General features: G+C 40.8%; 384 protein-coding genes, 4 tRNA genes and 10 pseudogenes (2 of these 398 running past the window's edge). 258 read left to right on the top strand and 140 right to left on the bottom strand.

Translation table 11 applies throughout. The annotated features are described in order from the left end of the window. Positions 1 to 929, bottom strand: the 5' portion of a protein-coding gene (locus K8P02_RS10870; protein ID WP_007486674.1) for a DUF4421 domain-containing protein. Its footprint begins 163 nt before the window's first position; only the first 929 of its 1,092 coding nucleotides appear in the window; the start codon lies at positions 927 to 929; its stop codon lies off the left edge, out of view. Between the two features lie 242 nt (positions 930 to 1,171). Here K8P02_RS10870 and K8P02_RS10865 point away from each other — a divergent pair, with 242 nt between their 5' ends. Next, the gene (locus K8P02_RS10865) at positions 1,172 to 4,300 is read left to right on the top strand and encodes a SusC/RagA family TonB-linked outer membrane protein (RefSeq protein WP_223382336.1); all 3,129 of its coding nucleotides are present in this window, start codon (positions 1,172 to 1,174) and stop codon (positions 4,298 to 4,300) included. A gap of 85 nt (positions 4,301 to 4,385) precedes the next feature. Then, entirely contained in the window at positions 4,386 to 5,852 is a 1,467-nt protein-coding gene (locus K8P02_RS10860; protein WP_002561476.1) for a RagB/SusD family nutrient uptake outer membrane protein, read from the top strand. A gap of 218 nt (positions 5,853 to 6,070) precedes the next feature. On the opposite strand, the gene K8P02_RS10855 is transcribed toward K8P02_RS10860, so the two are convergent. The 4 genes from K8P02_RS10855 to K8P02_RS10840 all read right to left on the bottom strand — a co-directional run bounded on the left by K8P02_RS10855 (position 6,071) and on the right by K8P02_RS10840 (position 13,191). After that, positions 6,071 to 7,249, bottom strand: coding sequence for a DUF418 domain-containing protein (locus K8P02_RS10855; RefSeq protein WP_025867627.1), 1,179 nt, complete (start codon positions 7,247 to 7,249; stop codon positions 6,071 to 6,073). Positions 7,250 to 7,928: 679 nt separating this feature from the next. Further along, positions 7,929 to 9,185: a PepSY-associated TM helix domain-containing protein gene (locus tag K8P02_RS10850; protein WP_025867626.1), complete on the bottom strand. Its 1,257-nt coding sequence runs from the start codon at positions 9,183 to 9,185 to the stop codon at positions 7,929 to 7,931. 83 nt (positions 9,186 to 9,268) lie between these two features. Next, positions 9,269 to 10,666 (bottom strand): DUF4374 domain-containing protein, encoded by a 1,398-nt coding sequence (locus K8P02_RS10845; protein WP_025867625.1) that lies wholly within the window; start codon positions 10,664 to 10,666, stop codon positions 9,269 to 9,271. A gap of 224 nt (positions 10,667 to 10,890) precedes the next feature. Beyond that, the gene (locus K8P02_RS10840; RefSeq protein WP_223382417.1) at positions 10,891 to 13,191 is read right to left on the bottom strand and encodes a TonB-dependent receptor; all 2,301 of its coding nucleotides are present in this window, start codon (positions 13,189 to 13,191) and stop codon (positions 10,891 to 10,893) included. A gap of 484 nt (positions 13,192 to 13,675) precedes the next feature. Here K8P02_RS10840 and K8P02_RS10835 point away from each other — a divergent pair, with 484 nt between their 5' ends. The 14 genes from K8P02_RS10835 to K8P02_RS10770 all read left to right on the top strand — a co-directional run bounded on the left by K8P02_RS10835 (position 13,676) and on the right by K8P02_RS10770 (position 35,958). After that, positions 13,676 to 14,749, top strand: a complete 1,074-nt coding sequence (locus tag K8P02_RS10835) for a LacI family DNA-binding transcriptional regulator (protein ID WP_002561481.1) — start codon at positions 13,676 to 13,678, stop codon at positions 14,747 to 14,749. A 19-nt stretch (positions 14,750 to 14,768) separates the two neighbouring features. Beyond that, complete coding sequence (locus K8P02_RS10830; RefSeq protein ID WP_002561482.1) at positions 14,769 to 15,581, top strand: SDR family oxidoreductase; 813 nt, start codon at positions 14,769 to 14,771, stop codon at positions 15,579 to 15,581. Positions 15,582 to 15,738: 157 nt separating this feature from the next. Beyond that, positions 15,739 to 16,908 carry a mannonate dehydratase gene (gene uxuA / locus K8P02_RS10825; protein WP_002561483.1) on the top strand — a complete coding sequence of 390 codons (1,170 nt, stop codon included), beginning with the start codon at positions 15,739 to 15,741 and terminating at the stop codon, positions 16,906 to 16,908. A gap of 352 nt (positions 16,909 to 17,260) precedes the next feature. Continuing rightward, complete coding sequence (locus tag K8P02_RS10820; RefSeq protein WP_002561484.1) at positions 17,261 to 18,145, top strand: AraC family transcriptional regulator; 885 nt, start codon at positions 17,261 to 17,263, stop codon at positions 18,143 to 18,145. Between the two features lie 162 nt (positions 18,146 to 18,307). Further along, the gene (locus K8P02_RS10815; RefSeq protein ID WP_007486685.1) at positions 18,308 to 18,865 is read left to right on the top strand and encodes a glucose-6-phosphate isomerase family protein; all 558 of its coding nucleotides are present in this window, start codon (positions 18,308 to 18,310) and stop codon (positions 18,863 to 18,865) included. A 6-nt stretch (positions 18,866 to 18,871) separates the two neighbouring features. After that, a complete protein-coding gene (locus K8P02_RS10810; RefSeq protein ID WP_025867624.1) occupies positions 18,872 to 19,834 on the top strand; it encodes an ROK family protein in 963 nt (320 codons plus the stop codon). Next, complete coding sequence (locus K8P02_RS10805; RefSeq protein WP_025867623.1) at positions 19,818 to 21,593, top strand: class I mannose-6-phosphate isomerase; 1,776 nt, start codon at positions 19,818 to 19,820, stop codon at positions 21,591 to 21,593. The genes K8P02_RS10810 and K8P02_RS10805 overlap by 17 nt, the downstream gene beginning before the upstream one ends. A gap of 13 nt (positions 21,594 to 21,606) precedes the next feature. Next, positions 21,607 to 22,386 carry a glucose-6-phosphate isomerase family protein gene (locus K8P02_RS10800; protein WP_025867622.1) on the top strand — a complete coding sequence of 260 codons (780 nt, stop codon included), beginning with the start codon at positions 21,607 to 21,609 and terminating at the stop codon, positions 22,384 to 22,386. 41 nt (positions 22,387 to 22,427) lie between these two features. Then, entirely contained in the window at positions 22,428 to 23,858 is a 1,431-nt protein-coding gene (locus tag K8P02_RS10795; protein ID WP_025867621.1) for a sugar porter family MFS transporter, read from the top strand. A gap of 203 nt (positions 23,859 to 24,061) precedes the next feature. After that, a complete protein-coding gene (locus tag K8P02_RS10790) occupies positions 24,062 to 27,181 on the top strand; it encodes a SusC/RagA family TonB-linked outer membrane protein (protein WP_223382334.1) in 3,120 nt (1,039 codons plus the stop codon). Between the two features lie 12 nt (positions 27,182 to 27,193). Then, complete coding sequence (locus K8P02_RS10785) at positions 27,194 to 28,726, top strand: RagB/SusD family nutrient uptake outer membrane protein (RefSeq protein ID WP_025867619.1); 1,533 nt, start codon at positions 27,194 to 27,196, stop codon at positions 28,724 to 28,726. 17 nt (positions 28,727 to 28,743) lie between these two features. Continuing rightward, complete coding sequence (locus K8P02_RS10780) at positions 28,744 to 31,932, top strand: FG-GAP-like repeat-containing protein (protein ID WP_223382332.1); 3,189 nt, start codon at positions 28,744 to 28,746, stop codon at positions 31,930 to 31,932. A gap of 53 nt (positions 31,933 to 31,985) precedes the next feature. Beyond that, positions 31,986 to 33,110 carry a T9SS type A sorting domain-containing protein gene (locus K8P02_RS10775; RefSeq protein ID WP_025867618.1) on the top strand — a complete coding sequence of 375 codons (1,125 nt, stop codon included), beginning with the start codon at positions 31,986 to 31,988 and terminating at the stop codon, positions 33,108 to 33,110. Between the two features lie 181 nt (positions 33,111 to 33,291). Next, positions 33,292 to 35,958, top strand: coding sequence for a carbohydrate-binding protein (locus tag K8P02_RS10770; protein WP_025867617.1), 2,667 nt, complete (start codon positions 33,292 to 33,294; stop codon positions 35,956 to 35,958). A gap of 138 nt (positions 35,959 to 36,096) precedes the next feature. On the opposite strand, the gene K8P02_RS10765 is transcribed toward K8P02_RS10770, so the two are convergent. The 5 genes from K8P02_RS10765 to tnpA (K8P02_RS10745) form a co-directional block, all read right to left on the bottom strand. Continuing rightward, positions 36,097 to 36,192: a smalltalk protein gene (locus tag K8P02_RS10765; protein ID WP_007486699.1), complete on the bottom strand. Its 96-nt coding sequence runs from the start codon at positions 36,190 to 36,192 to the stop codon at positions 36,097 to 36,099. A gap of 181 nt (positions 36,193 to 36,373) precedes the next feature. Beyond that, on the bottom strand, positions 36,374 to 36,838 hold the full coding sequence (locus K8P02_RS10760) for an HU family DNA-binding protein (RefSeq protein ID WP_025867616.1): 465 nt from the start codon (positions 36,836 to 36,838) through the stop codon (positions 36,374 to 36,376). 426 nt (positions 36,839 to 37,264) lie between these two features. Further along, positions 37,265 to 38,938 carry an IS66 family transposase gene (tnpC, locus tag K8P02_RS10755; protein ID WP_032542125.1) on the bottom strand — a complete coding sequence of 558 codons (1,674 nt, stop codon included), beginning with the start codon at positions 38,936 to 38,938 and terminating at the stop codon, positions 37,265 to 37,267. 75 nt (positions 38,939 to 39,013) lie between these two features. Further along, positions 39,014 to 39,379, bottom strand: a complete 366-nt coding sequence (gene tnpB, locus K8P02_RS10750) for an IS66 family insertion sequence element accessory protein TnpB (RefSeq protein WP_025868342.1) — start codon at positions 39,377 to 39,379, stop codon at positions 39,014 to 39,016. Between the two features lie 3 nt (positions 39,380 to 39,382). Further along, a complete protein-coding gene (gene tnpA, locus K8P02_RS10745; RefSeq protein ID WP_025868341.1) occupies positions 39,383 to 39,739 on the bottom strand; it encodes an IS66 family insertion sequence element accessory protein TnpA in 357 nt (118 codons plus the stop codon). Between the two features lie 277 nt (positions 39,740 to 40,016). Here tnpA (K8P02_RS10745) and K8P02_RS10740 point away from each other — a divergent pair, with 277 nt between their 5' ends. Next, positions 40,017 to 40,253 (top strand): DUF4248 domain-containing protein, encoded by a 237-nt coding sequence (locus K8P02_RS10740; protein WP_007486702.1) that lies wholly within the window; start codon positions 40,017 to 40,019, stop codon positions 40,251 to 40,253. A gap of 263 nt (positions 40,254 to 40,516) precedes the next feature. Here K8P02_RS10740 and K8P02_RS10735 read toward each other — a convergent pair whose 3' ends face one another. Together K8P02_RS10735 and K8P02_RS10730 are read right to left on the bottom strand one after the other, a co-directional pair. Continuing rightward, positions 40,517 to 42,742, bottom strand: coding sequence for a VapE domain-containing protein (locus K8P02_RS10735; protein ID WP_223382330.1), 2,226 nt, complete (start codon positions 42,740 to 42,742; stop codon positions 40,517 to 40,519). Between the two features lie 141 nt (positions 42,743 to 42,883). After that, complete coding sequence (locus K8P02_RS10730; RefSeq protein WP_025868328.1) at positions 42,884 to 43,231, bottom strand: hypothetical protein; 348 nt, start codon at positions 43,229 to 43,231, stop codon at positions 42,884 to 42,886. A gap of 754 nt (positions 43,232 to 43,985) precedes the next feature. Here K8P02_RS10730 and K8P02_RS10725 point away from each other — a divergent pair. From K8P02_RS10725 to K8P02_RS10655, 15 genes are all read left to right on the top strand, one after another. Further along, positions 43,986 to 44,522 (top strand): UpxY family transcription antiterminator, encoded by a 537-nt coding sequence (locus tag K8P02_RS10725; protein WP_122200643.1) that lies wholly within the window; start codon positions 43,986 to 43,988, stop codon positions 44,520 to 44,522. 19 nt (positions 44,523 to 44,541) lie between these two features. Next, the gene (locus K8P02_RS10720) at positions 44,542 to 45,030 is read left to right on the top strand and encodes a UpxZ family transcription anti-terminator antagonist (protein ID WP_223382328.1); all 489 of its coding nucleotides are present in this window, start codon (positions 44,542 to 44,544) and stop codon (positions 45,028 to 45,030) included. Between the two features lie 84 nt (positions 45,031 to 45,114). Then, positions 45,115 to 46,086 carry an SDR family oxidoreductase gene (locus tag K8P02_RS10715; protein ID WP_025867567.1) on the top strand — a complete coding sequence of 324 codons (972 nt, stop codon included), beginning with the start codon at positions 45,115 to 45,117 and terminating at the stop codon, positions 46,084 to 46,086. Between the two features lie 22 nt (positions 46,087 to 46,108). Continuing rightward, positions 46,109 to 47,371, top strand: a complete 1,263-nt coding sequence (locus K8P02_RS10710; protein ID WP_025867568.1) for a nucleotide sugar dehydrogenase — start codon at positions 46,109 to 46,111, stop codon at positions 47,369 to 47,371. 9 nt (positions 47,372 to 47,380) lie between these two features. After that, positions 47,381 to 48,478, top strand: coding sequence for a glycosyltransferase (locus tag K8P02_RS10705; RefSeq protein WP_025867569.1), 1,098 nt, complete (start codon positions 47,381 to 47,383; stop codon positions 48,476 to 48,478). After that, positions 48,471 to 49,913: a lipopolysaccharide biosynthesis protein gene (locus K8P02_RS10700; protein ID WP_223382326.1), complete on the top strand. Its 1,443-nt coding sequence runs from the start codon at positions 48,471 to 48,473 to the stop codon at positions 49,911 to 49,913. Before K8P02_RS10705 ends, K8P02_RS10700 begins: the two co-directional genes overlap by 8 nt. Further along, positions 49,910 to 51,103 carry a hypothetical protein gene (locus K8P02_RS10695; protein WP_223382324.1) on the top strand — a complete coding sequence of 398 codons (1,194 nt, stop codon included), beginning with the start codon at positions 49,910 to 49,912 and terminating at the stop codon, positions 51,101 to 51,103. Before K8P02_RS10700 ends, K8P02_RS10695 begins: the two co-directional genes overlap by 4 nt. Before the next feature lie 9 nt (positions 51,104 to 51,112). Continuing rightward, positions 51,113 to 52,321: a glycosyltransferase family 4 protein gene (locus tag K8P02_RS10690; RefSeq protein ID WP_025867572.1), complete on the top strand. Its 1,209-nt coding sequence runs from the start codon at positions 51,113 to 51,115 to the stop codon at positions 52,319 to 52,321. A 100-nt stretch (positions 52,322 to 52,421) separates the two neighbouring features. Beyond that, on the top strand, positions 52,422 to 53,642 hold the full coding sequence (locus K8P02_RS10685; RefSeq protein ID WP_155921465.1) for a hypothetical protein: 1,221 nt from the start codon (positions 52,422 to 52,424) through the stop codon (positions 53,640 to 53,642). Positions 53,643 to 53,747: 105 nt separating this feature from the next. Next, the gene (locus K8P02_RS10680) at positions 53,748 to 54,851 is read left to right on the top strand and encodes a glycosyltransferase family 4 protein (protein ID WP_081768143.1); all 1,104 of its coding nucleotides are present in this window, start codon (positions 53,748 to 53,750) and stop codon (positions 54,849 to 54,851) included. A 26-nt stretch (positions 54,852 to 54,877) separates the two neighbouring features. Continuing rightward, complete coding sequence (locus K8P02_RS10675) at positions 54,878 to 55,642, top strand: glycosyltransferase family 2 protein (protein ID WP_025867575.1); 765 nt, start codon at positions 54,878 to 54,880, stop codon at positions 55,640 to 55,642. Then, positions 55,639 to 56,682, top strand: coding sequence for an NAD-dependent epimerase/dehydratase family protein (locus K8P02_RS10670; RefSeq protein WP_223382322.1), 1,044 nt, complete (start codon positions 55,639 to 55,641; stop codon positions 56,680 to 56,682). The genes K8P02_RS10675 and K8P02_RS10670 overlap by 4 nt, the downstream gene beginning before the upstream one ends. A 58-nt stretch (positions 56,683 to 56,740) precedes the next feature. Further along, positions 56,741 to 57,691 carry an MraY family glycosyltransferase gene (locus K8P02_RS10665; protein ID WP_025867576.1) on the top strand — a complete coding sequence of 317 codons (951 nt, stop codon included), beginning with the start codon at positions 56,741 to 56,743 and terminating at the stop codon, positions 57,689 to 57,691. Positions 57,692 to 57,765: 74 nt separating this feature from the next. Beyond that, positions 57,766 to 58,071: a DUF6922 domain-containing protein gene (locus K8P02_RS10660; RefSeq protein WP_025867577.1), complete on the top strand. Its 306-nt coding sequence runs from the start codon at positions 57,766 to 57,768 to the stop codon at positions 58,069 to 58,071. Next, positions 58,026 to 58,628 carry a nucleotidyl transferase AbiEii/AbiGii toxin family protein gene (locus K8P02_RS10655; RefSeq protein WP_044158310.1) on the top strand — a complete coding sequence of 201 codons (603 nt, stop codon included), beginning with the start codon at positions 58,026 to 58,028 and terminating at the stop codon, positions 58,626 to 58,628. The genes K8P02_RS10660 and K8P02_RS10655 overlap by 46 nt, the downstream gene beginning before the upstream one ends. Positions 58,629 to 58,726: 98 nt before the next feature. On the opposite strand, the gene K8P02_RS10650 is transcribed toward K8P02_RS10655, so the two are convergent. From K8P02_RS10650 to K8P02_RS10630, 5 genes are all read right to left on the bottom strand, one after another. Further along, positions 58,727 to 59,035: a GNAT family N-acetyltransferase gene (locus K8P02_RS10650; RefSeq protein WP_025867579.1), complete on the bottom strand. Its 309-nt coding sequence runs from the start codon at positions 59,033 to 59,035 to the stop codon at positions 58,727 to 58,729. A gap of 60 nt (positions 59,036 to 59,095) precedes the next feature. Then, positions 59,096 to 60,595, bottom strand: coding sequence for an L-lactate permease (locus K8P02_RS10645; RefSeq protein ID WP_122200627.1), 1,500 nt, complete (start codon positions 60,593 to 60,595; stop codon positions 59,096 to 59,098). Between the two features lie 207 nt (positions 60,596 to 60,802). Next, complete coding sequence (locus K8P02_RS10640) at positions 60,803 to 62,260, bottom strand: DUF3868 domain-containing protein (protein ID WP_223382320.1); 1,458 nt, start codon at positions 62,258 to 62,260, stop codon at positions 60,803 to 60,805. A 23-nt stretch (positions 62,261 to 62,283) separates the two neighbouring features. Beyond that, entirely contained in the window at positions 62,284 to 62,871 is a 588-nt protein-coding gene (locus tag K8P02_RS10635) for a DUF3575 domain-containing protein (protein ID WP_007486745.1), read from the bottom strand. Between the two features lie 86 nt (positions 62,872 to 62,957). After that, the gene (locus K8P02_RS10630) at positions 62,958 to 63,878 is read right to left on the bottom strand and encodes a DMT family transporter (RefSeq protein ID WP_025867580.1); all 921 of its coding nucleotides are present in this window, start codon (positions 63,876 to 63,878) and stop codon (positions 62,958 to 62,960) included. A gap of 291 nt (positions 63,879 to 64,169) precedes the next feature. On the opposite strand from K8P02_RS10630, the pseudogene K8P02_RS10625 reads away from it, so the two are divergent. The 4 genes and pseudogenes from K8P02_RS10625 to K8P02_RS10610 all read left to right on the top strand — a co-directional run. Next, positions 64,170 to 64,268: pseudogene (locus tag K8P02_RS10625) on the top strand (cupin domain-containing protein); the annotation flags it as partial. A gap of 134 nt (positions 64,269 to 64,402) precedes the next feature. Continuing rightward, positions 64,403 to 64,708 (top strand): annotated as a pseudogene (locus K8P02_RS10620) (AraC family ligand binding domain-containing protein); the annotation flags it as partial. Positions 64,709 to 65,021: 313 nt separating this feature from the next. Beyond that, a complete protein-coding gene (locus tag K8P02_RS10615; protein ID WP_223382413.1) occupies positions 65,022 to 67,265 on the top strand; it encodes an outer membrane beta-barrel family protein in 2,244 nt (747 codons plus the stop codon). Between the two features lie 107 nt (positions 67,266 to 67,372). Beyond that, complete coding sequence (locus K8P02_RS10610) at positions 67,373 to 68,221, top strand: alpha/beta hydrolase (protein ID WP_025867582.1); 849 nt, start codon at positions 67,373 to 67,375, stop codon at positions 68,219 to 68,221. Here the strand turns inward: K8P02_RS10610 and K8P02_RS10605 are convergent. Further along, entirely contained in the window at positions 68,218 to 68,727 is a 510-nt protein-coding gene (locus tag K8P02_RS10605) for a 4-fold beta flower protein (RefSeq protein ID WP_155921466.1), read from the bottom strand. The two genes, K8P02_RS10610 and K8P02_RS10605, sit on opposite strands and share 4 nt — an antisense overlap. 152 nt (positions 68,728 to 68,879) lie before the next feature. Beyond that, positions 68,880 to 71,249 carry a sensor histidine kinase gene (locus tag K8P02_RS10600; RefSeq protein ID WP_025867584.1) on the bottom strand — a complete coding sequence of 790 codons (2,370 nt, stop codon included), beginning with the start codon at positions 71,247 to 71,249 and terminating at the stop codon, positions 68,880 to 68,882. 340 nt (positions 71,250 to 71,589) lie between these two features. On the opposite strand from K8P02_RS10600, the gene K8P02_RS10595 reads away from it, so the two are divergent. The 7 genes and pseudogenes from K8P02_RS10595 (at position 71,590) to K8P02_RS10565 (ending at position 75,705) form a co-directional block, all read left to right on the top strand. Then, on the top strand, positions 71,590 to 72,339 hold the full coding sequence (locus tag K8P02_RS10595; protein ID WP_025867585.1) for an N-acetyltransferase: 750 nt from the start codon (positions 71,590 to 71,592) through the stop codon (positions 72,337 to 72,339). Positions 72,340 to 72,442: 103 nt separating this feature from the next. Beyond that, positions 72,443 to 72,952, top strand: coding sequence for a GNAT family N-acetyltransferase (locus K8P02_RS10590; protein WP_025867586.1), 510 nt, complete (start codon positions 72,443 to 72,445; stop codon positions 72,950 to 72,952). Positions 72,953 to 73,085: 133 nt separating this feature from the next. Continuing rightward, positions 73,086 to 73,253: pseudogene (locus K8P02_RS10585) on the top strand (GNAT family N-acetyltransferase); the annotation flags it as partial. Between the two features lie 2 nt (positions 73,254 to 73,255). Continuing rightward, entirely contained in the window at positions 73,256 to 73,864 is a 609-nt protein-coding gene (locus tag K8P02_RS10580) for a type 1 glutamine amidotransferase family protein (RefSeq protein WP_025867588.1), read from the top strand. Positions 73,865 to 73,933: 69 nt separating this feature from the next. Further along, positions 73,934 to 74,521 (top strand): DNA-3-methyladenine glycosylase I, encoded by a 588-nt coding sequence (locus tag K8P02_RS10575; protein WP_025867589.1) that lies wholly within the window; start codon positions 73,934 to 73,936, stop codon positions 74,519 to 74,521. Positions 74,522 to 74,539: 18 nt separating this feature from the next. Then, a complete protein-coding gene (locus K8P02_RS10570) occupies positions 74,540 to 75,070 on the top strand; it encodes a GNAT family N-acetyltransferase (RefSeq protein ID WP_025867590.1) in 531 nt (176 codons plus the stop codon). 122 nt (positions 75,071 to 75,192) lie between these two features. After that, a complete protein-coding gene (locus K8P02_RS10565; protein ID WP_025867591.1) occupies positions 75,193 to 75,705 on the top strand; it encodes a GNAT family N-acetyltransferase in 513 nt (170 codons plus the stop codon). A gap of 118 nt (positions 75,706 to 75,823) precedes the next feature. Here the strand turns inward: K8P02_RS10565 and K8P02_RS10560 are convergent. Together K8P02_RS10560 and K8P02_RS10555 are read right to left on the bottom strand one after the other, a co-directional pair. After that, positions 75,824 to 75,897 (bottom strand) — tRNA-Asp (locus tag K8P02_RS10560). A gap of 58 nt (positions 75,898 to 75,955) precedes the next feature. After that, positions 75,956 to 76,029: transfer RNA gene (locus K8P02_RS10555), tRNA-Asp, on the bottom strand. A gap of 645 nt (positions 76,030 to 76,674) precedes the next feature. Between K8P02_RS10555 and purU the strand changes: the two genes are divergently transcribed. The 11 genes from purU (at position 76,675) to K8P02_RS10500 (ending at position 90,165) form a co-directional block, all read left to right on the top strand. Then, positions 76,675 to 77,532, top strand: coding sequence for a formyltetrahydrofolate deformylase (gene purU / locus K8P02_RS10550; RefSeq protein ID WP_025867592.1), 858 nt, complete (start codon positions 76,675 to 76,677; stop codon positions 77,530 to 77,532). Positions 77,533 to 77,633: 101 nt separating this feature from the next. Further along, the gene (hisH, locus tag K8P02_RS10545; protein ID WP_025867593.1) at positions 77,634 to 78,224 is read left to right on the top strand and encodes an imidazole glycerol phosphate synthase subunit HisH; all 591 of its coding nucleotides are present in this window, start codon (positions 77,634 to 77,636) and stop codon (positions 78,222 to 78,224) included. Positions 78,225 to 78,306: 82 nt separating this feature from the next. Next, the gene (hisA, locus tag K8P02_RS10540) at positions 78,307 to 79,026 is read left to right on the top strand and encodes a 1-(5-phosphoribosyl)-5-[(5-phosphoribosylamino)methylideneamino]imidazole-4-carboxamide isomerase (RefSeq protein ID WP_025867594.1); all 720 of its coding nucleotides are present in this window, start codon (positions 78,307 to 78,309) and stop codon (positions 79,024 to 79,026) included. A 48-nt stretch (positions 79,027 to 79,074) separates the two neighbouring features. After that, entirely contained in the window at positions 79,075 to 79,836 is a 762-nt protein-coding gene (gene hisF, locus K8P02_RS10535; protein WP_223382308.1) for an imidazole glycerol phosphate synthase subunit HisF, read from the top strand. A gap of 53 nt (positions 79,837 to 79,889) precedes the next feature. Next, the gene (gene hisIE, locus K8P02_RS10530; RefSeq protein WP_025867596.1) at positions 79,890 to 80,501 is read left to right on the top strand and encodes a bifunctional phosphoribosyl-AMP cyclohydrolase/phosphoribosyl-ATP diphosphatase HisIE; all 612 of its coding nucleotides are present in this window, start codon (positions 79,890 to 79,892) and stop codon (positions 80,499 to 80,501) included. Continuing rightward, the gene (locus K8P02_RS10525; protein ID WP_002561501.1) at positions 80,486 to 81,181 is read left to right on the top strand and encodes a cell division ATP-binding protein FtsE; all 696 of its coding nucleotides are present in this window, start codon (positions 80,486 to 80,488) and stop codon (positions 81,179 to 81,181) included. Before hisIE ends, K8P02_RS10525 begins: the two co-directional genes overlap by 16 nt. Positions 81,182 to 81,212: 31 nt before the next feature. Continuing rightward, complete coding sequence (locus K8P02_RS10520) at positions 81,213 to 82,532, top strand: aspartate kinase (RefSeq protein ID WP_002561502.1); 1,320 nt, start codon at positions 81,213 to 81,215, stop codon at positions 82,530 to 82,532. 109 nt (positions 82,533 to 82,641) lie between these two features. Further along, entirely contained in the window at positions 82,642 to 83,802 is a 1,161-nt protein-coding gene (lysA, locus tag K8P02_RS10515) for a diaminopimelate decarboxylase (protein ID WP_025867597.1), read from the top strand. Positions 83,803 to 83,946: 144 nt separating this feature from the next. Then, on the top strand, positions 83,947 to 84,426 hold the full coding sequence (locus K8P02_RS10510; protein ID WP_002561504.1) for a ferritin: 480 nt from the start codon (positions 83,947 to 83,949) through the stop codon (positions 84,424 to 84,426). A gap of 218 nt (positions 84,427 to 84,644) precedes the next feature. After that, positions 84,645 to 87,911: a TonB-dependent receptor gene (locus K8P02_RS10505; RefSeq protein WP_025867598.1), complete on the top strand. Its 3,267-nt coding sequence runs from the start codon at positions 84,645 to 84,647 to the stop codon at positions 87,909 to 87,911. 10 nt (positions 87,912 to 87,921) lie between these two features. Further along, positions 87,922 to 90,165: a sensor histidine kinase gene (locus K8P02_RS10500; protein WP_223382300.1), complete on the top strand. Its 2,244-nt coding sequence runs from the start codon at positions 87,922 to 87,924 to the stop codon at positions 90,163 to 90,165. Between the two features lie 38 nt (positions 90,166 to 90,203). On the opposite strand, the gene K8P02_RS10495 is transcribed toward K8P02_RS10500, so the two are convergent. Then, on the bottom strand, positions 90,204 to 90,605 hold the full coding sequence (locus K8P02_RS10495; protein ID WP_002561509.1) for a DUF2721 domain-containing protein: 402 nt from the start codon (positions 90,603 to 90,605) through the stop codon (positions 90,204 to 90,206). Between the two features lie 178 nt (positions 90,606 to 90,783). After that, on the bottom strand, positions 90,784 to 91,971 hold the full coding sequence (kbl, locus tag K8P02_RS10490; protein WP_025867599.1) for a glycine C-acetyltransferase: 1,188 nt from the start codon (positions 91,969 to 91,971) through the stop codon (positions 90,784 to 90,786). Between the two features lie 134 nt (positions 91,972 to 92,105). Between kbl and K8P02_RS10485 the strand changes: the two genes are divergently transcribed. The 5 genes from K8P02_RS10485 to K8P02_RS10465 all read left to right on the top strand — a co-directional run bounded on the left by K8P02_RS10485 (position 92,106) and on the right by K8P02_RS10465 (position 98,146). Then, entirely contained in the window at positions 92,106 to 93,059 is a 954-nt protein-coding gene (locus K8P02_RS10485) for an NAD-dependent epimerase/dehydratase family protein (RefSeq protein WP_025867600.1), read from the top strand. Then, positions 93,059 to 93,913 carry a DUF4348 domain-containing protein gene (locus K8P02_RS10480; protein ID WP_002561512.1) on the top strand — a complete coding sequence of 285 codons (855 nt, stop codon included), beginning with the start codon at positions 93,059 to 93,061 and terminating at the stop codon, positions 93,911 to 93,913. The genes K8P02_RS10485 and K8P02_RS10480 overlap by 1 nt, the downstream gene beginning before the upstream one ends. A gap of 739 nt (positions 93,914 to 94,652) precedes the next feature. Next, complete coding sequence (gene murB, locus K8P02_RS10475) at positions 94,653 to 95,654, top strand: UDP-N-acetylmuramate dehydrogenase (RefSeq protein ID WP_025867602.1); 1,002 nt, start codon at positions 94,653 to 94,655, stop codon at positions 95,652 to 95,654. A 48-nt stretch (positions 95,655 to 95,702) separates the two neighbouring features. Next, entirely contained in the window at positions 95,703 to 96,470 is a 768-nt protein-coding gene (locus tag K8P02_RS10470; RefSeq protein ID WP_195661086.1) for an MBL fold metallo-hydrolase, read from the top strand. Positions 96,471 to 96,523: 53 nt separating this feature from the next. Continuing rightward, positions 96,524 to 98,146 carry a DUF3352 domain-containing protein gene (locus K8P02_RS10465; RefSeq protein WP_025867603.1) on the top strand — a complete coding sequence of 541 codons (1,623 nt, stop codon included), beginning with the start codon at positions 96,524 to 96,526 and terminating at the stop codon, positions 98,144 to 98,146. A gap of 404 nt (positions 98,147 to 98,550) precedes the next feature. On the opposite strand, the gene K8P02_RS10460 is transcribed toward K8P02_RS10465, so the two are convergent. Continuing rightward, a complete protein-coding gene (locus tag K8P02_RS10460; RefSeq protein ID WP_002561516.1) occupies positions 98,551 to 98,922 on the bottom strand; it encodes a DUF3127 domain-containing protein in 372 nt (123 codons plus the stop codon). A 153-nt stretch (positions 98,923 to 99,075) separates the two neighbouring features. Between K8P02_RS10460 and dnaN the strand changes: the two genes are divergently transcribed. The 8 genes from dnaN (at position 99,076) to K8P02_RS10420 (ending at position 108,726) form a co-directional block, all read left to right on the top strand. Continuing rightward, positions 99,076 to 100,200: a DNA polymerase III subunit beta gene (dnaN, locus tag K8P02_RS10455; RefSeq protein ID WP_002561517.1), complete on the top strand. Its 1,125-nt coding sequence runs from the start codon at positions 99,076 to 99,078 to the stop codon at positions 100,198 to 100,200. 129 nt (positions 100,201 to 100,329) lie between these two features. Next, positions 100,330 to 101,115 (top strand): 3'-5' exonuclease, encoded by a 786-nt coding sequence (locus K8P02_RS10450; protein WP_002561518.1) that lies wholly within the window; start codon positions 100,330 to 100,332, stop codon positions 101,113 to 101,115. Positions 101,116 to 101,178: 63 nt separating this feature from the next. Continuing rightward, entirely contained in the window at positions 101,179 to 102,372 is a 1,194-nt protein-coding gene (gene coaBC / locus K8P02_RS10445; protein ID WP_002561519.1) for a bifunctional phosphopantothenoylcysteine decarboxylase/phosphopantothenate--cysteine ligase CoaBC, read from the top strand. 38 nt (positions 102,373 to 102,410) lie between these two features. Beyond that, positions 102,411 to 103,319 (top strand): type IX secretion system protein PorD, encoded by a 909-nt coding sequence (porD, locus tag K8P02_RS10440; RefSeq protein ID WP_007486805.1) that lies wholly within the window; start codon positions 102,411 to 102,413, stop codon positions 103,317 to 103,319. A 136-nt stretch (positions 103,320 to 103,455) separates the two neighbouring features. Next, positions 103,456 to 105,120 (top strand): DNA repair protein RecN, encoded by a 1,665-nt coding sequence (gene recN / locus K8P02_RS10435; RefSeq protein WP_025867604.1) that lies wholly within the window; start codon positions 103,456 to 103,458, stop codon positions 105,118 to 105,120. 122 nt (positions 105,121 to 105,242) lie between these two features. Further along, entirely contained in the window at positions 105,243 to 105,989 is a 747-nt protein-coding gene (gene rlmB / locus K8P02_RS10430; RefSeq protein WP_025867605.1) for a 23S rRNA (guanosine(2251)-2'-O)-methyltransferase RlmB, read from the top strand. 145 nt (positions 105,990 to 106,134) lie between these two features. After that, a complete protein-coding gene (locus tag K8P02_RS10425) occupies positions 106,135 to 107,838 on the top strand; it encodes a S1 family peptidase (protein WP_025867606.1) in 1,704 nt (567 codons plus the stop codon). Positions 107,839 to 108,351: 513 nt separating this feature from the next. Further along, entirely contained in the window at positions 108,352 to 108,726 is a 375-nt protein-coding gene (locus tag K8P02_RS10420) for a RidA family protein (protein WP_002561524.1), read from the top strand. On the opposite strand, the gene K8P02_RS10415 is transcribed toward K8P02_RS10420, so the two are convergent. After that, positions 108,694 to 109,992, bottom strand: coding sequence for a bifunctional folylpolyglutamate synthase/dihydrofolate synthase (locus K8P02_RS10415; RefSeq protein ID WP_002561525.1), 1,299 nt, complete (start codon positions 109,990 to 109,992; stop codon positions 108,694 to 108,696). The two genes, K8P02_RS10420 and K8P02_RS10415, sit on opposite strands and share 33 nt — an antisense overlap. Positions 109,993 to 110,125: 133 nt before the next feature. Between K8P02_RS10415 and K8P02_RS10410 the strand changes: the two genes are divergently transcribed. After that, positions 110,126 to 111,451 (top strand): PhoH family protein, encoded by a 1,326-nt coding sequence (locus tag K8P02_RS10410; protein ID WP_002561526.1) that lies wholly within the window; start codon positions 110,126 to 110,128, stop codon positions 111,449 to 111,451. Positions 111,452 to 111,793: 342 nt separating this feature from the next. Here the strand turns inward: K8P02_RS10410 and K8P02_RS10405 are convergent, their stop codons facing one another. The 21 genes from K8P02_RS10405 to K8P02_RS10305 all read right to left on the bottom strand — a co-directional run bounded on the left by K8P02_RS10405 (position 111,794) and on the right by K8P02_RS10305 (position 137,418). Then, a complete protein-coding gene (locus K8P02_RS10405; protein ID WP_002561527.1) occupies positions 111,794 to 113,782 on the bottom strand; it encodes a glycoside hydrolase family 97 protein in 1,989 nt (662 codons plus the stop codon). Between the two features lie 557 nt (positions 113,783 to 114,339). Continuing rightward, positions 114,340 to 114,816 carry a UpxZ family transcription anti-terminator antagonist gene (locus K8P02_RS10400; protein ID WP_002561528.1) on the bottom strand — a complete coding sequence of 159 codons (477 nt, stop codon included), beginning with the start codon at positions 114,814 to 114,816 and terminating at the stop codon, positions 114,340 to 114,342. Between the two features lie 56 nt (positions 114,817 to 114,872). Next, positions 114,873 to 115,568, bottom strand: coding sequence for a CpsB/CapC family capsule biosynthesis tyrosine phosphatase (locus tag K8P02_RS10395; RefSeq protein ID WP_002561529.1), 696 nt, complete (start codon positions 115,566 to 115,568; stop codon positions 114,873 to 114,875). A 39-nt stretch (positions 115,569 to 115,607) separates the two neighbouring features. Then, on the bottom strand, positions 115,608 to 116,273 hold the full coding sequence (locus tag K8P02_RS10390) for a tyrosine-protein phosphatase (protein WP_223382297.1): 666 nt from the start codon (positions 116,271 to 116,273) through the stop codon (positions 115,608 to 115,610). Between the two features lie 71 nt (positions 116,274 to 116,344). After that, entirely contained in the window at positions 116,345 to 118,810 is a 2,466-nt protein-coding gene (locus K8P02_RS10385; RefSeq protein ID WP_002561531.1) for a GumC family protein, read from the bottom strand. Between the two features lie 15 nt (positions 118,811 to 118,825). Next, positions 118,826 to 119,605, bottom strand: a complete 780-nt coding sequence (locus tag K8P02_RS10380; RefSeq protein WP_002561532.1) for a polysaccharide biosynthesis/export family protein — start codon at positions 119,603 to 119,605, stop codon at positions 118,826 to 118,828. Positions 119,606 to 119,735: 130 nt separating this feature from the next. Continuing rightward, positions 119,736 to 120,818 carry a DUF1972 domain-containing protein gene (locus K8P02_RS10375; protein ID WP_002561533.1) on the bottom strand — a complete coding sequence of 361 codons (1,083 nt, stop codon included), beginning with the start codon at positions 120,816 to 120,818 and terminating at the stop codon, positions 119,736 to 119,738. Positions 120,819 to 120,847: 29 nt separating this feature from the next. Beyond that, positions 120,848 to 121,954: a glycosyltransferase gene (locus K8P02_RS10370; RefSeq protein WP_002561534.1), complete on the bottom strand. Its 1,107-nt coding sequence runs from the start codon at positions 121,952 to 121,954 to the stop codon at positions 120,848 to 120,850. 70 nt (positions 121,955 to 122,024) lie between these two features. Next, positions 122,025 to 122,543, bottom strand: coding sequence for an acyltransferase (locus K8P02_RS10365; RefSeq protein ID WP_025867608.1), 519 nt, complete (start codon positions 122,541 to 122,543; stop codon positions 122,025 to 122,027). A gap of 2 nt (positions 122,544 to 122,545) precedes the next feature. Further along, positions 122,546 to 123,448 (bottom strand): glycosyltransferase family 2 protein, encoded by a 903-nt coding sequence (locus K8P02_RS10360; protein ID WP_025867609.1) that lies wholly within the window; start codon positions 123,446 to 123,448, stop codon positions 122,546 to 122,548. A 31-nt stretch (positions 123,449 to 123,479) separates the two neighbouring features. Beyond that, a complete protein-coding gene (locus K8P02_RS10355; protein WP_025867610.1) occupies positions 123,480 to 124,700 on the bottom strand; it encodes an O-antigen ligase family protein in 1,221 nt (406 codons plus the stop codon). A 133-nt stretch (positions 124,701 to 124,833) separates the two neighbouring features. Further along, positions 124,834 to 126,027, bottom strand: a complete 1,194-nt coding sequence (locus tag K8P02_RS10350) for a Coenzyme F420 hydrogenase/dehydrogenase, beta subunit C-terminal domain (protein ID WP_025867611.1) — start codon at positions 126,025 to 126,027, stop codon at positions 124,834 to 124,836. A gap of 5 nt (positions 126,028 to 126,032) precedes the next feature. After that, positions 126,033 to 127,544, bottom strand: a complete 1,512-nt coding sequence (locus tag K8P02_RS10345; protein ID WP_025867612.1) for a lipopolysaccharide biosynthesis protein — start codon at positions 127,542 to 127,544, stop codon at positions 126,033 to 126,035. Between the two features lies 1 nt (position 127,545). Beyond that, on the bottom strand, positions 127,546 to 128,655 hold the full coding sequence (locus K8P02_RS10340; RefSeq protein ID WP_196040231.1) for a polysaccharide pyruvyl transferase family protein: 1,110 nt from the start codon (positions 128,653 to 128,655) through the stop codon (positions 127,546 to 127,548). A 661-nt stretch (positions 128,656 to 129,316) separates the two neighbouring features. Beyond that, positions 129,317 to 130,390, bottom strand: a complete 1,074-nt coding sequence (gene rfbB, locus K8P02_RS10335) for a dTDP-glucose 4,6-dehydratase (protein ID WP_223382295.1) — start codon at positions 130,388 to 130,390, stop codon at positions 129,317 to 129,319. A 4-nt stretch (positions 130,391 to 130,394) separates the two neighbouring features. After that, positions 130,395 to 131,249 (bottom strand): dTDP-4-dehydrorhamnose reductase, encoded by an 855-nt coding sequence (gene rfbD, locus K8P02_RS10330; RefSeq protein ID WP_025867615.1) that lies wholly within the window; start codon positions 131,247 to 131,249, stop codon positions 130,395 to 130,397. A 2-nt stretch (positions 131,250 to 131,251) separates the two neighbouring features. Then, positions 131,252 to 131,821: a dTDP-4-dehydrorhamnose 3,5-epimerase gene (gene rfbC / locus K8P02_RS10325; protein ID WP_122200595.1), complete on the bottom strand. Its 570-nt coding sequence runs from the start codon at positions 131,819 to 131,821 to the stop codon at positions 131,252 to 131,254. 138 nt (positions 131,822 to 131,959) lie between these two features. After that, positions 131,960 to 132,844, bottom strand: coding sequence for a glucose-1-phosphate thymidylyltransferase RfbA (rfbA, locus tag K8P02_RS10320; protein ID WP_002561545.1), 885 nt, complete (start codon positions 132,842 to 132,844; stop codon positions 131,960 to 131,962). Between the two features lie 4 nt (positions 132,845 to 132,848). Beyond that, positions 132,849 to 133,400 carry a UpxY family transcription antiterminator gene (locus tag K8P02_RS10315; RefSeq protein WP_025868217.1) on the bottom strand — a complete coding sequence of 184 codons (552 nt, stop codon included), beginning with the start codon at positions 133,398 to 133,400 and terminating at the stop codon, positions 132,849 to 132,851. 897 nt (positions 133,401 to 134,297) lie between these two features. Next, positions 134,298 to 136,136 (bottom strand): WecB/TagA/CpsF family glycosyltransferase, encoded by a 1,839-nt coding sequence (locus K8P02_RS10310; RefSeq protein ID WP_223382293.1) that lies wholly within the window; start codon positions 136,134 to 136,136, stop codon positions 134,298 to 134,300. Positions 136,137 to 136,476: 340 nt separating this feature from the next. Next, positions 136,477 to 137,418, bottom strand: coding sequence for a tyrosine-type recombinase/integrase (locus tag K8P02_RS10305; RefSeq protein WP_007486821.1), 942 nt, complete (start codon positions 137,416 to 137,418; stop codon positions 136,477 to 136,479). 250 nt (positions 137,419 to 137,668) lie between these two features. On the opposite strand from K8P02_RS10305, the gene K8P02_RS10300 reads away from it, so the two are divergent. After that, on the top strand, positions 137,669 to 138,277 hold the full coding sequence (locus K8P02_RS10300; RefSeq protein ID WP_007486823.1) for a master DNA invertase Mpi family serine-type recombinase: 609 nt from the start codon (positions 137,669 to 137,671) through the stop codon (positions 138,275 to 138,277). Positions 138,278 to 138,377: 100 nt separating this feature from the next. Here the strand turns inward: K8P02_RS10300 and K8P02_RS10295 are convergent, their stop codons facing one another. Further along, positions 138,378 to 138,944 (bottom strand): HdeD family acid-resistance protein, encoded by a 567-nt coding sequence (locus tag K8P02_RS10295; RefSeq protein WP_002561551.1) that lies wholly within the window; start codon positions 138,942 to 138,944, stop codon positions 138,378 to 138,380. 372 nt (positions 138,945 to 139,316) lie between these two features. Here K8P02_RS10295 and tpx point away from each other — a divergent pair, with 372 nt between their 5' ends. Both tpx and K8P02_RS10285 read left to right on the top strand, forming a co-directional pair. Then, positions 139,317 to 139,820, top strand: coding sequence for a thiol peroxidase (gene tpx, locus K8P02_RS10290; RefSeq protein ID WP_002561552.1), 504 nt, complete (start codon positions 139,317 to 139,319; stop codon positions 139,818 to 139,820). A gap of 152 nt (positions 139,821 to 139,972) precedes the next feature. Further along, on the top strand, positions 139,973 to 140,857 hold the full coding sequence (locus K8P02_RS10285; protein ID WP_025868215.1) for a DUF3078 domain-containing protein: 885 nt from the start codon (positions 139,973 to 139,975) through the stop codon (positions 140,855 to 140,857). A 132-nt stretch (positions 140,858 to 140,989) separates the two neighbouring features. On the opposite strand, the gene K8P02_RS10280 is transcribed toward K8P02_RS10285, so the two are convergent. The 4 genes from K8P02_RS10280 to K8P02_RS10265 form a co-directional block, all read right to left on the bottom strand. Then, complete coding sequence (locus K8P02_RS10280) at positions 140,990 to 141,628, bottom strand: DedA family protein (RefSeq protein WP_002561554.1); 639 nt, start codon at positions 141,626 to 141,628, stop codon at positions 140,990 to 140,992. Between the two features lie 127 nt (positions 141,629 to 141,755). Next, positions 141,756 to 143,201, bottom strand: coding sequence for a tetratricopeptide repeat protein (locus tag K8P02_RS10275; RefSeq protein ID WP_025868214.1), 1,446 nt, complete (start codon positions 143,199 to 143,201; stop codon positions 141,756 to 141,758). A gap of 104 nt (positions 143,202 to 143,305) precedes the next feature. After that, positions 143,306 to 145,045: a glutamine--tRNA ligase/YqeY domain fusion protein gene (locus tag K8P02_RS10270; RefSeq protein WP_002561556.1), complete on the bottom strand. Its 1,740-nt coding sequence runs from the start codon at positions 145,043 to 145,045 to the stop codon at positions 143,306 to 143,308. A 59-nt stretch (positions 145,046 to 145,104) separates the two neighbouring features. Next, a complete protein-coding gene (locus K8P02_RS10265) occupies positions 145,105 to 145,917 on the bottom strand; it encodes a PstS family phosphate ABC transporter substrate-binding protein (RefSeq protein WP_007486827.1) in 813 nt (270 codons plus the stop codon). Between the two features lie 186 nt (positions 145,918 to 146,103). Between K8P02_RS10265 and pstC the strand changes: the two genes are divergently transcribed. The 6 genes from pstC (at position 146,104) to K8P02_RS10235 (ending at position 151,518) form a co-directional block, all read left to right on the top strand. Then, the gene (gene pstC, locus K8P02_RS10260) at positions 146,104 to 147,300 is read left to right on the top strand and encodes a phosphate ABC transporter permease subunit PstC (protein WP_002561558.1); all 1,197 of its coding nucleotides are present in this window, start codon (positions 146,104 to 146,106) and stop codon (positions 147,298 to 147,300) included. A 1-nt stretch (position 147,301) separates the two neighbouring features. Then, positions 147,302 to 148,177: a phosphate ABC transporter permease PstA gene (gene pstA / locus K8P02_RS10255; protein ID WP_007486828.1), complete on the top strand. Its 876-nt coding sequence runs from the start codon at positions 147,302 to 147,304 to the stop codon at positions 148,175 to 148,177. A gap of 159 nt (positions 148,178 to 148,336) precedes the next feature. Continuing rightward, positions 148,337 to 149,092, top strand: coding sequence for a phosphate ABC transporter ATP-binding protein PstB (gene pstB, locus K8P02_RS10250; RefSeq protein WP_002561560.1), 756 nt, complete (start codon positions 148,337 to 148,339; stop codon positions 149,090 to 149,092). 116 nt (positions 149,093 to 149,208) lie between these two features. Beyond that, positions 149,209 to 149,901 carry a phosphate signaling complex protein PhoU gene (phoU, locus tag K8P02_RS10245; protein ID WP_002561561.1) on the top strand — a complete coding sequence of 231 codons (693 nt, stop codon included), beginning with the start codon at positions 149,209 to 149,211 and terminating at the stop codon, positions 149,899 to 149,901. Positions 149,902 to 150,323: 422 nt separating this feature from the next. After that, on the top strand, positions 150,324 to 150,923 hold the full coding sequence (locus K8P02_RS10240; RefSeq protein WP_002561562.1) for a riboflavin synthase: 600 nt from the start codon (positions 150,324 to 150,326) through the stop codon (positions 150,921 to 150,923). 55 nt (positions 150,924 to 150,978) lie between these two features. Continuing rightward, positions 150,979 to 151,518: a nitroreductase family protein gene (locus tag K8P02_RS10235; protein ID WP_002561563.1), complete on the top strand. Its 540-nt coding sequence runs from the start codon at positions 150,979 to 150,981 to the stop codon at positions 151,516 to 151,518. Between the two features lie 149 nt (positions 151,519 to 151,667). Here K8P02_RS10235 and K8P02_RS10230 read toward each other — a convergent pair whose 3' ends face one another. Next, the gene (locus K8P02_RS10230) at positions 151,668 to 152,492 is read right to left on the bottom strand and encodes a DUF4373 domain-containing protein (protein ID WP_195351273.1); all 825 of its coding nucleotides are present in this window, start codon (positions 152,490 to 152,492) and stop codon (positions 151,668 to 151,670) included. A gap of 130 nt (positions 152,493 to 152,622) precedes the next feature. Beyond that, positions 152,623 to 152,970: an SH3 beta-barrel fold-containing protein gene (locus tag K8P02_RS10225; RefSeq protein ID WP_196039141.1), complete on the bottom strand. Its 348-nt coding sequence runs from the start codon at positions 152,968 to 152,970 to the stop codon at positions 152,623 to 152,625. 1,153 nt (positions 152,971 to 154,123) lie between these two features. Here K8P02_RS10225 and K8P02_RS10220 point away from each other — a divergent pair. The 12 genes from K8P02_RS10220 to K8P02_RS10165 all read left to right on the top strand — a co-directional run bounded on the left by K8P02_RS10220 (position 154,124) and on the right by K8P02_RS10165 (position 165,950). After that, positions 154,124 to 154,669 (top strand): UpxY family transcription antiterminator, encoded by a 546-nt coding sequence (locus K8P02_RS10220; protein ID WP_025868218.1) that lies wholly within the window; start codon positions 154,124 to 154,126, stop codon positions 154,667 to 154,669. A 73-nt stretch (positions 154,670 to 154,742) separates the two neighbouring features. Continuing rightward, complete coding sequence (locus tag K8P02_RS10215) at positions 154,743 to 155,225, top strand: UpxZ family transcription anti-terminator antagonist (RefSeq protein ID WP_025868219.1); 483 nt, start codon at positions 154,743 to 154,745, stop codon at positions 155,223 to 155,225. 340 nt (positions 155,226 to 155,565) lie between these two features. Beyond that, the gene (locus tag K8P02_RS10210; protein WP_044095311.1) at positions 155,566 to 157,044 is read left to right on the top strand and encodes an MATE family efflux transporter; all 1,479 of its coding nucleotides are present in this window, start codon (positions 155,566 to 155,568) and stop codon (positions 157,042 to 157,044) included. After that, positions 157,041 to 158,102: a polysaccharide pyruvyl transferase family protein gene (locus tag K8P02_RS10205; RefSeq protein WP_002560807.1), complete on the top strand. Its 1,062-nt coding sequence runs from the start codon at positions 157,041 to 157,043 to the stop codon at positions 158,100 to 158,102. The genes K8P02_RS10210 and K8P02_RS10205 overlap by 4 nt, the downstream gene beginning before the upstream one ends. Position 158,103: 1 nt before the next feature. Then, positions 158,104 to 159,333 (top strand): Coenzyme F420 hydrogenase/dehydrogenase, beta subunit C-terminal domain, encoded by a 1,230-nt coding sequence (locus tag K8P02_RS10200; protein ID WP_007486839.1) that lies wholly within the window; start codon positions 158,104 to 158,106, stop codon positions 159,331 to 159,333. A 212-nt stretch (positions 159,334 to 159,545) separates the two neighbouring features. Further along, the gene (locus K8P02_RS10195; RefSeq protein ID WP_223382291.1) at positions 159,546 to 160,550 is read left to right on the top strand and encodes a glycosyltransferase family 2 protein; all 1,005 of its coding nucleotides are present in this window, start codon (positions 159,546 to 159,548) and stop codon (positions 160,548 to 160,550) included. 5 nt (positions 160,551 to 160,555) lie between these two features. Beyond that, positions 160,556 to 161,728 carry a hypothetical protein gene (locus K8P02_RS10190; RefSeq protein ID WP_025868221.1) on the top strand — a complete coding sequence of 391 codons (1,173 nt, stop codon included), beginning with the start codon at positions 160,556 to 160,558 and terminating at the stop codon, positions 161,726 to 161,728. Continuing rightward, positions 161,725 to 162,744 carry a glycosyltransferase gene (locus K8P02_RS10185; RefSeq protein ID WP_025868222.1) on the top strand — a complete coding sequence of 340 codons (1,020 nt, stop codon included), beginning with the start codon at positions 161,725 to 161,727 and terminating at the stop codon, positions 162,742 to 162,744. Before K8P02_RS10190 ends, K8P02_RS10185 begins: the two co-directional genes overlap by 4 nt. 2 nt (positions 162,745 to 162,746) lie before the next feature. Then, entirely contained in the window at positions 162,747 to 163,586 is an 840-nt protein-coding gene (locus K8P02_RS10180) for a glycosyltransferase family 2 protein (RefSeq protein ID WP_002560802.1), read from the top strand. Continuing rightward, on the top strand, positions 163,564 to 164,175 hold the full coding sequence (locus K8P02_RS10175) for an O-fucosyltransferase family protein (RefSeq protein WP_223382289.1): 612 nt from the start codon (positions 163,564 to 163,566) through the stop codon (positions 164,173 to 164,175). The genes K8P02_RS10180 and K8P02_RS10175 overlap by 23 nt, the downstream gene beginning before the upstream one ends. A gap of 164 nt (positions 164,176 to 164,339) precedes the next feature. Next, entirely contained in the window at positions 164,340 to 165,575 is a 1,236-nt protein-coding gene (locus K8P02_RS10170; RefSeq protein ID WP_004308432.1) for a site-specific integrase, read from the top strand. A gap of 12 nt (positions 165,576 to 165,587) precedes the next feature. Continuing rightward, positions 165,588 to 165,950 carry a hypothetical protein gene (locus tag K8P02_RS10165; protein WP_007754501.1) on the top strand — a complete coding sequence of 121 codons (363 nt, stop codon included), beginning with the start codon at positions 165,588 to 165,590 and terminating at the stop codon, positions 165,948 to 165,950. 79 nt (positions 165,951 to 166,029) lie between these two features. Here K8P02_RS10165 and K8P02_RS10160 read toward each other — a convergent pair whose 3' ends face one another. Together K8P02_RS10160 and K8P02_RS10155 are read right to left on the bottom strand one after the other, a co-directional pair. Then, positions 166,030 to 166,335, bottom strand: a complete 306-nt coding sequence (locus K8P02_RS10160) for a helix-turn-helix domain-containing protein (RefSeq protein WP_004308430.1) — start codon at positions 166,333 to 166,335, stop codon at positions 166,030 to 166,032. Between the two features lie 32 nt (positions 166,336 to 166,367). Beyond that, positions 166,368 to 166,661 carry a helix-turn-helix domain-containing protein gene (locus K8P02_RS10155; RefSeq protein ID WP_008645715.1) on the bottom strand — a complete coding sequence of 98 codons (294 nt, stop codon included), beginning with the start codon at positions 166,659 to 166,661 and terminating at the stop codon, positions 166,368 to 166,370. 210 nt (positions 166,662 to 166,871) lie between these two features. Between K8P02_RS10155 and K8P02_RS10150 the strand changes: the two genes are divergently transcribed. From K8P02_RS10150 to K8P02_RS10125, 6 genes and pseudogenes are all read left to right on the top strand, one after another. Next, positions 166,872 to 167,231: a helix-turn-helix domain-containing protein gene (locus K8P02_RS10150; protein ID WP_005830221.1), complete on the top strand. Its 360-nt coding sequence runs from the start codon at positions 166,872 to 166,874 to the stop codon at positions 167,229 to 167,231. Between the two features lie 3 nt (positions 167,232 to 167,234). Next, positions 167,235 to 167,585, top strand: coding sequence for a helix-turn-helix domain-containing protein (locus tag K8P02_RS10145; protein ID WP_004308425.1), 351 nt, complete (start codon positions 167,235 to 167,237; stop codon positions 167,583 to 167,585). 20 nt (positions 167,586 to 167,605) lie between these two features. After that, on the top strand, positions 167,606 to 169,195 hold the full coding sequence (locus K8P02_RS10140; RefSeq protein WP_025868223.1) for a DUF3945 domain-containing protein: 1,590 nt from the start codon (positions 167,606 to 167,608) through the stop codon (positions 169,193 to 169,195). 59 nt (positions 169,196 to 169,254) lie between these two features. Continuing rightward, positions 169,255 to 171,366: a type IA DNA topoisomerase gene (gene topB, locus K8P02_RS10135; RefSeq protein WP_005643883.1), complete on the top strand. Its 2,112-nt coding sequence runs from the start codon at positions 169,255 to 169,257 to the stop codon at positions 171,364 to 171,366. Between the two features lie 168 nt (positions 171,367 to 171,534). Next, positions 171,535 to 171,987 carry a DUF1896 domain-containing protein gene (locus K8P02_RS10130; protein WP_005830224.1) on the top strand — a complete coding sequence of 151 codons (453 nt, stop codon included), beginning with the start codon at positions 171,535 to 171,537 and terminating at the stop codon, positions 171,985 to 171,987. After that, a pseudogene (locus K8P02_RS10125) lies at positions 171,977 to 173,104 on the top strand (N-6 DNA methylase); the annotation flags it as partial. The gene K8P02_RS10130 and the pseudogene K8P02_RS10125, both read left to right, overlap by 11 nt. A 382-nt stretch (positions 173,105 to 173,486) precedes the next feature. Here the strand turns inward: K8P02_RS10125 and tnpC (K8P02_RS10120) are convergent. The 3 genes from tnpC (K8P02_RS10120) to tnpA (K8P02_RS10110) all read right to left on the bottom strand — a co-directional run bounded on the left by tnpC (K8P02_RS10120) (position 173,487) and on the right by tnpA (K8P02_RS10110) (position 175,961). Further along, on the bottom strand, positions 173,487 to 175,160 hold the full coding sequence (gene tnpC / locus K8P02_RS10120; RefSeq protein WP_032542125.1) for an IS66 family transposase: 1,674 nt from the start codon (positions 175,158 to 175,160) through the stop codon (positions 173,487 to 173,489). Between the two features lie 75 nt (positions 175,161 to 175,235). Beyond that, on the bottom strand, positions 175,236 to 175,601 hold the full coding sequence (gene tnpB, locus K8P02_RS10115) for an IS66 family insertion sequence element accessory protein TnpB (protein ID WP_025868342.1): 366 nt from the start codon (positions 175,599 to 175,601) through the stop codon (positions 175,236 to 175,238). 3 nt (positions 175,602 to 175,604) lie between these two features. Continuing rightward, positions 175,605 to 175,961 (bottom strand): IS66 family insertion sequence element accessory protein TnpA, encoded by a 357-nt coding sequence (gene tnpA / locus K8P02_RS10110; protein WP_025868341.1) that lies wholly within the window; start codon positions 175,959 to 175,961, stop codon positions 175,605 to 175,607. 162 nt (positions 175,962 to 176,123) lie between these two features. Between tnpA (K8P02_RS10110) and K8P02_RS21925 the strand changes: the two are divergent. The 17 genes and pseudogenes from K8P02_RS21925 to K8P02_RS10030 form a co-directional block, all read left to right on the top strand. After that, positions 176,124 to 176,589: pseudogene (locus K8P02_RS21925) on the top strand (hypothetical protein); the annotation flags it as partial. 116 nt (positions 176,590 to 176,705) lie between these two features. Beyond that, positions 176,706 to 180,704: pseudogene (locus tag K8P02_RS10105) on the top strand (helicase-related protein); the annotation flags it as partial. Positions 180,705 to 180,921: 217 nt separating this feature from the next. Then, on the top strand, positions 180,922 to 182,004 hold the full coding sequence (locus K8P02_RS10100) for a helix-turn-helix domain-containing protein (protein WP_223382412.1): 1,083 nt from the start codon (positions 180,922 to 180,924) through the stop codon (positions 182,002 to 182,004). 281 nt (positions 182,005 to 182,285) lie between these two features. Next, a complete protein-coding gene (locus K8P02_RS10095; RefSeq protein WP_025868318.1) occupies positions 182,286 to 183,386 on the top strand; it encodes a DUF3575 domain-containing protein in 1,101 nt (366 codons plus the stop codon). 16 nt (positions 183,387 to 183,402) lie between these two features. Next, positions 183,403 to 184,290 (top strand): FimB/Mfa2 family fimbrial subunit, encoded by an 888-nt coding sequence (locus tag K8P02_RS10090; protein WP_025868319.1) that lies wholly within the window; start codon positions 183,403 to 183,405, stop codon positions 184,288 to 184,290. A gap of 99 nt (positions 184,291 to 184,389) precedes the next feature. Continuing rightward, positions 184,390 to 185,292, top strand: a complete 903-nt coding sequence (locus K8P02_RS10085) for a fimbrillin family protein (RefSeq protein ID WP_025868320.1) — start codon at positions 184,390 to 184,392, stop codon at positions 185,290 to 185,292. 19 nt (positions 185,293 to 185,311) lie between these two features. After that, a complete protein-coding gene (locus K8P02_RS10080; protein WP_223382288.1) occupies positions 185,312 to 187,105 on the top strand; it encodes a fimbrillin family protein in 1,794 nt (597 codons plus the stop codon). A gap of 64 nt (positions 187,106 to 187,169) precedes the next feature. Continuing rightward, entirely contained in the window at positions 187,170 to 188,849 is a 1,680-nt protein-coding gene (locus tag K8P02_RS10075; RefSeq protein ID WP_223382279.1) for a fimbrillin family protein, read from the top strand. Positions 188,850 to 189,075: 226 nt separating this feature from the next. Next, positions 189,076 to 189,573 carry a DUF2589 domain-containing protein gene (locus tag K8P02_RS10070; protein WP_005776225.1) on the top strand — a complete coding sequence of 166 codons (498 nt, stop codon included), beginning with the start codon at positions 189,076 to 189,078 and terminating at the stop codon, positions 189,571 to 189,573. A gap of 21 nt (positions 189,574 to 189,594) precedes the next feature. Beyond that, on the top strand, positions 189,595 to 190,299 hold the full coding sequence (locus K8P02_RS10065) for a DUF2589 domain-containing protein (protein ID WP_007749099.1): 705 nt from the start codon (positions 189,595 to 189,597) through the stop codon (positions 190,297 to 190,299). A 4-nt stretch (positions 190,300 to 190,303) separates the two neighbouring features. Further along, the gene (locus K8P02_RS10060) at positions 190,304 to 190,897 is read left to right on the top strand and encodes a hypothetical protein (RefSeq protein WP_007749095.1); all 594 of its coding nucleotides are present in this window, start codon (positions 190,304 to 190,306) and stop codon (positions 190,895 to 190,897) included. 179 nt (positions 190,898 to 191,076) lie between these two features. Beyond that, a complete protein-coding gene (locus K8P02_RS10055) occupies positions 191,077 to 193,422 on the top strand; it encodes a hybrid sensor histidine kinase/response regulator (protein ID WP_077154590.1) in 2,346 nt (781 codons plus the stop codon). Then, a complete protein-coding gene (locus tag K8P02_RS10050) occupies positions 193,403 to 194,710 on the top strand; it encodes a sigma-54-dependent transcriptional regulator (RefSeq protein WP_004309733.1) in 1,308 nt (435 codons plus the stop codon). The genes K8P02_RS10055 and K8P02_RS10050 overlap by 20 nt, the downstream gene beginning before the upstream one ends. A 292-nt stretch (positions 194,711 to 195,002) precedes the next feature. Then, positions 195,003 to 195,416 carry a hypothetical protein gene (locus tag K8P02_RS10045; RefSeq protein ID WP_004315319.1) on the top strand — a complete coding sequence of 138 codons (414 nt, stop codon included), beginning with the start codon at positions 195,003 to 195,005 and terminating at the stop codon, positions 195,414 to 195,416. A gap of 245 nt (positions 195,417 to 195,661) precedes the next feature. Further along, positions 195,662 to 196,273, top strand: coding sequence for an RteC domain-containing protein (locus K8P02_RS10040; protein ID WP_004309735.1), 612 nt, complete (start codon positions 195,662 to 195,664; stop codon positions 196,271 to 196,273). Between the two features lie 128 nt (positions 196,274 to 196,401). Continuing rightward, positions 196,402 to 197,856: an ATP-binding protein gene (locus tag K8P02_RS10035; RefSeq protein WP_004309736.1), complete on the top strand. Its 1,455-nt coding sequence runs from the start codon at positions 196,402 to 196,404 to the stop codon at positions 197,854 to 197,856. A 5-nt stretch (positions 197,857 to 197,861) separates the two neighbouring features. Further along, entirely contained in the window at positions 197,862 to 198,275 is a 414-nt protein-coding gene (locus K8P02_RS10030) for a hypothetical protein (RefSeq protein WP_005643906.1), read from the top strand. Between the two features lie 94 nt (positions 198,276 to 198,369). Here K8P02_RS10030 and mobC read toward each other — a convergent pair whose 3' ends face one another. The 4 genes from mobC to K8P02_RS21835 all read right to left on the bottom strand — a co-directional run bounded on the left by mobC (position 198,370) and on the right by K8P02_RS21835 (position 202,580). Further along, positions 198,370 to 200,379 carry a conjugal transfer protein MobC gene (gene mobC / locus K8P02_RS10025; protein WP_005643908.1) on the bottom strand — a complete coding sequence of 670 codons (2,010 nt, stop codon included), beginning with the start codon at positions 200,377 to 200,379 and terminating at the stop codon, positions 198,370 to 198,372. Positions 200,380 to 200,411: 32 nt separating this feature from the next. Beyond that, positions 200,412 to 201,662: a conjugal transfer protein MobB gene (gene mobB, locus K8P02_RS10020; RefSeq protein ID WP_004310285.1), complete on the bottom strand. Its 1,251-nt coding sequence runs from the start codon at positions 201,660 to 201,662 to the stop codon at positions 200,412 to 200,414. Further along, entirely contained in the window at positions 201,641 to 202,069 is a 429-nt protein-coding gene (mobA, locus tag K8P02_RS10015; protein WP_007749067.1) for a conjugal transfer protein MobA, read from the bottom strand. The genes mobB and mobA overlap by 22 nt, the downstream gene beginning before the upstream one ends. Before the next feature lie 313 nt (positions 202,070 to 202,382). Further along, the gene (locus K8P02_RS21835; protein WP_445544278.1) at positions 202,383 to 202,580 is read right to left on the bottom strand and encodes a hypothetical protein; all 198 of its coding nucleotides are present in this window, start codon (positions 202,578 to 202,580) and stop codon (positions 202,383 to 202,385) included. A gap of 170 nt (positions 202,581 to 202,750) precedes the next feature. Between K8P02_RS21835 and K8P02_RS10010 the strand changes: the two genes are divergently transcribed. The 21 genes and pseudogenes from K8P02_RS10010 (at position 202,751) to K8P02_RS09910 (ending at position 218,320) form a co-directional block, all read left to right on the top strand. After that, entirely contained in the window at positions 202,751 to 203,506 is a 756-nt protein-coding gene (locus K8P02_RS10010; protein ID WP_005643916.1) for a ParA family protein, read from the top strand. A 5-nt stretch (positions 203,507 to 203,511) separates the two neighbouring features. Further along, positions 203,512 to 203,961, top strand: coding sequence for a DUF3408 domain-containing protein (locus tag K8P02_RS10005; RefSeq protein WP_004311202.1), 450 nt, complete (start codon positions 203,512 to 203,514; stop codon positions 203,959 to 203,961). 23 nt (positions 203,962 to 203,984) lie between these two features. Continuing rightward, a complete protein-coding gene (locus tag K8P02_RS10000) occupies positions 203,985 to 204,347 on the top strand; it encodes a DUF3408 domain-containing protein (protein WP_004311203.1) in 363 nt (120 codons plus the stop codon). Then, positions 204,344 to 205,084: a hypothetical protein gene (locus tag K8P02_RS09995; protein ID WP_005643920.1), complete on the top strand. Its 741-nt coding sequence runs from the start codon at positions 204,344 to 204,346 to the stop codon at positions 205,082 to 205,084. Before K8P02_RS10000 ends, K8P02_RS09995 begins: the two co-directional genes overlap by 4 nt. Positions 205,085 to 205,285: 201 nt before the next feature. Next, positions 205,286 to 205,483, top strand: a pseudogene (locus tag K8P02_RS09990) (DUF4134 family protein); the annotation flags it as partial. Positions 205,484 to 205,694: 211 nt separating this feature from the next. Beyond that, complete coding sequence (locus K8P02_RS09985) at positions 205,695 to 205,862, top strand: hypothetical protein (RefSeq protein ID WP_162173732.1); 168 nt, start codon at positions 205,695 to 205,697, stop codon at positions 205,860 to 205,862. A gap of 164 nt (positions 205,863 to 206,026) precedes the next feature. Continuing rightward, positions 206,027 to 207,295: a group II intron reverse transcriptase/maturase gene (ltrA, locus tag K8P02_RS09980; protein WP_223381425.1), complete on the top strand. Its 1,269-nt coding sequence runs from the start codon at positions 206,027 to 206,029 to the stop codon at positions 207,293 to 207,295. Between the two features lie 103 nt (positions 207,296 to 207,398). Continuing rightward, a pseudogene (locus K8P02_RS09975) lies at positions 207,399 to 207,509 on the top strand (DUF4134 family protein); the annotation flags it as partial. Between the two features lie 10 nt (positions 207,510 to 207,519). Continuing rightward, positions 207,520 to 207,852, top strand: coding sequence for a DUF4133 domain-containing protein (locus K8P02_RS09970; protein ID WP_004311206.1), 333 nt, complete (start codon positions 207,520 to 207,522; stop codon positions 207,850 to 207,852). Then, positions 207,849 to 210,353: a TraG family conjugative transposon ATPase gene (locus K8P02_RS09965; RefSeq protein ID WP_005827325.1), complete on the top strand. Its 2,505-nt coding sequence runs from the start codon at positions 207,849 to 207,851 to the stop codon at positions 210,351 to 210,353. Before K8P02_RS09970 ends, K8P02_RS09965 begins: the two co-directional genes overlap by 4 nt. 37 nt (positions 210,354 to 210,390) lie before the next feature. Next, positions 210,391 to 210,774 carry a DUF3876 domain-containing protein gene (locus K8P02_RS09960; protein ID WP_004308928.1) on the top strand — a complete coding sequence of 128 codons (384 nt, stop codon included), beginning with the start codon at positions 210,391 to 210,393 and terminating at the stop codon, positions 210,772 to 210,774. Between the two features lie 30 nt (positions 210,775 to 210,804). Beyond that, positions 210,805 to 211,434: a DUF4141 domain-containing protein gene (locus K8P02_RS09955; RefSeq protein WP_004308927.1), complete on the top strand. Its 630-nt coding sequence runs from the start codon at positions 210,805 to 210,807 to the stop codon at positions 211,432 to 211,434. A gap of 3 nt (positions 211,435 to 211,437) precedes the next feature. Then, positions 211,438 to 212,442 (top strand): conjugative transposon protein TraJ, encoded by a 1,005-nt coding sequence (traJ, locus tag K8P02_RS09950; RefSeq protein ID WP_025868175.1) that lies wholly within the window; start codon positions 211,438 to 211,440, stop codon positions 212,440 to 212,442. A 31-nt stretch (positions 212,443 to 212,473) separates the two neighbouring features. Beyond that, positions 212,474 to 213,097, top strand: coding sequence for a conjugative transposon protein TraK (traK, locus tag K8P02_RS09945; RefSeq protein WP_004308925.1), 624 nt, complete (start codon positions 212,474 to 212,476; stop codon positions 213,095 to 213,097). Between the two features lie 6 nt (positions 213,098 to 213,103). Then, the gene (locus K8P02_RS09940; protein ID WP_004308924.1) at positions 213,104 to 213,412 is read left to right on the top strand and encodes a TraL conjugative transposon family protein; all 309 of its coding nucleotides are present in this window, start codon (positions 213,104 to 213,106) and stop codon (positions 213,410 to 213,412) included. Beyond that, positions 213,393 to 214,748, top strand: coding sequence for a conjugative transposon protein TraM (gene traM, locus K8P02_RS09935; RefSeq protein ID WP_053397342.1), 1,356 nt, complete (start codon positions 213,393 to 213,395; stop codon positions 214,746 to 214,748). The genes K8P02_RS09940 and traM overlap by 20 nt, the downstream gene beginning before the upstream one ends. 69 nt (positions 214,749 to 214,817) lie before the next feature. Further along, positions 214,818 to 215,804, top strand: coding sequence for a conjugative transposon protein TraN (traN, locus tag K8P02_RS09930; RefSeq protein ID WP_005827318.1), 987 nt, complete (start codon positions 214,818 to 214,820; stop codon positions 215,802 to 215,804). A 2-nt stretch (positions 215,805 to 215,806) separates the two neighbouring features. After that, positions 215,807 to 216,382 (top strand): conjugal transfer protein TraO, encoded by a 576-nt coding sequence (locus K8P02_RS09925; RefSeq protein WP_005827316.1) that lies wholly within the window; start codon positions 215,807 to 215,809, stop codon positions 216,380 to 216,382. 8 nt (positions 216,383 to 216,390) lie between these two features. Next, the gene (locus tag K8P02_RS09920; RefSeq protein ID WP_004310298.1) at positions 216,391 to 217,290 is read left to right on the top strand and encodes a toprim domain-containing protein; all 900 of its coding nucleotides are present in this window, start codon (positions 216,391 to 216,393) and stop codon (positions 217,288 to 217,290) included. Beyond that, entirely contained in the window at positions 217,290 to 217,796 is a 507-nt protein-coding gene (locus tag K8P02_RS09915; protein ID WP_005827314.1) for a DUF3872 domain-containing protein, read from the top strand. Before K8P02_RS09920 ends, K8P02_RS09915 begins: the two co-directional genes overlap by 1 nt. Then, positions 217,793 to 218,320: a glycoside hydrolase family protein gene (locus tag K8P02_RS09910; protein ID WP_005827312.1), complete on the top strand. Its 528-nt coding sequence runs from the start codon at positions 217,793 to 217,795 to the stop codon at positions 218,318 to 218,320. The genes K8P02_RS09915 and K8P02_RS09910 overlap by 4 nt, the downstream gene beginning before the upstream one ends. 62 nt (positions 218,321 to 218,382) lie before the next feature. On the opposite strand, the gene K8P02_RS09905 is transcribed toward K8P02_RS09910, so the two are convergent. From K8P02_RS09905 to K8P02_RS09855, 11 genes are all read right to left on the bottom strand, one after another. Continuing rightward, the gene (locus K8P02_RS09905) at positions 218,383 to 218,604 is read right to left on the bottom strand and encodes a DUF7688 family protein (protein ID WP_004310300.1); all 222 of its coding nucleotides are present in this window, start codon (positions 218,602 to 218,604) and stop codon (positions 218,383 to 218,385) included. A 116-nt stretch (positions 218,605 to 218,720) separates the two neighbouring features. Further along, entirely contained in the window at positions 218,721 to 219,029 is a 309-nt protein-coding gene (locus K8P02_RS09900; RefSeq protein WP_004310301.1) for a hypothetical protein, read from the bottom strand. Between the two features lie 53 nt (positions 219,030 to 219,082). Then, positions 219,083 to 219,388, bottom strand: coding sequence for a DUF6956 domain-containing protein (locus K8P02_RS09895; protein ID WP_004310302.1), 306 nt, complete (start codon positions 219,386 to 219,388; stop codon positions 219,083 to 219,085). Next, positions 219,328 to 219,546 carry a DUF3873 domain-containing protein gene (locus K8P02_RS09890; RefSeq protein ID WP_008770680.1) on the bottom strand — a complete coding sequence of 73 codons (219 nt, stop codon included), beginning with the start codon at positions 219,544 to 219,546 and terminating at the stop codon, positions 219,328 to 219,330. The genes K8P02_RS09895 and K8P02_RS09890 overlap by 61 nt, the downstream gene beginning before the upstream one ends. Positions 219,547 to 219,577: 31 nt before the next feature. Continuing rightward, positions 219,578 to 219,835 carry a hypothetical protein gene (locus tag K8P02_RS09885; RefSeq protein ID WP_005827305.1) on the bottom strand — a complete coding sequence of 86 codons (258 nt, stop codon included), beginning with the start codon at positions 219,833 to 219,835 and terminating at the stop codon, positions 219,578 to 219,580. Between the two features lie 24 nt (positions 219,836 to 219,859). Further along, a complete protein-coding gene (locus K8P02_RS09880; protein ID WP_004310303.1) occupies positions 219,860 to 221,125 on the bottom strand; it encodes a PcfJ domain-containing protein in 1,266 nt (421 codons plus the stop codon). Further along, positions 221,122 to 221,541, bottom strand: coding sequence for a PcfK-like family protein (locus K8P02_RS09875; protein ID WP_004310304.1), 420 nt, complete (start codon positions 221,539 to 221,541; stop codon positions 221,122 to 221,124). Before K8P02_RS09875 ends, K8P02_RS09880 begins: the two co-directional genes overlap by 4 nt. A gap of 23 nt (positions 221,542 to 221,564) precedes the next feature. Next, a complete protein-coding gene (locus K8P02_RS09870) occupies positions 221,565 to 221,786 on the bottom strand; it encodes a hypothetical protein (RefSeq protein ID WP_005643956.1) in 222 nt (73 codons plus the stop codon). Positions 221,787 to 221,797: 11 nt separating this feature from the next. Further along, entirely contained in the window at positions 221,798 to 222,013 is a 216-nt protein-coding gene (locus K8P02_RS09865) for a hypothetical protein (protein ID WP_005643957.1), read from the bottom strand. A gap of 7 nt (positions 222,014 to 222,020) precedes the next feature. Further along, positions 222,021 to 222,356, bottom strand: a complete 336-nt coding sequence (locus K8P02_RS09860) for a hypothetical protein (RefSeq protein ID WP_004310306.1) — start codon at positions 222,354 to 222,356, stop codon at positions 222,021 to 222,023. Between the two features lie 62 nt (positions 222,357 to 222,418). Beyond that, positions 222,419 to 222,829, bottom strand: a complete 411-nt coding sequence (locus K8P02_RS09855; RefSeq protein ID WP_005827299.1) for a hypothetical protein — start codon at positions 222,827 to 222,829, stop codon at positions 222,419 to 222,421. 14 nt (positions 222,830 to 222,843) lie between these two features. Here K8P02_RS09855 and K8P02_RS09850 point away from each other — a divergent pair, with 14 nt between their 5' ends. The 6 genes from K8P02_RS09850 (at position 222,844) to K8P02_RS09825 (ending at position 227,983) form a co-directional block, all read left to right on the top strand. Then, positions 222,844 to 222,999 carry a hypothetical protein gene (locus K8P02_RS09850; RefSeq protein WP_004314171.1) on the top strand — a complete coding sequence of 52 codons (156 nt, stop codon included), beginning with the start codon at positions 222,844 to 222,846 and terminating at the stop codon, positions 222,997 to 222,999. Between the two features lie 367 nt (positions 223,000 to 223,366). Then, positions 223,367 to 223,780 (top strand): alpha-1,2-fucosyltransferase, encoded by a 414-nt coding sequence (locus K8P02_RS09845; RefSeq protein ID WP_223382410.1) that lies wholly within the window; start codon positions 223,367 to 223,369, stop codon positions 223,778 to 223,780. Between the two features lie 57 nt (positions 223,781 to 223,837). Continuing rightward, positions 223,838 to 224,629 (top strand): glycosyltransferase family 2 protein, encoded by a 792-nt coding sequence (locus tag K8P02_RS09840; protein ID WP_002560800.1) that lies wholly within the window; start codon positions 223,838 to 223,840, stop codon positions 224,627 to 224,629. Next, positions 224,626 to 225,762, top strand: a complete 1,137-nt coding sequence (locus K8P02_RS09835) for a glycosyltransferase family 4 protein (RefSeq protein ID WP_002560799.1) — start codon at positions 224,626 to 224,628, stop codon at positions 225,760 to 225,762. The genes K8P02_RS09840 and K8P02_RS09835 overlap by 4 nt, the downstream gene beginning before the upstream one ends. 168 nt (positions 225,763 to 225,930) lie before the next feature. Further along, positions 225,931 to 226,974: an NAD-dependent epimerase/dehydratase family protein gene (locus K8P02_RS09830; protein ID WP_025868176.1), complete on the top strand. Its 1,044-nt coding sequence runs from the start codon at positions 225,931 to 225,933 to the stop codon at positions 226,972 to 226,974. Between the two features lie 58 nt (positions 226,975 to 227,032). Next, positions 227,033 to 227,983: an MraY family glycosyltransferase gene (locus K8P02_RS09825; protein ID WP_195349330.1), complete on the top strand. Its 951-nt coding sequence runs from the start codon at positions 227,033 to 227,035 to the stop codon at positions 227,981 to 227,983. On the opposite strand, the gene K8P02_RS09820 is transcribed toward K8P02_RS09825, so the two are convergent. Next, a complete protein-coding gene (locus K8P02_RS09820; RefSeq protein ID WP_195349333.1) occupies positions 227,966 to 229,282 on the bottom strand; it encodes an ATP-binding protein in 1,317 nt (438 codons plus the stop codon). The two genes, K8P02_RS09825 and K8P02_RS09820, sit on opposite strands and share 18 nt — an antisense overlap. Positions 229,283 to 229,542: 260 nt before the next feature. Between K8P02_RS09820 and K8P02_RS09815 the strand changes: the two genes are divergently transcribed. Next, complete coding sequence (locus K8P02_RS09815) at positions 229,543 to 230,013, top strand: HU family DNA-binding protein (protein WP_002560794.1); 471 nt, start codon at positions 229,543 to 229,545, stop codon at positions 230,011 to 230,013. Between the two features lie 77 nt (positions 230,014 to 230,090). Continuing rightward, positions 230,091 to 230,186, top strand: coding sequence for a smalltalk protein (locus tag K8P02_RS09810; RefSeq protein ID WP_002560793.1), 96 nt, complete (start codon positions 230,091 to 230,093; stop codon positions 230,184 to 230,186). A 90-nt stretch (positions 230,187 to 230,276) separates the two neighbouring features. On the opposite strand, the gene K8P02_RS09805 is transcribed toward K8P02_RS09810, so the two are convergent. Next, entirely contained in the window at positions 230,277 to 232,409 is a 2,133-nt protein-coding gene (locus K8P02_RS09805) for a Tex family protein (protein WP_025867645.1), read from the bottom strand. 103 nt (positions 232,410 to 232,512) lie between these two features. Between K8P02_RS09805 and K8P02_RS09800 the strand changes: the two genes are divergently transcribed. The 6 genes from K8P02_RS09800 (at position 232,513) to K8P02_RS09775 (ending at position 240,873) form a co-directional block, all read left to right on the top strand. After that, the gene (locus K8P02_RS09800; RefSeq protein WP_025867646.1) at positions 232,513 to 234,426 is read left to right on the top strand and encodes a sensor histidine kinase; all 1,914 of its coding nucleotides are present in this window, start codon (positions 232,513 to 232,515) and stop codon (positions 234,424 to 234,426) included. 200 nt (positions 234,427 to 234,626) lie between these two features. Further along, entirely contained in the window at positions 234,627 to 236,360 is a 1,734-nt protein-coding gene (locus K8P02_RS09795; protein ID WP_025867647.1) for a bifunctional metallophosphatase/5'-nucleotidase, read from the top strand. A 124-nt stretch (positions 236,361 to 236,484) separates the two neighbouring features. Beyond that, positions 236,485 to 236,952: a GAF domain-containing protein gene (locus K8P02_RS09790; protein WP_025867648.1), complete on the top strand. Its 468-nt coding sequence runs from the start codon at positions 236,485 to 236,487 to the stop codon at positions 236,950 to 236,952. A gap of 93 nt (positions 236,953 to 237,045) precedes the next feature. Next, positions 237,046 to 237,387, top strand: coding sequence for a hypothetical protein (locus K8P02_RS09785; protein ID WP_223382277.1), 342 nt, complete (start codon positions 237,046 to 237,048; stop codon positions 237,385 to 237,387). Positions 237,388 to 237,502: 115 nt separating this feature from the next. Further along, positions 237,503 to 239,839, top strand: a complete 2,337-nt coding sequence (locus tag K8P02_RS09780; protein WP_002560787.1) for a TonB-dependent receptor — start codon at positions 237,503 to 237,505, stop codon at positions 239,837 to 239,839. Positions 239,840 to 239,991: 152 nt separating this feature from the next. Next, positions 239,992 to 240,873, top strand: coding sequence for a helix-turn-helix domain-containing protein (locus K8P02_RS09775; RefSeq protein WP_002560786.1), 882 nt, complete (start codon positions 239,992 to 239,994; stop codon positions 240,871 to 240,873). A gap of 10 nt (positions 240,874 to 240,883) precedes the next feature. On the opposite strand, the gene K8P02_RS09770 is transcribed toward K8P02_RS09775, so the two are convergent. Both K8P02_RS09770 and K8P02_RS09765 read right to left on the bottom strand, forming a co-directional pair. After that, positions 240,884 to 241,465 (bottom strand): Crp/Fnr family transcriptional regulator, encoded by a 582-nt coding sequence (locus tag K8P02_RS09770; protein ID WP_025867650.1) that lies wholly within the window; start codon positions 241,463 to 241,465, stop codon positions 240,884 to 240,886. A gap of 187 nt (positions 241,466 to 241,652) precedes the next feature. Continuing rightward, positions 241,653 to 243,239 (bottom strand): glycoside hydrolase family 31 protein, encoded by a 1,587-nt coding sequence (locus K8P02_RS09765; RefSeq protein WP_025867651.1) that lies wholly within the window; start codon positions 243,237 to 243,239, stop codon positions 241,653 to 241,655. Positions 243,240 to 243,581: 342 nt separating this feature from the next. Between K8P02_RS09765 and K8P02_RS09760 the strand changes: the two genes are divergently transcribed. Genes K8P02_RS09760 through K8P02_RS09740 form a run of 5 tightly spaced genes read left to right on the top strand, consistent with a single transcriptional unit; the run spans position 243,582 to position 252,993 of the window. Continuing rightward, a complete protein-coding gene (locus tag K8P02_RS09760; protein ID WP_025867652.1) occupies positions 243,582 to 247,058 on the top strand; it encodes a TonB-dependent receptor in 3,477 nt (1,158 codons plus the stop codon). Between the two features lie 26 nt (positions 247,059 to 247,084). Further along, positions 247,085 to 248,626: a RagB/SusD family nutrient uptake outer membrane protein gene (locus K8P02_RS09755; protein WP_002560782.1), complete on the top strand. Its 1,542-nt coding sequence runs from the start codon at positions 247,085 to 247,087 to the stop codon at positions 248,624 to 248,626. Position 248,627: 1 nt separating this feature from the next. Further along, positions 248,628 to 250,082 (top strand): DUF4832 domain-containing protein, encoded by a 1,455-nt coding sequence (locus K8P02_RS09750; RefSeq protein ID WP_223382275.1) that lies wholly within the window; start codon positions 248,628 to 248,630, stop codon positions 250,080 to 250,082. Positions 250,083 to 250,085: 3 nt separating this feature from the next. After that, the gene (locus tag K8P02_RS09745) at positions 250,086 to 251,207 is read left to right on the top strand and encodes an acyltransferase family protein (protein ID WP_025867654.1); all 1,122 of its coding nucleotides are present in this window, start codon (positions 250,086 to 250,088) and stop codon (positions 251,205 to 251,207) included. A gap of 19 nt (positions 251,208 to 251,226) precedes the next feature. Next, a complete protein-coding gene (locus K8P02_RS09740; RefSeq protein WP_025867655.1) occupies positions 251,227 to 252,993 on the top strand; it encodes a cadherin repeat domain-containing protein in 1,767 nt (588 codons plus the stop codon). Between the two features lie 95 nt (positions 252,994 to 253,088). Here the strand turns inward: K8P02_RS09740 and K8P02_RS09735 are convergent, their stop codons facing one another. The 3 genes from K8P02_RS09735 to K8P02_RS09725 are packed head-to-tail and all read right to left on the bottom strand — an operon-like array spanning position 253,089 to position 255,835. After that, positions 253,089 to 254,228, bottom strand: a complete 1,140-nt coding sequence (locus tag K8P02_RS09735) for a Gfo/Idh/MocA family protein (RefSeq protein ID WP_223382273.1) — start codon at positions 254,226 to 254,228, stop codon at positions 253,089 to 253,091. 4 nt (positions 254,229 to 254,232) lie between these two features. Further along, positions 254,233 to 255,204, bottom strand: a complete 972-nt coding sequence (locus K8P02_RS09730; protein WP_223382268.1) for a FecR family protein — start codon at positions 255,202 to 255,204, stop codon at positions 254,233 to 254,235. Positions 255,205 to 255,238: 34 nt separating this feature from the next. Next, positions 255,239 to 255,835, bottom strand: a complete 597-nt coding sequence (locus K8P02_RS09725) for an RNA polymerase sigma-70 factor (protein WP_007485155.1) — start codon at positions 255,833 to 255,835, stop codon at positions 255,239 to 255,241. A gap of 328 nt (positions 255,836 to 256,163) precedes the next feature. On the opposite strand from K8P02_RS09725, the gene K8P02_RS09720 reads away from it, so the two are divergent. Continuing rightward, the gene (locus K8P02_RS09720; protein WP_025867657.1) at positions 256,164 to 257,585 is read left to right on the top strand and encodes a Gfo/Idh/MocA family protein; all 1,422 of its coding nucleotides are present in this window, start codon (positions 256,164 to 256,166) and stop codon (positions 257,583 to 257,585) included. Between the two features lie 450 nt (positions 257,586 to 258,035). Here the strand turns inward: K8P02_RS09720 and K8P02_RS09715 are convergent. The 3 genes from K8P02_RS09715 to K8P02_RS09705 all read right to left on the bottom strand — a co-directional run bounded on the left by K8P02_RS09715 (position 258,036) and on the right by K8P02_RS09705 (position 259,371). Further along, positions 258,036 to 258,107: transfer RNA gene (locus K8P02_RS09715), tRNA-Glu, on the bottom strand. 61 nt (positions 258,108 to 258,168) lie between these two features. Further along, a tRNA-Ser gene (locus tag K8P02_RS09710) sits at positions 258,169 to 258,255 on the bottom strand. 144 nt (positions 258,256 to 258,399) lie between these two features. Next, the gene (locus K8P02_RS09705) at positions 258,400 to 259,371 is read right to left on the bottom strand and encodes a fimbrillin family protein (RefSeq protein ID WP_025867658.1); all 972 of its coding nucleotides are present in this window, start codon (positions 259,369 to 259,371) and stop codon (positions 258,400 to 258,402) included. 404 nt (positions 259,372 to 259,775) lie between these two features. Here K8P02_RS09705 and K8P02_RS09700 point away from each other — a divergent pair, with 404 nt between their 5' ends. From K8P02_RS09700 to K8P02_RS09685, 4 genes are all read left to right on the top strand, one after another. After that, complete coding sequence (locus K8P02_RS09700; protein ID WP_025867659.1) at positions 259,776 to 260,222, top strand: hypothetical protein; 447 nt, start codon at positions 259,776 to 259,778, stop codon at positions 260,220 to 260,222. A 77-nt stretch (positions 260,223 to 260,299) separates the two neighbouring features. After that, a complete protein-coding gene (locus K8P02_RS09695) occupies positions 260,300 to 261,652 on the top strand; it encodes an MATE family efflux transporter (protein WP_002560719.1) in 1,353 nt (450 codons plus the stop codon). Positions 261,653 to 261,772: 120 nt separating this feature from the next. Then, positions 261,773 to 263,437 carry a putative transporter gene (locus K8P02_RS09690; protein ID WP_025867660.1) on the top strand — a complete coding sequence of 555 codons (1,665 nt, stop codon included), beginning with the start codon at positions 261,773 to 261,775 and terminating at the stop codon, positions 263,435 to 263,437. Between the two features lie 160 nt (positions 263,438 to 263,597). Continuing rightward, positions 263,598 to 265,592 (top strand): fructose-bisphosphatase class III, encoded by a 1,995-nt coding sequence (locus K8P02_RS09685; protein WP_002560716.1) that lies wholly within the window; start codon positions 263,598 to 263,600, stop codon positions 265,590 to 265,592. A gap of 83 nt (positions 265,593 to 265,675) precedes the next feature. Here K8P02_RS09685 and K8P02_RS09680 read toward each other — a convergent pair whose 3' ends face one another. From K8P02_RS09680 to gmd, 5 genes are all read right to left on the bottom strand, one after another. Beyond that, a complete protein-coding gene (locus K8P02_RS09680) occupies positions 265,676 to 266,827 on the bottom strand; it encodes an LA_2272 family surface repeat-containing protein (protein ID WP_007485169.1) in 1,152 nt (383 codons plus the stop codon). A 34-nt stretch (positions 266,828 to 266,861) separates the two neighbouring features. Further along, positions 266,862 to 268,394 (bottom strand): sulfatase, encoded by a 1,533-nt coding sequence (locus K8P02_RS09675; protein ID WP_025867661.1) that lies wholly within the window; start codon positions 268,392 to 268,394, stop codon positions 266,862 to 266,864. 145 nt (positions 268,395 to 268,539) lie between these two features. Then, on the bottom strand, positions 268,540 to 270,198 hold the full coding sequence (locus tag K8P02_RS09670; RefSeq protein WP_002560713.1) for an AMP-binding protein: 1,659 nt from the start codon (positions 270,196 to 270,198) through the stop codon (positions 268,540 to 268,542). A 158-nt stretch (positions 270,199 to 270,356) separates the two neighbouring features. Continuing rightward, on the bottom strand, positions 270,357 to 271,430 hold the full coding sequence (locus K8P02_RS09665) for a GDP-L-fucose synthase family protein (RefSeq protein WP_025867662.1): 1,074 nt from the start codon (positions 271,428 to 271,430) through the stop codon (positions 270,357 to 270,359). 5 nt (positions 271,431 to 271,435) lie between these two features. Beyond that, positions 271,436 to 272,509: a GDP-mannose 4,6-dehydratase gene (gene gmd, locus K8P02_RS09660; RefSeq protein WP_007485172.1), complete on the bottom strand. Its 1,074-nt coding sequence runs from the start codon at positions 272,507 to 272,509 to the stop codon at positions 271,436 to 271,438. Positions 272,510 to 272,826: 317 nt separating this feature from the next. Here gmd and K8P02_RS09655 point away from each other — a divergent pair, with 317 nt between their 5' ends. After that, positions 272,827 to 274,095, top strand: coding sequence for an ATP-binding protein (locus tag K8P02_RS09655; protein WP_025867663.1), 1,269 nt, complete (start codon positions 272,827 to 272,829; stop codon positions 274,093 to 274,095). A 407-nt stretch (positions 274,096 to 274,502) separates the two neighbouring features. Here K8P02_RS09655 and K8P02_RS09650 read toward each other — a convergent pair whose 3' ends face one another. After that, complete coding sequence (locus tag K8P02_RS09650) at positions 274,503 to 275,669, bottom strand: dicarboxylate/amino acid:cation symporter (RefSeq protein ID WP_002560709.1); 1,167 nt, start codon at positions 275,667 to 275,669, stop codon at positions 274,503 to 274,505. 135 nt (positions 275,670 to 275,804) lie between these two features. Here K8P02_RS09650 and gnd point away from each other — a divergent pair, with 135 nt between their 5' ends. The 3 genes from gnd (at position 275,805) to pgl (ending at position 279,620) form a co-directional block, all read left to right on the top strand. Then, positions 275,805 to 277,280 carry a decarboxylating NADP(+)-dependent phosphogluconate dehydrogenase gene (gnd, locus tag K8P02_RS09645; protein ID WP_007485174.1) on the top strand — a complete coding sequence of 492 codons (1,476 nt, stop codon included), beginning with the start codon at positions 275,805 to 275,807 and terminating at the stop codon, positions 277,278 to 277,280. Positions 277,281 to 277,398: 118 nt separating this feature from the next. Next, positions 277,399 to 278,895, top strand: coding sequence for a glucose-6-phosphate dehydrogenase (zwf, locus tag K8P02_RS09640; RefSeq protein WP_002560707.1), 1,497 nt, complete (start codon positions 277,399 to 277,401; stop codon positions 278,893 to 278,895). Further along, positions 278,892 to 279,620 (top strand): 6-phosphogluconolactonase, encoded by a 729-nt coding sequence (gene pgl, locus K8P02_RS09635; protein WP_007485176.1) that lies wholly within the window; start codon positions 278,892 to 278,894, stop codon positions 279,618 to 279,620. Before zwf ends, pgl begins: the two co-directional genes overlap by 4 nt. Positions 279,621 to 279,757: 137 nt before the next feature. Here the strand turns inward: pgl and K8P02_RS09630 are convergent, their stop codons facing one another. Further along, positions 279,758 to 279,979, bottom strand: a complete 222-nt coding sequence (locus tag K8P02_RS09630; RefSeq protein ID WP_025867664.1) for a hypothetical protein — start codon at positions 279,977 to 279,979, stop codon at positions 279,758 to 279,760. Between the two features lie 1,224 nt (positions 279,980 to 281,203). Between K8P02_RS09630 and K8P02_RS09625 the strand changes: the two genes are divergently transcribed. The 4 genes from K8P02_RS09625 to K8P02_RS09610 are packed head-to-tail and all read left to right on the top strand — an operon-like array spanning position 281,204 to position 284,625. Next, positions 281,204 to 281,968: a hypothetical protein gene (locus K8P02_RS09625; RefSeq protein WP_002560704.1), complete on the top strand. Its 765-nt coding sequence runs from the start codon at positions 281,204 to 281,206 to the stop codon at positions 281,966 to 281,968. A 23-nt stretch (positions 281,969 to 281,991) separates the two neighbouring features. Beyond that, positions 281,992 to 282,783: a hypothetical protein gene (locus K8P02_RS09620; RefSeq protein WP_025867666.1), complete on the top strand. Its 792-nt coding sequence runs from the start codon at positions 281,992 to 281,994 to the stop codon at positions 282,781 to 282,783. A 36-nt stretch (positions 282,784 to 282,819) separates the two neighbouring features. Continuing rightward, positions 282,820 to 283,749, top strand: coding sequence for a hypothetical protein (locus K8P02_RS09615; RefSeq protein ID WP_223382266.1), 930 nt, complete (start codon positions 282,820 to 282,822; stop codon positions 283,747 to 283,749). 6 nt (positions 283,750 to 283,755) lie between these two features. Continuing rightward, entirely contained in the window at positions 283,756 to 284,625 is an 870-nt protein-coding gene (locus K8P02_RS09610; RefSeq protein WP_002560701.1) for a T9SS type A sorting domain-containing protein, read from the top strand. A gap of 371 nt (positions 284,626 to 284,996) precedes the next feature. Here K8P02_RS09610 and K8P02_RS09605 read toward each other — a convergent pair whose 3' ends face one another. The 8 genes from K8P02_RS09605 to K8P02_RS09570 form a co-directional block, all read right to left on the bottom strand. Next, entirely contained in the window at positions 284,997 to 285,695 is a 699-nt protein-coding gene (locus K8P02_RS09605) for a LytR/AlgR family response regulator transcription factor (RefSeq protein WP_007485184.1), read from the bottom strand. A gap of 108 nt (positions 285,696 to 285,803) precedes the next feature. Further along, the gene (locus K8P02_RS09600; protein WP_025867668.1) at positions 285,804 to 286,859 is read right to left on the bottom strand and encodes a sensor histidine kinase; all 1,056 of its coding nucleotides are present in this window, start codon (positions 286,857 to 286,859) and stop codon (positions 285,804 to 285,806) included. A gap of 108 nt (positions 286,860 to 286,967) precedes the next feature. Next, on the bottom strand, positions 286,968 to 288,188 hold the full coding sequence (locus K8P02_RS09595; protein WP_002560698.1) for an ABC transporter permease: 1,221 nt from the start codon (positions 288,186 to 288,188) through the stop codon (positions 286,968 to 286,970). Positions 288,189 to 288,373: 185 nt separating this feature from the next. Further along, the gene (locus tag K8P02_RS09590) at positions 288,374 to 289,120 is read right to left on the bottom strand and encodes an ABC transporter ATP-binding protein (RefSeq protein WP_002560697.1); all 747 of its coding nucleotides are present in this window, start codon (positions 289,118 to 289,120) and stop codon (positions 288,374 to 288,376) included. Between the two features lie 18 nt (positions 289,121 to 289,138). Further along, complete coding sequence (locus K8P02_RS09585; protein WP_002560696.1) at positions 289,139 to 290,359, bottom strand: efflux RND transporter periplasmic adaptor subunit; 1,221 nt, start codon at positions 290,357 to 290,359, stop codon at positions 289,139 to 289,141. Positions 290,360 to 290,439: 80 nt separating this feature from the next. Beyond that, positions 290,440 to 291,870: a TolC family protein gene (locus K8P02_RS09580; RefSeq protein WP_025867669.1), complete on the bottom strand. Its 1,431-nt coding sequence runs from the start codon at positions 291,868 to 291,870 to the stop codon at positions 290,440 to 290,442. Positions 291,871 to 292,335: 465 nt separating this feature from the next. Further along, positions 292,336 to 292,776: a hypothetical protein gene (locus K8P02_RS09575; RefSeq protein WP_002560694.1), complete on the bottom strand. Its 441-nt coding sequence runs from the start codon at positions 292,774 to 292,776 to the stop codon at positions 292,336 to 292,338. A gap of 176 nt (positions 292,777 to 292,952) precedes the next feature. Continuing rightward, positions 292,953 to 294,302, bottom strand: coding sequence for an MATE family efflux transporter (locus K8P02_RS09570; protein WP_002560693.1), 1,350 nt, complete (start codon positions 294,300 to 294,302; stop codon positions 292,953 to 292,955). Positions 294,303 to 294,426: 124 nt separating this feature from the next. Between K8P02_RS09570 and K8P02_RS09565 the strand changes: the two genes are divergently transcribed. The 3 genes from K8P02_RS09565 (at position 294,427) to K8P02_RS09555 (ending at position 297,304) form a co-directional block, all read left to right on the top strand. Then, positions 294,427 to 295,077 carry an HAD family hydrolase gene (locus K8P02_RS09565; RefSeq protein WP_007485189.1) on the top strand — a complete coding sequence of 217 codons (651 nt, stop codon included), beginning with the start codon at positions 294,427 to 294,429 and terminating at the stop codon, positions 295,075 to 295,077. Positions 295,078 to 295,322: 245 nt separating this feature from the next. Then, positions 295,323 to 296,144 (top strand): 3-methyl-2-oxobutanoate hydroxymethyltransferase, encoded by an 822-nt coding sequence (gene panB / locus K8P02_RS09560; protein WP_002560691.1) that lies wholly within the window; start codon positions 295,323 to 295,325, stop codon positions 296,142 to 296,144. A gap of 5 nt (positions 296,145 to 296,149) precedes the next feature. Beyond that, positions 296,150 to 297,304: an MFS transporter gene (locus K8P02_RS09555; RefSeq protein ID WP_025867670.1), complete on the top strand. Its 1,155-nt coding sequence runs from the start codon at positions 296,150 to 296,152 to the stop codon at positions 297,302 to 297,304. Between the two features lie 88 nt (positions 297,305 to 297,392). Here K8P02_RS09555 and K8P02_RS09550 read toward each other — a convergent pair whose 3' ends face one another. Next, positions 297,393 to 297,755 (bottom strand): diacylglycerol kinase family protein, encoded by a 363-nt coding sequence (locus K8P02_RS09550; protein WP_002560689.1) that lies wholly within the window; start codon positions 297,753 to 297,755, stop codon positions 297,393 to 297,395. A gap of 160 nt (positions 297,756 to 297,915) precedes the next feature. Next, complete coding sequence (locus K8P02_RS09545) at positions 297,916 to 300,132, bottom strand: RelA/SpoT family protein (protein ID WP_025867671.1); 2,217 nt, start codon at positions 300,130 to 300,132, stop codon at positions 297,916 to 297,918. A gap of 198 nt (positions 300,133 to 300,330) precedes the next feature. Between K8P02_RS09545 and K8P02_RS09540 the strand changes: the two genes are divergently transcribed. Then, entirely contained in the window at positions 300,331 to 301,848 is a 1,518-nt protein-coding gene (locus tag K8P02_RS09540; RefSeq protein WP_044166226.1) for a DUF4301 family protein, read from the top strand. A 79-nt stretch (positions 301,849 to 301,927) separates the two neighbouring features. On the opposite strand, the gene K8P02_RS09535 is transcribed toward K8P02_RS09540, so the two are convergent. Then, positions 301,928 to 302,569, bottom strand: coding sequence for a DUF3226 domain-containing protein (locus tag K8P02_RS09535; protein ID WP_007485194.1), 642 nt, complete (start codon positions 302,567 to 302,569; stop codon positions 301,928 to 301,930). Position 302,570: 1 nt separating this feature from the next. Further along, positions 302,571 to 303,701: an AAA family ATPase gene (locus K8P02_RS09530; RefSeq protein WP_007485195.1), complete on the bottom strand. Its 1,131-nt coding sequence runs from the start codon at positions 303,699 to 303,701 to the stop codon at positions 302,571 to 302,573. A gap of 128 nt (positions 303,702 to 303,829) precedes the next feature. On the opposite strand from K8P02_RS09530, the gene purT reads away from it, so the two are divergent. The 25 genes from purT to K8P02_RS09405 all read left to right on the top strand — a co-directional run bounded on the left by purT (position 303,830) and on the right by K8P02_RS09405 (position 332,496). Then, on the top strand, positions 303,830 to 304,996 hold the full coding sequence (gene purT / locus K8P02_RS09525; RefSeq protein WP_025867672.1) for a formate-dependent phosphoribosylglycinamide formyltransferase: 1,167 nt from the start codon (positions 303,830 to 303,832) through the stop codon (positions 304,994 to 304,996). 713 nt (positions 304,997 to 305,709) lie between these two features. Beyond that, the gene (locus K8P02_RS09520) at positions 305,710 to 306,237 is read left to right on the top strand and encodes a UpxY family transcription antiterminator (RefSeq protein ID WP_007485197.1); all 528 of its coding nucleotides are present in this window, start codon (positions 305,710 to 305,712) and stop codon (positions 306,235 to 306,237) included. Between the two features lie 4 nt (positions 306,238 to 306,241). Further along, entirely contained in the window at positions 306,242 to 306,712 is a 471-nt protein-coding gene (locus K8P02_RS09515) for a UpxZ family transcription anti-terminator antagonist (RefSeq protein ID WP_025868315.1), read from the top strand. Between the two features lie 400 nt (positions 306,713 to 307,112). Beyond that, positions 307,113 to 308,318 carry a UDP-N-acetyl-D-mannosamine dehydrogenase gene (gene wecC, locus K8P02_RS09510; RefSeq protein WP_007485200.1) on the top strand — a complete coding sequence of 402 codons (1,206 nt, stop codon included), beginning with the start codon at positions 307,113 to 307,115 and terminating at the stop codon, positions 308,316 to 308,318. Between the two features lie 12 nt (positions 308,319 to 308,330). After that, positions 308,331 to 309,485, top strand: a complete 1,155-nt coding sequence (gene wecB, locus K8P02_RS09505) for a non-hydrolyzing UDP-N-acetylglucosamine 2-epimerase (RefSeq protein ID WP_025868314.1) — start codon at positions 308,331 to 308,333, stop codon at positions 309,483 to 309,485. A gap of 29 nt (positions 309,486 to 309,514) precedes the next feature. Then, on the top strand, positions 309,515 to 310,627 hold the full coding sequence (locus K8P02_RS09500) for a glycosyltransferase (protein WP_155921498.1): 1,113 nt from the start codon (positions 309,515 to 309,517) through the stop codon (positions 310,625 to 310,627). A gap of 66 nt (positions 310,628 to 310,693) precedes the next feature. Continuing rightward, positions 310,694 to 311,752: a hypothetical protein gene (locus K8P02_RS09495; protein WP_223382264.1), complete on the top strand. Its 1,059-nt coding sequence runs from the start codon at positions 310,694 to 310,696 to the stop codon at positions 311,750 to 311,752. Beyond that, positions 311,749 to 313,230, top strand: coding sequence for a hypothetical protein (locus K8P02_RS09490; RefSeq protein ID WP_223382255.1), 1,482 nt, complete (start codon positions 311,749 to 311,751; stop codon positions 313,228 to 313,230). The genes K8P02_RS09495 and K8P02_RS09490 overlap by 4 nt, the downstream gene beginning before the upstream one ends. Beyond that, the gene (gene wzx / locus K8P02_RS09485) at positions 313,220 to 314,659 is read left to right on the top strand and encodes an O-unit flippase-like protein (protein WP_025867225.1); all 1,440 of its coding nucleotides are present in this window, start codon (positions 313,220 to 313,222) and stop codon (positions 314,657 to 314,659) included. The genes K8P02_RS09490 and wzx overlap by 11 nt, the downstream gene beginning before the upstream one ends. 713 nt (positions 314,660 to 315,372) lie before the next feature. After that, entirely contained in the window at positions 315,373 to 316,413 is a 1,041-nt protein-coding gene (locus K8P02_RS09480) for a glycosyltransferase (RefSeq protein WP_044158130.1), read from the top strand. Positions 316,414 to 316,415: 2 nt separating this feature from the next. Further along, positions 316,416 to 318,539 carry a bi-domain-containing oxidoreductase gene (locus K8P02_RS09475; RefSeq protein WP_025867227.1) on the top strand — a complete coding sequence of 708 codons (2,124 nt, stop codon included), beginning with the start codon at positions 316,416 to 316,418 and terminating at the stop codon, positions 318,537 to 318,539. Next, positions 318,539 to 320,413, top strand: a complete 1,875-nt coding sequence (locus K8P02_RS09470) for a heparinase II/III domain-containing protein (protein ID WP_195449464.1) — start codon at positions 318,539 to 318,541, stop codon at positions 320,411 to 320,413. The genes K8P02_RS09475 and K8P02_RS09470 overlap by 1 nt, the downstream gene beginning before the upstream one ends. 1 nt (position 320,414) lies before the next feature. Continuing rightward, the gene (locus tag K8P02_RS09465; protein ID WP_007485208.1) at positions 320,415 to 321,632 is read left to right on the top strand and encodes a glycosyltransferase family 4 protein; all 1,218 of its coding nucleotides are present in this window, start codon (positions 320,415 to 320,417) and stop codon (positions 321,630 to 321,632) included. 207 nt (positions 321,633 to 321,839) lie between these two features. Then, positions 321,840 to 322,448, top strand: coding sequence for a sugar transferase (locus K8P02_RS09460; RefSeq protein WP_002560663.1), 609 nt, complete (start codon positions 321,840 to 321,842; stop codon positions 322,446 to 322,448). Between the two features lie 4 nt (positions 322,449 to 322,452). Further along, on the top strand, positions 322,453 to 323,037 hold the full coding sequence (locus K8P02_RS09455; RefSeq protein WP_002560662.1) for an acetyltransferase: 585 nt from the start codon (positions 322,453 to 322,455) through the stop codon (positions 323,035 to 323,037). A 13-nt stretch (positions 323,038 to 323,050) separates the two neighbouring features. Beyond that, positions 323,051 to 324,205, top strand: coding sequence for a DegT/DnrJ/EryC1/StrS family aminotransferase (locus K8P02_RS09450; RefSeq protein ID WP_025867228.1), 1,155 nt, complete (start codon positions 323,051 to 323,053; stop codon positions 324,203 to 324,205). 563 nt (positions 324,206 to 324,768) lie between these two features. Further along, entirely contained in the window at positions 324,769 to 326,289 is a 1,521-nt protein-coding gene (atpD, locus tag K8P02_RS09445; protein ID WP_002560660.1) for a F0F1 ATP synthase subunit beta, read from the top strand. Positions 326,290 to 326,306: 17 nt separating this feature from the next. After that, positions 326,307 to 326,552 (top strand): ATP synthase F1 subunit epsilon, encoded by a 246-nt coding sequence (atpC, locus tag K8P02_RS09440; protein WP_002560659.1) that lies wholly within the window; start codon positions 326,307 to 326,309, stop codon positions 326,550 to 326,552. A gap of 42 nt (positions 326,553 to 326,594) precedes the next feature. Beyond that, a complete protein-coding gene (locus K8P02_RS09435) occupies positions 326,595 to 327,026 on the top strand; it encodes a hypothetical protein (protein ID WP_002560658.1) in 432 nt (143 codons plus the stop codon). Beyond that, positions 327,010 to 328,116: a F0F1 ATP synthase subunit A gene (gene atpB, locus K8P02_RS09430; RefSeq protein ID WP_002560657.1), complete on the top strand. Its 1,107-nt coding sequence runs from the start codon at positions 327,010 to 327,012 to the stop codon at positions 328,114 to 328,116. Before K8P02_RS09435 ends, atpB begins: the two co-directional genes overlap by 17 nt. Before the next feature lie 62 nt (positions 328,117 to 328,178). Further along, entirely contained in the window at positions 328,179 to 328,433 is a 255-nt protein-coding gene (gene atpE / locus K8P02_RS09425; RefSeq protein WP_002560656.1) for an ATP synthase F0 subunit C, read from the top strand. A 192-nt stretch (positions 328,434 to 328,625) separates the two neighbouring features. After that, positions 328,626 to 329,126: a F0F1 ATP synthase subunit B gene (gene atpF / locus K8P02_RS09420; protein ID WP_002560655.1), complete on the top strand. Its 501-nt coding sequence runs from the start codon at positions 328,626 to 328,628 to the stop codon at positions 329,124 to 329,126. Between the two features lie 10 nt (positions 329,127 to 329,136). Further along, positions 329,137 to 329,697: a F0F1 ATP synthase subunit delta gene (locus K8P02_RS09415; protein WP_002560654.1), complete on the top strand. Its 561-nt coding sequence runs from the start codon at positions 329,137 to 329,139 to the stop codon at positions 329,695 to 329,697. Between the two features lie 163 nt (positions 329,698 to 329,860). Further along, positions 329,861 to 331,447, top strand: a complete 1,587-nt coding sequence (gene atpA / locus K8P02_RS09410; RefSeq protein ID WP_223382253.1) for a F0F1 ATP synthase subunit alpha — start codon at positions 329,861 to 329,863, stop codon at positions 331,445 to 331,447. Positions 331,448 to 331,611: 164 nt separating this feature from the next. Then, positions 331,612 to 332,496, top strand: a complete 885-nt coding sequence (locus tag K8P02_RS09405; protein ID WP_002560652.1) for a F0F1 ATP synthase subunit gamma — start codon at positions 331,612 to 331,614, stop codon at positions 332,494 to 332,496. An 89-nt stretch (positions 332,497 to 332,585) separates the two neighbouring features. Here the strand turns inward: K8P02_RS09405 and K8P02_RS09400 are convergent, their stop codons facing one another. Continuing rightward, positions 332,586 to 333,221 carry a DedA family protein gene (locus K8P02_RS09400; protein ID WP_196811942.1) on the bottom strand — a complete coding sequence of 212 codons (636 nt, stop codon included), beginning with the start codon at positions 333,219 to 333,221 and terminating at the stop codon, positions 332,586 to 332,588. 170 nt (positions 333,222 to 333,391) lie between these two features. On the opposite strand from K8P02_RS09400, the gene K8P02_RS09395 reads away from it, so the two are divergent. Further along, complete coding sequence (locus K8P02_RS09395) at positions 333,392 to 335,917, top strand: helix-turn-helix domain-containing protein (RefSeq protein ID WP_025867229.1); 2,526 nt, start codon at positions 333,392 to 333,394, stop codon at positions 335,915 to 335,917. 5 nt (positions 335,918 to 335,922) lie between these two features. Here K8P02_RS09395 and K8P02_RS09390 read toward each other — a convergent pair whose 3' ends face one another. From K8P02_RS09390 to K8P02_RS09375, 4 genes are all read right to left on the bottom strand, one after another. Further along, complete coding sequence (locus tag K8P02_RS09390) at positions 335,923 to 338,811, bottom strand: PD-(D/E)XK nuclease family protein (protein WP_223382244.1); 2,889 nt, start codon at positions 338,809 to 338,811, stop codon at positions 335,923 to 335,925. Between the two features lie 98 nt (positions 338,812 to 338,909). Then, on the bottom strand, positions 338,910 to 339,737 hold the full coding sequence (locus K8P02_RS09385; protein ID WP_025867230.1) for an energy transducer TonB: 828 nt from the start codon (positions 339,735 to 339,737) through the stop codon (positions 338,910 to 338,912). A gap of 15 nt (positions 339,738 to 339,752) precedes the next feature. Then, complete coding sequence (locus K8P02_RS09380) at positions 339,753 to 340,361, bottom strand: radical SAM protein (protein WP_025867231.1); 609 nt, start codon at positions 340,359 to 340,361, stop codon at positions 339,753 to 339,755. A gap of 11 nt (positions 340,362 to 340,372) precedes the next feature. Then, positions 340,373 to 343,552 carry a UvrD-helicase domain-containing protein gene (locus K8P02_RS09375; protein WP_025867232.1) on the bottom strand — a complete coding sequence of 1,060 codons (3,180 nt, stop codon included), beginning with the start codon at positions 343,550 to 343,552 and terminating at the stop codon, positions 340,373 to 340,375. 629 nt (positions 343,553 to 344,181) lie between these two features. Between K8P02_RS09375 and K8P02_RS09370 the strand changes: the two genes are divergently transcribed. The 7 genes from K8P02_RS09370 to K8P02_RS09340 all read left to right on the top strand — a co-directional run bounded on the left by K8P02_RS09370 (position 344,182) and on the right by K8P02_RS09340 (position 355,691). Then, entirely contained in the window at positions 344,182 to 346,815 is a 2,634-nt protein-coding gene (locus tag K8P02_RS09370) for a zinc-dependent metalloprotease (RefSeq protein ID WP_002560643.1), read from the top strand. 43 nt (positions 346,816 to 346,858) lie between these two features. Continuing rightward, positions 346,859 to 350,134, top strand: a complete 3,276-nt coding sequence (locus K8P02_RS09365; protein WP_025867233.1) for a SusC/RagA family TonB-linked outer membrane protein — start codon at positions 346,859 to 346,861, stop codon at positions 350,132 to 350,134. A 7-nt stretch (positions 350,135 to 350,141) separates the two neighbouring features. Continuing rightward, positions 350,142 to 351,485, top strand: coding sequence for a RagB/SusD family nutrient uptake outer membrane protein (locus K8P02_RS09360; protein ID WP_044158126.1), 1,344 nt, complete (start codon positions 350,142 to 350,144; stop codon positions 351,483 to 351,485). Positions 351,486 to 351,582: 97 nt separating this feature from the next. Then, positions 351,583 to 353,307, top strand: coding sequence for a T9SS type A sorting domain-containing protein (locus K8P02_RS09355; protein WP_002560638.1), 1,725 nt, complete (start codon positions 351,583 to 351,585; stop codon positions 353,305 to 353,307). Between the two features lie 545 nt (positions 353,308 to 353,852). Then, entirely contained in the window at positions 353,853 to 354,827 is a 975-nt protein-coding gene (locus tag K8P02_RS09350) for an alpha/beta hydrolase family protein (RefSeq protein WP_025867236.1), read from the top strand. After that, positions 354,824 to 355,105, top strand: coding sequence for a DUF2089 family protein (locus K8P02_RS09345; protein WP_002560633.1), 282 nt, complete (start codon positions 354,824 to 354,826; stop codon positions 355,103 to 355,105). The genes K8P02_RS09350 and K8P02_RS09345 overlap by 4 nt, the downstream gene beginning before the upstream one ends. 1 nt (position 355,106) lies before the next feature. After that, a complete protein-coding gene (locus tag K8P02_RS09340; RefSeq protein WP_025867237.1) occupies positions 355,107 to 355,691 on the top strand; it encodes a YIP1 family protein in 585 nt (194 codons plus the stop codon). Between the two features lie 281 nt (positions 355,692 to 355,972). Here the strand turns inward: K8P02_RS09340 and K8P02_RS09335 are convergent. Together K8P02_RS09335 and K8P02_RS09330 are read right to left on the bottom strand one after the other, a co-directional pair. Then, positions 355,973 to 357,378 (bottom strand): annotated as a pseudogene (locus tag K8P02_RS09335) (VWA domain-containing protein). Beyond that, entirely contained in the window at positions 357,353 to 358,930 is a 1,578-nt protein-coding gene (locus tag K8P02_RS09330; RefSeq protein ID WP_025867238.1) for an AAA family ATPase, read from the bottom strand. The pseudogene K8P02_RS09335 and the gene K8P02_RS09330 overlap by 26 nt, the downstream one beginning before the upstream one ends. Before the next feature lie 98 nt (positions 358,931 to 359,028). Between K8P02_RS09330 and K8P02_RS09325 the strand changes: the two genes are divergently transcribed. The 25 genes from K8P02_RS09325 to K8P02_RS09205 all read left to right on the top strand — a co-directional run bounded on the left by K8P02_RS09325 (position 359,029) and on the right by K8P02_RS09205 (position 386,222). Continuing rightward, positions 359,029 to 360,756 carry an ATP-binding protein gene (locus tag K8P02_RS09325; protein ID WP_025867239.1) on the top strand — a complete coding sequence of 576 codons (1,728 nt, stop codon included), beginning with the start codon at positions 359,029 to 359,031 and terminating at the stop codon, positions 360,754 to 360,756. A gap of 1,233 nt (positions 360,757 to 361,989) precedes the next feature. Further along, complete coding sequence (locus K8P02_RS09320; RefSeq protein WP_025867241.1) at positions 361,990 to 363,084, top strand: C39 family peptidase; 1,095 nt, start codon at positions 361,990 to 361,992, stop codon at positions 363,082 to 363,084. A gap of 4 nt (positions 363,085 to 363,088) precedes the next feature. Continuing rightward, the gene (locus K8P02_RS09315; RefSeq protein ID WP_155921445.1) at positions 363,089 to 364,897 is read left to right on the top strand and encodes a dynamin family protein; all 1,809 of its coding nucleotides are present in this window, start codon (positions 363,089 to 363,091) and stop codon (positions 364,895 to 364,897) included. A 5-nt stretch (positions 364,898 to 364,902) separates the two neighbouring features. Further along, positions 364,903 to 366,528 carry a dynamin family protein gene (locus K8P02_RS09310; protein ID WP_025867243.1) on the top strand — a complete coding sequence of 542 codons (1,626 nt, stop codon included), beginning with the start codon at positions 364,903 to 364,905 and terminating at the stop codon, positions 366,526 to 366,528. Continuing rightward, a complete protein-coding gene (locus tag K8P02_RS09305) occupies positions 366,525 to 368,021 on the top strand; it encodes an Hsp70 family protein (protein ID WP_025867244.1) in 1,497 nt (498 codons plus the stop codon). The genes K8P02_RS09310 and K8P02_RS09305 overlap by 4 nt, the downstream gene beginning before the upstream one ends. 31 nt (positions 368,022 to 368,052) lie before the next feature. Next, positions 368,053 to 368,862, top strand: a complete 810-nt coding sequence (locus tag K8P02_RS09300) for a hypothetical protein (RefSeq protein WP_195660079.1) — start codon at positions 368,053 to 368,055, stop codon at positions 368,860 to 368,862. A 21-nt stretch (positions 368,863 to 368,883) separates the two neighbouring features. Beyond that, positions 368,884 to 370,518: an Ig-like domain-containing protein gene (locus K8P02_RS09295; RefSeq protein WP_162173714.1), complete on the top strand. Its 1,635-nt coding sequence runs from the start codon at positions 368,884 to 368,886 to the stop codon at positions 370,516 to 370,518. 1 nt (position 370,519) lies between these two features. Beyond that, positions 370,520 to 371,650 carry a HesA/MoeB/ThiF family protein gene (locus tag K8P02_RS09290; RefSeq protein WP_025867247.1) on the top strand — a complete coding sequence of 377 codons (1,131 nt, stop codon included), beginning with the start codon at positions 370,520 to 370,522 and terminating at the stop codon, positions 371,648 to 371,650. A 3-nt stretch (positions 371,651 to 371,653) separates the two neighbouring features. Then, complete coding sequence (locus K8P02_RS09285; protein WP_025867248.1) at positions 371,654 to 372,202, top strand: hypothetical protein; 549 nt, start codon at positions 371,654 to 371,656, stop codon at positions 372,200 to 372,202. Positions 372,203 to 372,236: 34 nt separating this feature from the next. After that, positions 372,237 to 372,824: a GYF domain-containing protein gene (locus tag K8P02_RS09280; protein ID WP_155921446.1), complete on the top strand. Its 588-nt coding sequence runs from the start codon at positions 372,237 to 372,239 to the stop codon at positions 372,822 to 372,824. Between the two features lie 4 nt (positions 372,825 to 372,828). Continuing rightward, on the top strand, positions 372,829 to 373,512 hold the full coding sequence (locus K8P02_RS09275) for a hypothetical protein (protein ID WP_025867250.1): 684 nt from the start codon (positions 372,829 to 372,831) through the stop codon (positions 373,510 to 373,512). Positions 373,513 to 373,527: 15 nt separating this feature from the next. Beyond that, a complete protein-coding gene (locus K8P02_RS09270; protein WP_025867251.1) occupies positions 373,528 to 374,292 on the top strand; it encodes a hypothetical protein in 765 nt (254 codons plus the stop codon). Positions 374,293 to 374,511: 219 nt separating this feature from the next. Then, positions 374,512 to 375,591, top strand: a complete 1,080-nt coding sequence (locus K8P02_RS09265; RefSeq protein WP_025867252.1) for a PrsW family glutamic-type intramembrane protease — start codon at positions 374,512 to 374,514, stop codon at positions 375,589 to 375,591. Between the two features lie 126 nt (positions 375,592 to 375,717). After that, positions 375,718 to 376,587 (top strand): caspase family protein, encoded by an 870-nt coding sequence (locus K8P02_RS09260; protein WP_195660081.1) that lies wholly within the window; start codon positions 375,718 to 375,720, stop codon positions 376,585 to 376,587. 2 nt (positions 376,588 to 376,589) lie between these two features. Next, the gene (locus K8P02_RS09255; RefSeq protein WP_025867254.1) at positions 376,590 to 377,252 is read left to right on the top strand and encodes an RNA polymerase sigma factor; all 663 of its coding nucleotides are present in this window, start codon (positions 376,590 to 376,592) and stop codon (positions 377,250 to 377,252) included. Positions 377,253 to 377,265: 13 nt separating this feature from the next. Continuing rightward, positions 377,266 to 377,988 (top strand): hypothetical protein, encoded by a 723-nt coding sequence (locus K8P02_RS09250; RefSeq protein ID WP_025867255.1) that lies wholly within the window; start codon positions 377,266 to 377,268, stop codon positions 377,986 to 377,988. 6 nt (positions 377,989 to 377,994) lie between these two features. Beyond that, positions 377,995 to 381,156: a CHAT domain-containing protein gene (locus K8P02_RS09245; RefSeq protein WP_025867256.1), complete on the top strand. Its 3,162-nt coding sequence runs from the start codon at positions 377,995 to 377,997 to the stop codon at positions 381,154 to 381,156. A 167-nt stretch (positions 381,157 to 381,323) separates the two neighbouring features. Beyond that, on the top strand, positions 381,324 to 381,710 hold the full coding sequence (locus tag K8P02_RS09240) for a hypothetical protein (protein WP_155921447.1): 387 nt from the start codon (positions 381,324 to 381,326) through the stop codon (positions 381,708 to 381,710). Continuing rightward, positions 381,707 to 382,063 carry a hypothetical protein gene (locus K8P02_RS09235; protein ID WP_025867258.1) on the top strand — a complete coding sequence of 119 codons (357 nt, stop codon included), beginning with the start codon at positions 381,707 to 381,709 and terminating at the stop codon, positions 382,061 to 382,063. Before K8P02_RS09240 ends, K8P02_RS09235 begins: the two co-directional genes overlap by 4 nt. Positions 382,064 to 382,271: 208 nt before the next feature. Beyond that, positions 382,272 to 383,294, top strand: a complete 1,023-nt coding sequence (locus K8P02_RS09230; RefSeq protein ID WP_223382242.1) for a WG repeat-containing protein — start codon at positions 382,272 to 382,274, stop codon at positions 383,292 to 383,294. 61 nt (positions 383,295 to 383,355) lie between these two features. Further along, positions 383,356 to 383,754 carry a LytTR family DNA-binding domain-containing protein gene (locus tag K8P02_RS09225; protein WP_025867259.1) on the top strand — a complete coding sequence of 133 codons (399 nt, stop codon included), beginning with the start codon at positions 383,356 to 383,358 and terminating at the stop codon, positions 383,752 to 383,754. Positions 383,755 to 383,809: 55 nt separating this feature from the next. Continuing rightward, a complete protein-coding gene (locus K8P02_RS09220; RefSeq protein ID WP_195660085.1) occupies positions 383,810 to 384,280 on the top strand; it encodes a hypothetical protein in 471 nt (156 codons plus the stop codon). Positions 384,281 to 384,307: 27 nt separating this feature from the next. Next, a complete protein-coding gene (locus tag K8P02_RS09215; protein WP_025867261.1) occupies positions 384,308 to 384,958 on the top strand; it encodes a hypothetical protein in 651 nt (216 codons plus the stop codon). Between the two features lie 120 nt (positions 384,959 to 385,078). Beyond that, entirely contained in the window at positions 385,079 to 385,861 is a 783-nt protein-coding gene (locus tag K8P02_RS09210) for a HipA family kinase (protein WP_085929648.1), read from the top strand. Continuing rightward, a complete protein-coding gene (locus K8P02_RS09205; RefSeq protein ID WP_025867262.1) occupies positions 385,839 to 386,222 on the top strand; it encodes a DUF3037 domain-containing protein in 384 nt (127 codons plus the stop codon). Before K8P02_RS09210 ends, K8P02_RS09205 begins: the two co-directional genes overlap by 23 nt. 154 nt (positions 386,223 to 386,376) lie before the next feature. On the opposite strand, the gene K8P02_RS09200 is transcribed toward K8P02_RS09205, so the two are convergent. Next, positions 386,377 to 388,041, bottom strand: coding sequence for a long-chain fatty acid--CoA ligase (locus tag K8P02_RS09200; protein ID WP_002560627.1), 1,665 nt, complete (start codon positions 388,039 to 388,041; stop codon positions 386,377 to 386,379). 392 nt (positions 388,042 to 388,433) lie between these two features. Here K8P02_RS09200 and K8P02_RS09195 point away from each other — a divergent pair, with 392 nt between their 5' ends. Next, positions 388,434 to 390,221 carry an alpha-1,3-galactosidase-related protein gene (locus K8P02_RS09195; protein WP_007485244.1) on the top strand — a complete coding sequence of 596 codons (1,788 nt, stop codon included), beginning with the start codon at positions 388,434 to 388,436 and terminating at the stop codon, positions 390,219 to 390,221. Positions 390,222 to 390,391: 170 nt separating this feature from the next. On the opposite strand, the gene K8P02_RS09190 is transcribed toward K8P02_RS09195, so the two are convergent. The 7 genes from K8P02_RS09190 to K8P02_RS09160 all read right to left on the bottom strand — a co-directional run bounded on the left by K8P02_RS09190 (position 390,392) and on the right by K8P02_RS09160 (position 398,951). Further along, positions 390,392 to 391,840, bottom strand: coding sequence for a potassium/proton antiporter (locus K8P02_RS09190; RefSeq protein WP_002560625.1), 1,449 nt, complete (start codon positions 391,838 to 391,840; stop codon positions 390,392 to 390,394). 344 nt (positions 391,841 to 392,184) lie between these two features. Next, entirely contained in the window at positions 392,185 to 393,816 is a 1,632-nt protein-coding gene (gene hcp, locus K8P02_RS09185) for a hydroxylamine reductase (protein WP_025867263.1), read from the bottom strand. Between the two features lie 145 nt (positions 393,817 to 393,961). Beyond that, positions 393,962 to 394,672 (bottom strand): Crp/Fnr family transcriptional regulator, encoded by a 711-nt coding sequence (locus tag K8P02_RS09180; protein ID WP_002560623.1) that lies wholly within the window; start codon positions 394,670 to 394,672, stop codon positions 393,962 to 393,964. A 78-nt stretch (positions 394,673 to 394,750) separates the two neighbouring features. Next, the gene (locus K8P02_RS09175) at positions 394,751 to 396,064 is read right to left on the bottom strand and encodes a sensor histidine kinase (RefSeq protein WP_025867264.1); all 1,314 of its coding nucleotides are present in this window, start codon (positions 396,062 to 396,064) and stop codon (positions 394,751 to 394,753) included. After that, complete coding sequence (locus tag K8P02_RS09170) at positions 396,061 to 397,401, bottom strand: sigma-54-dependent transcriptional regulator (RefSeq protein ID WP_002560621.1); 1,341 nt, start codon at positions 397,399 to 397,401, stop codon at positions 396,061 to 396,063. The genes K8P02_RS09175 and K8P02_RS09170 overlap by 4 nt, the downstream gene beginning before the upstream one ends. 100 nt (positions 397,402 to 397,501) lie before the next feature. Further along, the gene (locus K8P02_RS09165) at positions 397,502 to 398,122 is read right to left on the bottom strand and encodes a hypothetical protein (RefSeq protein WP_223382408.1); all 621 of its coding nucleotides are present in this window, start codon (positions 398,120 to 398,122) and stop codon (positions 397,502 to 397,504) included. Positions 398,123 to 398,144: 22 nt separating this feature from the next. Continuing rightward, positions 398,145 to 398,951, bottom strand: coding sequence for a metallophosphoesterase family protein (locus K8P02_RS09160; protein WP_002560619.1), 807 nt, complete (start codon positions 398,949 to 398,951; stop codon positions 398,145 to 398,147). A 387-nt stretch (positions 398,952 to 399,338) separates the two neighbouring features. Here K8P02_RS09160 and K8P02_RS09155 point away from each other — a divergent pair, with 387 nt between their 5' ends. The 7 genes from K8P02_RS09155 to cydB all read left to right on the top strand — a co-directional run bounded on the left by K8P02_RS09155 (position 399,339) and on the right by cydB (position 410,290). Further along, positions 399,339 to 401,651 carry an ABC transporter permease gene (locus K8P02_RS09155; RefSeq protein WP_025867265.1) on the top strand — a complete coding sequence of 771 codons (2,313 nt, stop codon included), beginning with the start codon at positions 399,339 to 399,341 and terminating at the stop codon, positions 401,649 to 401,651. A gap of 32 nt (positions 401,652 to 401,683) precedes the next feature. Then, the gene (locus K8P02_RS09150) at positions 401,684 to 402,358 is read left to right on the top strand and encodes an ABC transporter ATP-binding protein (protein ID WP_002560616.1); all 675 of its coding nucleotides are present in this window, start codon (positions 401,684 to 401,686) and stop codon (positions 402,356 to 402,358) included. A gap of 13 nt (positions 402,359 to 402,371) precedes the next feature. Then, positions 402,372 to 404,690, top strand: a complete 2,319-nt coding sequence (locus K8P02_RS09145) for an ABC transporter permease (RefSeq protein WP_122201626.1) — start codon at positions 402,372 to 402,374, stop codon at positions 404,688 to 404,690. 101 nt (positions 404,691 to 404,791) lie between these two features. Next, a complete protein-coding gene (locus K8P02_RS09140; protein WP_025867266.1) occupies positions 404,792 to 407,095 on the top strand; it encodes an ABC transporter permease in 2,304 nt (767 codons plus the stop codon). Between the two features lie 161 nt (positions 407,096 to 407,256). After that, positions 407,257 to 407,484, top strand: coding sequence for a DUF4492 domain-containing protein (locus tag K8P02_RS09135; RefSeq protein ID WP_007485254.1), 228 nt, complete (start codon positions 407,257 to 407,259; stop codon positions 407,482 to 407,484). Between the two features lie 62 nt (positions 407,485 to 407,546). Beyond that, positions 407,547 to 409,115: a cytochrome ubiquinol oxidase subunit I gene (locus tag K8P02_RS09130; protein WP_025867267.1), complete on the top strand. Its 1,569-nt coding sequence runs from the start codon at positions 407,547 to 407,549 to the stop codon at positions 409,113 to 409,115. A gap of 26 nt (positions 409,116 to 409,141) precedes the next feature. Then, on the top strand, positions 409,142 to 410,290 hold the full coding sequence (gene cydB / locus K8P02_RS09125; protein WP_025867268.1) for a cytochrome d ubiquinol oxidase subunit II: 1,149 nt from the start codon (positions 409,142 to 409,144) through the stop codon (positions 410,288 to 410,290). A gap of 716 nt (positions 410,291 to 411,006) precedes the next feature. Here cydB and K8P02_RS09120 read toward each other — a convergent pair. From K8P02_RS09120 to K8P02_RS09110, 3 genes are all read right to left on the bottom strand, one after another. Next, positions 411,007 to 411,963: a D-2-hydroxyacid dehydrogenase gene (locus K8P02_RS09120; protein ID WP_025867270.1), complete on the bottom strand. Its 957-nt coding sequence runs from the start codon at positions 411,961 to 411,963 to the stop codon at positions 411,007 to 411,009. An 18-nt stretch (positions 411,964 to 411,981) separates the two neighbouring features. Next, positions 411,982 to 413,259, bottom strand: a complete 1,278-nt coding sequence (locus K8P02_RS09115) for a replication-associated recombination protein A (RefSeq protein ID WP_195349887.1) — start codon at positions 413,257 to 413,259, stop codon at positions 411,982 to 411,984. 109 nt (positions 413,260 to 413,368) lie between these two features. Continuing rightward, positions 413,369 to 415,957, bottom strand: coding sequence for a DUF5686 and carboxypeptidase-like regulatory domain-containing protein (locus tag K8P02_RS09110; RefSeq protein ID WP_025867271.1), 2,589 nt, complete (start codon positions 415,955 to 415,957; stop codon positions 413,369 to 413,371). Positions 415,958 to 416,059: 102 nt separating this feature from the next. On the opposite strand from K8P02_RS09110, the gene K8P02_RS09105 reads away from it, so the two are divergent. Next, positions 416,060 to 416,950 carry a glycosyltransferase family 2 protein gene (locus K8P02_RS09105; protein WP_025867272.1) on the top strand — a complete coding sequence of 297 codons (891 nt, stop codon included), beginning with the start codon at positions 416,060 to 416,062 and terminating at the stop codon, positions 416,948 to 416,950. Here the strand turns inward: K8P02_RS09105 and K8P02_RS09100 are convergent. Next, positions 416,939 to 418,021: a UDP-N-acetyl glucosamine 2-epimerase gene (locus K8P02_RS09100; RefSeq protein ID WP_025867273.1), complete on the bottom strand. Its 1,083-nt coding sequence runs from the start codon at positions 418,019 to 418,021 to the stop codon at positions 416,939 to 416,941. The two genes, K8P02_RS09105 and K8P02_RS09100, sit on opposite strands and share 12 nt — an antisense overlap. A gap of 85 nt (positions 418,022 to 418,106) precedes the next feature. Between K8P02_RS09100 and K8P02_RS09095 the strand changes: the two genes are divergently transcribed. Beyond that, the gene (locus tag K8P02_RS09095; protein WP_007485263.1) at positions 418,107 to 418,739 is read left to right on the top strand and encodes a trimeric intracellular cation channel family protein; all 633 of its coding nucleotides are present in this window, start codon (positions 418,107 to 418,109) and stop codon (positions 418,737 to 418,739) included. A gap of 46 nt (positions 418,740 to 418,785) precedes the next feature. On the opposite strand, the gene K8P02_RS09090 is transcribed toward K8P02_RS09095, so the two are convergent. The 4 genes from K8P02_RS09090 to K8P02_RS09075 all read right to left on the bottom strand — a co-directional run bounded on the left by K8P02_RS09090 (position 418,786) and on the right by K8P02_RS09075 (position 424,231). Continuing rightward, the gene (locus K8P02_RS09090) at positions 418,786 to 419,280 is read right to left on the bottom strand and encodes a DUF4251 domain-containing protein (protein WP_025866459.1); all 495 of its coding nucleotides are present in this window, start codon (positions 419,278 to 419,280) and stop codon (positions 418,786 to 418,788) included. A gap of 188 nt (positions 419,281 to 419,468) precedes the next feature. Continuing rightward, positions 419,469 to 422,366: a M16 family metallopeptidase gene (locus tag K8P02_RS09085; RefSeq protein WP_025866458.1), complete on the bottom strand. Its 2,898-nt coding sequence runs from the start codon at positions 422,364 to 422,366 to the stop codon at positions 419,469 to 419,471. A gap of 313 nt (positions 422,367 to 422,679) precedes the next feature. Then, a complete protein-coding gene (locus K8P02_RS09080) occupies positions 422,680 to 423,645 on the bottom strand; it encodes a M48 family metallopeptidase (protein WP_007485267.1) in 966 nt (321 codons plus the stop codon). 25 nt (positions 423,646 to 423,670) lie between these two features. Next, the gene (locus K8P02_RS09075) at positions 423,671 to 424,231 is read right to left on the bottom strand and encodes a LemA family protein (RefSeq protein WP_025866457.1); all 561 of its coding nucleotides are present in this window, start codon (positions 424,229 to 424,231) and stop codon (positions 423,671 to 423,673) included. Positions 424,232 to 424,476: 245 nt separating this feature from the next. On the opposite strand from K8P02_RS09075, the gene K8P02_RS09070 reads away from it, so the two are divergent. Together K8P02_RS09070 and K8P02_RS09065 are read left to right on the top strand one after the other, a co-directional pair. Next, positions 424,477 to 424,980: an RNA polymerase sigma factor gene (locus K8P02_RS09070; RefSeq protein ID WP_007485269.1), complete on the top strand. Its 504-nt coding sequence runs from the start codon at positions 424,477 to 424,479 to the stop codon at positions 424,978 to 424,980. A 276-nt stretch (positions 424,981 to 425,256) separates the two neighbouring features. Continuing rightward, positions 425,257 to 427,032 carry an oxaloacetate decarboxylase gene (locus tag K8P02_RS09065; protein ID WP_223382240.1) on the top strand — a complete coding sequence of 592 codons (1,776 nt, stop codon included), beginning with the start codon at positions 425,257 to 425,259 and terminating at the stop codon, positions 427,030 to 427,032. 71 nt (positions 427,033 to 427,103) lie between these two features. On the opposite strand, the gene K8P02_RS09060 is transcribed toward K8P02_RS09065, so the two are convergent. From K8P02_RS09060 to K8P02_RS09045, 4 genes are all read right to left on the bottom strand, one after another. After that, positions 427,104 to 428,354, bottom strand: coding sequence for a type IX secretion system plug protein (locus K8P02_RS09060; protein ID WP_025866456.1), 1,251 nt, complete (start codon positions 428,352 to 428,354; stop codon positions 427,104 to 427,106). A 38-nt stretch (positions 428,355 to 428,392) separates the two neighbouring features. Beyond that, positions 428,393 to 429,130 carry a monofunctional biosynthetic peptidoglycan transglycosylase gene (gene mtgA, locus K8P02_RS09055; protein ID WP_223382238.1) on the bottom strand — a complete coding sequence of 246 codons (738 nt, stop codon included), beginning with the start codon at positions 429,128 to 429,130 and terminating at the stop codon, positions 428,393 to 428,395. Further along, positions 429,111 to 429,785, bottom strand: a complete 675-nt coding sequence (locus K8P02_RS09050; protein ID WP_025866455.1) for an OmpA family protein — start codon at positions 429,783 to 429,785, stop codon at positions 429,111 to 429,113. Before K8P02_RS09050 ends, mtgA begins: the two co-directional genes overlap by 20 nt. 102 nt (positions 429,786 to 429,887) lie before the next feature. Next, a complete protein-coding gene (locus K8P02_RS09045) occupies positions 429,888 to 431,231 on the bottom strand; it encodes an MATE family efflux transporter (protein WP_002560593.1) in 1,344 nt (447 codons plus the stop codon). A 105-nt stretch (positions 431,232 to 431,336) separates the two neighbouring features. On the opposite strand from K8P02_RS09045, the gene K8P02_RS09040 reads away from it, so the two are divergent. Together K8P02_RS09040 and K8P02_RS09035 are read left to right on the top strand one after the other, a co-directional pair. Continuing rightward, complete coding sequence (locus K8P02_RS09040) at positions 431,337 to 432,218, top strand: DMT family transporter (RefSeq protein WP_223382236.1); 882 nt, start codon at positions 431,337 to 431,339, stop codon at positions 432,216 to 432,218. Between the two features lie 126 nt (positions 432,219 to 432,344). Next, positions 432,345 to 432,521: a hypothetical protein gene (locus K8P02_RS09035; protein ID WP_007485276.1), complete on the top strand. Its 177-nt coding sequence runs from the start codon at positions 432,345 to 432,347 to the stop codon at positions 432,519 to 432,521. 590 nt (positions 432,522 to 433,111) lie between these two features. Here the strand turns inward: K8P02_RS09035 and K8P02_RS09030 are convergent. Both K8P02_RS09030 and K8P02_RS09025 read right to left on the bottom strand, forming a co-directional pair. After that, complete coding sequence (locus K8P02_RS09030; protein WP_007485280.1) at positions 433,112 to 433,636, bottom strand: DUF2867 domain-containing protein; 525 nt, start codon at positions 433,634 to 433,636, stop codon at positions 433,112 to 433,114. Positions 433,637 to 433,689: 53 nt separating this feature from the next. Then, a complete protein-coding gene (locus tag K8P02_RS09025) occupies positions 433,690 to 433,908 on the bottom strand; it encodes a hypothetical protein (protein ID WP_007485282.1) in 219 nt (72 codons plus the stop codon). Between the two features lie 399 nt (positions 433,909 to 434,307). Between K8P02_RS09025 and K8P02_RS09020 the strand changes: the two genes are divergently transcribed. The 11 genes from K8P02_RS09020 (at position 434,308) to K8P02_RS08970 (ending at position 448,429) form a co-directional block, all read left to right on the top strand. Further along, positions 434,308 to 435,315 carry a helix-turn-helix transcriptional regulator gene (locus tag K8P02_RS09020; RefSeq protein WP_025866453.1) on the top strand — a complete coding sequence of 336 codons (1,008 nt, stop codon included), beginning with the start codon at positions 434,308 to 434,310 and terminating at the stop codon, positions 435,313 to 435,315. Positions 435,316 to 435,774: 459 nt separating this feature from the next. Further along, positions 435,775 to 437,145, top strand: a complete 1,371-nt coding sequence (locus tag K8P02_RS09015) for a site-specific integrase (protein ID WP_004310565.1) — start codon at positions 435,775 to 435,777, stop codon at positions 437,143 to 437,145. 10 nt (positions 437,146 to 437,155) lie between these two features. Then, positions 437,156 to 438,346 carry a hypothetical protein gene (locus K8P02_RS09010; RefSeq protein ID WP_004310564.1) on the top strand — a complete coding sequence of 397 codons (1,191 nt, stop codon included), beginning with the start codon at positions 437,156 to 437,158 and terminating at the stop codon, positions 438,344 to 438,346. A gap of 239 nt (positions 438,347 to 438,585) precedes the next feature. Further along, positions 438,586 to 438,831 carry a helix-turn-helix domain-containing protein gene (locus K8P02_RS09005; RefSeq protein ID WP_223382234.1) on the top strand — a complete coding sequence of 82 codons (246 nt, stop codon included), beginning with the start codon at positions 438,586 to 438,588 and terminating at the stop codon, positions 438,829 to 438,831. A 34-nt stretch (positions 438,832 to 438,865) separates the two neighbouring features. After that, a complete protein-coding gene (locus K8P02_RS09000; RefSeq protein ID WP_004310562.1) occupies positions 438,866 to 439,570 on the top strand; it encodes a hypothetical protein in 705 nt (234 codons plus the stop codon). Between the two features lie 193 nt (positions 439,571 to 439,763). Then, the gene (locus K8P02_RS08995; protein WP_004310560.1) at positions 439,764 to 440,114 is read left to right on the top strand and encodes a plasmid mobilization protein; all 351 of its coding nucleotides are present in this window, start codon (positions 439,764 to 439,766) and stop codon (positions 440,112 to 440,114) included. Then, positions 440,111 to 441,163: a relaxase/mobilization nuclease domain-containing protein gene (locus K8P02_RS08990; protein ID WP_025866452.1), complete on the top strand. Its 1,053-nt coding sequence runs from the start codon at positions 440,111 to 440,113 to the stop codon at positions 441,161 to 441,163. Before K8P02_RS08995 ends, K8P02_RS08990 begins: the two co-directional genes overlap by 4 nt. Then, complete coding sequence (locus K8P02_RS08985; RefSeq protein WP_025866451.1) at positions 441,160 to 441,948, top strand: hypothetical protein; 789 nt, start codon at positions 441,160 to 441,162, stop codon at positions 441,946 to 441,948. Before K8P02_RS08990 ends, K8P02_RS08985 begins: the two co-directional genes overlap by 4 nt. A 5-nt stretch (positions 441,949 to 441,953) precedes the next feature. After that, positions 441,954 to 443,165 carry a tyrosine-type recombinase/integrase gene (locus tag K8P02_RS08980; RefSeq protein ID WP_004310548.1) on the top strand — a complete coding sequence of 404 codons (1,212 nt, stop codon included), beginning with the start codon at positions 441,954 to 441,956 and terminating at the stop codon, positions 443,163 to 443,165. 251 nt (positions 443,166 to 443,416) lie between these two features. After that, entirely contained in the window at positions 443,417 to 444,433 is a 1,017-nt protein-coding gene (locus K8P02_RS08975) for a hypothetical protein (protein ID WP_025866450.1), read from the top strand. Between the two features lie 6 nt (positions 444,434 to 444,439). Then, positions 444,440 to 448,429, top strand: a complete 3,990-nt coding sequence (locus K8P02_RS08970; protein WP_025866449.1) for an Eco57I restriction-modification methylase domain-containing protein — start codon at positions 444,440 to 444,442, stop codon at positions 448,427 to 448,429. A 42-nt stretch (positions 448,430 to 448,471) separates the two neighbouring features. On the opposite strand, the gene K8P02_RS08965 is transcribed toward K8P02_RS08970, so the two are convergent. The 6 genes from K8P02_RS08965 to K8P02_RS08940 all read right to left on the bottom strand — a co-directional run bounded on the left by K8P02_RS08965 (position 448,472) and on the right by K8P02_RS08940 (position 453,249). Continuing rightward, positions 448,472 to 448,645, bottom strand: coding sequence for a hypothetical protein (locus tag K8P02_RS08965; protein WP_004310545.1), 174 nt, complete (start codon positions 448,643 to 448,645; stop codon positions 448,472 to 448,474). 108 nt (positions 448,646 to 448,753) lie between these two features. Continuing rightward, a complete protein-coding gene (locus K8P02_RS08960; protein WP_004310544.1) occupies positions 448,754 to 449,365 on the bottom strand; it encodes a TIR domain-containing protein in 612 nt (203 codons plus the stop codon). 2 nt (positions 449,366 to 449,367) lie between these two features. After that, on the bottom strand, positions 449,368 to 450,783 hold the full coding sequence (locus K8P02_RS08955) for an SIR2 family protein (RefSeq protein ID WP_025866448.1): 1,416 nt from the start codon (positions 450,781 to 450,783) through the stop codon (positions 449,368 to 449,370). A 9-nt stretch (positions 450,784 to 450,792) separates the two neighbouring features. Beyond that, positions 450,793 to 451,341: a TIR domain-containing protein gene (locus K8P02_RS08950; RefSeq protein WP_004310541.1), complete on the bottom strand. Its 549-nt coding sequence runs from the start codon at positions 451,339 to 451,341 to the stop codon at positions 450,793 to 450,795. Further along, a complete protein-coding gene (locus tag K8P02_RS08945) occupies positions 451,338 to 451,946 on the bottom strand; it encodes an RloB family protein (protein ID WP_025866447.1) in 609 nt (202 codons plus the stop codon). Before K8P02_RS08945 ends, K8P02_RS08950 begins: the two co-directional genes overlap by 4 nt. Before the next feature lie 4 nt (positions 451,947 to 451,950). After that, the gene (locus K8P02_RS08940; protein WP_004310538.1) at positions 451,951 to 453,249 is read right to left on the bottom strand and encodes an AAA family ATPase; all 1,299 of its coding nucleotides are present in this window, start codon (positions 453,247 to 453,249) and stop codon (positions 451,951 to 451,953) included. Between the two features lie 354 nt (positions 453,250 to 453,603). Between K8P02_RS08940 and K8P02_RS08935 the strand changes: the two genes are divergently transcribed. Next, a complete protein-coding gene (locus K8P02_RS08935; RefSeq protein ID WP_044157812.1) occupies positions 453,604 to 454,203 on the top strand; it encodes a flavodoxin family protein in 600 nt (199 codons plus the stop codon). Positions 454,204 to 454,361: 158 nt separating this feature from the next. Here K8P02_RS08935 and K8P02_RS21900 read toward each other — a convergent pair. Continuing rightward, positions 454,362 to 454,418: pseudogene (locus K8P02_RS21900) on the bottom strand (hypothetical protein); the annotation flags it as partial. A gap of 656 nt (positions 454,419 to 455,074) precedes the next feature. On the opposite strand from K8P02_RS21900, the gene K8P02_RS08925 reads away from it, so the two are divergent. Further along, positions 455,075 to 455,842 carry a hypothetical protein gene (locus K8P02_RS08925; RefSeq protein WP_025866446.1) on the top strand — a complete coding sequence of 256 codons (768 nt, stop codon included), beginning with the start codon at positions 455,075 to 455,077 and terminating at the stop codon, positions 455,840 to 455,842. 703 nt (positions 455,843 to 456,545) lie between these two features. Here K8P02_RS08925 and K8P02_RS08920 read toward each other — a convergent pair. Together K8P02_RS08920 and K8P02_RS08915 are read right to left on the bottom strand one after the other, a co-directional pair. Then, positions 456,546 to 457,334 (bottom strand): nucleotidyl transferase AbiEii/AbiGii toxin family protein, encoded by a 789-nt coding sequence (locus K8P02_RS08920; RefSeq protein WP_005862063.1) that lies wholly within the window; start codon positions 457,332 to 457,334, stop codon positions 456,546 to 456,548. Continuing rightward, positions 457,331 to 457,948 (bottom strand): type IV toxin-antitoxin system AbiEi family antitoxin domain-containing protein, encoded by a 618-nt coding sequence (locus K8P02_RS08915; protein WP_005862062.1) that lies wholly within the window; start codon positions 457,946 to 457,948, stop codon positions 457,331 to 457,333. The genes K8P02_RS08920 and K8P02_RS08915 overlap by 4 nt, the downstream gene beginning before the upstream one ends. Before the next feature lie 372 nt (positions 457,949 to 458,320). On the opposite strand from K8P02_RS08915, the gene K8P02_RS08910 reads away from it, so the two are divergent. The 4 genes in view from K8P02_RS08910 to K8P02_RS08895 are tightly spaced (at most 27 nt apart) and all read left to right on the top strand, a layout consistent with a single transcriptional unit that may run on beyond the window. Next, complete coding sequence (locus tag K8P02_RS08910; RefSeq protein ID WP_005862061.1) at positions 458,321 to 458,671, top strand: hypothetical protein; 351 nt, start codon at positions 458,321 to 458,323, stop codon at positions 458,669 to 458,671. After that, positions 458,668 to 459,717 (top strand): DUF4917 family protein, encoded by a 1,050-nt coding sequence (locus K8P02_RS08905; protein WP_005862060.1) that lies wholly within the window; start codon positions 458,668 to 458,670, stop codon positions 459,715 to 459,717. The genes K8P02_RS08910 and K8P02_RS08905 overlap by 4 nt, the downstream gene beginning before the upstream one ends. A 27-nt stretch (positions 459,718 to 459,744) precedes the next feature. Beyond that, positions 459,745 to 461,055: a hypothetical protein gene (locus K8P02_RS08900; protein ID WP_005862059.1), complete on the top strand. Its 1,311-nt coding sequence runs from the start codon at positions 459,745 to 459,747 to the stop codon at positions 461,053 to 461,055. Beyond that, positions 461,025 to 461,373 carry the 5' portion of a condensin complex protein MksE gene (locus K8P02_RS08895; protein ID WP_005862058.1) on the top strand. 317 nt of this gene lie beyond the right edge of the window, so only the first 349 of its 666 coding nucleotides appear in the window; it begins with the start codon at positions 461,025 to 461,027; its stop codon lies beyond the right edge, outside the window. The genes K8P02_RS08900 and K8P02_RS08895 overlap by 31 nt, the downstream gene beginning before the upstream one ends.

The following is a 461,373-nucleotide window of genomic DNA, read 5'->3' as shown; positions in this document are numbered from 1 at the left end:
CCTGCGCGCAGTATGAAATCTATGTTGAAGTTTTGGTACCAGTCGTTTGTTTCTGTTTGTACTTTCTCAATCCGTGAGGTTTTGTAGGCTATGGCAGGTGTCAGTGAGAGGCAGGCGAGCCAGTTGCGTGCAAACACCCAGTTGTAGGCATAACCGAGAGTGAGACTGATATTTGTATATTTGATATGTTCCACTCTCATATCTTCATTCAGGCTTTCCTGAATAGTTTGCGGCAGTTTGGCAGAATCGAAGTTCAGATGATGCGTGGAGATAGAAAAGCCTGCAATCATCGACCCGGCACTACGCCTTTGGTTAGTGCTTTGGCTGAAAGCTGCCGGATAGGAAAAACGGCGATAGTTGAATACGTAAAATGCATTCAGCCCTTTTATATCTACTTTCAATCCGTCAAAACTTTCGGAGTAATTGTCGGGTACGTCATCAAAGCCGTCCGCTTTATGGATCCGGTAGTCGTTGCCGGTGCGGCGATAGAAAATATCCACCCCTAATTTGGCACTGTAAAGACTTAAGTCAAACTCGGTCCCTTTTCTTTTTCCTTTTTGTTTGCCATAAAGCCCGTCGGTATCTATGGACCATCCCAGGAATATCCAGCGCCAACCGAAGTAGGGACCTATTTTATTACGAGGGTTGGGAGAGAACCGTAACCGTTGTGACTGAGGAGTACTACTGCTTAGACTATAATATTCGTAGTTGGTGAAATGATCCAGCATCAGTGCATAGTTGTAACGGTTTGGGCTGATATAAGTAGTATCGATGTCACTGGGATTGAACAGATAGTTGAAAGCTCTTATAAATCCGTTGGGACGTTTGGCTGTCTCCACACTGTCCTGCATGACGATGTTGCTCTCTTCATTCTGAGCGAACAAAGAAAGAGGCAATATCACCAACAGACAAATTACAAGTTTTTTCATACTATTTTAATAAGTAGTTAGAATTTAGTAGTAAGTAGTTAGAATCCTTTCGGAATGACAACGCTGATATGCTGCATAGATTCTGACTACTAACTACTGACTTCTAACCTCATTATTCGCGAAATTAATACTTCCTTCCCGTTTGTGCAATCTTCCTTTAAATTTTGTTTCGTATCTTAAACAAAACAAGGCTATGTGATGTTAGATACCTCACGTAAATAAATCCTAAACCACAAGAAAATATGAGAATCAATCTACGTCTATTAGTAGCGTTTCTGGCCTTTGTTGTATCTGTATCGTTGCAGGCGGCCGTACAACAGGAGAAACGTATTTCGGGTACCGTAATATCCGACGGAGAACCATTACCCGGTGTTTCCGTACAGGTAAAAGGTGCCACTACCGGTACCATTACCGATATCGATGGAAAATATTCTATATCTGCCCCTGCCGATGGGATACTTGTTTTCCGTTTTGTAGGGTTAAAGACGGCAGAGAAGCCTGTGAACGGACGGAGTACCATTGATGTTACTCTTGAATCCGACAGTAAGGAACTGGACGAAGTCATGGTAGTAGCTTATGCCACAGCCAAAAAGTATAGCTTTACCGGAGCCGCTTCTACTGTAAAAGGAGATGAGATAGCCAAACTACAGGTAGCCAGTGTTTCGCGTGCTCTTGAAGGTACTGTTTCCGGTGTGCAGGCAAGTGCTTCCAGCGGGCAACCCGGTACGGATGCCGAGATACGTATCCGTGGTATCGGGTCTATCAATGCTTCCAGTGCACCGCTTTATGTAGTGGATGGTGTGCCTTTTGATGGTTCCGTCAACGCTATCAATCCGGATGATATTGCCTCCATGACAGTGCTGAAAGATGCTGCTTCGGCTGCTCTTTACGGTTCGCGTGGTGCCAATGGAGTCATTATTATCACCACTAAACAGGGGCAAACAGACTCTAAAACAACCGTCAATGTAAAAGCCTCCTTCGGTGGTTCCAATCGTGCCGTACGTGATTATGATCGTATAGGTACCAATGATTATTTCCAGCTCTATTGGGAAGCCTTGCGCAATCAATATGCCAAGGATACGCAGAACTATACTCCTGCTACAGCCGCCGCACAGGCTTCAAAAGATCTGGTAACCAAACTTATGGGGGATGGTCCCAACCCCTATGGACCCAATTATTCACAACCTGTAGGCACGGATGGTAAACTTGTAGACGGTGCTACCCCTCTGTGGGATTTTGATTGGAGTAATGCTATGGAACAGCAAGCCTTGCGTACGGAGCTTAATCTCAATGTATCCGGAGGCGGACAGAAGAATCAGTATTTCTTCTCTGCCGGTTATCTGAATGATAAGGGTATTGCCCTCGAATCCGGGTATCAGCGTTTCAACCTGCGTTCCAATATCACCAGTGAAATGACCTCCTGGCTGAAAGGTGGTGTTAACATGAGTTTTGCGCATTCCATGCAGAACTATCCGGTGTCTTCGGATACCAAAACCAGTAATGTTATCAATGCAGGGCGTACGATGCCCGGTTTCTATCCCATTTACGAGGTAACCCCCAATGATGGAAGTATCATTTATAAAGACGGAAGTCCTGTTCCTGATTTCGGGCCCTATCGTCCTTCCGGTTCTATGGCAAACTGGAACCTGCCCGCTACTCTTCCGCTTGATAAGTCCGAACGGATGAAAGATGAGTTTTCGGGACGTACTTTTCTGGAAGTTACCTTTATTCCAGGTTTGAAGTTCAAGACGAGTTTTAACTTCGACCTTATCAATTACAATTCACTCGATTTCACAAATTCCCTTATCGGTCCTTCGGTCACTACCGGAGGTGGCTCAAGTCGTGTCAACACCCGTACTTTCTCCTGGACGTGGAACAATATTGCGACTTATGATAAGACGATTGGTGAGCATCACTTCAATATACTTGTTGGACAGGAAGCCTATTCCTACCGTTATGATGAACTTTCTGCTTCCCGTACGAAAATGGCGTTACCTAATATGCCCGAACTGGTAGTTGGTTCGCAACTCACCGGAGGTTCCGGTTATCGGATTGATTATGCCCTGGTGGGTTATTTCTCTCAGTTCCTGTATGATTACCAGGATAAATACTTCTTCTCCGCCTCTTACCGGCGTGATGGTTCTTCCCGTTTTGCACCGGAGACCCGTTGGGGTAATTTCTGGTCGATAGGAGCTTCCTGGCGTATCGATCGTGAAGACTTCATGGTTTCTACTTCCGATTGGCTTTCAGCTTTGACTTTAAAAGCCAGTTACGGAGCACAGGGAAATGATAACTTAGGTACTTACTATGCCAGCAAAGGGCTTTATACCATTGTATCCAATTTAGGGGAGAATGCACTTGTATCCGATCGCATTGCCACTCCGAAGCTGAAGTGGGAGACCAATCTCAACTTCAATGTGGGGGTGGACTTCTCTTTATGGAACAACCGTGTATCCGGTTCGTTCGATTTCTTCCAGCGCCGTTCCAAAGATTTGCTCTATTCACGCCCTGTAGCTCCTTCTATGGGATATAGTTCGGTTGATGAGAATGTGGGGGCACTGAAAAATACCGGTATTGAACTGACGCTGAATGGTACGGTGATCCATACAGAGGATTTCATGTGGAAACTTGGTTTCAACCTGACACATTACAAGAACGTAGTCACCGAACTACCTTTGAAAGACATGCCTCCGGTAGGGGTAAACAAGTTAAAAGAGGGGCGTTCCGTCTATGATTTCTATACGAAGGAATGGGCTGGGGTAGACCCGGAAAACGGAGATCCGTTGTGGTATATGGATATACTCGATAAGGATGAAAATGTGATAGGTCGCGGGACAACGAATGTGTATAAAGATGCTACTGATTATTATGTCAATAAGTCATCTTTGCCCAAGATATATGGTGGTTTCAATACAGCATTCTCTTATAAAGGCATCGAGCTTTCGGCGATCTTTGCCTATAGCGTAGGTGGGTATATCATGAATCGTGATATCACTATGATTCTGCACAATGGTAGTGCCGAAGGTCGTTCATGGTCAAAAGAGATATTAGATCGCTGGACACCGGATAATCGGTATACGGATGTTTCGGCATTGGGTACTACTTCCAATAACTGGACTTCCTACTCTACACGTTTCTTGCAGAACAATTCCTATATGAGGCTGAAGAACCTTACCCTCTCTTACACATTGCCGAAACAACTCGTCAACCGGGCGTCGTTGAGTAATGTACAGGTTTTTGTACAAAGCGATAACTTGTTTACTATTCATCGTAATCAGGGGCTCGATCCGGAACAAGGCATTACCGGACTGACCTATTATCGTTATCCTGCAATGAGAACTTTCTCGGGAGGAGTGAATGTAACGTTTTAGGATTCTAACTCCCAACTCCCAACTCCCAACTCCTAACTACTTACTACTTACTACTAACTACTAACTACTTACTAATTTATAGTTTATGAAAAAATATATCTATCCTTATATGGCCTTCCTGCTTTTATTGGCGGGATGTAGTGGTGACTTTCTTGATAAAGAACCTACGGACTCTGTTAGTTCCGATGAGGTTGGAGTACCCGGTAATGCCGAACGATTGTTTAATGGTGCCTGGTATAATCTGTTTGAATATGGCACAACATATGCCAATATTGGTTATCGTGCTCTTCAGTGTCAGGACGATATGATGGCGGATGATGTCGTTTCCCGCCCTGCTTATGGGTTTAATTCATCTTATCAGTTCAATGATATAGCAATACCGAACAATAGCCGAACCTCTTTTGCCTGGTATCTCATTTATAAAACGATTGATAACTGTAACACCGCCATTGCTATTGATGGTGATTCGGAAGAATTTTTTCAGGCAAAAGGACAGGCACTTGCTTTGCGGGCGTTTTGTTACCTTCATCTGGCGCAACACTATCAGTTCACTTACCTGAAAGATCCCACTGCTCCCTGTGTACCTATTTATACAGAACCCACTACAAGTGAAACGGCGCCTAAAGCAAAATCTACTGTAGCCCAGGTGTATCAGCGCGTTTTTGATGATCTTAACCTGGCACAGAGTTATTTGAAGAACTATACCCGCAAAGGGGATGGGCAGAAATTCAAGCCGAATACCAATGTTGTCAATGGGCTGCTTGCCCGTGCCTATCTGTTGACCGGACAATGGGAGGAGGCAGCAAAGGCAGCCGCCGCTGCCCGTCAGGGATATTCGCTGATGACAACGACTGCCGAATACGAAGGATTCAACAATGTATCTAATAAAGAATGGATCTGGGGGCATCCGCAGACACTTGCACAATCCGATGCTTCCTATAACTTTTATTACCTGGACGCAACCTATGTAGGTGCTTACAGTAGTTTCATGGCCGATCCTCATTTCAGGGATACATTCTCCGAAGGAGATATTCGTTTGGGATTATTCCAGTGGATGCGTGAGGGGTATTTAGGTTATAAAAAGTTCCATATGCGTGCAGATGATACTGCCGATATCGTGTTGATGCGTGCCTCCGAGATGCTTCTGATAGAGGCTGAGGCCCTTGCTCGTGAAGGTTTCCCGGAGAAAGCGGTAATACCATTAAATGAATTGCGCCATGCCCGTGGATTGGGTGACTATGATTTAACAGGTAAATCACAGGACGATGTTGTCAATGAGATCCTGATGGAGCGTCGTCGTGAACTTTGGGGAGAGGGTTTCAGTATTACTGATATCTTACGTACACAGCAATCTGTGAAGCGTGTTGCACTTTCCGTTGAAGAGCAGGCGCAGCAAGTAGATGCCTGGCAGGAAGGAGGAGGATTTGCCAAACGTACTCCGTTAGGACATTGGTTCCTTACATTCTCCGGAGGAGATGCATTTGTGCCCAACAGTATCAACTATCTGTATGCTATCCCGAAAGCTGAGATCGATGCCAATCCGAATTTGTAGGCTTTCGGATGCTTCCTGCACGGGGAGGTACGACAAGCGATGATTAATTATTGAAACGCAGATGATCGCAGATTTTCGCAAAGAATATAAAGAGAAAGAACAACAGTCTCTTAATTTGCGTTAATCTGCGATCATTTGTGTTTTAATAAAATGCTGTTATAGTATGAATTAACTACTTAAACAAATAACTTGTGAAACTCTGTGGTGAAATATATTCATTACTTTTCAGCCAACAACCATGTCCACTTATGCCAGACACTTTCCAAAGGTCCTTGTTTATGTTTGGATAGCCACCATTTACAGAACCGGACTTGCAGTAAGAAAAGGACAATACCGATAATCAGACTGACTGTATAGCCACAGTAAGGAGCCAGGTAAAATCCGAACGGAAAATAAATGATAGCTCCCATGATAGATTGGCTGATATAATTGGTAAGACTCATTTTTCCATAAAAACGAAGGTTTGTTACCGCCTTTCTGAATTTTTCTTTTTGATACAGGATCACAAAGGACGCAACCAGGACAAACGTAAATGCAAACTTTTGCCACATATCAAAAGCAGTACCGACTGTCTGTTTGACTATGTCACTTTCGCTTTGCATAATCAACTCTTTTAGTGGATAGAGGGGGGCAAAACATATGGCAGCAACAATGAGCGTCTTAATCCAAAAACGAAGATGCGAGTCGGTGGTTACGAACAACTCTTTTCTGCCGATGTACAGGCCCATTAAGAAAAGTCCGGCTGTTTGCAGAAAACGTCCTGCTCCGATAGCCCAAAACAGACTGGCTTTTTGTCCCAAAGTGACATTACCTGCAATGAAATTCCAGAAGTTACCTGCTTTAGTATATTCGGCCACTTCCTGATACATTGCATTCACACCCAAATCGGGCAACGTGTATGACGGATCGAATAAACTCATCAGATAATGGTACCACTCAATGGGCTGTAACAGGAAAAAGATTGCTGTGATCAGAATAGCTTTATCACTCCATTTCCGCACTAAGAACAATACAATCCCCACAATAGAGAAAAGCAGTAATACATCTCCCGCAGGAAAGAATGCGGCGTTTATGGTAGCAAAACCAACTAATAATACTAACCTCCAAAGAAAGCGATAGCCAAAATCTTTTCCCTTCTTCTCTTGATTGTGGCATTGGATATAAAATGTAAATCCGAAAAGTAAAGCAAATATTGCGTAAGACTTTCCGGCAAAGAGTGAGAATACTACATTAAGTGTTCCGTTATCAAGAATGTTCAGCCATTCGGGTGAATCGGTCGGATAGACCGGGAATATAAAATGTTCTAAACTGTGTACCAATAAAATTGCCATTACGGCAAATCCTCTCAAGGCATCTATCACTTCAATACGTGGTGTTTTATTTACTGTTGGTTGCATAAAATAGTTTTTTATCTTCGTTAAATATCTTGTTGCAAACATAGTAATTAATTGTCATTCATCAGGTTCATTTTGATAAATATTTATTTTCGAACAGTTTTTTCTATTCGTTCTCAGTTATCAAAACAGTACTTATTGACTGATAATCGTCGTTGAAGGTTATGGATGGTAAAGAGTAAATATGAATGTAAATTATTGAATGACAGTGTGGTTAAATAATGTGTTCTTTATGCTGTAAAAGTACGTATTTAAGTGTGTATTAAATACGTACTTTTATATAAGAAGAGTACGTACTCTTGTCAGACTAAAATTTATGATTAAGAAACGCTGTTAATGTTGTTAATTTATTATTTCCAATGATTTCTTCGATACATAATAGCTATGCTTCATTCGATAAATGTATAGTTACCAAAAAAGTAATTATAAAGATCCTTTCAGAGGAAATATTAAGATGGAGTATGGATTCTTGATCTTATGTAATTGCTTGATTTATAACGAATATAAACCTCTTTTTTAGAGGTAGGCAAAAGTGTACATTTCTGTGAGTGTTAATTGTACACTTTTGCCATACTTAACTGTACATTCCTGATGTACTAAATAGTACACTTTTGTAAAGCAAAAAATAGAGTGTTAAAAAACGTGTTAACAATATTAACAAGCCCTGTGTTTGATGAATGCATCATTTTCTTCTTTTCCTTGCCGAGCGGGCTATTTCTTTTTTTATCCATAGATAATATCCTGTCAGGGGTAAGGTAGCACCTAACAGTGAAGCTATAAAACTCAGAATCCGGGTAAACATACCTCCCCAGCTACCTACATGTACAGAGAAAATCCAGCCACGTATCTTGCCGGAATTATCCAGGTCTTTATAAAGTGTAGCCTCAGTTATTTCTCCATTTCTCGGATTAAAACTGTAACGGTCTGATGCACGTTGATTACCGAAACGGTTGAAAGAGACGTTTGCTGTACCGTTTGATACAGTGATTTGTTTATAATCGGGATTTTGAACTTTCAGTTGTTCGTATACTTTTTGCCACAAGGCGTAAGGAGAATATTCTCTGTTTCCTCTTCTTTCTTCACGATCTTCACCACGATTGTGACTTTCGCTTCGATTACGGCCTTCGCTCCGGCTATATCTTTTTTCGTCTCCTCTGTGACGTCCATCTTTGTTGCTTTCTTTGTTTCTTTCTCCCTGTCGTTCTTTATTTGATGTCTGAGAGGTCGTTTCCTGAGAAGAGGTTCCTTGTGTGGCTTCTACGCCAAATGCTTTATAGAATCCAGTGCGATACCAACCGAAAGACCAGGTCAGTCCGGTGAGAGCCAGTACGAGTAAGAAGATAAATGTGTACAGTCCACCTGCTATATGCAAATCATACCAGAATCTTCTCCAGCCTTTATTCACTGAAATCTTGAGACTGTTTTTCAGAGCTTTGGCATTACGTGGAATCCAGATAATAATTCCGGATATCAGCACAAAGACAAACATCAACGTGCTGACGCCAACAATCATCTTACCCCAAAAGATACCTCCATCTGGTTTCATGCTATCCAGCAACCATCTGTGTAGCTTGAACATGGTCGTAAAAAACGGAGCACGTTCATATTTTCCTTTTATTTCACCTGTATACTGATCAATATATACAGACGCCCGTCTGGGTTTGGAGAGGTTGACCTGATATGCTTTTGCCGGATCGGATGAAATGCTGATCCCCGTCACTGATATACTATCAGGCAGAGTTGCTGCTACTTTCTGTGCCAGTTCTCCGGCGGGTAGGGGAGTCTCTTCTACCTTACTGACATAATAAAAGTCGTGCCGGCACAATTCCATAATTTCATTTTCGAAAACTAAAGCTGCTCCGGAGAAGCAGATGACAGTAATGATTAAGCCGAAAGGAATAGAAAGCCAGAGATGTATTTGGCGAAATATCTTCTTCATATATCTTCTTTAGTGAGGTCATGAAAGGAGCCTGCAACACATAAGGCTTGCAGGCTCTTCAATCTGTTATTTTATGCTACTATTTATTTTACTTTCAATCTACCAACACCGCTGACTTGTGTTGCTTCTACTGCTATACCCATTGTTGCGGTAGCATTTGTCGGGTCAATCTTGTAGATGGCAGGGTGGCCGGTAGTAGTTGTAACTGTGATATAAGTGAAACCGTTTTCTGTATACGGGGTATTACCGAAACCAGAGATCTGATCAGCTGATGGCAGGCCATCTACATAAGTAAGTTTTCCGGTTGTTCCTTTGTAAATAGCCAGTTGGTTGGCAACAAAATCTTCTTCACTTAAAGGACGGTCGTACATCAACATCAGGAAATAATCTCCTGTGAGGTGCCAGCAACGGAGGAAAGACTTCCCGCCGCTTTGTGCTTCAATGCTATAATAGTAGTTCGGATCAAATTCTTCTGTTCCGGCTTTGATACGTACCACTCCGGCATCCAGTGTAGTACGTTGACGGGCATCGCTCATTGTCTTGGCATAGCTGGGGGAGAATACATAGATATCGCCGTTATCTGCGCTCCAGATAGTCTGGTAGTACTGAGACTTCATACGGCCACAGGCATAGCTGATCTGTTCTGTTTTGATAAGCTTCTTGGTTGTAAGCGTCTCGTCATCAAAAATTGCTACCCAGCATTCGTTAGGGTATTGTGTCCACTGTAGTTCTCCTTTTTTATAGCTGCTACTGTTCGAACCACCATCTTCCGTTTTTACCAGATCTTCGTTACCCGGCAATATCCATTGACCCCCGTTGGCTTTTCCACCATATTGGCTCAAACCCATTGGAACTGCAGCACTATAGATTTTATTGTTATGTTCTAGGATACCTGCAAGTGTTACAAATTCGCCATTACCCAAAAAATTTTCTGACATGTATGCTTTATTCTGGGTATTATTGGTAGTATATGTTTCGGCTGCTACATCCAGATAAGACAACAAAAACATCTTTGGCAAATATCCATTCTCGTCAGCATATTCCGTAGGTCCGTCGCCGGTGGAAGAAGTTATGATATACTTGTCATAGATACCGTAGGTGGTAAATCTCTTGACGGCATATTCTCCTGAGCGTGCCTGTACCTCATAGTTGGCATTCATGAAATACGACCGGGTTGTGCCGGCATTTCCCTGATTGTATGTCAGCCCATACAGATATTGGTCTTTATAAAATACCCATTGGGTTGCTCCATCGTTCACAAGGCCATTATTTATAGTAGAAACAGTTCCTCCGTTTAAAGTTTCGGAAGTCAGCAGAACGTTAGTTGTATTTCCGGAGGCTGTGACAGAGGCTGCGATTACATATTCACCTTTGCCTACAGTACCTGCTCCATTACCCTGTTCATCATCTGAGCAGGCTGTCAATGTCAATCCGACCATTGCTGTTGCAAATAGTCCATTTAAAAAGAAGTTTTTCTTCATGTTATTTTTAATTTAAAACGATTTGTTATTTATTTTTTATCTAAGTAGTACTTCAAATTTAGTTCATACTATGACAACATTTTATTGAAACGCAAATGATCGCAGATTTTCGCAGATTAAATGGCTGCGCTATACTTGAGCGATGATATGCTTTGCGTGAATCTGCGAGTTTCTGCGTTTCAATAATAGTATCATATTAATTTTGAATGATTACTTATTGTTTTTTAGTTTCCAAAATGTATGCGAACCTTTCCATAGAATGCACGTCCGGCTTTTTGAAGGCTGAAGTTATCATATAATTTCTCGTTCGTGAAGTTACGGCACTCAAACGATATATTATACCGGCCATTCTGAAGGCTATATGAGAGTGCCAGATTGTGTGAGAATTGATTGGGTACCACATAATCACCTTTATTTGAACCAAGATTGGATGAATAATAAGTGAAACTATGCAAATACTGATTGTCATAAGACATGGTCAGTGTATTGCCTTTCTTCCAAAGATTCCGCCAGTAGAAGGATACATCCGAATCGGCAAACATATAGGGTAAGTTGGGCATACGTTCACCATAGGCAAGATTGGCTGCGCTACTGGAAATGGAGGTTTTCATGTTGTCACGTACATTCATTTGTGTGAAATTCCCTCCTATACTCAACCATTTTCCGAACCCATAACGGGCGGAGATATTATATCCTTTTGTCAATACTTTGCCATAGTTGATATAAGTAGCGGCATATTTTCCTCCACTCAGATCTGCAATATTGCGTTGGATATAATCTTTTGTATTACGATATATCAACCCTCCGTCTACGTATACGGAATGCTTACCGAAAGTTTTATTATAACTCAGATTAAGGTTTAGGTTATCACTGCTCTCCGGTTTGATACCGATGTCTCCCATCTCCAGGTCTTCATCACCGAACATCTCTTCGATGGTGGGCAGACGGTAGGCTTTCTCATAAGATACCTTCACCTGTAAACCGGATAGAATGAAATAGGTACCTGCTGCTCCGTAACCCATGGAATTGATGCTACGGGTGGTACGTACATATTTATCCTGATTGGTAGTCGTAGCTATCGGACCTGCTACAAATTGGTCGTAGTACTTACCAAACACGGAGAGGTTCCATTTTTCAGATGGCATCAGGCGATAAGACAAGCCGGAAATATTTTTGCGGGTCTCTTTGGCAATGGCATCTTTTTGTTCTTCTTTGGCAAGCAGAGAGGTATTAGAGCGATGGAAGGTACTTAACACATGATTGAAAGTCAGCATATGAGCCTTGCCGATACGATAATTAAGGGTTAAAGTACCGTTCCAGTTATTGTTATCCGCTTTTGAATACTGATTGGATTGTTCTCCCGGTGAATTCAGTAACTTCTTATCTCCATACCAGTTGTACTTATACGAAGCGGTATCCACATTCGTTGTCATATTTTTGTTGTAATTGGCCGTTAACACAACATCCAGACCTCTTGTAAACAGGTTACGCTTGTTGTACTCCAACGAGGGCATCAGCGAATGTCCTTTACGATGCTTCTGCCCATATACAATCTCCTGACGTACGCCTGTCTGTATATCTTTGTACATATTGGAGTAGGTAAAACCAAACATCAGCCGATCTGCCCATTTCTTGTCTACTACTCCGAGTTTACCAATAACGGCTTCATTATGATAGGTATCGTTGAAACGCTTCACACGCACCTTCTTATCTCTGTCAATTCTGCCGGTTTCGAAATCTTCTACAGGAGAATCCACATAGTAGTCGTTATCCGAATAGTTCTGGAAAGCATTGATTTCATAAGTAAATCCGTTATTGAAAGTCTGTCCGAAGTTGGCGTATGACTTGTGAGTATTGAACGATCCGTAAGAATAAGATGCATCCAGAAACCAACGCTGGCGTTTTTTGTTGGTGACAATATTAATGACACCACCAATGGCGTCCGTACCAAAACCTACCGGCACTACACCTTTATATACTTCGATGCGATCGGCAAAGTTCACGGGGATATTATTCAATCCAAAAGAGCTTCCCACACCCTCCTGAGGTACACCATCAATAAATACCTTGACGTGCTTACCGCTGAAACCGTCAAGCATGAGTTGCATATCCGAACCTACACCACCCGATTCACGGAGTTTCATTCCCGGTGCTTTGGTTAGTGCGTCACTTAGATTCTTTGTGGTATTCTGAAGTTCCTTCGTATCTACTGCTACAGCATTAAATGCGGATCTTTTTATGCGGCTTACACCCGTGGAGGTCACTACTACTTCATCCAGTTCAGTAGTAGCCGGATTGATCATAATATTTAGTTTGTTTCTCTCGTCTTGTGTCAGTTCTACTTTTTTCTCTACTGTTTCAAAACCCACAGCAGACACAACCAATGTATAATGACCGGCCGGAGCCTTTAAGTGATAAATGCCTTTTTCGTTGGTGGTACAGCCAAAGGTGGTACCTTTTAAATAGACGGTGGCAAAGTCAATGGTTTCTTTGGTTTCAGTAGATATTATTTTCCCTGACAACATTGCTCTCTGTTTTTGTGCAGAAACAGAGAACAGGCAGGCAGTTATTAAAAATAGGAGAACCAGTTTAAATCTTTTTGCTTCCAATGTGCTTTTATTATTATTCATTTTTAAAACTTTGCAAAGGTCTTTATAATTTAAAGTCTGTACAATCGCTATGATTAGGTAATTTATATGTGGCAAATATCGTGGATGTAATACGCTGCAATCACTATTTAGAGGTATATTACTTAAAATAGAATAAAATTGACTGAAGGATAACGAACTAATATATCAACCGATTATGCTATTACAGTTTAATGAAAGCTAAACTTTAGTTCTTTATATGTTTGACAACATATTCTTATTCATGGACGTTGGCTTAATTTGCTGAATTATAGATATATAACTTTTTGTGTATACAACGTGTGTGCGCACACATTGTTGCTTATTAAGATTATTCATCTTACTTTTGTAGAAGAAAAATAGAGTTTAAGCTATTTATCCTATGAATAAAGAATCTTCAAATATTCGTATTATAGACATTGCCGAAATGGCAGGGGTATCTGTTGGTACGGTAGATCGGGTGATCCACAATCGTGGGCGTGTATCCGAAGAGAATGAGAAAAAAGTAAAGGCTATCCTTGAAAAGGCAAACTACCAGCCCAATCTGATGGCACGTTCTCTTGCTTCCAAGAAACAATATCATTTTATTGCTATCACTCCCTCTTTTGAGCCGGGAGAGTATTGGGAAGCCATTTCCGAAGGGATAGATAAAGCCGCTTCCGAGACGGAACTTTATAATATCAATGTAACCAAGCTCTTTTTTGATCAGTACGATAATAGTACCTTTGATGTGATTGTACGCAATCTCTTTGATAAAGAAGAGATAGACGGAGTGCTGATTGCTACCTTGTTTACCGATTCTGTGAGTCGCCTTTCCCGTATGCTCGATATCAGAAATATCCCTTATGTCTATGTGGATTCCAATATCGCGGGTGAGCACCAATTGGCCTATTTTGGTACAGAATCTTTTGATGCAGGATTTATTGCCGCCAAGTTACTGACGAGTCAGATTGGTAATCAACCGGACATTCTGATATCCCGGATCATCCATAATGGTAAGAACGATTCCAATCAGGGGAGGAACCGTAAAGAAGGCTTTTTGCAATATCTGAACGAGAATGGATTTGGAGGAAAACTGCATGAGGTTGAGCTAAAGATTGCTGATTCTGAATATAATTTTGCAAAACTGGATAAGATATTTTATGATAACCCCCGGATAGAAGGAGCTGTTATATTCAATTCAACCTGTTACATCTTAGGGAATTATCTCAAAGAAAGAGAGTTGAAAAATATAAAACTGGTAGGATACGACTTGATTGATAAAAACACAGAATTACTCTCCGAGGGAGTGATTACTGCTTTGATAGCCCAACGTCCCGAACAACAAGGATATAACGGCATTAAGTCTTTGTGTAATCATCTTGTGTTGAAACAAAACCCTGAGAAAGTAAATCTGATGCCGATAGATATTCTCATTAAAGAGAATCTGAAATATTATTTGAACAATAAATTATAACTTAATAAAACAGAGAATCATGAACGAATTATTTAGTGTAAAAGACAAAGTTGTTGTAATCACCGGTGGTGCCGGTATTTTAGGTAAAGGTATTGCCGCTTATCTGGCAAAAGAAGGTGCTAAGATTATAATTCTTGATCGTAGTGAAGAAGCTGGAAATGCACTTGTACAGAGCATTAAAGCCGATGGAGGGGATGCAATGTTCCTTTATACTGATGTGATGAATAAGGAAGTACTTGAAGGGAATAAAGCTGAAATCATGAAAGCTTACGGACGCATTGACGTATTGCTGAATGCTGCTGGAGGAAATATGCCGGGAGCTACCATTGCACCGGATAAGACTTTCTTTGACCTTGAGATCGATGCTTTTAAAAAGGTGGTAGATTTGAATCTTTTCGGAACAGTTTTGCCTACGATGGTATTTGCCAGTATCATGGTTGATCAGAAGAAAGGTAGTATTGTAAACTTCTGTTCAGAATCGGCTCTTCGTCCGTTGACTCGCGTAGTAGGTTACGGAACAGCCAAAGCTGCTATTGCTAATTTTACTAAATATATGGCTGGCGAGCTGGCTTTGAAATTTGGTGATGGCTTGCGCGTCAATGCTATTGCTCCGGGATTCTTCCTGACTGAACAGAATCGTACTCTGTTGACCAATCCCGATGGTTCTCTGACCGATCGTGCAAAGACTATCATTGCTCATACTCCGTTTGGCCGTTTTGGTGAACCGGAAGATTTGTACGGAACCATCCAGTATCTTATTAGTGATGCCTCTAAATTCGTAACCGGTACAGTAGCCGTTATTGATGGTGGCTTCGATGCTTTCTCCATTTAAGTTAGAAGTTGGGAGTTAGTAGTTAGAAGTTGGAATGAGAGTAATCTCAATCGTAAATTGTAAATTGTCAAATCGTAAATAAATTAGTAGTTAGAAGTTGGAATGAGAGCAATCTCAATCGTAAATCGTAAATTGTCAAATCGTAAATAAAAATAGTATGTATTTATGTGAACAAACTTGGCGCTGGTATGGTCCTAATGACCCTGTGAGTCTGTGGGATATAAAGCAGGCTGGTGCCACCGGAATAGTGAATGCCCTTCACCACATCCCTAACGGAGAAGTGTGGACAGTAGAAGAAATCATGAAGCGTAAGCAGATGATTGAGGAAGTGGGTCTTACCTGGTCGGTAGTTGAAAGTGTGCCTGTGCACGAACATATTAAGACCCAGACCGGTGATTACCTGAAATATATTGAGAATTATAAAGAAAGTATCCGTAATCTGGCTCAATGCGGTATTATGGTCGTTACTTACAACTTCATGCCTGTGCTTGACTGGACACGTACTGATCTTGCCTATACAATGCCCGATGGTTCTAAAGCACTTCGTTTTGAAAAGGCGGCTTTTGTAGCTTTTGACCTGTTCATCCTTAAACGCCCCAATGCTGAAAAGGATTATACAGATGAAGAGATAGCCAAGGCAAAAGCACGTTTCGAACAGATGAATGAAGACGATAAGAAACTTCTCGTTCGTAATATGATTGCCGGTCTTCCGGGTTCAGAAGAAAGTTTCACCGTTGAGCAGTTCCAGGAAGCTCTTGACAGATACAATGATATTGATGCCGAGAAACTTCGTTCCAACCTTATCTTCTTCCTGAAAGAGATAGCTCCGGTTGCCGATGAAGTGGGAGTGAAGCTGGTGATTCATCCCGATGATCCTCCTTATCCTATTTTAGGTTTACCCCGTATCATGAGTACGGAGGAGGATTTTGTTAAACTGATAGAAGCGGTTCCTAACGAATCAAATGGCCTTTGTCTATGTACTGGCTCTTTCGGTGTGCGTGCCGATAATGATCTTGCCGGAATAATGGAGCGTCAGGGTGATCGAGTAAACTTTGTTCATCTGCGTAGTACACAACGTGATGCTGAAGGTAATTTCTATGAAGCCAATCACCTGGAAGGAGACGTGGATATGTACAATGTGATGAAGAACCTGTTGAAGTTGCAGCAACGTCGCCAGTGCTCTATTGCCATGCGTCCTGACCATGGCCATCAGATGATTGATGATCTGAAGAAAAAGACAAATCCTGGATATTCATGCCTGGGACGTCTCCGCGGTCTGGCAGAGTTACGTGGTCTTGAATTGGGTATTGCAAAGTCTATCTTTTAGTACGGTTTGCATCGGTATATATGTCAAATGATGTATTTGAAATATATACTTTAAATAATGAATGAGATGTGTCTTCTTTAACACATCTCATTCTTTTTTTTGTTTGCTAAAGACTGTATTTATGCATTTATCGTCTATATTTGCTCCATCTATAGTTTTGAATTAAATAATAAGTAGCATTTCAAATTTAGTTCATACTATGACAGCGTTTTATTGAAACGCAAATGATCGCAGATTAAATGGTTGCGCTATACTTGAGCGATGATATTTTTTGCGTGAATCTGTGAGTTTCTGCGTTTCAATAATAATATCATATAATTTAGAATGATTACTTAGCCAATTGTGTATTACTATGAAACCACTTTATCAAGAACTTCCGTTTTCTGTGGAGAATTACATTAATTTCTATCGGGAGGATTTACCTTACTTTATTGTTCCGTGGCATTATCATCCCGAAATAGAGATTATGTGTATAGAGCAAGGTAGTGGCACTCGTTTTGTGGGTGATCATATAGAGAGTTATGAGGTAGGGGATGTTTGTATTATTGGTCCTCAGTTGCCTCATGAGTGGAGAAACAACAAAGAGTTTTTTGGAGAAGAAACCGGATTGCGATCTGTATGTTTGTGTGTTTACTTCCGTAAAGAGCTATTTGAAGGAGTGATGATCAACTTGCCGGAATTTATGCATATCCGGAGTTTGATAGAACGTTCCCGCCGGGGTATAAAGTTCACAGGAACGGCACGCGAGCGTATTGCTGATTTTATCCGTAATACTTTTGATTCAAATGGGGTAGTGAGGGTTACCAATCTGATCACTCTATTGGAAATGATGGCTAATACGGATGAGTATGAGTTGCTTGCCAGTGTCGGTTTTACCCAGTCAGTCAATTCTTCCGATTTTGAACGTTTTAATAAGATATACCAATATCTGGTGAAAAACTTTAATCAGCCGATAAAACTTGAAGATGTAGCCGGTTTAGTAGGACTTACCCCTACTGCCTTCTGCCGTTATTTTAAAGAACGGACAAAGAAAACTTTTGTACAATATCTGAATGATATGCGTATCGGGCATGCCAAGCGGCTCTTGATAGAAGGTAAGATGAAAATCTCTACCGTGAGTATGGAAGTGGGATTTAATAACCTGTCTAACTTTATCGAGCAATTCAAAAAGACAGTTAATATGTTGCCCACTGAGTACCAGAAACAGTATGGTGTGAAAAACAAAAAGGCTATTTAATACGTACTCTGTATTCTGGAATATTATCAATTAAAATCTATATACCTATATTAATGATAAGATAACATAATTATCGGGGAAAATAGGAGACAGGACGCCTGTGTCTATCACCTACCTTTGTTCCCATCGAATTACATGTGGAATCTTAAAATATAGGTGATTATGGAAAATAAAAAAATTATCTTTCCTGAACTGTTCTTTACCGATAAGAATTTAGTTGGACGTGATGTTTGTAAAATTTCCCGGAATTTATCTGATTTAAAAGGCATCTTTGCCGATGTGGAAGCTTTTGAAAAAATGCCTCAGGACAAGCTTGCCTACGAAGTCAGTAGTTTTTTACCCGAAAAGGAAGGGACTCCGGGAGGATTGTATTTCGGTATTACTTATTTGTATCCGGGAAAAGTCGGCAATGAGTATATGATGACGAAAGGACATTATCATGCGAGTATCGACCGGGCAGAATTTTATTGGGGCTTAGAGGGAGAAGGAATGCTTATCCTCATGGACGAACAACGCAATGTATGGGCAGAGCGGGTGTTTCCTGGCAGTTTGCATTATATTCCGGGAGGAGTGGCCCACCGGATGGCAAATGTAGGAAGTTCTCTTTTTTCATTTGCAGCTTGTTGGCCTTCGGATGCAGGACACAATTATGCCGAAATTGCCGAGAAAGGATTTTCCGCAAGGTTGATTGAAGTAAATGGTATTCCTCATTTAATCTGATTTGCAATGTATTGTATAGCAATAGATTTAGGAGGAACCATCATTAAAATCGGTTTGGTAAAAGGAGATGAGATACTTGAATTCAGTTCATTTCCTGCCATAGCTGGTAGTCTGGATAGTAATCTTCCTGCTATGGGAGGAGTAATAAACAGGCTGTTGAGCAAATGGAAAGTGCCGAGAGAAGAGCTTGCAGGTATGGGTCTTGCATTTCCGGGTATGGTAAATCCGAAGGAAAAGAGAGTAACTTCTACCAATGATAAATACGATGATGCCTGTGACATAGATCTGCCTTCCTGGGTTGACAGGAACTGGGGAACCTCATTTATTATCGATAATGATGCTCGTCTGGCACTTGCCGGAGAATGGTATATGGGGGCCGGGAAAAATAGCCGGAATATGGTAATGATGACTATCGGGACAGGTATTGGTACCGGAGTTGTTTTAGATGGACGGATTATTAAGGGGACTCACTATCAGGCTGGTTCATTGGGAGGACACATCGTTGTGGATTATCGGGGACGACGTTGTACCTGTGGTAATATTGGTTGTGTAGAAGCAATGGCTTCTTCTTTCTTTCTGCCGGAAATAATTCGTACCCATCCCAAAATCAGCAGTGAATATAAAGCAAAAGCTTCCTCTTATGATTTTAAGACCTTGTTTGACCTGATGAGACGGGGAGAGCCGGAAGCTACTCTGTTGTGTAAAGATTGTATGGATGTATGGGCGGCAGCCATCATCAATTATATTCATGCTTATGATCCGGAAATCGTTGTGATTGGTGGTGGCATTATGCGTAGTGCGGATATCATATTACCTTATCTCAAAGAACGGATTGATCGTCTGGTGTGGGCCCCGGAAAATAAAGTGGAGATAACAACTTCTTTATTAGGAGATAATGCGGCCCTTTTGGGAATTTCATGTACGTTGTCAACAATAAAAAAAGAAAGATGCTATGAACAGATATTTTAATGATAAATCTAATTATGATAAATATCCGGTGGTAAATGTGCCGGGTATGGAAGGAGAATGCCGGGTAGGTTGGGAAGCTATTTCCGATTGTTTGAATAAAGACTTGTCGCAAATTGATAAAAAAGTAAAGATCGTAGTTCTGGAATGTTATCAGGGGGTGTTGGATGATGAAGTGGTAGAGGCTTTACAGTCTTTTTTCCCTTCTTCTCATTGGTTCTTTTCGCAGGATGCTATGTTATCATCGGAAAGGATAAATGCTCTTTTGAAACAGGATATTACAGACGATGAAATATTCGGCTATATGACTCGTCAGACAATGGATTGTTATTTTGACGAAAAGAAGTTGAAAGATGTCCGTTCGGAGATTGCTGCCGTTGCCGAAGGTATTGTTTTTGTCTATGGAGTTGGAGCTGCTTATATACAGCCGACATCCGACTTATTGGTTTATGCCGATATGGCCCGTTGGGAAATACAGATGCGTTTCCGTCGTAATGAAGTATCCAACGTTGGTGTTGAAAACAAAGAAGAACGTGCTTCTTTACAGTATAAACGTGCTTTTTTTGTTGATTGGCGTATCTGCGACCGGTTTAAGAAAAAATTGATGAAGAGATGGGATTACGTGCTCGATACGAATATAGCTGGTACTCCTAAGATGGCGACAGCAAAGGCAGTATGGAACGGATTGGAAAAAGCATCCCGTACGCCGTTTCGGGTAGTTCCTTTTTTTGATCCGGGACCTTGGGGTGGACAATGGATGAAAGAGGTGTGTGACCTGGACCGCGAGGTTCCTAATTTTGCCTGGTGCTTTGATTGTGTTCCTGAAGAAAACAGCCTTTATTTCAGTTTTGGAGACGTTCGTTTTGAAATACCGTCTATTGATCTTGTTTTTGCTTATCCGGCACGTTTGCTGGGCAATCCGGTATATGGACGTTTTGGCGATGAATTCCCTATCCGCTTTGACTTTCTTGATACGATGGGAGGGGGAAATCTGAGTTTACAGGTACATCCTCTGACGCAATATATACAAGAGAAATTTGGTATGCACTATACACAAGATGAGAGTTACTATATGCTGGATACCGCAGAAGATGCTACTGTCTATCTGGGTGTGAAAGAAGGTATTGATCCGCAAGAGATGATTAATGCCCTTAATGAGGCACAGGAGAGCGGACATTTTGATGCGGAGAAATATGTGGGTAATTATCCTGTTAAGAAGCACGATCATTTGTTGATACCGGCAGGTACGATACATTGTTCCGGAACAAACGGGATGGTACTTGAAATTAGTGCAACCCCTTATATTTTTACTTTCAAACTCTGGGATTGGGGACGTTTAGGATTGGATGGTCGTCCACGTCCTATCAATATAAAACATGGTCAGGAAGTTATTCAGTGGAATCGTACAGAATCTTGGGTTAAAAAAGAAATATTCAATCGGATAGAACGAATCGCTGAAGGGGAAGGCTGGAAAGAAGAGCGAACCGGTTTGCATGAAAATGAGTTTATTGAAACCCGCCGGCATTGGTTTACGGTTCCTGTTTTGCATCGGACAGATGGTAGTGTGAATGTGCTTAATCTGGTGGAAGGAAGAGAAGCTATTGTAGAAAGTCCGACAGGAAAATTTGAGCCTTTTGTGGTTCATTATGCTGAGACTTTTATAGTTCCCGAATCTGTGAAAGAGTATACGATCCGTCCTTACGGAGAATCTGAAGGAAAGCAATGTGCTACTATTAAAGCTTTTGTCAAACATAATCCTTAATCTGCTTTTTGATATGATTTTTAATCCGGGTTTTAATATAGAACCTACAACGAACCCCATGGGGTTCGTTTATGGGGCCGATGTTTTTGGTCCTCAGGTAGAGAATCGCTTGTTGAAAGACATTCGTAAGAGTTTATCCGATCCTGATTGTGAGGGTCCGGAAGTAGTGTATGCCATTGCTATGGATGTTGGTAAAAAGATCCATGCAGAGTTATTGAAAGAGAGGCATCTTCTTTATGGAGTAGTGACCTATGCAGCCGGAAAATTAGGCAAAGAACCGATACGTAGCCAGGGGCACATTCATTGGGTTTCAAAGTTCAGTCATTGGTCTACTCCGGAAGTTTATGAGATATGGTCGGGTGAAGCTATTATTTATATGCAGGAGTTTGCAGAAGACAATCCCGGACGTTGCTTTGCCGTTTATGCCCATCCCGGTGATGTTGTGATTGTACCTCCATACTGGGCACATGCCACTATTAGTGCCAATCCGGATAAACCATTGACATTCGGTGCCTGGTGTGATCGTGATTATGGTTTTGAATATGATGGAGTCCGTAAGCATAAAGGCATCGCCTGGTTTCCCGTTTTCAACGATAAAAATGAGATAGAGTGGCAGGCAAATCCATTGTATGATAAGTCGGAGCTGATATGTAAATCTCCTGCCGGTTATTCAGAGCTGGGTATTGTAAAAGGCGAAGCAATCTATACAACTTTTGAAAAGAACCCGGATACATTTTTATATGTTCCCCGTCCGGAACTGAAAAAAGAAGTATGGGAGAATTATGAACCTTAATAAAACAGAGAAACATTAATAAATAACCCAATTTAACTACCATGAAAACAGAGTATAATAGTAAGCTTATTTATGTCATAGCAGTAGTTGCTGCTACAGGTGGACTGTTGTTTGGATTTGATACCGGAGTGATATCAGGAGCCATTCCTTTTTTCCAGAAAGATTTTGGAATCGATAATAGTATGATTGAAATAATTACGGCTTCCGGATTGTGTGGTGCTATTTTAGGAGCACTCTTTTGTGGAAAGATTACAGATACGCTCGGACGTAAAAAAGTAATATTGGTATCCGCTGTCATTTTTGCCATTGGCGCTTTATGGTCCGGATTTGCTCCCGATGTTTATCATCTGATTGCTTCACGTTTATTTTTGGGTGTAGCTATCGGAGTTTCTTCTTTTGCCGTACCTCTTTATATTGCAGAAATCTCTCCTGCAAAAAAACGGGGAGCTTTGGTTTCGATGTTTCAATTGATGGTTACGATAGGAGTATTGGTTTCTTATCTTTCCGATTTATTTTTTGCCGATGAAAGTCAGATAGATTGTTGGCGGCCGATGTTTTACGTCGGAGTTATCCCGGCTATTGTTTTGTTTGTAGGTATGCTATATATGCCCGAAACTCCGCGATGGCTGATGAGTCGTGGAAGAGAATCGGAAGGATTGGCCGTTCTGTCACGTATCGAGAGTCCGGAATCGAGAGACGAGGCATTTGAGGCAATTAAGAGAGAAGTAGTCAAAAGTCGTGAGGAGAAAGCCGGGTATCGTGAATTGTTTAAACCCTGGTTACGCAATGCTGTGATCATCTGTATTGGCATTATGTTTTTTCAACAGTTTGTGGGAATTAATACAGTCATCTATTATAGCCCTAAAATATTTCTTATGGCTGGGTTTGACGGTACGGTTTCTGCTATCTGGGCTTCTGTGGGAGTGGGAGCTGTCAATCTGCTTTTTACCATCGTTTCTGTGTATTTTGTAGATCGGTTGGGAAGGCGCAAACTTTTTTTCACTGGTCTGACAGGAATCACGGTTTCTCTGGTTTTATTAGGTATTTGTTTCGCTTTCTCCGCTTCGTTAGGCAATGCAGGTAAATGGTTGTCCGTCACATTGGTCTTTATCTATGTGGCTTTTTTCGCTATCAGCATTGGTCCGTTGGGGTGGCTTATCATTTCCGAAGTATTTCCTCAGAAACTCAGAGGGCTGGGTTCCTCCATCGGTTCTTTGTCCGTATGGTTTTTTAATAGTATTGTATCTTTTACTTTTTTCAAAATTGTGCATGCTTTCACTATCAGTGGCACCGAGATATATGTGGAAGGTGAGAATCTGGGAAATCCGGCCGGTGCATTCTGGTTTTATGCAGTAGTGGCTTTAGCAGCTTTGATATGGGGATACTTCTATGTTCCGGAAACCAAAGGAATCTCTTTGGAAAAGATCGAGGAGTATTGGCGCAAAGGTGGCAAACCACGCTTTCTGAAATAGAAAAACAGAATAAAATATTGGAATAATACCAATAAACAGACCTTGAAATGATTATTATGGTAAGATATCATAATTATCAGCTAAAATGGCGGAAAGAAGGTATGTTGCTTATCCGTACTTTTACATTCGTCATTCGATGCTAACCAAAACTCTTTTATTGATCGGGATATAAATAGACTATAATAAATGAAAACACAATGAATATGAAAACAGAGTATCTATGTAAGAGTCGTATGAAGCATATTTTGCTTATAGGGACTGCAATGTTTCTTATTTCTCCCATTACCCTTTATGCCGGTGTTACAGTAGACCTGAATACAAATACTGAAACCGGAATTATGAATGGGGCACAGCAACAACAGACAGTAAAAGGTATTGTAAAAGGGCCGGACGGATTGCCCGTTATTGCTGCCAATATCTCCCAGAAGGGAACTAATAATGCTACCATTACCGATTTGTATGGTAACTTTACACTGAATATTACAGGACAACACCCTGTTCTGGTTATTTCGTATATAGGATATGTCACTACGGAAGTAAATGTGTCAGGAAGGGCTTTTATTGAAGTAGTGTTACAGGAAGATGTCGAAGCATTGGATGAGGTAGTGGTAGTAGGATACGGAACCATGCGTAAGAAAGACGTTACGGGAGCCGTATCTTCAGTCCGGACAGAGGATATTACTAAGAATGCTACTTCTAATGTGATGCAAGCTATTGCAGGAAAGATGTCGGGGGTACAGGTTGTACAAAATTCCGGAACTCCGGGAGGTGATGTCTCTATTCTTATACGTGGAGTTGGTACCATAAATGATGCATCTCCTTTGTATGTTATCGATGGGGTACCTGTCAGTGGCGGTATGTGGTATCTGAATCCTAATGATGTAGAATCTATCGATGTTTTGAAAGATGCTTCGGCTACGGCTATTTACGGTTCCCGGGGAGCCAACGGCGTAGTGATGGTTACTACTAAACAAGCACAGGAAGGGCATACGGAAATTAATTTTGATTATAGTTACGGCATACAACATACGGCAAAAACATATGACATGCTGAATGCATCACAATATGCCGCTTTACATAACGAAATGCGTACTAATGCCGGATCTGAATATTCTTTAAATCCGGCTTTCTCCGATCCGGAGTCGTTAGGAACGGGTACCGACTGGATGGATGCCATTTTCCGTACTGCACCCATGCAAAAGGTGAATCTTTCCATGTTAGGTGGAAATCAGAAAATAAGCCATGCTACCTCATTGGGCTATTATACGCAGGATGGTATTATGAAGAATTCGTCTTATAATCGTTTGAGTCTGCAATCGAATATATCCTCTAAAATTGTATCGAATGTAACGGTAAGAGCAAACGTAAACCTGAGTGCGGAGAATCGTCGTACTCAACCGGTCGGCACAGTTATTCAAAATGCAATGCGTATTTTGCCTTCTATTCCAATTCAGGATGAAAATGGTGAATATGCCGGCCCTACCGGTAATGCAGAATGGAATGGAAATGCACTAAATCCGGTGGCTATTATCAATGAGCAAAATTATCGGATGAAAGGATTCCGTATGTTATCCAATATTTCTCTTGAGTGGGAAATAATAAAAGGACTGAAGTTCAAAACCACAGGAGGAGCTGAGTTAGGGTATGATTATAATAATTCGTATATTCCTAAGTACAAATGGGGAATGAATGAATCGAAGAATACCATGCAAACTGTTTCTTCTGCTTATGAACAGTTGTATTTGTGGGACAATACTTTGAATTATGATAAGTCTTTCGGGAAACACCGGATAAATGCCATGGTAGGTACTTCTTATCAGGAATACAAAAAAGAGAGTGTATCTGCTTCTGGTTCCGGGCGTGCCAGCGAACTGACTACGGAACTGGATAATGCAACTAAAGCGACTGATGTAGGAGGTAATTCATTGCGCTGGGCGTTGATGTCGTACATGGCACGTTTACATTATTCGTATGATGACCGTTATTTAGTGACAGCAACTTTCCGGGCAGACGGTTCGTCGAAATTCGGTAAAGACAATCGCTTTGGTTACTTTCCCTCCTTTGCTGCCGCATGGAATATTGGTAACGAATCTTTTATGCAATCTGTGAAGCCCATCTCTCAACTGAAACTCAGAGTCGGTTACGGACAGACAGGTAATCAGAATATCGGTGCTTATGCTTTTGCCGATAAGCTGAGCGTGAACGGAGTTTACAATTTTGGTTCTCAACGTGGTTTCGAATCAAATCTGGTAAATTTGATATATCCTTATCTTTTATCCAACCCGTCAGTAAAATGGGAAGCTGTAGAACAGTATAATGTGGGTGTTGACATTGGTTTTTTAAAGAACCGTATTGTTGCAAATCTTGATTTTTATGTGAAAAACACACGTGATATGTTAACTAAAAAAACGGTTCCCCAAACAAGTGGTACTTCCTTGGAACAGGCAGATTGGCCACCGGTAAATATAGGTAAGGTACTGAATCGGGGTTTTGAATTTACCATCAATACAAAGAACTTTGTAGGAGAGTTTAAGTGGGAGACCAATCTTAATATGAGCTTCAACCATAATGAAGTTGTCTCTATTGGCGGTCCTGAAATTTTGAACGGTGTAAGCCTTATTCGGGAAGGACAACCTATAAACTCTTTCTATGGCTACAAACTGGGAGGAGTATACCAGACACTTGATGAAGTGTTCACCGGGCCTGTAATGGAAAATCGTGCAGCGGACAAAGCGTCTCACAACCCTTATAAAAACACCTCTCCCGGTGATATGTGGTTTGTTGATGTGGATGGAAACGGTGAAATTAATGATCTGGACCGTACGGTTATCGGTAATCCGTCTCCGGATTGTATTTTTGGTTTCAATAACACGTTCAGTTATAAAAATTTTGATTTGAGTATTTTCTTTCAGGGTGCTTTGGGCAATCAGGTCTGGAATGGTGTGAGAGCCAGCCATGAGAGTATGAACAGTACCTATAACCAACTGGCATCTACTTTAGAGAGATGGACGGGTGAGGGAACCAGCAGTTCTATGCCACGTGCCATATATGCCGACCCGAATAATAACTCACGAGCTTCTACCCGTTGGCTGGAAAATGGTTCTTATGCAAAGCTCAAAAATCTGACATTCGGTTATACGCTTCCGGAAAACTGGACAAACAGGGCAAAAGTAAAAGCGTTACGCCTTTATGTTAGCTTCGATAATCTCTGTACTATAACCAACTATTCAGGATTGGATCCGGAAGTCGGATTAAGTGGACTGGACTATGGAGTTTATCCTTCCGCCCGTACCTATATGTTTGGTGTATCCGTTAAATTCTAATATGATAAAGCCATGAAAAAGTATATTTATATATTCGCCTTTTTAGGACTGTCACTCTGTAGTCAGAGTTGTATGGATAAGCTGGAAATATTACCCAGTGACCAGATTATTACCGATAATTTCTTCGAGAAAGGTACGGCAGAAGAAATAGAAAGTGGAGTCAACTCCATGTACCAGCGTCTGCAAAGTTCGTATATGTACAATCTCCGTATGTGGACACTGGATATTGTGGCCGGAGAGGGTAGTGTAGGCAATGAAGCGGGAGGCAATGGGTTGGAAACTACCCAACTTGCCAATTTTATAACTACCAGTGATAACTCTGGTGCAAAAGAATTATGGCGGGGCCCTTGGGCAGGCATCAGTCGTACGAACTGGATTTTGAATAACATAGATGATGCTGTCCATGTAAGTCCGGATAAGATTACTCAATATAAGGGAGAAGCACATTTCCTTCGTGCTCTGTATTATTTCAATCTGGTACGTTTGTTTGGAGATGTTCCGCTGATTAAGACTCAGCAGACAGCAGGAGACGACTTACAGGTTCATCGTACACCCAAAGAAAAGGTTTATGAACTGATTATACAGGATTTGAAAGATGCTTCTACCATGCTGCCTGTGCAATATGAACAATCTTCCGACATTGGTCGTGCTACCAAAGGTGCTTCTTTAGGATTATTGGCAAAGGTTTATCTTACGCTGAAAAGATATGATGATACCATTCAGGCCATCGAAGAATTGAATGCTTTGAATGTGTATTCATTAAACAGAAGGTACGATTGGAACTTTGATTATTTGCGTGAGAATGGCCCCGAAAGCTTGTTTGAGGTACAGTACGAAAAAGATATAACTACCTATTCCGAATTTGACATACTTGGACAGGGAGCTTGGCACAATGACTATATGGCTCCTTTGGCTCCGGTAGCCATTGGTGGCAGATGGGGAAACTTTGGCTGGTTTGCCGTTTACCCGGAATTTGTGAATTCATATGAAGCCGGAGATTTGCGTAAGGTAGTATCTGTCTGGTGTCAGGGCGACCAGTATAAAGGATGGGCCTATAACCCTTCGGTTTCTCAAACCGGACATAATGTGAAGAAATTCTTGTGTGAAGATATTGGGCAGGACCGTGCAATGGATAGTCCTTTGAACTTTCCCGTATTGCGTTATGCCGATGTGTTGCTGATGTATGCCGAAGCTTTGAATGAAACCGGGCATACCGAAGAGGCATGTGCTCCTGCTGCTTCTTATGAAGAAGGAGGGCCGTTGAATCGTGTTCGTGTCAGGGCGGGATTACCTAATGTTACTACCGAAGACCAGGCAGAGTTGCGTGAAATCATTCGTCACGAGCGTCGTATGGAATTGGCTTTTGAAGGCGGTCACCGTTGGTTCGATTTGATTCGTTATGATGAAAACGGAGAGTATGCAAAAAATTTCTTTCATAGTATAGGCAAAACCAATTTCACTACTCCCAAACATCTGTTATTGCCTGTTCCAATGGATGATATTGATGCCAACCCCAATTTGAGACCGAATAATCCCGGATATTAATTTGAATCAGAAAAAGTATGAAAAAGAAATTTCTATTGTTAGTTGTCTTTGGATTTCTCGCTTCCTGGATGAATGCGCACGACGATTTGATTTACAGGACACAATCGGGATGGAGTTATGATATCGGCAATCAGTCTCATATTACTCAAACGGTGGATGCTGCTTTTATAGGGGGAGCTTGTGTGGGCGATTATAATGGCGATGGGTTGGTAGATATTTGTGAGGTAGAGATTAGCGGTGAAAATATAAAATGGGTATGGAAAATAAATGATGGTAAAAAAGATTGGATAACAAGCCCTTCGGTAAGTTTTGGCATCAGTGCTACCGATAAGTACGTGACTGGTGACTTTAATGGTGATGGAAAGACTGATATTGCCGTTATGCGTTCCGGAGCCGGAGGACTGGCCACCTGGTATATCGACTTTTCCCCTTGTGAGGGGAATGTCGATGCCAGAGGTCAATTCGGATTACCCGGAGATATCCCTTTATCCGGTGATTTTAACGGTGATGGGGTAGATGACCTTGCTGTTTATCGTCCTTCTACGGGAACCTGGTATGTTGCGTTCTCTTCTTTGACCGGTTATCCTGAATTCGATATGCCTTTGGCTATTAACGGAGTAGTGTTCGGTACAACAGAAGATATTCCTTTTACCGGTGATTTTAATGGCGACGGCTATACCGATATGGCTCTTTATCGTCCTTCTACCGGACAGGTCCTTATTAATTATTGGTCGGCAGACAAGCCTCGTTATGAACATTATGCCGATTCAAAAGGGTATGGTACTGTCGATAGTACTGTAATGGTACCGCTAACGGGTGTTCTTGCTGTCATGTCTGCTGATATGGATAATTCACGTCCTGTGGCTTTGCCTTTGGCTACCTTTGAAGAAACAGGGCGGGAGGTGAATCTCCGTCACGGGTGGACCTGTATTTTTGATAATTCTTTGAATGTGGATAAATGGGCTCATAATCTGGAAGCTGTAGGAATTAATACATTGGAGTATCATCCCTGGATGAGAGCTCACGAAGAAATTGCTCCTCAAACGGAAACGTGGAACACCTATGTAGGAGACGATCGCCTTTGGACAAGCAAAGAGACAATGAAAAAGAAAATAGAGAAATTCCGTAGTATCGGAGGACGTTCTGTTTGCTATACCGGTATATATGCCGCCACTCCGGCTTTCGCTCATAATTATCCCGATTGGGCTATGCGGAATGTAGCTGACCGCAGTTTCATTACTTATGGCAACTCTTATCTTTACTTGATGTCTACCAACGAATCAGTCGATGCCTCCTATACAATAGGAGGGGAGACTTTTAAAAATTTCAATGATTATTTTGTATCTCAGGCTGTGAAGGCGCAGAAGGAGTATAATTGGGACGGATATCGTTGGGATTGGTATGGCTTACCTGAGAACTATGTTTGTGACGGAACTTCTGCTGCTTGTAACTTTTCATCCGAAATGGCTCCATTGGTTAATCGTTTGGATTTGGCAGTGAAAGAGGTACGTACAGATGTCACTACGACGGCTTTACAACTACCTTCTACAAGTGGAAACATTCCCCATTATACTACGGGAGCCGTAGCCAACCATCAGTTTATGGAGCTTTGGCCTTTTGGTACGGGAACCAAATATACAGACCTCTACCGTGATATTTATGAAGCAAAATCACGTTATCCGGATAAGCCTGTATTTGCCAATTTTTATCCGCCTGCTGAGATGAATTTAACGACTGGCTGGCCCAAACAGAATATCGATTATCAATTTGCTACCTGCCTTTCTGCCGGTGGTTATCCGGCTGCACAGGTCGTAGACGGAGTGGCAAGCTTTACAGATCCCGTACCTTTCCATGCTGTAAATTATCCGGTGGAAGTACTCGAACGGATAGCCAGCTGGAATAAGTTTACAGAGGCTTACGGAGCCTATCTGTATTATTCCAATCATGCCTATGTGATTGCCGATTATAATTATTCGGATTTATCATTGAGTAATGCCACCGGTATCTATGCCAAATTAAAGAGACGCTGGGACAAACGAACTCGCCGGGTGGATGCTTTGATTGTCGATTTGGTAAATTATGGTTCTACAATAGATTTGCGCTGGGATGCAGTTAATGCAGCCCCTCAGACAAAAGCAGTAGAGGTATCTTTTACACTGCCGGACAATGTGACTCCGACAGATCTTTATTGCATTACTTTGGAAGAAAGCCGGAAAGTGGATTATACCCGGGAAGGTACTAAAATACGGGTGTCACTCCCTTCATTGGATACATTTGCCACCTTGGTACTGAATTTGAACAATACGGTTGGAATGCCTCAGGAACCCGGAAAAGAAGCTGTTACATTTGATCTGTTTCCTTTCCAATACGATGCCAGAGGAGAAACCCTACGCTCCGGAAAAGTCAGTGCTATTACAGTTTTTGATGATCAGGAACCTCTCATCGTATCCAATGATTATAACGGTAATGTATCTCATGCCGATAGGATAACGGATGCATTTGCGGGTGAGAGGGCATTGCAGGTAACTCCGGGAATGATTCGTTTCACCACCACTTCGGATGGTGCCATACGTGTACCTATTGATCAATTCAACCGCTTTAAAATAGCGATTCGTTCTCACAACACCACGGCTTGTTGGTTTGGTTTCCGTCTGATAAAACCGTCTGCCAGTTCTCCTGTATGGGAAACGAAAGACATATTCTATCGGGTAGGATATTCTCAACCGGGATTGGCTTACCTTACATTGACACCCGTAAAGCCCAAAGACGGCGAATGGGTGGAATATGAAAGGAATATTCAGCAAGACCTCATCGGATTGTGGGGAGAAGATTGGGCGGATGCTATTGTAATATCTGTTTTCATGGGACCGGTAGACAGGAATAGTGCCGACTATGATAATTTGATTTTCATGTCTGACGGGTATACAGGAATTGATTCTTTTAAGGAAAAAGATGAAATAAAAATCTGTTTTACTGACGAAGGTTCTCTGATGATTGTATCTGGTGGAATGCAACAGGAACATCTTTACGAAATCCGGTTAATGGATATGGGAGGCCGTATCTGTTATGAAGACAGACTCCGGTTTAATAACGGGATACTCTCTTGCAGCATTCCTCCATTACCGAAGGGGGCTTATCTGCTGACTATTAATGATACTGAAGAGAAGGGTCTTTACTCTTTATATTCTTCAGTTGTACTTCGGTAAAGTTTTAAATAAATGTTGATGAATTACTATTGTATAATTTAAATTTAATGGTTATGAAAAAGTTAATACTTGCAACTCTGGCCTGTTTGATGGCTGTTTTTATGTATGCTCAAAAATCCGATGGTATCGTGTATTGGTCTTACGGGGCAGGTTATCAGTTCGATTTCGATTTGGATGGAAAGATTGACCTTACGGTTCCTACGCAGACTAAAGATTTGCAGATATCCGAAGTCTTTGTATATGATGCCAATGGTGACGGTTATTTTGATTTATGCGAGGTAGACCGTTCCTGTTCGGTAGACCAGCTTATTCATTGGCGATTCTATTATAACGATGGAAATAATAATTTTATTGATCCGCAGGATGTTGTGTATGGAATGGCAGTAGGAGATAAAGCACTCTCGGCAGATTTCAACGGTGACGGTGTGGGTGATGTTGCTATTCGCCGTGACAATGAGTACGGACTTTGGTGGCTTATGCATTTCATGGCAATGGCTCCGGATGTAAATCTTGCTTTTGGTATTACGGAAAGCGATTATTTGTTGGCTGGAGATATGAATAATGATGGACAGGCAGATGTTGTTTTATATGATAAAGGAAATTGGCTATGCTCTTTTACTCCTTCTGTTACAGAATATAAAACTCCGGATTTTGCAAATCAGGATATTGCGAATATGCAGTTTGGAACTAAAAATGACATTCCTTTACTGTTGGATTTTAATGGTGACGGATATGATGATATGGCAATCTGTTCGGTGAACGACGAAGAAGTAAATGTTAACCTTCGTAATCCGGCTACTAAACCTGAGAATAACGGATATAGTAAAAGTGGTCGTGGTTCTTTTGATGAAACCTTTTTTATGCCTGCCGGGATTAAGCCGACCTGTGTACGTGGTGTAAAACTTGGTAAGGGAAGTGGGACAGGCGTAAGCACGGAAAAGCAGGAAGAGGCTGTATCTGTTTATCCTGTAATCGTTGAAAAAGATGCTTCGTTTGCCGTAAAGACGAATTCTGATAATAATCGGATCTCTGTTTATAACGTGACCGGACAACTGGTTAGAACGATTGTTGCAGGTCCTACCACAGACATACCAGTGGATGGTTGGAGCAGCGGACATTATTTCGTTCGTGTAGAATGCGGAAATAATGTGGTTACTAAAAAATTGATTATAAAATAATTCCTTTAAGTACTGTATCCTCATTAAATGAACGTTTTATTAAAACGCAAATGATCGCAGATTTTCGCAAATTAGAAGGTTTGCTGTACTTGAGGGACGATATTTTTTGCGTGAATTTGCGATAATCTGCGTTTCAATGATAGGTTGTCATAGTATGAATTAAATTTGAAGTACTACTTATATGAAATTACATTTATGTTTTAGTCTGATTGTATTATTGTCTTTGGTTTCCTGCCGTAATGATAGAGTCTATTCCGAGTGGAGCTTACAGAATCGTGATACCGGAGAGTACTTAGGCGAGAAAGAGGGAACTTTTTGTTTCGCTGCCGAGCCCTCAGGAGATGATTTCCTTTGGATTATTGAAAGTACCCCCGGAGAAGAGTTTCTGATCAAGAATAAGAAAAGCGGGAAATACCTGCAGTTTGACGGAGAAGAGGTTGTGTGCGTAACTTCTGATGGTAAGGGACAAGAAAACCTGAAATGGAAATATGGTGGATTTGATTTCTTGACTCAGAAGAACTGCGGTTGGTATACACTTGAGAACAAGGCTACTTCACGGGATTTACATCTGATGCGTCGGGGAGATGGAATCGCAATGGGAGCTTCCGATCGTGTAAAAGACTTTAAATCACATTGGAATATTGTACGTGAAAAAGGTACAGACCTTTCTTTTATGATAACTCCGGAGGAAGTGATTGATGCTTCTTTCCTTGGGACAAGAGAAGCTGTTGCTATTTCTGATACGGAAATAGAGTCGAATTATCATGGAGAAAATCGTTGGAAGTTACAAAAAGATATTTCTACATTTCCTCGGTTTACAGCTGAAAACAACCGTATGTTGGTAGCCCTTTATAATATGGCCCTGGAAGAGATGCAGCTTGATATCCGCACGGACAGTACGTTTATGGCAGGCGCTTTATGGCCCGATACATGGACACGTGATGCTGTGTACAGTATCTATTTCTCTTATGCCTGGATACTGCCGGAGGTCTCGCGTAAGACATTAGAAAAACAGACTTTACAAAATCCGAAAGAAGCACTTCAGGATACAGGTAGCGGCGGATCCTGGCCTATTTCTACCGATCGTGTCGTGTGGGCAATGGCCGCCTGGGAATATTATTTGTACACAGGTGATAAGAGCTGGTTGGAATCTGTATACGACGGTCTGAAATACACGGCGTTGAAAGACATCCATGTGACATTTGATGCCAATGTTGGTTTGTTTAAAGGAGAAACCTGTTCGATGGACTGGCGTACACATACCTATCCCAACTGGTTTATAAATTCTGTGATTGCTGATTCTTTTTCCAGTGGAACTAATGCATTACATAAATTCTTTTATCAATTTCTTGGAACTGCAGGGCGTATTATTCAGAAACCGGCAGAAGAGATTGCTATGTGGGAGAAATATTCCGGTCTTTTGAAGGAGAATATAAATAAGTACTTTTGGGATGAAAAACAAGGATGCTATACTTGCTATCTTTATCCGGAATACCTGGGTTACAGGCCGACTCAAAGAGTAGGGGTGATGTCCAATGGTCTGGCAGCTGTATTGGATATAGCGACTACCGGACAGAGTATACAAATGGTAGAGAACTTTCCGCTTTATCCTTATGGAGCTGCCGTACTATATCCGAGTATTCCGGATGACTTTTCTTATCATAACAAGAGTGTATGGCCGGTCTGGGAAACCCCTTATATGTATGCCGCCCGTGATGTGAAAAATACGAAAGTAGTGGAACATATGATAAAATCATTGGTTCGTGCCGGTGCATTATTTTTGACTCACAAAGAGAATATGACCTATGATACGGGTTATGATTGCGGTACGGCATTGAATTCTTCCCGTCAGTTGTGGTCGGTGGCATCTTATATCAGTATGGTTTACCGTGTATTGTTTGGCATGACCATGGAAGAAGAAGGGATTACTTTTACTCCGGTAGTACCCGATCTTGTGGCCGGTAAAATTTCATTGGAGAACTTCCGTTATCGGGATGCAGTACTGAATATCAATATTACCGGAAAAGGGAATACAGTCAAAAAAATTACAGTGAACGGACAAGACCAAAAATTACCTTATCTGTTGCCTGCTACGGCACAAGGAGACTATACAATTGATATTGTGATGACAGCAACACACGCAAGTGATAAAATGAATCTGGTTCAGCCAGGACCTCGTGAGGATTGGTCACCGATAGAACCTGTACTGGAACAAAAAGGACAGATTATTAACTGTCCGGTAGAATCCGGCTTGCGTTATTTCTTGTGTGGCACAAAGATAGAAGATAAAGAAATAACGTTCCCATATGATCTTAGCCGGGAACCTGCCGGCTTTTATTCAGTGTATTCGGTGGACAAACGGGGTTTTAAGTCCGACTGTTCCAATCCGGTGATTAAAACTGACTGGCGGGAAGTTTTTGAAGCGGAAGATGCTGTATCGAAGGGAACGTTCAGTAATGTTCATCCCGGCTATTCCGGGAAGGGATTTGTAGTGGACTTATATACTAAACCGGCAGATGTGGCCTTTACAATTGATGTTCCTGCTGATGGTGATTATGCTCTTGTCCTTTCCGGCGCTAACGGGCACGGTCCGGATGGAACCTACTGTACCATCCGTTCTGTCTTTGTCGATAATGTTGATTCCGGGACATTTATTCTGGAAGCTACAGGTGATTGGAACAAATGGACGAGGTCAAATTATATATTGAAGAATTTGAAAGCCGGACGTCATGTGGTCAGTTTGCGACTCAATCCGGAAGGAAAAGGATTTGATTCTAATATGTCTCATGGCAGGGAAGATGCCAATGATTGCAATCTGGATTACCTGGAGATAAGTCGGATACAGTGACATTGTAATGTCTTCCTGTATGACGTACATGCGTGTAAGCAAGATATGTTAAAAATGAAGGCTGTACAGTATCTTCTACTGTGCAGCCTTCAATTTAAAACGATCTGCGAACCTGTCGCATTTTCATGCCTTCCGAACTTATACGTTCATCGCATTTGCCCCTAACGCTCCTAACACAGCCGAAGCTACTGCTATCACAATTTTTAGGATTTTATCCCAGATTGATTTCTTCATACTTATTTAGTTGACAGTTGACAATTGACAGTTGACAATTGGCTGCGCTATGTAATTGCTCTGTGCTTTCTTAATTTTCTAAGCACTTTTTTCTTGTTGATCATCGTCCCTACACTGCATAGCAACTGTCAATTGTCAATTGTCCATTGTCAATTGTCAACTGTCCATTGTCCATTGTTCTTTAAACTGAAGGGTCTTCTCCCTCTCCTTCGCCCCCTTCTTCCTCTTTCTTCTTCAGCAAGGCTTCCAAGTCATAGAAGTCTATTTTCTCTCCGGCGCGTGTGGTTGTAATGTCCGGTCGGATGCTGGTTGAAGGTCGGAAATTTATTTTCACCGCTTTGATGTTCTTGGCGGTGCACTCTTTTACATCTTCTGTCCCTAAGGTCCGTGCCGAGAGGCTGAACACACCGAAGTTCTTGATATTGACTGACTGTCCGCTGTACAACACTTCCCTCATCGCCTCTACGAAGTTGGTCAACACACTCTGTATGTCTCCTAATGTAAGCGAACTCTTCTCTTTCATTTTGAACGCTACTGCGTCCAGATCCGCATTGGGTCCCGTGGTCACCAATTGCGGGTAGAACTTCTCCACCGCATCCGCCTTTCTCGGGTCTTTTCTTGCAATCTTTTTAAAAGGTACTCCCATGATTTTTTAGTTTTAAAATTTGATTTACCGGTAGGAAACAGCGTAAGTATTCGATAAACTCCCTCGTATAATGGGTAACGTATGTTCATAATATCGTTTATTCATTTTATCGTTCTATGATTTATTGTTACATCAATTCAACCAAAAGATGTGCAGGGTTCTATAGAAGTTGATATTTTTCCTACTAATGGAGCGGATAAAAGGGAGTTTCCCCCCTTTTCCCTTATTTTCCTGTGATAAATGGGATAAAGCGGTATTTTTATCCCTGCTTTCCCGCCATAATTGGTATAAAAGGGTATTCTTTCCCTTATTTTCCCTATTTATCGGGGATAATGAAGATAAAAACGGCACTTTATTCCCTATTTTCCCGTCTTGATTGGTATAAAACGGTAGTTTTCCCGTGTTTAGGCGGGATTTATGAAGGTATCAGGAGTCTTTCTTGGGAGATTCCGGTGGCGTAACGGATAATATCTTGCCACCGGATAACAGATTGTCAGGTAATAATTCGGCCAGATCCATCGAGTAGTCATCGTCATAATCATGTACATGTTCAAGGAAGTAGATCAGCCACGTGCGGAAGTCAGCCCCGGCAGCCTTGCAGCAGCCGAAGAACGAGTAGAGCACCGCCGCATCTTCAGCGGCATCATTATTGCCACAGAACAGGTAATTACGTCTGCCGCACGCGACAGGCCGCACTTTATTTTCTATCTCGTTATTATCCGGTCTGTAGCGACCGTCAAGATGGTATCTGGAGAGTTTGTCGAACCTTCCGTATGTATATTTTATGGCTTTTCCGATAGGACTGCCTTTCATCACTTTGGGATATTCATTGACCAGCCATTTCTCGAAGCGCACAAGTATGGGATATGCAAGACGTGTCCTAAGTTCAGCCCTCTGTTCATAGGTCAGGCGTTCATCGTCAGCCTTGCGCTCCACGTCATAAAGCAGCTGTATCTGTTCGAGCGCATAGTCGGCACGCTGCGTGTCATTCTTTCTTGCCTCCCAAAAATATCTGCGCGCATGGGCCCAGCAGCCAAGAAGGATAATGCCTTTCTTGGCGTCCAGCATCTCGTACCTTTCGTACCCGTCCGTCTGTATGGCTCCCCGGAACTTGCCGAAGAGTTTCAGCACCACCTTTCCACTTCGGGAACCCTTGTCATAGTAAAAGAACTGACGTCCGGTCATGACGCTGCGCACAAGCCAGATATAACCTTTGACCGTCTTGTGTCTCTCGTCATTCATCACGGGGATTGTCGTCTCATCCGACTGTATGTAGTCAGTCTGCATCACCAGATCCCATAATCGGAAGTACAGGGGTCTTAGCAGATCCGCCACATCCTTGAACCAGTCGTTGACCGTTGACGCGGGGAGGTGTACCCCCACACGCTTGAACTGTTCCAGTTGTCTGTGGAACGGTATGTGATCCACATATTTCCCTATCATCATGTCTGCCAGCAATGAGGCGGAGGCATAGCTCTTTGCTATCGGCATGACGGGAAGCGGGCCGGTCCTGAACTCGTCCGTCCCCTTCCGTTTGGCTGTATGGCGCACTATCCTGCGGATATAGAACTTCTCGGGCTCGTGCATAAGGATCTCGGTCACTTCCTCTCCGGGAAGGAGCGTCCACTCCTCCGGATTATACCCTTCGGGATATATATGAACCTCCTCACGCGCAAGATTTTCCGGAAGGGATTTTCTCGTAGGATGTTGCCTCCTCGCTTTTTTACGGGCGATGATCGCTTCTCTGGTAGCCTTCAGCTCCTTTTCCGCTTCCTCTGCGGCTTCAGCCTCCCGGGGAAGCATGTCGAAGCCTTCAAAATCCAGCCAGCGGTCCTGGGCGTCAGGCTTTATGAACTTTTCCGCCTTCTTCCCGTACAACTGCCGTTCAAGATAGGATACACGTTGTTCCAGACTGTTGATTTTTGCTTCCTTTTGGGCGATTATGGCATCCTTGTCAGACAATAAAGCCTCATACGCCTCTTTGTCCGCAGCTTCAAGGGGCTGCGTGGACACCATCTCCTTCAACCGGCTGTTTTCTCTATACAGACAGTCGCATTTGTGCATGAGATCCTTTATCAGTAATTCCTTATCGGTTGGCATAATCGTTTAATTATGATGCCAAGATACTAAAAAACAGCCGGAATACGACATTGTATATGTTATAATTTGTTACAACTACAACCCATGGAAACCACTTCTTTTATAACGCCTGACCTTGCTGCCGTCCATTCCCTGGACCATCATCACAAGGTCATTCCAGAAGGTTTCAATCGCTTTAATCCGACCTTCCTCCGTATTTATGACCGGCAGATGGAAGTGCCCCTGTTCCAGTTTCATGTGGTATATCACCAGACCACCATATTCCATATGGAGGATTTTCATACAGGTACAGTTCGCATTGATAAAAATGAAAGCGTCACCGTCCCGTACATTCTTTCCCATCTGGTTGGTCACGATGCCGCTAAGCGTATAAAAGCTCTTACGCATGTCTGTCGGATACGGGTAAAGATAATATCTGTTGGATTCATTCAAAGAAAACATAGGCTAACGGTTTGAATTCAAAAATATCAGGGTTTGCAATACCTCCGGTGACAAAGGGCTGTTCAAGCGGACTGTGACGCCATTGGGATAGGAGATCTCACATAGCGGCTGGGGAATTGGCGACGGGCTGACCGGAGGTGCAGACAGCAGGGATTTCTCCTTATGGGGAAGACTGACCTGCCCCTTACTGTTTACCTTGACCGGGATAAAGCCGCCTTTGCGCAACAGCTTGGAACGCCACTCGTAGAAACGTTTGGGACGAATACATTCATTCGAACAAAAATCTATAACTGAAAGTCCGCTCGACTTGAAACGGGCATAAATAGATTCAAAATCTTCCATGGTCCATTGATGTGACATAACGATTGAGCTTTTTTACTTTGGCTACAAAAGTAACATCACATTTTTAGAATGAAAGGGGGAGTTTATCGAATACTTACGAAACAGCGCTTCTTTTCCTTTCCGATGTGACAAAGATAACCTCTTCCATAAGAGTGGGTGAACGTACTTTTTTGTAGATTATTCTGTATTGCAAATACTTTGATTCATAGTTGTTTATATTGTGTTATAAGCTTGCTGATGTCCGTAATATTTGTTATATTTGAAGAACGAAAAAACAACTAAAAAGCATATTGTAATGAATGAAAATGAAGAAGAGACGAAGTTTGTCGTCAAGTCCTACCTCAAAGCCGACCTTGCCCATCTGTATCACCCTAACCTTCCCATTCCCTATGCCATGTGTAAGCTCCGGGGTTGGATCCGTAAGAACAAAGAGCTCCATAGCCTCCTTTATCAGGGTGGGGAAGGGAAGAACGACCACTCCTATACCCGCCGTCAGGTCAGCCTGATCGTCCGCTACCTCGATACCCCCTGATAAAATATTTGTAAATAAAACGCCCTAATATATTATGCCCCGTGACAATATATTCCATGCTACATTAGAATATACGTTACGGGGCATGATATGTATACTTATCTAATTGAAACGCAGATTAACACAGATTTTCGCAAAGAAAAACAGGTATAAGATAAAGAATAACAGGATTTTAATCTGTGATCATTTGCGTTAATCTGCGTTTTATCCGGATAATAAAAACTCAGTGAAACTCCGTGTTACTCTGTGGTGAATCCCCTTCCTCAAAACGGTAGCTCCTCCTGTCTCTCTCCCTTTCCTTCTCCCTTCTCCATTCTCCCTTCTCCCTTTTCTTCAACTCTCCTGCTGTTCGCACTCACCTGATCGGGTGTGAACTCTATCACCGCGTATTCCGTTATTCCGCTTTCGTTCATCCTTTTAGGGAATCCGTCCCTTTCCAACACCTGTACCAGTACCTGCTGTGTCTGCCTGTTCGCCTGTATACGTCCGTACAAACTGATGGTTCCCATCAGTGCTGCCGCAGGCCTCCATTTCACCTCAATGTCCGTGGGGGTAGCCGCCCGGTAATAGACGTACAGATTCTCCTCCACCGGCTCCTTCATGCGGTGCTGTTCGTTCCGTTTGTTCAGTCCTGTAATTTCATCTCCCTCGTACCAGTACCGGTATCCGTTCTGTAAGAGATATATTGCCTGTGCATATACCCCTTCATAGTCTACCGGTGTGTGGAAATCAATCTCCGTGAGTACGGATAGCAGAAACCTGCGGTTTCCTCCCATGTCCTGCATGCACTGTCGGTTGTTGGTGCTGGCAATGAACGATGCCCTGCGGGTGTACCGTTCCGCCTGTACGTCGTACACCTTCCGCTCCGTCACGCTCTCCTGTGTGATGATCCGTTTCAATGCCGCTATGTCTCCCTGTTTCGCCCCTTCAAACTCCTCCATGTTGATGAGCAGCCGGTTGGACAGCAGTAGCAGGTCATCCTTGTTTCCCGGGTCTATCATCCCGTTGCGGTAATATTCTGCGAGTTCGGGTGGCAGCAACTTCCTGATCCAGGTGCTCTTTCCTTTTCCCTGTTCGCTGTATAGAATGAGCACATACTGGTTCACCGCCTCCTCCTTCAGTGCGCATGCCACCATACCCACGATCCATCTTCTCAGGCTCTCCTTCCAGAAGTCCGTGTCCTTTGTTTTCACCGTATCCGCTAACTGTCCGATGTAGTCCGTAGTCCTGTTCCAGGGTTTCAGTCCGTAGAAATAACTCTCAAACGGGTTGAAGTTCTTCGCATAATTCGAGTCTATCACCGCTTTGAGATAGTTCTGGAAACAGGATATGCCCGCCATTTGGAGGTTTACGAATATCGAGTTGTAGTCCTTGTTTCTCAGTGGCCGGTATTTTCCTTTCATCCCGGACGCATTCTCCTCAAAGTCGATAAACTCCAACCGTTCCAATATCGTATTTCTGCGTATGTCATAATGTGCTTCCAGATATTCCAGTACCTGGGTGATGACCGGTTTCTTATCCTCCTTTTTCTTTTCCGCTTCTTCGGTCTTGTTCGTATAGAGGTATGCGTTGTGTATGGGGGTGGCTATATCTATCTCTGCCTCTGCGAAATCCTGCCGTACCAACTGCTGAACGCTTTTCTCGTTCAATCCCTTCTTGTAGCATCGGTTGCCTAAGGTGTAGAGAAAAGTGTTTCTGTTTCCCGGTTCGAACTTCTCCGAGCGGCGGGTGGTTTGTAATGCCTTTCTGTACTCTAACTTCTCCCAGGGTTCTACTGTGCCCGTTTCTCCGTCTTCAGAAGCCTGCCCTTTACTCTTTTCCTTTTTCCTTCCGGGCTTTTTCTCCTTCTTTTCCGGAGGAATAATGCTCGTTTCTACCATCTCTATCTTTTCCATCAGCTCTGTGTTCAGATAAGCCTGCGTATCGAACGATGTGAAGAAGCCCCGTCCGATGTCCTTTCCGCTTTTGTCCACGGGTATTCCCAACCGCATTTCAATGTGTTCCTGACATGCCTTGTACATCTGTGCGTGGTAATATTCCAACTGCTCGTATGTGATCTCCCGGGTTGAGAATGTTGCCTTTCTCATTTTGCAGGCCCATGCCGATTGCAGGTATACAAATACCTTGAATCCATGTCGTTTGGGAGTGAGAAAATCCGCCAGTACGTCCGGATCGCTTTCAATGCGTTCGCGTAGGGGGCCTATCTGCTCGTCTTTCAGTTTGTCTATATCGATGGTGATCACCGGGTTGTAGTTTTTGATACTGTACGCTAACCTCTCCTGGTGGTAATTGGCCGTCAGTGTGAGGTAGGGTAGCTGCTTCTTTGTCCGGTCCGCTTTCTCCGTCTCACCTTGGTGTACAAGCTTTTCTATCCGTTGTACGATTGCCAGGTTTTTCCCTTCCCGTATCTCTTTTATCACTTGCGTGAGGGTGGTTTCTCCTGCCACGGTGCTGTAACCGTTGTAGGTGGTGATTGTGATGTCTTTCATGGTATTCGTTTTTTTTAAGCTGTTTGTTTGTGCCCAATGTTTGTTTGTCTTGAGCGGTACAAAGGTAAACAGTAGATTTCAAAAAAAAGATTAGACTTTTCCGGTGAAAAAGCCTAATCTTCCAAGGTTGTTTTTAACTTTTTATTGTTTCGGATCGTTGAGTGCCTCTTCCTCCGCTTCGGCTATGTCCCGGATGGATTTATAGATTTCCGCCTCGGCACTTTCTTCTTTCAGATTGCCTTTCCCTTTTGTTTTCGGGAACTTGAAAAACAACGATAATATCCTTGCTATTTTTCTTACATTCTGATTCTTATCCTTTTTTTTCTGTTCATGCGCTTGCCTGGCAAATGCCTCTAAGATGTTCTCTTTCTGATCTTCTATCGGTATTTTTTCCGATAATGCCAGTTTCACGCTTGCAACTAAACGTTCCGTATCGATCTCCGTTCCTTCTGTGATAATAATGGACACTTTTCCATCTATTACCGTCACTTTTTAAAATTTGTAGTTTTAATCATAAATGTCTAATAATGGTTTTAAAATAAAACATAAATTAATATTTACGATGCGAAATTAATGGTTATTAGCATGGAATACAAGTTTTATGAGAAAAACTTCAATATTTATAAAATATATCCCCGTGTATTAAATAGAGGGTAGGGTACCCTACCCTCTATTTAATACACGGGGATTTTTCTTTTAAAAAAAGAAGAAAATACGCGTCTGTGCGTGTGTAGCACGTGCGTACATTATTATAGGGAAAAGAGTATAAAGGGGGGGAGAATCCGGTAAATGCTAATGGGGTGTCGATGAAATTATAAAAGTGTTTCAATAGACGTTCGTTTAATGGCACAAAGTTAAAACGTATATCTGGAATAACAAAATATTCTTATAAATATTTTTTTGTTTTTGAAAGTTAAAGGTGCAGATTCTTTATATTCAGCGGTTTATGTAATTGATAAAATTAGTTATTTGATGCATTATTCTGTAAGAATGCCCAGCCGTAAATCTCCCCAAATTGGTGTTTCATTAAACGAACGTCTATTGAAACGCTTTTTGCTTTCAACTGACTCGTTTATAGTATTTTATCTGTCAGTTAATGAACAACTACAGAAAACTATTAGAAAAGAGAGATGCAAATATTGCTGTATATTACACGAATGCGTCGCAAGTGATTGAATATCAATAGTGTATAAGATATTCAAAGCCCCGAAAGAACACCCTTTTTTGAACTACTCATAGAAAAATGGAAGCGGATAAAGAGACCGAAGTCTGGTATGCCATGCGTGCCACCTACCGTAGAGAGCCTGATGCCATGCGACTGTTTGCGAAGGAACATATCGACTATTTCGTTCCCATGCAATATAAAATAAGCATCAAAAACGGGAAAAAAGTCCGTGTCCTGGTTCCCGTCATCTACAATTTGATTTTTGTTCATGCCTGTCCTTCCGAAGTGAAACGTGTCAAGTCCATGGTTGCTTATTTGCAGTACATCACCGATACCCGAAGCGGTCAGAAGATAATCATCCCCGATCAAGAGATGCAACGTTTCATTGCCGTGGCCGGTACTTACCATGAGCAGCTCCTTTACTTCCGTCCTGATGAATTGAATTTGTCCAAAGGTACTAAAGTCCGTGTCACGGGTGGTGACTTCGAGGGTCAGGAAGGCATTTTTCTGAAAGTGAAGGGTGCCCGTGATCGTCGTCTGGTCATAAAAATCCAGGGTGTCATCGCTGTTGCCATGGCGTCCATCCATCCGGATCTGATAGAAGTAATTAAATAATTCAAATTCCTAAAATAGTATGACTCTTTCCGAAGAAGCCGCCTCTCTTCAGCGCGCTGCGCATGAACTGATGTATTTGGGTATGGACGATAGTCCCATCTATAGTGATGATTTGTCCCGTCGTAACAGTGAGGTTTACCGTTTGACCACCGCTTTGTATGACTCCGGTGCCAAAGGCTCCACCCTTGAAGAACAGGCCCATGTCTGCTTAGCTCTCCTGATGGGTTACAATGCCTCTTTCATCGATTACGGTGAAAAGCAGCAACACATTCAGGAAGTTCTGGACCGTTGTTGGGATCTTCTTGATGCCCTTCCCGCTTCCTTATTGAAGCTCCGTCTGCTAACCGTCTGCTATGGTGAAGTGTTTGATGAGCCTTTGGCGGATGAAGCCCGTGCCATTATCGCTTCGTTGGATTCCACATCGCTTACTGCTGAAGAGCAGGAAGCCATCACAGAATTTCAGAATGTGGTGGACAATCCTTATCCGTGGGAATATATAGACGAGTAGAAATAGTATGCATAGTTATATCGAATTCCCATTGAAGAGCTGAAAAATCGGAAAAATATACAAAGAAAGTTTTATTGAATAGCAATGAATGTTTTAATAACAGGTGGAGCCGGATTTATTGGCTCTAATTTATGTGAGGCGTTACTTGAGGATGGTAATCAGGTGACTTGTTTGGATAATTTTATGACAGGTCATATTGAGAATTTGTTACCCTTGATTGATAAATACCCTATTACATTTAAATTAATTGTAGGTGATATACGCAAATTGGAAGATTGCCGGAAAGCAGTGGAAGGTAATGAGTACGTTCTACACGAAGCGGCTCTTGGCTCGGTTCCCCGTTCTATAAAAGACCCTGTCGCTACCAACGAAGTGAACATCTCCGGTTTCCTGAATATGCTGGTTGCTGCCAGAGATGCAGGCGTGAAACGCTTTGTCTATGCAGCCAGTTCTTCTACTTATGGTGATAGCAAAAGCCTTCCGAAAGTAGAAGATGTGATAGGTAAGCCTCTCTCTCCTTATGCGATTACTAAATATGTAAACGAACTTTATGCCGATGTCTTTGCCAAAACTTATGGTATGGAGTGCATTGGTTTGAGATACTTCAACGTATTTGGTCGAAGACAAGATCCCAACGGAGCATATGCTGCTGTGATTCCTCTTTTTGTAAAGAAATTGATGAATCATGAATCGCCGGTTATTAATGGTGACGGAGAGTATAGCCGCGATTTTACTTACATCAAGAACGTGGTGCAGATGAACCTGTTGGCATTGGAAACTATCTCTTCTGAAGCGGTTAATCAGGTATACAATACAGCTTTTGGAGAACGTACCACTTTAAATCAATTGGTTGATTATTTAAAAGAGTTTCTAAGTGATTTTGATCCGGAAATAGCCAATATCGAAATACTGCATGGTCCTAATCGAATAGGCGATATCCCTCATTCTTTGGCATGTATAGACAAAGCCAAGGCTCTTCTTAACTATACCCCACAATATAGTATGCGTAACGGATTGAAAGAAGCGGTTGCCTGGTATTGGGAGAACTTGAAATAGATAAAACATAGATGATACATATATGGATACTAAAATTTGTGTGATCGGCTTAGGTTATGTTGGCTTGCCGTTGGCAAGATTATTTTCAACAAAATACAAAACGGTTGGTTTTGATATGAATTCAAAGCGGGTAGAGGCTCTAATGGCAGGACATGATTCTACGCTTGAGGTAAGTGACGAACTGTTGCAATCTGCCATTGCCGGTGGTTTCACCTGTACCTCTGATATAGAAGATATCAGAGATTGTAATTTTTATGTAGTGGCAGTTCCCACTCCTGTCGATGTAAATAACAATCCCGATCTGACACCTCTTTATGGTGCGAGTACCACTGTAGGTAAAGTGATTTCCAAAGGAGATATCGTTGTTTATGAATCAACTGTCTACCCGGGTGTTACCGAAGACGAATGTATTCCGGTGGTAGAAAAGGTGTCTGGCTTGAAATTCAATGAAGATTTCTTTGCCGGCTATTCTCCCGAACGTATTAATCCGGGTGATAAACTCCATACGGTAGAGAAAATCAAGAAAGTAACTTCGGGCTCTACTCCTGAGGTAGGGAAAAGAGTAGACGCAGTATATGCTTCTGTTGTAACTGCCGGCACACATTTGGCACCTACCATGCGAGTGGCTGAAGCTGCAAAGGTGATTGAAAACTCACAGCGTGATATTAATATTGCTTTCGTAAACGAATTGTCTAAGATATTCACTCGTATGGGTATTAACACATTGGATGTACTTGAAGCTGCAAGTACTAAGTGGAACTTCTTACCTTTTAAACCCGGTTTGGTGGGTGGTCATTGCATTGGTGTAGATCCTTATTATTTGGCCCAATGTGCACAGCGCTACGGTTATAATCCTGAGATTATTCTTGCAGGACGTAGGATGAATGATGGTATGGGAGAATATGTAGCCAACCAAGTGGTGAAATTTATGTTAAAGAAAGGTATTCAGGTATTGAATTCCAGCATATTAATACTTGGTTTTACCTTTAAAGAGAATTGTCCGGATGTACGTAATACGAAGGTTATTGATATTTATAAAACATTACAAACGTATCATATTGATATTACAGTTTATGATCCTTGGGCCAATCCGGTTATTGCACAGCATGAATATGGTATAGAAGTTATCAATGAATTGCCTTCTGCGAAATACAATGCTGTTATTTTAGCTGTGGCACATAAAGAATTCTCTGATTTGGATATCATGTCGTTAGTGAATGATGTTCATGTTATTTACGATGTGAAAGGTTTCATAAATAAAAACATTATTGATGGAAGTTTATAGTAGGTCCAAATGACGAAATTAAGAGTTCTACATATTATACCATCATTCGACGTTGGAGGAGCTGAAAAAGTGGTATTGACCTATTTGCAATCTGCAGAGAGTACAAATATTCAGTTTCGAGCAATTTCTTTATATGCAGATAGAAATACAATTTATAACAAGCAAATAAGTAAAGAAGGATTGGATGTTATTTATTTGGATAAACATTTAGGATATGATTTTGGAATTATTTTAAAAATCCGTAAACAAATAAAAGCATTTGATCCTAATGTAGTTCACTGTCATTTAAGGACAATGAAATATATAATACCTGCGATGATAGGTTTGAATAAACGAATTAAATATTTTTATACGTTTCATAGCATAATCGAGTCTGAGAATAAGGGGTTGGTGGATCGTTTTTTTAATAAGATTGCTTTCCGTTTTAGTCATATTGTCCCTATAGCATTGAATAATACACAATTGGCAAAAATAAATAGATATTATTCTATTTCATCGACCCGAATAATACCTAACTCTATAGATGTAAAAAGGTATGTTGTTGATGAATCTATACGGAAACAGAAACGTTCAGATTTGAATATTGATGATGAATTTGTATTAGGACATGTTGGGAGATTTGATTTGGTTAAAAATCATTCATTTATTCTTGCTGTTTTTTGTGAGCTCATTAAGGTAAATAAAAATTCTAAATTACTATTAGTCGGAGGGGGAAGTTTATTGGAGGAAATTAGAAGTAAGGTGGTAGAATTAGGACTGTTGTCTAATGTAATATTTGCAGGTTCATGTTATGACATTCCTTCTTATATGCAAGCTATGGATGCTTTTATTTTTCCATCCTTATATGAAGGTTTGGGAATTGTGGCTATAGAAGCACAAGCATCATCTTTACCGTGTTTAGCGTCAGATAAGGTTCCTAGGGAAGTGAAGATTACAAACCTTTTAGAATTTGAATCATTAGATGCACACCCGCAAGTGTGGGCTGAAAAAATTCTGTGTATGGCAGAAGTTAATGTGAGAAAAGATATGAGTATATTCATATCCAATGCTGGCTATTCTATAGAAAAAATGATGCAACAACTCGAGAATTTATATAATAATGCATAAAGATATAAGTAGACTGAAATTAGGGGTACTGTTTTTTTCCTTTTTTTCTATTTTATCCCTTCCATTAGGTTATCTGAGAAATTGGTTATTGTCTAAGATAAGTGTAGAAGCAGTATCTGCTTTTGCTTTGATAAACATACTGATAGGCTTGATAAGTACATTCTTTATTTTTGGGGCGACTAATGTATATTCTACTTTTTTACCTAAAATAGATGAAAAAGCAAAGCAATTTCGATTTGTAGTTAGTAGCTATGTAAATTCCATAGTACTAATGTTAGTAATGTTCTTAATATTTTATTATTTATATCCGTATTTACCGAAAGAGATTATTGGAGAATTAAGAATTTCTAATTGGTGGATAATGTTCTTTTTTACTTTCTTTTTTGGATTGGCTCAAGTTGCTGTTAGTGCCCTTATCGGTTTGCGCGAATATAAATTATCTGCATGCTTAAGTAATAGTCAGATTTTTGCTGTTACCACTTTTTTACTCTTGGTTTTAGGAGGATATTTTTCTTACTTCAAGGGAAACGAGTTAAACAGTTTTTTTCTTTTAATAGGTTCAGTTTGGTGTATAGTCTTTTGTATGGCTATTTTTGCTCTAAGTAAAAAATTACCTGTTTCGTTTAAGTGGTTTTTACCACAAGGATATTGGAGTCAAGCTATATTTATTCACTTAGGTACAATTTTGACTTTTTTATATTTATATGTAGATCAGATTATCGTTTTGAGTTATCTAGGCGCTAATGAGTTGGCACAATATTTTTTAATCGTTCAAATAGCCAGTCTTGTTACTTTCATTCCTATAAAACTTGGAAATGTTTTTCAATCAACTTTTGCGTCACTTTTGCGATGTAACGGAAAAGATGAAAATGCACAGTTGACAAAACAATATCATAAAGTGGCTAAATATACGCTTCTTTTGACTTTTTCTATTGCTTTGACTTTTATATTGTTTAATAAAGAGGTTTTAGGACTGTTTGCAAATAAAATAGCACTCAATAATTGGTGGTTTTTATTATTGATATTAAGATATTTCATAGGTAGCTTAGGAAATGTACATGCTATGATTATTATTGCAAAAGAAAAAAACAGGTCATATTTTACAATGAATGCAATAATGGTGCTTCTGCAAATTATATTATCTGTATTATTTGTAACGCGATATGGTATTTTAGGTATAATTATTGCCTTTATAATTACTACTGTCGTTGCTCAAATAAATTTAATTTATCTGCTAATATACCAATGTAAGATAAGACTTTTTAGTATGAGAACATTGGGTGTTTTATTTATTGTTCTGTGTTTTTTTGTTGCGTTAAATCATTATGATATTGCTTTTGTAATTCGTTTGTGTCTTTATTTATTGTCTGTACTGCTTTCGTTGAAGATATTAAATGTGAATATAAAACCGTTACTTTTTTTCTACAAAAAATGAAAAAAATATTACTGAAGATATATAGGGTGTTGTTTCCATTCCCTTATGTAAAATATTGTAGCCAAACTATTTATGAGGTTTTGTTGGGCTGTTTGAGAATGTATGAGACCACAAAAGAAAGTAAATGGGAGAAACGTTGTGATAAAGTCGTAGCGCTATTGAAACATATACAACGGCCGGACGGTGGATTTGATATTGGTTATGATTTTAATTTTGGCATGTTGCATAAGAAAGGAGATTCGACTTCACCTGAATTGGTAGGGTTATTGGCATTAACGGAATATGCACGTGTTTTTAATAAGTATGATGAAATAGAACCCTATGCTGCCAGAGCTGCAGAGTGGATAAGGAAATTTGCCCGGAAAAAAGGAGAAAATATTTTTGCAATTCCTTATTCGCCATATAATACAAAAGAAATAATGGTTTATAACGGTACGTCGTTTGCTTGTGGTGCTCTGGGATATTATTTAGGTGTATATAAAATTAAAGATCAGGAATTGAATGACATTTATAAAGGTATGATCAATTATCTTGAGAAATCCATGTTTGCAACTCACAGCCATTCAGGAAAATTCTGGTATTATCCGGTGCAGGATCGGACAGATCTTTCTACTGAATTTCTGGGTAAGATTGATTATTATCATCAAATGCAACAAGTTGAAATGCATTCGCTGGCACAAATGGTGAGTTTTGATACACTTCAAGAAGACATAATAAGAAATGCTTCTGAGCATATTATTTCTCTATCTGATGACTTTGAGATACCACCTTACACCAATAGCGATCTTTTTTTTAAAGGTTATATTCATACCTGGGGTTTATGCTCGGTCGCTTCAGGATTAATGATGGCTCAGATAAGTTTGAAACAAAAAATAAATGGGGCAGATGATCTGATAAAGAAGATTATTAATTGGATAGTGAAAAATGCATGGAATGGAACTTATTTTTATCCGATTTTGAATACTGAAGGTATTCCACAGGAAAAAAAAGATATGATTCGCTCGGATGCTTGGGTTTTTAATACTTTCTGCTGCTACTATCAACAAAACATTCAATGTGGTTTTGATGATATTATTGAAAGTTGTTATCTTAATATGGAAAAACATAATTTTTCCGGACCGGAGAGTCATGCACAGCATAAGCAAAAGGGATTATTATTTATGCGAAATTTGCTCCGTCATATAAAATGAAAATACATTATGAAGGTAATTATATTTGCAAATTTAACATATAAACCGATAATTGGTGGAGTTGAAAACTCACTTCACTATATGTCTCAATCTGCATTGGAGATGGGATATGAATCGGTTATTTATGTTAGTGATCTATCTAAAAATAAAAATGAACGGTTACCATTATTTGAAAGAAATAATCGAATAAACATATACCGTTTCAGGAAAATTCATACTGTTAATCTTTTTTTCTTTCTTGACTCCGTGTTTGCTGTTTATTCAGCTTGGATTGGATACCGGCAGTTGAAAAAAAAATATGGAAAAAATGTTCGAATTGTAGCACGCCACCATATTATGGTATGTGCTGCAATATTGGCAGGTATGGAGAATGTTGCTTATATAGTTCCAAGTATGGTTAAGGGGCTTAATGATAGGAGGAGAGAAGGGCTTTCTTTTAAGGAGAGGTTTAAAGAGTGGCTTTTGATAAATATGAATATCCGTTTGGACGTTTGGTTACAAAATATAGCTTTTAATAGATGCGCGGACTGTTTTGCCTTTAGCTTAAATATGAAGTCTCAAATAGATAAATTAGTAAGCCGAAGAACAGTATCTGTGGTAAAACCCGGTGTTGACACAAATGTTTTTAAATTTGATCCGGAAAACAGATGGAAAAGTAAGATAGAACGAGGTTTGGAAAATACATTTATTTTTCTATGTTTGGGACGAATTATTGAAGCAAAAGGTTTTTCTGATGTAATTTGGGCCTATGATAATTTGCCGGATGAAGTAAAAAGAAAATCTAAAGTTTTAATAGTTGGAGACGGACCTGATAAACCAAGATTGGTAAAAATAGTTAAAGAAAAGAAACTGATTGATAGAATACTATTTTTTGATGCAACTTCTTATCCTTATGAATTTTACAATTTATCCGATTGCTTCATGATGACTTCGCGTTATGAAGCTTTCGGGCAAACACTTTTAGAAGCCATGTCGTGTGGGTTACCTGTTGTAGGTTATAAATCTGATGGAAATAATATCTTGACAGCCACCAATGAGTTGGTTATAGAGGGAGAAAATGGATTATTATGTGCTTTTGATGTTTTAGAACTCTCAAATAGTATGGCGACAATATGTAATAAATCTAATGATGAGTTGGAAAAGTTTGCATTGAGCAATATCGACAGAATGAAATATGAGTTTAATTGGGAGAGACTGATTGATGATACATATGCTTAGCAGACTTATTTAGAAAATGATTTTTTTTGCAATTGCGGTGCTATACCTTTTTTTTATTTTATCTTGTTTCTGTATATCTTATATTATTTTTGATACGATAGTGGAGAGGAAAAAGGCACTGAAAATATTTTTATTGTCTTCTTTATTATATTTTATTTTTGCCTTATTTGCGTATTGGGCGTATGCAATAAATAATAATTCATTCTTTCAATATCCTGATCAGGAGAATTTCTATGAAATGAGTCAATATTTAGGAAGACTCCCCAATTTGAAATCTATTTTTGATGGTTGCTTTACTGATCAGGTATATCTTATCTTAACAGAAAATCAAGGAGCTTATTTTTATTTAGGTATCACCTCCTATTTTGCGAATCATTGTTTAGGAGGTAATAATGTTCTTTTTCAAATATTGAATGTTTCATTTTTGGCAGCATTAATACCTGTCTTTGTTTTCCGTATATTAACTACTTTTGTTTCTGTGAAAAGGGCTTTTAAAAGTACAATTGTTTTTGTTTTTTGTTCATATATATTTTATTATTCACCTTGGATATTGAGGGATATACATATCGCACTATTATATACAATTGGTTTATCTTTGTTATATTCTTCTTTTAAATTTTATCGGCTATTGGTGTTGTGTGTATTGGCCTTTATTACATTTTATTTTCGAGTAGAACATGGGCTATTCATGCTTTTTATGCCATTACTTTATGTATACGAGCAAACTAAAGGAAGTAAAATTGTTCGTTATAGTTTAATTACCATAGGTGTTGTTATAATGCTATGCTTGAGTGTTTTAATTATTCCTGATATAATGGCTTTTCAGGGAACTTTAGAACGTTATCAACATACCACTCAGGCGGTAGCAGAGGAAGGTGGGTTGGGGAAACATATTTATCGATTACCTACGGGGATAAAAGAACTTGTAATCATATTATATTCTCAAATGTTTCCTTTTCCTTCATGGAACTTAGTGGCTGATGCTAAAGATTTCCCTCAGTTAATTATCGGTTTAACACAGATGATAGCTCCTGCGTTTTGGTTTGTTGTATGGTTTTGTGTTATTCAAATTATTCGTTTTAAGGATTATCGGAAATCACTTCCTAATATTCTTATTCTTTCAGTGTTAATCTTTTTGTTTTTTTTATTAGCGAATTCAAGTAATATTAACCCCCGTCGACTTATTTGTATGTATCCCGTTCTCTATATTTTTTATGTTATGGCAAAAGAAAGATACCCTTTTTATATAGTAAAGAACCAAAAAAGAGGTTTAGGTATCTACTTCATGTTATGTATTGCCTATTTATTTATGAAATTGTGAAATGATGAGGCAGATTTGTGTATTTATTGTTGGGGGTGGTAGTGTTGTATCCGGAACTTTCTCGGATCATGTAGTAATAGGAAGAAATCTTGCAAGAGTGATAAGATGAGAAATAGAAGGAATGTCATATTCTTATCTCCATTGTTTCCTACAGGAGGAATTACAAGTTGGACTAAAAATATGTTGGAGTATATTCAGCAGGCGAATATTCAAAATGTGATTCATGTAGACGGTTCTATTAAGTATAAAAGTCCGAATAAAGCCCGTCATCCGGTTTATAGGTTGATAAGTGGAATAGTGGATACTTTACGTATCTTTTATTTGCTGACTACAGGATGTTTAAAGCATCATCCTGCTGTGATTCATATAGCTACCCCAGGGTCACTTTCTCTATGTAAAGATGTGTTTTATCTTATTATAGCCAAGTGTTTTAGGGCGAAATGTATTTTTCATTATCGTTTTGGTCGGATACCAGAATTAAGTGAGCGCAAAAACTGGGAATGGAACTTGTTATGCTTTAATATGAAACATGCATACCGGATTATTGTTATAGATGCTCCTTCCTATAAGGCTTTATGTGATACCGGGTTTGAAAGTAAAACAAGACTCATAGGTAATCCTTGTTCGCCTAAAGTAGCTTTGTTGGCAAATCAAGATGTGGAAGAGAAACAAAAAAATCATTATGTTTTTGTAGGGCAGATAATAAGGACTAAAGGAGTATATGAATTATTAGATGCTTTTTCTCAATTGAGAAATGAGTTTCATTTGACTATGATAGGTCCTTATGATGAAAAAATAAAAAATGATTTGTTGACTATTTCCCAACGGAGAGAGGGTGACTGGTTTTGTCTCTTGGGTAATCAACCATCGGAGGTAGTACTTGAATATATGAGCAAGGCCGATGCTATCATACTACCATCTTATACAGAGGGATTCCCTAATGTAGTACTTGAGGCGATGGCGATGGGGTGTCCGGTGTTGGCTACTCCGGTAGGAGCCATTCGGGATATGATAGATGCGGATAGTGAACAGGCTGCTGGGATATGTTTTGAAGCAAAATCGGCGGATGCAATAATAGAAGTGCTTGATAAGTTTTCCGGTGTTGATAATCATCTTGATTATGCTATTAACGGAAAGAGAAAAGTACTGGCATGCTATACCATGAAATCGATATTCTCACAATATCAAAAGGTGTGGTATGAGAGATAAAATTTAATAGAATCAGACTGTTTTTGATGAAAATTTCTTTAGTTACCGTAACTTTTAATAGTTACCGAACTCTTCGTGATACCATTCAATCTGTTTTATCTCAGACTTATCCGGATATTGAATATATTATTGTAGATGGCTGTTCTCAAGATAAAACCATTGATATAATAAAAGAGTATGAACCTTTGTTTCATGGCCAACTAAAATGGATCAGTGAGAAAGATAAAGGTCTTTATGATGCCATGAATAAAGGTATCCGGATGGCTACCGGAGATATTATCGGCATTATTAACTCGGATGATTTTTATCATAGAAAGGATACTGTAATGAAGGTTTCTGAAGCCTTCAAGAATGATGATATACAAGCTGTTTATGGAGACGTGCGTTTTGTAAATCCTCAGAATTTAGATAAAACAGTACGTTATTACTCTTCTAAGAGGTTTACTCCTGAGATATTTCGATTTGGTTTTATGCCTGCTCATCCCACTTTTTTCACTTATCGAAAATATTTTGAAGAGTTTGGTTACTATAAGACCGATTATAAAATAGCTGCTGATTATGAGCTCCTTATTCGTTTCTTGTATGTACATCAATTGAAAAGTCAATATTTGCCATTCGATTTTATGAAAATGCGTACAGGGGGTACCAGTACCGCATCTATAAGAAGCAATATTTTATTGAATAAAGAGATAGTCAGAGCTTGTAAAGAAAATGGTATTTGGACTTGCATGCCGCTTTTATTCTTGAAGTATTTAGTGAAAGTATTTGAATTGTTATTGGTAAAAGAATGAATATACTTATTACCGGTGCTCATGGTTTTGTGGGTTCCAATCTTATTATGGCTTTAAAAGTTCATCATACTCTTTACGGCCTTGATATCATTGCTCCCGAGAAAGAGGGAGTGATGAAAACTTTTCTTTGGAAAGAGATAGAAGCATCTTGTTCCTTATTTCAAAAACTACCTCAATTTGATGCTATCATTCATCTTGCAGGTAAAGCTCATGACACGAAAAATCAATCAATTGCCCAATCTTATTTTGATATCAACACCGGCTTAACTCAGAAAATTTTTGATTTCTTTCTTCAATCTTCTGCCAAGAAATTTATCTTTTTCAGTTCTGTAAAAGCTGCTGCCGATAGCGTTGTGGGGGATATACTCACCGAGGATGTTATTCCAACTCCTGTTGGTCCTTATGGAGAAAGTAAAATCAGGGCAGAAGAGTACATTATTAATAAATTGACAGTTGATGGTGAACAATTGACAGTTGACAATGGACAATTGACAGTTGCTATGCAGCATGATAGCGCAGCTAATTGTCAATTGTCCACTGTCCACTGTCAATTGAACAAGCAGGTTTATATATTAAGACCTTGTATGATACATGGGCCGGGAAATAAAGGGAACCTGAATTTGCTTTATAATGTGGTGAAGAAAGGCATTCCGTGGCCTTTGGGAGCTTTTGAGAATCGTCGTTCGTTTACTTCGATAGATAATCTTTGCTACGTGGTAGAAGGACTATTGACGAAAGACGTTCCGGGTGGTATCTATCATATGGGGGATGATGAAGCGATGTCTACTAATGAACTGATAACTATTATATGTGAAGTAATGGGAAAGAAATCTCGCATTTGGAAAATAAATAGGGGGATAATGGAAGGATGTGCCGGGATTGGTACTTTATTTCATCTGCCTTTGAATACAGAACGGCTTCGGAAGCTAACGGAGAATTATGTAGTAAGTAACGCAAAGATAAAAGCAGCTTTGGGGATAGATAAAATGCCTGTTACTGCAAAAGAAGGACTGATAAAGACAATAAAGTCCTTTGAATGATTTACAATTGGACGATTTACGACTTACGATTAAAGATACTTTTTAAATATATAAAGCTGTGTATTATTTAATAATCTTAGTTCTGCTCTTCTTAGCAGAACTTTTTTATTTTTATATCGCTGATAAATACAACATCATCGATAAACCCAATGAGCGTAGTTCACATGCCCGGATCACTTTACGGGGTGGGGGAGTTATCTTCTATTTTGGCGTATTGGCTTATTTCCTTACGAATCATTTTGAATATCCCTGGTTCATGCTTGCCCTGACATTGATCACCTTAATCAGTTTTATTGATGATATCCGATCTACTTCTCAGGTATTACGATTGGTGTTTCATTTTTCGGCTATGGGATTGATGTTTTATCAATGGGGATTATTCTCTCTTCCCTGGTGGACAATCCTTGTAGCGTTAATCATTTGCACAGGTATTATCAATGCTTATAACTTTATGGATGGCATCAATGGGATCACGGGAGGATATTCTTTGATCATACTTGGAACTTTAGCATTTATTAATCATTCGGTTGTTTCGTTTGTTGAGCCGGATCTTATTTATACAATGCTGTGTGCTGTGCTGGTTTTCAATTTCTTTAATTTCCGAAAGAGGGCGAAGTGTTTTGCCGGAGATGTGGGGGCGGTTAGTATTGCATTTACCATTCTTTTTTTGATTGGGAGGTTGATTATTCAAACCGGGGATTTTAGCTGGATTATACTGTTAGTAGTGTATGGGATAGATAGTGTGTTAACTATTGTTCATCGATTGATGCTGCATGAAAACATTGGTTTACCTCACCGGAAACATATGTATCAGATTATGGCTAATGAACTGAGAATACCTCATGTGGTGGTGGCATTGATTTATATGATGATGCAGGCAATTGTTGTAATAGGGTATTTGATATTACGGGAATATGGATACTGGTATTTATTGGGTAGTGTCTTTTTATTAAGCATGCTATATCTATTATTTATGAAGAGGTTCTTCTGCTTACATAAATTCAATTAATCCTTATTATCTGAGAAAGAAAGATTTGTAAATTGAATAAAATGCATTACCTTTGTTTTCAAAGAAAAATTTCTATGTCAGCAAATGAATGTATAAATGCGTTTTCCAGTCATCTTTTTTGGGATATACGAAAAGAAGATATTGACCTAGAACAGTATCCTAAATACATAATAAAAAGGGTGCTGGAATATGGGATGTGGAATGATTGGATAATAATTCGTTCATATTATGGTTTGCCGAAAATTGTAGAGGAGGCAAAAAAAATGAGGGAATTGGAACCTCGTGCTTTGGCTTATGTTGCTGCAATATCAAATACTCCTAAAGAAAAGTTCAGATGTTACACTTATCAACAGTCGATTCCACAACACTGGAACTTCTGAAAAAGTTGCAGAGTATACCTATACTTCATAATACTCGTTTGGTAGGAGGTACTGCGTTGGCTTTACAAATAGGGCATCGAAAGTCTGTCGACTTAGATTTCTTTGGTACAGTGGATGCAAGTAAGGATGAGTTGACGATGGCTCTGGAACAAATCGGCTCGCTGGTTGTTCTGAAAGAATCACCGCATATTCATATATATCAGTTGAATAATGTTAAGATTGATGTCGTCGATTATCAATATTCCTGGATTGACGATGCAGTGGTGATGCAAGGTATCCGAATGGCAAGTTTAAGGGATATAGCAGCAATGAAGATTACGGCTATCATTGGTAGGGGAACTAAGAAAGATTTTATTGATATTGCTTTCTTGCTGCAGCGCTTTTCTATAAATAAGATATTAGATTTCTATTCTCAGAAATATCCTGATGGTTCCACTTTTATGGCAATGAAAAGTTTGGCATATTTTGATGATGCCGAAGAAGATATAATGCCGTATATGTTGACTGATATTTCATGGGAGAAGATCAAATCCCAGATACTATCTGAAATTTTCTAAGGTATTTTACTAATACGATACAAGAAATAATATGCCGATACATCTCTTTTCACAAGAGACATATCGGCTTTCTTTTTCATCCTATCCGGAAATTATAATTATACGAGCTTTGCTATCCCTGTAACATGATCCAATGCACCAGCTTCCAGTTCATATCCCATCACGTATGGTTCGGGAATATCGGGATTGGTGAGTCCGAATTCACTAATTGATTTAAAACCGAACCGGTGATAATAATTAGGATCTCCACAGAGGAATACAGCTTTATATCCCATTTCACGCCCGCGCTTCAGGCCCTTTTTGATTAGTGCGGAACCTACTCCCTGGTCGCGGTATTCAAGCAGGACGGAAAGGGGAGCGATTAATAAAGATTCAAATTTACTTCCGTCTTCCTGTATGACGTACATACGTGTCAGTAAGATATGCCCGATGAGTTTAATAAGTCTTTTCTTCCGTAACTTAACTTTTTAGCTGAAAATAAATACAATGATTCCTGTTATCACTATATAGGCAAGTGCATAAGGGATGGCTGCTTTCAGAATTTCGCCCTCTTTTCCCTGTTGATTACTTGCTGAAGTAGCTATGGCGATACTTTGGGGAGAAATGATTTTTCCTCCGGTAGCACCTACCGTATTAGCGGCTGATAGCCAGTCGGGGTTTACATTGATATGGCCGGCAACGCTGGCTTGTAGTTTTCCGAAAAGAATGTTGGATGAAGTATCACTACCGGTGATAAATGTACCTAAACATCCGATAACCGGTGCGAAAAGCGGATAAAGACTACCTGTGGCAGTAGCTAAGGCAGTAGCAATAACCGAGATCATCCCGGCAGTATCCATGATGGTTGACAGGCCGACAAGGCAGATTACTGTGATGAATGTTTTTTTCAACTGCTTCACAGTATTCCAAAGTACGATGAATAGGTCTTTGACTTTTGCACCTTGTATTAGTCCGCCAATAAAAGTACCGACAAAGAGAAGTACACCTGCATGGGTAAGCCATGAGATGGTATAGTTCACTGTAGAGTCATTGATAGGAAGGCTGATACGTGTTATCCAGTTGTTCTCAAGTGTATTGCGCAGTCCCGGGAATAGGGGACTGGTCAGGATTATCAGTAAGAGAATGAGCAGATAAATACTCCATGCATTCAGGATATCTTTTCCGCGAAGAGAACTTTTGCGTGTTTTCTCTTCTTTAGAAGCTGTGAGTTTACCATAAATCACGATTACGATAATAGAAAGAATACTACCGATAATGGCCGGGGATTCTGCTCCCATATAACGTGCGGCTACATATTGGCTGACAAGGGATACACCACCCACTAATAGTGCGAGGAACACATTCTTGGGTAGTGATTTCAATTTGGGGTCTGTGAGAAAAAGTAGTACCAATGGGATGAGGAACATAAGTACGGAAAGCTGTAGCACGACATTGGTGCTTAAGGTTAATACATCCAGATTGGTTTCTTTAGCCAATACAAGTACCGGTGTGCCGATAGCTCCAAAAGCCGTGGCCACGCTGTTGGCTATTAAGCTTACTACTGCCGAGAAAACGGGTTTGAAACCAAGGCTGATAAGTATAGCGGCAGGGATAGCAACTGCGGTACCGAAGCCCGCCATTGCTTCAAGTAACCCTCCGAATCCCCATGTCAATAGTAATACCTGAATGCTTTTATCAGTAGAGATAGAGGAAAATTGTTGCTTGATGATTTCCATTTTTTGGGTCTTTAGCAATACGTTATAGCTGAAAATAGCCATTACGATAATAATCAGGATGGGAGAAACTGCTTTCAATGCACCATAGAGGAATGAATAAGCAAGATCGTCCACTGCAAAATGGAAACCAAAGATGGCTATCAGCATCGTTACAATGAGAGATATGACACTACTTTTATCGCCTGGCATTTTTAAAAAAGCCATTAATACAATAAGGAGTAAAACCGGAATAATAGCAAGAATCAGTGTCATAATCGTCAGATTTAATAATGTATAATATTCTTATAACAAAACTGGAGATCGTTTTGACTGTCCGAAAAGCAAATTTTTTTATGATTTTATCCGTGATATGCCGGATTTAAACAAAAAACGATAAGTTACATTATGGAGTTGAATAAAAAGTCCGGATATGATTTATTTAGTTAACCATATCCGGACTTTTTTTATCAGATGGGATGTCTATTTGTTAGGCATCTTCTTCATATCCAGTATTTTTTGCAATTGCTTCAAGTTGGCTTTTGCTGCTTCATTACCCATGTGGGCAGCTTGCGTGAAAGCTGCAATGGACTGATTTATATCCCCGTTAAGGAAATCGTATACACCACTATTATTGATATATTCGGCAGTCTGTTTGTTTGCCTTTTCCATAAACTTTATGGCAGTTCTCACATCTTTCTTGCTTAATGCTACGGCAGCGGCATTTAAGTTGGCTACTTCATCGTTCGGGTACATGCGTACGGCAATATCGAACACGTTTACAAAGTCGTCACTTCCTTTCGGATAGCTGTTGGCTACCTGGTACATCTCGTTCAGACTCAGGTATTTCGGATTTGTTTTGATAACGATACGTCCTTGTTCAACATCGAAGTTTACTACAGTATAATCTATCTTGCAATCTACTTTACGTAATCCCGGATAGATATCTTTCAACATGACACGGTAAGGAACGCCACCTGCTACACGCATAATTTCTTTTTTGCGCAAAGCATCATCGCTGGTATTTTTAATGATATTGATAAACGTCTCTTTGTCTTTCATGGAAGAAGCTTCCAAGGCTTTCACCAATCCATCCCAGTTTTCACCGCCAAAGGATACCTTATAGAGGTTGGCCGGAACTTTTTCATTCTCACTCAGGTATTTCTTCAGTGCTTCGGCACGTTTCTGAGAAAGCTGTTCGTTGAATTTCAAAGGACCTTCGGGAGAAGCAAAACCTTCAATACTGATACCGGTTATGGTGAGATTCTTATCATTCTGCACTTTATCGAACATAGAGTGAATATTCATCAACTCTTTATGATTGTTCATGAAATCGGTCAGGATAACAGATTTGCTTACCGGGAAATCCAGATGAGCCTCGTATTGTTCGCTACGGGTTTTTACTACTTCTACAGCTGGTTGAATATAAGCGACTATCGGAGACATGGCTGCCAGACGTTTCGCCTCGGTAGATACATCGTTGGTAATGAGTTCCTGTGCAATCATCTCTTCATTATTGCCACAACCGCAGAGGTTTTCAACCAGATTCAGTGCTGCATTTTGCATCCATGGCTGATAAGGGATTACCTGCGTATAGTTTAGTACTTCTCTTTTATCATAAGGGATAACGATACCTGCAGGTTTTTCTTTTTCTATTGCCAAACCCCGTATATATGCTTTCTGGCGACGACGACCGTTGATTATAATATCCTGTAAGGGTACATTGTGCTGGCCGTCTGTCAGCAGCGGAGTCAGCGTAAGTGAACGTTGGGGACTAACTACAAGATTCTTCATATCGATCGTCATGCTGATATAAAGAGAGTTGCCCTGTTGCCACAGTGATACGTCAGATAAACTGATGGCATCATTGTAAAGTTTCTGGGCACTGGCGGGAAGTGCTATGACAAGTGCCAGCAGGAGATATATAATATTTCTTTTCATTGTTACAGTTGGTTTATAGGTTATTATTTAATAATGTAGATGAAGCTAAGGCCTACTTTAGTAGGACCGAAATAGTCTTTAGTATTATGACCTAATTTCTGACCGTTGTCTCCCGGTTCATATTTGTCATATTTGATGTGAGCGTAGCCAAGCCCGATGGTGGCTTCCATACTCCAGCGTTTGTTTAATATCCACTGATAGCCGTAAGATATACCAGCACCGTAAAGTTTACCATCATACCGGTCATGCCCCAGTCCGAACATGTCAAGGTTACTGATGTCCACATCGGCATAGTGTCCGTGCAGGCCGAAGAAACTGCCATTAAAACGTTCGCAGAGCCAGTAACGTAGTTCAGGCTGTACTAACCAATGCTTGAACTGTTTGTTGTCCGAAAACTTCCAGGGGTTGTAATTGCCCGATACATCAAGAGTTAATTTCTTTGCCAGTCCTATTTCAAATCCTAAGTTGGGAGTACTTGTGGCCCAGTAGAGGGCATTTGTTTTAATGGCAAATTTGGGTAGATAGGTTTGAGTTCTTTGCTTTTGGGCATATGTACCCGTAGCAAAGGCGAGCAGAAATCCTACTGCTAAAATTAATTTAATTGTTTTCATTTCCGTTTTGGTCTAGGTTTTATTATTTACTGCCTATACCAACACCTGCCGGAATGGATTTGTTTTCGATTGATAAAGATATTTTTTTACGGTAAATGATTTGCGGTGGATGATGAATGATTGTTTATCGCTGATCGCTTTTCTCTAAAAACTACGATAGTAACTGCTGTTACTATCAGAACAATTCCTATAACACTCTTTAGAGTGAACAATTCCTGAAAAATGAGCGTCCCTATGATGACAGCTGTTAGAGGTTCCATGGCTCCGAAGATAGACGTAAGGGTAGGACCGATGTGTTTGATTGCTTTGATCAGAGCCATGTTAGAGATGGCGGTGGCAGGTAAGGCAAGTCCTAATATATACAGCCATGTATTCCAGTCTGTCACGATCCGGATACCGCTGGTGAAACTGCCGCATATAATAAAAAGGAGAGCGCCTATTCCCATTACATAGCAAGTGAGCACAGTAGAGTTGATCTGCACTGCACGGCTTTTTCGTACTCCTATGATATAGCCTCCATAAGAAAATACAGAGATGCAGGCGGCTATGATTCCTACGGTAGTGTTACCTCCACTGTGACTGATGTCTCCCGATGAAAGAAATACAGCTCCGGCGATAGATACCAGGATAGCTGTAATAGTCCATAGTGACTTCTTTTCATGGAAAAAGAGCATCATAGCTAAAGCTACGCCCAACGGGTACATGAAATGAATGATAGAGGCCACTCCACTGGCTATATTCTGATAAGCAATCACCAGACTCAGTGATGTGGCTGCCCGGAATAAACTCAATAAAAACACAGTACCGAAATCCTTTTTATTTAACCGGAAACTGCATCCGGATATTAAACCGAAAAGTATTAATGTAGCAGAAGCGACTCCCCAACGGTAGCTCAGTACTTCAAATGAGGAGAATCCTGTTGTGAGAAGCATGATAGAGAAGAAGGGTGCCAGTCCAAAAGTAGAGGAGGACACTGCTGCATATAAAATACCTTTTGTTTTGCTCATTGCATCGAATAAAATAATAGGTCTAAAAAAAGTTTTGCAAAAGTACATATTTTTTGTTGTAGGTATTGTTTGTATGGTTTAAAACTGAATCTATTTACGATTAGACGATTTACTATTTACGATTGAAGTTACTCTTTTAGCCTGTGCCAGCGATGTTAGAGACAGAGTAATGTTCTTCTGTCTAAAAACTCTGTGGAACTCTGTGCCCTCTGTGGTGAAATATCAGATATGAAAGAAGAAGCGAAAAAGATCAGCGTATTTCTTACAGGTGATAAATAGTCTGAAATGTTTAGTTGGTTTTCTCATCTTGCTATTGAAACCAATCCACAGACAAATAAAAATACCTGGCTGGAACCGGTCGATAACAATCAATATGCAGAAGCTACGAAGGAGATAGAAGCATAAATGAATCATCAATAGAGAGAGCCTTAATAGATGAGTATAAAGAAAGTATATGGAGTGATAAAAGTTTCGTGAGATTCAATATCTTTGCTGGATATTTATTCAGAAGTTAAATATAGAATATGAAGAACCCGATTCCTCAATATACTTTTTACAAGACTAAGTATGGAAGTGAATTATTAATTGATGTTGTAGAATTAAAATACATAAAAAGGTTTTTATCCGAAAACCCTATTCATACATTGACATATTATGATATCACTTTCATCACTGAGGGGGAGGGGAGTTTCTCTATTGATAATCAGAATTATGAAGCGACTCCTTGCGACGTGTTTTTTTCTCAGCCGGGGGAAATACGGAGTTGGGATACGAATCATATAACAAACGGTTATGCGCTGATTTTTGAAGATCGGTTTTTATCTGCTTTGTCAGCTAATGATATGGAAGAAATTGCAAAACTGGATAAAAAAGAAAGTTTATTCTTTTCATATTATGACCCCAAAATAGTAGGGTATTTGGTAGGATTGGGCAAATGATAGATAAAAATAAGGGCATAGTCTGATTTTAGGGTTATGCCCATCTATCCGATTCATTAGTTTTTTTATATGTTCATAATCTTTCATAATTAGTTTCTAAGAACAGGACTATATTCAATACCTTTGCAGACAAATATAGTGTAGCACTTTTTGCTTCCTAAAAGAACAAACGATGACACGAAAACTATTTGTCTTATTTTCATTTATGTTTATTGCTGCTGTAGCACTAAAAGCCCAGACAATAACAGGAAAGATTGTAGATAGTAATCAACAACCAATAGATGGAGCGACTATTGTGTTACAAACGATGGATTCCCTTTATATAGGCGCTTCGATATCGAATACGGATGGAGTGTTTCTGCTGAATCATCATCCGGAGCAATATCGTTTGATCATCCAACATCTGTTATATAAAACCAGATTGCTGTCAGACGTGAAGAATGACATCGGGATTGTCACATTAGAACCCGAAGATTATGCTTTGGATGAAGTAGTCATAAAGGCGGAGCGCCCTTTTGTGAAAGTGGAGGAGGGGCGTTTGGGGTATAACCTTGCACAATTGGCTGATGGTAAGGTGGTGAATAATGCTTATGAGGCTTTAACAAAGTTACCGGGCGTACAAGAAGATAAAGAGGGATTGACTTTGGCAGGAGCCGGAAGTGTTACTGTTATTTTGAATGGCAAACCTACGACGATGAACGCTGCTCAGCTGGAAACTTTATTGAGAAATACTCCTGTTGATCGTGTGGAAAAGGCAGAAGTAATGTATAGCGCGCCACCCCAATATCATGTAAGAGGGGCTGTCATTAATGTAGTGTTGAAACGTTCGAATGATTATTCTTTTCAGGGAGAAGTAAATGCTGATTATACGAACCATTATTTCAATAGTGGAAGTATGAACGGTAATTTTCGGTTGTCTACTCCCAAAATGGCTTTTGATGTAATGTATGGTGCAAGTGATGTAAAACAGATGGAATATATGAATATTTATTCCAGACATACATTGAAAAACAAAATATACGAGATTAATCAGAATAACCGGATAAGTACCAAATATTGGAATCATAATTTGAGGACAGCGTTTGAATATAATTTTAATGATAAAAACAATCTAAATGTGTCTTATACAGGGAATTTTAGCCCCGATCAACACAATAACAGCCGGACTGTCGGAAACTACCAGACCAGTAATACTGATAAGTACATAGATACCCGTATGCATAACATATCACTACAATATCATTCAGGATTCGGATTGGAAATAGGAGGAGATTATACCCGTTATACTTCAGATAATGAACAAAACCTGAACGTCAATTATGAAGATAATAGTCAGAGCCATTTTAATTTGTTGGCCGGGCAAAAAATAGACCGTTATTCTATTTATGCAGACCAAAGCCATCAACTAACCAGAGGCTGGAACTTTGGTTACGGAGCTTCCTATAGATTTGCCAATGACCATGACTATCAGATTTATAATGAAGTCGGCGGTGGTATTCAGACACAAAATACGGATTCAAAGTTAAAAGAGCAGACTACTAATTTTTATGTGTCGGTGAGCAAGGAGTATGAAACAGGGACTTCGTTTTCAGCTTCAGCTACGGGAGAATATTATACCATTGGTAATTATCATAAATGGGCTGTTTATCCACAAGCAACATTCACTTATATGAAGACACCTAAGCATATTCTCCAGTTTTCGCTGTCAACGGATAAGACTTATCCGAGCTATTGGGATATGCAATCATTCGTCAGTTATATAGATGGATATACCGAATTGTGGGGAACTCCGGGAATAAGGCCTATGACAACATACAATCTGAATGGTAATTATATCCTGAAGCAAAAGTATATTTTCGGTATGTTCTTTATGCACACGGCGGATTACTTCGTACAAGCAGCCTATCAGTCAACGGACAGGCTTGCTTTGATTTATAAAAATACGAACTGGAACTATATGCGCTTGTGGGGTGCAAATGTCATATTACCTTTTAAAGCTGGAGGTTGGCTGGATTCCCGGCTGACTTTGACAGGAATGCAAATGCATCAACGTTGTGACAATTTTTTTGATATACCTTTCAACCGGAAGAAATGGTTGTTCAGCGGATCACTTGATAATACATTTAAAGTTTATAAGGGTTTGTCTTTAGAACTGAATGGGAATGTGCAGACACCTGCCATACAGGGGACGTTTGATGTAAATAGTGTTTTTAATCTGACGGCTGGTTTGAAATGGAGCTTTGCCAAAGACAAGGCGACTGTATCTGCCCGTTGCAGTGATATTCTTGAAACCGGGATGCCTAACATTAAAATCCGTTTTAAAGGACAACATTTAGATATGGATAATGCTTTCTATTCACGGGCATTTACAGTACATTTCTCTTATCGCTTTGGTGGATATACAAAGAAAGAAAGTAAATCAGTAGATACGTCACGATTTGGCATGTAAGTCTTTGGGGTGATTTCAAAGGAGCTGTTCTTTTGGGAATAAATACCCAGAAGTGGGGATTGATAAACTCAATATTTTCCATGAACTTTGCACCAAAAATCCGATAAATGAAATATGTTTATATAATAATATTGCTTGTTGCGATAGGAGGACTAACTCCTTTTTCAGTGCAAGCACAGGATGCTATCCATATAGGAACCCGGCATACCCTGTTTTCGCAGATATTAAATGAAGAGAGGGCTTATTGGGTGTATGAACCCGAAAGACAGGCCGGGGGCTCGATTAGAAACCTTCCTGTTCTTTATTTACTGGATGGGGATGTCTTTTTTCATTCAGTAGTAGGATTTACCCGTTTTTTCTCTTCTTCCAAAGTTTCTTCTTTACCTCCATGTATTGTTGTCGCTGTATTAAATACGGATCGTACCAGAGATTTTACTCCCACTTGTTCGGCAGCACGACGGGATGGAACGATTCATTCCGGGGATAAACCGCAGGGAGGAGGGGCTGAGCAATTTTATCGTTTTCTGACGGAAGAATTGCGTCCTGAAGTGGAGAAAAGAGTGTTGGGTGGTAGCAGCAATATTCTGGTAGGACACTCGTATGCAGGTTTGTTCACTTTAGAGATGCTTCTCCGGCATCCCGGATCCTTTGATACGTTTATGGCAATAGATCCCAGCTTATGGTGGGATCAGGGAGTTTTCCTGAGACAGTGGGAGGAAAAAGTGTCTGGGAAGGATTTCTCAGGTAAACAGCTATATGTTGCTTTTGCCACTCAGCGACGTCCCGGAGTGAAATTAAATCAGTTTTCGCTGGCAGATAGTTTGAAAATAAAGATTGTTCCCGATATGGAAAACCGGCATCTACGGGTCGTTTATAAAAAGTTTCCGGAAGAGATGCATGGTACTGTTGCTCTTCCGGGAATATTTGACGGTCTGAAGTCTCTGTTCCGACACTAATATTGTTTCTCTTTTATTGGAGAATCTGTAGAGGTATTGTCTCCCTGAAGAAGTAGCCGGGATAGTGAACGGGTACTCCATTTATCTTTAAAAGATGGGGTTATCGGTTTTAATGAATGAATATGGGGAACAGGTTTTATGTGTTTAACTCCTTTAACTGATTCCAGGTGAGTGTTACTCATTATGATTTCTCCTCTTACAATCCCTTTTTGGGCTGCAACAGCATAACCATCTGTGTCATATAATACACCATTTATATACCATCCCAAAAAGCGGCCATTGAAATGATAGATGTCTTCTTTTCCATCAAAATAAGCCACTGGAGTGCCATCCCACATATAAATTGTAGAATCTTTGTCTACATAGTTTATGTAGGCAATAGGCTGGGTGCTTTTATCGAATAAGGTCACTTCTGACTCTTGGGGGATAACAGGTTCATTTTCATCATCACCACATCCGGTCAATAATCCGATTGTGGCACATAAAACTAAGAGTAATTTTTTCATTTGATGCATTATTTATTAATATATGGATATTTACAGGAAGTTATGGATTACCTTACTTATTCAAGGGAATGTTGACCTTCTCATATAAAAAGACCGGGATATATAAAAATATCCCTATTGGGAAGCCCTTAATTTATCTAAATAAATGCTTCTTAAGAGAGAGGGATTAAAGGTAAAATTGTTGCGAAACAACTACCTATGCCTACTTCCGACTGTACCTCTATGCGCCCTGCCAATCTTTCGATAATAACTTTACAGATAGATAGTCCCAGACCGCTACCTTGTTCAAATTCATCAGCTTTATAGAAACGATCAAAAATCATCATAAGTTCTTTTTCATCTATTCCCTTGCCAGTATCTTTTACGTACACGCAAACTTCATTATGTTCTTTATCTATTTTACATCCTAATGTGATGGAGCCACATTGGGTAAACTTATTTGCATTGCTTAGGAAGTTGGAAATAACTTGTGTGAAACGAATACGATCTATGTTGGCGGGCAAGAAGAGTGAGTTGTCCAATTCAAGACTGAATTTTAAGGAAGGTTGAATCAATGGTTGATGGTGCTTATATATTTCTCTGACAATCTCTGTTATATCATCATTCTTCATTTCAAAATCGATGTTACCGGAGTCTAAATGTGATATTTCCAGCATATCGTTGATTAGCTTTAGAAGCAGTTCATTATTCAGATTGATAATTTCGAGCATGCTTTCTTTTTCTTCCCGGTCTATTTCATCAGCATCTTCACCTGCCAATATGTTGGTAAAGCCCACAATAGCATTGAGTGGAGTACGAATCTCGTGACTTATATTGTTGAGAAAGGACTGTTTCAATTCTGCTTTTTCAGCCATTTGTTTGGCTAAAATCAGTTGTTGTTCATGTTCTACCAGTTTTTGGATATTCTGCATAATACCTGCCAGTATCATTTCACCCTGTGCATTTTTCAGGCTACGGCATCGTAGTTCATACCATTGGTAGTCGTCTTCATTTTTTCTGAAGCAAAAACGTGCCCGCTGTATTTCCATACCTGGAGATTGATAAAGTGTTTCATAAAATGAACTCAGTAGTTGTACGTCATCCGGGTATGCATATTGTAAAAAGTCGTCTTTGGTGAATGAGCGTTGTTTCAAGCCCATTAAGCGCGTATAATTAGTATCAAACTCAATGGTATCTTCTTGCATGTTCCACAGTGATATCTGACCTCCATCTGTAGAAAGCGTTAAACGTTTATGAGCTTCTTCAAGTATTTGCAGATTCTTGCGTTCTATCCGAGAACGTTTTCGCATTCGCAGCAAGCTGAGCGATACGATAATGAATGCAAGAATAAATAGCATTGCAAGGAGATAGAGTTCAACACGATAGTGGTCATAAAGCGGATAATTGACAAGGCGTACATTTGGGGGAATGTTCTGGGTAGCCTGTTTGCCATACGCCGAAATATTACTCCAGTCGAGTACATATTCTTTGGGCAAATCACTTATTTTAGGTGTGCCTGTCTTTTCTTTATTCATTAATTGCACGGATAGATCAGCGGCAACTTTAGCGGAAATTTCTTTTGTAGCCATATAGCCACCCACAATCTTGGTTCCTTCGTCGAACCCCTCGCAAATACAACTGAAAGAAGGTATATTAACGGCATTTACTATTGGGAGCGACATTGAATCAAATTTATCGAGTAAAAATGCTTTTTTCTTCTGTTCACTTTTTGACTTTTCCATCATTACAAGTAAAGAAGCTCCTTTTATATAGCGGAAAGGACAAAGGCTTACGGTTAACTTATCTTTTTTGACTTTGATACGGTCGTTTGCTACGGCAGCCATAAGATTGTAGTACTTCATCATTTCGTTCATTTCCTTGTATTCATATTCCATGGAATATGCTGACTTATGACCTAAGATTTGTACGTTCCTTCTATCCACAACCTTGGTCAATAAATCATAAGATTTACGTCCGAGTGTGGTCAGGTCAATATTGTATACAATTTCTATTTCTGCTTTAGGTTGTAATGATTGTATGAAATCTATATTGCTTTTAAAGTCCGGACTGTCTCTGAGAATATAAATATCTTTAGTACTGTATTCTTTTATAAGTTTTTCATCGGGGAAATGTACATTACAGGCTACTACCGGAATAGAAGACAGGAGACGGTGCCGGGTTGATAATAAAGAAAAGGTAGCCTGATCTCCTACTGCGAGAATGAGGTCCATTGGTTTGCTTTTAATACCGTCGAGGTATTTATTTATGTTATTAAGACAAACTTCAGGATTGAATTGATTACAGTCGAGATAAAATTGATTGAATATGGGTTCTATGCCTTTTTTTCTTAGTTCCCGGGTGATAAGTTTCTCAAAATTTCCGTAGCCAACACTGTTCCTTGAAAAAGAATATACGAGAGATATCTGTTTTTTCACCCGGTGATTTATGACATACCACTGTTTGAAATTATATCCGCATAAGAAAGTTCCTAATAAGAGAATAAAACCAAGAATATATTTAAATTTTGGGACAATGATTTTCATATATTGATTCATATCGTGCAAAAGTAGTATATTTCAGTAAAGCAAGGATGGCTTTATACAAAATATTTTATATTTTTTCTTCAACATCAGATATTCATTTGTAATATATTGATTGCATGAAATAAAACCTGGCTAACTGGAATAGCTGAATTCAGGCCTTTCGGTCGATAAGGAACATAAAGAGAGGAGGTATTCATTATTGAGAAACAGTTTGCATAAATAGAGGCGATCTGCATAAATTCACTATATTTGTATTTTACAATCTGCCAACATCGGTAAAAAAGCGATATGATTGTGACCGGTTATATTGATAATATCCAATTTGAAGTAAGAGATACATATGAATACTGATTTTGTAAACTTAACAACGGAGAACCTTGTCAATGAGCATTTGTGCTGCATTATCCGTAGTAAGAAAGCCCACCCAGGTATTGATGCCAAACGAAAATGGCTTTCTGACCGGCTAAACGAGGGGCATGTCTTTAGAAAGTTAAATGCAAAAGCTACGGTTTTTATTGAATATGCACCTCTTGAGACAGCTTGGGTTCCCATAATAGGTGACAACTATTATTATATGTATTGCTTATGGGTTTTGGGTAGTCCGAAAGGAAACGGATATGGGAAATCGTTGATGGAGTATTGTTTGGCTGATGCCAGAGAAAAGGGGAAGTCCGGTATTTGTATGCTTGGGGCAAAAAAACAGAAGAACTGGCTTTCCGATCAATCATTTGCAAAGAAATTTGGTTTTGAGGTGGTTGATACTACCGATAACGGATATGAATTGCTTGCTCTTTCTTTTGACGGAACTGTACCGACATTTGCACAAAATGCTAAAAAGCTGAAAATAGAGAATGAAGAGCTGACGATTTATTATGATATGCAATGCCCCTACGTTTATCAATACATTGAGACGATAGCGCAGTATTGTGTGATGAATGACTTTCCTGTATCTTTAATTCAAGTAGATACGTTGCAAAAAGCTAAGGAATTACCTTGTGTCTTCAATAATTTTGCTGTGTTTTATAAAGGAGTTTTTGAGACAGTGAATTTGCTGAATATCGACTATCTAAAGAGGATACTCAAAAAATGACAGTGAAATTTTGCTGTTGTGCGGCAAGTTCTCTACTGTTGGGTGATAATAACTTTACGTCTGGTAGTGAAGTGTTTATAGTTACGGTAAAATAAGTGATGATATGAATAATAATAATAAATTTTCGCTCCGTCCACTGATGGATAATGATGCAGACAGTTTGGCTCGGCAATTGAATAATAAAAAAGTTTGGGACAACTTGCGTGATGCTCTTCCTTATCCATATACTTCACAGGATGCAGCGTGGTTTATCAACTTTCAGCAAAATGACCCACTGTTGACTTGTTATGGTATTGTTGTGGATGGTGAAGTCGTTGGTAATATCGGATTTACACGCAGTGAGGATATTGAACGGTTTACGGCAGAGGTTGGATATTATATCGGTGAAGATTATTGGGGGCAAGGCATTATGTCTGCTGCCCTGAGCGAAGCTGTGGAAGATTATTTTAAAACAACGGAGGTTGTTCGACTTTTCGCTACTCCGTTTGACTACAATAAAGCAAGTGCAAAAGTGCTTGAAAAAGCTGGATTTACACTAAAATGTATCTTTACCAAAGGGGCATATAAAAATGCTCAATTTGTCGATATGCTCTATTATGAAAGAATTAAATAAAGTGGTAATGAAAAATACAACCCATTTTCTTTCTGAAGATGCTGTGTGGGAATCTGTCTCTGAATTTGTATCTGTTGTTGCTTGCCGACGAGCAGGAGTCCATGATAGACTGCTGCTTGGAACGTATCGCCAAATGATAGTTGGCACGGGCGATGTGCCGGGTGCCGTTAATTTTTATACGAATTGTGGTTTTGAATACTCCCATCGGGTGGAGAACTTTTTTACTGACAACTACGATCACCAAATGGTTGAAGATGGGGTATTACTAAAAGAGATGATTTACTTTAAACAAAAAATATAAGGATGAAACAAGAGATTTTATTTGTACTGCTCGATAATTTTGCCGATTGGGAAGGAGCCTATATTGCTCCAAACCTAAATTGGGGAGTTGAACCCGGAAGTGAGAGCAAATATGTAGTTAAAACGGTATCGGTAACGAAAGGCTTTGTTGTCTCGTGCGGTGGATTCAAGGTATTGCCCGATTACGGTATCAACGATATTCCTGCTGATTATGCCGGAGTAGTATTAATCGGAGGTATGAGCTGGTTTACTCCAGGTGCCGAACTTGTTGTCCCGTTAGTAGAAGATGCCATCAGGAACAAAAAACTGGTTGCAGGCATCTGCAACGCTTCGGTTTTTCTTGGAATGCACGGATTCCTGAATGAGGTGAACCATACCAGCAACGGATTGGATTATCTGAAAGAATATGGCGGAGCAGGCTATAAAGGCGAATGCCACTATGTCGATAAACCAGCAGTAAGAGATGGTAATATTGTAACTGCTAACGGCTTTTCCGCTTTGGAGTTTACTCGTGAAATACTTTATGCTTTAGGGGCTGACACTCCGAAAAAGATAGAGAAAAGCTATCGAATGAATAAAACAGGTGTTTGGGAAGCGCCGGAAATAGAATAATCGTATAATTAACATTGAAAACTTTTTTTCAAAAACTCAAACGGTGGGTAAAATAAAGAATATATGCTTATGAAAGATGTAATAAATGGACGTTGTGGTTGGTGTGGAACCGACGAACTGTATGTAAAATACCACGATGAGGAGTGGGGGCAATTGGTGACTGACGACAAAATACTGTTCGAGTTTCTTGTGTTGGAGAGTGCCCAAGCCGGATTGAGTTGGATTACCATTCTCAGAAAACGAGAGGGGTATCGTAAAGCCTTTTGTGATTTTGATGTCGAGCGGGTGGCACAGATGACCGATGAAGATGTGCAACGATTGGTCCAGTTTGATGGTATTGTGAAAAACCGCCTGAAAATAAAATCAACCATCACTAATGCAAGGCAATTTCTCATTATACAAAAAGAGTTTGGTAGTTTTTACAACTATACGCTCTCATTCTTTCCCGACAGAAAACCGATTGTCAACACCTTTAGTTCATTGAGCGAAATTCCTGTATCTTCTCCCCAGTCCGATGCGATGAGTAAGGATATGAAAAAGCGTGGATTCAAATTTTTCGGATCTACGATTTGTTACGCTCACTTACAGGCTTCGGGGTTTATTAACGATCACCTGATGGGCTGTGTATGCCGGAAAGAGGAAAAGCAATTGAAATGATATAAAAAAACAAATCAGATGAAGCAATATTTTGAAACCCAGCGCCTTATTTTCCGTTCTTGGCAAGAGGAAGATATCTCGCATCTTGCCAGATTGAACAGTGATGATAAAGTCATGGAGTATTTTCTGAAAAAATTGTCTTATCAAGAGACGATTGCATTGTACAATCAAATACAAGAGGAATTTACTATATATGGATTTGGGGCATACGCTGTTGAGGAAAAAGAGACTGGAGCTTTTATTGGCTTTGTCGGATTGCACAATGTTACATTTGAAGTAGACTTTGTTCCGGCTGTTGAAATCTTATGGAGACTGTTACCCGAGTTTTGGGGCAAAGGGTATGCTACGGAAGCTGCTATTGCTTGTTTGAATTATGCAAAAGAGGAATTAAAGCTAAAAGAGATAGTCTCTTTTACTTCATTGCTTAATAAACGTTCAGAGCATGTGATGCAAAAAATAGGTATGACACGCATAAAAGAGTTCAATCATCCGTTAGTGGAGCCTGAACATCCTCTGTACAGACACATTTTGTATAAGATAGTATTGTGATTCTGCAACGTATCTTCTTTCCGGTAATTTCTTCTGAGGGGCTTTGAGAGTTTCTTTGCGAAGGATTTTTGAGTCGTTTCATTGCATATTTTATTAACCTGCAATAATACGTATTTTACACTATGGGAATAAATAAGGAAGAAATTACATTAAAGCAACTGACAGACGAAGATATACCATTGTTTGAAAGTTGGCTTGACAAAGAATATATCAAAAAATGGTTTGGTGACAAAGAGGATTGGTTATATGAGATAAGCGAAAGAAACGGGAAATACGGTTTCTTGACGCATTTCATCGTTTATCACAATGACCGGAAAATCGGATATTGTCTCTATGGCGATTGTTTTTATATCAAAGATTTAGAGGAAGAAGGGCATGACTTTAAGTCATTGTATGGCGATGTTACAGCGAAAAATCATACTTATGAAATAGGTTACCTGATTGGCGAAGAGGGGTATTTGAACAAAGGTATCGGTAAGATTATCATTCAGTTGCTGGAAGCAAAACTTATTGGAATCGGAGCTAAAGAGATGGTGGCAGATCCCTGTGAAGAGAATGTTATCTCTGTAAAAACACTTCTTGGTAACGGTTTCAAGAAAAAAAGTGATGGGGACTATCGAAAAGTAATCTCCTGAAATCACACGAACCAACACTTTTTCAGCCATATCCATTCGGCGTATTTAGAAAAGAATAAAAAATCCCCTGTATTTCAAGTGAATACAGAGGATTGCTTAAATTTACTATTTATTTTTGCGGTGTGTACGGGACTCGAACCCGTGACCCCATGCGTGACAGGCATGTATTCTAACCAACTGAACTAACACACCAAATATTTATTTGATTAATCTGATTTTACTGTTTACACTTCTTTGATAAATCAAGAAGCGGTGCGTACGGGACTCGAACCCGTGACCCCATGCGTGACAGGCATGTATTCTAACCAACTGAACTAACGCACCAGTATTTCATTTTAATCAGCTTTCTCTCTCGATTGCGGGTGCAAAGGTAGCTGTTTTTACGTAATTTGCAATACTTTCAAAAAGTTTTTTTGTGAATAAAATAGCCATTTTTTGCTTTGTGCTTCATTATGAGGTGTTTCTGTTGGAATAAAAAATAGAAATTCTTTTTATTTCTTTCTCAATAGAGGAATTCTAATGCTTCAAAAGGTGTGTGTTGTTAATATATTTTCTTCGTAGATTAGACAATTGATTTTATGTGCTGCAAAAGTACGTATTTAATGGTGCGTTAAATACCTAATTAAAGCAGTATTAAAATAGATAGTTTATATCTATAAAGTACGTAGTTTTTAATTGCTTGTAATACAGTAATATATGGTGCTGTTTTGCCTCTATCTGTATCTTTGTATCTCGTTTCATGTATATTTTTCTGCCTGTCGTGCGGTTGAATACCTTAAAATGATGACATTATTTTCTTTATTTCTTTTTGAATTTTGAACTCCAATCTTTCTATCTGATCTATTTCTTGCTTTTAAAGTAAACTTTTTGCTCAAATTATTCGCTATTTTGCAATAATTAGTTATTTTTGCAAGCTAAAATCGCAGGCAGTGAAACAACGCTGCATGAATTAGTAAAATAGTAGAAACAATGATGACAACTGCCAAACTGTTATTGCACTGTCCCGATAAACCGGGTATCCTGGCCGAGGTGACAGACTTTATCACGGTAAACAAAGGAAATATTATCTATCTGGACCAGTACGTAGACCATGTGGAAAACATCTTTTTTATGCGTATTGAATGGGAATTGAAAGATTTCCTGGTTCCTCAGGAAAAGATTGAAGATTATTTTGAAACACTCTACGCCCAGAAGTATGGCATGAATTTCCGTCTCTATTTCTCAGATGTGAAACCACGGATGGCTATATTTGTATCCAAAATGTCGCACTGTCTTTTTGATATGTTGGCACGGTATACGGCAGGAGAGTGGAATGTGGAAATTCCTCTGATCATTAGTAATCATCCCGATTTGCAGCATGTGGCAGAGCGTTTCGGTATTCCTTTCTACCTTTTCCCTATCACAAAAGAGACGAAGGAAGAGCAGGAACGTAAAGAGATGGAACTGCTGGCTAAACATAACATCACATTTATTGTCCTGGCGCGTTATATGCAGGTTATCTCAGAGCAGATGATCAATGCTTATCCTAATAAAATTATCAATATTCACCACTCTTTTCTTCCGGCTTTTGTAGGTGCAAGACCTTATCATGCTGCTTTTGAAAGAGGTGTGAAAATTATTGGTGCTACCAGTCATTATGTAACGACTGAGTTGGATGCCGGACCTATTATAGAACAGGATGTTGTGCGCATCACACATAAAGATTCGATAGAAGATCTGGTTAATAAGGGTAAGGACCTGGAGAAAATTGTACTTTCGCGTGCCGTGCAGAAGCATATCGAACGCAAGGTATTGGCTTATAAAAATAAAACGGTAATATTTAATTAGTTGACAATTGACAATTGACAGTGGACAATTGCTGCGTTGTAAGCGTCTGGTTATTTGAACTCACTGTCAATCGTCAATTGTCAACTGTCAACTAAATAAGGATGAATGTTGCAGTAATAAAATACAATGCCGGGAATATCCGCTCTGTAGACTATGCTTTAAAGCGTCTTGGAGTGGAGGCTGTGATCACTGCTGATAAGGAGGTGTTGCAGGCTGCCGATAAGGTGATTTTCCCTGGAGTAGGACAGGCTGAGACTACCATGAATCACTTGCGGGCTACCGGGATGGATGAATTGATCAAGAATCTCCGTCAGCCGGTGTTAGGTATTTGCCTGGGGATGCAGTTGATGTGTAGTTATTCTGAAGAAGGGGATGTGGACTGTTTGGGAGTTTTTGATGTGCCGGTAAAACGTTTTATCCCACACAAGCATGAGGATAAGGTACCGCATATGGGCTGGAATACGATAGGACATCTGAATAGTGAACTTTTTAAGGGTTTCACGCAGGATGAATTTGTCTATTTTGTACATAGCTTCTATGTACCCGTTTGTGATTTTACGGCTGCCGAGACAGATTATATACACCCATTCAGTGCTGCTTTGCATAAAGATAATTATTACGCTACACAATTTCATCCTGAAAAGAGTGGTGGGACAGGAGAGAAGATATTGAGAAACTTTTTGGATCTATAACTTTCATGATTATACGATGGAGAGTACAGTCTGATGTATTTTCAATCGTCAAATCGTAAATCGTCAAATTGTAAATAATAATATGATTGAAATTATTCCAGCTATTGACATTATCGATGGGAAATGCGTTCGCCTTTCTCAGGGAGATTATGACAGTAAAAAGGTGTATAATGAGAACCCGGTGGAAGTGGCCAAGGAGTTTGAAGCCAACGGTATTCGTCGCTTGCATGTGGTAGATCTTGACGGGGCTGCCTCTCATCATGTGGTAAATTACCGCACGTTAGAGCAAATAGCTGCCCGTACTTCTCTTATTATCGATTTTGGTGGTGGGGTAAAGAGTGACGAGGATCTTATTATTGCTTTTGAGAGTGGTGCAGAGATGATAACCGGAGGAAGTATAGCTGTGAAGAATCCTGAACTGTTTTGCCGTTGGATAGACAAGTATGGCAGTGAGAAAATTATTCTTGGAGCCGATGTCAAAGATCATAAGATTGCTGTCAATGGCTGGAAAGATGAGAGTGCCTGTGATCTTTTCCCTTTCCTGAAAGAGTATATTCATAAAGGGATAGAGAAAGTGATCTGTACGGATATCAGTTGTGACGGTATGCTTGCCGGGCCTTCTATTGAACTGTATAAAGAGATACTTGCTGAACACCCCACTCTCTATCTGATAGCAAGTGGTGGAGTCAGTAACATGGATGATATTGAAGCCCTCCATGAAGCCGGAGTGCCTGCCGTTATTTTCGGCAAAGCGCTTTATGAAGGACATATCACCTTGAAAGATCTCTACCGTTTTTTATAGTATTTTCAATCGTAAATAGTAAATTGTCCAATCGTAAATATTAGTATCGTGTTAGCAAAAAGAATTATTCCCTGTCTTGATATAAAAGATGGGCAGACTGTAAAAGGAACCAATTTTGTCAACCTCCGTCAGGCAGGTGATCCGGTTGAACTGGGACGTGCTTATAGCGAACAGGGAGCTGATGAGCTGACTTTTCTTGATATTACCGCCAGTCATGAAGGGCGTAAGACCTTTGCCGAATTGGTGAAACGAATTGCTGCTAATATTAATATCCCTTTTACAGTGGGAGGAGGGATCAATGAATTGAGTGATGTGGATCGTTTGCTGAATGCCGGTGCCGATAAAATATCTGTAAACTCTTCTGCCATTCGTAATCCGCAATTGATTGATGATATAGCAAAGCACTTCGGTTCGCAGGTTTGCGTGCTTGCCGTAGATGCCAAGATGACTGAAAATGGTTGGAAATGTTACCTGAATGGCGGCCGTATAGAAACTGATAAAGAATTGCTGACATGGACCAAAGAGGCTCAGGAACGGGGTGCCGGAGAGATACTTTTTACCAGCATGAATCATGATGGTGTGAAGACCGGATATGCCAATGAAGCACTTGCTTCGCTTGCCGGGCAACTTTCTATACCTATTATCGCTTCGGGAGGGGCCGGTACGATGGAACATTTCCGGGATGCTTTCACTCTTGGCAAAGCGGATGCTGCGCTGGCTGCCAGTGTTTTTCATTTCGGAGAAATCAAAATTCCCGATTTAAAATCGTATCTTTGCAGTCAGGGAATTACTGTAAGAAGGGAGAATTGAGAGGGGAGAAGTAATTTCAATCGTAAATAGTAAATCGTTAAATCGTAAATAGAATGATGTTGGATTTTGATAAAATGAATGGGCTTGTTCCCGCTATCATACAAGATAATGACACCCGTAAGGTGCTGATGCTTGGTTTTATGAATAAGGAAGCTTATGACAAGACTGTAGAGACCGGGAAAGTAACTTTTTTCAGCCGTACCAAGAATCGTCTCTGGACCAAAGGAGAGGAGAGCGGTAATTTCCTGAATGTGGTTTCTATCAAAGCCGATTGTGACAATGACACACTGTTGATTCAGGTTAACCCGGTTGGCCCTGTATGTCATACAGGTACAGATACTTGTTGGGGCGAAAAGAATGAAGAACCTGTAATGTTTCTCAAACTGCTGCAGGATTTTATTGATAAGCGTCACGAAGAGATGCCGGAGAAATCTTATACTACCAGCCTTTTTGAATCGGGCATCAATAAGATAGCTCAAAAGGTGGGTGAAGAAGCGGTAGAAACAGTTATAGAGGCTACTAATGGAACCAATGAACGGTTGATTTACGAAGGATCCGATTTGATATATCACCTCATCGTGCTGCTAACTTCTAAAGGCTATCGCATCGAAGACCTGGCACGCGAATTGCAGGTAAGACATAGCGCCTCATGGACGAAGCACTGATTACATATAACAATGTAGAGATACATCAGCAAGAACTTTGCGTGCTGAGTGACGTGACGTTACAGTTGCACAAAGGTGAGTTTGTATATCTGATAGGCAAGGTAGGGTCGGGAAAAACGAGCCTGCTCAAAACCTTCTATGGTGAACTCGATATCGCTGATGGTGAAGCGGAAGTGCTGGGATATAATATGAAAACGATCAAACGTAAGTACATCCCGCAACTGAGGCGTAAACTTGGTATTGTCTTTCAGGACTTCCAGTTGCTGACAGATCGTACCGTATATAACAATCTTGAGTTTGTGCTTCGTGCTACCGGCTGGAAGAATAAGCAAGAGATAAAGGAGCGTATTGAAGAAGTATTGCAGTTGGTAGGCATGAGTAACAAAGGTTACAAGTTGCCTAACGAACTCTCCGGAGGTGAGCAACAACGTATTGTTATTGCGCGTGCCGTACTAAATTCACCTGCTATTATCCTGGCAGACGAACCTACCGGAAACCTGGATGTGGAAACTGGAAAGGCCATTGTGGAATTGTTGCATAGTATTTGCGAATCGGGTTCATCTGTAGTGATGACTACCCATAATCTGCAATTATTGCGCGAATATCCCGGACGTGTATACCGGTGTTCGGAGCATCATATCAATGATGTGACGGATGAATTTACAGAGAAAAATAATTAATATACATACTAATTTTAATACAGTAACGAAAATGAAAGTTTTAAAGTTTGGAGGAACTTCCGTAGGCTCTGCACAGCGGATGAAGGAAGTAGCCAAATTGATTACCGATGGTGAAAAAAAGATTGTTGTTCTTTCGGCTATGTCGGGTACAACAAACACATTGGTGGAGATTTCCGACTATCTGTACAAGAAGAATCCGGAAGGTGCCAACGAGATTATCAATAAGCTGGAATCTAAATATAAACAGCACGTTGATGAACTTTATGCTACCCCGGAATATAAACAGAAAGCTCTGGAAGTTGTCAAATCTCATTTCGACTACATTCGTTCGTATACGAAGGATCTCTTCACATTGTTCGAAGAGAAAGTAGTGCTGGCACAAGGCGAGCTGATTTCTACTGCCATGGTAAACTTCTATTTGCAGGAGTGTGGCGTGAAGTCTGTACTGCTTCCGGCTTTAGAATTCATGCGTACTGACAAAAACGCAGAACCCGATCCTATCTATATTAAGGAGAAATTGCTGGCACAGCTGGAACTCTATCCGGATGCAGAGATCTATATTACACAGGGTTTCATTTGTCGTAATGCCTATGGGGAGATTGACAACCTGCAACGTGGCGGTAGCGATTATACTGCTTCTTTGATTGGTGCGGCTATCAATGCTTCTGAAATACAGATTTGGACAGATATCGATGGGATGCACAACAATGATCCGCGTATTGTGGACAAGACTTCTCCGGTGCGTCAGTTGCATTTTGAGGAGGCCGCCGAGTTGGCTTACTTTGGTGCCAAGATTCTTCATCCTACCTGTATTCAGCCAGCCAAGTATGCCAATATTCCGGTACGTCTGCTCAATACTATGGCTCCTGATGCTCCAGGTACATTGATCTCTAACGATACGGAGAAAGGAAAAATCAAAGCGGTAGCTGCTAAAGAGAATATTACTGCTATCAAGATTAAATCCAGCCGTATGTTACTGGCTCACGGATTCTTGCGTAAAGTATTTGAAATCTTTGAAAGCTATCAGACGTCTATTGATATGATCTGTACTTCAGAGGTGGGTGTGTCTGTTACCGTAGATAATACCAAGCATCTGAACGAGATACTGGACGACTTGAAGAAATATGGTACGGTAACGGTTGATAGAGACATGTGTATCATTTGTGTGGTAGGAGACCTTGAATGGGAAAATGTAGGCTTTGAAGCCAAGGCACTTGATGCGATGCGTGATATTCCGGTACGTATGATTTCCTTCGGTGGTAGTAATTACAACATTTCTTTCCTTATCCGTGAGTGCGATAAGAAGGTAGCGTTACAATCGTTGAGTGATATGCTGTTCAACGGAAAATAATAATCACATATCTACTATAAGAAGGCACAGAGGACACAGGGTATTAAAAGAAATTCAAACTCTGTGCCCTCTGTCCTCTCTGTGGTAGACCTAAAACAAAGTATCTTTTATGAAAGGAATATTCCCTATTGATAAATTTCGTGAGTTGCGTACCCCTTTTTATTATTATGATACAAAAGTGCTGCGTGACACACTGACTGCTATCAATAAAGAAGTAGCCCGTTATGAACATTTCGACGTACATTATGCTGTGAAAGCAAATGCAAACCCGAAGGTGCTCACCATCATTCGTGAGAGTGGATTGGGTGCCGATTGTGTCAGTGGGGGCGAAATACGTGCAGCTATTAAAGCTGGTTTCCCTGCACAGAAGATTGTATTTGCCGGTGTGGGTAAAGCCGATTGGGAGATTGAACTTGGATTGGATTATGATATTTTCTGTTTTAACGTAGAATCTATCCCCGAGCTGGAGATTATTAACGAACTGGCTGCTGCCAAAGGAAAAGTGGCAAATGTTGCTTTTCGTATCAATCCCAATGTAGGTGCACATACCCATGCAAATATCACTACCGGACTTGCTGAGAATAAGTTTGGTATCAGTATGGAAGATATGGACAAAGTGATAGATGTGGCTTTGGGGATGAAGCATATCAACTTTATCGGTCTGCACTTTCATATTGGTTCGCAGATACTCGATATGGGTGATTTTATTGCTCTTTGTAATCGGGTAAACGAATTGCAGAATAAACTTGAGGCACGTCAGATTTTTGTAAAGCATATTAATGTGGGTGGTGGACTCGGTATTGATTACGATCATCCCAATCGTCAGTCAATTCCTGATTTCAAGGCTTATTTTGCTACCTATGCGGGTCAGTTGAAGTTGCGTCCGCATCAGACATTGCATTTTGAACTGGGACGTGCAGTAGTGGGGCAGTGTGGTACGCTTGTTTCTAAGGTGTTGTATGTGAAGCAGGGCACCAATAAGAAATTTGCTATTCTCGATGCCGGAATGACGGACTTGATTCGTCCGGCACTTTATCAGGCACATCACAAGATGGAGAATCTTACTTCTGATGAGGCGATGCAGACTTATGATGTAGTAGGTCCTATTTGTGAATCGTCCGATGTTTTCGGTAAAGCGATCGATTTGAATAAAGTGAAACGTGGTGACCTGATTGCGCTCCGTTCTGCGGGTGCATATGGCGAAATTATGGCTTCATCCTATAATTGTCGTGAACTGCCGAAAGGGTATACATCGGATGAATTAGTATGAAAAATTAAATTTGTTTAGAACAAATAAGAAGCGTCAATTGTTTTTATATAAAATGGATTCTGATTTTACAGATAGTGATTTACCGATGTTTATATTTCTTGTGAAATCAAAGTAAAGAGTTTAATTCACTAATATATAATTATTATGATGACAGAGAAATTACAGAAAGTTCTGAATGAGCAAGTTACAGCAGAGATGTGGTCTGCTAACCTTTATTTATCTATGTCTTTCCACCTTGAAAGAGAGGGGTATACCGGTTTTGCTTCCTGGTTGAAAAAGCAATCACAGGAAGAGATGGAGCATGCTTATGCTATTGCCGGGTATATCATAAAACGTGGTGGTATAGCAAAAGTAGACAAAATTGATGTAGTGCCTACGGGATGGGGTACACCATTGGAAGTTTTTGAGCATGTATATGAACATGAATGCCATGTTTCTAAAATGATTGACGGCCTGGTAGCCATTGCTTCTTCCGAAAAAGACAATGCAACACAGGATTTCCTTTGGGGCTTTGTTCGTGAGCAGGTAGAAGAAGAAGCTACTGCTATGGAGATTGTAGATAAGTTGAAACGTGCAGGTGATGCAGGTGTCTTCTTTATTGATGCTCAGTTGGGTAAACGCTGATCGAACTATTCTTTTTACATAAAAAAGGTCCCGGGCAATTTGTTCGGGACTTTTTTTATGTGAGAAAAATGGCTGTCTGTTACTCAGTATTTTCTTTGTATATGAATAATAAGATTTTTTTTAAGAAGGTCCTTTCTTCTTGCGAAATTTATTTATCTTTGTCGCAATTATCATAAAGAAGATAAAAGATCGTTTATCTTCTTTATAAAGTGAAAAGCATGAACAAAATAATACTTCTAATTTGCTGTTTATTCTGCTATACAGTGGGTTATGCTCAGGTCACTACGTCTTCAATGAGTGGTCTTGTATCAGATGAAAATAAAGAACCGTTACCTGGTGCTGTTGTTATGGCTGTTCATGAACCTTCGGGAACCCATTATAGGACTATCACTAATCTTCAGGGGAATTATCAAATGCAGGGGATGCGTATCGGTGGCCCTTATCGGATTGCAATATCTTATGTGGGTCATCGCAGAGCTGTATTTACTGATATCTATTTAAGGTTGGCTGAGAATTATTCATGTAATGCTATGTTGAGTTCGTCGACAGAGCTGGATGAAGTGGTAGTGATAGGAATGTCTTCAAAGTTTGCCGGTGAGAAAACTGGTGCTTCCACACATATAACTATTGAGGATATCAATCGGTTGCCAACCATTAACCGTAGTTTGAGTGATATTACAAAACTATCACCTTATGCCAATGGCAGTGGTTTTGGAGGACGGGATCAACGAATGAATAATTATAGTATTGATGGAGCAAACTTTAATAATAGTATGGGACTGGATGGAGCTGTCTTACCGGGTGGTGGTAATCCGATTTCCATAGATGCACTGGATGAAATTCAGGTGAGTGTTGCTCCTTATGATGTGCGGCAGACTAATTTTATCGGAGCATCTGTTAATGCGGTGACCAAGAGTGGTACGAATCAGTTTCGTGGTTCCGGATATATGTATGTTAAGAACGAGAATCTCCGTGGAAATAAAGTGGACGGGGAAGATTTGGGTGAACGTTCGGAAGAGCGGCGTAATATTTATGGTTTTACTTTGGGAGGGCCAATCGTGAAGAACCGGCTTTTCTTTTTTGTCAATGGAGAGTATGAGAATGAACCGAAGCCGATGCATAAATGGAAACTTTCTGTTGATGGGAGAGAAGATGTGGAACATTTGATATCTCGTGTTACCGACGCGGACATGCGTCGCTTTTCCAATGATCTGAAAACAATGTATGGCTATGATACAGGTTCATGGACGGACTTTAGCGGAGGAACAAATACTTACCGTGCAATGGTGCGTATGGACTGGAATATTTCAGAACGCCATAAACTCATGGTACGTTATAACTATACTTCCCAGCAGAAAGATAACAATGTAGTGGGCGCAGCTTTAAATATAAATGGGGCTCCGGTGGGCCGTTACTCTATGACTTTCCGAAATTCGACCTGGAAGCAGTTGAATAATGTGAACTCTTTGACTGCTGAATTGAATAGCCGATTGGGGATGATGATGAATAATAAACTATTGGTAAGCTTTACTTTTAATGATGGTAACAAACGTGAATGTAACGGAGACTTCCCGACAGTAGATATTATGAAACCCGATGAAGGAGGGACAAACCGTGCTTTCATGAATGCCGGTTATGACCAGCATGCATGGAGAAATGGCATTACAGAAAAAGTATGGGCTATTACCGATCATTTTTCCGTGCAGATAGGAGCCCATAACTTGGGTACGGGATTTAGCTTTGAATCACAAGATGTATCCAACTGCTACATGCGTTATGGAGCGGGATATTACCGGTATGCCAGCTATGATGACTTTGTCAACCGGATGGCTCCGGTTGCTTTTGCAATGACCTATTCACTGACAGGAGAAGACCGTGCATTATCGCCTGTACATTACAATCAGTTTTCGGTATATGCACAGGATGATTACAATGTATCTTCCTGTTTGAAACTTGTGTATGGTGTTCGTATGGATATTCCTTTCTATGTAAATAAACGGTATGAGAATCCTTCTATTACCGGATACGATTTTAACGGAAAGGCATTGAGTACCGGTAGCTGGCCTAAAGCCACTCCACTTATTTCTCCAAGAGTGGGTATTAATTATGATTTGTTAGGTGATAACCGGCTCAAACTGCGTGGAGGTACAGGGCTTTTTACCGGTCGGTTTCCTTTAATCTTTCTTTCAAAGATGCAGGAAGGAAGTGGTATGCTGCAAACAACCGTTTCAACAACCACTGTGGGAGATCCTTTGCTTGCTGCTTTGGCTGCAGGCATTCGTATGCCGCAACAAGTGTTACAGGAAGTAGCTCCTCAATTTCCCGATCGTTTCCCGACGGACCCCGGAGCTGTAAACAATATTATTACAATCGACCGTAATTTCAAGACTCCTCAGGTATGGAAAACATCAATGGCCCTGGACTGTCAGTTGCCATTACCCTTTAAGGCAGATATGACTTTGGAAGGAACTTTCATCAAAGATATCAATGCTATCTTACAGCAGAATGTTAATGTGATAGCTCCGGATGATCCGAAGATGTCTACTTTTTCAGGTCCCGACAAACGTTATCTTTATCCGGGGAATAATGAGAAATACATTCATCCGGAAATTACGGATGCTATGCTGATGACGAATACGAATAAAGGATATAGTTATAACCTGAGTGCTGCATTGCATATGATGCCGGTAAAAGGATTGAATCTGATGGCATCCTATACTTATACTTGCTCGCGCACACTTTCTAATAATCAGAGTAATCAGATAGATGGGGCCTGGAAACAGGAACCTTCTGTGCAAGGAGCCAACTATCTGACTTTGCATAATGCCTCCTATCTGTATTCTCCTCACCGGTTGATAGCAGAAGCATCGTATGCTATACGGTATGCACATAATTACGCAACGTCTGTTTCTCTTTTCTATACCGGGCAACGTGAAGGCTCTTATTCTTATCTGTACGATAATGATATGAATAACGATGGCTATATTTTTGACTTGATGTATATTCCGTCCAGCTCAACGGAACTGAACTTCCAAGACCAGAAAGTAGGAGACCGTACCTTCACAGCCGCAGAACAACGGGATGCTTTCTGGGCTTTTGTAAACCAGGATCCTTATCTTAAAAAACATAAAGGAGAATATGCTGAAACGAACGGGGCCTTTCTGCCCTGGGTTAATCGCATCGATTTGCGTATTACACAGGACTTCCGGATAAATGCCGGGAAGACAATGAATACTTTACAGTTTAGTGTAGACATTATGAATATTGGTAATTTGTTGAATAGTTCTTGGGGAGTGTCAAAGAGTGTCAGAACTAATAAGTTGTTGAACTTTAAGGGGGTAAATGCAGTAAACGAGCCGGTTTATACTATGGTGACGCAGACGAATGACGGGATAGTTACACTACCTTCAGAAACGTTTATGCCCAATCGTTTGTCTGGTAATTGCTGGCAGCTTCAGTTTGGTATACGTTATATCTTTTATTAGTAAAAAACACATGTATAAGAAAATTCTTAAACTTACATATCTGCTTTTTTTGCTGTTATCTGTTACTGGCTGTTCAGAAAAGGAGGTGCGTCGTATACTGGTTATTCATTCTTATGAGTTCAGTTATGCTGCCTATCCTGACTTTAACCGGTTGATAGAGGAAGATTTTAATAAATTAGGCATTGATCCGGATATAAGGACGCTCTATCTGGATTGTGAAAGCTATCAGGAGCAACCGGAACTGGAGAGAATGAGACAGTTACTTAATTCTTTAAAGGACTGGAAGCCGGAGGTGATTTTGGTGAATGAGGATCAGGCTACCTATTCATTGCTGAAATGTGGACACCCTTTGGCAAAGCAGGTTCCGATAGTGTTTGCCGGTGTTAATTATCCGAATTGGGAATTGATAAAACAATATCCTAACGTGACCGGATTTCATGATAAGATAGATTACAGGACAAATTTTCATGTGGCGAAAGAATTGTTTGGAGAAAATGTGCGTCCTTTTGCAATATTGGATAAAACGTTTCTCGACAGGGCTATACAAGGTGATATGAAGGAGCAGCTGAAAGACGAAAAGGTAACGGGCGTGGTTCATCCTGAATATAGCAGTGCAGAGAGAGATTCATTAGTAAAGAAGGAAGGCTATATACCTTTCAATACGATGGCTGCGCGAGGTAGTAATTCCTATGGAGGTGCGCTCATATGGAGTCTTAGCAAATATGTTCCTAACGGATGTTATATACAGTTGAAGCGCGACTTTACAACGGTAAATATGGGAAATGTTTCAGCCAGCCCCGGGATGACGGTAATCAATGAAGCATTCGGATATGGTGAGAGGTTGCTGGGAGGATATATCACTCCGATAACTATACAAGCAAGTGAGGAAGTAAAGGTTGCTGTTCGTATTCTTAAAGGAGCTTCCCCGGCAGATATACCTGTATGCGAGAGTAAGAAAGAGTTTTTGGTAGACTGGCAGGTACTGAAGCAATTGCAGTGGGATAAGAAAAGGATTCCGGAGAAGTATCATTTTATCAATATGCCTTTTAAAGAACAGTATAGGGGCATCTGGATCACATTAATGGTGCTTATTTTCATGTTGCTGTTTAGTATATTCAGCTTGTTGATGTTTCTTTATCTGCGTGAGCAGAAGAGAAAGAAAATGGCTCTTTATGCCTTAGCAGACGAGAAGGAAACACTGGCACTGTCTATTGAGGGTGGGAATACATATGCCTGGAAATTGCAGGATGAATGTATTGTACTTGAAAATGCTTTCTGGAAATCGATAAATGAAGTCCCCCGGAAGTTGACAATCGATGAATTGGAGAGTTATGTTCATCCCGATCAGCGTAATCGGTTTGAGTTGAACCGCGAGAATCTGCCATTGGCCAAAAAGAAAATAGTACAGTTAAAATGTGATTTTGATGGGCAGGGTTACCAGTGGTGGGAGTTTCGTTATACAACTTCCCATTCAGTCTCCGGACAAGCCAAGACTGCCGGTTTATTATTAAATATTCAATCCATTAAAGATCGCGAACAGGAATTGGACGATGCGCGTCGTCTGGCTGAAAAGGCAGAACTTAAACAGTCATTTCTGGCAAATATGAGTCATGAGATACGTACTCCTCTCAATGCAATTGTCGGTTTTGCAAATATTCTGGCTATGGATGATGAATTGGAAGAATCAGATAAAATAGAATATATAGACACCATCAACCGGAATAGTGAACTGCTATTGAAGCTTATTAATGATATTCTTGAACTGTCACGTATTGAGTCGGGGAATATGACTTTTCAGATGAGCAAATGTCAGGTGTCGGAATTGGTTAATAAGGTTTATACGACTCATAAGGTATTGATTCCTGATCAATTGGATTTTATTGAAGAGGTGGATGATATTCCGATGGAAATAGAAGTAGATCAGGATCGTTTGACACAAGTGTTGACTAACTTTCTGAACAATGCGTCCAAATTCACAAAAGAAGGATATATTAAATTGGGTTATTGCTATGTACCCGAAGAAAGTCAGGTACGTATCTATGTGGAGGATACCGGTATTGGTATTCCTATAGAAGAACAACGTATTATTTTCAGCCGTTTCTACAAACAGGATGAATTTGCACAGGGGACAGGGCTTGGACTATCCATTTGTCAATTGATTGTCGAGAAATCCGGAGGGAGTATTGAACTTTGGTCCGAACCGTCTAAGGGAAGCCGATTTACAGTGATACTTCCCTGCCACGTTGTATCTTAAATCGTGATTTCTAAAACCGCTACCGGTTCATACTTTGGTCAATTTATCTTTTTCTCCATTGTGCTCAGATAGATCTCCAGTGAACGGGTAGATATTTGTATCTCCCGGAAAGAAACTCCCAATGAAGCTATCAGCAAGAGTAGTGCCAGTCCGAACACATAGGCAGATAGTAACTGCAGTCCGATATAGATAAGAAACATGCTGACAACGCAAAAGAACAGACTTGCAATGCCCAGCCCTTGCATGGTACGGGTCAGGTTGAGACGTTTGCGCAGATTCTCAATTTGTGCAACGGTGATGTCGGTAGGATTTTCCATATAACGATCACGCAATTGACGTACCAGTTGGGCATACGACAGAAAACGATTCGTGTATGCTAACAGGATAAGTGAAACTGCCGAAAAGAGTAGGGCAGGTGTTGTGAGTGTAAGTTCTTCCATAATGTATTTTTTTAGTGGTATGTGGTTGAGAGTAGATGAGAGAGAGTAGTAAGTAGTCAAGTAGTTAAGTAGTAAGTAGACGATAGTGATTGAGTATCTGAATCACAGAAACCGGGCTATCGTCTACTTACTACTTGACTACTTACTACTTGACTACTCTTAACTACTTATTTAAAGATCATTTCAGCACGCCAAGTTCTTTGCCTACTTTAATGAAGGCATTGATACACTTGTCCAGGTGCTCTTTGTCATGTCCTGCAGAAATTTGTACGCGAATGCGTGCCTGTTCTTTCGGAACTACCGGATAGTAGAACCCTGTCACATAAATACCTTCTTCGAGCATGCGGGCAGCGTAATCTTGAGAAAGTTTGGCATCATACAACATAACTGCACAGATTGCGCTCTGTGTCGGTTTTATGTCAAATCCGGCAGCCATCATTTTGTCACGGAAGTAGTTGACGTTCTCTACCAGTTTATCGTGTAACGCATTACTTTCTTTCAGCATTTTGAATACTTCAAGACTTGCACCGATAATGCCCGGAGCCAATGAGTTAGAGAACAGATAGGGGCGACTGCGTTGGCGCAATAGGTCGATAATCTCTTTACGTCCTGTGGTGAATCCTCCCAGTGCACCGCCAAAAGCTTTGCCCAATGTACCGGTATAAATGTCCACACGTCCGTAGGTCTTGTAGAGTTCGCTCACACCATGACCTGTTGCACCTACCACACCGGCCGAGTGCGATTCATCTACCATTACCAGTGCGTCGTATTTCTCGGCGAGATCACAAATTTTATCCATAGGGGCCACATTGCCATCCATTGAGAATACACCGTCTGTCACTATAATGCGGAACCGTTGTGCCTGAGCTTCCTGAAGACACTTTTCCAGTTCCTCCATATTGGCATTGGCGTAGCGATAACGTTTAGCTTTACAGAGGCGTACACCGTCTATAATAGAAGCATGATTCAGTGAATCCGAAATAATAGCGTCTTCTTCTGTGAATAATGGCTCGAAAACACCGCCGTTGGCATCAAAACAAGCGGCATATAAAATTGTATCTTCTGTCCGGAAATAGTCAGAGATTGCAGCTTCCAGTTCTTTGTGAATATCCTGGGTCCCACAGATAAAACGGACGGATGACATACCATATCCGCGACGGTCCATCATCTTCTTTGCTCCCTCTATCAAACGGGGATTATTGGAGAGTCCCAGATAGTTATTAGCACAAAAGTTCAGTACTTCTTTTCCTTTTACAGTGATCGCTGCTTGTTGTGCACTTTCAATGAGTCGTTCTTCTTTATAGAGTCCGGCTTCTTTAATTTCAGCAAGTGTATTGCTGAGGTGTTCTTTCATTTTACCGTACATAGCGTTTGGAGTTTTAGTTTCTATGCAAAGGACATTATTTTTCTCCAAATTACAATGACTATTTGCTATAAAAGTGAAAAAAAAGTGCTTACTTTGCGCACCATTTAGCTTAATATACCCTATAAGTTGGAAGAATGAAAAATATTTTGGTAATTGGAGCTACCGGGCAGATTGGTTCGGAGCTCACGATGGAACTGCGTAATCGCTATGGAAATGAGAACGTTGTAGCCGGATATATTCCCGGTGCAGAACCTAAAGGAGAATTGAAAGAATCGGGCCCCGCGGCAGTAGTTGATGTAACGAACGCCGAAATGATTGAGTCCGTAGTAAAAGAATATAATATTGACACAATATACAACCTTGCGGCCTTGTTGTCTGTTGTAGCTGAATCTAAACCAAAGCTTGCCTGGAAAATAGGTATTGATGGTTTGTGGAATGTACTTGAAACAGCGCGTATCCATGGATGTGCGGTGTTTACACCGAGTTCTATCGGATCGTTCGGAGCAGATACACCACACACGAAAACGCCGCAGGACACCATTCAGCGCCCGCGTACGATGTATGGCATTTCCAAGGTGACTACTGAGTTGTTGAGTGACTATTACCATAATAAATACGGAGTAGATACCCGTGCAGTTCGTTTCCCCGGAATTATTTCCAATGTGACCCCTCCGGGTGGCGGAACAACGGATTATGCTGTTGATATATATTATTCTGCCGTAAAAGGTGAAACCTTTGTATGTCCTATCGCCAAAGGTACGTTGATGGATATGATGTATATGCCGGATGCTTTGAATGCTGCCATCTCGCTGATGGAAGCTGATCCGGAGAAACTGATTCACCGTAATGCTTTCAATATTGCTTCCATGAGTTTTGATCCGGAGGCAATTTACGAAGCCATCCGTAGGCATGTGCCCGATTTCAAAATGATCTATCAGGTAGATCCTTTGAAACAGCGTATTGCCGATAGTTGGCCCGATAGCCTGGATGATACCTGCGCTCGTGAAGAGTGGGGGTGGAAACCGGCTTATGATTTGGAAAGTATGACAGTGGATATGCTTGAAAAATTAAGAGCTAAATTGAAATAATGAAAAAACTTATTGCGGGGGCTGTTGCCCTCGCTCTTCTTGCTTCTTGTGGAAACAAGAGAGCGAATCTTGACCCCTTCGCATCACTTACAAATGAGGTGGATTCGGCTCTTCACAGAGCTGATACGCTCCACCAATCAAAGACATCAGAGGGACCGAAGCCGATAGAGGCTGACGAATCATTCGATGACTTTATTTATAATTTTGCTTCCGATGACGAGTTGCAACAGCAGCGCGTAAAGTTTCCGTTGGCTTATTATAACGGAGATGAACCTTCAAAAATTGAAAAGAAGTACTGGAAACATGATGATCTGTTTACGAAGCAGAGTTATTACACTTTACTTTTTGATAGCGAGGAAGATATGGACCTGGTAGGGGATACTGCGCTCACTTCCGTGCAGGTAGAGTGGATCTTTATTCGTACTCATATGGTGAAGAAATATTACTTCGAGCGGGTGAAGGGGGCATGGATGCTGGAAGCTATCAATCTGCGTCCTGTAGAGAAAGGGGATACTGAGGATTTTGTAGAATTCTTCGGACGTTTTGCAACGGATAGTCTTTTTCAATGTCGTCGTGTACGTCAGCCCTTGATGTTTGTAACTACTGATCCGGACGATGATTTCTCTGTTTTGGAAACAACACTTGATCTTAACCAGTGGTTTGCCTTCAAACCGACATTACCTGCCGATCGGTTGTCGAATATTAATTACGGACAAAAGAATACTGATAATTCTTCCACCAAGGTTCTCGCCTTGAAGGGGATAGGAAATGGACTTTCTAATATTCTCTATTTCAAAAGGAAAGAAAATAGTGGAGAGTGGGAGTTGTATAAGTTTGAGGATGTAAGTATTTGAGTGCTTCCCGTACAGGAAGGTGCGACAGGCGATGCTACATCGTCAAAACGTAGATGAACGTAGTTTTTCGCAAAGGGAAACAAATAGATGGTAAATAACTACAGTCTTTTAATCCGCGTTAATCTGTGTTAATCCGCGTTCCATCAGATAGATACTACTCTGTGGAACTCTGTGTTACTCTGTGGTGAATTTCCCTTATTTCTGATCCGTTTATGCTAAATGTTGTCTGCCATTACTATCCATCTCTTTCTCCGGTATTGATAAAGCCCCCTCTTGTAGAGTAACGTATGAAGCCTCGGTGTGTAACGTTGTTTTAGATGTACATGTAAAGCAGTACGACATGTGCATGTGGGACAGTACGACATGCACATCTCATGCAGCTTTACATGTACATGTAAAACAAGACTGTGCACCGGGAAAAGGAATGTTCCTTTCTAAGAAAACCAAAGTACAACACCGTGTAACGGTAATGATGCCGTTTAGGGACACTTCCGGCACAGAAAAATATGCCATAATCTTTGTTACTAATCAGATTTGCATCAAACTGCCGTAGAAAACACAAAGCTATTTAGTCCCTTTCCATCAGTTTTGAACTTAATATTTTGTGTGGTTATTCTGTCTTTCTTTTGTATCAAGGCAAAAGAAAGAATAATTTCATTAATTTTGCGGCACAACAGATAAGAGGAATATTCTGATCAGTCAGTATATTCTTTTATTATATTGAATAATCGGTTAAATTATGAAACAAGAAAATTGCTCTCTTTTATCTCACAATACATTTGGCATTGATGTGAAAGCCGCCTGTCTATTGGAATATTCTTCTGTGGATGAACTCCGTGAACTGATACTTCAGGGGCTGATTGTTAAACCCTATTTACATATTGGTGGTGGAAGTAATTTACTTTTTACCAAAGATTATCCGGGTACAATTCTTCATTCCCTCATTGATGGACTGGAAATTCTCGATGAGAATGAGCAGGAAGTACGGGTACGGGTAGGTGCTGGTGTACAGTGGGATGATTTTGTAGCCGAATGTGTTTCCAGGGGATGGTATGGAGCCGAAAATCTTTCATTGATTCCCGGTGAAGTGGGGGCAAGTGCTGTGCAGAATATCGGGGCTTATGGTGTAGAGGTAAAAGACCTGATTACGGCTGTGGTGACAATGAACATAGAAGGGGAGCAGCGTGTTTATAGCGTAGATGAATGCCAGTATGCTTATCGTGATAGTATCTTTAAGCGTGCGGAAATGAAAGATGTTTTCGTTACTCATGTATGTTTCTGTCTGAGTAAACAAGAGCATTATACATTGGACTATGGCACAATTCGTCAGGAGTTGGAGAAGTATCCGGCGGTGACATTGCCAACAGTACGCCGTGTGATTATCGATATTCGTAAGAGTAAATTGCCCGATCCGAAAGTAATGGGTAATGCTGGTAGCTTCTTTATGAATCCTATTGTTCCCCGAAAGCAATTTGAAGCTTTGCAACAGGAATATCCGCGTATGCCATTCTATGAATTGGCAGACGGAAGGGTGAAAATTCCTGCCGGATGGATGATAGACCAGTGTGGCTGGAAGGGAAAGGCATTAGGGCCGGCTGCTGTACATGACCGGCAAGCATTGGTGTTAGTGAATTGTGGCGGTGCGAAAGGTAGTGACATTATTGCGCTTTCAGATGCGGTACGGGCTTCCGTACGCGAAAAGTTCGGGATTGACATTCATCCGGAAGTAAACTTTGTTTAATGAATTATGCTATGCAGCTCATAGTTCATTAATCATAAATTATAACTCATGAAGATAACAATATTAGGAAGCGGTACTTCTACAGGAGTGCCTGAGATAGGTTGTACTTGTCCTGTCTGCACTTCTTCTGATCCTCGTGATCACCGACTGCGTGCTTCTGCTCTTATTGAAACAGACGATACGCGTATACTTATTGATTGTGGCCCGGATTTCCGGACTCAGGTGCTCGGACTTCCCTTTAAGAAGATAGATGGAGTACTTATCACTCACGAACATTACGATCATGTAGGTGGTTTGGATGATTTGCGGCCTTTTTGCCGTTTTGGTGAAGTACCTATTTATGCTGAGCCACATACGGCGGAACGTCTGCGTACCCGTATGCCTTACTGTTTTGTGGATCATAGTTATCCCGGAGTTCCCAATATTCCGTTGCAGGAGATTGAAGAAAATCGTACTTTCTTGATTAATCATATCCCGGTAACCCCTTTGCGTGTAATGCACGGCAGGCTTCCTATTCTGGGGTATCGCATTGGGAATATAGGGTATATTACTGATATGCTGACAATGCCTGATGTATCTTATGAACAATTACGCCAGCTTGATGTTCTGGTGGTAAATGCGCTGCGGATTGCTCCTCATCCAACGCATCAGAACCTGGCAGAAGCCCTTGACACTGCGCGGAGGATTGGAGCTAAAGAAACTTATTTCATTCATATGAGCCATCACATCGGGCTTCAGGCGGAAGTTGAAACACAACTGCCTCCTCATGTGTACTTTGCATCGGATGGATTAGAAATATTTTCGCAAAAGTTTTGATTCTTTAACGGAAATCCTTATTTTTGCCTGCAGTCGGTAAAAGAAGCAATATTATGAAACTTCGTACCTTCGTCAAAATAGCAATTACCACTTCTGTTGCGCTTTTGTGTACAGGTTTTGTTGTGTTCTCATTTTTCAAGTTGTCGGCAGCAGAAAATAAGGAGGACTTTGAGCTTTATGCACTTGTGCCACCTACGGCAACGGTTGTTTTTGAGACAGATGACATGTGTGCCCTGGTGCAGGAAATTAATGAACTGAACTGTAGTCGGGATAATAATTATTTGTATATTTCTAAAATTTTCTCTTATCTTAAACTGCATCTTTATACGCTTCTCGAGGATACTCCGCATGGGTTGAGCAGGCAGATGAGCAAAATGTTACTTAGTTTTCATGAACCGGATAACGATCGTAATCAGGTGCTCTATTGTGCTCTTGGTTCGGGAGATTATGAATTGGTGGAAAAATTCATCAAAAAATATTGTTCGAGTACATTCCCTTCTAAATTGTTTGATTATAAAGGAGAAGAAATACGTATCTATCCCTTGCCGGGCGATGATTTTCTGGCTTGTTATGTTACTTCCGGTTTTTTGGCTGTCAGTTATCAGAAGAAATTGATAGAGCAGGTGATTGATGCCCGTTTGTCAGGTAAGTCGTTGCTCAAAGATGATTCTTTTTCTAAGATACATGCGGCTAAAAAAAGTAATGTGGCTGCCACGATTTATGCCCGGATGGAATCACTGGATATGGGTAAAATGACTGATGGTATCCGTTCGCATACGGATATTGGCGGCTGGACAGAGTTTGATATGAAGCTCAATGGAGATGCTATTTATTTCTCGGGTATCAGCCACGATACGGATACATGTCTGACGTTCATGAACATGTTGCGCCGGCAACAGTCACTGGAGGGTTTTCCGGGGGCTATTCTTCCGGTGTCCACTTTCTTTTTCAGTCAGCGCTCGGTAAGTGACTTACAGGCAATGTTTGATTTTACAAGCGGGCAGGAGTATGCTACAGCCACTTATTCCGATTATATCAGTGCGCGTGATGAGGCATTATTGTTTTATCTGAAAGAGAATGGTAAACATGATATAATGACTTGCCTTTTTCACCGTAATGACACTCTTGCTTTTCCGGCTGCCGTAGCAAGTCTGCCTGTTGATGATATGGTGCAGGCCGAACGAATGCTGAAATCGCTGATAGATAATACTCCAAAGGAGGAAGATGCTCCTTCTGTGCCTCCTGTAACTTTTTGTTATACTCCCAACCGTGCATATACCCTTTATGTGCTCCCACGTAACACATTGTTTGCCCAACTAACAGGTGTGACGCAACCTTCATTGTATGTTTATGCATGTTTGTATGATGGACGATTATTGTTAGCTCCCGATTCTGAGAGTCTTTCCTGCTATATAGGTCATTTGGATAAGAAAGAAGTGTTGGAAGAGTTGCCGGCATATCAGGAGAGTGTATCCGGTTTATCTGATGTGTATAATTTTATGCTTGTTGCCGATTTGGAGAATATGTTTGCTCAGCCTGAAAGTTACGTTCGGCTTATTCCGGGTTTTTTCTTCCGTAATCCTGACTTTTTCCGTCATTTTGTTCTTTCCGCCCAATTTACGAGTATGGATGGGCAGATTTATCCGAATGTAGTTTTACAGTATAAAGGGGAATGATATAGAGAGGATTGGTTGCAATCATGTTTGAACCAGGCAGGTCTATCCAAAAGCGATCTGAACCAGATATTTCTGTCTTTTTATGGGCTTAGGTATCATTGTGGAAGGGCGGTGGATAAGACACTTCACTGTGAAATGTAAAATATGCCCCTGTAACATAATATTAAGATTTCTAAGAAAAAGAAAATTTGAAGAAAATGCTTCAGTCAGAATGAAAGTCGGTTATATTTAGTCTAATTCCTGATTGCGTTATTCTTTGTGGAGGAAGAAGAGATGGATTTGGAAAAAATGCACAAGTTACGCTAATCGGTGTACATCAGTATACCAGTATAAGCTGGACGTAAGCTTTATCACTATACCTGTTTGGCGTGGTTAGCGTAACCTGTGTTTTATGTTCTGTTTTCTTAAAATGGCAGATCATCCTTTGCGTCACCTGCAATAAACTCTGGCGCTGCTGTTGGAGCAGGAGGAGGAACTGGAGCTCCCGGAGCCATGGGTGCACCTGCTGCTATGCGTTCCACTTTCCATGCACGGATACTGTTGAACCAACGATCTTGCCATTGACGTGCATCGACGTCGAAGGATACGGTAAGCTCTTCGCCCATCTGGATATTGAACTGTTCTATTTTGTCAGCACCAAATACGTCAAAACACATTTTACGTGGGTACTGGTCGTGGTTTTCAATAACATATTCCTGCGATTTCCATTCGTTCCCAGTCTTAGAAACTCCGCCTCTGGGCTGGAGTATAGCGATAATTTTTCCTGTAAATTCCATTGCGATAAATTTAAATTCTGCGGCGAAGTTACAATTTTTTAGGGATATCTAAAGCACAACCCGGTGTTTTTTCTTTTGTTTTGTTGGTGCACCCCAATCTTTTTTTGTAACTTTGTGCATTGATAAAATTAAAAATTAAACATTCGGAAATATATGAAATTTATCGTTTCTAGTACTGCGCTTTTCAGCCATTTACAGGCTATTAGCCGTGTGATAAACTCAAAAAATGCGCTGCCTATTTTAGATTGTTTCCTCTTCGAACTGGAAGACGGAACGTTGTCTGTGACCGTTTCTGATAGTGAAACGACGATGGTAACCTCTGTCGAGGTCAACGAAAGTGATATGAATGGTCGCTTTGCAGTGGCTAGCAAGACATTGCTCGATGCTTTGAAGGAGATACCCGAACAGCCGTTAACGTTCGATATAAACACCGAAACTCTTGAAATTACTGTGCAGTATCAGAATGGAAAATACAGCCTTGTGGGACAGAATGCCGATGAATTTCCTCAGTCTGCCACGTTGGGTGATAGTGCCGTTCGGGTAGAAATGAGTGCAGATATATTACTGGGTGGCATTAATCGCAGTGTATTTGCTACTGCTGATGATGAATTGCGACCTGTGATGAATGGTATTTATTTTGATATTACTACTGAAGATATCACAATGGTTGCTTCGGATGGGCATAAATTGGTGCGTTGTAAAACGCTCGCTGCCCGTGGCAATGAACGTGCGGCCTTTATTTTGCCAAAGAAACCAGCCACTTTGCTCAAGAATCTGCTACCGAAAGAAAACGGTATGGTGGTGATTGAGTTTGACGAACGTAATGCCGTTTTCACACTCGAAAGTTATCGTATGGTATGTCGTCTCATCGAAGGCCGTTACCCTAACTACAACTCGGTAATTCCACAGAATAACCCACATAAGGTGACTGTAGACCGTCAGCAGCTGATAGGTGCTTTGCGTCGTGTGTCAATCTTCTCGTCACAGGCCAGTAGTTTGATAAAACTCCGTATCCAGGAGAACGAAATAGTAATTTCCGCACAGGATATTGATTTTTCTACTTCAGCAGAAGAAACTCAGGTATGCCAATATGCAGGTGCTCCGATGAGTATTGGTTTTAAATCAACGTTCCTGATTGATATTCTCAACAATATTTCGGCAGAAGAGGTTGTTATTGAATTGGCAGATCCATCGCGTGCCGGTGTGGTGGTTCCTGTAGAGCAGGAAGAGAACGAAGATCTGTTGATGTTGCTCATGCCGATGATGCTGAACGATTGATTCAGTTGAAAATTGAAAGTTGAGAGTTGAAAATTAGCTGCGCTATCAAATTGCATAGTAATTTTCAACTCTCAACTTTCAACTAAAAAGAGTTTTCGATTTTTAACTGATAAAGACTTTATACAGAATATGAAATTAAACCTTAAGAATCCTATCGTATTCTTCGATCTTGAAACGACGGGTACAAACATCAATGCAGATCGGATCGTAGAAATTTGTTATCTCAAGGTATATCCAAATGGAAATGAAGAGACTAAAACCATGCGTATTAACCCTGAGATGCATATTCCTGAAGCTTCTTCTGCCGTACATGGGATTTATGATGCAGATGTGGCAGATTGTCCTACTTTTAAGGAAGTAGCAAAAAATATAGCTAATGATATTGAAGGTTGCGATCTGGCAGGATTTAACTCTAATCGTTTTGATGTGCCTGTGCTTGTAGAAGAGTTTTTGCGTGCAGGAGTCGATATAGACATTAGTAAACGTAAGTTTGTAGATGTTCAGGTCATTTTCCATAAAATGGAACAGCGTACACTTTCTGCTGCCTATAAATTTTATTGTGAGAAAAGCTTGGAAGATGCACATACTGCCGAGGCCGATACACGTGCTACTTACGAGGTTCTGAAAGCACAACTTGACCGTTATTCGGAAGAATTACAGAATGACATTGCATTTCTTGCAGATTACTCCAGCTTCAATAAGAATGTAGATTTTGCCGGACGTATGGTGTATGATGATAACGGAGTAGAGGTTTTCAATTTCGGTAAGTATAAAGGTCAGTCCGTGACAGAAGTTTTGAAGAAAGATCCTGGATATTACAGCTGGATTCTGAATAGTGACTTTACACTCAATACCAAAGCGATGCTGACAAAAATCAGGCTGAGAGAAATGAGTAATATGAGTTATAAATTATGATTTATGGTATGCGATGCATAGCGCACTAACTAAGTTATAGTTCATTAATCAAAAATTACAAAGTTGAAAGGTAAAAAAATAATTCTTGGGATCACTGGTAGTATTGCTGCTTACAAAGCCTGTTATATCATTCGGGGGCTTATAAAGCTGGGTGCTGAAGTGCAGGTCGTTATTACTCCTGCAGGGAAGGAATTTATTACTCCTATCACACTATCGGCATTAACAAGCAAGCCTGTTATCAGTGATTTTTTTGCACAGCGGGACGGTACATGGAATAGTCATGTGGATCTTGGTCTTTGGGCTGACGCTATGCTGATAGCCCCCGCCACTGCTGCTACTATCGGTAAAATGGCAAATGGAATTGCCGACAATATGCTGATTACTACTTATCTATCTGCCAAAGCGCCTGTTTTTGTGGCACCGGCAATGGATCTCGATATGTATGCTCATCCTTCCACTCAAAAGAATCTGGATATTTTACGTTCGTATGGCAATCATATTATAGAACCCGGTACGGGCTTTCTGGCAAGCCATCTTGTGGGGAAGGGACGTATGGAAGAGCCCGAAAATATTATTCGTGTTCTTGCTGCTTATTTTTCGGCCAGTGGTGATCTGGCAGGGAAAAAGATATTGATCACTGCCGGTCCTACTTATGAAAAGATAGATCCGGTACGTTTTATTGGTAATTACTCTTCCGGAAAGATGGGTTTTGCACTTGCCGAAGCGTGTGCCGGACGAGGTGCAGAAGTGACATTGGTTACTGGGCCAGTGTGTTTACAGACATCCCATCCGTGTATTCATCGCGTTGATGTGGAAACTGCTGCAGAGATGGCCAATCAGGCGCAATTGTATTTTCAGCAGGCAGATGCCGGTATTCTTTGTGCTGCTGTAGCAGATTTTACACCGGAAACGACAGCCGGTTATAAAATAAAGCGAGAGAAAGATGATCTGACGCTCCGTCTTAAGCCTACGCAGGATATTGCTGCTATGTTGGGGCAGGTTAAAACATCAAAGCAGAAATTGATAGGCTTTGCACTTGAAACAAATGACGAGCAACACAATGCCCAGAGTAAGTTGGAACGGAAGAATTTCGACTTTATCGTGCTTAATTCTCTGAATGATTCCGGAGCGGGATTTCGGTATGATACAAATAAAATCAGTATTATTGACCGGCAAGGGCATACGGATTATCCGTTAAAGTCGAAGTCGGAGGTTGCACAAGATATAATTAATCGTTTGGTGGAGGAATTGCAATGAAGTATACAGGGGGGATACGGAACATAAGGTGTGGTGTAATGTGGAAGATATTGAGTGCTTCCGTGGTATGGTTGTTTCCTTTGTTTCTTTCTGCCCAGGAACTTGATTGTAAAGTGACTGTCAACCATGCTCAGGTGCAGGGAACGAATGTACAGGTATTCAAAACACTTGAAACCGCACTGACCGAATTTATCAATGAACGCCACTGGACACAAGCACAGTACGAGATTAATGAACGCATTCGTTGTTCTATGAATCTTACTGTGAAAGGATATAATGAGAATGAAGGTCGCTGGACATGTGAACTTATAGTACAATCTACCCGTCCGGTGTATCAGTCTGGTTATCAGTCTACCGTGTTTACTTTCAAGGATAATAATGTAGAGTTCAATTATCGTGAATTTGATCCGTTGGAGTTGCGTGATAATCTGATAGATAATAATCTCACTGCTGTTATTGCCTATTATGCCTATCTGATGATTGGCCTGGATATGGATACTATGTCACCAAAAGGCGGAACAGAGCTTTTTCGTGCTGCTGAAAATGTAGTGACTGCCGCACAGTCTCTGAATGAAAAAGGATGGAAGGCTTTTGATGACAGTCGTAACCGCTACGCTATTGTTTCCGACTATCTGGATGAGGGTATGAGTCCACTTCGTCAGATGATGTACGAGTACCATCGAAAGGGAATGGATGAAATGGTAACCAATGCCACTCGTGCACGTGCAACTATTACTGCTTCGCTTGCCGGATTGAAACAGGCGCGTGATACTAAACCGATGTCTTCATTGCCAGTAATATTTACCGAAATAAAGAAAGACGAACTGGTCAATATTTATGGTGGAAAATCGCCTGCAGCCCAGAATGAACGGGAACAGGTATATCAGATTCTTTCAAATATTAATCCTTCGCAAAACAGTGTATGGGACAAAATAAAATCAAAATAATGTGCCGGTTATGCTAATGTGGTTAATGAAAAGAGACTAAAGAATTAGAGAGATTTAAATAATTAAATAATTAATAAAATTATGTGCGTAGCCAATTGGCACATTGATTAATTGGTATATTGGCACATTATTATATATGCTACGTTCACTGTATATTCAGAATTACGCCTTAATAGAGAAGTTGGATATCCACTTCGATACAGGATTTTCTGTCATCACGGGTGAAACCGGTGCCGGAAAGTCTATTATACTGGGGGCTATTGGTCTGCTATTAGGGCAGCGGGCTGATGTGAAGGCTATCCGTCAGGGGGCATCTAAGTGTATTATAGAAGCTCGTTTTGATGTTTCTTCCTATGGTATGAAATCTTTTTTTGAAGAGAATGAACTGGAGTTTGAGGACGAATGTATTCTTCGTCGTGAAGTGCAGGCGTCGGGCAAGAGCAGGGCTTTCATTAACGATACTCCGGCTTCGTTGACACAAATGAAAGAATTGGGCGAACAGCTGATTGATGTGCATTCCCAGCATCAGAACTTATTATTGAATAAGGAAGGTTTTCAACTTAACGTACTTGACATTTTGGCACACAATGATGATGCGTTGAGTACTTATCATCGGCTTTATACAGACTGGAAACATCTGGATAAAGAGCTTGACGAATTAATAACGTTGGCCGGACAAAGTAAGGAAGATGAAGATTATATTCGTTTTCAGCTTGAACAACTTGAAGAGGCACATCTTGTCGAGGGTGAGCAAGAAGAGCTGGAACAAGAGTCGGAAACGTTGAGCCATGCCGAAGAAATAAAGGCTGGATTATACCGTATTGAACAGAACTTTACTTCCGATGAAGGTGGTTTACTGGCTGCATTAAAAGAAAGTTCAGGTTCTCTTTCAGCTTTGCAAAAGGTGTATTCACCTGCAACAGAACTTGCAGAACGTATGTATAGTAGCTTCATTGAGCTGAAAGACATAGTAGATGAAATTAGCGCTCAGAGTGAAAATATAGAATTTAATCCTATTCGTCTGGACGAAGTTAATGACCGTTTGAATCTGATCTATTCTTTGCAGCAAAAGCATCGTGTGCAGACTGTTGAAGAATTAATAGGATTGACGGAGGGATATAAAGAGAAATTGTCAGCTATCACTTTGTTTGACGATCGTATTGCTGCTCTGACAGCCGAAAGAGATATCCTGTATAATAAAGTGAAAAAACAAGCGGGGGTTCTAACAAAGGCTCGTGTTGCTGCCGCCCGTGAAGTAGAGAAGCAGATGGCTTCCAGATTGATACCGTTAGGTATGCCTAATGTACGGTTTCAGGTAGAGATGGGGGTACGCAAAGAACCCGGATTGCAGGGGGAGGATACGGTTAACTTTCTTTTCTCTGCCAATAAGAACAGTGCATTACAAAACATCTCGTCTGTAGCTTCTGGTGGTGAGATCGCTCGCGTCATGTTATCTGTTAAGGCAATGATAGCCGGAGCAGTAAAACTCCCTACCATTGTGTTTGACGAAATAGATACCGGTGTTTCCGGTGAGATTGCTGATCGCATGGCAGACATTATGCAGGAGATGGGAGAGCAGGAAAGACAAGTGATAAGTATCACCCATTTGCCGCAGATCGCTTCCCGTGGATGTGCACATTATAAGGTGTATAAGCGTGATAGTGATACTGAGACAAATAGCCACATTCGTCGTCTTACTGATGAAGAACGGGTGGAAGAAATAGCACATATGCTGAGCGGTGCTACTTTGACGGAGGCAGCGTTGAGTAATGCAAAAGCGTTATTAGGATTTACGATTTGATGATTTACTATTTACGATCTAGCTGCGTAAGGCAGGAAGAGTAAATGTAGAAATGGAAGAATCGCAAATAGAGAGTATTTTTTTATAGTAAATTGTACATAGTTAAATAGTAAATAAATAAGATGATTGATCAAAGTGAAATGATTTTCGGTGTCCGTGCCGTAATAGAGGCTATACAAGCAGGTAAAGAGATTGATAAAATTCTGGTAAAGAAAGATATCCAAAGTGATTTGTCAAAAGAATTGTTTGCAGCCTTGAAAGGTATGCTTATTCCGGTGCAGCGTGTTCCGGTAGAGCGTATCAACCGCATTACCCGTAAGAATCATCAGGGAGTAGTAGCATTTATCTCTTCTGTGACTTATCAGAAGACGGAAGATCTTGTACCTTTTTTGTTTGAACAGGGTAAGAATCCGTTATTTGTTATGCTGGATGGTATAACGGATGTCCGTAATTTTGGAGCTATAGCCCGTACCTGTGAGTGTGCTGCGGTAGATGCTGTTATCATTCCGGCCCGGGGTAGTGTGACGGTAAATGCAGATGCAGTGAAAACTTCTGCAGGAGCTTTGCATACTCTACCTGTTTGCCGTGAACAAAGTTTGAAGAGTACTTTACAGTTCCTCAAAGATAGTGGCTTTCATATTGTGGCTGCCACTGAGAAAGGAGATTATGACTATACGAAAGCCGATTATACTACTCCGACATGTATCATTATGGGGGCCGAAGACAAGGGAGTATCTTATGAGAATCTTGCACTCTGTGACGAATGGGTGAAGATTCCGATGTTGGGTAGTATTGAGTCACTTAACGTATCTGTGGCTGCCGGCATTTTGATATATGAGGCTGTGAAACAACGTCACAGTGACCTTTAAACTTTGAGTAGTTAGAATTTAGTAGTCAATGGTCAGCATCTATGCAGCGTGATAACTTTTAAACCGAATGGATTCCAGCTACCAGCTTCTAACTACTAACTTCTAACTGCCAGCTACTAACTACTAACTTTTTAATTTTTAATTTATGAAAAAGATTCTGTTACCTTTAATACTTATTTGTATGTCGGTACAATGGAGTATGGCACAAGCCCCTAAGTGGGTGGAAAAAGCTAAACGTGCTGTATTTTCTGTAGTGACTTACGACAAGAACGATAAAATACTCAATACCGGAAATGGCTTCTTCGTTACTGAAGATGGTATAGCCCTGTCGGATTATTCTCTTTTCAAAGGAGCGGAACGTGCCGTTATTGTTAACTTTGAAGGAAAACAGATGCCGGTAAATGCCATTCTTGGAGCAGATGATATGTATGATGTGATCAAATTTCGCGTGGCTATCACTGAGAAGAAAGTTCCTGCGCTGGTAATAGCTACTACTGCTCCTGCTGTAGGGGCAGAGGTGTATCTGCTACCGTATTCTACTCAGAAAGATCGTACGTGTACATCGGGAAAAGTACAAAAGGTGACTAAGGTAGGAGAGAATTATAATTATTATACGCTTGATATGCGTTTGAAAGACAAGATGGTGAGCTGTCCTGTGGCTACGACGGATGGTCAGGTGTTCGGGCTTGCACAGAAGTCATCCGGCAAGGATACTACCAACATCTGTTATGCTGCCGGAGCTGCTTTCGCCATGTCTCAAAGCATTAGTGCACTGTCTCTCGGTGATCTTACTTTGCGCAATATTGGTATCAAAAAAGGACTACCTGAAACAGAAGAACAGGCACTTGTGTATTTGTATATGGCTTCTTCACAATCTACTCCCGAAGTATATATGTCTTTATTGGATGATTTTGTGAAGCAGTTTCCGAACAGTCCGGATGGATATCTTCGCCGGGCTTCAACAACTGTTTTTAATGCAAAGGATGATGCTGCGTTTGATAAAGCGGCGGCCGATATGGAGCAAGCCTTAAAAGTAGCGCAGAAAAAAGATGATGTGTACTATAATATGGCAAAACAGATTTATAGTTATCAACTTGGCAAACCTGAGAAAGTATATAAAGATTGGACGTATGACAAGGCTTTAGAGTATGTTCATAAGGCATTGGCTATTGATTCTTTGTCTGTTTATGTACAGTTGGAAGGAGATATTCAGTTTGCAAAGCAAGATTATCCGGCAGCATTGGTTAGTTACGAAAAAGTGAACCGTACCAATCTTGCGTCCCCTGCTACCTTCTTCAGTGCTGCTAAAACGATGGAATTAATGAATGCCGATCCGAAAGCAGTGCTTGCTGTGATGGATAGCTGTGTAGCACATTGTCCACAGCCGATTTCCGCAGATAATGCTCCTTACGTGTTGGAGCGTGCCCAGATGAATATGAATGCAGGAGAATATCGTTCGGCAATGCTTGATTATGACACTTATTTTAAAGCAGTAGATGGCCAGGTGAATGACGTATTCTATTATTATCGTGAGCAGGCGGAATTTAAAGCCCGTCAGTATCAGCGTGCTCTGGATGATATTGCTAAAGCTATTGAACTTAATCCGAAAGAGTTGACTTATCGTGCTGAGCAGGCAGTAATAAATTTACGTGTGGGACGTTATGAGGAAGCGCTAAAAGTGCTGGATGAGGTATTAGCAATTGATCCTAAATATGCTGAAGCTTATCGTTTGAAAGGAATCTGCCTGATACAACTGAAAAAGCAGGAAGAGGCTTGTGCTAACTTTGCCAAAGCAAAGGAACTGGGTGATGCCAATGTGGATGAATTGATAAAAAAACACTGTAAATAGGTTTTGAGTTGGTGAGTTTTTGAGTTAGTGAGGTTTTAAGTTGGTAAGTTTTTGAGTTCTCATAGTAAATCCTCATATGATAACTATATGTATAGAAAGGATGTATTAAAAGCTCATCAACTTACCAACTCAAAAACTCATCAACTCAAAAACTCACTAAAAAATTTCACAGAAATGGCGAAGCCCCTGTCCACGCAGTTGGATAGGGGCTTCTTTTTGGAGATTTTTATAAAAACACTCTCTCTCTCATCTCCTTACTTAGTCAAGCTTAGGTTTTAGTTCCTTAAAGTTAGTCTTGTATTTTCTCTTGTATAACTATATAATAAATACGGAGGTATGCAGAATACTGCATTGGCTTCTGCTTTTTTTCTTAGAATTTTTATCAGAGTCTTTTTTTTACTATCTTCGAAGCGTAAAATAACGTGTCAATGAGCAGGATACACCGGTTTATTGGTTAACCATGTGTACTAATTGACACATTGATACATCATTAATAATAAAATAGAGAACAGAATGAAGAAAGTAATTTGTAGTGAAAAGGCTCCGGGAGCAATCGGACCCTACAGTCAGGCTATTGAAGCCAATGGTATGGTGTTTGTATCAGGACAGCTGCCTATTGATGCTACTACCGGAGTAATGCCGGAAGGAGTGGAGGCACAGGCTCGCCAGTCTTTAGAAAATATTAAGCACATCCTGGAAACAGCCGGACTGACAATGGCGGACATTGTCAAAACGACTGTATTTCTGCAGGATATGTCTTTGTTTGCCGGTATGAATGGCGTATATGCAACTTATTTCAACGGAGACTTCCCGGCCCGTTCTGCTGTGGCTGTGAAAGCTTTGCCGAAAGATGCCTTAGTTGAGATTGAGTGCATTGCGGCTCGCTAATAAATCTGCAACAATAAAACTACTGCCTCCTACAAAGATAAAGTCTTTGGGGAGGCTTTTTTCTTGTGCTGCACGTACGGCGCTCTCCACTGACGGATAGGTAGTACCTTTCAGGCCAAATTCATTGGCTATACTTTGCAATTCTCCTTCCGGCAAGGCTCGTTTTACACTTGCTTTTGTGAAATAATAACTCGCTTCCTGAGGCAACAGACTTAATACACCGCGAATGTCTTTGTCATTTACCATACCTATTACAATGTGCAGATGGTGGTAAGGGATCGATTTTATTTGTTGGGTGATATACGTAATTCCGCCGATATTGTGCCCCGTGTCGCATATTAACAGGGGAGCATCACTTAATTGCTGCCATCGCCCCATTAGTCCTGTCAATTCATTGACATGAGAAAACCCATTACGAACACTTTGCTCTTCAATCCGATATCCCAGAGCTTTCAGCTCCTTTAAAGCATGCAGTATTGTATTGGTGTTTTTTATCTGATAACATCCTCCAAGTTCTCCCTCTAAACGGGGATACTCCTGAGTTTCGTATACCAGCATATTACTTTGAGAGTTCGCATTTAAGACAAGTGTATTATCTTCTGCAAATACGATGGGAGCATTCATTTCTGTCGCTTTTTCAACAAATACCGGTCGGGTTTCTTCTGTCGCTTCTCCAATTATTACCGGGATTTCCTTTTTAATAATTCCCGCCTTTTCTCCTGCAATCTTTGCCAGTGTATTACCCAGAAACTGTGTATGGTCAAAGCTGATATTAGTAATGATACATAGATCCGGAGCAATGATATTGGTACAGTCGAGTCGTCCTCCCAGTCCCACTTCAATAATTGCTACATCCACCTTTTCATCGGCAAAGTAACGGAAAGCCATAGCCGTAGTCAATTCGAAAAAGGAGGGATGGAGCGGTTCAAAGAAAGCCCGGTGTTTTTCTACGAAGTTTATAACATATTCTTCAGGCATCATCTCTCCGTTGATACGGATACGTTCGCGAAAATCGACAAGGTGAGGAGAAGTATAAAGCCCCACCCGATAGCCTGCTTCTTGCAAAATAGCGGCAAGCGTATGGGAGCAGGAGCCTTTACCGTTCGTTCCTCCTACATGAATGGTACGGTATTCACGATGAGGATGTCCGAAGTATTCATCTAATATTTTAGTGTTTTCCAGTCCTTCTTTATATGCTCCGCTTCCTATTTGCTGGAACATGGGTACACTCTCATATAAGTACGTTAAAGTGTTCTGATAGTCCATCTTTTATAATATTTAACTGGCAAGAAATCTTTATTGCCCTTTTATTTCTTATCTTAGGTGCCACAATCCTTCATCGTAGTGACTGATTGCTTTAACGGATTGCAAATATCAACATTTTAAATCTAAGAAGAGTATGGGAACTAAGAAAAATTTTGTGCTTGACACAAATGTTATCCTTCACGATTACAATTGCTTGAAGAATTTCCAAGAGAATGATATTTATCTCCCCATCGTAGTGATTGAAGAACTGGATAAGTTCAAGAAAGGGAATGAACAGATTAATTATAATGCCCGCGAATTTGTCAGAGAACTCGATTTGATTACAGATGATAATCTTTTTACGAGTGGTGCCTCATTGGGAGAGGGACTGGGACGTTTGTTTGTTATTACGGGTGAAGTCGATTCTCCGGCTGTACGTGATTCTTTTCCTTCACGTAAGCCCGATCATCAGATTCTGGCCGTAGCAGACTATCTGGCGCACAAGCATACTAATATGAAGACTATACTGGTGACTAAAGATGTCAATCTACGTATGAAAGCCCGTTCTATTGGTGTGATTTGTGAAGATTACATTACTGACAAAGTGGTGAATGTAGATATCTTTGAGAAGTCCAATGAAGTATTTGAGGGAATTGATCCTACATTAATCGATCAGATCTATTCTGCCCGGGAAGGACTGGATATCAACGAGTTTGATTTTAAAAATATTATTCGTCCTAACGAGTGCTTTATATTGAAAAGTGATCGTAGTAGTGTACTTGCCCGTTACAATCCTTTTACCCATACGGTTTGCCGGGTCAATAAAACGAAGAATTATGGAATTGAACCTCGCAATGCCGAACAAAGTTTTGCTTTTGAAATATTGAATGATCCCAATGTGAAACTGGTTGCTTTGACAGGTAAGGCCGGTACTGGTAAAACTCTTTTAGCATTAGCTGCTGCCTTAGGCAATCTGATTGATTATAAGCAGATTTTATTGGCACGTCCTATTGTGGCTCTTTCCAATAAAGATCTGGGCTTTTTGCCGGGTGATGCAAAGGAGAAAGTCGCTCCTTATATGCAGCCTTTATTTGATAATCTGAATGTAATCAAACGCCAGTTTGCAGCTAATTCCACTGAAGTGAAACGTCTGGAAGATATGCAGAAAAGCGAGCAATTGGTTATTGAAGCGTTGGCATTTATTCGTGGGCGTAGTCTGAGTGAAACTTATTGCATCATTGATGAAGCTCAGAATCTTACTCCTCACGAAATAAAAACGATCATTACCCGTGCGGGTGAAGGTACTAAGATGGTGTTTACCGGAGATATCCAGCAAATTGACCAGCCTTACCTGGACAGCCAATCCAATGGATTAGTTTATATGATTGATCGTATGAAAGAGCAAAATATCTTTGCCCATGTCAATTTGGTGAAAGGTGAACGTAGCCAGTTAAGTGAATTGGCAAGTAATTTGATGTAATGATTCATAATAAGAATAGGGATACTTTTTGAATGTCCCCCACTTACAAGATACAAGAGAGGCAACTGATTCGTAATGAATTAATTGCCTCTCTTGTGTCTGTAAGAAATATCCTTGTTTTGGATCAAATAAAAAATGCTGTTGGCCGATTATCTGAATGTATAAATCCGGTTTACTTATTTTATTCCATAAAAATACGTATTTAATACCTTGTTAAAATGCATATTAACAGCGTCTTAAATACGTATTCTTATATTGTAAAAGTACGTACTTTTAAGCAATAAAAAACAGATTTGTCAAAAGTGTTAAAAATAACACTTGCAAAGATTTTTATTTGATCCCTTATTCTATTTTCATTGCAAATCCACCTCCGGGTGCGAGATGTATTTTCACTTTATCTTTATCATTCAACTTGATGTTTTCTTTTTTATAGTCCCGTCCGCTGCGATGTGCGTTTATACCATCTTTAAACAGGGTAACTGTTTTCCCTTTTTCTTTTAAGAATGATAAATCGACCTCTATGTCGCGTGCATCCCAATTAGTCATTCCACCGACATACCAGGTATTGCCGTGTCTGCGGGCTGTTACTATATATTCGCCGATCTTGCCATCAAGAGTGATACTTTCGTCCCATACGGTGGGTATGTTTGCAATAAAATCCAGTGATTCCGGTTCGCGCATGTAGTTGCTTGGTGCATCGCAAAGCATGTTGAACGGAGATTCCAGTATGACGTACATGGCCAGTTGATGACATCTTGTACCCTGACTCATTGGCTCTGAATTGCAAGGATAATAGTTACCTTTTGCCGCATTACGCATGGCACCTTGCGTATAATCCATTGGTCCTGCCACCTGGCGGATGAAAGGAATAATGACATCATACTTCATCTGGTCTACAGCAGGGCTCCATTTCATCTGTTCCAGTCCGTGCACTCCTTCAAAGTTCAGAACATTGGGATATGTGCGGTTCATTCCGGCAGGTTTGTATGTGCCATGCAGGTCGAGTATCAGTTTGTGTTTTGCACAGGTTTCAGCAGCACGGTAGTTAAAGTCTACCATTTCCTGATCATCACGATCCATAAAGTCTACCTTGAATCCTTTCACACCGATATCGGCATAGTGTTTACAGATATTCTCCATATCCCGGTTGAATGCGTGAAAACCTGCCCAAAGGATGATACCTACGTTCTTTTTCGCACCGTAATCTACCAGTTCTTTGATGTCGATTTCTTTCACAACCTGCATCAGGTCAGCTTTCAGGTTTACTGCCCAGCCCTCATCGAGAATAACATACTCAATACCATGTGCTGCTGCAAAGTCTATGTAATATTTATAAGTTGCATTGTTGATTCCGGATACGAAGTCTACTCCGTCAATGTTCCAATTATTCCACCAGTCCCATGCTACTTTACCGGGTTTGATCCATGAGATATCAGCCACTCGTGAGGCTGCTCCTAATTTGTAAGTCATGTCACTGTTTGCCAAGTCTTTGTCTGTAGTAGAGAGGAGCGCTATGCGCCAAGGGAATGTTCGTGGGCCATTCACTTTGGCTATATAGTGTTCGCGTTGTTGTACTTGCATTTGTAGCATGTTGTGTCCACCCTGTTTGGTAACTTTAGGGTATTGCGCTTGCTTGCCGGTCAGGCTGTTATTACCGTTTGCATTAGTCAGATAGAGTCCGGGGTAGCTTTCCAGATCCGATTCTGTGATACAGATTTTTTTGCCGTTCCCTACTTCAACTACCAGCGGCAGAAACATCATTCTTCCTTTGTTTAGTTTTGAAAGCCGGTCGGTGGTATAAGCGTTCTCAAATGAATTCATAAACTGAGACTCATAATCTCCATCTTTTCCGGGCCTTACGTAGGGCACTGTAGCCATGGCATCATCGTTAAATTGGTAGTTGACCTCTTCACTTTGGATATTGAATGGCTTCTTCCGTTGATTGATAAAACGATAAGCTATTCCATCGTCGTATGCACGAAACTCCAATCCCCATTGTTTTTTGAATGTCAGTTTCAATTCGTTATATGTATCCTGGATTTTATCTTTCTTGTAGAATGGTGAAAGGATTGTTTCATTCACGCTTCGTTTGTTGCTTTTGGATAGTTTGGCATTATCACCCCATACTTCTCCATCACTTAACATTAATGAAATGGGGGAGGGGGACAGGACAGATTGTCCATCATGTGTAATGTCATAGGTGATTTTTTCGCCAATGTTAATAGTTGTACTGATACGTCCGTTGGGTGAAGTCAACGTAAATTGTTTTTGTGCATAAGCCGTGGTTATCAGAAACAGGCTGCACAGCAGGGTCATTTTTAGTTTTCTCATGGTATATAAATGTTTAATTAGACCTTGGTTATGTAGGTTGCTAATATGAAATCGTGTTGTGATATATAAAGTTGTTACAAATATACAATGAAAAAATATAAAAACCTGAGTTTGAGATAGATTTGATTTATAATTGAATAGTATTTTACCACAGAGGTCGCAGAGGGCACAGAGTTTAAATCTTTATTGAAACGCAGATGAACGCAAATTCTCGCAAAGGGAAATAACGATAAAATAAAGAACTACAGTTTTTTAATCTGCGTTCATCCGCGTTTCATCAGAGAAAATAATATCTCTGCGCCCTCCGTGTCCTCTGTGGTGAACTGATTCATTTCTGAACAGAAGTGAATAAAAAATTCCCCCTTTACTGGCCACGCCTGGTCAGAAGGGGGAAACACAAACAAACAATAATATTAAGAAACTGGCGTGATTCACATCAGACCAACTCCCTGTTTCCCTTTCGGGAAAATACAGTACTGAGATTGAATAACAGTACCATATGCCTTCAAAAAACTATTAATTCTGTTGTTGTGCCATTTTCTTATTATTGTAGATACTTATTCGGTGACTTCACTCCATGGATAAGGATATTTTTCCAGATTTGTCAGTGTATCTACAATCTCTTGTTCCTCCGCTGTTAACTCTCTTTTCCCCCAATCGTCTATTATAGCATGAGCTTCTGCTGCCAGTTCGTCATCAAATACTTCACCATAACAGTAGGTCAGTAGTTGACATTTCAAAAGAGAAGGAGAGAGTTTTTCCAATACTTTCCATGAGCGCTCCAGAATTGTTTGCTTACGGGTTTCTATATCATTGGTATAGATAAGAGCGTTATATCCCATCAACAAAGCGAGGCAAAGGAGTGCTTCTTCTTCATCGGTAGAGGCTTGAGCTGTGAACAAAACATTTGCTTTTTGCAGCACTTCTTTGTTCTGTTGGCAGAGTGAATCTGCATATATAGGTGAATCATCTACACCCAGATATAACAGTTCGTGGGCTAAATGTTTTAATTCCTGAATTTGAGTTGTTAGCATATGATTGTTGAATTTAAGTTAGTAGCATTTAAAAGAGTGATTTCGTTATTTATTTCTTATTGTAGAGTATTTACTTTATTGCATACGATGGTAATTCCTAATTTAGACAAACCTGCTGTCCATTCATCTTCATTTGAATTGAAATACTCACTGTAGTGCATTATTTTGGTATCTTCTATTCCGGAAAAAGCATATGTGTACAGGTCTCTTCTTAGTAACATTCTACTATAATTCAGTGCATCATCACCATTGTATCCAAAGAAAGAATAGAGATTCATCATGAGCTTGCAACCTTTTTCTTTGAGCCGTACAAAGTCCTCTGTTCCCCAATAAATACTTCGTTCCGGTTGCATGACTACAGGGATATAACCTATGTTTATAATAGAGTCAAGCACTTCCCAAAAGCTATCATTTTTTAGCAGGGGATGAACATCAATAAGCAATTCTTTATGCCCGTCAATGGTCAGTAGATCTTCAGTGCCCAGCATCTTTTCAAAAGCATTATCCAGGCGATATCTGGCAGAAAGTTTCAGTTCAATGCTTCCATTATACTGATTTTTTAAACTATTGAATACTTTCTCGAGATTCTCTGTTGTGTTCTCAGGATTCTCTTTTTTCACAGGTGGAACACATGTCACCTGCTTTATTCCTATATCTTCCAGATAGTTCAACAGTTCCATTGATTTGTCCGGAGATAAGGCCCAGGCATCTGTACCTGGTAAGAGGTAGGGCTGAAAGTCAGTATAAATCATTAATCTTGCTTTTAATGTAGGTACAGTTTCCTTATTTTATTAAAGAAGGTTGTTGTTGTCTATTAATGTCTTTACTAACTGTTGCTGTGAACGTGATAACCGTATTCGTGAAAGGGCATCCATATAAATCTCCAGATGGTGAAGATCAGAACCGGCAAAGTCGTAAAAACCTGCTTTTAATAATACTTGAGACCGTTGTAATACTCTTTTGCCATATATACCTGCCAACGACATCAGATTTAACTGAAACTTACAACCATTTTTCTTTAGTGCAACCAGTTCCTCTTCGCGCATATACAAATATCGTTCCGGATGTGCTATAATGGGTTTATAGCCACTTACTTGTAACTCATAAAGCATGTGACGGAGGTCAGGAGGTGCCGATAGATAGGAGGTCTCCACTAATACATGGCAATCCCCTAAAGTCAGCAATCCCTCTTCCGTCTGTTTCTTAAATCCTGTGTCCAGCATATACTCGCCGGCCAGCCGGAGCTCAACAGGAGATTTATTCTTTTTACAAAACTCTTCGAAACGCTTTTGAAGAAAGTCGGGATGGTTTTCAATGATATCTTCCATAATATGAGGTGTGAGAAAGATTCTTCTGACACCTATTTCATACAGGTATTCAATGGCCGCAAGAGATTCTTCTACAGAAGCCATCCCGTCATCTACTCCGGGAAGGAGATGGGCATGAACGTCTGTCATGCCCTTTAAGAGTCCCGATTTTAAGATATTTGTTTCTGATGAAAGCCAGGAAAACATAGAGTAGTTTTTGATTATTTATTAAAAAGATTGGAGATACGTTTTTTCAAACGCTTTGTCAAACTTTTGTTTTTACTTTTTCGTCCTTCATCATTTCCATATCCATAGCCGTATCCATAACCGTACCCATATCCATAACCATAACCTTTACGGTCATAATTGACTCCGTTAAGCACGATGGCCATATTACGTAATTTATCCAGTTCGTACATTCGTTCCAGATTCGGAAGCTGGCGATGATCCATTATTCCGGCACGTACTACATAGATAGTTAGGTCTACTACTCGATTGATAATTGAAGCATCGGCTACGATGTCTACCGGTACGTTGTCCAGAATAACATAGTCATAGTGTTTTTTTAACTCTGTAACTATGCGGTCAAAACGTTCACTCAGAAGAAGTTCGGCAGGATTGGGAGGAACAGGACCGGCAAAGATGATATCGAGATTTTTATATTTATCATTTGTGATAATAATATCTTCAATCTTATCTGTTTTTCCCGATAAATAGTTGGTAAGTCCCATACGAGCCGGAATATCAGTGAAAATATTGCTCAAAGTACCTTTGCGGATATCCACATCGACCAGGATAACCTTCTTATTCATTTGTGCGATACTCATAGCCAGGTTACATGAGATAAATGTTTTTCCGGCTCCGGGATTAGAGGATGTCAGCATTACTACCTGAAGGTTTTCAGTTTTCACACGCATGAAGTCCATATTAGTCCGGATAATGCGGAATGCCTCGGATATTGGGCTACGGCTATTCTCGTGAACGATGATAGGAGATTCTTTTCTGTCTTTCTCACTACATTGGGGAATATCACCCAGAATGGGTACACTTAGAGCATCTTCCAAATCTTTACGGGTACGTACTTTGGTATCCAATGTCTTTTGTAACCAGAAGAATATCATAGGAATAGCGCCTCCTATCAGAATGGCTGCAAATAAAATAACCATTGTCCTGGGAGCTACAGGCTTGCTACTACCCGATGCCGGATCGATAATACGTGCATTACTTTCTGTGATAGCCTGTGTTAAAGCATTCTCTTCACGTTTGTTCAGCAGATAGAGATAAAGCTCTTCTTTAATTTTTTGTTGTCGTTCTACCGTTAGTACATATTTTTGTTGAGCAGGTACAGCTTCAATACGTTTCTGGGTTTGCTCTTCATGTTCCCGGTTATTCTTTAATTTGATGTTCAATCCAACGATTAGGTTGTCCACGGAGCGGATAATCGTCTGTTTCATTGCGGCCAGAGAATTGTTCAGGTCGATAACAATGGGGTTCTTGCTACTACTGCCAGAAACCAATTTATCACGTTTAAGCAACATTTCATTGTACTCACTGATTTGAGATTCCACACTGTTGTCAGAAATACCGGTATTGGCAGGAATTAGGTCTGCATTCTTTTGAGGATCTACTAAATAATCTTTAATATATTTGGCAATGCTTAGTTGATTTTCGAGGCTAAGTCCTTCCTGGCGATAAAGGCTTGTGTTTGCCAGATACATGCCTGTTTCTGACGTGATATCGGTCAGTTGATTTTCACGTTTGAATGCTTCAATGTTGGCATCCACTCCACCTAATTCACGTTCGATAATTATCAGACGTTCATTGATGAAATTTGAAGTGTTCACTGCTATCTGATTTTTATCATTAATAGCGTCTTCATTATAAATGGCAATTGCCATATTGATTACGTCTTCTGCACGTGCTATTGAGACATCTTTTAAAGTAAGATTAATGATTGTAGCAGTTTTGCTGGCAAGGGACACTTCCATGCTACTTTGATAAGCATCTACAACCCTTTCCATGTTGGATTTAGTGACTGAGATGGGTTTCTCGTAAAAATTGTCTGAATAATACAAAGTTGGCATTACTACCATTGCACCAACTGGAGTTTGTATTGTATCGTGTAAGTTTACTTCCAGTACCTCGTTTGAAGTGACTTCTCCATCTCCAACACTCATTTTCAGATCAGATAGCCTGACTCTGGCTGAATCAATTGGAGTTACTGTTACAAGGATTGATTGCCTCTCTTCTGCTTCAGGGAAAGAAAGTATTATTGGAGAGTGTGTATAAAGTTCTTTATTCCTTAATCCCTCTTTTATTTTATAGCTAATATCTAAATGCAGCCGACGTGCAACTTCTTCCATTAAATGTCGGGATTGAAATATAAGTACCTCATTGTCAACATTTCGTTTTCCTCCGAAAAGTCCTAAATCTGCAAAGGCAGAAGATTCACTTATCCCACCTCCTTTTGAATCATCACGTATTAAAACAGAGGCTTTACGACTATATATTTTGGATGAAGATTGTAAATAAAAGAAGGCAATACCTACACACAGGAAAATAGATAGTATAAACCAATAACGGTTACTCCATATTAGCTGTAGAATATCAGCAATATTAATTTCTTCTTCCTTTTCAGAAGATTTGGAGGCTTTTGACTCTTTATTAATTTTTTGTTCAGTACTCATTATTTAAAGGCATTTTTATTTAAACATAGTCACTAAGAGTGAGGTTATAGAGGCAAGTACGGATACTCCGGACAACCATACACCGACAGAATTGTTGGAGTTGATACGACTTTGTCCCGTTTTTGCATTGTTTGGCTCTACATATACAATATCATTCTGCTGTAGATAGTAACAAGGCGACTGAAAGATATCTGATGAACGTAAATCATGATATAGGATACTACGTTTACCATCTTTTTCACGGATTACGGCTACACGGTCACGGCGGCCATAGATAGTTAAATCACCAGCCATACTCAATGCTTCAAGCAATGTTATTCTGTCTCCTGAAATATCGAATGTTCCCGGACGTCCTACTTCACCTATTACAGAAACTTTGAAGTTAAGGAATTGAACTGTTACAATAGGATCTTTGATTAATTCTTCTTCAATTAATCTCTTTTTAATTAACTCGGTCACTTGCATACGGGTTAACCCTTCTACATGGATTTCTCCTAAAATAGGGAAATCAATATTGCCGTCTTGATTAACGAGATAACCAACTAACCGTTGTTGGCTAACGTTCTGTCCACCTATCTGATAACTTACTAATGGCATATTGAAAGGTAAAGCTAATTCAGGATCTTTACTGTTTACTATAATGGCTAACAGGTCATCTTTGTGGATGATAACCTCATAACTCTTATCAATTGCTTCTTCTTTGATAAGAGAAATGTCTTGTAAATAAAGCACTTCTTTTGGAGCTGAACAGGCCGCAAGTAAAACGACCATACAGATTAAAAATGTATGTTTCATTTTTTAATAAAATAATTAGTTATTGTTGTTTGAATTTTAAATTAATATTTGAGAAATTTGAAAAGAGAATTTGTCAATTGGAGGGGACTACTGGAAATTTTATTAATAAAAGTGTAAAATAATAGTTGCTTTAATAATATATACTATACTGATTAGCAATTGTTTCCCATTTATAATTTCTATTGGCAATCTCTAACATGTCTTTGGCGTTTTGTTGTAAGATAGTATTGTTTTTTTGAGTTAATTCAAGAAGATCTTTTTCATTTTGAAAATAGCAAGCCTTTTTTTGAGTAGTTTCGCGATTGTATATAACGTCATAGGCAAGAATGGGTACACCGAAAAACATAGCTTCCACTAATGACGGATTTGTGCCTCCTGCACTATGCCCATGAATATAATATTTACAATTTTTCCGTAGTGCATATAGTTTCTGCAAATCATAAATAGGATCTAATATCTTTATATTATTATGTGAAATATATTTTTTTTTCAGATCTTTTCCATACTCGCTTCTTTCCCAGTTGCCAATAAATATCATTGGTATATTGCTTTGTGCGAAAGCCTCCAATATTAGATGGCAATTATTTTCTGGTTCAATTCTACAGATAGTTATGGCATATTCACCAGCAGATAAATTATAATGGTTTAAAATGTCATATTGTTGTTCACTGGATATGGTTTGTTGTACATGGTCACCTCCATATGCTATTAACACGGTTTCTTTACCATATTCATTTTTTACATACTCTTGTATTCCTTTGTTATCTGCTATTATCACATCGGCATATTTTATGGCCATTGCTTCAGAATATTTGAGGAACTTTCTTGCAAACTTTCCCCATTTAGCCCGTCTGTGTTCTATCCCGTCTATATTTATTATTAATTGTTTGTGGCATAACATACGGAAGAAGGGTAAGAAGATACATCCTGATACCCCTAAAACTAAAATAGTATCGTAGCCTTTGATTACTTTCATTAATGAATAGATATCATATGGAGTGCTTTGTATTCCATTTGCATGGAAAAAGGGGATATATTTCAAAACAGCTCCTTTATAAACTTTCATTTGTTTTTCATAATCTTTACTACTGCAAAATACGGTATATTGAATATCAGAGGGTGTGTTTTCACCAATCATATTCTCTACCAGTGTTTCAAAGCCACCATATTTTGCGGGTACACCTTGTATACCTATGATTGCAACTTTCTTCATTAATTATAATATTATAATAGAAATACGGATTATTCTTTTATCCATTTAGAGAATTCATTGGAGAATGATGTAATTTCTTGCCTGTTAGTGTAGGTGCTATATTCTGTATCTATATAGTAGTCTGTATACTTGGTATGTCTTTGTATAATTTTAGAGAAAGTATTGGTAAAAGATGGAATATCTAAGTCCGTAAGCATTCCAAAACTTTTGAATTTAGATAACATCATATTGAAATATGGAATATTACTTGCGATAATCGGCTTTTTAAAATAAAAGGCCATTTCTAAAATTCCACTTTGTGATGTTTTTCTATATGGCAGTATTACATAATCAGTATTTTTATATAAGAATACTAATTCGTCATCATTAATATGTTTTAGAAAAACTTGAAAAGACTGTGGATGCATGAGAGGAATTTTATGAATTGTCCCATCAAAATCCTTACCCGCAATGATGATGTTTAACTTCTCAGCTTGTTCTTGAGGTAATGCATTAATTGTTTGGATTAGTATGTCTATTCCTTTATTATAATTTATATTTCCGAAGAATAATATATTTATTTTATCTTTTGCAATTGAATGTTGAATCTCTTTTTCTACCTGATTTTCATTACATGTTTTTTTGAAGCAATATTTAAAGTGTGGAACAGATAATCTCAATCCTTGAAAATCATATTCATTAAGAAAGTTGTTTGTGCGTTGTGAGTGCGTTATTACACTTTTTATTTTAGAAGAGTATATGTTTTTGAACCATTTTTTTAATCGTAGATTTGCATCTACATTCTGTCCTATTGCTTCATGAATATCGATTATATGCTTTGGCGCCTTAGAAATTATCCATAGAAAGGGAATGTCAATACTATTTCCATAAGTCAAATATATGAAACAGGCTTTTTTATTAGATAGAACCTTGATATATAACTTAATGTAATTATATACTAAGAAAATAACTCCAATGAGCTTATTGACTGAATAGAAGTTTAAAAAGAAAGACGTAGCTTTGTCTTCCGGATAGTTAGATAAAATATTTATTTTTTCATTAGGTAAAGGGTTGGATAGTACTTTCTTGAAAGCATCATTATAATAATGCATACCACAATGAATACCTAAATAATCAACAATAAAGATTTGTTTCATTTCTATAACTGAGATAGATTAGTGATTTCGTATAATATCTGTCTTATAAGTAATTGGGGGTATATAATAATTAACGTGGCTTGAATAGCTCTGTATTTACGGGGATTTCTAATTCTTCTTTATATCTGTTACAGATAAATCGTGCAGGAGCCCCTCCCCAAACTGTATAAGGAGGTATATCTTTATTTACAATAGAACCAGCTCCGATTATAGCTCCATCACCGATAGTAACAGGCTTGGTAAATATAGTATTACTTGCTATATATACATTTCTTCCTATATGAATTTGGCCACGATAGTATGCATGCTCTTTTAGATTGTAGACATCATAGTAATGAGATAAGAGAATACAACCATCAGCTATTGCTGTTCCTTTTCCGATGAAAATATCTTCAGGGTGAATCGTGTCTATTGATATTTTTCCAATACGTACTACTCCTTTTTCAATAGATACGCCCAGAATACGATAAATTTTTGCTCGCAAAAATCTGGAAACGGGTATAACATTACAACTTTTGAAAATCAGAATTTTTATATACCGTTTTATGCTAAAATCATATTTAGCACGATTTGATTTATTTATATCCACAATTATATATTTTTTGTAAATAGTAATTGAATTAATTTTAACTTGTTGCTGAAAAGGTCTTTTCTCAATAAAATTAAAGGAATCCAAAGGCCTAAATAGAAAAAACGAAAACATATATAAGCGGAATACTTATTATGCTTCTTAATATAATATAGCTTACTTGTAAATATATTCTTCATTCTATTAAATGACCAGGCACTGGATTGGGATGGATCGCTACCTCCTTCTAAATGTATAATTTCTGGCTCATTGATTATTAATCTTTTATATCCGTTTATAGCCATCCTATATTGCCAGTCTACTTCTTCACAATACATAAAAAACATCGGGTCAAAACCCTCTAATTCTTGATATACTTTATATGGAATGAATAAATCTGCTCCAGTTATGTAGTCCACTTCTTTTGATTCTTTTATTGCTGGTGGATATAAATAGTCAGTATTATTTTTGACACCGAATATTTTAGAGTATTTGGTTAGGACATTTTTGAGTTCTGATTTTATTGTGATGAATTTGCCGTATGAATGAATATTATTTCCATTATTATCTTTCAGAATAGTTCCTGTTGCTCCTAACTTGTCTGTATAAGAAATAGAAAATTCAAAAAAGTTTTTTATAGCATTATTACATAATATTGTATCAGAATTTAGGAAAAACAGATACTTCCCGGAAGCTTGTTTGATACCTAAATTATTGGCTTTTCCAAAACCTAAATTAATATTACTTCTTATCAATTTTACTGTCGGAAAGTCATTTTTGAGCATTTGGCATGATTCATCGTGTGAGTCATTATCTATAACAATTATCTCATATACTACTTCTCTGGTATTTGTGATAATAGATTGGATACATTGTTTTAATAAATCACAAGTATTGTAATTTACGATTATTATAGATACGTCCATTTAATGTTATTTTTAGAATATGTAAAATAAACTAAGCCTTCTTAAAGAAGATATTGATATTATTCGATGTTGAAAATAATGGATAGAAAACGAAAGCAAATCTAATGCAGTTTGTTGAAAACAACGTATCATTACTTAAAAATATCAACATCACCAGGAATGATACTATCATATATCTCATATATTTTCTATATTCTATATTATCCATTGCTTTGGTTCGTTTATATGCATAATAATATAGGCCGAAGTAGATAGTTAGAAGAACTATTCCTCCTCTTGCTATTGTACCAAATACACCAATGTCTGCTAAATAGAATTGATAACCAAAAAAAGCATGAAAACCGAATTCTCGAAATTTGTAAGATAGATTTCCAAAGCCCAATACGGGATTGTCTATTATATAAGGTATTACACTTTCTATCGAATTTAGACGTGCTAACGTTGAATTGTCAGATGTTTTTATCCCTTCGAAAATACTAAAGAATCGTTCCAAAAATGAAGAGTCATATAAAATAATAGCTATAATAATCACTATGGGTGATAATCCTAATACAAAGCGTTTAATAGTTAATCTTTTCATTCTAATATAATATATGAAATAGATTATTCCAACTAATGCAAGGGGTTGTCGGCCTTTGTTGACAAAAATAAGATATACCATTAAAATAATAAAGGGGATAAATATCTTTTTATCATTAGGATTATCCATGAACTTTAGTAAATAGTATATATAAGATATAAGCATCATAGCTGAACCGGTGAATAATTTAGCTCCTTTTATAGAATCTTCTGTAGAAGTTATTTCTACAGAGTCTGTACTAAATAAATATGGTTCAATTGTGACATGGTTGATACCAAAGAAAAAGAATGCTATAATTGAGACTATAGCTATGCAGATATTTATATTATTGATTTGTAATAGTAATAACCGGTAATCATATTTTATAGAATAGAGAAAAAAACCGAATAGGATAACCCATAAGTATCTTAGAGAAACGATTCCCATGAATATGGGTTGTTCAAAAATAATAGAACTTTTGTAGGAACCATAAAGTGGAAATAAAAAACAATATAGGATAAGTGCAAAAGTTAACTTTGATAGTTTCTTTTTTATGAATAATTCGCGTCCTAAAGACAGTGTTCCCAATAATATAATTCCATAAAAACAAATAGAAAGAAGAGCTCCACTTTTAAAAAATTGTAGGCAATCTGTTACATATAAAATTGTTATTAAAACTATATATTTAGACATAATTAGTATGAATTCGAGTAATTATAGCAATGATTGGAATAATGTGCTGATTATTTGATAGTATAGAGATTAAACTTATTGGTAGATTTTGAATGTGTCATTTATATCTGCATCATTCATTTTTATATTCAGTTCAGATCTTAATTATTCGAATCGTTTTTAAAATTTTTCTTGGTATTCTTCTAAATAGAAGATCGGGTATATATAATAATTGATTCTGTATTATATTTCTTTTGAGTACCTTTCTTATAGCAAACAGATATCCCTTACTTTCGCATAAGTAGATAAATTCTTTTTGATATGGATGCCTCGGAAAGGGTGCTCTTAATGAAGGTCCGTATTTAATAGCTTCCGCGTATTTACGTTCCACCGATTGTATTTCGTTTGTTTCATCATATCGTATAGTATTATAGATAGTAAGTCCTTTATCAGTGTTGGGCAATACTATGGATACGTTATAAGGATTGTATTTAAATGGAGTTTCTTTCCCTAATCCGATGAAATCTCCAATGGTTATATCTGATATTCTTTCTGGGCGAGCATAATTGCATGTATAGCAATTTTCTCTCAAAGTGATTCCTTTTAGAAATCCGGAAAAGTAATATTGAGAGTATGCAGATTTACAATATTTGAGAGTATTATCATCCCATAGTGATAATTGAAAATTTTTTCTGTCATTTCCTCTAAATCGGACGTCTGTAATATGAGGAATTTTATTTCTTTGTTTTAGATACTCTATCTCATCTATAAAATAAGATGTGGGAGACACACCATGACAGATAAGATCTATAGTTAGAAGATTGGAGTACTCTTTTTTTAGAAAAGAATAAAGTCCGGCAATCTGGCAGGGAGTTGCTATGTAAAGTACTTCTTTGTTTTGTGTTAAATCTTTTTTTATATCTTTGAAACATTCTCCTACCAGACTTTGTGTATATTTAGATCCTTTGAAATATTCTAAATCCTCTAACGTTTCAGATCGTGTAGTAATTGGGATCAGGTCTTTTGTATAACGTGTTCCGTATACAACCCCTTTCTTTTGTTTTATAATGTATTCGGAAAATACAGTTGCTATACCTCCAGATGCACATTTTTTCCGTTTTTCTTTATTTTTGGTCCAGGTAGCATAGCATTTTATAGGTGATTTAAATTCAAACTCACAGTTATTTGGACATGATTTAATGCAGAGATTGCAATGTATACATTTTTTGTAGTCTATAGTGGGGTGTAATATTCCTATTGAATCATTTTGCATTGTAATGCAATGGCATGGACATGCATTGATACAGGCATAGCAGCCTGTACATTTTTCTTTTGGACAAATAATCATGTAGCTTATATACTAATTTTTTTATCTTTTAATTGTATGATTTTGAATACCCATAAGAGCAAACAATATAGAATAAACCAAATAATACCTTTTAATGTAAAAATAAACAGGTATGTGATTTTATTACTTATATTATCTATGTGAATTACTTCATAGGGAAGTAGATATGTTACCCCAAATGCTATTAGAGAGAATAATGTAGGTTTGATGAAAGCGATAAACATCTTCTGTCGGTTTAATTTGAGTATTTTCTGGTAATAGGCTACATAATAAGAACCTATTACTATAATGACATATATAAAATAACCGATTACAGCAGAACCTACTCCATAGTGTTTACAGAGTAATGCATTTATTATCATTGAGATTATGCATGATGTAGCAGAAATATATACTAATACTTTCGTTTTTCCATAAGCTAATATTAAGCTATTTCCGGGAGTTGTATGGATTTGTATAAGAACAGTTACACACCATAGTATTAGCCAAATGTACAAGTATTGATACTCTATTCCCACATATGCAGAGATAATTTGTTTAGCTCCTAATATAAAAGGAATACATAATATATTGGCTAAAATGGTGGTAATAGTTGTTCCCTTATATGCGAATTTCTCTATTTCATCTTGGTTCTTTTGGGCAATTAACTCAGAACTTTTAGGTAAAAATATTCCGGTCAAAGTACCTCCAACCACAATAATAAACAATGGTATGACTTCTATAATCCGATATTCTGCTGCTATATCGGCAGCATTGCTTGCAAGCATTCCTAATATTAACGGACGGGATTGTGTCGCTGTAACTTGAAATAGAGATAATGCAAATAATGAGAGGCTATACATTAATACGATTTTGAAATCATTCCAATAAAATTTTATTTTAAAATTATCGATTAAATTATCTTTTTTACATTTATATGCATAAGGGATTAATAGAAGTGCTACTATTAAATTAAAGAAAAAGAAATAATTAGTTAAGCCTATATTGAAGAATAGGGTAGCAATAATCAAAATGGCTTTTAAAACAGAGATGATGCATTGTATCTGTTGGGTATAAGCCATTTGTTTATCTGCAACCAATAATTGATTGTACGATGTTGTTACCCATGTCAATAATGAGAAGAGAGCAAGAATAATTAAGCAGAGTCTAAGTGTGAGAAATTGCTCATGAGTGATGTTGAATAATCCTTCTCCCCAAATAGCTATTGCCAATAGACCTATAGTGTTAATTAGAGATATTAACATGTAGAATATCGTATTTGAGTGTGCTACGCGATAGATTAAATTTATTTTTCCTTCTGTTTTCCACTGTGAGTAGAACTTAATCGCTCCTGTGTTCATTCCCAAATCCAGAAGATGCATATATCCATTGCAAGCTGTAGCAAGTGAGAGTACTCCATAGTCTGCCTGTCCCCATGCACCTAACAGTAAGGGTACAGAGATGAAATTTATAATAGCATTAAGTATTTTAGATAATGTACTCCAGAAAAAAGAGGATATGTAATAATTGGATTTCATCTCAACTTTCTATTGCATTGATCAAATAAGCCATGGAGTCGATCCGATCTTTTTCTAAGATGCATTTAATTGGATCATATTTGATTTTTTGTGTAATATCTTTGTGGGGTGTGTATATTCTTTCTTGTAATTGATAATGTTCTAAAAGATCATAAATTCGGGAATTTTGCGATTTATTATCATCATTATTAAAACGGAGAAATTCTATAAAATCAATAGAGAGATTGATACTGATAGCCGTAGCATGGAATGAATCTGTACATACTAATTCAGCATGCTGAATTAGCCAAACAAACTCTTTGGGCCCTGCATTTGTATATACGATGCTTCCTTCGATATTAAAATTTCTGTTCTCTGCAGATTGGATAATAATAAGGCTTTGAATCCCGGTTCGCTCTTGTATATCTATTATTTGAGGTTCATAATTATCTCGGTTTCCAATAAGATAACAAAGTATATATTTCTGAGGAGTAACAAACTCTATAACTGCATTCTGGGCAAATGTAATCCAATCCTGAGGTGTTAACAGGAATGTTGGATCTAGTACATTAGCGATATCTTGTCTGTTAAGGAGTTTACCTATAAGGTCACAACCTGTTTTTTCCCGTAGTCCGATGTGATCAAATAATGATATATGCTTTTTATATAATTCAATTTTATTTTTAGGAAGTTCTTTTACTCCAATACTGGAGGCATATGCTATTCTTTTATTTGAACTGGCAAAATTTAGTAGGTAAAATTCACTTAAATGGAAAGGGTTCCATATCTGGTCACTCCCTGTGATAAAGATGGGATAGTTTTTTAGTAAAGCTTTATATTGTTTCCGGGTATATACATGTTTTATTGATATATCTTCCTGAATGAATTTGAGAATTTTTTTTTGTTTTAAATCGTTTATGGCTTTTACTGATTTTATCGTTTCTTCAGAGTTGAAAAAGGATAGTACATATCTGAGGTGAGCTTTCCAGGAAAAATTATTTGAATTAAATGCTGCTATTAAGTCACACGGATATCCTAACTCTTTGATTTTTTTATATAATGCATAAACTTGAACATTTGTTCCATAGTTTTTGCTTCCATACCAGGTTATTAAACCTATGTTTTTTTTCATGTTGTTATTTTATTAAAGTAATATCCAGATTTTATAAGCAGATATTACCATTAGAATAGTCCAAACTAAAAACAAAACTCTTTTGCTGAGTATAAAACCATATAATTTAAAATACTTGCCTATCAGATACATTAATAAAAGAATCTGAAAATAAATATTGAAATTCTGATTAGCAATGAATAGTTCTATGCTGCTGATGGAAAATAAGCAAAGTATGAAGGTACTCAAATGTTTTTTAGGTACTTTCTCAAGACTGGTATTCATACCTGGGAGAAGTAATAAAAATAGGAGCCAATCCATCGGAACCTGATATCTTAAACAGAATGTATAAATTGATGGGTGTAAATAACTTTCGGAAAATAGATCTTGTTTTAAAGATAATCTTATTATTAAATAACTGATAAAAAGGATAATTATCCATATTGTAATATTGTATGATTTACTTGGTGCTTTTTTTGTGTTTAAGTATCCCAAAAGCAACATGAGTGAACCGGTTGTCATGATAGAGGCAGAGTATTCAATGAGGATTGTTTGGGGGATAAATAAATACCAAAAATAAATAGCAATAAGTACCAATGTTAGAATGAATAACCCGGCAATATTATGATTTATATAATTCATGGAGTGTGGTCACCCTTTATTTGAATGTTGTTAAATCCGTTTATCTTCCTTTATACATACCTTCATAGTACTTCTCATACTCCCCTGAAGTAATATTATCCATCCAATCCTGGTTTTCTAAATACCATCTTACCGTTTTTTCAATTCCCTCTTCAAATTGTAAACTTGGTTCCCAACCCAGCTCATTTTTTAATTTGGTAGAATCGATGGCATAACGAAGGTCGTGTCCTTTACGATCGGTAACATACGTAATCAGGTCAAGTGAATGGCCTTTGGGATTTCCCAGTAAGCGATCTACGGTTTCGATGATAACCTTGATAATGTCTATGTTTTTCCACTCATTAAATCCGCCAATATTATAAGTTTCGGCAATTTTTCCTTGGTGGAAAATGATATCGATAGCACGTGCATGATCTACCACATACAGCCAGTCGCGTACATTTTCACCTTTACCATATACTGGCAATGGTTTTCTGCAACGAATGTTATTGATGAATAGTGGAATTAGTTTTTCCGGAAATTGATACGGACCGTAATTGTTACTACAGTTGGTTACAATTGTCGGCATACCATATGTGTCGTGAAAAGCACGTACGAAATGATCCGATGAAGCTTTTGACGCTGAATAGGGGGAATGTGGATCGTATTTTGTTGTTTCGGTAAAGAATGTACCGTCAAACTCTAATGTTCCATATACTTCATCGGTTGATATGTGATAAAAACGTTTACTTTGATAGCCATCTTCAGAATTTTCCCATAATAACTTGGCAGCTTGTAGTAAGGAGAGGGTTCCCATTACGTTGGTTCTTGCGAAAGTAAACGGGTCTTTAATACTTCTGTCTACATGGCTTTCGGCTGCCAAATGAATAACTCCGTCTATCTGGTATTGGTTGAACAATTCCATTATCCTGTCGAAGTCGCAGATATCTGCTTTCACGAATGTATAGTTTGGAGCGTTTTCGATGTCCTTTAAATTAGCTAAATTACCGGCATAGGTCAGTTTGTCGAGGTTGATGATATGATAATCAGGATACTTATTTACGAACAAACGTACTACATGGCTACCGATAAATCCGGCTCCGCCGGTAATCATTATATTTCTTTTGAATGTCATGGTGTTATGCTTCTAATTCGTTAATACATTTGATAAGCGAATCTTTCCAATGAGGAATGGTTATGTTAAAGGTCTCTTTTACTTTGCTTTTATCTAAAACGGAAAAATGCGGGCGTTTTACTTTACTTGGAAATTCATTACTGTGACAGGGCTGAATATCGCATGTGTGGTTGCTTAATGCAGCTATTTCTTTAGCAAAATCATACCATGAACATACGCCTTCATTACTAAAATGATAGATACCCTGTTTGGCTAATTGATTTTCATTTATAATTTTGATTATGAGTGCAGCCAGGTCTCCTGCATAAGTAGGAGTACCTACCTGATCGAATACGACTTTTAGTGTATCGCGTTCTTGGGTTAGCCGTTGCATTGTTTTTACGAAATTGTTACCGAACATCGAATATAACCAGGCAGTACGAAATATGAGGTAGTGGCATCCGGATTCCAGAATAGACTGTTCACCTGCTAATTTTGTTTTTCCATATATTCCTAATGGATTGGTATCCCATTCTTCCTGACAGGGAGTGTTTTTATCCCCTTGAAATACATAATCAGTAGAAATGTGAATTAGAGTTGCATCTATTTCTTTGGCGGCAATTGCCAGGTATTTTACTGCCAGGTTATTGATTAGATTTGCTGTTGCTTCGTCCTCTTCGGCTTTGTCTACATTAGTATATGCAGCACAGTTTACTATAACATCCACCTGATTATTTATTGTTATTCTTTGTATGGCGGCTAAATCGGTGATGTCTAGTTCTGCTACATCGGTAAATATGTAATGATCGGAGCTTCTTGCGGACACTCTACGCATTTCGTTACCCAATTGTCCGTTGGCTCCCGTCACAAGTATATTCATTCTTAATACAGTTTTTCGTCGTAATTAAAGAGCCATTCGCTATCTTTCAAACAGGAATGGGCTTTGTCTTTTTCTGAGAGAACCACATCGTTTGCCGGTATTTTCCAATTGATTTCCAGAGCGGGATCATTCCATGCCAGAGCACCTTCGCTTTGTGGTGAGTAAAAGTTGTCACACTTATATTGGAAAATAACCTCTTCGCTCAATACACTAAACCCATGTGCAAATCCACGGGGTATAAAAAACTGGCGATGGTTTTCCTCCGTCAATTCCACAGCCACATGCTGTCCGAAAGTAGGGGAACCTTTGCGGATATCTACGGCAACATCCAGTACTGCACCTTTTATCACACGTACCAGTTTGCTCTGTGCAAAAGGAGGTTTCTGATAATGCAACCCACGAATTACACCATAACCGGATTTGGATTCATTATCCTGAACAAACGTCGTTTTACAGACCTTTTCTTCAAACTCTCTCTGATTGAAAGATTCGAAAAAGTAACCACGCTCATCTTTAAAAAGACGTGGCTCAATAATGACTACGCCTTCTATGGAAGTCTTTATTATATTCATAATTTGATAGGAAAAGTATACGATTTAAAAGAGAAATATAAAGGTGTACATTTTTGTGTGACAAGAATGTACATTATTACACTGCAAAAGTGTACACTCTTGTTATACAAAAATGTACATTCTTATAACAGTTGATATTCAATGCTTTAACTCGTCTATTACTTTCAGTAAATATTGCCCGTACTGATTCTTCAGCATCGGCTTTGCCAGTTCCTGCATTTTATCTGCCGTTATCCAGCCTTGACGTAATGCAATACCTTCCAGACAGGCAACCTTCAATCCCTGGCGCTTCTCTATCACTTCGATAAAGGTACTGGCTTCCGAAAGGGAATCATGTGTACCTGTATCCAGCCATGCAAAACCACGACCTAACAACTGGACTTTCAGCTCTTCATCATTCAGAAATTCCTGATTCACGGTGGTTATTTCTAACTCTCCACGGGCAGATGGTTTGATATTTTTGGCCACCTCAACCACTTTATTGGGATAAAAATAGAGTCCGACTACGGCATAGTTACTTTTGGGATGAACCGGTTTTTCTTCAATGCTCAGTACATTCCCCTCCTTATCGAACTCGGCAACTCCGTAACGCTCCGGATCACTGACCCAGTAACCAAACACGGTTGCTTTCTGTTCTTCTTCGGCCAGACGAACAGACTCTTTCAACATCCGGGTAAAGCTTTGCCCATAGAAAATATTATCTCCCAATACCAGACAGACAGAATCATTACCGATGAATTCCTCACCGATGATAAATGCTTGTGCCAACCCATCGGGCGAAGGTTGTTCTGCATATTCAAAACGAACACCAAAGTCCGAACCGTCTCCTAATAGGCGCTGGAAACCCGGCAGATCATAAGGCGTGGAGATGATTAATATTTCGCGGATACCGGCAAGCATTAATACGGATATCGGATAGTAAATCATGGGCTTGTCGAAGATAGGCAACAGCTGTTTACTTACCCCTTTGGTGATAGGATACAGACGGGTGCCTGAACCGCCGGCTAATACAATTCCTTTCATATTATTATAATGATGGTTGGTTTGTTGATAACTTCATTCTTTTCTTATGGCACTTGGTAGTTACTTTTTCTACAAATCCAGCAGGCATATCTACCTGTGCACATCCAAGCATATCCAATCGGATGGCAACTTTACTTTTTCCGTCTACCATTACCAGTTCTCCTTCCAGACCTGTTAATGGACCTTTGATCACTTTTACCAATTCTCCCGGAGCAAGTGGGGTAGTAGATAATTCCACGGCAGCTTTGGAGTAGTCCAACATGAATTTGAATTTCTCCATTTGTTTATCCGGGATAATAGCAGGAGTTGATTCTCCTCGTAACACCATATACCTGCTAACGGACGATAAGGTTAGAGGTAAAGAGCGTTCTTCGGGGGATACACGAACGAAGAGTATCATTGGAATCACCACGCGTTCCACCTTTTTCCGGCGGTCACTCCATTGATGAATTTCCTCTTGAATGGGGAGGAAACATTCGATACCCATAGCGTTGATGCGATCACGAGTTTTCTTTTCGTGATGGAGGCGAACGTAAGCTGCAAGCCAGTACTTCATAAAGTTATATTCTGAGATTTCTGATATCGAAGGAGGGGGATACTGGTGCTTTGTTACGAAGCGCTTGAGCACGCTACGCTGTTACCTGTCACAACTCTGTGAGGTAATCTTTGATACAATAGACCAAATCCGATGCAAAGATATATATTATTTACGAAAAAAAATAATTTGTAGATAAAAAATAATATAATAAATGAGTTTTGTCTTTTTAATTCTTTATTTGGGTTCTGTCTTTTTGCTTATAGTTGTTTCTTGTTTGTTTCTTGAAAATATATTACTAATGTTTCGATTATAGTCCTTTTTATAAAAAGGGTTTGGATCTTTTTTAGAATTCATTAATACGAATGTTATCTTTTTAAAAGAAGGTATGATGGTATCTGTGAAATGAATGATATAATTCCTCGAATAGGTTTTTATGTAAATGAATATTTTATACTTATTTTTAAATATTATATTTTGTAGTATTGCTTTGGTTGTTTATATATGAAACCTTTATAGGACTCCTTTTAATGTAATATGCTGATTGTATGGTTGTTTGTTGCATGAGAGATTATGCGTAATTATAAAATGGATGAATTTCTTTTATCTCTTCTATGTTTTCTTGAATTTTGATTTTTTTTCAATGGCTTTTGTTTTCCATTTCAGTTTTATTAATGGATTGTTGGGGGCAAGCCATATTTCTTTCCTTCGTGTAGTAGGGTATGGATAAGCATGTACGAAGATTATATTTTTAATAATCTTATATAATTACATTTATATAAGATGTATAGTGTCTGTATTTCTTGAATATGTTAATTTGTTAACTTTTTCAAGAATGCCAGTATATGAATTGTATGTAACTAATTATTTAATAATATATGTTTCTGTATTATTTACATTATTCTTTGCCGATGTTTTTTAATTAGTCTCGTATTCGGTGGACGTTTTTATCGATTTCTTTTTATTCTTTATTTGCAAAGCGGTGATTAAGATTTTAATGGCAGATAGAGACTGCTGTTTTCTCCATTGAGGGGGATAAGAAGTTGTGCCACCATAAAAACCAAATACAGCTCCTATTCCGGATATAAGATGGGTGTGAAGGAGATGCCGGTTAGTGGCAATCCATTTTTCTTGTTTGGATACTGACATCCCGATAAATAGTACATCAGGTTTAAATTCGTTTATAGCTGTTATCATTTTATTTGTTTCTTCTTCAGAGAAACTGTCACGATAAGGAGGGCTATATGTTTTTACTCGGATATTTGGATATTCTGTGAGAATACGTTCGGTAATAAGAGCAAGAGTCCGGTCAGAAGCTCCAAGATAGAATACTGATCCTGCTACTTTATCAAGGTGTTGAAGTATAGACAGATGTAGGTCATCACGCGATACATTGTGAATCTGCTTTCCTGTGAGCCAACGGGCAGCAAGCGTTATGCCTGCTCCGTTTGGAACTAATATATCACTTTGGAGGAGTGCTTGCTTGAGTTCTTTATCCTCATTGCCCATGAGCCAGATGCGTGAGTCTATGGCATGTATCACCATTTGCTGGTCGGGGATAGAGTCAAACTGGTAGTTATTGGTGATTATGAAGTCTCCCATTGGGATTGATTCGGTTTGTTTTAATAGTTTCTTATTTAAGCTTTGAGCTCTTCTTTTTTTCCGTTTGTTGAGGTATACGTTACATAAAATACCCGCTATAAGATCAATGGCCAATATCAGATTGATATTGAGTAACTCATGTAAAAGGATATTGCACGCTGTAATGAAGAGCGTAGTTATGGTGAGGGTCAAAGTGATTTTGCGGTGACTAAATCCCAGGTCGAGCAATTTGTGATGGATATGATTGCGATCCGGATGGAAAAGTGATTTTCCCTGGCTGGCTCGCGTATACATAACCCGAGCTGTATCAAACAGTGGAATAAACAAGACCGACCATGCTATAATAATAGATGGTATGCCTGTTGAAATTGCTTCGGAAGAATTCCTCATGCTATAATACACTGCAAGAAAGGCAAGTATGTAACCCAGGGTGAGCGATCCTGTGTCGCCCATGAATAGTTTTCTTCGGGCTATGATATTATAATATAAAAATGGAATGAGTGTACCGACTACAGAGAAAGTAAGAATAGGCATTGTGTAATTGCCTGCAATAATGAAACCGATGCCGAGAATGGCTGCAGCTGAGATACTGAGACTCGCTGCAAGTCCGTCTACTCCGTCAATAAGATTAATAGAATTAATGATATATACAATCAGCAGAGCTGTGAAGGGTATTCCGATATAGGGTGATAATTCGTATATGCCAAAAAGCCCATATAGGTTATTGATGTAAGTTCCGGATGCTATCAGTAAAAGGGCAGATAAGGTCTGAATAATGAATTTATGTGAATAGCGTGCGCCAATCAAGTCGTCTTTGACTCCCATCAATACCAAAGGAAGAATGCCGCATATCATAAAAGAAAGGCGAATGAAGGACTCGGAAGAATGACTGATACTAGATGTTCCCAACCATATAGCCTGTAGCCCTGCTATGGGCAGAAAGCTAAGAAGAATAACAGGACAGAAAGTGATACCGGCCAATCTAGGGATAGGGTTGACGTGGGATTTACGCTTGTCAGGCATATCATATAGACGTTTTCTCCTGGAGATGAGAAGAACGCGTGGTAGCGTGATAAATTCTATAAAGATGGCTACAACAAGTGCTGCAATACAGCATACGATTACACTAAATATAGGATTAATTAAAATATTCATTGTCTGTTTAATATTTGTTCCATTACTTATTAGGTAAGGGAATCTCAAATATCAAAAAGTTCAAAGAAAGTCGTTTTAGTGTTAATATAGTCTAACGAAAAAGGCGGTTTAGAAAGGAAAAACTGTCTGTTTTATTGAATTCTGTTTGATGTAACATTTGTAATTACATCAAACAGAATTTTCATATCAAATCTTCGTTTATTGAACAATAGGTTTAAACTGGTGTATTTATTATGTTAAATTGGTTTTTTTTGAAAAAAAGATCAAGCTTTATTGTGTTAGATAGAAATTTTATCCCTAATTTTGCAGCGACAAGAAAAAATAATAGTCGTTCTCTTACCTAATAAGTAAGGGAACTCTTTTTGAGTATCATTTTTTTCTTAGAAGTCACTGCTGAGATAATTTTTTTGTTTGCTTCACTCATCGTTTTGTTATCCAGCGATTCCAGATATACATATGTTACTTTTTCCGATGAATGTCCCATTCCTGTACTGATGATTGAGACAGGAATTCCTTTTTCCCTTGCTGTACTTGCCCAGGTGTGCCTTGCTACGTATGAAGTAAGGTGTGGCGTTATCTGTATCATTTCCGATATCTGATGTAAATGCTTGTTATACAGCCGCAATGCGCTTTTGTATTGCTTGTATCCTTGTTCTCCTACAGCATTTAGTATTGGTAGCAAGTAAGCAGAGCTTTTGCATTCACGTGCATAGCGTTTAATGATCTTGTGCGCACAATTTTCAACGGTAATATACAGCTGTTGCCGGGTCTTATGACGGCGGTAAACCAGTATGTTTCCATTGACATTACTTTTACGCAGATATGCCAAGTCTACGAATGGGATTCCCTGTAAGTAGAAACTTAGCAGAAACAGGTCACGACTAAATTCCAGCTGCGGGTATCGACTAAAATCTGCTTCCCGTAATTGGTTGATTATAATCGGTTTGATAGCCCGTTTGGCGGTCGTATCGCAACCTACAAAAACATTCTCAAAGATGTCTTTGGTGTTTATTGTAGCTACTCCGGCAGCCACTGCCTGATTAAAGATAGAGCGCAACATGCGCATGTACAAAGAGATCGTGTTTTCATACAACCCCTTCAGAAAGAGATGCTGCTCAAACCCTTTAATAAGTTGAGGAGTAATCTCGTCAAAACGGGTAGATGGAGTACCTGTAAACAATTGTAAACTGTGCAGCGTACTTAGATAACTATCTGCGGTACTATACCTTCCAGACAGTTTTGCTTTTTCAATCAATGATTTTGTGAAGATTTGTATTTCCATTTCTATGCTTCCTTTTAGGTTTGTTCAATAAACAAAGAATAAGATCGAAATGATTTTGGTTGTTTAGATAATGAGTTGGTAAAGATAGGATAAAGATATGGTAAAAAAAAGAGCGATTTGCATATTTTTTGCTATGATTTTATTTTGAATACCTGGAAAATAGAGAAATAAAAGAATCTCTAACGAGGATGATATATTATAATATTTACTGTTTTTTCGCGGTGTATTAATCATTTTAATCGAGAAAATTATGGTAATAGCTTATTTGAGAGTAAGTACAGAAAAACAGTTTTTAGCCAATCAGAAAGAAGAGATTTTAAGATTCGCAGAGAAGAATGGGTTGGCTATTGATAAATGGTACACCGAGACGGTGAGTGGAAGTGTAAGTACGAAAGAGCGAAAACTGGCGCCGTTGTTGCGACAGATGAAGCCGGGAGATACGCTGATTGTTACAGAGATTTCAAGATTAAGCAGGACACTATTGGAGATTATGACTATTTTAAATTCATGCATTAAGAAGCAGGTAGTGTTGTATAGCACTAAAGAGGGGTATGTCTTTCAGAATGATATAAACAGTAAAGTATTAGGGTTTGCATTTGGTTTGATGGCAGAAATAGAGCGTAATCTTATTTCCATGCGTACAAAAGAGGCTTTGGCAAGGCGTAAGCAGGAAGGAGTTGCATTAGGGAGGAGAAAAGGAGATAATCCTAAATTGCAATTATTGCATGATAACAGAAAATATATTTTAAAACAAGCGCGGGGTGGAGCCAAACACGCAAAATTAGCGCGTGAGTTTGGTGTGTCCAGAACGACCATGTTTCGGTTTCTGAAAGCGGAAGGAATGACGGCAAACGCTTGACGAACTTAAAAAATGTGAATTGAGAATTTGGATGTGCTTGACATCTCTTGATAAATCTCAATTCACAAATTTTGAAATTAACAGTTTGTTTTATAGGGGTTTAATTGTTCACTCTTTTATGGAGATTCTTAAGTTCAAATGCAAGCATGAATCTGAAAAGACCGATGATGAGGAAGGTGAACGAAATCATATATACAGCGTATAATGCACCTACTGCCGGTTGCCACAGAATGAGTAAAGAGCATAAAATAGCTAAAATCCCGAATGCCATATACCAGCCCCAATCACGGGTTCCATAACGTTTCAGATCCATGGAGTAGCCTGTGGCAGAAAAACCTCGAAACATAAGCCAGAAAGCGATAAGGAAAGGTATAACTTCCATGCTTACCATTGGGTAAGCTACAAGATAGATACCGATGATGAGATCAATAATGCCTCCGGCGAGATACCAACCCCAACTTGATACGTGTTTATTACTTATAGCAAAAAGAATTTCCAGAATACCACTGACTAACATGGAGATGCTGAAGATGATGCTTAGAGCTACATAACTGCTTAACGGAGCAAACATAAGGCATAACGCTACGCCGATATACAAAATACCTAAAATAAGAGACATCCACCAATTTTTCACTGAATGTTGAATCTCATCGAATACTGTTTTCATACGAATGTGATTTTATTAATTGATACTATAAGTTTGTTAGGGGAGTAACAAATAGAGAGAAAAAAGGTTTGGAATGGCAACTTGATATACAAATCAGTTGATAAGTAAGGTATCCATTATCACAAATTTACGCAAAGAATATCGTCTCTCAAGTACAGCAAGCTATCTCGTTTGCGATAATCTGCGATCATTTGCGTTTTAATAAAAGACTGTCATAGTATGAATTAAATTTGAAGTACTACTTATAGGGCCTGATGTGTTATTCTGTTATTTCTTTGTGAACCTATTGCAAAGTTTAATTGTTCTATACACAAAAGAGCGAAACTTAAGACTCTTTTTTAAAATACTAAATAACTAATAATAATATATCTTATGGCAACAACAAATTTCAAAGGACAACCGGTAAAGCTGATCGGTGAATTTATACAGGTTGGAAAAGTAGCTCCTGATTTCGAACTTGTAAAAACAGATTTATCTTCTTTTTCTCTGAAAGATCTCAAAGGGAAAAATGTGATTCTTAATATTTTCCCAAGTCTGGATACAAGTGTTTGTGCAACCTCTGTACGTAAATTTAATAAAATGGCAGCTGGTTTGAAAGATACAATCGTATTGGCTATCTCCAAAGATCTTCCTTTTGCTCATGCGCGCTTCTGTACTACTGAAGGTATTGAGAATGTAATTCCATTGTCGGATTTCCGCTATTCGGATTTTGATGAGAGTTATGGTGTACGTATGGCAGATGGTCCGCTTGCCGGCTTGTTGGCGCGTTCGGTGGTGGTGATTGGTAAAGATGGTAAGATTGCTTATACAGAGTTAGTACCGGAAGTTACGCAAGAACCTGATTATGATAAAGCACTGGCTGCTGTGAAAGAATAAATTATTAAAGAGAGAGAGCCTGTGCCTTTTAAAGGCACAGGTATTAAAGATTTTGACCTAATAGGGACTGGTTTATAGATATGGTAATATCGCCATCTCTTCAGTTCTTGTTAGGTTGTGTTTTTTTCAGAAATAAATAAAACCTAAACAGAATGAATAGAATGCAATTAATGTCTGTCGCCTTTTTATTTATGGGCGTAGGAATGCTGTCGGCTCAAACAGAGCCTACAAAAGAAGCTTCTCCCTGGACAAGGGAAGGATATGCCGGGTTGAAATTGACCCAGGTAAGTTTAACAAACTGGGCTGCCGGTGGCGACAACTCTGTTGCCTTTGATTTGCAAGGTGCTTATCAGGCTAACTATAAAAAAGGAAAACATCTTTGGAACAATCGTCTCGAATTGGCTTATGGATTAAATAAAACGGGTGAAGACGGTGTAAGGAAAGCGAATGATAAAATCTATCTGAATTCTAATTACGGATATTCTATAGCGAAGAGCTGGTATGCCAGTGCTTTTGCTACTTTTCAGACGCAATTTTCTCCTGGATATGATTATAAGGTAAACAAAGATATCTCTGTTTCAGAGTTTATGTCTCCTGCCTATCTGACCACCGGACTTGGTTTTACTTACGAACCCAATAAGATCTTTACGGTAGTACTGTCTCCGGCTTCCTGGCGTGGTACGTTCGTGCTCAATGATCGTTTATCTGACGAAGGAGCTTACGGTGTAGATCCGGGTAAGCATTTATTGTCGAGCTTCGGAGCAAATCTGAAAGGAGAGGTACGATATGAGTTTATGAAGAATATGACAGTCTATTCCCGTCTGGATCTCTATTCTGATTATCTGGATAAACCGCAGAATGTGGATGTGAATTGGGAGGTGCAGATAAATATGGCAATTAATAAATGGTTCTCAACTACATTAACTACCAATCTGATGTATGATGACGATGTGAAAATAGCCCAGAAAGACGGAACAAAAGGACCACGGGTGCAGTTTAAGGAAATATTAGGAGTGGGATTGCAATTTAATTTCTGAGTTTAGTTTCACCACAGAGGACACAGAGAACACAGAGATACTGAATAATTATCTAATTGACTTTAAATAATTAAAACTCTGTGTGACTCTGTGTCCTCTGTGGTGAAATAAACTCAAAACAATATGAAGTCCTTATTTCTTCTTCAGTGCTTTGTAAACCAGGAAACCTACAATAAATACTCCTACAGCGATGAAAAAGTAACCCAGTTCGTGACTGTATTCACCAACGCGTGCTAACAATTGCTCTTCGCTTTCGATACCCGGAACGGAAGCCAGATGGTATCCGATAGCTGCCAGTATACCATTCCATAAACCAGCTCCAAGAGTGGTGTATAACAGGAAGGTGGAAAGTTTCATACGGGCAAGACCGGCAGGGATAGAGATTAACTGACGTACAGCAGGGATTAGACGGCCTATAAAAGTAGACAATGCGCCGTGCTTATCGAAGTATTCTTCTGCATGTTGCACTTTAGCTTCGTCGATGAGGCACATGTGCCCAAAACGACTGTTGGCAAACTTATAAATGATAGGGCGTCCTAACCAGTAAGCTAAGTAATAGTTGATGATTGCTCCGATATTTGCCCCGATTGTGGCAAACAATACTACCAGATACACATTCATTTCATCATTTACAGCTGCTTTGTAAGCCGCAGGAGGTACAACTACCTCAGACGGAAAGGGTATAAACGAACTCTCGATGGCCATTAACAGGGTAATAGTCCAGTAGTTAAGGTGATCGAGACACCATTGAATGAAGGCTACAGATTCCATTTGCTTAAATTCTGAATGCTAAGTTTATAATTTTAATTTAGTAGTTAGAATTTAGTAGTCAGTAGATAGAATCGATACACGTGATAATTCTTATGCCGAATGGCTTCCAACTACTATCTACTAACTTCTAATTATTTTCTTCCTCAGTCTCTCCGTCATTTACATCATCAAGTTCATTCATGAATGTTTCCAGATTCTGCAAAATATCTTTGTCTGTATTTTGTGACAACATTTCCTGAATCATCTCTATGTTAAGCGGAGTTTCTGACATTTGATTGTATTTCTGAAATCCCTTGTGATCTCTAAGAATCATACAGATAGAAGCCAGACGGCCATTGATTCCCGGATAATCAGGATCTTGTTTCTTTGCTTCCTCAAAACAGAGGCGGGCATTTTCTACCATACCATAGTCCAGACTGTAGTTGCCTATCTGCACTAATGTTTCGGCTTCGGGTACATATTGCAATGCTACGGCCCAACACTGTTTAGCTTCCTCAAACTTATCTTCTTCCAGATAAAGCCGTCCTTCTTGCAGATAGATTTCCACACTCTCGGGTAATTGTTTTTTAGCCTTTTCGCAGAGTTGGTGGGCTTCTTCGTATCTGCCTAATTTCGAAAGGCAGAAAATTTCATTGCTGTATATATCCGAAAGGATGGGAGAGTTATCGTCTCCGATAATTTCCATTGCCTGTTCATAACTTCTGTAAGCCAGTTCCCATTTCTCCTGATTGGCGTATGCCAGCCCGATAAACATATGGGCAAAGTCGGGAGGCAGACTTTTGCTCTGCAAGGCCAGTTGATATTCCTGAATAGCTTCGGTCTCATTCTCCAAATGAAAGAGGCTGTGTGCTCTAATGATGTGTGCCTCTCCGAATTTATCATCGGCAGCAAGGGCAAAGTCGCAGGCCTCGACAGCTTTGTCAAATTCCTGCTGGCTGAAATGGCATTTGGCAAGCCCGGTCCAGTAAGAAGGATTGTACGGATTCTTGTCAATCAGCTTGTTGTAGAAACTGATTGCCTTCGTATTACGCTCTCCACTACGATAGCAATCGGCCATGGCTGCAAGGAATTCTTCGTTTTCCTTATATTCTTCCAGTCCGAGTGTAAGCCATGGCAATGCCTTCTCCGGATATCCCATGTCCATATAAAGATATGCTACATCGATGATTGTTTCCAGTGATTTTTCTTCTTCGATGGAGTTGAGCAGGGTTTCTGCTTCGTCCAGTTTGCCTTCGTTCAATAGGATTTCGGCTTTTAGCAGTTTGACCTCCGGATCATAATCTTCTGCGATGCTGCCAACTACGGCTATGGCCTTTTGAAGTTGCATCGTATCCAGATACAGATAAGCCTGCTCTATCAGGAGGTCTGTGTGTCCCGGATGGAGTTCAAGACCGTAGCTGATCACTTCTTGTGCTTCGTCAAAACGGCGGTCCGTGGCATATTTGTCTGCAATGTCTGCAAGTTGGTCTCCGTCCAGGTAAAGCTGTCTGTTTTCAGCTTTCGCTGTTTCGTAACTTGCGATGAGTTCATTCAATTCTTGTTCTTTATCTGTAGATGGGTTTTTTCTGGCCATTTGATTAATTAAAAATGAGAATTAAAAATTAAAAACGAAATTGGAGGAAGAAAGAAACGGACTGTACTTTTGTGTATGTGCAGTCCGCTTTTATTTTCCAACTTTTAATTTTTAATTTTGAATGTATCTTTCAACCCCACGGTACGGTTGAATATAAGTTTGTCGGGAGCCGACTCTTTGTCTATGTTGAAGTATCCTATGCGCTGGAATTGCAAGTAGGAGAGCGTAGGCAATGTAGCTACATACTTTTCTACATAGCAATTATTGAGTATTTGCAAAGAGTCAGGATTAATGATCTCTTTCATAGCCTCCAATGCTTCGCAGTTTTTGGCTTCACGGATGGCAGCCAGTTCGTCACGCGGGTTCTCTACTTTCCAAAGACGGTCATAGAGGCGTACTTCTGCAGAAAGGCAGTGTGCACAACTCAACCAGTGCAAAGTACCTTTTACTTTGCGATTGGCATCGGGCATACCACTTTTTGTATGCGGATCATATTCGCAATATACTTCAGTAATATTACCGTTTTCATCCTTCTTGCATCCGGTACACTTCACGATGTATGCATTTTTGAGGCGTACTTCCTGTCCCGGAGTCATGCGGAAATATTTCTTCGGAGCATCTTCCATAAAGTCTTCGCGTTCAATCCACAGTTCACGGCTGAATTCGATTGTATGGCTGCCTGCTTCCGGATCTTCCGGATTATTAATTGCATCCAGCTCTTCTACTTCTCCCTCGGGATAGTTGGTAATAATCAGTTTCACCGGATTCAATACCGCAGAAACACGGGTAGCACGGGCGTTGAGGTCTTCACGTACAGCACTTTCCAGCAGAGCAAATTCATTGAGAGCATCATAAGTAGTGTAGCCAATTTTGTCAACGAACTTACGGATAGACTCTGGTGAATAGCCACGACGACGGAAACCGCAGATAGTCGGCATGCGTGGATCATCCCAGCCATTTACCAGACCTTCTTTTACGAGTGTGAGCAGATTGCGTTTACTCATCAGCGTATAGCTGAGGTTTAATTTATTGAATTCGTACTGACGGGGGCGATTGTCATTCAAGTCATTCCCTTCTTTCAACCAGTCGATAAAGAGATCGTATAACGGACGGTGTACGACGAATTCCAGTGTACAGAGTGAGTGAGTCACTCCTTCAAAGAAGTCACTTTGTCCGTGTGCGAAGTCATACATCGGATAGGCTTTCCAGGTAGTACCTGTACGGTGATGCGGATGTTTCACTACACGGTAGATAATCGGGTCACGAAAATGCATGTTCGGATTTGCCATGTCTATTTTAGCACGGAGTACCATAGCACCTTCTTCTATTTCGCCACTGTTCATTTTTTCAAATAAGGCAAGATTCTCCTCAATGGGGCGGTTGCGATAGGGGCTTTCAGTTCCCGGTTGAGTCGGAGTTCCTTTTTGTGCGGCAATCTGTTCGGAAGTCTGTTCGTCAATGTAGGCTTTACCTTCTTTGATAAGACGCACGGCAAAATCCCAAAGTTGCTGGAAGTAATCCGAAGCATAATATACATTTCCCCATTCAAAGCCTAGCCATTTGATATCTTCTTCGATGGCTTCTACATACTCCACATCTTCTTTGGTTGGATTGGTGTCATCAAAACGAAGATTACATACACCGCCATGACGGGCTGCGAGGCCGAAATCGAGGCAAATAGCTTTGGCATGACCTATGTGAAGATAACCATTGGGTTCAGGCGGAAAACGCGTCTGTACCTTTCCTCCGTTTTTGCCCTCTTTTAAATCATTTTCTACAATTTGCTCAATAAAGTTGAGGCTTTTTTTTTCGCTTGTCACCTCTTCGTTTCTAATATCTGTCATAGCGTTTAATGAGTTACGAGTTATGAGCTACAAAAGTATGACATTTTTTTTGCATAACCTTATTTCACCGGAATATATCCACTCTTTTTTATAATATCCTGCCCTTCCTGAGAAAGAATGAAGTCAATAAGAGGTGTTACTGCTTCTTTGTTCTCTGCATTGTAATAGTAATAAAGAGGACGTACGATGGGATAAATTTTACGAGTCGCATTTTCTACATTGGGCTGGGCGTAATGCTTGTTGTCGTAAGATACTGACAACGTTTTGATACGTGGTGATACGTAGGCCAACCCGACATAGCCGATCGCTCCTTTTGTCTGGCTTACCGATTGTATGATAGCACCGGTGGCAGGCATAGAGAGGCTACTGGACATGTAATTCTTATTTTTAAGTACACTTTCTTTGAAGAATTCGTAGGTTCCTGAAGAGGTTTCCCGGGAGTATACAACGATCTTACGGTCTTCGCCACCCACTTGTTTCCAGTTAGTGATTTTACCCCGGAAGATACCCTCCAACTGTTGACGGGTAAGTTGCTTCACCGGGTTTGTCGGGTGTACTACCACGGCAAGGGCATCATATGCAACGATAACCTCCTCTATATTTTTTTGAGCAGCCCTGGCCTTCATCTTTTCACTAAACTTGATAGGGCGGGAAGCCATAGCAATGTCAGTGGTATTATCCATTAAGGCGGAGATGCCTACTCCGGTTCCACCACCTGTGACGGTGACACGGCTATCTGCGTTTCTATTCATAAAGCGTTCGGCAGTTTGCTGGGCAACCGGAAGAACCGTGTCACTACCTTTGATCCGTTGAGCCTGAATACCTGTGGTTATAAGAATCAGACTCAGAAATAATATGCTTTTTGCATTCATAAATTCACTTATAATTGGTATTTCACTCGCAAATTAAAAAAGAAGATGTTACATTCTTGTTATAAAACCTACAATGTTTGCTCTTGTAACATAAATGTAACACTTTTGAAACATTTCCTTCAAGCGGAATTCACACCTCCTTAATATGATACTCTTTTCTTTGCATTCAGAAATCAAACAATAGGTATGAAGAAGATTTTCGAAAAGATTGTAGAGGGAATGCTTACTTGTAGTGGCTTTGTTACAAGTATAACTATCCTGCTTATCGTACTATTCCTGTTTACTGAAGCTTTTGGATTATTCAGCAGTAAAGTGATAGAAGAAGGATATGTATTAGCTTTAAATAAAGACAATAAGGTCAGCCAGCTAAGCCCGGCTCAGATAAAAGATGTTTTTGATGAAGAGATAACGAATTGGAAAGAACTCGGTGGGGAGAATCTCCCTATCCGGGTTTTTCGTTTAGAAGATATCACACAATATTATACGGAAGAAGAGTTGGGAGATGCTTATCAGTATGCCGGGGCACGTATTATGGAACTGATTGAGAAGACTCCGGGGATTGTAGCTTTCGTCCCGCAACAGTTTATTACAACACCGGGTAAGGTACATTTTATCAAGGATAATACCATTTCCGTAAAAGATGTATTTGCCGGTGCCGAATGGTTCCCGACGGCTACTCCCGCTCCGTTGTTTGGCTTTCTGCCTCTTATTACCGGTACCCTTTGGGTGAGCCTTTTCGCTATACTTATCGCTTTGCCGTTCGGGCTTTCCGTATCTATCTATATGTCCGAAGTAGCCAATCCGAAAGTACGTGGCTGGCTGAAGCCTATCATCGAATTATTGAGTGGAATCCCGTCCGTAGTCTATGGCTTTTTCGGGTTGATAGTAATTGTGCCACTTATACAAAAAGTATTCGATTTGCCGGTAGGAGAGAGCGGGTTGGCTGGAAGTATCGTATTGGCCATCATGGCACTGCCTACTATTATTACTGTGACGGAAGATGCAATGCGCAATTGTCCGCGTGCCATGCGTGAAGCCAGTTTGGCGTTGGGAGCCTCACAATGGCAGACTATATATAAGGTCGTTATTCCTTTTTCCATCTCCGGGATCACTTCGGGAGTTGTGCTTGGTATCGGTCGTGCTATTGGTGAAACGATGGCTGTACTCATGGTGACCGGAAATGCAGCGGTAATTCCTACTACAATCCTTGAACCGTTGCGTACCATCCCGGCCACTATTGCTGCCGAACTGGGCGAAGCACCTGCCGGTGGTCCTCATTATCAGGCGCTGTTCCTGTTAGGTGTAGTATTGTTCTTTATCACATTAATTATAAACTTTAGCGTAGAGTACATCTCGTCTAAAGGCGTAAAACGAAGCAAATAACATGGAAATAGCAAGTAATAATAAGGCGAAACGTCGTTCACAAGGCATTGCTTTCGGAATTTTCCGGGCGTTAAGCTTGTGTATCGTACTGATCTTGTTTGCCATATTGGGGTTTATTATATATAAAGGTATAGGAGCTATAAATTGGGATTTTATTACTTCTGCGCCTACCAATGGTATGACGGGAGGAGGCATCTGGCCCGCTATTGTAGGTACGTTCTACCTGATGATAGGAAGTGCACTTTTTGCCTTTCCGGTAGGAGTGATGAGCGGTATCTATATGAATGAGTATGCTCCCAAAGGAAAGCTGGTTCGTTTTATTCGGGTGATGACAAATAACCTGAGTGGCATTCCATCCATTGTTTTCGGATTGTTCGGTATGGCTTTGTTTGTCAATTATCTTGGGTTCGGTGACAGCATTCTGGCCGGTTCGTTAACGTTGGGGTTGCTTTGTGTCCCTTTGGTAATTCGTACCACGGAAGAAGCGTTGAAGGCGATTCCTGATAGCTTACGCGAAGGTAGCAGAGCGTTGGGAGCAACCAAGTTGCAAACGATCTGGCATGTGATTTTACCGATGGGTATGCCCAATATCATTACCGGACTGATCCTTGCCTTAGGGCGTGCTTCCGGTGAGACGGCTCCCATCCTTTTCACGTGTGCAGCCTATTTCCTGCCGCAGTTGCCTACCAGCATTTTTGATCAGTGTATGGCATTACCTTATCACCTTTATGTGATTTCTACCAGCGGTACGAATATGGAAGCTCAATTGCCGTTGGCTTATGGCACTGCCCTGGTGTTGATCCTGATTATTCTGTTGGTAAACTTGTTGGCAAATGCCTTGAGAAAGTATTTTGAGAAAAAAGTAAAAACAAACTAAGTAAGATTTACGATTAGACAATTTACGATTTACGATTGATGTTGCAATTCGTTTCAAGTTGCATCGCATATTGAATCAAGTTGAATCGCATTTTGTAAAATCATAAATAGAAGTAATTTCAATCGTAAATTGTAAATCGTCAAATCGTAAATAAAGAATATGGAAACAATGGTAAGTGCTCGTGATGTGAATTTCTGGTATGGTAACTTTCATGCATTGAAGGGTATCAGTATGGAGATCGAAGAAAAAACGGTAGTAGCGTTTATTGGTCCTTCGGGCTGTGGTAAGTCTACCTTTCTTCGTTTATTTAACCGTATGAACGATTTGATTCCTGACACTCGCCTGACAGGAGAGATTCGAATCGATGGTGAGAATATTTATGATAAAGGCGTACAGGTCGATGAACTCCGTAAGAATGTAGGAATGGTTTTCCAGCGTCCCAATCCGTTTCCTAAAAGCATTTTTGAAAATGTGGCGTATGGTTTGCGGGTGAATGGAGTTAAAGACAATGCTTTTATTCGTCAGCGTGTCGAAGAGACATTGAAAGGAGCAGCACTTTGGGACGAAGTCAAAGACAAGCTCAAAGAGTCAGCTTATGCTCTTTCGGGCGGGCAGCAACAGCGTCTTTGCATTGCACGTGCTATGGCCGTATCTCCTTCTGTATTGCTGATGGATGAACCTGCTTCCGCCCTCGATCCTATTTCTACGGCAAAGGTAGAAGAATTGATTCATGAGTTGAAGAAGCAATATACGATTGTCATCGTGACACACAATATGCAGCAGGCTGCTCGCGTTAGTGATAAAACAGCCTTCTTCTACCTGGGAGAGATGGTAGAATATGACAATACAAAGAAAATCTTTACGAATCCGGAGAAAGAAGCAACACAGAATTACATTACCGGAAGATTCGGATAAAAAAATAATTATTCAATGTACCCATATGCTAATGTGCCGATTATCATGTGGCATGTTGCTATAATACAGTTAATTGGCACATTTTTCAAATTAGCACATTATTAAATTATTATATTATGGTGAAGTTTATAGAATCGGAGCTCATCCTACTGCATAAAGAAGTTGATGAGATGTGGACATTAGTTTATAACCAGTTGGATAGAGCTGGAGAGGCTGTATTGACACTTGATAAAGAACTTGCCCGGCAAGTGATTGTTCGTGAGCGGAGAGTGAATGCTTCCGAGTTGAAAATAGACAGCGATGTGGAGGATGTGATTGCCTTGTATAATCCTGTGGCTATCGATTTACGTTTTGTGCTTGCCATGCTTAAGATTAATACCAATCTGGAACGCTTGGGTGACTTTGCCGAAGGGATTGCCCGTTTTGTGTTGAAGTGTGAGGAGCCTGTTTTGGATGCCGAATTGTTGAAACGTCTTCGTCTGGAAGAGATGTTGGGAGAAGTGCTCTCTATGCTTGAATTGGCAAAGCGTGCTTTGAATGAAGAGAGTATTGAACTGGCTACCGCTGTTTTTTCCAAAGACAACCTGTTGGATGAAATCAATGCTGAAGCCACTACGGTTCTTGCCGGTTATATAAAAGAACATCCTGAAAGTGTACTTTCCTGCTTGAACCTCGTAAGTGTGTTCCGTAAGTTAGAGCGTTCCGGAGATCATATCACTAATATTGCCGAAGAGATAGTGTTCTTTATGGATGCGAAAGTGTTAAAACATAGTGGAAAAACGGATGAACACTATCCGGAAAAGTCATAATATGCAACTTTTTATACAAAAATTAGTAGTACTTAAAAAAAAGTTCTATATTTGTCTGCTGTAACGGGTAGGTAGTGAGGCGGCTATCTTGAAATGATAATAAATCCAAAGAAAATTCAAAAAGATGTTATAAGACATGTTTTAATATTTGGTTCATAACGAGAAAAGCGCCTATATTTGCACCGTTATCCTGAAAACAATCTTTTTACCTTAAAAAAAAACTAATACCTATTGAAAACTGAGAAATGGAGCTTTGTGAAAAGCCCCATTTTTTTATACCTATGTCCTATTAATAATTAACACAGATTATTTGTTTCCTCTACTCTAATCAGTTTCAATTTTGTATCTTTGACCCCATGATCGGAGAGGGTATCTCCAACCGTAAATCGTAAATAGTTAAATCATAAATAGTAAATATCTTTATGTTTTCCGGAATAGTAGAAGAATATGCTACTCTCGTAGCACTGGTAAAAGACCAGGAAAATATACACTTTACTTTTAAGTGTTCGTTTGTAAATGAGTTGAAAATAGACCAGAGTATTGCACACAACGGTGTATGTCTGACAGTTGTTAGCATGACCGATGATACCTATACTGTGACTGCCATGAAGGAGACGCTTGACCGTTCCAACCTTGGCTTGCTTAAAATAGGGGATAAGGTGAACGTGGAACGTAGCATGATGATGAACGGACGTCTGGACGGACATATCGTACAAGGACATGTTGATCAGACTGCTACTTGTGTGGATATCAAAGATGCAGACGGAAGCTGGTATTTCACATTCAAATATGCATTTGATACAGAGATGGCAAAGCGGGGATATATCACTGTAGACAAAGGTTCGGTAACGGTGAACGGCGTCAGCCTGACTGTATGTAACCCTACGGATGATACCTTCCAGGTAGCCATTATACCTTATACTTATGAACATACCAACTTCCATACTTTTGTGATCGGTAGTGTGGTAAACATTGAATTCGATATCATCGGCAAGTATATCAGCCGAATGATAGTGTTATAACTTTATAACCCTACAACTTTATAACCTTATAATTCCATAACCCTATAACTTTTTTATGGATTTTCTGCGATTAGTTATGTCACGGCAAAGTGACCGTGCTTATGATAAGGAACACTCTGTTGAACCGGAAAAGCTGGAACGGATACTGGAAGCTGCTCGTTTGGCACCTTCAGCTTGCAATGCACAGCCGTGGAAGTTTGTGGTGGTTACGGACAGAGAACTTTCCCGCAAAGTAGGGAAGGCTGCTGCCGGGCTTGGTATGAATAAGTTTGCGAAGGACGCACCCGTACATATCCTGATAGTGGAGGAATCTGCCAATATTACTTCTCTTTTGGGAGGTAAAGTGAAAGATAAGCATTTCCCCCTGATTGATGTAGGCATTGCAGCTTCCCATATTGTTCTTGCTGCCGAAAGTGAAGGCTTGGGTTCGTGTATCCTTGGTTGGTTCGATGAAAAGGAAATTAAACAACTGACGGGTATTCCTGCTTCTAAACGACTGTTGCTGGATATTATTGTCGGCTATCCATTGAAAGAGAAGAGGAAGAAAATTCGTAAGGTGAAAGAAAAAGTGATATCTTACAATGGCTATAAGTGAAATAGCAGAGTCCTTCATTTCCCGCATACAAACTTAGTATTTTAACAGTGACTTAAAATGCATATTAATAGTGTGTTAAGTACGTACTTTTGGGGTATCAAAGTACGTACTTTTTTATTGCTTGATTTCCAGGTTTTTAAACCTGTTTTTTACTGAGATGTCCTGAGTATTTTCAGGATGTATTTCCCCGGTGCCTCAATCCTGCTCCAGTTTGTCTTTGCCAGTATTCTCCATATTTCCGTCCCCTTCCTGCCGTAGTCCGACAATCTCAGTATCGCTTTAATCTCGGTTTTGTCTTTCACATTGTGCAGCCTCAGGCTCTCCAATAGCCCGCTGTAATTGTGTGTTTTCTCATTGAGTGCGTATTCGGGTGGGGGAGGAAGTAAAGAAATATCCTCCTCTTCCTCCTTCTCCCCGTTGGGGGGATCAGAGGGGGGAAGTTCTTTACTCTTCTCTGCTTTACTTTGCTTTACTTTACTTTGTCTGAAATTGTCTGCATTTTCGAGGTTCAACTCCATTTGAGTCGGTAACTTGTCTACATTTTCTGTAGTTGAACTACCGGTTTTGCATACATTTTTTGAGTTCGCACCCTCTGTCAGCATATAGGGAAGTTTCGTTAAGTCCTTCTTTCTACGGCTTGTAGCCTCCAGCCATACCTTTTGTATTTCCACAGAAGTCAGCACTCCATGTTTTTCGTAGCTTTCTTTATCGAAAAATCTTTTTTCGATAAGCAGGTTTACGATCTCTTCCACTGTCTTTTTATCGTATTCCGGTCCTAACTTCCTTGCAAAAATCATGCATTGGTCTTCTCCCCAATGAATGTAATACCCGTCAGTATATATCTTGCACAGCAACATGATCACCGCATGCGGCCCTTTCACTCCATGTATTGCCGTAATCAGTTCTATCGTATCGCAGTGAAAAAATCCCGTCAGTAACGGGAAGTAGTTTATTCCATAGTATTCTGTAGCCATAATTTTTTTGAGTAGTAAGTAGTTAGTAGCAAGTAGTAAGTAGTAAGTAGTTGATAGTAAGTAGCCGGAATTCTTTTAGCATACCTCTGATACACTGCATAGATTCTGGCTACTGACTACTGGCTACTAACTACTGAATAGGTCTCCATTCCATAAAGTTCTCCACCAGGAACGTTCTCCATCCCTGTTGCTCCACGTCCCAGTAAACGATGGTACCTTCCACCTTTGTTGGATCGTATACTTTGTGAAACTCTGCTTCGTAATAGATCAGTGTCCCTTTCACAAACTTGAAATCTCCGTTCTGCTTGTGATAGGCAATCATGGCATGCCCGTACAGCATGTGGTCCAACAATCTTTCCAGGCGTTCTGCCATCCATTGTGCGGTACTTTCCGGGTAACTTTTCTCTATCACGATCCGTCTTTTCCATCTTGCTTTCATTGCTTCACTCTGTGACACCTGCCTTTTCTGCTTTTTCATAATACTGAATTTAAAATGATGAATAATTATTTTTTCAGGTTGATGCTGTATACAAAGAAAGTGCCGCTTCCTGAGAAAGCGGCACTCTTACATCTTTCGCTTCAATCTGCTGCGAATATATGCTTATTATTTTAAAATGAATTTACAAAATAGATGTCCTTCAATTTTCCTGTCTTCACATAACCGGATTACTACTATTTCTCTTCATTCCATATTTGGGATATGTAGGTTTTGATAGTGCTGTATTTGAGTGATTTATATTCTCCGTTGATACAGTGGACGAGTACTCCTTTTTCAGTAATAAACCGCGCTAAATTGGCTTGGCATGTCTTTAAATTTTCTCCCATTGCTCCTTTTTTATATAGTAATATCATGCCTCTGATATATTCTTCGTGACAGGAAATAATACCACGTATTGGTTTCTCCTTTTTTCTTCCTTTCTTTGATTGAATTTCCTGTTTATTAGTAAGTAAATACTTTTTATTCTTGTTTTTTTTACTCTTTTACTATTCTCTTTCTGTTGTGGTTTTTGGTTCATAATTTGCGATTTTAATTTTGTTAATGATAAAAATGTTTAAAATCGCGAAAGTAGTTAATTAATTCATTTAGTATGGATTATTTATGAGGTAAAATGATGTAAAATGCTTGTTTTGTGTGGTTATGATATTGTAAATCAATAAAATAACTGTCAAATATAAAAGTGTTTCAATAAACGTTCGTTTAATTGAACGCAAAGATATGAGGTATTTTTATATTGGCAAAATGTTTAATAAAAAAAATGATATTATATTTGTTGAATTACCCTCAATTCATTGATTACTAATAATATATAGTATTAAATAAATTGATATTTTATCTGTATGCTTTTATGAAAATCCCCTTTTATATGATGTGTAAAAAAAGCGTTCAATTAAACGAACGTCTATTGAAACACTTGTTGCTTTCAGTTGGCTCGTTTATAATAAGTTGTGCATCCCGCTTTGTTTTCGATAAAAACAAGTCCTTGCACATCTCATAAATCCCCTCTTTATGTTCGTTCCCTGTGATAGGGCCACTATTGAGGGCAAGTGTATAACTCATTGATAATCTTTTTTATACACACTTGACTGGAAGGAGTTTTCACTACCCCGGTGTCCCTAAAGAATATCCAATTGTGAACAAATCCACCGACATACACTGGTATCCTCTTCGCGTCACTTACAGCCGCGAGCTTCTCCTGAAAGAGATTTTAGATGCCGAAAATATTGAGAACTTCATTCCGATGCACTACGAGTACATCCGGAAAGGGGAGCGTAAAGTACGTAAATTGGTCCCCGTGGTACATAACTTTATCTTCGTCCGTTCCTCTTTGGAATGCATCGAACGTATCCGTCAGTCCATCGCCCTTTCTTTGGCTGTCCGTTATATCTTCAATCAGGAGCTTCGTCGTCCGATCACCATCCCGGATTCCCAGATGCGTAGCTTCATAGCCGTTTCGGGCAATTACGAAGAACAGATCGTTTACCTCGACCCCATCGCCACCGCCTTACAGAAAGGTGACCGTGTCCGTGTCACCGGTGGCATCTTCGAGGGTGTGGAAGGAGTCATCATCCGTGTCAAGGGAGACCGCCGCGTGTCGGTTTGTATTCAGGGAGTCATGGCAGTAGCTACCGCCTATATCCATCCCTCCCTAATCGAACGCATTCCCGATTCTGATTAATAGTAAATTGTAAACTGATAACTACATCATTTTTCAATCGTAAATTGTAAATCGTCAAATTGTAAATCTCTCCATGTTTCTACAATCACAAATTGATGCCCTGTGCCATATTACGCACGAGCTTCTCAACTTAGGTTTCGATGGTAGCCCCATTTATTCCGACCGTTTTTGCGAACTCAATCTCGAGGTGTACCGTCAGTCCGAAGATCTCTATACCCGGCGCAGTTCCAATATCGAAGAAGAAGCCCGGCTTTGTTATGCCCTTCTGAGTGGCTTCCATGCTACCATTTATGACAATGGCAATAAAAACAAAAAGATTCAGACGCTTCTCGACCGTAGTTGGAAGGTGCTCGATCAACTTTCAGCCTCACTATTGAAGTGTCAGCTTTTAGTAGCCTGCTACGCAGAGACTTTTGATGACGAGTTAGCGAAAGAAGCTCATGAAATAATCAATGGTTGGGAAGGTCGTGATTTGACTTTAGCAGAACGGGAAGTTTTCGACTATCTGGAGAGTCTGGAGGCTAATCCGTATCCGAATTGGGAAGAGGTGGAATAACAGTCTACAAGATTTTGAGAAACTTCCGCAGTACTCATGCTACCATTGATATGTTGCTAAAATTGGTATTCAATTTCTTACTATACTTGAGAATTTGATTTATCGTGATACGATTCACTTGTTTGAATTGAAGTTCAAAGTTTCCCGTCAGACCATCTTGAATTGGATGGAACTTAGTGCCGTGTGAAGATGTATGGATGGCAAGAAAATCGTTGTGATTTTGACTGAATGGTTACCACGCATAGAGAGTAGGGGCAAATAACTAATGTCTAAACAAAACGTTTACATCTAAAAAGTGATAAATAACTCAGAGAATAATAAGCGAATTGCGAAGAATACAATGATGCTTTATATTCGTATGTTACTAACGATGGGAGTTAGTCTTTATACGAGTCGTGTTGTTCTAAATACTTTAGGTATTGAGGATTTTGGTATCTATAATGTAGTGGCCGGAGTTGTTGTATTGTTCTCTTTCTTAAATGGGGCTTTAACGCAAGCGACTCAACGTTTTCTAACGTATGAACTGGGGAAACAAAACTTATTGAAATTCAAACAAGTATTTAGTATTAGTTTACTTGTCTATTTGGGATTATCTCTTATCATCATTATCTTAGGCGAGAGTATTGGTTTGTGGTTTCTTAACACACAGCTTAATATAGCAGAAGAGCGGATGGTTGCTGCAAATTGGACTTATCAATTTACATTAGTTACTTTTTTCTTAAATATGATGTGTACTCCTTATAATGCAGCGATTGTAGCTCATGAGAAGATGTCATTTTATGCTTATATTTCGATAGTAGAAGTAATATTGAAATTGTTAATTGTTTATTTACTGATGTGGGTGAATTTTGATAAATTAATAAGCTATAGCATTTTAACTTCTGTCGTTTCTTTTGTTGTTTTATTGTTATATGTATATTTTTGTCTTAATCAATTTAGTGCATGCCGCTTTTTCTATTATTGGAATAAAAAGTTGTTTTATAAGTTAGTGAGTTTTTCTGGTTGGAGTATATTTGGAAGTCTTTCGGTAGTAGCTACTAATCAAGGTGTAAATATGCTCTTAAATATTTTTTTTGGTGTTGTTGTTAATGCTGCTATGGGGGTTACTAATCAAATAAGTAATGCAGTAAATCAGTTCGTCCTGAATTTTCAAGTTGCATTTAATCCTCAAATAACAAAATCCTATGCTTCCGGAGATAAACCCTATTTAGAGTCATTAATATTTAGATCAGCAAAAATTTCTTATCTGTTATTGTTTTTAATTTCTTTGCCAATTTTAATAAAGACAGAAGCAATTTTGCAAATTTGGTTAGGAAGTATACCACAATATACTGTTTTATTCTGTCGATTTACAATTATCTCTTTATTAATCGATACATTATCAGGCCCCTTGTGGATGATAATCCAAGCAAAAGGGAAAATTCGGAATTATCAATTAATTATCAGTTCCATATTCTGGCTAAATTTAATTTCATCATTTATACTGTTTTCATTAGGCTATAGTGCCGTTTTTGCCTTGATAGTTCGATGTGTGGTTAGTGTGGTTTTATTGTTTACAAGGCTTATTTTATTTGTATCAATGCTTAATTTTCCCTCAAAGTTGTTTTGTAGAAAAGTGATACTTAATGTTGTTTGTATAACCTTTGTTGTTATTCCCTTCCCATTATTAATTGGTAAATATACTGATGGCATGATAAGTTTAATACTTACTGTAATTGTTTCTTTTTTATTCACGATATTATTCTCTTATCTTTTAGGATTAAATGCGGAGGAAAAGAAAAAAGTAAAAATATATATACTAAATAGAATAAATAAATGAACTTAAATCGATTTGTAAGAAGTGCGTATGGAATTGTCAGAAATAAATATGATCTTTATTGGGATGAAAAAAAAATAATAAATATTATATCATTATCTAAAAACAGGAAAACAGTTTTTATATTTGGGTCCCCGGGACATAGTAATATGGGAGATCAAGCGCAAATGTACTGTATACAAAAATGGATAAATCAAAATTTTGAAGAGTATCAATGCGTTTTTTTTACTTTAAGAACTTCGACAGATAAGGTTATTCGTCATTTGAGAAAGCAGATTAATTCAGACGATCTTTTGATGTTTCATAGTGGCTATCATTTAACAGATTTATATAGAGAAAAAGATGTATATTGTAAAATAGCGCAACTGTTTCCTGATTTTAAAATATTCATCTTTCCTCAGACAATTAACTTTAAAGATAAAGATGAAGAAAAAAAAATAGCAACTATTTTTAACAAGCATGGTAAAATTACATTGTGCTGTAGAGATGAACTCTCTTATCAAAATGCTCAAAAAATATTTGTAAATTGCAGATTGTTATTGTACCCTGATATTGTCACTTCACTAATTGGTTCAAAGCATTATACTAATAATCGTCAAGGAATTTTGTTTTGTATGAGAAATGATATAGAAGCTTTTTATAAAGTAGAAACAATACAAAAATTACGTGATAAATTTGAAAATATAACAACTGAAATGACCGATACGACTATTTCAATCCCTTATTCAATAATAAATGAAGGATCGAATAGAGAAAAATTATTAATTGAAATATTCGAGCAATTTTCTAAATATAAATTGGTTATCACAGATCGTTATCATGGGACTATTTTTTCACTAATAGCAGGTACTCCTGTTATAGTAGTTTCATCTACAGATCATAAGTTGAGTTCTGGAGTTAAATGGTTCCCAGTGGAGTTCGAAAATTATGTAAAATTTGCTCCTGATTTAGAAGATGTACCTCAATTAGTTCATGATATTTTATCAAATGAGAATTTGACTTATCATTTGATGCCTTATTTTGAAGAAAATTATTACTCAGTATTAAAATCCAAGCTGTAACATGAAACTTTGTGAATCATCAGTGTGTACAGGTTGTCTTGCTTGTGTTAATTCTTGCCCTAAGATGGCTTTGAGTATATCTAAGGATGATGAGGGCTTTTATGTGCCTTCTCTGTTGGTGGAAAAGTGTATTGAATGTGGTACCTGTGAAAGGAGTTGCCCTATATTGAATGTGATAGAGAAGAAAAGAGTAAAACAATATGGATACGCTATTTGGAGTCGAAATAAGGTACTAAGGAAGGAGAGCTCTTCTGGCGGTATATTCTCTGAATTGGCACTTTATATTTTAAAAAGCGGTGGCGTTGTTTTTGGGGCAGCGTTTACTTCTAATTTTACTGTATCTCACATAATGATTGATAAAGAAGATGATTTAGCAAAATTGAGAGGCTCAAAGTATTTGCAAAGTAATATTCATGAGTCATATAAAGCTGTTCGTTCGGTTCTGAAGGAGGGGAGGATGGTCTTGTTTAGTGGGGCACCTTGTCAGGTAGCTGGTCTTTATGGGTATTTACAACGTGATTATAGCAATTTAGTGACATGTGATTTTGTTTGTCATGGAGTTCCATCTCCTAATGTTTTTTTTAAATATAAAGAATGGTTGGAAAATTGTTATAAATCATCACTTATCTCTTATACTTTTAGAGATAAAAGGAATAGTTGGAGTTGGTTTAACACTAAAGCTATATTTGAATCTGGAGAGGTTTATTTTGGTAATTGGTTTAAAGATCCTTTTATGCGACTATTTCTGAGGGATAATATATTAAGAAAGTCTTGTTATCAATGTCGCTTCGCCAATATGGAACGTGTTAGTGATATAACTTTAGCTGATTTTTGGGGTTATGTAGCTACTTGTAAAGAAGAAAAAAACACAGATGAGGGTATTTCGATGTTGTTGATAAATACTTCTAAAGGGAGAAATCTTGTTGATTTAGTGAAAAATCAGACTATTTGTTTTGAAAGAGATTCTATTGTAATTTCCAAAAGTCAGAAAAGTCTTTCTTCTGCTTGGAATGAACCTGTTACGAGATCTGAGTTTTGGTTGGATTTCCAAAATATGAACTTTGATGAAATTATAGCAAAATGGGGATATCCAGAGAGAAGAAATTTCCCTCAATATTTAATTTCTGAATATGGAAGTAATACGGTTGTTAAAAGTTTGTGCTGGGTATATTACAGGATTAATATTGTTTTCTTTAAATTGATTAGTTTTTTTAATAGGCGTTTTACTTAGAGTCTGTTTAAATTTTGCTCGCCACTGTTTTGAGATTTGTTTTCGAGGATATTTTTCAGTTTTTATAAGGAGCATAGCGGGCTATGTGACGAATAAAAGCTGAAAAATAGACCGAAAAGAAAATCAAAACAGGTCGATAAAGCCTATATAAAAATTATTTCAGGAAAATTTAAACAGACTCTTAATTCTTGAGATTATTTCTGGATAATGTTATGGATATAAAAGTTTCAATTATTGTTCCTGTTTATAATGTCTCTTTGTATATAGAAAGAGTCTTAAAATCAATATTGAATCAAACATATAGAAATATTGAATGTATATTAATTAATGACTGCACGCCTGATGATAGTATGAAGAAAGTATCTGATTTTCTGAATAATAATCAGTGTGATATTGATTTTAGAATAATTAATCATGAGAAAAATAGAGGATTGTCTGCAGCCCGCAATACAGGAATAAAATTTTCTACGGGAGATTATTTGTATTTTTTAGATAGCGATGATGACATTTCATTAGATTGTATTTCTTTATTGGTGTCTTCGTTAAAATCAAATTATGACGTTGTTGTTGGAGCGTATGAAGTAAATGCGAAATTTCCAATATATTGCTTTGATAATAAATTATATGAATCGAATAGTGTTATTGTTGAGGCGCTTTATAATAATGAATGGTACGTGATGGCTTGGAATAAACTAGTCAATAAATCATTTATAATTCAATACAATTTATTTTTCGAAGAAGGTTTATTGCATGAAGATGTTTTGTGGAGTTTTCAATTGGCTACATTCGCCAAATCATTGTTTTTATGTGATTCAATTACTTATAAATATGTCATAAGAGATAATACAATTAGTACAGATACTAATCAAAAAAAACATTTAGTTCATTACTTTAATGTTATTAATAAGATGATTTCGTTTGTTAGTGATAATAATGTTTCTAATCCATATAATTATTTTATTTTGGAAAGTTATCGGTATTCTTATTTCTCAGTAGCTATGACAGTGCTTACTGATTTAGAACTTTGGACTTATTATAAACATATAGTAAATCGAGTACCTTTATCTAATCGTTTTGTTTATTTATGTAAAGCAAGTAATCGGTTGGGAGTATTTATCAGGAATATTCATTTTATCTTGCCTCTTAGAATTGGTTTCTACTATTATAAAATGATATGTATGTTATATGATAAAATACACAAATTTTCAAAATGTTAAATTTGATGAAGTTACATGCGGTCAACCGATCTACATTGTTTTTATTTGGCTGCTTATTATATTTTGGGGGATCTGCAATACTTAATAGTGATACTTCTCCTATATTAATAATTCGTTTTTTACAATTGACAGGTTTGTCGTTTATTTTTTATAATTTCTTTTTTCTTGTAAAGAAGCAAAATAGTCGTTTAACTTCTTTTTGTGTTTGCTTTTTTGTTATACTGGGTGTTTTTATAATGATTCGGGGAAATTATCTGACTGTGATGTCTGTATTAAATAAGGTGTACGACAGAATGGGGCTTATGCTGTATTTAACGCCTTTGATCTATTTTATATTGTCTGAAAATGTGTTAAAAAAAATATTTTCTTTATTTTTTTTGATGTCATTACTTTTTGTAGTGCTTATTTTATTATCTTATAGAGCATTATTTACAGAGTTCGGTTTTGTAGTAATCTCCCAGTTAACTGCCTTTTTGGGGTCGACTTCAATTATTTTATTCTATTTTATTCGCTCTTTTGGTTTAAAGTATAAGATTGTCATTTTCATCTCTCTTGGACTTCTTTTTATCTTTGCTACATTAATGGCTAGGCGTGGATTAGTTTTAGATATATTTATTGCATTTTTTCTAAATATTGTAGGAGTTGTAATCTTTGGTGATAATAACAGTAAACAAAAAATCAAGATCTTGTTTTTTATTTTTTTTCTATCGTTAATAGCTTGGAGGGGGTATGGTTATTTGTCGACTACGCTATTTTCGAATTTGATAGAGAAAGGGATGACTGATACAAGGTCTCAAGTGGAATTTATGTTTATTGATGATGTGTTTAGTAATGTAAGTGATGTGTTTTGGGGACGTGGTATTGATGGCGTATATTATGCTCCTGGAATAGAGTCATCAGGTGAGGAGTATCGTAATTTGATTGAAACAGGTTTTTTACACATTATATTGAAGGGTGGAATCCTATTTCTTATACCCTTTCTTGTTTTTCTAATTTGTGCAATTTGTAAAGGATTTGCTTCAAAATCTTATTTTTCTCATCAGTCAGCTCTTTTTTTAGTACATTTTATAGTGTCTTTGTATCCAGGAAGCCCTTTTGCTTTTTGTCCTAAATATTTATTTGTGTGGGTGGCTGTTTGGAGTATCTATACTAATCAAAAAAATAATATTTTTAGATGAATATTGCTTTTTATGATCATCCTTTTCATATAAAGACAAGGAGTAGTCAATTTTTTATTGAAATTTTGCAAACTCTTGATAAAGTAGATGTTTTATATTCTTTTTTTGATTCAAATAATGATGTCATAAAAGAAGGATATGACTTGTATGTTTTTTGGCAAATTATACCATCTCTTGACATATTATCTTCTGTAGATCCTAAAAGAGTAATTATTATTCCAATGTATGATGCTTGTTCAACATGGAACCACTTTACTTGGTATAAGTATCGTAAGTTTCGTTTTATCTCTTTTAGTACTACTATTCATAAGATTCTTCTTGATTTAAGAATTGATAGTTTACTCGTGCGATATGTTCCTCCTGTAAGGAAAAATATAACTCTTGATTTGACTAAGTTATCAGCATTTATTTGGAGAAGAACAAATAATATGAATATTCAAAAATTATTGAATTCCTTAGAAAGTATGGGAGTAAATAGGGTTTTGATTCATGATTCTCCCGATTCTACTACTTGTTCAAAAATCAATAAGAATATTTTGAGTATGAATAAAATGGAGATTAACTATACTGATGGCTGGTTTGATACTCATGAAGATTATTTAAATGCACTTAGTAAATGCAATATATTTATTGCTCCCCGAAAGTTGGAAGGAATTGGTATGGGATTTTTGGAGGCGATGGGATTAGGTTTATGCGTATTATCACCTAATAGTCCTACGATGAGTGAATATATTGTTGATGGAGATAATGGAGTTTTATTTGATAAGTTTGAAAACTTATCAAATAAAACGATAAATATAAGATTACTATCAAAGTGCTCTTTAGAAACTTATGAATACTACGCACAGCGTTGGGACTTAGAAAAAATGTCGATTTTATCTTTTTGTACTAAAACCCCGAAGGATAGTAGCGAAGGATACAATCACCCGATAAGATACAGCGCATGTGATTTAAAGTTGTTTGTTGGTAGAACTATGGATTATTTAAAAACAAGATTATTTAAATCAGATTATTAATTATGGAATACGCTCTTTCAGTAGTATTAGGTTCCAAAAACCGGAAGAATTTATTAAAGGCTACAATTAATAGTATAAGAACAAATGGGTTCAATGGAAATGTTGAAATCATTGTAATAGATGGTGGCTCTACTGATGGCACATGCGATTGGTTAGCTAAACAAAGGGATATTTTTACAATGATTCAGCCGAACTATAAGGTAACTGATTCACAAGGTATACGTGTATTGGCTCATTCATGGGGAGAATTTATGAATATTGCTTTTAAATATGCTTCGGCTCCTTATATCGTAATGGTGAGCGATGATTTAATATTGGAAAAAGGGTGTTTACAGAAAGGGTATGATGAAATGGAAAGGCGAAGAATAAATGGGGAAAAAATAGGTGCTGGTGCTTTCTTTTTTAGAGAATTTCCTAGACATAATTATTATCGTGTGGGGCTTTTACCCAAAGGATATGTTACTTTAAATCATGGATTCTATGTGCGAGAGGCATTAGAGGCGATTGGCTTTTTAGAGGAGAAGGATTATAACTTTTATTTTGCTGATAGTGATGTTGTTATGCGCCTGAATTTACAAGGATGGAGTACAATAGCTTTAGATAATTGTTTTGCAGAGCATTTATGTCATAAACCAATCTTTAATAAAAAGAAAAATTACTCTATATCTCATTTACGCGATATGGACATGTTTAATCAGAAATATCCATATCCTATAGGGGATACTATGATACAAAAGAAATTATTTGTTGATATAAATACATATCCATTTTATAGATATGCTGTTAAGAATGTTTTTTATGGTTATCTATTAAGACTTTATGATGGGTATAGAAAAAACTAATATGGTCATAGTTCGTCTCTGGGGAGGGATTGGAAATCAATTATTTCAGTATTCTTTTGGTGAGTTTTTAAGAGAGAAGTACCAGGTGGATGTGATATATGATATTGCTTCTTTTGGAAAATCTGATAAATTAAGAAAGTTGGAGTTATCTGTGGTTGTTCCTGGTATACCTGTTACCACTGATATTTCTTTCTCTAAATATGTAGGTACAAAGAATCGGTTATTGAGATTTATTTATGGTTTGAAAAATAGTTTTATTGAGGAGAAGTATTTTTCAGATGAACAGTTGTTCAAATATTTGAGTAAGAGAGGGGATGTTTATTTGCAGGGCTATTGGCAGAAAACTATTTATGCTGAAACTTTGAGAAGAAAGGGCTCTTTTTTTCTTTCCCAAGAAGAACCGATAGTCTTGCATACTACACTTGCAAAGTTACTACAAAAAAGTGAAATGCGGAAGAATATGGTAATGGATTTGATTTACAGGGGTTTCATTAACGCTGCCAATTATTCTGAGAGCCATTACAATCCACGCCGAAGCCAAATCAAGACGGAGCTACGTTACTTGTTCGTAACCACGCCCAATAGGTGACGAAATGGACACGAATAACGAAACAAGGCCTTAAAGATTAGTGAGTTACTGACAACTCACGCAAAAAATCCGGTAACAAAAAAAGATTGCGCCGTTCTTCCGCGATTTGCGTATCAGAGGAGGGCTCTTCACCAACTAATTTTGAACAAAAAAAATTAAGGACGATGAAGAGTACATTTTCAGTTATTTACTACCTCAAACGTCAGGTAGTGAAAAAAGACGGGACGGTTCCCGTCATGGGACGCATCACGGTGGACGGCAGCCAGACGCAATTCAGTTGCAAACTGACCATCGATCCCAAGTTGTGGGACACCAAAGGGGGACGTGTCACGGGCAGAAGCACGGCGGCACTCGAAACGAACCGCATGCTTGACAAGATGCGGGTGCGCATCAACAAGCACTATCAGGAAATCATGGAGCGTGACAACTTCGTCACGGCAGAGAAGGTGAAGAACGCCTTTCTCGGACTGGAACACCGCTATCACACGCTGATGCAGGTGTTCCAGCAACACAACGAGGACTATGCCAAGCAGGTGGAAGCAGGCATGAAAGCCAAAGGCACACTCTTGAAGTACAAGACCGTTTACAAGCACCTGCAAGAGTTTCTCAACATCCGTTACCACGTGAAGGACATCGCGTTGAAAGAGCTTACCCCCGCTTTCATTTCCGACTTCGAGATGTTTCTGCGCACGGACAAACACTGCTGCACCAATACCGTGTGGCTGTATGTATGCCCACTTCGGACGATGGTGTTCATCGCCATCAACAACGAATGGCTCACACGCGACCCGTTCAGGGAGTATGAAATCAAGAAGGAGGAAACGACACGCAGTTTCCTGACCAAAGACGAAATCCGCCTGCTGATGGAAGGTAAACTGAAGAACGCCAAACAGGAACTATACCGCGACCTCTACCTGTTCTGCGCCTTCACGGGCTTGTCATTCGCCGATATGCGCAATTTGACGGAAGAGAACATCCGCACCTACTTCGATGAACACGAGTGGATAAACATCAACCGCCAGAAGACGGGCGTGGTGTCTAACATCCGCCTGCTTGACATTGCGAAACAAATCATCGACAAATACCGCGGGCTGTGCGAAAACGGCAGGATTTTCCCTGTTCCCCACTACAACACGTGCCTCGCCGGGATCCGTGCCGTCGCCAAGCGTTGCGGCATCACCAAGCATATCACGTGGCATCAGAGCCGCCATACGGCAGCCACGACGGTGTTCCTCTCCAACGGTGTACCCATCGAAACAGTCAGTTCCATGCTGGGACACAAGAGTATAAAGACAACGCAGATATACGCGAAGATAACCAAAGAGAAGCTCAACCAAGACATGGAGAACCTTGCCGCAAGATTGAACCAAATCGAGGAATTTGCAGGATGTACCATCTAAAACAGAGACGCAATGAAACGTGACATAATCATTATAGAGGACAAGACGGTCAGCGTAACCGGTAACGAGGTATGGATGACCGCCGGGGAAATCGCCGAAGAGTTCCATGCCACCGTCCCGGCAGTGAACGCCGCCATCAAAGCCGTCCGCAAGTCGGACGTGCTGAACGACTACGAGGTATGCCGCTACATACAGCTTGAAAACGGCCTGTACGCGGATGTTTACTCGCTTGAAATCATCATTCCAGTAGCCTTCCGGCTGAACACCTACTATACACACGTGTTCCGCATGTGGCTGGTGGAGAAGGCACTCTCAAAGGAAAAGAGGCAGACATACGTGATGTTCATACAGAACGGGAAAACCGGATATTGCTGAACACGCATACAGACAACGAAAAAGGAAACGGACAACACCATCGGGTGCTGTCCGTTTCCTTTTTTTTCATGCAACCGCCTTATTCCAGCGGCTTGAGGTAATTCGCCTCCAACAGTTCACGCAGTCCCGATTCAGGATAAAGCACCTTACCTGCCAGAAGGATAAAGGGCAGCATCCTGTTGTTGCGATACTCCTGCAAGGTGCGGCGGCTTACCCGGAGCATTTCCGCCACCTCCCTGTCCGTCAGGTAATGTTCCCCGTCCAGTGGCGGACGGTAACTTTCCAAAAATGCGGAGAGCCATTTGGAGCCTTTGAGCATATTCTGTATCGCGGTGGCAACCGGCTCGTCCTCCATTGAGAAAACCTCGTTGTTCTCGTTCATCATAACATCGGATTAAGTGGTTAATAAAAACAGAGTCATTTTCCATCGGGATAGATCGTGCCGATAAGCGGAATAAGCCGCCTGACCTCCTCCGGCCTGTAATAGAACCTGCGGTTCATCTGCGAGTAGCCGATAAGCCGCCTGTCACGCAATGACTGCAACGTGCGCGGGCTGATTCTCAACTGCCCGCAGACCTCCTCGCCCGTGAGCCACCTTTCCAGCCGCCCGCCGTCGCTTTTGCGCCTGAGGGCGGCGACTTTCTCCGAGAGGGCGTTGAATGACGCCAGCATCATCTCGAAGGTCTTTTTCTCGATAGATACGATTTCCATATACCAAAACATTTAATGATTTACCGCAAAGGTAACGCAGCCGCCTTGAATGCGTGCCGTTTTCCGCTATACGGCAGCTTGTTGCGCCGGTTGTCCGGGTTACGGAGTCACTTTCAAAGAAAATCTTACGTGAGTCACGTAATGAGTTGTTAAAGCCCCTTTTGTTTATTGCCGAATTTTGCCGCAGAGAAACAAAAGAAAGGACAAAATATGAAAGTGATAACGATTGAAAGTTCCGCCTTCACCGCCCTGACGGAACAGATAGCCGAGATAGCGGTCTATGTGCGTGCCGTTTCCGGTGAGAGGAAGGGAGAGTCTTCCGACATGCTGCTCACCACCCGCGAGGCGGCGCACCTGCTGAACGTGAGTACCCGTACCCTCCAACGTATGCGCAGCGAACAGCGCATCGGCTATATCGTGCTGCGCGGCAAATGCCGCTACCGCCGGTCGGAAATAGACCGCCTGCTCGCAGATTGCACCGTGGCAGAAGATGCAGCGACACTGACGGAACTGAAACGCAACCACACGCTGCGCACGGGCGGCGGCAAACCCAAAGGAAGGAGGACATAAGATATGGAACTGCTTACACGAAACAATTTTGAGGACTGGATGCAGAAGCTGATGGAACGGCTCGACCGTCAGGACGAGCTGCTGCTCTCCCTGCGACCGTCCGGCAAAGCCCCAAACCCGATGGAAAGTATCAGGATGTTCGACAACCAAGACCTCTGCATGCTGCTCCAGATAAGCAAGCGTACCCTGCAGCGCTACCGCAGCATCGGTGCATTGCCGTACAAGACGCTCGGCAAAAAGACCTATTACAGCGAGGAGGACGTACTGACATTCCTCTCCGAACACGTAAAGGATTTCCGCAAGGAAGATATAGCCTTCTACAAGGCGCGTATCCATAATTTCTTTAATAAATAACCCATTAAAACATTTTTCAAATGGCAAAGAAAACAACAGAAAAAGACGTGCTGATAGTCCGCGACGAGAAGACGGGCGAGATTAGCGTGGTAGCCGGGCTTAACGCCGACGGCTCACCCAAGCGTACCCCCGCAAAGGCGGAGAACGCGCAGAGTTTCCTGCAATTCGACAGGCACGGAGACGTGCTGGACAACTTCTTTAAAAACTTCTTCCGGCAGTGCAAGGAACCCAGCCGCTTCGGTTTCTACCGTGTCGCGGCGGACCAAGCCGACAAGCTGCTGGAAGTTATCAAGGACTTGCTGAAAGACCCCGAGGGCAACAAGGAGATGCTTGCGCCCCACAAGGTGGACACCTCCGGCTACGAAAAGAAAGTACAGGAGGAGCAGTCCGCCGAAAAGCAGGAACAACCGGGACAGAAACAAGATGACGAACCTAAAAAACAGGAAGAAATGGAACAGAAAAACGAACAGAATCAGGAAAACCCGCAGCAGGCGCAGAGCAACCGGGGCTACCAACCCATCGACGAGAGCAAGATCAACTGGAAGGAGTTGGAGGAGAAATGGGGCGTGAAGCGCGACGACCTTGAAAAGTCGGGCGACCTTGACAGGATGCTCAACTACGGCAAGTCCGACTTGGTGAGGGTGTCGCCCAATTTCGGCGGAGAAGCTTTCGAGCTGGATGCCCGCCTCTCCTTCAAGAAGGACGGCGAGGGCAACGTCAGCCTTGTGCCGCACTTCATCCGCAAGGAGCAGAAACTCGACGAGTACAAGGAACACAAGTTCTCCGACGACGACCGGAAGAACCTGCGCGAAACGGGCAACCTCGGCAGGGTTGTGGACCTCGTGGACAGGGAAACGGGCGAGATCATCCCCTCGTTCGTCAGCATCGACCGCAAGACGAACGAAATCACGGATGTCCCGGCAAACAAGGTGCGCATACCGGAGCGCATCGGCAAGACGGAAATCACCAAGCAGGAGCAGGACATGCTGCGTGCCGGGCTGCCTGTGCGCGACAAACTCATCGAACGCAAGGACGGCAGGAAGTTCGTCACCACCCTGCAAGTGAACGTGGAGCAGCGCGGCGTGGAGTTCGTGCCGGGAACCGGCAGGTCGCCACGTGCCGCACAAGCACAGGAAGCCAAGAACAACCCCGCACAGGGACAGGCGCAGGGTACGGAAAATACAGCCAACACGAACAAGGAGCAACGCCGCAACACGTGGACGAACGCCGACGGCAGCATCCGCCCCATCAGCAAATGGAGCGGCGTGGACTTCACCGAGCAGCAGAAAGCCGACTACGTGGCTGGCAAAGCCGTGAAACTGGAGAACGTGACCGACAAGCAGGGCTTCCACGCCACGATGTACATCAGGTTCAACCCGGAGAAGGGACGCCCGTACCGCTACGACACCAACCCCGACAACGCGCAGAAGATCGCGCCTTCCAACGAGAGCCGCACGCAGGTGGCGGTGAACAGCGAGGGCAAGACCAACGAGGCTACCAAGAACCTGAAGGAGCCGTTGCGGAAGGGACAGACCGCCCCGAAGGACACCGCACAGCAACAGCAGCAGGAGAAGCCGCAAAAGAAAAACAATAAGGGCATGAAGATGTAATCCGGTGTCCGCCACTAAATCCGAAGTAACATTTGTAAAATTCAAAACGACAGAAAAATATGAAGACAATCATTGCAGAAAAGCCGTCTGTGGCACGTGAGATCGCCCGTATCGTGGGCGCGACAAAGAGAGAGGAAGGATATTTCGAGGGAGGCGGCTACGCCGTGACATGGGCATTCGGGCACCTCGTCCAGCTTGCCATGCCCGACGGTTACGGCATACGCGGCTTTGTCCGTGACAACCTGCCCGTCATCCCCGACTCCTTCACGCTCATACCCCGTCAGGTAAAGGCTGAGAAGGGCTACAAACCCGACAGCGGCGTAGTGGCACAAATAAAAACCATAACCCGCCTGTTCAATGACAGTGAGCAAATCATCGTGGCGACCGATGCCGGTCGCGAGGGCGAACTTATCTTCCGATACCTCTACCATTACATAGGATGCGCCACCCCTTTCGTGCGCCTCTGGATAAGCTCGCTTACCGACAAGGCCATCCGCGATGGACTGCGCAACCTCGAAGCGGGGAGCAAGTATGACAACCTCTACCTCGCCGCCAAAGCGCGGAGCGAATCCGACTGGCTCGTGGGCATCAATGGCACGCAGGCTCTCTCCATCGCCGCCGGACACGGCACGTATTCCGTCGGGCGGGTGCAGACACCCACGTTGGCGATGGTGTGCGCACGCTATTGGGAGAACCGCCGCTTTACCCCCGAAGCCTTCTGGCAGCTCCATATCGCAACGGACGGCTGCGATGAAGGAACGGTGAAGTTTTCCTCTTCCGAAAAATGGAAAGAGAAAGAGTCCGCGACGGAACTGTATAATAAGGTGAAGTCGGCAGGCACAGCCACCGTCACGAAAGCCGAACGCAAGGAGAAGACGGAGGAAACACCGCTCCTGTACGACCTGACCACGCTCCAGAAGGAAGCCAACGCCAAGCATGGCTTCACGGCGGAACAGACGCTTGAAATCGCGCAGAAGCTCTACGAGAAGAAGCTCATCACCTATCCGCGAACCGGAAGCCGCTACATTCCCGAAGACGTGTTCGCGGAAATCCCCAAGCTGCTTGCCTTCATCGGCAGCCTGCCCGAATGGAAGGGCAAGTTGCAGCCGAAAGCCGTGCCGACACGCCGCAGCCTGGACGGCGGCAAGGTGACAGACCACCATGCCCTGCTCGTCACGGGCGAGAAGCCGCTGTTCCTCTCCAAAGAGGACAGCACCGTCTATCACATGATAGCCGGGCGCATGCTTGAGGCTTTCTCCGAAAAATGCGTCAAGGACACTGCCACCGTCACGGCAGAGTGTGCCGGAGTGGAGTTCGTGGCAAAAGGCAGCATCATCAGGCAAGCCGGATGGCGTGCCGTCTATGGCAAGGAGAATGGAGAAGAGAACAACAGCCAAGAGGAAACCGCCGCCATTCCCTGTTGGCAGGAAGGCGACACGCTGGCACTGAAAGCCGCCTCCATCACGGAGGGAAAGACCAAACCCAAGCCGCTGCATACCGAAGCCACCCTGCTGTCCGCGATGGAAACGGCTGGCAAGGAGATAGAGGACGACGCATTGCGGCAGGCTATGAAGGATTGCGGCATCGGCACGCCCGCCACCCGTGCGTCCATCATCGAAACGCTTTTCAAGCGCGGCTATATGGAACGCTGCAAGAAGTCGCTTGTCCCCACCGAAAAAGGGCTTGCCCTCTACTCGGTCGTGAAGGCGATGCGTATTGCCGATGTCGCCATGACGGGCGAATGGGAAAAGGAATTGGCACGCATCGAGCGTGGGGAACTGCCCGCCGATGACTTCCGCAGGAAGATTGAGGCATATACACGGGAAATTACCTCCGAACTGCTGTCGTGCGACAAGCTGTTCGCCCGCAGGGATTCCGGCTGCAAGTGTCCCAAGTGCGGAGCGGGGACGATGCAGTTTTACGGCAAGGTCGTCCGCTGCGACAACGCGGAGTGCGGTCTGCCCGTGTTCCGCCTGAAAGCAAACCGCACCCTCTCTGATGATGAAATCAAAAACCTGCTCACCGACGGACACACGAAACTGCTCAAAGGATTCAAGAGCAAGCAGGGCAAGAGTTTTGATGCCGTAGTCGCCTTTGACGGGGACTATAACACGGTTTTCGTGTTCCCAGAAAGGAAAAGTAAAGCGACCTCTGCGAAAAGAAGAAAATAAATGTTTAACTTTGCCACTGGTTCAGAGTAATGAATTGTTCTTCGATACCGGATTACACTCATACTTTGGATTTAGTGGTGGCACTCGGAGGGATACCGGGTGCCTTTTTCTTCTCGTTTTCCAACGATTATCCCTATCATCATTATCAATCCACTAAATTCCAAAGAAATGAACAACAAGAAGAAAAACGAGGGTCGGACCGACTTTTCCTATTACGGTCTGTACCTGCTGGACTACCTCACCACGAACAAGTTCGAACAGGCAGCCGATGAAGCCTTCATCCGAGAAAGAACCGACCGTGCCGCCGAAGCGTATGAACGGGCAAGGCTCGAAGGCTATCCTGCCGACGGGGCGCAGGAACTGGCGATGAAGGTGCTGACGGAGGGCCTTCGCTACTCCAGGCACGCCATCCTGCGCGAAGTCGTGGAGAACGAATTTGCGGGTGAAGTACCGGGAGAAAAATGTGAAGCCTTTACCCAGAAGCTGCTACCGCTTGTCGGAAACGTATTCTCCATCTATGACCTCTCGGACGACAATTTCGCCCTGTCGCCCGAATATGACCTGCTCTACACGGAGCTGACGGGAGCCGTCATCCTCTATATCGAAGAGTATGGCGTTTAACCGCAAACAGAGGCTGCGGGACAACATCGAGGCGATACGGACGGCATTCCTCCTTGACAGGGAACAGCGCACACCCACCGCACGCGAACGGCTCTTGTTAGAGCGTTATTGCGGTTTCGGGGGACTGAAGAGCATACTCAACCCTGCAAGGGAACTGACGGATGCCGTCCACTGGGCGAAGTCCGACCTCGAACTGTTTGCCCCTACCGTGGAACTGCACAGGTTGCTGCGGGAGAACACAAAAGACGAGACGGAGTACAAACGGTATATGGATGCCATGAAGCAGTCCGTGCTGACCGCCTTCTATACCCCGCCGGAGATAACCGGGACCATCGCGGACGTGCTGCATGAACACGGCATCCGTCCCGACCGGGTGCTGGAGCCGTCGGCAGGTGTCGGTGCATTCGTGGACGCCGTGCTGGAGAACAGACCGGACGCGGACATCATGGCTTTTGAGAAAGACCTGATGACGGGCAAGATACTGAAGCACCTGCATCCCGGACAGAAAGTAAGGGTACAGGACTTCGAGAAGATAGAAAAGCCGTTCATGAACCATTTTGATTTGGCTGTCTCCAATATACCGTTTGGCGATGTGGCGGTGTTCGACCCGGAATTTTCGGGCAGCAAGGATCCTGCAAGGCACTCGGCGGCACGGACGATACACAATTACTTTTTCCTGAAAAGCCTTGACGCGGTGCGTGAAGGCGGAATCGTGGCGTTCATCACCTCGCAGGGGGTACTGGATGCCCCGACCAACGCGCCCATACGCGAGTATATGATGAACCATACCAATCTGGTGGGCGTAGCCCGCCTGCCGAACAACCTCTTTACGGATAACGCGGGAACGGAGGTGGGCAGCGACCTGATTATCCTGCAAAAGAACAGCGGAAAGAATGGTGAACTGTATTACAACGAAAAACTCTTCGTGCAGACCGAACAGACCCCTATCGGCACTTCCGTAAATGGGTATGTATGGAGCATCGGCTCGCTTTCACACACGGATTTGATCAGAAGTACCGACCCGTACGGGAAACCAGCCTATAAACTCCTGCACCGTGGGGACATCGCACAACTGGCGGAAGACTTGCGGGAGCATCTGAAAATAGAACTGCAACGTAAGTATTCGATAAACTCCCTCGTATAATGGGTAACGTATGTTCATAATATCGTTTATTCATTTTATCGTTCTATGATTTATTGTTACATCAATTCAACCAAAAGATGTGCAGGGTTCTATAGAAGTTGATATTTTTCCTACTAATGGAGCGGATAAAAGGGAGTTTCCCCCCTTTTCCCTTATTTTCCTGTGATAAATGGGATAAAGCGGTATTTTTATCCCTGCTTTCCCGCCATAATTGGTATAAAAGGGTATTCTTTCCCTTATTTTCCCTATTTATCGGGGATAATGAAGATAAAAACGGCACTTTATTCCCTATTTTCCCGTCTTGATTGGTATAAAACGGTAGTTTTCCCGTGTTTAGGCGGGATTTATGAAGGTATCAGGAGTCTTTCTTGGGAGATTCCGGTGGCGTAACGGATAATATCTTGCCACCGGATAACAGATTGTCAGGTAATAATTCGGCCAGATCCATCGAGTAGTCATCGTCATAATCATGTACATGTTCAAGGAAGTAGATCAGCCACGTGCGGAAGTCAGCCCCGGCAGCCTTGCAGCAGCCGAAGAACGAGTAGAGCACCGCCGCATCTTCAGCGGCATCATTATTGCCACAGAACAGGTAATTACGTCTGCCGCACGCGACAGGCCGCACTTTATTTTCTATCTCGTTATTATCCGGTCTGTAGCGACCGTCAAGATGGTATCTGGAGAGTTTGTCGAACCTTCCGTATGTATATTTTATGGCTTTTCCGATAGGACTGCCTTTCATCACTTTGGGATATTCATTGACCAGCCATTTCTCGAAGCGCACAAGTATGGGATATGCAAGACGTGTCCTAAGTTCAGCCCTCTGTTCATAGGTCAGGCGTTCATCGTCAGCCTTGCGCTCCACGTCATAAAGCAGCTGTATCTGTTCGAGCGCATAGTCGGCACGCTGCGTGTCATTCTTTCTTGCCTCCCAAAAATATCTGCGCGCATGGGCCCAGCAGCCAAGAAGGATAATGCCTTTCTTGGCGTCCAGCATCTCGTACCTTTCGTACCCGTCCGTCTGTATGGCTCCCCGGAACTTGCCGAAGAGTTTCAGCACCACCTTTCCACTTCGGGAACCCTTGTCATAGTAAAAGAACTGACGTCCGGTCATGACGCTGCGCACAAGCCAGATATAACCTTTGACCGTCTTGTGTCTCTCGTCATTCATCACGGGGATTGTCGTCTCATCCGACTGTATGTAGTCAGTCTGCATCACCAGATCCCATAATCGGAAGTACAGGGGTCTTAGCAGATCCGCCACATCCTTGAACCAGTCGTTGACCGTTGACGCGGGGAGGTGTACCCCCACACGCTTGAACTGTTCCAGTTGTCTGTGGAACGGTATGTGATCCACATATTTCCCTATCATCATGTCTGCCAGCAATGAGGCGGAGGCATAGCTCTTTGCTATCGGCATGACGGGAAGCGGGCCGGTCCTGAACTCGTCCGTCCCCTTCCGTTTGGCTGTATGGCGCACTATCCTGCGGATATAGAACTTCTCGGGCTCGTGCATAAGGATCTCGGTCACTTCCTCTCCGGGAAGGAGCGTCCACTCCTCCGGATTATACCCTTCGGGATATATATGAACCTCCTCACGCGCAAGATTTTCCGGAAGGGATTTTCTCGTAGGATGTTGCCTCCTCGCTTTTTTACGGGCGATGATCGCTTCTCTGGTAGCCTTCAGCTCCTTTTCCGCTTCCTCTGCGGCTTCAGCCTCCCGGGGAAGCATGTCGAAGCCTTCAAAATCCAGCCAGCGGTCCTGGGCGTCAGGCTTTATGAACTTTTCCGCCTTCTTCCCGTACAACTGCCGTTCAAGATAGGATACACGTTGTTCCAGACTGTTGATTTTTGCTTCCTTTTGGGCGATTATGGCATCCTTGTCAGACAATAAAGCCTCATACGCCTCTTTGTCCGCAGCTTCAAGGGGCTGCGTGGACACCATCTCCTTCAACCGGCTGTTTTCTCTATACAGACAGTCGCATTTGTGCATGAGATCCTTTATCAGTAATTCCTTATCGGTTGGCATAATCGTTTAATTATGATGCCAAGATACTAAAAAACAGCCGGAATACGACATTGTATATGTTATAATTTGTTACAACTACAACCCATGGAAACCACTTCTTTTATAACGCCTGACCTTGCTGCCGTCCATTCCCTGGACCATCATCACAAGGTCATTCCAGAAGGTTTCAATCGCTTTAATCCGACCTTCCTCCGTATTTATGACCGGCAGATGGAAGTGCCCCTGTTCCAGTTTCATGTGGTATATCACCAGACCACCATATTCCATATGGAGGATTTTCATACAGGTACAGTTCGCATTGATAAAAATGAAAGCGTCACCGTCCCGTACATTCTTTCCCATCTGGTTGGTCACGATGCCGCTAAGCGTATAAAAGCTCTTACGCATGTCTGTCGGATACGGGTAAAGATAATATCTGTTGGATTCATTCAAAGAAAACATAGGCTAACGGTTTGAATTCAAAAATATCAGGGTTTGCAATACCTCCGGTGACAAAGGGCTGTTCAAGCGGACTGTGACGCCATTGGGATAGGAGATCTCACATAGCGGCTGGGGAATTGGCGACGGGCTGACCGGAGGTGCAGACAGCAGGGATTTCTCCTTATGGGGAAGACTGACCTGCCCCTTACTGTTTACCTTGACCGGGATAAAGCCGCCTTTGCGCAACAGCTTGGAACGCCACTCGTAGAAACGTTTGGGACGAATACATTCATTCGAACAAAAATCTATAACTGAAAGTCCGCTCGACTTGAAACGGGCATAAATAGATTCAAAATCTTCCATGGTCCATTGATGTGACATAACGATTGAGCTTTTTTACTTTGGCTACAAAAGTAACATCACATTTTTAGAATGAAAGGGGGAGTTTATCGAATACTTACACTGCAACAACTTGACAGGAAACTGTATGAGAAACACAGCCTGCATCCGACAAAGGAGGAAAGCACGGCTGCGGAAGTGCAACCTGCTCCGAAAACAGAAAAGGTATCACCTTCTGTAATAGCCCCCGTTTCTGTAATTGAGCCTGTCAAGGGAGTGGAGAAGCCGCAGGCACAGCCCATAGAGGAAAAGCCGGAGATTGAGCCGCGCCAACCCAACCATTCGTCAGCCGTGCAGCTTACCCTGCTCGACCTTTGGGGTATGCCCATAGAGGAACCGGCAAAAAAGAAAAAGGCAGCGAAAAAGGAAAGCAAGCCGAAGCCCATGCCGTCCACGCCTAAACCGCAGGTCAAAGTTACTCCACCCGTTGAAGCCGCCAAGCCGGTAAACGGTAATAAGGAAGAAAAGCCGGAAAATGCCGAAAAGCCAAACGACCCGGACGACATTTACGCCACTCTGGATTGGGAAACCAATCCTCCCATCAACGGCTTCTATGAGACAATGATGAGTCTGACAGCGGAACGGCGCAAGGCCCTACGGCTTGAGGCAGAACGGCACAGGCAGGAACAACTGAAAAAGATGGGTATCAAAGACACGTTGAACCCTGCTTTTGCGCCTTCTTCGGACAATATGGATAAAAAGCCGGAACAAACGGAAGAAATAAAGCAACCTGAAACACCGGCAGAAGTTGTGCCTACTTCCGAAACGGTTGCCACTTCCCTGTTCCCGGAATTTGAAACGGAAAAGCCGAAAAAAGAAGCCCTCGACCTTACGCCGCGTCCCTATCACCGCACGCCGGAAATGCACCTGCGTGAAGGGTCGCTGGTGGCAAACAGGGCACGCGACATCGGTTATCTGAAGGACATTACTCCCTACGGTGCAACCTTCCAGCCGCTTGGACTAACCAGTTATCAGAAAGAGAAAGCGTTGCTGTATGTATCGCTCCGTGACGCATACGAGCGGTTGTACCGCTATGAATCGAACAGACGTGAGGAAAATGTACCTTGGCGTGAACACCTGAACACCTGTTACGACGAGTTTGTCATGCGTTATGGCAACCTCAACGCCAAACAGAACGTGAAACTGGTGATGATGGACGCCGGAGGGCGCGACATCCTTTCGCTGGAACGTGCGGAGGACGGCAAGTTCGTCAAAGCGGACATCTTCGACCGTCCCGTTTCCTTCTCGGTGGAGAACCATGCCAACGTCGGTTCTCCGGAAGAAGCCTTGTCTGCATCGCTCAACAAGTATGGTACGGTCAATCTCAACTATATGCGGGGGATAACAGACAGTACGGAAGAGGAGCTTCTCAATGCCCTCAAGGGGCGTATCTTCTACAATCCGCTCGTAACCGGTTACGAGATTAAAGACCGCTTCATCGCGGGAAACGTGATAGAGAAGGCGGAGCGTATAGAGGCATGGATGGAAAATAATCTGGAAAGCGAAAGATTGCCGGAAGTGAAACAGGCTTTGGAGGCTTTGAAGGAAGCCGAGCCGCAGCGTATCGCCTTTGAAGACCTCGACTTCAACTTCGGTGAACGCTGGATTCCCACGGGCGTGTATGCCGCCTACATGAGCCATCTTTTCGACACGGACGTGAAAATCGCCTATTCCGCCAGCATGGACGAGTTTTCCGTGGCGTGCGGCTACCGCACCATGAAGATCACGGACGAGTTTCTGGTAAAGGGCTATTACCGGAACTATGACGGTATGCACCTGTTGAAACACGCTTTGCACAACACCTGTCCCGACATGATGAAAAGTATTGGCAAAGATGAGAACGGCAACGACATCAAGGTGCGTGACAGCGAGGGCATACAGCTCGCCAACGCCAAGATTGACGAAATCCGCAACGGGTTCTCGGAATGGTTGGAAGAGCAGTCGCCGCAGTTCAAGGAACGGCTCGTGACAATGTATAACCGCAAGTTCAACTGTTTCGTGCGCCCGAAGTATGACGGTTCGCACCAGACGTTTCCCGACCTCAATCTGAAAGGATTGGCAAGCCGGGGTATTCAAAGCGTTTATCCGTCGCAGAAGGATTGCGTCTGGATGATAAAACAGAATGGCGGCGGAATATGCGACCATGAAGTCGGAACAGGTAAAACACTGATAATGTGTATTGCAGCGCATGAAATGAAGCGTCTGAACTTGGCGCACAAGCCGATGATTATTGGTCTGAAAGCCAATGTCGCGGAGATTGCCGCCACTTATCAAGCTGCCTATCCGAATGCCCGCATCCTCTACGCTTCGGAAAAGGATTTCTCGACCGCCAACCGTGTGCGTTTCTTCAACAACATCAAAAACAATGACTATGATTGCGTCATCATGTCGCATGACCAGTTCGGCAAGATACCGCAGTCACCGGAGTTGCAGCAACGCATCCTGCAAGCGGAGCTTGACACGGTGGAGGAAAACCTCGAAGTCTTACGGCAGCAAGGCAAGAACGTGTCGCGGGCGATGCTGAAAGGATTGGAGAAGCGCAAGCACAACCTTGTGGCGAAGTTAGAGAAAGTGGAACACGCCATCAAGTCGCGCACAGATGACGTGGTGGACTTCAAACAGATGGGCATCGACCACATCTTCATTGACGAGAGTCACCAGTTCAAGAACTTGACTTTCAACACCCGTCATGACCGTGTGGCGGGATTGGGAAACTCGGAAGGAAGCCAGAAGGCCCTGAATATGCTCTTTGCCATCCGTACCATACAGGAACGCACGGGCAAGGACTTGGGGGCTACGTTCCTTTCGGGCACGACCATTTCCAACAGTCTGACGGAACTGTACCTGCTCTTCAAATACCTGCGCCCCAACGAACTGGAACGGCAGGACATCCGCTGTTTCGATGCTTGGGCTGCCATCTTCGCCAAAAAGACGACCGATTTTGAGTTCAACGTAACGAACAATATCGTTCAGAAGGAGCGTTTTCGCTATTTCATCAAGGTGCCGGAGCTTGCCGCCTTCTACAACGAGATTACCGACTACCGCACGGCGGAGGATGTAGGTGTGGACAGACCAAACAAGAATGAGATACTGCACCACATACCGCCCACACCGGAGCAGGAGGACTTCATACAGAAGCTGATGCAGTTTGCCAAAACCGGCGATGCCACTCTGCTTGGCAGGTTACCCCTGTCGGAAACGGAGGAAAAGGCGAAGATGCTCATCGCCACCGACTACGCGAGAAAGATGGCACTTGATATGCGCATGATAGACCCGAACTACGAGGACCATCCCGACAACAAGGCAAGCCATTGTGCCAAGATGATTGCAGAGTATTACCACAAGTACGAGACGCACAAGGGTACGCAGTTCGTGTTCTCCGACTTGGGGACATACCAGCCGGGGGAAGGATGGAACGTGTACAGCGAGATAAAACGCAAGTTGGTGGAGGATTACGGCATACCGGCAAGTGAGGTGCGCTTCATTCAGGAGTGTAAGACGGATAAGGCTCGTAAGGCGGTGATAGATGCCATGAACGCAGGGACAGTGCGAGTGCTGTTCGGCTCCACAAGTATGCTCGGAACGGGCGTGAATGCGCAGAAAAGATGCGTCGCCATCCATCACCTTGATACACCGTGGCGACCGTCCGACCTGCAACAGCGTGACGGACGGGGTGTTAGAGCCGGGAACGAGATTGCCAAGCATTTTGCCGAGAACAACGTGGATATCATCATCTACGCGGTGGAAAAGTCGCTGGACAGCTACAAGTTCAATCTGCTGCACTGCAAGCAGACGTTCATATCGCAGCTCAAAAGTGGAGCGATGGGCGCACGTACCATCGACGAGGGAGCAATGGACGAAAAATCGGGTATGAACTTCTCGGAGTATATGGCGTTGCTCTCCGGCAATACCGACCTTTTGGATAAGGCGAAATTAGAGAAGCGTATCGCCTCGCTCGAAGGGGAACGCAAGTCGTGGGGCAAGGGCAAGCGCGATTCGGAGTTCAAGCTGGAATCCAAGACGGGAGAACTGCGCAACAACACGGCTTTCATCGAAGCCATGACGGAAGACTGGAACCGTTTTCTTTCCGTTGTGCAGACTGATAAGGAAGGCAGCCGCCTTAATCTTGTCAAGGTGGACGGCGTGGATTCAACGGATGAGAAGGTCATCGGTAAGCGTTTGCAGGAAATCGCCAAGAACGCCATGACTGGTGGACTGTACAAGGCTGTCGGGGAACTTTACGGCTTTCCGATAAAGGTGGTCAGCGAGAGGACACTCAAAGAAGGTCTGGAGTTCACTGACAACCGCTTCGTGGTGGAGGGTAACTACAAGTACACCTACAACAACGGGCATCTGGCGATGGCAGACCCGATTGCTGCCGCACGAAACTTTCTGAACGCATTGGAGAGGATTCCGACCATCATCGACCAGTACAAGTCTAAGAACGAAGTGCTGGAAAAGGAGATTCCGCAGTTGCAGGAGATAGCGGGCAAGGTGTGGAAGAAGGAGGACGAGCTGAAACAGCTGAAGTCCGAACTCGCCGCACTGGACCGCAAGATACAGCTTGAGCTGGCTCCGGCTCAGGAAAACACAGAAGAGAACCGGCAAGGCAACGAGAAAAAACAGACGGAACAACAGCCGGAAAGCCCGCACGTGGACTTTGTACGCAGTCATTTAATTATAGGGAGACCCGGTTTATCGGAATCCAAAGGTGTAAAACTTTAATATCGAAGTCTTGACAGAAAAAGCCAGTGGTTGAATTTTTCACCACTGGCTTTAATTCTAATAATTTTTCAATCTAATATGACCGAATCTATAACGTTAAATCATAGATTATGTGTCTATTTGTGAAGAAAAAGACGTAACTTTGTATCAAAATCAAATAAGCATAACAATGGAGCCATCTATATACAGTTTTTCACTTTATACCGCACTGCCGTTGATGTTATTCTTCGGCTTTTATTTTTTGTTTGCAAAGACTCCTGAAAAGAAAATTTTCAAGAATTATCTCCGCTCCCGACAGATTATGGGTATAGCTATGCTGCTGCTTTCGGCAAATTATTCGGTACATTTCTTCTTTGGTATCCGATTCAAAAATGCGGATTCTGCCATATTGATGAACATGTCCACATACTTCCTGTGCTATTCTCTGTTCAGTTCGGCATTGATAATGTTGCTTGATCGTTTTTACATTACCAAACGGCGTGTGTGGACACATATCATTTTATGGATTATATTTTCAACTCTTTCCGGAGTTGTGTTGTTCCTGTTGCCAAGCGGAATCATGCAAAAATTCTCTTTATTTGCTTTAGCTGCCTGGTTAGTCGTTTTTGGAGTCGTTTTAGCTCGCAGAGTCATAATTGCATACCGTAGAGCCATTCGGATTTTCAATGAAACTCAGGCGGATGATATAGGTACATATATCGAATGGCTTTCCATATTCACTTATTGGGCACTTATCTTCGGTGTCGGATGCGGATTGCTGACATTTCTGCCAGACAAATATGTTTTTATCTGGATTTTGTCGTCAATACCGTTCTACAGCTATCTTTTCTACAGCTATCAGAACTACCTGCTGTTCTATGAACAGGTGGAAAATGCTTTTGAGCAAGATATACAGTCTGAAGAAGAACTTCTGACAGATACAGAAACAGAACCTAAAATAGTTTCTGAGAAAGAAGTTCCAGTGTCCTATACAGAAATTATAGAGAAAGTGGCCAACTGGATAAAGACAGACGGCTATGTCCAGCAGGGACTTACCATAAAAGAACTGTCCGAAATACTTCATACGAACCGTACCTATCTTTCCGCTTATATCAAGACTACGTATAAAATGACATTCCGCGAATGGATAACCAGTCTCCGGTTGGAGTATGCGAAAAACATACTGAAGGAGCATCCGGAAATCAATATACAGAAGCTGGCTGAGTCTTCCGGTTTTCTTTCCCGCAGTAACTTTATCAAATTATTTACCGAGAAGGAAGGATGTACGCCTGCCAAGTGGAAAAAAGCAAATCTGAAGTGATTTGCGTGGTAAAAATCCGATGAAAAAGCTCTCAGAAACCCATTTTCCAAAAGTGCTCATACTACAAAAAGTGCTAATTCGACAGCCACAAAAGTGCTAATTCGACAACTCAAAAAGTGCCGATTTGACAAAATAAGTGCTCAGACGACAATGTGAAAAGTGCTCAAACGACAATTTTTATAAAACGCTGTGTTTTAGCAAAAAAAGTTTTTGTAATATTTTGGGCGCTGAATGGCATTTATTACCTTTGGAGATGACAAAGATAATAAATGCAAGTTTATATGAGCAGAAAAATCACTTTTCTTACCTTGTTTCTGTGGCTGATGACGGTAACTTTTCCTGTCATTGCGCAGCAGAAAGCAGACACGACCTACACCTTCCGGTTCGTTACGCAGAAGGACATGTTCTACGTTCCTTGGAATGGCAATGACACGGAACTTGCCCGCCTGTTGGAATGTATCGAAAACAACAAAGCAACAATTCTTGACGGCAAACTGCCGCTATTGGTTGACGGATATTGCAATTCGCAGAGCAGTGAAGTCAAGAACCTTGCAACAGCGAAGATTCGTGCCAACCGTGTGAAATCAGAACTGATTACACGAGCGAAAATCAAGGAAGAAAACTTCATTACCCGCAATCATGTGACAGAGGGTGATTTTGTCACCGTGCGCCTGACGGTACCGGTAAAGGAAACAGCCGTGACGGATGCGGAAGCAGAAGCACGACGCAAGGCGGAAGCCGAACGCTTAGAAACCGAGAAGCGTGCCGAGCAGGAACGGCTTGCCGAAGAGCAGCGCAAGGCGGAAGAAGCCCGACTTGCCGCTGAAAAGGCAGAAGCCGAGAAAACCGCTCAACAAAATACACTTGCCGACACGCTGTCGGAAACCAAAATCACAACTGATTATCATCTCTCCCTGCGTGCCAACCTGCTGCGCTGGGCTACCTTGACACCAGATTTAGGACTTGAATGGCGCATCTGCCCATCGTGGGGCATTGCCGTAAACGGCTCGTGGACTTCATGGACGTGGAGCGACAAGGACCACCGCTATGCACTCTGGGAAGTGGCTCCGGAAGTGCGTTACTATATGGGTGAGAAGAAAGCCTGGTATCTGGGCGCGATGTTCAAGGCCGGACAGTTCAACTACAAGCTCTCCGAAACAGGCAAGCAGGGCGACCTGATGGGTGGCGGCATCACCGCCGGCTATCAGCTGCGGCTGAACAAGGCATTAGATCTTGATTTCAACCTCGGTTTGGGCTACCTGAATGCCGATTTCGAAAAATATGAAGTCATCGACGGTGTACGTGTACGCCGCGGCAACGAGACAAAAGATTGGTGTGGTCCCATCAATGCCGGTGTGACATTGGTATGGAAGTTATTCTAACACGGAGGAATAGAATATGAAAGCAAGACAATATATAAATATGATGGGAATGGCAGCCGCCGTGCTGCTCTCTTCCTGCGTGAAGGACACGCTTTATGACACGCCGCATCCCGACTACGGGAAGATTGCGGTGACAGCCGACTGGTCGGCCCGCGGTGAGGGTATCGACATACCTGCCACATGGACGGTCACCATGGGTGACTATACGGGTACGGAGACTTCCGCCACCCATACCCCCGACCATCTGTTTGCTCCGGGCAGCTACACCCTTGCGGTGTGGAACCCGGCTGAAGGAATCACGGTGAACGGCACCACAGCCACCATTGCCGCAGCCACGGGAACCCGGGCAGGCACGGATACCTTTGTGAACAATGCCCCGGGATGGTTCTTCACCTATACGGAACAGGTGACCATCGAGAAAGACAAGGACTATCCGCTGACCGCCGCAATGAAGCAGCAGGTACGCGAACTGACGCTTGTCGTCGAACCTACTGGTGATGCCGCCGGACGCATCACGGAGATTGTTGCCCATCTGACGGGTGCAGCCGGAACACTCGACTTCGCTACCGATACCTACGGAGCCGCTTCGAACGTCGTGCTGCCCTTCACCAAGATTACCGAAGGTGACGATGCCGGCAAGTGGAAAGCCACGGTGCGGCTGCTGGGTGTGACCGGTACGGAACAACTGCTGAAGGGTGAAATCCGCTATGCTGACGGCAACCCGACCCCCACCACGCTGAAAAGCGACCTTACGGAAGCCCTCAAGGAGTTCAACACCGGAAAGGGCGAATCGCTGACCCTCAGCGGAACGCTGGTTGAGACTCCCGAAGGCATGGAAGTGGACGGAGCCGAAATCAACGGCTGGGAAGAAGTGAAAGGTGATGATGTAAATGCCGATTTGTAAATAATTAGCAAACCGAACGCAGAAGCAAAGCTTGCTTTGATTTTGCTAAGGTGCAGCAATTATTGAAATGGAATTTAACTAATATAATAACAGAATATAATGAAGACAAGATTTTTTGCACTTGCGATGCTCGCCCTCGCACTGGTAGCCTGCAACAACGACAACGAGAACCTGAATGGTGACCCCGTGGCCGCCCAGTTTACCGCCAACATCGCCCCCGCCACCCGCGCCAGCGGAACCACCTGGACTGGCGGCGACCGTATCGGCATCACCGACATCGGCAACGATTCCCAGTACGGCAACGTGCCTTTCATCCTGAAAAACGGGAAATTTGAGGCAGAAGGAAAGGTTATCTATATCGAAGATACAAAGACCCATACTTTCCGCGCCTACTATCCGTACAACGCGGCGGGAGGCATCCTCGCTGCCACGACCGATGCCACGGCGCAGCAGAACCAGCCTGCCATCGACTTCCTCTTTGCTTCAGGAGCCACGGGAGACAAAAACAACCCGGTAGTAAGCTTCACCGACAAAACCGCCAAAGGCGGTGAAGACAACTCCTTCCACCACCGCATGAGCCAGATAACCCTTACCTTCGAGGCGGGCGACGGCGTGGATTTCAGCGTGGTCAAGCCTGAACGTTACACGCTGGGCGGATTGTTACTCACCGGTACGTTCAACACGGCCGACGGTATTGCCACCGCAGACAACGGGGCACAGACCGGAGAACTGGCCATGAATCTGGCAGACGGCAATCTCACGTCATCAATCATCCTCTTCCCGCAGACAGTTGCATCCCTGCCGTTGGTTGTGAATTACAAAGGTCAGGAATATCATGCCACACTCACCGTGCCCGAAGGCGCACTGCTGGCGGGCAACAACTATACCTATACCGTCAAGGTACGCAACAAAGTCCTTGAAGTCAGCGAAGCCACCATTGCAAAGTGGAACGATATAGACGGTGGAGATGTGGGTGCAGACCTGTATGATTTTAATAATTAATCGATTAGAATGAAGAATTATGAGACATAGATTATTTATCCCCGCAGCCACCGCACTGCTGTTCGCCCTCGCCGCCTGCACGCAGGACGAACTTGCTGGCGATAACCGTCTGCCCGAAGGTGAATACCCCGTCGTCATCCGTGCCACCGGATTGTCCGTAGAAGCAACGCCGCTGGCAGCCCCTTCCACCCGTGCCTCTGTGGACGGCGACTGGCAGGGCGTCACTTCCGTGGCACTCAAGATGGGCGATGCGGTAAAGGAATACACCGTAACGGCTTCTACCGATTTCAAGAGTGCCACACTTTCACGCGAGAACGACCCGTACTACTGGACCAGCCGCGACCCGATTACCGTATCGGCATGGTGGCCCTTCGACAATGCTGACATCACACAGATGCCTGCCGTGAAGGTGGCAGAAGACCAGAGCAAACTGGCTGACTTCCAGAACAGCGATTTCATCTCTGCTGAGAACCGGAAGGTGGAATTTAACAACCCGACACTTGAATTTACCCACCGCACGGCACGCGTGACAATCGAACTGAAGCCCGGCACGGGATTCACGAGCGTCGCCGGTGCCACGGTGAGCCTCGTGAGCCTGTCCGCCGATAACGGCAACCCGACCGCCATCAAGACCTACAACGCAAGCGGCAACACCTACGAGGCACTGACCGCCCCGCAGACCGTTGCGGCAGGCAAGCCGTTCGTCAAGGTGGAACTCGGGGGCGGCACCTTCTACTTCCGCCCGCAGAACGACGTCGTATTAGAGGCGGGCAACCGCTATTCTTACACCGTCAAGGTGAACGCCACTGGCTTGACATTAGAGGGTTGCACCATCGGTGATTGGGCTGACGGCGGCGGCGAGAGTGGTGCAGCCGAGTTGGGCTACATCTACGATAGCAACACCAAGACCTACACGGTCTATAACGCCGACGGCCTACTGGCATGGAACGAAGCCGCACAAAAAGACAGATCGATAAATTGCACCCTCACCGCCGACATCGACCTCACGGGCAAAGACTGGTCACCGATAGGCACAAACTTTTATAACTCATACACCGGCACCTTCGACGGCGGTGGCCATACCATCATGGGGCTGACCGTTACGACAAATGACCAATATGTGGGTCTGTTCGGCAGGCTCGGTAAAGCTGGCACGGTGAAGAACGTGGTGATGGATGGCATACAGATAACATGCAATCACAGGTTGGGCTATGCCGGCGGCGTGGCAGGATTTAGCTGGGGAGGCACCATTGAAAACTGCTCGGTGTCGGGCAGCGTCAGCGGCACGATATGCGCCGGCGGTGTGGTGGGTATTCAATGGGAGGCTTCCATCACCGGATGCAGCTCCTCCGCCACAGTGAAGGGAATGGTCCAGGTCGGCGGCGTGGCAGGTGAGACGAATTCGGGTGCCACCATGGCCGCTTGCTATGCCACAGGCAACGTGACCATAGAAATAGACCCCATAAATAATATCCTTGGCGGCGGTCTGGTGGGATTCAACGCAGGAAGCAGCGTCCTTGCCTGCTATGCCACGGGCAACGTAACCAGTACGGGTAGTAGCACTGGCAATGTATATATCGGCGGCTTTTTGGGAGGAAACTACACCACCGTGACCGCCTGCTATTGGAAGAACAATCATGAACAAGGTATCGGCTACAATAAGGAAGGCATCGCCCCCGAAGCCACGAATGTGGACGGCACTAACGTTACCTGGGAGAATGCCGTTGATGCCATGAACACCGCCTTGCAGAAAGCAGGCTCAGATTGGCGTTACGAACTTAAAGGAGCATTGCCCACCTTGAGGAAGCAGTAAACCGTCGGGCGGAAAAAGTTCTGCCCGCAACGGAAAGAACCAGAGTAATAAAACAACAGATATAATGAAGACAAGATTTTTTGCACTTGCAGCGCTCGCCCTCTTATTGGGCGCCTGCACACAGGACGAAGCAGGCTTCCTGCCTGAAGGGGCGGAAGGCAGATCCATCGTCTTCACCGCCACGGGGCTGAACCCCGCTTCGACAGCTATCGCCGGCACCCGTGCCCCGGTGGACGGCAATTGGGAGGGTGTGCAGAGCGTGGCAGTCCTGATGGACGGCACGGTGAAGGCATACGACGTGACGCCCTCCACTGCCGACCCCACCAGCGGCACGCTGACCTCCACCGACCCGTACTACTGGACCAACCACAACGACATCACCGTCACAGCGTGGTGGCCCTACACCGCTGGCGAGACAACTCCGCCTGCTGTGAAGGTAAAAGCCAACCAAAGTGCCCAGAAGGACTTTGAGGGCAGCGACCTCATCGTAGCCGACGGGCAGACGGTGACCTACGGTAGCCCCACGCTTCGCTTCACCCACCGCACGGCGCGAGTGACCATCGTTCTGACGGACTACACCGAGGGGCTGGCATCCGTGCGGCTGACGGGTCTCTCCACCGAGAATGGCAATCCGGATAAAATCACCCCGTACGGCAAGGGCAGCAACACCTACACCGCCATCGTAGCCCCGCAAAGTGTGGCAGCTGGCACGACCTTCATTACATGCACATTCACTAACGGCAAGACCTTCGTTTATAAGATGAAGAATGCTACCGACTGGCAGGCGGGCGGTGAATATACCTACACCGTCTCCCTCGCTGCGGCAAAAGACCTGGGCTATACCATAGAGAGCAACGGCAGCTACACGGTCTATAACGCCGACGGCCTGCTGAATGTAGCCAAATTAGTGAACGGAGGTAAGACCGACATTAACATTACCCTCGACAAAAACATTGACCTCACAGGCAAAGGCTGGACACCGATAGGCACAAGCTTCGATAACTCATACAAAGGCACTTTCGACGGCGGCGGCCATACCATCACGGGGTTGACCGTTACGACAAATGACCAATTTGTGGGTCTGTTCGGCTATCTCAATAGAGCTGGTACGGTGAAGAATGTGGTGATGGAAGGCATACAGATAACAAGCAATCACATGTTTGGCTGTACTGGTGGCGTGGTAGGATATAGCTGGGGCACCATTGAAAACTGCTCGGTGTCGGGCAGCGTCAGCGGCACGGATTGTGTCGGCGGTGTGGTGGGTTCACAAAAGGCTGGTTCCATCATCGGATGCTGCACCTCTGCCACAGTAAAGGGAACGCACTATGTCGGCGGTGTGGCAGGAGAAAAATGGGGCACCATGACAGCTTGCTATGCCACAGGCAACGTGACCTTAGAAATAGCCTCCCAAAAGAATCTCTATGGCGGCGGTGTAGTGGGATTAAACGGAGGAAGCCGCGTCCTTGCCTGCTATGCCACGGGCAACGTAACAAGTACAGGTAGTAGCACTGGCAATGTGCATATCGGCGGCTTGTTTGGAGATAGCTACACCACCGTGACCGCCTGCTATTGGAAGAACAATCAGGAACGAGGCTATAAGACCGCCCCCGAATCTACGAAGGTGGACGGCACTTACGTTACCTGGCAGAAAGCCGTTGATGCCATGAACACCGCCTTGCAGAACGCTGGTTCAGAGTGGCGTTACGAACTTAACGGAGCATTGCCTACCTTGAGGAAGCAGTAAACCGTAGGGCGGAAAAGTTCCGCTCGCAACGGAAAGAACCGAAGTATAATCCCAATAAAGAAAGGAGGACGTGATGGAACACACGGAGAATCCACCATATTGGTTTTGGCATCAAGGCATTGTCAATAATAATATAGTCTCCAGTGTAAATATGGAAGCTGTAAGCCGGACATTGTCAAGATTGGTGCTCATTAAAGACAACAAATCAAGTATTTAAATTAAAAACATGGGACTTTTTCACAGAGGCAAGAAAAATAATGACGATGAGCCGGACAGTGTTCAAACCAATTCATTCTCTGATATTATGAATGGTTTGCAGTACGCCGTAAACTGTGCACAAGATACATTACAGAATCATCAGATACAAAATCTGACCAGACTTTTTGAAGGAACAAATGCAAATAACGCAAATACGTTCCAATCAAAAAAAATCATGGTTGGAGACAAGACTATTGATATTCCACTTATAGCCTTGATATCCCATCATTATCTTGCAATGGATAATGTGCAGATAAAGTTCAAGGCGAAGGTCGGAAGCGTGGAATCACAGATTCCGGAAAACAACTTATTGTTATCCAGCCCACAAAGAGCCAATCTCCAGATGCAGATGAGCAACATAAAACCGGATGCGGATGATGTCATGGAGGTTTGCGTCAATTTTAAGGTTCAGGAGACTCCGGAGAGCATTTCCCGAATTATTGACGATTTTGTAAAAAATATCTAACAATTTTAAAATTCAAATGTTATGGCAGAAGAAATAAAGAACCAAGGGCAACAAGAAAATGCGGAAAACTTGAATGAAAATGTAAGCGGACAGGCGAAAGAAATTATCTCCGCTGCATTGGAAGAGACTCAAAACAGAGAAACTTCTCCAGTTCTTAAAGCAGATTCAAACGTGACTGACAAATTCAAGGGGCTTCCCATGCGGGAACTTATTGCAGCTCCACTTATTGCAGCAGCCGAAGCACAACAGGAATTGGCAGCGACAGCATGGAATTTCTACCAGCAAATTGCATTTGATGGTAAAAGCGGCAATAAAGCGCGTATATTGGAATTCGATGTCGAAAGACCGATACAGCAGGATGGAAAAATGACAACAATGTCACAAAGTGTCAAGGCTCCGTTTATAGGATTGGTGCCTATTCCTTCCCTGCTCATAGATCGCGTGGATGTCGATTTCCAGATGGAGGTTACCGATACATCAAACGTAAAAAGCACTACCAACGCAGAAGTAGAGGCAAAAGCTTCTGCAAAACATTGGTTTATAAATGCGGAAATCAGCGGCAAAGTCACGACCGCCCGCGAGAACACCCGCATGACCAACCAAACGGCAAAATACCAGATACATGTGACAGCCAGTCAGCAGCCGCAGACCGAAGGTCTGTCTAAACTGATGGATATAATGGCATCATGTATCGAGCCTATAACAAACGAAAGTAACAGTAAGTAAATATATGAATTTGATTCAAGCATTAAGATTGCCAAACAGTCGAGCAGTAATGACAAATATTGCACGGTTTCATTATCAAAATATTTATAATGTAGGTTTGACCCCTCCGATTGTCACGCAAAGTAATTTGACATTTCAAATAAAAGGATATACCCGTAACTATCGTTTTCTTAGATTAGACTATGCCTGTGTCATATATATTGCGGATGGAATAGCAGTCGTTGCTTCAAATGGCATAGATACTTTAAGTTCAGGTTTTTCGGGGTGTTATATGGCCAGTTTTAGGCACAATGGCATTAGGTATGTTGCTCATATTCCAACGCCTAACAATAGTATTAAAACATCATGGAATCGGGCGGTTAAAAATCGAATAATAGATAATGTTGTTCTTTTTAAACCTACTGAAGGATTGGCGAGAATCCCAGGAACCATTGGTATTTGGGGAATTATAACATTTAACGATAGATGTTATCGGCTTGATGTAAATGAAAACGCTCCTCCAAGTCAAGCCATACGTGGCCAAAGAATTTTTAACTCAATCCCGAGAAATCCCATACTAACAGAAATTCCACCTATCGCCGGTGGTCAGATGCCTTAATAATTATAACAATTGTAAATAAGGGAAGAATGGTTGTTTCATTGAGGAGTAGAATTCTATTCGGATATATAATTCTGGTGGCGGTCATAGGCAGCATGGCCGCCATTCTCATCCATGAACCTGCGAAGTTCCACGACCTATATGCGTATTTTAAATAACGGTATTTACACAAACAGCAAATGAGCGAACAATTCGTTACCACTACCAAGCATTTCCGCAAGCTGCTTGCCGCAGGCTATCTGTTGATAGTCCTGCTGGTGGGCGGCATCATCTGCACGTGGCTCGGAGAATGGCGCGACTTGGAGTTGCTGGAACGGGAGAACCGTGAAATCAACCGCTTCCGCAAGGAAACACACGATGCGTATGTGGGTGTGGTGGAGTTGTCTCTTTTGGGCGAGTCGGTGCTGGAATGGGACGATAAGGATGTGGCGGCATACCGGCGGCAACGGATGACGGTGGATAGTATGCTTTGCCGCTTCAAGAGCCATTACGAATCGGTGCGCATAGACAGCGTGCGCCACTTGCTGGAGGACAAGGAAAAGCGGCTGTGCGCCATCATGGAGGCTCTGGAACAACAGGCGGACATCAACCGCCGGATAGCCAAGCAGGTGCCGGTGATAGTGCAAACGAGCAGGCAGGAAGAGCCGAAGAAACAGAGGAGGAAAGGTTTTCTCGGGTTGTTCGGCAAGAAACAGGAAGCACCTCCGACGACGACCACCACGATGCTCTACACACTGAACCGTGATATGATAGCGCAACAACGTGCCCAAAGCCATCGTCTGTCGGAATATGCCGACAGCCTTGCCAGCCGCAATGCGGAACTGAACCGCCAACTGCAAACCCTTATCCAGCAGATGGACCACAAGGTGCAGGCTGACTTGCAGGAACGTGAGGCGGAAATATCCGCTATGCGTGAAAAGTCGTTCTTGCAGGTAGGTATCATAACGGGTGTCATGCTGCTGTTGCTCATTATTTCATACATCATCATTCACCGCTATGCCACCCGCATCAAGCAGTACAAACGTAAGACAACAGATTTAATCGGGCAACTGCAAAAGTCCGTAAAACAAAACGAATCGTTGATAGCCTCACGCAAGAAAGCGATGCACACCATCACCCACGAGCTACGCACACCACTGACTGCCATACATGGATATGCGGAACTGATGCAGGACAACGAAGAAGAAAAGATAAGCGGTTATGCGGACAATATCCTGCAAGCCTCCAAGAGAATGACCGACATGCTCAACTCCCTGCTTGACTTCTTCCGCTTGGACAGCGGCAAGGAACAGGCGAATGTCCGTCCGTTTCGTTTGGAAAACATCGCGGAGCTGTTGCAAACGGAGTTTACGCAACAAGCAGAAGCAAAAGATCTTAAACTTACCATCGAGTGCCCGGAGGGTATTATCCTGAATGGCGACAAGGAGCGCATCATACAGATATGCGACAACCTGCTGGGCAATGCCGTCAAGTTCACGAATGCCGGAAGCGTTTCACTTGTCATAAGCTATGACGGCAATAGGCTGACCCTTGTAGTAGAGGACACCGGAACCGGCATGAGTGCGGAAGAACAACAGCGAGTGTTCGGAGCGTTCGAGCGGCTTTCCAACGCCGCCACGCAAGACGGTTTCGGATTGGGGTTAAGCATTGTGAAACAGATAGTCGGGATGCTTGGCGGCACTATACGCTTGGAAAGCGAAAAAGGAGAAGGCAGTCGTTTTACTGTGGAGTTGCCAATGAACACTGCCGATATTGGTATTGAAGAACAGACAGCCGCAGAAAGTCTGGCTCATATAGAAAGACCTTATTCTGTCATCGTATTGGACGACAATCCGATGGTATTATCCATGACAAAGGAAATGTATGCTGGTATAGGTGTGCATTGCGACACGTTCACCACTATTGGCGATGCAATGGAAGCCATGCGGCAGCACACATACGACCTCATGATAACCGATATGAAGATGCCGGAGATTAACGGCTATGAGGTGTTGGAGTTGTTACGCTCGTCAAGTGTCAGCAACTCGAAAGAGATTCCCATTGTCGTGGCGACCGCCTCCGGCAGTTGCAGCGAAGAGGAGCTGTTGGAAAATGGATTTACCGCCTGCCTGTTCAAGCCATTTTCCATTTCCGAACTGGTTGCTGTATCAGACAAATGCCTTTTGATAAGTACGGACAAGGATGAACTTCCCGACTTGTCCTCTCTGCTTGCATATGGTGACAAACGGGCGATGCTTGACCGTTTGATAACCGAAACAGAAAAGGATATGCAGGCTGTCCGGGAAATCATGGAGAGGAATGACCGCAAGGCGTTGGACGAATGGATACACCGTCAGCGAAGTTCATGGGCTGTTATCCGTGCTGACAAACCCTTGTGGAACCTGTATGAACTGCTGCATCAAGAATCTGAATGTTCCGAAATGGAATTGCGGAAATGCGTGGATGCCATGCTTCGTATGGGAACAGTTATCATAGAACTTGCGCAAAAGGAAAGGAGGTTGTCGGATGAAAGTATTTGTGATTGAGGACAACCCCGTCTATAACGATTATGTCTGCAACCTGCTGAAGAAAGACAGCTTCGATACTATGTCGGCATATAATCTTGCCACTGCCAAGAAACTATTGGTAAAGTCAGAGGTGGATGATATTGTCGTTGCCGACCTACGCCTCCCCGACGGTGAAAGCATAGAGTTGTTACGGTGGATGCGTGCCAACGACAAACAACAGGTGTTTATCGTTATGACCAATTACGGGGAGGTGCATACGGCAGTGGAAAGTATGAAGCTCGGCTCAAAGGATTACATACAGAAACAGTTGTTGGAGGATAAACTGATACCGCTTATCCGCACCCTGCAAAAAGAACATGAAAAGCGACTACAATGGAACATTCCGATATTCGTCCGGCAGGGCGAAGCCTATCAGAAAATCAAGAAACGTGTGCGCCTTGTAGCCACCACCCGGATGAGCGTGCTGATACTGGGCGAGAACGGTACGGGCAAGGAACATATCGCACAACATATACACCAACAAAGCAAACTTGCCGATAAACCTTTTGTGGCAGTGGACTGCGGAGCCTTGTCCCCGTCATTGATACAATCCGCCTTCTTCGGACACGTCAAGGGCGCGTTTACGGGTGCCGAAGCAAACAAGACGGGGTATTTTCTGGAAGCGGATGGCGGCACGCTGTTCCTTGACGAAGTGGGCAACCTAACAATGGAGATGCAACAGATGCTGCTCCGCGCCATACAGGAACGCCGTTACCGTCCCGTCGGAGCAAAGGAGGACAAAACAGCCAACGTGAGGATAGTGGCTGCAACCAACGAGGATTTGCAGAAAGCCGTAACGGAAAAGCGGTTCCGGCAGGATTTGCTCTATCGCTTGCAGGAGTATGTGATAACCATGCCGCCCTTGCGCGACTGCCCGGAAGACATCATGCCATTGGCCGAGTTCTTCCGTGAAATGGCAAACCGTGAGTTGGAACGTGAAGTAAAAGGTTTTGCCGCATCTGCCCGTAATGCCCTGCTCGCCCATGCGTGGCCGGGCAACGTGCGCGAGTTGAAACAGAAGATACAGACGGCAGTCCTGCAATCAGAAGGCGATATGATAACCGAAGCCGATTTGGAACTTGACAATGAACCGTCCGCTACTTCCGCTTGTTTTACATTGAAGAGCGGGGATGAAGAAAGAGGACGTATCCTGCGTGCTTTGAAACAAGCAGCCGGTAACAAGAAAATGGCTGCAAAGATACTGGGTATCGGCAGGACAACGCTGTATAATAAATTGGTAGAATATGGATTGAATGAAGAAAACTGACCGGAGTATGGCTGTAAATGGCAATAATTGATTAACTTTGCAATTGTATTTCAGAAAATAGCAGGCGATTGGGTAACTTTTCGCCGATGATATAGACATAAGACCGCAAGGCGTTTCGAGCGAAAATCTGGTAAATTGAAACTACGGAGACGATTGCGTGATGCTTATGCTATGCCTACGCATAGCGTGCATTCACGTACTCTCCGTAAAGGCTTTACCAGAGCCATCGCTTGAAAGTAGTGTGAATTGCACGCTACTTTTTTGCCTCGCCAAAAAGGAAAGGAAATACGTTATGGCGAAAATACAATTACTTGCCGTTATCTCAATAGATGGCTGTCCGATGAAACTGCATCCCCGGAAGCGGTTGCTTCAAACCGAAGATTACGGTATGGATGAAATACGTGCCAATGCCCTGTATAAGCTGACATCCGACTATTCGGTATCCGTGCTTCAAGAATGGAGAGAGGAAGGTGGAAGCATTTGCCATTTGTTGGAAGTAACTGCCGGGAATACCGAATATGCCAACGGACTGTTACGGATGAACGTGATAGATGAAATCATACTATACGTTGTTCCAACCATCGACGGAAACGGAGCGCATTTTTTCAAGTCAGCACTACCTATGAATGACTGGCGGCTTATGGAGAACAAAACTTATAGGGACGGAGTAATCCGGCTTACCTATCATAAAGAGCCACGGGCATAAAATGTTCAGATTATGAACATCTTGGCGGAATTTCCGTGTTCAGAAAGTGAACACATGTTCAGAATCTGAACACATTTCACAAGGGATGCAATCAAGGATAAAATTATTTTTGAATTTTATCTTTCTGAAAAACAATGTAGTACAATTTTCTCACAATCTTTTCTCGTGTTTAGGGCTATGATTTGCCCATATATCAGTGTGCGCACACTGATAAACAAGTGTAAACCCTCAAAACAGAAAAGATAATGAACCATCTCATATTGGCGGAAACACAGTTTTTCGCCCTGATAAACGGAAAAGACAACGGTAGCACGGAAACGGCATACGGCGGATTCGTGCAGGAAGTAATAAACCTGTGCTACGGTGGCAATGATGCCAAGCATATTATTGTGGCGTTGGCTTTTGCCGAAATCGAATTACAGCACCATCCGCAGAACTTGTCGGCATCGGAGGAGAATGTCGTCACTGTGTATATCCGCAAGGCGTTATCCTTCATCCGAAAGATGCAGAAGATGGTATCCGCTTCTGCAATTACCTCCGTGCCACCACTAACATCCACATCCGAAACCAAAGCCACAGTCCCAGCCCTGCAATGGACCGGTAATGCCGTCGAGTTGGTAGAACTAATCTATGCCCTCTACGCCACCGGCTGCATCAATGGCGGCAAGGCTTCGCTGAAAGAGCTTGCCCCTGTCCTCTATTCCTTTTTCGGTGTGGAGTCCAAAGACTGCTACCGCTTCTATACGGACATCAAACGCAGGAAAAGCGACAGTCGCACCTACTTCCTTGAAAAGATGCAGGACAAACTGAACGCGAAGATGCGACATGACGATGAATTGGAGCGGATGAGGAGATAAACGAATGCCAAACAAAGGATAAGCGGCCGGATTATACGGTTTCTTATCCTTCTTCATTTACAATCACTCTATTATCTGCCGGAAAGCCGATTAAAATCATTAACTTTGCAAGTATTAATCAATGACGGATGAAAATAGATAACCTCGAAATATTGAATGGACTGATTGCCGGAGCCGAAGGCGGGACAGTTGAGTTCAAAGAAACTACCGGGCAGTTGGAGCGTGGAATTGAAACTCTTTGTGCCTTCTTGAACGGTACGGGCGGCACGGTGCTGTTCGGTGTAACCGACAAGGGAAAGATTATCGGTCAGGAAGTGAGCGACAAGACGAAGCGCGATATTGCGGAAACCATCAGACGAATCGAGCCGTTTGCGACCATTGATATATCCTATACAGACATTCCGGGAACGAACAAAAGTGTTATAGCTTTATCAGCGGAAGAACAACGATATATGCGCCCGTTCACCTATAAGGGGAGGGCTTATCAACGGATAGAGAGCGTTACATCTGCCATGCCGCAGGGTATATACAACCTGTTGGTTATGCAGCGAGGCGGAACCTATGCTTGGGATTCCATGCAAAATCCCAGCTTGAAAATATCCGACCTTGACGAAACGGCAATCTTGGGCGCAGTACGTGGAGGAATCAGAGGCGGACGTTTGCCGGAAGGTTCTATGCAGGAGGATGTCCGAACCATCCTTGAAAAATTTGACTTGTTGAATGATGGAAAGCTGAACAATGCTTCCGTTGTCCTATTCGGACGGAACTTCTACCATTATCCCCAATGTCTGCTCCGTTTAGCCCGGTTCAAAGGAACGACAAAAGATGAATTTTTAGATAATCAGCGTGTGACAGGCAATATATTCAACTTGCTGGATGCTGCAATGGCATTTTTCTTCAAGCATTTGTCCCTTTCCGGTAAAATTGAAGGTTTGTACAGAGAAGAGGAACTGAATGTGCCATATAAGGCATTGAGAGAATGTTGCATAAATGCTTTTGCACATCGTGTTTACCATCGCCCCGGCAGTTCAGTCGGGATTGCTATCTATGATGACCGCGTGGAGATTGAAAACAGCGGAACATTTCCGCCTGATATTACCATTGAGAAACTGTTGGGTGGCCACAATTCCGAACCACAAAATCTGATAGTAGCCAATGTGCTGTACAAAAGTGCAGTATTGGAGAGTTGGGGACGTGGCATAGCCCTTATGGTAAACGAATGTCGCCGTGTCGGTATTCCGGATCCGGAGTTTCATACCGACGGCAATGCTGTATGGATTGTGTTTCATTATACAAGAACTACAGTAGGACAAGACCCCACAGCAACCCCACAGCAACCCTATAGTAACCCCACAGTAACCCCACAGTTAGGAAAACTGTTGTCTGCTATTGGGAACAACACTCTCTCTGCTAAAGAAATCATGGAGAAAACGGGAATGAAAGATAAAAGGAATTTCTTAAAGAACTATATCCATCCGGCAATAAATTCCGGTTTGGTCCTTTCACTTTATCCCGTAGGCTCCAAGAGTCCGCAACAGAAATACTATCTTACTGATAAAGGTAAAGGTTTCCTGCAACAATAACGGGTATGGCTAAAAAGAAGAAACATAAGAATGATGTAAAAACTGATTTACCGATAATCATGGATTATGGTATCGGCAGTATATCCGTTTATGACCCGGCAGACATGATGCCATACAACGAGCCGCCAATTAGCGAACAAATCCGCTTCAAGAAACTCGGCAAAGAGATGAAATCCGAGTTCAAGTGGCTGGTATCTTCCGTAGTGATTGAGTATTGGCAAGAAAACCGACAGATACCTTTCGGTGAAGAAATGTCGAAACTCAGAACCAGACTGTTGAGAATGTTTGCCGAAGAATACAGCATACTGCTTAAAGACGATACAGAGCTGAAAAATTATTTGCTGACGCTTGCCATTACCACCATCAACAAGCATCTCAAATCTGAGAATAAAAAGAGGGCGTCAAAACTCTCTTTTTAACAAAATTACCCTTGCTACAGATATCTGTGACAGGGGTAATTTTCATATTTGGGGTGTTTTGACACATCCCCTTTTTCATATATAAAGGAATCTGTTATTTCTGCTGCAACAGGTGTTTCAAGTTTTCATCATTTGCGATACGTTCCAGTTCCTCTTGAACAATCTGCTTCACTTCCTCCTTGATGCGCCTGTAATTCGCCTGAACCGTTTCCTTCATGCGGTCGTTGCCGTCCCCGTCCGTAAAGTCGGTAATGACGGGGATTTTCTTGTAGGCTTTCTCCTCGCGCCTCACCTTCTCGGCATCCACGACAATCTCACAATGAAAAATCTTCTGCTCGATACGCTCGTTGAAGTTGTCGGACACCGAACCGACAAACATACCCTGCGTCAAGCCGGAAATCTTGCTTGGCGGGATGAGTGAATCCATCTGCGTGTTGATGGAGGTGGAAACATCCTGCCGGTTGATGGAAATGGACTGCCGTTTCTGCAACACCTTACCGAAGCGTTCAGAAAGCGTCTTGGCGGTTTCACCCACCACCTGACCGGAAAAGATATTGCCGACGGTGTTCATCACGACCTTCGCTTCTTTATCACCGTAGTCGCGCACCAACTGGCTGAAATCCTGAAAGCCCAGACACACGGCAACCTTGTTGCTTCGCGCGGTGGCGATAAGGTTGTCCAACCCCTTGAAATAAATCGTGGGCAGCTCGTCGATGATGACCGACGACTTCAGCATCCCTTTCTTGTTGATGAGTTTCACGATACGGGAGTTATACAGACCGAGAGCGGCCCCGTAGATATTCTGACGGTCGGGATTGTTGCCCACACAGAGTATTTTCGGTTCTTCGGGATTGTTGATGTCCAGCGTGAACTCGCTGTCCGACATCACCCAATAGAGCTGCGGGGAAATCATCCTTGACAAAGGGATTTTCGCGCTTGCTATCTGCCCCATCAACTGCTCCGCAGCCCCTCCGAGCCATGCGTCCATGAACGGAGAAAGATAGTTTTCCAATTCCGGGTAAGAGGTCAGTATCGGGAAAATATCCTCATAGCGGCGGTTCAGGAACTCAATCGCATGGGGGAATGTACAATACTTGCCGTTCTGGAAAATTTTGAGATACCAGATAATAGCCGCGAAAAGGATGATGGGCGATTCTACGAAAAAGTCGCCCTGCTTTTGCACCCAACTTTTATTTAAGTTGAGCATAATGGTGTACGCACTCTCATAAGCGTCCGTAATATCCTCCATGAAGTCCGGGTGAATGGGATTGCAACGGTGCGAACGTCGCGGGTCATCGAAGTTTATCACATAAAACTTCGGTTTCACCTTGTAGCCCTCCGGGTGGTTCAGCAGATGGTTGTATGCTATCGTGGACAAGTCGCTGAATTTGAAGTCGTACACATACATCGAGAAGCCCTTTTCTATCTGCTGCTTGATGAAATTATTTACCACTGCATAGGATTTACCGCTGCCCGGCGTACCCAACACGATGGAAGCCCTAAAAGGATTCACGACATTGATCCAGCCATTGTTCCAACGCTTTTTGTAGTAAAACCGTGTCGGAAGATTGACCGAATACTCGCTTTCGATAAGCCTTGTTTCCTGCATGAAACTCTCGTTTTCGTTATTGAACACATCGTCCATAAGGTTGTGCTTCAACAGACGGCTCATCCACAGACCGCCCATCAGCAGGCAGACATAACCTGCGCCGACGGTCAGAATATACAGTCCCGTCACCGCCTCTATCGGGAGCGGCAAAGCCAGTATCCACCAGTTGAGGAAGAACAGCACGAAGCCAACGGCAAGGGCTGTCCAGATTCTTCCCCAAGTGATTTTCTCACCCTTTACGCCCTTTGTCCCCAAACAGGACAAGGCAAGCAGTAGGACGGCAAACAGTTTTGTGTACAGGATGGAACGGAACAGCCCCGCCGTGCGGTTGAAGTTCATCAGGATTCTGTCCACCACGCCGATCTCCACTCCCCAGAGCCGTATGGCTTCATAACAGAACCAGTACACGTTCATGACCACTAAAATAATACTCACGGCACGCAGAAAATCCATGATTTTCGCCAACGCCCTCAAATCGTCTTCTTGTTGTGACATACATTGATTTTTTTGATTGTTGATATTTTCGATTACATTCCCAAGCCCTTGCGCTTCTTCTTTTTCTTCTTGCGCTGCATCGCCCGGATGAAGGCTTCCTCCTCGGCGTCCACTGCCGGACCTTCGGGGGCAAACAGGTTCATACCACCCGAATGGTTCTCGTATTCCCCTCCGGAATATCCTTGTTTGTCCTCTTGTCCCTCCACCATAACGGAAAGCGGAATCGACGGCTGTCCAGCGTAAGGCTGCGTGAAGTGTTCCTGCAAGGCGTTGGCGGAAAGTTCCTTGCCCATGCGTGAGCCGTTCAGCACGCAGCCCGTACGGTGGTCGATGAACGTGGCTCCGTAGATGCGCCCTTCCTCCGTGTAGCGTAGTACGGTGTCGATGCCCTTTCCTTTGAGGGTGGCTACAAACTTCTCCTTGTCATACGTGCCTTCCAGCACGGAAAGGACGGTGCGTTTCGTCATGTCGGCAAGTTTCCTCTCCTTAAACTCCTGCTTGGAACGGGCAAACTTCTTCTGTACGGCTTCATAGCCGACGGACTTCCCGAACAGCGAGGACTTGAAAGGATTGCCGACCTTGTTGCCCTTGTCGTCCGTGACGGAATAGACCAGCCCGTGATACTCACGTCTGCGCACATTGCCATGTGCTTCCTCCACTGTCATATTATATAAGGAAAGGAGGGCACGGTATTCTCCCATCGTTTGGAAACGGTATTGCCCGTTCAAAGCCTTAACGATATTCCCCACCTGCTTCTTCACGTCGCCCGCAGAGGCGTCCACCTTGCGCAGCGGCGTGTCAAGACGGCGATTCTTGCGTTCCGCGTCATGCAGCCCGTACTTCCGTTCCAGTTCGCGTGTTATCTGCTTGCTCCGGTAAAAATTGTTCCGGGTGTCTATGCTCCTGCCGTTCTCGTCCACCCTGACCGTCACGATATGCAGATGGTGGCGGTCGATGTCCTCATGCTTGAAAACGAGATACGGCTGGTTGCCGAAGCCCATCTTCTCCAGATACTCCCGTGCGATGTTCTGAAGCTCCGTGTCCGTCAAAATATCGTCGGGATGCGGATTGAGCGAGATATGCACCACCGGTTTCTCCACCTTCGACCGCACGGGCATCAGAGCGAGAAAGTCCTCCATAGCCCGGTGGATGTCCATCGTTCCCGTACCGTCATTGTAGATGCGGTTGGTTGTCAGAAGCCGCCCTTTCGCCTCGTTGATCTTCTCCCCGTTGTAGGCAAGTGCGCCATACAACGAGTTTCCTACACTGATTTTTGCGACCATTTTTCCTGCATCTCCCTTGAAAGTTCCACAATCTTACGGCTCAGTTTTACGAGTTCGACGGTCTGTTGCTCCAACTTGTAAAGCAACGCCATCGCCTTTTTCTCGGAAAAATGCAGCCTCAGTTCCTTCACTACTTGGTTGTAGTTCGTGCCTATCGCGCGGAACTGCGCATGAAAATCGGACAGTTTGGTGTAGTAATCCACCAGCGTCTTGTCCACTTTCAGCACCTTGAACGGCTGCCCGAAGAAGTGCGCCTTCAGGAAAACCGACTTGGCGTTTACGCCTGACTTCTCGAACATGGAGAGGAAACGGTTGTGTTCCTCCTCACTGAAACGGACGGTGTAGCGGAACACCGCCGGGTCGAGTTTGGGATTTCTCCCGCCTTTGTTTCTTCTTTTTTCACTCATATTACTTTGGATTTAGCGGTTTGACGGCATAAGCCGCCGCTTTGAGGCACAGCACCGCAGGTTTGAGAGGCTTCCCGACTTCGGAGGGTAAGCCCGCCCCCTGCAAGGGCAAGGCGTTTTCGTGGCTGCTCAAAATGTTTTGAGCGGCTGAAAACATACCTTGCTATGTTCAGGTGAACATAAAAATCCGTCGGGGACGGATTGGGGATGATTCCTTTCAAACTCCGGGCTGCGCTACCTGCGGCGTACCCTGCCGTTCGGGTGCAAAGTTACGCCCTTAAGGCGATGTCCGACAGAGGCTTGCCCCGGACAATCAGTGCCAACCGGCGCAACGTGCTGCCACTTGCCGGAGAAGTGATACAAGTTCCAAAATATCCTTGTTTATTTGCAGTGTGATTCGGATGTGGGACTGAAAATACACTCCTTCCGCCAGATGTTCGGACAGCAATCCGGGCATCAATCCAAACGGTTGAAAACAGGTGTATGTATTCAGATAGTTTTCCAAGCACACGTCCGTGCGGACGGATAAAAGCATGGACGGTTGGACAAACCGATGAATACCCGCAGGCACAGCCGGATTAAGGAGTGAATAAATAAATGAATGGGAGTGCGTGCGTACGTACTAATGACAATACGCTACCGCCACCGGACAGATGTATAACCAAATAAATTATCAAAAAAATGAAAGAAGCAACTTATGTGGCAATCTCCACGCAGAAAGGTGGAGCGGGTAAGACAACCCTGACAGTGCTTGTAGCAAGCTATCTGCACTATGTGAAAGGCTACAACGTAGCCGTGGTGGACTGCGATTTCCCGCAGTACAGTATCCATGACATGCGCAAGCGTGACATGAAAGCCGTCATGGAGGACGGGCATTACAAGGTGCTGGCGTATGAGCAGCTCAAACGACTGAAGAAGAACCCGTACACCATCAGATGCAGCCGTGCGGAAGATGCGGTAAAGACCGCCGAAAATCTGGTGGCAGCGCAGCCCGACCTCGATTTCGTGTTCTTCGACCTGCCGGGAACAATCAACAATGCCGATGTGGTGCAGACCATTTCCCAAATGGACTATATCTTCACGCCCATCATCGCCGACCGTGTGGTGATGGAGAGTTCCATCAAGTTCGCCACTGTCATCAACGAACAGATGATAAGCACGGGCAAGTCCGGCATCAAAGGGATTTACCTCGTGTGGAACATGGTGGACGGACGCGAAAAGACTGAACTTTACAAGGCATACGACAAGGTCTGTGCCGAGTTCGCCCTGCCCATTCTGGAAACACATCTACCGGACAGTAAGCGCTTCCGCAAGGAGACGGCGGCAGAACGCAAGGCGGTATTCCGCTCCACGGCGTTTCCGGCGGACAAAATACTGGTACGCGGCAGCAACCTCGACAAACTCGTCGATGAGATTCTCGGCATCATCAAAAACTGAACGGCATGGCAAAGAAAACAAGAATCGAGGACATCGACAGCGAAGCCGTAATCAACTCATTTCGACTGGACGATACAAGCATTCCGCCGGAAGCGAGAAGCACGGACGGGAACGCTCCTGTCCCACCTCCGAAAGAAGCGATACAAGAAGCCGTTTCTCCACCCGCCTCGCACTCCAAAGAGGAGCCGGAACGCAGGCGCAGGAACAGCAAGCCGGAAAAATTGGATTATGACACAGTATTCATATGCGGTTCCAATATCACGGCAAGGCTCGGCAAGCAGGTCTATATCCGCAAGGAGTACCACGACCGCATACAGAAGATGCTTCATGTAATCGGAGGCAACGAAGTGACTATCGCGGCATTTCTTGACAACGTGCTGACACACCATTTCACGCTGTTCCAAGACGAGATAGCCGAATCGTTCAAACGGCACATGGAATCCTATAATTTATAAACACTCAAAAACAACAAAGAAGTATGAAAAGAACAAATAAGAACCGTCAGGCTGAGTATCTGCAAACAGGAAAGAGTGAAAGAACCGCTGTCCGTGCAGCAAAGTGTGTAACCGACTACGGGCAGGAAAATACCGACGTTGACTTCCGCAAGGATAAAGGCAGAGACAAACCGCTCTCGACTTTCCTGCAAGCATCGGAAATCAAAACGCGGCAATGTATATACATCAGCCGAGAAATTCATGAGAAAGTCGCTATCGTTACCAGTCGGATGGGAAACGGTTTGAGCATCGGCAAGTTTGTGGATAACATCCTCCGCGACCATTTCCGACAATACGGGCAGCAGTACATGGAACAGATTGAAAACGCCCAAAAAGTAAGATTATGACAAAGGCGTTTTTAATCGTATCGGTTGCTTGCAACGTGTGGTTTCTGTTTCTGCTGTTCTATGACCGCATCATGGACACGAAGCTCATCCGTTTCTTCAGACATATTGCCGGGCTGTGGCGGTCATTGGACAGTACGGTGGCAGAGCAAGGAAAGGATAAGGAAATACCTCACGCAGACACCTCGGACATCATTGGCAAGAGCCGTTTCAAGATGGCATCGACCCGGACAACCGCTGCCATACCGACGCAAGAAGCCGCCACTTCGGAAAAAGGCATTGAGCTGTCGGAGGAAGAGGCTACTTTTGACGACGGAAACACGGAAACCGTCTCACGCCCGACACAAGTACCGGAGGACAAACTCGATGAAACCTTCACGAGCATCCCGCCCTCGGAACTGGAGTACGGAGAAGATGAACCGGAGGATGAAGAACCAGACAAAAAGCAGGCTTCGGGAAGTAGCTTCGAGGATATTGACATGGCAGTACACACCATACGGAAGGAATCACCATCCGATGAGGAAATGCGACACGCCGGAAAGGTCATGACGGAACTGGACGGGACAGAGCTTTTCACAAGAATAACGGAACGCCTGACCGATGAAGCAATGAGCGAGAGGATTGCAAAGGCGATGGCAGTTTTCGTGGACACGGTGAACATGACCGTGACACAACAAAAGGAAAAGGTGTTCGTGATTCCCGACAACATCGAGGAGTTCGACTTCCGAAACTATGTATAACAACTAAAAAAGAATGGAAATGAAAACGTAAAATGACGACACCCACGCGCACGGCGGTACAAGGTACAGCCAACCCGCAACGGACAGCCCCAAGTCCGTAGAAACAAACGGGCAACCACTAAAACCAAAGTAAAGTAATCAAGTATCAACCGCCCGAAAAAGGACTATCCACCCTTTGGACGGCACAAAAAAGAACAGTTTATGAACAAGAACATCAGACAAAAGTTAATCATCGCTGCGGCACTTATGATTGCCGCAACCGCCTCCGCTTTCGCACAGGGAAACGGTCTGGCTGGCATCAACGAAGCCACCTCTATGGTGAGTTCGTATTTCGACCCCGGCACGAAATTAATCTACGCCATCGGCGCGGTAGTCGGGCTTATCGGTGGCGTGAAAGTGTAGTGTGCCACGAGCGAACTATCGCCTGAATAACGATAGTTCGGTGCTTCGTAAGAGATGAGGGTAGGTCCCTCGAAACCGCCTTACAGGAGGAGGTTTCAAACCACGACATGCGGCTGTAGTAAAGAGCTATGGTCGTGAGCGATGTTCGAAAAGTCTGTAAGAAGGCAGGCAGGTGTCCATGTAAAAGGTGAATGCAAATGAACCGTTGATGAGGTACCGAAATACACAAGACGATGTCAAAACCGAACTCCTAGACTTGGTTCGGGACAAGCCAAAGGGAAACCTGCTTACTGCTTTGGCGGCATCCGGTATAGAGGCGGCACGATTTACATGGTGGCTCTTACGAGGAACGTGGGAACCTGTACAGAAATGTTAAGGGAAAAATCCAAGCAGAGACCCTGTTAGGGTGAAAGTACCGATGTTCTGTATAGGGACAGACTAACCCGTAGTAGTGTTGAAGTTTCTGTAATGGGAATGGAGCGAAGGGGTTAGCTTATTCAGCGAATTGAATTGAACAACTATTAAAAGTAGGAGGATTTAATGAAAGACGCAAAGTCATTTGAAATTTCCAGACATCTTGTCATGGAAGCATACAAGAGGGTAAAAGCCAACAAAGGAGCGGCAGGTGTGGATGACGTATCCATTGCAGATTTTGAGAGCAATCTCAAAAGCAATCTGTATAAGATATGGAATCGCATGAGTTCGGGTAGTTATTTTCCGCCTGCTGTAAAGCTGGTGGAAATACCAAAATCCAATGGTGGAAAACGTCCTCTTGGCATACCAACGATAGGAGACCGTGTGGCTCAAATGGTAGTTGTAATGACTATCGAGCCGGGTATAGAACCTTATTTCCATGAGGATTCCTATGCTTATAGACCGAACAGGTCTGCACTTGATGCAGTGAGAAAAGCGAAAGAACGCTCTTACACATTTCATTGGGTACTGGACTTGGATATCAAGGGCTTCTTTGATAATATCGACCATGGACTCCTGATAAAGGCACTTGAACGGCATGTAAAATGCGAGTGGGCAATGCTTTACATCAAGCGTTGGTTGTCCGTTCCTTACCAGTTGAAAGATGGGACACAGATAGAAAGGACTAAGGGCGTGCCGCAAGGCTCGGTAGTCGGTCCGATTTTGGCGAATTTGTTTTTGCATTACGTTTTCGACGAATGGATGAGGAGAAATCACTCGAACATTTCATTTGAAAGATATGCTGATGATACAATATGCCACTGCGTAAGTCTGAAACAGGCAGAGTTCATATTACGTGCTATAAGGAAACGGTTTGCCGAGTGCAAGTTGGAACTTAACGAAGACAAGACGAAAATTGTCTATTGCAAGAAGAATCATCGTGATATACCTTATGAGTGCATCCAATTTGACTTTCTTGGCTACACATTCAGACCAAGACGTTCGATAGATGCCAACGGTGAAGTTTTCCTGAACTTCTCTCCCGCAATCAGTAAGAAAGCGAGGACGAAGATATGGGAAGCCATTCAGAATTGGAACTCCAATCATTGGGTTCCAATGGAACTGGAGGATATTGCGAAAGAAATCAACCCTGTCATTCAAGGGTGGATAAACTATTATGGGCAACATAATCCCAGAATATTGAAAGAGGTTCTTCAGCATGTCAATGACAGGCTTGTCCGTTGGGGTCGTAGGAAATTCAAAGGTTTGAGAAAACGCAAGACAGCGACTGTACATAGGTTGGGTGATATTGCTTTGCAGAAACCTAATCTGTTTGCACACTGGGCTTGGGGTGTCAAACCTACTGCCAGTGAGAAAAATCGGAAACGAAAGTAACGCACTATGCAGTTTGACCGAATAAGAAGAGCCGTATGAGAGGAGACTTTCACGTACGGTTCTGTGAGAGGCTTAGGGTGAAATTCCCTTTGCCTACTCGATCGGAAAATTCTCGTCCGGAGACCCGGACACCTCGAAGACCGCCGCCTCGTGGTTCGGGGCTTGTATCTTCTTGATTGTCGCCGCCACTATCCTGCGCTCATTCTTCCTTTAATAAACAATGTATGGCTGAATACCCGATAAACAAGGGTATCGGCCGTCCGGTCGAGTTCAAGGGTTTGAAGGCTCAGTACCTCTTCATCTTCTGCGGAGGTCTGCTGGCTCTCTTCGTCCTGTTCGTCATCCTCTATATGGTCGGCATCGACCAGTGGATATGTATCGGCTTCGGCGCGGCATCGTCTTCCGTCCTCGTATGGCAGACCTTCGCGCTGAACGCCCGGTACGGCGAACACGGGCTGATGAAATTGGGAGCGGCAAGGAGCCATCCCCGATACCTTATCAACCGACGGCGGATCACCCGATTACTCAAACGGCAACGAAAGGAAGAAACGACATGAGAAATACATCCAAAATGACAACACTGGAAAACAAGTTCCCCCTGCTGGCGGTGGAGCATGGCTGCATCATCTCCAAAGACGCCGACATCACGGTGGCTTTTGAGGTGGAACTGCCGGAGCTTTACACCGTGACGGGCGCAGAGTACGAGGCGATACACGGCTGCTGGTGCAAGGCTATCAAGGTGCTACCGTACTTCTGCGTCGTGCATAAGCAGGATTGGTTCATCAAGGAGAAATATATGCCGGAGTTACAGAAGGACGACATGAGTTTCTTGAGCCGTTCCTTTGAACGCCACTTCAACGAGCGTCCGTACCTGAAACACTCCTGCTATCTCTACTTGACCAAGACGACGAAAGAACGTAACCGTATGCAGAGCAACTTCAGTACGCTGTGCCGGGGACATATCATCCCGAAGGAGCTGGACAAGGAAACCGCCGGGAAGTTCATGGAGGCCGCCGAACAGTTCGAGCGCATCATGAACGACAGCGGCTTTGTGAGGCTGCGCCGCCTCTCCACCGACGAGATTGTCGGGACGGAGAAGTCCGCCGGGCTGATAGAGCGTTACTTCTCGCTCATGCCCGAAGGCGACACGACCTTGCAGGACATCGACCTCTCGGCAAAAGAAATGCGTATCGGTGACAACCGCCTGTGCCTGCACACCCTCTCCGACGCGGAGGATATGCCAGGAAAGGTGGCTACCGACATCCGCTACGAGAAACTCTCCACCGACCGCTCGGACTGTCGCCTCTCCTTCGCCTCCCCCGTGGGGCTGCTGCTTTCCTGCAACCACATCTATAACCAGTATGTGATTATCGACAACAGCGAGGAAAATTTGCAGAAGTTCGAGAAGTCCGCAAGGAATATGCAGTCGCTATCCCGATACAGCCGGAGCAACAGCATCAACCGCGAGTGGATAGACCAGTACCTGAACGAAGCCCATTCCTACGGGCTGACCTCGGTACGGGCGCACTTCAACGTCATGGCGTGGAGCGATGACGCGGAGGAACTGAAGCATATCAAGAACGATGTGGGCAGCCAGCTGGCAAGCATGGAGTGCGTGCCGCACCACAATACCATCGACTGCCCGACGCTCTACTGGGCGGCGATGCCCGGCAACGCGGCGGACTTCCCGGCGGAAGAGAGTTTCCACACCTTCATCGAGCAGGCGGTGTGCCTCTTCACGGAGGAAACCAACTACCGCAGTTCGCTCTCGCCCTTCGGCATCAAGATGGTGGACAGGCTTACGGGAAAACCGTTGCACCTCGACATCAGCGACCTGCCGATGAAGCGGGGTATCACGACCAACCGCAACAAGTTCGTGTTGGGTCCTTCGGGCAGCGGCAAATCCTTTTTTATGAACCACCTCGTGAGGCAATACTACGAGCAGGGTACGCACGTGGTGCTGGTGGACACGGGAAACTCCTATCAGGGCTTGTGCGAGATGATCCGGTGCAAGACAAACGGGGCGGACGGCGTGTACTTCACCTACACGGAGGAGAAACCGATTTCGTTCAACCCGTTCTACACCGATGATTACGTGTTCGACGTGGAGAAAAAGGACAGCATCAAGACATTGCTGCTGACGCTCTGGAAGTCGGAGGACGACAAAGTGACGAAGACGGAGAGCGGCGAACTGGGCAGTGCGGTGAACGCCTATATCGAGCGTATCAGGGCTGACCGGAGCATCGTCCCCTCGTTCAACACCTTCTACGAGTATATGCGCGACGACTACCGCCGCGAACTGGCGGAACGTGAGATAAAGGTGGAGAAGTCCGACTTCAACATCGACAATATGCTCACCACCATGCGGCAGTATTACCGGGACGGACGCTACGACTTCCTGCTCAACTCCACGGAGAACATCGACCTGCTCGGCAAGCGGTTCATCGTCTTCGAGATTGACAGTATAAAGGAAAATCGCGAGCTTTTCCCTGTGGTGACCATCATCATCATGGAAGCCTTCATCAACAAGATGCGCCGATTGAAAGGCGTAAGGAAACAGTTGATAGTGGAAGAGGCTTGGAAGGCTCTATCTTCGGCGAACATGGCTGAGTACCTGCGCTATATGTACAAGACCGTGCGCAAGTATTACGGGGAGGCAATCGTGGTGACGCAGGAGGTGGACGACATCATTTCCTCGCCCGTCGTCAAGGAGAGCATCATCAACAACTCCGACTGCAAGATACTCCTTGACCAGCGGAAGTACATGAACAAGTTTGATGCCATACAGTCCCTGTTGGGTCTGACGGAGAAAGAGAAGTCGCAGATACTCTCCATCAACATGGCGAACAACCCGTCAAGGCTCTACAAGGAAGTGTGGATAGGACTGGGCGGCACGCAGTCGGCAGTCTATGCCACCGAAGTTAGTGCTGAAGAGTATCTGGCGTACACCACCGAAGAAACGGAAAAAGTAGAGGTTTACCGTCTGGCGGAACAGTTGGGCGGCGACATTGAAGCCGTCATCCGGCAGCTTGCCGAAAGGCGGAGAAAAAAGGAATAAATAGAAACAGATTCATCAACTAAAAAAGAAAATGCGTATGAGTATATCAAGAACGAAAATGCTGCAAGTCAGCAAGTGTTTAATCGGGCTGGCGGTCATGGTGCTGCAATCCTGCGACATAACGGACAACCGACGCGACCTGCTTTGCGGAAACTGGGAGAGCGTGGAGGGAAAGCCCGACGTGCTTATCTACAAGGAGGGCGAAGCCTATAAGGTGACGGTATTCAAGCGGAGCGGCATCCGCCGCAAGCTGAAGCCGGAAACCTATCTCTTGCAGGAGGAGAACGGCAATCTGTTCATGAACACCGGATTCCGCATCGACGTGTCCTACAACGAGGCGACGGACATCCTGACCTTCTCGCCGAACGGGGACTACGTGCGTGTGAACCCGAAACCGGACCATCCGATAGGCGAGCAATAAATAATGAAATCCACTAAAATCCAAAGTAACATGAGAACAAGAATAACACTTATTATCTGCCTGTGCCTGTTTGCAGTCGGCAGGGCAAGCGCACAGTGGGCGGTGATAGACCCGTCCAACATCGCGCAGAGCATCGTGAACACCTCGAAGAACGTGGTACACACTTCCACGACCGCCCAGAATATGATAAAAAATTTTCAAGAGACCGTGAAGATTTACGAACAGGGCAAGAAGTATTACGACGCACTCAAATCCGTGAACAATCTGGTAAAGGACGCCCGGAAGGTGCAGCAGACCATCCTGATGGTGGGTGACATCACCGACACCTATGTGACCAGTTTCCAGAAGATGATGCGTGACGACAACTTCACGGTGGAGGAACTGGGAGCCATCGCCTTTGGCTACACCAAGTTATTGGAGGAATCCAACGATGTGCTGACGGAACTGAAGAATGTGGTGAATATCACCACGCTCTCCATGACGGACAAGGAGCGCATGGACGTGGTGGAACGCTGCTACTCCAAAATGAAGCGTTACCGCAACCTCGTGAGCTACTACACCAACAAGAACATTAGCGTGAGTTACCTGCGTGCGAAGAAGAAAAACGACCTTGACCGCATCATGGGGCTGTACGGGAACATGAACGAAAGATATTGGTAGCCTATGAATTTCGACAACCTTCACCAAATTCTGCGCTCGCTCTACGAACAGATGATGCCGCTATGCGGGGACATGGCGGGCGTGGCGAAAGGCATCGCCGGGCTGGGCGCACTCTTTTATGTGGCCTACCGGGTATGGCAGTCGCTGGCGAGAGCCGAACCGATAGACGTGTTCCCTATGCTCCGCCCGTTCGCTATCGGTCTGTGCATCATGTTCTTTCCGACGGTGGTACTGGGTACGATAAACAGCATCATGTCGCCCGTCGTGCAGGGTACGGCAAAGATGCTGGAGGCGGAAACGCTGGACATGAACCGATACCGTGAGCAGAAGGACAAACTGGAGTACGAAGCGATGATGCGCAATCCCGAAACCGCCTACCTCGTGTCAAATGAGGAGTTTGACAAACAACTGGAAGAACTGGGCTGGTCGCCCGGCGACATGGTGACGATGGCGGGGATGTACATCGAGTGCGGGATGTACAACATGAAGAAGGGCATCCGCGACTTCTTCCGCGAGATACTGGAACTGATGTTCCAAGCCGCCGCCCTCGTGATAGACACCATCCGCACGTTCTTCCTCGTGGTGCTGGCGATACTCGGTCCGATAGCCTTCGCCATATCGGTGTGGGACGGCTTCCAAAGCACGCTTACACAGTGGATATGCCGCTACATACAGGTCTATCTGTGGCTGCCCGTGTCGGATATGTTCAGCACCATACTGGCGAAGATACAAGTGCTGATGCTGCAAAGCGACATCGAACGGATGCAGGCTGACCCGAACTTCTCGCTGGATTCGAGCGACGGGGTGTACATCGTCTTCATGATAATCGGCATCATTGGTTACTTCACCATCCCCACGGTAGCAGGCTGGATTATCCAAGCCGGAGGCATGGGAAGCTACGGTCGCAACGTGAACCAGACGGCAGGACGAGCCGGAAGTATGGCGGGCAGCGTGGCGGGCGCAGCCGCAGGAAACGTGGTCGGACGTGTCGGGAAGCTGCTGAAATAATCAACTGACAATTAAAAACGAATAAACAACAATGGAATTTAAGTCACTTAAAAACATCGAATCATCGTTCAGGCAGATACGCCTGTTCGGTATCGTCTTCCTCTCGTTGTGTGCCGTAATAACGGTATGGAGCGTGTGGAGTTCCTACCGCTTCGCGGAGCGGCAACGGGAAAAGATTTACGTGCTGGACAACGGCAAGTCGCTGATGCTGGCTCTCTCGCAAGACTTGTCGCAGAACCGTCCGGCAGAAGCGAGGGAACACGTGCGCCGTTTCCACGAGCTGTTCTTCACGCTCTCACCCGAAAAGAGCGCGATAGAGCATAACGTGAAACGCGCCCTGCTATTAGCGGACAAAAGCGTGTACAACTACTATTCGGACTTTGCCGAGAAGGGGTACTACAACCGCATCATCGCCGGGAACATCAATCAGGTGTTGAAGGTGGACAGCGTGGTGTGCGATTTCAACGGCTATCCCTACCGTGCCGTGACCTACGCCACGCAGAAGATCATCCGGCAGAGCAACGTCACCGAGCGCAGCCTCGTGACTACGTGCCGCCTCTTGAACTCGTCCCGTTCGGACGACAATCCCAACGGTTTCACCATCGAGGGATTCACCATCATCGAGAACAAGGATTTACAAACCATCAAAAGGTAAACGGACATGAAGAAAATCAAAAAATCATTTTGGCGTGCGTACTGGAAGCTCCACGACAAAAAGAAAATGCTGGTGGCAAGGCTCAAAGGCTATCTGGACGGTTTGCCCCCGAAGACACGCAGGCGCATCGTGCTGGCGATGCTCGCCGCCTTTGCGGTGCTTGCCCTCTACACCTTCGGCAAAGCCGTCTATGAAATCGGCAGGAATGACGGCAGCCGGATGGTAACAGACCATGCCGGACAGGTGGAACTGTCCATAAAGCCGGACAACAATCATAATGTAATACCTTATTTATATGGAACAGACGAAGAATGAACCTAAAAACGAGAACAAGGCGGCTCCCGACAACGGGAAACCGAAGAAGGAGCGCAAGCCGCTGACCGAAGCCCAAAGGCTGAAACGTCAGAAAATGATAGTGCTGCCCGCTATAGTGCTGGTATTCATCGGTGCTATGTGGCTGACATTCGCCCCGTCTTCCGACAAGGAGCAGCAACCGGGAACGGGTGGTTACAACATCGAAATGCCCGACGCTGACAAGGCGAACCGCCAGATCATCGGCGACAAGGCGAAAGCCTACGAACAGGGAGCAATGGAGGAACGGCAGGAGAACCGCAGCCGCGCCATGCAGGAACTGGGCGATATGTTCGACCGCGAGGTGGCGGAAACGGACGGCGGCAGGGACTTCGACCTTGCTAATCCCGGAAATGCGGAAGATGCAACAGCAAAATCATCCGCTCCGAAAACCATCCAATCCTCCGCAGCTGCCTACCGCGACCTCAATACCACGCTCGGCAACTTCTATGAGCAGCCGAAGAACGACAACGCGGAAATGGACGAACTGTTGGAGCGTATCGCCTCGCTGGAATCGGAACTGGAAACCGAGAAAGGCAAGGCATCCTCTATGGATGATCAAGTGGCACTCATGGAAAAGTCCTACGAGCTGGCGGCGAAGTACATGGGCGGTCAGAACGGTACACAGCCACCTGTCGGACAGGCGGCAGAACCTTACCATGTGCAGAAAGCCGGAAAGAACACGGCTGCACCTGTCAGGCAGGTAACGCATCAGGTGGTATCTTCGCTCTCACAGCCGATGAGCAACGCTGAGTTTGTCGCCTCCTTCTCGCAGGAGCGCAACCGCAGTTTCAATACGGCGGTGGGTGTCACGACTGTATCGGACAGGAACACCATATCGGCGTGTGTCTATGGGGCGCAGAGTGTGACTGACGGGCAGGCGGTAAGATTACGGCTGCTGGAGCCGATGGCAGTGGCGGACAAAATCATACCCCGCAATGCAGTGGTGGTAGGCACGGCAAAGATTCAGGGCGAACGACTCGATATTGAAATTACTTCGCTGGAGTACGCAGGTACGATTATACCGGTAGAACTGGCGGTGTATGACACGGACGGACAGCCCGGCATCTTCATTCCAAACTCGATGGAGATGAACGCCGTCAGGGAGGTTGCCGCCAACATGGGCGGCTCGCTGGGCAGCAGCATTAATATCTCCACCAACGCAGGGGCGCAGCTCGCCTCCGACTTGGGCAAGGGGCTGATACAAGGCACGAGCCAGTATATCGCCAAGAAGATGCGTACCGTCAAGGTGCATCTGAAATCCGGATACAAGGTCATGCTATATCAGGACAGAGATTGAAAACAATAACAATCAACGACTAAAAAAACAACAACCAAATTTTTATTTACCACTAAAATCCAAAGTAGAATGAAAAAAGTAATCATCATGTTTGCCCTCGCTATGGGCATCGTAACTGCCAACGCGCAGGAGAACGTAACCGTTGTAACGGACAACGGAAGTGAACAACCGACCTTGACAAAGGAGGTCTATCCGCAGAAGGAGGCGGACGGCGATCTGTATCACGGGCTGACAAAGAAGCTGACCTTCGACCGCATGGTTCCCCCGCACGGCTTGGAAGTGACCTACGACAAGACCGTCCACGTCATTTTCCCCTCGGAGGTGCGCTACGTCGATTTAGGCTCGCCCGACCTGATTGCGGGTAAAGCCGACGGAGCGGAGAACGTCATCCGCGTGAAAGCGACCGTGAGGAACTTCCCGAACGAAACCAATATGTCCGTGATAACGGAGGACGGGAGTTTCTACACCTTCAACGTGAAGTACGCCGCCGAACCGCTGCTGCTCAACGTGGAGATGTGCGACTTCATCCATGACGGCGAGGCGGTGAACCGTCCGAACAACGCGCAGGAAATCTATCTGAAAGAGCTGGGTAGCGAAAGTCCCATGCTGGTGCGCCTTATCATGAAGTCCATTTACAAGCAGAACAAGCGTGAGGTGAAACACATCGGCTGCAAGCGTTTCGGCATCCAGTACCTTCTGAAAGGCATCTACACGCACAACGGACTTCTCTATTTCCACACGGAAATCAGGAACCAAAGCAACGTGCCTTTCGATGTGGACTATATCACGTGGAAAATCGTGGACAAGAAGGTGGCGAAGCGTACCGCCGTGCAGGAGCAGATCATCCTGCCGCTCCGTGCGCAGAACTATGCCACCTGTGTGCCGGGCAGAAAGAGCGAGCGCACGGTATTCACGATGGCGAAGTTCACCATCCCCGACGGCAAGTGCCTCGTGGTGGAGCTGAACGAGAAGAACGGAGGCCGTCATCAGTCCTTCGTGATTGAGAACGAGGACTTGGTACGTGCGGGTACCATCAACGAACTTCAAGTGCGCTGACCATGAGAAAGCACATCGCAATCATCATCGCATCGCTTGCCCTCTTCACGGGGCAGGCGCACGCCCAGCGGTGCCTGCCGAAGATGCAGGGCATCGAATTGAGAGCTAACCTTGTGGACGGTATGCGTTTAAGTGGCAACAATGGCGGTTACAGTTTCGGGGCGGCTCTCTCCACCTACACGAAGAACGGTAACAAGTGGGTGTTCGGTGGCGAATACCTCTTGAAGAACAACCCGTACAAGGATACCGCCATACCTGTGGCGCAGTTCACGGCGGAGGGCGGTTATTATTTCAAGATACTCTCCGACGCCCGTAAAATAGTGTTCGTCTATGCGGGGGCTTCGGCTCTCGCCGGATATGAGTCGGTGAATTGGGGCGAGAAAGTGCTGCATGACGGCTCCACGCTCCATGACCGGGACGCCTTCATCTACGGCGGTGCGCTGACGCTCGATGTGGAGTTTTACGTGGCTGACCGTATCGCCCTGCTCGCCAACCTCCGGGAGCGCCTGCTGTGGGGTGGCGACACACGGAAGTTCCATACGCAGTTCGGGGCGGGCGTCAAGATAATCATCAACTGACACGTCGCATGGAACGGACGGACATTGAGAATATGAGGCAGATACCCATTGCGGACTTTCTCGCACGGCTGGGACATGAGCCTGTCCGAAGGAGCGGAAACGAGCTGTGGTATCGTGCGCCATACCGCAGTGAACGCACGCCCTCCTTCCGTGTGAACGTGGCGAAACAGCTCTGGTACGACTTCGGCTTGGGCAAGGGCGGCGACATCTTCACGCTTGTCGGGGAGTTTACCCGAAGCGGGGATTTCATGGCGCAGGCGAGATTCATAGCGGAAACCGCCCGTATGCCGCTTGCCGCAGCAGAAAAGCCGTTGTACCTGCCGGAACCGTCCGAACCTGCCTTTGAGGGAGTGGAAGCCGTCCCGCTGCTCCGCTCTCCGCTGACGGAGTATTTGAAGGAAAGAGGCATCCCTTATGCCGTTGCATCCCGCCACTGCTGCCGCCTGAACTACGGCGTGCGTGGTAAGCGGTACTTTGCCGTCGGCTTTCCGAACGTGTCGGGCGGCTATGAAACCCGAAGCCGCCGTTTCAAGGGTTGCGTACCACCAAAGGACGTGTCGCTGGTCAAGGCGGGGGACATCCCGGCGGACGTGTGCAGCGTGTTCGAGGGCTTTATGGACTTCCTGTCCGCCGTCACGCTCGGTTTGGCAACGGGTGACTGCCTTGTGCTGAACTCCGTCGCCAACGTGGAAAAGGCTTTGAAACATCTGGACGGGTACGAGCGCATCGACTGTTACCTCGACCGAGACGAAGCCGGACGCAGGGCAATGGAAGCCCTGCGGACACGCTACGGAGGAAAGGTGACAGACCGTTCCGGCATCTATCAAGGCTGCAAGGACTTGAACGAGTACCTGCAACAAGTATCAAGAAAACAACAAAAGAACAACAATCTAAAAATCAAAGAATAATGAACATACTGAACAACAAGAACAAGAGAACATCAATCTTCAAGGCGTTGGCACTCTGCCTGTTCGCCGCAGTGTCATTCACATTCGTATCGTGCGACGACGATATGGACATCCAGCAATCCTATCCCTTCACGGTGGAAACCATGCCCGTGCCGAACAAGGTCACAAAGGGGCAGACGGTGGAAATCCGCTGTGAGCTGAAGAAAACGGGCGATTTCGCCAATACCCTCTATACCATCCGGTATTTCCAGTTCGAGGGTGAGGGCACACTGAAAATGGACAACGGCATCACTTTCCTGCCCAATGACCGCTACCTGCTCGAAAACGAGAAGTTCCGGCTGTACTACACGGCGCAAGGTGACGAGGCGCACAACTTCATCGTGGTAGTGGAGGACAATTTCGGCAACTCCTATGAGTTGGAATTTGACTTCAACAACCGAAACGTGAAGGATGACGGGGTTATCACTGTTGTCCCCATCGGGAACTTCAAGCCCCTTACACGATGATGCGTGTATTCATGGCTATCCTCTGTTCGCTTCTGGCGGTCTGTTCCGTGTCCGCACGGAACAGACGCCATGAGGGAACGGACGGGCAGGCGGCTATCTACCGGCTGCCACCATTTGAGAGGGCGGTGCGATGCACGAAGTATTTTGAGGGCTGGCATTCGGAAAAACATCACCCGTATGTAGGATATGGACATCGGTTGCAGCCGGGGGAAAGGTATTCGGCACGCACCATGACGAAGCGGCAGGCGGACGCGCTTCTGCGAAAAGACCTGCGGAAGTTCTGCGCGATGTTCCAGCAGTTCGGGAAGGATTCGCTTCTGCTTGCCACGCTCGCCTACAATGTCGGTCCGTACCGTCTTTTGGGGAGTGGGAAGATACCCAAAAGCACGCTAATCCGAAAGCTGGAGGCGGGTGACAGGAACATCTACCGGGAGTATATCGCTTTCTGTAACTATAAGGGGAAACGCCACGCCATGCTGCTCAAACGAAGGAAGGCTGAGTTTGCGCTGCTGTATGTACCATAAAGAATAAGTGTCTGACGAAAGAAACTCCGATGAAGCCGCCAACTTCATCGGAGTTTCAGTTTTCATACATTCGGGATTGTCCCTTTGCCTGCAACCTCACCGTCCCTGCAATGCTCTATGATACCGGGTGAAAATCCCATGCTGCCGATTGCGATATGCCGGATATAGTCTGTATATTCCTGACCTTGAAAATTCCTGCCCGTAAGGTTCTTGAAAACCATCTTTATGCTTATGCCGTCGTTGCTGTACAAGATGGTTTTTCCGTTCTGTCTGATTGTTTCCATGATTAAAACTTGTTTTTGTGAATACTATCGTAGATTGGTACAAAGGTTTCTTTGCCTACTTTCTTATCCGCCATCATGCTCATGAAAGAAAGTAGGCGGCTTTTGCCGCCCACCCCTCAAAAGCGGGTGTAAAGTCCCGTTACCATCGTGAACATTTCCTCCAGCATATCGCAATATATCCCCTCGTGCGTTTCAATGTCCTTCGTCCTGCTCTCGAATGTCTTTTTGCTGAACGTCTTGCGGTAGAAACGCATATTGTATAGGTCTGCCCCTCCGTCATAGATGATGTCAAGGCGGTTGGCACTGGTCTTGTTCCTCGCAAGGCTCATGCGCAAGCCGTTGCCCATGTCTGTGAAGTCTTTGCTTCCCGTCATGGCGGCAAAGCGTCTGCCGCCAATCTGCTCTAAAATTGTCTTTGCTATCATATCCGTTGTCTTTTAGGTTTATGGTTCGGGCGGTGCGGACACCGCCCCAATGTTCAAAATTCTGTTTTCTCGGTTATGGGTGTGCATTTTTCCAGCCACTCTTTCAGACATTCCATGCTATACTCGCTCGTGATGACTGCCGTATGGCTGTCAATGGCAGTGAAACGGCTGCTTTCATAGCTGTCTATCCACCCCTTTAGGGTATCAACTCCCCACGCTTCGGCATCGTCAAAGATGCCGTCCAATGCCGTAATGGGTTCGCTGAATTTGACTATCAGCGTTTGGTAGCCTGCTTCGTTCATCGCTTCTCCTCCTTCCTTTCCTTTGCCGTTAGCCACTTGTCCCGTGCGGCTCGACATTCGTCTAATGTGGGTTTGACACAAGAGAAAAGTTCCCCGTCCGTGTGGCGGTAGTCGTATTGCACAAGGGTGCGTTTGCGTCTGTCGATACCCGTTTGGAATTTCTCGTAGTTCTCCGTTCCTGCCGATTGGCAGGTGCTTACTCCGTTAATTGTCATTTTGTTGCCATAGTCGTTGTTATTTAGATGATTAGAAATGTACAGACAGCACTCTGTGTTGCATCACCATTTCGGGGTCGCTCGTGTAGCGTTGGTGCAGGTAGAAATGATGAGAGCCGAAGCCGTAAAGGAAGAACTTGTCAAGTTCGTGTTTCTCGGCAAAGTCCTTGACGCTCGCCCTTAATTGCTCCTCACTCTGACAAAGAGTGAGGAGGTTCATAAATTCAAGGAACATCGTGGGGATTTTATCATCCCATAGGAAAACCATGCTTTCAAATCTTACTTCCATAATGTTAGTTGTTAGATGTCGATATTATGCCGCTTTCATCCGCTGGCGGATAAGGTTGGCGTTCTTGTTCACAAGGGCGATGATGCGGTCGTGGTATTCGGAGTTCTCGTTGCATACGCCACGACACTGCACCACCTCAAAAGTTTTTAGTGACACCTCTATCGTTTCAATTCGTTTTCCGTCAATGGTGGCGGATAGGATAAGGGAGTCTTTTCGTTTGTGGTAACCGCCCACACAATGGTGCATCGTCCTTCCTTCCTCTGCCATTTCTTCCACGCTCTCTATGACTTTGACGCAAATAAGGCTGTCGGTAAAGGCAAGTCCGAAGAATATGCCCTTAGCTTTCAGATATTGTTTCTCGTCCTCAATCGCTTTCCTGCGTTGCTGTTCAGTCCGCTCATGTTTCCTTTGCAGGTTGCGCTTTGCCACCAACTTGTCGTGTTCAACTTTGAGGTCGGCAGGGCAAACGTATTTCGGGCTGTTTGTGTCCTTGCCGAAATGACGCAGGAGGTCTATGGTGTCACGCCACATTGAGCCGTCCTCAATAGTATAGCCGTTGCGGATACATATCTTGATTGAAGCCCAATACTCTCCAATATTGAAAGAGTGGTACAGATAGTAGCGCAACATGGGATATTGCCCTGCCTTCAACAGCGTTTCCGCACGGCTGTCCGACAATAATGCCGGTATTAGTTTGGTGGGTACAATGTCGTGGAAATTGCCGTTAAAGCCGTTTCTGCGGAGCGTCGGCAACACCTTATATCTTGGATATATCGGGGAATATGAGATATGGCGGTACGCTTCATTGTCATTGCGGATAGCAAAAGGAGAAGCGAATGAGAACGTGTCGATGTAGCATCCCAATGTGCGTGGAATGGCAACAACAGCCTTACGCCCTTGTTCATTCCACCAATACTGCCCGATTTCAAGGGCATAGGACTTGGCATTAACCCCTTTCTCCATACCCACGACAAGCAAGAACATTCGTAGCACTTGGTATTCTCCGCTTGTGGTAAGGGTTGTGAAATACTGCTTTTGTCTTACCTTGCGCTGATAGGTGAGGCAGACTTTCAAACTTGCTCCACATTCGGGACACGTACAATGCTCGGTCTGCTCCGTCATTACCCAACTATGACCGCAATCCATACAAGTGGTACGACCTTTCGGCAAGCGGTGTGCATAATGCTCCACGCAATTACGGAATGCCCAATTTATCTGTATCGGGGTTATCGGGCGTAGTTTCTTGCTTTGGGCAAGAACTGCTTTTTCAAATTTGTTTCTCGGTTTCATAAGCCAAAATCAAATAATGAGGGTTGAACTTGGGTTTCTGTTTTCGCCTTTGTCGGCTTGGTGCGGTTCTGCAACTTGCGGAGTTCCTCGTCTTGGTATCTGCGGACTGCCTGCTGACGTGCTTCTGCTTTTTCCTCTGCCGTGAGTTCCACAATGTGGTTCACCGCCACTTGGCATTGGATAGGCTTGCCCACCTCAATCTCGTTCTCGTCATAGTAGTGTACTGCTTGTCCGTATATCTCTCCGTCCGTGAAGCCGTTACAACCGCTTTTCTGCACATAGTTCAGAATGTAGGTTACGCAATCGTCAATGTTCTTGGCTGGATTGCGGTAGTTCTTCGCAAAGAGCGTGTCTTCCTCCGCACGTTGTTCCAAATACATCTGTATCGTTCTCTTGAAATGGTCTGTTCCTTTCATATCGCTGTCGTTTTTATGAGTTGTCAAATAGTATGTTTCAAAATCTCCCTCCAATAAATCGGCTCAACCTCGCTCAATAGGAAGTCTATAAAGTCCTTCCGTGCGTTCTTGTTCAGTTCGTGGTAGAGTCCACGGAACACGGACATATTGCCGTTGAGGTATGTTTCCACCATGTACTCGAAGATGTTGCCCACCTCGTAGTATCTGCATTGTTGCTCCACTGTCTTGCTTCTTCTCTTTGCCATGTCGGTAGGGATTAAAGGGTGAATAACCAAAGAATGAAGCCGAAGAACAGGATAACGGAAAGAATAGCCACGATTACCCCTATTGCCACTCGGAACACTCCGTTTATTATCTCTCTGACGATGTACCAAAGGATGCCGGACACCCAAAAGGCGGTGCGCATGATTAGGGTGCATATCGCAAGCCCTATGTATTGCGCCATTTGTCTGAAATTTACCGTTGCTGTCATAGCCGTATCATTTGTTAAGTTCCACGATGCTGTCTATCCTGCCGTATAGGAAACTGCGGAGTGCGGTCTTGTCGGTAGCCTTGTATTCCGCCCAATGTCCATACTGCTTTACAATGTAGGTTCGGAGAATGTCGGAAAAGTCAAACATCCAACCTTGCAAGGGTACTGCGCTCTTGAAATAGGTGTTGCTGTTCACATTGCGTGTAAGCCAATCCTTTTCCTCTCGGCTCAATTTCTCACCATTGTTCAGTTTGGTGCGAAGTCCGTACACCTTGCTGCCTTGCAGGTTCTCCAAACTTGGTACTTCCCATGCCACGAATTTTGTTGCTATTGCCGTTCTCATATCCGTTTTGTTTTTGATTTTTTGTTTTTTAATGCGGATTCAAGAGCTGAGGGAGTTGAGTTTCAAACTATCTTATCTGCCTCTCGTTTATCCGACATTTTTTTTAATGCGTCTTTCTGTCGCATCGGTCGTTTTCGTTTCGGGTGCTTAAAAAGGTAGGGATTAGGGAATGCAAGGTTTTTCGGGAAAATACTACCCGAAGGGCTGGAGATTTTTCCAGAAAACAGGAGGCTTGACCTTGCTTTCCCGTACAATCCCGGAGTTACCTTTGCACCCAGCACGAAAATGACTGCCTGATGCGGCTCACTGAAAGGCGCGAAAATGGAGGTAAACGGAAGTAGAGGCAGATTAGACAGGAAAACTTCAAAAGAGAAATCCGTGAAAAAGACATCCCCAACAGAAAAGAACATAGCCGGTAGCGTGAAACCGGGCAAACCATCGGCAAGGAAGTATGTTTTTATCTGTTTGGCCAAACGTGTTTGGTCGGATGGATAAAATCATTCTTCCCGGTTTGTCTGCCGTGAGTGACGGCTTGTTCCATTTATGGAATGTGCGGTCATACACGGCTTTCCGCTTCCGGCTCAAAAGGACAACGAAAAAAGAAAAATCGTCAAAACCCCGTAAAAGCACCTCTTTGGCATAAGCACAAAAGAAAGGGGCCTTGTCTCATCAGTCTAAACTATTGTTTAGGCGTGAGGCAAAGCCCTTTTCTCCGCTTATGCGGCAGTCGGCACACGTTCGTTCAAAATCTTTTTGGGCGATGGTGTGCTGACGGATAAAATCGCTTTTACGGAAAAACTTGTGTGAGAAGAAAAAATCAGGAGATTCATTTCTAAATCTCCCGTTTTATTGTTACTTTTGCATACGAAGAGTTCTTTGAAGGTTACGCAACGCACAGAAGAATAATGCAGTAGATAACTAACTAATTCGTAACCTATTACTATTATGAGCGATTACCCAATGCTCATTTCCAATAAATTACACTCTTTTCGTAACTTCTAAAAGCAAAGATACAAGAAGCTGAGGGGGCTATAGCATTACATGTAAGAAGAGGCGATTACTTCTCGTCTAAGCATATTAATACTTTTGGAGTTTGTGATGCTCACTATTATGAAAAAGCAGTGGATATTATGCGCGGAAGAGTTTCTAATGCTATGATTTTTGTTTTTTCTGATGATTTAGACTGGGTAAGAAGGTATGTCAATCTACCAACAAATGTAATTTATGTTCCTAATTATGATATTCCTCAATATTGGTACATTTATCTAATGTCTTTGTGTAGACATAACATTATCTCTAACAGCTCTTTTTCGTGGTGGGGGGCTTTTTTAAACATGAACACAAATAAAATCGTTGTTTCCCCTTCTAAATGGACTTTAAATTCAGATAAGACTATTGCTTTAGATGAATGGTTTAAGATTTGAATCTGATATTACTTGTAGATATAAATATTCCAATCATTTGTTTGAACATCCTTTTTAATGATGCATTTACCTCTTGTCAGTGTAGTAATTCCTACGTACAATTCTTCCGAAACAATCCTGTCTTGTATTAACTCTGTATTTTCTCAAACCTACAATAATATTGAAATTATTGTTGTTGATGATGGGTCTACTGATACGACGATTAAACTTTTATCTGATTTGATAATAGGTCATGAAGAAAAGATTAAACTTGTGACACAAGTAAATGCTGGTCCTTCCTGTGCCAGAAACAATGGGATATCTCATGCGAAAGGAGAGTACGTCGCTTTTTTAGACTCTGATGATGAATGGTATCCGAATAAAATAGAAAAGCAAGTTCAGCTTTTTGCAGAAAATAAGGATCTGGTACTTGCTGGTAGTTTATACAGTGTAGGTGATAAATGTTATTTTTCAAAATCATTTTCTTTTATCCGAAAGATCTCTTTAACTGGGTTAATGCTGAAAAACAGTTTCGTGACTTCTACAGTAATGTGCCCTCGTAGCATATTACAAAAATATAAATTTGATGAAAGCAAAAAGTATTCTGAAGATTATAAGTTATGGCTTCAGTTAGCTACTTTGGGTAAGCTTTGTATATTGCAGGGGGAAGTGTTGACAAAAATGAATGATAAACCACTTTGGGGAGCCAAAGGGCTTTCCTCTAAATTGTGGATGATGGAAAAAGGAGAATTGGATAATTTTAAATTCATGTATAAACATTCATATGTCTCATATCCTCTTTTCTTGGTTTCATCTTCCTTCTCTCTATTTAAATATCTAAGGCGAATGTTTTTACAAAAACTTAAATGAATATTCTTCACGTTGTTAATATCTATTTCGTAATACCCTATTTTTTAGGCGATCAGCTTCTTTATTTTAAAAAGAGAGGATATCAGGAATATATTATTTGTAGTCCTTCTGACGAAATAAAGCAATATTCGGAATCACATTGTTTTGGCTATAAGGAAATACCTATTGAGAGGAAAATTTCTTTGTGGAAAGATATAAAAGCTATAGTTGCTACATGTAAATACGTACATGAAAAAAGGATTTCAATAGTGACTGGACATACTCCTAAAGGAGCATTGATAGCTATGATTGCCGGTTTCTTTATGCGGGTTCCTATTCGTATTTACTTTCGGCACGGGCTTGTGTATGAGACCTCTATGGGCTTTAAAAGGAAGTTACTTATATGGATAGACAGATTGGTGGCAAAATTATCGACTAAAATCGTTTGTGTGAGTCCATCAATTTGTAACAAGAGTTTAGAAGATAAATTGAATCCTTCCTATAAGCAGATATTACTTTCAAAAGGAACCTGTAATGGGATTGATATCTTTCGATTTAATAAAGAAAATATTAATAATGTACAGCTGAATATATTGAAGCGAAGATTAGGGCTTGATAAATATAGCTTTGTAATAGGTTTTACAGGACGGTTGGTCAGAGATAAGGGTATTATAGAACTAATACAGGCATTTGATATTCTTCAAAAAAAGAGCAATGATATAGCTGTCTTGTTGGTAGGAATGCTGGAGACGAGAGATGCTTTACCACAAAATATAGTAGAAAATATAGAGACAAATCCAGCTATTGTTAGTACTGGTTATGTGGAGAATTCAATGATTGAATACTATTATGGGCTGATGGATATTTTTGTGTTGCCATCCTATCGGGAAGGCTTCCCAACCTCTGTTTTAGAAGCCTCTTCTATGGAATTACCTATTGTAACAACTAAAGCGACAGGCTGTATTGACTCTATTGTTGAAAAAGAAACGGGATTATTTGTCGGGCATAATGCTGGCGAGTTGGCAGAAACTATCTGGTTGTTAAGGCAAGATGGTGACATAAGAAATAAGTATGGAAAAGCTGGGAGAGAATTTGTAAAGAATAATTTTGAACAGCATGTGATTTGGCAGGAGATAGAGATGTTATATGTGTAGTTTGTGTGTCTATTGTTGTGGCTCTTACAAGAAATATTTTTGTAAATCAGAAATTAACGAGACTTGTCTCAATTTGCTTTCTATGATAGGTGTTTCTTCATCCGTTTCTGTTACTCCGATTATCTTTCCTAAACCTTTTGTTTGGATGTTTGCAAACTGGAATAATTAATGAATATACTTATTACGGGTATCCACGGTTTTGTGGGCTCCAATCTTGTAGTATCTTTAAAAGGGCGTCATACCCTTTATGGCTTGGATATTGTGACTCCTGAAAAAGAAGGGGTAATAAAGACCTTCTTATGGGAGGATATACAGCTATATTCTTTTGCTTATCAGAATCTTCCGGAGTTTGATGCCATCATCCATCTTGCCGGGAAAGCCCATGATACAAAGAATCAATCAATAGCCCAGTCTTATTTTGATATCAACACCGGTTTAACTCAAAAGATCTTTGATTTCTTTCTGAAGTCATCAGCTAAGAGATTCATTTTCTTCAGCTCTGTAAAAGCTGCTGTCGATAGCGTAGTAGGGGATATACTCACTGAGGATGTTATTCCAACTCCTGTTGGTCCTTATGGAGAAAGTAAGATTAAGGCGGAAGAGTACATTCTTAATAAATTGACAGTTGACAATGGACAGTTGACAGTTGATGGTGAACAATTGACAGTTGCTATGCAGCATGATAGCGCAGCTAATTGTCAATTGTCCACTGTCCACTGTCAATTAAACAAACAGGTTTATATCCTCCGTCCTTGTATGATACATGGGCCGGGAAATAAAGGGAATCTGAATTTGCTTTATAATGTGGTGAAGAAAGGCATTCCGTGGCCTTTGGGAGCTTTTGAGAATCATCGTTCGTTTACTTCGATAGATAATCTTTGCTATGTGGTAGAAGGGTTGTTGACGAAGGATGTTCCGGGAGGTATCTATCATATGGGGGATGATGAAGCGATGTCTACTAATGAGTTGATAGCTACTATGTGTGAGGTGATGGGAAAGAAACCACATATTTGGAAGATGAATAAAGGTTTGATGGAAGGTTGTGCCGGGATTGGCACTTTGCTTCATTTGCCATTGAATACAGAACGTCTGCGGAAGTTAACAGAAAATTATGTAGTTAGTAATGACAAGATAAAAAGGGCACTGGGCATTGATAAAATGCCTGTTACTGCAAAAGAAGGATTAATAAAAACAATAAAGTCCTTTGAATGATTTACGATTGGACAATTTACGACTTACGATTGAAGATACTTTTTAAATATATAAAGCTGTGTATTATTTAATAGTCTTAGTTCTGCTCTTCCTGGCAGAACTTTTTTATTTCCGTATTGCTGATAAATGCAATATTATCGACAAACCCAATGAACGCAGTTCGCATACCCGGATCACTTTACGAGGTGGGGGAATTATCTTCTATTTTGGTGTATTAGCTTATTTCCTTACGAACCATTTTGAATATCCCTGGTTCATGCTTGCCCTGACACTGATTACTTTTATTAGTTTTATAGATGACATCCGTTCTACTTCTCAAGCACTGCGATTGGTATTCCATTTTTCTGCTATGGCTTTGATGTTCTATCAATGGGGCCTGTTTTTTCTTCCCTGGTGGACGATTATTGTAGCGTTAATAATATGTACCGGTATCATCAATGCTTATAACTTTATGGATGGTATTAATGGTATCACAGGCGGATACTCTCTGATTATTTTAGTGGCTCTTGCCTATATAAACAGAGAGATTGTTTCTTTTGTGGAACAAGAATTGATTGTTACTGTTCTTTGTTCCGTACTGGTCTTTAATTTCTTCAATTTCCGAAAGCGTGCAAAGTGTTTTGCCGGTGACGTAGGTTCTGTAAGTATAGCATTTATCGTTTTGTTTCTTATCGGTAAGCTGATAATCAAGACGGAGGATTTCAGTTGGATTGTACTGTTAGTTGTGTATGGAGTAGATAGTGTACTTACCATTATTCATCGTCTGATGCTTCATGAGAATATAGGATTGCCGCATCGGAAACATCTGTATCAGATTATGGCAAATGAGCTAAAAGTACCCCATGTGGTCGTTTCTTTTGTATATATGGTGATACAAACATTGGTAATAGTGGGTTATTTCTATTTCCAGGCGTATGGTTACTGGTATCTTTGGGGGAGTATACTCATGTTGAGCATACTTTATATTCTGTTTATGAAGAAATATTTCTATTTACATATCTTCCATTGATAATCCCTGATAGATAATCTGATAATCATTAAGCCCCGCAGTTGTTTTAAAAACAATACCTTTTTCGCGCAAACGTTCCATATCTATATTTTTTTTCTGACGCTTGATCTCAACAATGTTCGCGGTCTTATCAAATTCATTAATGGCAATGAGATCTATTTCATTCTCACCCCTTCGATCCCAGAATCCACCAATTCGTGTATAGTTTTCTTGTTCTATAAAAAGCGTACGGAAGTATTTTTCTAATGCTAATCCGCTAAATGTTTCATAATCCCGCTCTATGATATTTCTTAATTGCTTGTATGAACCTATTTCGATCAGGTAATTATACTTAAAAATAAACCTAAACCAAAAAGTTAGAAAGTTATCGGTTAAGCGATAACGAACATTTTTAGTTTCTACTTTAGCCAGGATTGGAATCGTTTTTTCTATCAGATTGAAATCTTTTTCTAAACGGCTAAGGTAACCTCCAAGTTCCTTTTCGATGACAACTTCTATTTTTGCACGAGTATTTTCTCCTCTTGCAATAGCTGCAAGTATAGAAAAATAGACTGCATAGTCCTTGCCAAACTCTTCTATTAAAGCATTTTTCCCTTCGGGTATAAACAGAGAGTCTTCTTTTATCATAAAGTCAAGCATTTTAGACTTGGTATAAGCTCCATTATCCATGAATAACTGAACATATTTGGCAACACCACCTGTAAAAGCATAAAGGGCTAATAAATCTTCCGAATTGTATTGAGGAAAATAATCGGATAATATTTCCTTTAAAACATTTGTACGAAATGGCTTTAGGTGTATTTTAGCAGTGGCCCGACCAAATAGCGGCTCTTTATTATTTTCAAAGATTTTGTGCATTAGTGAATATATAGACCCGCTCAATAAAAGGTTGATATGACTTCTGTCTTTATTTATATCCCAGTAATGTTGCATTTCACTATATATGGAAGAATTTATATTGAAAAACTCCTGAAATTCATCAATAATGAGATTGAAAGGATGCTGTGCAGAGTATTCCATCAAAAAACGGAATAATTCAGCAAAAGAAGTCATGTTGCCATATATTGGAATACCTAATGTCTGAGTAGTTATCTCCTGAAAGTCATGTATAAGATCTGCTTCTGCTTTGCGAGCTACAAAAAAATATAAAGTGGGTTGATTGTGAGTGGCCTGAAGTAGTAGCTGAGTTTTACCAATACGACGACGACCGGTAATAATTGTCATCTGAGCATGTGAGTGGGAAGTTGCTTGAATATGACTCAACTTTTCCAGTTCGTTTTCTCTATTATAGAATTTCATATAATTAAGTAATTTATAGTTCCGTAATGTACAGTTCCGTACTGAGTATTACGGAACAAATATAAGCATATATTTTTATTAAACGATATTGAAAAAGGAAATACTTCGTTATTAGTGATTTATAACTTTTCTGAGAGAAACAGCTTTACCTCCCTCTTTTTCGTTTGTCATCCGATAATAAACCCTCATCTTTGCAATGTTGATCAACGAAACGTGTGAATGAAAAAAACGATTAGTAACATTAAAAAGAGGAGGTAATTATGCCTTTATTTTACAGAGCGGTGCAATCTCCGATGGCCAACAAGGCGGGAGCTAAATTATGGCATCTCAATCTGGTTAAAACCGGAACAACAGTAACTACTCAGCAATTGGCTGAGGTAATAGCGGAGAAATCATCCCTTACGCCGGGTGATGTGCAGAATGTGGTACGTAACCTGATGTCTGCAATGCGGGAACAACTTCTGAACAGCCGTACGGTACGCCTGGATGGCTTGGGTACGTTTACAATGAAAGCCCGTACGCAGGGCAGGGGAGTAGAGAGTGCCGATAAGGTAAATCCGAATCAGATAACAGCTTTGAAATGCCAGTTTACGGCTGAGTATACTCGCCCGGCAGCTATTGGTACCACACGTGCCCTGTTGCAAGGTGTACAGTTTGTGCATGCTGATTTGCTGAAGAGCATGACCGACGGGGGAAACCCAGGCGGTGAGGGTGAAGACCCTTCTATTTAGTTGAAAATTGAAAGTTGAGAGTTGAAAGTTGGCTGCGCGGCACTTGATACCCTATTAAATTAAAATGAGAGAGGAAAATGAAAAAGACGATTTGGAATACGATTTTGAAAGTGGTTATAGCTGTGGCAAGTGCCTTGGCTGGTGTATTTGGCGGACAGGCTATGATGGCTTAGCGGACAAATAGATATAAATAAGAGATCGCCCGGTTCATTCTTAGGAGTGAATCGGGCGATTTTTGTTTTAAGATAATCAAGATATTTGCGTTAGCTTTGCTCTACACCAATCATCGTTAATTGTATGCGTTTTCGTTCATTATCTACGCTCATAACTTTCACCATAACTTGCTGATGGATAGATACTACTTCGGTGGGATCGGAAATGAAACGTTCGGCTAATTGCGAGAGGTGCACCAGTCCGTTCTCTTTGATACCTATATCTACAAAGGCGCCAAAGTTGGTAATATTACCAACGATTCCCGGAAGTATCATTCCTTCACGGAGGTCATTGATGGTACGTACATTCTTATCAAATTCAAAAGCTTTGATCGTCTGGCGTGGATCACGTCCCGGCTTTTCAAGCTCCTGCATGATGTCTTGTAGAGTAGGCATACCCACTGTTGGAGTGACGTAAGCTGATACATTGATTTTGCTACGTAACTCTTTATTAGTAATCAATTCAGCAACACTACATTTCATATCTTTAGCCATTTGCTCTACGATGCAATAACTTTCGGGATGTACGGCTGTATTGTCCAAAGGATTCTTGGCTTGTGGAATACGAAGGAAGCCGGCACATTGCTCAAATGCTTTTGCACCCATGCGGGGAACTTTCATTAATGCTTTACGTGAATCGAAAGCACCGTTTTCGGCACGATAGTTTACTATATTTTGTGCCAACTGTGGTCCTAATCCGGAGATATAGGTCAACAGATGACTACTGGCTGTATTGAGGTTAACGCCTACCAGGTTTACGCAATTCTCTACTGTCTGATCAAGTGCCTTTTTTAGTTTGGTTTGGTCTACATCGTGCTGATACTGTCCCACACCGATGGATTTCGGATCAATTTTTACCAGTTCGGCAAGCGGATCCATTAATCGGCGTCCTATTGAAACGGCACCACGTACGGTTACGTCATATTCGGGGAACTCATCACGGGCTATTTTAGAAGCTGAATAGATGGAAGCACCTTGCTCACTGACAACAAATACCTGTAAGGGACGGTCGAATTGCTGGGTGGTAACAAAGAATTCCGTTTCCCGGCTGGCTGTACCGTTTCCGATGGCGATGGCATCTATTTGATAGGCTTCTACCATTTTACGTAGCTTGGCTGCGGCCTCTTTCTTCTTATCTACCGGTGGATGAGGATAGATATTTTCATTATGCAGCAGATTGCCCTGTGCATCCATACATACTACCTTACATCCTGTACGGAATCCGGGATCTATACCCAATACCCGTTTCTGCCCCAATGGCGGGGCAAGGAGCAATTGGCGAAGATTCTCGGCAAATACACGGATCGCTTCTTCGTCGGCTTTCTCCTTTGTCATAGTGGCAAATTCGGTTTCGATAGAGGGCTTTAGTAGTCGTTTGTAAGAGTCTTGTACCGCTTCTGCTACTTGTCGGGCGCATTCGTTATTGCTACGAACGAACTGGCGTTCGAGCCTCTCGATGCATTCCTCGTCATCCGGGGTAATAGATACCTTTAGCAAACCTTCTGCTTCGGCACGGCGGATGGCTAATAATCGATGCGAAGTGCAACGCTTTAATGGTTCGGAAAAATCAAAGTAGTCGCGGTATTTTGCAGCTTCCTCTTCTTTACCTTTCACCACTTTGGCACTGATTATAGCCTGACGATTGAATTGGTTACGTATGGCATTACGGGCACGTTCGTCTTCATTAACCTGTTCGGCTATAATATCGCGCGCACCTTTCAGAGCATCTTCCACATCTTTCACGTCTCCTTTTACAAAGGTGGCAGCTTTAACATCAAGATTATTTTCGCGTTGTAGCATCAATACCATTGCAAGGGGTTCAAGCCCTTTTTGGCGAGCGACTTCCGCTCTGGTTTTACGTTTGGGCTTATAGGGGAGGTAGATGTCTTCCAATTCAGTAGTATCCCAGGTGCTTTCAATACGTTTTTGCAGTTCGGCAGTCAGTTTACTCTGTTCGTTGATAGTGGTGAGAATGGTTTCTTTACGCTTGACTATCTCACAGAGTTTGTCGTACTGGTTTTTTATGTTTTCTACTTGTACCTCATCCAGGCCTCCTGTAGCTTCTTTACGATAACGGCTGATAAAAGGAATGGTAGCGCCGTCTTTTAGTAGATTCAAAGTGTTATTGACCTGCTTCTCTGATATATTCAAAGCAGCAGAAATCATCTTGTGAAATAATTCCATAAATGTTTTTATAATGATTCGTTGACAAATGTACATATTAATCTCCTATTAATTGCCAACTTTTAGTATATTTGCGGCAACAAAAAAACGCGTATATATAAATATGTTGCCATATATCCGATATGTCTTTTCCTTCCTCCTTCCCATTGTTTTTCTTTGGCCAGTGGCGGGCTATGCAGCTCAGGATACCCGGTCTATTCTGATTATTTGCTCTTATAATCCGGCCGCTCATCAGACTTCGGTAACCATCTCCGATTTCATGGATGAATATACAAGATGCGGTGGTAAGTACAATATTGAGATTGAGAATATGAACTGCAAAAGTTTCTCGGAGGCTCCTCAGTGGAAGGGAATGATGCATCAGATACTTTCTAAATATACGGGTACTCAACGGCCGGAGCTTATTATCTTATTGGGGCAGGAGGCATGGGCGTCTTATTTATCACAGGAAGACTCATTGGTGGCACAAATACCGGCTATGTGCAGTTTGACCAGCCGTAATGCAGTGATTTTGCCGGAAGATACAATCAACCTGAAAGAATGGATGCCGGAGTCTGTAGATTTCTTTTCTGATGATCTCGGACACCACAAAGTGAAGGCGGGCTTTGTTTACGAATATGACATTGAGGCTAATATTCAATTACTTAAACACTTCTATCCCGATACACGTCATATCGCTTTCATATCCGATAATACGTATGGGGGAGTTGCCATGCAGGCACTTGTGAGAGAAAAAATGAAGAAGTTCCCGGAGATGGATTTGATATTGTTGGACGGGCGTTCCAATACAATTTATACGATACTGGATCAGTTTCAGAAGTTACCCGAAAACACGGCGGTCATGGTGGGTACCTGGCGTGTGGATATGAATGAGAGCTATTTTATGCGTAATGCCACTTATATGATGATGGAGGCTAATCCCACAGTACCTGCTTTTACTCCGGCTTCCATTGGACTGGGTTATTGGGCTGTAGGCGGGGTAATTCCTGCATACCGTTCTTTTGGTCGCGAAATGGCTCGTGAAGCCATTCGTTTGCTTGACAATCCGAAAGATACAGTCAGTCATGTAGAGATAGTAGGCAGCAAGGCTGTGCTTGACTATAAAAAAGTGAAAGAATTGAAACTGGATACAAAATCTTTGCCTTTTCATGTGGAAATTGTTGGCAAGCCTGTATCATTCTATCAGGAATATATGTATCAGATATGGGCGGCAATCAGCATATTTGTAATATTGGCAGGAGGACTGATCATTTCACTCTTTTTCTATTTCAGAACAAAGCGTTTGAAGGACGACTTGCAAAGATCGGAAGTAGATTTGCGTGAAGCCAAAGATCGTGCCGAAGAATCCAATCGGCTGAAGAGTGCCTTCTTGGCCAATATGAGCCATGAGATACGTACTCCGCTGAATGCTATTGTGGGCTTTTCGGATGTGTTGACCGCCGAAGGAAGTTCTGACGAAGATAGAAAGGGGTATTCGGAAATTATTAAATCCAATTCAGACCTGTTGCTTCGATTAATAAATGATATACTTGATCTCTCCCGGCTCGATGCAGACAGGGTGAAGATGACGAAAGAACCTTGTGATGTAGTTCAGTTGTGCCGGCAGGTATTGACTTCAGTAAATTTTTCCCGTAAATCCAATAATAAGTTTGTGTTCACCAGTAAGTATGAGGATTTTGTAATCAATACGGACGTACAGCGGTTGCAGCAAGTTATTATTAATCTGCTTTCCAATTCTGCTAAATTTACACAAGATGGTGTTATTACTTTGGACTTTTCGGTGGATAAAGGGCGGAAGTTAGCCTTTTTCTCTGTGACTGATACTGGTTGCGGCATTCCAAAGGAGAAACAAAAGTTAGTATTTGAACGCTTTGAAAAATTAGACGAATATGCACAAGGGACAGGATTGGGATTGTCCATCTGTAAACTTACTGTTGAGAAATGGGGTGGTGAGATATGGGTGGATCCGGACTATACCGAAGGAGCCCGTTTTGTATTTTCAATGCCGGTCACATAGGGAGAAGTTATAGGGAGAAGTTATAGGGTTATAGGGTTATAAAGAGTTATATAATGTGATGACCACATAACTCTTTTAAAATCAATAACGCCAATATCGTAATTATAACATTATAACTTTATAACTCTATAACATTATAACCCTATAACCCTATAACATTATAACTCTATAACATTATAACCCTATAACATTATAATCTTATGAAAAGAATTGTTTCTATTTATACCTTGCTGTTATGCTTTATGTTGGCGTTGCCGGCACAAGAGCGTGAGGTGAAATTGAAAATTGTACAGACCAGTGATGTACATGGTAATTATTATCCCTATAATTTCATTACCCAAAAAGAATGGGGAGGAAGTCTGGCACGTATTTATGCATTGGTGCAGAAGGAGCGTGAGACTTACAAAGATAATCTTATTCTGCTTGATAACGGTGATATATTGCAAGGCCAGCCTACCGCTTATTATTATAATTATATAGATACGGTTTCTCCTCATCTCTGTGCCGAGATGATGAACTATATGAAGTATGATGCCGGTAACATGGGAAATCATGATGTAGAAACCGGTCGCGGCGTTTTTGATCGTTGGATTGGCGAATGCAATTTTCCTGTGCTTGGTGCAAACATTATTGATACTGCCACTGGTGAAACTCATCTGAAACCTTATAAAGTATTAGAACGGGACGGAGTTAAAATAGTAGTATTGGGCATGATTACTCCTGCTATTCCTGCATGGCTTTCTGAAAATTTGTGGCAGGGACTTCGCTTCGATGATATGGAGCAAACGGCACAGAAATGGATGAAGATTATCCGTGAGAAAGAGAATCCGGATATTGTAGTCGGGCTTTTCCATGCCGGGCAGGATGCTTTTCGTATGTCTGGTAAATATAATGAGAATGCATCACTGAATGTGGCAAAAAATGTTTCCGGTTTTGATATTGTACTGATGGGGCATGATCATGCCCGTGAGTGTAAAAAGATTATGAATGTTGCGGGTGATTCTGTGTTGGTTATTGATCCGGCCAGTAATGGAATTGTAGTTTCCAGTGTGGATGTGACGGTAAAACTGAAAGATGGAAAAGTGCAGAGCAAGCAGATTGAAGGAGTGCTTACTCCCACAGAGGACTATGGTATCAGTGAGGATTTTATAAAAGAATTTGCTCCTCAGTATAATGCAGTAGAGCAGTTTGTATCAAAAAAGATAGGTACTTTTACTGAAGATATATCTACCCGTCCGGCCTATTTTGGTCCTTCGGCTTTTATTGATTTTATTCATTCCCTGCAACTTGATATATCCGGTGCTGATATTTCTTTTACTGCTCCGCTGTCATTTGATGCCGAGATTAAAAAAGGTGATATTCATGTCAGCGATATGTTCAATTTATATAAGTATGAGAATATGCTTTATGTGATGACACTTTCCGGCAGGGAGATAAAAGACGTTCTTGAAGCTTCTTATTATATGTGGACTAATCAGATGAAATCTCCCAATGATCATCTGTTGTGGTTTAAGAAGAAACGTCGTGAAGGAGCAGAAGATCGTGCTTCGTTTCAGAACTTCAGCTTTAATTTTGATTCTGCTGCGGGCATCATTTATACAGTAGATGTTACGAAACCCCAAGGGGAAAAAGTGACGATTATCAGTATGGCAGACGGTACTCCTTTCAGCACGGATAAGATTTATAAGGTTGCTCTCAACTCTTATCGTGGCAATGGGGGAGGTGAACTGCTGACAAAAGGTGCAGGTATCCCTCAGAATGAGTTGAAAGACCGTATTATCTTTTCCACAGATAAAGATTTACGCTACTATCTGATGAATTACATTGAGAAGAAAGGTACGCTCGATCCTCGTGCTTTGAATCAGTGGAAGTTTATTCCAGAAGATTGGACGGTGCCGGCTGCAGAGAGAGATTATAAAAAACTGTTTAAATAGTGGTAAGTGATTAGTGGTAAGTGATTAGTTCCATGCGGACTATAGTGTAGTTGTTAATCACTATTCACTATTCACTAATCACTAATCACTAATCACTTATCACTAATCACTAATTATTCTTGTTGTGTCTGAAAATTTAATTCTTATATCCGGTAGTAAAGAAGAGCAATATTCTTCTTTGTTGCCACAAATAAAGTCTCTTGTTGAAGGAGAGACCGATTTAATAGCCAACTTGGCTAATGTTACTGCTGCTTTGAAGGAGGCATTTCACTTCTTCTGGGTTGGGTTTTATCTGGTGAAGGAGAATGAGTTGGTGCTTGCTCCTTTTCAGGGACCTATTGCTTGTACACGCATTCGTAAGGGGAGAGGGGTTTGTGGTACTGCCTGGCAGGAGAAGCAGACACTGATTGTACCTGATGTAGATGCTTTTCCGGGACATATAGCCTGTAGCTCTCTGTCTCGTTCGGAAATTGTAGTGCCGTTGCTAAAAGACGGCGAGGTGTGGGGCGTGCTCGATATTGATAGTGAGCAGCTGAGCACTTTTGATGAAACGGATAAGAAGTATCTCGAAAAACTTTGTACCTATTTGTAGGTGATTTGTTAAATACATCCTCTTTTTATTTAAAAATCTTTGAGATAATGCTTAACTTTGCACCTCAATTTTAAAATAAAGAGACTATAACAGGTGAGACGTATAAAAAGAGTTCTATCATCCCTTCTGTTGCTGACGCTATTTACCGTGTATCAGGCAGGCATTACGATGTTTACCCATGTACACTACGTCAATGGTGTCATGATAGTTCACTCTCACCCCAGTCATGGCAAACATACCCACTCTAAAACCGAGATTGTTGTAATTAACCGCTTGTCTTCTTTCCATTCGCTGGAAGCTGATATACCGGTCAATGTAATAGATCCTGTACGTCCGTTACTTTTCTACGTGGGAGTACAGCCGGAGATTCCTGTTGTGTCAGGAATGCATTTGCGGGTACTTTCTCTTCGTGCACCGCCTGCAATCCGGGCTTGAAAATGATAATTTAATAGTTTGCTGTAGAAGATACGTTCAGTGTATCCTTGTTGTTGATTATTAAATTATTATTCTTTTTTTCTTTATTCATTATATATAATATTGTAATTTCAGAATGAAAAAAAATATCATCCTGCTTATGCTTCTATGCCTGAGCATGATTACTTATGCCGTCAATCCTATCAAGGAGGGCAATATGATTTCCGGTCACGTTATTGTGAAAGGAACCGAAGAGAATGTTCCATATGCCACTGTACGTGTGGTTAGTTATAATGATGGTGCTGTTCCCGAAAAGCTCCGTACGTCCGGTGCTGTTTCTAATGATGAGGGGCAGTTTGAGTTTCGTAACCTTGCTCCGGGTAAATATACGCTGCGGGTACAAGCCATGGGCTATAAAAACCAGGAGAAGACAGTGACAGTGAGTAAAGACTTTACGGCTGTTCTTCATTTCCAATTGGAGGAAGAGAGCTTCATGACTGATGAAGTAGTGGTTTCTGCCAATCGTAATGAGGTTAGCCGCCGGGAAGCTCCTGTGGTAGTTAATGTGATGAGTGCAAAGCTATTTGAAACGGTAAACTCTACCGATCTTGCTAAGTCACTAAATTATCAGTCGGGGCTTCGTGTAGAGAATAACTGTCAGAATTGTGGCTTCCCACAGGTACGTATCAATGGTTTGGAAGGTCCGTACTCCCAGATCCTGATAAATAGCCGTCCGGTTATTAGTGCCCTTTCCGGGGTATACGGGCTGGAACAGATTCCGGTGAATATGGTAGAACGTGTAGAGATAGTGCGTGGTGGTGGATCTGCTTTATTTGGTGCTAATGCCGTAGGAGGTACTATCAATATTATTACGAAAGATCCAGTCAGTAATTCTTTTCAGGTATCCAGCATGATGTCAAATATGAATGGTAAATCTTGGGAACAATATATGGGTGGGAATGTTTCGCTCGTTGCCAAAGATAATACGTATGGCATTGCTTTGTACGAGACGTATCGTAACCGCAACCCTTATGATGCCGATGGTGACGGCTTTTCCGAATTGGGCAAACTGAATATGAATACCTTTGGACTCCGTGCTTACTATCGTCCTTCATACAATAGCCGTATCAATATTGAATATCACACTACCAATGAGTTTCGCCGTGGCGGAAACAAATTTAACCTTCAACCACATGAAACCGATATAACTGAGCAGACTAAACATATTATTAATAGTGGCGGATTGAGCTATGATCACTATTGGAATGAAGCAAAACATAAAATGTCTTTATACGGTTCTATCCAGCATACGGATCGTAACAGCTATTATGGTGCTCAGAAGAATCTCAAAGCGTATGGTAAAACAGATGATCTTACCTGGGTACTGGGTGGCATGTATGTGGGGCAGATGAATAATTGCCTTTTTGCTCCGGCCACTTTTACCGGTGGTTTTGAATATCAGGATAATGCCTTGCATGATGTCATGACCGGGTATCACCGTGACATGAAACAAAATGTACGCATAGCCGGTACTTTTGTTCAGAACGAGTGGCGTATGAGACAGCTCACGATGCTCGTTGGTTTGCGTATGGATAAGCACAACCTGATTGATAAACTGATTTTCAGTCCTCGTGTCAATCTGCTTTATAAGCCGATGGATAATCTTCAGGCACGCCTCACATATTCTACCGGTTTTCGTGCTCCACAGGCTTATGACGAAGATCTTCATGTGACAGCCGTAGGAGGTGAAGGTATTCAGATTAAGCTGGCAGACAATTTGCGTGAGGAACGTTCTAATAGTTACAGCGGCTCTGTGGACTGGACATTGCCTATTGGACATTGGCAGGCAAATATATTGTTAGAAGGTTTCTACACCGATCTGCGTCATGTGTTTACATTGGTGAATATTGGTGAAGATGAAAACGGAGATATGATAAAAGAACGTCGTAATGCTCATGGTGCACGTGTTTATGGCGCAAATCTTGATGCGAAGATTGCTCATGGGCGTGAAGTTCAATTCCAGTTAGGCTTTACAGCGCAACGTAGTCGTTATACTCATGATGTGGTATGGCGTGACGCAGTAGAAGAAGAGGGGATACCTGCACTGACTACCCGGCGTATGCCCCGTACTCCCGATTATTACGGATACTTTACTTTTACCTCTGCACCTACGGAACACTTTGATTTTTCTCTGTCGGGTACCTATACCGGAAAGATGATTGTACCCCATATGGCGGGTTATATCCCCGAAGATCGTATGGAACATACTCCTCAATTTTTCGATCTTAATCTGAAACTGAACTATACTTTTATACTACACGATCATATCAAACTGCAACTGAATGGTGGTGTACAAAACATATTCAATAGTTTTCAGAAAGATCTTGATAAAGGAGAATTTCGTGATTCGGGTTATTTCTATGGTCCTACACAGCCCAGAACTTATTTTATCGGTATTAAGATTATGAACTGATTGTACTTGTCTGTAAATGCAGAATGAATGCCATGCGAAATAAAACGTATGGCATTTTTTTGATTTATAATTGTTCTATTTTTCGCTTTATTTGAGATATAGGTTATTATAAATGGAAATAATATATATATTTGCGAAAAAGATACGATAAAATGGAGAATGAAGTAATTCCACAAGTGAATATAGCCTCTGTACAGGGATTACGGAGGATAGATTTTATAGACAATGATTTTGCCATATTCGATGATGTTTCGGATGTTCCTATGGATGAGTTTCCTAACCGTATTAATGCTGCTGTGATAGCCGTTTGCCTTACCGGGTCGGGAAAGGTAGGAGTTAATCTGAGAGAGTTTGAAGTAACTGCCGGAACTTTGCTGATGACTCTTCCTGACCAGATAATCCAAAGCTTGGGTGTCAGCGACGATTTCAGTGCTATTTATATCGCTGTTTCTCCTCAGTTTATAGACCGGACTTTTACGCAGATGAAAGAGTTGCTTTCTTTTATGTTTTATATCAAAGAGCATCCCTGTATACCTTTGAGTAAAACCGAGCAGGATTGCATGTTGGAATATCACTCTTTCTTGTGGAAGAAAGTGAAAATGAAAGATAATGCATTCCGTAAGGAGATAGCCAAAGGTATCCTTTCGGCTATGTTTTATGATGTTTATAACTTTTGTCGCAAACATATGCCTGTTGATGAGATTCGTCCCAAGACGCGTAAGGAAGAACTCTTTGAGAAATTTATGCGTGAAGTGTCTGCTTGTTACAAAATGGAACGTTCTGTAATATTTTATGCCAATAAATTGTGTCTTACTCCTAAACATCTTTCCGGAGTAGTGAAAGAAGTGAGTGGCAAAACGGCAGGTGAATGGATTGATAATTTTGTGATTCTTGAAGCACGCGCTTTACTTAAATCCTCTGAAATGAGTGTGCAGGAGATAGCCGAATATCTTCATTTTGCCAATCAGTCTTTCTTTGGCAAATACTTTAAGCACTATGTTGGGATGTCTCCCAAAGAGTATAGACGAAGTTGAGGGAGGATTTTTATAATACTCCCGACCGGACCCGGCTTAGTGTTTCGGGTGTCATCAACAAATAGGAGGCTATGTGTGATAGTGGTGCCCGTTTGATAATTTCCGGATGATGCTTGAGTAACAGGTTATAACGTTCATGTGCTGTTTCAAAGCGCCAAGAATCTGCCTTTACCTGTGAAACGATAAGAGAATATTCCAGTATCTTTCGATAGAACATATTGATTTCCGGTGATGTTTCTACCAATCTTTGCAACGCATTGTAGGGAAAGAGGAAGAGGGTGGATTGTTCCAGCGCCTCTACTATCAGCCGGGTTGGTTCTTGTTTAAGCAGACTCTCAATACACATTACGATGCAGCCTTCGTATGAAAAATGCTCAGTAACATCTTTTCCGTTTTTGTAATAGAACTGGCGAAGCATCCCTTTTCCGACGAAGATTAAATCATGCGAAACCTGCCCTTCATTTAGCACAATTTCTCCCTTATTACTTTCTCTGCGTATCAGGACTTCTGCCAACAGTTCGCGCCCCTCTTTACTCATTTCCGGAAATCGGGAATTTACAACAGCATCTACTGTTTCTTTTAATAGATCCATAACGTGTTCTGATAAGTAGTAATTGATAATATTTGCAAAAATACAAAATCAGTTGACATAAATCAATGAATCGGATGGAAAAGATAGTTTGTTTTATTGAAGTGCCCCCATTAAGTTGAATCCGCTAACAATCATATCGCTTGTATTACTTAGTGGGGACATTTCGGTGAATGCACATAAAAATGTATTATTTAATACGTTCGAAATAAGGCAGACGTTCTAATGGAACTTCTATTTCAAATGTTTTCGGACCTTTGAACTTTTTACCCATATCATCACGCCATTCACCCTTAGGTAGTTTTACAGTCCTATGAGTTCCTTTTGTTATCATAGGAGCTACCATATATTTATCGCCTAACATGAACTGATCATGACAATCGGCAAATCCCTGATGCGGAAATGCATATTCCAGATGTTGCACAATGGGTTCGCCTGTCTGAGAAGCATGTATAGCTACTTGCAAAATATAACTTCCCATCTGTTCATGGAATTGAGCAAATTTACGACATATATCCAAATGTCTCTTGTCAAGAATGCGCCAGGGAGCTACTGAGAACTGCATCATTGGCATGAATGCATGAATCTGACAAGAACGCACAATCAATTCCTGATCGAATTTATCGGTATCAATATTCAAAAATGAACCGAACTCTCCACCACCGATCATATCAGGACAGGTATAAGCATGCCCTAATAAGCCAGCCGCTATCATATCAGGAATTAACAACGAGGAAGCTTGCCAGGAATAAGATTTATCACCCAAACGTTGTACAATTGCTTGACCACCCAACTTGAATGAAGTACGGAATTCATTATACGGAAACTTTAATCCTAGTTCTGCCCACTTTTGAGAAAAAGTACATGCATTGGCAGTCGGATCATGAAAGGCATATTCGCCTGTAAAATGGTTTACATCACCTGCATCAAATTTATAACCGTCAATTCCGTATTTTCTTTGGGCAGTAAGCAACTGTTCTTCCAGATAAGAAGCTGCCTCCGGATTTGTCATATCATAACAAGCACTTACGCCATTCCACCAATGTATCATAGCCGGTGTGATACCGTCTTTTTCCTTTACCAAATACCCTTTTTTTGCCAACAAACGATACTCGGGACTATCTGCAGAAACAAAGGGAGCTATCCATAACATTACCTTGAATCCCTGTTTATGCAGACGGTCGATCATTCCTGCTGCATCCGGAAACTTATCTGGCTTAAATTCAAAATTACCATAATATTTCTGCCAGTTATCATCTATCATAAAGATACCTGTCGGAAAGTCATTAGCCAATATATCTTGGGCATATTTTTCTATGTCAATCTGATTCTGGTTGTACATCAACTCAATCCATGTATTATACTGCGGTTTGGAGAAGAATATTTCTTCCGGTATTTTCTGGGAAGGTGGAAAGTGTTGAGCCGAAGCACTCAGATAAGCATCCTTTAGTGTCTTTCCGGCAGAAACAGCATTTAGTTTTTCATAATCAGAACTGAGAAGTAGTGTGTCATTTTGCAATCGGAAGCGGAAAGGCTGTTCGCTCCAGATATAACGGCCCTCGGAAGATAATATCAGCGGAACAATCTGGTTGTTCAGGTTCTTTTTACTCAAATCGTACCATTCTGTTGTTGAAGTAAAAGGCATGTGGCTACCCAGCGCAACCAAACCACCCCACCATTTTTCACCTTTCAATGGTGCTACGGCTGTTTCATACTGCTGTGCTATGGCAGAAACAGCAGAACATAAGATCAAAATACTAATAAATGCTTTCTTCATAATATTATGTTAATTATTTAAGTTGGGATATATTTTGAAATGACTTTTCTTTTCGTGCTTTGGCCTCTTATTTTATAAAGAGACGGTTGATGGTTAGAATACTCATTGCAATATTAAGAATAAAATGATAATTAACAATAGAAGAGTCTGGTTGAATTTTTCAAATATAAGATTGTCAGCTTATACCTGATTTGGTTTCTATCTTCTCATAGATACCCAACCTGAATATTTTATGCTTTATAACATAAAAAAAGAATGAGTATTTTTTCCTCCGATTGCCTCTTTGTATAATATAAACGAGATTTCATAAAACCTTAGTTAAACAATTAAAATCTTACGCGTATGAAAAGAGCACGAAAGGGGCATCTTATGACAGCGAGCCTCATACGAAGACTCTGTTTAAGCCTTTTACTTCTATTTGGTGGGTGGGTATCTTTACCTGTGTACGCCCAAAAAGCAATTACTCTGGATTTAATCAACCAGCCTTTCTCTACTTTTATTAAACAAGTGGAACAACAGACGGACTATAAATTTTTCTTTGAAGAACAAAGTGTGGATGTGAATCGGCTTGTAAATGTGAAAGTACAGAATCAGGATGTAAGGGTAGTACTGAACAAGGTATTGAGTGGTACAAATATTACCTATACAATTGCCAACAAGAAGATTCTTCTGAAGAAACAAGAAAACTCAAAGCTTCAAAGGGGGAAGGCACTTCCGAAAGAAATAGCGGGAAGTGTAGTAGGAGAAGATGGAACCCAGCTGATAGGGGTTAGTATTCAAGTCAAGGGAAAAGCGGCTGGTACAATAACCAACGGTGATGGCAATTATCGGTTGGTACTGCCAGACAACAGTGATGCTATCGTTGTAACGTATGTCGGCTACATTCCTCAGGAGATCTCTTTAAAGAATAACAATTGGCAGAGGATAGTTCTTAAAGAAGATATAAATATGCTTGACGATGTAGTTGTTGTAGGCTATGGTACTGTTAAAAAGAGAGATTTGACGGGAGCTATTTCTACAATAAAAGCAGACGAGATGGGACTGGCAGGCATTTCTTCTATCGGTCATGCCCTGGAAGGAAAAGCGGCTGGTTTGTATGTTCGTCAAAATAGTGCACAGCCGGGTGGGGGGCTCGATATTCTTGTACGTGGAGCCGGTTCTATCAATGCAAACAATGATCCGTTGTATATCGTAGATGGATTTCCAATTGCAAAGTTAGACCAGATTGCTTCTTCAGACCGTAAAATGGACCCGGGAACACAGGGTGTACTCAACTTCTTGAATCCTAACGATGTAGAATCTATTGAAGTATTGAAAGATGCCAGTGCTACGTCTATCTACGGTGCTCGTGCAGCCAACGGTGTAGTAATCATCACAACCAAACGTGGAAAAGAAGGAAAAACGAAAGTTAGCTATTCTTATAATTACTCTTATCAGAAATATTCGGATACTTATGACTTACTTTCTCTACCGGAATGGATGAAAGAGAAAAACAAAACAAGTTGGGAATTGTGGATCTGGAATAATAAGGTAGCTCCCTGGGGTACAAAAACGTTGGAGGAAGCGTTAATGTCTCCCGTCAATGGTATCAGATATAACCGTCCGTACACAGAACAAGAAATAGCCAATGCGGGAGCGGGTACAGACTGGTTGGATTTGGTAACACGGAACGGGTTGATTCAGGAACACAACATCAATTTGCAAGGTGGAAATAAGGGAACTCAATACATGTTGTCATTCAACTATTTCAACCATGAAGGTATTATACGCAACTCCGGAATGACCCGTTACACGATGAAAGCCAATATCGACCAGGAGTTTTTGAATATATTCAAAGCCGGGCTAAACCTGACGATGACTCGTATTATTAATGACAATACACAACTCGGTTCGGATAAATGGGAAAATTCAGGCCTTATCCGTTCGGCCGTCGAAATGGGGCCGCAAATACAGGCTTATGATCCTGAAACAGGCAAATACCCTACCAATCCATTGGTTGGTACCCGTCCGAATCCTTATTCTTTATTGAATAACGTGGACCGTGGCAATACGGACCGTGTATTGGGTAACATCTTCGTCGAAGCACGTCCTTTGGACGGACTGACATTGCGTGTAAATGCAGGCATAGACCGTGCTGCCCAAAGTAGAAAAACATATCAGCCTAAAAGTACTTTAAATGGATACAACCTGCAGGGAGTAGCCAGCGTATACGGTATGGATAACAACCAATACTTGCTTGAGGCTACGGCAACCTATCTGAAAACTTTTGCAAAAATCCACAAAATAAATCTGTTGGCAGGAACTTCTTACGAACAATTCAATTATGAAGGAGTGAATGCAGGAAACAATAATTTCCTGACGGACGGATTTATTTACAACAATCTGGGAGCCGGTGGAGGAAACAAGATAGTAGGCTCCGGCAGTTCGGAAAATAAGATGCTTTCTTATTTTTTTCGTGCCAACTATATCCTAAAAGACCGCTATTTACTGACAGCTACTCTGCGTTCTGACGGTGCCAGTGTATTTGCCAGAAACCACAAATGGGGATATTTCCCTTCTGTTGCTTTAGGGTGGACCATTAGTGAGGAAGATTTTATGGCGAAAGTTTCTGACTGGTTGAGTATGTTAAAACTGAGACTTAGCTGGGGGCAAACCGGTAATGCTGATATCAGCACAAATGCATTTGCAAGTTACTATGCTCAGGAAGCCTATAATAAAGAAGATAAATCTAAGCAAATTGGTGTGTTTCAAGGACGTCTGGAAAACCCCGACCTGAAATGGGAAACAACGACCGAATGGAATGCGGGACTTGATTTCGGCTTCTTTAATGGACGCATCAGTGGTTCTGTGGAATATTACTATAAGGTTATTTCAGATCTTTTGAACTATAAACCCTTAAATTCTTATCAGACTATAACGCAGGTGATTGCGAACATTGGAAAGACGAAGAGCACCGGTATTGAAGTAACTCTGAATACCAAAAATATTGTGACTAAAGACTTCTTTTGGTCTACCGATCTTACTTTTACAAAGTACAAAGACCGTTGGAAAGAACGTACCCCAGACTGGAAACCAGCCGTATATGAAAAATATGACGCACCTATCAGAGCCATTTACTCCCGTCGTGCCGATCATATTCTGCAAATTGGTGAAAAAGTGCCCGATGCACAACCTTTGTTGCTTCCGGGACAATTGGTAATCAAAGATATCAACGGATATGTGCGCGATGCAAATGGTGATCCGGTGGTTGACGAAAACGGACGTTTTCAACTGTTGGGGCATCCGGACAACATTATTGATGATGCCGATATGGAATTAATAGGAACCAGTGATCCGGGTTGGCTGGCAGGAATGACGAATACTTTCAAGTACAAAGATTTTGATCTTAGCTTCCACCTCAATGGAATGTTTGACCGTATCATGGAAGATCCCACCGCAATGGAATATGGAATTTCCGGTGACGGTATTGCCCGGTATGGCTTGAATGCTCTCCGCTCGGTTAAAGATCGTTGGACTTGGGATAATCCGTCTACAACCAACCCCAGCACATTCCAGGGATGGGAAAATACGTATAGTTCCGGTGATTTCTATTACCAGAAAGCATGGTTTATCCGTATGCAGAATATTACTTTAGGATATACATTGCCCAAACACTTGTTGGCAAAAACTAAAGTGATTTCCAACCTTCGCGTACATGCCAGTATAAACAACGCTTTTATTATCACTCCTTATGACGGGTTGGATCCTGAAACGGACTATTATACCGCTTCATATCCCAATGCGAGAACATTCAGCTTCGGAGTTGATATCTCATTCTGATATTTTTAACGCTAAAATCAAGTATAATGAAACGATACATTAAAACATATCTGGCAGCCATCGTATTTATAGGTACCTGCCTGAGTAGCTGTATTGATCTTGATCCTGTAGATTATTCTGAGATCAATCCTTCAAATTTTCCCAAAAGTGAGGAAGACCTGAAAGCCTTGGTTCTTTCCTGTTATTACCCACTTCGTGGTAACTGGTGGGATGGAATACATTCTCCTTCTGAACGGGGAGTGATGTTTGTAAATGATGCAACCACTGAAATTCTGACCCAAACGTGGGGGCCGGCATACGACTGTTCGTTACTCAATTTCTTTCCGGAAACAGAAGGAGTGACTTTCTTTTATTATGAAAATAAAGAGCCTTACGGATATGCCAATAAGATTAGTCGCTGTACGCTCGTATTGGATTACATTGAAAAAAGTTCATTATCAGACGATTTGAAAGCCCGTTATAGTGCAGAGGTCAGATGTGCACGCGGTATGCTTTCTTACATCTTATTTGATATGTATGGACCTTTGGTTGTGGCTCCGATTGAGGTCTTACTAAATCCTCTGGAAGAAGTTCCTTTGCCACGGTTATCGCATGAAGAAATGGTGAAGTTCATTGAAGGTGATCTTATATTTGCCTCTGAACACCTTCCTTATCCGGGAGCTGCGGAGTATGGTAAATTCAGCAGAGGGCTGGCTAAAATGTTGCTTATCCGTCTCTATTTGCATGAAACGGTAAGTAACAAAGATTACTATACTAAGGTAGAAACTTTAGCTCGCGAACTGATGGATTCCAAATATGGATACCGACTAATGAGTGACTATCCTGCTATGTTTGAACTTGGTGGGCAAGGGAGTGCCAATAAAGAGATTATTTGGGCTATCCCTTCTTCTGGCGAGGGTCCGAGCATGAATCAATGGCATATGGGAGCACTTCCTACTGATTTTAACCAAAATGGTATGGGAGCCGGTTGGGGTATATGTACCAGCACCTGGTGGTTCTATGATACATTTGAGTCTGCTGATACCCGAAAGACTTATTTACTCAGCCATTACACAAATGCAGCCGGAGAAGTAGTGGATCGTAATACTCCCGGTTCACCTTTGGCAACAGGGCCTATTCCGTTGAAGATCGGATATGATCCGGCAGTATTAGGTTCGGGTGGCTATTCTGATATTGATGTGATCATTTATCGTTATGCAGATGTGTATCTTTCATTGGCAGAAGCACTTGTTATGAAACCGGAAGCAACTTCAAAAGATTACACCGAAGCTTTGGGGTATGTCAACACAATACGTGAACGTGCTAAACTGAAAGCTCTGAAATTGGAGGATGTCAATACTCAGGAAAAATTTATTGATCAGATTCTGACAGAAAGAAGCCATGAATTCTGGTGTGAGAATGGACAATACCGTGCAGATTTAATTCGTCATGATAAATTTGTACAACGTGCTATTGCTGTAACTCAGACTCCTTATGCGAATAAATATAAAGAATTATATCCGTTGCCTCTTTCTGTCATAACAGATGGTAAAGGGCAAGTAAAACAAAATCCAGGTTATGATAAATAGAATGTTTAAAAGAAGTAGTTTAATGGCCTTATTACCTTTCTTGTTTATTTTGGGTATTACGGCATGTGGAAGTGATAATCAGTCGAATGCTGACGACAAGGGTTCTAATGGTGGTGAAACGGAAGTTGGCCCGACAAAAACGGTGAATTATATATCAACGAATGAACTGTTCCCTAACCCTGAACGTGGTTTCTACAAATATACAGACAGCAAGGGTACACCTGCACTTTCGGAACAAACATTGCGTAGTTACCGACAAAAACAGATTTCCCTTATCTATCGTCTTTATTATCTGAAAGATTTCAAGAATGCACCGATTAGCGATGCATTCCTCTCACAGATTAAACAAGACATGGAGGTAGCCCGTAAGGCAGGTATAAAAATGATTCTGCGTTTTGCTTATTCTCTGGCGATGGATGAACCGGATGCACCACTCGCGGTCATCCTGCAACATCTGGATCAAATTAAACCTATACTCCAGGAAGATAAAGATGTGATTGCTGTATTGCAGGCAGGTTTTATTGGTTCATGGGGAGAATGGTACTATACGACCAATAATCTGAATAATGATGCAGCCCGTAAAGCGATACTGGATAAAATTCTGGAAGTTTTGCCGACAGACCGTACCGTGCAAGTGAGAACCCCCAATTACAAACGCAATTATATAGGGGTGAAGACTGCTATCAAAGCAGAAGATGCATTCAGTGGCAAAGTTGTAGCCCGAATAGGACATCATAACGATTGTTTCATGGCCAGTGTTGATGATTATGGTACTTATACAGACGTAGCTGTTGATAAAAGTTATTTGAATGCGGAGGGACTTTATCTGCCGATAGGTGGAGAAACTTGTCCGCCGGAAGGGGTAGATCCTGCCGATTGTGACAAGGCACAAGCAGAGATGCGTAATCTTCGTTGGTCTTATCTGAATGAAGATTATTACAAAGGAGTAAACGATACCTGGATCACAGGTGGATGTATGGACAGGATTATCCGTGAAATGGGGTATAGGATTGTCTTGCAGAAAGGGGAGTATTCTGAAAAACATGCTCCGGGTAGTGAGCTTTATGCGGCTATCACCTTGCAGAATTTGGGCTATGCTCCTCCATTTAATGCGAGAAAAGTTGAATTGATTTTGCGTTCAAAAGATGGAAAGACTACTTATGTAGCCTCCTTGCCGGATGATCCACGGAAATGGCAGCCCTATAAAGTTGAGACTATAAATGCCAAGGTTACATTGCCCACTGATTTGGCGGTAGGGGATTACAAATTGTATTTGTATCTGCCGGATCCGGTGAGTACTATACATGACCGACCGGAATATGCTATTCGGTTGGGTAATAAAGATTGTTGGGAAGCAGCAACCGGATACAATGACCTGGGCATAGACATTCAGGTAAGTGCATCTTCAGATTTGCCCGCGAGCCAATCACCCATTAGATTTACTTTAAAGAAATAACTTATGGCAACTGCTAATAAACGTTTGGCTTCCTTGGACCTGTTAAGGGGCTTTGACCTGTTCTGCTTGTTGATGCTTCAACCCATTCTTATGACCTGGCTGGAAATAGAGAATAATCCGTCATTGGATGCTATTACCAACCAATTCACTCATGTAGAATGGCAGGGCGTTGCATTCTGGGATTTGATAATGCCACTGTTTATGTTTATGTCCGGCATCACCATCCCGTTTGCCATGTCAAAATACAAACAAGGAGAAAAGATAGACCGTCATTTCTATTTCCGGCTTTTTAAGCGTTTCTTTGTCTTGTTCTTTTTGGGCTGGGTAGTACAAGGAAACTTATTAGCATTAGACATCAGGCAATTTCACATTTTTGCAAATACACTCCAGGCGATTGCTGTGGGGTATGTGGTAGCAGCTCTGCTTTACGTATGGTGCTCATTTCGTACGCAAATTGGTTTTACGGTTCTATGTTTCATAACTTATTTATTGGTTTTTGCTACAATAGGTGACATGAATTATGAACCGGGAACTAATATTGCAGAGGAGATAGACCGTTGTGTGTTGGGTTCTTTGCGTGATGGAGTTATCTGGACAAACGGAACATGGAGTTTCGATTCGTCTTACCACTACACATGGATATTAAGTAGTTTGAATTTCATAGTTACTGTGATGCTCGGCAGCTTTGCCGGTCATATTCTCCGACTTCGGAAAGAACCTGTTCAACGTTTGAAAGTATTATTGCTGGTGGGGGGCTTCCTTGTGGCTGCGGCTTTGTTGATGGATCCCCTTTTTCCAATTATCAAACGTATATGGAGCAGTTCGATGACCCTTTTTTATGGTGGTGTCTGCTTCTTGCTCATGGGTATCTTTTATTACCTGATTGATATAAAAGGATGGAAGTCGGGAGCAGTAAATTGGCTCAATTATTATGGAATGAATTCCATAGCTGCATATTGTTTGTTTGAAGTGGTGAACTTCCGCAGTATATCAGACTCTTTGTTTTTTGGGCTACAACAGTGGTTCGGAGTGTATTATCCTTTGGTTGGCATTTGTTTTCAATCAGCTATCGTACTGTTGATTGTCAAGTGGATGTATGACCACAAAATATTCCTTAAAGCTTAACCCCTTAAAAAATATGATTATGTCCTTAAAAAGATTTTTTATATTACTATCAGCTATTCTACCGTTACTTTTTTGCGGTTGTGATGACGATGAACCTGCAAATGCAGGTAATGCCCCCAAGCCGGAGATGAACATTGTTGTATCTCCGCAAAGTGGACTTTTCTATGGAGATAAGGTCTCCGTAACGGGTACATTAACAGACGAAAAGAATCTTAAAATGTATACCATTCTTTTGAAAGACGAAAATGATACAGAACTCTATCGTAAAGAGCAGATGTTGTTGGGACAGAGTTTTCAAATGAATGAATCATTCTCTATCCCTCTTCCGAAAAATGCAGAAGAAGGAACTTTTAAAGTGGAGGTGATTCTGGAAAACAGCCGGAGTGGAGAGGCGGTACAAAGTTTTGATTTAACATCCTTACAAGTACCAACCTTCAACAGGTTATACCTCTTGTTGGGCAATAAGTCTGTTGTCGAATTATATCCGAACGGAGATGTATTTGAAGCTGATGAGACTTTTCCTGCCAACATAAAAGGTATTATTTCTCCAACTCCTACCAATACAGGATTATATTGGGGAACTGTCAATGGAGAAATCCAAACAATGGCCAAAGACTCCATTGTTATTGGTGGCGATATTGAAGCCTCTTGCAAAATCACATTCAATCCTAAAACTTTTGAACTGACTTTTGGAGAAAGACATGGTTGGACGTCTCTTCCATCTATAGATAGTTATTATATTCTCGGTACTATTTCCGGTCACTGGCAAGATGGAGAAATAAAAGAAGAGAAAGCGAAAATGCGTATGCAAGGATATGAAAGTGGTGATTTACGTTACTATACTTGGTTCCCACCCGAAGGAGATAATGTAGAAACAGGAATGTGGGGTTCTATTGCAGCAGGAACCTTCCAGTTGAAGAAGGCCGGAGAAGATTCATTTATATTATGGAACGGTACTCAACTCACGACTGGTTCGGCATATGATACAAGTAAGAGCTTCCCGGTTACTGCAGGTGGTGCTTTTGAAATCCGTGTGTATTTTGAAGGAGATGAATGTACTAAAGTTTCTATTATTAGCAGTGAACGTACGCTTGAATTTACAAATGAACAAGTAAAAGCAAACGGTGTAATTTTAGGAAATAGCATTGATTTTGCCGGCACTCAATTGCAATTAAAGAGTGGCACAAGCTATATCTATGAAGGTGAAGTTGAACTAACAAAAGGAGAGACGATTAGTTCCAATACTGTGGATTTATCGCTCTGCACTCCCAATAAAGATTTGTTCGCGGGTAGTGGTAACGCAAATTGGACTTTGACAAGCTCTACCGGCAAATATTTTATTCAGATAGATGCTTTCAGTGGTAGCTCTTATGCCCGTCCGGCAAGTGGATATCCGGATGCAATCTATATGTATGGATGGAGTTGGGCGCATTCCCAAGCAGGTACTGCTCAGAATTGGCAGGTAGATAGTGCTCTTCCATTAGTACGCGTAGGAAACAGTTTTGTTTACGAAGGTACATGTTACGTGTTCAGTTGGGGAGGAGATGTAGCATTTATATTGACAAATCCTTCCGGTGAAATAAAAATAGAATTACCGAACGTAAACTTCGATGCAAATTCTAATATACTAAACGGTAATGCAACTCATTTCACACTACCAACTGTTGAAGGATATTATAAGGTAAGTGTCGATTTGAAAGATGGAATTACTATTTCGGATGGTAATCCTGCTACAGTTACTCCTAATGGTAGTGGTAATTTTACGCTGAGATACACGCTTCAATAGGTAGCTTAATTTTTGAATAACGCTACTAATAAAGGTCCGCCGGAAACGACGGACCTTTTTAATTTTTGAAACAGTTCAGAATAAAGATTCTTTTATTATTGAAAATAAATTGTTTTTCGCTCAGCAATTGAAACTTTTGACCAGGGAGAAACGGAAGTCCACAAAGCAAGATCGTTGAGAGTAGCCGGGTAGACAAGTTTTCCTTGTAAATCAGCTTCTAATGCTTTCAACATAATATAATCCATGCCTTGATGATGCGCATCCTGTAATAGAGCATCTTCGCCCCACTGCTGCCAATATAGACTTTCGTAACGCTCAATGTAGGAGAGATCAGATTCCCAGGTTTCATCCGGGCTGACACCCTCCACATAGATGCGGCTATTATCTCCCTGCCATATACTTTTTGTTCCTTGTATTTCAAAATCCAAACTACGAGGACGAGGCAACGTGGTATCATGAATTAGCGAGATAAGAATTCCTTTTTCAGTTTCTATTTGAGTAGAAACAATATCTCCCATCTTGATTTCTACATTTGTATCTCCACCCAGGTCTTTTATCCGTTGCAATAAACCAGCCGACTTGGAAGCCAGCGAGGTCAAAGATTTGAAGTGATCTGTCCGATTGATACCGGCGATCATGCAAAGAGGAGCTAATCCGTGTGTCGGATAAAGATCGCCGTTTTCGCTCTGGTAGAATTTGCTTCGCCATACACTTTCTGTTTTACCACGATGACCGATGTTGCCGGAATCATCTAACAATAAAGAGCGTAAGTCATGTCGGTATCCACCGCGCATATATATAATTTCTCCGAATACACCGGCATTCACCATATTGCATAAAGCTAAAATATCTCGTCGGAAAAGCGTATTCTCTAAAGGAAAAACACGACAATTTTTTTGCTCTGCCAAATCAATCAGGGGTTGATACTCGTCTAAATAAAGTCCACCTTTTATCTCCAAAGCAATATGACACTGCCTCTCCACACATTGTATTGCATGGCTAACATGACACTGCCAGGGAGAAGTGATGAACACCAATTCCGGTTTATGCCGGTCAAGCATATTTAAATAATCTTCTTCGCCATTGTTGTAACAAACAATTTCGGGTATATCGGTTTCTTCAATATACGGATCGGCAACTGCCATTACTTCAAAAAAAGGAAAGTTTTGTAGGAATTGCAGCAGTTGTTTTCCTCGGTATCCTGCTCCTATCAAAGTAGTCTTTATCTTTTCCATGCGTTTATTTTCTCACTTTGACTATTTTTCGGTTTACATCAATATGGTAGGACATTTGTGGAGTAATACTGTCCAATGCCGCAAGAAATTCATTCAAACTTTCGTCGCGAAGTGTAGCTTTATAGCTCATTTTCTGTAATTCCGGAGCTACCTCAAACTTATATCCGAAATGTCTTGAAAGCTCTTCTTTCTTTTCTTCCAGCGTATGCCCTTCAAAGATAATCTCTTTACGTTCCCAGGCATAGACATGCTTTAACGAACGTTGTTCTATCCGATAGGTTCCGGCTTGGTTGTCATATACAAAACTTTCTCCCGGCTGAAGAAACATATTTTTGTTACTACCCGCTATGCCAATCTCTACCTTACCATGTTTCAATGTAACGACCCCTTCCGGATCATTTCCATATGCCATTACATTAAAATTCGTGCCTAATACACGGACACAATAGTTATAGGTGTGCACATAAAAAGGTTTATCTTCCTTGTGTACTACATCAAAGATTGCCTCACCCTCCAAACGTACGTCGCGCGTATTATTCCAGCCTTCCAGAGAATAGGTCAGCTTGGAACAAGCATTCAGAAGCACTGTTGTTCCATCCGGCAATATGGTTTTTGCTTGTTGTCCTACTTCTGTCTCTAAAGTCACTAACCCTTGTGGCATATTCAATCTTGTATAAATCGTTCCTGCTATCCAACCACTAAGAATACCCAACAGGATGATAGCTGCAGAGGACCAAACCTGTTTCAAGGTAAAAGGCTTGCCTAAAGGAGCTGATTTTGGAGCGAGACCGGTTCTTTCTGAGAATTTCTTCCATTCATGCTCAGTATTGGCTTCTTTCTTATCTTTTTCATAATTTAGATACAGATAAGAATCTTTCAATGAAAAAAGAAACTTCTGATTCTCTTTGTTATCACGCAACCATGCTACTAATTGGCGTGTCTCGTCCTCAGTAAGTTCATTCTTCAGATATTTCATAAAATAATCTTCATTGACACTAATCATCACAATATTATTTTAAAAAGTTCTTAATTAATAAGATAGTCAATAAAGGAAGATATCCCTGCATTGACTTCTTAATTTGTTTTAACCCCTTATACAATTGATTTTCAACAGTACGAACAGACAAGTTCAGTGCTGCGGCAATCTCTTCACTTCTCATACCCTCATTCCGGTTCATTCGGAAAATGTTTTGACATTGTTTGGGTAGCTTATCAAGCGCTTCCTGATATTGTTCATTCAGATCTTTAAAGTATAAATCATTTAGAATATTGCATTCAGGGGTATAATAAGAAAGCTCCAGTTCTCTCAATGCCACTTCATTTATATTAGAAAAATTGTTGAGTAATGAATCCCGCCGGATTTGTTTCAAGCAAAGATGCTTCATGATGCGGAATAAATAGACGCTTATTGCTTCCGGTGCATTAATCTGAGTACGGTGTTCCCAAAAGGCAATGAAACATTCTTGAACAAGATCTTTTGTTTTATCCTCGTCATGTAGGAGTCCTTTGCAGAACATATACATTTTAGGATGATACTTTTTGTACAACCATTCAAAAGATGCTGTGTCTCCTTGCTGTATCTTAGAAAAAAGTATGCGTTCTTCCATACTTTCCTCCTTTCAGAAATAATTGTTTTATAATAGACATACACGAATTATTTAAATTCATAAAAAGAATATAAGAGCCAGAGCATTAAAAAGAAGTTTCCAAATATAGATAATTTTACATTGTCTACCAAGAAAAAAACGAAATTATCGTCTACTTACATCATTTTTGAAAGCCTTTTGGAGGCACATAAATGTCAAAGTGTTAATTAATATTTTATTTTTATATTCTTGTGAGTATTTTAATCGCTCAACAGCTCTTTTAAAGTATAAACCTTAGAGCATAAAAGAAGAAAAGAAGCATTAATTATCAATCTCTAAATTCTATATCATGAAAAAATACATTCCGTTGACTATTATACTTGCAGTTGTTTGTATAGCAGCAGGTTTGTTTCTTACTGCAAATATGCAAAAAGAAAGTAAGGATGTCAAGTCTCTTGTGGTATTTACTCCTGAACGCCCTTTGGGGCAGCAGGATGCTATTGGGTTAACTTGTCCTCCTATTGAAACTGTACGTATTGGATTTATCGGATTAGGCTCACGAGGTAGTGAAGCCATCCGACGTTTTACTTATCAAAAAGGAATTGAAATAAAAGCACTATGTGATCTGCATCAATCGAAAGTAGATAGTTGCCAACAAATGCTTCACCAGGCTGATATGCCTGAAGCAACTGAATACTATGGTAGTGAGGATGCCTGGAAACAAATGTGCGAAAGACCGGATATCGACCTTATTTATATAGCTACTGATTGGCTACATCATACCCCCATGATGGTTTATGCTATGGAGCATGACAAGCACGTGGCTTGTGAAGTACCTGCAGCCATGAGTTTGGAAGAGATATGGGAAGTTGTAAATACGGCAGAACGTACTCGAAAGCACTGTATGATGTTGGAAAACTGCGTATATGATTTCTTTGAGATCACAACTCTGAACATGGCACAACAAGGACTATTTGGAGATATTACCCATGTAAAAGGTGCTTATAATCATTGTTTGCAAGATTACTGGGGAGACTACAACGCAGACTGGCGTATGCAATACAATCTCAATAATAGGGGAGATGTGTATCCCACACATGGTATGGGACCAGCTTGTCAGCTACTCGATATTCATCGTGGCGATCGGATGAAATATTTGGTGGCAATGGACAGTGATCCTCTCTCTTTACCTCAGTATTTGAAAGAACATGGAAATAGTGAAGATGCGCAAAAGGTGAAAAACGGAGAAGTCACACTTACCTTAATACGTACGGAAAAAGGAAAGACAATTCAGATTGAGCACAATGTAGCTTCGCCACGTCCTTACAGTCGCTTATACCAACTCACAGGTACTAAAGGATTTGCCAATAAATATCCGGTGGAGGGTTATGCATTGAATAGCAGTGATTTGCCTTCGGATATTACAAGCGGGCAAAACTTTACTGCTCATGAGTATATACCCGAAGAAATAAAGAACCGGTTAATGAATCAGTATAAAGATCCTATTGTCAAAACCATGGAAGCACAGGCTAAAGAAGTAGGTGGACACGGTGGTATGGACTTCATCATGGATTCGAGATTAATCTATTGCCTGCATCACGGATTGCCATTAGATATGGATGTTTATGATCTTGCAGAATGGTGTTCACTAATTCCTTTGACTAAACTTTCGATTGAGAACGGATCTGTCCCTGTAGAGATACCGGATTTTACAAGAGGGAACTGGAATAAAATACAAGGATATCGGCATGCATTTATAAATTACAAATAAGAATCATTTATGTGAATGATTTTCTAAATAGAGCTATAATGTGTTCTGATAAGCAGTAATTGATACTGTTTGCAAAAGCATAAAGTTAGTTGACGCAAATCAATGAATCGGGTGGAAAAGGCATTTCCCCCCTTTTCCTAATGATCATTATTTTATGAGTAAATCTATTTACCACTAAAAAGATAAACCAATATCCCTATTAATAGGATAGCTAAAGTTACCCAACTTTGCCATGTGAATTTCCCTGGATATGTACCATCTTTCTTTAGACTTCTTTTGTCTAAGTTGAATTTTGCTGTTGCCATTTGGATATGAATTTAAGGGTTTTGGCAAATTTGCCAGTAAATGTAGTGAAATAAGTGGGAATAAACGGGAATATAACGATATAATTTTAAATGTAATGTGATAAAAAAGCCTGTTAGAAAAACTAGCAGGCTGATTATCAGTTAGTAGTGGGTACGAGAATCGAACTCGTATTACATGCGTGAGAGGCATGTGTCCTAACCGTTAGACGAACCCACCGATTTTAGATTTAAAAAGAGCCAAGTCTTAATAACTTAGCTCTTTTTTTGTTGAGATTAAGCGGAAGCTGCGAGATTCGAACTCGCGGTACGGTTACCCGTACGTCAGTTTAGCAAACTGGTGGTTTCAGCCACTCACCCAAACTTCCTTGAACCCGCATTCTCTCTCAAATGCGGTGCAAAGATAGGAGGAAGTTTTGAACTATGCAAACCTTTCTGCAAGATTTTTTTCTACTTTTTCTTCCGCATATCGTTAATTGGCTATGTTTCAAATGTTAAACGTGAAAACTTTTTTAGTCCGGTTTTTGTGATGGATAAAGAGGTTTACCAGTTTCGTCTACTTCGGTCCAGCCTAATACTTCAACATTTGGAAATGAAACAGAATTTCCATCAATCACTGCACTGAATACGTAAGAATCTCCTCCTGCCAACTCTCCGTTGGGTAAAAGAACGTTTACGTTATAGGTACGTGGAGTATTTTCACCATCTGCCAGTATTTGCAAGGTCAGCGGCATCGCTGTATTGGTTTTTAGTGGAAGCATGATATATTGAGCTGTGAAACCATTAATTCCCATATTGGCTGTTTCGGTACTATACGTTGTATACGGAGTTATTTCTCCGGTAATCATGTCCATAGTAGCACCCGGGTTTGCTGGAGTGATGGAAGCTGAAACCAGTTTGTCCAGTTTTATTCCGCTACCGGCAGAGATGTTGAATACTATCTGGGTGGCACAGTGTTGAAAAAGAATAGGCATGCTCACTTGTGTACTCGTAACGTCCTGTAATTTGTTACTTGCCCACAAATAATCTACTCCGTTGTTCAAAGGTTCTGAACGCTCGTTGACGAATTTAGCAGAAGCTGTAGAAGAGTTGTTAGAAATGGCGTAGAAATAATAAACGCCATTGGGCAGATACATTTTATATCCTTCTACACCGGTTAGTACCCCTACGGTAGCAGTGGTATAGATACCTTCGGCAGAAGGAGTTTCGAGTGAAGTAACTGGTGATTTGAATGCGTATATAGAACTTGTTATTCCTTTACGCATCGGTGAAAGAGAGCGTGTCATATTTCTACTCTCTATAGAAGCATGAAAAGTGATTAATGCTTTTTGATCCGGAGTTCCTGTTCCGTTATCAGATTGGCCTTCTTCTGTCCCATTTTCGCCAATATTGATATTGATTGAGTCTTTGGAACATGCGGTGAAAAATAAAGTAGTACATGTAAGTATTGTCCATGCAGCAGCTTTTACAAAATAAATTTTCATAATTAAGTGTTTTAGGATGAATGATTTTCCTATATACACTTAAAAGGAGATTTTGTTCAGAACAGGAGGGAAGAGGGTAGCAATTAAAATAAGAGCATAAAAAAAGGCTATCTATCCCAGACAGCCAATCTTTTTGTTAACCTTAAATCTAATACTATGAAAAACACAGTACAAAGATACATACTTTTGGGAGATTAGCAAACTTATGAGGCTTAATAGCTTGACTTATAACATGAATTAAGAAGTTTGGTGCCGGCGTTAACGTTTGGTAGTAAAAAGGTGAGATTTCCCTCTAAGGATTAGGTTATTCCCTTATTGAATGTAGGATTTTTCTTTTGGCTTCAATCAAACGTTTGCCTACTTTTGTTTTATGCAAAAACACATAAAAAGAAAGGAAAAAGATTATGAAAACGAAAGCTTTTAAATATTTGAAACTGGTATTGCTGACCTTTGCTATGGTTAATCTAACAGCTTGTGAGATTGAAATAGATGGTTTTTATGATGATGACAATATTGGCGGTAGCTATTATAATAAGTCACGTGATCTGTGTAGCCGTACCTGGGTGAGAACTTACTATAATAGGGATGGTTATTACTGCCGGCAGGAGATTGATTTTTATCTGGATAGAAGAGGAGTGGATTACATTCGTATACAGTATCCTGATGGAAGAATACGGGAGGATGAATATCGTTTCAACTGGAATTGGGAAAATGCAGTACAGTCATCTCTTTGTATGGTATATGGCCCGAATGATGTTTCTTATCTCGATGAAGTGAATCTTTGGGCGAATCGCCTTGAAGGATATCTGGATGGATGGGATAATTATGTAGTCTATAAGGGCAGGCTCTAACTTATTTGATATAAATCAACTCTCGGTTTCGTTAAAATTGAATACCTTTGCACCCCGAAATTCAGACGAGGTAAAAAGTGACACACAAAATTCAGCAGGAGAGTATTAAGAAGAGGCTGGCTAAGCTGGCTGCTCCTATCTTTATAGAAACGCTGCTTATCATGATGCTTGGTGCAGTAGACACTATCATGTTAAGCCGTCATTCCGATAACAGTGTTGCTGCCGTAGGGGTAGTCAATCAAATTATAATGCTGACGTTCCTGGTATTTGAGGTAATCAATCTGGGAACGTCCGTTTTATGTTCGCAATACTTAGGTGCAAAGCTCGAAAAAAAAGTGGTACAGGTTGTTGGAGTATCACTGTTAGTGAATCTGGTTGTGGGAGGAACAATCAGTCTTTTTCTTTATTCAATGAATACCACCATACTCGGTTGGATGGGGCTTGGTCCGGAACTAATGGCAGATGGTGCAGAGTATATGCGTATTGTTGGCTCGTTTGCTTTCTTTCAGGCTATATCTCTCACCTTATCGGCATCGCTTCGTAGTGCTAATAAAGCTATTTATCCGATGTTGGTCACAGTGGTTGTCAACATTGTCAACATCATAGGGAACTATTCATTGATTTTCGGTAAGTTTGGTTTTCCGGAATTAGGTGTGGAAGGAGCTGCTATCTCTACGGCATTCAGCCGAGGAGTAGCAATGGTAATTTTGTTCATAATTCTTTTCCGCAAACATATTCATCGTTTTCCGCTTGTCTATTTCCGTCCTTTTCCCTGGATAGAACTGAAAAATCTGATGAAAGTTGGTTTACCTTCGGCGGGTGAACAGTTATCTTACAGCTCTTCGCAGGTAGTCATTACATTCTTTATTAATATGCTGGGAGTAGAAGCGTTGGCAACGCGAACTTATTGTGTTAATATCATCATGTTTGTATATCTTTTCAGTATATCAATGGCACAGGGAGGAGCTATTTGTATCGGTCATCTGATAGGGGAAAAGAAACCTCATGCTGCTTTTCTGCTGGGAAAGTATGTGATGAAAAAATCGGTGATGATCACTTTTATTCTCTCTTGTATCCTTGCTGCTTCCGGACGTACTATTTTGGGGTGGCTAACGACCAATCCGGAGATTATTCGTATGGGAGTTATTGTGTTGGTTATAGATACTGTACTGGAAATAGGGCGTCCTATCAATATTTTTGCTACCAATGCTTTGCGTGCAGCAGGCGATGTGAATTATCCTTTTTATGTCGGTTTGGTTGTAATGTGGACTGTGGCAGTAGGCGGAGGCTATCTGTTTGGAATTCATTGGGGTTGGGGTTTGTGTGGTATGTGGGTGGCCTTTTTGCTGGACGAAAACATTCGGGGCATCATCTTTGTTCGTCGTTGGTACAGTATGAAATGGATACACAAAAGTTTTGTACGCGCATAAATAGTTTCTATCTTTGCAAAAATTAATGTGTCAATATGCCAATGTATCAATATGCCAATTACTATGTGATATGTTACAGTGCGGTCAATTGGCACATTGGCACATTGAATAATTATATTTATGGAATGGTTATATAGTCTCTTCATCGAGCATTCAGCCTTGCAGGCCGTAGTTGTTATCTCACTTATATCTGCCATCGGGCTGGGATTAGGCAAAATACACATCTGTGGTATATCTCTTGGAGTGACTTTCGTGTTTTTTGCAGGTATCTTTGCCGGACATTTCGGACTATCAGTTGATCCGCAGATGTTGAATTATGCCGAGAGTTTCGGGCTTATCATCTTTGTTTATGCATTGGGGCTTCAGGTGGGGCCCGGCTTTTTCAGTTCTTTTCGTAAAGGTGGTATCACTTTGAATATGCTGGCCCTTGCCGTAGTGCTCTTGGGTACCCTGCTTACAGTGTTATGCAGTTATACAACGGGTGTCTCTTTACCTAATATGGTTGGTATTCTTTGTGGGGCCACTACTAATACTCCTGCTTTGGGAGCAGCACAACAAACCTTAAAACAGATGGGACTGGAGAGTAGTACTCCTGCTTTGGGTTGTGCAGTTGCTTATCCATTGGGGGTAATAGGAGTGATTCTTGCAGTGTTACTTATCCGGAAGGTATTAGTGCGTAAAGAGGATCTCGCCATCAAAGAGAAAGACGATACTAACAAAACTTATATTGCTGCTTTTCAGGTACATAATCCTGCTATTTTCAATAAAAGTGTCAAGGACATAGCTCATATGAGTTATCCTAAATTCGTCATATCTCGTTTGTGGAGAGACGGTAATGTGAGTATCCCTACCTCTGAGAAGATTCTGAAAGAGGGTGACCGTCTGTTGGTTATAACTTCTGAAAAAGATGTATTGGCTCTGACTGTACTGTTTGGTGAACAGGAAAACACTGACTGGAATAAGGAAGATATCGATTGGAATGCTATTGACAGCCAGCTTATTTCGCAACGTATTGTGGTAACCCGCCCCGAACTGAACGGTAAGAAACTCGGTTCACTTCGTTTGAGAAATCATTATGGAATCAATATCAGCCGTGTTTACCGTTCGGGTGTACAGTTACTTGCTACCTCTGAACTTACTTTGCAACTTGGCGACCGCCTGACAGTAGTGGGTGAAGCAGCTGCCATTCAGAATGTGGAAAAAGTATTGGGAAATGCTGTAAAAAGTTTGAAAGAGCCTAATCTGGTGGCTGTGTTTATTGGTATCATATTAGGATTGGCTCTTGGGGCTATTCCTATTTCTATTCCCGGTATTAGTGCTCCTGTGAGACTAGGATTGGCAGGTGGACCTATCATTGTTGGTATTCTGATTGGTACGTTCGGCCCGCGTATGCACATGATCACTTATACTACCCGCAGTGCCAATCTGATGCTTCGTGCATTGGGGCTTTCCATGTATCTGGCTTGTCTGGGGCTTGATGCCGGTGCACATTTCTTCGATACGGTATTTCGTCCTGAAGGGGCGTTGTGGATTGGTCTGGGTGCCGGATTAACCATTATTCCTACCGCAATTGTTGGTATGTTTGCTTTCAAGATAATGAAAATCGATTTTGGCTCAGTCTCTGGTATGTTATGCGGAAGTATGGCAAATCCGATGGCATTGAATTATGTGAATGATACTATTCCGGGTGATAATCCGTCTGTAGCTTATGCCACGGTATATCCGTTGTGCATGTTTTTGCGTGTCATTATTGCTCAGATATTACTCATGTTCTTGTTGAGTTGAAAATCTTATTTAGTTGAAAATTGGCTGCGCTGTGAAGTTTGTATATAGGCTTTAAAATAAACAAAAAAGTAATTTAAATCGTAAAATCGTAAATTGTCAACGTACCTATGTGTTATGGATTAATAATGGTCATGACCGTAGGGAATAAATCGTAAATATCATGACTGCCCAAAGTAATATAACCCCTGAAAGTATTGTGAGCGACCTGCGTTATTTGCAGTTATTGTCACGTAGTTTTCCCACTATTGCCGATGCCAGTACGGAGATAATTAATCTCGAAGCCATTCTGAATCTACCCAAAGGTACAGAACACTTCCTGACAGATATTCATGGTGAATATGAGGCTTTTCAACATGTATTGAAAAATGCATCGGGTGCAGTGAAGCGAAAAGTAAATGAGATTTTTGGTAATACCCTGCGTGAATCAGAAAAGAAAGAGATCAGTACACTGATTTATTATCCTGAAGAGAAATTGCAATTGGTCAAGGCTCGTGAGAAGGACCTTGACGACTGGTATTTGATTACTCTTAACCAATTGGTAAAGGTATGTCAGAATGTATCTTCCAAGTATACCCGTTCTAAAGTGCGTAAGTCTTTACCTAAAGAATTTTCTTATATCATTCAGGAGTTATTGCACGAATCGAGCATTGAACCCAATAAACATGCTTATATCAATGTCATTATCAGTACTATTATATCTACCAAACGTGCCGATGATTTTATTATAGCTATGTGCAATCTGATTCAGCGTTTGACCATCGATTCATTGCATATTGTCGGTGATATTTACGATCGTGGCCCCGGCGCACATATCATTATGGATACGTTATGTAATTATCATAATTTTGATATCCAGTGGGGCAACCATGATATTCTCTGGATAGGAGCTGCATCTGGTAATACGAGCTGTATGGCAAATGTGATTCGTATGTCCATGCGTTATGGTAATCTGGGTACACTTGAAGATGGATATGGCATTAATCTTTTGCCACTGGCAACTTTTGCTATGGATACTTATGCCGATGACCCCTGTACTATTTTTGCACCGAAAATGAATTTTGCTGATTCGGCATACAATGAGAAGACATTGCGTCTTATCACGCAGATGCATAAGGCCATTACAATTATACAGTTTAAGCTGGAAGCGGATATTATTAATCGTCGTCCGGAGTTTGGTATGGAGAACCGGAAGCTGCTGGAGAAGATTGATTTCGAGCGAGGCGTATTTGTCTATGAAGGTGTGGAATATGAAATGCGTGATACTAATTTCCCAACCATAGACCCCAAAGATCCATATCGCCTGACCGATGAAGAAAGAGAACTGGTAGATAAGTTGCATTATTCGTTTATGAATAGTGAGAAGTTGAAGAAACATATGCGTTGCCTGTTTACGTATGGGGGAATGTATCTGGTTTGTAATTCCAATCTTTTGTATCATGCTTCTGTTCCTCTTAATGAAGATGGCAGCTTCAAGCACGTAACCATTCATGGGAAAGAATACTGGGGTAAGAATTTGATGGATAAGATTGATCAGTTGATCCGTACGGCCTATTTTGATGAAGATGAGGATGGTGATAAGCTCTTTGCAATGGATTACATCTGGTATATGTGGTGTGGCCCTGATGCTCCTTCGTTCGATAAAGATAAGATGGCTACTTTTGAACGTTATTTTATAGCTGACAAAAAGCTGCATAAGGAAAAGAAAGGGTATTACTATACTTTGCGTGATAATGAGAAGATATGTAACCAGATACTTGAAGAATTTGGTGTGACAGGCGTGCATACACATATCATTAACGGACACGTGCCGGTGAAAACCATTAAAGGTGAACAACCAATGAAAGCCGGAGGAAAGTTACTTGTGATTGATGGAGGCTTTTCAAAAGCCTATCAGCCGGAGACCGGTATTGCCGGATATACATTGGTATATCACTCTCATGGTTTACAGCTGGTGCAGCACGAACCTTTTCAGTCTACGCAAAAAGCCATAGAAGAAGGGCAGGATATCAAATCGACCACTTTTGTCATTGAATTCAATTCTCAGCGTATGATGGTAAAAGATACGGATAAAGGGAAAGAATTGGTTACACAGATTCAGGATCTGAAAAAACTACTGGTGGCGTATAGGACGGGGTTGATTAAGGAAAAGCAATAATAGAAGGGAGAAGGGAGAATGGAGAGGGGAGAAGTAGGCTGCGCTATCACGCTGCATAGTACTTCTCCCCTCTCCATTCTCCCTTAAAACAATACGATTCCTGCTTCTGCAATCACCCCTTTGTCATATGTGATGTCTTTATTGTAGTAGCGGCTACCACCATAACCACCGGAGGCAAATATGCCGAACTTCTTTGTGATCTGATATTCTAAATTTAAACGGGCCTGTAGTCCGTAGAGGCGTGCCGGAATACCGTAATCTTTGTTTTTGAATGTCTCAATGTGTTGATATCCCAAGTCACCACTAATTGTCAGGTCTTTGCAGAGAGGTAGCCAAATACCACCCCGATAGAATAATGTTGCAGAGAATTTATCACTGAAATCTAAATAATGCGTACCGGCACCTATAATGGTATAAAAAAGTTTATTTTTGAATCGGGCACCTATGTTGATTTTCGTTGCGTTACCTCCAAAGATCATCATTTGTACTTTTGTGTCCGGATTGGCATTGACAAGCCCCAATTGGAACCCTTTCATCTCGTTTTTATAGTAATTCACTAATCCAATCTGTACCCCTTTGGCTTTTGTTGCATAATTGCCCAGTCCAATCTGTGCCCCATTCATTCGCGATGCCACTATGTTGGCAAACCCGGATATTTGTACACCATTCAGATGTTCACCTATCACATTCAGTAAACCTCCTGCTGTTACTCCGTTGAAAGTAGCGCCTGTGATATTGGCAAGTCCTGCCAGGTGTACGCCACTTGCTCCGTCTCCCGATATATTCATAATACCGCTTGCCATCACACCGGATGTATTGTCTCCACTGATACTCGTCATTCCGGATAGTAAGACGCCTTTCGATTGATTGCCTGCAATGTTGACAAGTCCAGTGGCAGATAATCCCACCATATTGTTTCCGTTGATGTTACTAATACCCGATAATTGTACGCCGCGCATACTTCCACCTACCATATTGGCAAGTCCGGAGAATTGTATGCCATTCATATTACCGCCAATGACGCTGCCAAATGCATTGAATCCTACTCCATTCAACCGGTTCATGGTAGAAAGGATCCCTAAATTAAAATAGGTGGTCTGTGCACTGTCAGCTGGTTGAGTGCTGATTCCTTTCCACACAGACAAATTAATGCCTGCACTTTTGTTTTGAGCGGAGACTATGCCCGTGACTATAAAAAGTAGTGAAAGAGGTAGACAAAATATTCTTTTATTCATCTGTTTATCTACTAATTTTAAGGGTGAATACATCTTATTTTACTTCATCCGGCCAAGGTGCCAATTGTTGAGTTTTACGTAAAATGGGGCGTTGTGCATCAACTGAACGGAGGTAGTTACTTAATTTTCCTGCCAACTGTTTCGTGATGCGTGGCTCTTTTCCTGCCAGATCCTGTTTTTCACTAATGTCATTGGCTATATTGAATAACTCCCGCTTACCAGAGTCAAAATAGTAGACCAGCTTCCAGTCTCCCGAACGAATGGCACACGTTGCCCCGATTCCTGGTCCCGAAGGTCCCCAACTGTGTGGATAATGCCAATAGATATCCCTATCCTGCACTTTGCCTTTTTCAGTAAGAAGAGGTACAAAACTGATGCCATCCCGTTGCTGTATCGTCTTATAGTCCGATATACCAGCTATTTCCAATATGGATGGAAAGAAGTCTTCGATCATCAGGTAGTGATTACATTTACTTCCGGGTTTAATTTTACCAGGCCAGCTGACAATCATCGGTTCACGAACCCCTCCTTCATAAGCAGAGCCTTTACCACTGTTAAGTGGATAGTTCTGCACATGGAGTTGCCCTGCGCGTGTATGCGCAGCCAGTCCGCCATTGTCTGACATGAAGAGAATAACAGTATTGTCTTCCAGATTGTTTTCTTTCAGATAGTCCATCAGGTCACCGAGGCTTTTATCCATCCCTTCTATAAGAGTAGCATAGGCAGCTTCTACCGGGGGCAATCCCTTATCGATATACTTCTGATAGAAACGCAGATCAGGTTGTATAGGCGTGTGTACTGCATAATGAGCCATATACAGGAAGAAGGGCTTATCACTCTTCTGTGCATTATTCAAGGCTTTTTCTGCTTCCAGTGTGAGTGCTTCGCTCAGAAATGTATCTGTACCGTGATATTTTTCCAGACCTGGTACGGCAGCCAACGGGCTTTTACCATCGGGTTTGTTTCCAAAGTTCTCTTTACCGTAATAACTTGCAGGGGAACCTGCAGCATGTCCGGCTATATTCACTTCAAATCCCATTTTCAGCGGATCTTCACCCGGAGTATTATTGGCTCCGAAATGAGCTTTCCCACAGTGTATAGTGTGATAACCGTTGTCTTTCAGAACTTGTGCCAGCGTGGTGACTTGAGTTGTTCTTTCTACTCCCGGTTCCTGGCAAATACCGTTTACATTCCATTCCGGATATATCATGACGGAGTCCGGTTGCTCGTGTGTTGTATTTTTGCGTAGTGTCCAACTGGTTACCCGGTGACGTGCTGCATTCATACCTGTAAACAAACTGACACGGCTTGGAGAGCTGATACTGCAAGCGTAGGCCTGCGTAAACATCATACCTTGTGTAGCTAAACGCTCCATATTGGGCGTTTCATAAATATTATTATAATGTGTACGCTGTGTCCAAAAGGGAAGAGAGGTATCCTGCCATCCCATGTCATCCACCAGAAACATAATAATATTAGGATGTTTCTGATCCTGTTCTGCATGAACATCGCTGCTAATGCTTAACGCCGGGAGTATGGTTGCCGATAGTAATAGTTTGTTTCTCATAATGCTGACAATCTTAAATTAAGGAACGATTAGGAGATTAGGGGATTTACTATTAGACGATTTACTATTTACGATTGAAGTTACACTATGCAAACTAATTTCAATCGTAAATAGTAAATCGTAAATAGTCAAATTGTAATTTTTTTTATCCTTTTGCTTCCTGATACAGGAATCTTTTGATTGATTTCTTGGGAGTTTTTTCGAACTCTTCCGGATATATTTTCATTTTTGAAATCTGGCTATATGCTGGTAACATGGCATTCAGTGCAACGCGGTTTTCTTCCATTACGCGTTCCATATCTTCATTTTTCAAGCCATGTGCAAAAGCTTCGTCGAAGTCGGGATATACCAGACCTACCAATTTCTCATTTTGCTGTACGATGATACTTTCCGATACGTAAGGCAGATTGTTCAACTTGTCTTCAATCTCCTCCGGATAGATATTTTGCCCGTTTGGACCTAATAGCATATTCTTACTGCGACCTTTGATCGTGATGTTTCCATCGGCATCTTCCAGAGCAAGATCACCGGTATGCAACCAGCCATCCTTATCAATTACTTGTTCGGTGGCTTCTTCATTTTTGTAATATCCCAGCATTACATTGGGACCTTTGCAAACAATTTCTCCCGGTATATTTTCAGGATCCGATGAAAGAATTCTTACATCCATACGGGGCGCAGCTTTTCCGCATGAACCCGGTTTGAAGTATTTCCAATCCTCATAACAGATAATAGGACCACATTCTGTCATTCCATATCCCACTGTGTAAGGGAACTCGATCATCTTGAGAAATTGCTCCACTTCCTGATTGAAAGCGGCACCACCCACAATCACAGCTTCAAAGTTGCCACCAAAGGCCTGTATCATTTGTTCGCGTACTGTTGCCTTAATCTTATCATTAATAACAGGTACTTTCAGTAATAGCTTCATGGTGGGAGTTTCCAGTTTAGGCAAGATATTTTTCTTTATAATCTTTTCGATGATAAGTGGTACAGCTACTACCAGGTTGGGTTTCACCTCTGCAAATGCCTGGAAGATAATTTTGGGACTTGGCATCCGGGTAAGGAAGTAGATTTGGCAACCTACGGAAAATTCATACAGAAATTCAAATGCCAGTCCGTACATATGCGCCATTGGCAGCATAGATACAATCTTGTCACCCGGCTTTAACGTTAGTACTTCAAAACCGAATTTGGTATTCGACCACAGACTACGGTAGGGGAGCATTACTCCCTTTGAATAGCTTGTTGTTCCGGATGTATAGTTGATAACCGCCAGTTCTTCGGGTTGGTCTTTGTGATATTCTACATGTTCTTTACGGAAGTTCTTCGGATATTTTTTGCCGAATAGTTCGTTCAGATGTTCACGAGCGTATGTCAGTTTTTCACTGCGTGTTACCAGCAGGGTGAAGTCTGTCATCATCAGGATACCTTCGAGTAGTGGCATTGCCGATTCGTTGAGGTTTTCCCATACCATATCGCCAACGAAAAGGAGTTTGGCTTCAGAGTGATTGACTATGTTGTGTACATTGTCTGCTTTGAATTCGTGTAGAATCGGGACGATTACTGCACCGTAGGTTAATGTAGCAAGAAAAGTGACTCCCCAGTGAGAGCTGTTTCGTCCGCAGACGGCTATCTTGTCTCCTTTTTGAATACCGCTTTCTTCAAAGATGATATGCAGCTTTTCAATCTTGCGGGCTACGTCTTTATACTGTAGGGTGGCTCCCTTATAATCTGTCAGGGCATCCAGGTCCCAATTGTTCTTGATACTATTTTCAATGTAAGCTATAAAACTTTGTTCCATTGTTTTTTGCACATTTGGTATTAAATTGTGCAAATATAACTATTATAATTGAAAGTTGAGAGCTTATAGAGTTGAAAATTGAAAGTTGAAAGTTGAAAGCTGCTATACAGCATGTTAGCGCAGCTAATTTTCAACTTTCAACTTTCAATTTTTAACTTTCAACTATTTAAGTACCAGTCGTACATTTTTTGTACCCCTTCCTCTATCTCGATTTTATGATGCCATCCTAATCCGTGTAGTTTGGAAGGATCTGTTAACTTGCGCATCGTACCGTCCGGCTTGGTACTGTCAAAAGTTAGTTTACCTTTATAACCAACTGTTTCTACAATCAGTTCGGCAAGCTGGCGGATAGATATTTCTTTGCCTGTGCCAATGTTGATGTGGCAATTACGAATATCTTTGCTACCTTCTTTATAGGTATCCTTGAAATCTACATGTTCCATCACGAATACGCTGGCATCGGCCATTTCTTCACTCCATAAGAATTCGCGTAACGGTGTTCCGGTGCCCCAAAGCAATACTTCCGTATCACTGATACCATATTTTTTAAGGATGTTCAGAATATCTTCTTTTGGGCTATTACCGTCGATTCCTTCTACCGGACGGGCATTCATATCTTTGCGTACTCCTTCCCAGTTTCCTTCTTTCAGGCAGTGTGCCAGATGTACTTTGCGTATCATGGCCGGTAATACATGACTACGTTCCAGATCGAAGTTATCATTCGGGCCATATAGATTGGTAGGCATTACAGCGATATAATTCGTTCCATATTGCAAATTGAAGCTTTCGCACATTTTCAATCCTGCAATTTTGGCGATGGCATAGGGCTCATTGGTATATTCCAACGGGGAAGTCAGCAACACCTCTTCTTTCATTGGTTGTTCAGCATCCCGCGGATAGATACAGGTACTACCTAAGAATAGTAGTTTCTTAACATGGTGACGAAAACTTTCGCCGATAACATTCTGCTGTATTTGTAGATTCTTGTAAATAAAGTCAGCGCGATAAATACTGTTGGCCATGATGCCACCCACGAATGCGGCAGCTAAAAATACATATTCCGGTTGTTCTTCATCAAAAAAGTTACGAACGGCAACACCATCCAGCAAATCGAGCTCTTTGTGTGTACGTCCTACAAGATTGGTATATCCTTTTTCTTGCAAGTTTTTCCAGATAGCAGAACCCACAAGTCCGTGGTGTCCTGCTACATATATCTTTGCATTTTTATCCATTGATCTTACTCCTGTTTGGTTGCAATCATCTTCTGTACTTTTCTCATATCATGGCGTACCATGATCTTTACTAATTCGGGGAATGGAGTGGCACACGGATTCCAGCCTAATACGGTTTTAGCTTTCGTAGGATTACCCAGTAGCTGTTCCACCTCAGCCGGACGGAAATATTTCGGATCAACTTCTACCAATACTTTTCCGGTAACGGTGTCGATGCCTTTTTCATCTATTCCTTCGCCTTCCCAACGCAGGTTGATTCCTGTTTCGGCAAAGGCAAGTGTACAGAACTCACGCACGGTGTGCATTTCTCCGGTAGCAATCACAAAGTCTTCCGGAACGTCATGTTGCAGGATAAGCCACATGCATTCTACATAATCTTTCGCATATCCCCAGTCACGGCGTGCATCCAGGTTTCCCAAGTACAATTTGTCTTGTTCACCTTGTACAATACGTGCTGCAGCCAGTGTTATTTTACGGGTTACGAATGTTTCTCCACGACGTTCACTCTCATGGTTAAAGAGGATGCCGTTTACGGCAAACATACCGTAACTTTCGCGGTAGTTCTTTGTAATCCAGAAGCCATATTGCTTGGCCACTGCATACGGGCTACGCGGATAGAACGGAGTTGTTTCACTCTGAGGTACTTCCTGTACCTTGCCATAAAGCTCTGAGGTAGAAGCCTGATAAATGCGTGTTTTCTTTTCCAGTCCTAAGATGCGTACTGCTTCGAGCATACGTAGTGTGCCGATAGCATCTGCTTCCGCAGTGTATTCGGGTACATCAAAAGATACCTTCACATGGCTTTGTGCAGCTAAGTTGTATATTTCGTCGGGTTGTACCATTTGGATGACACGTATCAATGAACTTGAATCAGTCATGTCGGCATAATGCAGGTTGATAGTACGTTTCTGTTTCATGTCGCGCACCCATTCGTCAAAATAAAGATGTTCGATGCGTCCGGTGTTGAAAGAAGAAGAACGACGGAGTATACCGTGTACTTCATAACCTTTTTGCAATAAAAATTCGGCAAGGAATGAACCGTCTTGCCCTGTGATCCCAGAAATAAGAGCTTTCTTCATATTATAAATAATTAATTTGGTAGTTGATAGCTAGTAGTTAGAATTTGGTAGTTAGTAGTTAGAATCCCTTCGGCATAAAAATAATCAAGTTGCATAGATTCTAACTACTGACTTCTAACTTTGGCTTCTAATATCGTTGCAATATTCGGTATTTTCTTTCGGATAAGAGCTATATATGAGGGTGGAATTTTTTAGTTTAAACAGAAAATATTTATATTTGCCGAATATTATTCAAGTATAAATGAAAATTATATTGTTTGATTTATAAATATCATTTTTAATTGAATTTTTTAATTGTGATATTAATATATTCGGATATGAATGATTATTTTAATGAATTAAGTCTCTCTAATTATTGGAATGGACGATTGCCGGAAGCCGGATTCATTCGTAAGAGTTATACCAATCGTATTTTTGGCTATATCGGTAATAAACTGATAAAGTTACTGATAGGCCAACGTGGGGCAGGGAAATCATATCTGCTCCGGCAGATTATGCTTCATTTACTTGATGAGGGAGTATCGGCACGGAATATATTGTATATAAATCGTTCATTCACCGATTCTGGTTTCATATCCGGACGTGAAGGACTTGAAGAACTTTTATCTACTTATCGGGAACGAATTCATCCGGTAGGAAAAATCTATCTATTTATTGAAGAGATACAGAACATCATAGGTTGGGAAGAGTTTGTATATTCTCATTCGCAGGATTATGTCAACAGTAGCGAGCTGTTTATCAGTGGGTCCGGCAGAGAGATACTTCCTTGCGATGCGGAAGGGATGCCGGACCGGCATTATGTGAGTTTTGAGGTCTTTCCTTTTAGTTATGCAGAGTATAGAGAACGTGTGCGGGAAGAAGCTTCCGGTAAGAGCTATGCTGCATATATGGAAGGGTGTTCCTTGCCCCGGCTTTCTACTTTATCAACGGAAGATGTAAAATGGAATTATGTCTCCTCTATTAAAGATACTGCACTGTTTCGTGATATTGTGCAACAGTATCGTGTGAAAGATCCCCGGCTTTTTGAAGATGTACTTATCTATTTAGCAGCACATCTGTCCGAGTTGGTATCTGTTACTAATCTGGTTGCTCATTTTAATTCGCAGCAGCGAAAGACGAGCTATGATACGATTGCCAATTATATCAGTTACCTCGAAAATACTTTCCTTATTCATCGTGTAGAGCGTTGTCAGGTTCGCAGTAAGGAAGTGGTGTTAGGTAGTTGTCGTTATTATATTAATGATTGGGCTTTCATGCGTTTTCTTTATCCGTTCTTTGTCCGCGAACAGGACACTAAGTTTAAAAATCATGTTTATCTTGAATTACGACGTGCCGGATATGCTGTTTATGTAGGTGTACATCGCAATAAAGTGATTGACTTTCTTGCACGGAAAGGAGACCGGATTATCTACATTCAGTGTGTGTGTGCTTTGGATAATGAGTTGACGATGCAGTCTTTGTATGCTTCGTTGGAGGCAATACAGGATAATTATGAAAAGTGGATAGTATCTCTTGATAATGTAGCATTGCCGTCCAAAGAAGGTATACGACATATACAGGTGTGGAAATTGGCAGAAATGTTGTAACATTTATTATTATCTGTCACAGCTCTTTAATCTCTTGTTTGCAAACTTAGTATTTTAACGGTGACTTAAAATGCATATTAACAGTGTCTTAAATACGTACTTTTGTACCCCAAAAGTACGTATTTTTTTATTGTTTGATTTCCAGGGTTTTATAGTCTGTTTCTACCATTGTTTCAAATAACTTCACTGTAAAGTGATAAACTCTTTAGATAAAACAATCTGTGTTTCTGTTCAATTTAAAACTGCTCCATGGCGGGTTTATGAGTTGGCACATGGTTCTAAGGCCCGTAGTAACAAAGAATTCTATTGTTCGCCTTTTTTAGTGTTTTGATATCATTGGTAAGGAGGGTTGTTTCTATACTTTTCATTTTAGGTATTGCTGGGCTCTCCTTGTTTGTTTAACTTGTTCACTGCTTGCTTTTTCCCATGATTTTGTCTATAATTAGTGCAATTGCTCCGTCACCCGTAACATTACATGCTGTGCCGAAACTGTCCATTGCAATGTACAACGCTATCATTAATGCTTGTGCTGATTCGTCAAAACCCAACATGGATTGTAAAATACCTAAAGATGCCATAATAGCTCCTCCGGGAACACCAGGTGCGGCTATCATGGTGATGCCTAACATAAAAATGAATCCTGCGAAAAGAGAGAAATCGAATGGCATACCTTGCATCATCATTAAAGCCAAAGCACAGGCTACAATCTTTAGTGTACTGCCCGAAAGATGGATCGTGGCGCAGAGTGGAACAACAAAACCGGCAATATCAGCTGATACTCCATTCTTTTTTGTCTGCTCCAAGGTGACAGGGATGGTAGCAGCAGATGATTGAGTTCCTAATGCGGTAAAGTAGGCTGGTAGCATCCGTCCTAATAATTTGAAAGGATTGCGTTGAACAAACAGTGCGGCAATAGAGTATTGAAAAATCAATAAGAAAATGTGCAAAGCGAAAATAACTCCAATGATTTTGATGAATACCATTAGGATGGAGAATACTTGTCCGGAGTGTGTCATGTTGAGAAATATACCAAAGATGTAGAGCGGTAGCAAAGGCAGAATGACAGCACTGATCATGCGAACAATAATCTCCTGGAAATCTCTTGCCACATTTTTTAAGGCATCACTGCGTAGTGCGGCCAATCCTAATCCTAATGTGAAAGCGAGAACCAAAGATGTCATTACATTCATTAGCGGTGGGATGGCAACGGAGAAGAAAGGAAGTATGCCTTGTGCTTCACTCACTTCTTCGAGTGGTCTTCCGGGCTCTATCAAGGATGGGAATAAAGTAGCACCGGTAAAGTAGGAGAGGAAACCCGAAAACAATGTCGCTCCGTAGGCTATCAGTGCAGTTACAATCAGCATTTTGCCGGCTCCTTTTCCGATATCGGCAATGGCAATTGTGACCAGTCCGAGAATGATGAGCGGAATAGAAAAATTTAGAAATTCACTAAAGATACCATTGAATGTTACAAATATGCGAACTAACGAGGCCGGAAAGAAGTGTCCAACTGCAATTCCTAACAAAATGGCAATAATAATGCGGGGTAACAGGCCGATATGGATTTTCTTCATGGTCGAAACTTTATTTAATTGCTACAAAAGTAGCATTTTTTTTTGTAAATAGCCGAACAAAATTTTATTGTATATGTTATAGTAAATAAGTAAATTAATAAAGAATAAACAACTAATTAGATAAATCTTACAATTATGTCAATACAGAATAAAACAGATGTTGGGCTGATTGGTTTGGCTGTAATGGGCGAAAATTTAGCCTTGAATATGGCAAGTAAAGGATGGAATGTATCGGTATACAACCGTACAGTGCCCGGAGTAGAAGAAGGAGTGGTAGAACGATTTCTCAATGGGCGGGCTAAAGGTCTAAACATCGAAGGTTTTACTGATATTGCTACATTTGTAGATTCAATATCCTTGCCTCGAAAGATAATGATGATGGTTCGTGCCGGTAGTGCTGTAGATGAATTAATGGAACAACTTTTCCCTTTACTTTCTCCGGGTGATATCTTGATTGATGGTGGTAACTCCAATTATGAAGATACCAATCGTCGTGTGGCATTGGCTGAGTCGAAGGGGTTTCTTTTCGTCGGTGCCGGTGTGTCTGGTGGTGAAGAAGGGGCTTTGAATGGTGCTTCCATTATGCCTGGTGGTTCGGTAGCAGCCTGGCCGGCGGTGAAACCTATTCTGCAAAGTATTGCGGCAAAGGCATCGGATGGTACGCCTTGTTGTGATTGGATTGGGCCGGCAGGTTCCGGACATTTTGTGAAGATGATACACAATGGCATAGAGTATGGCGATATGCAACTTATTGCTGAGGCGTACTGGGTGATGAAGAATTTGCTTGACCTGGAGAATGAAGAGATGGCGAATGTCTTTTCTCATTGGAATGAAGGGAAACTTCGTAGCTATTTAATTGAAATTACAGCAAATATCCTGCGGCATACAGATAAGTCGGGAGGGTATCTGTTGGATAAGATACTGGATGCTGCCGGACAGAAGGGCACAGGAAAATGGTCCGTTATTAATGCCATGGAACTGGGTATGCCTTTGGGGTTGATTGCCACTGCGGTATTTGAACGAAGTTTGTCGGCTCAGAAAGAGTTGCGCGAGACAGCTTCACGGCAATTTCAATGTAAACGTACACAAGCTGTTTATAATAAACCGGAATTGGTGAAAGAGATTTATGCTGCATTATATGCATCCAAGCTGGTTTCTTATGCTCAGGGATTCGCTGTTCTTCAGCGCGCTTCTGATACTTTTGGCTGGAAGCTTGATTTGTCTTCTATCGCACGTATGTGGCGTGGAGGTTGTATCATTCGTAGTATCTTCCTGAATGACATTGCTGCTGCTTTTGAGGTAAAGGATAAGCCCAAAAACCTCTTGCTGGCGCCTTATTTCCGGGATGAAATAAAGGGATTGTTATCCGGATGGAAAACGCTGGTGGTGCAGGCTATGCGTGAAGAACTTCCTGTTCCCGCTTTTTCTTCGGCATTGAATTATTTCTACTCATTGGTATCTGCCAATTTGCCTGCTAACATGATACAAGCGCAACGCGATTACTTTGGTGCACATACTTTTGAACGAAAAGATGAACTCCGCGGACAGTTCTTCCATGAGAACTGGACAGGACATGGTGGTGATACGAAATCAGGAACATACAATAATTAGTGATAAGTGATTAGTGATAAGTGATTAGTGCCATCCGGCATAATAGCGCAGCCACTAATCACTTACCACTTACCACTAACCACTAACCACTAATCACTAACTACTAATTACTAAAATAATGGATAAATTTGTAATGATAATCTTTGGCGCTTCGGGCGATCTTACTAAGCGTAAGCTGATGCCTGCCTTGTACTCTTTGTACAGAGATAAGCGTCTCAAAGGAGAGTTTTCTGTGATGGGTGTGGGACGTACTGTGTATTCGGATACTGACTATCGTGCTTACATCTATACTGAACTTGAACAATTTGTGAAACCCGAAGAACAGGATAAAGAGTTGATGGATAACTTTACACAACATCTTTACTATCTGGCTATTGATCCTGCTATAGAGGCTGGCTATGTCCGCCTTCGTCAGCGTATTGAGGAGCTTACCGGAGAGAAGGAACCGGATAATCTGTTGTTTTATCTGGCTACACCTCCTTCTTTGTATGGAGTGATTCCGTTGCACCTCAAAAAAGCGCATCTTAATCGTGGACGGGCACGTATTATCGTGGAGAAACCATTTGGATATGATCTTCAGTCTGCCGAAGAGCTGAATCGTATCTATGCTTCTGTGTTTGATGAACATCAGATTTACCGTATAGATCATTTTCTGGGTAAGGAAACCGCTCAAAATTTGCTTGCTTTCCGTTTCGCTAACGGGATATTCGAACCTCTGTGGAATCGTAATTATATCGATTATATAGAGGTAACAGCTGTTGAAAATCTGGGTATTGAGCAGCGTGGTGGTTTTTATGACACTGCTGGTGCTTTACGTGATATGGTGCAGAATCATCTTATACAGCTTGTGGCATTGACGGCTATGGAACCTCCTGCTGTATTTAATGCTGATACGTTCCGTAATGAAGTGGTGAAAGTGTATGAGTCTCTAACTCCATTGACCGAGGAGGATTTTGAAGAACATATTGTTCGTGGTCAATACACAGCTTCTGGTAATAAGAAAGGATATCGCGAAGAGAAAAATGTAAATCCCGACTCACGGACAGAGACGTATATTGCTATGAAATTAGGAATCAGTAACTGGCGTTGGAGTGGTGTTCCATTCTATATACGTACCGGAAAGCAGATGCCTACCAAAGTTACGGAAATAGTGGTACACTTCCGTGAAACCCCACATCAGATGTTTCATTGTGCGGGAGGTAATTGTCCTCGTGCCAATAAACTAATCCTTCGCTTGCAACCCAATGAAGGTATTGTCCTGAAAATAGGAATGAAAGTACCTGGTGCGGGATTTGAAGTGAAACAAGTAACAATGGATTTCAGTTATAACCAGCTCGGTGGCGTGCCAAGTGGCGATGCTTATGCCCGTTTGATTGATGACTGTATCCAGGGTGATCCTACCCTCTTTACACGAAGTGACGCAGTGGAGGCGTCCTGGCGGTTCTTTGATCCAATCCTCCACTATTGGAAAGAACATCCCGATGCACCGCTTTATGGTTATCCGGCCGGTACATGGGGCCCTCTCGAAAGTGAGGCTATGATGCACGAACATGGTGCTGAATGGACTAATCCTTGTAAGAATTTGACGAACACAGACCAATATTGTGAACTATGAAACCTTTTATTTATCCTTCGTCCATTGAGACGGCACGCGCACTGATTCTTCATCTGATAAAAATTATGATAGATGAACCCGGCAAGACTTTCAATATTGCTTTAAGTGGTGGAAGTACTCCTGCGCTGATGTTTGACTTGTGGGCAAACGAATATAGTGATATTACTCCGTGGACGCGGATGAAAGTTTTTTTTGTAGACGAACGTTGTGTCCCACCCGAGAACTCAGATAGCAATTATGGAATGGTACGCTCATTGTTGGTGGGCGTGGTTCCTATTGATTATGAAAACGTGTTTCGTATCAGAGGAGAGGATAGACCCGATAAGGAAGCGGTCCGGTATTCCAAGGTAGTAGAAAGTCAGGTTCCTATGCAAGATGGTTGGCCTGTATTTGATGTGATATTGTTAGGAGCAGGCGGAGACGGACATACCTCGTCTATCTTCCCCGGACAAGAGAAATTATTGTCTTCAGACCGGATTTATGAAGTAAGTTATAACCCGAATAATGGTCAGAAACGTATTGCGATGACAGGTTGTCCTATTATTAATGCCCGTCGGGTAATTTTTTTGATCACAGGCAGAAATAAAGCTGAAGTGGTGGAGGAGATTTATACTTCTGGTGACACGGGACCTGCTGCCTATATTGCCCATCATGCTAAGAATGTAGAGCTCTTTCTTGATGATTATGCTGCTGCAAATATAAATGGAGAGGAAATACCGGATTGATCGGTTAGCAGGTTGATTGTAGTATCTTCTGAAATATCTATATAAGAAAGTTGTTTCAATACGATAAGAAACGGCTTTCTTTTCGTATTGAAACCTGTGATAAGAATGGTTTTGTATAATTCATTCTTATCTGGCTTTTAATAGGGTATTTCTTTTATTTTTTCAATAATATATTCTTCTTTTTCACTTCTATGACAGTAGCAAATGTAATAGTTAGGGTCGTTGACCATATCCTTAAAGCTCTGCGGTAATTCAATTTCTTTTGTCTCTCTGTTGATAGCAACCAAAGCTATCATAATTCCTTCTTCTTTGCATTTGTCAATCAGGAGGCCATTTAGCATTATTTCTTCTTCGTTCATCTCATCTGTTTTTAACGGATGCAAAGATAATGCTATAATAATAAAATTGTACTATTTGTGATATATTATTTTTTTACTAAGTCGCTTTTTAGGTAATAGATGGAAAGAAATAAAATATTACGGCTTGCTGTCTTCACAGATGGCCTGCCGTATAAAAAGTTTAAGTTTTAAATCAAAACAGATATTTGGTTAAAAAGGTTCTGTATTTAGCTTAATTCTTAGTTCTGTTTAACAAATTATTAAGCATGATAATTATATAAACAAAAATCCGCCCTACCTTCACAGGCTGGGCGGACAAGAAATCTCTTACATAGAGATTTATCAAATCTTATGCTATAATTTAAAAAAGTATATATACAGACTTTCACAAGCCTGACTAATATATTAATCAGAATTTCAAATAGTGATATATTATTGTTGTTTGATAAGTAAATAGAGGTGTCCAAAAAAATAGAAAGAGACAACCTTATAAGCCAACACGAGTTTTTTGTGGCTTTTATATGTGCAAAGGTAATATAAATAATTGAATAATGAAAAATATGATGAAGGGATTTAGGATTTGTATGCTTTAGGCTGTAATAATACCCCATTATCAACCTCTTATAAAGGTTGTTTGGAGACTATACCTTGCCTGGATGTAGACTACGCCTTGCCTGCTTGCAGACTACGCCTTTACTACATGTAGACTACGCCTACTCTGTAAACAGTTGATATGATTTTTATTTGTGGCTAATAAATGCTATGAGAAACTAATAAGAGAGGATGCGATTTGTGATGTTCATGCTATTAGGGTTGAGGATGACTATAGGGTTGAGGTACTTTACGATGAGTTATGTGTGAATTACATGATAAGTGAAGCATTTTAAGTCGGTTTCGTTTCTTCAGAATCAAGGTTTATTTTTTATGAATGCTCTAATAAACTAACACTATCTGCCTGTTTTTTTCTACAATCTCATTTTGTAGCATAAAAATAAATCTTGAATTGTCCGGGTTCTTTTTTTGGTGAAACGTATATGGTATTGATATACTGGTTTTTATTGTGATGTATAAACATTGTAATTGTCCGGGTAACTTTTTAGGATATTTTGATCTTTTTCTTTATTTTTGTCTAAAGTCATTTCTCCTTTACTTCGAAATCATTCTTTTTGATAATATACAATCCACTATAAATATTTTATTGATTGAGATAATCCTTATTAGTGTTAACATTTTAATTTTATTATTATGAAAAGAAGTAGTCTTTTATTAGCTTTTGTTTTGAGTAGTGCAAGTTTATTTTCCCAAGAAATAATTAATAATAAACTGGAATTAAATGGTGATTTTCAATTTGGTCCAACTGTGTCATCTGGAGATTGGGTGAAGGATTGGGGGCATCGTTTGTGGTTTAGTCACTTGGATGATAATACCGATCCGGTTTTTATGGCTAGGTATAATACCGAGCTGGATGCAAGTGAATTAAGGGTGAGCATCGGCGATTGTATTGATGGACGCGATAAGTTTTCTGTTGGATTTACCAATTTATTTGGTTTTGTATTTACACCAATGTTTGTTGTACAGGCTGACGGTAAAGTTGGGGTAAAGAATGATAATCCTCAGTATGAACTCGATATAAATGGTACAATCAGAAGTAATAGTATATTAGTAACAGATGGGAATATGGGAATTGGAACAACTAATCCTCAAAATAAATTGGATGTAAATGGTACTATTAGAGCCAAAGAGATCAAGGTAGAGTCCGATTGGGCTGACTTTGTTTTTAAGAAAGATTATAAGCTTCCTACTCTGAAAGAAGTGGAGACTCATATCAATGAAAATGGAACTTTACCCGGTATACCAAGTGAGGCAGAGGTTAAAGCCAACGGAGTAAATCTGGCAGAGACAAATGCTTTGCTACTTCAAAAAATAGAGGAACTGACACTTTACATCATTCAACAAGAAAAACGAATGGAGAGTATGGAAGCCGAAATAAAAAGCATGAGAGCAAATTAATATTAACGCTTAAAAATATTATTATGAAAACAAAGATTATTGCTGTATTGCTATTATTATACTCATCAATGATGTTTGCACAAATTGATCAAAAAAATGATAGTGTAAGTGCTGTTGCCATTCGATCTTCTATGACTAATACTTTGACTTCATCCGATGATAGAATGTTTCATCGCTTAGGCCTTGGTGACATTGACGATCCTACTGCCATGTTTTCAGCTTTCCAAGGAGAACCTTTGCAGAAAGCCAAAGGAGATTATATTACTTTATACTCATTCATCACTAATTGTTTTTACAATGTAGCTTACAATCGACTTTTTCTTGTAAGAGATGCCGCTGGTGATGAATGGACTACTGCCAGATTTCATGAAGGTATTTCTATTGATGACTCTTTTTCAAAGCCAGGAGAAACCAGAACGTGGTGGGAGCGAGATCCTTATGATAAAATTCAGTCATGGGGTGACGGAGCAGAAACGTATATGACCATTAATAGAGGTAATGTAGGTATTGGTACACTGGATCCACAAGGATATAAATTAGCTGTTAATGGTACTATTCGTGCAAAAGAGATAAAAGTAGACTCTGATTGGGCTGACTTCGTTTTTAAGAAGGGCTACAAACTTCCTACATTGGAGGAAGTAGAGCAATACATCGGTGAAAAAGGTACTTTGCCGGGTGTACCTTCAGAAGAAGAAGTAAAAGCCAATGGAGTGAATTTAGCTGAAACCAATGCTTTGTTACTTCAAAAGATAGAAGAATTAACTTTATACATAATTGAAATGAAGAAAGAAATCAATGAGTTAAAAAAGAGATAATAGCTATTAATTTACTAACTTTTAAATTTATAGGTTATGAAAAAGATTCTACTACTTTTTGTGTCACTATTTTGTGTGGGATTGGGTTTTGCTCAACAAATAGGGGATGGTTATGCACAAACTATTAATAGTTTTAATAGTATATTAAATACAGGTATTTATGATTCAGACAAAGTTCAAACAAACTATCCTTATGAAATTCCCCAATGGCCTTGGAAATATTTATTTGTTATGCGTCATAATGATTCAAACCTTAATTATCAATTTCAGATTTCCACAACTTTTGAACATGATGACCGAATATTTTTTAGAAAACTGGCCCACTTGAAAACGGATACTGAGTATAATAACAATTGGCAGGAGTTTGCCACCAGAGGAGTAAATACTTTTAATGGGGTTCAAACAATTAATGGAGACCAGTATGTTAATGGAAATATACATGTAAACAAATACTTGTTTATTCCTTCTAATAGAGAATTGATTTTTGGTAATACTTCTGATAGAGATCATAGTTTACGAATATCATATAATGGGAATGATAATAATGGTTCCTGTTATATTAATTATTCTGGAGACTTAAGATATCGTAATGGGTCTATGACCGATGATGTTCCAGTTGTCTTATTTTCAAAAGATAATAATGTTGGTATTGGTACACTGGACCCACAAGGATATAAATTAGCTGTTAATGGAACTATTCGTGCAAAAGAAATAAAAGTAGACTCTGATTGGGCCGACTTCGTTTTTAAGAAGGATTATAAACTTCCAACATTAGGAGAGGTAAAGAAGCATATTACAGAAAAAGGTACTTTACCAGGTATTCCTAGTGAATCAGATGTTAAAGCCAATGGGGTTAGTTTGGGTGAAGTGAATGCTTTATTACTTCAAAAAATTGAGGAATTGACTCTGTATGTAATAAAACAACAGGAAGAGATAGAACAATTAAAGGCATTAAATAATAAATAGATTATCATGAAATTCAAGATTATATTAATTCTAATATGCTTTTCTGTAAAGCTAAATGCGCAGTGGCACTTATTGGGGGATTATAATCCTATACCGGGTATTCCATACGAATATACAGCAGGATTAATTACTGGCGGGGTATCAAAGGCTTCGGAAGATGTTTATACTTGGGAAGTTATCAATGGTAAGATAAGAGATCAAGATGGGAATTATACGTTATCTACGATAAATAGAGACTATATGGGACTTTATAATTCTCCTATTTCAGTAGTTTGGGATTGTATTGGTATAAATGAGGAAGCTAAATTAATATTGAAACATGACGTTTGGGTGGGGGATGTTTCTTGGAGTATTGGTGTGCAACCTTGTAATGTGGCAATTGCCAATAAAGAGTATGAATATAACGATAATGAGAGTGGGACATATTTGACTATTATAAATGTTCAAGTTAAGAATAATGTAACTGTTAATTTTAATGGATATCGTTCTGTTAGAATCTTACCAGGCTTCATAGCAGAACAGGGAAGCGTAGTTAGAATATATAATGAACTTCCTTCTGCTCCATCCTTGTTTACAAGAAGTTCTGTAACAGGTATTAATGATGAGGTAAAAGATAATCCGGAATTGTGTCAGAACATTCCTAATCCGGCTTCATTCATGACCTCTATATCTTTTGTGATACCTGAGATACGAAAAAGTGCTTATTTACAATTCTACAATATGATGGGAGTTTTAGTCCTGAAAATACCAATAACTTCTATTGGCCAAAATAGTATTGATGTAAACACTACAGAACTAATTAATGGGGTTTATATGTATTCTCTTATAGTTGATGATTGTTTGATTGATACCAAACGAATGGTAGTAGCGAATTAGTAATTAAGGCAGCCTGATAAGCTGCCTTAATTTATTCTTCTTTTGTTTTAGTATTGCAGCAATAAAACAGCAATAGAATAGCGTCCAAAGTGACGTTTGAGGAGGCTCAATGATAAACACTAATTAAGAAAGAAAAGACCCGATTTGTATTTGTAATTAATTGAAGATAAGTAAATAAAAAAAGAGACTTCCTTGTTCGTCCGCCGACGAGGAAGTCTCTTAACACAAAAACTAAACTAGACTTAACTAAACTATTCTATTCTCAGAGTTTCACAACTCCTTTCTGTTCGGGACAAAGATATATATTTGTCATCTATTTTGCAAATAAGAATAGACAAATGGGAGCATTTTACCGATAAACAGGTTATTTCTTAGCTTCTTTCATCAAGGAAAGTTTGAAAAACCTGTTTGTAGCTATCACTGATGGGGATATATGTCTTATCAAAGACAATCCGACCACGATCTATGATCCGTATTTTATCCTTTTGCACAATGAATGAACGATGTACTCGCATGAAGCGAGTGGGAGGGAGCAATTCCTCCATAGATTTCATGCTCATCAGCGAAAGGATGGGTTTGGGCTGATCTTCGGTATATATTTTAATGTAATCTTTCAATCCTTCGATATAAAGAATCTTTTTAAGTTCTATTTGTACCAGTTTGTAATCGCTTTTTACGAAGATACTTTCGATCTCATCCGGTTTCTGTACGAGTTCAAACCACTGTAACGCCTTATTGGCTGCTTGCAGGAAGTCGACGTAAGAAATAGGTTTTAGCAAATAATCGAGAGCATTCACACGATACCCGTCGATGGCATATTGATTGAAAGCAGTGGTGAATATAATGCGGGTATTTTTGTCTACCATTCTGGAGAATTCAAGCCCGTTAAGTTCCGGCATTTGAATATCTAAAAAAAGCAGATCAACTTTCTTTTCCGGAAGCTCGTTCATTGCTTGTACAGCACTCGAATATTTACCGGTTAAAGACAAAAACGGAGTTTTGTTGACATAACTTTCCAGCAGATCAAGAGCCAGAGGTTCATCGTCTACGATGGCACAATTTAGGGTCATGACTTTAATAATTAGTGATAAGTGATTAGTGATAAGTGATTAGCGATAAGTGATTAATGGGCTACGCTGTGAACCGCATGGCACTAATCATTAATCACTTATCACTAATTACTCCTCCCTAATCACTAATCTTGATGAATATTCTTTTTTATCTTTACTCACTTCGTGTTGCCACTGATAACGTCCGGGATAGATTAATTCCAGACGTTTGCTTACTTGTTCCAGTCCGATGCCCGAACCACTTTTATCTGTTTCGGCTTTGGGATGGTAACTGTTTGTTATTTCACATCTCACTTCTCCGTTGGATTCAGAAAAAGCAATACGGATAAAGCTGGGTTCTGTAGGAGAGATACCATGCTTAAAGGCATTCTCGATAAGTGATATGAAAATGAGTGGAGCAATTTCTGTTCGGTTGTCCGGAGATATATCGATATTTGTTTCTACTACTACATTGGAGGAGAGGCGGATACGCATTAGCTCTATGTAATTGCGAATGAAATCCATTTCTTTCCCTAAAGAGACAAATGTTTGCTGGTTATCATACAATACGTGGCGAAGAAGCCGGCTTAACTCTTGTACGGCTTGTTGCGCCTTGTCTGTATCAAAGGCGATAAGGGCATAGATGTTATTCAGTGTGTTAAGTAAGAAATGAGGATTCAACTGATTCCGTAAGTTCTTTAATTCAGCTTCCGTACGGCTCCTTTCTGCTTCTCGTCGTGCTGCTTCAATTTGTCCCCACCGGATACTCATTTTGATTGCGGCAGCAAGGCTTATGGTAAGTACCATCGAGAACATATCGCGAACAAAAAAGATCCAGCCGGGAGGCATGTTTTTATGAGGAGTTTTGGGAATATCATTAACAAACATGATGGTTTGCCATAAATGAAGCCCACCGCTCATGAGAACAATTAATGTGAGATTCAGCAATAGAAACTTTTGAACGCGTTCATTAAACAAATAACGGGGAATAAAAATGAAATAGTTTAAATAGAATACGATACAAAAACTAAGAGGTACTCCGCTACGGCGTATGTACCCTATCCAGTCAATAGGTTCTCCTCCCCGGTTGATAAAAAAGAACGGGAAGCCAAAAATGATGCCCCAACCAATGATATGGGTTAGTACTACGGCAAAGCGAACGCGGCTGTTTGTAGGTTGTTTCATATTTGCAAAGATAGTAAAATTAGTGATTAACGAGTAGTGATAAGTGATTAGTTCCATGCGGATCATAGTACTCATCACTTATCACTCCTCATTTTTTACTATTGTTGTTTATTCGTATCGTATGGCCTCAATCGGATCAAGGTCCGCTGCTTTTTTAGCCGGATACCAGCCAAAGAATACTCCTGTGACAGTACATACGGCAAATGATAAGAATACGCTCCACGGTTGTATAAAGATAGGCCAATGGGCTACGCTCTTAACGATCCAGCTGGCGCCACAACCTATAATTACGCCTATAATACCTCCGGTGATACTTATCAGGATAGCTTCTATCAGAAACTGGCTGAGGATATCTATCCCTCGTGCACCTACCGACATACGGAGTCCGATTTCGCGGGTACGTTCTGTGACGGATACATACATAATATTCATAATACCAATACCACCCACTACCAGTGAAATACCGGCGATACAAGCGAGTAGGGTAGTCATTAGGTCGGTCGTAGAATTCAGCATTGTACTAAGTTCCTGTTGGCTACGTATAGTAAAATCATCATCGTCACTGTCTTTCAGCTTATGTTCGCGACGCAGGATACTTGTGATTTCTTCGATCGCATAATCTGTCATATCTTCGGAGAGTGCAGAGGCGTAAATTCCTTGCAGGTAAGTGACGGCCAGCAAACGTTTCATTACTGTAGTATAGGGTGCCAGTACAATATCGTCCTGGTCCATGCCCATAGAGTTATATCCCTTGGCTTTGAGTACACCTACTACACGGAAAGGTATTTTATTGAAGCGAATAACTTTTCCAACAGGATCGGATCCGTCAGGGAAAAGGTTATCGGCTATTGTTTTTCCGATGATGCAGACTTTGGCAGAGCTCTGTATATCTGCTTCGGTGAACATCTCTCCGTTTTCTACATCCAATTGGCGGATTTTGAGATAATCCAATCCCACGCCACTAACGGAGGACGGATAGTTATTATTACCATTGACAAGCTGTCCGGAAGAAGATACATTAGGACTGATTCCTGAAAGATAGTTTGTTTCTTCACGCAGCTTTTCATAGTTTTCCAACTTTAACGTCTGCATCTCGGATGCATCGCGACGTACACCACCACGCATGTCACCTCCGGGATGTATCATGATCATGTTCGATCCCATTTCGGCTATTTGCGTCTGGATACTTCTTTTGGAGCCTTGACCAATAGCCAGCATGGTGATAACGGATGCTACGCCAATGATGATACCCAGCATTGTCAAGAAAGCCCGCAACTTATTGTTGGCTAATGCTCTAAGGGCTATTTTGAATAAATTGGTTCCGTTCATTATTTTGATTTACATTTAGACAATTTACGATTTACGATTGAAGTCACTTTGATTTACGATTAGACAATTTACAATTGAAAGCATTTTGATTTACGATTAGATAATTTACAATTGAGATTACTCTTATCTATAATTTAAAAAGTGGCTTCAATCGTAAATTGTAAATCGTTCAATCGTAAATCCTTTCAGTCTTCATCATTTTTTGGCAATGCCGCCAATCCTTCAATTGCAGAGAGGATCTGATTATTGATTGTGTCTTCTATTACGTGTCCGTCCCGCAACCGAATGTTGCGACTACTGTATTGTGCCAATTCCGGATTATGGGTGACGAAGATAATAGTACGACCTTCGGCATGAAGTTTCTGGAACAGTACAAGTATCTCGAATGAGGTACGTGTGTCAAGATTACCCGTTGCTTCATCCGCCAGTATTACAGCCGGATTATTAACCAATGCGCGGGCAATAGCTACACGCTGCATCTGCCCTCCGGACATTTGATTGGATTTATGTTCCAGTCGATCGCCCAGTCCTACATCCTGCAATGCTTCAATAGCCCTTCTACGACGTTCGGAAGCACTGACGCTGGCATTATACATCAGAGGAAGTTCCACATTTTCGATGGCAGTTGTTTTAGGCAACAGGTTATAACTTTGGAATACAAAACCGATTTTCCGGTTTCGTAGTACGGCCCGTTGAGATTTACTCATGCTTCTTACAGATATTCCGTCAAGTAGATATTCTCCGCTTGTTGGAGTATCCAGACATCCCAATGTATTTAACAAGGTTGACTTGCCTGAACCTGACGTACCCATGATGGTTACAAACTCTCCTTCGTTGATGGTGAAAGAGACCCCACGCAAGGCGTGTACGATCTCTTCTCCCACTAAAAAGTCCCGTTTGATGTTATGTAGTTCAATTACTTTCTTGCTCATATTATTGAGGACATTAATTTATTTTTTCTTATTTCCTCCTGGTCTGCCAGGCATGAAGGGACTTTTTTCTGTATTTCCACCTGTTCCCATCTCAGCCATATTACTTGTAGGTGTACCGAGATTGGCTTCGCTTATCACTTGGGTACCTTCGTTGATTCCACCTGTAATTTCAGTTTTGATTCCATTACTAATACCTATTTGTACAGGATGTGCAGTGAATGTATTACCTTCTTTTGTCCAAAGTTTATGTTCTCCCGCGCAATCTTTTACAATGTCTTCTTTGCCGATGAGGGGAACTTCAGGAGTGAAGCGTAATGCTCTGGAAGGTACGCTTAGAACATCCTTTTTGTCCAGGATATAGATTGTGACATTGGCTGTCAGGCGAGGCTTGAGTTTTAAGTCCGGGTTTTGTGCAGAGATAACTACTTCATATGTCACTACACTTGTTGTTGCACTACTACTCGTACTTGTACTACTACTTGTACTTCCCAAGCGTATCTGAGTGACCTTACCTTCGAACATATCATTGGGATATGCATCTACAGTGAAACTTACGCGTTGTCCTTCTTCTACGCCACCTATATCAGCTTCATCCACATCGGCCACAACTTGCATCTGTGTCAGGTCTGCGGCAATAGTAAACAGGGTCGGTGTTTCAAATCCGGAAGCAACTGTCTGTCCTTCTTCTACATCACGACTGATAACTACGCCATCAATGGGCGAAGTGATGGTAGCATATGAAAGGTTACGTTCGGCTTTAGCCAAAGCGGCTTTACTACTGTCGAACATACTTTTAGCCTTATCGTAGTTGTATACGGCTTGTTCGTAATCCGTATCGCTGATAAGAGTTTTTTCATGCAATCCTTTACTACGTTCGTAATTCTTCTTCTGATATTCATATTCAGCTTTATTTCCGTCATAGGTTGCACGTGCTGAAGCAAGTTCACTTTGGAGTGTCACTTTATCCATTTCTGCAATAAGTTCTCCTTTGGTAACAACGGAATTGTAATCGACGTAAATCTTATCTACAATACCGGATACCTGTGTACCGACTTCTACTTCCGTTACAGGTGCGATCGTTCCTGTAGCCGTTACGGAGTTAGAGATGTCATTTTTGCTTACGGTAGCTGTGACATATGAGATTTTGTGCTTGGTTGCCCCACCACTAAAAGCCCATATCGCTACACCTGTCACCACTATAATGGCAACACCGATGAGGATGATTTTTTTCTTGTTCATGGTTATATTTACTATTTTATAATTTGCTGTTTAGTTTTTAATTTACGCGTACCATTAGGTCGGTTACGCGCAGTATTTGGTTATAGTTCGATATCCCCTCCCTGGTAGAACTTTAATAACTGAGCATTTAATATGGCCATGTATTTAGCCTGCAAGGTTTCTTGTTGGGCACTGAGAAGGTTATTCTTTTCCGTTAGCAGTTCTACGGTATTTTTCATACCTAAGTTGAACTGTGCACTTACCAGATCAAAGCTGGTCTGAGTACTACGGAGTTTTTCTTGTGCAGCTACATAACGTTGCTGAGCACTATTGGCATCAAGCCACAACCCTTCAATGGTTTTATACAGTGTTTTTTGTTCGTCCAGCAGGTTTAACATACTGGTCTCACGTTGTAATTTAGCTTTCTGTACAGCACTTTTCGTTTGGCGATTATTAAAGATAGGTACACTAATAGATAATCCTAAAGAGTTGTTCCAGCCATTCTTTACTTGTTGGGCAAAGGTAAAGTCGGAACCACTGGTATTGTTTGTACCAATCCCGGCACTAAGGCTGACACTGGGCATGTATCCGGCACGGGCGATATCGATATTTAATTCGGATGCCTGTATGTTCAGTTTTCTCGATTCAATTTCCGGACGTACGGCAAGAGCTGCATGATAAACATCCGTTTTGGTAGGTAGGGGAGAGAGTACTTTACTATTATCCAGCGCAGGCAGATAGAGGTTCATTTCTTCTTCACCGTCCAGCTCAAGTAATTGTTTCAGTTGCAACTTGTAGTTTTGCAGAGTAGTTTGTGCAGTAACAAGTTGATAACGATCAGTACTTACTTGTGCTTCCAATTGTGCCAGATCGGCTTTAGACAGGCTACCGGCAGCAAGCAACTCTTTTCCACGGTCGCATTGTGCTTCACTGACAGCGAGGGTGCTTTCATTAACTTTCACCGATTCGGCAGCATAGAGAATCTGTACATAGGTCTGTGTGATGCTTTCCTCGATATTCTTTTCTGAGATAGCTACATCCAGTTCTGCTACACGATTGTTCAGCTTCTCCTGTTCAATTGTTTTCAGACGTTTACTGCCATTGTATACAGTCCACTGTGCATTTAGTCCGTAGTTACCATTATAATTGGTTTTACTGTTACTGCGTAGAATTTCGGTTCCGCTTACCGTACTGCTTGATTCCTGATATGGACGGTTCACCATATTCTGGCTGGTAGAAAATGAGAGACTTGGAAAAAGAGCTGCTTTAGCTGTTTTTACATCAACGGCTGTACTTTCTGCATTAATACGGCTTTTGCGTAGGGTGATGTTTTGCTCTAAAGCATAGTCGATACAGTCTTGTAAAGTCCATTCGGCAGGGAGTTGTTGAGAATTGTTCTCCACCGTTTGTTCTGTGGCTGGAGTAGCGTAAGTGTTCATAGCCGGATTATCTTGTGCCCTGAGGACATTGCCACCTATGCTACTACTGGTTACGCAGAGTGTTATTACTGTCAATCTTCTTACATTTATCATACTTCTTACAGTTTATTATTCTTTATTGATGTATGCGAAGGTACGTACCTATAATAACTGTTGCAAAAATGATAGACGTAAGGGGAAGTTTCGCCGCTGAATGAGTTATTTATGTCGATAAGATAACTATGATTCATTCGCTAAATACATAGTTGTCAAAAAAGTAATTATAAGAATCCTTTAAGGAGATAAATGAGGGAAGACGATGAATGTTTGTATCTATGTAATAGCCTGATTTATAATGAATCAGAAACTCTTGTTTATAGGTTGTTAAGAGTGTACAATTCTGTAAATGTTAATTGTACACTTTTACTATACTATATTGTACATTCTTGATATACTAAAGTGTACACTCTTATGAAATAAAACTCGAATGTTAAACAATAGCGTTAACATTGTTAACACTATTGTATCAAGTTATGCATTTGTCAAATGATCCATAATAATGGATTTCTTTTCATGCTTTTATTTTGTTCGTGAACTCAGGGTTACTATATTATCAGGTGAAGGTTCTTTTCCCATTGAAGTAGAAAGTATATCTTTTTTTATGCCATACATATACAAAATAGGAGTGTTATCTGTCCCTATTAGTATGCAAGCATCATCCTGTTTAATCCACTTTTTTATTTCTATTCTTGTATAATCATTTGTTGCTCTATTTTCTATAATAAGTGCATTTTCTTGATATTCTTCATAAATATCTTTGAGTTCTGTTATACCGGCAACTCCTCCATATTGACGGAATGGTATCCAATGGCCTATAACGCAACTTTTTATGGCGCTAATAGGGATGTCCTTGAACAAGACATTAGACGGATCATATTGGGGATTGGATTCTTCTTTACTGCATGCAAACAATGACAAAATGCAAAATAATAAACAGATTAGTTTTTTTATAGTTTTCATAAGCTTAGGTATTTGTTTTATAGTTCAAAGGTTTTATTGACTAACAAATATAAATGCTTTTTTTAAATAAACCTACTGTTTGTAAGGATTGTTTTGAAAACAGTTGTAATTAATATCTTTCTTTTTCGTACAAATGCTATAAAATAAGGACACTGAATCTGAAATCTTAATTGGTTTTAGGCATTGTGTTTTATCCTTTTTATATAGATCATCAGGCTAATTACTGCTGTGATAAAAGCCAGTCCGTCTGATACCGGCATACTCATCCAAATGCCATTCAACCCATACCAGCCGGGAAATAACAGAAGGCAGGGCAGTAAGTATACCAATTGGCGGGACAACGAGAGGAATATGCTGACTTTTGCTTTCCCGATACTTTGAAAGAAGTTAGAAATAACAATCTGTGCACCAACCAGAGGGAACATCAAGATACAGATACGCAGCCCTGTCGCTGCCATATTAATCAACTCCTCACTGTCAGTGAATATAGCAGAAACGGTGTGCGGAAAGAGTTCGCAGATAATGAAACCACTGCTTGTGATCAGTACACCAACGATGATACCCAGGCGGAGCGTATGTTTTACACGATCCTGTTTTTGTGCACCGTAGTTGTAACCGATGATGGGTTGCATCCCCATGGTCAGTCCCATTACAATCATAACGTAGAGCATTAACAACCGGTTCATAATACCGTATGCACCGATAGCCATGTCTCCACCATACTTCTGTAAGCTGTTGTTGATAAGGATCACGATGACACAAGCGGTTACATTCATTGCAAAAGGGGACATACCGATAGAAAAGATACTGGCTACAATACGTCTTTTCATTTTCCAGAAACCAGGACGGAAATGAACAAAACTCTCCTTGTTGCGAAAATGCTGCACTACCCATACCATACCGATAAATTGCGATACTACAGTTGCCATAGCCGCTCCCCGGATTCCCCAATGGAAATGGAATATGAATATAGGAGCAATAATTACGTTGGCTAATACAGTTACCAGAGAAGTCAGCATCGCTTTCTTTGGATATCCGGTGGCACGCATTACATTATTCAACCCTATCATGGTATATGTCACAGGAGTGCCAAGTAGGATTACCTGCATAAAATCGCGTGCGTAGGGTAATGTAGCAGGGCTGGCACCGAAGAAGTTTAGTATAGGATCCAGAAAAATAAAAGCAATGCCGCCAAATACTACCGAGTTAATAAGGCACAGCATTAATGTGTTGCCCAACACTTCTGTTGCACCTTCCATATCTTTCTGCCCTAAGCGGATAGAAGAAATAGTAGCCCCACCGGCCGAAATAAGTACACAGAAAGCTACCACAAGATTCATCAGCGGAAATGTAATGGCCAAGCCGGAAATAGCTATAGCTCCTACACCATGCCCGATAAAAATACTATCAATAATGTTGTAGAGTGAAGTAATAGTCATTCCGATAATAGCGGGAATAGAGTATTGTAACAGAAGTTTCCCGATTTTTTCGGTTCCCAGAATGCGTGGGTCGGTTTGTTGCGCCATATGTTGAGTCGTTACGGTTTTTTAAGTGGTGCAAAGGTACGAATAATTTGCCTTATCCATTGATTATTCTGAACTTTGCGCCGATGTAAATACAACGTTTAACGTTTAAAGGTAAAAGATGTTTATGGATGCTACAAAGACAATTGCTGCATTGTTCGATTTTGACGGTGTTATAATGGACACAGAACCACAGTATACTATTTTTTGGAATGAACAGGGACAAAAGTATCTGCATAAAGAGAATTTTGGTCCCGGAATAAAAGGGCAGACCCTGGCACAGATTTATGATAAATACTTTTCCGGAGATCTTGTTCCGGTACGTGAGCAGATTACTCGTGAACTTAATAAGTTTGAGAAAGATATGGTCTATGAATATCTTCCGGGGGTACAAGGTTTCCTTGCCGATCTTCGTCATCATGGTGTGAAGATCGCTCTTGTCACCAGTTCCAACGAAGAGAAGATGGAGAATGTCTATCATGCTCATCCCGAATTCAAGACACAGTTTGATCGTATTCTTACCGGTGAGATGTTTGAACATTCTAAACCGGCTCCGGATTGTTTTTTGCTTGGAATGAAGATATTTGGGACTACTCCGGAGAACAGTTTTGTATTTGAAGATTCTTTTCACGGCTTGCAAGCCGGGCGCTATTCCGGTGCTATTGTTATAGGATTGGCAACCACAAATTCCTGTGAAACGATCATAGATAAAGCAGATGTTATCATGGATGATTTCATGGGAATGACCTATGAGAAGTTACTGTCTATGGCGAAATGAAACTTATTCTGTCACTAACTTATTTAATGTTTTCGGCAAGTACTCTCGTTGCATAGGGGCGGGAGCTTGCATGTTTCTTGTTTGGTTTATTGGAGTATCATCAAAGTTATAATAATTCTGATAATAAAGTAATTAAACGGATTGGGAAGTTCTCCAAAATATGAATTCTTCTGCTTTTCTTGTTTGTTATAAATTAAAAGTTATACCTTTGCGCCCAATTTATTAATTCATAAATATATAGAAACATGGCTGGATATATATCAGATGACACCAGAAAAGTGACTACACATCGCCTGATAGAAATGAAAGAAAGAGGCGAGAAGATATCTATGTTGACTGCTTACGATTACACAATGGCACAGATTGTTGATGGTGCCGGAATGGATGTGATTCTTGTCGGTGATTCTGCTTCCAATGTGATGGCAGGTAATGTGACAACTCTTCCTATTACGCTCGATCAGATGATTTACCATGGTAAGTCTGTTGTGCGTGCAGTGAAACGTGCTATGGTGGTAGTAGATATGCCGTTTGGTTCCTATCAGGGAAATTCAAAAGAGGGTCTTGCTTCTGCTATTCGTATTATGAAAGAGAGCCATGCCGATGCATTAAAATTAGAGGGTGGCGAAGAAATCATCGAAACTGTAAAGCGCATTCTTTGTGCAGGTATTCCTATCATGGGTCACTTAGGACTGATGCCACAGTCAATCAATAAATATGGTACTTATACGGTTCGTGCTAAAGATGAAGCAGAAGCTGAAAAGCTGATTCGTGATGCACACTTACTTGAAGAAGCCGGTTGTTTTGCACTGGTTCTTGAGAAGATCCCTGCCGAACTGGCCAAACGTGTGGCAAGTGAACTGACTATTCCTGTCATTGGTATTGGTGCCGGTGGTGATGTAGATGGTCAGGTACTTGTTATTCAGGATATGTTGGGTATGAACAATGGTTTCCGTCCCCGTTTCCTGCGTCGTTATGCTGACTTGTTCACAGTGATGACGGATGCTATCAGTCACTACGTTTCGGACGTAAAGAACTGTGACTTCCCGAACGAGAAGGAACAATATTAATATTTATGACAAATCATTTGTGGACAATTCATTTTATGCGGATATGTATTGCTAATTTGCTGTTGTTCATATCCCTGTATATGCTATTTCCGGTTGTTCCGGTAGAGATGGCGGATCACTTGGGTGTGCCGGTTTCTCAAACCGGAGCAATGTTTTTATTGCTTACTTTGGGAATGTTTGCCATTGGTCCCTTTCATGCGTATCTGGTAGATGCATATAAGCGGAAGTATGTCTGTGCTTTCTCTTTTGCAACGATGGTAGCGGCTACGGTGGGATATGGTTTTGTTAATGATATCACACAGCTGTTGCTGCTTTGTTTCGTACAAGGTATTGCATTTGGTATGGCTACTACGGCAGGTATTACGCTGGCTATTGATATTACCAATACTAATCTGCGTAGTTCGGGAAATATTGCTTTCTCGTGGGCGGCCCGGTTAGGAATGCTTATCGGCATAGCATTGGGGGTAGGTTTGTATCAGTGGTATGATTTTAAAACCTTATTGTATGTATCGGTTATTGTCGGATTGGCAGGCATTTTCTTTGTTTCCCGTGTTTATGTACCTTTCCGTGCACCGATTGTGACTAACCTATGTTCGTCCGACCGTTTTTTACTTTTACGAGGATGGTTGCCCGCTTTCAATCTTATGTTGATAGCTTTCATTCCGGGATTGTTGTTACCTGTTTTTCATAATTCATTGAGTGATGTGTTTATAGGTAATATCGAAATTCCGTTTTTTGCAATAGTAGGAGTGGGGTTCCTGTTTTCTGTATTGCTGGCAAGGTTTGTTTATCGTGAGGAGAAAACGCTGAGAGTAATTACTTTAGGAATTAGCCTGATGATGGTTTCTTTTATTTTACTGAAAGAACTGCCGGCTATTGTAACTGCCATATTGTTGGGAGTGGGACTTGGATTGGTTACTCCTGAGTTCTTGCTGATGTTTGTAAAACTGTCACAACATTGCCAGCGTGGCACTGCCAATACCACTCATCTTTTAGCATGGGAAACAGGCATGTCTTTGGGAGTTGCTGCTGCTTGCTATCTGAGCACTGAGTCTTCTGTAGATGCTGTTTATCATTTAGGGCGTATTCTGACTCCGATAGCTTTGCTGTTTTTCATATTGTTGACCTATCCTTATTTTAAGAAAAAGCGGGTACGATAGTTGAATAATTGAAAATTGAAAATGAAAGAAAGGCAGAAGAAACATGCTGGAGATTTACCAGCAGTCTTTCATTTTCAATTTTCAACTTTCAATTAATATATGGTATAAAGATAACCAATCCTACGATTGCTGCTGCGATAGCACATATCAGTACAGCGCCTGCTGCAATGTCTTTTACCTCACCGGCTATCGGATGCCATTCAGGAGATACTAAATTCACGAGTCGCTCGATAGCTGTATTGAATGCTTCTGCCGCGATAACAACCCCTATGCAGATAATAATTGCTACCCATTCGAACTTCTCTATATCGAAAATAAAGCCTGCAATAATTACTAACATAGCGATTGTCAGATGAATCCATACGTTGTGTTCCCTACATACAAAGCCTCTGATTCCTTTCCATGCATAAGTAAAGCTTTTCAGACGTTTTTTTATACTGAATGATTCCATAAGTACTGTATCCTAATTAAATGATCGTATCATTGAAACGCAGATTATCGCAAATTCACGCAAAGAATATCGTCTCTCAAATGTAGCATGCCATCTAATCTGCGATAATTTGCGATCATTCGCGTTTCAATAAAACATTGGTACATTGATTCATTATTTTTCAATTTCTACTCACTTGTTTCACTCCTTTTACCGTCCTTAATTTCTTTATCAAAGCTTCCAGACGACCTGTATCACCTACCATGATAGTCATTGTACCCGAGAACAGGCCATCATGGGAGTCAATGCCAATGGAACGTAACGTGATATTGTTTTCTTTAGAAATAATCGAAGTAATGTTTGTTACAATACCAATGTCATCATGTCCCACTACACGGAGTGTGATGGGGTATTGCGTTCCCTGTGATTTTCCGGCCCAACGGGCTTTTACAATACGATATCCAAAGCGTTCTCTCATTTGATCTGCATTCGGACAATCCATGCGGTGAATCTTTATACCTCCGGATACAGTAACAAACCCGAATACTTCATCTCCATAGATCGGATTACAGCATTTAGCCAGTTTGAACTCCAGTCCTTTCAGATTTTGATCAATGACAAGTACATCTTCTTTGCCATTTGTCTCTTCTATCTGGTTTTGCAGGTTATATCCTTCGGCACTGCGATATACAATTTCATCATGTGTATCGTTGTCTCGTTTTTGCTGTTCTATGTATTTATCGAGCAAGTCGTTTACATCCAGCGTACCATCGGCTATCGCCTGATAGAACTCTGTCACTACCTTATATCCCAGTCGCTTGATGAGGCGCATCATTGTACCCTCATCGTATTCCATCTTCCGGTTCTTAAATTTACGTTCCAGTGTTTCTTTGGCAAAGTCATGCTGGCGTGCCACCATCTCTTTCAGTGCCTGTCGAATCTTGGTACGAGCCTTGGAGGTGGTTACAATGTTCAGCCAATCCTGCTTGGGTGTCTGAGTGTTCGATGTCATGATCTCCACCTGGTCACCGCTATTCAGTTTTTGTTTCAACTGGGCGTTTTTGCCATTGACCTTTGCACCGATACATTTACAACCCAATTTGCTATGGATATGGAAAGCAAAATCGAGTACAGTTGCTCCTTTGGCCAGTTTGAAAAGGTCTCCTTTGGGTGTAAATACGAATACCTCATCCTCGTACAGATCCATCTTGAACTGGTCCATCACTTTCATTGAATCGTTGTCCGGATTCTCAAGTGCTTCACGTACAGAAGTCAGCCATTCGTCCAGCCCTGTCTCTCCTTTGATACCTTTGTACCGCCAGTGAGCTGCAAGACCCCGTTCGGCTATTTCATCCATGCGACGGGTACGTATCTGTACCTCCACCCATTTACCTTCCGGTCCCATTACGGTGATGTGGAGCGATTCATACCCATTACTTTTAGGAATAGACAGCCAGTCACGCAAACGCTTCGGATTGGGCTGATACATATCTGTCACGATAGAATAAGCCTGCCAACACTCCTGCTTCTCTTTTTCCGGATCCGAATCGAGAATGATTCGAATGGCAAAAAGGTCATAGATACCTTCAAAAGGCGTCTTTTGTTTCTGTATCTTGTTCCAAATAGAGTGGATGGACTTGGTACGCCCCTTAATGTCGAATTTCAGACCGGCCTCTTTTACTTTCTTTTGTATCGGTTCTATAAAAGCAGCAATGTACTTGTCCCGCGATGCTTTTGTTTCATTCAGTTTGTCTTTAATGAAATAATAAGTATCCCGGTGAATATACTTCAGAGACAAGTCTTCCAATTCCGACTTCAGTTTGTAGAGCCCTAACTTATGAGCCAATGGTGCATACAGATAGGCCGCTTCATTGGCTACCTTGATGCGGTCTTCCTCATTTTCCGAATCCTTGATTTGCCGCATTACGTTTACACGGTCGGCAATCATAATAAGGATTACACGCATATCCTCTGCAAAGGAGAGGAGCAGGTTACGGAAGTTTTCAGATTCGATGGCAGGACTTTTTGCATACAGCTCATTGGTCTTTACCAATCCTGTGATAATACTCGAAACATCCTCTCCAAACTCACTGCGGACAGTTGCAGGAGATAATACGTTATTTTTTACAATCTCGTGCAGCATGATACCTATCAGGCACGATCCTTTCATTCCTATTTCATCGGCCACAACAACTGCCGTTTGTAAATCCCTGATAACAGGATTCATCCCAAAATTGTTACGGCGCAGACTATTGCACTGTGCAGCATGAATAAGGTATTTCTTCAGCTTCCGGGTATCGTCCTTCGTGATACTTTCTCCTGCTGACCGTATCAGCCGTTTATATAAAGCGAATAACTCAGCTTTCTCTTTTTCTGTGAAAAATGAAATATCCTCCATGATAAATAATTATTTAATGTACCAATATGTCAATGTGCCAATTAGCTGCGCTGTGATACCGAATGGTAATTGGCACATTGGCATATTGGCACATTACTACATTATTTCGACGTAAAAGTAGTTTTTTTTGTTTAGTAAAAGGGCATAACTAAATAACATTTTGTATTTTTGGGCATCAATTAATAAAAATAGATACGTATGATGACACCACAAGACAAAGAGTTGCTTGCCAAAAAAGGTATTTCGGAAGCTCAGATAGCCGAACAACTGGCATGCTTTCAGAAAGGTTTTCCGTTTTTGAAACTGGATGCGGCTGCATCGGTTGAGAAGGGGATTCTTGCTCCTGATGCAGATGAGCAGGGGGCATATCTTGCAGCCTGGGATGCATATAAGAATACAGAGAAGACGATTGTGAAGTTTGTTCCTGCCTCCGGAGCAGCCAGTCGTATGTTTAAGAATTTGTTTGAGTTTCTGGGAGCCGACTATGATCAGCCTACAACGAAATTTGAGCAGGCATTCTTTGAGAGTATTGAGAAGTTTGCATTTTATGATGATTTGAATGTAGCCTGTCAGCGTACAGCCGGAAAGGATATTTGCGGATTAATAGCCGAAGGAAATTACAAAGCAGTGGTATCTGCCCTGCTCGAAGAAGCCGGATTGAATTACGGTGCTTTGCCTAAAGGACTGCTCAAATTCCATAAATATGAAGAAGGTTCACGTACGCCGCTTGAAGAACATTTGGCCGAAGGTGCTATGTATGCTGCCGGAAAGTGTGGCAAGGTGAATGTGCATTTTACTGTTTCTACTGAGCATCGTGAACTCTTTAAAGTTCTGGTAGCAGAGAAAGCCGGAGAGTTTGCCCAGCGCTATGGGGTAGATTACAATATCACTTTCTCAGAGCAGAAGCCCAGTACGGATACGATTGCTGCCGATATGGATAACCAGCCTTTCCGTGATAATGGTAAGCTGTTGTTCCGTCCGGGTGGTCATGGAGCGCTGATTGAGAATCTGAATGATCTTGATGCCGATATTATCTTTATCAAAAACATCGATAATGTAGTACCTGATAGATTGAAAGCAGATACGGTGCTTTATAAGAAACTGATTGCCGGAGTGCTGGTTGCTTTGCAAAAACAAGCTTTTGAATATCTGGAATTGTTGGATAGCGGTGATTATTCTCATGAACAGGTGATGGAAATTCTTCAGTTCGTACAAAAGAAACTATTCTGTAAGAATCCGGAGACTAAGAATCTGGAAGATTCAGAGTTGGTGATGTATCTGAGAAAGAAACTGAATCGTCCGATGCGTGTTTGTGGTATGGTAAAGAATGTAGGCGAACCGGGAGGTGGTCCGTTCTTAGCCTATAACAATGATGGTACTATCTCATTGCAGATTCTGGAAAGCTCTCAGATTGATATGGATGATCCTACTGCCAAAGAGATGTTTGAGAAAGGTACTCACTTTAATCCGGTAGATCTGGTATGTGCCGTACGTGATTATAAAGGCCATAAATTTGATTTGACGAAGTATGTAGATAAAGCTACTGGGTTCATATCTTATAAGTCCAAGAATGGCAAAGATCTCAAGGCTCTTGAACTTCCCGGATTGTGGAATGGGGCAATGAGTGACTGGAGCACCGTGTTTGTGGAAGTGCCACTCTCTACTTTCAATCCTGTAAAAACAGTGAATGATTTATTGCGTGAGCAACATCAATAAACGCATTGAAATAGAAAGAAAAAAAGCCAGACTCCATGCAAAGGAGGCTGGCTTTTTTAATACAATAGAAATATTTTTGTTAGGTAAATAATTGTTTAATCCAATGCACAAATACTTCTGCATGTTCTGAATTTGGATTTAATATTTTTGCAGTAATAGCCGTTCCCATAGGCTTACCTGGTTCATCTTGCCAAGCCAGGAACGTATGGATCTTTGCTTTTGAACGATGTACTGATTTGTACTGTTGTATCTGGCTTTCTTCCAATTCGTTTAGTATGGATTCTGCTTTTTGCATTAAAGGGTCAGCTTCAGGTGCCAAGCTAATTATGAAGTCTTCGAGCATGCCATTTATATTATTATCAGGCATAATCCAAATTCCAATTGTTGCGTCATAACTGTCGATAGGTTTGAGAATAAGTCCGGATGCAGGCCATTCACAATCGGCACAGTTATATTTCTGACTTTGTCTTAAAACCTCCAGAATTTGTGCTTTTCTTTTATTTAAATCAACATCTGCATCTATTACAATGCCTATTCTTTGATGTGCTGATGGGTTGGATAGCCTTGTTTTTAATTGTCCCAATACATTTTCTATACTATTACAATCTATTACATCGAAATTTTCTGCTAATTGATGATGCTGGCAAAACGACCATATAACATGTTGATCGTCATTTCCTTCTACCAATAGTTTGTAAGTGTGTTTTTCTGTGATTTTCATTTTAGCGAATCTCTATGTTATTGTCGGTAGCAAACCGCAGTTCCTTTTCGTCATCATAATTCACTGCCACTACGTTTCCGTTCCTGTTCTCAAGACGTATCAATTTGCCCTTTTGTTTGTTGTTGGCTTCTACGAAACTGTTAATGCAGTCTTGGCTATGTGATGTAACAAAGACTTGAATATTTAGCTTCTCAGAAAGCATAAAAATGATTTTCCACAACTTAATTTGTGTAGAGTAATGTAATCCGGTTTCAAACTCATCCAGTAATAAAATACCGCCTTTACAATTTAAAAGTGCAAGAATAATGGTAAGAATACGATTTATGCCGTCTCCCATAGAGCTAAGTCTATAGCGTTGTTCTTTACCTTTTAATGTGACATAGGGAATTCTTCTTTTTGTACGCAAATCATCATTGAGAAAGTTTAGTTTGTCTATATCCGGTTCTATGATGTGCAATGCTTCAATAATGTATTTTTCTTCGGGTGAGAGGGAAATTTTATCGAATAAAGATGCATTTTGTGTACTTTGGAAGTCATTTGTTTTTATATATTCAAATGGTATTCCTTTTATCTTAGCTATGGAATATGGATTTCGTTTATAAAAGGGAACTATAACTATTTCTTCGGCAAATGTTATTTCCAGTCCGTCTCCTACCAAATTACTGGAATAGGTAGAAGATTTGTCTGCTAATAATTCTTCGTCGGTTAAAGTTGTTATACTTCTATGAGATCCTGTTTCGGTTTTAAATATTTCTTCAGCTATATGGGCTAATCGTATGGATAAAGTTCCGGTATGAGTAGAATTATTTTCTATTTCTCCGATAATGATACTATTGTTTTCAGAAAAAATTGCTTTTCTTTCCGGAAAGAAGGATAAGAAATGTTCTGTCATAATATTTTCGAATTCAATATCTGTATCTCTAAGTGGATATCCGATATTAACAGATTCTCCTCTAAATTCAAGGATTTCTTTCAGCCATTCGATATTTCCACCGGCAGCATAAATAGAGATGGCTTCCAGTAAGGTTGATTTACCTACATTGTTTCGTCCTACTATCAGATTGACTGGTGCCAATGAGTCAATAGAGAGCTCTTTGATATTTTTATAGTTTTTAATGACTACCGACTTCATGAATTTTTAGGTTATATGGATGAATAACTACGCAAATGTACATAAAATCTTTTGTTTTTCTCTTTATGTGTACAATGTTTCTCTAAATGTACTAATTTTGTAGCATTAAAATTAAACACTCAAAACCAATGAAGAAAATACTTTTACTCGGTTCCGGTGAATTAGGAAAAGAGTTTGTTATTTCTGCCCAGCGTAAAGGGCAATATATCATTGCATGTGATTCGTATGCCGGAGCTCCTGCTATGCAAGTGGCTGATGAGTATGAGGTGTTCAACATGCTCGATGGAGAAGAACTGGAACGCGTAGTCAGGAAACATCAGCCGGATATTATTGTACCGGAAATTGAAGCCATTCGTACAGAACGCCTATATGACTTTGAAAAGGAGGGAATACAAGTAGTGCCCAGTGCGCGTGCAGTAAACTTTACAATGAATCGTAAAGCTATTCGTGATTTGGCAGCTCAGGAGTTGGGCTTGAAAACGGCTAAGTACTTTTATGCAACTTCTCTGGAAGAATTGAAAGAGGCTGCTGCTAAAATTGGTTTTCCATGTGTGGTGAAGCCGTTGATGTCGTCTTCCGGCAAAGGTCAGTCATTGGTGAAAAGTGCCGATGAATTGGAACATGCCTGGGAATATGGTTGCAGTGGTAGCCGTGGAGATATTCGTGAGCTTATTATTGAAGAATTTATTAAGTTTGACAGTGAGATCACATTGCTTACCGTTACTCAAAAGAATGGTCCCACTCTTTTCTGCCCGCCTATCGGACATGTACAAAAGGGAGGAGATTATCGTGAAAGCTTCCAGCCCGCACATATTGATCCTGCTCATTTGAAAGAAGCGGAAGAAATGGCTGAAAAAGTGACTCGTGCTTTAACCGGTGCTGGTTTGTGGGGAGTAGAGTTCTTCCTGAGCCATGAGAACGGAGTATATTTCTCCGAACTTTCTCCTCGTCCGCATGATACGGGTATGGTGACTTTGGCAGGAACACAGAATCTGAATGAGTTTGAGCTTCACCTGCGTGCCGTACTTGGTTTACCTATTCCGGGCATCAAGCAGGAGAGGATAGGAGCCAGTGCTGTTATTCTATCAACAATTGCCAGTCAGGAGCGTCCTCAATATCGGGGGATGGAAGAGGTGACACGCGAAGAAGATACATATCTGCGTATTTTTGGTAAGCCTTTTACCCGTGTTAATCGTCGTATGGGAGTGGTGCTTTGTTATGCTTCTTTGGGTTCGGATTTGGATGCATTACGTGACAAGGCAAAACGAATTGCTGAAAAGGTAGAGGTTTTCTGATAATTATAGAAAATAGATAAAATAAGAGGGCTACACATGCAGGATGTTTAATTCTGGTGTATAGCCCTTTTTGTATTAACATTGTTAACGCCACATCAGGCATCCTATTCTTTATATTATAAAAGTACGTATTTTATAGGTGTAAATTATGCATATTAAATATGGGTTAATTAGGTAATTAACGGAGATTTAAATACGTTACTTTGTAATGAATAAATAGTATATAATAAAATCTTGTTTATCAATGAGATAATGTGCTGGAATACTATAAATATATATTCAATTCATTATTTATGATAAAGAGATAATTGATAATTTGTGGACTCTGGTTACTATTAAGAAAAGTGTTTCAATAAACGTTCGTTTAATGGCACAAAGGTAAAACGTATAATTAGAAGTACAAAATATTTCTATATATAAAATTCAAAATATTGTTCTTTTGGTGATATACATCTTTGATATTCAACGATATGGAATTATAAAAAAATAATGTTTTTATGTATTCCTTCATCAAATATTTCTTTTAAAAGTACCTCAAAAAAAAGCGTTTCATTAAACGAACGTTTATTGAAACGTTTCTATCTTCTAAACGCTTCGTTTTCAATACTAAGTAAATTCTAAAAAGTTGACGGTTTGAAAGAGAGAGAATGTCTCGTTCAAGCCGCGAAGCGTATCCGGAACTAAGGAATTTTTCTTCCAATCATTTCCATTAAATGTCTGAACAACAGCAACATTGGTTTGCCGCTCGTACTCGCGACAAACAAGAATTTGTCACTCGGGATTCTTTAGAAAAATTGAGAATAAATATTAATTTGGAATATTATCTTCCTACTCAATTTGTCATTCGTCAATTAAAATACCGTCGTAAGCGTGTTGAAGTTCCTGTCATAAGAAACTTGATATTTGTTCGTGCCACTAAACAGGATGCCTGTGATTTATCAAATAAGTATGGTGTTCAACTTTATTATATAAAGGATTTTTCGACCCGTTCCATGCTTATTGTTCCCGATAAACAGATGGAGGACTTTAAACAAATTATGGATCTTAATCCCGATAATATCAGTTTTGATAATGAAGTCCTTACTGTCGGCAGTAAAGTTCGTGTGATGAAAGGCAACTTGTGTGGAGTTGAAGGTGAGTTGGCTTTAGAGGCTAATAAAACCTATGTCATCATTCGTATTGAAGGTGTATTGACAGCCAGCGTAAAAGTGGCGAAAAGTTATTTGAAAGTAATCAGTTAATTTTATGAATAAAACAGAAGAATTGCAGCAGCTTGCTCAAAAATCACTCTATTTGGGTTTGGATGGAGACCCAATTTATGCAGAGCATTTTAGTCGTTTGAATAAAGAAATTCAGATTCTTTCCGATGCTCTTTATTCTGCTAAGGGTGATACTCCCGAAGAAGAAGCCGGTATTTGCCTGGCTTTGTTAATGGGTTACAGCGCTACTATCTATAGTGATAAAGATAAGGAAGCGAAAAAACAGTCTATTCTCGATCGTGCCTGGGAGGTATTAGAGCAACTTCCTCCTTCTTTATTAAAATGTCAGTTGCTGACGTATTGTTATGGTGAAGTTTTTGAGGATGAGTTAGCACAAGAAGCTCATGCAATCATTGACAGTTGGCAGGGGCGAGAGCTGACGGCCAAAGAGCAAGAGATTGTTGAGAATCTTCGGAATTTGGAGGAAAATCAATATCCATATAGTGATTTTGAATAATGGTTCTGCCTTATTTTTTTACAAATATAAATTGAGGATTTCATAACTTATATTCCCTTTGTTACATAATATGATTTTTTGATTTATTTCTCGTAGAGAATAATCCTTTTTCTCGTAGAGAATCGGGATGTTTCTCGTAGAGTTTCTTATCATTCCTCGTAGAGAAAAAAGTGTTATATGCAATTGCTTGATAACTAATGTTTTATGTAACGCTATAAATGTATTTATATTTCTTAATATAGAAATAGCACTTTTTTTAAGAAACCATTGTCTGATATTTTTTAATTCGTTACAAATTTGTTTTTTTACCTATATGATAACTGACCTGTATAAAAGTTTATAGTATATCTATATATTATAGGTCAACCCCACAAGATACTTACTTAAAATAGATACTCAAATGAAAGCTTGTTTTATGGGCTTAGGCTACATTGGCCTTCCTACTGCTATTATAGCAGCTAAACACGGTATTCAAGTTACCGGTGTTGATATTAATCCGAAAGTTGTTGAGATGACCAATCAGGGGCAATTACATATCATTGAACCGGGTATGCAGGAACTTCTTCAGGAAGTTGTTTCTGCGAAGCAGTTAAAAGCTTCTACTACTCCTGAAATCAGTGACGCCTATTTTATGGTAGTACCCACTCCCTTTAAGGGTAATCACGAACCGGATATTTCGTATGTGGAATCTGCAACCCGTGCAGTAATACCTTTGTTGAAGGAAGGTGACTTATATGTTATCGAATCTACTTCACCGGTAGGCACAACAGATAAAATGGTTCATTTAATATTTAGCCTTCGTCCAGAATTGGAAGGCAAAATATTTATAGCGTACTGTCCGGAACGTGTATTACCGGGAAATGTAATACATGAGTTGGTACACAATGATCGTGTGATTGGCGGTATGGATGAAGCATCTACAGATAAAGCAATTGAGTTTTACAGCCAATTTGTACAAGGTACGCTACATCGGACTAATTGTAAAACAGCCGAGATGTGTAAACTGACAGAGAATTCCTCGCGAGATGTACAGATAGCATTTGCAAATGAATTATCTCTTATTTGTGATAAAGCAGGTATTAATGTCTGGGAATTGATCAGCTTAGCCAATAAGCATCCGCGTGTAAATATTCTCCAGCCGGGTTGTGGAGTAGGAGGACATTGCATTGCTGTGGATCCTTATTTTATAACAGCCGATTTTCCGATAGAATCTCAGATAATATCAAAAGCCCGTGAGATCAATAACTATAAATCTTTTTGGTGCGCAGAGAAAGTAGAAAACGCCATGTTGAAATTTGAGTTAGAGCGCCATCGCAAACCTGTTGTCGCCATGATGGGATTAGCTTTCAAACCGGATATTGATGATTTACGTGAAGCACCGGCAAAATACATCACAACAAAGGTGATGCAAAGTTGCAATAATGCAGATATATTGGTAGTTGAACCGAATGTGACAGAGCATAAAGTGTTTAAACTTACTGATTATAAAGAAGCTTATAAGCAGGCGGATATTGTTGTATTCTTGGTAGCTCATTCTGTATTTAAAGCTTTGCCTTATGATGACACAAAAGTGATACTTGATTTTTGTGGGATCTATAAAAAATAAGTATATATTATTATGAAAAAAATAATGTTAGTCTTCGGGACTCGTCCCGAAGCTATAAAAATGGCTCCATTAGTGAAGGAGTTCCAGAAGCATCCGGAGACATTCCAAACTATTGTATGTGTAACAGGCCAGCATCGTGAAATGCTTGATCAGGTACTTCATCTTTTCGACATTAAGCCGGACTATGATTTGAATATCATGAAACAGGGGCAAGATCTTTATGATGTCACTTCCCGAGTACTTTTAGGTATGCGTGACGTCTTAAAAGAAGCAAATCCGGATGTTGTCTTAGTACATGGTGATACCACTACATCCACAGCTTCAGCTTTAGCTGCCTTTTATCAGCAAATTCCTGTTGGCCATGTAGAGGCCGGGCTTCGTACCCATGATATCTATAGCCCCTGGCCCGAAGAAATGAATCGTTTGATAACCGGCCGTATTGCTACTTACCATTTTTCTCCAACTGTATTAAGTAAACAAAATTTATTGGATGAAGGGATAAATGAAGAAGCTATTACCGTGACAGGCAATACTGTGATTGATGCTCTTTATATGGTGGTAGATAAGATAAAATCGGATAAGCAGTTAGGAGAGGAGTTGGAGACCCTACTTCGTGAATCCGGTTATGACGTAAATCGTTTGAATGGTACTCGAAAGTTAGTTCTCATTACCGGACATCGACGAGAGAATTTTGGCGAAGGTTTTATTTCGATGTGCAGAGCAATAAAGGCCTTGACTGAGAAGTATCCGAATGTTGATTTTGTTTATCCGATGCATTTGAATCCCAATGTTCGCAAACCCATTCACGAAGTATTTGGTGAAGACTTATCCGATTTGGATAATATGTTCTTTATAGAACCATTGGAATATCTTTCGTTTGTTTATTTGATGGAGAAATCTACCATTGTTCTTACCGATAGTGGAGGCATTCAAGAGGAAGCGCCAGGACTTGGTAAGCCTGTTTTGGTTATGCGTGATACCACGGAGCGTCCGGAAGCTTTAGAAACGGGAACAGTAAAACTGGTGGGTACGGATTATGATAAGATTGTAAATGAAGTTTCTGCTTTACTGGATGATATGGATTATTATGATAGGATGAGTAAGGCTGTAAATCCGTATGGAGATGGGTTAGCGTGTGAACGGATAGTTGAATATTTAAATAGATGAAGATGGAAAGGCGGAAAATTATAATTGTTATGAAGCATGATATTACTTTTTATCCACCAGTAATATCTGTGTGTAAAATCTTATATGATTTAAGTTGCGACATTGTATATATTGGAGCCTGTTCTGATAGTAATATAGAAAAAGAATTGTTGCTATTTAATGTAAAAGTGTATAAGCAACCTCAATATGGTGGAAATGGAGTTAAGAGGTTTTTACAACAATTACAATTTAGAGAAAGAGTAAAAAGAATCATAGAAAAAGAATATTTTTCTGATAATTCTTTACTTTGGTTGGTTCATTTTGAGACAGTTGTTTTATTTTCTTCCTTTTTGAAAAAGTATGATACAGTTGCTCATTTATTGGAATTTAGAGATTCAAGATTAAAATTAGCATATAAACTATTGAATCCGTTTAGAGATTTTATTCATGATTTTTCGTATGCTAAAAAAATTATTTGCTGTGAATATAATAGAGCGTTAATAACAAAATATCTATTCAATTTATCGACATGTCCTATAGTATTACCTAATAAACCATATGAAAACGGAACTTTAGACAATTTCCTAAACCTGCCACAAGATGTATCAACTATTTTATCGAAATATGAAAATAAGAAGATTATTCTTTATCAAGGAGGGTTTCATGAAGAAAGAAAATTAGATGATTTTATGAGAGCAATGGAGCTATTACCGGAAGATTATGTACTGATGTTGATGGGACCTAATAATTCGTATTTTAAATTATTAAAAGGTACATATGAAAATGAACGTATCGTTTTTATGCCATTTCTCCCTCCTCCTTTGCATTTAGAGGTCACTAAGTATGCATATATAGGTATCTTGAGTTATACGCCAATACCTTATGATATAGGGATGATTATAAATGCCCTTTATTGTGCTCCTAATAAATTATATGAGTACGCAAAATTTCAGATCCCAATGATATCTAATAATGTACCGGCACTAAAGGATGCTTTTACAACTTATAAAGCAGGAATTTGCATAGAAGAGCTAACTGTTGAAAATATTTGTAAAGCTGTGAAGGAGATAGGTCATGATTATGAAGGATATGTTGCTGGAACGAGATGTTTATACAATGGGGTGAATTTGGAGGCTATTGTAAAGTCGGCGATATCAATATAATATTCATTGTTTTCATTGATTAAAATATGTTTTACTAATTCAGTATTGAATTCACTTAATTAGAATATGATGGTGAAAAAAATACTCATATTTGATACAATATTCCCAATTGGGCATAAAGATTTATATCAAAGCTTGATAACATTATTTCCAGAAAATGTTGAGCTCTTAATATTAAATGCTAGTGATTTTTATAATGAATCAAATGAAAATAGTTCTATTCAATATAAAAAGATTATACATTTAAAAGAAAGAAAGAATTTATTGTTAAATCAAATCGTTCTGGCTATTAATACATTAATAGGGATTATCTATTCATACTCTTATAAATCAGATATTGTTGTGTTTTTTACTTTTGATACACTAAATATTGCTATAATGAGATTTCTTTTTGGAAAAAAAGAAGTATACTTATTACATCATAATAACACAGATCATTTACAGAATAAATATAAGAAAAGATTTTTTGATACCTATAAAAATAAGGTGAAACATATCGTTTTTGCAGATTTTATTGGTAAATATTTGGTTGGCATAGGAGTAAATCAAAGTAATGTATATGTGTTAACTCATCCCTTAAATGGTTTTACAGGTAGTGATATAAATAAAAACAATATAAATAAGAAAATATATATAGGATTGGGTTATGCAAATGATGAACTACTTATTTCACAAATTATAAATTATGAAAATAAATATCATCTTTTATACAAGAATGATATATTGCTGATTATTCGTTCTCGTGTTCAAAAAGCTTACGAATATAAGAATATAAGAATTATAAATGGACATTTACCAAAAGACGAATATGAATCTATTTATGAGAGTTCTCAAGCTGTTTTATTGCTATATTCTATCAAATACATGAACAGATACTCAGGAGTTATATTGGATGCTTTCAGGCATAAGAAAAAAATTATAGGAATTAATATTCCTATAGTAAAATATTTTTCTTGTTTGTATCCTAATAACTGTAGAACATTTAATTCTGTGGAGGATTTGTTTCTGAAATTGATACAATTTAATAATACTGTTTTTAGTGATGCCGAGTATAATCAATTTCTTACTAATCATAGTGATCAGAAAATTAGAAAAGAAATAATAGAAATTTTTTCATTAAAATGAATTTTTATCAATTACAAGATAAAGATGTTTCTTATATAGGAAGAATATGTTTAACTATATTTTTATGTTTACTTCATGTCTTTACTGTAAATTTTCCTGTTATAGCTGCATTGATTAGTATTATAGAATTTTCCATTTGTTTGATTTATTTAATAAAAAAGCGAGTAGAAGATTTTTTATTGATTTTGATGTTGTTTAGTATTTCTAGTTTTGATGTTTCTTCTTTTGTTTCTGGAAATTCAGAGTTTGTAGCATATTCTATATTTATGTTGCCGCTTGTTAAAGGTTACCCTTTCTTTATCTTGTTGTTAATTCCTCTATTAATGATATATAAAAAGGATAAATTTCGGTGGATAAATAAAATAAAACATCAAGGTAAAAATCTTTTCTTTCTTTTAAAATTTGCAATCTTGATGATACCTATTGGGGGGATTACAGGATTTTTTTCTATCTTGATAAATGATAATGATATTATAAATACAGGTAATATTAGATATTTTTTCTTAGACTTTTTAAAGTTAAGTATTTATAGTCTGCTTGTAATTTATTTCTCATATTGTGTTGTTCAGAAAGATACTTATATACGCTTTAAAAGAATGATGTTTTCCATTTTGGTAGGAGTAATTTTTTCGGCATTTATATCTATAATAATAGGTAAACGCGGATATTATGGAGATGAGGAAATTGTTTTGATGCCTTTAGTTTTTTTCTTTTCGCCGTTAATTATTCTTTTTTTCTTTTATAAGGAATATAGAAAGAGATTGTTGTTATTTATCTGTTCTGTTTTAGCTTTGTGGTTACAATTAACTACTTCCAATGCTTTGGGGGGAAAGTCTTGGTTAGCATTGATATATATAATTTTTTCTATAGTTATTATTTTAAATCAGCGGAAGAAGAAATTAGTTCTATTATCAATATTTGTATTTTTCGTTCCTTTCTTAATAGGATTAGGTAGTTTGTTTGAAACACAAAAAAATATGGATAAATTATCTTCTACTAAATTGATACAGGCAACAATGTTGATTTCAGTATTTGATCTTGATTGGTATGAGAATATGCCATTGTCTCCTAAATATAGGATTGAAGAGTTTTTTAATATTGCAGCAGAATATATCAAGAAACCTTATTATGCATTGTTGGGTAAAGGTTTTGGAGGAAGTATAAAAGATCATCGAAATACAATGGGATTTTATAATGATGCTGCATTTAGCCCGGATCAATATCAGAATGGGACTTTTATTCTAATGCATGAAGCATTTAATGTTCTTTTTCTTAAATTTGGTCTTTGGGGCCTTTTTTGTTTTTTTTTATGTATAAGAAGAGGGATAAGGTGTTTCTTTCTAACTCCATGGGTAATTATTGGTGTTTTGTGGCTATTTTTATTTTGGGGATATTCTTTTAATTTAGCTTTCTTTGGGATTCCCTCCTTAGTATTGGGATTTTATGAATCAAATAAATTCTGTTTCAATGAAAAATAGAATTAGCATATCTCGTAAAGATATTATTTGGAATTATTTGGGATATGGTTTTTCATTTGGTACTAATATTTTATTGTTGCCGATTGTTCTATATTATTTGCCTACGGAAGAATTGGGCTTATGGTATATATTTTTGAGTGTAGGGGCTTTTGTTGCTATGTTTGACTTTGGGTTTTCACCACAAATTGCGAGAGTTATAACTTATTCTTATGCGGGTGCGGATGAAATACAAAAAGTTGGAGTTGTTTCAGCTACATTGGGGGATAGAAAAAATTCGAATATATATCTTTTAAAAAAAGTAATTTGTACGGCTAAGAGTATATATTTAATTATTGCATTATTGGCTTTTATACTTCTTTCGACAGGAGGTACTTATTACATCTATACCGTATCTGACAGACATTTGTCAGCGTATATTCTATATGCTTGGGGTGTTTTTGTAATAGCTAGTTTTGTAAATGTTTTATACTTGTATTATACGGCTATTTTTAGAGGAATTGGAAACTTTGTCGATTTAAATAAAGCTCTTGCTTTATCAAAATTGATTCAGATAATCGCATCTGTTATTCTTTTAGTGTTATGTAGAAATATAATGGCTGTTACTATTGCTTATTTGCTTAGTGGAATTATGTTTCGTTTCTATTTGTCTCATGCTTTTCGGAAAAAAACGGAAGTGGGTAAAGAATACTATAAATCTAAAAATAATTTTACTATTAATGAAAGGTATGAGAATTTTAAGCTTATTTGGAGTAATGCAAGAAAAGATGGGTTAGTAATGATCTCCAGGTATTTTGTTACACAATCAAATACTGTACTATGTTCTCTCTATTTGGGATTAACAGAGACGGCAGGGTATGCTCTTTCTGTACAGATACTGACAATCGTTTCATCCATTTCATCTATTTATTATACAACACAACAACCTTTATTGAACGCAGCAAGTGTTGAAAAGAATCATTCTCTGAAGTATAATATATTTTCGAAATCGTGGGTTATTTTTATTGTGATGTATGTACTATTTATATTGGTAATGATTACTATTGGTATTCCTTTGGTTAATCTAATTAAGCACGATACTCTTTTGAATATAAATATGTTTTTATTTCTGGCTATATATATGTTTTTGGAAGCTAATCAATCCTTGTTTACTTCATATATATCTACATCTAATTATATTCCTTATTCTAATACTTATTGTGTGTCTGCATTATTGGCTACTATTTTAGCTATATTGCTGATTACTCTTACTAGCTGGGGAGTTATGAGTCTTATTCTTGCTCATTTTATTGTTCAATTATCATATAATAATTGGAGATGGCCGCAATTTGTTTTACGCGAATTTAATGTAAGTTTGTTTACTTTATTTGAGGATGGAATAGCTAAGCTTATATCTCAATTGAAGACATTATCTTTTAGAATATTTTTATAGCTATATAATATTTATCTTTAAATTATTTTATAGATAATCTTGTTTTTTCAATGGTTAAATTCCCCCGTTTTGGACTAATATATAATGTTTTAGGTTATACAATATGAGTACAAAAATTTCCCAATTTAATAATTCTGATTTATTGAGATTGGTTGCCGCACCCCAAGTGGTATATGGCATACAGCTGAGTCTCTTGAGATTGATTTATTTTATTTTCTGGAAATAATAAAGTATTTCCCTGGTGTTACTGTTTTATTTATAATTAGTGGGGCTTTTGATATATGGTTCGCTTAGTAGAAACGCAAATTTGAAGCAATATTTCAAGAATAGATTTTTTAGAATATATCCTGCGTTGTGGGTCTGTATAACTGTTACAGTAGTATTACTTTTTGTGTTTAACACTATAAATACAAGTAGTTTACTTAATAAACAATTTTGTATGGGTTATAGGACAATTAATTATATTTCAATTCTAATGGTTAAGTTGATAAATATATCTGTATTACCTTATCTGTATTGTCTATTTTTTTTGAGTTTGAAAAATAAATAAAATTTGTAGGAATACCTATACTTGTCTTTTAATATTTTGAAAATCTCAAAGAATGATTGAACGCAATATAAAAAATACAGGATATAATATTTGTTGATTTCTATTGAATACATAGTAAAACTTGAGTTATGGTTTTCTTAGCGATTTATTAAATATAAGTTATATGCGTATAGAACTTTGGGGAACCTATCCTCCTCCCATTGGAGGGGTCTCCATTCATATTTATAGATTAATTCATTATTTACATGAAAAGGATGATTCCATTATTCTTAGAAATTTTGGAAAGACTTTACCTCCATTTACCTATATAAAGCCTTTAAATAATTTCTGGGTTGAATTTGTTAAATTATTGTTTGGATCCAGAAGAGTAATCCATTTACATTCTAATAATGTATTGGCGTTCTTCTTATTTATTTTGTTTGGTTTTAGACATAGGGTTGGGGTTACTATCCATAATAAAAACTTAATAAAAGAGACTTCTTTTGTTAAAAAGAAAGTAATAAAAAGGTTTCTACGAAGTTCTGCTTTTATTATTTTAAATGATCAAGATTATAAGGATAAATTGATTGAATCATTTCAATGTGAGTCAAAACATATTTTTATATTGCCTGCCTTTTTCCCTCCTATGAAAATGGAATATAAAGGTTTGAGTGCTGATATACATAATTTCAGAAATAATCATGCTTTTGTATTGTCTGCAAATGCCTATAAATTACGTTTGGAGAATAATATTGATGTATATGGATTGGATTTACTAATAAGGCTTGTTAAAGAGTTGAAAGATGAGAAAGTCGATGTAGGTTTAATTTTCTGTTTACCAGCTATTGGTGATGTAGAATATTATAATAGATGTTTATCTAAAATTGTAGATTGGGGTTTAGAAAATAATATTTTAATAGTACAAAAAGAGTTATCTAATGGTTTTGAAGTTTGGAAATTGTCAGATTTGTTTATTCGACCTACTTCTACTGATATAGAGGGTATATCAGTGAAAGAAGCTCTATTTTGCGGTACATTGGCAATAGCAAGTGATGTTTGTGTTAGACCTAAAGAAGCTATTTTATTTGGAAATAGAAATTTTGAAGATTTGAAACAGAAAGTTTGGGATTGTTATATGAATCGAAATATTTTAGTAAAGGATAAGATTTATATTAGTGATAATACAGTGGACGAAATTTTAAATATTTATAAATCAGTAATGTAATAATGAAACAAATCATTCAAGATATGAAATCCGGGCAAACTATGCTCGAAGAAGTTCCGTCACCACAAGTGAAGTCGGGCAGTGTATTAATTAAGACTTCAAGATCTTTGGTATCTTTAGGTACTGAACGAATGCTTGTAGAGTTTGGTAAAGCCAATTTGATAGAGAAAGCTCGTCAACAGCCGGACAAAGTAAAGCAAGTGTTAGATAAAATAAAAACGGATGGTTTGCAACCTACTTTGGAAGCCGTGTTTAATAAACTTGGGCAACCTTTACCTTTAGGTTATTGCAATGTAGGTACAGTTGTGGCTATTGGAAAAGGGGTTACAGAGCTAAAGGTTGGAGATAGGGTAGCCTCTAATGGCCAACATGCCGAATTTGTTTGTGTTCCTAAAAATTTGGTGGCAAAAGTTCCCGATAATGTATCGGATGAAGAAGCTGCATTTACAGTGATAGGTTCGATAGGATTACAAGGTATCCGATTGTTAAATCCGCAATTAGGAGAAACGGTAGTTGTAACAGGATTGGGACTGATTGGACTGATAGCTGCACAATTATTGAAAGCAAATGGTTGTAAGGTTATCGGAATAGATTTTGATGAAGAGAAAATACAATTGGCACGGGCAAAGGGGATTGTTGCTATAAATCCGGCTAAAGGGACAGATCCTGTAAAGTTTGTAATGGAAGAGACTGATCAGATAGGTGCAGATGCTGTTCTGATAACTGCTTCTGCCAAAACGAATGATGTCATTCATCAGGCCGCTGAGATGTCTCGTAAGAGAGGACGTATAGTACTTGTCGGGGTGATAGGTCTCGATATACGCAGAGATGATTTTTATAAGAAAGAGCTCACTTTTCAGGTGTCATGTTCATATGGTCCCGGACGTTATGATGAGAATTATGAAAATAAGGGAATTGATTATCCGTTGCCTTTTGTGAGATGGACGGAGAAGAGAAATTTTGATACGATATTGCAAGCTATCTCAATGGGTAATTTGGACGTAAAGTCGTTGGTTACGGAAGAGGTAGAATTGAAAGATTATAATTTGATTTATGGTGATATGCGTAAGCATGGCTCCATTGCTTCTATTATTAAATATCCGGAAGATACGGTAGCAGATTCTGTTATTGATGTGAACTCTTCTACTTTTTCGGCTTCTGCAGGTCAGATAGGGATAATAGGGGCAGGTAACTTTACTTCTGCAACAATGATTCCTGCTTTGATGAAAGCCAAAGCGAGGATAAGATACATTGCCAGCGCTCAAGGGTTATCTGCTAAAATATTGGCAAAGAAATCAGGTGCTTTGAAAGCGACTTCTGATTATAAAGAGATTTTGTCAGATAAGGAGGTAGATTTAGTAATGATTACAACCCGGCACAACTTGCATGCTTCTATGGTATTGGAGTCATTACAAGCCGGCAAAAGTGTTTTTGTTGAGAAACCTTTGTGCTTGACAGATCAGGAGTTGCAGGAAATTACAAATGCTTATAAAAAGGTTAGTGGAAAGGGTATTACATTAACTGTTGGGTTTAATCGTCGCTTTTCTCCTTTTGCTCAGAAAATGAAACAGTTATCTGGACAAGGAGTCAAAAATATAATAGCCACTATGAATGCTGGTTTTATTCCATCAGATGTGTGGGTGCATGATTTGGAAGTTGGAGGAGGGCGTATTATTGGAGAGGCTTGCCACTTTATTGATTTGTGTTCGTACCTGGCTGATAGTAAAGTTGTATCTGTTTGTATGAATTCGATGGGGGTAACTCCTGCTGAAAATACGGATAATGTAAGTATCATATTGAGATATGAGAACGGATCAAATGCCGTGATAAACTATTTTGCCAATGGTAGTAAAGCTTATTCGAAAGAAAGAATAGAAGTGTACTCACAAGAAAAAACGTTGGTTCTGGATAACTGGAGAGAGTTAAGAGGATATGGGTTTAAGGAGTTCAGTAAAATGAAAAGCACGATGGATAAAGGACACACTGCTCAGTTTGCTTTGCTGAACGAAAGAATCATTAAAGGTGGAGAGGAACTGATTAGTTTCGATTCTATTCTTAATACTACTAAAGCTTCGTTTGCTTGTATCGAAAGTTTGAAGCAGAATAGCTGGATAGAGGTCAAGTGATGAATCGACTCAATCTCTACTCCCAAATATTGAAAAATATGGGAGGAAGATATTTTTTATTTCGTGCCTCTTATGAAATGCAACGTAAATCGGGTTTATTACGGTTTAGATATCCGGTGAACTATACGTTGCAGAAGTTTTTTTCATTGGAGGAATGGAAAGAGAAAGCACTACCGTTCTTCTTTGATTCGTCAAAAGAGGTCTCATTCAGTAGCGTACATATAAATAATTTGGCTTCTGATTTCCATCGGGTTGTAAAAGGGGAGTGCTGTTTTTTTTCATCTGCATGGTATGATTTGGGTACTGATTATGATTGGGTGACTAATCCTGATACAAATTATAAATATGACGTATCCAAGCATTGGACAGAGGTGGAAGACATTGTACAAGAAGCCGGAGATATCAAGTATGTATGGGAGAAGTCAAGATTCTCATATCTCTATACGGTGATAAGATATGACCACTCAACCGGCGAAGATCATAGTCAGTTCGTATTTGATCAGATACAGGACTGGATTGATAAAAATCCTCTGAATTGCGGACCGAATTATAAGTGTAGTCAAGAGATTTCGTTAAGGGTTCTCAATTGGATTTTTGCTCTGTATTATTACAAATCATCTCCTCTTTTAACAGAAAGTTGTTTTCAGAAGATCATAAATTCCATATACTGGCAGATAAAGCACGTCTATGGTAATATTAATTTCTCAAGAATAGCAGTTCGTAATAATCATGCTATAACAGAGACATTAACATTGTATATTGTAGGTTTACTTTTTCCATGGTTTCCGGATGCGAAGTTATGGAAATCGAAGGGAAAAAAGTGGTTCGAAAAAGAAATCGAATATCAGATAGCAGAAGATGGGACTTACCTCCAGTTTAGTATGAATTATCACAGGGTGGTGATTCAATTACTGACATGGGGCATTGCTCTTGCTCAAAGGAATGGAGAATGTTTTAGCGAACATGTCTATCAGCGCGCTTATCAATCTGTCAATTTTCTATATCAGTGCCAGGAATTATCAAATGGATATTTACCTAATTATGGTTCGAATGATGGAGCTCTGTTTTTTAAATTAAATGATTCGGATTATAGAGATTACCGTCCTCAGCTTGATGCACTTCATTACCTGCTTACCGGTGAAAATCTTTATGATGATGTATATGAGGATAGAGGTTGGTATGCAAATAATCGGAATTGTATACATGCTGAATTTGCTCCTCTCAAGCAGAAGATAGGATGTATCTCTTTTGATGTAGGAGGGTACTATTTGATACGTGAACAGGATACATTGACTTTTATTCGTTGCGGTAAATATAAGGATCGTCCGGCACATGCAGATAATTTGCATATGGATGTTTGGTATAAAGGAGAAAATATATTGATGGATGGAGGTAGTTATAAGTATAATACGGATGCTTCGGATATCAATTACTTTATGGGGACCCAATCTCACAACACAATCATGTTGGGCAATAATAACCAAATGTTGAAAGGGGCAAGATTTATGTGGTTTTATTGGTCGCAAGCTTTAAAGGCCTCTATACAGGAGTTGGATGATTCTTATTGTTTTTCGGGAGTAGTAAGTTGTTTCAGGCAATTAGGACACGATATAGCTCATTCAAGAAAGATTATAAAGAAGAAAAATGCTCCGGAATGGATGGTTGAGGATATTGTTTTGAATAAACCTCAAGGGAGCAAAATACGCCAACTGTGGCATACCCAATCTTCAAGAATAGACTTTAAATCTGTAGAGCATAATTATATTTCGTCTAAGGGTATGTGCTCTGAATATTATGGACAAAAAAAAGAGAATAAAGAAATCGAATTTATAAGTGATTCAGAATCTATAACAACAATTATTCAAGTGATTTAAAATGAAAGTTCTTTATTTTCATCAACATTTTACGGTTCCTACTCAGGCTGGAGGTACACGATCTTATGAATTGGCAAAACGGCTCGTTGAACGTGGACATTCGGTTTGCATGGTATGTGGTGAAACTGCAAAGTTGGACTTACCGCGCACTCAAATGAAAAATGTGCACAGAGGGATGGTAGATGGAATTGACGTGATACAAATAGCTTTGCCCTATTCGAATAAGGATGGGATAGCTAAAAGAGCATTAACGTTTATAAAGTTTGGCTGGAAAGGAGTACAAATCGCATTAAAAGAAGAGTACGATTTATTGTTTGCCACTTCAACGCCATTGACGGCTGGTATTCCGGGAATTGTGATGAAACTGTTCCGAAGGAAGAAATTTATATTCGAGGTACGCGATTTATGGCCGGAACTTCCTAAAGCATTGGGGATGAAGAATCCGCTACTTTTATGGGGAATGAGTGTTCTGGAATGGTTAAGTTATCATTATTCGGATGCTTGTGTGGGACTTTCACCGGGGATTTGTGAAGGTATTCGAAAGCGTAGTCAATCAGGAAAACGCATAGCTATGATACCCAACGGGTGCGATTTGGATATATTTAAACCCGCTCCAAGAGAGTTTTTGAAGTTAAAGGGTATAAAATCAACAGACAAAGTTGCTGTATTTACAGGAGCACATGGAATTGCTAATGGGTTGGATGCGATATTGGATGCTGCAAATGAATTAAAAAATAGAGGCAGAAATGATATTGTATTGGCGTTTATCGGGGATGGAAAAATGAAACCTCATCTACAGGAACGGGTGGAAAGAGAAAAACTGGATAATTGTCGGTTTTATGCCCCGATACCTAAGAAAGAATTAAATGCAATTGTTGCATCGGCAGATGTGGGGTTAATGGTATTGGCGAATGTTCCTGCATTTTACTATGGAACTTCACCTAATAAATTTTTTGATTATATCTCATCGGGATTAGCTGTTTTGAATAATTATCCCGGTTGGTTGGCCGATATGATTGAAGAAAATGAATTGGGAGTAGTGGTACCACCGAATAATGCAAAAGCTTTTGCGGATGGTTTGATTAAGCTGGTAGATAATGATAATTATAGAATGAATGCCGGACAAAATGCAAGGAGATTTGCAGAAGCTAATTTCTCAAGAATAAAACTGGCTGATGATTTTGTATCGTTTCTTGAAGAAATTTCTTCGACAGATTAAGAGCCTGTTTAAATTTTCCTGAAATAATTTTATATAGGCTTTATCGACCTGTTTTGATTTTCTTTTCGGTCTATTTTCCCGTTTTTATTCGTCACATAGCCCGCTATGCTCCTCATAAAAACTGAAAAATACCCTCGAAAACAAATCTCAAAACAGTATCGAGCAAAATTTAAACAAGCTCTAATTTTTTAATTCTGGCTATAATATATGTATCGTTCTTTTTTGAAACGTTTAATTGACTTTAGTCTTGTTTTTTGTGCTTTGGTGATTTGCTTTCCTGTACTTTTCATTATTACCCTTTGGTTACATTTTGCTAATAAAGGTGCGGGTGTTTTCTTCTTGCAAAATCGTCCCGGCAGAGATGGCAAAATCTTCAAAGTTATAAAATTCAAAACCATGACGGATGAGTGTGATTCAAAAGGTAATCTTTTACCTGATGAACAGCGTCTGACAAAAGTAGGTAAATTTGTCCGTTCTACTTCTATTGACGAATTACCCCAATTGATAAATGTGCTAAAAGGAGATATGGCTTTGATAGGTCCTCGTCCTTTATTACCTCAATATTTACCTTTATACAGTAAAGAGCAAGCCCGACGTCACGAGGTTCGTCCGGGTATAACCGGTTGGGCACAGGTGAATGGTCGTAATGCCATCTCTTGGACGAAGAAGTTTGAATTGGATGTGTGGTATGTGGATCATTGTTCTTTTCTGTTGGATTTGAAGATCTTCCTCTTGACTATCAGGAAGGTTTTTGTTCGTGAAGGAATCAGTTCTGATACTTCTGTTACAATGGAACCTTTTACTGGAAATAATTAAACGAATGTATTTATATGGTGCAAGTGGTCATGCCAAAGTGATCATTGATATTTTAAAAGCTAATCATGAATCGATTGAAGCTTTGTTTGATGATGATGAGTCGCTTACTCATCTTCTTGATTATCCCGTACTACGTCCGTCGGAAGTCCGGGGACCGTTGATAATCAGTATCGGAAACAACAGGATACGCTCTAATATTGCGAAGATGTTGTCAGTAGAGTTCGGCCGGGCTATTCATCCGCTTTCTATTGTTTCACAAGTCGCAAACATTCATTTAGGTAGCGTTGTAATGCCGGGTGCCATTATTCAATCTTGTGTCAGTATTGGGAAACATTGTATTATTAATACCGGTGCGTCAGTTGATCATGATTGTACAATAAGTGATTATGTACATATCGCTCCGCACTCTACACTTTGTGGCAATGTATATGTGGGCGAAGGTACGTTGATTGGTGCCGGATCTACAATAGCTCCAGGTGTGAAAATTGGTAGTTGGAGTGTGATAGGCGCTGGCTCTGTTGTAACCAAAGATATTCCGGATCATGTATTGGCGGTGGGTAATCGCTGTAAGATAATAAAGAACTTATAAATATAGAAATAAAATGAACAAGAGAATCTGGCTTTCGCTTGCTCACATGGGTGGCCGTGAGCAAGACTTTATAAAAGAGGCTTTTGATACGAACTGGGTTGTTCCTTTGGGACCTAACGTAGACGCTTTTGAAGAATCGCTAAGGCAATTCTTAGTTGACAATGGACAATTGACAATTGACAGTGATAGAAGGGTTGTAGCATTGAGTGCCGGTACGGCTGCACTTCATTTAGGATTAATACTTCTTGGTGTAAAACCGGGAGATGAAGTGATTTGCCAAAGTTTCACTTTTGCTGCTTCTGCCAATCCCATTTCTTATCTGGAAGCAAGACCTGTGTTTGTGGATAGTGAGACGGATACCTGGAATATGGACCCCGTATTATTGGAGGAGGCTATCAAAGACCGTTTGAGAAAAACAGGAAAACTGCCGAAAGCAATTATTCCCGTGCATCTGTATGGTATGCCTGCCAAGATGGATGAGATTATGAAGATAGCCGGGCGTTATGATATCCCTGTATTAGAAGATGCTGCTGAAGCCTTAGGTTCGGAATTGAACGGGCGGAAATGCGGTACGTTTGGAGAATTGGCTGCACTTTCTTTCAATGGCAATAAGATGATCACTACTTCGGGTGGTGGTGCTTTGGTGTGTAAAACGGAAGAGGAAGCTAAACTTACAAAGTTTTATGCTACACAGGCTCGTGATGCAGCTCCGCATTATCAGCATACACATATTGGTTATAACTATCGTATGAGCAACATTTGTGCGGGTATTGGCCGTGGACAGATGTTTGTGCTGGAGGAACATGTGGCACGCAGACGGGCGATTCATGCTTTGTATACAGAGCTCTTTAAGAATATAGATGGGATAACTGTTATGGAAAACCCAGACAATAATTTCAATTCTAACTTTTGGCTGACTTGTATCCTGGTTGATCCTTCGATAGCAGGTAAAACCCGTGAGGATATTCGTCTGAAGCTGGATACAGAGAATATAGAGACCCGTCCGTTGTGGAAGCCGATGCATCTGCAACCGGTATTTAAGGATGCTCCTTTTTATGGAAACGGTACGAGTGAGCATTTGTTTGATATCGGTTTGTGTCTGCCTTCGGGACCTACGTTGACCGATGATGATATCAGAAGGGTAGTAGAAGTGATTGTAGGGATGTAGTAACTCCATTCTACATTATAGAATAAAGTAATCTCCCGGTAGATCTGTAAAAAGAATCTGCCGGGAGATTTTTTTATTATTTGCAAAAATTAATATAGCCTTTTGGGGACTCTATTGTTGTTGTATTTCTTGTGTGATCGGCATTATACATAGAATTATTACGTGTTCGGACACGAAACTCGTTGTCTATTTTACTTTTTCTCTTTTAACCTAATCTGTTGACTCCGTCGTAGAAAGGAAAAAACTCTTTTATATGAAAACGTTTTTTTTGATGAAATAAATCTCTGAATGATAATTTGATTATAATACTTCTGTTTTACTGTGAATTTAGGTCAAAAAGTAGGATTTTTTAGACTAACGAATGTTATCTAAAACAAAAAAAAAGCAAATCAGAATAATGAGTCACATTTGTTTCTACATTTGCAAAGTTGTTTGTCTAACTACTTGTTTGTGTACGTTAGTGAACAAAAGAAAAACTCAGATGTTATGTTTATAGTAAAGTTGGTAAAAACGCGGCTTACTATACTACGAAGTTTAGAAAATAATATATAAAAAGATTGCTTATGTCACAGATTATCGGACATATCTCTCAGGTAATCGGGCCTGTGGTTGATGTGTACTTTGAAACTACGGAAGCTGAGATTGTGTTGCCAAGTATACACGACGCATTGGAGATAAGAAGACCGAATGGCAAAATTCTGATTGTAGAGGTGCAGCAACACATTGGTGAAAATACGGTAAGAACCGTTGCAATGGATAGCACAGACGGACTGCAACGTGGTATGAAAGTATATCCGACAGGTGGCCCTATTACTATGCCGGTAGGTGAGCAAATTAAAGGACGACTTATGAATGTCGTTGGCGACTCTATTGATGGTATGAGAGAACTCAGCCGTAAAGGAGCCTATTCTATTCACCGTGATCCCCCTAAATTTGAAGATTTAACAACTGTACAGGAAGTACTCTATACAGGTATCAAAGTAATCGACTTGTTGGAGCCTTATTCAAAAGGTGGTAAGATTGGTTTATTTGGTGGTGCCGGTGTGGGTAAAACGGTGCTTATTCAGGAGTTAATTAATAACATTGCTAAAAAGCATAACGGATTCTCTGTTTTTGCCGGAGTAGGAGAGCGTACGCGTGAGGGTAATGACTTGCTTCGTGAAATGATTGAGTCTGGAGTTATACGCTATGGAGAAGCTTTTAAGGAAAGCATGGAGAAGGGGCATTGGGATCTTTCGAAGGTGGACTATGAAGAAGTGGAGAAGTCGCAGGTATCTCTGGTGTTCGGTCAGATGAATGAACCGCCGGGCGCACGTGCTTCAGTAGCTTTATCGGGACTTACAGTAGCTGAGTCTTTCCGTGATATGCATTCGGGAGATGAAGGTCCGAAGGATATTCTGTTCTTTATTGATAATATTTTCCGTTTTACACAAGCAGGTTCTGAAGTATCAGCATTGCTGGGACGTATGCCTTCGGCAGTAGGTTATCAGCCGACTTTGGCTACGGAAATGGGAGCCATGCAGGAACGTATTACTTCAACCCGATATGGTTCTATTACTTCTGTACAGGCTGTATATGTACCGGCTGACGACTTGACTGACCCGGCACCGGCAACAACTTTTACGCATTTGGATGCAACAACCGTACTCGACCGTAAAATTACGGAATTGGGTATTTATCCGGCCGTAGACCCGTTGGCATCTACTTCTCGTATTCTTGATCCGCATATCGTAGGGCAGGAACATTATGAGGTGGCTCAAAGGGTAAAACAGATTCTTCAGCGTAATAAGGAATTACAGGATATTATCTCCATTCTGGGTATGGAGGAACTTTCGGATGAAGACCGTACAATTGTAAACCGTGCGCGTCGTGTGCAGCGATTCCTATCGCAACCTTTTGCTGTGGCTGAGCAGTTTACAGGAGTACCGGGAGTGATGGTCTCTATAGAGGATACGATAAAGGGATTCCGTATGATTCTGGATGGTGAAGTTGATAATTTGCCGGAACAGGCTTTCTTGAATGTAGGTACAATAGAGGAGGCTATTGAGAAGGGTAAGCAGTTGCTTGAACAGGCAAATAAATAATTAAAAAATAATAGTTAATGAAAAGGCTGCATTTGAGTATTGTTTCTCCGGAAAAAGAGATATATAATGGGGAAGTGAATAGCGTGACGCTGCCCGGAGTTATAGGTTCGTTCACTATTCTGCCACAGCATGCTCCGATTGTCTCTTCTTTAAAGGAAGGAAAGTTGAGTTATGTGACGGAGGATAATGAAGAGTGTACGCTTGATATAGAAGGTGGTTTTGTAGAGATGAGTGATGAAACGGTTTCTGTGTGCATCTCCTGACAAGACAAAAATAAGATTAACAGAAAAACACAGCGATATAAGATGAACATTAGTTTAACGAAGCGTAAGTATTTGCTCTATCTTACGATCCTTACTCTCTTATTGAGTGGGGTGGGTGGTGTGACTTACTTCTCTTTGGTGCCCGAACATTATTTTGGAGGATATCCGTTAATTCCGATATACTTCTATATTTTTGGAGTATTTAATATTTATATGTTCGATGCTTGCAGGAGGTTTGCTCCGGACAAGATATTGCTGCTGCATTTGGCTATGAAAGTGCTTAAAATGATTTTATCTGTTATAGTGCTTGTTGTTTATTGTATGGTAGTTAGAGAAGAGGCAGTGGCATTTATGCTTACTTTTATAGTGTACTATCTGCTGTATTTGATATTTGAGACAAGTTTCTTTGCCGGTTATGAACTGAATAAGAAACGACAAAAGAAAAATAAAACAAAAAATGAAACAGTTGCATAACATATTCACAGGATTACTCCTCATACTTGGGTTGCTGATTGCTTCTCCTGCAGTGGCGCAGGAAGATGATATTACCCCTCAGGAGCAAAAGGAGAACACAGTTGATGTGAAGAGCATAGTCTTTGGCCATATCGGAGACTCCTATGAGTGGCATATCACTACGTGGGGGGATACTCACATTACAATTCCATTGCCTGTGATTGTATACAGTTCTAATAGTGGCTGGCATTCATTTTTGTCTTCACGATTAGAAGAGAATGGGGGAACCTACGAAGGATTTTCTATTGCTCCCGCAGGAAGCCGCTATGAGGGCAAAATAATAGAACATGATGCAGCTGGTGAGGAAATACGTCCATGGGATATTTCTATTACTAAAGTTACTTTGTCATTGTTGATAAACAGTGCTCTGTTGTTGATCATTATTTTGGGTGTGGCACATTGGTATCGTAAACGTGAACAGGGTGCAGCGGCACCAGGTGGTTTTGTAGGCTTTATGGAGATGTTTATCATGATGATACATGATGATGTAATAAAGAGTTGTGTAGGTCCTAATTATAAAAAATTTGCTCCTTATTTATTGACAGCTTTCTTCTTTATTTTCATTAATAATATTATGGGATTGATACCTTTCTTTCCCGGAGGAGCAAATGTAACAGGTAATATTGCCATAACAATGGTGCTGGCTATCTGTACTTTCCTTGCTGTAAATATCTTCGGATCCAAACATTACTGGAAAGATATTTTTTGGCCTGATGTACCCTGGTGGTTGAAAGTGCCTATACCGATGATGCCGTTTATTGAGTTTTTCGGTGTATTTACCAAACCATTTGCTTTGATGATCCGTCTGTTTGCAAATATGCTTTCGGGACATATGGCGATGTTGGTATTGACTTGTCTTATCTTTATCTCGGCAAGTATGGGGCCTGCTTTGAACGGTACGTTGACTGTTGCTTCTGTGTTGTTTAATATATTTATGAATGCACTTGAGTTGTTGGTGGCTTTTATTCAGGCTTATGTATTTACCATGTTGTCTGCTGTGTTTATCGGACTGGCGCAAGAGGGTGGAAAGTCGGAAGAAGCTACTGAATAAAAGTGAGTTTGACTAATCTGAATTTTAAATTAATAATATAAACCATTTTAAAACTGAAAATTATGTTACTATCAGTCTTATTACAAGCAGCCGCAGGTGCTGCTATCGGAAAATTGGGAGCAGCAATTGGAGCTGGTCTTGCCGTTATCGGTGCAGGTTTGGGTATTGGTAAAATCGGTGGTTCGGCAATGGAAGCTATTGCCCGTCAACCGGAAGCTTCAGGCGATATTCGTATGAATATGATTATTGCTGCTGCGCTGATAGAAGGTGTGGCTTTGTTGGCAGTAGTTGTTTGTCTGTTGGTATTCTTCTTGTAATTTACAATTAGACAAATTACAATTTACAATTTGCCATGCGGTTATGGCGTTGGCGATTGGTGATTTGTAAGTTGTATCTTGTAAATAGAAGAGTAGAGAGTATTAAATCGTAAATTGTAAATCGTCAACGTACCTATGTGTTAAAGGTCAGATAATGGTCATGACCGTAGGGAATAAATTGTAAATAAATTTATGTCATTGTTATTACCCGATAGTGGCCTGTTATTCTGGATGCTCCTCTCGTTTGGGATTGTGTTCGTTGTATTGGCAAAATATGGCTTTCCTATTATCGTCAAGATGGTGGATGGCCGTAAAACATACATCGACCAGTCTTTGGAGGTGGCAAGGGAAGCGAATGCCCAGTTGGCTAAACTCAAAGAACAGGGTGAAGCACTTGTGGTTGCCGCTAACAAGGAGCAGGGACGTATCTTGAAAGAGGCCATGCAGGAGCGTGATAAAATAATTCACGAGGCCCGCAAAAAAGCAGAAGCCGCAGCTCAGAAAGAATTGGATGAGGTGAAGAAGCAGATTCAGATTGAAAAGGAGGAAGCTATTCGTGATATTCGTCGCCAGGTAGCTTTACTTTCAGTAGATATTGCCGAAAAGGTGATCCGTAAAAATCTGAATGAAGATAGTGAGCAGATGGCTATGATAGACCGGATGCTGGATGAAGTGTTGGACAGTAAGAATTAAGTGAAAGAGTATGGATATAGGAATTGTTTCAATGCGTTATGCCAAAGCACTGATTGAATATGCGAAGGAAAAGCATACGGAAGACGTGCTTTACAAAGAAATGAAAATGTTGTCGAAGAGCCTCAGTGCGGTTCCCCGTCTGAGGGAAGCTTTGGCAAATCCTGTTTTGAACATTCGTGAGAAGTATTCATTGATTTGTACGGCAGCTACCGGTGATAAAAATGTAAGCCGTGAGTTTTCACGTTTCATCACTTTGGTATTGAAAAACAACAGGGAACAGTTTCTGCAGTTTATCTGTTTATCTTTTCTGGATTTATACCGGAAGTTGAAACACATTGGAGTGGGTAGACTTACTACGGCAGTAGCGGTCAACAAAGAGACAGAAGAACGGATACGTAACTCTGCGGGGATGATTCTTCATGCCCGGATGGAACTGGAAACCGTGGTAGACCCGTCTATTGAAGGTGGTTTTATATTCGATGTCAATGATTATCGTCTTGATGCCAGTATAACTACCCAGCTGAAACGAGTGAAACAACAATTTATTGATAAGAACAGAAGAATCGTATAGGGATTTACGATTGGACGATTTACGATTTACGATTGAGAATACTTTGTGTTTAGATTGTAAGATCATGAATCGGACTAATATTAATCGTAAATCGTTAACGTTCCTATGTGTTAAAGATCAGATAATGGTCATGACCGTAGGGAATAAATCGTAAATCAAAGTTATGTCTGAAAATATAAAAGTAAGCGAAGTCTCCGATATCCTGCGCCGTCAGCTTGAAGGCATTGATACACGTGTGCAACTTGATGAGATAGGTACCGTGTTGCAGGTCAGTGATGGTGTGGCGCGTATCTATGGGTTGCGCAATGCCGAAGCGAATGAATTGCTGGAGTTTGACAATGGTATTAAAGCCATTGTGATGAATCTGGAAGAAGACAATGTAGGTGCTGTGTTATTAGGCCCTACAGATAGAATCAAAGAGGGCTATATCGTCAAACGTACCAGACGTATTGCTTCTATCCGTGTAGGAGAAGGCATGTTGGGGCGTGTTATTGATCCGTTGGGGGAACCATTGGATGGTAAAGGTACGATTGGAGGACAGTTGTATGAAATGCCACTGGAGCGTAAAGCGCCGGGAGTTATTTTTCGTCAGCCGGTAAATCAACCGTTGCAGACCGGGCTGAAAGCAGTTGATGCTATGATCCCTATCGGTCGTGGGCAACGTGAGTTGATTATTGGAGACCGTCAAACAGGTAAAACAGCCATTGCTATTGATACTATAATCAACCAGCGTGAGAATTATCTGGCCGGTAAACCTGTATATTGTATCTATGTTGCTATTGGACAGAAGGGCTCTACAGTTGCTTCAATCGTAAATACCTTACGTGAATATGGTGCAATGGATTACACGATTGTAGTTGCTGCTACGGCTGGTGATCCTGCTGCTTTGCAATATTTCTCACCATTCTCCGGTGCTGCTATCGGGGAGTATTTCCGTGATACCGGTCGGGATGCATTGGTGGTTTATGATGACCTTTCCAAACAGGCGGTTGCTTATCGTGAAGTTTCTCTGATTCTTCGTCGTCCGTCTGGTCGTGAAGCTTATCCGGGGGATATCTTCTATCTGCATTCACGTTTATTGGAGCGTGCTGCCAAGATTATTAATCAGGAGGAAGTAGCCCGCGAAATGAACGATCTTCCTGATAGTTTGAAAGGATTGGTAAAAGGGGGTGGGTCTTTGACTGCGTTACCGATTATCGAGACGCAAGCCGGTGACGTATCTGCTTATATTCCTACTAATGTGATTTCAATTACCGACGGACAGATTTTCCTTGATACTGATCTGTTTAACCAAGGTAATCGTCCGGCTATCAATGTAGGTATTTCTGTATCGCGTGTAGGAGGTAATGCACAGATTAAAGCCATGAAGAAGGTGGCTGGTACATTGAAGATTGACCAGGCACAATACCGGGAGTTGGAAGCGTTTACGAAGTTTAGTGGCGATATGGATCCTGTGACTGCTCATATTATCGATAAGGGACAGAAGAACACCCGTTTGCTTGTGCAGCCGCAGTATAGTCCGATGCCGGTAGAGAAACAAATTGCGATTTTGTATTGCGGTGTTCATGGGTTGTTGCGTAATGTTCCTCTTGATAAGGTAGAAGATTTTGAACGTAGTTTTCAGGAGAGCCTTGCCATTAATCATCAGGCAGATGTACTTGATGTACTCAAAACAGGTGTCATTGATGAAAATGTAGAGAAAGGTATCAGGGAAACAGCAGAGATGGTGGCTAAACAATTTATTCAGTAGTTAAGCAGTTGGTAAAGAGTAGTCAAGTAGTAAGTAGTTAAGTAGTAAGTAGGATACTACTGCTGTATTTAACGCTAAACTATCTGCTACTTACTACTTGACTACTTAACTGCTTGACTACTTACTATTAACTATTTACTACTAACTTCTAACTACTAAAGAATATGGCTTCACTTAAAGAAGTAAAAACCAGAATAAATTCGGTACAGAGTACACGAAAGATCACTTCAGCAATGAAGATGGTGGCTTCTGCCAAATTGCATAAAGCACAGGGGGCCATTGAAAATATGTTGCCTTATCAAAGGCAGATGAATAAGATTTTACGTAACTTTCTTAGTGGCGAACTTTCGATAGAATCGCCTTACATCCAAGGAAGAGAGGTAAAACGCGTAGCTATTGTCATGTTCTCATCCAATAGTTCGTTGTGTGGAGCTTTCAATGCCAATGTTATTAAAATGTTTCTACATACAGTTGGAGAATATCGTAAACTGGGACAAGATAATATTTTTATTTATCCGGTTGGACGCAAGGTAGAAGAGGCTGTGAAGAAGATGGGGTTTGTTCCCAAAGGAAGTTATCAGCAGTTAGCGGATAAACCGACTTATCAGGAAGCAGCTGCACTGGCCGAACACCTGATGGAACTTTTTGTATCCAAAGAGATAGACCGGGTAGAGTTGATCTATCATCATTTTAAGTCGATGGGAGTGCAGGAGTTGCTTCGGGAACGTTATTTGCCTATTGATCTGACGCAAGTAGAGGAAGAGCATGAAGAAGATATAGAGGAAGATAAAGTGGTAAAGGATTATATCGTAGAACCTTCGAGAGAGCAATTTATAGCTGATCTTATTCCGAAGGTATTGAAACAGAAACTCTTTACGGCTGCAATGGACTCTAATGCATCTGAACATGCTGCGCGTACGTTGGCAATGCAGGTGGCTACGGACAATGCAAATGAACTGATTCAGGATCTGACGAAGCAATATAATAAGGGACGCCAGCAGGCTATTACGAATGAACTGCTGGATATAATAGGCGGATCGATGAAATAGTAAAAGAGACTGATTGATAAAAATAAAGAGCAATGTAACACAATCACATTGCTCTTTATTTTTATCAATAGGATTGACTCTGTATTTGTTTATTTACTTCTCTTGTTTCTTATTACTTCAATAACTCCTGGGAGTACGGATACTACAATAATCCCCAGGATGAGTAATTTCAGGTTTTCCTGAACAAAAGGCAGGCCACCAAAGAAATAGCCTGCATAGATGAAGATTACTACCCATATTATACCTCCGGTTACATTAAAGACGGAAAAATGCCTGTAGTTCATATGTCCCATACCTGCCACAAAAGGAGCGAAGGTACGTACTATTGGTACAAAACGGGCTAATATAATTGTTTTTCCTCCGTACTTCTCATAGAAGCCATGTGTCTTTTCCAGATAGCTTTGTTTGAATATTTTAGAGTCCCGGTTACTGAATAATTTCTCTCCGAAGAATCGTCCTATCAGATAGTTGGACGAATCTCCAAGAATGGCTGCCAGTATCAATGCCAGTGCCATTATATGTACATTAATATTGTTTGTTGGGAGTGAGCCCAGTGCACCGGCTACAAATAGTAGTGAGTCACCCGGAAGGAACGGAGTAACAACTAACCCTGTTTCACAAAAGATAATCAGGAATAAGATAGCATATACCCATATTCCATATTGAGCTATAAGTTCTGCTAAATGGACATCGATATGTAAAATGAAATCGATAATAAACTGAATAAAGTCCATAAGAATTGTGTTTTATAAATGATGTCTGCAAAGATAGGGATAGCTTTGTGAAATGAAATTGCATACTGTATTACATTCCTGTTTCATTTATATTAATATTTTCTTACTGTAGGGGCAGGGGTACTGTAAATTTCAGTATCTTTGACGGAAAAACTATATACATGGAAACCAATTTCGAAATACAACTTGCCTGGCAGTTTATAGAAAATACTGGTACCCACCTGTTTCTTACCGGAAAGGCCGGAACCGGAAAGACTACTTTTCTCAGAGAGTTGAAAGCAAAATCGCCAAAACGTATGGTAGTTGTAGCACCTACCGGGATTGCTGCTATCAATGCCGGTGGAGTGACAATACACTCTTTCTTCCAACTTCCTTTTGCACCTTATGTGCCGGATACGAAATTTATGTCGGCACAAACTTTTCATAAATTCGGAAAAGAGAAGATCAACATTATACGTAGCCTGGATCTGTTGGTGATTGATGAAGTCAGTATGGTACGTGCTGATCTGCTGGATGCTATCGATGCAGTACTGCGGCAATATCGTGATCGCCATAAACCTTTTGGCGGTGTACAAATCCTGATGATCGGAGACTTACAGCAGTTGGCTCCTGTGGTGAAAGAAGAAGACTGGCAATTGTTGAGTCCGTATTATGACACTGCTTTCTTTTTTGGTAGCCGCACGTTGAAAGAGACAGAATATGTCACGATTGAATTGAAAAAAGTATATCGTCAGAGTGATACCACTTTTTTGAATCTTTTGAATAAGATACGGGAGAATACAGCGGATGAGTCGGTGTTTGCCGAACTCAACAAACGTTACCTTCCCGGTTTTCGTCCCAAAGAAGAAGAGGGTTATATCCGTTTGACTACTCATAATTATCAGGCTCAGCAGTATAATGACCGCCAGCTGACAGCGTTGCCGGGACAGTCTTATCGTTTTCGTGCAAAGACGGAAGGTACATTCCCTGAGTCTGCTTATCCTGCCGATGAAATATTGACGGTGAAGAAAGGGGCCCAGATTATGTTTATCAAGAATGATTCTTCGGGTGAACATCGGTTTTATAATGGTAAGATCGGGTTGGTGACAGACGTATGTAAAGATGGCATTAGGGTGCGTGGTAATGGAGATGCAGAATCCTTTCTTTTAGAGACTGAGGAGTGGACAAATAGTAAATATACCTTGAACCCCGTAACGAAAGAGATAACGGAAGAGGTAGAGGGACGTTTCCGGCAGTATCCTGTTCGTTTGGCATGGGCCATCACTATCCATAAGAGCCAGGGGCTTACTTTTGAGCGGGCTATCATTGATGCGAATGCTTCCTTTGCTCATGGACAAGTGTATGTGGCATTGAGTCGCTGTAAAAGCCTGGAGGGGTTGGTGTTGGGTTCTCCGCTAAGACAAGAGGCAATAATCAGTGATGATACAATTGATCACTTTACCCGTGAGGTAGAAGCGTTGTCTCCGGATCGGCAGAAGTTGAATAAGTTGCAACGCCAGTATTTTTATGAATTACTTTGCGAGCAGTTTGACTTTCATTCGTTGGAACGGCATTTTGCATTGGTGCTTCGCTTGTTGGATGAACATCTTTATCGCCTTTATCCCAAGTTGTTGGAACGATACAAAGGAGCTTATGAGTTATATAAAGCAAACATAACGAAGGTAGGAGATACTTTTCGAATCCAGTATACAGATTTGGTGAATGCGACAGATGATTATGTAGGTGATCGGCAATTACAGAGTCGTTTAATATCCGGTGCCCGTTATTTTAGAGAAAAATTGGAGGAGATAGTCTTTCCTTTGGTCTCTGAAACCAAAATACAGACAGATAATAAAGAGGTAAAGAAGAAAATCATCGAGGCCTTGGGTGTGTTGCGGGTGGCATTGCATGTGAAAAAGGGAACTCTGACCTCAACAGAGGAACATGGCTTTTCCGTATCAACCTATTTGAAACAGAAAGCTATATTGACGATCACAGAAGAGAATGGCGAGGGGAGACGAGAGAGAGGAGAAGGAAAGAGGGAGAGAGGAGGACAGAGGGCCGATAAGATAGAAGTTCCTACCGATATTCTTCATCCTGAACTCTATAAACAATTGATAGTCTGGCGAAATTCAGAAGCCGCACAGGCAGGAGTTCCTGTGTATACAATAATCCAACAGAAAGCCATATTAGGTATTGTCAATTTGTTGCCGGTGGACGTGACCTCTTTGGTTCGTATTCCTTATTTTGGAAAGAAGGGAGCCGAGAAATATGGGGATGTATTACTGAATATGGTGAATAACTATGTGAAAGAGAACAATGTGGAACGTCCTGAGATGCCAGAGGCCCCTAAGAAAAAGATAAAAGAGGAGGTGGTTGCCACAAAGCTGGATGCAACAGTGATAGTAAAAACTCCTAAGCAAGACACGAAAGAGGTGAGCTTCTCTATGTTCCGTCAAGGCATGAACATTGAGGAGATCGCTAAGGCCCGTGAATTGGTAACCGGTACGATAGCCGGACATCTGGAACATTATGTACGTTCGGGAGTAATTAGAATTAATGATCTGGTCCCACAAGAGAAGGTTGATAAAATAACACAGTATCTACAACAACACGCCGATGCCCCAAGCATTACGCTTATAAAAGCAGGCTTAGGAGATGACGTGTCGTATGCAGATATCCGGTTGGTGATGGCCTCGTTGCATTGAGATCTTTACCTTTTGCACAAAGCACGGAAGTCGCAGTATTCGCAGACTTTCGTGTTTTCTGTTTGGGTAAAGGGCGTTTCATTCCCAAAGATTTCTTCCAACAGAGTTTGTAACCGTTCCCGGAATTCGTCTTCAAAGAAGGCAAAGTTATTGACTGGTATCTTTGGCTTCCGAGGTTCGCCCATTTCGATAACTGGAGAATAGTTTTCATTAGCAGCCCGGTGAATATAGAGTAGGGCAGGAGCTACTTTTAGGGATTGCTGCCTGCTCATGATGGCTGCATACAAAAAGGTCTGAAAGATATAATTCGGTCTTCCTTCGGCGGGAGTGAACAGTTGTTCAATGTTTGTTGGTGTTTTGGGGCTTCCTCCTGTTTTGTAATCAACAATACGAAGTGTATCACCTTTGCAATCCATGCGGTCGATCGTTCCGCCTATCCGTATCTTTATCGGGCTTTCAGGAGTATTTACTGTCACTTCTTCCTGTACCTTTTTTTCCATACCTACCATAGAGAAAGGTGCATATTGCAGGTCATTGCGTAACAGTTGCCGAAGATATGAGCCTATTACCTTGGAGTTTATCAGTTGCACTCCATTGTATTCCGGTCGTTCGTTGAGATCAACATGGAAGAATTCTTCTTTGAAGGCACGATCTACGTATCCTTGCAAACGAACGTCATCACGTAGAAGGCGTTCTAAATCTTCTTTTCTTATCTCTTTGCCGTTAGCACTTAAATCACCGTAAGCAAGTTCTGCTGAACGGTGGAAAATGGTACCAAACAGGGCTGAGTCTATTTCCGCACTTACCTCATCGGGAGTTTTTAGTCCGGCTACATAGCGATAATAAAAACGCAGGCGACAATCCAGGTAGGCATTGAGCGCCGATGGAGAGAGAGCAAATGCTTTGGAATTAGATTCGAAGTTGTATGTATTGCGGAGGCGATTCAATATTTCCGGTGTTTTTTCAATACAGATATCACGGCTGCTTTGTGGTGACTGACCGGCTTCAAGAAATTCCCGGCTGATGTCGTGTGGCCATTCTACAAGGAACTGTAACATAAAACGTGACCATTCTCCGCGGTTCAAGCCGTCTGACGAAGTGTTATATACCAATGTTACATTTTCTGCCCGCTGTATAAGGCGATAGAAGTAATAAGCATATACTGCATTCTTGTGTTCGATGGTTGTCATACCAAAAGCCTTACGGAGATTGTAAGGGATGAAGGAAGACTCACCGCTGGACTTAGGCAATTGCCCTTCGTTGAGTGAAAGCATGATGAGATTACGGAAGTCAAGATTACGGGTTTCGAGTACTCCCATTACCTGCATGCCGATAGCCGGTTCACCGTGGAATGGGATGTTAGCTGCATTCAGGATACGGCTAAGCAGGCGCTTCAAAGTATCGATACGTATTTGTAACTCTCCGTTCTCAATCAGGTTGAGCAGGCGATTTACCATTGTGTAGCTCTTGAACAATGACTCACGATAGAGTTGATTAAAAATATCATCCTGCTCCGATTCCTGGCGATAGAGGGTAGATACTTCTTTCAGTAACTCTGTGATGTAAAGACAGATTGCCCGGATACCACTTCTTGGGGTGAAGAGCAGTGATAGGAAATCATCCTGCTTCAGTTCTGTAGGCAGAGGATAGAAGCGGTTGGTCTTTGTCAGTTCACGTTCCAGTGGTTCGGCTTTGAGAGAGATTTGGCGGGTATAGGGATGCTTTAGTACGGCCTGTACGGTATCATAGCTGTAACGACCAGTCTCAGAATGATAACCGGTTGTTTGCAACTCAACGACAGCATTGATAAAACTATAAACCGGGGTCTGTGCCAATGGGAATCCCATGGTGATATTGACGTTTTTTACTTCTGACGGAATAGAGTGCAGGACAGGAAGTAATAAAGATTCATTGCAAAGTACTACTGCGTTTTCTTTTTCTTCGCAAGGCTTTTCTTGAAGGTCTTTGTTTAACAATGTATCTCTGACCCATTCCGGAAGATAACGTGCCTGGGCATTTTCTGTGGGAGAAGAAATGAAACGTACTTTCTTGGGATGACGCAGACAATCGAATACAGTTTCGGGAAGTTCATTCGGAAACTTCTCCAGATTACGGAGAATAAACTCGCCTGCTTCATGTCTTTGCTGGGGCAGACGGGTGTAAAACAAATCATAGTCCCAATAGAAAAGTGCTTTGCCTGCTTCTTGTAGTAGGGAGAAGAAGCGGGTTTCCACTTTGTTGAGCACATTAAAACCTACGAATACATATTTGTCATACCGCAAAGCATTCGTATCAAGTGCTTCAATGACATTGCGGTAGAGCATTCCTTCGTAAGCAATGCCTAAAGAGGCAAGTTGTGAACGATAATTCCGATAAATGTCCCCAAGCTTGTCCCAAAGAGAAATAAATTTCTCTTTCAGTTTGGTATGTTTTTCTATGGAGAAGTTCTGGAAAAATTGACGAATAGCATCCTCCTGTTCTTTATCCAGAAAGTCGAAATCATCCATAATATTTTTCAGATCCTGCAGATTGGTAAAGAGTTTATCTGCATCTACAAGATTTTTGTCTACATCGTCAAAGTCGCTGATAAGTAGTTCACCCCAAAAGTAGAAGTCGTCCAGAGATTCTTCACTTTTTGTCTCTTCACGAAAAATCTTATACAACTCACACACCAACCGGATGGGATCTCCCAGTTTCTGATCGGACAGTTGCTGGAACAATTCGCTAATGCTGACATAAGCAGGAGACCAGATAGGATGATCGGATTGTGAAGCCAAATGTTCGTTGAAGAACAAGCTGGCACGTTTGTTGGGGAAAACGATTGCTACACGCGATAAATCGTTTCCTATTTTACTATGAAGGTCTTGAGCGACCAGTTGGAGAAATGTTTTCATACTTTATGATATAACGATTTTAGTTTCGTACGCAAATAATGCTCAAGGGCCAATGCTTTGCCGACAGCTTTCATTACTCAAATACGGCACTTTAGTAATTATTGCATTCTGAAAACTACCGGAATAGAATATTTCACAGCCACCGGTTTGCCTTGCTGTGTTCCCGGTGTCCACTTAGGCATATGGCTGACAACGCGTAATGCCTCCTTGTCAAGATAAGGATCAACGGACCGGACTACCTTGGGATCAGTGACATTACCTTCTTTGTCGATGATAATTTGAATGATTACCCGGCCGGATATGCCTATGTCTCCTTGTGCTATGGGGCCTTCATATTTTATGTTTCGGGCCAGATATTCCATCAAGGCTTTGGTACCTCCGGGAAATTCCGGCATATTGTCACAGGCGGACACATACGCTTCGTTGTCCTCAGGAACTTCTCCTTCGATGGGCTCTTCGTCTATTACGACCAGTGTATCTATTGCCGTGCTATCTTGTAAATTGCATGGAATTTCTCCCACCATCGGTATAGAAGGCGGTGCTGAAACATCTTTAATATTCGGAGTATCGATTTTTAAGGCTATATCTCCTTCCATCTCCATACAGATTGTTTCCGTTGTATCAGTTTCGGCAATACTGTCGTAAGTAGAAATATGATCCGGTTTCTTCGGACTTGTACATGATGTCAGTGGTGCTGTTGCCACCAATCCTGCAGATATACCTAACACTGTGATTGCTTTTCCTGCCATTCTTTTCCGTTCCAACTGTTGTTCTAGATAACGGACTTCCGCTTCACATTTGGGGCATGTGCCTAAGCACTCGCCTTGATATTGGCATTCGGAAGTGATGAATTCAATATCATTCGCTTCGGCTATTTGCCGGCGGATCTCTTTTAAAATCCTACAAGTCTGTTTTCCTCGTTTCATAAGCATTATCTGTATTTAAGTCCGGTAGGTAAACCGATCGAAATCGGACAATCCGATTTCTTTCAGTTGATGTATACTGTTCTTTATATCTGTTTCCGTATTGTATGACGGGATGTGAGGAACGCGAACAGTGATTTGTTTCGCTTTTCCTTGTATCACCAACCAACGGAGATTCTCGATGACACGCGTATTACTTTTCCCGGTATATGTTTCGTAACGATCATTATTCATATCTTTAATATCGACGATATAACAATCGACCACTGGTAATAATCTTTCTATATTCTCTTGTGGCACGTTCAGAGATGTTTCAATGGTTATTTTCCAGCCGGTGCCGCAGAGTCTCCTGAATTCACTGATAAAGTTACTTTGCAGTGCCGGTTCTCCACCTCCGAATGTAACACCTCCATGGGTAGCAAGGAAGTACAGTTCGTCTATTTTAACTTCTTCATAGAGCTGTTCACAGTCATATTGTTTCCAGACTCCCTCTTGGGCAAATGATTGGGGATTCAGGCAATATTTGCAACGCAGGGGACATCCGTGGAATGCTACGAGTGTTGTCACCCCTTCACCGTCTGTGGTAAGCCGATGTCTGCTAATACCTATTAGAGTTGCTGTTTTCATTTCTCTTGCTATCAATTGCGTACTTTCTCTATTTTACTTTCGTCTACATACCACAGATAACCGCTGATATTGCTATATCCCATCCTCGTTAGTAATTGCATGTATCCCTGCACCTGCTTGTTGTACTTTTTGTTCGGTTTACCAAATTTGAAGTCCACTACCACTACTTGCCCGTTCTGCATCATTACCCTGTCCGGTCGGCGGGTTTGCAATACTCCGTCTTCTTTATATATAATGGCACATTCATTGAACAATTGCCAACGTCCTGAGTACCACTCTTGTATTTCGGGCATGGAGAAAGCCTTATGAGTCACTTCCCGTATCTCTTCTTCCACTTTGCGGCTACCGATAACGCCTTCAAAGATCAATCTTTCTATGGCCGTATCAATGTCTTTTTCCGTTTCAATAGCCGAGAACAGAGTATGTAGCAAGCGTCCACGATTGATAAAACGATCTTCCGACTCTTCTTCCTCAATTCCTTTGATGAAGTCCGCTGAGCGATTGGATTGCCGGAACTCTATCTCATGCCGCATGGACTCCATTCTGACCGGCAGTTTCTCTGCTTTCCGGGTAAGCTTGTTGGCAGATATTTTTTTCTTCTCTTCCGAAGAGGGACAAAGTTCTCCTTGTTCATAGGGCTCTTCTTCGTCCCATTCTGTCCCATTTTTGTGTGCTACTTCTGGTAGGGCTGCAGTGAGCAATTCCGACATTGTATTGCGTTGTCCTTTTCGACTCCATACTATCAGATTTTTTCCGGCACGGGTAAAGGCTACGTAAAGCAGATTCAGATTATCCACCCATAGTTGCAGGCGTTCTTGCAGGTAGTCTTCCCGGTATACGGATTCCGCCATCTGTGTAGAGTAGTTGACGGGGACGATATCAAGCTCGTTGAATGGTGCTGCTGCCGGAGTACACCACACGAGCTGATTATTGGTCTCATTTTCCATTTTCCAATCACAGAAAGGCAGGAGTACTGTGTGAAACTCCAGTCCTTTCGACTTATGGATTGAGAATATACGTATTCCTTCTATCTCTCCACTGGGAATAGTCTTGTTGCATAATGTTTCCTCCCAAAAGCGGATAAAACTATCCAACTCAGAAGAATTACTTTGCAGATAGTCTGTTACAGCATCAAAGAAAGCAAACAGGTAAGCATCCTGAGCACTGATAAGGTTCATTTCGAAGATACTGAATAGCTCTTCCAGCAACTCATAAAGAGGCATTAACCTTAGAGTCTTTATGTTTTCAATAAAAGCTTCCGGTAATAACTCTTTGGGTGCTCCTGTAAGCAATGCATCCAATTCTCCCTCAAAACCTTTAATTTTTAATTGGTAATTCATAATTAGTGAAGCCCTTGCTATCCGGTTTTCCGGATCAGAAAGGTAGCGTAGTGCATCTATCATCATACAGATGGCAAGTGAAGCATCCAGCCGGAAGGCTTCATCAGATACAATTTTGTATTGTAGTGTTTTGTCAAAATAATCTGCAATACGGGGGATACTTTTATTTTTGCGGACAAGAATGGCGATATCGTTCTGCTTCACTCCTGAGTTCAGCAACTGTTCCACTTCTTCACCCAGGCTTATAAGTGTTTTTTCTGTGTAGTCATGCTCTTCATCCGGTTCAAGGAAAGAGACTTTGACGTATCCCATCTGTTTCTCTTTAGGAGATTCTTGTGCTACGTCTGAATAGGCTTTTTGCAATGCTTCACAGTCGGTGCTCAATTCATTCTTATACAGAGTGTTCAGGTACTCTACTGCTGCTGTAAATAGTTCGTTGTTAAACCGTATGACATTCGTTTCGCTTCTTCGGTTGATCTTTAGTGTTTCCACACGAATCGGAAAGTGTTCTATCCGGTCATTCAATCCGTTAAGTATTCCCCAGTCACCATTTCTCCAACGATAAATAGATTGTTTCACATCGCCTACTATCAAACTGTCGGCTCCCTGAGAGAGTCCTTCCAATAATAACAATTTGAAATTTCCCCATTGCATCCGGCTGGTATCCTGAAACTCATCTATCATTACGTTTCGGATATTCGTTCCTATCTTTTCGAATACAAAAGAAGAGTCACCGTCTTTGACCAATTGGTGGAGTAGGGCATTGGTATCTGATAATAGAAAGCGGTTATTTTCCCGGTTCAGTTGGCGTACTTCTTCGTCTATATTGGCCAGTAGCTGCACTTTGTTGAGATGCTGCATGGAGAGCCGGCAACTGTTTACGATCTTGTTATTCCTGGACCGGAATTTCTCTGCTTCGTTCAGCAAAGGCATCAGACTGTCGGCAGCTAAACGAAGTATATCTTCATAACGCGGAGAGGTTTTTGCTGCCCAGTTCTTCTCATCACTCAAACATTTTTCTACCGTTGTATTACGGATATCATCACCAAGTATCCCATTATTGAGTTTTCGAAAATAGCTTCCTATTCCGCGCGAACCATTCTTCAGATCGTCTGCAGTTAATGCATGTCCGTCCAGTTCTCCTTCAAACTGATCGTAGAAGCCTTTCATTTGTTCAAGGGCTTCCGTCTCCATTTCCTTTAGTTCACGACGGTAGTTTTTTATAATTTCCGGATTTTCAATCAGCTTTTGCCGAAGTCCTTCCCCCTTTTCTATGTATCCTTCGTCGAATATATTGCGGCCAAAACTTTTCACTTCTTCCGACACATTCCAGCGTTTATCATCTGCAATACGTTCATCGATATAATTCAGTAACCAGGCAAGCACGGGAGAGGTAGGGGCCAGTTTTTCAATCATGCTGTCTACTGCATCACTCAGCACTTCGCTGTTGTTCAGTTCGATATTCAGATTGGGGCTTAGCTCAAGTTCGCGTGCCAGGTTACGCATCACAGACTGAAAGAAAGAGTCTATTGTTTCTACACGAAAACGACTGTAATCGTGTAACATATAGCTAAGAGCTATTCCGGCCGATTTTCGTATTTCATCAGTTTGCTTTCCCGTTTCTTCTATGATCCGTTTCAGGTAAGCATCAGAATCCGGATCTTCAGTCCAAATACCATAAAGCTGGCTGAGAATACGTTCTTTCATTTCGGCCGTAGCTTTATTCGTAAAGGTCACAGCAAGTATTTGGCGGTAGGCACGCGGATTAAGAATAAGTAGTTTGATGTATTCTACAGCAAGCGTAAAAGTCTTCCCGGAGCCGGCAGAGGCTTTATATACTAAGAGTTCCATGTAGTTTTGATTTGTAGGCAAAGATAATACAAACTGAGTGCAGAATAAAATGAAAGAGTTTATTTTTTATGTGAAGGTGCAGCTTATTTTTGCTATGGGATGCCTCTAAACGATATTATTGTCCTTACCCGGTGTTGTGCTTTGTCTTTCTCGAAAAGGAACATTCTTTTTCTCGGTGCCCTGTTTTGTTTTACATGTACATGTCATACTGTCCCACATGCACATGTCGTACTGCTTTACATGTACATCTAAAACAACGTTGTCTACCGGGACTTCGTGCGTTACTCTATGAGACAGGACTTTATCAATACAGGAGAAAGTAACGGTAGAGGTTATTAAACCCCAAACTGATTAGGTTAAAATAGAATTTCAATTACTGATACGCATTATTGGCGGATTGATATGTGATATCTCTTCTCTTTTTATATTTCAATTTAGAGAAACTTTGTTAAAGTGTAATAGGGAACAGGATTCATTTGTATGAAAATGCAAGTAAAATTCGTTTTAATTAAGAAAAAAGGTCAAAACTTGTTGCTGATAATAGTTCATATTGATAGTTTTATTATCTTTGTCGTCCCCTTTCTTCTATAGAGTAGAATGAAATAACAGATAATTGATAGATTAACTTGATGAAATTTAGAACAAGCCTGCTGATTACGGTGGCCACAGGTGCTTTCCTGTGCGGTCCTTCCGTTGTATTGTATGCCGGAAATCCGACTCCCGATTCTATGGGATGGTTCCGCAAGAAAAAGAAAAGTGAATCCAACGACAGTATTAAATCCAAAAATGAGTATGAGAAACTGACCGGAGATGGTAGTATCGTTCGTCGTGGTATGTTTAACGTATATCAGAAAAAGAACGACTATTATTTTGAGGTTCCGGCGAGTTTGCTGGGTAGAGATATGTTGGTAGTGAATAAACTGCAACGTGTTCCTGCTGAATTGAATGAAGCGGGAGTGAACCGTGGCGTTAACTACGAAAACCAGATGGTACGTTTCGAACTTGATAAAGCAACCAATAAGTTGCTTATCCGTCAGAGTCGTCCGTTGCCTCTTTCACCTGCCGAAGATGCCATCAGTCAATCGGTACGTGATAACTATATTTCTCCATTGATCGCTGGTTTTAAGATTGAGGCATTTAATAATGACTCAACAATGATGGTTGTTAAGGTGAACGACATTTATGATGGTACGGAAACAAGCATCAATAATGTGTTTACCAATATTAATTTAGGTACATCTTCTATAAAGAACTTATCACGGATCCTTTCTATTAAGTCGTTTGAGAACAATGTGGTAGCTACCTCCGAGTTAACAACGAAAGTAACAGAAGGAACCACTTCCGTATATGTCACTGTAGAAGTAAGCTCTTCACTGATGCTTCTTCCGGAGAAACCAATGACAGGCAGATTGGATAATGCACGTGTAGGCTATTTTACGAATCCGTTATTGAGTTATAGTGACGGGCAACAACGAGTGGATACAAAACGATTTATCACTCGTTGGCGATTGGAACCGAAACCGGAAGATCGTGAACGTTACTTGCGTGGCGAGTTGGTAGAACCTGCTAAACCGATTGTGTTTTATATTGAAAATTCTACTCCTTACCGTTGGCGTAAGTATATCAAACAAGGTATTGAAGACTGGCAGATGGCTTTTGAACGTGCCGGTTTTAAAAATGCCATTATCGCAAAAGAGGTTACAGATAGCATGACGATAGATATGGATGACGTGAATTATTCTGTGCTGACTTATGCTGCTTCTACAAAAGCCAATGCGATGGGACCGTCTATTCTTGATCCGCGTTCGGGAGAAATTCTTGAGGCAGATATCATGTGGTGGCACAATGTATTGGGTATGTTGCAGGAATGGATTACGGTGCAGACGGGTGCTATCCGTCCTGAGGCCCGTGGAGTGAAACTCTCTGATGAACTGATGGGAGATGCTATGCGCTTCGTAGCGTGCCATGAAGTAGGTCACTCTTTGGGACTTCGTCATAACATGATGGGGTCATGGGCATTTCCTACAGACTCATTGCGTTCCAAGTCATTTACAGACCGTATGAATTCCACTTCTTCCTCTATCATGGACTATGCCCGTTTTAACTATGTGGCACAGCCGGGTGATGGGGTGACGGTACTTTCTCCGCATATTGGTCCGTATGATATCTTTGCTATTGAATACGGATATCGTTGGTACGGTAAGGAAACTCCGGAAGCGGAAAAAGAGCTGCTTTATGATTTCTTAGGTCGCCATACTGACCGCCTTTATAAGTATAGCGAAGCGCAGGATGTACGTGATGCTGTAGATCCACGTGCTCAGAACGAAGATTTAGGTGATGATGCAGTGCGTTCTTCTCTTTTGGGTATTGAGAACCTGAAACGTATCGTGCCGCAGATTATCCAGTGGACTACTACCGGCGAGAAAGGACAAACCTACGAAGAAGCTTCACGTTTGTACTATGCTGTTATCAATCAGTGGAACAACTATCTTTATCATGTGATGGCCAACATTGGTGGTATCTATATTGAGAATACGGTTGTTGGTGATGGGCAGAAGACTTATACTTTCGTAGAGAAAGAGAAACAACAAGCTGCATTGAAATTCTTGCTTGATGAAGTTCTGACTTATCCTAAATGGCTGTTTGATACAGAAGTAGGAGAATACACTTATTTGCTCCGCAACACTCCGTTGGGTGTAGTAGAGAATGCTCCTACGCTGATACTAAAGAATGCACAATCATATATTCTATGGGATTTGTTATCAAACAATCGTTTGATGCGTATGCTCGAAAATGAGTCGGTGAATGGTAAGAAGGCTTTTACTGCTGTGGATCTGATGGATGGTTTGCATCGTAGTATTTTTGCTACTACCGAACGTGGTGCAATACCTGACGTTATGACTCGTGCCCTGCAGAAGAATTTCCTGGATGCCTTGATTACTGCTGCTGCCGAAAGTGAAGGTGTAAAGATCAACAAAAAACTGATGGATGATCATTTCTTGTTGAATCATCAGGAGCCTGCGTGTAGTTGTGATGAGTATGCACATCATTCATTAGATAGTGATCGTATGGGGGCTCGTCGCGAATTAAACTTCTACGGTTCGCAGTTGAATCGTATTTCAGATGCAATCTCTGTGAAACGCGGTGAGTTGCTTCGTATAAAAGACTTGTTGCAGAGTCGTCTGGGAACATCAGACACAGCTACAAAGTATCATTATAAAGATATGATTCTGCGCATTAACACTGCGCTGGGTTTGAAATAATCATTGAAATAGTAGCTAATTAAAATTATATTCGTAATTATTGATGAAAAGAATAATCAGTTATTTATTATTTTCTCTTTGCTGCATCATTGCCTTTGGAGCAAATGCAGCGGAAAGGAAGATCACAGGTGTGGTTATTGCTGGTGATTACAAAGAGCCTCTGATTGGAGCCTCGGTATTTGTGTCATCAGAGATCCTAAAGAAAGCAGGGAGTTCCCAGACTACTTTAGGAGTGATAACGGACATGGACGGAAAGTTCACTATCAACGTGCCTGATGGAGTGACCACTCTTCAGTGCAGCTATGTAGGATATGAATCACAAACCATACATCTGGTTGCCGGAAAAAGCAGTTATGAGATTGTTCTGCAACCGTCGGCGCATATGCTCGATGCGGTTGTTGTAACAGGATATCAAACGATTGAACGCCGCAAATTGACAGCTGCGGTTACTAAACTGGATATTACAGATGATAAGATTGGTTCGGTAATGAGTATTGATCAGGCACTTTCCGGCCAGGTAGCCGGCTTGTCTTCTATTGCTTCTTCGGGAGCTCCTGGGGCAGCTCCTAAGATCCGTATTCGTGGTACTGCCTCTTTGAATGGTACGCAAGACCCTCTTTGGGTGCTTGACGGTGTGCCGATGACAGGAACAGAGATTCCGACAATGGAAGACTTGAAAGATATAGACAATATATATCAGTCGGCTATTGCGGGTTTGAATCCTGCGGATATTGAAAGTATTACAGTATTGAAGGATGCTGCAGCAACGGCCATTTATGGTGCACGTGCTGCCAATGGTGTGATCGTGATTACTACGAAAAATGGTAAGGCTGGTAAACCTCAGATTACTTTCTCTACCAAGCTGTCTTACTCTCCTAAATTCAATATTGATCGTTTAAACTTATTAAGTTCGGATGAAAAAGTGAATCTGGAACTTGATCTATTGGGAAGTGACTATACCTATCGTGAAAATAAAGGTGAAGTAGCACGTATCATATCTCGTTATGGCTTGACAGGTGCTTATAAGAATGGCGGATGGAATGCGCTTAGTTCTGATGCACAAAATGATATTAATAAATTGCGGTCAATAAATACAGATTGGAATGATATTTTATTCCGTGGAACTTTTAACCAGGAATACAATGTAAGTCTTTCCGGAGGTTCTGAAAAAGCTACCTATTATACTTCTTTAGGTTATTATGATGAGAAAGGAAACGTACAAGGGGTAGAAGCTAATCGTTTAAATATGGTGTTGAAGACTTCTTATAAGATAAATAAGATGTTAAAGGTCGGGGCATCGTTGTTCGCAAATAGAAGGAAAAGTAAAGCGAATTTAACAGATAAAGACGGTTTTACAAATCTTGTATATTATTCTCGTAGAGCAAATCCTTATCAAACACCTTATGATGAAAATGGTAATTATGTTTATGATATTGACATTCAGGGAAAAGGAGATTCTGATTTGATGTTTAATGTGTTTGAAGAAAGAAATAACACTTCATATGAACAGACTACTAATGCTTTGTCGGCTATATTTGATGTAGAGCTTCGTTTCAATGATAGATTTAAAGCTACTTCGCAAGTTGGAATGCAATTAGATGCAGTATCTAAGGAGTCTATAGCAGATCATGATACATATGCAATGCGTAAGGATAAGGAGTTTACTACAATTGCTTCTTTAGGCAATAAATCTTTCCTCCCTGATGGTGGAAAACATACAGAAGCTGCAAATACTAATTCTCAGATAAATTGGAAAACTCAGGCGGAATATCGTGATTCATATAATGATATTCATGAGTTTGAAATGATGGCGGGAACTGAAATACGTAAAACCTGGTATAATTCTTTGAATAGTACGGGGTACGGATTTGATCGTAAAACTTTAACTACCAAACCTGTGATTTTCCCAAATGAATCATGGGCTCGTTCCTATCCATTGCATACCAAAAACTATGTGGAGAATGCTTATGCTTCTTTCTTTTCAACAGCTTCTTATTCTCTACTACAACGTTATACAGTAGGAGGAAGTGTACGTTTTGATGGCTCTGATATTTTTGGAGTTTCTAAGAAATATCGTTTTTTACCTTTGTATTCATTCAGTGGATTGTGGAGAATCAGTAATGAGCCATTTATGAAAGATTTTAAGAAAATCGATAATTTAGTGATAAGGGCTTCTTATGGTGTACAAGGAAATATAGATAAAAGTACCTCATCGTATGTGATGGGAAACTATATGAATGTCAGTATGTTACCTGGAGTTACTGAAGATCTTATTTCTCTGGGTAATCCTCCGAATAAACGATTGCGTTGGGAGAAAACAAAAACTATGAACTTTGGAACAGACATTGCATTGTTTAACAATGCTCTGAATGTAACTGTAGATTATTATCGTCGTAAAGGTACAGATTTGATAGCTCTGCGCATGTTGCCACTTGAAACAGGGTTTCTATCGACAATGGTTAATTGGGCAAGTATGCGTAATGAAGGTTTTGAGGTAGCTTTGACTACTCGTAATATTAATCGTAATGGATTTACTTGGTTTACAAACTTTAATTTAGGATATAACCAAAATAAGGTTTTACGTGAGACTGTACCAGCCAATCAGACAACTCCTGGGCGCGAAGGCTATCCTGTAGGTGCCCTTTTTGCTTATAAAACCGCTGGACTTGATGAGGAAGGTTATCCGTTATTTTATAATAAGGCCGGTGAGAAAGTGACTGCCGAACAATTGTTGAAACTCAACAGTGCAGGAGCGAGTACTTTGAGTGCTGAAGAGCAACGTAACCTCTATTCGTATATTGGTTCTACTGATCCGTTATTCTCTGGTGGTTTTGTAAATACATTTAATATAAAGCGCTTTGAAGTGGTGGTGAACTTTATTTTTAATCTGAAGATGTATTCTCGTGTTGCACCTTCTTATTCTCCTACTAATTTTGATCGTGGAATGAATACTAACCGGGATATTTTAAATAGATGGTCGCCTACAAATACTAATACAAATTTTCCGGTATTAATGACTGATAGCAAGCGTAAAGCAGAATATACACAGTATTCAGAGTATCCTCTATATCAAATGTTGGATACGTGGGTGAAACGTTCAGACCATGTGAGATTACAAAGTCTTCGTTTCGGTTATAAAATACCTGAATCGGTTCTTCGTACTTTAAATATTGCTTCTGCAACGGTAGCTTTGGAAGGCCGTAACTTATTTGTCTTTGGAGCTAATTATGATAACTTTATGGATCCGGAAACAATGAGTAACCAGTTTGCACAGCCGATTCCAAAATCATTTACGTTCAGTCTTAATGTAAATTTTTAAACAGCTGATGATGATAAAGAATATAAAATTAGTTTGTGTCTTATTATGTATCGCAACTTTATATAGTTGTGACAAGTATTTGGATATCCAGCCTGTTGGACAAGTGATTCCCCGAACTGCTAAAGAATTCAGAGCACTACTCGCAGAGGCTTATAATTATGTACCGGAGGATAGAGGGTTGGCTGCTTTTCGTTCTGATGAAATGTTAATGGACGCTTCTCTTGCCACAGAAGACTTAAATTCATTTAAAGATATATGGATATGGAATGACGTGAGTGCTTCAGAAACTACCACCAGTTTTAAGTGGCGTGAATTTTACCGGGCATTGTTTACTGCCAACTATACGATTGAATCAGAAAATATGATTGAGGAAGGTACTGCTGACGAGGTGAGGCAATTAGTTGGTGAGTCTTATATGTTGCGAGCTTACGTACACTTCCTGTTGGTAAATTTATATGGTGAGCCTTACACTCATTGTGATCCGGCGACCTCTAAGGCTATTCCTCTTAAATTGAATAGTGATACGGAGGCTGTGCTAACTCGTAATACAGTAGGTGAAGTTTATAGCTCTATTTTATCAGATCTTGTAGAAGCCGAAAAATATTTGAACGTAGATAAATGGGAGTTGGGCTATAATTATCGTTTTACTACGCTGGCTGTAAATGCTTTACGCTCTCGTGTCTATTTGTATATGGGAGATTGGGCAAAGTCTCTTGAAGCTTCTGAAGCTGTGTTAAGTGTGAATAATCAGTTAGTTGATATGTCATCGTCGACAATACTGCCTAATGAATATAACTCTTCTGAAAATATTTTAGCATTAGAAGAAGTAATGAATGCTCAATATGTGCGTGCTGCTAAGGTGGCTACCTCGTTATGGAAGTTATATGGAACAGGGGATTTGCGTAAATCGAAATACTTTAAACAAGTTACTGCATCTAACATTCAGGTCATTAAAGGTGGAAGTAATCAGTATCGTTGTTCATTCAGAGTCGGTGAGATATATTTGAATGCTGCTGAGGCTGCTTTGATGACAGGTGAGGCTGCGATAGATGTAGCTCGTGAAAACTTACTTACTCTTATGGAGAAAAGATATACGGCTAATGCTTATGCAACAAAAGAAGCAGCCGTAAATGCCATGGGCCGCGATGAGTTATTGCAGGAGATATATAATGAACGTACCCGTGAATTGGCTTTTGAAGGACATCGTTGGTTTGATCTTCGTAGGACAACACGTCCCCGTCTGGAAAAGACGTTTGGTGGAACAAGTTATGTACTTGAGGAAAATGATTCTCGCTATACCATTCGTATTCCAAGTGAAGCAATAGAAGCCAATCCTGGGTTGGCAAACTAAGTTGGAGGTATCTTTGTTATGGTTGTAATGTTTTTCATTTAGCCATAACAAAGACTTATATATATTTTTTATGTCTAATTTATAACAAAGATTGTTTATGAGAAAAGTATTACTTTTAGCTTTGTGTGTGGCTGCATCAGTTGTAGCGCAAGGACAACCGACCGTGAATAACAGTTGGACAAAGTCTCAGACGGGTATTCTTCCTATTGAGGATGTAAATAACAGTAATCCTGTAGCTCTTTCTGCACAGGGAGATATGTATGTAACGGGTTTATTTGCCGGAGATGGTTTTTCATTTGCAGGTACAGATTTGGCTCCGATTGCCGTGAGTTCCTACTTATTGAAGTATGGCGCAGATGGCACAGAAAAGTGGGGGGTAGCTTTAGCTGGTGCTGCTACTATTAAGGCTATAACTACTGATGCGTCTGGAAATGTTTATATTGCAGGTAACTTTGCGGATGTAGTAGAGTTTGGCAGTACAGATGGAAATGCGGTAGAGAAAGAAGGAATGAAAAAGGGCGATGCATATGTTGCTGAACGGGCTGCCGGTTTTGTTGCAAAGTATGATGTGAATGGTGTGTTGAAGGCTGTACAGAGTTTTGTACCACAAGGCTTGCCAGAGTTAGTGGCAGGTGGAATGTATGAACCAGAACCAGGGGCTTTATATTTTGATATTAATAAATTAGAATATAATAATGGAAAATTATATGCTTCAGCACTTTATACCGGATTAACTCAAAATAATGATTTTTCGTTTAAGGGAAATTATTTAGATATTATGGGATGGGGGATATATTCAGACTTATCTTCTGGAGCTGTATTCTCTTTAGATGAAGATTTGAATGTTAGTGGTATTATTGCTTCTATGGCTGTATCAGAGTCTCAAATGGAAAGTCAGATGTTTGTTAAGTCTGCCACATTTACGGTTGCAGGCAATGAACTTTATTCTGGATTTATGGCTGTAGGTAATGTTACATTGACAATAGGTTCAAAAGATGAGAAATTTGAACTAGCTATGTCTGAAGATGGTACTATAGAATATGGACATATTATTTCTGCTATTAATTTGGATAATAATACATCTTCTACCAAAAAATATTCAACCACTCATAGTATAGGTAATTACTGTTTTATAAAATCTATGGAAGTAAAAGGCGATGCTTTATTAATTGCTGGTTCATTTAACACAAAGTTAGCATTTGATTCAAGTAAAGAGTCTGTTTCTACTAATGATTTATACCTTGCTGTCCTAAATAAAAGTTCTTTGGAAGTCACTTCTACAGTAACCTCAAAAGTAAATGAAGGTGAACAGAATCAGAAGAATGAAGAATTCGGAGGTATGACTATTTGTGGTGATTATGCTTATATGATTGGGTATACAGCAGATGCAAAATCTCATGCTGCCGAAACTCCTCTTGCTTTCTGGGTTAATATCTCTAATGGTACCATGACTCAATCAAACCCTGCCAACCTTACTACCGGTGTAGCTGCTTTAGGAACTAAATTGGCTACTGCTCAGACAAAAGTTGCTAATGATAAGTTGGAAAACATCTTCTCATTAAACGAAGTTACAGGTGGCGGTGGTACAGGTATCTCTTCTACTGATCAGGGAACTGGTGTATCTGTTTATCCTAATCCGGTAGTTGATGTATTGAACTTTACAACTCCTTGTAATGTTGCTGTCATTAACTTAATGGGAGTAACAGTAAAACAGGCTGAGAACGTGTCGAACTTAAATGTATCTGATTTGATAAACGGACAGTATATTGTTAAAGTTACTACGGAAGATGGTACAAGTACTGTTAAAGTGATTAAGAAATAAAGGAATCTTCCTTTTTTGGGGAAAAATAGAAGGTTGTCTCAGGTAAAACTGAGATAACCTTTTTTTTATGATTAATGACTCCCAATTTATATAGAACTTATCTTTGAATTGAAGAAGAATAACGAGATTGTACACTTTAGTATAACAGGATTGTACAGTCTTGTCATACAAAAGTATACAATCCTGCTATGCAAAAGTGTACAGTTTTTTAGATGCTGATTATCAGTGTTTTATAAATGTATATTCCTATGCTATTTTATATGATTTATGTGTTAGGATAAAATCAATCAGGTAGTGCCCTGCTATGTGTAGAGTTCTATAGTTGAAAGATCCGAAAAGCTGATCATTACTCCCATAAGATAAACTGATTGCTCCATCAACAAAGTATTTTGGTGAGAATAACTTGTATAGTGTTTGATTCATAATGAAGAATTGATTTTGAATAAAATTAATATCATATTTAATTTTATTCAAAAATATGTTTGATTTATTTAATTATCTATCTATATTTGCAAATATAATGATGAACTTCTAAAAAAAATATCATGAAACGTATCAGTTTAATCTTCGTTAGTTTATTTTCTTGTTGTTGCTTTCTTTGTCAGGCACAATTGATGCCATTGAATGGTGAGACCGTAACTCTGGATACCAAGGAAGGAGATATTAATGGAGAATTGCTTCTTCCCAATGGTGGGAAGACATATCCGGTCGTGTTATTAATTGCTGGTTCCGGTCCGACGGATATGGATGGGAATTCGGCTATTGGTAATATGAAAAACAACTCATTAAAGTTTCTTGCAGAAGGACTGGCTGCCAATGGAATCGCTTCACTGCGCTTTGATAAGCGGGGGATAGCTACCAGTGCGGCTGCCGGAAAAGAAGAATCTCTGCTGCGTTTTGAAGACTATGTAAACGATGTAAAAGGGTGGATTAATTATCTGGCTAAAGATAAAAGGTTTACTGGTATTACTGTGGTAGGGCATAGCGAAGGTTCTTTGATCGGGATGTTGGCTTGTGTGAATCAGCCTGAAGTGAAAGCTTTGGTTTCTCTGGCAGGGGCAGGGCGTCCGGCTTATGAAGTGATTGAAGAGCAGGTTGCTTCTCAGCCGGAAATGATAAAGAAAGAAGTTGCTTCTATCAATGAATCTTTGAAAAGTGGTAAAACAGTAGAGCAAGTGTCTATGTATGTGCAGTCTCTGTTTCGTGCTTCGGTTCAGCCTTATTTAATTTCCTGGTATAAATACAACCCTCAGACGGTTATTGCCTCTCTAAAGATACCGGTATTGATCGTTCAGGGTAAAAAAGATATTCAGGTCTCTGTAAAAGATGCCGAACTGTTGAAGAAATCAAAGCCTACAGCAGAATTACTTTTGATTGACTCTATGAATCACGTATTAAAAGATTGTGAGACAATGGAACCTCAGAAGCAAATGTCTATATATACAAACCCTTCTTTACCAGTCAATGCGACTCTTATATCGTCACTGAATACTTTTATAAGGAAATATAATAAAAAATGAGTGAACTAAAGAAACGTCTACCGTTGAAATGTCCTTCTTGTGAAGCCCCACTGAAAGTAGGACGTATGTTTTGTGAGCAATGTGCCACAGAAGTCTGTGGTAGTTTTGAATTACCTTTATTGGCTCGTTTGCCAGAGAAAGAGCAACAGTTTATTATTGATTTTGTGAAATCCAGTGGAAGCCTGAAAGATATGGCCAAAAGTATGGGAGTGAGTTATCCAACCGTACGCAATATATTGGATGATTTGATTGAAAAACTAACTAAAATGAATATATAAAATGAAGAAAAGAATAGAAATACTTATTAATCCGTTTATTCGGATTGCAGGAATGCAGGCATTAGCCTGGGGGATACTGGGACTGGTAATTTCTACATTATTGAGCTGGGCATCCGGCTACCATTATCACGGCTTGCTTCATTTTGGTCCCGCTCCCAATCCCGCCTGGTGGTGCTATTTGGCAGAACATCTTATTGTGTGGTTAGTTCCGGCTACCTTATTCTATTTGGGTGGTCTTATTTTCTCACACTCTAAAATTCGGATTATAGATGTGTTTGGTACTATATTGTTTGCTCAGCTCCCGATGCTTGTGATGAATTTGATAAATTTCCTACCACCCATGCAAGTATTGTCACAAATAGATCCTACGATGTCACCGGCGGAAATACTCTCTATGCCTTATTTTCACTTGGCAATAGTTTTGTCGCTGATTGGTTTCCCGTTTCTGGTCTTTTCTATTATTTGGATGGTGCAGGCATTGAAAGTGTCTTGTAATCTAAAGAAGTCTCATTTGTGGATAGTAGCTGTTATTGGAATTTTGGGTGGTGATGTACTTTGCCGGATTCTCATCCGGTTATTTTATTAATATAATGGTGGTTATTTACAAATTGGATTATCATTAAAGTACAGATCCATATAGATAAATGTAAAATTTATAAAGAATTTATGTTTTTCAGGTATGGGCATAAAAAAAGGAGCAACGCCTTGCTCCAACCTTTGTTAACCTTAAATCTAATACTATGAAAAACACATTACAAAGGTACGGCCTTTTTGCACATTTGCAAATTAACCAAGAAAAATCTTCTGTTATATAACATGTTTTAATAATTAAATCGTCTATTTTTCTTCTCTTTCACATAATTTTCTTCATTTTCCATCGTCCGGCGTATCTCCCCGTGCGGGAAGCACCTCCCAGTATTTATCGCAAATATCCAGGTAGCTTTGTTTGGGTTCTTCTCCCATAGACAAGGCATATATTTTTGTTTGGTTCTCTTTTATATGTCGGATGTGGACTGATAATTCTTTATCTATTGGCATCATCTCAAAGTCGGATATCATCACCATATCTGCCTCCTGATATCCTTGTGTTTCAATCATCCGGATCGTATGAGCTATGGCAGGAGCAAGATCTGTACCTCCGTGAAAAGATTGGCACAGGAAATCTACCAGACGATCGAAACTGCTTCCTAAGTCAGTTATTTCGATACATTCCACATCGTCAGAGAAGATTATGATATAGCATTTGCGATGTTGTTTTTCCGTTAGTTCGGCTATAGCGAGCAGAGCCGATTTGGCCAGTTTCTCTCTTTTCCCTGCCATTGATCCGGAGGTGTCAATACAGACAATAAATGGACCTTCAGCTTCCTCGGAAACCTGGTTACCCGGCATCTTTTTATCATCCATGGCCCGTAGCTCACGTGAGGCATAATCAATCATTTGAAGCTTTTTCTCGGCATATCGTTCAAAGAAAACAGGTTGCAGGGCTTTTTCTGCCAGATAACAATATTCAATTGGTAACAGACTGTTCAGATCATTGCCTTCACAAATACCGGTAATGTCACTCCGGGTCGAGTGAGTGATGATCTGTTCTTTATGGATTCCGGCTGTCATCTTAAAACGTTTCTGTATACCTTGATGCCGTTTGTCTAATTTCTCAATTAACTCTTGTATGGCAGGAGTTTTTTTGATTGTCTCATCATATCCAGTATCTGTTCCGCTATTTGTTTATGGTTTCGGAGCAACCATACCAACCGGGAACCTCCCCGGACAGGCAGATTCTTAGAGAGCGATAATTGCAGGCGGTAAAACTCTTCGCACAGGCGGTTGATATGCTCCATCTGGTAATTGAACTCATTGTTGGACAACAATTGATGCCATTTGTCGAAGAAAAGTATTCGCAATGCTTTCCACTCTTTAGAACGGGGTTTGAGGGCATGAAATCGTTCCAGATAGTATTTCACATTGAGATCTACCAGATTATACTTCATAGAAAGTGGATAAGCGCTATTCTCCAGAAAACGTAGAAACTTTGTATCTGAAGCTTCATCCGTTTCATGAAAATACTCCCACTGACTGGCATACCTTGAATAAAATTCTTGCAGAGAGGGCAGGGTATGACGAAAGTATTGCCGGATGTCGGTTTCCAGTTCTTCGGGCTTGACGATGAGGTTGTGCAACTGCTCATCATATACCTCGTAGGCAATATCCTGCAAACGGTCATAATACCTGTCTTGCAGTTCTTTCAGCCTAATAGTCCCTGTTCTCTTGTTCATGGGCATGAGCAATGATTCGCAACTCGTTCCGATAATTTTCAATGATATGGGCTGTACCATTCAGGATTCGTTTCAGATCCCCTTTTTGTTTGGCGTTCAGAAAGAGGTGTTCCTTGGCATATTCGTTTTCCCGTTCAGATAGTTTTTTAAATTCTGTTTCCATGTTATGCAGTAAATCTATTACCTCTTGTAACCGGAACTCAAAGGGGGTACTCGCATCTTCATTCTGTTCGGGTAATGGAGCACAATCGTCATAGCAGAGTAGCGGATACTCCTGGTTATTGACAAACACGGAACGGTTTCCTTTTCGCAGGGAATAAATATCTTTCTGAGCGATACTGCGGTTTTTTACAAAATCATATACCTTCAGTACTTTGTTTACCGGACGGAATTTATCCTGCTGGATATAAAACAGGCGGTTGCTGTCTTTCTTCAGATTCTGATAGTCGGACGCAAACATAAGCAGGTTTCCGGCAATGCGATATCCTTCGATGCGATGATAGAAAGTATCTACCACCTGAATAGCAGGGTCGCTGATTTCCCGCAGACTGTGTTCTGCTTTCATATCTTCTTTGAGTGCATCCAGTTTTTGTTCCAGCTGTTTTTCGTCTAACAGATAGGTGTTGATACTATCAGTGATGGCCCGCTGTACAATATCTTCGGCAATGGGAAATTGGCTTACCTCGTCCCAGATGCAATAGGGGATCAGCAGGCAATCGGCAAAGCAGACTGCTGATGATTCGTTCAGATAGGCCGAAGTGCGTAGCAACCCAACCATTTTTTTCCAGCGGCGGTCTGATATATAAATAGGAGGAAGATTCGCCTCCCGTTGTGTATTATATTGTTCTACGGTTCGTTTGATGGTATGTATTAGTTCAAAGAAGGTATAATGTAATGTTACTTTTTCCGCTTCCTCCTGCAGGGCTGAGTATTCTTTAGGACTGATTGTCAGTTTCTCCGGAATGCAAGGTTCGGTGTCCCGTGTAGAAGCAATCATGCGATCAAAAGCAAATTCCTGTTCAATACAGCCCACGAACTGCCGGATCAGAAAGCGGTCATAGAGAGCTTCCAGTCCTTCTCCTTTGGCAGGTAATTCGTTAGAAGCCGCAATCAATACTTTCAGGGGGACTTTTACTGTGAACTGCCCGTTACGGTATATCTTTTCATTGATAACAGTCAGCAAAGAGTTCTGAATTGCCGGACCGGCTTTCCATATTTCATCCAGAAAGACTACCGAGGCCGTAGGCAGATATCCCTCCGTGATTCGTTCATAAGTGTCTTCATCTTTCAGCTTAGAGATGGAAACCGGACCGAATATCTCATCCGGTGTGCTAAACCTGGACATCAGATACTCAAATGCACTGTTTTCTTTGAATGCATATTTAAGTCTTCGGGCTACCAAGCTCTTGGCAACTCCCGGAGGACCTAACAGAAAGATACTTTCTCCGGCAATGGCTGCCAGAAGGGAAAGGGCTATGGTGTGTTCTTTCTCAAACACGCCTTCGTTGAGGGCATTGAGAAGCTTAGTGATACGTGGTTTTATGGAGTTCATGCTTTTTCAATTAAAATGCAAAAATACGAATAAACTTAAATTATCTCATCCAAAAGGTGTATATTCGCAATATCAAATTCATATAAGAAGAGTAGGTTATGAAATCAACAGTAAGAATCACTGTGCCTTATGCTGTGGCAAACTATGTAGAAATGCGCGAACGTGGATTTTACTATGTGGACAAGACAATGTTTATTCCCGATCTGGAACTATATAAAGCTCCTGTCTTTTTGCGTCCGCGCCGTTTCGGAAAGAGCTTGTTAGTGTCTATGTTGGCCGCTTACTATGATTTGAATATGGCAGATCGTTTTACAGAATTGTTTGGAGACACATACGTTGGAAGTAATCCTACAAAAGAGCATAATAAATATCTCGTGCTTCGTTTCGACTTCTCTAAAATGGTAGTAACCGATACACTGGAAGGGTTACAAAAGAACTTTAATGATTTGAATTGCGGAGTCATCTATGATATGGTGAAAGCCGATGCCAGGTATGCACGTTTATTCCCGGATTTTGAATTTAGTGATAAAACCGATGTCACAAAGATGTTGGAGGATATGTTGCGTTACGTATCGTCCCATAATCTTCCTCCGGTATATCTTCTTATTGATGAATATGACAATTTTACCAACCAGTTGTTGACTGCTTACAAAGATCCGCTCTATGAGCAAGTGACTACTGCCGACAGTTTCTTACGTACTTTCTTTAAAATAATAAAGGCAGGTATCGGTGAGGGAAGCATACGTACCTGTTTCTGTACAGGAGTACTTCCCGTCACAATGGACGATTTGACCAGTGGATACAACATTGCGGAGATCTTGACACTCGAACCTGACTTTCTAAATATGCTTGGCTTTACTCATGCAGAGGCAGAAGTGTACCTACGCTATGTACTCCGAAAATATTCCGGTAACGAAGAACAATTCGATGAAATATGGAAACTGATCGTGAGCAACTATGACGGTTACCGGTTTCAGCCTAATGCGGAGCCTTTGTTTAATTCTACCATACTGACTTACTTTCTTAAAAAGTTTGCTGTCAATGGTATTGTTCCCGATGAAATGATTGATGAGAATTTGCGTACAGACATCCATTGGATTCGTCGGCTTGCGTTGAGTCAGGAGAATGCCAAACAGTTGCTCAATACATTGGTGATGGAAGATGAAATAGCTTATGCACAGCCTGATTTACGAAGCAAGTTCAATAAGCAGAAGTTTTTCGACAAGAATTTCTATCCTGTCTCCTTGTTTTATTTGGGCATGACGACATTGAAGAATTCCTTCCGAATGACGTTGCCCAACCTGACCATGCGTAGCATTTATATGGATTATTATAACCAGTTGAATGACATTGATAACTTTGCAAACCGCTACGTTCCTGCCTTTGAACAATTTACTCACGACCGGCGTATGGAAGGTATTTTCCATAACTACTACGATCAATACCTTGGGCAGTTTCCCGCACAGGTATTCGATAAGATGAATGAGAATTTCATTCGTTGTTCGTTCTTTGAACTGTGTTCGCGTTATCTGAGCCAATGCTACACCTTTGCATTAGAACAGAACCATCCTGCCGGACGTTCGGATTTTGAGATGACAGGAATTCCCGGAACGGAATATTATAAGGATCACCGGATTGTAGAGTTCAAGTATTTCAAAGCAAGCGAAGCAAAGAAAGTACTGGCACTCAATGCTCCACGTCGCGAAGATGTGGAACAGGTGAAGCAATATGCGAAAACAATTTGCGTACAATTCCCATACTATAATATACAAATGTATGTGGTGTATGTGGCTGCTAATAAAGGATACAAATTCTTTGAAGTATAAACATACTAAACAAGCATTGTAAAAATACGTACTTTATGGGTGTAAAAGTACGTATTTAAGTCACTATTAATTACCTATTTAACGCATACTTAAAATAGTACTTTTGTATGCAATAAATATCTATATTGAAATGCTTGATTTCTAATAAGATACCTGCCTGATATATCGTTTTTCTGCTCTTACTACTCTATTACTTCATCCATCGAAAACGTTTTAGTGCCTATTTTAGTAACTATAAAAAATATCGTAGTAATAATCCCTTGTTTTCATTTTATCCATCTGATTGAACGTAATGCGTATATAATTTTTGCATGATACACACTAATATAGCATGTATAATCACGCTTTTTGACTCTTTATGTGTATTTTGCTTTTATCGTATTTTGTTATATCTTTTATTTATCATACCTTTATCGCATCTTTAATGTTTGTATATAGTTTTAAATAAAAGTAAACTAATTGTTCTTGTCTCTAAAATCGCCAAATTGAATGAGACTGCACAAGGACAATTTTTAGGCAGCATGTATTTTCTTCTGAATGAATGTGATGATGATTTTCATGCTGCTTTCTTATTTTTTTAGATAAAACAAAGAATTTATTTGTATAATTCTTTTTTTTATTTAATTTTGCGAGCATAGACAAACAAGTTTGAAGGAACTTGTTTTTGTAATAAAAATATTAGTTAACGAGCGTAAGCTGATTCTTGTCTCTAAAATCGCCAAATTGAATGAGACTGCACAAGAAAATAGTAACGGTTGTTTAGCTTGTATTATTATAACCTGTATCTATCTTACCTTTCTTTTTCTATTGAGAATGAAGGGTAACTATGGCTCTTCTTATAATATAACGAAGCGTAGACAAAGTTGTTCATTTGTGCAGTGGGTGTTTGGCGATACCTGGAGACGAATGACGATTGGGTCTGCGCTTTTCGTGTTTTGATTAATCAATATTAAGAAAAAAAGAGTGATGTTTCAATGAAATATCAGATGTTTAATTATTTTATTTGGTCGATAAAAATAATATAATATGAGAACATTAATAAAAAAGATTTCTCACAATAGCTATGGGATACGTACCAAGTGGGTTTTTGAAAATTTGAGAATAATACAGAAACAAAGGTTACTTTTTCCATCCTTTAGTCATTAATAAATATAATAATTAAATAGTGAGTCCGTGGAGTGAAAGATTTATCTATATACAAGACTCTTCATCGGAAACAAAATAATCAAAGTTATGGCAGATATATTTGAAGCTAATAGATTGGTTGGTGATGCTGTTAATCCTTATCAGCAAACATATGCTGATACATGTGCAATTAAGTCACAACAGATTATATTAAATGAATTTGGTATTCCAGCTACGGAAGACCAATTGGTGCAGTATTCTTATGAAAAAGGATGGTATCATGGTGATGGATCAGGTACAACGTTTCAAGATATAGGAAATCTCCTTGAGGATGCCAATATTTCTTGTACTCGTCAGGCAGATGCCAATGTGTTTAATCTTGTTAGTGAGCTTGCACAAGGGCATAAGGTCATTGTTGGCGTTGACTCAGGAGAACTCTGGGGAAATAAATTTAGTGCGTGGTATAATGACTTTTTTAATGGAGATACACCAGACCATGCACTTATTGTTAGTGGAATTGACACGTCTGATCCTAATAATATACAGGTAATTGTTACAGACCCAGGAAGTGGAGATTATCATAAAACATATCCTTTAGATCAATTTATGGATGCATGGTCAGATGCCAATTGCTATATGGTGTCTACAGATGTTGCTGTGCCTGATGTAATTAATGGAATGCAAAACTTTAATTACGATACAGGGCATATCGATTCTGTGGCAGGTATGGGCTATACTGATTTTCAAATATTCAATGACTTGAGTTATGGTTTACCTGTATATGGTCTGAATGGTATGGGTACTTATGACTTTCCTGTGTCTTCTCTAATGGATGCATATTGGGGCGTAGCTAACAATGATATTATGTTTGGCGACATATTCTCTGGCTATGCTTTTAATGACTATTTGGATATAGATTTAGCCACTCAGATGATGCATAATACATATGAAATGGGATTTAGCCAAATTGATTATGATTCATATTGTATGACTGATCCGGGAATGTGTCTTATGGTAGGATCAGATATGACTTTCATTGATCCGATTAGTAATGGAGATTATAATGAATTTTTGAGTGACTCTATTGATTATTTCAATAGTATTGGTGACTATAACTCAGCAGTATATTGTCAGCAACAGCAAATGATGCTGGATTTCTGTGATACTCACGATATGGATTTCTATTCAACTTTTATGTCTTAATGTTATGAATAAGCAGATCAACGATAAGATTACTCGCTTTAATGCTTTATTAAAGAAAGTTGCACCTGTTCTTAAGAATCATCATAAAGAAAGTGACCTTGAGCATTTATCGAAATTGATGGCTCAAGTAACTTCGGATTCTGTATCCGCATTGGTTTGTGGTGAATTTAAGAGAGGTAAATCTTCATTTATCAATGCCTTTTTGGAAGAAGATTTATGTCCTACGGATGCAGGTATTGCAACTGCCGTGGTATCTATTATCAGATATCGAAAGGAGCGTAAGGTGACTAGATATTATGGTGATATCAACAATTTGCAATCTGAAGAGATTTCATTTGATAATATCGAAAAATATGCAAAGGGAACATCTCTGGAGATAGAGAATACCATAATGTTGATTATAGAGATTCCATCTCCGAAATTGGAGGATGGACTATCTCTTATAGATACTCCGGGAGTTGGCGGGCTTGATCCTCGACATTTATTCTTGACATTATATATGTTACCCAAAGCTGATATTACATTTTTTGTTGCTGATGCAGGTGAGCCTCTTTCATCTACAGAACTTGACTTTTATAAAGAAAAGATTGTTCCGCATTCAAAACGTTGTAAGATCATTTTAAATAAGAGTGATTTGAAAACGAAAGATGAATTAGAACAGTTAATCACGGATATAAAGAATAAAGTTTCTCAGTATTGTGGTATTTCAGTACAAGGTGTAGATGTAATTCCAGTTTCATCTGCCCATTGGAATATGTACAACCAATCCAAAAGTGAGAAGATGAAAGTATCTTCAAACTGCGAAATAGTAGATTCCATTTTAGAAAACGCTGTTCCTGAGTATAAGAATTTTATTCTGGAAAGCGTTAAGCAAAATCTAATCAATTCATTGTTTGGCATAAAAGAGATATTAGCATACCAATTTACGCAACTAAAAGAACCAGATGAAGAAGAACAAGAGTTATTCAAGAAACGATTAATGGAGCTGAAGCAGATGAAGGATAATGTATTAAACCCTTCATCCGAAATCAGAAAAAAGATAACTCATATTATTAAGAACTCTCAGACAAAGGTTATCAACGAGCTTACCAAACAAAGTATTCTTTTTTCTACTGAGTGTCTTGGTGCTATTCTTAAGCGTCCAGAGGCTAAAAGCGAGAATGGAGGTGATTGGGTACTTCAGCAAATCAATTTAGGATTGGAATCTATTGCAGCAGAAGTGGATTTGAGGATTGAATCAGGATTTAATGAAGTAAACGAACTGTTAGGTGAAGAGATTCTTATTTCAGAAGGTGGTTTTACAGGACGAATTAATGTGGATCTGACGCCTGCCGAGAAGAGTATTGCAGATAAAGCATGTAATATGACAAGACAAGCACTTCCTGGTCTGGGTGTTGCAGGCTTAGCCGCGGGAGTTCTTTCCATATTCTGTGGCCCTATAATATATGGATTAGGAGGATTAGCAGCAGCGGCAGCTTATGTGTATAAGTCAAGTAAGGATACTAATACAGCAAATCGTATTTATGAACTTAAATCAAAATTGGGTCCTCAGATTACTATTGGCATGAACGATCTGAAGACATATGTCCAGCAGCGCTATGATGAATTCAATGAAGCCATTATAGAAAGCATAGAATGTATGACCAATGAAATTGTTACTGAAATGCAGGATGTAATGGATGTTATTAAGAGCATTGAAAATGATAAGAAAGAGGTTGCGAAGCAATTAGAAGTGATTGAAGGGCAAGTACAGTTTGTTGATACTTATATAAAACAAACCGAATTATTGCTCACTAATCCGTTTGAGAAATAAGATTTATGATTGATATTAGTGTTGCAGATAAGCTGAAAAAGTGTTTGCAGGAATGTTTGCAGATTCTTGTAGACAACAAAGTTTCAATGTCTCTTGTATCGGATAAAATACAAGAGGCATTAGAACGTTTATCTCAACCTATGCAGTTGGCAATAATAGGAAAGATTAGTAGTTCAAAATCCACTCTTGTAAATGCTATCTTAGGTAAGGACGAGGTGGTAAGGACAGGTCAGATGGAAGAGACCTTTAATGTTAGTTGGCTCAAATATGGAGATTCCAATGCTGATGTAAAGGTTGTATTCAAGAATGGCGAAGTAAAGTATGTTCCATATGATAATTGGGATTTCTGGGCTTCTCATCAACATGAAAATGTGCTGAAGGAACAGGTGAAATATATCGAGGTTTTTTTTGATGATAGTATTTTAAAGAAAATAAACATCATTGATACTCCAGGATTAGATGCTTTATCTGAAATTGATTCTAAAAACACCATTGCGTTTCTGAAAGAGGTAAAGCCTGATGCTGTGATAATGCTATTTACCAAAAGCATTGCAGAATCAACTTTCACTATTTTGCAAGATTTCCAAAATTCCGGAACAGATGCGTTCTCGTTAACTCCATTAAATGCTATAGGCGTATTAGCTAAAGTTGATACAATGTGGTCTTCAATGGTACCTCAAAAAAGAATAATAGACGATGCTAAGCGTGTTATTCAAAATACATTATATGATAAGTATCCCGAAGTTAAGCGGGCATTATTTTCGATTTTGCCAGTATCATCATTATTAGGATTAGCTTCATCTACAATAACAGAAGAAGATTATGAATGTGTAAGATGCTTATCAATGACAGAACCGGGTGTTTTATATGAAATGCTATCATCTCCGGATTTGTTTGTTGATAAAGATTATAACGTTAATCTCCCTGTTGAAAGAAGGTTGACGTTATATCGAAAGTTTGGTTTGTATGGTATTTATATATTAATTGATGCTGTTTGGAATAATCCAACTTGTACACTTGATTTATTAAAAGTGGAGTTAAGGGAAAAGAGTGGATTTGAAAAACTGTTGTCAACCATTATTGCGCATTTTGGAGATCGTGCAGCTTTGGTAAAAAGCCAAAGCACGATCGTATCTGTAATAGATGTTTGCAAGCAAGCCATATCATTTTGCAATGATATTTTAGAACTTAAAGTAATAGAAGAAATTAATAGGAAAATAGTTACTGCATTATTGTCTATTCATGAGTTTCAAGAATGGCGCTACTTATCTGAAATATATGAGAATCAGAATTCATATGATGAAACTGAGATAAATGAGTTTATGGCTTTGTGTGGGGAATTTGGTAATTCGGTCATAGAAAGACTGCAATTGCCTTCAGAGGCAAGTGTTAATGAAATGATTGAAAAGGTCAAGAACAGAGCCTTGTATTGGCGGAAACGCTATAATATATACTCTGATATAGAGCCTCATAAAGCAGCCTTTTATAAAGTGATGTCATCTTCATATAATATACTTCAACAACGTATAGAAGATACATATATGGAGATGAAGAGTGCTGAGAATACATTAAATAATGCGAGAATGTTTTTTCTTGGGGGTAAAACAAAATTTACTAATGAAATTGTATGAATTGGGTATCAATAGATTTTGGAACGAGTTATTCATCTGCATCCGTTCTGGTAGATGGAAAACCTGTAAAAGTCCGTCCTTTAGGTGGGCTTTACGATATGTATGGCTTTCCTTCTGTCGCATACGTGGATGAATCAGGTAAAATTAGAGTCTGTAATGACGCGTTACCTTGGCGTTGCCAGTCTCCTGAGTGTTTTATCAAGAATTTCAAGTTGGATATTCATGAGAATAAGATAGCACATCTTGATGCAGCATATAAAGATATTGTTGGAGAGATTTTGGTTACAATAAAAAAATCCGCTGAATATGCTATTGGTGGAGAAGCAATAACTGCTGCTGTTATAACTATTCCAACATCATATTCAGCTGTTGATCCAAGAGTTGATGTAATGCGTGAAGCTACTCAATATGCAGGGTTTGAGAAGGTCGAATTCTTGAGAGAGTCAGAAGCGGCAGCAATCTATTATAATAGTATACAACGGCAACAACAAGATAGTTTAACTCTTGTTTATGATTTAGGTGGAGGCACTTTTGATCCGGCTTTGATACAACATTGCTCAAACGGATATAAAATCCTTGGGCATGTTGCAGGAATAGAATGCGGAGGTAAATATTTTGATGCTATTTTGTATAAGCATTTCAATACATCTAAAACTATTGAGTATAGTAATGATGATCAATTACGGGTGCTTCAGATAGACACTTTGAGCAGGATGTGTCGGAAAATTAAAGAAGCTTTATCTGAAAATGACTCTGTTTCGTATCCAATTCCGATTCTAAAAGGACAAACTTTTGATATTACACAAAAAGAGTTTGAGACTTTAATTACACCATTACTGGAAAAAACCTTTCAGGAGTGTCAAGTCTTGATTCGCTCTGTTAGAAAACAATGGTCAGACATAAATAGAATACTTCTTATCGGAGGCTCTTGTGTAATTCCTTGTGTAAAGAAGCTATTTGAGCGATATCTTATGGGTCAAAATGTAGAGGTGCCTATTATTCAGAATAAATCTGAAGAAGGGATTTTAATAGATTCCCTATTTGCTGTAAGTTTGGGTGGCATAATTTACATTACGAATAAGAACACGAAAGCCTGCCATCAAGATGATGTGAATAACGGTCTGTTTGAACAAGGTTTGGTTTATTACCAAGGAACATCAGTGGCTAAAAATTGGTTGAAAGGTGCATACTATTTTTACAAAGATTATATTCAAACAGAGCGAGAAGATTCTTATAACTATTTGCTTCAAATATATCAGATACTTGTTGATCGACTGCAAATTGATAATGGTAATTTAGTATTCCAGCCTGTAATGGATGTTATTGGGGAAGATGCTGTCGACATGTTGGTTGAACTGTTAATTTGTGTACAAGAGAAGTTGGATTCTGAAGGATATGAAAGGTTTACACAACAGATATTTGATCTCTCTTATTGGGCACAAATAACCAATTCAATAGTAGAAAATAGTACATCGGATGAAAGATTAGAATAACTATGGTATTCATAATATAAAACATTTTAATATGAACAAGATTTTTATTCCAAAAGGAAGATTGGCAGAAGATGATGCCGAGTTGAAGGCTAAGCGTGAGGCTTTGAAGAAGAAGTTGCTTGAAGGTGGTAAAATAACCCTCAAGAATAATGGCTCTGTAACAGATGATAAGGGTACAGACTCTACTATCAGTATCCCCAAAGGAAAGTTGGCAGAGGATGATGCCGCTTTGAAAGCAAAACGTGAGGCTTTGAAAAAAAAGTTGCTTGAAGGTGGTAAAATAACCCTCAAGAATAATGGTTCTGTAACAGATGATAAGGGTACAGACTCTACTATTAGTATTCCAAAGGGAAAGTTGGCAGTAAATCAGTGGTATGAAAGAGATCCTGAACTGCTTGAGATGGAGAAAATAGCAATGGCTAAAGCATTTCCTCATTTTAAACTTGACAAACTTGATGATGGCCGTTTGTTTTGGATTGGAGAATTGATTCCAGGTATCTATGAAACAAAATTTAACGAGCGCCTTACATATACCGTTATGGCTGTCTATAATAACAACCATCCTCAGCAGGTAATGGGATCTTCAGTTCGTGTATATCCGGTTTTACCAGATGTGGATGATTTGATCAACAAATGTGGATTCAGACCTTTCCATCTTTTGAGAGATTCATCTGAAAATCTTTACCTCTGTACAAATGAAGCTGATAATGTTTCAACAGGTTCTACGGTTACTAGTGCGGCTTCTGTGCTTGGCTGGTCTGTGAAATGGCTTATGTCTTATGAGTTAGTTCTTACAGGTGACCTTTCTAAAGAAACGTTTAACAGGCATGGTGGTATTTAGTCTATGAGTAATAAATGTCAAATGGTGGTTTTCTCTAATAAGGCATACAATGCTGTTATTAGAGAAAGCTTCGACAAAGATCCTGTCGAGACTGGCGGTATCTTATTAGGACATACCCTTGATAATGGAGTATGGATTGTTATGGAGGTTTTGCCTCCTGGCATAAGATGTATATTTGAAATTGCATATTTTGAGTACGATGATGCCTTTGTCAATTATTTGGCTCAGTCAGTTGCAAATCAGTATAAAATACCTCTGGAATTACTTGGACTATGGCATAGACACCCAGGTTCAATGGATGTATTTTCATCAACTGATGATGGTACAAATACAACTTTTGCACAACAAAATCCCAGTGGTGTAATATCAGGGTTGGTTAATATTGATCCGAAATTTAGATTAACCATGTATCATATGGATAATCCAAGAAATGTGGTACGTCAACATAACCGGCCTAATTATGAGCGTGTAGAAATTGAAGTTGGTGATGACATTATTCCAGAGGAATATTTTCAATTGAAATATTATGATGGAGAAGATAGTAATCTTAACCCTTTTGTTGAACGTTCTCATACGAGAATGTCTCGTAGTGTGAGAACGGATGGAACAGGACAACGACATGCAAATGAGGAACCTCTTGATATTTGTAACACTATAGAAGATAATCTAAACCGGGAGAATAGCAACAGTTTTGAACCTCAGAATGAAAATCCCTCATGGATAAATGATTACAAGAAAATTTGGGAGATTCTAAAAAAAAACAAGATTGTGAACCTAATAGCTTTGATCTTGGTGATTGCCTCTATATTTTCTATCAAAACGGTGATTGACTATGGAAAATCAGCGACAGAAACTGTAATTTCATGGTTTGATGACGATGACGAGAAAGAACCTATAATTTCAGCTACCGAATTGACTTTGAATGTTGGTGATAGTGAAATATTAGAAGCTGGGAATGTAATGAATAAACGAAAAGTTACATGGAGGTCATCTGAAGAGGAAGTTGCGACTGTAAATGAAAAAGGAAAAGTAACTGCTAAAAAAGAAGGAATAGCCAAAGTTATTCTTTTAGTTGATAACAAAGAAATCGGAAAATGTAACGTTGAAGTCAAGGTGAAAAATGAAAATTCGAATTTATCTCTTCTTACTTTATCTGAAACTAAAAGACAATTACGGGTTGGACAAACTTTCACATTAGTAGTTAATGGAACAGAAGGAAATTCAGAGATTAATTGGTCTTCGGATAATAGCGATGTTGCAACCGTCGATGATAAAGGGGGGGTAACTGCTGTTAAAGAAGGTACGACAAATATTGTGGCGACTATCGCTGGGCAAAGTTATGATTGTGTACTAACAGTTGAACCGCAAGATAAAGAGGTGACAGGAAATAATGATGTCACAATTAAAATTAAATCTTGGAAAAATACAGGTACAGGAAGTATTCCGATAACAAAAAAGGATTATTGTGTTCTATTAGAAAAAAGCGGACCGGTAGTTGATGAGCTTATATGTTTCAGCTCAGAAGATTCATCTATAGCTACTATTAATTCTAGTTCGGGTCAAGTTACACCGGTATCTGTTGGAGTTGTTAAAATTATTGTATCATATAATGATCAAGAACAGGATACATTATTGTTAACTATAAATCAAAACTAATATGATTGACGCAAATAAATTTATGAAAGGGAAACGCCGTATACCTACTGTATGTTTCCCGAATAACATTGCTCATGATAATTTATCCTTGTGGGGATATTATCATGAGGAAAGTAATTACTACAATGTAATTGATGTTCAAGAACCATCTGCAGATATGGGAGGGACTAAACCTATATTGTTAGGACACTTTTATACAGAAAAGCCTGAACAGCCTAATACGGAAGATAAACTTATTGGATATTATGAAGACGAGAAAATTGTTTTTAAGACAGCCGAAGATACATTATGTGAACTTACACCCGTAGAACTTAAAATAGACATTTTCTCTCGTAATACCGGTATTCTGGAATCCGATATAATGTTGAAGAAGGGGGCCGTTATCATCGGTTGCGGATCTGTCGGTAGTTTGGTTGCAATGGAGTTGGCTCGTGCCGGTGTTGGAAGATTCTTCTTGATTGATATGGATGTTATGGGCTATCATAATATTTGCCGTCACCAATGCGGAATGCAGGATGTTGGTAAATATAAGGTTCTTGCTGTAAAAGAACGCATTTTGCAAATCAACCCGAATGCACAAGTGATGACATCTACAAAGATGATTCAGGAAGTTGCTTTGGATGTAATAGAGCCATTTTGTGGACCAGATACAATTATCGTTGGTTGCGCAGACAATCGCGAAGGTGACTTATATGCGGATTCTATGCTCGCGAAACCATACAAGATGCCTTTTGTCTCTATCGGTTTCTGGGAAAGAGCATTTGCTGGTGAGATTTTCTATTGCTTGCCGGAGGGTATGCCTGCCTATTCCGATTTTGTTGCTGCATTGGGAGATACATCGGGGCGTGTGAATGCAAATACTCATTTGTATATGGGTGAAGTAGGCTCATTTGAACCGGGCATATCAGCTGACATCAATTTCGTAACAACAGTAGGTGTTAAGATGATTCTTGACCTTTTAAATAGAGATAATGAGAATTATACTCAACGGTTAATTTATCATCTTTCTCAGTATACCTTAATATGTAATACGAACAATCCTAAGATTGGTGGTGAGATGGCTGAGATATTCTCTCATCCATTGCAAGTGACTACAAGCATAGAAGTTGAATATGCAAATCCGGCTCAATAATATATGGATCGTTACCATATTCGTATAGACGGAGAACAATCCACCGATTCCTACACATACCAGGAATTGGTGGATATGGGGTTATTCGAGTTGGACGCAAATGATTTAGATGGTATTGAGGTTAAAAAGATAACAAAACCAAACTTTACCCCTCTTAGATCATATTGTTTTTCGGAAAAGCAGAAAACAGAAGGTTCATATTATGTAGATGAATTTGGCCAGATACATAGAAGAACTACGAGGGAGAACAATAACCTTGATGATGCATACGTGGATGAGTTTGGTCAGATTGTGAGACCGAATAGTAATATTGGTGGCTCATCTTCCGGTACCTCAAGTTCTTATTCTACAAATAGTAGTGCAAGCACTACATCATCGTCAAGTTCGAGCAATTCGTCTAATAGTGATGGTTGGACAATGTTCAGGAGAATTATTGGAACGATAATAGTAATAGGTTTTGTAATCGCTATTGTGGCGTGGACAAATGGATATGGTACCCCGATAGTTTATGGTGGTTATTTGTTGCTTAAGAAAATATGGGATTGGGATTAATTTGAAAAATATGGAATATAAATTTTATGTAAAGATGGATGGGGAAACTTATGGTCCCTATTCAGCAAAAGAGGTTAGAGATCTTCAACTAATGGATGATATCCTGGTAACAGAAGAGAGTATGGATGAATGGTTGCCGGCTAACCATTTCGATTTTGATGATATGGTACAAAAAGAGCTTGGAGCTTCAGTCAATGAGGATGGTACTATCAACAGACCTCGCTATGATACTCCTATGACTCCTGTAACACCTGCTGCTCCACCGAAGCATCAGGTTCAACCTCAATATAACTCAACATATACAAATGGAATACCTGATGAAATAAAAGGCTGGAACTGGGGCGCATTCTTCTTTAATTGGATTTGGGGCGTATGCAATGGAGTGTATTGGCCATTGGTACTTATTATTGTAAATTTTATTCCTTACGTAGGTGCATTAATATCATTAGGAGGATGTATAGCATTAGGTATTAATGGTAACGAATGGGCATGGAAAGCAAAATCATGGTCTAGTGTGTCTGAATTTAAAAGAGTTCAGCATAAATGGGCCATTGCGATTTTGTGGGTACTCGGCATATCATTTGGATTAGGAATTTTAATAGGAATTGCAAGTTCAATGTAACAAAATGAATAAGGACTATAAAATATCTAACGATGGAACCATCTTTGAGATCCGTGAAGATGGTTCTATATCTAAAATAGCGAGAATTGATGATAAGGGAAATATCACAGGGCTCTCTGGAAGTGTAAACCGGCAACAAGGAGGTAAAGGCAAATACTGGTTCTTTATCATCTTTCTTCTTGCTACGATAGCAATATTAGGTGTATTATATCTACGAATATCTGACAATTTGGATTATTACATAGGAAGATATTATGATGTAGACAAGGAACTTTCAGAAGCAAACTCTTTAATTAATGATGTGTCGGAAGCATATCCTATGATTATTACTGATATTGAAATAGGTAATACGTCTAAAGGAGGAGATGTTCAAACTGGTTACGGTGAGCGGATATATGATTATAATACAATGTATCTAAAACCACGAATTTCCTATGTCGGTTTGAAGTCTGGGACAAAGACTTTAAAAGTAAAATGGTATACGCCAAGTGGCTCTATTAGTAGAGGAGACTCATCTCCCGCAGGATTTTCACAATCGGATGACGAATACATAAGTGGAGGAGATGATGTACTATTTCTTAGTGGTTGGGGGAATGAATATAAAGGTAATTGGAGTAGTGGTACTTACAGAATAGAGATTTGGTATGAGAATACTTGTCTCAAAGCCAAAACTTTCAAAATATATTAATACTGATTGTTGGAAATGGATAAAACATATCGCATATCAAATGATGGGACTATCTTTGAAATAAAAGATGATGGTTCTATTGCAAAATTGGCAAAGATAGATGACCAAGGATATATCAGTACTTTGTCTGGAACGATTATGTCCGCTAATGGAGGAAGTAAAGGGAGATATTGGTTCTTCATTATAATATTTGCGATAGTAGCGATTGTATTAGGCTTCTTATATATAGATGCTGGTGATAATTATTCTCGTGCAAACCGTGAGCGAGATGAATATAGAAGTAAATACGAGAATGCATCCTCTGCCACATCATCACTTCGCAGTGAAATTAGTAGTTTGAAACAAGAACGAGATAATGCTAAATCTGAGCTTTCCAGTTTTAAAAGTAAAGTTAGTAATACTTATCCATTGATTATAACTGATATTGAAATCGCAAATGTTACAGATGATGGAGATATACATACAAACTACGGGAATTCTTTGTATGGTAATAGTACAATGTATCTTCAACCACGTATTAAATATGTAGGACTTACATCTGGTGATAAAATCTTGAAAGTTAAATGGTATAATCCTGATGGTTCTATTCGTAGAGGTACATCATCGCCATTTGGATTTTCTCAATCACAATCTGTATACATATATAGTGGAGAGAATAATTCCTACACTCTTTCAGGATGGGGATATTCCAGCAAAGGTTATTGGAGAAGTGGAACATATCGTATTGAAATCTGGTACGATAATTCATGCTTAAAATCTAAAACATTCACAATATATTAGTATGTATAAGTTTTATCAGAAAATGAATAGGGATACATTTATATAGTATTTGCTTGTGGATCTTTTTTTATTGACAAATTGAGGGGATAAATTTAATGATTTTCCGATTACGTATTTTGCCGGACGGTCTTTGATTTATGTATTATAGGTGATTATCCTTATTCTTGAGATAATATTATAGATATCCATGTCTAAATGATTTAATAAAAGATAGAATAGATGGAACAGTATGAAATAATGAAAGAGGATACAATTCTTGGGCCATTTAACATAAATGAGATAGCAGAATTCGTTCATTCGGGACTAATTTTGAAGAGAGATTATGCTTATAACGTTGAGTATCCTGACAGTTTTAGAACTATCGAGTTTTTCTTGCAAAGACATGGCAAGAAGGTGTCTGTAGAACATAAAGGCAATGTGTTTTCACAGATTAAGGAGATTGGCCGGGAATTGATTCTGCCCTCTACTATTTTCACAAAAGAGCCATGGAAAAAGAATAAACAACTTTTTACCTTATCTTTGGTGGGACTTACTTTATCGGGGATAATTGTTATTGCGCCGTTCCTTAATGCATATATTCTATTTTATTGCATATCGCTATATTTCTCAATTATATGGGGATTGTTCTTCTATTATCTGTTCAGAACAGAACAAGTGAAACTTAAAACAACAATTTTCCTGTTTTTTGCAACTCAGATTTTAACGACTGTCGTATTCTTTATTTTGAATATTGGAGAGTTGAATCCATTTAAGGGACTATACGATACGGGAAGTGTAATACTATCATTGGTCTCTTGCATATTAGGGATTGGTGTAGTAGAAGAATTTGTAAAAGTGATGCCTGTATTCTTGATCTTGTATTTTTCGAAGAATGTAATAAAACCGCAAACGGCTGTATTTTATGGATTAATGTCCGGTATTGCATTTGGGGTATACGAAGGCATAAATTATCAGCTCGGTCCTAATTTTCAGATACTCTTAGAAAATGGTATTGCAGATGGATATGTTTTCTCATACCTGTCCAATATCGCACGATTGACCAGTTTACCTTTCCTTCATGCAATATGGTGTGGTATAGCATCATACTTCGTTGCGTTTGCTTTCCTTTATCCTAGATTTAGGATTGCTCTTTATTTATTGGCAATATTAGTACCAGCTACAATTCATGGATTGTATGATTATTTATGCTTTAATGTACCATTTGCTCTTGCTACGGTTCCTGTAGTTCTAATAGGTGTAGTACTACTGATGGTATATTTAAATATTCGATATAATTTTCATTCAAGATTGGCAGATTAAAACCTAACTGAAAAATTAGAGATGGTTGATCTGATTGCTTTTAGATAGAAAAGTATAATTTTTTAGATGACTTCAGTAAGCAAGTGTACCCTACTAATTACTCAAAAGCACGAAATGATATCTGATATGGCGGTATCGACTGAGAGACGAAAGTTTTACATATTGGCAACTTTAATGCTCTTTTTGTCTGTGTTGTTACACGCACAAACAAAAAGAGCATTGGTAATTGGTTTGGGACAGCAGGAAGATACGAGTTGGGGAAAAATAAATGGTGATAAAGACGTACCGTTGGTAAAGGATATATTAACGAAAGCCGGATATAAGAGCATATCTACGTTAGTAAATGACAAAGCAACGAAGGCTGGGATAACGACAGCTTTTGGATTATTGGCACAACAATGTAGGACCGGTGACGTTGTGTATATTCATTTCTCCGGACATGGTCAGCAAATGACAGACAGGGAGGGCGATGAAAGAGATGGATGGGATGAGTGTTGGATACCTTACGATGCATATAGGAGTTATTGCAGTAAGGATAGAGGTGAAAAGCACCTGGCAGATGATGAGATAAACGTATTACTGACAGACATACGTAAAAAGATAGGCAATGCAGGGAAGATGCTTATAGTAGTAGATGCCTGTCATAGCGGGGATTCGTCGCGAGGGAATGATGATGATGAAATAGTCAGAGGTGTGTATGATAGGTTTGAAATACCAATGAAAAAGAAACCAGATGCGATAGCTCCGGCAGCAGAGCAGTGGATAACGCTCAGTGCGTGTAAGAGTTATCAGTTGAATAGTGAGATGAGAAATCCTGCGGTGGGAAAACTTACTTATGGTTTATACTGCATATTGGCAAGTGATATGCCTAAAAATAATGGAGACTTGCAAAAGAAATTGATCGGTTTTATGATAGAAAATCAAGGCAGATTGCCTCAGACTCCGATGATGACAGGCGAAATCAGAAAATATGACATAACTGATATATTAAAATAGTAATGGCGAAAAACATAGATTTCAAACCCTTGAAATATGCAGATGCTGTATATGTGGAGGGTGTGTACAAACGTAATCCTATGCTGGAACGTGCGTTGTACAATTATTGCAAACAGTATTTTGACGAAAATTACCGAGGGGTATTCTTTGTGGATGATACGTATAAAATGGAGATATTCCAAGAAGCATTTATTAAATTGTGGGAAAACATTGAGAGTAAGAAAATCTATGCAGAGGACGGGGTACTGAAAGGAAAAGACAGAAACCCTTTCACAAGCTCATTGACCACCTATTTCATGGGTATAGCACGATTGAAATATCTTGAGTGGGTACGTGAAAAGATGCATGTATTCAATTCGGAAGATATAGAAAAAAATGGAAATAAGCTTAAAACAAAGGACGATGAATGTTATCTTGATATGCTATATGACAAAAGTGACAACACTATGCTGGATATTATCGCTGATTGTATCGCCCACATGTCAGAACGTTGTAGTCAGATATTGACCATGTTCTACTATCAGGAAAAGAATCTTGATGCCATTCTCATGGAATTACAGGACACATATACGAGTAAAGATGCGCTGAAGACAGAGAAGTATAAGTGCATGGAGAAATTGCGCAAATCGGCAACTGAAATATATAACAAATACCTTCACGAATAAAAAGATCAAAGACATGAAGATAGAAAATCAAGATAATATAGATCGATATGTACTTGGCGAAATGTCCGTTGAAGAACGTGCCGGTTTTGAAAGGCAAGTTGCGCAGGATGCCAAACTTCAAGAGCAGTTGGAATTTACGCAGCATGTAAATACTGCCATAAAAAGTAGAAATGAGAAATTGGAAAAGATGGAGGCATGGGACGATGATTATATTCCGGTATCGGTACGAGCGTGTTCTGCTAAGCCACAAAAAGGTAGGAAATTATTCCTTTGGTTTTCAAGTATCGCGGGTATTGCTGTTCTGCTTGTGTTCGGATATTTCCTTTGGGCTCCAATAGGATCGTCGTCCGGTGATATCTATAAAGTTCCGCAAATGTCGGTGGACAACTACCGTGGCAATAATAGTTTGCAACAAATAGCCGGGCTTATCAATCAAAAAGATTATGAAGATGCATTGGCGGCAATAGAGGTAGAAGAAAAGTCTTTGAGTGTGAGAGAGGAAGAGTTATCGGACTCTGTTTCATTAGACGCAATGAGTGAGGAAGAAACTGAGGCATTAAGTTACGAGAAAAATCTGTTGGCAAGCATGAAGTATGACCTAAATTGGCTGAAAGCAAATGCTTTGCTCGGTGTTGGACGAAAGAAAGAAGCGATTGTTTTACTTGAAGAACTCAAGACAGAGGAAGGTGAATACCGGGCGCAGGCAGACTCGTTGTATAATGTATTGAAGAGATAAAAACAAATGAGAAAATATTGCATCGCAGTTATTTTAGTTCTATTTTTTACCGTTGTCACTTCTCATGCCCAGGATTTAACCGAAACTGAAGTGGTGGAAACGATGAACAGGGCTTTTGAACTCAACAAGGCTGAGAAATATGATGAAGCACTTGAGGCGTTCCTGCTTGTTGGTAAGAATACTGAGAAACAACGTGCAGAGGAAGAAAGGCAGGTATATGTATGCAGCCAGATAATGGTAGCTATGTGTTGTGAATTAACAGGCAAGTATGAAGAAGGGTATTTGCTTGCCAAGAAGTTACTTCAAGGAAAACTCACAGATGAAGAGAAAGAGAACGCGGCATACCAATATGTTTTAAATGGTTTTATGTTGGCGGCTTCTTATATGCGTATAAATGATGGGCAATTAGGCAAAGCTCGTGAGCTGTTTACAGAACTTTTACCATATGCTGACGAAGATATGAGGCAGCGTATACAGCCAAAGATTCCACTGGCATGGTATTTTGAAGGTGCCCGTTATATGATTTCGCAGCAGTATGATAAAGCCTATCTTTGTATGGAAAATGCACATAATGGATTCAGAGAGATAGGTGACGTGAAAAACGAAGCTGATGTTCTTTGCAACATGGCTGTGATAAAAGGTCATCAGGATGAATACATATCAGTGTTGGAGCTTTATGACGAAGCATATGCAAGAGTTACAACGGTGCAGGATTGGAATCTTATGGCAAATATCAGACATGAACAAAGGGAGATTTATCGTAAGTTGGGTGATAGAAACCATGTGGCAATTGCAACACAGGCAATAGACACTCTTTTGATAAAGGCCAACAACATAGAAGCCATGATAGCAAACAACAATGCATTGGGTGATGACGCTTTCTCTATGAAGGATTACTCATTGGCTGAATCATTTTATTTAAAGAATGAAAAACTGCTTACATTACTGCCGGAAATAAAGCAGCGCAGTGTGGAACATGGAATCTATTCTAAAATGAGGGATTTAAAATACACTGCAGGTGAGTATCAATCCGCTTTGGCATATGGATCAAATTGCATCAGAATGTTTGAGAAGGAATTTGAGGGTGATAGATTGCAACGCTATTTACCTTATAGCAATCAGGCAGATATCTATAGGGAAATGGGTGATAGTGTGAATGCTATGCGTTACGTCGACAGTCTTTTCCTTTGTATGGAAGGTACGGATGCCCCGGCAAGAATGGTGGCACAAGTGTATACTACTCGTGGCAGAGTGTTTGCAAAATTTGGGGAGTATGAGAAAGCAGTCAGTGAGTTTGATATGGCAGATGCTGTTTTGGCAAAGATATGTGAAGCGGATGATGTTAGTCGTACGACCATTCAGGCTTTGAAGGCTGGTGTATTGCACAGACTCAATCGTCATGAGGAGGCAGAAATAGCATACAAACGATATGCTGAGTTGATAAAGAGCAGACAGGGCAACAATTCTATAGCATATGGTGATGCTCTTTATTATCTGGCGAACGCAGAAGCATTTAATGGTCATATAGAGGCTGGTAGAAGGCATTATATAGAGTCTGCAGAAATGCTGCAACAACAGATTAAAGAACAGTTGCGATATGTGTCGTCATCTGAACGGGAAAGCTATTGGGAGTCACTGTCTCAAAAGATGTGGGCAATGACTGCCTTTGGAATTAAAAGCAAGGCCACACAAAACAGTTTTACGGAGGCGAGTTATAATGCGTTATTATTCTCAAAGTCATTACTTTTAGAGTCAGAACGCTCCATGTATGATATCATCCGGAAAGAAGGTACACAAGAGGATGTTGAAGCTTTTACCAATGTGGTTACGCTGAAAGCAAAAATGGCTACGCTAAGCAAAGATTTTGATAAAAACAAAGAAGAATTAGGACGGATTTATGCAAAAATGACTGTAGCAGATAAGCATCTTGCCGCTCGCAGTACATCTTATAAAGATTATACGGCATTCTTGAATGTGAAGTATGCGAATGTTAAGCGTGCGATGAAAGATAGTGATGTTTTGATAGACTTCACTGACTTTAAGGGCGATGATAATAAACGGCATTATGCTGTATATGTAATAAATAATATACAAAAGTATCCTTTGTTGATGGATCTGTTTACGGAGGAATCTGTAGATTCCTTGCTTGGTGGCAAGAGTATTGACCATCTATACAATGAAAGTGTTTCAGAGAAGATGTTCCGTCTATGTTGGCAACCGTTGCAGGAATATGTAAAGGAAGGGGCAAAGGTGTATTATGTGCCATCGGGGGGAATGCACCGGATTTCTTTAGAATCTTTAATGCTGGCAGATGGTAGTTTACTTGGAGAACATTACGATTTTATTCGACTTTCTTCTGCTCGTGAATTGCTTCGTCAATCTGGGACGATAGCAATCAAAAAGAATAGTGAAGCAGTATTGTATGGTGGCTTGCTTTATGATCTCGATACAAATGTACTGGAAGCGGAGAGTAAGAAATATATTCTGTCACCAATGTTTGCCATGCGTAGTGGCGATGCACGTGGTGACAGTATCTTCCATTTTCTTCCTCAAACAAAAGAAGAGGTTCTGGTTGTTGAAAAGATTCTCAAAGAAAAGCAAGTGAAAGTGACATCCTATATGGATGTTAATGGAACAGAGGAGTCTTTTCTTAATATGAGTGGCATGGCTCCAAAATTGCTACTTGTTGCCACACATGGTTTTTATTATTCAGCTGACAACATAGCTAACATAGACTATCTCCAGGGCTATACGGACGCAATGTCGCTCACGGGACTTATTATGTCGGGTGGTAACCTTGCATGGAGGGGTAAGCATCTTCCTGATGGCGTGCTTAGCGGCATACTCACTGCTGCTACTATCTCGCGTATGGATTTGCAAGGGACGGAACTTGCTGTGCTTTCAGCCTGTCAGACAGGGCAAGGCAAGACAACGCCCGAAGGTATTTATGGCTTGCAGCGTGCTTTTAAGAAAGCGGGAGTACAGACGATTATCATGACGCTATGGAATGTCAGTGATTTCGCAACCAAGGAGTTTATGACAACTTTTTTTATAGAACTTGCTAATAATGGATGGAAGAAACGTGAAGCTTTTAATGAGACAAAGCGGATCGTTCGTAAGAAATATCCAGAACCATACTATTGGGCCGGATTCGTTATGTTGGATTAAGTTTCATTGATAATAATACAACCAAAAGCTGCATTAGCACTATGCCGATGCAGCTTTTTTTGTTTACTAATTACGAACCGGCAGGGTTACTTTCTATATTTTTTATCATAAAATAAAGAAACAATGATTAGAGGTTGTGCCCGACACGGATATAGGGTCTAATGGCAATGCGGAATATACAAACAGAAATTACGAATCAGTTACGACAGGTATGTGACGACGTGGAGCTGCTGAAAAACGGATGGTATATTTTTATATATAATGGAGAACATTATATTTATATGCCGGATTCAAAAGAAGCTCTTATTCGATTTAGCATTCCACATCTGACATTGGTTGATAATGATAATGAAAAAAGAATCGCTACTGCAATAAATGAGACAAACAGAGAGGTGAAATTCATTAAGGTAATGCTTTTGGATAATGGTAGTGTTTCTTTGAATTACGATCATAAAATCACTGAAGGTGAACAAATCAATGAAATTGTGGCACATATTATAAAAGCTCTTGATTTCGCTTCTTATTATATCATTAAAAAATTAAAGACTATATGAAACACATTTTTTTTATCCTTATCCTATTTTGTGGCATTACTACGGTGTTTGCTCAAAACGATTATTATCTGAAACAAGCGCAGTCGTATCAGCGTGAAGCAGAGTACTATACTAAGCAAGCGCAGGGCTACGAGCGTGAAGTGGATTATTACAACCGAAAGGCACAAGGTTATCTTCGGGAAGCTGAGTATTACTCCAAGCGTCAGAAGTACGATATGGTACGGAGTTACCAACAATATGCAAAGAATGCTACAGATAGCGCCGAATCGTATCAACGGAAAGCAAAAAGTGCAAGAGAAAACGCACAATCTTATATGAAGAAAGCTGAAGATGCTTTGCGGAAGGCAAAATAAGAAAAAGGATATTTCTATGGTTACTTTTTTGCTCTATATACATAAAGATACAAGATATTTAAAAGTTGCGCCCGACACGAACAAGGGTAGAGGAAAATGAAAACAAAAAATTTCAATCTTATCATTTCGGTTGAAAGCGGCTCGATGGGATCTATTAAAGAACAAGCTTGTGTGGTTTTAAATCAAATAATGGTAAAAGTAAAATAGGATGAAAAAGATTATGAAAGTATTTGGAAGAATCTTGGGGCTGATTGCAGTTTTATGTCTTTGTTTTATAACTTTTATGCTCGTTAGGGAGTATTATAAAGAGTGCCGATTCAATGAATTCAGAGGTGAATTATACAGTAGTGAATGTTGTTCTATTCTAAATTCTAATGAGACATATTCTATTAAAAATCTGAGAACCGGTAAAACAACGATCAAGGGGATAACCTGGTTGTTTGCATCAGAAGCTTATACGGATACATTGGTAATTTATTCGAAGAATTATAAAAGAGGGTATTTCAATCGTTATACAGGAGAGGCTACTATTCGGGAGCAGTATTCCCACGCTTGGATATTTTCGGAAGGATTGGCTGCTGTGGTAAAGAATGATAAGGTAGGGTTTATAAATCATCAGGGTGAAGTCGTTATTGACTTTCAATATCCGTATTTAAAAGATAATGAGCCGCGTATGGATTTTGTTTTTCACGGAGGATATTGTAACATGTATGACAAGAACGGTAAATGTGGCATCATAAATAATAAAGGCGAATGGGTATTGGAGCCACGATACGATCGTATCCAGAATCCTTTATATGGGAAACGGCTTTTTATGAAAGATAACAAATATGGGGTTTTGAATGATTCGCTTTGTGTGGTGATTCCTGCTGAGTATAGATACATTATACAAACAGCCGATTATGTGACTGTTTCTAAACCGGATGAAACTCTGATGCAAATATCGTATAAAGGTGAAATTCTCAATCCGATGCTGTATGATACCATTGACCGTTTGGATTATTCCACAGGGAAATATTCTGATGATGGCACTGAAATTACACTTCCAACCGGATTATATTGTTATACTGTCGGCAATCGTCGCGGTTTGATGAATGAGGATGGAAAACTTATTACACAACCGATTTATTGTGCCTTTTATGTAGTAAACAGACATTTGTTCAGGGCTACACTGCTTGACAGGCAATCGGATGTACTTTTAAATGAAAAAGGGGAGGTTGTAGAATCTTAGAGTGATATATAACTGACTGGATATATAGGATATGGATAACTGGAATCAACAGAAAAAGAGCATGAAAAGTCTATGCAAGGAAGATAAATTTGAATACTTGACTGATATAGCAAAAGATCAGAATAATATCTTTTTATCTTTCTCGATGACCGGAAATTTACAATTATTACGTTTAGAACATATTGGCTATTTTCATTATAATTCAGGAAATAGGCTGTGGGAAGCCGTTTTATGTAATCAGCGTATTTTGGTTTTGAAGAGGAATACAAACGCGGAACAAATACTGAGTTATCACCCTTATTTGGTTCAAATAAGCCAGTCATTTATTATCAACGTAAGTTATCTGGTCATGATAAAAGGAAACAACTGCATACTGCTTCCACCATTTGATAAAGTGGAGGCATTGCAAATCAGTAAGTCGTATCTGAAGAAACTAATGGAGAAATATCCAACTATCTGATACGAAAGAGAAAAAGTAACTTGTGCTATGAACGATTAAAAAAAAGATAAAAATAATGTTGATCAAAAAATGTATTGAGGGGCATTCTTATGATTCGGAAATTTATGGAGATTTATGTCCTTTCTGTCCCACAAGTAAAGAATCTACGATTGAAAAACAGAAGAATAACTGTAATGGCAGTAATGAGAGACCACGAAAAATGAAAGCTTTGTTGGATGAAATTGAAATCTTAGAGAAAGAAGGAGCAGATATCAGTCAACTTTGTATGCAGGTAATTGAACTTGTTGAAGATGCTCATGAAGAATTCTTATATCGTGTACGAAAGAAAGGATATGATCTGCTACATGATACTGCTATAGCTAAGATCGAGATAAAGCAATATTCGGTCATGATACAAACGGCAATACAGGGTGGATTACCTTATGCAAAATATAAAAAAGCGATACGGGATATACAAGTGAGATTCCTTGGAGAAGAATTAGTGAAAAGGCATTTTGACCGATTGGAAAATGAAGGTGAAAAATAATCTATCAAATTGTTTTAAACGAAAAGGATGAAAGAAATTAGTAAAAGAACCATTTATGTGGATCGTTATTCTAATTATAAGTTTTCTTGTTTGGAGGATTTATTATTGCGATTGCCTCAAGGAGAAGCTGTGGAGAAATATTGGCGCGACAAATTCTATATCCGACAATTGATGGTAGATTTATCGCATAGTAGTTATTATCGTCCGATACTAAAAGAGAATAATGCAGAATACGTAATGGAAGTGTTGACGCAGGATGCTCCTTCTTTCAAGCGATTGATAAGTGATCATACTTTGCTGTCTGTTATTGAAAAAGTAAAAGAAAGTATGGGGAGTTATTCCGTTATACGATTATCTTGTGATGCGGAAATTGTAGTGAACAGTCATGTTTATCGGGGCATTTTTGATTTGAAGAGTCAAGGGCGAAATTCGGATTCATCTGTAAGTAGTCGTTGTCAATTATTTCCTTGCTTCGATAGTTCCGACTATATGTATGAGAACCGTTATTATCGTAATTTCTGGTTTTGCATGCAAGATTCGGAAGAATGGAAAACAATCAGTACATTGAAGGAACCTTCGGGTGAATATTGTTTTTTGAATGAAGCATTACCTTCCGAAGCACTTCCAATGGTATACTATAAAGATGAGGATAAAACAATGTTGTTTGCCTTTTATTAGTATATTTGTCTTTCTGTTTTCATTAAGGTTTTAACTGAAACTATTTGAAAGCACAACTGTTTAAAGAAATATGATATAAACAGAAAGGAGAGAAACATTATGATAATAAGAGGAAATGAGATCGATATACGAACCGTTGATGTAATTCGTTATATCATGCCTTTACGTGAGGGAGGTTCGTTGCCAGCTCTTGCCGAAGCTGATGATGGATTTAAGTATGTGGTAAAGTTTCGTGGGGCGGGGCATGGGACAAAAGCTCTTATTGCCGAGCTAATAGGAGGAGAGGTAGCCCATGTGTTGGGTTTGCGTCTTCCGGAAATTGTTTTTCTAAATCTGGATGAAGCTTTCGGGCGTTCGGAAGGAGACGAAGAGATACAAGACCTGTTGCAAGGAAGTCGTGGGTTGAACCTGGGGTTGCATTTCCTGTCGGGAGCATTACCGTTTGATCCTGTGGTGACAAAAGTGGATGCTAAATTAGCCTCACAGATAGTATGGCTGGATGCCTTCTTAACTAATGTGGATCGTACAGCCAAGAATACCAATATGTTAATGTGGCATAAAGAACTGTGGCTGATAGACCATGGTGCTTCTCTGTTTTTCCATCATTCGTGGGTAAACTGGAAGAAACATGCGCTGAGTCCTTTTACACAGATAAAGGAGCATGCATTGTTGGCCGAAGCGAGTGACCTGGAGGAAGTGGACCGGGAATACAAAGAGATATTGACTGATGAAATATTGCGGGAAATAGTAGATTTGATACCCGATGACTGGTTGCATTGGCGGGATAAAGAAGAAACACAGCAGGATATACGAGATATTTATTTTCAATTTCTAACAGAAAGGATACGTCATTCCGAATTATTTGTAAAAGAAGCACAGGATGCCAGAAAAGCACTTATATGAATATGCAGTAATCCGCATTGTACCGAAGGTGGAACGTGAGGAGTTTATGAATGTTGGAGTTATCTTGTTCTCAAAACAGGCTGACTTTATAAAAATGCGTTATGAGATAAATGAAAACAGGCTTAGAGCCTTTTCTCCGGAACTGGATATAGAGTCGTTTCGCGAGCATATGGAGGCTTTCAGTAAGGTCTGTTTGGGGCATGAGACGGGAGGAACAATTGCTTTGTTGGATATTCCGGAACGTTTCCGATGGCTGACGGCTCTGAGAAGTTCCTGTATCCAGACTTCAAGGCCACATGTAGGTTTTTCTGCCAATCTGGATCAGACACTAAATGATTTATTTCAAGAATTGGTGGAATAAGTAGTAAAAACCGGAAATCATAGTATGTATTTTAATTGTACCGTAATGGAATAGAAATTAGACTCGTGTGGTTTTTCAGTCGAATAACCGCTCGATTTAATAGCATCGCACTGGTATTGTAATAATAAAGATGTATCAAGAAACGAAAGGGTAATCAACCTTTCGCTTCTTGATACATAAACCGTTTGATACTTTTCTTAGCTGTCTTTTCAAACTCTTCAAAGTGTATTTTTACTTTGCTTATCTGGCTGAATGCAGGTAATTGAAGGTTTAGCTCCAAACGGTTTGCTTCCATTGCTTTTTCAATATCCGGTTGTTGTAAACCGTGTGCAAACGCATCGTCAAAGTCAGGATATATGAGCGCAACAAGTTTATCATTCTGTAATACAATCAATGACTCTGCTACATACGGCATATTGTTCAGTTTACTTTCAATTTCTTCAGGGTAAATGTTTTGCCCGCTTGAATTAAGCAAAAGATTTTTGCTGCGCCCACGTATTGTTACATAACCTTGCTCGTCTATTGTAGCAAGATCACCTGTGTGTAGCCATCCGTCTTTATCAATAATTTGTGCAGTAGCTTCAGCGTTTTTATAATATCCCAGCATGAGATTGTCTCCTCTACAGATGATTTCTCCCGCGTGGGTGTTGGGGTCGGGTGAGTCAATTTTTACTTCCATTCGGTTGGCTGCTTTTCCACATGAAGCTTTTTTGAGGTTTTGCCAACAGTCCGAACAAATAATAGGGCCACATTCGGTCATCCCATAAGCAATTGTATAAGGAAAACTTATCTTTTTTAAGAAATCCTCGATTTCAGCATTAAAAGGAGCACCGCCGATGATAATATCATTAAAGTTACCACCAAAAATCTCCATGGCTGTTTGCCGGGCGGCTGCTTTCAGCTTATCGTTGAGGATAGGAACCCTTAGTAATAGTTTGCCTATCCTGTTGTCCAGCCGGAGCAGTACCTCTTTTTTGATGATCTTTTCTACAATCAGGGGTACGCATGAAATCAATTTCGGTTTGATTTCGGCAAAAGACTGTGCTATAATTTTGGGAGAGGGCATCCGGGTGAGAAAATAGAGATGTGCTCCTGCCGAGAAACCATACAGGAAATCATAGGTCATACCGAATACATGACCTAACGGAAGCATAGATACAATAGTATCTCCGGCTTGTAGAGGACGCGTTTCATAACAGTAGGTTATATTGGACCACATACTACGGGCAGGAAGCATTACTCCTTTGGAATAACCGGTAGTCCCAGAGGTATAGTTGATTATTACTAATTCTTCGGGATCGCTTTTGCGATATGAAATGTGTTCTTTTCGGAAGCATTTGGGATAACGTCGTCCATAAATCTCATTCCGATGCTCAAAGGCATAAGTCAGTTGATCACAACGGGAAACAAGTGCAGAGAAGTCTTTCAAAGAAGCGATTCCTTTTAATAAAGGCATGGCGTCCTCATTCAGGTTTTCCCATGCCTGATCGCCAACGAATAGAAGTTTTGCTTCGGAGTGATTAACAATGTTATGTATATTGTCGGCTTTGAATTCATGGAGAATGGGAACGATAACAGCTCCATAAGTAACTGTTGCCAGAAAGGCAACTGCCCAATGCGCACTGTTGCGTCCGCAAACAGCTATTTTGTCACCGGGCTGAATACCGGCACTCTCAAGTACAATATGAAATTTTGCTATTTTGCGGGCAACATCCTTATATTGAAGGGTGACTCCTTTGTAATCTGTCAGGGCATTGAGATCCCAATTGTTTACAATACTTTGCTCAATATAATCTATGAACCCTTGTTGTTGTTCCATTTTGTTTTTTGCACATTTGTATTAAAATTGCGCAAAATTAATATTTCATTAACAAAAACCGAATTCTCCTGAAAAGTTTTACAGTAAATTAACGGGAGGCGGAACTGATCGGAAATGAGTAAAACCCACCACAGAGTAACACAGAGTTCCACAGAGTAGTATTTATCTGATGAAACGCGGATTAACACAGATAAACACAGATTAAAAGACTGTAGTTCTCTTAGATGAAAGTCTGCATTAATTCTGCGTTTCAATAAAGATTTAAACTCTGTGTTACTCTGTGGTGAAATATACTCAAAACCGTACGAATTAAAGCAAGAACTGAATGTAATTATAATCAAAAGGTATATCTTTGCATCCGGATACTAAACTTGTCTAATAAAAAGATTACTATGAAAACAATTCTTACATCTCTGCTTGTACTTCTGTTAGGAGTTTTACCTCCCGCTAATATATACGCTGCCAATCGTGTGTATGATGTCTCTGATTTTGGCCTGAAAGCCAATGGGAAGAAAGATGCATCACCTGTCTTGCAAAAGATTTTAGAGAAGATCAAAAGCGACTACCAGGAGGGGGATAACATCATATTACGTTTCCCGACAGGCAGGTATCATTTCTTTGAAAAGAATGCGGCGTCTCGTCAATATTATATTTCCAACCATGATCAGACAAATCCGAAGAAGGTAGGTATTGCTATCGAGAATATGAAAAATCTGACTTTGGATGGACAAGGGTCTGACTTTATCTTCCATGGTCGCATGATTCCGGTTTCTCTATTGTATTCGGAAAACTGTATACTGAAAGATTTTAATATCGACTTTGAGAATCCGCATATAGCACAGATACAAATAGTAGAGAATTCTGTAGAGAATGGTATTACTTTTGAAGTAGCTCCCTGGGTGAACTATCAGATCAGTAAAGATTCAGTTTTTGAGACATTGGGGGAAGGTTGGAAACTTCGTCCTTCTTCTGGCATTGCTTTTGATCCTAAAAGCCGTCATATAGTCTATAACACCAGTGATTTAGCTTATCCGAATAAGGGAGTTATCCAGGTGGCTTCACGTCGTCTCAATATAAAGAACTGGAAGGACAACCGGCTTGTTCCGGGTACGGTAATTGCTCTGCGCACTTATTTTCGGCCTACTCCCGGAATATTTCTTTCGCATGATGTAGATACGCAATTATTAAATGTGAAAGTACATTATGCCGAAGGAATGGGATTATTGGCACAATTGTGTGAGAATATAACCTTAGATGGATTTAACGTCTGTCTTCGTGGGGAGAATGCCCCCCGTTATTTCACTACTCAGGCCGACGCCACTCATTTTTCGGGTTGTAAAGGAAAGATTATATCCCGGAACGGCCTTTATGAAGGCATGATGGACGATGCTATCAATGTGCATGGTACTTACTTGAAAGTTATCAAGCGGATAGACAACCGTACTTTGGTAGGACGGTATATGCACGACCAGACCTGGGGATTTGAGTGGGGACGACCGGAGGATGAAGTGCAGTTTGTACGTTCGTCAACAATGGAGCTCGTGGGAAGCCAGAATAGCATTACGGCGATTGCTCCCTATGATAAAGAGGAAGTTCAGGGGGCGCGTGAGTTTGTTATTTCTTTCCGTGATCCTGTTGAAGCGGTTATTAATGCTGAAAGTGGTTTTGGTATTGAGAACCTCACCTGGACTCCGGAAGTGCTATTTGCTGATAATGTGATCCGTAACAACCGTGCTCGCGGTGCGCTGTTTAGTACTCCTAAGAAAACGATTGCAGAGAATAACCTGTTTGACCATACATCCGGTACAGCCATTCTGCTGTGTGGTGATTGCAATGGTTGGTATGAAACAGGAGCTTGCCGGAATGTAATTATCCGGAAAAATCGTTTTGTGAATGCACTTACAAATATGTTTCAGTTCACAAATGCTGTAATTTCTATCTACCCTGAAATTCCTGACCTGAAATCGCAACAAAAGTATTTTCATGGTGGAGTTGAAGAAGGCATTGTGATTGAAGACAATGAATTCGATACCTTTGATGCACCGATTCTTTATGCCAAGTCGGTGGACGGACTTGTATTCCGTAATAATAACATCCGGATGAATACGGAGTATAAGCCGTTTCACTGGAACAAAAGCCGCTTCCTGCTGGAACGGGTAACTAATGCGAAAATAGAGTAATTACGCGATTGCATATAAAAGTAAAATCAGCTATTATTAAAACGCAGATGATCGCTAAGTAACGCAAAGATTAAATTGTATCTGCGTTAATTAGCGATCATCTGCATTTCTAAAGTCACATATTGATAGCTTTATCCGGCTTTTGACACATCCTCATCGAAGAGGGATTTTTATTCTTTACTCTTCTCTGAAATGAGTAGTAGTTTATCATCTACATGTAGTTTCAGACTTCCGTTCGGTATAAGGAATTCGTCTCCACGTTTTACGATCATAACGAGTGTACCTTTGGGGAGATTCATATCTTTCAGCGTATCGGCTTTCTCTATCATTTCTTGTGTTACAGTCATGTCGCGAAGATCGGAGTCTATCTCTTCGGGCAATTCTACTCCAAAGTCATTTCCGGTTTTCTCGAGCGGAGTGGAGAGATGAAGCAAACGTGCTACATAGGAAACAGTAGTTCCCTGTACTACCAGAGAGATGATGGTAATAAAGAATACGATATTGAATATAGCATTTGATCCTTCCACATTGGCTACTACCGGATAGGTGGCAAAGATAATCGGAACAGCTCCGCGCAATCCTACCCATGACACGAATAACCGCGACTTGAATGTTATTTTCCGGAATGGGAGCAGGCAGAGAAACACACTTAGCGGACGACCGATGACAATCATAAATACCCCGATAAGCAATGCTACACAAGCTACTTCGAGCATTTCGTGCGGATTGACAAGCAAGCCGAGCATGAGGAACATGATGATCTGGAAAAGCCAGGTGAGTCCGTCCATGAAGGTAGCAATCTCTTTTCGAAACATGATCTTATTATTACCTACCATTATACCGGCAATGTATACTGCCAGATAACCGTTTCCATGTAGTCTGTCGGTGATAGCAAACGTGAAGAATACAAATGACAGAAGGAGGATGGGGTAGAGTGACTGGTTATCAATGTTGATTTTGTTGAGGATCAATATAGCCAGTTTACCCAGTACATAACCGGCAGCAGCACCTACCAGAAACTGAATAAAAAAAGAGCCTAATATGGCACCGGCTCCCATGCCGGAAGACTGAACGAACTGTATGAGAACAATCGTAAGCATATAAGCCATAGGATCGTTGCTACCACTTTCCAACTCAAGCATCGGACGAAGGTTGTGTTTCAGATTCATTTTCTGTGAGCGGAGAATGGCAAAGACCGAAGCTGAATCTGTTGATGACATAGTAGATGCGAGTAGTAGTGAAGTCGTGATTGGCAGGTAGATATTACTCCAGCTCATGCCGGAGAGCCACCAGATAAATAGCCCTGTGAACAGAGCCGTAAGTAGCACTCCAACGGTGGAGAGCACGATACCCGGAGTTAATATCGGACGTATTTCTGTAAACTTAGTATCCATACCACCGGAAAAGAGGATAATGCTAAGTGCCACCATACCTATGAATTGTGCGGTTTTTGCACTATGGAATTGAAAGCCCAGACCGTCGCTTCCAAAAAGCATACCAACAACAAGGAATAATAACAGGGCGGGCACTCCGAAACGATATCCGGTTTTACCAACAATGATACTGACGAAAAGTAAGATAGAACCTACAAGTAGAATATTTTCTGCAGTGAATAACATGGGCTATATATTATAAGGGTTATAAATAAGTCTTTTTTTGCTTCACCGTGCGAAGTTACGTAATTTAGATAACAAATAAAACCCCCTTTTGGATGTATTTTGTATCCCGGAAGGAGGTTAAATAGTTTAAAAATGTTATATTTCTACCTGTTTTATTATTAAAACACAGATTATCGCAGAGGTCTGGCTTCTGTTGAAAACTGCTGTGTTTTAGAAGTTATCTATTGAGAGGGAGGAAGAGAACGGAGAGGGGAGGTGAGCAAAACGGTGTGCCGGAAACCTTCGCCACCGTATCGTTTGCCGAACCTCCCCGTGCGGGAAGTACCGGTTAGAATAGTCTTCTTTTAGCTCAGAAACTTCATAATATCTTCGTCTGCTGTACTTATTGTGGCTATTCCGAAGTTATCAATCAGTACTTTCCTTATGTTAGGCGAAAGGAAGGCCGGAAGAGTAGGGCCGAGATGTATATTTTTCACTCCTAAAGACAATAAGGCAAGGAGTACGATCACAGCCTTCTGTTCATACCAGGCAATATTGTATATGATTGGTAACTCATTGATATCTTTCAGTCCGAATACTTCTTTCAGTTTCATGGCGATTACTGCCAATGAGTAACTGTCATTACACTGCCCTGCATCCAGAACGCGGGGAATTCCATTAATATCTCCCAATGGCAATTTATTGTAACGGTATTTGGCGCATCCGGCGGTAAGGATTACTGTATCGTGAGGTAATTTCTCAGCAAATTCAGTATAATACTCACGGCTCTTCATACGTCCGTCACAACCTGCCATAACAAAGAATTTGCGGATAGCTCCACTCTTGACAGCTTCTACCACTTTGCCTGCCAGTGCAATAACCTGTGCGTGTGCAAATCCGCCAATGATCTTACCGTTCTCTATGGCTACAGGTGGTTGGCAGCGTTTGGCATGTTCAATGATAGAAGAGAAATCCTTTTGCTCTCCGTCTTTGGCTTCGGGAATATAAGTTGCACCTTCCAGTCCGCAGGCACCGGTAATGTAGATACGGTCTTTGTAGTTTGCATCCGGGCGGGGAGGTACAATACAGTTACTGGTAAACAGTATCGGACCGTTGAAGCTTTCAAACTCTTCTTTCTGCTTCCACCAGGCGTTCCCGTAGTTTCCGGCAAGGTGTTTATACTTTTTAAGTTGCGGATAATAGTGTGCCGGTAACATTTCACTGTGAGTATAGATATCAATGCCCGTACCTTCTGTCTGTTGTAACAACTCTTCCAGGTCTTTCAGGTCGTGTCCGCTGACGAGGATACCCGGGTTATTTCGTACACCGATATTAACTTCCGACAGTTCCGGGTTACCATAGGTTTCTGTATTGGCAGCATCCAGTTGCGCCATAGCTGATACACCTTGTCTTCCGGTTTCAAGAACCAGGCTGGTGAGTTCGTCTACGGTGATGTCGTCACGGGTTAGTTCGGCAAGTGCATGTTGCATGAAAGCGAATATTTCCGGGGATTCATACCCTAAGTTGTGGGCATGTTCTACGTAAGCTGCCATGCCTTTTAACCCGTAATGTACCAGTTCTTTTAAAGAACGAATGTCTTCGTCTGGTGTGCGGAGCACTCCTACGCTTTGGGCTTTTTCTTCAAATTCGTCTTCGCTGCCATTCCAGGTGCATTCATCGGGGGCATGTTCAATCGTTACTTCCTGGGCGAGTTTACTTTTGAGCTTCAATCCTTCCTTGATTTTACGAATGATGGCTTTTTTATCAAAGTTAGCATTGGTGATCGTTATAAAGAGGGCATCAAAGATAAAGCGGTCCGCTTCGTCCGAAGGACGTTTTTCCTCACGTAACTTTTGGTTATACACGGCAATACCTCTTACTACAAAGAGCAGAAGGTCTTGAAGATTAGCAACTTCGGATGTCTTTCCACAAACACCTCTTAGGGTGCAGCCAGTGCCTTTTGCTGTCTCCTGGCATTGATAACAGAACATGTTCATAATTTCTACGTATTTATTGGTTATTAATTGAACGCAAAGGTAGAGGAATGGTTTAAGGCAATTCTGTAACCAATGTTACAAGTTAGTGGAAAATTGAAAATTGAAAGTTGAAAATGGGCTGCGTGGGTGTAGTGCAGGAGTAACTTTATTCCTCCCTGTCATCCGAATGGCACTTTCCCGTGTGGGAAGCACTCACCGTCAATTGAATCAACGCTTGTTTTTGTAGGATTGTTATTTGTTTTCTATCTGCTATTATTAGCTTATCTTCTTGCATGTGAGCTAGTTCCCGTGCCAGTGAGGGGCGGGATACTCCGAAGTAATCACTCAATTGTTGTTGTGAGCGATTGAGTGTGATATGTTCACTTTGCTGCTGATTGGATAGGCGAAGCAGATAGGATGCCAGTTTCTGCCGGATTGTTTTGAAGGACATGAAAAACAGTTTATCCGAGAGGGTATGGGCGTAATTAGCAGAGAGATTCATATAATTTTCCAGAAACTTCTCGTTCTTTCTGAATAACTTTAGTACGCTTGTCTTAGGTATTTCAATCACTTCAGTAGCCTCATTAGCAGTAACTTCTACCGGATAACGATTCTCGTTTCCGAAAAGAAAAAGCGGTGCTATCGCTCTTGGTGCGGCAATGTCTTCTACCTTTATCAACCTTCCGGAGTCGTCAATCATCTCTCCGCGTACACTACCTTTTATGAGAATTACGAGGCGGTTGCATACATCGCCCTGGTGAGCAAGAATTTCTCCTTTCCGATAGATCCGGGTATGAAAATTAATCTCTCTGAGATCTTCGGTGAGTACATTGGGAGCAATACCATTGAATAGTGGGTTGTTGGCAAGTATTATCATGAGTGGTGTTTCTGTTAATTTGCACTTATATAAACAGATGAGCGGACTTTTTTGTTTGAGAAAGTATTGTCACAGAGGTTATTTAAACTTCAGTATGAACCTGGTTTCTTTTCCCGGCAACAGTGTAATACTTCCGCCGGACAACCTCATAATCTGCCTGGATATGCTGAGACCAATGCCGCTTCCCCCTTCTTTGGTGGTAAAGAAAGGGATGAAGATATGTTCTGCTACTTCCGGCGGGATCACAGGACCATTGTTCTTTACTTCTATGATTACTTCTTCTGCCTCGTTGCAACAGGCATGGATGGAGATGCAACCGTCCGTTTGGTCACCTATTGCCTGTATAGCATTCTTCAACAGATTGATAACCACCTGTGAGATGAGGTTTTCGTCTGCATACAGAATCAGGTCGGCGGGTGATACGTCGGTCCGGAAAGAGATGTTACCGTCCGGATTCTGGTGCTTTGCCAGCTCTACCATGCGATCAATAAAAGCCTTGACATAGAATAACGATGGTTCGGGTACGGGGATACGTGTGAAACGGCGGTAGGATTCGACGAAAGAAAGCAATCCTTTTCCGGTAGAACTGATTGTTTGCAAACCGTTGCATATCTCTTCGTCTTTTGTATCGGCAAGAGAGAGCAAGGTATCACTCAGAGAGGTAATAGGAGTAACTGAGTTCATGATTTCGTGAGTCAGTACGCGTGTCAGGCCTATCCAGGAGTCTATTTCCTTATCATCCAGTTCGGTGTTGATATTGTTGAGTGTCAGGATACGCAGGTGCTCTTTCCGTACGGTGATGTCTGATACACGTATGGATAAATTCACTGTTTCCCGTTCGTTGTTGAAAGTGGTTTGCAGTTTATCTCCCGGGCGACAGGAAGAGAGTATTTCTACTAATCCTGTATCTATCTGACTTAGTTGTTGCACGTGGGTGAATACACTCAATCCGAGCAAACGGAGGGCTTCTTCATTTTTCTGATAGACCGCACCGTTATCATTCAGTACCAGCAGTCCGGTACTGATGCAGTTGAGTATGAGTTCGTAGTATTTTTCCTGTTGTGCTGTGTCTGCCTTTACATTATATAATATACGTCCCACACGGTTAAGGGCACGGTTTATTTCCCGGTTATCGGATGTACTTTCTTCTTCGGGAAAATGAAAGGAGTTATCGTTGTTCTCCAGCGCATCAATCATGAAAAGTACCTGACGGGTATGATGACGATAAAGTCGTAACTGCCACCAAAGACTCCATAGCAGGGTACAAAGGCATATGCCCATCCAGACGAAGGTTCCATTTGTGGCAAGCAAGGTTGTGGTGATGCCCAGAGAGAGGCTTAGCAGCACGCGAAACCAGTATTTGTCTGTTAGTTGCCGGAGGAGTGAACTCATAAGCCGAACTTTTTCATCTTGTTGTACAACGTCTGCCGTGTAATGCCCAATTGAGCAGCAACGGCAGAAAGATTTCCTCCGCATTTCTCCAACGCTTTTTGTATCATCTTCATTTCCATCTCTTCAAGAGTGGAAGCGGTTGTTTCAGGCATTTCCGTACGGCGGGAGAGCTGAAATATTTCAGCAGGTATTACTGCTCCGTCACAGATGATAATTGCTTTTTCGATAGCATGTTCCAATTCGCGGATATTACCATACCAGGGATGAGCGGTCAGTTTGTCTTTGGCAGAAGGTCCGAGGCTTATCAAAGCCTTATCATATTGTTTGCAGAATCGGGCGATGAATCGTTCGGCCAGTGGAACAATGTCTTCCTTTCGTTCGCGCAGAGGAGGGATTTCTACATGAATCGTATTGATACGATAGAGCAGGTCCTCACGAAATTCATCCCGGTTTACCATTTCCTGTAAATTACGGTTAGTGGCACAGATAAGACGTATATCTATCGGTAACGGTTCATTACTACCTACCCGGACGATGCTCCGTCGTTGGATAGCAGTCAATAGTTTGGCTTGCAGGTGGTAGGGGAGGTTTCCTATTTCATCCAGAAAAAGTGTACTGTGGTTGGCAGCTTCAAATTTACCGGTACGGTCGGCATATGCATCCGTGAATGAGCCTTTTACATGTCCGAATAGTTCGCTCTCAAACAATGATTCTGTGATAGCACCCATATCCACTACTATCATTTCCTCTTGTTTTCGCTGGGAGAGGGCGTGTATTTCCCTTGCCAGCATCTCTTTACCTGTGCCGTTTTCACCGGTGATGAGGATATTGGCATCGGTGACAGCTACTTTCTCTATAAGCTGGCGCAGTTGTTGCATGGCGCTGCTTTCTCCCCAATACATGGAATTACAAGAATTGTTTTCCTGCTTTGTGTGTTTTTTCTTTCCACCTTTTGCCTGGGTGGCGGCAGATAGCAAGGTTTCTACCAGTTTCTGGTTGTCCCAAGGTTTTACGATAAAGTCTGTAGCACCTTCTTTAATACCTTTTACAGCAAGGTCGATATCAGCATAAGCCGTGAAAAGGATAACGGGTAGTGTCGGACGTAGTTTCTTTATTTCATGTAGCCAGAAAAGTCCCTCATTTCCGCTGTTGATACCAGATGTAAAGTTCATATCAAGAAGAATCACTTCGGGAGCTTCTTCGCGCAATACAGCCGGTAAAGTGACGGGTGAAGGAAGAGTGATAACTTTTGTAAAGTAGTTTTTCAGGAGTAGCTGAACGGCTGTCAGTACTCCTTTATTATCATCGACGATAAGAATAGTTCCTTGTTTACTCATAAATTTGAGAGTTAATATCGGAACAAATATACGTAATAAAATGATTTGTGAGTAGTGATTCGTGATAAATGAATAGTCAACTACCGATTCGTACCCCCTATTAAAACAGTTGTAATTTCAATCCAAATGAAAGACTAAGATAGTCTCTGGGACGAAGATAACTATTTGTTGCAGCACTTATCAGATACAGGTCGCACGTACTTAATTCGTAGAAGAAAGTAATTGATTTTGCTGTATATCGTCGTTGGGGATCTATATCATAAGTAAGCCGTTGGCCCAGGAAGATATGTGAACGTATCTTACTGGAGAAACCGTAATATCCTTTGGGGTACCGGTCTGGTTCGTGAACCCAGAATTCATTACCGAATACCGTGTTGAAATAGATACCGCAAGTCAATGGTTCAGTAGAGAAACCTCTGCCCAGGTTGAGGCTCCAGGGCATATAGTTTTGTTTTAGTGTCATGGTCACCTTTGTACGCTTGGAATCATATTTGGGTATAAATCCTAAAAACACATCCGTTTCCCACTGATTCTTTTTTCCGTAATCCCATCCTGTGCCAAAGGACAGTAATCCCATGTTTCCGGCAAACTGTACTTTGGTGTGTGTGGGTATTAGTTTTTCCCAGTGTCCACGGTAGCGGTGGATACGTTTGTCATATTTATTGGGTTTTACAATTGAATCTTGTTGTGCAAAGCTGCCGGGACTGAATAGCAGAAGCATTAGTCCGGCACAAAGAGCATATTTAAAAGTTGACCAGTTCATAAGTATAATTGTCAGGGGTAATAGTAAATAACATGTAGCTACGGTGTTTCATGCAATCGCTTCCATAGTATATAACGCCATCGTCAAAAAGATCGTCCGTGCTTACTCTATGGTCATGTGCATTCAGGCAAAACTGTAACTGGGGATACTGTGTTATGTAACGTTGAAAGACTTTTGAAACATTGTTATTGAATACGTCGGAACCGGGTCTTGCGTGCATTGCTACTACGGTCTTCTCAAATTCATCTTGTCGCTCCGTCAGTTGGTTCTCAATAAAATTGAAATCAGGTATCGGCTCAGAATAATCAAACTCCAATGCATTTGTGTTGAGGCAAACAAACTTTGTGTTTCCTGCAATGAAAGAGAAATTTGCCGGACCGAATATTTTGGTATATGCTTCTCTTCCCGTTCCTAAGCAATCATGGTTTCCCAATAAAACCACATAGGGAACTTTCAGGCTATTCATGAGATCGCGCTGCCATATAAACTCACTGGTGACACCGAAATCGCTTACATCTCCTCCGTGAATGACAAAGTCTATGTTTTTCAGTTGGTTGATGGAGCTTATACACTTCTCAGTTTCGTCATACCACCGTTGCGAATCGCCCATGGCTACAAAACGGATGGTTGTTTTGTCTTTACAGTTGGCTTCTATTCTTTTGATGTTTTTGGCATTGACCTCTGTTTCTCCTTTGATATGTACATCGTATGGATGATAATCTATCATATCGCATCCTGAAAGTAGAAACAGATAAATCAAGAAGCCGCTAATCTTTTTTTTCTTCATACTCCTAATTCGTTAATTGAAAACTTCGCGCAAAGATAAAGTTTTCTTCTTGGCGAACAATAGATGCTTACTCCGATTCAGTGTTATAGAACAATTTTGGAGAAGTATTGTCTAATAATTAGACGAACGTTGTCTAATAATTAGACAGCTGTACAAAACCTGTTTTCTTGTACTTCTTTGTTTCTCAATGTTTTAATTGCTTTGGCATACTTTCTGCTTTATAAAGAGAAACATAGAATCTGTTTTTATGAAACAAATGCTGATGAATAAAACAATTAATATGATTTCTTTAAGATTAACTGGCTTCATGCATTGCCAGCGGGAGAGGTGACGTTGTGAAACGTTTCTTCTCCGTTTCTGAAAAGAACAATTAACTTTGCAAGATATATGAGACAACTTTATTATGTAATTAGAACATTGCTTCGGGGACGCGGTTCCAATCTTATCAAGATCATCTCTCTTGGACTGGGATTGACGATGAGCATTTTGTTGTTTGCCCGTGTGGCATTCGAACAGAGTTTCGACAAATGTTACAAAGATTATGACAACCTTTATCAGGTTTTCTCTATTTTCACTGTTAACGGTGAGAAGAGCGAACCGCAGGATATGAATTACGGTCCTGTGGCAGGTGCTATCCTTGAGAATTTCCCAGAAGAGGTAGAAGCTGCTACCAGCATTTGTAAATGGGCGGCCTCATTACCTCTATATAACGGAAGCGTCCGGTTTGATGATAATAAGATAATGGCAGATTCGCTCTTCTTTCAGACAATGGGTATCGAGGTGCTTAGCGGTAATCCGAGAGATCTGATGCAGAAGGATGTTATTTTCCTGAGCGATCGTTTGGCTGCAAAGATCTTTGGTGGAGAGAATCCTGTCGGTAAAGTACTCAGCTATAATAAATCCATAGAAATGACGGTAAAAGGCATCTATGCCGCTTTACCCGAAAACACGACCTTACGCCCCGAAGCTGTGATATCTATGCCCAGCATGTGGAGTCGTGATATAGGCAACTATTCCTGGGATGGCGGCGACAGTTATTTTGAATACATCCGTTTCCGCCCCGGGGCAGATAAGGAAGCTGTCATTGCACGTCTGGACGGTATGATACAAAAATATCTTCCCAAAGAAGGTGAGGGAATGTATGGCTATACAGCTGTGGTGAAACCCATCCGTGATGTATACCGTAATTATGACGAGGTAAAACGGATGAAGAGTATAATGAGTATTTTAGGATTTGCGATTCTTTTCATTGCCGGATTGAACTATGTGCTTATTTCTATTTCTTCATTGGCTTACCGTGCCAAGTCCGTGGGTGTACATAAGAGTAGTGGCGCGAGCGGTGGTAAGGTTTTTGGAATGTTCCTGCTGGAGACCGGTATCATTATTCTGCTGGCACTGTTGCTGATGTTACTGATATTAGTGAACTTCCGCGAGTTTTTTGAAGATACAACCGCTGCCAAACTGGAGTCATTGTTTGCTTTTGACAGGCTTTGGGTACCGTTATTTACTGTGTTCCTATTGTTTCTGGTAGGTGGCATATTGCCGGGACGAATGTTTGCGCGGATACCTGTGTCGCAAGTATTCCATCGCTATACGGAGGGAAAAAAGGGTTGGAAACGTCCGTTGCTGTTTATTCAGTTTGCTGGAGTAACTTTTATATGCGGATTGATGTGTGTAGTGATGGTTCAATACAAATATGTATTGAACAAAGATACGGGCTATAATCCGAAACAGGTTGTTTATAGTTATTCCACCTTTGGTGGTACATCAGAAGACAGTAATTATGCCCGTCAGTTCTTCAAAGGATTGCCCTATGTGGAGAGTGTTTCATCAGCTTCATACCCTCCGTGCATTGGTTTTAGCGGTATGATGATACAGAATGAGGGTGGACAGGCACTTTTCTCTTCCCGTTTTTGTGAGGAAGAAGAAAACTATCCCGCTATGATGGGAATGAAGATGAAACAGGGACGTATGGCCCGCGAAAAGGATGAAGTGGTGGTGAATGAGAACTTTGCAGAACGGATGCGTTGGGGAAATGAGATAGTAGGTCGTATCGTTCATGCTGAAGGCAGTACTTACAAAGTTGTGGGAGTATTGAAAGACTTTCGTACCAATAGTTTTTATAACGAACAGGAACCGCTCATTGTCCATTGTTACAAAAACTTTGGCAATTGTATCCACGTTCGTTTGAAAGAACCTTTTGCCGAGAATTTACGTAAGCTGAATGAGGAATCCTCTGAAGCTTTCCCCGATAAAACAGTCAGTTTCCGTAGTCTGGAGCAGAGTATGGCAGAGAATTATAACGCATTACGCGTGTTTCGCAATGCCACACTGATGGCAACTATAGCCATGTTCTTTGTGATGCTGATGGGATTGATAGGTTACACGGCAGATGAGGTGCGCCGACGTAGTAAAGAGATTGCCATCCGCAAAGTGAATGGAGCCGAAGCATCCGGTATTCTGGAACTTCTGTCCAAAGATGTTCTCTATGTGGCATTGCCGGCAACAGTTATCGGCAGCGTAGCATCGTGGTACGTCAATACGATGTGGATGGATATGTTTGCCGAACACGTACCGCTTAACTGGATGGTGTATGTATGGGTGGTTATAGGTGTCCTCATTGTTATTGTTGCCTGTGTTGTCTGGAAGGCATGGCGCATAGCCAATGAAAATCCGGTGAATAGTATAAAGAGTGAATAAACAGAAGATAAATCAATAAAATAAATAGCAGTATGATACAGATTGAAAACATTAGTAAGGTATTTCGCACTTCAGAAGTAGAAACCGTAGCATTGAATCATGTTAACCTAAATGTTAAGGAAGGAGAGTTTGTTGCCATAATGGGACCTTCGGGTTGTGGCAAGTCTACACTATTGAATATTCTTGGGCTATTGGATAACCCTACTGAAGGCTCCTATAAATTGTTAGGAGAAGAAGTAGCCGAGCTGAAAGAAAAAGAACGTACCCGCGTGCGTAAAGGCAAACTGGGATTTGTATTCCAGAGTTTTAACCTGATAGACGAACTGAACGTCTATGAGAATGTGGAACTCCCCCTGACGTACCTCGGCATAAAGGCATCCGAACGTCGCCGCATGGTAGAAGACATCCTGAAACGAATGAATATCAGCCATCGTGCCAAACACTTTCCTCAGCAACTCTCGGGTGGACAGCAACAGCGTGTAGCCATTGCCCGTGCGGTAGTCACTAACCCCAAACTGATTCTTGCCGATGAGCCTACCGGTAATTTGGACTCAAAAAACGGTGCCGAAGTGATGGCTTTACTTACCGAACTTAATAAGGAAGGAACTACTATCATTATGGTAACTCACTCTCAGCACGATGCTTCGTTTGCACATCGTACGGTACACCTCTTCGATGGTAGTGTTGTGGCAAGTGTAACGGCATAAAATAAGAAAAACAATGAGACAAATCTATTATAGTATACGAACTCTATTGCGCGAACGCGGCTCCAATATCATAAGGATTATCTCCCTTTCTCTGGGACTTACCATTGGTATTCTGCTCTTTTCGCAAATAGCTTTCGAACTGAGTTATGAGAAGTGCTACCCGGAGGCAGAGCGTCTGGCAATGGTACGTTGCCAGATGACCAATCTCAGTACAGGTGAGGTAATGGGAGACGATGGAACCAATTACGATTACACCGTCTTTGATCCGGTAGCTGCTGTATTGGCACAAGATATGCCGAAAGAGATTGAGAGTGCCAGTTGTGTTTATCCTTTTGTAGAATATAGTATATATAATGAGGACAAATTATTGTCTGATGTAAATTATATATTTGTGGATACGTGTTTTTTTCAGACTTTTGGCATACCGGTATTGAAAGGTAATCCCAAGGACTTGATTATGCCCGGAAGTGTTTTCGTATCCGAGCACTTTGCCCGTGAAACTTTTGGAGACACAGATCCTATAGGCAGAATTCTTTCGGCAGACAAACAACATAATTTTACCATTCGTGGTATCTATAAGGATGTTCCCGAAAACACACTGCTTACTCATGACTTTGTAGTCTCTGTCCATGACAATGGAGGCTATTTCCGCGGAAACGGCTGGAAAGGGAATGACGTCTTTTATGCATTTTTACGCTTGCGTCATGCTTCGGATGTGGATGAGGTGAATAATAATATCCAACGGGTAATAGAGAAATATACGGAGAGCCAGTTTGATGATTGGAAGATAGACTTTAGCGTTATTCCACTTGTAAAGCGCCACTTGGATTCCTCCGAGGTACAAAAGCGGCTGATTATTTATGGCTTCCTGGGCTTTGCCATTTTCTTTGTGGCTATTATGAATTACATGCTGATCTCAATTGCTACACTGAGTCGCCGTGCCAAAGGCGTAGGAGTGCATAAATGTAGCGGTGCCAGTTCAGCCAACATATTCGGTATGTTTCTGGCAGAGACAGGAATTCTTGTCTTGATTTCAGTCTTGATTAGCATATTGCTGATAGTCAATGCACGCGAGATTATAGAAGACCTGCTTTCCGTTCGTCTTTCCTCTCTTTTTGTATGGGATACGCTTTGGGTTCCGCTACTGACTATTGGGATACTTTTTGTACTGGCTGGATGTATACCGGGACGTTTGTTTTCACGTATTCCCGTTACGCAGGTGTTTCGCCGGCATACTGACGGTAAAAAGAGCTGGAAACGTTCCTTACTGTTTATACAGTTTATAGGAGTCTCTTTTGTACTCGGTTTACTATTGGTCACCTTGTTGCAATATAGCCATCTGATGAATCGTGATATGGGAATTAAGACTCTGGGATTGACAGAGGCCGAAAGTTGGGTTTCCAGAGAAACGGTAGAACACATTAAGGATGAATTGCGTCGTCAGCCAATGGTTGAAGATGTAACAGCTGCAACGCATAGTGTACTGGGACAATACTGGACGCGGGGATTGATGAGTAATGAAGGTAAACGCATCGCCACACTCAATTTTAATATCTGTCACTATAACTATCCCGAGGTGATGGGGATAGAAATACTGCAAGGTTCTACTTTGAAGAAAAAGGGAGATTTGTTGGTAAATGAAGAGTTAGTGCGCTTAATGAAGTGGACAGACGGGGGCGTGGGAAAAAAGCTGAACGATGTGGAAGGAACGATTGTCGGCGTATTCCGTGATATCCGTAACGAAAGTTTCTATGCTCCTCAGTCACCTATTGTCCTGATAGGAAATGAAGAACAAGCCAATCATACGTTTAATATTCGCTTGAAAGAACCTTATGATGAGAACCTGAAACGTCTGAATGAGTTTATGGGAAAGACTTTCCCTAATGTGTCCCTCCATTTTGTTCCGGTTGACCGTATGGTGAAGGATGGATATAAAGATGTATATCGTTTCCGCAATTCCGTATGGATTACTTCCGGTTTTATTCTACTCATTGTTATCATGGGGCTGATTGGTTACGTGAATGATGAGACACAACGTCGCAGTAAGGAGATAGCCATCCGGAAAGTAAACGGTGCTGAGGCTTCACAAATACTACGGTTGCTGGCAGGTGATATTCTGTATGTATCGGTGTTGGCTGTAGTACTTGGTACGGTTATTTCTTACTTTATAGGGCGAGCCTGGCTTGATCAGTTTGCCGAGCAGATTGATCTGAATCCTTTGCTTTTCGTGGGCATTGCATTTGTAACGTTGCTACTCATCGTTGCCTGTGTGGTACTCAAGGCATGGCACATTGCTAATGAGAATCCGGTAAAGAGTATTAAAAACGAGTGATAAGTGAATAGTGATGAGTGATTAGTGGCTGCGCTATTATGGCGGATGGTACTTATCACTAATCACTACTCACTTATCACTAATCACTAATTTGTGTGATCATGCGACAACTTTATTACACGATACAGACCCTTATTCGTGGGAGAGGTTCCAATCTTATTAAGATAATCTCTCTTACTCTGGGGCTATTTGTTGGTATTCTGCTCTTTGCCAGTGTTGCTTTTCAGTTGAGCTTCCACAACTTCTTTCGCCAGCCGGAACAGTTGTATCTTACTTATATGACCAATATCCAGAATGGAGTAGAAGGGAAAGCATTCTCTTATACTTTTGGTCCGCTTTCTGCTGCGTTGAAAGAGAATTTCCCAAAAGAAGTAGAGAATGCTACGATCTTGCGTGACTGGGGGGACGTAGTATTGTATAATGGAGATACCAGGTTGCAGGAACATATGGCATATGGAGATGAAAACCTGTTTGCTACATTGGGCTTGAAGGTATTGGCAGGTAAACCGGAGGACCTGGTGTCTCCGGATGTTATTTTCATCTCGCATACTTTGGCAAAGAAGATAGGAGCGATGGATGGTGAATTATCTTCCGTCATAGGCAAGAATCTGTATCAGGATCGTAAACAACCCATGATGGTTCGCGGAGTGTTTGAAGACTTGAAGGAGAATACGGATATTTCTTTTGATGTAGTAATGCCTATGGCTTCTCTGTGGAGAGATAACCGTGCTGGCTGGGGATATGATATTAGCTATATGGCTATTATCCGTTTTCGTGATGAGGCCGGTATGAAGACAGTAGAAGCCCGTCTGCCTGATATGTTGAAGAAGTATATGCCGAACTTTAACAAGAGGGAAAATAATCGTTGGGAATGTTCTTTCCGGCCTTTGTCCGATCTCCACTCTACCAATCCTACGGTGAGGACAATGGTGCTTGTTATGTCTGTTCTTGCCATTGTGATTTTGCTGATAGCTGCATTCAACTATGTATTAATATCGGTTGCCTCTCTGGCGAGGCGTGCCAAAGCTGTAGGAGTACATAAGTGTAGCGGGGCTACCGGAGGTGCCGTATTCCGGATGTTTTTCACAGAGACTGTTCTGATTGTTTTGCTTGCTATCCTGTTAACAGTATTGCTCATGTTCCAGTTCCGGGATTTTGTTGAAGAAACTACAGCTGCCCGTTTGGTATCACTCTTTGCATGGCGTACGTTATGGGTACCGGTTCTGGTGGTGCTTGCTGTACTTTTACTGGCTGGTATTATGCCCGCAGGATTGTTCTCTTCTATTCCTGTGACACAGGTATTCCATCGTTATACCGAACGGAGAACCGCATGGAAACGCCCGTTGCTTTTCATCCAGTTTATGGGAATGACGTTTATCTTTGGTTTCCTTATTATAGTACTTGGACAGTATCAAACGGTAATGAATAAAGATTTGGGATATAACCCTGACCGGGTAGTCATGTGTTGGCATCAGTTTGGAAATGAAGAGGGGAATGCAAAGAGTTTCTTTAAGAACCTCCCGATGGTAGAAGACTATGCGGCAGCTGCACAAATGATTTGTTACGGTTACAGTGGCGATACTTTTGATGTGGGTGAGAGTAGAAGGGTAGATGCCCGTATAGATTGGATCGGTGTGGATTTTGTACCTATGATGGGCATTCCTATTCTGGAAGGAAAGAATATTGCGGTTGAAGGTGAAATACTGGTGAATGAAGAATTCGTACGGCAGGCACGCTGGACGGATAGTCCTATAGGGAAGAGGATTCAGTATGGACGGAGAGATTTCATTGTAGTGGGCGTTGTAGGAGATTATGCCATAAGAAGCGCTTATCATCCCCAAGAACCTATATTATTAATGACCAGCCAGAATCCCGGCTTTAATTACCTTCGTCTGAAAGAGCCTTTCGAGCAAAATCTAGCAGATCTCAACCAACAGATGACAGAAGCCTTTCCTACCGATGATGTTGTGTTCTTGTCATTACCCCAGATGTTGGAGGAGCAATATACGGATGTCCGTCGTTTTCGGAATGCAGTTGTCTTGGCTTCCATCTCTATTTTCCTGATAGCATTAATGGGATTGATTGGCTATACCAATGACGAAGTTCGTTACCGCAGTAAAGAGATTGCCATTCGTAAAGTGAATGGGGCCGAAGCTTCGGGGATTTTACGATTACTTTCAGAAAATATCCTATGGACTGCATTGCCGGCTGTAATCATCGGTGCACTGCTTGCTCATCTTATCAGTAACAAATGGTTGGAGCAGTTCAGTGACTCCGTACAATTGGGTATTTGTGCACATATCGGGGTAGCACTCTTTGTATTGGCACTGATTATATGCACCGTTGTCTTTCGTGCATGGAATGTGGCGAATGAGAATCCGGTGAAGAGTATTAAAAATGAGTGATAAGTGAGTAGTGATGAGTGATTAGTGCCATGCGGCATATTAGCGCAGCCACTAATCACTTATCACTACTTACTATTTTTAAACTTTTTCTTCCTTTTGTTTGTTATTCTTCATATAAAACGTACTTTAGCGTTTGCTATCATTTAACTACGTGTTTGTTTATGAAGAATACACTCCTGAATATCTGGAACTTCTATCTTGAGGGCTTTCGTAGCATGACCTTAGGTCGTACTTTGTGGCTTATCATTCTCGTGAAGTTGTTTATCATGTTTTTTATTCTTAAAATATTTTTCTTTCCAAACTTCCTGGGACATCTGTCTTCGGATAAAGAAAAAAGTGAATACGTGGGCGCAGAACTTATTCGGCGGGCTATTCCGCCGGAAGACTGATTACGTTCTCTTTCTCATCACCTTTACTACTTCGAGCTAATAACAACTAACTACAAAATAATATGATTGAAAGTATTGACACCTCATTGATTGATTGGTCGAGAGCCCAATTTGCGATGACAGCCATGTACCATTGGATCTTTGTTCCGCTCACCCTTGGGCTTGCGGTTGTAATGGCTATCATGGAAACACTGTATTACAAGACAGGTAATGAATTCTGGAAGCACACAGCTAAGTTTTGGATGAAACTATTCGGTATTAACTTTGCCGTCGGCGTTGCTACCGGATTAATTCTCGAATTTGAGTTTGGAACCAACTGGAGTAATTATTCCTGGTTTGTAGGGGATATCTTTGGAGCACCGCTTGCCATTGAAGGTATTCTGGCCTTTTTTATGGAAGCCACGTTTATTGCTGTAATGTTCTTTGGATGGGATAAAGTAAGCAAACGATTCCATCTTGCTTCTACCTGGCTCACCGGATTGGGAGCGACAATCTCTGCCTGGTGGATTTTAGTTGCCAATGCTTGGATGCAGCATCCGGTAGGGATGGAGTTCAATCCGGATAGTGTTCGTAATGAGATGGTGGACTTTTGGGCAGTGGCCCTTTCGCCTGTGGCAGTCAATAAATTCTTTCATACGGTGCTGAGTGGATGGGTATTAGGTGCTATCTTTGTGGTAGGTGTCAGTTGCTGGTATCTTTTAAAGAAGCGGAATACGAAGTTTGCCATGTCGAGTATTAAGATCGGAGCGATCTTTGGTTTGACGGCTTCTTTGCTTGCTTTGTGGACGGGCGATGGTTCCGGCTATCAGATTGCACAAACGCAACCCATGAAACTGGCTGCTGTAGAAGGTTATTATGAAGGACAGGAGGGTGCCGGACTGGTAGCTATCGGTATGCTGAACCCTGAGAAGAAGACCTATGATGACGGAGTGAAACCTTTTCTCTTCCGTATTGAAGTACCCAAACTGCTTTCTTTGCTGGCAGAACGCGAGATGAATGCTTTTGTCCCCGGTATCAATAATATTATTGAAGGAGGATATATGCAGAAGGATGGTACGATAGCTCTTTCTGCTGCCGAAAAGATAGAACGTGGACGAAAGGCGGTTGCTGCGTTAGAGACCTATAAAGCGGCAAAGGCGGCAGGCAATGAAGCCGATGCACAGATTGCCTATTCGGTATTAAAAGAGAATGTTCCGTATTTTGGCTATGGATATATCAAGGATGTGAACGAGTTAGTACCCAATGTTCCGTTAAACTTCTATGCGTTCCGCGTGATGGTAATGCTTGGCGGGTATTTTATCCTGTTTTTTATGCTGGTTCTCTTCTTTGTTTATAAGAAAGACTTGTCGAAGATGCGTTGGATGCAATACATCGCTTTGTGGACTATTCCGTTGGGCTATATTGCCGGACAAGCGGGATGGGCAGTAGCAGAATGTGGTCGTCAGCCTTGGGCGATACGCGATATGATGCCTACCTCAGTGGCTATTTCCAAACTGGATGTTGGTTCTGTTCAAGCCACGTTCTTTATCTTTGTAGTGTTGTTCACCGTCATGCTGATCGCAGAGATCGGTATCATGTTGCGTGAGATAAAGAAAGGACCTCAGGTTTCTGAAAAGGATTCTGGCTACTAATTACTAACTTCTAACTCCTTTAAATTATGAGTACATATATATTCCTACAACATTATTGGTGGCTGATAGTCTCTTTATTAGGGGCTATACTCGTATTCCTGCTGTTTGTGCAGGGTGGAAATTCGTTGCTTTTCTGTCTGGGAAAGACAGAAGAACACCGTAAAATGATGGTTAATTCTACCGGGCGCAAGTGGGAGTTCACTTTTACTACCCTGGTAACGTTTGGCGGAGCTTTCTTTGCCTCTTTTCCTTTGTTCTATAGCACAAGCTTTGGTGGTGCATACTGGCTGTGGATGATTATTTTATTCAGCTTTGTGCTGCAAGCTGTCAGTTATGAGTTTCAGAGTAAAGCAGGCAACCTGTTGGGCAAAAAGACATATCAGACGTTTTTAGTGATCAATGGGGTAGTAGGGCCGTTGCTGCTTGGTGGGGCTGTGGCTACTTTCTTTACCGGTTCTGATTTTTATATCAATAAAGCGAATATGGGCAATATAATGATGCCCGTTATCAGTCAGTGGGGCAACGGTTGGCACGGATTGGATGCTTTACTTAATCCGTGGAATGTCGTTCTGGGGTTGGCAGTGTTCTTTTTGGCGCGTGTTTTAGGATTGCTTTATTTTATTAATAATATTGCAGATGATGCATTGATTACTAAATGTCGTCGGGCGCTTTACGCCAATGCAGGGCTTTTCCTTGTTTTTTTCCTGGCTTTCGTTATTCGTACACTATTGGCTGATGGATATGCTGTAAATCCGGATACTAAAGAGATTTATATGGAACCGTATAAGTATCTGAATAACTTCCTGGCGATGCCTGCGGTACTGGTTACTTTCCTGATCGGTGTGGTACTGGTATTATTCGGTATTCTGCGTACCCTTCTGAAAAAGACATTTGATAAAGGAATCTGGTTTGCCGGTGGTGGTACGATACTGACAGTGCTTGCCCTGTTACTTATAGCCGGATATAATAATACTGCTTACTATCCGTCATTCACTGATATCCAAAGTTCACTAACGTTGAGTAACAGTTGCTCCAGCCAGTTTACCCTGAAGACAATGGCATATGTATCTATTCTCGTGCCTTTCGTTATTGCTTATATTTTCTATGCATGGCGTAGCATTGATAAGAAGAAGATAGATGCTGAGGAGATGGATGAAGGGGGGCACGCTTATTGAGTGGACAGTTATTTAATTGACAGTGGACAATTGACAATTGACAGTGTGCTGCGCTATGGGGCAATGCACTTTCCCCGTCTTAAAGGGTATCCCCTCTCAGAGGGGGATGGGCTATGTACTCCCGCTGCATAATTAATCAAATTGTCAATTGAATAACTGTCAATTGTCAACTGTCCACTGTCAATTAAGTAACTGTCAAATTGTATTTCTTATAAGCCAAGGAGTGCTCTATTTCCTGCCCATTGTATGCTGGATAAAAAGAATGGACTGTAGAGCGTTAAACTTTTTGCAGTTTGATAATAAAACAACAGGATGGATGACTAATGGAACGTCATTCATCCTGTTTTATTTTCCAAAGGTTCTTTCTTCTTGTTTTTCGGCTTTATTTTGCTATCAGGAGATATTCTCTCAACGAGAGAGAAATAGAATCGGATAATCCTTTTTTTTCTTCCCCGGAGCCGAACCTATTGCTCCCCGGAGCCGAGCCGTTCCCTCCTCGGAGCCGAGGAAGTGCCTCCCCGGAGCCGAGGAACTTTTTGCACACAAGAAAACTGAACTTTCCATGGCATGAAACGGTGATTATTCCGGTATTATATCCACCTTTTCCAGGTGTATAACGCCCCTTTTTCTGTTTTTTGTGATGCAATGTTCTCTGTTTTCTCTCTACTTTGTCTCTTTTTTAAAAAGAGTGTGTCAGTAAAAAGAATAGTTCTCTGTTATTTTGCTACGTTATTTACTGGTTTACCTGCCATATAGGCTTTCAGGTTTTCCAGCATAATTCCCATTAACCGTTCGCGGGCAGCGGTGGTAGCCCAGGCAATGTGTGGGGTAATATAGCAGTTGCGTGCCGTCAATAACGGATTATCTGCACGAGGCGGTTCAGTAGAAAGTACATCTACGCCGGCTGCATAAATCTTTTTCTCATTGAGGGCATCGGCAAGGTCTTGTTCGTTTACCAACGGGCCGCGTCCGGTATTAATAAGTATGGCTGTGGGTTTCATCAGTGCCAGTCTACGTGCATTTACCAATTCACGTGTCTGCTCAGTTAGCGGGCAGTGCAGACTCACTATATCGCACTCGCGGAAAATCTGGTCAAGTTCCATCTTTTTGATTTCCGGTGGTAGTTGCAGACGCGATTTAGAAGTGTATGCCCATACCTTCATACCGAAACCGATGGCAATACGGGCTGTATTGTATCCGGTTTGTCCCAGACCGATAAGGCCGATTTTCTTTCCAAGCAATTCAATGAGCGGAGTATCCCAGAAGCAGAAGTCAGGGCTGTTGGTCCAGCGTCCTTTATGAACCTCTTCGGAGTGGTGTTGCACCTGTTGAGTGATGTTCAGGATATGTGCAAATACCATTTGTCCCACAGAAGGTGTACTGTATGCGGGGATGTTGGTAACTATGATTCCGCGTGCACGGGCAGCATCAATGTCTATGATATTATATCCGGTAGCCAGTACTCCGATGTACTTCAATTGGGGCAGGGCTGCTATATGTTCTGCGGTAATCACTACTTTATTGGTCAGAATGGCTTCTGCACCGGTAGCACGTTCCAATACTTTTTCGGGAGCAGTGCGATCGTAAATCGTGCATTCACCCAGTGCCTTCAGGCCTTCCCAGCATAAATCGCCGGGGTTGGCAGCATAACCGTCTAATACTACAATTTTCATATTCTTTCGTTTGATTGGTTATTTTCCTTCTTTATATCTCTCACCCCACAACTGCTGCATTCGTTCGGCATGCTTCTGTTCCGCAGCATTGTGTTGCGGCTGCCAGATGCGGCGGTCTTTCAACTCGTCCGGCAGGAATTGCTGCTTCACAAAGTTACCTTCATAGCTGTGGGCATATTTGTATTCTTGTCCGTATCCCAACTGTTTCATCAGTTTGGTTGGTGCATTGCGCAGGTGGAGCGGAACGGGTAAATTGCCGGTTTCGCGTACCATGGCAAGAGCATCATTAATGGCGCTGTATGCAGAGTTACTCTTTGGGCTTGTAGCCAGATAGATGGTGGCTTCTGCTAATGGGATTCTACCTTCGGGCCAGCCCAATTTCATCAGTGCGTCAAAGCAGGCATTGGCTATAAGTAAAGCATTAGGGTTGGCAAGTCCGATATCTTCGGCTGCCGAAATAACAAGGCGGCGGGCTATGAAAGCAGGATCTTCGCCACCTTCTACCATGCGTGCCAGCCAGTAGATAGCACCATCGGGGTCACTACCGCGGATAGACTTGATAAAAGCAGAGATAATATCATAATGCATCTCTCCGTCTTTGTCATAAGCAAGCGGGTTTTGTTGCAGGCGTTCGGTTACTATCTCGTCAGTGATGATGACAGTTTCTTCTGTTTCGGATTCTACTACCAGTTCCAGTATGTTCAGTAATTTACGGGCGTCGCCTCCCGAGAAGCGGAGCATGGCGTTGGTCTCTTTTAGTTCGATACGGCGCTCTTTCAGTATCGTATCTGTGGTGATGGCACGTTGCAACAACTCCAGTAAGTCTTCTTTTTCGAGAGACTTCAGTACATAAAGCTGGCAGCGGGAGAGGAGGGGGCGAATCACTTCAAAAGAGGGATTCTCCGTGGTAGCACCGATGAGTGTAACCGTTCCGTGCTCTACAGCCCCTAACAGTGAATCTTGCTGCGACTTGCTGAAACGGTGTATTTCATCAATGAAAAGTATCGGGCTTCCCTGCGAAAAGAAACGGTTACTCTTGGCACGGTCTATCACTTCGCGTACATCCTTTACCCCCGAAGTAACTGCACTCAATGTATAAAACGGAGTTTCCAGCTTGTTGGCGATGATCTGCGCTAACGTTGTTTTCCCCACCCCGGGAGGTCCCCAGAGGATAAAAGAGGAGATTCGTCCTGCATCAATCATCTTGCGCAGGATAGCACCAGGTCCTACTAAATGTTTCTGACCTATATAGTCATCCAGTGTCTTTGGCCGAAGTCGTTCTGCTAATGGTTGCATATTGTTAGTGATAAGTGATTTAGTGATAAGTGATAAATGATTAGTGATAAGTGGGCTACGCTATATCCGCATGGAGCTAATCACTTATCACTACTCCGTTAATCACTATTTAAAATACCATTAATACCATGAACCGTATTCCCCATTTGTTGATACCCGGATTATCACGATATGTCAGGCGGTGTACATATTCAACATGTAACAGCTTAAAAATGTTGTAAACACCTATACTTGCTTCCATATATGGTATTTTAGGGTCCATCACATGACTTGTGTACTGTCCGTCGCGCATCGGGAAAAGGAAGAGGTCGGGGTTGTTACTTTTGAAGGGATTGTTCTTATCTGTCAGTGTACCCCATAAGGTGCGGAAGCGGATCATTTCTCTCCACTTTAGCTTCTTCAATAAGGGGATGCGGTTGAATAGCTTTCCGTTCATGTCATACGACAATGAAAGGGAGGCGAAGCGGTCATTCAGGAATTCCATGTTGTTGATAAGACAGAATGTTTCGCGCTGTGTAATGTACGAAAGATTGGCTTCCGGCAATATCAACAATGGGAAGGGAACCGTATTCCATTCGGCTCCCCCTTTGAGGCTGATATCTACTTTACCCCAGGACGAAGGGAGCCATACACGTTTCCAGATACTTGCTTCGGTACGGTTAAAGTTATATTCGCCACCCAATACTCCTTTGAAACCGGCCGTATGGGTCAGGGTAAAGATAGGAGCGTCCAGTGACACCGGGATACGGCGTTGCTTGGAATTTACAAAAGCTTCTCCCGGCGCATATCGTAAGGTTACACTTGCTTCGGCAGTGGTAATGTCGTGAATTGGTTTTTCATTGGGTAATGGCATCTTGTCTGCGCTACTGTTGTTCGCCCAGTATTTCAGATTACCTGTCGGTTCATCATTACGATGACGGAGCATGCTTTTTACACCAAAACCTGTTGGGGTTTCCAATTCATAGTTAATAGCAACATCACGCATATACGACATCTGGTCTACAGTTGTAGTCTTAAACGACACAAACACGTTATCTTTATCCGTAAATAGGAATTTATCCATTGGAGACATCACGTCGTAGCTGTAAGTGGCAGAGACGAAATGTTTTGGGAATTCCCAAACCACATAATCGCGTTTATTGAACGAATAAGTCAGTGTCCCGCTATACTTCCAGCGATGGTCTTTGAAACCATAAGCCCCATAACCGCTCAGGAACCAGTGTGGGTTGAGATTGGCGGTAGTCATACCACTCAATCGTAGTCGCAGACCGTCCACATAGTTGTTGGATATCGTAGTATTGATAGGTCCGAAGTCAAATTTACTCGGTTTTTTAGGTCCGGTAGTTTCCACAAAGTTTTCAATCAATGCTTTGGCTCCGAAGATGATATACTTGAATCCCGGAATCTGTTCTATCCGGTTCATGAACACATCCATGCTACTCTCTGTTTTGGTGAGTGGCACCTGGCGAACTTCCGCCCAGTATTCATCGCTCTTTGACAGCATATCGGCCTCTTTGATTACCGAACCTTTCAGGCGGAAAAGCCTTTGTTCAATAGGATCGAACTTATAATTGCTGTATTTAGTTGTTCGCTGTACCTGTAGCCCACCCATTGACTTTACCAGAGAGAGGTCTACCAGCATATCGTCATCCATTAAGACCCAGTTTCCGTTGGGCAATTGTTCATACTGCTGTACAATATCCAGCTGATTGACAAAGTTGACCCCTGTTTTCTTGGGCAGGTTCATAACGCACTTTTTTACAGCATATGTTGAATCTTTCAACACATACAGATGACCCGTAAAGCCAAAATCCTGCGAGTTTTGCGGCACAAACGTGAGGTGTACACAAGTATCCCGATCCACTGTCAGCGTATCCATCAGATAGTATTTATAGAAATTCAGCCCCTCTTTGGCTATGGGACTGGTGAAACGTCTTTGCAGCAGACGGATTTCATCGTCATAGATATTGACATTGGTGAATATATCCTGCAAAACAGTTCCAAGCATATCTCCTGTCGAAAAGAATTCATTGATACCATTGGAGTTCATTCCTTTGATAATTGTCTTTTTACTTTCCGGGCTTTTACGGAATACAGTTTGTGAGGATGTCTCCTGAATAGATATAGGGAGAATCAGACTGTTAGTAGTCTCCGATACTTCAATTTGATCTTTAAGGAAGGAATATTTCTTGTAGATACCTTTCTCCAGCTTTTCGGGAGTGATATCGTTGAGAGACATCTTCATCTTCTCGTACTGATCATATTGATAGTAATCGTTTACCTCCAGCTTTTGCGCTTTCTTATGCTCTATTACTTTTCGCATGAAGTCTACAGCCGGATTATTTTTCTTTGAGTACTTCTCTTTCTTTGGTTTCACAACGACCTCAGTCAACATAACATCGTCCGGTACCATTTGTACATTCAATACTTTCTGTCCGGGAGTCAGTCTGATGACTTTAGTACGGTAACCAATAGATGAGAAGGTTACTTCGTTCCAGTTTTTACGGGTTTCTATCTGATATTCACCATTGGCATTGGACACTCCGCCAACGCCTTTTCCTTCATAGTAAACAGAAATATACATCAGTGGCTCGTGTGTAATTGAGTCTGTAATAACCCCCTTTAGCTGCGCAAAAGACTGTGACGCAGCAAATACGAGCAGAAATAAAAGGATAAGTTTTTTATATAGTAGCTTCATATACTTCAACATGAGGTGGCAAAGTTAACAAATTACTCTTGAAAACGTAGTTCTTAATAACCTTTTTTGTATTACTTTTGTCTCCTATAATTGTGATTGATAATGATTTCTATATTGATACCTACGTACAATGCTGTCTGTCTGCCGTTAATAGAGAAAGTACATAGTCAGGCAGTTGCTTTGCAAATCCCTTTTGAGATTTTGCTGGCTGATGATGCCTCCTGTGAAGACATTCGTCAACAGAACCGGAAAATAGCAGAATGGCAAGGTTGCCGCTATCTGCAAAAGGAAGAAAATCAGGGCCCTGCCCGTATTCGTAATTATCTGGCTTCGGAGGCACAATATCCTTATCTGTTGTTTCTAGACTCGGACGTCATGCCAGTATCCGACTTTTTCATTGCTGAGTATCTTAAGGTGGCTCGTCCCGGTCTGGTGGTTTGTGGTGGATTCGTTTATCCGCGTAAAAATATTCCCGCCAATGCCATATTACGTTATAAATATGGAATGGCTGTTGAAGAGCAGAGTGCTGAACAAAGAAATCGGGAGCCTTATAACCGCTTTATCAGCATGAATTTTATGATATGTAGAGATGCTTTTCTGAAGGTCTGTTTTGATGAATCATTCCATTTGGGATACGAAGATACATTGTTCGGAATGCAATTGGAGCAAGCGGGAGTAGAAATATTGCATATAGACAATGCGGTATATCATCTGGTGGAAGAAAACAGTGAACAGTTTCTTATGAAAATACGCAGGGCGGTCCGTAATCTTGACGGACACATTGACCAGATGCATTCGCATGTAAAGTTGTTACGATGGTATACTATTGTAAAACGTCTGCAAATGGTGCCTGTCGTCGTTTTCTTATTCAAGCATAATGAAAAAAGGCTGGTAAGCAATCTTACCAGCCAGCATCCTTCATTGAATCTTTTTGCTTTTTATAAGTTGGGGTATCTCTGTACCTTTCTTTCTGAAAAGAAATCAAGACAATAATATTTGCACAATCCTGTCGGCTGTCCGTCCGTCCCAGCGTTCGGGCAGTCCGCCGTGTTTCCATTCTCCCTTCATCAGTGTATCCATTGCTTTGCCCAGTGCGGCGGGATCTTCACCTACCAGCTCATTGGTTCCGATACGCCATGTTTCCGGATGTTCCGAGTAGTTGTTCAGTGTGATACAGGGAACTCCCAGGAATGTGGATTCCTCAGCCAGATTGCCAGAGTCTGTGATAATACCTTTTGCCTTATTCATAAGATACCCGAAAGAAAGATAACTTTGCGGAGGCATGATATGAAGGTTGGGAGCAGAGATACTCAGCTCTTTGATTGCATCACGTACATAGGTATGCACTGGGGCAACAATTGGCGTGCCGGCCGCTTTCTCTATAATTGTTTCCATCAGTCGGCGCAGGTTCTCCTTTTTGTTCAGCAATACCCGTCTGTTGAGGGTGAGCAGAAGATAATCTCCTTCTTCTACACCGAGTACGGAAAGCCAAAGCGGACGAATAAAGTGATTACGATTATAGCGGATGTTATCAATAAGAATATTTCCTACATAATATACATTGGCTTCCTCCGTTCCGGTCTGGTTTAGATTGCGGTTTGCTACCATGCCTGCCGTAAACAGATAATCGGATAGCCCGTCAGTGATCATCCGGTTTACTTCTTTGGGCATGTTCATGTCAAATGAGCGGGTACCGGCTACAAGATGCGCTACTTTAGTTCCCTGTTTCTTGGCAACGATGGCACAGCTCATTGTAGCTGTAAGATCATCGACCACAAGAACGATATGTGCGGGATTCTCTGTCAGTTCCTTGTCGAAAGCAACCATAATGCCCGAAGCTAATTGAGTGGCATTGCTATCACTAACTCCCAGAAAAACATCCGGTTGCCTCATATGGAGGTCGGCAAATAAAGAAGCGTCCAAACTGGTATCATCGCGTCTTCCGGTGTATACCAACCGGTAAGAGATTCTTCTACCTTGCGCCCGTGCAGCATCAATGGCACGTGTGATAGGCGCTATTTTCATAAAGTTAGGGCGGGCCCCGGCAACAATAGTTATTTTCATATCGCTCTTCTATCTATTTTTCTGAAAACAAAAGTACGCTTTCTTGCGGAATTATTTGTTCCTTTGCAGACAAAAAAAGTAGGATATGCCAACATTCGTTCAAATTCTGGATTTTATAGGTACGTTTGCTTTTGCAATCAGTGGTATTCGTCTGGCTTCTGCCAAACGTTTTGATTGGTTCGGAGCTTATGTGGTGGGTCTGGCTACTGCCATTGGCGGTGGTACTATTCGTGATGTATTGCTTGGGGTTACTCCCGGGTGGATGACAAATCCCGTCTATCTGATCTGTACGGCAATGGCTCTGTTATGGGTGATTTTCTTTGGTAAACATCTGATTCATTTGCATAATACATTCTTTGTATTTGATAGCGTCGGTCTGGCTCTGTTTACTGTAGTAGGTGTGGGAAAGAGTATAGCTTTGGGATACCCATTCTGGGTTGCTATCATGATGGGGAGCATTACCGGTGCGGCAGGCGGTGTGATTCGTGACGTGTTTATTAATGAGATTCCTTTGATATTTCGTAAAGAGATTTATGCCATGGCATGTGTGGTAGGTGGTGTTGTATATTGGATGTGTCACCTTTTAGGACTGGACTCTGTCGTTACGCAAATAATAAGTGGATGCAGCGTCTTTGTAACGCGCATTCTGGCAGTAAAGTATCAAATTTGCCTGCCGATTCTGAAAGGGGAGGAGGAGGAAGAAGATGTAAAGTTATAAGGTTATAGGGTGGTAGGGTTATAACCTTACCACTCTATAACTCTCCCTATAACTCTTTCTCTTCCATTTCTCCCGAGAAACTTATCGATTCACGGTTTTGCATGTTGACGTTGATGCTGGTTGAACCATTGGGATAGATGGTTAAGCTGAACTTAAACCTGTCTTCCGGGCTCCGGGCTATAAATTCGATCTTTGCAGCTCCCTTTTTATTCATTTTCATTTCATATTCATCAAGAGGTGCTTTAAATATCAATCCGTCGCCTCCACCATAAGGGATGGAGTATGCGCGTCCATAGAAAGGCAGATACGAAATAACAGAATCATTTCTTATCTCCAGTGAATAAGGTGAAGATAAGTAGACGGTCTTACCACGGCGAGGATAGGCGGTACTCACACTAATTTTATACTTCTCCGATACAATCTGTTCTTTCACAGCTTGTTCTCTTTGTTCTTTTTGCTCTTTCTTACTTTGAGCAGAAACTCCGGATAAACCGATAATCAACAGGAGCATTAAGGTAATAGTACGTTTATTCGTTTTCATATCGCTACTCTTTTTTATTACTAACATTCAAATATACTAAAATACAGATTAACTGTACTTTATTTAATGAAATTAAACAGAAAAAGAAGGAGGTCGTTATAATGCTTTAATGTCCGGAAATGGCAATCCCTGCCTGTAATAAATGTATTACAAACAGGGATTGCATATTATCAGTTACTTTTCAGTTCTTAGAACAATGTATCTTTGGTATTAAACAGTTTCTTCTCTGTTAATCTTACCACTTTTCCGAATTTTTTCAGTTCTTCTACATTGATATCTTTGGGGTTACCCATGATACCGATAGCAATTGGTTTGTCTTTGATGTTTTCTTTATAATACTTCATTATATCATCAAAAGTCAAAGCATCAATTTTCGGTATGTTTTCAATAGCGGGGTCTTGTGTATATCCCACTCTCTTATACTGTTCAAAGTATTGAGCTTTATCGCGGAAGTCCGGATGTGTAGTGAGTGCTTCCTGGCGTAGATAGCTCTTGATATTGTCCATACGATCCGGATTTTCCGGCATATTGCGCAACAAATCCATGTAGAGGGCTAATGCTTCATTGGCTTTGTCGTTTTGTGTGCCGATTTGTCCGATGAAAGTAGTCGGATACCCTGGAAGGATAGGTGTTGTAACTATCCCATATGCAGAATAGACCATAGAACGTTTTTCACGAAGCTCATTTAACACTAATCCGTTGAAGTCTCCGGAAAAGTATTGGTAGAATGCATCGCGCAATACGTCATCCTTTTTGTCATAGTTTGCTGTCGGCATGAAGAAGTAAATCTGAGCTTGTTCTGCATCTGAGTTCGGCAGGAAATAAACTGTGTTTTCTGTAACGGGAGCTATCGGTTTCACCTGTGGTGAATCGGTCGGTTTCTCATTAGCCACCAACGGAAGGTTTTTGCTCAGAATTTCATATACATTGTCGAAAGGCAACGTACCTGTATAGTAGATTTCTGCTTCATAATTGGAAGCGCGATTGATATCACCTGTCAGTTCTGATATCTGTAACTCCAGGATTTGTTTGTCGGTCAGTTCATCTATGAAAGGAGATTTATCTCCGTAACGGATGTACTGATTCAAAGCAACTCCCAAGGTCTGTACATTGTCTTTACGCTGTTGACGTGATCCTAATGTACTACCTTTGATACGGCTTAACTGTTTCTCATCCAATTTTGGCATTAAGATCTGGCGGGCAAGTAGCTGGCAGGCTTCCGGAAGATTGTTTTCGTATCCGCGCATTGAGATGTACAGATAGTCATCACCGGCAAATACATTACAGCTGACGTTCAATTTGCTAAGTTCCTTTTTCAGTTCTTGCGGTTCGTAAATCCCCATGATACCTGCATTATTCATTAAGCTGGCAGCAATACCAATTTTAGGGAATGTACGTTCTCCCGCGCCATATTTCAGTGTCAGGCTGAATACCTCATTCTCTGAGTTGGCAGTATAGAACAGCTTAGAACGGTCGTTGATCCGTTTTGTCTGTACTTCGCCAAAATTCATAAACTTCTCTTCTACCTGACCAATAGGTAAGCTCTTGAATTGTTGTGCATAGAGCGACTGTTTACCTACAGGAGGTTCGATCGGTTTGTATCCTGGTTTCTTTATTTTGGCATCTTTGCTCAATTTTCCTTTTTCTATATAAAGAGCTAAGTAATCATTGCTCAGATATTGTTTAGCTACACGCTTAATGTCATCAATGTTGATAGCCATGATTTCATCTTTGTAGTTGAGCACCTGTCCCAGATCTTCTTCATTGATAAAAGCTTGTAAAAGAATGAGTGCTTTGTTTTCACTTGCTTCCATGACCTGATCGAATTCGCGGCACATATTGGTTTTGATGGCATTAATGATCCAATCTTCCACTTCACCATTAGCAATCTGCTGAATCGCTTTCAATGCTTTCTTTTCGGCACTCTTGTTTGATTCAAAACGTCTTTGGTTTTCATCATACAATGGAGTTACTGCTATTTTGCAACGACCTTGCTGACGATTGGCTTCCAGAGATGCGGAACCATTTGTTATTTCACCATCAATTGATAGTTTATCGAGTGCGCCGGTAGCACTACTGTTGTGTAATAATGCAAGTGCTATTTCCAGGGGTTTTTCATCCGGATGTCCGGCTGGTACACCTTTGTAAATCATGCATACTGATGGATATTGACCAATTTTAGCCGTATATTGTGTACGGCCTTTAATATTCAGATCAGGATAGGTTTTACGTTCGGGAGTTGCTTTTTGAGGAAGACGGCCGAAAGTAGATGCTATTCTGCCACTGATCTGGTTGGCATTTACGTTACCTACCAAAACCAATACCATGTTTTCTGCTGTGTACCAGTCATTGTAGAACTTGATTAACTGGCTTAACCGAGGGTTTTTCAGATGTTCGGGCAAACCAAGTACCGAACGTGAGTAGGGGTGTCCTTCGTACGCTTTACTTTGAATAAAATCGTATTGCACACGCCAGGGATTATCCTGTCCGCGGTTGTATTCTTCATATACCGTTTCCAGCTCAGATTGGAAGGTGCGGAATACAGGATTCAGAAAACGCTGAGAAGAGATTTCCAGCCATTTGTTGATTTGGAAAGCAGGAAAAGAATTGTGGTAATAGGTTAAATCCATACCTGTGGCAGCGTTTAGGTTTTTACCTCCCATACTTTCCATCAAATTAGAAAACTCGTTGGATACACTCACCTTACCGGCCTGAATAGTCAATTCATTAATTTCTTTACCGATAGCCTCTTTTTTTACCGGATCAGCTTCGTCGGCCATTTCATCATACTTGGCGATGATTTGTTGGTAAATAGGTTCTTCGGTAGTCCAGTCGAGTGTACCAATCTTGTCGGTTCCTTTAAACATTACATGTTCCAGATAATGAGCCAAACCCGTATACTCGGCAGGATCATTAACTGCCCCTGTACGTACTCCTACCAATCCGAATACGTCAGATTTCGTGTTGTCTTCCCATATATATACGGAAAGACCGTTTTTCAGCTTAAATGCTTTCAGTCCTTGTCCGAATGATGGGACAGAAACTGCTATCGCAGCCAAAAGGATGAGAGATTTGATTAGTTTCATAAAATAATTAAATAAAGTGTTTTTATGTATATGTAGGCAAAGCTATGAAAAAATCACAAAAGAACTACGAAAACCTCGGAAAAATAACATTGTAATTACAAATACAGTAAATATATCACAATTGATTATTTAGTGGATTATTATTGAAACGCAGATAAACGCGGATGAACGCAGATTTTCTGTATGGAATATTGTTTTTAATCATAACGCAGCAATCTAATTAGTGAAAATCTGCGTTCATTTGCGTTTTAATAAATTCGTATTTATATGGCAAAAGTTTTTATATGCTTTAAAGATGAGGTTATGGACGTTTTTAGAATTGTTCCAATACCTCAATTCTCTTTTTAATAGGAGGATGGGTTGCAAACAGTCCACTGAGTCCGCTGAAACTACTCTTTGCCTGTTTACCCGGATGTTCTATGAAAAGTTGGGCTACATCTTCCCTTTTTACGGCTTCAATATCAGGATCGGCTGAAATCTTACGTAACGCACTGGCAAGAGCAAGCGGATTCTTTGTCATTTCGGCAGCACCTGCATCTGCCATGTATTCACGTTTGCGTGAGATGGCAAAACGCATGAGACTTGCAAAGAAATAGCCAATGGCAGCTACAATGAGAGCAATCAGAATCAACACAATAACACCGTTTCCTTTGCTATTGCTACTACGTGTACGCGAACTATAATAAATAGAACGTATGGCAATCTGCGCCAACATAGAAAAGATACCAACGAATACGATGGAAACAATCAGCAAACGTACATCCCGGTTACGGATATGACTTAATTCATGTGCTATGACTCCTTCCAGCTCCTGATCGTCTAGTTTCTCAATAATCCCACGGGAAAGTGTAACAGTGTAAGTACGCTCATTAATTCCACTGGCATAGGCGTTCAGAGAAGAGTCATTGATGATGTTAATCTTCGGCATTTTCATACCTTGTGACATACAGAGGTTCTCTACCAGATTATAGATGCGCTTGTTCTCTTTGCGTTCCAGTGTCTTTGCTCCGGTAGCAGCTTTGATAATGCTTGTGTTGGCAAAATAGGCAATAAGGAACCAGATCGTAACACCTCCTATTATATAAGGTATAGATTGGAGGAATATGTCATTCACCATATCCATACGACTATAGTCCACATATTGTTCTTGCGTAAGCATTACCAGCAAATAACAGAACAGATAGGAGAGTACCCCTACTAAACAAGGAAACAGAAACAGCAGAAATACGGAACGAATATTATTCCGGTTCTGTTGTGTTTGAATTCCGATGTATTGCATGATTTATCAATTATCCGTGAGGAGTTTAGAAATTAATTTTAGGGGCTTGTTCCAGATTGGCACGCTGTTCTGTTCCCAGGTCGAACATAATTTCTTTGTGGAAGCCAAACATACCGGCAATCAGGTTGGAAGGAAATGTCTGAACAGCATTGTTCAGTTCCTTTGTAGCTGAGTTGAAATAGCGGCGGACTGATGCTAATTTGTTTTCAATATCTGATATTTCTTCCTGTAACTGAAGAAAGTTCTGATTGGCTTTTAAATCAGGATAAGCTTCCAACGTAATCTTCAATCCCGAAAGAGCAGATGTCAATTGATTTTCCGCATTGATTTTATCGTCGATCGTACATGCATTGACTGCTCCGTTACGAGCCTGTATCACCCGGTCTAATGTCTCTTTTTCGTGGGTGGCGTAACCTTTTATGGTATCTACCAATTGTGGTATCAGATCATGACGCTGTTTTAACTGTACATCTATATCTGCAAATGCATTTTCACGGTTATTTCTTAATTTTATCAGTGAATTGTACATCGAAACTACCATGATTCCAAGTATGACGATAATTCCTAAAATGATTAATAGAGTCATAATTTTGTGTATTTGTTAGGGTTATTAATACTTTCAAAGATAGGTGAAAGTGATCATTCTTGCAATAGAACAGAGAATAAAAATCATCAATAGCACCCAATAACTATCAAAAAGCACCTAAAAACTGTTTTTTGATAGTTTTCACCCCAAAGAAAGACGAATTCCCCCCTACTAAAGTCTAAAAATACCTTTAAACTTGCAACATCGATAATGAAACGAAATATTAACCGTAAAAACCATTAAGTATGAAAAGTTTAAGTTTTAAGAAAGATTTAATAGGAGTTCAGGAAGAGTTGCTTCGTTTTGCTTATAAGTTAACAGCTAACCGTGAGGAAGCAAATGATTTGTTGCAGGAAACATCACTTAAGGCCTTGGATAACGAGGACAAATATATCCCGGATACAAACTTCAAAGGATGGATGTATACCATCATGCGTAACATCTTTATTAATAATTATCGTAAGATTGTACGCGATCAGACTTTTGTAGACCAGACAGACAATCTTTATCATTTGAATTTGCCGCAAGATTCCGGATTTGAAAGTACCGAGGGAGCTTATGATCTCAAAGAGATGCGCCGCATTGTTAATGCATTGCCCAAGGAATATAAAGTACCTTTTTCTATGCATGTTTCAGGATTTAAATATCGTGAGATTGCTGAGAAGCTTGATTTACCATTAGGTACCGTAAAAAGCCGTATCTTTTTCACACGTCAGAGACTGCAACAGGAATTGAAGGATTTTGTTTAATCAATAGGTATAAATTAGATAGATTTTAAATTGAAAGAGAATTAGCCGTGTTTATTTTAATCTGTGGTTTTAGACGGCTTGTTATTGTTTAATTGTAAGGAATAAGAAGGTGAAAATCTTCTTATTTCTTTTGTTTTGTGACAATATGATATAAAACATATCCTTTTTACTAAACTTTTTTAGATTTATTTTGTCTTTATGTCAGATAACTCTGTATATTTGTAATAGATGACATGTTAACCAAATTATGTAAAATCACCTTATTAGATTACGGCAATGAAAAAGGAAATTAAATTCAGTCTCGTCTATCGGGACATGTGGCAATCGTCCGGTAAATATCAACCCCGCGTAGACCAATTAGTGCGAATTGCTCCATTGATTATAGAAATGGGCTGTTTTGCCCGTGTCGAAACTAACGGAGGAGCTTTTGAACAAGTAAATCTGCTGTATGGAGAGAATCCGAATAAAGCCGTACGTGCATTTACCAAACCTTTTAACGAAGCAGGTATTCAGACTCATATGCTTGATCGCGGGTTGAATGGTCTGCGTATGTATCCCGTACCGGCTGATGTACGGCGGTTGATGTATAAAGTAAAACATGCTCAAGGAGTGGATATTACGCGGATATTTTGTGGGTTGAATGAGGTGCGTAACATTATTCCTTCTATTAAGTATGCTCTTGAAGGGGGGATGATTCCTCAGGCTACTCTTTGTATTACCCATTCACCGGTACATACTGTTGAATATTACGCCGATATTGCCGATAAGTTGATAGAAGCCGGTGCACCCGAAATCTGTTTGAAAGATATGGCAGGTATCGGTCGTCCCGGAATGTTGGGCAGACTGACAAAAGCTATAAAGGAGAAACATCCTGAAATAATTATCCAGTATCATGGGCATAGCGGACCAGGTCTTTCAATGGCATCTATTCTCGAAGTTTGTGAGAATGGGGCTGATATTATTGATGTGGCTATGGAACCTATGTCGTGGGGTAAAGTACATCCGGATGTAATTTCGGTACAGGCGATGCTCAAAGATAAAGGCTATGATGTGCCTGAGATCAATATGAAAGCTTATATGAAGGCACGTGCCATGACTCAGGAATTTATTGACGACTTTTTAGGATATTTTATGGATTCTACTAACAAGCAGATGTCATCTCTTCTTTTAAAATGTGGGCTTCCTGGTGGTATGATGGGATCTATGATGGCTGATTTGAAGGGTGTTCATGCAGGGATTAATATGATATTGAGAGGTAAAAACGAACCGGAACTGAGTATCGATGATTTGCTGGTAATACTTTTTGATGAAGTAGAGTATGTATGGCCAAAACTCGGTTATCCCCCATTGGTAACGCCATTTAGTCAATATGTGAAGAATGTGGCATTAATGAATGTGATGCAGCTTGTAAAGGGTGAAGAACGTTGGACGATGATTGACAATCATACTTGGGATATGATTCTGGGAAAAAGTGGACGCTTACCGGGGCAGCTTGCTCCTGAAATCATTGAACTGGCAAAATCTCAAGGATATGAGTTTGTAGATACTGACCCACAATCGAATTATCCGGATGCTTTGGAAGGTTACAGAAAAGAGATGGACGAGAACGGTTGGGAATATGGAGAGGATGATGAAGAGCTCTTTGAATTGGCTATGCACGACCGTCAATATCGTGACTACAAATCGGGAGTTGCCAAAAAACGCTTTGAGACCGATTTGGAACACGCAAAAGATGCTGCTATGGCGAAGAATGGATACTCTGAAGAAGAGATAAGAAAGTTGAAACGTGCAAAAGCCGATCCCATTATTGCCCCGGATAAGGGACAAGTGCTTTGGGAAGTATCAGTAGAAGGTCCTTCTACTGCGCCGTTTATCGGTCGTAAATATCAGCACGACGAAACGTTTTGCTACCTTTCTACACCATGGGGTGAATATGAGAAATTGCTGACCGGATTTACGGGCCGTGTTGTTGAAGTATGTGCCCAGCAAGGAGCCACTGTTAATAAAGGAGATGTAATAGCCTATATTGAACGGAGTGATATCTTCGCCTGATCGTCAATAGAATAAAAATAAAGAAGGGAAGTACTTGCTTTTTAGTACTTCCCTTCTTTATTTTATTCTGACTATGGTCTGAATTTTACGAGTTGCATACCTATCAGTTTATCATATCGTTCGCCAAATGCACGATTGTATATCAAAATCAGGTATTCATTTTCTGTTTCATAATAGTTTCCTTCTACCGGTCCGGTTTCGCCTTTGGTACTTCCATTGGGTACATACAAATACTGATAATTGTAAGCTCCCTGTTTCAATAATTGCACAGACTCATACGCATAAGTTTCTTTGTTGTATTTCATCTCACTCTGCAAATTGAAGTTATCATAAGTGAATTCTCCTTCCAGATAGAGTTTACCATCTATAAAAGGATCTTCCCAGGGAAGGCTGAAATGCACAAAAAAGTAATCGGCTTCAATATTATTGTCTGTTGCATCATCGTAGCGAATCAGATACCGTCCGTTTTGATCTTCATCGTAGCTGTAGTTTTTTGTACGCGGTTCGCTTGGAAAGAGGGTTGCGTGATAGTAGGGATCGTGAAACTGCAGGCTCATTACTCCCATATTCGCATAACGTGTGCTGACAGTTTCAAATCTACGGTATTCATTTCCGGCCGGAAATATCAGGGCACGATTGTGTGTATAACGCAGTTCATCGGGACCTACATAAGTTGGCACTACCCCTGTTACCATGTTGTCCGTACGTCCATCCTGCATCACTTGTACTTTTATTTCCTGTTGCGGATTTCGAATTGTGTATCCTTTGTAATTAACATTGAAGCTAACTTGCTGGTGTCCTTTGTTGCGGTCTATTTCTGTATCACTGCTTACTACAGCCGATACATTGACTTGTTTATCCAGTATCCGGAAGCAGGTTTTGAAGATAGGCTTGCTACTATCAGAATCGTCATAAACAGTCACGATATAATTGCCTGACAATGTCATGCGCACTTCATCGTTGGGCAATTTGAGACGATAGTGTGTGTAGGGCATCGTGGTGTTGACAGATGTTTCGTAGTCTTCAATCGGGTTATTATTGAATCCGTCCAGATAGTCTATATCCGAAAGGTTGGAAGGAGTCCAATCTACATTGGCGTGGGAGAGAACATACTGATAGCGATGATAGTCATGTGAAAGTTCATCGAAAGATATTTCCACATATTCTCCGGCTTCTAATGTTATAATTGCCGGAGCGTTATAATCATCGTTGGCTATTACCTGCACCGTTTGTATGTGCGGAGCGTAAACTTCTGTACGTTGGGCTCTCATACCGACTGACAGGCAGAGCAGAGAGAAAAGAAATGAGATGTATTTCTTCATAAGAGTTATAATTTTGTAGATGAATACTGATTAGAAGGTTATCGCTTCTTTTCCTTTTGTGGTTTTGAGACTTTTTTCTCTTTTTCTACAGGTGAAAATTTAGGTACCAGGTTCATCAGTCTCAATATCTGTTTTTGTCGTTTCAGGATGTAAGATGACGGATGAGCCGAGTCAAAACGTATCGGATTGGGAAGCGTGGCAGCAATGAGGGCGCATTGTCCTTTAGTCAGTTTGGCTGCCGTAGTATTGAATTTATATTTCGCAGTGGCTTGTGCCCCATAAATGCCTTTACCCATTTCGATAGAGTTGAGGTATACCGTCATGATCCGCTCTTTTGACCAAAATGTTTCGATGAGAAACGTGAAATAGACCTCTAATCCCTTTCGTACCCACGATGATTGGGGCCAAAGAAATACATTTTTTGCAGTCTGTTGGCTGATGGTACTCGCACCTCTTTTTCTTTTTCTTTTTTCATTTTCTTTGATCGCTTTTTCTATCTCTTTGAAATCGAACCCGTTGTGCTCTACAAAACGGTTGTCTTCGGAAGCGATAACTGCCATAGGCAGGTGAGGGGAGATTTTATCAAAAGAAACCCACGTGTGTTTGCACGTGGGCTTATCTCCTGATACTATCTGCTGCACGCTTCGGATGACCATTAACGGAGTAACATATACCGGAACAAACCGGTAGATGATAACTGCAAGCAAAGTCGATACGAAGAAAAAAAGCAGCAGATTGCGTATAAAACGAAGTATTTTACTTACTGGCTTCTGCATTTTTAATCATCTGCTCACTGGCATACATATAAACTTCCACACGACGGTTTTGAGCTGCAGTCAGTGCTTCGTCATATTGTGAATAACCTACTCCTTCTACTGTCTTAAATTGAGAAGGCTGAACACCACATGACTGAAGATAATTTTCTACAGCATAAGCGCGATTGTTAGAAACCTTTTGGTTGGCTTCCTGTGTACCTACTTTGTCAGTATGGCCGATAATAGCGATATCTATAGTGGGATCACTTTTCAGTACACCTGCAAATTCACGCAATGATTGTTTGGCAGTATTACTCAATGTAGAAGAGTTGAAACCAAAAAGAATACCGGAATCAAATGTCACTTTCACAGCAGCCAATCCATTGTTATCAGTGATTTGTTCTACTTGTGCACCTTCAATTCGTGCTGCTTCTTCTGCTTTTTTATCCATTTTGCGACCAATCAATACACCTGCGGTACCACCAACAGCTGTTCCGATAGCAGCACCAATAGCGGCACCTTTACCTTTACCGGCAATTCCACCGATGATTGCGCCCAAAGCAGCACCTGAGCCACCACCAACTATTCCGCCTTTGGCAGTATTGTTCATTGTTCCACAGCTTCCAAATACTAAGGCCGCACTCAAAAAGAAGGCCATAAACTTAATCTTTTTCATACTTTTATTAAATTAATATTAATGTTAAATCTTAGAACGGGGCAAAGATAAAAAAAATATTTAGTTGCGTTGTCGTTCCTTTATTTCAAAAACAATCATCTCTTATGTTTTGTTGACTGAAAGCACTTTTTTACGTATAATTGCAAACCATGTCAAGAGTATCAGTCCTTTAGCTACTGTAGTAACACATACTGCCCACCAGATACCTTCGACTCCCATTCCTAAACGAACGAAAAAAATGGTAAGTGGAATGCGCATATAGTTACATGTGATGCTGATAATAGCCGGTGGAACTGTACGCCCGATGCCATAGAATACTCCTTGCATGGTAATTTCCAGCATCATGAATAGTTGTGAATATCCGTCTATCCTTAAGAATACCCCTCCAGCTTCATATGCAGCCTGTTCCGGTACAAAAATAGCAAATATTTCATTGCCAAAGAATACAAATAGCAATGTGCAGAACGTTCCGAATATTCCTGTCATCCACAAGGTCATATGCCAGGCACGTATAACTCGCTCTGTTCGTCCTGCAGCGTAATTTTGTGCAATGAAAGCACTTAGTGCGGTTGAGAACCCCTGTGAAGTATTCCAGGTTATGGCTTCAATTTGTCCACCGGTAGTAAAAGTCATCAATCCGATATGGCCGCCATGCGTTGAAGCTGTACGGCAAAGGAACATATTGACGAAGGCAAACAGGGTGTTGAGCGTTGCTACTGGTAATCCTAACTTTAAAATACGGTGTGTATATTTCTTTTTTAATCGGGTGAAGAAGGGAAAACTGCCTAACAGTGCATCACGGTAACGTAGCTGATATATAAAAATACCAAACACGGTAGCTTGTGACAGCCAGGTGGCATAAGCAGCTCCGTTTGTTCCGAGTCCCAAACCGAATATAAAGAGAGGATCAAGTATGATATTCATTATTAACCCCGTACCACTGATATAAAAGGGCACTTTACTTCGGCCCGCTGCATTATATATACCTGTGAAGGCAGCCGAAAGAAAGACAAAAGGTAATCCGGTAGATACAATCCGGAGGTAGGAGATAGCATTATCCGTGATATGTGGTGCCAGTTCGTATATTCTGATTATGGGGCTGGCAAAAAGAAAAAGCAGTCCACCCCAACATAGAGAAATGATCAGTGCAATTGTAATGTTATGTGATGCAAAATGGCGTGCATCTTTTTGATTTTGTGCTCCTATGGATTGGCCTACACTAACTTCGGAACCTACTTTGTTTAATAAAGAAATAGAACCGGACATCCATGTAAGGATACCCACAGAGCCTATTGTAGCTACTGCTTCACTACCCAGACGCCCTACCCATGCCATATCTGTCAGGCTGTATGCCATCTGTATGAATGAGGTTGCCATAATCGGCATTGCTAAGTTGAACAACTGGCGATTGATAGGACCTTGAGTTAAGTTTTTTATTCCTTGCATCGATGTTTTTTTAGTTGGTCTTTTTGAAATGAGGCGCAAAGATATAAAAAACTATGCTCGGATATACCTATCTTTGCTGCGATTTTTTTCTTCTAAGCATAAAGCATGAATACAACAACTAAACCCTCCGTCTGGTTTCATCTTATGGCAGCAGTAACAGTTGCTATCTGGGGGACTACCTTCGTTTCAACTAAAGTTTTGATTGGTTACGGTCTTTCTGCCACTGATATCCTGTTCTACCGTTTCATCATGGCTTACATTTGTATCTGGTTCTTTTCGCCCCGTATTTTGTGGGCTAAATCATGGAGGGACGAAGGTGTTTTTGTACTCCTCGGACTTACGGGTGGTTCACTTTATTTCATTGCCGAGAATACAGCTCTTGGCATGACACTTGCATCCAACGTATCGCTTATCATATGTACTGCTCCGATATTGGCGGCTTTTCTCTCTTTCTTTTTATATAAAGGCGAGCGATTGAAACCGAAGTTGATTATCGGTTCTTTGATGGCATTGGCTGGTGTGGCTTTAGTAGTATTCAATGGTAGTTTTATTCTTCGTATCAGTCCGTTGGGAGATATTCTGACTTTGGTTGCTGCTTTGATGTGGGCCATCTATTGTTTGCTGCTGAAACGTATGAATTCTAATTACTCTACTCTTTTTATTACGCGTAAAGTTTTCTTCTATGGTATATTGACATTGCTTCCCTTTTTCTTCTTTTATCCTTTGCAGACAGATATCACTATTCTGTTTCAACCGCTGGTGATTGCGAATTTATTGTTTCTGGGAGTCATTGCTTCCATGCTTTGCTATATAATGTGGACATTGGCAGTGAAACGTTTGGGGGTGGTATGTGCAGCCAATTATATTTACGTTGTGCCATTGGTCACACTGATTACTTCTGCCGTTGTAATAGACGAACGGATTACTTTAATAGCATTGATTGGATGTGCTTTTATTCTTGGCGGAGTGTATCTGGCTGAGAGATGATTTAATAATGTGCCAATGTTATAATGTGTTAATGTTCCGATAGGAGGACACTCTTGAAGCTGGCACAGGATATTTTTGTAAAATTGTGGATAAACCGTCAGTCTATAAATCTACAGAAACCGTTTAATGCTTATATATATACTATTTGTCCGGATTATATTGGAACGCTATCTGACCCAAGGGTATTATTATATGCTTACCGGCTCGGTATTCAAGTCGGAATATTGCGGCGGAGATAAGATCTGGCGTAATACGAGACTCGATCGGAGGTACCTGTTCAATGCTTTAGGTGGTAAAGAATGAATATGGGGAAAACACCGGCAACATATTTTTAATACTAATCTCCGTATTTCTTATCAGGGAGGAGATCGCTATCCCCCCATTGATGAAGTTGTATTAATGGATAGTAAAGACATTATCCATAATGAGACACAAGCCTTTAGTAAAACAGTTTTCACCTGCTTTTACTGCCGATTTAGGTATGAGTTACAAACTAAACAAAAAACACCTTTCGCACGAATTTGGGTTACAATTGCTAAATGTTACCGGATATACAGGGCAACATGGATATCGATATAATGAACAAAAGAATAAAATCGAAAAAATAAAGGTTAGTAATATGCTGCCCAATCCTAGTTATAAAATCCAATTCTAAGTCTGGACTACTTCTGCTTCAGGGAGTTATAACTATCTATCTCTTTATATACAAGACTACGTATTTAATGGTCTGTTAATTAGGTAGTTTTATATACAAAGAGTACGTAGTTTTGTGGTATAAAAGTACGTACTCTTACAGTCAGAAGATATATAGATGTAATTTCCCGTTAACAATGTTAATTTCAAACGGATATCCCGATCTATCATATCTGTAAACAGTGTATTTATAGGTTATTTTATGCATTGATTTCCGATTCCAGTTGTTTAAAGTTGCGTTTTAATATTAATGGAACAATAGTCCGGTGAAATGGTTTTATTATGAAAAAGTAATATTTTCCTATTTTATTATTCAACTTGACGATAGTCGTTACTGTGATCTTTTTTTCGTTTTCATTGTACTTACTTTGTTCCAGAAGTAGCGAAATCCTTAGGTCTAAATGTTTATCATCTTCGCCAAGGATAATTTCTGTTGCTGTTTTACCATATACTTTGAATATTCCGGCCTGTGTTCCTACTTCATATTTGTTACTGCCGTTATCTTCTTTTTTTACAACCATAGCAGGCGTTTTTAGTTTGAAGAGTGATGCTATTTTATTTCTTAGGGAAAATAGTCCTTCAAACCATTTTGGACCAGGCTTGGCAAATGCTTTCACTATTTCAGGGATATCGATCCTGTTTTTCTTATCTATGATTGTATATTTATAACTATCAATGTAGTCATAGTCCGAATTATCGAAATGCAGTAATGATTCTTCTTTCATCTTCTCTTTAATTTTATGTTGATACAATGGCTGAATTTTGGTTTTAATGAGAGTTACTCTAATTCTTCTGCATAGATATTTATTGTTTGCAATGCATTCAGCACATCAATTGGAGTTATCTCCAAACATTCTATCCTTAGTATCTTTTCCCAGTCTTCTAAATCTACATTCCATTTATGAATAGTAGGATATTGGGTAAAAAGGGTTTTGATACGCTTTATATCCTGTTTGTTTTTTATTGATGTTCGAAATATAAAAATTTGATTTTGCATATTTAATTTTTTAGTTGATTTAGTCCATGGGCAGGTTACTAAACATTCTACGCAATAATGTTGACAAAGCGGATGAATTCTGCTCCTAATAATTTTAATTTCTGCTGAATCACATTTTCATAGGTAGAATAATAAATTAGTTTGATAATAATGATTATTATTTTAGGTTTAAAGATAAACCAAGTAACTCTGCTGTGAGAGATTATTTGACGAACTGCCTTACTACTTATGACCAAATGTATAATATAAGCGACTAATGCCCATATATATAATAGTCATAATACCTAATAGTTTTTATCATATTAAATTAGTTCTGTTATTGGGAATGCAAAGATAAGTCAGGTATTCTTTTGTCGTATTGAAAATAAAGCCATATATTTGTCCAAAAGCGACAAATGTATGTTCATTACAGCCGGATTATTAAATATGCTTTTAAAGCATTTTAGAACTACGCATGCCGAATTATCTGAAGTTTTGGTGGAATTGAAGTATGATTATACGATATTACAAAATCCGACAGCCAAAATTGATGCCGATATACTGGGGGTATATCTGGAATATATTGTTAAAAAGACAGGTAACTCCAGAATCGGTTTGGAAACGGGATTCTTGTTACCGTTTGTTTTGACCGGCAGTTTCTTTAATATTTTCAATCAAAGTAAAACTGTGCGTGATATTTTTGAGAATGATGCACCATTCGACCCGGCAATAAATGATATATATACATTTGTGACGAAAGAGGATGATATTAATTTTTTTCTTGAAATATCGATAGAACCTCAGTTCGAACGATTGTATCCGATAGCCTCCAGACAGTGGATTGAAATGCAATGTGGCTTTTTTCTCCAATATGCTTATAGTTTTACAGGGCGGTTTCTGTACCCTATTCTTGTGTACTCTATGTATAAGGAAGAGGGGAGGAGGGATAAACTTGAAGAGTATCTGGGATGTCCTGTGATATTTAATCATGATCGGTTGATTCTTGTTTTTGATAAGACGGTATTGGATTTACCAATCGTAACGGGAAATAAAGAGATGCTTGCGATTTTTGAAGATTATATGAACGAGATACAAATACAGGAAACAGCACAGAATCATGGCTTGTCTCAAACGGTTCGCAGGTATCTTATGCATAGTCTTTTAAATGATGATTTATCTTTGAAGTATGTTGCAGAAAGATTTAATATGAGTGAACGTAATATTCAGAGAAAGTTAAAGACAGAGGGTACTTCGTATCAAAAGATTCTTGATGATTTACGTATGGAATTATCTTTAAAATATTTGAAAGAAAAGATCTCCCTACCGGAAATTGGATTTCTTCTTGGTTTTGAGAGTCAAAGTGCATTTAATAAATTCTTTAAAAAACATTTTCGAGTACAACCATCCACATATAAAGAGAGTAACTAAATTGATTATTTAAGGGGAAGATAAGGAATGAATGATATACTTTCCTTTTAAAGTTTATGATAGGATCCGGATCTTATTGCTAATATAGATGGTCGTAACTATTTGATCAGATCCAGTAAAAAAGGTATTTTTATCTGTAATCAGTATAATTTATTAGTCTAATGACAATTGTAACTTTGCATTGTTTAAGTATTATGTAATAGGAAAATATAAATTCATTAATAAAATGATCTGAATATGAAAGTATTACTAATAAATGGTAGCCCACTATTCACTAAATATATTCAGTGAAATTCCGTTTTATGAGTTATCTTTGTATATCAGATATTTGCAGATGTTTTCATTTGATTTGAATACTCACGAAATTTCACTGTTTTAGAAAATATTGGTACTATTTGATACCATATTTCGGGGTATATTTTGTATCTTTGCACCATGTAACCAAAGGATATATCGCGTATGGATTTCATCTTCATCAAATCATCCAAGGCAGGAAAGGAAGACTACGGTTCCATCTATGCCCGTGTACGCACCGGAAAGGCGAACATGAAAGTCGTGACGGGCTTCACCATCAAGCAGCTTGAATGGGAAAAGTACCGCAGCCTGCAATACACTTCGTCAGCCCTGATGTCGAGCATCGGGATAAAGTACGGGCAGTTCGCCCAAGTCCTCGCGAGGATAAAGGCGGCATTTGAGGCTGACGGCTTCAATCCCAAGGAGGCAAAGAACATCATCGAGAGCGTGAAACACGACGTGCTCAACGGTATGATGCAGATTGTGGAGGTCAAACCCAAAGGCAAAATGCTGTTTGAGGATTTCCTCACCTCTTATATAGAAGACATGGAAACCGGACGGCGCACCAAGAAAGGCCGTACCGTGAAAGTATCACCTGCCTATATAAAAGGTCTGCGCATTATCCAAAAACAGATTCGCAACTACCAAAAGGAGACCCACCGCAAACTCGGACTGGATGACATGACGATGGAAACACGCAACAGCCTTGTCGGTTACTGGAAGGAGCGTGGTCTGATGCCCAACGCCATCAACTCGTACATGACCGATGTCCGCACGGTGGCAAAGGCGGCCTACGAGGACAAGCTGACCAAATGCGATGACTTCCGCCATTCCGACTTCGTGCCGAAAAAGGAGGAGGTGGACAACATTTACCTCACTCCGGAACAGATACAGGAAATGCTTGACCTCGACCTTTCCACCAAGGAAGCTGTGAAAAAGAGACTGGAATCACTTGACATCAGCGAGGACGAGAAATTGGCACAACTTTCCAAATGCAGGATTACCCACATAAGGACGCTGGAGCACGTGAGGGATATTTTCATCGTGGGCTGTCTGACCGGGCAGCGTGTTTCCGACTATTCACGGATATGCGAGGGCATGATAACGGAAATCGGCGGCACGGAGTTCATACTCATCACCCAGCAGAAGACGGAAAAGAAAGTCTATATCCCCGTTGACAGGCGCGTGAGAGCCATTCTCGCCAAATATGACGGCAAACTGCCCCCGGTTCATCCCAATGAAATGAACAAGCTGGTGAAGACCATCGGCCTGTTGCTCGGCTGGACACATGACTGCGGCTTTGACGAGAAGCGGCTCAATCCCAAACGTGGAAGGAGGTTCTGCGACATGCTCCTTTCCCATACAGCCCGAAGGAGTTTCGCCACCAACGCGTACAAGGCAGGTGTCCCTCTGCCTTCCATCCAAGCCATCACGGGACACAGCAGCGAGGCGCAACTGCGCCGCTACCTGAAACTGGACGCGGAGGAAAAGGCCGTCATAGCGTTAAAGGATTTCAAGGGTATCATCGAAATATAAGGAGGTGCTTATGGAAAAATCAAGGTTTGACATCATTAGCGACCTGTTCAAGCTGTCCAACGTAATCAGTGAGAGCCTGAAACTTGCGGAATCGCTTGCCGGCAAATCTTCCGGCAGTGGCGAAACGGATTGTAAGGATATTTGCCGGAACATCCGATACAGCCTGAAACCCCTGCCTTTTCTTTTGGCCGGCATCAGGGAATATGTCACCGAACACGAGGATAAGGAGCTGGCACGGAAGTTTGTCGAACTTCACGATGACACGAAAAGGCTTCACGGCATCTGCTCCAAATATGCGGACTTGAACAAGGCGGCTTTCCGTACAGGTGTGGCTTACCTGAGCATGGAAGTCATAAGGCAATACTTCTTTACAGAAAAAGAACAGGATCAAGTATCGCCGGAAGGTTCTGATATTTCTCCCAAACCAATGACACGTACCGAAGCCACCGACTGCATCGACACCATCCGTGCCGCCATACGGAAGTGTGCAAAGGATTCAGATGGGAACAGAGGGAAAGAAATGTATGCCATGCTTGCCAAAGTGGACAAGGCGAAAATCCAAGCCGTCAAGGAGTATATTGTCAATGCCAACGACAAGGATTTGGCACAACTCTTCACGGAATATTTTGCGGAAGCCGTCCACCTTTCCATGCTGCCCCAAAATGATGATGTGAAAGCACAGTCCGCAGGAATAAAGATGTTCCATATCGTCATGACAATGGGATATATCAAGAGGAACGTGCTGCACGAGAACGAGTCCAAGTCGGCAATATCCAAAACAATACCCTCTTGTACAGAAGAAGTATCACCCGGTTTTACCGCCACAGATACAATGCAAGGCGGCGCGTTCAGCACGACCGCACAAGTTCCCGTTTTAAGGCTGTACCGTTTCCTTACCACCTTTACCGTACAGAGCGGCCCCGACAAGGGCAAGCCTCTATTGGATGGAAATGCCGTTTCCGACCGGGATTTCCTCCGTGCCGTCATGCGTGCCGACTACTCCACGATATACGGCAGTTGCGTGAAAGGCAAGATGCGCAGTGTCGCCATCCTGCTGTCCAAAGCCTACTTCAAGGACTGGAAAGGTTACAGGGAAGCCGCAGCTCGTTCTATGGGTCTGACACCCGAAAGCCTCGCCAAGTATAACGTGGAGAAAACCTTTATAGCGAAGCTCAAAGAGCTGCTTCCCATGATAAAATAGTGACATAACCCACAGGTGGCTACAATTCACCACAACCCACAGACTTCCACAAGCCGTTAAGCACCAGTTGTTTGACGGCTTTTTTCATGCGGTGTCATTTCACAGAATACCACAAATTCACAGGTTTCATTATTGCCCTACCTTTGCCGCCACGAACTTAAAATCAGTGGATTATGACAGATAAGACAGAAATGGTACTGGTATCGCGCGACGAGCTTCAACAGCTTATCGGCGCAAGCGTGAGGTGCGCGTTTGAGGAATACCGGCAGGAACAGGCACCACAGGACACATCGGAGTATTACACCATCCGGCAACTGGCGGAGAAATGGGGCGTGAGCATAGCGACCATCTGGCGGCACGAGAAGCTGGGACACATCAAAGGACAGCGGATAGGACGGCGTGTCTTGTTTCCCAAGGAACAGATAGACCGTATCAAGAGCCTGAAAGCTACCAACAGGAAGGCCGACAAGAACGCCAAAGGATAATTTGTAAGACACACAACAAAAAACATCAAGGCTTATGAAAAATTTGAAACAGCTTGTTTTGCCGTGCTACAAATTGGAGATGGCAATGTCCGTGGAGGCATGGTACTTCCTGCACGGGAGCACGGACGGGATATGCAACCTTACCTATCTTCTTTCCCTCTTGTCGAAGATAACAGTATCGGAAGTACAGAACACCAAACGGGGATTGGGCTATGCCGTCCATCCCGGACAGGCGGACGGCTCCATGCTGGTACTGGCCAAGGAATGGGGCATCGGCCGTAAGGCGGTGTCCCGTCTGTTGGAGGATTTCTCGGAACGCGGGCTAATCCGTGTTGATTCCAATCCCGTGACTTCCATTATAGACATGGTGTGCGTGAAGTCGTGGATGATAGCAGGGCGGCTCATCGAGAATCCGACATACCGCCAGACAATCAAGGCATACGAAGGGGTACGTGTATTCCTTTTCAACGGGCAACAATTAGAGACTTTGCGTCGCAGTTCGGCAAGGAAGAAGAAAGAAAAACCGACAGAAGAAACGTCAGAGGGAACGGATAGCTTGCCGTCCATGAATCCGACCCATTCCAATCCTATTATAGAAGGAACAGGAACAGCGGAAACCGAAACGGCTGCAACAACCGAAAGCGAAGTGAAAGGCTCTGCGGAAAATGCAGTCGTGGATGCCGCCGACAACACACCATTTTTAGAGGAAGACAGTACCTTATCTGGTTCACGGGAATAGGAACAGCCACAGGAATGAAGCGGCAGGAATAGCAAGCGACAGCGTTTTAGAAGGGATATTTTTAGGGCTGGCAAGTTAATGTTTTCGTCCACGAAAACCACGCCACAAACGGCGACCCGGCCACACGGGAAACGGCAAGCCCGGATTACAGCCCTAAAAAACAGAACGGTTTAACGAATAAAAGAAAACGGATATGACATATCAGGAGAACAGGAACAAGGGAGGCCGCCCCAAAACAGTGAAAGGCAAGGCGAGGACAAAGACCATATCCACACGGCTCACGCTTGCCGAGTGGAAAGCGGTCATGAAACGGATTACCGATGCGGGCAAGAAACCGTCGCACTTTCTGCGCGAACTGTTGCTGCATGGCAAGGTCGTGGCGGCACGGACACAGGAGGACAGGTGGCAGATAAGGATGCTGGAGGGAGGATGTAACAACCTGAACCAACTGGCGAAGATGGCGCACCAACAGGGCTTTTCTCTTTTGAAAGGCAAAATCATGGACTTGCTGGACGAGTTCAATAAAATCATAGAGAGGATATGATGGGCGATTTGAAAAAACGGGCGAGTTTCGCCAGAGTGGTGAACTACGTGAACAACCCGAAGAAGGCACGGCTCATCGACAGCAAGGACGTGAGGCTGGATGACAACGCCACCATAGCAAGGAGTATGCAGGGACAGGCGGATGACAAGCCGGGACGCAAGCTGAAAAATCCGGTGTACCATATTTCGCTGGACTTCGCACACGAGGATGCACCCAAGCTGACAGATGCCTTGATGGTCGAAATTGCCCGTGAATATATGCGGCGCATGGGCATAACGAACACCCAGTACATCGTGTGCCGCCATACCGACAGGGAACACCAGCATCTGCACATCGTGGCCAACAGGGTGGACAATGACGGGAACACCATCAGCGACAGCAACGATAATGTGCGTAATGTAAAAGTATGCAAAGCTCTCACGAGAGAATACGGACTGCACTTCTCCAAGGGCAAGATGAACGTGAAGCGTGACCGCCTGCGTGGTAAGGACAAGGTGAAATACCAAATCTATGATGCCGTCAAAGCTGCCTTACCCCATTGCAACTGCTGGTCGGATTTGTGCGACAAGCTGGCAAAACAGGGTATCGGGGTGAATTTCAAATACAATAGAAACGAAGGCAAAATCATCGGAGTGTCGTTCACGAAGAATGAAATCTCGTTCAGCGGCTCACGGATAGACCGGAGTATGAGTTTTTATAAGTTGAACAGGCTCTTCGGGAACCAAATCGCAGAGGGCATGGAATGGAAGCCCCGTGTGCAAGAACAGCCGCAACCGATCTGGCAGGATGTGGAATCTCACAACAATACGGCAGACACTTTTATAAAAGAGCCATTACCGACTAAAACGGAAGAGGACGGCAATGTTAGCGGTTCTGCTGAATCCGGCTCAAATATCGTTCAAGTGACCATCGGCACACTCATGGAGTTGTGCGTACAACCGCACCAAGCCAGGGTCTCATCCGGTGGCGGAGGTGGAGGAAACGAAAGCGGCTGGGGCGAGAATGACAACGAAAAGGACAAACATAAACCAAGGAGGAGAAAAAGATGAAGGACAACAAGCAGAACTTAACCGACCTTATTGGGGCATTGGCAGTGGACATCGAGGAAATCAAGAAGAAACTGGACGGAAAGGATAGCCCGGACAAGAACGAGGCATTGAAAAGGCTGGAAGCGAAGCTGGAGCCTGTTATACGGTTCTTCAATGGCAATGCACCGGAAAATGTCAATGCCATTTTCGGAAGCAAGGAAGCCATCGAGGAATACAAGCAATCAATAGGTGATGAAGCGGTAGCAAGTCTGCGGTTATACACCGAAGCCAACGAGAAGGATATGCGCAAACATGGTGTTCTCACCATCAAGGAACAGCTCAACAAGATATTGGAAAGGCTGACAAGCCACATTGAGAATGACAAACTGGCTTCGGAAAAGTCACGCCAAAAGCAAAGTGCCATATCGGAACTATGGCAGATAATCCGCCCGGACAAGGCAATAAGCGCAATAAGGCTGTTATGGAGCAAAGTTCCCGATGGCTGGCACAAGAATCCTTACGCATGGGCTGGCATTGGTTGTACGCTTGTATTCTTTACCTTGTTTGCCATCAGTTGGGTACAATGGCATGAATACCGGGAAGAAAACAGGCGGTTGAGAACGGTTGCAGACAAACACCATGTGACTACAATCATGCTTAACGAGTTGCACCCGGAACTGGCCGTGACCGTCGGAGCATACGAAAAACTGGTGGATGTTGTCGGTGCGGATTCCACTTTAGTCATATTCAACCGGCAGGTCAAGACAGTGAGAGAAGAAGAGAATCAATCCAAACGACAAAAATAAAGTGAATGGCATCCATAAAAGTGAAATTTCGTCCTTCCACCGCAAGCGGCAAGGAGGGCAGCATATATTATCAGGTAATCCACGGGCGCATAGTCCGCCAAGTCAAGACGGACTACCGCATATTTGACACAGAATGGGACAAGAAAACTTCCTCCATGAAAATCCTGCCCGAAATCGGCGAAAACAGGAAACGGTATCTCCGTAAAGTGGCGGAACATATCGACTGGGACGCCAGACGGTTGAAAGCCATAGTCACCCAATGCGACAGGCAAGGAGGAATTTATTCCGTTGATAGTATCATCGAGAAATTCAACAGGCAAACGGGCGAACAATCGCTGTTCCGTTTCATGCAAGGCATCATAGGACAGTTGAAGCAGCTTGGCAAAGTCCGCACATCAGAAACCTATACAGCGGCATTGGCCAGTTTTATGAAGTTCCGTGAAGGGCAGGACATTCTTTTGTGCGAAATGGACGGTAACACCATGATGCTTTACGAGGCCTGGCTCAAAGGAAAGGGTATCTGCCCCAACACGGTTTCCTTTTATATGCGCATACTCCGTGCCGTTTACAACCGTGCCGTGGAAAAGGAACTGACGGAACAGAAGCATCCTTTCAAGCACGTTTACACGGGTATCGGGAAGACGGTAAAACGCGCCATCCCATTGAAGTCCATCAAGCACATTAAGGAACTTGATTTGATTCTGAAACCGCATCTGGATTATGCAAGGGATATGTTCCTCTTCTCCTTTTATACCCGTGGAATGTCATTCATTGATATGGCCTATCTGAAAAAATCGGACTTGAAGAACGGAATAATCACGTACCGTAGAAGAAAGACCGGGCAGCAACTCACAGTCAAATGGGAGAAGTGCATGGAAGACATTATCGCCAAGTATGGAGAGAATACGGCCACCCGCTACCTCCTGCCGATAATCACAAACCCTTGTTCCGATGAACGGACACAATACCGTAACGCCATCTGCCGCATCAATGTGGCGTTGAAGGAAGTTGCCGGTCTAGCAGGATTGAACATACCGCTGACCATGCACGTTGCCCGGCATTGTTGGGCGAGCGTCGCCAAGAGCAAGAACATCCCTCTTTCAGTCATCAGCGAGGGCATGGGACATGATTCGGAAGAGACTACGCGCATCTATCTCGCATCGCTTGACACAAGCGTGGTGGACAAGGCAAACAGCCTTATCCTGAAAGATTTTTGACCGGATGTTTATGGTGAAATGTGTTGAGCGAAAAGACGAATCTCTTGATAAGAGAGCCATCCCGAAGAAATAAGCACTAATAATCAGTGTTATAGGAATCCGATTTGACGGATTTACAAAACAGATTCTCACAAAATGCCTTTCATATATCATTATAAATGAGGATTAAACACGGAATTTGAAATATTATGCGTACCTTTGCGAAATAAACTATATCTCTTATCAAGAGATACTCATAAACCCGATATAAAATGCCTGTTGAAGTTGATATATTGGAAGATAGTATCTTTCGGCTTTCGCCCGAACTGTTGAATAACCTGCTCAAAGACCATACAACGAGCAAGGAGGATATTCAGCGCAATATCTTTTGGGCTACTTCCGATTATGAATATCTGGGCGAAGGGTATCAATATGATTCGCCAATTCTTCCCAGTCTTATTACCGGAGATAACGGGCATGTCATCATGCCGCGTATCCTCAAAAGTCGTGACACCCAAACCGCACGTTCGCGAGAAATGGCAGAGGTGTTCACTCCGTCATGGATATGCAATGCGCAGAACAACCTGATCGATGAAGCATGGTTTGGAAGAAAGGATGTGTTCAATACGGAGTACACCGATGAACAGGGTTGTCATCGGTGGAGACCCAACTCAGAGAAAATTCAATTTCCGGAAGGTAAGACTTGGAAAGATTATGTACGTGACAACCGACTGGAGATAACCTGCGGGGAAGCCCCTTATATTATAAGCCGATATGACACCACAACGGGGGAGGCTATTCCCTTAGAACAGCGTATCGGGCTGCTTGACCGCAAGTTGCGGGTAGTTGGCGAAAACACGGAAACTTCCGGCGAATGGTTGGAATGGGCACAGGAAGCATATAAGAGCATTTTTGCTTACGAATGGCAAGGCGATAACTTGCTGATTGCCCGTGAATCCATGCTTATCTCCTTTATCGAATACTATCAACAAAAGTTCGGCAAGCGACCCTTGTTGAAATCCATCAATTATATCGCCTACATCATTTCATGGAACGTCTGGCAGATGGACGGGCTTAAAGGTGTCATCCCGAACAGTTGCGGTGAACGCCGGACTATTGTAGCCGACTTGTTCGGGACAAGGGAAGAAGTCAGTCAATGCGAAGGCTGTCAGAAAGATGACATCCGCAGGCATAATGGTGTCTATTGCCAAATCAAGGACTGGCGGGCCAAAGACCCTGAAACGGGAAAGATGGGAAAACGAATCCGATTTATCGACCTCATAAAATAGTGCAGTATGAAATTCACATCTTCACTAAAATTAAAACTGATATATGTGTTCCGCATCAATGATGCTGCACATAGGGGATGCCTGAAAGTGGGCGAGGCCACTTGTGACAATGACAATGTTTTCGGTCTTGCTCCGAACAGCAAGGCTCTCAACGAATCCGCGAAGAAACGCATCAACCAATATACGCAGACGGCTGGTATCGCATACGACCTCTTATATACGGAACTTACGATATACAACAGTAAAAAGGGCTTGTGCTCTTTTAACGACAAGGAAGTGCATAGCGTTCTAGAACGTTCCGGCATCAGAAAAAAGATATTCGATACCGAGAACAAAGCCAACGAGTGGTTCATCACCGACCTTGAAACCGTCAAGCGGGCAATCGCAGCCGTGAAGGAAGGACGAGAATCGTTGTCATCGACCGAGGTGTCACACGACCAAACGCCGATTGTGTTCCGTCCCGAACAACAGGAGGCTATTGAAAAAACAAAAAAGCAATTCAGGAAAAGTAACCAAATGCTTTGGAACGCTAAGATGCGTTTCGGCAAGACGCTGTCAGCCTTGCAGGTGGTGAAAGACATGGATTTCAGTCGTACTCTGATTCTTACCCATCGCCCTGTGGTGAATAGCGGCTGGTTCGAGGATTTCGGCAGGATATTCTATGACAGTCCCGGTTTTGCATACGGTTCAAAGAACAATGGTGACAATCATGCTTCACTTGAAGCGAGAGCAAAACAGGGTAAATGCCAATATGTGTATTTCGCTTCCATGCAGGATTTGCGCGGTTCTGAACTTGTGGGCGGCAATTTTGACAAGAACAATGAAGTGTTTGCCACCGCTTGGGATTGCATCATCGTGGACGAAGCGCACGAAGGGACACAGACGGAACTCGGCAAGGCTGTCATGCAGGAACTGACAAAAGCGAATACCAAGATATTGCGACTTTCCGGCACTCCGTTCAACCTGTTGGACGACTTCAAGGAGGACGAGATTTATACCTGGGACTATGTGATGGAGCAACGGGCAAAGGCTTCATGGGATTTGACCCATTTCGGTGATCCAAATCCATACGCCTCTCTACCTACGATGAACATCTATACCTACGACCTTGGACGGTTACTCCATGAGTTCGTGGATGAAGATGTGGCTTTCAACTTCCGCGAGTTTTTTCGGGTCAATGAAGCTGGAAACTTTATTCATGAAAAAGATGTGAAGGCATTTTTGAATCTTATTTCCAAGGAGGATAAGGATAGTTGCTATCCGTTTGCCAACGAGGAATACCGCAACATCTTCCGGCATACGCTATGGATGTTGCCGGGCGTGAAGGAGGCTCGTGCCATGAGTGCTTTACTGCAATCGCATCCTGTATTCCAGCATTTCAAGGTAGTGAATGTGGCAGGAGACGGTGACGAGGACGAAGAGAGCAAGGATGCTCTTGCTGCGGTGGAAGAAGCCATCGGCAAAGACCCTGATGCCACCCGTACCATTACCTTGTCTTGCGGACGATTGACCACGGGTGTCAGTGTCAAGGCGTGGACGGGCGTATTCATGTTGTCCGGCTCTTATAATACCGCTGCATCAAGTTATATGCAGACCATCTTCCGTGTGCAGACTCCTGCCACCATCAACGGACGTGTCAAGGAACAGTGTTATGTGTTTGACTTTGCGCCTGACAGAACACTGAAAGTCATTGCCGAGACAGCAAAGATTTCTTCCAAGGCAGGAAAAACCAGCGGTAACGACCGCAAGATTATGGGCGAGTTCCTGAACTTCTGTCCGATTATCTCCATCGAAGGTTCCAAGATGAGCCAGTTCGATGTACCCAAGATGTTGGAACAACTTAAACGTGTTTATGTGGAACGTGTGGTCCGCAACGGTTTTGAGGACAAGAGCCTATATAATGATGAGTTAATGAAACTCAACGACTTGGAATTGCAGGAGTTTGACGACCTGAAAAAGATTATCGGCCAGACCAAGGCAATGCCAAAGACCAATCAGGTGGACATCAACAACCAAGGGCTGACCGATGAGCAATACGAGGAACTTGAAGACCTTGAAAAGAAATCCAAGAAACGCGGCAAGGACAAGCAACCTTTGACGGAAGAAGAGAAGAAGCGTCTTGAAGAACTGAAAAAGAAAAAGAACAACCGCGAGGCCGCCATTTCCATCCTTCGGGGTATCTCCATCCGTATGCCATTGCTTATCTACGGTGCAGAGTTGAGCGATGAGAGTCAAGATATAACGATTGACAACTTCGCTTCACTCATTGACCCGCAATCGTGGGAGGAGTTCATGCCCAAGGGTGTTACCAAACAGAAGTTCAACAGCATCAAGAAATATTACGACCCGGAAATATTTTGTGCGGCAGGCAAGCGCATCCGTGCCATGGCTCGTGCCGCAGACAAACTAAGCGTGGAAGAACGCATCGAGCGTATAACGGATATATTCAGCACGTTCCGCAATCCCGACAAGGAAACGGTGCTTACGCCTTGGCGTGTCGTCAATATGCACCTTGGTGACTGTCTGGGCGGATATAACTTCTTTGAAAAGGGTTATGAAACCACTTTATCTGAGCCTCGTTTCATAGACCGGGGCGAAGTGACATCCAATGTATTCGCCCCGGATTCCCGAATCCTTGAAATAAATTCAAAGTCTGGATTATATCCTCTTTATATGGCATATAGCATTTATCGCACAAGGGTAAAGAACTCTCTGTTCTCGGTGTCAAGTATCGAAGATGAACAACGAATATGGGATAAGGTAGTGGCTGAAAACATCTTCGTCATCTGTAAAACTCCGATGGCAAAGAGTATCACCAAACGCACCCTTATAGGTTTCCGCAAAGCGAAGGTAAACACCCGATATTTCGAGGACTTAATCAATCAAATCAAAAACAAACCTGAACATTTTATCAAGCAGGTAGATAAATTCATCACAGAAAGAACAGGAATAAAGAACATGAAAATCAATGCGATAGTGGGGAATCCACCGTATCAAATAAATGATGGTAGTGGAGCTTCTGATGATGCAGCCAATCCTATATATCAAGTATTTGTAAAAATAGCAAAACAGATTTGCCCTAATTATTTTTCATTAATTATGCCATCTAAATGGATGATTGGAGGAAAGGCCGTTCTTAAACCTTTTAGAAAAGAGATGATGAAAGATAAACATCTTGCAAGTGTTTTCGATTATGAAGATTCTGGATTTTGTTTTAATGGTCAACATATAGACGGTGGTATTATGTATTTCCTTTGGGATAAGAAACATTCTGGTGAATTGATATATTTCTATAAACCTACAAACGGCAATCGCTTCTTGACAAAACGATTACTAACTGATGGCAACTCTGATATAGTTATTAGGGATAGTCGTCGACAAGCGATAATAACTAAGACTTCTAAATATCCTTCATTTAGTCAAATTGTGTCAGCTCGTAAACCTTTTGGTATAAGCACAGATATTTTTAACAATAAATCAGTTTATACTGAGTATAAATTAAGTGACAAACCTTTTGTGAATTCAGCTTTACTATGGGGCGTTTATGGTATAAAAGGAGGGGCAAAACGAATAACCAGTTATATAGCAATCGATGCTATCACTAAAAATAAAGCATGGATAAATAAATACAAATTATTTATATCAAAAGCTTATTCTGCTGATGCAATTGTTCCTCCCGAAATAATTTTAGCTTCACCTAATGTTATTTGTAGTGAAACTTTTCTCGTAATTGGACCATTTGATAATTCAATAGAACAGCAAAATGCAAATAAATATCTCAAATCCAATTTTTTCAGAATACTGCTATTTTTTGGAAGAGGAACAATGCAGGTGTCACAGGATGTCTTTCGTTTTGTCCCGTTGCAAGACTTTACATCAAAATCCGATATTGATTGGAGTAAGAGTATTCCCGAAATTGACCAACAACTCTATGCAAAATACAGTCTCTCAGAAGATGAAATATCCTTCATGGAATCAATGATAAGGCCAATGTAAAAATAAATGAGGGCAAGTATCATTCTTGCCCTCGTTAAAAAATCACTTTTCTTTAGTTACACCCTTAAATGGTGTACCATCTTGTTTTACATCAATAAAGCGTCCTGTATCTTTATCCCGTTTTACCCATTGTTCTGTTTTGGGATTAAAAACCTGAGAACGTTTTCTCACTGCACCATTGCGATGTCCGTCTCCTGACGGTGGATTTGTTGCCATATCTTACCTTCCATTTTGTCCTTGAATTATATAGCCAAGGACACGCTATTATTATTTACAGAAGAATGCTTGATTTAAATATCGGATTATTTGTCAAACATACCTAATCTATCGTTGTTTTGTTAAGTTATATCCTTCTGCATCCTTTTCACTTTTATCATAGGCATTGTTAATATACTTTTGAGGATTTGACAAAAACTCATCTTCTTCAACAAAAGCAATATAAGAACCAGTCAATGCGTTTACACATTTACATTGATTACAAGAATACACTTTAGGATATTGGTTATATCTATTATTGTTTATGATATCATAAACCTTTGAATCATAATAATTAGTAACAGAACATCCATCTGGTTTAGTTGAGGTGTATTTAAACCAGTCATAGCCCCCATTTACTTTCATTATAACACCAACAACCCCATTAGTATGCGATGTCCTATTTTTTCTTGTTATATTCTTAAGACAATATTCAATTTCCCAATCAATCCACTTACTTTCTTTTATATGCGGAGAAATAATTACAATCGTTACAGATGTGTCATACATCATATCTTTTAGGTTCTTCTTTATATTCTCAGTAGACGTATCTGTTAAATCAGGAGAATCACTTGTTTCTCCTTGATAGTAACTCGCATCATCCCCCAATGCCTTTATTATCCTATCGCGAAGATCCTGCGCTTCGCTATATTTATAAGAAATAAATGTTTTATGTGCCATAGTTATTTTACTTTTTTAATTAACTCTATTACTATTTCTATTACTTCGTCTAATGTTTTTGTATCATCGCCCAAAGACTCAATATCATGTCGATAAATATCAAAAGTATGGTCGTCTTGTCTTTCTTCCAATAACTCATTCCATAATTCTTTAGATATATATCCTGTTCTACCAATAGGGATTAGGAAGTTACCCTGTTCTTTTGAAATTTCATATTCTGACCGCATTCCATTAGATGGAACAATAGTTCCACTTTCTTTCTTATTACCCAACAAGAAGATTGATATACCACTATAAGATATCATGTCTTGTCTATAAGTTTCCCACATTTCTTTTGCATCGTCACCTTGTGGAAAAGGTCTCAGAATTAATTGGTCTGTAAGCGATTTTTTCTGATTATAATATATTTCAGAAAGAGCACCACTTATTACCGCACTACCCACACCTAAACCATATCCTGAAACTATTTTATATCCTTCGTAAATTAAGCGACCGCTTAATTTACTTATAAATTTTTCATATGCGTCTTTACCATCTGGGTTGTATTCAGCTGCCGCACCAGATAGATATACTGTACGACCATTATAAACCCTCTTTATACTTTGTAATATTTCAGTTATCTCTGAGTATTCTTGAATAAGCACGGTTTTTATATTGAATCGTTTTAAGTCATCAATAAAATATGATAGTTTTCTCTTCTCATATTTAAATTCGTCCTCATCTTTATAATCTGTTTTAGAAACATCTTTCAGGAAACAATAATGTTCCCTCATATTTCCTTTTAGACGTGCCCTTAAATGTGCACATATATAATAAAAATTAGGATCCGTAAAACTAAAGCCTATAAACAAAAATGTTTTTGTCATTAAGTCTCCGGATAATGTATTTATAAAAGGCGCCTTTTCTTGATTATATGACTCATAGTCATCGCGAATCAATACAGCATCTTCTGGATGATCAACATCTCCATGCATTTTATAAACTACAACATTGCGTCCTTTTAAAGTAGTCGTGAGGTTCGCACAACAAGTTTTTATATCACAGATCTTACCATTATTCTCCAATGCCTTTTCTATTAGTTTATCATAGTTTGTGGTCCAATATGTAAAAATAGGCAATTTAGCGAGTATATTATGATTAACATTTGGTTGTTTTCCTGTCTGGAAAGCATCTTTAATTATATCATTTAATTTTGTTCGATTACATCCATTTTTATTGTAATAGTATTGTGCTATCGCTACCAAATCTGACTCCTTTTCAATATCAAGCTCCAATTCCTCGGCAATCTCTCTTAGCAATTGCTTCCAATTAACGCATCCACTTGGAGCAGACAATCCAGCACCTGCAAATATAGCAGCATCACCATTATTAAGAGCACTAAGATAATTCTTTATGAAAACATTTTTATTTATTGGCATAACAAAAATTTATTTAGGATACTGATTACGAATTCTAATGGCCTCTTCTACCCACTCATTTATATGCTCTTTGATATAATCATACACATTGGTACTGATTTTATATGGAGGATCATAAGTCTTACATATTTCGGACAAATTAATTTCGTTACTATCAGCTGGATGTTTATGTTCGATTATATAGTTAAATGTCTTATCAATACAGAATAATTTGAATGGATTATCTCCTTTTATATCCTGCTCTCCTTCAATGTTCTTTAGATTATGCACATAAATACCAACAACTCCTTTGCCCTCTTTCCATGCATGTTTAATTTCATACCTACACCACTCTCTTGATGCAGTATCAGAACCGATTAATACAATAACACAAGAGCGATAATCCATATGAGTATCAATCCACCTTTTAATAGAATCATCACCTTTGCGCTTAACCTCTTCCCAATCATTGGAAGAAACTGGCATATTTCCTTCTACTACTCCAATATTCCGAACCTGTCCGGCTCTCCATGAGTCATTCTTAAAATGAAAACTGTAAAATACTTGTCTTTTTGTCATATAGAATTATTATTTAATAATTTGATAACCTGGTGAATCTCTGAGTATGCTTTCAAATCCTCTGGCGATTCCTTGCAAAGTTGACATAACTTTTCTGAGTTTGACATCGCCCGTTCCAAATCGCCATTCTCTGTCAGGTATTTATAGAGGTTGGTGCGTATGAAATATCGCTTTGTCTTTTCATACCCCGGCATATATTTCTGCAATACGGGAAGCAGTTGGTCGTAACTTTCATATCGCCGACAAACCACATTAGGCAAGAAATGGAGTAGAAACCAAAACTCCGTGCAGGGATTCGTTTCTACGAACAGAACCTTTCCGGCATATTTCTTCTTGCTATACTCTTTCTTTGCCCGCTGATACAACTGCATTTCAGATGGAAACTGGAATAATCTGTCCATATCAAACAGGCATACGATAAAGTCGTATTGCTTGTTCAAATAGGATTCTACCAGTTTCAAAATATGATTGATGTCGCTGTGCTGCGGAAAATCCGGCGCAACCTTGAAAGGATACCGACACGCAATCCTCAGAGAGTCGAAATAGAACCATTCCGTTTCTCCTTCGCCTATGATGGCGATACTTTTTGTTACTGTCCGTCCCATATCATTAGTCATTCAGGTTGATATACTGACTACCCAAGAACGGCAACTTTACCAATTTTCCCTGCTTGTAAGCATTGTATGGGGAAAGATTCTTATGCAGTCCCAAAGAAGACAGGCGTACTATTTTAGTTTCGCCAAGTTCGTCTTTGTCGGTGAACCATATCGTATCACGGCGAATGAAATCCTCGTTGAGAAGATTGATGTCATGTGTGGTCAGGAGCATTTGGGATGTTCCGTCGCTGTTTGCCAGAAAGACTTTCAGGAAATAAGCCAACAGTTCATAATGAATACTTGTCTCCACTTCATCAATGGGTACAAACCGATTGGTCTTTAACAGGAAATTCAGTATCACCGCCATTCCCAGGAATCTCATAGTGCCATTGGACTCGTATTCTTCCGACAAATCATATACTTTATCGCCAGCCTTATGCTTGAAGGTCAGTTCCGTATTTGTAATTTTCCCCTTTCTAAGCATTTCAGCCTTTGCATCTTTATCAATAGGGGCATTCTGAATCAGTTGTTCCAATTCAGGGGTAATCAGCTCTTCCTCTTCGTTTAATACCACATCTTCTATATTGAAATCGGACGCTTTCAGGAAATTTAAAATGAATTTCTTCAAATCTCCTGCCTCGTCTTTATCCAATCGTGATTTGACATATCCCGAAAGCAACATACCGGGAGCCAATACATCTTTGACCTGCTTGGCAAAATAATCGTACACATCATTCAGCCTTGTCCGTTCCACATTGCTTTTGCCAAATGCGGCAAGCACACTGCAATTATTGATAGTGTTGCCGGAAATTACATCCTGGCTTTTCTTTGTCATTTTCAGATTTACGCCAAAGTCGATAGTCGAGGAATCTGTCACGGTATCATAACTTCGGTTATACAGCTTGGTCGGGCGAATGGAATCATAAACAATCAATGTCTCGGAATAGATATGCTTTGCGTCCAATTCAAAACTGAGAATGTACTTCGACTGATTGATATAGAACACCATTGACATCTTTGTCTTTTCGTTCCTTGAAGTATCATCCAACATGAAAGGGACAACCCCGGTTTTCTCGGTCCGGTCTTTAGGCATTCTCAAAACCAACATCTTGAAAAATTCGATGGCATTCAATATATTCGTTTTACCGGAAGCGTTGGCACCGTAGATGATTCCCACTTTCAGCAATCTTACCCCGTCCTTAACTTCATACGAATACTCATTAGACATAAAAGTATCTGCCGATGGCTCAAAACTGATTTTTTGAACCGATTTAATGGAGAAAAAATTCTCAATGCTGAACTCTGCTATCATAATTATTGATTTTATCTATTGTATGGTGCAAAGATACAAATAAAATCTTGTACAGCAAGTCATAAATTCAATTATTGTAGGTAAATTACGAAATATAGATGCAAAATCAACAATTCGTCATTTGTTGGAGATTCAAATAAACCTCTGATTACCTCTGGAAAGTGTTGACAGATTTGAGGACGGTAAACGAATGTGGTTTATGCAGCCGGAGAAATTAATTATCCAATGCCATTTGCACCATCCCTTGATTTTATTTACGTTGGCTAAATAGTGGTGCCAAAATGGTACTAAATTATATAACTACTCTTTTATATATTATATAAAATATAGTAAATCAGTTTGTTATAAAATTTTATATCTTGTAGCCCACGAAAGGGTGGGAATACTCATATTGCTTTGTCAGAAGTGGCTAAAACTTTAAATGAGAATGGAGTGGAAACAGAAATCGTTTCAATTGGGGTAAAGGCCATGCAAGGTTGCATCGCTTGTAATCGTTGCAGAGAGTTGGAACGATGTGTTTTTCAAGATGAATTGTACGATAGAATCAGAAAACAACTGGAAGATGGAATTGACGGATTAATAGTGGGTTCACCAACTTATTATGCAGGGCCTAATGGTTCACTGTGTGCTCTGCTTGACCGGGTTTTTTATTCAAGTTCGGATTTGATGAAGTACAAGCCTGCTGCAGCGGTAACTGTTTGCAGAAGGGGAGGAGCGAGTGCAACTCTTGACCGGTTGAATAAGTATTTTACAATTAATCACATGCCTGTTGTTTCCTCTCAGTACTGGAATATTGTACATGGGATGTTACCTGGAGATGCTTTGCAAGATGCGGAAGGTCTGCAGACAATGCGGATGTTAGGTAAAAATATGGCATGGTTGTTGGAAAACATTGCTAAAGAAAAAAAGTATCCTGAAATAGAATCTGCTATTCGAACTAATTTTATTCGTTGATCTAAAGAAATCTGGATGTGTATATTTAATGGTTGATTTTCGGATCGGATAAGTCTGGGCTTTTAAATTCAAATTTATCCGATCTGAAAATTGTTTTCTATAACTTCTCCTTAAGCATAATTTATGATATACTTTCTAACAGGAAACTACATAATTTTCTATTCTACTTTATCTTTCGATAATATTTCTATCAATTGATATCTAATACTACCTCCATCTGCTGGAGGATTAGCTAATGTCGTTTTCTTTTTCTTCTTTTACTAACATACATTCAATAGGATCAGATGCTTCTCAAAGTTGATACATGCTCATTTCTGCTGAAACAAACATTTTAATGGTTTCAACTTTATCTTGTGAATCATCATTGTTTAAACAGCCTGCGAAGCAGAGTGCAGAAAGGAATAGTCAGAGTGTTCCGAATATTTTTTAGTTTTCATATCGTGTAGTTTTACTATTATATTATGTAAATACAAATTTGGTGTAAAAATTGCAAAGTTACATGATGAATCGAACTCTTATTTTTTTAAGACTGATTATTTATAGAATTGATTTGTAGATTCATTTTCTACTATATAAGAGGTATGAGAAGATTTCATTTCATAGGGAAGAAATAACTAAAACGGGAAAGTATTTATTTTGAAGATATACTGTTTAAAAAACTTGGAAAAATATTTCTTGAATCTTTTTTTATAGATATATTTGTAAACTGAGTTGAAAAATCCGAGAAAAGATTATTCGTATTTAGAATCAGAGATTAAATGATAAATAGAATGGTATTCCTGATTTGGACTTGTATAAAAAAACAGCACAACAAGTAAAGATCGAAATTATAGATACCAATAATTAAAATATAAAACTTAATCTATTGAAAATGGAATCACTTCCGAAAGAATATAGTTTACTAATGACCATTAACAAGTACATTGGAGAGTATTTTGCTATGATGGTCAATACGAAAACAGTAAGAAGTACAGATATATATGAGTTTTTGAAACATAAAGATGATTTTAGACAACATTTCGCATCAGCTAAAGAATTTAATGGTTTTATGCGTAGGATGCACGACCGGGGAGTATTAACTCAAATTATCAAGAATGTGAAGGTTGACACCTCTAATAAAAGTTTTTATCAATGGTACTTCTTTCCTCCATTAAGAGTTTACTCTAAAAAAACGACGTCAGAAAATAAGAATATTGCCAGTTCGCATCCGGATAAAAGCCAGTTCTTTAGAGGAAATAAAAAATATCGGGCAGCCAATGGAACAATGGTCCGATCTATACAAGAACTTAATATAATGAATCGGTTATTGGCGGTAGAGATATTCGATGTTTATTATGAACGTCTTTTAGTTGCTGCTGGTAAAGAACGATACCCTGACTTTACCGTATATAATAAAGAAACTCGGACTGTCTTTCACTGGGAACATTTTGGAATGACAGATGATCTGGAATACGGTGAAAAGATGGCCGATAAAATAGAATGGTATAAACAGATTGGTTACAAGAGTATTGATGAGGGAGGACGTTTTATTGTTTCCGTCTATCAAGATGAAGAGCATTTCATTGGGCTAATAGATAATATTATTGAGAAAATGAAGGTTATATCTATTCCGTGTGGGTTTCTTAAAGATAACATATGATGATTTGAAATGGGAATCAATATATTTTCCGTAAATTGTTTAGGATAGTATGTGATAATTGTGACTATTTCGTGTCTTAGGTCACGGACATTATACAAGGAAAAACTCCTACAATACCTTGATATTGTAGGAGTTGTCTTTTTATTGTCTGGTTTTTCCAGCTTCTTGGTGATCCGCCTGGGATTCTCCTTACAGAGTTACCACGCTGATATTTAAAACTTTATATTTTTAGCTTCAAGCATATCCCATGATTTAACCCACTAATTTGCTACGTGCTTTTGCGATAGTTTGCTCATGGAGAATACTGAAAGCAAAGATAAGTACTTTCTTTAAATCTACAAAATTAGGGGTAATATGCATTTGTTTCCACCAGAAAGTGAACGCTTTACGTATCACCATTGACAATCACCGACTTATCTTTTCTTTCATCGGAAAATCCACACGATTTAGCACACGATTATTTCTCATCGTTTTGCCCGTGATTTAACACGATTGTTACTGCAAAGTTAAGAAAGAATATTAAATTAATCCATTGTTTGACCGAAAAGTTGAAATAATTAGTCTTTTTACTTCTCTTGTGCAGCAAAAATAGGGCATAACAGAAATAGAAGGTAATTTTTATGGCGGTAAAATTTACGGCTGTTTAATTTGCCTTTCCATTGTTCCGAAACGGTCATTTCCGAAATGTGCATTTCGCATCGAATTATTCTGTAAGCGAATTAACGAAATCCCCAAACCTCAAAATCTTCTCACTATTCGCTTTATTGAAAAGCAAGTGCTCAAAATCCTTTTGCTTCTTCTTCAAATCGACTGTTTTCAGCAATTCGCCTGCTGCCTGTTTGAACTCCTGCAAATTATGTACTCCGCAACGCTTTGAAAGAAAATCGTAATCGGGTTTTGACTGCGAAAGCAAAAACATCAGGTCGTAAAAATCACGTCCTTTGGCGCGGGCTAACATGGCGGCAATTTTCATACTGCACAATACACCATCAGAAGGAACGGGAAACGGGAAAAAGAATCCGTACCCTTTGATATTTGTGATAACAGGGGGATAAGCAATTCCTTGGTATTGGCTTTCGACCTTTATCAAAAAGCGTTCTTCCTTATGTCCGCTCAATCCCAAATCGAATAACAGTTCAGGAAAATGAATATTACGCCGGAAGGCTGTTAGCTTTGGATTTTTTTTATCTTTTGCCTCCACGCGTAATCCTGAACGTTCCAGAAACTGAATTACGCCGTTTGTCATTTCAATAAACTCGTCTTTCGACAGGTTTTTGCAGTCAAAATCCAAATCTTCAGAAAACCGGTCTATCCCTTTTACTAAACGCAGGTTTGTCCCACCGATAAAAGCCATCTTTTGGATGTTTGGCGTAGAAGAAAGGTAATCCAGAATCATCAACTGTAAATACTCTTTTAGTATGTGCTTATCGAACCCCGAATTTCCACGGATTTGAACCGGAAAATAATTTCTTATCTGTTCAATCTGTATCATAAATCGTAAGTTTTAAGAAGTAACTTTACACGATGATCAAGTGCCTTGCTTTGAAACATGTCGCAGTAGTCCATCAGTAAATCCTTGTTTAAATCATCGTGCAGGTAATCTTCATCCAAGCGCAATTCTTCCAATTCCTGCTCACTATCATAGAACGGATAAAGATACAGCAAATCAAGTAATGCCTTCTCGGGTGTGGCAAACTGTATGGTATGATTGTCTGCCATTGGCTTCAACTCGTACCCGAACATCAGGTTTTCTTTGACGTTCTTATAAGAGTATTCGCCGAAGTCATTGACGAAAGATGCTGTTTTTAGGGTTGTCACACTGGTAATCTGTACCACCGCTTCCGGTATCATCCCATAGAACGACAATGCTGTATGCAAGCTGATATAGGACGGACGGTAAATCCTGTTGGCAAAATAAAGGAAATAATCCGGTTTGCTCTTATATTCAGAGAAAGCAAAGTATCCCTGCCGTAACCGGATAAGATATCCTTTCTTCACCCAGCGAGTAAGGCTATTACGGTCAAAATCCGATTGCCATGCATATACCTGATAGATATTGAAGCATGCCAAATCGAATAGCTGATTCTTAAATTCCAAAAATGTCATTTCTTGATTTTGTTTCTATTATGCTGCAAATATAATGCATTTTAGAAACAAAACAAAATATCAGGATTAGTTAGGGGTATTCTTGTTCTGTCGATAAGACGAAAATAAGCTGTTTTTGTTTTGTCGATAAAACAAAAAAGACTTTGCCCTGCTATTTTGCAACTGCTGAAGTAGTGGTAACAGAGATGTCATAAGCAACTTTATTCGAATAAAAACAGCTTGTTTATTGTGAATGGTGAAGCAAAACAACTAATTCCTAGTATTAATACCATAGATTTCATTCTTAAAATGAAAAAGTTAGTGACAATGTTAAAAGATTTGCTAACTTTGCCATTAACGAAAGTTTGAAGTAGAAATCTTAAAGAAAATATCATGATAAAGATTAAGTTAGCAGATAGCATTATTAAAAGTCACCTTGTGGACAGCAAGGGCAATTCTTATTGTTCAATTCCTATTAGTGTAGATAAGAAGTTAAATGTTGAAGGGTTATTTGACAAGCTTGTTGCCATAGACCCAAAACTTAAAAGTTATGACCAATCTACCAGTCCTTACTATACTATATTTGTGAATGTCCCCATAGATATGGAATTAGAAGCAAAGGAAGCTAATTCCCAAGTTGGAGAAAATACATATGAAATCATGTGGGGCTTACCTCAGGATATTATTTTGAGTAAATTGCCTTGTTTTGTTCCCAAACATCATTGGAAAAAAGTTGAAGTATGAAAGTTGAAGAACTTCAAACCTATCAAGAGGTTGTTCAATCCCTACGCAAAAAAGGAAGGGCTAAGCATTTGCTGTTGGGAAATGGATTCAGTATGGCTTATGATGCCAAAATATTCTCATATAATGCGCTTAGTGCATTTATAGAAAACTCGGAAGATGAATTATTGAAACAGCTATTCAACAGCATAAATACAAAGAACTTTGAGATAATCATGCAGCAATTAGACCTTTTCGCTAATGTTGCTCAAGTTTTCAATGCAGACAAAGAACTGATTGATAAAATCAAGCATACAAGTGAAACCCTGAAAAATAGCTTGATTGATGCTGTTAAAGCAATGCACCCTGAACATGTGTTTAAGATACCTGAAGAAAAAAATGCCGCTTGCTGTACTTTTTTAGAAGATTACTTAGTTAATGACGGATATGTTTTTTCGTCGAATTATGACTTGCTTCTTTATTGGGTATTAATGCGCAACACTTGTAAAAATGCAGGAGATGGCTTTGGAAGAGAAGTCGAAAACCCATTAGGAGATGAGTATGTTCCGGATTATGAACCGGAATATTCTGAACTTCGTTGGGGTAAAAATAAGGATAGCCAATCCGTATTTTATTTGCATGGTGCGCTTCCTCTATTTGATACAGGAATAGATATAATCAAAGAAGAATATAACGGTGACTACTTATTAGATAACATTAAAGCAAGAATGGAAAAGAAAGAATATCCCATTTTTGTGACAGCAGGCAATGCAAATGAAAAACTTACGCACATTATGCATAACAAATACCTGTCGTTTTGCTTTGATAAGTTTTCTTCGATAAAAGGCTCATTAATAACATTTGGTTTCAACTTTGGCGACAATGATACACATATCATAGAAGCCATAAACATCGCGGCTAATCAAGGGAAGAAGGCACAAGACAAATTATGGAGTGTGTATATCGGTGTATACTCAGATGCCGATTTGATGCATATTGAGAAAATAAAAACTAAATTTAAATGTAAGGTTAATCTTTATAATGCTAAAACAACCAATGTTTGGCAATAAGGTTAACTTTTTTGTATTGTTAAAGTTATGTCCTTATTCAATCTATACAATGAAATAGAAAAAGAATATGAAAATCTTATTCCTCTTAAGCAGGAAGGATTGGTGCTGTTTCATCTGTATCAGAAACAAAAGGACGGAGACATTGGGAAAGAGTTTTCAGAAGAAGAAATCATCAAATCGTTGAGGGAGATCCGATATGATTTGAAAACCAATCAGAAAATACAGTTTAATAATATAGTCAAGTATTTTCAAAAGTATTTTTTATGGCGCGATGAAAAGAATCGGCTATACCGTCTCAAACCTTTTACCAAAAAGTGGTGCAAACTGATTGAAAATATTCTTGAAGAGACATTCAATCCCACTCAGCTACAAAAAGAGTTTTTATACCTTTCTAACACCTTTAGCGAACAATCCTTCACAGAGTGGTACTCTACTACATTCGAAAGCTATAGCCAAAGAGTAGATACACAAATTAATACCCTATATATCCAAATTGACCGATTAGTCATTGATTTCAGACGACAGATATCAAATGAGCATGCTTACGATTTGAATGCTTTAAAATCAATAGTTAACACATTGGAAGATATTCGTTCCAAAACAGAAGAGTTGAATAATGCCTTTAGTGGAGCGCACGATATTCAAAACAAGCTATTGAAGAGTAATATCATTACAGAAGATATTCTTCTGAACAGACAACGGGCAAATGTGCTATCCTTCTTTCAGGAAGTTCGAGGTAATCTGAAAATCATCAGCAAGCGTATAGACAGCGTTAAACCTCGACTAAATGAATATATCAGAAATATCAATAGGCACGATTTCTACATTCGGTTCAAACGCTTCTTTAATCAACTACTTGAAAAAAGCACTTTGGAAAAAGGCAAAATCCGTTTCCCTGATGGCATACCAAGTATCCCGATACGTTATACTCAGCAACCAAGGTTTATTATCGTTAAAGAAAATTTTGATGGAGCTTCCCTTAGTCGGTTCAAAACAGCGAAATCAAAAATTCCCGTAACCAACGCCACTGAAACAGAGAATCGCTTTTTATTGGAAAAAGAAAGGATTGAAATTCAAAAAAGGATTAACCTTTATATGCTTGATTTGGAAAATCGACTAAAAGCATATCAAGAAGTTGATTTTTCTGCTTTCTTTTATGAAGTGCTCAAAAAAGAAAATGGGAATATCCGTATTTGTGTGAAGTTAGCTCACAAAACCATGTCTAAATATTACCGTGACATTAATTCATTCGGGATATCTATTTCAACTGAAATAGTTGGCATCCCCGAATATCCAATGATAAAAATATGGAAGACGATTATTTACAAGAAAATGTAGGCTATGCATTTTTAACGACACAAGAAGCAATATCAATATTTGCAGATGTCGATTATGCTTTGAAAAGTGGAAAACATATTCAAAAATGTCCTTCACAGGGTAAGCAGTTTGCTTTTGTCGGAAAATATTACGACAAACTAAAATCTTATTATGACAATTTGTTTGATATCCATTTGAATCGTGAGGGCGAAGGTGATTTAGAATACTTTTTCATTGATTTCTTCAAAGATGGAAACGGATACTACCAACGGGGTAATATTCCTGTAGAAAATCGTGAATATCTTGCGGAATCGCATCTAATCATAGCCTTTCTATTAA

It is taken from the genome of Bacteroides nordii (assembly GCF_019930665.1).
In the GTDB taxonomy this organism is placed as follows: Bacteria; Bacteroidota; Bacteroidia; order Bacteroidales; family Bacteroidaceae; genus Bacteroides; species Bacteroides nordii.
This window is presented reverse-complemented; position numbering and strand designations above follow the sequence as displayed.

Excerpts from the sequence above, each read along its gene's own strand:
- K8P02_RS09575 (WP_002560694.1), bottom strand. The coding sequence starts at position 292,776 with ATGAAAACTATAAAAAAACTAATCTGTTTATTATTTTGCATTTTGTCA.
- K8P02_RS09495 (WP_223382264.1), top strand. The coding sequence starts at position 310,694 with ATGATGGTGAAAAAAATACTCATATTTGATACAATATTCCCAATTGGG.
- K8P02_RS08900 (WP_005862059.1), top strand. The coding sequence starts at position 459,745 with ATGTCCTTATTCAATCTATACAATGAAATAGAAAAAGAATATGAAAAT.
- K8P02_RS10165 (WP_007754501.1), top strand. The coding sequence starts at position 165,588 with ATGAAACGTGACATAATCATTATAGAGGACAAGACGGTCAGCGTAACC.
- K8P02_RS09605 (WP_007485184.1), bottom strand. The coding sequence starts at position 285,695 with ATGACCCTAAATTGTGCCATCGTAGACGATGAACCTCTGGCTCTTGAT.
- K8P02_RS08965 (WP_004310545.1), bottom strand. The coding sequence starts at position 448,645 with ATGGCAACAAATCCACCGTCAGGAGACGGACATCGCAATGGTGCAGTG.
- K8P02_RS08975 (WP_025866450.1), top strand. The coding sequence starts at position 443,417 with ATGCCTGTTGAAGTTGATATATTGGAAGATAGTATCTTTCGGCTTTCG.
- K8P02_RS09920 (WP_004310298.1), top strand. The coding sequence starts at position 216,391 with ATGGAACGGACGGACATTGAGAATATGAGGCAGATACCCATTGCGGAC.
- K8P02_RS10805 (WP_025867623.1), top strand. The coding sequence starts at position 19,818 with ATGAACAGATATTTTAATGATAAATCTAATTATGATAAATATCCGGTG.
- K8P02_RS09565 (WP_007485189.1), top strand. The coding sequence starts at position 294,427 with ATGGATGCTACAAAGACAATTGCTGCATTGTTCGATTTTGACGGTGTT.
- uxuA (WP_002561483.1), top strand. The coding sequence starts at position 15,739 with ATGTATTTATGTGAACAAACTTGGCGCTGGTATGGTCCTAATGACCCT.
- K8P02_RS10200 (WP_007486839.1), top strand. The coding sequence starts at position 158,104 with ATGAAACTTTGTGAATCATCAGTGTGTACAGGTTGTCTTGCTTGTGTT.
- K8P02_RS10045 (WP_004315319.1), top strand. The coding sequence starts at position 195,003 with ATGGCGAAAATACAATTACTTGCCGTTATCTCAATAGATGGCTGTCCG.
- K8P02_RS08970 (WP_025866449.1), top strand. The coding sequence starts at position 444,440 with ATGAAATTCACATCTTCACTAAAATTAAAACTGATATATGTGTTCCGC.
- K8P02_RS09530 (WP_007485195.1), bottom strand. The coding sequence starts at position 303,701 with ATGAAGTCGGTAGTCATTAAAAACTATAAAAATATCAAAGAGCTCTCT.
- K8P02_RS09595 (WP_002560698.1), bottom strand. The coding sequence starts at position 288,188 with ATGAACGGAACCAATTTATTCAAAATAGCCCTTAGAGCATTAGCCAAC.
- K8P02_RS09515 (WP_025868315.1), top strand. The coding sequence starts at position 306,242 with ATGAATAAAACAGAAGAATTGCAGCAGCTTGCTCAAAAATCACTCTAT.
- K8P02_RS10715 (WP_025867567.1), top strand. The coding sequence starts at position 45,115 with ATGAATGTTTTAATAACAGGTGGAGCCGGATTTATTGGCTCTAATTTA.
- K8P02_RS10450 (WP_002561518.1), top strand. The coding sequence starts at position 100,330 with ATGAAATTAAACCTTAAGAATCCTATCGTATTCTTCGATCTTGAAACG.
- K8P02_RS09545 (WP_025867671.1), bottom strand. The coding sequence starts at position 300,132 with ATGGAGGATATTTCATTTTTCACAGAAAAAGAGAAAGCTGAGTTATTC.
- traN (WP_005827318.1), top strand. The coding sequence starts at position 214,818 with ATGAAAAAAGTAATCATCATGTTTGCCCTCGCTATGGGCATCGTAACT.
- K8P02_RS10810 (WP_025867624.1), top strand. The coding sequence starts at position 18,872 with ATGTATTGTATAGCAATAGATTTAGGAGGAACCATCATTAAAATCGGT.
- K8P02_RS10315 (WP_025868217.1), bottom strand. The coding sequence starts at position 133,400 with ATGAAGTACTGGCTTGCAGCTTACGTTCGCCTCCATCACGAAAAGAAA.
- K8P02_RS09965 (WP_005827325.1), top strand. The coding sequence starts at position 207,849 with ATGAGAAATACATCCAAAATGACAACACTGGAAAACAAGTTCCCCCTG.
- K8P02_RS09370 (WP_002560643.1), top strand. The coding sequence starts at position 344,182 with ATGAAATTTAGAACAAGCCTGCTGATTACGGTGGCCACAGGTGCTTTC.
- cydB (WP_025867268.1), top strand. The coding sequence starts at position 409,142 with ATGAGTACATATATATTCCTACAACATTATTGGTGGCTGATAGTCTCT.
- K8P02_RS09960 (WP_004308928.1), top strand. The coding sequence starts at position 210,391 with ATGAGTATATCAAGAACGAAAATGCTGCAAGTCAGCAAGTGTTTAATC.
- K8P02_RS09390 (WP_223382244.1), bottom strand. The coding sequence starts at position 338,811 with ATGAAAACATTTCTCCAACTGGTCGCTCAAGACCTTCATAGTAAAATA.
- K8P02_RS10005 (WP_004311202.1), top strand. The coding sequence starts at position 203,512 with ATGGCAAAGAAAACAAGAATCGAGGACATCGACAGCGAAGCCGTAATC.
- K8P02_RS09085 (WP_025866458.1), bottom strand. The coding sequence starts at position 422,366 with ATGAAACTAATCAAATCTCTCATCCTTTTGGCTGCGATAGCAGTTTCT.
- K8P02_RS10785 (WP_025867619.1), top strand. The coding sequence starts at position 27,194 with ATGAAAAAGTATATTTATATATTCGCCTTTTTAGGACTGTCACTCTGT.
- zwf (WP_002560707.1), top strand. The coding sequence starts at position 277,399 with ATGGATAAATTTGTAATGATAATCTTTGGCGCTTCGGGCGATCTTACT.
- K8P02_RS09805 (WP_025867645.1), bottom strand. The coding sequence starts at position 232,409 with ATGGAATTATTTCACAAGATGATTTCTGCTGCTTTGAATATATCAGAG.
- K8P02_RS09030 (WP_007485280.1), bottom strand. The coding sequence starts at position 433,636 with ATGAAAGAAGAATCATTACTGCATTTCGATAATTCGGACTATGACTAC.
- tnpC (WP_032542125.1), bottom strand. The coding sequence starts at position 38,938 with ATGCCAACCGATAAGGAATTACTGATAAAGGATCTCATGCACAAATGC.
- K8P02_RS10205 (WP_002560807.1), top strand. The coding sequence starts at position 157,041 with ATGAACTTAAATCGATTTGTAAGAAGTGCGTATGGAATTGTCAGAAAT.
- K8P02_RS10760 (WP_025867616.1), bottom strand. The coding sequence starts at position 36,838 with ATGGGAGTACCTTTTAAAAAGATTGCAAGAAAAGACCCGAGAAAGGCG.
- mobA (WP_007749067.1), bottom strand. The coding sequence starts at position 202,069 with ATGAGTGAAAAAAGAAGAAACAAAGGCGGGAGAAATCCCAAACTCGAC.
- wzx (WP_025867225.1), top strand. The coding sequence starts at position 313,220 with ATGAAAAATAGAATTAGCATATCTCGTAAAGATATTATTTGGAATTAT.
- K8P02_RS09245 (WP_025867256.1), top strand. The coding sequence starts at position 377,995 with ATGAGAAAATATTGCATCGCAGTTATTTTAGTTCTATTTTTTACCGTT.
- K8P02_RS10265 (WP_007486827.1), bottom strand. The coding sequence starts at position 145,917 with ATGAATGCAAAAAGCATATTATTTCTGAGTCTGATTCTTATAACCACA.
- K8P02_RS10720 (WP_223382328.1), top strand. The coding sequence starts at position 44,542 with ATGACTCTTTCCGAAGAAGCCGCCTCTCTTCAGCGCGCTGCGCATGAA.
- K8P02_RS10425 (WP_025867606.1), top strand. The coding sequence starts at position 106,135 with ATGAAAAAGATTCTGTTACCTTTAATACTTATTTGTATGTCGGTACAA.
- kbl (WP_025867599.1), bottom strand. The coding sequence starts at position 91,971 with ATGTACGGTAAAATGAAAGAACACCTCAGCAATACACTTGCTGAAATT.
- K8P02_RS10100 (WP_223382412.1), top strand. The coding sequence starts at position 180,922 with ATGTTATTCTTCGGCTTTTATTTTTTGTTTGCAAAGACTCCTGAAAAG.
- K8P02_RS08960 (WP_004310544.1), bottom strand. The coding sequence starts at position 449,365 with ATGGCACATAAAACATTTATTTCTTATAAATATAGCGAAGCGCAGGAT.
- K8P02_RS09580 (WP_025867669.1), bottom strand. The coding sequence starts at position 291,870 with ATGATAAATGTAAGAAGATTGACAGTAATAACACTCTGCGTAACCAGT.
- K8P02_RS10800 (WP_025867622.1), top strand. The coding sequence starts at position 21,607 with ATGATTTTTAATCCGGGTTTTAATATAGAACCTACAACGAACCCCATG.
- rfbB (WP_223382295.1), bottom strand. The coding sequence starts at position 130,390 with ATGACATTCAAAAGAAATATAATGATTACCGGCGGAGCCGGATTTATC.
- K8P02_RS09100 (WP_025867273.1), bottom strand. The coding sequence starts at position 418,021 with ATGAAAATAACTATTGTTGCCGGGGCCCGCCCTAACTTTATGAAAATA.
- tnpC (WP_032542125.1), bottom strand. The coding sequence starts at position 175,160 with ATGCCAACCGATAAGGAATTACTGATAAAGGATCTCATGCACAAATGC.
- K8P02_RS09795 (WP_025867647.1), top strand. The coding sequence starts at position 234,627 with ATGAAAAGAATTGTTTCTATTTATACCTTGCTGTTATGCTTTATGTTG.
- K8P02_RS09345 (WP_002560633.1), top strand. The coding sequence starts at position 354,824 with ATGAGTGAACTAAAGAAACGTCTACCGTTGAAATGTCCTTCTTGTGAA.
- K8P02_RS09415 (WP_002560654.1), top strand. The coding sequence starts at position 329,137 with ATGGATATAGGAATTGTTTCAATGCGTTATGCCAAAGCACTGATTGAA.
- K8P02_RS09270 (WP_025867251.1), top strand. The coding sequence starts at position 373,528 with ATGGATAAAACATATCGCATATCAAATGATGGGACTATCTTTGAAATA.
- K8P02_RS10300 (WP_007486823.1), top strand. The coding sequence starts at position 137,669 with ATGGTAATAGCTTATTTGAGAGTAAGTACAGAAAAACAGTTTTTAGCC.
- K8P02_RS09175 (WP_025867264.1), bottom strand. The coding sequence starts at position 396,064 with ATGAGTTCACTCCTCCGGCAACTAACAGACAAATACTGGTTTCGCGTG.
- K8P02_RS09490 (WP_223382255.1), top strand. The coding sequence starts at position 311,749 with ATGAATTTTTATCAATTACAAGATAAAGATGTTTCTTATATAGGAAGA.
- K8P02_RS10775 (WP_025867618.1), top strand. The coding sequence starts at position 31,986 with ATGAAAAAGTTAATACTTGCAACTCTGGCCTGTTTGATGGCTGTTTTT.
- K8P02_RS09985 (WP_162173732.1), top strand. The coding sequence starts at position 205,695 with ATGAGGTACCGAAATACACAAGACGATGTCAAAACCGAACTCCTAGAC.
- K8P02_RS09630 (WP_025867664.1), bottom strand. The coding sequence starts at position 279,979 with ATGAACGAAGAAGAAATAATGCTAAATGGCCTCCTGATTGACAAATGC.
- K8P02_RS10370 (WP_002561534.1), bottom strand. The coding sequence starts at position 121,954 with ATGAAACAAATCTTTATTGTTGATTATTTAGGTATTCATTGTGGTATG.
- K8P02_RS10210 (WP_044095311.1), top strand. The coding sequence starts at position 155,566 with ATGATGCTTTATATTCGTATGTTACTAACGATGGGAGTTAGTCTTTAT.
- K8P02_RS10050 (WP_004309733.1), top strand. The coding sequence starts at position 193,403 with ATGAAAGTATTTGTGATTGAGGACAACCCCGTCTATAACGATTATGTC.
- K8P02_RS09315 (WP_155921445.1), top strand. The coding sequence starts at position 363,089 with ATGAATAAGCAGATCAACGATAAGATTACTCGCTTTAATGCTTTATTA.
- K8P02_RS09810 (WP_002560793.1), top strand. The coding sequence starts at position 230,091 with ATGAAAAAGACGATTTGGAATACGATTTTGAAAGTGGTTATAGCTGTG.
- K8P02_RS09665 (WP_025867662.1), bottom strand. The coding sequence starts at position 271,430 with ATGGATAAAAATGCAAAGATATATGTAGCAGGACACCACGGACTTGTG.
- K8P02_RS10175 (WP_223382289.1), top strand. The coding sequence starts at position 163,564 with ATGATGGGTATAGAAAAAACTAATATGGTCATAGTTCGTCTCTGGGGA.
- K8P02_RS09070 (WP_007485269.1), top strand. The coding sequence starts at position 424,477 with ATGAAAAGTTTAAGTTTTAAGAAAGATTTAATAGGAGTTCAGGAAGAG.
- K8P02_RS09200 (WP_002560627.1), bottom strand. The coding sequence starts at position 388,041 with ATGGAACAACAACAAGGGTTCATAGATTATATTGAGCAAAGTATTGTA.
- K8P02_RS09700 (WP_025867659.1), top strand. The coding sequence starts at position 259,776 with ATGAAAACGAAAGCTTTTAAATATTTGAAACTGGTATTGCTGACCTTT.
- K8P02_RS10710 (WP_025867568.1), top strand. The coding sequence starts at position 46,109 with ATGGATACTAAAATTTGTGTGATCGGCTTAGGTTATGTTGGCTTGCCG.
- K8P02_RS10660 (WP_025867577.1), top strand. The coding sequence starts at position 57,766 with ATGTCAGCAAATGAATGTATAAATGCGTTTTCCAGTCATCTTTTTTGG.
- tnpA (WP_025868341.1), bottom strand. The coding sequence starts at position 175,961 with ATGTCACATCAATGGACCATGGAAGATTTTGAATCTATTTATGCCCGT.
- atpF (WP_002560655.1), top strand. The coding sequence starts at position 328,626 with ATGTCATTGTTATTACCCGATAGTGGCCTGTTATTCTGGATGCTCCTC.
- K8P02_RS09865 (WP_005643957.1), bottom strand. The coding sequence starts at position 222,013 with ATGACAGCAACGGTAAATTTCAGACAAATGGCGCAATACATAGGGCTT.
- K8P02_RS10605 (WP_155921466.1), bottom strand. The coding sequence starts at position 68,727 with ATGAAAAAATTACTCTTAGTTTTATGTGCCACAATCGGATTATTGACC.
- hcp (WP_025867263.1), bottom strand. The coding sequence starts at position 393,816 with ATGAACATGTTCTGTTATCAATGCCAGGAGACAGCAAAAGGCACTGGC.
- purU (WP_025867592.1), top strand. The coding sequence starts at position 76,675 with ATGATGACAACTGCCAAACTGTTATTGCACTGTCCCGATAAACCGGGT.
- K8P02_RS09835 (WP_002560799.1), top strand. The coding sequence starts at position 224,626 with ATGAATATTCTTCACGTTGTTAATATCTATTTCGTAATACCCTATTTT.
- K8P02_RS09160 (WP_002560619.1), bottom strand. The coding sequence starts at position 398,951 with ATGAAGAAAAAAAAGATTAGCGGCTTCTTGATTTATCTGTTTCTACTT.
- K8P02_RS10375 (WP_002561533.1), bottom strand. The coding sequence starts at position 120,818 with ATGAAGAAAGTTGCAATCATAGGTATACAAGGTGTACCCGCAAAATAT.
- K8P02_RS09705 (WP_025867658.1), bottom strand. The coding sequence starts at position 259,371 with ATGAAAATTTATTTTGTAAAAGCTGCTGCATGGACAATACTTACATGT.
- K8P02_RS09675 (WP_025867661.1), bottom strand. The coding sequence starts at position 268,394 with ATGAGAAACAAACTATTACTATCGGCAACCATACTCCCGGCGTTAAGC.
- K8P02_RS09155 (WP_025867265.1), top strand. The coding sequence starts at position 399,339 with ATGAGACAACTTTATTATGTAATTAGAACATTGCTTCGGGGACGCGGT.
- ltrA (WP_223381425.1), top strand. The coding sequence starts at position 206,027 with ATGAAAGACGCAAAGTCATTTGAAATTTCCAGACATCTTGTCATGGAA.
- gnd (WP_007485174.1), top strand. The coding sequence starts at position 275,805 with ATGTCAATACAGAATAAAACAGATGTTGGGCTGATTGGTTTGGCTGTA.
- atpE (WP_002560656.1), top strand. The coding sequence starts at position 328,179 with ATGTTACTATCAGTCTTATTACAAGCAGCCGCAGGTGCTGCTATCGGA.
- K8P02_RS10405 (WP_002561527.1), bottom strand. The coding sequence starts at position 113,782 with ATGAGAAAACTAAAAATGACCCTGCTGTGCAGCCTGTTTCTGATAACC.
- K8P02_RS10860 (WP_002561476.1), top strand. The coding sequence starts at position 4,386 with ATGAAAAAATATATCTATCCTTATATGGCCTTCCTGCTTTTATTGGCG.
- K8P02_RS10740 (WP_007486702.1), top strand. The coding sequence starts at position 40,017 with ATGAATGAAAATGAAGAAGAGACGAAGTTTGTCGTCAAGTCCTACCTC.
- K8P02_RS09590 (WP_002560697.1), bottom strand. The coding sequence starts at position 289,120 with ATGAGCAAGAAAGTAATTGAACTACATAACATCAAACGGGACTTTTTA.
- K8P02_RS09780 (WP_002560787.1), top strand. The coding sequence starts at position 237,503 with ATGAAAAAAAATATCATCCTGCTTATGCTTCTATGCCTGAGCATGATT.
- K8P02_RS10155 (WP_008645715.1), bottom strand. The coding sequence starts at position 166,661 with ATGGAAATCGTATCTATCGAGAAAAAGACCTTCGAGATGATGCTGGCG.
- K8P02_RS09360 (WP_044158126.1), top strand. The coding sequence starts at position 350,142 with ATGATGATAAAGAATATAAAATTAGTTTGTGTCTTATTATGTATCGCA.
- K8P02_RS10480 (WP_002561512.1), top strand. The coding sequence starts at position 93,059 with ATGAAAAAACTTATTGCGGGGGCTGTTGCCCTCGCTCTTCTTGCTTCT.
- rlmB (WP_025867605.1), top strand. The coding sequence starts at position 105,243 with ATGATTGATCAAAGTGAAATGATTTTCGGTGTCCGTGCCGTAATAGAG.
- K8P02_RS09750 (WP_223382275.1), top strand. The coding sequence starts at position 248,628 with ATGTTTAAAAGAAGTAGTTTAATGGCCTTATTACCTTTCTTGTTTATT.
- K8P02_RS10400 (WP_002561528.1), bottom strand. The coding sequence starts at position 114,816 with ATGCTAACAACTCAAATTCAGGAATTAAAACATTTAGCCCACGAACTG.
- K8P02_RS09470 (WP_195449464.1), top strand. The coding sequence starts at position 318,539 with ATGAATCGACTCAATCTCTACTCCCAAATATTGAAAAATATGGGAGGA.
- rfbA (WP_002561545.1), bottom strand. The coding sequence starts at position 132,844 with ATGAAAGGAATTGTATTAGCCGGCGGTTCAGGCACCCGTCTGTATCCT.
- K8P02_RS09110 (WP_025867271.1), bottom strand. The coding sequence starts at position 415,957 with ATGAAGCTACTATATAAAAAACTTATCCTTTTATTTCTGCTCGTATTT.
- K8P02_RS10820 (WP_002561484.1), top strand. The coding sequence starts at position 17,261 with ATGAAACCACTTTATCAAGAACTTCCGTTTTCTGTGGAGAATTACATT.
- K8P02_RS08990 (WP_025866452.1), top strand. The coding sequence starts at position 440,111 with ATGATGGGCGATTTGAAAAAACGGGCGAGTTTCGCCAGAGTGGTGAAC.
- K8P02_RS10150 (WP_005830221.1), top strand. The coding sequence starts at position 166,872 with ATGAAAGTGATAACGATTGAAAGTTCCGCCTTCACCGCCCTGACGGAA.
- K8P02_RS09035 (WP_007485276.1), top strand. The coding sequence starts at position 432,345 with ATGCTTATATATATACTATTTGTCCGGATTATATTGGAACGCTATCTG.
- K8P02_RS10615 (WP_223382413.1), top strand. The coding sequence starts at position 65,022 with ATGTTTATTGCTGCTGTAGCACTAAAAGCCCAGACAATAACAGGAAAG.
- K8P02_RS09255 (WP_025867254.1), top strand. The coding sequence starts at position 376,590 with ATGGCGAAAAACATAGATTTCAAACCCTTGAAATATGCAGATGCTGTA.
- K8P02_RS10195 (WP_223382291.1), top strand. The coding sequence starts at position 159,546 with ATGGATATAAAAGTTTCAATTATTGTTCCTGTTTATAATGTCTCTTTG.
- K8P02_RS09450 (WP_025867228.1), top strand. The coding sequence starts at position 323,051 with ATGAACAAGAGAATCTGGCTTTCGCTTGCTCACATGGGTGGCCGTGAG.
- hisH (WP_025867593.1), top strand. The coding sequence starts at position 77,634 with ATGAATGTTGCAGTAATAAAATACAATGCCGGGAATATCCGCTCTGTA.
- K8P02_RS09910 (WP_005827312.1), top strand. The coding sequence starts at position 217,793 with ATGATGCGTGTATTCATGGCTATCCTCTGTTCGCTTCTGGCGGTCTGT.
- K8P02_RS10765 (WP_007486699.1), bottom strand. The coding sequence starts at position 36,192 with ATGAAGAAATCAATCTGGGATAAAATCCTAAAAATTGTGATAGCAGTA.
- K8P02_RS09720 (WP_025867657.1), top strand. The coding sequence starts at position 256,164 with ATGAAAAAATACATTCCGTTGACTATTATACTTGCAGTTGTTTGTATA.
- K8P02_RS10055 (WP_077154590.1), top strand. The coding sequence starts at position 191,077 with ATGAGCGAACAATTCGTTACCACTACCAAGCATTTCCGCAAGCTGCTT.
- K8P02_RS09290 (WP_025867247.1), top strand. The coding sequence starts at position 370,520 with ATGATTGACGCAAATAAATTTATGAAAGGGAAACGCCGTATACCTACT.
- K8P02_RS09180 (WP_002560623.1), bottom strand. The coding sequence starts at position 394,672 with ATGATAATACTTGCCAACAACCCACTATTCAATGGTATTGCTCCCAAT.
- K8P02_RS09480 (WP_044158130.1), top strand. The coding sequence starts at position 315,373 with ATGCGTATAGAACTTTGGGGAACCTATCCTCCTCCCATTGGAGGGGTC.
- K8P02_RS10780 (WP_223382332.1), top strand. The coding sequence starts at position 28,744 with ATGAAAAAGAAATTTCTATTGTTAGTTGTCTTTGGATTTCTCGCTTCC.
- tnpB (WP_025868342.1), bottom strand. The coding sequence starts at position 175,601 with ATGTTTTCTTTGAATGAATCCAACAGATATTATCTTTACCCGTATCCG.
- K8P02_RS08985 (WP_025866451.1), top strand. The coding sequence starts at position 441,160 with ATGAAGGACAACAAGCAGAACTTAACCGACCTTATTGGGGCATTGGCA.
- K8P02_RS09820 (WP_195349333.1), bottom strand. The coding sequence starts at position 229,282 with ATGAAATTCTATAATAGAGAAAACGAACTGGAAAAGTTGAGTCATATT.
- K8P02_RS09230 (WP_223382242.1), top strand. The coding sequence starts at position 382,272 with ATGAAAAAGATTATGAAAGTATTTGGAAGAATCTTGGGGCTGATTGCA.
- K8P02_RS10495 (WP_002561509.1), bottom strand. The coding sequence starts at position 90,605 with ATGGAAGAACTTACACTCACAACACCTGCCCTACTCTTTTCGGCAGTT.
- K8P02_RS09600 (WP_025867668.1), bottom strand. The coding sequence starts at position 286,859 with ATGAAACAACCTACAAACAGCCGCGTTCGCTTTGCCGTAGTACTAACC.
- K8P02_RS10160 (WP_004308430.1), bottom strand. The coding sequence starts at position 166,335 with ATGATGAACGAGAACAACGAGGTTTTCTCAATGGAGGACGAGCCGGTT.
- rfbD (WP_025867615.1), bottom strand. The coding sequence starts at position 131,249 with ATGAATATACTTGTGACGGGAGCCAACGGACAATTGGGTAACGAAATG.
- pgl (WP_007485176.1), top strand. The coding sequence starts at position 278,892 with ATGAAACCTTTTATTTATCCTTCGTCCATTGAGACGGCACGCGCACTG.
- K8P02_RS10340 (WP_196040231.1), bottom strand. The coding sequence starts at position 128,655 with ATGAAAAAAAACATAGGTTTAATAACCTGGTATGGAAGCAAAAACTAT.
- K8P02_RS10855 (WP_025867627.1), bottom strand. The coding sequence starts at position 7,249 with ATGCAACCAACAGTAAATAAAACACCACGTATTGAAGTGATAGATGCC.
- K8P02_RS09000 (WP_004310562.1), top strand. The coding sequence starts at position 438,866 with ATGAAAAATTTGAAACAGCTTGTTTTGCCGTGCTACAAATTGGAGATG.
- K8P02_RS10145 (WP_004308425.1), top strand. The coding sequence starts at position 167,235 with ATGGAACTGCTTACACGAAACAATTTTGAGGACTGGATGCAGAAGCTG.
- K8P02_RS09875 (WP_004310304.1), bottom strand. The coding sequence starts at position 221,541 with ATGAAAGGAACAGACCATTTCAAGAGAACGATACAGATGTATTTGGAA.
- K8P02_RS10280 (WP_002561554.1), bottom strand. The coding sequence starts at position 141,628 with ATGGAATCTGTAGCCTTCATTCAATGGTGTCTCGATCACCTTAACTAC.
- K8P02_RS10470 (WP_195661086.1), top strand. The coding sequence starts at position 95,703 with ATGAAGATAACAATATTAGGAAGCGGTACTTCTACAGGAGTGCCTGAG.
- K8P02_RS10570 (WP_025867590.1), top strand. The coding sequence starts at position 74,540 with ATGAAGCAATATTTTGAAACCCAGCGCCTTATTTTCCGTTCTTGGCAA.
- K8P02_RS08980 (WP_004310548.1), top strand. The coding sequence starts at position 441,954 with ATGGCATCCATAAAAGTGAAATTTCGTCCTTCCACCGCAAGCGGCAAG.
- K8P02_RS09240 (WP_155921447.1), top strand. The coding sequence starts at position 381,324 with ATGCGGAATATACAAACAGAAATTACGAATCAGTTACGACAGGTATGT.
- K8P02_RS09895 (WP_004310302.1), bottom strand. The coding sequence starts at position 219,388 with ATGTCGAGCCGCACGGGACAAGTGGCTAACGGCAAAGGAAAGGAAGGA.
- K8P02_RS09120 (WP_025867270.1), bottom strand. The coding sequence starts at position 411,963 with ATGAAAATTGTAGTATTAGACGGTTATGCTGCCAACCCCGGCGATTTA.
- K8P02_RS09115 (WP_195349887.1), bottom strand. The coding sequence starts at position 413,259 with ATGCAACCATTAGCAGAACGACTTCGGCCAAAGACACTGGATGACTAT.
- K8P02_RS10735 (WP_223382330.1), bottom strand. The coding sequence starts at position 42,742 with ATGAAAGACATCACAATCACCACCTACAACGGTTACAGCACCGTGGCA.
- phoU (WP_002561561.1), top strand. The coding sequence starts at position 149,209 with ATGGTGAAGTTTATAGAATCGGAGCTCATCCTACTGCATAAAGAAGTT.
- K8P02_RS09010 (WP_004310564.1), top strand. The coding sequence starts at position 437,156 with ATGGAAAAATCAAGGTTTGACATCATTAGCGACCTGTTCAAGCTGTCC.
- K8P02_RS10225 (WP_196039141.1), bottom strand. The coding sequence starts at position 152,970 with ATGAAAAAGCAGAAAAGGCAGGTGTCACAGAGTGAAGCAATGAAAGCA.
- K8P02_RS09265 (WP_025867252.1), top strand. The coding sequence starts at position 374,512 with ATGGAACAGTATGAAATAATGAAAGAGGATACAATTCTTGGGCCATTT.
- K8P02_RS10645 (WP_122200627.1), bottom strand. The coding sequence starts at position 60,595 with ATGACACTGATTCTTGCTATTATTCCGGTTTTACTCCTTATTGTATTA.
- K8P02_RS10215 (WP_025868219.1), top strand. The coding sequence starts at position 154,743 with ATGTTTCTACAATCACAAATTGATGCCCTGTGCCATATTACGCACGAG.
- panB (WP_002560691.1), top strand. The coding sequence starts at position 295,323 with ATGGCTGGATATATATCAGATGACACCAGAAAAGTGACTACACATCGC.
- K8P02_RS09940 (WP_004308924.1), top strand. The coding sequence starts at position 213,104 with ATGAAGAAAATCAAAAAATCATTTTGGCGTGCGTACTGGAAGCTCCAC.
- K8P02_RS09880 (WP_004310303.1), bottom strand. The coding sequence starts at position 221,125 with ATGAAACCGAGAAACAAATTTGAAAAAGCAGTTCTTGCCCAAAGCAAG.
- K8P02_RS09830 (WP_025868176.1), top strand. The coding sequence starts at position 225,931 with ATGAATATACTTATTACGGGTATCCACGGTTTTGTGGGCTCCAATCTT.
- K8P02_RS09045 (WP_002560593.1), bottom strand. The coding sequence starts at position 431,231 with ATGCAAGGAATAAAAAACTTAACTCAAGGTCCTATCAATCGCCAGTTG.
- K8P02_RS09220 (WP_195660085.1), top strand. The coding sequence starts at position 383,810 with ATGTTGATCAAAAAATGTATTGAGGGGCATTCTTATGATTCGGAAATT.
- K8P02_RS09615 (WP_223382266.1), top strand. The coding sequence starts at position 282,820 with ATGAAAAAGATTCTACTACTTTTTGTGTCACTATTTTGTGTGGGATTG.
- K8P02_RS09725 (WP_007485155.1), bottom strand. The coding sequence starts at position 255,835 with ATGGAAGAACGCATACTTTTTTCTAAGATACAGCAAGGAGACACAGCA.
- K8P02_RS10085 (WP_025868320.1), top strand. The coding sequence starts at position 184,390 with ATGAAGACAAGATTTTTTGCACTTGCGATGCTCGCCCTCGCACTGGTA.
- K8P02_RS09550 (WP_002560689.1), bottom strand. The coding sequence starts at position 297,755 with ATGGAATCATTCAGTATAAAAAAACGTCTGAAAAGCTTTACTTATGCA.
- K8P02_RS09620 (WP_025867666.1), top strand. The coding sequence starts at position 281,992 with ATGAAAACAAAGATTATTGCTGTATTGCTATTATTATACTCATCAATG.
- wecC (WP_007485200.1), top strand. The coding sequence starts at position 307,113 with ATGAAAGCTTGTTTTATGGGCTTAGGCTACATTGGCCTTCCTACTGCT.
- K8P02_RS09135 (WP_007485254.1), top strand. The coding sequence starts at position 407,257 with ATGAAGAATACACTCCTGAATATCTGGAACTTCTATCTTGAGGGCTTT.
- K8P02_RS09260 (WP_195660081.1), top strand. The coding sequence starts at position 375,718 with ATGGCGGTATCGACTGAGAGACGAAAGTTTTACATATTGGCAACTTTA.
- K8P02_RS10680 (WP_081768143.1), top strand. The coding sequence starts at position 53,748 with ATGAGAAATAGAAGGAATGTCATATTCTTATCTCCATTGTTTCCTACA.
- K8P02_RS10305 (WP_007486821.1), bottom strand. The coding sequence starts at position 137,418 with ATGGAAATACAAATCTTCACAAAATCATTGATTGAAAAAGCAAAACTG.
- K8P02_RS10865 (WP_223382336.1), top strand. The coding sequence starts at position 1,172 with ATGAGAATCAATCTACGTCTATTAGTAGCGTTTCTGGCCTTTGTTGTA.
- K8P02_RS09500 (WP_155921498.1), top strand. The coding sequence starts at position 309,515 with ATGAAGCATGATATTACTTTTTATCCACCAGTAATATCTGTGTGTAAA.
- K8P02_RS10590 (WP_025867586.1), top strand. The coding sequence starts at position 72,443 with ATGAATAATAATAATAAATTTTCGCTCCGTCCACTGATGGATAATGAT.
- K8P02_RS10500 (WP_223382300.1), top strand. The coding sequence starts at position 87,922 with ATGTATAAGAAAATTCTTAAACTTACATATCTGCTTTTTTTGCTGTTA.
- K8P02_RS09610 (WP_002560701.1), top strand. The coding sequence starts at position 283,756 with ATGAAATTCAAGATTATATTAATTCTAATATGCTTTTCTGTAAAGCTA.
- K8P02_RS10060 (WP_007749095.1), top strand. The coding sequence starts at position 190,304 with ATGAATTTGATTCAAGCATTAAGATTGCCAAACAGTCGAGCAGTAATG.
- K8P02_RS10815 (WP_007486685.1), top strand. The coding sequence starts at position 18,308 with ATGGAAAATAAAAAAATTATCTTTCCTGAACTGTTCTTTACCGATAAG.
- K8P02_RS09340 (WP_025867237.1), top strand. The coding sequence starts at position 355,107 with ATGAAGAAAAGAATAGAAATACTTATTAATCCGTTTATTCGGATTGCA.
- K8P02_RS10510 (WP_002561504.1), top strand. The coding sequence starts at position 83,947 with ATGATGACAGAGAAATTACAGAAAGTTCTGAATGAGCAAGTTACAGCA.
- K8P02_RS09320 (WP_025867241.1), top strand. The coding sequence starts at position 361,990 with ATGGCAGATATATTTGAAGCTAATAGATTGGTTGGTGATGCTGTTAAT.
- K8P02_RS10830 (WP_002561482.1), top strand. The coding sequence starts at position 14,769 with ATGAACGAATTATTTAGTGTAAAAGACAAAGTTGTTGTAATCACCGGT.
- K8P02_RS10705 (WP_025867569.1), top strand. The coding sequence starts at position 47,381 with ATGACGAAATTAAGAGTTCTACATATTATACCATCATTCGACGTTGGA.
- K8P02_RS09025 (WP_007485282.1), bottom strand. The coding sequence starts at position 433,908 with ATGCAAAATCAAATTTTTATATTTCGAACATCAATAAAAAACAAACAG.
- hisIE (WP_025867596.1), top strand. The coding sequence starts at position 79,890 with ATGATGTTGGATTTTGATAAAATGAATGGGCTTGTTCCCGCTATCATA.
- K8P02_RS10850 (WP_025867626.1), bottom strand. The coding sequence starts at position 9,185 with ATGAAGAAGATATTTCGCCAAATACATCTCTGGCTTTCTATTCCTTTC.
- K8P02_RS10090 (WP_025868319.1), top strand. The coding sequence starts at position 183,403 with ATGAAAGCAAGACAATATATAAATATGATGGGAATGGCAGCCGCCGTG.
- K8P02_RS10595 (WP_025867585.1), top strand. The coding sequence starts at position 71,590 with ATGAATACTGATTTTGTAAACTTAACAACGGAGAACCTTGTCAATGAG.
- K8P02_RS10040 (WP_004309735.1), top strand. The coding sequence starts at position 195,662 with ATGAACCATCTCATATTGGCGGAAACACAGTTTTTCGCCCTGATAAAC.
- K8P02_RS09380 (WP_025867231.1), bottom strand. The coding sequence starts at position 340,361 with ATGAAAACAGCAACTCTAATAGGTATTAGCAGACATCGGCTTACCACA.
- K8P02_RS09075 (WP_025866457.1), bottom strand. The coding sequence starts at position 424,231 with ATGACTCTATTAATCATTTTAGGAATTATCGTCATACTTGGAATCATG.
- K8P02_RS10460 (WP_002561516.1), bottom strand. The coding sequence starts at position 98,922 with ATGGAATTTACAGGAAAAATTATCGCTATACTCCAGCCCAGAGGCGGA.
- atpA (WP_223382253.1), top strand. The coding sequence starts at position 329,861 with ATGTCTGAAAATATAAAAGTAAGCGAAGTCTCCGATATCCTGCGCCGT.
- K8P02_RS09995 (WP_005643920.1), top strand. The coding sequence starts at position 204,344 with ATGACAAAGGCGTTTTTAATCGTATCGGTTGCTTGCAACGTGTGGTTT.
- K8P02_RS10035 (WP_004309736.1), top strand. The coding sequence starts at position 196,402 with ATGAAAATAGATAACCTCGAAATATTGAATGGACTGATTGCCGGAGCC.
- mobB (WP_004310285.1), bottom strand. The coding sequence starts at position 201,662 with ATGGTCGCAAAAATCAGTGTAGGAAACTCGTTGTATGGCGCACTTGCC.
- K8P02_RS10360 (WP_025867609.1), bottom strand. The coding sequence starts at position 123,448 with ATGGACGTATCTATAATAATCGTAAATTACAATACTTGTGATTTATTA.
- K8P02_RS10770 (WP_025867617.1), top strand. The coding sequence starts at position 33,292 with ATGAAATTACATTTATGTTTTAGTCTGATTGTATTATTGTCTTTGGTT.
- K8P02_RS10580 (WP_025867588.1), top strand. The coding sequence starts at position 73,256 with ATGAAACAAGAGATTTTATTTGTACTGCTCGATAATTTTGCCGATTGG.
- K8P02_RS08910 (WP_005862061.1), top strand. The coding sequence starts at position 458,321 with ATGATAAAGATTAAGTTAGCAGATAGCATTATTAAAAGTCACCTTGTG.
- tnpA (WP_025868341.1), bottom strand. The coding sequence starts at position 39,739 with ATGTCACATCAATGGACCATGGAAGATTTTGAATCTATTTATGCCCGT.
- K8P02_RS09740 (WP_025867655.1), top strand. The coding sequence starts at position 251,227 with ATGTCCTTAAAAAGATTTTTTATATTACTATCAGCTATTCTACCGTTA.
- K8P02_RS09955 (WP_004308927.1), top strand. The coding sequence starts at position 210,805 with ATGAGAACAAGAATAACACTTATTATCTGCCTGTGCCTGTTTGCAGTC.
- K8P02_RS09890 (WP_008770680.1), bottom strand. The coding sequence starts at position 219,546 with ATGACAATTAACGGAGTAAGCACCTGCCAATCGGCAGGAACGGAGAAC.
- K8P02_RS09295 (WP_162173714.1), top strand. The coding sequence starts at position 368,884 with ATGGTGGTTTTCTCTAATAAGGCATACAATGCTGTTATTAGAGAAAGC.
- tpx (WP_002561552.1), top strand. The coding sequence starts at position 139,317 with ATGGCAACAACAAATTTCAAAGGACAACCGGTAAAGCTGATCGGTGAA.
- K8P02_RS09140 (WP_025867266.1), top strand. The coding sequence starts at position 404,792 with ATGCGACAACTTTATTACACGATACAGACCCTTATTCGTGGGAGAGGT.
- murB (WP_025867602.1), top strand. The coding sequence starts at position 94,653 with ATGAAACAAGAAAATTGCTCTCTTTTATCTCACAATACATTTGGCATT.
- hisA (WP_025867594.1), top strand. The coding sequence starts at position 78,307 with ATGATTGAAATTATTCCAGCTATTGACATTATCGATGGGAAATGCGTT.
- K8P02_RS09585 (WP_002560696.1), bottom strand. The coding sequence starts at position 290,359 with ATGAACAAGAAAAAAATCATCCTCATCGGTGTTGCCATTATAGTGGTG.
- K8P02_RS09745 (WP_025867654.1), top strand. The coding sequence starts at position 250,086 with ATGGCAACTGCTAATAAACGTTTGGCTTCCTTGGACCTGTTAAGGGGC.
- K8P02_RS10350 (WP_025867611.1), bottom strand. The coding sequence starts at position 126,027 with ATGATTATTTGTCCAAAAGAAAAATGTACAGGCTGCTATGCCTGTATC.
- K8P02_RS09190 (WP_002560625.1), bottom strand. The coding sequence starts at position 391,840 with ATGTTATTCACTGCAGAAAATATTCTACTTGTAGGTTCTATCTTACTT.
- K8P02_RS09050 (WP_025866455.1), bottom strand. The coding sequence starts at position 429,785 with ATGAAAAAGATTAAGTTTATGGCCTTCTTTTTGAGTGCGGCCTTAGTA.
- K8P02_RS09670 (WP_002560713.1), bottom strand. The coding sequence starts at position 270,198 with ATGGAACAAAGTTTTATAGCTTACATTGAAAATAGTATCAAGAACAAT.
- K8P02_RS09040 (WP_223382236.1), top strand. The coding sequence starts at position 431,337 with ATGAATACAACAACTAAACCCTCCGTCTGGTTTCATCTTATGGCAGCA.
- K8P02_RS09460 (WP_002560663.1), top strand. The coding sequence starts at position 321,840 with ATGTATCGTTCTTTTTTGAAACGTTTAATTGACTTTAGTCTTGTTTTT.
- K8P02_RS09760 (WP_025867652.1), top strand. The coding sequence starts at position 243,582 with ATGAAAAGAGCACGAAAGGGGCATCTTATGACAGCGAGCCTCATACGA.
- K8P02_RS09285 (WP_025867248.1), top strand. The coding sequence starts at position 371,654 with ATGGATCGTTACCATATTCGTATAGACGGAGAACAATCCACCGATTCC.
- K8P02_RS10795 (WP_025867621.1), top strand. The coding sequence starts at position 22,428 with ATGAAAACAGAGTATAATAGTAAGCTTATTTATGTCATAGCAGTAGTT.
- atpB (WP_002560657.1), top strand. The coding sequence starts at position 327,010 with ATGAAACAGTTGCATAACATATTCACAGGATTACTCCTCATACTTGGG.
- K8P02_RS09870 (WP_005643956.1), bottom strand. The coding sequence starts at position 221,786 with ATGGCAAAGAGAAGAAGCAAGACAGTGGAGCAACAATGCAGATACTAC.
- K8P02_RS09080 (WP_007485267.1), bottom strand. The coding sequence starts at position 423,645 with ATGCAATACATCGGAATTCAAACACAACAGAACCGGAATAATATTCGT.
- K8P02_RS09570 (WP_002560693.1), bottom strand. The coding sequence starts at position 294,302 with ATGGCGCAACAAACCGACCCACGCATTCTGGGAACCGAAAAAATCGGG.
- topB (WP_005643883.1), top strand. The coding sequence starts at position 169,255 with ATGAAGACAATCATTGCAGAAAAGCCGTCTGTGGCACGTGAGATCGCC.
- K8P02_RS09310 (WP_025867243.1), top strand. The coding sequence starts at position 364,903 with ATGATTGATATTAGTGTTGCAGATAAGCTGAAAAAGTGTTTGCAGGAA.
- K8P02_RS09165 (WP_223382408.1), bottom strand. The coding sequence starts at position 398,122 with ATGCTTCTGCTATTCAGTCCCGGCAGCTTTGCACAACAAGATTCAATT.
- K8P02_RS10525 (WP_002561501.1), top strand. The coding sequence starts at position 80,486 with ATGGACGAAGCACTGATTACATATAACAATGTAGAGATACATCAGCAA.
- K8P02_RS09350 (WP_025867236.1), top strand. The coding sequence starts at position 353,853 with ATGAAACGTATCAGTTTAATCTTCGTTAGTTTATTTTCTTGTTGTTGC.
- K8P02_RS09815 (WP_002560794.1), top strand. The coding sequence starts at position 229,543 with ATGCCTTTATTTTACAGAGCGGTGCAATCTCCGATGGCCAACAAGGCG.
- K8P02_RS10630 (WP_025867580.1), bottom strand. The coding sequence starts at position 63,878 with ATGAGCAAAACAAAAGGTATTTTATATGCAGCAGTGTCCTCCTCTACT.
- K8P02_RS10190 (WP_025868221.1), top strand. The coding sequence starts at position 160,556 with ATGAAGTTACATGCGGTCAACCGATCTACATTGTTTTTATTTGGCTGC.
- K8P02_RS09385 (WP_025867230.1), bottom strand. The coding sequence starts at position 339,737 with ATGAAACGAGGAAAACAGACTTGTAGGATTTTAAAAGAGATCCGCCGG.
- K8P02_RS10240 (WP_002561562.1), top strand. The coding sequence starts at position 150,324 with ATGTTTTCCGGAATAGTAGAAGAATATGCTACTCTCGTAGCACTGGTA.
- K8P02_RS09325 (WP_025867239.1), top strand. The coding sequence starts at position 359,029 with ATGAAATCAACAGTAAGAATCACTGTGCCTTATGCTGTGGCAAACTAT.
- K8P02_RS10010 (WP_005643916.1), top strand. The coding sequence starts at position 202,751 with ATGAAAGAAGCAACTTATGTGGCAATCTCCACGCAGAAAGGTGGAGCG.
- K8P02_RS10295 (WP_002561551.1), bottom strand. The coding sequence starts at position 138,944 with ATGAAAACAGTATTCGATGAGATTCAACATTCAGTGAAAAATTGGTGG.
- K8P02_RS10095 (WP_025868318.1), top strand. The coding sequence starts at position 182,286 with ATGAGCAGAAAAATCACTTTTCTTACCTTGTTTCTGTGGCTGATGACG.
- K8P02_RS10835 (WP_002561481.1), top strand. The coding sequence starts at position 13,676 with ATGAATAAAGAATCTTCAAATATTCGTATTATAGACATTGCCGAAATG.
- K8P02_RS09925 (WP_005827316.1), top strand. The coding sequence starts at position 215,807 with ATGAGAAAGCACATCGCAATCATCATCGCATCGCTTGCCCTCTTCACG.
- K8P02_RS09800 (WP_025867646.1), top strand. The coding sequence starts at position 232,513 with ATGTTGCCATATATCCGATATGTCTTTTCCTTCCTCCTTCCCATTGTT.
- K8P02_RS10140 (WP_025868223.1), top strand. The coding sequence starts at position 167,606 with ATGGCAAAGAAAACAACAGAAAAAGACGTGCTGATAGTCCGCGACGAG.
- K8P02_RS10700 (WP_223382326.1), top strand. The coding sequence starts at position 48,471 with ATGCATAAAGATATAAGTAGACTGAAATTAGGGGTACTGTTTTTTTCC.
- K8P02_RS09145 (WP_122201626.1), top strand. The coding sequence starts at position 402,372 with ATGAGACAAATCTATTATAGTATACGAACTCTATTGCGCGAACGCGGC.
- K8P02_RS09885 (WP_005827305.1), bottom strand. The coding sequence starts at position 219,835 with ATGGAAGTAAGATTTGAAAGCATGGTTTTCCTATGGGATGATAAAATC.
- K8P02_RS09090 (WP_025866459.1), bottom strand. The coding sequence starts at position 419,280 with ATGAAAACGAATAAACGTACTATTACCTTAATGCTCCTGTTGATTATC.
- K8P02_RS10000 (WP_004311203.1), top strand. The coding sequence starts at position 203,985 with ATGAAAAGAACAAATAAGAACCGTCAGGCTGAGTATCTGCAAACAGGA.
- atpC (WP_002560659.1), top strand. The coding sequence starts at position 326,307 with ATGAAAAGGCTGCATTTGAGTATTGTTTCTCCGGAAAAAGAGATATAT.
- K8P02_RS10130 (WP_005830224.1), top strand. The coding sequence starts at position 171,535 with ATGAACAACAAGAAGAAAAACGAGGGTCGGACCGACTTTTCCTATTAC.
- traK (WP_004308925.1), top strand. The coding sequence starts at position 212,474 with ATGGAATTTAAGTCACTTAAAAACATCGAATCATCGTTCAGGCAGATA.
- K8P02_RS10080 (WP_223382288.1), top strand. The coding sequence starts at position 185,312 with ATGAGACATAGATTATTTATCCCCGCAGCCACCGCACTGCTGTTCGCC.
- K8P02_RS09225 (WP_025867259.1), top strand. The coding sequence starts at position 383,356 with ATGAAAAGTCTATGCAAGGAAGATAAATTTGAATACTTGACTGATATA.
- K8P02_RS09755 (WP_002560782.1), top strand. The coding sequence starts at position 247,085 with ATGAAACGATACATTAAAACATATCTGGCAGCCATCGTATTTATAGGT.
- K8P02_RS09300 (WP_195660079.1), top strand. The coding sequence starts at position 368,053 with ATGAACAAGATTTTTATTCCAAAAGGAAGATTGGCAGAAGATGATGCC.
- K8P02_RS09235 (WP_025867258.1), top strand. The coding sequence starts at position 381,707 with ATGAAACACATTTTTTTTATCCTTATCCTATTTTGTGGCATTACTACG.
- K8P02_RS09465 (WP_007485208.1), top strand. The coding sequence starts at position 320,415 with ATGAAAGTTCTTTATTTTCATCAACATTTTACGGTTCCTACTCAGGCT.
- traM (WP_053397342.1), top strand. The coding sequence starts at position 213,393 with ATGGAACAGACGAAGAATGAACCTAAAAACGAGAACAAGGCGGCTCCC.
- K8P02_RS10650 (WP_025867579.1), bottom strand. The coding sequence starts at position 59,035 with ATGTACGTCATACAGGAAGACGGAAGTAAATTTGAATCTTTATTAATC.
- K8P02_RS10345 (WP_025867612.1), bottom strand. The coding sequence starts at position 127,544 with ATGAAATCCAATTATTACATATCCTCTTTTTTCTGGAGTACATTATCT.
- pstA (WP_007486828.1), top strand. The coding sequence starts at position 147,302 with ATGGAAATAGCAAGTAATAATAAGGCGAAACGTCGTTCACAAGGCATT.
- K8P02_RS09355 (WP_002560638.1), top strand. The coding sequence starts at position 351,583 with ATGAGAAAAGTATTACTTTTAGCTTTGTGTGTGGCTGCATCAGTTGTA.
- K8P02_RS09365 (WP_025867233.1), top strand. The coding sequence starts at position 346,859 with ATGAAAAGAATAATCAGTTATTTATTATTTTCTCTTTGCTGCATCATT.
- K8P02_RS08915 (WP_005862062.1), bottom strand. The coding sequence starts at position 457,948 with ATGACATTTTTGGAATTTAAGAATCAGCTATTCGATTTGGCATGCTTC.
- recN (WP_025867604.1), top strand. The coding sequence starts at position 103,456 with ATGCTACGTTCACTGTATATTCAGAATTACGCCTTAATAGAGAAGTTG.
- dnaN (WP_002561517.1), top strand. The coding sequence starts at position 99,076 with ATGAAATTTATCGTTTCTAGTACTGCGCTTTTCAGCCATTTACAGGCT.
- K8P02_RS09280 (WP_155921446.1), top strand. The coding sequence starts at position 372,237 with ATGGATGGGGAAACTTATGGTCCCTATTCAGCAAAAGAGGTTAGAGAT.
- K8P02_RS10380 (WP_002561532.1), bottom strand. The coding sequence starts at position 119,605 with ATGAAACATACATTTTTAATCTGTATGGTCGTTTTACTTGCGGCCTGT.
- K8P02_RS08950 (WP_004310541.1), bottom strand. The coding sequence starts at position 451,341 with ATGACAAAAAGACAAGTATTTTACAGTTTTCATTTTAAGAATGACTCA.
- K8P02_RS09405 (WP_002560652.1), top strand. The coding sequence starts at position 331,612 with ATGGCTTCACTTAAAGAAGTAAAAACCAGAATAAATTCGGTACAGAGT.
- K8P02_RS09625 (WP_002560704.1), top strand. The coding sequence starts at position 281,204 with ATGAAAAGAAGTAGTCTTTTATTAGCTTTTGTTTTGAGTAGTGCAAGT.
- K8P02_RS09015 (WP_004310565.1), top strand. The coding sequence starts at position 435,775 with ATGGATTTCATCTTCATCAAATCATCCAAGGCAGGAAAGGAAGACTAC.
- K8P02_RS08945 (WP_025866447.1), bottom strand. The coding sequence starts at position 451,946 with ATGGGACGGACAGTAACAAAAAGTATCGCCATCATAGGCGAAGGAGAA.
- K8P02_RS09765 (WP_025867651.1), bottom strand. The coding sequence starts at position 243,239 with ATGAAGAAAGCATTTATTAGTATTTTGATCTTATGTTCTGCTGTTTCT.
- K8P02_RS09970 (WP_004311206.1), top strand. The coding sequence starts at position 207,520 with ATGGCTGAATACCCGATAAACAAGGGTATCGGCCGTCCGGTCGAGTTC.
- K8P02_RS09650 (WP_002560709.1), bottom strand. The coding sequence starts at position 275,669 with ATGAAGAAAATCCATATCGGCCTGTTACCCCGCATTATTATTGCCATT.
- K8P02_RS08940 (WP_004310538.1), bottom strand. The coding sequence starts at position 453,249 with ATGATAGCAGAGTTCAGCATTGAGAATTTTTTCTCCATTAAATCGGTT.
- K8P02_RS08955 (WP_025866448.1), bottom strand. The coding sequence starts at position 450,783 with ATGCCAATAAATAAAAATGTTTTCATAAAGAATTATCTTAGTGCTCTT.
- K8P02_RS10230 (WP_195351273.1), bottom strand. The coding sequence starts at position 152,492 with ATGGCTACAGAATACTATGGAATAAACTACTTCCCGTTACTGACGGGA.
- K8P02_RS10180 (WP_002560802.1), top strand. The coding sequence starts at position 162,747 with ATGGAATACGCTCTTTCAGTAGTATTAGGTTCCAAAAACCGGAAGAAT.
- K8P02_RS09735 (WP_223382273.1), bottom strand. The coding sequence starts at position 254,228 with ATGGAAAAGATAAAGACTACTTTGATAGGAGCAGGATACCGAGGAAAA.
- K8P02_RS10655 (WP_044158310.1), top strand. The coding sequence starts at position 58,026 with ATGTTACACTTATCAACAGTCGATTCCACAACACTGGAACTTCTGAAA.
- K8P02_RS10385 (WP_002561531.1), bottom strand. The coding sequence starts at position 118,810 with ATGAGTACTGAACAAAAAATTAATAAAGAGTCAAAAGCCTCCAAATCT.
- K8P02_RS10575 (WP_025867589.1), top strand. The coding sequence starts at position 73,934 with ATGAAAGATGTAATAAATGGACGTTGTGGTTGGTGTGGAACCGACGAA.
- K8P02_RS09655 (WP_025867663.1), top strand. The coding sequence starts at position 272,827 with ATGAATGATTATTTTAATGAATTAAGTCTCTCTAATTATTGGAATGGA.
- K8P02_RS09095 (WP_007485263.1), top strand. The coding sequence starts at position 418,107 with ATGCCAACATTCGTTCAAATTCTGGATTTTATAGGTACGTTTGCTTTT.
- K8P02_RS10185 (WP_025868222.1), top strand. The coding sequence starts at position 161,725 with ATGAATATTGCTTTTTATGATCATCCTTTTCATATAAAGACAAGGAGT.
- wecB (WP_025868314.1), top strand. The coding sequence starts at position 308,331 with ATGAAAAAAATAATGTTAGTCTTCGGGACTCGTCCCGAAGCTATAAAA.
- tnpB (WP_025868342.1), bottom strand. The coding sequence starts at position 39,379 with ATGTTTTCTTTGAATGAATCCAACAGATATTATCTTTACCCGTATCCG.
- K8P02_RS09685 (WP_002560716.1), top strand. The coding sequence starts at position 263,598 with ATGACTGCCCAAAGTAATATAACCCCTGAAAGTATTGTGAGCGACCTG.
- K8P02_RS09860 (WP_004310306.1), bottom strand. The coding sequence starts at position 222,356 with ATGAGAACGGCAATAGCAACAAAATTCGTGGCATGGGAAGTACCAAGT.
- lysA (WP_025867597.1), top strand. The coding sequence starts at position 82,642 with ATGAAAGGAATATTCCCTATTGATAAATTTCGTGAGTTGCGTACCCCT.
- gmd (WP_007485172.1), bottom strand. The coding sequence starts at position 272,509 with ATGAAGAAAGCTCTTATTTCTGGGATCACAGGGCAAGACGGTTCATTC.
- K8P02_RS09555 (WP_025867670.1), top strand. The coding sequence starts at position 296,150 with ATGACAAATCATTTGTGGACAATTCATTTTATGCGGATATGTATTGCT.
- K8P02_RS10670 (WP_223382322.1), top strand. The coding sequence starts at position 55,639 with ATGAATATACTTATTACCGGTGCTCATGGTTTTGTGGGTTCCAATCTT.
- traJ (WP_025868175.1), top strand. The coding sequence starts at position 211,438 with ATGAATTTCGACAACCTTCACCAAATTCTGCGCTCGCTCTACGAACAG.
- K8P02_RS08920 (WP_005862063.1), bottom strand. The coding sequence starts at position 457,334 with ATGATACAGATTGAACAGATAAGAAATTATTTTCCGGTTCAAATCCGT.
- K8P02_RS10845 (WP_025867625.1), bottom strand. The coding sequence starts at position 10,666 with ATGAAGAAAAACTTCTTTTTAAATGGACTATTTGCAACAGCAATGGTC.
- K8P02_RS09535 (WP_007485194.1), bottom strand. The coding sequence starts at position 302,569 with ATGAAAATCACAGAAAAACACACTTACAAACTATTGGTAGAAGGAAAT.
- K8P02_RS09730 (WP_223382268.1), bottom strand. The coding sequence starts at position 255,204 with ATGAAATATCTGAAGAATGAACTTACTGAGGACGAGACACGCCAATTA.
- K8P02_RS09205 (WP_025867262.1), top strand. The coding sequence starts at position 385,839 with ATGCCAGAAAAGCACTTATATGAATATGCAGTAATCCGCATTGTACCG.
- K8P02_RS09900 (WP_004310301.1), bottom strand. The coding sequence starts at position 219,029 with ATGATAGCAAAGACAATTTTAGAGCAGATTGGCGGCAGACGCTTTGCC.
- K8P02_RS10640 (WP_223382320.1), bottom strand. The coding sequence starts at position 62,260 with ATGAAAAGAAATATTATATATCTCCTGCTGGCACTTGTCATAGCACTT.
- K8P02_RS10690 (WP_025867572.1), top strand. The coding sequence starts at position 51,113 with ATGAAGGTAATTATATTTGCAAATTTAACATATAAACCGATAATTGGT.
- K8P02_RS09250 (WP_025867255.1), top strand. The coding sequence starts at position 377,266 with ATGAAGATAGAAAATCAAGATAATATAGATCGATATGTACTTGGCGAA.
- K8P02_RS10270 (WP_002561556.1), bottom strand. The coding sequence starts at position 145,045 with ATGACAGATATTAGAAACGAAGAGGTGACAAGCGAAAAAAAAAGCCTC.
- K8P02_RS09170 (WP_002560621.1), bottom strand. The coding sequence starts at position 397,401 with ATGAGTAAACAAGGAACTATTCTTATCGTCGATGATAATAAAGGAGTA.
- K8P02_RS10485 (WP_025867600.1), top strand. The coding sequence starts at position 92,106 with ATGAAAAATATTTTGGTAATTGGAGCTACCGGGCAGATTGGTTCGGAG.
- K8P02_RS09150 (WP_002560616.1), top strand. The coding sequence starts at position 401,684 with ATGATACAGATTGAAAACATTAGTAAGGTATTTCGCACTTCAGAAGTA.
- K8P02_RS10675 (WP_025867575.1), top strand. The coding sequence starts at position 54,878 with ATGAAAATTTCTTTAGTTACCGTAACTTTTAATAGTTACCGAACTCTT.
- pstC (WP_002561558.1), top strand. The coding sequence starts at position 146,104 with ATGAAGAAGATTTTCGAAAAGATTGTAGAGGGAATGCTTACTTGTAGT.
- porD (WP_007486805.1), top strand. The coding sequence starts at position 102,411 with ATGTGGAAGATATTGAGTGCTTCCGTGGTATGGTTGTTTCCTTTGTTT.
- K8P02_RS10395 (WP_002561529.1), bottom strand. The coding sequence starts at position 115,568 with ATGATTTATACTGACTTTCAGCCCTACCTCTTACCAGGTACAGATGCC.
- K8P02_RS10235 (WP_002561563.1), top strand. The coding sequence starts at position 150,979 with ATGGATTTTCTGCGATTAGTTATGTCACGGCAAAGTGACCGTGCTTAT.
- K8P02_RS09330 (WP_025867238.1), bottom strand. The coding sequence starts at position 358,930 with ATGAACTCCATAAAACCACGTATCACTAAGCTTCTCAATGCCCTCAAC.
- K8P02_RS09020 (WP_025866453.1), top strand. The coding sequence starts at position 434,308 with ATGTTCATTACAGCCGGATTATTAAATATGCTTTTAAAGCATTTTAGA.
- K8P02_RS10465 (WP_025867603.1), top strand. The coding sequence starts at position 96,524 with ATGAAACTTCGTACCTTCGTCAAAATAGCAATTACCACTTCTGTTGCG.
- K8P02_RS09475 (WP_025867227.1), top strand. The coding sequence starts at position 316,416 with ATGAAACAAATCATTCAAGATATGAAATCCGGGCAAACTATGCTCGAA.
- K8P02_RS09690 (WP_025867660.1), top strand. The coding sequence starts at position 261,773 with ATGGAATGGTTATATAGTCTCTTCATCGAGCATTCAGCCTTGCAGGCC.
- K8P02_RS09305 (WP_025867244.1), top strand. The coding sequence starts at position 366,525 with ATGAATTGGGTATCAATAGATTTTGGAACGAGTTATTCATCTGCATCC.
- K8P02_RS10565 (WP_025867591.1), top strand. The coding sequence starts at position 75,193 with ATGGGAATAAATAAGGAAGAAATTACATTAAAGCAACTGACAGACGAA.
- K8P02_RS09850 (WP_004314171.1), top strand. The coding sequence starts at position 222,844 with ATGGATAAAATCATTCTTCCCGGTTTGTCTGCCGTGAGTGACGGCTTG.
- K8P02_RS09275 (WP_025867250.1), top strand. The coding sequence starts at position 372,829 with ATGAATAAGGACTATAAAATATCTAACGATGGAACCATCTTTGAGATC.
- K8P02_RS10725 (WP_122200643.1), top strand. The coding sequence starts at position 43,986 with ATGGAAGCGGATAAAGAGACCGAAGTCTGGTATGCCATGCGTGCCACC.
- mtgA (WP_223382238.1), bottom strand. The coding sequence starts at position 429,130 with ATGCAGAAGCCAGTAAGTAAAATACTTCGTTTTATACGCAATCTGCTG.
- K8P02_RS10790 (WP_223382334.1), top strand. The coding sequence starts at position 24,062 with ATGAAAACAGAGTATCTATGTAAGAGTCGTATGAAGCATATTTTGCTT.
- atpD (WP_002560660.1), top strand. The coding sequence starts at position 324,769 with ATGTCACAGATTATCGGACATATCTCTCAGGTAATCGGGCCTGTGGTT.
- K8P02_RS10520 (WP_002561502.1), top strand. The coding sequence starts at position 81,213 with ATGAAAGTTTTAAAGTTTGGAGGAACTTCCGTAGGCTCTGCACAGCGG.
- rfbC (WP_122200595.1), bottom strand. The coding sequence starts at position 131,821 with ATGAATATAATAAAGACTTCCATAGAAGGCGTAGTCATTATTGAGCCA.
- K8P02_RS09905 (WP_004310300.1), bottom strand. The coding sequence starts at position 218,604 with ATGGAAACAATCAGACAGAACGGAAAAACCATCTTGTACAGCAACGAC.
- pstB (WP_002561560.1), top strand. The coding sequence starts at position 148,337 with ATGGAAACAATGGTAAGTGCTCGTGATGTGAATTTCTGGTATGGTAAC.
- K8P02_RS10420 (WP_002561524.1), top strand. The coding sequence starts at position 108,352 with ATGAAGAAAGTAATTTGTAGTGAAAAGGCTCCGGGAGCAATCGGACCC.
- K8P02_RS08925 (WP_025866446.1), top strand. The coding sequence starts at position 455,075 with ATGGAATCACTTCCGAAAGAATATAGTTTACTAATGACCATTAACAAG.
- K8P02_RS09195 (WP_007485244.1), top strand. The coding sequence starts at position 388,434 with ATGAAAACAATTCTTACATCTCTGCTTGTACTTCTGTTAGGAGTTTTA.
- K8P02_RS10410 (WP_002561526.1), top strand. The coding sequence starts at position 110,126 with ATGGGAACTAAGAAAAATTTTGTGCTTGACACAAATGTTATCCTTCAC.
- K8P02_RS09375 (WP_025867232.1), bottom strand. The coding sequence starts at position 343,552 with ATGGAACTCTTAGTATATAAAGCCTCTGCCGGCTCCGGGAAGACTTTT.
- K8P02_RS09065 (WP_223382240.1), top strand. The coding sequence starts at position 425,257 with ATGAAAAAGGAAATTAAATTCAGTCTCGTCTATCGGGACATGTGGCAA.
- K8P02_RS09105 (WP_025867272.1), top strand. The coding sequence starts at position 416,060 with ATGATTTCTATATTGATACCTACGTACAATGCTGTCTGTCTGCCGTTA.
- K8P02_RS09915 (WP_005827314.1), top strand. The coding sequence starts at position 217,290 with ATGAACATACTGAACAACAAGAACAAGAGAACATCAATCTTCAAGGCG.
- K8P02_RS09215 (WP_025867261.1), top strand. The coding sequence starts at position 384,308 with ATGAAAGAAATTAGTAAAAGAACCATTTATGTGGATCGTTATTCTAAT.
- K8P02_RS10390 (WP_223382297.1), bottom strand. The coding sequence starts at position 116,273 with ATGACAGACGTTCATGCCCATCTCCTTCCCGGAGTAGATGACGGGATG.
- K8P02_RS10170 (WP_004308432.1), top strand. The coding sequence starts at position 164,340 with ATGAAGAGTACATTTTCAGTTATTTACTACCTCAAACGTCAGGTAGTG.
- K8P02_RS10840 (WP_223382417.1), bottom strand. The coding sequence starts at position 13,191 with ATGTTGTCAGGGAAAATAATATCTACTGAAACCAAAGAAACCATTGAC.
- K8P02_RS08995 (WP_004310560.1), top strand. The coding sequence starts at position 439,764 with ATGACATATCAGGAGAACAGGAACAAGGGAGGCCGCCCCAAAACAGTG.
- K8P02_RS09540 (WP_044166226.1), top strand. The coding sequence starts at position 300,331 with ATGATGACACCACAAGACAAAGAGTTGCTTGCCAAAAAAGGTATTTCG.
- K8P02_RS09770 (WP_025867650.1), bottom strand. The coding sequence starts at position 241,465 with ATGGATCTATTAAAAGAAACAGTAGATGCTGTTGTAAATTCCCGATTT.
- K8P02_RS10275 (WP_025868214.1), bottom strand. The coding sequence starts at position 143,201 with ATGGCCAGAAAAAACCCATCTACAGATAAAGAACAAGAATTGAATGAA.
- K8P02_RS10355 (WP_025867610.1), bottom strand. The coding sequence starts at position 124,700 with ATGTCTAAATATATAGTTTTAATAACAATTTTATATGTAACAGATTGC.
- K8P02_RS10600 (WP_025867584.1), bottom strand. The coding sequence starts at position 71,249 with ATGAAAATCATTGTCCCAAAATTTAAATATATTCTTGGTTTTATTCTC.
- K8P02_RS10075 (WP_223382279.1), top strand. The coding sequence starts at position 187,170 with ATGAAGACAAGATTTTTTGCACTTGCAGCGCTCGCCCTCTTATTGGGC.
- K8P02_RS08905 (WP_005862060.1), top strand. The coding sequence starts at position 458,668 with ATGAAAGTTGAAGAACTTCAAACCTATCAAGAGGTTGTTCAATCCCTA.
- K8P02_RS09455 (WP_002560662.1), top strand. The coding sequence starts at position 322,453 with ATGTATTTATATGGTGCAAGTGGTCATGCCAAAGTGATCATTGATATT.
- K8P02_RS10695 (WP_223382324.1), top strand. The coding sequence starts at position 49,910 with ATGAAAAAAATATTACTGAAGATATATAGGGTGTTGTTTCCATTCCCT.
- K8P02_RS09840 (WP_002560800.1), top strand. The coding sequence starts at position 223,838 with ATGATGCATTTACCTCTTGTCAGTGTAGTAATTCCTACGTACAATTCT.
- mobC (WP_005643908.1), bottom strand. The coding sequence starts at position 200,379 with ATGTCACAACAAGAAGACGATTTGAGGGCGTTGGCGAAAATCATGGAT.
- K8P02_RS09775 (WP_002560786.1), top strand. The coding sequence starts at position 239,992 with ATGGAGAATGAAGTAATTCCACAAGTGAATATAGCCTCTGTACAGGGA.
- K8P02_RS09060 (WP_025866456.1), bottom strand. The coding sequence starts at position 428,354 with ATGAAGAAATACATCTCATTTCTTTTCTCTCTGCTCTGCCTGTCAGTC.
- K8P02_RS09520 (WP_007485197.1), top strand. The coding sequence starts at position 305,710 with ATGTCTGAACAACAGCAACATTGGTTTGCCGCTCGTACTCGCGACAAA.
- K8P02_RS10310 (WP_223382293.1), bottom strand. The coding sequence starts at position 136,136 with ATGAATATTTTAATTAATCCTATATTTAGTGTAATCGTATGCTGTATT.
- K8P02_RS09680 (WP_007485169.1), bottom strand. The coding sequence starts at position 266,827 with ATGAATAAAAGAATATTTTGTCTACCTCTTTCACTACTTTTTATAGTC.
- K8P02_RS10415 (WP_002561525.1), bottom strand. The coding sequence starts at position 109,992 with ATGGACTATCAGAACACTTTAACGTACTTATATGAGAGTGTACCCATG.
- K8P02_RS09395 (WP_025867229.1), top strand. The coding sequence starts at position 333,392 with ATGGAAACCAATTTCGAAATACAACTTGCCTGGCAGTTTATAGAAAAT.
- K8P02_RS10030 (WP_005643906.1), top strand. The coding sequence starts at position 197,862 with ATGGCTAAAAAGAAGAAACATAAGAATGATGTAAAAACTGATTTACCG.
- K8P02_RS10065 (WP_007749099.1), top strand. The coding sequence starts at position 189,595 with ATGGCAGAAGAAATAAAGAACCAAGGGCAACAAGAAAATGCGGAAAAC.
- K8P02_RS10635 (WP_007486745.1), bottom strand. The coding sequence starts at position 62,871 with ATGAAAACAATTAAATTAATTTTAGCAGTAGGATTTCTGCTCGCCTTT.
- K8P02_RS10285 (WP_025868215.1), top strand. The coding sequence starts at position 139,973 with ATGAATAGAATGCAATTAATGTCTGTCGCCTTTTTATTTATGGGCGTA.
- K8P02_RS09130 (WP_025867267.1), top strand. The coding sequence starts at position 407,547 with ATGATTGAAAGTATTGACACCTCATTGATTGATTGGTCGAGAGCCCAA.
- K8P02_RS09435 (WP_002560658.1), top strand. The coding sequence starts at position 326,595 with ATGAACATTAGTTTAACGAAGCGTAAGTATTTGCTCTATCTTACGATC.
- purT (WP_025867672.1), top strand. The coding sequence starts at position 303,830 with ATGAAGAAAATACTTTTACTCGGTTCCGGTGAATTAGGAAAAGAGTTT.
- K8P02_RS10070 (WP_005776225.1), top strand. The coding sequence starts at position 189,076 with ATGGGACTTTTTCACAGAGGCAAGAAAAATAATGACGATGAGCCGGAC.
- K8P02_RS10610 (WP_025867582.1), top strand. The coding sequence starts at position 67,373 with ATGAAATATGTTTATATAATAATATTGCTTGTTGCGATAGGAGGACTA.
- K8P02_RS10505 (WP_025867598.1), top strand. The coding sequence starts at position 84,645 with ATGAACAAAATAATACTTCTAATTTGCTGTTTATTCTGCTATACAGTG.